The sequence below is a fragment of the Streptomyces sp. CA-243310 genome, assembly GCF_050936775.1.
Lineage (GTDB): Bacteria > Actinomycetota > Actinomycetes > Streptomycetales > Streptomycetaceae > Streptomyces.
In genome coordinates this window covers 3,528,800-3,951,506 of sequence record NZ_JBNJMF010000001.1, presented here as the reverse complement: position 1 = coordinate 3,951,506, position 422,707 = coordinate 3,528,800, and the positions used below count along the sequence as shown (strand labels likewise).

Below are 422,707 nucleotides of genomic sequence, written 5' to 3'. Positions count from 1 at the left end.
GAGAGATGGTTTTTTACGCAAAAAAATCTCCTGCCCACTAAAAGTCGTTTCGGGGTTCTCCGCACGCTACGGAGGCTCACACCCGGAACGGCTCGCGGAACGCGCCGCGGAGCGGGGCATGGACGCCCTCGCCCTCACCGACCGCGACACCCTCGCGGGCGCGGTGCGCTTCGCGAAGGCCGCCGCGGGGGCCGGGGTCCGGCCCCTGTTCGGAGTGAACCTCGCGGTCGCCCCCGCCGCCGACGCGTCGCCGTCCGGCGCCGGGTTCCCCGGGGGCGCGGGGTCCGGCGGGGGCGGTACGTCCCACGCCGAGGCCTCCTTCCGCCGCCGCACCCCCGTCCGGGGCGGCGCCTTCGTCGACGAGTCCGCCGCCCGGGCCGTCTTCCTCGCCCGGGACGGAGCCGCCGGCTGGGCCGAGCTCTGCCGGCTGGTCACCGCCGCCCACGCGGGCGCCCCCGAGGTCCCGCTGGTGACCTGGGACGCCCTGCGCGAGGCGCTCGGCTCCTTCGGGCTGAGCGGCGTGTTCGTCCTGCTCGGCCCCGACTCCGAGGTCGGCCGGGCGCTGGCCGCCGGCCGCCCCGACCGGGCCGCGCGGCTGCTCGCGCCCTGGCGGGAGCTGTACGGGGACGCGCTGCGCCTGGAGGCCGTCCACCACGGCCGCGCCGGCGCCGACGTCGACACGGGCCCCGGTTCGCTGCGCCTCGCCGCGCGCACGGTCGGCTTCGCCGTCGAGCAGGGCGTCCCGGCCGTGGTCACCAACGCCGTCCGCTACGCCGACCCAGGCCAGGGCCCGGTCGCCGACGTCCTCGACGCGGCCCGCCGACTGGTTCCCGTGGACCCCCGCAAACGCCTGGACAGCGGCGAACGCTGGCTCAAGGACCCCGCCGCCATGGCCGAGGTCGCCGACCGGATCGCCCGGGCGGCCGGCCTGCGCCCCACCGACGCGCGCCGGCTGCTCGGCGAGACCCGGCGCACCGCCGACGCCTGCGCCGTGGACCCCGAGGACGACCTGGGCATCGGCTCCGTGCACTTCCCCGAGGCCCGGCTCGTCGGCGCCGGCCACCGCACCGCCCAGCGGGTGCTCGCCTCCCGGGCCTCCGCCGGCATGGTGCTCCGCGGGTACGCGGACGACCACACGTACTGGGACCGGATGCACCGGGAACTCGACGTCATCGCCTACCACGGCTTCGCCTCGTACTTCCTGACGGTCGCCCAGGTGGTCGACGACGTAAGGGACATGGGCATCCGGGTGGCCGCCCGGGGCTCCGGCGCCGGGTCCCTCGTCAACCACCTCCTGGGGATCGCGCACGCCGACCCCGTCGCGAACGGCCTGCTGATGGAGCGCTTCCTGTCCAAGCGCCGCCACGTCCTGCCCGACATCGACATCGACGTGGAGTCCGCCCGCCGGCTGGACGTCTACCGGCGGATCATCGACCGGTTCGGCGCCGAACGCGTCGCCACCGTGTCCATGCCCGAGACCTACCGGGTCCGGCACGCCATCCGCGACGTCGGCGCCGCCCTGTCCATGGACCCGGCCGCCGTCGACCGACTCGCCAAGGCCTTCCCGCACATCCGGGCCCGCGACGCCCGCACGGCCCTCGCCGAACTCCCCGAACTGCGCGACGTGCGGGGGGAGTCGTACGGCCGGCTCTGGGAGCTGGTCGAGGCGCTGGACGCACTGCCGCGCGGGGTGGCCATGCACCCGTGCGGGGTGCTGCTGTCCGACGCCTCGCTGCTCGCCCGCACCCCGGTCGTCCCGAGCGGCGGCGAGGGCTTCCCGATGTCCCAGTTCGACAAGGACGACGTGGAGGAACTGGGACTCCTCAAGCTGGACGTGCTCGGCGTGCGGATGCAGTCGGCGATGGCCCACGCCGTCGCCGAACTCCGGCGCGCCACCGGCGAGGAACTCGACCTGGACGACCCCGCGCAGGTCCCGCCGGGCGACCCGGCCACGTACGAGCTGATCCGCTCGGCCGAGACGCTGGGCTGCTTCCAGATCGAGTCCCCGGGCCAGCGGGACCTGGTGGGGCGGCTCCAGCCGGCCACCTTCCAGGACCTGGTCGTCGACATCTCCCTCTTCCGCCCGGGGCCGGTGGCCGCCGACATGGTGCGGCCCTTCATCGAGGCCCGGCACGGCCGCGCCCCGGCGCGCTTCCCGCACCCGGACCTGGCGGACGCGCTCCGCGAGACGTACGGGGTGGTGGTCTTCCACGAGCAGATCATCGAGATCGTGCACGTCATGACCGACTGCGGTCGGGACGAGGCGGACCGGGTGCGGCGCGGACTGTCCGACCCGCAGTCGCAGGGCCGGATCAAGGTCTGGTTCGCGGCGACGGCGAGCGCGCGCGGCTACTCGGCCGAGGTGATCGCCCGGACCTGGGAGATCGTGGAGGCCTTCGGTTCGTACGGGTTCTGCAAGGCGCACGCGGTGGCCTTCGCCGTGCCCACCTACCAGTCGGCCTGGCTCAAGGCCCACCACCCGGCTGCCTTCTACGCCGGGCTGCTCACCCACGACCCGGGGATGTACCCGAAGCGGTTGCTGCTGGCCGACGCCCGGCGGCGGGGCGTGCCCGTGCTGCCGTTGGACGTGAACCGGTCGGCGGTCGCCCACCGTATCGAACTGGTGTCCGATCAGCGGTGGGGGCTCCGGCTTGCCCTCGCCGACGTCCACGGCATCGGCGGGGCCGAGGCGGCCCGGATCGAGGCCGGACAGCCCTACGCCTCGCTGCGCGACTTCTGGGACCGGGCCCACCCGGGCCGCCCCGTGGCCGAACGACTCGCCCAGGTCGGGGCGTTGGACGCCTTCGGCGCGAACCGCCGTGACCTCCTGCTGCACTTGACCGAACTGCACGGGGCGCAGCGAGCCACCGGCGCCCGGGCGAACACCCAACTCCCCTTGGAAGGAGGCCGGTCCACCGCATCCGTCGGTCTGCCCGACCTGACCGACGGCGAACGCCTCAGCGCCGAACTCGGCATCCTCGGCATGGACGCCTCGCGTCACCTCATGGGCGACCACCAGGCCTTCCTGACCGAACTCGGCGTGGTCCCGGCCGCCCGGCTCCGCGACGTCGAACACGGGCGGACGGTACTGGTCGCCGGCGCCAAGGCGGCCACCCAGACCCCGCCGATCCGATCCGGGAAGCGGGTCATCTTCACCACCCTCGACGACGGCACCGGACTGGTCGACCTGGCCTTCTTCGACGACAGCCACGAGACCTGCGCCCACACCGTCTTCCACTCCTTCCTGCTGCTGGTCCGAGGCGTCGTGCAGCGACGCGGCCCACAGAGCCTGAGCATCGTCGGAGCGGCCGCCTGGAACCTGTCCGAACTGGTCGAACTGCGCGGGGAGGAAGGCCTGGAGGCGGTCACCGCCCGACTGTCCGAACCGGCCCGTGAGCGCGCCCCCCGGCCGGACGGCGAACCGGACGGCCGCCGCATCCACCTGGCGAACGGCTACGAGATGAACCCGTGGGCCGACCTCCGGCCGCCCGGCGAGGGCGCCGCGACCGGCCGCAAGCTGTGGCACTCCAGCCCGGGGAGCGCGGGATGAGCGCGATCCTGCACGTACGGTGCGCCCCGACGCTCACCGGCGAGGGCTACCGGGAGGTCCTGGAACTGCTGCGGGAGTTCTCCCCGCTCGTCCAGGCCCTGCCGCCCCGCGCCGCCCTGGTCCAGGCGCGGGGAGCCCAGCGGTACTTCGGCATCGAGGCCGCCCGGATCGCCGAGGTGGTCCGCCTGCGCGCGGTGGCCCGGCTGGGCACGGACGTACGGATCGGGGTCGCCGCGACCTGGGCCCTCGCGGCCATGGCCTCCGCCCGGATCCCGGGCCCCGGCGGGGTCCTGGCCGTCCCCGACGACCCGGACGCGGTGGCCGGCTTCCTCGGGCCGCTGCCGGTGGAGGCGCTGTACGGGCTCGGCCCCCGACAGGCCGAGGCGCTGCGCGGGTACGGACTGCACACCGTGGGGGCCCTCACCCGGGTACCGCCCGGTGTCGTCGAACGGATCCTGGGCAAGCGGACCGGCCGGCTGGTCGCCGAGCGCGCCCGGGGCGTCGACCCGCGCCCGGTGACACCCCGGGACCTGCCCTCCTCGGCCGCCGTCAGGAGCGGGTTCACCCGGGAGGAACTGGACGGCCCGCACGCCAGGGCCACCCTGCTCGCCCTGGTCGTCCGGCTCGGCGCGCTCCTTCGAGGGCGCCGGCAGGCGGCCCGCTCCCTGTCCCTGACCCTGCGCTTCGCGGGCGGCACCCGCTGGGAGAAGACCCGGCGGCTCGCGGAACCCTCCGCGCACGACGAGGACCTGCGCACCGCGGCGTACCGGCTGATGGACGCGGCGGGCCTGCAACGGGCCCGGCTGACCGGGATGGTGCTGAGGGCCGAGGACCTGACCGGCGCCGAGCGGGTGGCCCGGCAGATCTCCCTGGACCCGGTACGGGAATCCCGGCTGACGGTGGAGGCGGCCGTCGACCGGGCCAACGCCCGCTTCGGCGCGGGCACGGTCCGCCCGGCGGCCACCTTCGGGGCGGGCGCGATCCGGCATCCCGCCGCGGACGCGATCCGGCATCCCGCCGGCCTCGGCAGGGCCTCGTGACCCGGCGGGCCCCGACGGTGCCCGGCCGGTGGATCAGGGGCCGTCCACCATCAGCCGGGCCACCTCGCGCTTGAGCCCGCCGGTCTGGGCCTGGATCAGGTGGAACTGGGCCTCCCGCGAGAGCCGACCCGCCGTGTTGCCGTACTGGACCGCGCGCCCGCCGGCCACCGCGACGCAGGCCGCGGCGGCCCGTACGGCCAGGTCCAGGCTCTCGGCCCGCAGCCGCAGCCGGTCCGCGGGCCGTTCCCCGGGCGGGAGCTCGTCCCGCAGCGCGTACGCCTCGGCGCGCAGCCCGGCCGCCCGGTCCGCGATCCGCAGCCCGAGGTCCTCGTACCCCTCGAAGCCGAGCAGGAAATCCGCGGTGGCGCGCAACTGCCCGAAGACGGCGGGCTGGGCATCGGCGTTCTCCAGGTCGTACGCCCGCACCCAGTCGGCCCGCGGTTCCCGGACCACCACCTCGGCGTCCGGCACGAACACGTCCCGGACCTCGACGGCCGCCGTGCGCGTGCCCCGCATCGCCCACAGCGGAGCCGACGGCGCCGACGCCAGCCCGGCCCCCGGGGCGCAGTCCACCGGCGCGAACAGCACCTCGTCCCGTGACGTGAGGGCTCCCAGGTACACCACGTCGGCCAGCCCCCAGCCCGTCATCCACGGCACCCGCCCCGACAGCCGCCACCCACCCGACTCCCGCTCCGCGGTGACGGGCGGTCGCGGATGGCGCAGGAAGGCGAACCCGGCCGTGGCCCGCCGGTCGCCGCGCGCCAGGGCGGGCAACCAGGTCTCCCCGAGCGCGGCGTCACCACCGTGCAACAGCCCCTTGGCCAGGGCGTGGTGCTGCGTCCACACGAACCACGTCGACGGGTCGGCGGCGGCCAGCAGCTCGTGCACCTCCCGCGTCACCCGCCGCGCGGTGACCCCGCTCGCGGGATCCGGTTCGTATGCGATCAGCCCGTAGGCGCCACACGCCGCGAGCGCGTCGAGGTGCGAACGCGGCACCCCCGCCTCGGCGGTCTCCTCCACGCACGGGCTCAACACGCGCACCGCGATCTCGGTGACGGCGGCGACCAACGGATCGACCGCCAGGTCGGGCGGGGTGGCCAGTGCGGTTCCGGCGCCGGGGACCGTTTCCATGCGGGTCATTCTTCTGGTGCGGGGCCGGCGGGAGCCTCGACACGCGAGTTTTTACCGACGCGTAACTTCCAAGTCTTGCTACTCGCCCGTAATTTAACGGCAGCAGCCCCCCTTGTGATCCGGATCACGGGACGAACCCCCACGCCCTTTCCCCTTGACCCGCAAGGAGATCACACGATGCTGCCCTGGAGACGACTGCTCCGCCCGCTGGCCGTCCTCGCCCTCACCACCGCCGCGCTCGTCGCCCCCACCACCCCCGCCGCGCAGGCCGCGTCGGCGCCCGGCAGCGGCTGGAACAACTGGTCCTGCCGGCCGACGGCCGCGCACCCCCGCCCCGTCGTCCTCGTCCACGGCACCCTGGGCAACTCCGTCGACAACTGGCTGGGCTTCGCCCCGTACCTCGTCAACCGCGGCTACTGCGTCTACTCCCTCGACTACGGGCAACTCCCCGGCGTGCCCTTCTTCCACGGACTCGGTCCCATCGAGAAGTCCGCCGCCCAACTCGACGCGTTCGTCACCAAGGTGCTCGCCGCCACCGGAGCCGCCAAGACCGACATCGTCGGCCACTCCCAGGGCGGCATGATGCCGCGCCACTACCTGAAGTTCCTGGGCGGCGCCGCCAAGGTCAACGCCCTCGTCGGATTCGCCCCCGACAACCACGGCACCACCCTGAGCGGGCTGACCCGACTGCTCCCGTACTTCCCCGGCGCCGAAGACCTGATCAGCTCCGCGACCCCCGGCCTGGCCGACCAGATCACCGGATCGGCCTTCATCACCCGCCTCAACGAGGGCGGGGACACCGTTCCCGGGGTGAAGTACACCGTCATCGCGACCCGGTACGACGAGGTGGTCACCCCGTACCGCAGCGGATTCCTCGACGGACCGAACGTGCGCAACGTCGTCCTCCAGGACCTCTGCGCCCTGGACATCTCCGAGCACGTGACCATCGCCCTGACCGACCGCATCGCCTGGCACGAGGCGCTCAACGCCCTCGACCCGACACACGCCGAACGGACCACCTGCGCCTCGGTCTTCGAGTGACGAGGCGCGGGCGGTCCGTCCGGACGGCCTGACGAGGCTTTGACGACAGGGCCTAGCGGCCGTGGCGGCCCGCGGCGCTCCGGCGGCGGGCCGCCCCGAACAGCACGGCCGCGCCGACGGCCAGGGCGCCGGCCCCGACGATCGCGATCGTCGGGGTGGCGCTGTTGCCGCCCGTCTCCGCGAGGTTGCCACCCTTCGGGGCCACGGGGGCCACGGGGGCCACGGGGGCTTCCGAGGCGAGGAGGGGAGCGGCGGCGTTCCTGGCGTTGGTCTTCGGGTCGTCGTCACCGTGGCCGTGGTGCTCCACCGAGGACTTGACCGCGCCTGCCGCGATCTGCTGGTCCGTGGGCGCCTTGGCCAGGGGGCAGTCCTCGTCGGTGCCGGGCACGCCCGTACCGGGCCTGGTGCCGGGCTTGTCGCCGGGCGCCTTCGACGGCTTGGCGCTCCCACCGGTGCCCGGCTTCGCGCTCGGGCCGGTACCGGTACCGGTACCTGTTCCCGTACCGGTGCTCGGCTTGCCACCGGGCTGCGCGCCGCCGGTGCCGGTGCCCGTGCCGGTGCCCGCGCCGTTGTCCTTGCCGAAGACCACGTCGGAGCAACTGTAGAAGGCCTCCGGGCTGTCCGAGCGCTGCCACACGCTGTAGACGAGGTGGCGGCCGCTCTTCTTCGGGACGGTGCCGGAGAAGACGTAGTCGCCGTTGCTCATGCCCGGGTCGGTGACCTTCACGAACGGCTTCGACTCCAGGTCGGACCACTTCAGCGGCTTCGTCGGGTCGTAGCCGTCCTTGGTCACGTACAGCTCGAAGGACCCCTTGTGCGGGGCGGTGCCCTTGTAGCGGAAGGTGTGCGGGCCGGCGGTCATCGAACCGGCCGGCCAGTCGGCGCGGGGCAGGTCCAGGCCCTTGTACTTGGCGTTGCCCGCCGAGCACAACTGCCCGTCGGGGATCAGGGACTTGCTCTGCCCGGCCGCGTTGGCGATGTTCACCGCGTTCCAGTCGTAGAACGCCTGCGCCCCGCTCGCCGCCACCGCCGCCTTGCAGGCGGCCGACTTCGGGGACTCCGGGCCCTCCGCGTAGCACGCCGCCACCCGGCTCACCGGGTCCGTCATCGAACCGTGGGCGGACGCGGGCACGGTGGCGTACGCGGCCACCGCGAGCGGGGCCAGGCCGACGGCGGCGATTCGGGGCGGCGGTACGGCGTGCGTGGCGCATGGATGGAACTCCTCTGGGCAAGGCGGCGGAACGGGCTGAACGCGTCAGGGGCGGGCCGGTGCGAGTCGGCCGGGCCGACGCCGCCCCTCACGGGTCGCGGCGCGGCCCCGGGCTCTCCCCGGCTCGGCCAAGCTAGCCTCCCGAAAGCCCCGTTCGGCCCGGATCCGGCGCCGATCGGAGATCCTTAGGGCGCACTTAAGGCAGGGACAAGCGCCACCTCAGGAACACGCCCGCACAGCCTCGGGAACACGCCCGCACAGCCTCGGGGCACGTCCGTGTGACCTCGCGAACGGGCCCCGGGGCGAGTCGCGAGACCGCGTCCGCTCAGCCGAGGAGCGCGGCCAGACCGGCCGGTGTGCGGGACCGGCGTTCCAGGGCGTCGAGCGCGCGGACCGCCTCGCCGGCGGCCTCCGGGTCGGTCACGGAGAGTCCGCTCGCCTCGAACTCGTCCTCGTCCAGGCGCAGCACCAGGGCCCCGTCCGCCGAGACCCACAGGTCCAGGTCCAGGTCCTCGACCAGGATCTCGCCGTCCCGGACCACGGCCGGGCGGGTGATGTCGCAGTACCAGCCCTTCAGGACGCCCTCGCCCGTGCGGACCTCCTTGACCGCGTACCAGCGCTCGCGCCAGAAGTGCTCGGTGAACACGTCGCCGGGCTCGAAGCGCACGAACCCGAAGTCGCGCACGGTGGCGGCCGCCCAGGGAGCGCGTACGGAGATCCGGTCGCCGGTGTCGGCGAGGAGCTCGGCCGGATAGCGGATCTTGGTGCGGCCCGCCTTGGTGAGGGTGACGTCGACGTGCTCGCTCATCGTGCCGTGGGCTCCAGACGCTTGGTGAAACGGGTCTCGGTGGCGCGGTTCTCGTATCCGAACCAGGAGTTGATCGCGAGCATCGGGCCGTTCCCGGCGTCGTTGCCCGTGAAGGCCTCCGTACAGCCGGCCGCGACCGCCCGGCGCAGGGAATCGATCTTGGCGAGTTTGGCCAGGCCGCGGCCCCGGTGGGCCACCAGGGTCCCGGTCATCCCCGAGGCGTAACGCCCCGTGCCGTCGGTCCGGGCGGCGGTGAACGCGGCCGGCTCGCCGTCGACGAGGACGACCGTGGTCAGCTCCTTGTCGAGCGAGGGGTCGTGCCAGACGCCGCTCAGCCAGTCCTCGTAGTCGTCCAGCTCCACCGGCAGGTCGCCCGGCTCGTCCCGGCTCACCGCCGCGTCGGCCTCGTACAGCGGGCGCGGATCGTCGACGAAGGCGGAACCGGTGCGCAGCTCCACCCCCGGCGGCAGCTCGGCCGGATACGGGGGAAGGGAGGCGGTGGCGAGGTCCAGCCGCAGGAAGTGGGCCGAGCGGCCGGGACGGTAGCCGTGCCGCTCGGCGAAGGCCCGGTGCCCGGGCTTCGGTCGAACGGCGGCGGCGACGTCTGGCGAGCGGGGGCGCGCCCCGCGCGCACCCCTTCCAGCGTAGCTTCCGTAACACCGCGCGCCGGCCAGCTCAGGCGATCTCCACGTGGACCGCAAGTCCCCTGGGACGCGGATTCGCGAGCAGGCTGAGTTGACAGCGATGATCGCGCCGCCCGGCCGAGCACCGGCGTTGGTGGCCTTACACAGCACCCTGCTAGCGCTCCGATATTCCCGACTGGCCCTGCGTGTGGCCTGACCACCCCGTAACGGCCCATGGGAGCCTCTTCCGAGGTGCCCGAGGGAGATCCCTTGCGACCACCCGCTGCAGGAAGACGAGTCGACGCCGCGATCGCGAGCCCTTGAACGCTGGGTGCGGCGGCGGCAGCACGGTCCGAACGTCTTGCCGAGCCTCAGGTCGCAGGCCGCAAGGTGGGCGACTCATCCGCAAGGGAGCGCGCACCGTCGTACGCGGCGACGCGCCACGGACGCACTGAGGTGGGCGGCCCCACGGACAGTCATCCACGGGGATTGGTGAGCGGTCATTGACGAGGCACCACGCAGCGACGTGCCTGCGACCCGATGCGCGAGCGCGCGGAGCCCACGAAACGAGAACGCACCTAGGCCGGACTTTGGCAGAGATCTGACAGTCAGGTGGCGGGAGACCACAGTCACGGACCGAACAGGAACACGCGGCACTGACCGCCCATCGTGTATACGTCTCTGCAAGCCTCTGACACAACGACGGCGGACCTGCGAGCTATGGGATCGGCGTTGGCCGGGGCCGGCGACCGAGGCAGGCGAGTGGAGCCGCGGGCTCAGCCATACGATCTAAGGAGGCTACACGCGGGCGCACGAGAAGTCGTGGTCACGCACCTCGCGGCAGCACGTCGCGTCCGGCTTTCCGACGCGCAGCTCAGCGGGCTGGCGGCGAAGCACGGGTCGCGCGCGAAGGAAGCCTGAACTGCCCGTAAACGCGACCTGGCAAGGGACGACGGGTCGCCACGACGTCGAGTCAGCCGTGTGCGCCCCGTGAACTCGTCGCGCGCCACCCCAGTCGGACGCGAACCTGCGAGCCTGCAACGACACCGACGTGTGTTGGCGAGCACGGCGCAATCTGCCCCACCGGGACGCGCGAGCCCTCCAGCAGCGGCCCGGCTGTACGGCGGCGCAACCGCTGAGCGAAGAGACTCGACCCCACCGAGCGTAGCGAGCCGTGCACATCTTCGCGGGCTGAATGGCTCACGTCGGGCTCGAGCTTGGAGCGGCAGCCACGCGAGACGCTCGGCGACCGGACGACGCGGAGAAAGCGGGTCAGAGTAGGTGGACCCGCGGACCATCCTTCTATCCGGGTCGTCCGCGGCGACGAGAGCGAGCGCCCCACCCCTCCGTGAACGGGCGTTGCGATCGACACAAGGTTCTGACTTCTCGCGGCTGCGGTGGTTACGGAGCGGGGGCATTGTCTTGGGGCTCTCTCGGTCACGACTGGCAGTGCCATACTGTCCTCGTGGCCGGGACACGTCGCCCGTCGAACCCGCGGTCCGGGCGAGCAGAGTAGAGGAAGCTAGACCCGCGGGCTTCCTCATTCATGCCCTCGCCCGTCCTCGCCCGGGATACCGTCGTCCGATCGAGTTGAGTACGGCAGCCGCGACTCATCGAAGACAGTCTCGGTTAGCCCCAGAGCGGAGAGAGTTGCAACGGAACTGAACCACGACTACGCCACAAGGTAGTTCCCGGGTCGCTCTGGCTCAGGGCGGACTCTACCAGAGGTCTTATCCGGGCATTGAGCGGCTCCCTCCACGAAACTGGCGCCCCGGCGGGTCGTCAGCCGAGATGGGCTGAGGACTGCCCTGATCGTTCTCTCTCCGGGGCGGGGCGCCATTTTTCTGTGTCGCGCCGCAGGAGGACGACACCAGGAGCCGCAGCCTGGGTGCGAGTTGCGCGCAATCAGTTCAGGAAGCCTGCGTCCGCGCACTCGGCCAGAGCCGTCATATGACAGGGCAGAAGAACCCGCCGTTCGTCAGATCGCGCCCTCGCTGAGGGCCCGCAAACCGACCAGGACTCTTTGCTTCGCCAGGGTCCGCAGCAGTACGCTCGCTGCCCCGCCCGTCCGGAATCCGCGAGAAACCCGGGCTCGGCCGAGGCACAAGGGCTCAGCCCACCGCGCGGAGCTGCGGCGGCTCGGGGCCGGCCCGGCGTGAGGCTCGGGTGAGGACTTCTCCTAGCGCGGCAAAACGCCGGGCGTAGCGTGCACAGGGCACGGCCGCGATCCTGTTCCGTCGTACCCGGTCTGGCCGACGAGTGGGAGGCGCGGCGTTCGCGGCGCGGAAACCACGGTCCACGATACGCCACACGACGGCGGAAGCTGCGCGAGAATCTCCATGATCCAGGTGTCCACGGGCCGATCCAGCTCCGGCGATCCGCCCATCACGGCGCAGCCGCCCGCCGCCGAGGCACGGGGTGTGCTTACGAGCGGAGATACACTGAGGGCCTCCAGCTTTCCGCGCACCGCGCCGTCAAGGTCTTCCCATTCGGCCTTGAGCCCCGACCAACCCTGGCGGAAGCTTCCCAGGACACAGCCGAGGGGCGCACGCCTGGCGAGAACGCCCTCGCCGAGCGATCAGTTGGGCCCCCAGTTGCCGTCCCGGACGTCACCGATGACCACGCGCACCCCGAACGGCGTCTCGCACAGGTCGTACAGGTCGCCCCCAACAAGAGCGCCGCCCTCACCGGCCGCGTAGTACCCGGCGGCCCGCACGTGGGCGAGGCGGGGAGGCACCGCGCGCAGCAGGGTCCGCTGCATCGCCCTCGGCCACCGAGTTCGCCCGGATCAGGTGTCCTTCGGTGTTCTGCCGCTGCCGGGCGAGCAGGACACTGACCAAGCCGATGGCCAGGGTGGCCGTGTACAGGGCCACATGGTGCTGCTCGCCGAAGTGGCCCGGGCGGCCTGTCGCCATCAACACCTGCAGCCCCAGACAGGCGAACGCCGACCATGCGGTCGCCCTCGGTCCGCGTGTCGCCGAGACCAGTGGGGGAACACCGGTGAGCAGGAAACTCACCGGCTCCTGTCCCTTGGACGGCCACATCCGCGATCAGGACAAGGAAGACCAACGATGAACGGCATCCACCAGATCCAGCCCCCGGCGTGAGAAGAAGGGGCACCAATGCGGCAGAGGCAGACGAGTGCGCACCCGCGCACTCTAACCATGGGCCGCAGGATCCCCAGCCCATGACGGGGCCAACCCAGGAATGGAGAATCCCGCCACGTGTGCACAACGCACGCGGCTCTCCTCTGGGAAGGCCGGCAAGGCCAGAGGTGTTCCTGGCTAGTGCTGTGACCGGAAAGGTTCGCCGGGGTGGGGACTCGGGCTGGGCGACTGCTAAGGGATGGAGCGTCGTCGCCCACGAGCGGAAAGGTGCGAGAGCCTCGGTGGAGTCGCCGTCCGCCTCACGGCGTCCCGCCGTCCACCCGGAAACCGGTGCGCTGGTAGCCGGTTCGATCCTCGACCGCGAGCGGGAGCACCGAGACGGCCACCCCCGATCGGGAGAACCTGCGGGGCGACGTCCGGTGCGCCGGCCCCGCCCCGTCCAGCCGGACTTCATGCACACGGTTACTGACCACCCTCATGCCCGCCCTCACCCCGCTCCCAACGGATCCTGACCCGCAACCACCTTTCCAGCGAGTTCGGCTGAGGAATTCGGGTCGCCATCGCGCCGGTAGACCGCTTTCTGCGACACGGGCAGAACTGGTGCGGCGGCTTTTGCGCCGCCAGTTGTTGTTCTGCGCGGGCGCGGGTTGTGGCGAGGCGTCAGCAGTCGGTGCCGGCCTCCTCGCGCTCTCCCGGGACCGCTGACACCCGTTCCCCGCCGCCGCCCAGGACCGGCCGGCCCGTACGGACTCACGCCGGCGCCCGACCGGTACCGGATCCACGATCCACACGTCCCTCCGACCACGCGGAAGCCCGATGGCGTTCGGCCACCGCACGGACCGTCGCAGCCCCGGACAAGACCCTCGTCAAAGGTGAACAGCACTCCGTGTCGCCCAGCCGCATCCGCATCCGCAGTCCGCAAGAACGTTACGGCCTACGTCGTTCGGTCACCCGGGCGAACACCGGCGACCGCTCCCTGCTCGCCTCCGCACTACGCGAGGGTCGGAGGAGGCCGGTATCCCGCCGGGGGCCCTGGGGCTGACCCGACAGGTTCTGGGCGCGCCCGATCGACATCGACGTCCACAGGATCAGCCCGAGCACGGACAAGGGCGAACCAGGGCACCTGCACTACGACTGCCGCTTCGTGTTCTACCTCGCGCAGGAGCAGGCCCCTACGCTCAACCTGCAGCAGCCGCTGTGGTCCATGGCCGTCGTGCCCGCTTGTTGGAGCGTCGGGCGCGTTGTCCGTGCCCGTCCTCTACACACCGTGGCGCTGCTGCTCGGGGCGCGGACAAGGCCCATCACGCAGGACAGCCGCGTGCTCTTGCCCGAACCGCTCGGTCCGCTTTTCGGTCCGGGGACAGGTTGCTCTGGTCGGCTCGACGGACAGACGTGGCGCGGGGCGACACGCAGGCGTGCCGCCCCGTGAGAAGTCAATCACCGGCACGTGCCGGTGGTATCAGGGTGCGTACGGGCCCGGACGAGGCGCCGGTCAGGGTTTGAGGATCGCGGCCTCGACCCGTTCCAGGAGCCACCGCGTCCCGCGGTCGACACCCCACCCGAAGGTCCCGGTGGCGAGGGCGAACTGGGAGTTTCGGAAGTGGAAGTAGATGATCCGGGCCGCGTCGGTCACCGGGAGTCCCTCGGCCAGGCCACCGATCCTGTCGATGCCCTCGGTGATCGTCACCAGCGCCCGCAGATGTCGCTGGTCGGCGACTGCGAGGAACTCCGCGGCCACCGGTGAGCTGGCGGCCGGCGCGCTCGACGATGCCCATGATGTCGCCGGCCTCTGCGGTGAGCGCGACGTAGCCGTCGGCCAGGGCCTTGAGCTTGGCCGGACCCGTGGTGGCTCCAGCCGCGTCGGTGATGATCCGCTCCACCGTCGGGCTCGTGGTCCACACGTCCATCAGCGTCCGGAGCAGCCCCGCCTTCCCGCCGCACTGGGCGTAGACGGTGGCTGCGGAGGACCCGTGCCTCGCGCGCGATCTTCTCGACCGTGGTCTGCTCGTAGCCCTGTGCGGCGAACAGCTTCCGAGCCGCCTTGATGACCTCCTGCCGGGTCATCTCGGCATTACTCGTCCCGACGATTCGCTGGTGGTGTGTGCTGCGACAACGCCTTGATTCCCTTCTCGTTCGCCGCTCGTCCGTCATCCGAGGTGACGTGTCCTCGGTGAGGTGCCGTCTTTCAGCCATGGGGCCTTCTGACGACCGAACTTGGCTCTGGCTGGAGTGAGGCTCCAGCGACTAGAGTCACCTTGCCGGGGGCAGAGTAGCGCTCTACTGGCCCGGTGCTACACGGGGGCCACGGGGTGATCCGGACCGTCGGGGGGTCGACAGACGATGACACTATTGGTTCCTGACGGCATCGACGGGCTGCTGCCCGGGACGCTGGACGGCACACTTCGGCTACAGGTCCTCGGTCCGCTGCGGGTCTGGCGCGGCGGGACGGAACTTGACGCCGGTCCGCGCCAACAGGCCCACCTCCTTGCACTGCTGCTGGCTCGCGGCGGCCGACCCACTGGCACGGGTGAACTGATCGACCTGATGTGGGGTGAGGACGCACCCGGGAGCGCGTTGAACGTCATCCACAAGTACGTCGGTTCGCTCCGACGCCTGCTGGAACCTGACCTGCCTCCCCGCAGCGCCGGTGCCTACGTCCTGAAGCGGGGCGGCGGCTATCTGTGCGCGGCCGGACCGGACGTCCTCGATCTCGTGAGGTTCCGTCAGCTGTGCGACGTCGCCCGAGCGGCGCTCGTCGCTCACGACGGTGCGGCGGCGCTCGATCACTTTCTCGAGGCGCTCGATCTGTGGAACGGCCCGGCGGGCGACGGCTGGAGCCACGCCCCCGCCGCCGCGCCGATCTTCGCCGGTCTCAACGACGAGTACTTCCAGGCTTGCGTCGAAGCGACCGGGGCCGCGCTGTCGCTCGGCCAGCCCGACCGAGTGCTGCGCGCCCTGCGCCTCGCCGCGGCCATGGCCCCCTGCACGAACCCGTGCTGGCCGGCCTGGTGAGTTCGCTGGGGGGCTCCCGGCCGACAGGCGGAGGCCCTGACCGTGTTCGACACGGTGCGCAGACGGCTCGCCGACGAGCTCGGGATCGACCCCGGCGCCGCCTTGACGACGGCCCACGCGCGGGTGCTCGCCCAGATCCCGTCGATCCGCCCGAGCACCGTCGCGGGGCCCGTCGCTGCGCTCGTCGACGTACCGACACCCCTTGTGCCGACAGAGACGGCGCCCGCGCCCGGGGGCCTCGGCCGACTGGTCGGCCGGTCGGCGGAGATGGCCGCGCTGCGCCGCGCCGTCGAGCCGGCACTGGGTGACGGGACGGCCGTCGTCCTGCTCGAAGGTGAGCCCGGAGCCGGGAAGAGCCGGCTCCTGGAAGAGATCGCCCGACACGCGCAGGGGCGTGGCGCCCTCGTGGTCCGGGGCCACTGCCACGAGGGGGAGGGCACGCCGACGATGTGGCCGTGGGTCGAGACGCTCACGAGCCTGCTCGACGACATGCCGCCGGCCCGCCGCCAGGAGTGGCGGGCCCGCGACCTCGGCCACCTCATCGGCTTCCACGAGCCAGGACACCGCGGCGCTGGCCACATGGGGCGCGAACACCCGGTTCCGTCTGTCCGAGCAGGTCGTAGGGGTGATCGCGGAGGCGGCGGGCCGCCCGGCCCGTGGTCATGATCCTCGACGACCTCCAGTGGGCCGACGCGAGCTCGCTGCACCTGCTGGACCATGTCGTCGCCCGGCTTCCCGCCGGCACCGCCTCGTGGGGGCACTGCGCAACCGCGGGCCTTCGCCCCGCTCCGAGCTGGTGCGGACTCTCGCCACGGCCAGCCGCACCGCCGGGCACCGCCGGATCCTCGTCGGACCGCTCAGCCCCCTCGAAGTGGCCGAGCTCGTGCGTCGGGAGACGGGCCACCTGCCCCCGGCCGAGGTGGCCGACTTGGTGCACGCCCGCACCGCGGGCAACGCGTTCTTCGTCCAAGAGCTGGGGCGGTTGCTGGCCTCCACCGGCGGGGTCACGAAGGAGACGGTGCGGGGAAGCGGTGTCCCCGTGTCGGTCCGTGACGTCCGTCCGCAACCGGCTGTCCGTACTCGAACCCGAGGTGCGGGAACTACTGGAGGTCGCAGCGCTCGTCGGCCGGACCGTCGAGCTCACCCTGCTCGCTCTTACCGCGTCCCTGGGCGTCCCCTCCTGCCTCGAACTCCTCGAACCCGTCCGTGGACTCGGTCTTGTCGGCCCGACGCCCGGGGACCCGTTCTCCTACCGGTTCACCCACGACCTGGTGCGCCAAGCCCTGTCGGAAGCGATCCCGCCCGGCCGTGCCGCCGCCTCGCACCGGCGCATCGCGGACGCGATCGAGGAAAGCGGCCTGAGCGATGAGTCCGTCGCCGAGCGGCTCGCGCACCACCTGTGGGCGGCGGGCCCCGTGGTGGACCCGGCCCGTACCGTCGCGGCGCTGGTGCGGGCCGGAACCCGCGCCTCGGCGAAGACGGCGCTGGGAGCGGCGGAGCGGCACCTTAGGTCGGCGGTCGAACTGGCGCGCAGGTCGTCGCTCCCCGGGCCAGAGCTCGCGGCGCTCTCGCAGCTGATCGCCGTCGTCGGGATGCGCTCGATGTACGGCACCGCCTCCGTCAGCCTGACGGAGCGGGCCGAGCGGCTCGCGCAGGGCCTCGGGCGCGAGCGCGAAGCCGCCGGATTCCTCTTCTCCCGCTGGACCGCGCACGGTCAGGCCCTCGAGCTGGACCGCAGCAGCCAACTCGCTCTACGTCTGCAGGAGATGGGAGCGACCTCCGAGGACCCGGTCGTGCGCTCGTACGGCAGGGCTGCCGCTGGGATCCACGCTTGGTGCCTCGGAAACATCGGTGAGTCGTTCCGGCGGCTGAGCGCGACGCGTTCCGATGCCGCCGAGAGCGGCGGCGATCAGGGGAGCGATCCCGTCCGTGACGGCGTGCGGCTGATGGCCGCCGGGATGTTCGCCGAGATCGCGGGCTACCACGGAGAGACGGCCACCGCGCGCGTACTGCTCGCGGACATCGCGGTGGCCGCGGGCCGGGGACCCCTACGCCGTCACCGTCGCGACGTCCTTTCGAGGCGCGGACCGCCGCGGTGATCGGCGACGTGAACTGGGCGTTGCGTGCGGCCGACCGCGGAATCGCCACTGACCCGTCCTTCTCGTTCGCTTCTCTCGGCACCTACCTGCGGCTGGCCCGGTGCTGGGCGCTGGCCATGAGGGGGCAGGATCCCGTGAAGCGCCGCGGACGAGGCCGAGCGGCTCATTCTCGAACATCTCGTGGACCCGGTTCGCACGTGCGTCTCGACCTGGTACGCGCTGTTGGGTGAGATGCGCATGGCCGCACAGGCCCTGGACGCAGCCGCGGTAGCCCTCGACCACGCACAGGACTGCCTGGAGCGATACGGACAAAGCTCATCGGAGGCGCTCGTCATCCTGCTGCGCGCACAGCTGGCGCGTGCCGCCGGCGATGACCGCCTCGCCGTACGCCGGGCCGAGACGGCTCGCGCCGTCGCGCTGGGCCAGGAAGCCCACCTGTTCGTGCGGCGCGCCGACCGGTTGCTCGCCGAGCTCGGGAGATAGAACCCGTCCCCGCCGGCGGATCCACGATCTCTCCACACTTCGTCCACTGCTCGGTCCTAGCGTCTAGAACTGAGCGCGGCCGGTCTTCCGAGCCACGGGAAGACTCAGTGCGCACGATGAACGATATGTCCCCCCTGTGAAATGGAGTTACGGATATGCGAGTGAGAAGTGCTGGCCGCTGTTGCCGCGACGGCTTTGGTCACCGGTGGAGTACTGGCCGGCTCGGGAGTTCCGGCGCAAGCGGCGGAATCGGACTGCGGGTCGAATCAGATATGTCTCTTCCAGGAGTACAACTACGGCGGACGAATGCTGAACATCACCAGGATCGGGGCGTGCATCCCCAACCTGAAGGGCTGGGAGTTCAATGACATCACGTCATCGGTGGTGAACAACTCCCCCAGCACCATCAGGATTTACCAGGACATCGGGCACGGCGGCAAATACGTCAAACTGGCGCCGGGCGAGAGGATCGCCAATCTCAGCAGCGTGGCCATCTACAACAACGACGGCTCGTGGTTCGGTGTGAACACCTTCAACGACCGGGCATCGTCGACGTGCTGAGACGGCTCGGCCAGAGACCATCTCGTTGGCGACCGGGCTCGCGGCCCACGGCTCCGGAGCCCGATCGCAACGGCACGACTCCACTCACACCCGCTGCTGCACAAATGGACTTCGAAAGGTCACTCATGCGATCACGTGTGCTTTCCTCCGCTACAGCAGCGGTTTCTCGTCCTCGGTGGTGCGGTGCTCTCGGTCAGCCCGGCGAACGCGGCGGCTTCGGACTGCGGCCCGTCCAGGTCTGTCTCTACAAGGACTACGACTACAACGGGTCAATGTTGGTCGTCGCCCACCTCGGCCTCCCCCACCACGACCTGAAGGACGATCGCTTCAACGACATGACGTCGTCGGTGATCAACAATTCGGCCGGCAGCGTCAGGCTGTACCAGGACTCCTGGTACAGCGGTAAGTACATTCAGGTGAACCCGGGCGAGCGGATCGCCAACCTGAGCAGGGTGCACATCTACAACGCCGACGGCTCGTACTTCGGCGTGAAACACCTTCAACGACAGGGTGTCCTCGACCGACTGAGCACCCACCACGTCACCGCCCGGTGATGCCGGCGGTCGTGGGCGCGGGGCAGGCGGACGAAAGCGCAGTGATCATGTGGCGAGGTCGCCCAGTAAGAACTCCCCAGTCGTGCGCCCACACCGCGCGCAGGCAGGCAACCCGGGTGCGGACGGCGTGCGTCCATTCCGCGCCGGAACGCGCCGCCACTTCGAGCCCGGAGGTCTCTCGCCGGACCAGGGCGGGCAGGTCCGGGGCCACCCGTACGTCCAGCTCCCGGCCGGCCGTTCGGGCGTGCCGGAACACCGCCTCCTCAGCGAGCACCGCCCGAGCGCCGTCCTCCCGGAGGCACAGGGCCGGGGTCCGAGCGCCGCTTCAGGCCGGCCAGGGAGCGCAGGACGGGGGGCCAGCCCAGGCAGACGGCGTGCCGCCACGTGCAGGACGTCGTGCCGGCGGGCGCCGGTCACGTCCTCCCCGGCGCCGTCCTCCCGGTCCTGCCCGTCCTTGCAGCCCTTCCCGTCCTCCTGGCCGCCGCGGTCCCTCCAGCCACCGTCGGTGAGCGGATCCCCGGCAGGAAACCCATTCACGGTGCTCCGCACCGGTCTCGCCCTGCAGGCAGGTCTCGGAGCGCAGCGTCACTACCAGGTATCGCGGGATCTACTCGTAGGCCGGGAAGCCGTCGTCGAAGAAGGCGAAGAGGTCCGGGAGATCCGCGAAGTCGGGGACGTCCGGGAAATCGAGGCGCGGGGCGTACGGGGTCACCACGTGACCAGCAGTTCGTCGAGGCTGTAGAGGTGAGTTCGGTGCTGAAGGGGAGTCGCTCGAGGGGCAGCAACAGCCTGAGGTCGGGGATGAGGCGGAACAGCAACTCGTACGCCACGCTCATCTCGGCGCGGGAGAGTTCGGCACCGATGCACTTGTGCGGACCGTGGCCGAAGCCGAGGCCGCTGTCGGGCAAGCCGCGCTCACAGTGGCCGCCTGACCAAACAGGTCGAACCCGTTACCGCCGACGACGCCATCACGACGACCTGCTCGACTCCCGCCTGCTGAAGTACGCCGAGCCGGCGGGCAGACTGCGGCCAGTCCGCCCCGACCATCAGCTCGGCCAGGATGTCGTTGCCGAGAACGCCGCGCGCGTGCGTTTTCCGCCGAGCGCCTTTCTGCCGAGAGTCGGGCCCGCTAGGAGTTGTCTTCAAAATGTCACGCCCACATCAGGAGCGAGGCGAGGGTGACGGCTGCCTGGTAGGACTCGGCGGTCTTGTCGTAGCGGGTCGCGATGCCGCGCCACTGCTTGAGGCGGTTGAAGCACCGTTCTACGACGTTGCGCCGCTTGTAGAGCTGTTTGTCGAACGTCGGCGGGCGCCCGCCCCGGCTGCCGCGCCGGAGCCGGTTGCGGACCTGGTCGGCTCGCTCGGGAATCGTGTGGCCGATGCCGCGGCGCCGCAGCCAGGTGCGGATGGCCCGGGAGCTGTAGCCCTTGTCGCCCCAGCACGTGGACGGGCCGCACTCGGGGGCGGCCCGGGCCGATGCGGGGCACCCGGATCGCCTCCATCACGGTGGTGAACTGGGTGCAGTCGTTGATGTTGCCGCCCGTGACCACGGAGGCGAGCGGACGACCGTAGGCATCGCAGGCCAGGTGAATCTTGCTGGTCAGACCACCTCGGGAGCGTCCGAGGCCGGGACTGCGGAGCCCCCTTTTCGGGCCCCGGCGGCATGCTGGTGGGCTCGCACGACGGTCGAGTCGACCGACACCAGCCAGTCGATGTCGCCGGCCGCATCCGCCCGGGCCTGCGCGGCCCGGAGCATCCGCTCGAAGGTGCCGTCCAGAGCCCACCGGCGAAACCGGGTATGCAGCGTGGCCCACGGGCCATACCGCTCAGGCACATCCCGCCAGGCCGTGCCCGTCCGGAACTTCCACACGATCCCGTTCAGCACGGTCCGGTCGTCCAACCGCTTCCGCCCGAGCAAGGACTCAGGCAGCAGCGGCCGGACGAACTCCCACTCCTCATCAGACAGTTCATGGCGACGTATCACCCAACCATGATCCACCACTCAAGATCTTTTGAAGACACGACCTAGACCCCCAGTCTGGTTGATCATGATGGCCGCTCGGACCTCGCCATTGTCGCCACCATCCGCTCCAGGCGGGCCAGCCGGGTCTTCTCGGTGCGGGCGGTGACCAGGCTGAGACACAGGGCGAACTGGTTGGACTTGCCGAGCGTCTCGTAGAACGCCCGCGCCGTCGGGTTCGCGTCGAGCGCCTCGAGGAGATCCGGCGGTGCGGTGGCGTTCTTCTGCGACGCGTATGCCGTCGCCCAGCGACCGTCCGCCCGCGCAGCCTCGACCTGGGCGAGGCCGCGGGGCGCATCCATCCCTCGGCGATCAGGGCCTCGGCCTTGTCGACGTTCACCTGCGACCAGGGAGATCGAGGGCGGCGGGGCGTCGTGCGCTGCAGGAAGTACGTGTCGTCGAAGCCGTGCCGCAGACCGTCGATCCAGCCGAAGCAGAGCACCGTGTCGACCATCTCTTCCCAGGTGAGCGACGGGATGCCGGTATGCTTTTTGGCGATCTTCACCCAGAGCCGCGGTCCGCTCCCCGTGATGCTCGTCGAGCCATGCCTCCAACTCGGCCGGGCTGGCGGGGACAAGAATCTCGACGCCGTCCTCGTATTTCTGCATAGACCGCAGGCTAAAGGCTATATAGACCAGATTCTGACCTACTCCTGGCCCCTGCCGCCGCCAAATCTCACGGCCTCAGCCGGAGGGATCTGACGTCCGGCATCGAGCTCTACGGTCGCCGCTGGTGGCCCCGCCACGAAAATCGACACCCGACGGGCGGCCGGCGACCAGCGCAACACCCCTCGCGAAACCGCCGTCCGCGAACTCGCCGCCGAACTCACAGACCCCAATTACCTTGCCGAACGCGGCCCACATCGCCGCCCGCGACGGAATCAGCACCCGCACCGCCCACCGCCGCATCACCGCCGCACGCCAACTCGGTGACGAGCAGGCCGGCCCCGACGGGCGCTGCCCCTACGCCTCGCGGGTCACCGCGAGTTCGCGGGCACCGGACGGTGCCCGCGGTGGTGTTCCATCGCGCGCGAGACCGCCGGAACCCCGTGGTGGGGGCATCCGGGTCTTCCGCTTCGTCGCCACGAGGCTGCCTGCACCGCCTCTATGATCGACCGGCCGCAGAGCGACGACAGGTGGAGGGCGTGATGCCTGGTCAGGTGACCGCAGTGAGCCGCTACAAGGGGTACTCGTTCAGCAAGCCCAACCGCGATTCCATCAGGCTGCTCGCGGGGCTCGGAGTGGAAGGAGACGTTCACGCAGGTGAGACGATCCGCCACCGGTTCCGCATGACCTACGAGCCGAACCTGCCCAACCTGCGTCAGGTCCACCTGATGCACGAGGAACTCTTCGACGAACTCGCGCTCAAGGGCTTCAGAGTCTCTCGCGGGCCGGCTCGGCGAGAACATCACCACGCGCGGGGTGGACCTGTTGGGCCTGCCCACCGGCGCTCTGCTCCATCTCGGGGAGCAGGCGGTGCTTGAGGTGACCGGACTGCGCAACCCGTGCTCGAAGAACAACGACTTCCGAAAGGGGCTGCTCGGTGAGGTCTTCGCCATGGACCCCTTGTCCGGCGAGTTTCACGTCCAAGTGTGGCTTCATGGCTGTGGTCCGCCGTGGAGGGACCGTTTGTCCCGACGATTCCATCAAGGTCGAGCCCCTCCACCCCCTCACCGCCCGCTGGAACGGATCTAGGTTCTGTGGTGGTCACCGGCTTGCCCAGATGAGGGCGGCGGCGAGGACGAGGCAGACCAACGCGCCGCAGCAGATCTCCCGCATCGCACTCGATGGGGTGGAACTGGCGACGTCGCGCAACTCGTCCCCGTGCTGATCGGTCCCTGAGACATGAGGGACGAGAGCGTAACCACGATCGACATACGGGGCCATGAGACGGTCGCACTCGAAGTGGCCCACCGGATCTCCACGCTGTTCCCGTCCAGAGTGCCCGGAGCAGCGGCGGGTGGGTCCAAGAGCGGGGGCGACGGTCGCCGGCGCGGGCCGGTCGCGCGTCGTGCATCATGCCCCCGGGCATCGTCGCCTTGAAGAGGTCGGCCCGCCGGTCGGTGCCCTCCGCCTTCGTCCGGGCCGTGTTGGCCACGACGGACTGGTGGACTGCGGCGGTCATGCGGCCCATCTGTGACAGGAAGGTGCCGAGGTCGACTCCGGCCTGCTGGAAACTAACGAGCTGTCGGGCAGCTCGCGCTCACGCCCTTGCGGTCTGTGATCCCGCTGACCTGCGCAGCTCCGGCGACCGCCCGGGTCCCGCCGTGCCCCAGGATTCGGGTTTCGGCCCCCATCAGCAGACGACGCTGCCGCGCGTCCAGATGAACAACACCAATAACCTTGGGCTGAGTTGGTCACGACCTCATCAGATATGTGCACAGACCACACCAACGAACAGAACCATCGGAAGCAATACCTGATTCTCTGCGAGCCCTTAGGCGGGTGCTGGTCTCCGGAGGTCCCACCAGCGGGTGTCCCATCGCCAGCGCCCGGTGGCGTCGCGCTCGGCCCAGGTGTGCACGAGCCGTCCATCATCCTCACCCAAGACGAGTTCGACGTGGCCGTTCCAGCGCGAACTGCCTCCGAGCGCCGTGTAGTGACCGGGTGGCGGTTCGGGAAAGAGGCCGGAGACCAGACCGCCGGGGTGGAGCACGCAGCGGTTGTCCTCCGTGAGAACGACCAAGGCCTCGTCGGGGAGCGGCACGATGGAGCGAACCGGCGGTTGGTCCTCGCCCAAGGGGCGACGCCAGCGTGCGGCGCCGAGACCCGGGCTGTGCCACACGGTGCCCGCGCGATCGAGGGCGGCCAGCGCACCGCAGGACACCCCGGGCCGCAGCGCCACCCAGATCGGCTGGAGCGCCGGGGACCGGTGACCAGTCCGACCAATCCCCGCCGTCCCGTCGGTCGGTGTATCGGGCGGCGCCGTCCTCGTCGACGGCGTAAAGCCGGTGCGCGGTCCACGGCGCGCCGGCCGAGGCGATGTCGGTCAGTGTCGCTCCACCGGGCAGCGGAACGTCTGACCAGGGCGACCAGGCCTCAGTCGGCTCGAAGGTCTCTCGGTCAACGGCCAGCGCCCGCCGCCACAGCCTCCCCTCGTGATCGAGGAGCCACAGATGCTGCCGGTAGGTCTCCGGGGAACCGGCGGCCAGTGCGCGCACGGGCCCTGGGCCGGCTGCGTCCATCGGGTACCAGCCGTCCCAGGCGCTGATGGCCCAGCCGTGCTGCGTCCCCCGCGTGTCGGCGGCGAAGACCTCAAGATGCGGGTCCCCGTACGAGGCGACCGTGAACACCGCTCGCGGGAGCGGCCGCGTGGGGGCAAGCGTGGCCGCTGTCGCCAGTTCGCGCAGCCTGTGCGCGACCGCGCCTGCGGCGGGCCGGCGTGCCGGGTCGGACGCCAGCAACTGCTGTACGAGGTCGACCGTGCGGGAGTCTGTGCCGGCCCCTGGGAGCGCGGCGAGCACCGCGTCGGCCAGGCGCAGTGATTCTTCTTCCGAGACGTGGTTGATACGCATGGGTAGTTCACCGAGCAGGCACTCGCCCAAGACGATGCCGAGTGCCCAAAGGTCGTCGACGGGGCGCACTTCGGGCCGCCCGGCCAGCACCGACCGCATCCTTCGCGGCGACATGTACGTGTACGTCCCGCCCAAGTCCCAGGCAGCGGTCTCGCGCAGCGCCGCGGTCACGTTAAAGTCCGCGATCTTCCACAGGCCCCGGCAGCGCACGATGTTGCCCGGTTTCACGTCCGCGTGGACGAGGTGACGGCGATGCACGTCCTCCAGCGCCCAGGCGACCCCGGCCAGGGCGGCGGTCGCCTCGCCCGGAGGGAGCGGGCCTTCGGCGGCGAGGTGGTCGCCGAGCGAGCGGTCCCCCAGCTCCATGACTTGCACCAGGCAGCCGGCGTACGGCCCGTCCTCGGCGACGAATGCGTCCACGTATGCCACTGCGTGGGGGCATCCGAGCAACTGCTCTTGGACCCGGATCTCTTCCAGGGCACGTCGTCGCTGGTCGGCGCTGCCCCGGGCGTGGTAGATCTTTACCGCCCGCTGCTCGACGATGCCTTCCATGTGTTGTGCGGATCCGCCGGGCTGCCAGTACTCGTGCAGACTGCCCGCTGCCCAACGGAGCGGACTCGTCGACCAGCCACTCCCCCACCCGTGTCTCAGCCACGTACAGAGTGTAGTGCGGCAGGCTTCACGGCGGACTCGAGCGCCGAAGCCGGCCAGCCAGAGCGTGAACTGACGCGAGCGCACGTTCGCCCTCTGCACTGCCGAGCTGCTGGGCCGCACGGTTCGCCGACTCGTCCCCGAGGCGGTCACGAACTGCCAGTAGGTGCTGAGCTGCACCGAGCCGTTCGCCGCGGACGACAGGAAGCGGATGATGCTGTACCGGGCCACCGACTGCTCGGCAGGTCGGCGTCGACAGGCGACAGGCGACAGGCGACAGGCGACAGGGCCACGGTTCGGCGGCTGATCTGCCAGGTCTGATGCCGGATCAGCTACGCTGGCGGACACCGGCGCGGACCGGCTCCCCGTCGTCGAGCAGCGCGAGGGCTGTACGCGAGGCCTGTACGAACGCGGGAACCGCAGGCTGAACGCCACTGACGGCTGCGACACCCGCAGGAGGTCATCCTCGCCGAGGCCGTCGAGGAGCCCCGCGGTCGCGGCCGGCTGCACGTTGACCGGCGGATCCTGGTGCAGCGCGTACGGCAACGTCGTCGCCGCCGACGCGGCCCGCCTAGGGGGTGTCCGACGGGTCGTGTGAGCTGATCAGGGACAGACTTGGCCTTACTGTTCGCTGAACGAAGGGGGCGCATGGCGCGTGATACCGCCGAAGCAGAGGCGGGGATGAAGGGGATTACGTTTCCTGCCTGGTACGGAAAGCACTACGTGACCCTGGCTGAGCTACTGATTCGTCTCGGCAGCTTCGGCCTGCACCTCACGTGGCGCGTCGAATTTGACGAGGTCGTCGATCCTCGCTGTGTCGAGATGAAGCGGAAGTCCGCCGACGCAGGCATGGACACGTTGACACTGCTGTCGTTGACGACCCCGTTCCTCCAGTTGATCGACGCCGAAGCGCGTGGGTTCGCCGAGGGCGAGCTGGTGCTCGTTCTGACAGAGTTCGACAGCTCCTTGTGGGATGTCAGGGCTGTCGACGAGCGCGTACTCAGCGAGCTTCGCCACCACTACCCGGGTGCCAAGGACTTCTGCACGGGGCGCTTCACTCCGGACGGAGCCATAGGCGGATCGCGGCCACGGTGACCGTTCCGTGGAAGACGTACGCCCGCTTGTCGAAGCGCGCGGCGACGGCTCGGAAGTTCTTGAGCCGGTTGATGGTCCGCTCGACTTCGTTGCGTCGTCGGTAGATCGTCTTGTCGAATCCTGTGGGTCGACCGCCTTGACTGCCGCGGCGCCGGCGATTGGCCCGCTGGTCTCTCGGCTCGGGGATCGTGTGCTTGATCTGGCGTCTGCGCAGGTGACGGCGGTTACGGCGTGACGAATAGGCCTTGTCTCCCCCAACGTGGTCGGGCCGGGTCCGCGGTCGTCCACCGGCTTGTCGGGGCACCCGGATCTCGTCCAGGACGGGAATCATCTGCGGTGCGTCCCCCCACTGGCCGGGCGTGACGAGAAACCCGAGCGGGCGGCGCCCACCTTCTCCGGTCAGGTGGATCTTGCTTGTGAGCCCGCCTCGCGAGCGTCCCATTCCCTCATCGGAGCGATGGCGCACCGGACTCCTGTGCCGACCCGTGATCTTCGGGGCGCGAGTGGAGGCGCCGGCCGCGTGCTGATGAGCGCGGCAGGTCGTGGAATCGACGCTGACCATGCTCCAGTCGATTCGCCCCTCGGCATCCGCGTCGGCCTGGACGGCCCGCAGGATTCTCTCCCACCTGCCGTCCGCCGACCACCTTCTATGACGGTCGTGAACCGTCTTCCAGCTACAGAAGCAGGGAGGCAGGTCACGCCAAGGAAGGCCGGTCCGCTGCCGGAACAGAATCCCGTTGATCACACGACGATGACACTGCCAGCGTCCACCCCGACCACGATTCGCCGGCAAATGCGGCTCCAGCCGAGCCCACTCTTCGTCCGAAAGATCTCCCCGCCCCATGCCTCACGGAACGAGTGCCCAGCAGCGGCGCCACACGACCCATCGGACACGACCTAGACGTTCGCAGGGGTGGTCGCCAAGGAAGTGGGAGCGATCTCCGTGCTCGCCAGGATCACGGACCACTCCGAAGGCCTGGCCACCCCGGCGCTCCACGGCATCGTGGTTGACACGGTCATCGAGTCCACCGTCGACGAGCCGGCCGTGTTCGCCCGTCGGATCACCCACCTGCGCAGCGATCTCGGTGCGTACACCGGGGCGTTCCGGGCCAGAGATGCCGTTTACCTGTCCGGCAGACTGGTCCACATTCAGGGACCCGACGCGCACAGAGGCTTCGGCATCGAACCGACCCCGTGGTCGGCAGCCGAATCCTTCATCGCCAACCTGACTCACTGAGCAACGCGTTGCACACCGCTCATGGAGTTCGGCCACCCCTCCCCCATCCTCCGCAGGTGCGGGATGCCTCTCATTCGCGGCGTCTGCCCGACTCGTAACTCGACGGGGCTGGTCCGGCTGAGGGCGGCCCCGATGGGGTGCGGCGGTCCCTGTGAACGGCTTCAACTTGTAGTGGATCAGCTCGTTTTCCACACAACGAGGCAGCGACCGCGGCCTGTTTCCCGCCGTCCAGCGCCGGCTGTTCTGTGACCTTCGTTATCCCGAAACAGGGCGGCAGGGCCCGCGAGGCGCACCCGCTGACCAGGACGTAGACGATCGCCGCGAACAGCGGGCCGGGCGACGGTTGTGCCCCGGACTTGGGGCGGCCATGGGCGGGGGCGGCAAGTCTGGCGGGCTCGGGTCCAGCCGCAGGGGTGGCCGACGGGGGAGCATCAATCGCCGGGGCGCGGACTGGCTTTCGGCGAAAGCAGTGGTGGCGAGGCCGGCGGCAGCAGCGACAACAGCGTCACGCCAATGGTCACTCTCGCCAGCCAGCTTCTGGTTAGAGCACGAAGGACCTTGCTCATTCTTATCGAACCGCACGAACGTATGTGCGAGTTACGCGCGAGCAAGGGACCCTACGCCGAAGATCGTCATGCGCCACGAGCCATCTCAGATCCTGGCGGCCGCATCACGTGAGCGGCCGGACGTCATGCGGACTTGGATCGGCAGCCCAGGCGATGGCCCGCCAACACCCCTGTCCATAGGAGGGGGTGGCACTTTCGCACGCACGGCCAGAGACCCCGTCCGACAACGAGCCGGGCTCCAAGTCCGCCGAGATCGGGGCCAGAAGCAGCGGGCTCGGTTGGGGAAGAGCCGAGCCTTGTGCAGCAAGTCCGAATGATTCGGCGCGGCTCGTGCGCCCCTCCCCGCCCGAGTACCGGTACCGCGTCGGCCAGAGCGGCTCGCGTCCCTCACAATGCGCCACGACAGCCGTTTCGGCGAGGCAATGGCGTCCACGTTCAGCACCCCTACCGGGGACCGGTCAGGTGGGTGAAAGCACGGTCACGGCGAGCAGCGAAAAGACAGGGGCTGTCTGCGAGCCGACCCTCGAGGCCACGGGTAAGAACTCGGGACCAGCATCCTGAAAGACACCCAAGAAATGACTGCGCGTCACGAAGCTGTTCTGCGAGGTCCGCCCGGCAGCGGGAACCACACGGCCCCGTCGCGTACGCGTAGCCCGGCGTGCAGGTCCGTCCCGCGGCGGGTGGACAGGCGCAGACAGGAGTGGACAGTCCCCGCCTCCAACGGGCCTGGAAAGTGGACAGCGCCCCGCACGAGGGTGTGCGTCATGAACCCCCACGCACGCAAGCGGCCCGGCCGCCGCGCACCCGGCTCCGTCACCGCCCGCGCAGCAGCCCATCAACCCCATCTCGAATCCCGCTCCGCCGGTTGACGGGCCGCGTTCAGCGTCTCGGGCGGGATCCTCGCCGCCACCGCGGCACTCGCGCTGCTCCTGACCCGGCGGACCGCCCGGGTAAGGAGGACGGCTCCGGGTCCGGGGTCGGCTCCGGGTTCGGGTTCGGGATCGGTCTCCGCGCCGCGTACCTCAGCCCTTCTGCAGAACTCACCCAACCACGTCTCCCCACATCCGGTGGCGGCCCCACGCCACACGGACGTCAGCACCTCAAGACAGGAACAACCCCCATGGTCACCATTGACGAGAACGCCCCCGTCATCGCCCGCCTGAGCACCGTGATCAACGCGCCGCTCGAAACCGTGTGGCAACTGCACACCGGCATCGCGACATGGCCCACCTGGAACCCGGACATCGAACATGCCGAGCTCGACGGTCCCCCGGCTCCCGGCTGCTCCTTCCGCTGGCGGACCCACGGCCTGGACATCATCTCCACGGTGCACGAACTGGTCCCCGGCGAGCGCATCGTGTGGGGCGGCCCCGCCCAAGGCATCACGGGCATCCACGTATGGACGTTCGAGCACGACGCCGACCACGTCGTCGTCCGCACCGAGGAGTCCTGGAGCGGTGCCCCGGTCGAAGCCGCGGTCGACGACCTCGGCAAGGCCCTCCACGACTCTCTGGAGAACTGGCTCGGTCACCTCAAGGCCCGCGCCGAACAGACGACCTGACTTCAGACCCCTTCATCACCCGCAACAGACACAGCACACACAGACAGAGGTATCCCGATGACCACCGCGAAGCCCTACCTGACCGGCCACTACACCCCCGTTCCCGACGAGATCACGGCCACCGAACTCACCGTCGAGGGCAACCTGCCCCCCGAGCTCACCGGCCGACTGCTGCGCAACGGCCACAACCCCAAGCCCGGTGTCACCCCCACCCACTGGTTCAAGGGCAGCGGCATGATCCACGGCATCCGGCTCCGTGAGGGTCGAGCCGAGTGGTACCGCAAACCGCTGGGTGAAGACACCGGCTCTCGACGGTGCCCCCTACATGACGGAACAAGGACCCGATCTGACCGCCAGTGTCGCCGGCACCCATGTCATCGAGCACGCCGGACGACTGCTCGCGCTGTGCGAGGCGAACCTCCCCTTCGAGCTGAATCGGGACCTGGAGACGGTCGGCGCCTACGACTTCGACGGCAAGCTGCGCACCGCGATGACCGCGCACCCCAAGGAGGACCCGGTGACGGGCGAGCTCCACTTCTTCGGGTCCTCGCCGTTCCCGCCGTACCTGATGTACCACGTCGCCGACGCCAAGGGCCAGATCATCCACAGTGCCGAGGTCCCTGGCTCGACTGCCGCGCTCAAGCACGACTTCGCCATCACCCGCCGCCATGTGGTCTTCATGGAGGGCAACGTCACCTTCGATCCCACCGAACACTCCGGCATCCCCTACAGCTGGAGCGACCGGCAGCCCGCCCGCATCGGCGTCATGCCGCGCGGCGAGAACGGCACCGTGCACATCCGCTGGTTCTCCGTCGAACCGGGCAACATGCTGCATGTCTCCAACGCCTACGAGGACGGCCAGGGGCGTATCGTCCTGGAGGGTCCGACCGTGGACCACGAGGCCTTCCGACTGTCGTGGAACTGGTGGGTCGGCGCCCCCGGCCGAGGTACCGAGCCCAACACGCGCTCCTACACGCGGCGCTGGGTGGTCGATCTGTCGGCGGGCACCGTGGACGAGCAGATCATCGACGACCTCGCGGTGGAGTTCCCGACCCTCAACGAGGCATACCTGGGCGTCGAGAACCGCTACCAGTACGCCGTCTCCTTCCCCGACCAGAACGGCTTCGGCGGCTACGGCATCGTCAAGTACGACCGCACCACCGGCGCCCGCCGCATCCACGAGGCCGGCGACGCCCGCCTGCCCAGCGAAGCGGTGTTCGTTCCCGCCGCAGGGGCCACCAGAGAAGACGACGGCTACCTGCTCACGGTCGTCTCCGACCTCAAGCAGGACGCCTCGCAGCTGATGGTCCTGGACGCCTCGGGCCTCGACCGGATCGCCACCGTCCACCTGCCTCGACGGGTCACCGCCGGCATCCACGGCTCCTGGATCCCCGACAGCTCCCTGGAAGGCGGCCCTCAGGCCTGATACGACAGGGCACGGCCAGGGTGCCAGGGCCCTTCGCCGGCCCTACGCTCCCGCCGGACCGGAACGGAGAACGGGGGTTCGGTACTCCTGATCTCCCCGGCCGGGAAGAGACCCGGGCGGGACGGTGACCGTCAGTTCACCGTCCCGCCGCCATGAGCAGCCGTCTCGCACCAGGTCTCCGCCCTGTGCATCACCATCCCGTACTCGAACGCGGCCGTCACCAGAACCAATTCGAGTGCCGGCAGTTGCCTTCGCCGGCACCGCCCCGGCGCGAGGACTCCCTTGAGGTCACTGTCAGCAGGGCCTGCTCAGGCAAGAAGGGGCAGCAGCCCGGAAAGGTCGGCGCGTTCCCCGCTGGCTCTCACCCGGGTGGCGGCGAGCGCCTCGTCCCATCCGGTGCGCCCTGTCGCCAGCCGGATCCAGGTGAGCGGGTCGGTCTCGACGACATTGATCGGGGTACCCCGGGTGTGCCGGGGCCCCTCAACGCACCGCACCACCGCGTACGGTGGGATCCGCACCTCGACCGAGCCACCCGGTGCCCTCTCCGCGAGGGCGTCCGCGAGCAGCCGTACGCAGGCGGCCAGGGCCTGCCGTTCCAGGGTGATCCCACGGCCGGTCGCGGCGTTCAGATCATCGGTGTGGACGATCAACTCCACGGCCCGTGTGACCAGGTGGTCGTCGAGCCGCATCCCGCCGCAGCGGGTGGCGAGCAGCCGGTCGCCGGTGTTGGCGTCAAGGGTGTCCGCCAGCGCCCTGGCCGTCCTGTCGTACAGCTCGCCGAGCGCCTCGGTGGTCCCGCCCGTACCCGTGGCGCCTTCGAGGGCATCCACGGCCTCTCGGGTCGCCCGGTCGAACGCCTCGGCATAGTCGACGGTGCGCAGCGGCCAGTCCAGCAAGGCGAACTCAGTTTGGGACGGCTCCGCGAGGGTGGCCGCGCCGGCTATCGCACCGACGGCCAGCGCGATGTGGACGGCGAGATCGCGGACGGTCCAGTCGCCAAGCCTGGTGGGGGCTGACAACTCCTCGGGGGTCAGCGTCCGCACCGCCTGCCGTACATGGTCGAGCTGCGCGAGCACCGAGGCGCGGATCTCGGCGTGCTCGTAGTTGCGGATGAGTTCCCTCGCCGGTGACATGGCGTGAGGCTAGCCCAATGCGGGGATACCCGGGCACGCCCGGTGCGACGAACGGACCGGCGGGGACGACTGAGCGGTCAGATCGGCGTCGTTTCCTCAGGCTGTCCAGCAGACTGCAACGCTGCCCGAGGCTCACGAACCTGCAGCGGCAGCCATCCGTTCTCCACCCACTCGCGTACGGTTGCTGCTCGCTCAAGGCGGCTGACGATGTCTGAGTGGGTCGGCACCGAGCACCGCTGGCGCTTCACCGTCGATCAGGCGAGCGGGAAGCACTGCTGCGGTACGCGGCTCTTGCCCCAACGCCCGCATCACCTAAGACCCCGCTCTCTGACCGTTCAACCCGCAACCTGGCCGTGGGGCGGAGGATGCCGTCGCCCGCCCATGCGTCAGTCCGGTCGGGGTGGGACTGAATGCTGCCGACCGGGGCGGTGACCGGCGATGTGTGACGGCTGCCGGACCTGCCTGCAACCGGCCGCGCACGGGGCTGGGAGCGTCGAGAACGTGCCATTCAGGCGGCGCAATCACATCTTTTGCGGACGATGCGGAACCGTTCGGCCGTCCTTCATGTCACACCATGCAGGAGCGACCAACTCCCATGACGACCAGGGGGAAACATGAAGTTCACCCGTTCCGTCCTTACCACCAGCGCATTCGCCGCCCTGGCCCTGGGGGCCACGACCGCGCTGGCGGCGCCCGCCACCGCCGCGCCCAACACCACGCCGCAGAAGGTCTGCGGAAGCGCCTACAAGACCGTGAACTCGGCCGCCATCGGCTCGCTGGGCACCGTCTACCTCACGTACAACGCCTCGAACGGCAAGAACTGCGTCGCGACCATCCGCAACAACCCCGGTGCGGCCGTGGACATGGCCCTCTGGATCGAAGTCAACGCGACCTCGGAACGGGGCGAGGACTTCGGCCGGTACACGTCGTACGCGGGCCCGGCCTACGTGTACGGCAAGGGCCACTGCGTCGACTGGGGCGGGGGCATCGGCAACGTGCACGTGCAGGTGTACAACTCCAATTGTGGCGCGCGCAAGGAACACCGGGTCACCGAGGTCCGCTGACCCCGGCTCCTCCTGACCGCGACATTCTGCGCCGTCGTGCCGTCGTGCCGTCGTCGGGGACAGGACTCACGACCCCACGACCGCAGGGAAACGCTGTGGTCCGACTCGCCCCGGCAGTCTCGCCGAGACCTGCCGGGGCGAGGGCTCGTCCGGCCTCCTCCCCCGGGCGCGCGGCCGTCCGGTCGGCACGTCGCCACAACCGGGGCACCCGCAGCACCTGCGGTCCCGGTTCGGCCGACAGCACTCCCCCGGACCGACCTCCAACTGCTCGGCGGGGAATACCCCGAGTATCCGCACGCAGCCCCACTGCACCACCCACCCCGGCCGATTCGCCGGCGTCCGCTTCGACCGCGCCGCCTCCAGCGCCTTCGCAACGAGGCGGAAGAACCGCTCCAGCTCCCCCGGCGAAGGAGAAGCGGCGAATCGGCCGTGGCGCGAGACCTGGGCTCATCGCCGAACCCTGACCACGACCACCGGAGCGACCCCCGGCAGGGAATCCGCCGGAGCGCTTCATGCCCGGAGGTGGTCGGACCGGAACCGCCCGCTCGTTCAATGGTCGGGCCCCACCGGGCCGTCAGGGCGCTTTCGGCGTCACTGCGCGATGCGCGATGCGCACCGTGCTGTCAGTGCCCGGCGCCGGCATGCTCACCTGGGTCATGCCCCGGATCCTCCGTCACGGGCAGACACTCGGCGAGCAGGTCGACGACGTCGCGCCAGGCTCGCTGCGCGTGCCGTGGGTGGTAGCCGACGCCGGGGACCGTGGGGTGGTCGACCGGCGGGTGGTGGAAGGCGTGCAAGGCGCCGCCGTAGAGGGTGAGACGCCAGTCGACGCCCGCGGCCTGCATCTCGGCGGTGAACGCGTTCCGTTGCGCGGGCGGCATGATGGGGTCTTCCGACCCGACCCCGGCCCACACCGGGCAGCGGATGCGCGCCGCCTCGCCCGGTCGGCCCGTGGTGGTCGCGTTGACCGTCCCGATCACGCGCAGGTTGACGCCGTCGCGCCCGAGTTCCAGCGCGACGGCGCCCCCGGTGCCGTAGCCGATGGCGGCGATCCGGTCGGGGTCGGTCCGCGGTTCCGTGCGCAACACGTCGAGCGCCGCATGGCCGATGCCTCGCATCCGGTCGGGATCGGCGAGCAGCGGCAGGCAACGGGCCAGCATCTCCTCGGGGTCGCCCACATAGCGCCCGCCGTGAAGGTCGAAGGCCAGCGCCACATATCCCAGCTCGGCGAGAGCATCGGCCCGGCGGCGCTCGACGTCGCTGAGTCCCATGCCCTCTGGTCCGAGCAGCACCGCGGGCCGGCGGTCGACACCGGCAGGGAGTGCGAGGTGCCCGACCATCGTCAAACCGTCGGCCGGGTACTCGACCGTACGCGTCGTCGTCGTCGTCATCGTGGTCGTCGTCGTCATGAGACTGGACCGTAGTGATCGTCGAGCCCGGCCCGGCCGGTGTTCCGCCGCCGGCAGAACAGCGCGGGCATCCCTCTGAAATACGGCGAGGGCTCACGAGAACCGTCACACGGACTGAGCGCCGGGTGCCCCGAGCCGGGGCGAAGCGCACGGGGTCAAGGCTCCTTCGTCCGGGGTGGCGGTCAGACGAATTCTGCGGTTGGCGGTTTCCTGGCCGGTGAAGGACGTCCCGGGGCCTGCCGTTGGCGTCGAGAAGGGCGGCGCCGTTGGGCATGAGGCGGGCCAGGCCGGCTGGGACAGGCTGCCTGGCCCGGCGACTCCATCACGGGGTCGAGGGCCGACCGTCTGGCATCAGGACATCACATCGGTGGATTTCGGCCGAATCACGCCTGAACGCCTATGACTTGAGAAGATGGGCCGTATGGGAGATCAGGCTCCGAGAGAGGCCGATATGCCTGAGGATCCAAGTGCGGAAACGCCACCACCTGACAGCGATGCGAGACCGGAACCGCTGCCCCAGGCGGCCCCGGTGATACAGCCATGGGCGCCGCTGCGGGACCGGACCCATTGGGCGACGCTTGTGGTTCTGCCGCTGCTGGGAGCCATGGCGTTCGGGGCACTTCAAGGTGTGTGGGGATGGGCCTGGGACCAGATCTCGGGTCCGCCCGGGCTGACGGCGTACACGTCGGGCCCCACCCTCTGCGCACCCACCACGCTTCCCCTCGTACTGCAAGCGAAGACCGACCAGGCCATCGTGGTCACTGGCATCAAGGTCACCGTCCTGCCCGACGAGACTCTCCCGAAGGACGGAGATGGCCCTTCTCCGGAGAAGTGCGAAAGTGCCACACATGGCCCCGTTTTTGATGTAGACATTGCTCAGAAAGTTCCTTCTGTTGCACCGTCAGCCGGCAATGCCGAGCCCGACCGCACGGACTTTCCCTTCACTGTCTCGGCTGGTCATCCGCAGCAGCTGACCCTCAGGATGAATCCAGGCAAGCGGGATGCCCGATTTTCTCTGAAGGTCGAGTGGGTGGCCGATGGAAAGTACGGCAGCGCCACGCTCGACAACGGTGATGGCCGTGACCCGGGTCATGGCTACCGCGTAACAGGGTGCAAGGGGCCCCAATGCCCTGATGCAGCCCCGATGAGTTGACCTCGAACCCTGGTCCCTACTTTCGGAAGTCGGCCGGTCTGGTCCGCGACCCCTCGGGCGACGACGGGCAGCGAGGTCACCGGCGTTCCTGCCTTGCCCAGGCGCTGTCTTCGAGGAGGACGGTTCGCTCGCCCAGGACCCGCAGGGCTCTTCTTGTCGAAGATCCATTCTGTTCGCTCGCCGTTGTGGACACGGGCGACGGCGATGCCGGCCCGGCCGACAGAGTCCGTGGCTTCGGGCACCAGGACGACCAGCTCGATCCGCTGTGGCGGACATCGGAGAGCAGAGGCTTTGGCCTCGGAAGAATCGGAAGGACGATGTTCATCATGGAGAGCATGGGGAAGAGGAGGGTGCGTCCTCGGCGCTCGTTCACGTCGGAGTGCAAGGCCGAGAGAGTTGAGCTGTGCCGGCCACCGACGAGGGATGGCTCTACCTGGCGACCGTCATCGACATCGCCTCCTGCCATGTCGTGAGCTGGGGCACCGCCGACCATCTGCGCATCGCACTCGTCGCCGATGCCCTCACGGCTGCCTGCCGAACACCTCGCCCGGCCGGCCTGACCAGACGCGACATCGCGGATCGGTTTCGGAGACTCGCCGATCAGGAAGAGGCGCGGACCGAGAGCGGTCAACCCGTTCCGGTGGACGCGGTGAGTCGGATGACCTTCTCCAGGTCTCGCCTCGACAGGCTGTACAAGGGCAACTCGTCCTTGCCGTCACTGCGCTTCGTCCAGATGTTCCTGGAGATGACCAGCACCCCCGCCGTGTGGCGGTTCCTGGTGTCGAACTCTCCCGCCACCGAAAGGTCTTCGCCCGGGCCGGTGTTGGAGAAGCACGCCTTGCTGGTGCCGTCCTCACTTGACCGGGCCTGGTTCCATACCGGCAGGGGCGGTCTCGGTGTTCACAGCCGCCTGAACCTCCTCGATCGTCCGCTCGACGATCGTCCGCTCGACGATCCGGCGCTGCCCGACGCGCTCCGCGCCTGTTGGCCGACTCGCCATCCGCGGGCAGAGAGGTCTTGTCGTACCTGGTCGGGATGGCGCGCCACTGCATGAGGACATCAACCACGAGGACGACCGGCCGCCTCACCGGCCGCCGACGCTCTTGACTCCTCCACGGCCCGCTGACGTGTGCGGCAGTCTCGTCGCCGGAGGCCGCAGGCGGGTCACCGACATCTCCGCAGGCATGGCATCACCTTCCTGCCCGGCTGCTGTGATGGACGTGGAGGCCGTAGAGCAGCTCGCCGCCCCCACATCCCGGTATCCGAAAGGAACTTGCCCTCGATGCCGCCTCGGAATGCGGCCCCGATTCTCTTGCTCCCGCGCCTCGACCTGTGTCTATAGTGAGCGCCGCGCGACCGGCGGACACGACCCGTCAGCCATGCCGCGCACACCAACCGGCGGCCGGGGGAACAATGCCGCCCACGGGGGAAGGGTGGGTTCGGCATGCCGCGACATCGGATCACCAGACACACCGCCTAGGTCCGCGGCGCGGCTTCCCGCTGTCCAGGCATCGGGGCAGTGGCCGAGTCGGGTTGCACCGCCTCGCCTTCTCCGACGGGACCCCCAGCCGCCTTCGTTCACCACGAAGGAATGGTCTCTTGCGCACAAGACCGCGGCTTTTCTCCCACAGACCGAGAAGGTCCTCACTACTGCCTCCGGCCGCCGTATCCGTACTCACCCTGGCCGTCCTGAGCAGCCTGGCCGTCCAGCCCGCGCTGCTCGACCGTGCCAACGCACTGCGCGCCGCCGCGGCCGGCAGTTCCGAGGACTGGTTCGAGGACACGGCCGCCGAGCAGTGGCGGCAGGACCAGTGCCTGATGGCCGATGTCCTGCGGCTTGGCGGTCCGGCCATGGCCGGCACCGCCCAGGACGGGCTCAACCAGCCGGCGGACAAGCTGCACGTGCTGGCGAACCGCCAGCACTGGCAGGACACGCCGCTCTCGCAGGCTTACGCGAAGGATCGGGCTGCCGCCAACAAGGAACTGGCGGACATCGACGCCCGCCGGGACAACTGGAAGAAGCCCCTGAGCGGGCTGATGAATCCGGCCGGCATGACCTTCACGGGGTTCCAGTGGCCGCCCGGCACCCGTGAGGGTGTGGACTTCCACACCCAGACCGGCCTGACCCCGTGGATCGCGGACCGGTTCTGGAAGAACGAGAGCGACTTCTACGAGGACCCCACTCCCAAGGCCGACGAGAAGACCGTCAAGGCCGTCTCCGACCTGGGCACCCCGCTCTACGGCAAGGACCCCGACGCGGCGACGAGCACCGACTGGGACCGTGACCGCGCCGAGCACGGCGGGTTCGAGTGGCTGAAGGACGGCACCTTCGAGCCCACGGGCGCGGACAACGCCCGGCTCTTCCTCGCCTCCGGTGGCTTCCCCCGTACCGGCCCCGCGCCGGACACGGCGGAGTACCGGGTCGCGGTCGAGGACATGAAGACCCGCTTCTCGACCTGCGCCTGGCGCGACCCGATCGACCCGAACAAGGTCCTCGGCGATGTCTCCGCGACGGCCGCCACCGAGTGGCAGCAGGAGGTCGGCTCCCAGGCCGCCCAGCGCAACCAGGTCGTGAACGCCGGCAAGGACGCCACCAAGGCGCTCGCCGCCGGAGCCGAGGCCCTCGGTCAGATGCTGGGCCACTCATGGGTAGCCGACCACCTCACCCGCTGGCAGGACTACTGGTCCGCGGGTGGCGTCGGCTGGATCGGCAACGCCTCGGCCACCATCGAGCTCAAGGCGGCGGCGGGCAAGTGCCTGGACGTCCAGAGCGCCGGGACGGCCGACGGCACCCCGGTCCAGGTCTACACCTGCAACGGCTCGACCGCGCAGGGGTGGCAGGTGGAAGGTGACGACCGCGGTCTGCACCTTCGCAACGTCAAGTCCGCCAAGTGCCTGGACGTGGCCGGGAACGGCAAGACGGACGGTACGAAGATCCAGATCGCCGTGTGCAACAGCGGTCCGGGGCAGACCTGGGCGTACGCCCCCCGCGCCACCACACCATTGAAGAACGTCAGCTCGGGCAAGTGCCTGAACTTCCCGACGTACGACCTCGGCAAGGACGCGCTGCTCGCCACGTGCACCGGCGGCGGCCCGCAGCAGGTCAACATCAAGCCGTCCGGCCACACCGGCGAGGTCCAGCCCAAGGCGCACTTCGACCAGGCGGCGAAGGGCATCTCCGACGCCCAGGCCGGGGCGAAGCAGCAGCTCGCCCTGCTCAAGCAGCAGGCCACCGCCGCGAAGACGGCCGCCACCACCTCCGACGCAGCCGTGCAGGCCGCCTACGCCATCGCGGACAAGAACGGCGCGCCGCGCGGCCGCGGCATGCTGGTGGGTCTGCAGAAGGCCCAGGTCACCAAGGGCGTCTCCGCCGCGCTCGACGCGATGGTGAAGGCCGGCGAGACCGCCGAGGCCGCCACGCGTGCCTCCGGCGCGGACAGCGACACCATCGCGCAGCGCGCGCTGGCCCAGGCCGCGCAGTCGAAGGCGGAATTCCGCCGGGAGGCCGCGCACACGGCCGAGCTCCAGGCGAAGGCCGCCGCGGATGCCGCCAAGACGCACCGGGACAACGCCAAGAAGGAAGCGGACACCGCGAAGGCGAAGCTCGGCGAAGCGCTGAAGGCGGAGGCCGACGCGAAGGCGGCTGCCGCCAACGCCCACGCCAAGCGGCTCGCGGCCGAGGCCGAGGAGGCCACGGCGAAGAAGGAGAAGGAAACCGCGGCCCTCAAGCAGACCGAAGCCGCCCAGCACAAGAAGAACGCGGAAGCGGAGGCGACGAAGGCAAGCAACGCCAGGACCAAGGCCGAAGCCGCCGAGGCGACCGCGGTCGAGCACAGGAACGGCGCCTTCAAGGCCCGCGACACCGCCAAGGCCAAGCGCGACGACGCCTGGGAAGCGGAGCAGAAGGCCGACGCCGCGCGCGCCAAGGCGGACGCCAAGGCCGCCTACGCCGCCTCCCTCGATGCCGCCCCGGAGGCCGTCGCCGCACGCGCGGCCGCCGATCAGGCGGACAAGTACGCCACTGACGCGGAGACGGCGGCCGGCAGGGCGCGCGGCGAGGCCGACGCGGCGACGAAGGCCGCCTCCGAAGCCGACGCGGCCGCCACCCGCGCCGAATCGGCGGCCAAGCGCTCACGCGCCGACGCCGACGCCGCCCAGGCCGAGAAGCTGAAGGCCGATGCCGCGGTGAGGACCGCGACCAGCGCCACCGCGGAAGCAATCGCCGCTTCCGAGCGCGCCGCGTCTTCCGCGCGGGCGGCCGTCTCACAGGCCAACGAGGCCGAGGCACAGGCCAAGACGGCCAAGTCCCAGGCGGACCTGGCGAACGTGGAGGCCGGCAAGGCCAGGGCCGCATCGGCCAAGGCGGCGGGTTACGCCTACGTGACCGCCCAGGCCGCGGTGGACGCGGGCAAGGCGGCCGCGCAGGTCGCCAAGCCCGCGAACGACGCGATCCAGCTCGGTTCGCCGTACGTCACCACCGACTCGGCCGCGGGCCTGGTCGTGTTGACCGGGCAGGCGTCGAAGACCATCGCGGAACAGCAGAAGGCCATCGCCGACGCGCACGCCAAGAACGCGCAGGAGGAGGCCGCCGCGGCCAAGGTCATCGCCGACCAGGCCACGGGTGACGCGAAGGCCGCGTACGAGCACGCGGCGACCGCCGCGAAGCACGCCTCGGACGCCCGTACCTACGCCAAGGAGGCTCTCGGCTACTCGGCCGACGCAGCGAAGTCGGCGTCCCTGGCGGCCGCGTCGCTGGCGCGCAGCACCGAGTTCGCCGGCCAGGCCGCGGCGGACGCCGTGGCCGCGGACCAGGCGGCCGGACGCTCCGAGGGCTACGCCAAGGCGGCCCGGGACTCCGCCGACCAGGCGGCCCTCGACGCCTCAGCGGCCCGCGCGGCTGCGGCCCGTGCAGAAGAGGACGCGAAGAGCGCCAGGGCGGCGGCCGACCGAGCCGCCATCGCCGCGACCGAGGCCGAACAGGCCGCGAAGGACGCGGACAAGTACGCCAAGGAGGCCCAGGAAGCCGCTGACAGGGCGGAGAAGGCCGAAAAGGCGAAGCAGATCAACACCGGAACGGTCCCCGACCTGGCCGGTGGGTCCATCGGCAACCTGTTCTACCTGAAGGACCGCACCGAGCAGATCGGCGAACCTCAGACCCTGAAGAAGACGGCCGGCTGCGAAGGCTGGATCGACGCCCTCTTCTACAAGGGCGACTGCACGATGACCGTCAAGATCCGCTACAAGGACTACCTCGATCTGTACCTGTGCACCGCGGACGTCCTGGACCCGTCGAAGGCCACGTGTCCCGCGAACGAGACGGTGTATCTGGGCGAGTACCCGACGGACGAGCTGACCCAGGAGTTCACGCACACCATCACGATCGCCGAGTACCAGTCGAACGTCGACCCGATCGACATCCTCTTCGGGCACTGGATCAAGTGCGGTCAGATGTGGCCCGGCGGTGAGAGCGGAAGCCTGGGCGGATGCGCCTGGGCAGCCGTGGACGTCGCCCTGCTGTTCTCCGGGAAGATCCTCAGGCCCATCGCCGATGGCATCACCGCTCTCGACGCCGCCATGCGTACCGGAATCGGCATCGCCGACGCCCTGCGGGGGCTGAAGGGGCTGAGGATCAATCCGCAGGCTCTGGCAGCCATCGAGTACGAGGCCAATATGGCCGACGCGGCCCTGACCTCCTGCAGGGCCAACAGCTTCCCGGCCGCCACCCGCGTGCTCATGGCAGACGGGTCGCATCGCCCGATCAGCTCGCTTCGAGTGGGTGACGCGGTACTGGCCGGCGACCCGGCCACCGGGACGGTCCGCTCCGAGCCGGTCACCGACACCTTCCAGCACGCGGCCGACGGCCTGGTCACCATCGGTCTTTCCGACGGCAGCAGCCTGGAGACCACACCCGGACACAAGATCTTCGCCGAGAAGCGCGGATGGGTCCTCGCCTCGGAACTGCGCACGGGAGACCGACTGCTGCGCCCCAACGGCGAGCTGCTCATGGTGGCGGGCGTGGGTGGCGAGACCGACGCGGCATCCCGGCAGGTCCACGACCTCACGGTCGGCGGTCTGCACACCTTCTACGTCCGCGCTGAAGGATCACAGGCGTCGGACGTGCTCGTGCACAACTGCATCAACCTCGCCGACGAACTCCTGCCGAGTCTGAGGAAGTACAAGGAATCGGGCGAGATGCACGCGCTCGCGGAGCACGTGGCCCCGACTCCGGCCGAAGCGTTCGCCCTGGCCAGGAGGAAGGGCATGCCGAACTCGGTGTTCACCAGCCAGGAAATCGCCCAGCAGGCCATCGATCGCGTCGTCGCGGACTACTTCACCACCGTGAAGAGCGGCCAGAGGGTCCTGGACAAGGTCAAGTGGAAGAAGTTCGAACAGAAGGTCGCCGGAGCGCGGGACGGTGAGGTGGTCCTGGAGATCACGGGGAAGTGGAACGCCTATCCGTCCCTGGGGAAGGTGTACCACCCGGACGGCGTCACGGTGACCACGGCCGGTAACAGCGTCTCGCTGAAACTGATGAAGGTGTCGGGCCACAGCGGTCAAGGTCGCGGTGGATTCGCCATCATGACCGCCTTCCCGACGGGAACTCCATGACCCAGCAACGTCCGGCGTACTTCCAGCTCGGCCACGGAACGGATTTCGGCCTGACCGCCCTGACCGCCCTGACCGAACGCCTCGGCCTTCCCGGCTCCGATGCCGGCCCGGCCGCCGCCCTGGGGTGCGCGGATGAGATCGCCGACGGATCCGAGGGTGAGGAGGCCGTCGAACTGGGTGAGGACGCTCGCCGGCTGCTCGCTTCCGAGCTGCCGGACCGAATCCTCCGAACGGTGTGGCTGGCCTCCACCGGCAATGCCTTCGACCCGGCCGACCACGGCATGACCTGCCGTGAATGGCTGGGCCGGATCTCGGAGGTGTCCACGGCACGGCTGCGGCGGAACAAGCGCTCCTACACGCCGCCACCGGTGCGACCGGTGCGGGACGTGGGACTGTGCCAGGCGGTCGTGGCGGAACTCCGTGCCGCGGCCCCGGCCCTTTCGGGTGCGTCGCCGGCGCTGCCGGAACTGGTCGATGCGCTGGAACGGGTGGTGACGGGTGCCGACGGTGACCTCGGCATGCGGCTGCTCCTCCGCGCACTCAAGGCCCAGGCCGTACCCGTCCCGTACGAGCAGTACCAGCGCTTGTTGACGCTTGGCGGGCAGTTCGGCTTCCCCCCGGGCGCCGTCCACGACGGCCTGAACATCATCTGGCCGCAGGTCGGCACCACCCGGGAGGGCGTATCCGGGGATTTCGGCCTCTCCCGACTCGCCAGGCTGTTCACGGCGGGGTGGCACCACCGCACTTCCCGCGCGACCGTCGCACATGCCGTGACATACGACGGCTACGAGCGGCCTCCGGGCTCCGAGGCGGCCATCCTGTGGGAGGACACCCGCCGGATGCTCGACTCCGGGCTGTCCGACGACACCGTCACCGTGCTGTGGCTGGCGGCGACGGACCGGGGCCACAACATCGACGAGTTCGGGGGCAGCGGCCGGGAGTGGCTGGAGCAGGTCGTGGACGTGTGCGAAGAGCACCTGACCGCGGTCGCTCCCGCCTACCTCCCGGCGCTCTCGGCCATCCACACCGACACGGGTGACACGGTCCTCCGTGATATCCGGGACATGGCACCCCTCGCCGCGGGCAAGAAGATCAGTCCTGCCTTCCTTCCCCTGGAGGGTGCAGCGGTGATGGAAGCGCTGGAACAGGTCGTCACCCGGGTTGACCCCGACCTCGGGTTCCGCCTGTTCCTGCGGACACTGGAAGTCCTGCAACTGCCCCTCACCGAGGAGCGGTACGCCCAGTACGAGATCCTCGGCAGCCGCTTCCAGTACGGCGAGGACCATCTCCTTTTCTCGGTCGACCACCTGGTGCAGCGCAACTGATCCACCTGCCTGTACCTGTACTCCAACCCGAGCGCCCCTCCTATCGGAGGGGCGCTCGCCTTATGGGGCACGCGCCTTGTGGGGCGCGCGTCTGCCGCACGGGCGCTCGCGCTCGGGGCCCGGGCTGACGGGCGGTCGCCTCGACCGCGCCCGGGTGACCAGCCCGCGTCAGCGTCACGCCGCGTACTGCTGGGCCTGGTAGGTCAGGTAGCCCGTGTCGCCGCCTTGGAAGCACGTGGCCTCGTCGCGAAACACCGGGTTCATCGCGAGCGTGCCCTGCCACGCACGGCGCACGGCGCAGGACTCAGGACGACGAGCGTGGCTTCGTCGCTGGTGGCTTCGAGGTGTACGTATGCGAGCCCGAGACGGACCAGTTCGGTGAGCAGCGCCGTGGAGAGGCCACGGACTTCGCTCTCCCTCTCCCCCTCCCCCTCCGATCGTGCCTCCGTATCGGTCCGTGCGCAGGTTGGCGTTGGATGACAGGAACGGTGAGATCAGATAGCCGTTGGCACCGTGCAGTTCCACTCCGTCGAAGCCGCGTCCATGGCGCGGGCGTAGGACCGGGCGTAGGACCGTGCGTGTTCGGGCGCTTCGGTGGTCTCCAAGGCTCGCGGCATGGGGGCGGGCTGCGGGCCGGTGGGGGTGAACACGTCGCCGACGGCGGGGACCGCGGACGGGCCGACCGGCTGGAGGCCGGTGGTGTCGGGGTGCGAGACGCGGCCTCCGTGCATGCGCTGGGCGAACATGCGTCCTCCGTTGCGGGTTCGCGGCACGTGCGGCGGAGAGGCCATGGCCCCGCTCTCCGCCAACGACGTCATCAGCGCCTTCAGCCGCCCCTCCGTAGCTCCGCGACTCCGCGACTCCGCTTCCCGCGGGCTCAGCCGGTACAGGTGATCGAGAAGGGCACCGGGTTGGAGAGGGTGCGGGTGGGGCTCTGGAGTTCCACGGCCATGCCGGTGGTGAGAGTGCCCGCCCTCGTGTAGGTGGTCAGGCGTACGGTGTCGTGGCCCGTCGGGTTGGCCTTGTCGCCGATGGACAGGGTGTGCCAGTGCGGATCCACCACCGAGCCGTCACCGGACACCCAACGGTAGGAGATCAGCGTCGGTTCGGATGCGGTGAAGGTCGCGGTGAACGCCGGAGCCCGGCCCTCGGGGGTCGGGCAGCTGCCGGTGTACGTCGTGTTCGCGCCCGCCACCGACATCCGTACGCCCGAACCGGTGCCGGTGTCCCCGTCGTTGCCGGACAGTGCGTAGGCCAATCCGCCCGCGGTCAGTGCGCAGGCCGCCACGCCGGCCGCGACGAGGACCACCGTACGGGGCCTGCCGGGTCGGGCGGAGGTCGCACGCGCCTCGGCGGCTTCGATTCGGGCGGGCCCCTCGCTCACGGGTTCCGAGGTGGTGTCGGGCGCGGTCGTTGTCTCGGGCGCGGGCGTGGCAGTGCGTGCGCTCGTGGCAGTGTGAATGGTCGTGGCAGTGTGCGCGGTCGTGACGGTGGCTTCGTTCGTGGCGGTCGGGGTCGCCGCGGTGGCGGCTTTCGCCGTGGGTGCGGGTGTCGTGGCAGTCGGCTGGATGGGGGTGGCGGTCGTCGTGGCGTCGCGCTCGTGGGCGATGTCCTCCAGGGCCATGGCGACTTCGGCGGCGGGGGTGCGTTCGGCGGGTTCTTTGCGGAGCAGACCGGCGATGACCGGGGCGAGTGGGCCGGCGCGGGTCGGCACCGGGGGTTCCTCGTCCACGACGGCCCGCAGGGTGCTCAGCGCGGTGGCGTGCCTGAACGGGGAGATGCCCTCCACCGCCGCGTACAGCATGACGCCGAGCGACCACAGGTCCGACTTCGGGCCGGAGGGGCGGCCCAGTGCCCGCTCCGGCGGCAGGTACTCGGGGGAGCCGACGAGCTCGCCGGTCATGGTCAGTGCGGTGCTGCCCTCGACCACGGCGATGCCGAAGTCGCTGAGCACCACCCGTCCGTCCTCTGCGAGCAGCACGTTCGCCGGCTTGACGTCGCGGTGCTCCACCCCGACGGCGTGCGCGGCCCGCAGCGCGCTCAACACGTCGGCGCCTATGCGCGCGGCGTGCTGCGGGGTGAGCGGCCCCTCGTCCCGCAGGAGTTCGGCCAGAGACCGGCCTTGGACCAGTTCCATCACGATCCACGGCCGCTCGTCCTCCATGACCACGTCGTGGACGGTGATCACGTTGCGGTCGGGTATCCGGGCCGCCGCCCACGCCTCGCGCTCCAGCCGGCTGTACATCCGCGCGATGTCCTCGGTCCGCAGCCCTGCCGGGGCCCGGACTTCCTTGACGGCGACCTCCCGGTGGAGAGTCTCGTCGCGGGCACGCCACACGGTGCCCATGCCTCCTTCACCGAGGCGGGACAGCAGCCGGTAGCGGCTCGCGATCAGCCGCTCCCCACCCGCCAGTCCCGGTGCGGGTGTGGCGGCGGTGGCGGCCGTGCCTCGGGTCGTGGACGCGGTGGTGGAGGCGATCGTGGCCTCGGTGGTGACCGTATTCGGCCTGGTCGCCGCAGTGGTGGCCGCGAGCGCGGTCTCCATCCCGGTCTCGGTTTCCTCGATGTGCATGGGGGCGGTTCTCCTCTTGTCGCCGGCCGACGCGAACACCACGTACGGACAGGGCCCCTGGTTCAGCAGGACTCAAAAGATTCCAAGAAATTCCAAGAAATGGTTGAACCGAACACGTTCTCGATGACGTGTTGCTGTCGTACGAGCAAGCAGCAGCGTCATTTCAAGGGGTGTGCAGTGCCATCGGTCATCGTCGGGCGCACGGGTCCGTTCACCGGACAGAGCGTGGTCCTGGGCATCGAGCCCCTCAGCTTCGGGCGCAAGAGCGACAACAGCATCGTGATCGTCAGCCCCAACGCCTCCCGGCTGCACGCCGAGGTCCTCACGGAGGACGCGGGGTTCGTCCTGTACGACCGGGAGAGCCGGAACGGCACGTTCGTCAACGACCAGCGGGTCAGCCGTCACGTCCTGCGTCCGAACGACTGCATCCGCATCGGTGATGAAACGTTCCTGTATGAGGCGCAGGACGCCCTGGAGACGGTCATGGACCTCTCCCTTCTGGACGTCCCCCGGGCAGGCACCGCGGACCCGGGCGTGCTGCGGGTCACCATCACCGGCGGTGGCCCGGTGGGCCTCGCCTTCGCCCTGGCCCTCGATGAGATGCTGCCCGGGCGAACCGTCATCACCCTCTACGACGGGCGCTGGACGAGGAGGGGTTCCTCGGTCGTCTGGAAGGACGAGACGGAGGGCAACTTCCGCCGCCAACAAGTGGTGACCGTCCAGAGCCGGCAGTACCTCGCCCTGTCCGAGGAGGTGCTCTCCGCGCTGTTCGACGACGGCGGCGCCTACTCCGAGATGTGGCCCGTCGGCCCGGACTCCGTCGACGGGCGGCCGCCCCGCAACATCCGGATCGCCCACATCGAGGACCGGCTGCTGGAACTGGCCAACCGGAGGGCGGCGATACGACTCGTGCCCCGGCGTTTCGACGTGGCGGAGCAGCAGAACCGGCTCACGCAGGAGCACGTCCTGGTGGTCTGCGAAGGCGGCCGCTCCCGCACGCGTGAGCACTACGCCGACCGCTTCGGCGCGGCCGACGCCTCGATCTACTCCCTCGACGGCGAGCACCTCCAGGACGTCGTCCTGGGGCTGCGGGTGAAGTCGAGGCTGCCGGACCCGATGAGCGTGCTGCTCACCGTGTCGCAGAACCGCTTCCTGCTCAACTCGCTGCGCGGCGAGGGCTTCCTGAACATGCGGCTGACGCGGGAGGAGGCCAAGAACGTCATCGGCATCGACCCGATACGCCACGTCTTCGAGGAATGCATCGCCGCCCGACCTTGCCTGATGAGCCGGCAGGAGGAGGACAACGAGTTCCGCTGCCCCACCCACGGCACCCTCTTCCTCCCCGCCCTGCTGCGCAGCTCGCCGCTGTGGAAGGAGATCCGGCAGGGCCTCAGCCTGTTCGGGGTGGCCGAGGAGGACCTGTCGGCGATCACCTCGTTCCGGCTGGACATGGTGCAGCGCCCGCGATTCACCGCACAGTTGCACCGGCCCACCGCGACCAGCCCCGGCACCTACGGCTTCCTGCTCGGCGACGCGGCCAACGCCATCCACTTCTGGCCGGGTCGCGGCCTCAACAGCGGCCTCGCCTCGGCCACGTCACTGGCCCGGTCGCTCAGCCGCGCCTGGCAGGGGAAGCCGCTGCGGGACGCCGACTTCATCCGGCACGAGGCGGCGATGTCGATGCTCCAGTACCGGCACAAGAGCCGGGCCTGGAACGCCATGGTGACCACGGACGACCAAGGCGTCACCCGTGCCATCAGGGACATCATCGCGCGCAGCGCGGAGGCCGGAGCGGGGGCCGGGGCCGGTTCCCGTACCGCGGACGGGAGTGACCTGGAGGCGCTGCTGGACCGGATGGCCGGGATCCGCGACCGGCTGGGGGCCCGGCTGCCGGGTCTGCCCACCGACGACGAACTCCGCTACCACCTCGCGTCCATCTCCCCGGCCACAATCCGCACCCTGCGGGAGAGCGGCGCCTGGGACACGCTGATCGTCGGCGGTGAGGAGGCCGACATCGACCTCTTCTACCAGTCGGACTCACCGGTCTTCGTACCCCGCCCGGCAGACCCGCGGAGCCTTGTGCGGCAGCCGCACGCCCGAGGGTGATGCGGGAAGTCCGTATCAGGCGGGCGGGAGCGCCGCAGGCGGAGCGGGAGGGGCTGATCGGCGCCGCCGAACGGCTACGCAAAGCGGTCAACAGGGCGAACGCTGCCTGATGCGGCACTGGCAACTCCGGTCAGCCGGCACCGGTCACCGGTCACCACGGAAACGTGCCGGACCCAGGTCGGTGACCGATCGGTCACCAGTACCTCCACCCACGGTGTCAGGCTCGGTTGGAGACCGATCGCAGGTGTCCGCGTCCAGACTGGCCTCGGTGTTCCTCTCGGTACTGGACGGCGCTGCTCAGGCCGGGCTACTTCCCACCGAAGTCGGTTACTGCCACCGTGAGCAGACTTTCACCCGGGGCAAGTCTGGCGCCGTCCGTCTGGGTCACGCTTCGGCCCAGCAGTATCCAGTCGGCCTTCTCGTAGCTCAAGGGGGCGTCCACCTCGGTGTCACGCCGCCAGCCCAGGCGCTCCAGTTCAGCACCCATTTTCGGCAGCGCCTGTTCCGCCTGTCGTGTTTCGAGGACCGCTATCCAGTCCACGTAACTCGCATTCTTGACGCCGTTCGGTTCGGAGGTCGTCTTCCCCCTCCCCGGCTCCAAGCCGGCTTTTCGGACCGCAGCTCGGATGTCTTCCGCCACGGTGTCCCGGGATACGGCCAGAGGCGACGCCGAGGATCCGTGCTGGGGCACCTCGTCAGAGACCGCGCAGCCGGCGACCGAAACCGGTGCCAGTAGAGTCGCGGCCAGTGCGATCCACACCCTCTTCACGTACGTGTTCAATGTGAGACTCCCCCGAATGATCATTCGGGGGGAGTTTCACACATCCCGGTCGGCGCCCGGTAGCCAGGCCCCCGGGAGCAGAGCCCGTTACTTCGCGTTCTCGGCTGTCAGCTTGTTGTCGAACGCGACCCGAGTGATCGAGTCGGCGCCCTTGCCGGATTTGACGGTGAGCCTCATGTCGTTGATCGACACGTCGTGGGGTCCGTGATGCTCTGGTCATACAGAGCCTGGTGTCCTCCTCGACCTACGGGTACGCGATCTCCGTGGCCGCCTGGTCGAAGGCGTGCGTTCGCAGACCCGGCAGTTGGTCTGAGAGCCTCACCGGCCCGGCTTCATGTCCCGGCCGACGGTGCAGGGGTGGTGGTCGTGCCGGGGCACGGCTGCCGGCTGACCTCGCCGATGTCACCGGACTGACCAGCGCGTCGCGAACTACTCGACGCGCTCGTGATCGATGAACGCGGTCAACACGTCCACGGTCGCGTCGGGCTGCTCGTCGGGAATGAAGTGTCCGGCTTGTGGGATGACGACGCCGGTCGCGTTCTCTGCCCACGGACTGATGGAGGCGGCCATGTCGGGGATCGAGCCGTGGGAACTGGAGATTCCCAGGACCGGGAGGGTCAAGTGCCCCCGTTCGAGGGCGTCATGATTCTTTCGCGCTGATTCCGCGGCCTCGCGGTAGTAGGCGAGAGACGCTGAAAGCCCTCCCTCGGCCGCGATGGCGGCGGCGTAATGGTCGATCTCGGTGGCGTCGAAGGTGTTCGGGGACAGTGCTTTGACCTGCAGAAACCAGCTGACGTAGTCACGCTCGCGGCCGGTGAGCAGAGTCTCGGGCAGCTCGGGCACCAAGTGGAAGGCGAAGTGCCAGGTCTTCCAGGCCCGGTCGGGGTCCGTTGGGATGGAGCCCGGGAGGGTGATTCCGGGAATGCCGGCGTCAAGCAGAGCGACACCATGCAGGCGCTCTTCGTACTGCAGGGCCAGCGAGAAAGCCACCCAGGCCCCGATGTCGTGGGCGACGAGCCAGTACTTCGGCACGTTGAGCGCAGTCAGCGCGGCCTGGACACGCGAAGCGACGGTGTGCGTGTCGTAGCCCCCTTCGGGGCGGTCGGAGTGGCCCTGCCCCGGCAGGTCGATCGCGACCACGTGGAATCGCTCGGCAAGACCTGGCATCACCTTTCGCCAAGCCCACCAGGTCTGCGGGAATCCGGCGAGCAGGACGACGGTGGGACCGGCCGGCCGGCCGCCTTCGACGGCATGGAGTCGGATTCCGTCCGCGTCGACCCAGCGGTGAGTGAAACCCGCAAGGTCATACAGCGGCAACCCGGGGACCGGGTTCTGGTCGCAGGAGCGGTTCGGGGCCATGGCGTCGTCGGTCATGTTTCGAACCTACCGCATCTTGAACTGATCAGTTCAAGATAGGATGGGTAGGGCCACAACGGCTGGTACAAGAACGAGGTGCATGCGTGATGGCCGGGAAGAAGCAGTTCGACGTGGACATGGCGCTCGACGCGGCGATGGTCCAGTTCTGGCGGGCCGGATACGCCGACACGTCTCTCGACGACCTCTCCAGGACCACCGGATTGAACCGCAGCTCCATCTACTCCTCGTTCGGCGACAAGGACTCGCTCTACCTGCGCTGCCTGGAGCGCTACGCCGCGCGGTACGGAAACAGGTACGACCAGGCGCTTTCATGTGCGTCCGAGGAACCGCTCCAGGCGGTACGGGCGTTCTTCGAGGTGACCCTGCAGCGCATCACCGACCCTGACGTACCTGCTGGATGCCTGATCGCCCAGACCGCGATGGCGGCACCGGCGCTCAGCCCCACCATCGCCGCACGCGCGATCGAAGTTCTGGACCTTCAGCACGCGCGGCTGCGGACCGCCTTGAACGCAACGCAGTTGACCGATGACGATGCCGACGACTTCGCTGTGCACCTGACGGCGGTCAACCAGTCGCTGGCCGTGATGAGCAAGACCAGGGCGAGCCAGAAGCAGCTCCGCACGGTCATCGACATCAGCATGAGTGCGCTCTCGCACGCCTTGCACGCTCGAAGCTGACCTCGCCGCTTCGCCCGGTTACGCTCCCGCAGCGGCCGCCCCCTGCATTTTGGCCCGGTCGACTACCGCGAGCGCCATGCGGACGAGTGCGGGATCAACCGCCTCGCCTCCAGAGGCAGCGTGCGGCCGCCGTGCGGTACGACAAGCTCGCCGTCCGCCACGAGGCGACCGCCCTGGTCGCAGCTCTCGCCGAATGGCTTTGAACGGAGGTGGCCTTCCTGTACTCGTTCACCAGTCCCGGCCGGCGGTCAACACCTCCGCGTCCGCGTCGGCGAACCCGTATGCCGATGCGACGAGACGAGACGAAACTCGTCCCAGATCCACTCGTGCGCGACCGTCTCGATCCCGCTCCCGGCCGCCACGAGCTCCCTGTCCAGCAGGTTGAACTCCTCCGTCGCAGCCCGGGTGAGCCCATACAGGGTTGTCAGATCCGACGGCTGCCCGGCCTCGATGCGCTCGCGCAGCCGCAGCCAGATCGCCTTCCCCTGGTCGAGCACGCGATCAGGGAATTAGGGGGCGTCGTACATCGGCCGCAGGGACGCATGTCCCGCTACCTGCTCGTGCGTGATCGGCATGGCGGCTTCCTACCTCCGCGATGAGCTGACCCGCCGATCATGCACAGCACCACTGACAACGGCCCCACCCATGCAGGGCAGACCCCGCTCGGCCAGGACTTTCGCAACCCCCCTAGTCGGCGTTGTACCGGATCAGCCTACGAGCCAGCTCTGCGCGGGCTGGGGCCAGTTCGGCCGCGATCGACTGCGTCCGGGAGGCGTCGCAGACCACTTTGGCCGGCTGCGGGTCGGCCGCGGCCAAGCAGCGGCGGCGCAAGTGGGTCGGCGGGTGGGTGTCGTCGACGCTGTGTCCACGCCGGGCCGAGACCCGCCGCCGCCGCTCGTACTCGGTCTCGGGTATCGAGCCGATCCGCGCGGCCAGGCCCTCCCACAGTTCCCGCTCGATGGCCTCGCGCGCCTCGCGGGAGCGGGAGCCGCTGTCGGCCCGGGTCGCCGCCATCGACTCGAGCCGCAGATGGGTCTCTACCGCGTCGCCGATCAGCAGCCGGTCCAGCATCGTGACGGCCGCCGCGGTCGAACCGGCTCGCGCCGCGCCCGAGTCGGCCAGGTACTCGGCCCGCTGCGAAGCCCGCATCGTCAGGCCGTCGAGCACGACGAACAGCCCGTAGACAGCCCAGCGCGGCAGGAACACCATGGCGTTCACCCACAGGTAGACAAGGGTCACCGCAGGGTGCGGGACCAGGAAGGAGTACCAGTGGGCCAGGGTCCGCAGCGCTCCGTGCGTGAGGAACGCGGAGCGGACGTCCCCGTTCGCGAAGTGCCCGAGTTCGTGACCCAGCAGGGCCACGCGTTCCTGGGGCGAGAGGACCTCCCACAGTGTGACGCCCAGGTACATCACCCGCCGGCCGCGGATCCCGTACGCACTGACCCCGGCGTTGTGCGCGGCGTCCACCACCACCGCGTGTACGCCGGTCGTGCCCACGGCCGCCGCCACCTCGTCGATCAGCTCGAAGAGTCGGGGCGCGTCGGCGCGGTGGAGCACCGGCGCGTACCTCGGGAGCCGGCCCGGCCGGGGCAACAAGGCCGCCACGACTGCAAGGAGCACGACGCCGAAGACCGGCAGAATGCCGGTGTGCCACCCGGCGATGATCAGCGCCCCTGCGGCCAGCAGCAGCCCCCGGTGACCGAGTGCACCAGAAGGGCGACGCCGAGAGCCAGAACGGTCGACCTGTCCGACCCGACCCGGTCGGCCACCTGCCCACTCCGCTCGATCTCCTCCGCGAGCTGTTGCCCGTAGCGCATGGCCAAGCGCCTGCGGAACACCGCGAGGCGGCCCCGGTCCGGATCGGGTGCGCCCGGATCCACGTTCCAGTCGCAGGCCGCACACCAGCTGACGAACCGCGTACTCACGAAGATGGTGGCCCCGCACTCAGGACACTGCCGCACCTGCCGTGCGTCCGCTTCGTCGACCGTTTCCATGCCTGTTGATCCCCTTCCCGCCGCTGATCTGCAGTGGTCCTCGGTCCGCGCAGGATAGAGGCGGCTCGTGAACGGCGACTGCGCCTGGACGAACCGGAAGCCGCGACCTCCGCGTAGATCGCAGGTCGCGGCTTCCGTCCATCAGGCGGCGAATGCCGGCCGTTGTGTTGCCGTGCCGATGTCAGCCGCGCAGGACACGACCCTGCTTGTCGGTGCGGTCGTTGCTGGTGAGGAACAGGATGCCGTCGACCAGCGCCCAGACGCCGAGGCCGCCACAGGTGAACAGCTGGGCGACGCCCACGCCGACGGAGCCGACGTAGAAGCGTCCGATACCGAGGGTGCCCAGGAAGAGCTGGAGAATACCGGCGACGATCTTGGACTTGTCGGAGTACGGACGACCCAGGGGGTCGACCCCGTAGGGAGCCTGCGGGGTGGGGACGGTCATGAGAACTGCTCCTGAGATGACTGCGGGAGGCCGGGGCGGCCTGCTCCGAAACGCGGAGTCCAGGAGGGATGCGACGACGCCGCGATCACGCGCGTCAATCGATGTTCGCCGATGCCGACCAACGTCCTCGCATGGCTCGGCCATGCCGGGACGTCCCCCCTGTGAATGGCGAGTTTAGAGAGAACAGAGGGCAAAAAGGGAGTACAGGTGATCCATTGTTCCTTATCTGTGATCAAAGTCAGTCAACTGCATTCCGGAGCAACGTCCATGCCACCGCGGCTCCGAGGACGACTGCCAAGGCCGTCGGACTCAGGCGCGGCCGCCAGGTGCGGCCGTGCAGGCCCGCCCACATCCAGCGGACCAGCAGCGCGAGCGCGTACGGCGAGGCGAGCAGCAGGACACGGTTGTCGAGCCAGGCCTGAACGAACTGACCGTGCATCAGGTCGAACACCATGCGGGTGCCGCCGCAGGCGGGGCAGAGCAGGCCGGTGACGAGCCGGAACGGACACTGCGGAAGCCAGTGGCCGGGCTGGTGCGGGTCGGTTCCGTAGAGATACGCGGAACCGGCCGCGCCGGCGGCGAGCACCACGAGGGGAGCCGCCGCCGGGTGCCGCAGCGCGGCCGAACACCTCACGGAGAGGCGCTCGGCGTCAGCCACGCAGGATCCGCCCGTTGGCATCGGTCTTGTCGTCGCTGACCAGCAGGATGATGCCGTCGATCAGCGCCCAGATCCCGAGGCCGCCACAGGTGAACAGCTGGGCCAGGCCGATGCCGACGTCGCCCATGTAGAACCGGCCGACGCCGAAACTGCCCAGGGTGAGCTGGAGCACGCCCGCGACGATCTTCGACTTCTCGGAGTAGGGGCGGCCCATGAGGTCGTACCCGTAGGGAGCTTGGGGGTCGCCGGTAAAGGTCCCGGGAGGTATGTAACCCGAGGCGGGATAGCCGGGGTGGGCGTACCCCGGGTACGGCGGCCGGCCGGGCTGGGGATGGCCGTAGGGGTCAGGGCCGGGCTGGTCGGGGTGTTCGGGCCGGCCGGGGTGGCCCGCGTCGTGCGGACCGCCAGGGCCTGCGTCGGGGTACCCGTAGCCGGGCGGGGGCGGCTGCTGGGGCCCTTGGGGCTGCTGTGGCGTTTCGGACAAGGTGAGTTCCCCCAAGGTCAGGTGATCGGATCGTCCGCAGGTGAGACGAGTGCAGAACATCTTGCAGCAGAGAAACCGCCACGCGCAGACCGGGGTCCTCTTGACCGGATTTCCGGGCCCCCACAACTGACCTGGCGGCATGTCGGGGACACCAGTCGTACGAGCTGCTCGGTTCGACGATCCGCGTACCGCGCCGCGCGGTCCAGGCAATCAACTCACGGACGGAATGCCGGCGATCTCCATCACGGGCCGGCGGCCGGCGCTGACGGTGCGCGGCTCGGTTGCCACAGCGAGCGTCTCGGAGAACGCGCTGTCTGTTCGCATACCCCCGTCCTTGGCGGTCGGAGTTGTCGGTCCGTCGGACGAGCGCGCTAAGTGGGTACCCATTGCCGTCAGTTCACGGAATGACGTGCAGTCATCCTCAGGGCTCACAACCCGCCTGGCGGCGCGCTGCTGGTCAACGAGGGCCACCACGGTGTCCGAGCGGCGATCGGCGGCCACGGCGACGGGGTCGAATGTGGGGAACACGATGATCCGGGGGCTCCCGCAGCCGGGAAGGACGGACGCGGTCGGCGAGAGCCTCGCGTGAACAGGCGCTCCTACCCCGTGAAGAGGCACCACAGTGACAGTGCACGAAGCCGGTCGGCGCGTAAGGGCAGCCCGACCGAGTGCTGTGTGAAGCCGACTTTCTCGCCGCTCGTCTGGCGCTGAGGTTCCGAACGAACGTCGCTGAGGTTCAAGTACGTGCCGTGTCGGCATTCCTAAGATTCGAAGGCAGAAGGGAAACCCGGGCTGTTCCTGGCACACCAAGGAAACGAAACTTGTCATCGCAGCTACCGGTGCCCTGCCGAACCGTGCCCTGCCCTGCCCTGCCGATATGAACATCCTCGACGGGGTGATCGGCAAAGGCCTGACGGGGGGCACCCAGGTCAGTCCGATCAAGGTGATCGTTTGCCACACGAGCGCCTCGGTATCCGTCAGCACCAGCAGCACGCGGCCTGCCTGCGGACAGCCCTGCTCCACTGGGGCCCCGCTCACTGCTGACCAGCCCCAGCCGTACATACAAGCAATCAGCTCTTTGATCGTGGATGAGCCTTTTTGATACCCGGTGGTCGGACAGTGCTGCCGTGGGAAGCGGAGACATGATGGGCCAGAGTCCTTATGACTATGTCGTTGTGGGAGCGGGGACAGCGGGGTGCGTGATTGCCTCCCGCCTTTCGGAACGCCCGGGCGTTCGGGTGCTGTTGCTGGAGGCGGGATCCCGGGACGCGACCGGGGCGATGGCATCTCCTTGGGGGTTCCTGGGGTTCGACCCGTCATCCCTCTGGCTGGGTGTCTCGACCGTGCAGGCCGGTACAGGCAGGGCCGCTGACGTGCTGCGCGGTAAGGCGCTCGGCGGATCGTCGAGTGTCAACGGCCTGTACCACCTGCGAGGGCACCGCTCCGGTTACGACGAATGGCCCGGACTCGGTGCTCCGGGCTGGGGTTTCGACGATCTGCTGCCCTGTTTCCGCCGCAGCGAGAGCACGCGCAGTCGTGATGCCTCCGTGCGGGGCACGGACGGGCCGGTCGTGGTCGCCCCGGTTCCGGAACCCCACCCCCTGGCCACGGCGGGCGTCGACGCCGCGGTGCAGGCTGGGTTCACACGTGCCGATGACATAGGCGGCGGTCTGGAAACCGGGTTCGGGTGGAGCGACATGAATCTGCCCGGCGGCGCCCGCCAGAGCTCGGCCGACGCCTACATCCGTCCGTTCCTCGACCGGCCGAACCTGGACGTCGTCACGGACGCGACCGTGCAGCGGCTGCGTATCACGGCGGGCCGCTGCACCGGCGCCGAGTACACCGTGGGCGGCGAGCACTTGTCCGTCGAGGGCGCCGAGGTCATATTGACCGCGGGAGCCATCGGTTCCGCGCACCTCCTGATGCTGTCAGGGATCGGCCCGGCACGACACCTCGGCGAACACGGCATCGACGTCGTCGCCGACCTGCCGGGCGTGGGATCCCACCTGCAAGACCATCCGATGGCGGGCGTGGTGTACGAGGCCAGTCGGCCCGTACCGTTCGTTCCTGCCAACCCTCCGGCCGAAATGATGGGCCTGCTGTACAGCGACCCCGCCGCGACCCGGCCGGACCTTCAGGTCTACATCGTCGCCGCTCCCCTCCCGTCGGCATGGGGCCGGCAGCCGGCCAACGGCTACTCCATCGCCTTCTCCGCGATGGCTCCGCACAGCAGTGGCACCGTGCGCCTGGCGGACGCCAATCCCGCCGGCGCTCCCGCCGTCGACCCCGGCTACCTGAGCGACGAACGTGACCTGGAGGTCATGCGCAGGGGCCTGGCAGTGGCACGCCGCATCGGGGAGGCCGACGCGTTCGCCGTCTGGCGCAAGCAGGAAGCGGTGCCGGGCCCCGGGACGAGCGGCGAATCCGTGGACGAGTTCATCCGCAAGGCCACCGGCCCCTACTTCCACTACACCGGCACCTGCCGCATGGGAACCGACGCCGATGCCGTCGTCGACCCCGCAAACCTTCGCGTACACGGGATCGCCGGACTGCGGATCGCCGATGCCTCGGTGATGCCGTCCATCCCCTCGGCCAACACCAACGCAACCGTCTACGCCATCGCCGAACGGGCTGCCGAACTGCTCGACTGAAGTCTTCTCCCGCGCCCGCGGCGCTTCCACGACGCGCTCCATCCCCCCGTCGTGCGCGCCGAACGCGGCCCAGACTCCGGCTCATCGCGGGGCGTTGAGGTGCAGGCGGGCGGCCGCCCCGGCCGCGCTTCCCTCCTCCAGCAACGCGTCGAGCACAGCGGGCGGGTTAGAACCGCAGTTGCATGTGGGTAATCCTTTCCGTGCTTTACATGCAGTTGAAGTTAATCGAGGGGCTCTATACCTTCGAAACCAGAGCGCAGGACGGAACGCCCGCCGGCCTCATCACCCCTTTCTCACAACGGGAGTACCACCATGTCCGAAACGCTTCAGACCACTGACGTCGCCGAGGTCGCCACTGCCGTCGCCTCCGATGCCTACCTGCTCGATGAGACCGTGAGCGCCGTGCGCGTGGCCGGTGCGGCGTTGCTCGAACGCTTCGGCGGGGTGGTCAGCCACCAGAGCCGCGAGGAGTTGATGCGTGCGCTCGCCGCGAACGACGACACGGCCCTCGACATCCTGCGGCCGCGTCTCACGAGCCTTCGCCCGGAGGCCGGTTGGGTGGAGGACGAGCTGGACGGCGGGGCGTTGCCGCCCGGTGAGTGGTGGGTCGTGGACCCGGCCGAGGGCAATGTCAACCACCTGCACGGCCTGCCGGACTGGGCGGTGACCGCCACCCTCGTGCGTGAGAACCAGCCGGTGCTCACCGTGGTCCATCTGCCGTTGACCGGCGAGACCTACACCGCACTCGCCGGCGCCGGCGCGCACCTCGACGGCCGGCCGCTGCGCGTCTCCCCGGCCGCGGACCTCGGCCTGGGCATCGTGGCCACCAGCCAGGCCCGGCCCGACGAGGACGAGGCGGTCGTACGACGCGTCGGATCCTCGATCACCGCGATGCTCCTCGACGCGCTCGTCGTCCGCACCTCCGTACCCGCCACCCTGCACCTGGTGAACGTGGCCGCCGGCCGGATCGACACCTTCTGGCAGTTCGCCGGCGCCCGCGCGGACCTGCTCCCCGGGGCCCTGCTCGTCACCGAGGCGGGCGGACGGATCACCGACATCGAGGGCCGCCCCTGGACCCCGCAGAGCGAGACCTTCCTCGCCGCCACACCCGGCATCCACAACCAGGCCGCCGCCACCCTCTCCCGCTGACCACACACCACACCCCGCACCCCGCATCCCGCACCCCGCAAGGAAGCAGAACATCATGGCCACGATCGCAGTACTCGGAAACGGCCGCGTCGGCGGCAACCTCGCCACCGCCCTCACCCGGGCCGGGCACGAGGTGACCGTCGCGGACCGCACCCCGGGCGCCGCCGCCTCCGCCGCCCGGACAGCCCGGATCGTCATCAACGCCACCCCGGGCGCCGGCTCCCTGGAACGCCTCACCGCCCTGCGCGCCGAACTGCGGGACAAGATCCTCATCGACGTCTCCAACGCCACCGTCGACGGACCGGACGGACTGCCCACCGACCTGATCCACCCCGGCTCAAGCCTCGCCGAACAACTTCAGGAAGCACTCCCCGAAACGCACGTCGTCAAGACACTCAACACCATGCTCTTCCCCGTCATGACCACGCCGACCATGCTCACCCAGACACCAACCGCCTTCCTCTCCGGCGAGGACCCGCAGGCCAAACATGCCGTCCGCGAACTCCTCACCGACCTCGGCTGGCACAAGGAATGGATCACCGACCTCGGCGGCATCCACACAGCCCGCGCCACCGAGGCAGCGATCCTCTTCGTCCCGCACGTCATCCGATCCAACGGATTCACGCCCTTCGCCATCTCCATCGCCCGCTGATCGTCGAGCTGCGCCGGCTGCAGGTGACCGGAGTCTGCACCGGCATGGACGGGTTCCCGGTAGGACACGTTCGCGGCAGGCATGGTCCGACTTGGCCGCGGAGTCGACGTTGACAGCGGCTACCGGAGGCACGGATGGCAGGAAGGTCGGTATCGCGGTGAGATGACCTGAAGTCCCCGGTCGTCGATACGAAGCCCGCGGCCCGCAGCTCGGACTCCGGAGGGTCCTCGCTGACGAAGCACTGTCAGGTCGGCAGCCTCACGGTCCGGTCGCTGATGGCCGCTGCACGAGACACATTCCTGACCATACGACCGTGAACAACGATCGCGAGCGCGACCCCTGACGAGCAGGCTGCGAGAAGCCTGCTCGTCAGGGGTCGCGTCTCTCGTTGCCGGACCGGGCATACCGAACACCGAGGCGCGTACCGCACTTACTGCGCGTACTCAGGCGATCAGCGCATCTCCCCGAATCAGAAGCATCAGCTCTGCCTCCCAACCCCCTCCATGCGAGCCGTGCATAGGAAGATTGGCACGGTGTCCACATGAGTCACGGCGGCGTCCTACGGAACACGATCACCACAGGATGGCGTTGAAGCAATGAATACGAGGGGATCGAAGAGAGATGCACGGTACTGGAGCGGAGGTCGACGGCGCGCGCGGGGTGTTCGCAGTGGACTCGACCGCCCGGGGCGCCGCACCGCGGGGACTCGACGCCTTCCGGCGCGGGTGGGAGACGCAGGTCGGCGACGATGTCTTCCAACTGCCGGCCTTCACCACGGACACGATCGGTGACTTCCGGGTCAAGGGCAACGTGGCCAAGGTGCACGGCGCGGCAATCGCCGACCTTCACGCCGCGTCGGCAACCCGGACCGCGGATGTCCCGGGCGGCGATCAGGATCTTGTTGCCATGTACGTCGTGCGGCGCGGCGCGTGGACTCTGGGCGGCCCGCCCGGTTACGGCGACCAGACCGTGTCGGCCGGGCAGTTCCTCGTCCGGCACCTCGGGCGCCTGACGGCCTTCGAGACATCGGCGCACCTCACGGCGAAGTTCCTCGTCCTGCCCCCCGACGAGCTCAAACCCCTGCTCGGGACCCGGGTCGTCACCGGGCCGGCGGACTCGGCCGAGATGCGCTTGCTGACGGCCCTTACAGACATGATTCACATCACCGTGGCCGACCTCGGCCCGGCCGGTGTGGCAGCTGCCCAAGGCACCCTGGTCGAGCTGGCCAAGGCGGTGGCGATGGGCCGATTCGACGACGTGGAACCCCGGTTGGCTCCCGCGCTCACCCAGGCAGCCAAGGACCTCGCGGACCGTCGGCTCACTGACCCCGAGCTTTCACCGGCGATGCTTGCGCGTGAGCTCAACGTCTCCGTCCGTACGCTGCACCGGGCATTCGCCGCAGTGGGTGAGCAGCTCACCACCTACATCCGCCACCGGCGACTTCATGAGGCCCGGTTCGCCCTTGTCTCGCCGTCAGGACGCCTGAGCATTTCGGAACTCGCCGCACACTGGCAGTTCGCGGACGGCAGTCACTTCACCCGATCCTTCAAGAAGCACTACGGTCAGACTCCCACCGAGTACGCCCGCTCGACCAGAGCAGCCTCGCTCTCGCCGAACCGGCACCCGCCGGGCCGCGGACCGGCCGAACGCGTGTGACCCGAGGGGACGCTTCAGCCCCCGTCCAGGACATGCTCGCCGACCCGAAGTCCACGGGGGTGGGCAGCCCACGGGGGCGGTACCCGGCGGGATGCTCACCACCGGCTCACGAGCGGCGGCCCTCGGCCGCCCGCCCGTACATACGCCACGGAAAGCGCGATCCACTGGAACCCGCCCTCCCCCATCGCCGCAGTACCAGCGGCGACGGGTGAACCTTGACGACCTCGCCTCGCGCCGGATGCTCCCCGTCGAACATCACCTCCCCGACCCTGAACCGCTACCACCGGTGCCCCGCCGTCGCGCAGCGCCGCATCAGCACGTTCGCGTCCGTGACGACCGTTCCCCGCAGTAGCCCCGTGGCCGCCTCGCGGCGGCGGGCGTATCCCCCACCATGACGCGCGTCAGCCGCGCGGGCGTGATCCCCACCGGCTACCGGGTATCGCCGGCCGATCCGGGGATCGGCATCGTCAGCGACGAAGCCGGTTTCGTGCCGAGCCGAGGCCACCTCCGCGCCTGGTCCACGGCCCTCGGCCCGCGCGGCTTCCAGTCACCCGGGACGAGGCCGTCGCCCACGTCCTGTCGGCTGGCTCGGCACTGCCGTGTCGGCGACGGGCAGGCCTGTGTGCTGGGCAGGTCGGCGACCGCCGGGTCGTCCAGCACGGTCAGGACGGCGTCACGGAGCACGGTGACGTATGCGGTCGGGGCGGTCGGGGTGTCGAAGCGGGGGACGTCGGTACGGAAGCGGGGGGACGCCACGGAGCTGGTTGATGACCCAGGTCATGAAAGTCGGCGCCGGTTTGGGTGGTGAGGCCGAAGGTCGGGTGGAGGGAAGGGGCGCCCTGGTCCGCGGTGACGGCGTGCCACCACCCGCGCGGCAGGTACAGGGTGTTCGGGCTCAGAACGATGTCGGCGAGCGGCTCGCCTGTGCGAGAGAGCCAGGTACACACATCCACGCGATCCCCTAATTTCGTGCGAGAACATGGCCGACGAAAAAAGGAGGATCGATTCTGTGGAGCGCCCACCTGAATCTCTCCATGTACACCCGACGAGAGCAATTCGGCTTGATATCGCGCACGTATTTACGGCGAGTTCATTGGAAGCTGATTCGCGAAACGTTTCGGCACACGGAAAAGTGTGGCGATGGCCCTGCACCGTCGATGACGAGTCCCGCCGAACCCGCTCCAAGGGCGCCGCTCAGGGTTGATGTTGACCCCGTCTCGCCGGACTCCGCCCGCACGAAACACCAGGTCAGGGCTGCTTGTACGCCTGCGATGACGGACTCCGGGTGAACCTTGGCCTCCCCGAGGGATACCGGCCGGGGCAGGGTCACCAAGCTTCCGATTTCCGGCCATTTTCCGGGCAGACCAACGTAACGGAGATTTTCACCAGAAACCCTGGAAGGTACACAGATGGACGATCATCGGACGATCCAAAGAATGGCCGGTATGGGTGAATGAATTGCCTGCATTTACTGATTCACCTGGGACTGCTGGTACTAATTCCCATGCGCTCGAATGTGAGCCGAATAGCCATGCACATCCTGTTTCTGATTGCGCGTGACATCGCGCCTTCCGGTACCAAGAATGGAATCCGCATCATGGCCATCGCCCTCCGCAAGACCCTCGCCCTCGCCACGCTCGCGCTGACCGCCTCCCTCCTGCCGGCCGGCGAGGCGGGAGCGACGAGCGCGGCTCAGGCCGCCGTGCCCGGCCGGTACTGTCTCGCCAACGCCTGGGAGACCCCCAACATCTCCACGAAGCCGTGCGACACCGCAGACCGGGGGCAGCACTGGACCGTCACGGGCAACCAGATCTCCCTCACCAACGCGCGCGGCTACTGCCTGGCCAACACCTGGAACTCCGACAAGATCTCGACAAAGCCGTGCGACACCAGCGACCAGGGGCAGTACTGGAACGTCTCGGGCCAGACGATCTCGCTCAACTTCGCCCCCGCCTACTGTCTCGCCAACGCCTGGGGAACCCCGAACATCGCCACGAAGCCCTGCGACACCGCGGACAACGGCCAGCACTGGGTGATCTTCAACGACCAGATCAGCCTCGCACGCGCCTGACGCCGCGACACCGCGACACCGCGACACCGCGACACCGCGACACCGCGACACCGCGACACCGCGACCGGGCAGGGTCGGCCATGAACGACCGGATGATGGGCCACGCGCAGCGGACCATCGAGGGCTTCCCCGTGCAGGGGTGACGTTCCGACAAAGGTCAACTATGAGGAACCCCACAGCAGGCCCAGGGCACCTGGTGTGCTGGGCCTGCACCGCCGGCTCGTCGGTAGTTGGCGGTGCTGGTGTTGGTGTCGGTGCCCGTGTCGATGTCGGTGCCAATGTCGGAGAGGACCTGCTTCAGGTCCTCGCGGCTCCAGAGGCCCCCGGGGGTGTCGTGGATGGTGGGTGCTGTGACTTTGTCCATGCCGGGCCTCGGTCGGGCGGCCCCGGTGCCGGCGGTGCAGACGCCGGATCAGTCATGCGGAAGCACACGACGGGCCACGGGCCGCCGCCCACGAGTTCCAGTCGTGGTTCGGCGGTGATCCGGTCGCGCAACTGCTCGGCGAGGCTCAGACAGTGCTCGATCATGTCGGTGACGCCGTCGCGGCCCAGGTGCCGCAAGGTGGCCCAGAGGGCCAGGGCTCGGGTGCCGGGGCGGGTTGGCTCGACAGTGGCGTGGGCTCCCCGGCCGCCCTGCGCAAGGCCGGCCGGCCGCCGCAGACTCGTCGAACTCATCCGGCCCAAGGCCCCGCGGATGGCACAGAGGTTGATCGACCGACGTCTTCGCCGCCCTCGACGAACAGACCGCCGTCGTTCCCGGAACCGGCACCCTCGAAGATCCGCGACTGGAGGAGGAACGCGAGATCCTACGGCAGGCAGCGACGCATGTCGCCAGGGAGACGCGCTGGTGAGGAGTCATGACGAACTGGAGCGAGGCCTTCGTCACCTCGCAGTGGCAGATCGCCGAGGACGAGTAGGGCTGCGAACTGACCGCGGCCGCCCTGCGCCGGGCTGCCGACGCCCAGACTCTCGACCGCGAGTTCCGAGGGTGTGGCTACACGGCGCCCGCCGCTGCCAGCGCCGCGACGGGCAGGAGCAGAATCCACTGCGGCAGGCGGAGTAGTGGCCTGGGCCAATCGACGGACAGGGTGACGGCCAGGAAGGCTACTGCGTACGCGATGAAGTGCGCGGCCACGAACCACGCCACCAGGTCGGTCTCCGCCGTACCGTCCGACAGGGCGAGGTGGAGCAGAGCGAGTCCGGAGAGCACCAGATCGACGCTCACCATGTGCCACACGGCGTGCAGGACACGTTTGGGTTCGTCGGCGAGCCCGCAGGACAGCAGCGGACGCACGACGTCGCGGTGTCCACCTACGATGTGCACTGCGGCCACGCCGAGCGCGGTGATTCCCGCCGCGAGGAGCCAGCCGTTCATCGGACCTCGATTCCTTTGACAACGACACTGGCCAGCAAGGCGGCCAGCCGCTGGTCCGGGTGTTCCCCGACCAGTCCCACGTGGAAGAACACCGCTCCTGCCAGCGTGTCCAGGACCAGGTCCACAGGAGTCCCGGCCGCGATCTCCCCCCGCAGCAGAGCCCGTTCGAAGACGATCAGCAGTCGTTCCTTCGACGGCGCCAGGAAGTCGCCGCGGATGCGTGCCTTCAACTCCGGATCGGCGGCGAAGTCGGCGAGCAGCCCCGGGAGCGCCGCCGCGGCGGCGGGCGCGTGGAACTCGTCGACCAGGCCCTGCAGCAGTACGGTCAGATCACCGGCCAGCGTTCCGGTGTTCGGGGTCGGAACATCATCGGTGGTCGTGAAGACGGCTTCGAAGACCAACTCCGCCTTGCCCGACCATCGCCGGTAGATCGTGTCCTTGCCGACACCGGCCCGAGTGGCCACCGCCCCGATCGATGTTGCGGCGTAGCCGAACTCGACCAACAGCTCTGCCGTCGCTTTGATGATCGCCTCGTGCGATCGGGGATCCCTGGGACGCCCCCTGGAGAGCGGAGAGGAACTCATGCCATTTACTTTACGGGTCGACCCGTAAGGTAAACAAGGGGTCGGCCTGCCGGAGCCGCTGGGGACAACGCGACATGGGCAGGATGGTCGCCACACGTCATCGCCGACGCCCGCCCACTGCCGCCACAGCGCCCACACCCTTCGGAGGTGGATGATCGGTCAGCCCCGCCGGCCTCGTCGGTGGCCGGCCATAGGGTTCGCAGGGTGAGTGACATCCATGAGCTGATGATTGCCGTCGACCTGCAGGACGAGATCTCCGAGACGGAGCTCGCCGAGCTGAGCTGGCATCTGGGGACAGGGTCCCGGCCGAAGCACCTGTCCATCGTCACCGAGTTCCCGGTCGTGGTGGTGGACGACTCGGGGATCCCGGTGATCGAGGACGATCCCCACCCACTTCTCGCCGGGCAGGGGGCGGCATCGCGAGTGGGTGGTGTTCTCCGCTCGACCCTGGTCAGCCGCGCGGATCTGCCGCGGAAAGGCTGGTCGCTGACGTGCCGACAGGAGATCCACCCCGACGAGTTCGAGAAGGTCGGCGAGTTGCTCTGCTGGCTGGCCACAAGGGCCCACTCAACGCACCTGCTCGAAAATGGCGCGGTCCGGGTCGGATTCCTCAGGTTCTACGAGGCTCAGGCTCCGGATGTACTTCAGGTCAAGGCCGGGCAGGTCAGCTGGCCTCTCTGACCAGCGTCGCAGATGGTTCGGTGCGGAGCAGGCTCCATGCCACTGCGCACCGGCGTCCTCGGGGGCGACGAAGTGTCGACCTCAGAGGAACGTGCCAGGCGTTCGTCATGAACGATTGGGATACAGCCAGTACAGGTCGAAGCCGGCAGGTAGGCGCTCGGCATCACACGGTTCCCACCTTCCACCGCGTCGCGACCCCCAACAAGCGCCATGCGTTGAGGGAGCAGCGGCACCGGCCTCTGCCGGCGTCGGCCTGATCGCGTTCTCACTGTGGGCGCGGGGCACCTCGGGCGACCAGGGAGTGACGGAGACCATCGATGCCATGCATGGTGGAATCCTGCGGTCAGGTCCAGAGCCTGCGGTCTGCTGCGGTACTGAGCACAGCCTGAGTTGGCGGGAGTCGGCGCAGAAGCCCGGGGCCGAACCCTCGTAGCGTGTACGACGGGGTCTTCACGACCGTGATGGAGGGGTCAATGCCAGAACCGGACGCCTGGCGTTGACCCTGCCGACCACGGGAGGGGGCGGACTACGACTGATGATGCCTTCGGTCTCGGCCTCCTCGGTCACGGTCCGGGCTACGTCGGAGGTCACGGTCACAGAAGCTCCTTGTGGTGTTCGCTGACCTTCCTGACGGCGTTGACGTACTGCTCGGCCAATTTCAGATCCTGTTCACGGCGCCAGACCCGCAGCTTGATCGTGTGCGTGTGCGCCTTCTCCGCGATGGGGAAGTCGCCCTCTCGCGGTACGAGAGCGGCTGGTTGCACAGCTCGCGGCGGGGCAGATCGACGATGCCCGGCTCGGCGAGTTGGAGGAGATCCAGCGAGCGATGCACGACGCGCTGGACACGGGCACGCTGGAGCGGATGGCGGAGTTCAACTCCCGCTTCCACCGGACGCTAGTTGGGGATCACACCGCACCGCGCGCTTCAGGTCAGGTGCGTATCCCCTGTGGAGGGTGGGCGGCAGTAGCGGCGGATGAGTGCCACGTGCTGGGGGAATCGGGCGGTCAGGTCGTCGGGTTGGCCGAGGGTCATGTCGGCGTAGTCGAAGCCGGGTGCCACGGCTTCGCTGATCAGGGCGTGGTCGCCGTCACCGAGGTGGGTCGCCTTCCACAGGCCGCCGGGAACGGCGAGGGTCAGGACGTGTCCCTGGTACGGGTCCGGGCCCAGGGTGACGGTCTCGGCCCGGCCGTCCGGGTGGATCAGGTGGTAGTCGAGGGGGGCGCCGCTGTGGTGGAAGTGAAGGATGTCGGACTGGTTGAGGTGCCAGTGCCCGACGGGTGAATCCTTGGTGAGGAGGTAGTGGATGGAGGTCAGCAGATGGCGCTCGCCTCGCGCGGTGTGCAGCGGGGGGCGGTGGTCCGCTTGGAAGGTGCGCCGGAAGTACCCGCCCTCCATGTGCGGTTCCAGGCCGAGGGTTTCGATCCACTGCCGTGCTGTGGGCACGTGTTCCTCCTTGGTGGCGGCGCCGCTCCGCGGTGCTGCGGAGCGCGTGGGTCAGGCGGGCGGATGCCGCTGGCGAGATGCCTGGGTGAGGGGTGGTTGCCTATGCGTGCCGGCTGCTGGACGGCGGGCCGTACCGCTCGTAGTAGTCGTCCAGCAGGCCCGACGACTGCAGGACGTCGTCGGCCCAGGCCGGATCGAGCCCGGGTGGGGCGGGACGGGTGGCGATGGCGCAGGCGCCGACGAGCATGCCCGCATAGACGAGGTCGGAGTGGAGGTTGCTGATGCTGTCCGTCTCGTGGAAGTTCACCGGACGGCCCTCGGCCAGTACGGTCACCTCCGTACCGCCGGGGATCCTTTGGGCGCGCGACGAGGGGCGTGCGGCGACTCGTGAGGCCGGCTGGTCGACGGCGAGGGCTTCCAGGGCGGGAAGGTCGAATTCGACGTCGCGGCTGCTGACGGACGCCAGGTACACCGGGCGGCGCAGTGCCAGGAACTCGGGGGTGGACATGCAGGTGCGGCCGGTGGCTCCGAAGACGAGCAGGGGCCGGTGACCCGCCAGGAGATCCGTGAGCGAGCGGGCCGTGGTGTAGCCGCTCTCGTGCGCGTCGATGAGGTGGAGGACATCGGTGTCGTGAACGGCTACGCGCATCCGTCGTTGGTCGAGCAGGGTGGCGATCTGGGCTCCGACGCTCCCATAGCCGACGACGAGGGCCGGCTGACCCTCGATCTTCGTCGCGGGGAGAAGGGAGAGAGCGGTGGTGACCGCCTTCTCGGCGATCCAGTACGACTCGATGCGGCCCTTGAGTCGGGACTGGGCCACCGAGAAGACCGGGAAGGACAATTCACTTTCGCGGCCCCGTAGTTTGTAGACGCCGGACATGGTCTGCTCGACGACGCCGGCCCACTGCGAGACCCCTCCCCCATCCGGGTCCGCGGCGGCGTCATCCATCAGGACCGGGGCGACATATCCGCCGTCGTCCAGGGCCAGGGGGCGCAGACCCGCCCGTTGCGCACGTCGGCCGTGGCGGTGGATCGCCTCGGGGTCCGTACTGTCGGCGATGCGGACACCGCGCCCTGCCAGATGGCCGTGGACACGGTGGCGCCACTGGTAGGCGTAGTCCTTGCGTAGGACCGTCATCGCCTCCAGAGGTGCGCCGAGCCGCGCCAGGCAGTCCACGAGGTGGACCAGGTCGGTCAGGAAGTGACCGGTGACCAGCAACGCGTGTCCGGCCAGGGGGCGGTCGCCGCGCAGCCGCTCCGTCGTGGCACCCATCAAGGGCAGTTCGTTCGCGATCCGGGCCGTCTCGATCGCGGACAAGGGCTGCCTGTGCCAGATCTCCGACCAATGCTCCAGCAGCCTCGACGACCGGCATTCGCTCTGACCCGAAAGGCGCAGGTTCAGCCCGAGCGTCGTGGCACCCGACGAGCTGCTGCGCATCTCCGTGGAGAGGAACATCTCCGCACGGAACCCGAATGGGAGCTGTGCCGTGAGCGTGCCCCCGACCGCGGAAAGCGTGTGCGAGCCGGCGGCTTCGCATAGCCGCATCGCCGCGAGGCGCAGAAGTCGTGAGCCGTCCGACGGTGCGGCGGCCACGTGGACCGTGGTGGTGGCAAACTGCGCCAAGGGGACGGTCAAGGGGTCGACCAGAGTCGGGATGGACAAGTGAATGGCCCGGTTCCGTGAATCCGACAGAGTTCTCGTTATATCCCCGAAGTTGGATCACAACAAAGTCCACTAATCAATCGTTTGAGATGAAAGGGAGATAACCGCATGCTGGTTGTTGTCCGGGGAACGGTCATCGGTCGTACCGCGTCACAGACGTGGGAGAGCTTCGCGGCGTTCGGGGACATCGAACAGTGGCATCCCCTCATCGCCCACAGCGTCCTGGAGCCCGCGCCAGGACCGGGCGGGGGACCCGTCAGGTCGATGACGACACAGGACGGCGAACGCATTCGCGAGGAACTCCTTCTGAGCGACCCGGTGGAGCGCACGCTGAGGTATACGATCTTGGACAGCCCCTTCCCCGTCACCTCCTACGTCGCCGAGGTCCAGGTGTGGGAGTCGGCGGCACCCGACCGGTGCGACGTGTGCTGGTCCACGGAATTCGAACCCGTGGATCCCGCTGACGGCCCCACGCTCCGGACCTTGTTCGGGCAACAGGTATTCGAAGTGGGTATCGCGTCGCTTCAGCGCACGGAGAACTGATACGCGAACGGTGGCGTTCGGGACCGGCCGTCGCGGTCCCGAACCACAGCATCGCCGGGAGAGTTCCTCACCGTGTCTACCTTCCCGCCCATCGACGAACATCGCGGCCGCTTCCATCCGGACCCGCTCACGGAACGCTTGCCTCTCTGCGGTCAGACCCCCACCCTGGGGGATGCCTCATACACCTCGGCACACCGCGACGACCAACAACCCTCAGCCCCTACGACAAGGCAACCTCACGGTCAGTGAGAGCGCCCCTAGACGAGCGTTCACGTCGCGCAGGTCGCGTTCAGCCCGTGCGCAGTCCGCGCAGCCCTGGAGATGGCGGCCCAGGTCGCGGGTGCGGCGCTTCCCCGGTCGGCGGAGCGTGGCGGCGAGTTGTCGTCCGTAATGCCTGCACTCCTCGCTCGTGCTGTGGGTCAGGTGGGCGCGCAGGTAGGCCTCTCGCAGGCCTTCTCGTGCCCGCGCGACCAGGGAGCCGATGCCCCCCGCCGATATCCCGAGCCGTCCGGCGGTCTCGGCCGCCGGCTCGCATTCGACGACGGAGTGCCACAACACCGACTGCCAGCGCTCGGGCAGCGATTGGTAGGCACGCAGGACCAGCGATTCCTCATCCGCCGAGAAGACGGCCTCTGAGGGGTCCTGGTCATCAGAGAGGCTCGCGGCCCATTCCTCGAAGTCCTCGGACAGTTGCATGCGGGCGCCCTCGCGCGCTCGCGCGGCCGCCAAGCGGCGCACGCAGGTCAGCAGGTACGGCCGCCAGGCATACTCCGGTCCGGCGCCCCAGACGACGGCTCGGTAGCTACGGACGAAGGCCTCGGCCACGAGATCCTGGGCAGTGGACAGGTCCCGACAGCACGTACGCGCATAGGCGAGCACCGAAGAACGGTGACGTGCGAACACCTCGCCCATCACCTCGCTCACCTCGGTGTCGGACACCTCAGTCCGCTCACGCAACAGGGCACAGAGTTCCCTGTCGCTGAGACTTTGCAGATGCTGCTGACGGGCAGTATCCGATGTACTCAACACATACTCCTGATGGGCTTTGCTGATGAACCGCACGGCGACTCTCGGGCGCCTCCGTCATCCGGGTGTTCTGGACGGACAGACGTGTTCGTCGCGGGTTGGGCGGATCCCCCGATAGCGGGCACTTCTGTCTTGGGTGTGTCCATAGGGGCCTTGCAAGCCGGTCAGTTCGCGTGCCGGCTCGGCGACACCGCCGGCAGACCATTCCCGCTTTGCCGTGGCCGCCGCTCCGGCGGCCACACTGGTTTTCGCAGGCGGCTCTGGACTCTGCCGCATGTGCCGCCGGCGGCCTTCCGGTTGGAGGCGTCGACCATCCTGGTCGGGGCGGGAGCCTCTTTCGGCAAGTCCCTACCGCTCTTCAACCTGTCGTACATCGCCTGCCCGGCCGGCGCGCCGACGGTGACGTCGTCAGCCGACGGTGACGTCGTCAAGCGAGGGGCACCGCCGGACGCGCAGGGCACGAATCATTGTTCGTGCTCACCCTGGCGTTGCATTCCGCGCACTTCGCACGCACTCGGGCCCTGCTCTCCCCTCTCCATCGCGGTGTCGCCAAGCCCCTGGTTCGGCTTCACCGGCCACGTCAGAGGTGCGATATGGAGTACCGGGGCTACGAACGTGGACGCTCGCATCCTGCAGAGCTGTGACCTGTTCAGACCTTCCACACCTGGTGGACCCACCTCCCGCCACCAGATGCGTCAACCTCCCCCATGGTCAGTACGGCCAGTGGTCAACTCCTCATCCTGACTGGAGGGACTGCGGTCATTGGCGTCCACATCTTCCGGATCGCCTTGCGGACCCTCCAGCAAACTCACCGGCCCTCGACCATCTCCGCAACCGCGGAACGTCTTCTTCCAGCCAAGTCAGCTCCCCTCCTGCGCACGGCCAACCGAAAGAATGCAACCGAACACGATTCAACAGCCTGAGGGACGGGGCGCCTCGGTAGGCTCGTCCGCGCCTCGGGCTACCCTCCGGAGCCGTCCCTCCGGCGCCGCCCCGTCTTGGCGCGGCTGCGGAGCACGAAGACGATGCCGGCGGCCAGTAGTGCGCTGGCGAGGGCGAGGATGATCGGGGTTCGGCCGGAGGCGCCGGTCTCGGCCAGGGGGCGGCGTCGTTGTCGGTGTCGGTGCCGGTGTCCACCGGGACCTCGTCCGCGGCGTCGGATGCGGAGCCCGGCGTCGCCGGTCCGGTTGCCGGGGCCGACCCCGATGGCGGAGTCGAAGCGGCTCCCGATGCGGCGGGCGCCTTCGGCGTGGACTTCGCCGTGGCGCCCGGGGACGCCTGGGAGGTGGCCGTGGCAGGCGGCACGGCGGCTCCCGGGGAGATCGGGGTGATGCTGACGTCGTCGTAGTAGTTCACCACCGCCGGAGTGCCACCGGCCTTGTGCCCTTTCCAGGCCTGCCAGTTGGGGCGGTACAGACCGATCTTGTGGTACGGGGCAGTGTCCTGGTGGTAGCTGTTGGGGCCGCGGTGCGATCCCACCTGGGCCCCGTCGAGCCGCGCGGTGATGGAGCCGGCGGTGGGGGCGGCGGGGGTGGACCAGGTGATGTCGAAGGACCACTGATTCCAGCGTCCCAGCCGCACGGGGCCGAGATCGTACCTGGCCTCGCTCAGCGGCTGTGAGCCCACCTTCGAGTGGACGACCATCGTCCAGCGGTCGTTCTTGACGGCGAGGACGACCGCGGGGTTCGTGCCCGTCCCACCGTGCCACTGGGAGACGATGGTCTGATTCTCGAAGGAAATCCAGTCGGCGGGAAGGTAGTTCGCGAACGTGTACCGGTAACTCCCGTAAGGCACACGTTCTGTAGCAATCTCGGTGCGGTAGGACTTGCCGTCATCCGGCATGACGAACCGGACCGCCTTGCCGCCCCGCCCCCCGGGCGCCGCGGTAACACTCACGGCGCCCGTCCCGTCGATACCCTTGCGCTTGAACGCGCCCGTGGTGCCGGACTCGAACCCGTCCTTGAAGGGAACAGGAGTCAACGCACGGTCGGCGACGGCCTCGGTCGCCCCGAACCCCACCACCAACACGGCCGCCAATGACGCACCGACCCGACCGCCGCGACTGAAACGCTCGAACATGAACCGTCCTTGAGATGAGGGTGGTGCGGGGGTGCCCTGCATGAGTGCGGCCCGACGCCCGGAAACCAAGGGTGACCGACCGCCCCCCAAGGACCCGCACATCAAACCATAATGACTCAGAACCAAACACGTTCACACGTGATGGCATATCAGACCGTCATCAGGACCGAGAGTCAAGAGGATGCGGAACGCCGAGATCCGCTCGTGATGTTCAGGTGAGCCACGCCGTCGGAAGGAAGGTTGTACCGGCCGGTGGCACGCCCGCGCCCATGTCTGCGACCACGTCCTCGACCGAACCGGCCGGGGACGACCGCGTTCAACGGGTAGCCCCAATTCCCGAGGTGACGTGTCTCTTGTCGTCGAGTCCAGTGGACGGGGCCTCCGCCAGCGGCGGGTGGCGGAGGCCCCGCACAGCCCTTCCGTCGGCTGGGCGTGCTCGACCGTGACCTGCCCGGCAGCAGTGAAACCAGGCCTGCGGGGGTGAGCGTGGGACGCTTGGTCTCGGGCCAGGAGTTGGGCGGGCGAGGCGGAAAGGGCGTACGGGGCAACGGACTTCACGGCGCGCTTCTCCCTCGGCGCGCTTCTCCCTCGGCGTGGGCGCGGGCGAGGACGCGCGGGCGGCCGTGCTGGGGTACGGGGGACCGACCTGGAGAACCGCATCCCAAGGGGTGAGCGTGCTCACCGTCGAGGGCACGGCTCACGGGCAGGTCAGGTCAGGTCAGGTCAGGTCAGGTCCGCCATACGCCCAGTTGGCGGGGGCGACTACGCCTGCGGTCTTCGAAGGGGGCCGCGGAGCGTTCCCGGCCCTCGTTGCCGACCGCGCGAAACTCGATTCACCCGCCACCCGTGGGCGCCCTAACGTGGCCCCATGCTCCAGATACCGTCACGGGTCGAACTGCACCCGCTCACCCTCTCCGATCAGGACGAGTTCTGTACCCTCGTCCGGGTCAGTTCCGAACTGCACCTGCCGTGGATGCGACTGCCGACGAACGCGCAGGAGTTCCGGGACTGGATGCGCCGTTTCGACGACGGCACCAACCAGGGCTTCCTGGTCCGCGTGCGCGACACCGGTGCAGCCGCCGGCACGGTCAACATCAACTCGATCATCCGGGGGCGCTACCAGGGCGCGTCCCTCGGCTATGCGGCCTTCGCCCCGTCGGCAGGGCAGGGGTACATGACCGAAGGGGTCGCCGCCACCATGCGGTACGCGTTCACCGATCTGCGGCTCCACCGGCTGGAGGCCGGCATCCGACCGGCGAACCGGGCATCTCTGGCCGTGGTCCGCCGGCTGGGCTTCCGGTACGAGGGGCTTGCGCCCGCCTACCTCTACATCGACGGCGCCTGGCGGGACCACGAACGCTGGTCCGTCACCGCGCCGAACCCCTGGACACCCGATCCGTCCCTCCCCGAGGTCTGAGAGCAAACGAAGACGAGGTGCACGGCAGCCATGCGGGAGGGCGTGGACGTCTCCACGGGTGCCCTGACACGGGCAGAACACGCGGCGAGCGGCCTCGGCGTTCAGGAATCGCACGGTCCACCGGATTACCCAGGCCCATGCCTCCCGCCACCTGGTGTGCGGCGTTCGGTGACATGAGCGTGGCCGCTTGACCGGTCGGGCCTCGGCCCGCAGAGTCGGGATGCGGCACCGTGAGAGCGCCGTCCGACCCCGCGCACTGGTTCGCCCGTCCCAAGGCGACCGATGCCCTGACCTTCCCGGAGTGACTGCGCTGATGGTTCTCGATCTGGTCGTGATCGGTACCGCCATCACGTTGGGACCTTTGCACAACAGCGCGTTCATCCTGCTGCTCTCCTCGCGACGTGGGGTTCGCAAGGGCCTGGCGTTCCTCTTGTCGTGGCTCGCCAACCTGGTTGTGGTGATCACATGCGTGTTGCTGCTGACCGGTGGGAACCCCCCGGGCCGCCACACCACCCCGTCGACCGCCGTTACGTGTGCGAAACTCGCCATCGGCTTGGGGCTGGTGCTCTATGGCGCGAACCGGCGGCGACGGCCACCCCGCCCGCATGGCCCGCCGCGCTGGGCCGCCAAGGTTGACGACGCCTCACTGGCCACGGCCGCCGGGCTGGCCTGGTTGCTCCAGCCCTGGGCCCTGGTCGGGGCCGGCGCCGCCACGGTCGTCGCCGCGGACCTCTCCTCCCTCACGGACTGGCTCGCGCTGACCGGCTACTGCCTGCTGGCCACGCTGAGCCTCGTCGCCATGGAGATGTACAAGGTCTGGGCACCGGCGGCCGCGGAGGCCAGGCTGAACGGCCTGCGGACCTGGACCGAGCAGCATCAGGACCAGCTGATCGTCACGCTCTCCCTGCTCGTCGGCCTGTGGCTGACGGCGCGGAGCATCTACGACCTGGTTGTCTGATGTCGCACCCTTCTCGTCTGCGGACGGGCTGCCCGGACGTGCGCGATCGACCGGGCCGGGAGCACTTTCCGGGGGTCCCGCAACGCGGGCATGGCCGACGTCAGTTCTCATCGATGCCGTCGACCCGGTCACAGAACGGCCGTGCAGGTCAAGCAAGTCGTCGACCGGACCCGGCAGTCGCACCGTGCCGATGGTGAGGGTGCCGGCGACGTCGTAGTGGCTGCGGACAGGACTGGACACGAACCCCCCTGTCGTAACAGAATCAGTTGCAACGGGACCGGCATCGGCCGCGTCCGGGCAACGGGAGGTTCCATGAGTGCGAGCAGTCGCATGACCGTGGCCACGCACGCACTGACCTGGATGGCGCTCGTCTGCCCCAAACGGGCCGACGGCATCGTGACGTCCGATCAGATCGCCGACAGCGTCAACACCAACCCCGTCGTCATCCGCCGCATCCTCGGCAGCCTGCGCGACGCGGGCCTGGTCGTCTCGCAGCGCGGCCAGGGTGCGGGCTGGAGACTGGCCCGCACTCCGGAGTCGATCACGCTGAGGGACGTCTACCTGGCCGTTGAGCCCGATCCGCTCATCGCGCTGCACGCCGCGACTCCCAACCAGAAGTGCCCTGTCGGGCGCGGCCTCCCGCCTGTACTGCGGGAGACATACAGCCGCGCGGAGGAGTCGATGAAGGCCGAACTGGCGGCGGTCACCGTCGCCGACGTGCTGAGGGAAACGGTTGCCTGAAGCCAGGAACCCGAACTCCCGTCCCGCCCGGCCGGTCCGCATGGACCGGCCGTTCTTCGGACCACTGTCGTAACCATCTCTGTTACATCCAACGCCCTGGAGGTCCTTCCGTCGTGTACCGACCACTTGTCGTCCTTGCCGCCGCAATGTTCGCCATAGGAACCGACAGCTTCGTCATCGCCGGCATCCTGCCCGATGCTGCGGAATCGCTCGATGTTCCCGTCGGCGCCGCGGGCCGGCTGCTCACCGCCTACGCCTTGACCTACGCCGTACTCGGTCCGGTCATGGCCGCCCTCACCGCGCGCCTGCCGCGCCGCACCCTGTTTCTCACCGGGTTCGCGATCTTCACTGCGGGCAACCTCGTGACGGCCTTCGTCCCCGTCTTCACCGTGGCCCTGGCCGCCCGGGCGGTCGCCGGGCTCGGCGGCGCCATGATCACCCCCGCCGCCGTCGCCGCAGCCGCCTCGCTCGCCCCGCCGGAGCGTCGCGGCCGTGCCATCGCCACCGTCATGGCCGGCCTCAGCGCCGCGACCGCACTCGGTGCGCCCATCGGCACGGCGCTCGGCAGCCTCACCGGCGATTGGCGTGCCACCATGTGGTTCGTCTCCGCTCTCGGAGTGGCAGCCGCCCTGGGTATCGCCCTGCTCCTGCCCGCGATCTCCACACCCCCGCCGGTCCCGTTGCGCACGCGCGTCGCCCCGCTCGCCGACCGCCGCATCGGTCTGGTCCTGCTGACCACTCTCCTCGCCTACACCGGCCTGTACACCGTCTACTCCTTCATCGGCGAAAGCCTCGACCGCGCCACCGGCGGCAGCGGCACAACCCTCGCCGCCCTGCTGTTCGTGTGGGGCCTGGCCGCCACCGCCGGCACACTCGCCTCGGGCACTCTGATCGACCGCTTCGGTGATCGCCGCGTCATCAACACCTCGATCACCGTGGCCGCGATCGACTTCGCGCTCCTGCCGTGGACCAGTGCACACCTGCCCTCCACCGTCGCGGCGCTCCTCGTATGGGGTGTTTGCGGATGGGGACTTCTTGCGCCCCAGACCCATCGCCTGATCACCGCCATGCCCACGGCAGCACCCGTGCTCACCGGCCTCGCCTCGTCCGCGGTCTACATCGGCGTCTCGGCTGCTCCCCTGGTCGGGCAGGCCGGGATGGCATGGGTCGGCGCACACTGGCTCGGCGCCGTCGGCGCGGTGTTCATCGCGCTAGGCCTCATGGCGGCGGAATCGGCCCACGCCGTCATCCGCCGACGCGGGACAGACGGGGTGTCCGCGTCACAAGCGCATCCATTGCCGTTGCAGTTGCCGACCAAGTAGCGCACAGCCGACAACACCCGCATGCAGAAAGGACTGAACAGCAATGATCACCACGAAACGCCTCCGACTGCGCCCGCTCACCGAGGCCGACACCGACTGGTGGGTACACCTCCACGCCGACCACGAAGTCAACCGGTTCGTCGGCGGCTACACCCACCAGCAAGCCGCAGCGCGCCTGCGCGACATCCACCAGCAGTGGACCCGGCGCGGCCACGGACTGTGCGCCGTCGAACTGAAGAGCACCGGACTGGCCATAGGGCGCTGTGGCCTGAACTGGTGGGAGCAGTTCGGCGAGACCGAGATCGGCTGGACCTTCACCCGCACGCACTGGGGACGAGGCTACGCGACCGAAGCAGCTCAAGCCGTTCTCACCTGGGGTTTCGGCCCGCTGAGGCTGGAACGGATCACCGCCATGATCCACCACGACAACACGGCCTCAGCCGCCGTGGCTCAGCGCCTCGGATTCGCGCCGCTGCGCGAGGACACCGTCCTCGGCCGACCCTGCACGGTCCATGCCCTGGACCGAGACGACTTCCCCTCTCCCTGAACGCCGCCCGAACTACGGCCCTCTGACCTGCCCCGACTGCGGAAGGGGCCTGCGGCCCAGCAGGCAAGGACCCGCGACCGGTCCGCGAGGGCGGCTTCAGGTACGAACTGGACCGGGTAATCGACGGCCTCTGGACCCGGATCACCGACACGAAGAGCCGGAAACCCCGGCGGCGCGAACCACCATCGACACATGGTTCTCGGAGGAGTCGGCGGAAGAGTCCGCGGAGGAGTCGGCGGAGGAGTCGGCGGAGGAGCACCCGTCAGAGGTTGCAGCCGCCCGACTCCTCGGTGACCTGTGCGGTGATCCGCCGGCGTTCCTCCGAAGGCAGCGCGGCGATGACCAGGCCGATGTCGTCGGGCTCCCCGGCCCGCCACAGAAAGCCTGAACACCCCTCCACTTCCGACGAAGGACCCGTTTCGCTGAACCCGCGGGACTCTCGGCCTTCAAGAGCAGAGATTGCCGTCGCCCGTTCGCCGGCGCTGGATCAGGTCGGCCACGGCGGCCGGGCGACCCAGGTAGGGCGAGTGGCCGGTGTCCCACGTCTCCGCGCGGGAGCAACGCCCGGCGAAACGGTCCGGAAGCGGAGTCGCGATGGTTCGGTCTCGCTGCCCGCGAAGGTAGATCGACGGGGTGTCCCGCCAACTCACGCGAGTAGGCGTGGCGTCGAAGATCGACAGAGGTTCCGGACGCAGCAACTCCACGGCACGCGTGGCCGCCGGTTCGTCGACGTCGCCGTAGAGCTTCGCCCGGGCATCGTCCGGGTCCAGGCGAAGCCGCCCGTCCCCGTCCGGCAGCGCGAGCAGCCCCTCCCCGGGCTCGCCAGGGGTCTCCGCGAGCACTTTAGCGGGGGATTCACCGACATCGAGGATCCAGCTGTTGAGGAAGATCAACGAGGCAGCGCCACGCACCGTCCCGGCGATGACGCCGCCGAACGAATGTCCCACCACCACCGACGGCTCCGACGAGCCTGAGATGATGGCCTCGACCTTCGCGGTGCTCTCGGCGAGCGACAGCTCGTAGAGGTCGGGCACCTCCACGGACAGATCCCGTGCGCGCAGCAGATCGGCGAGTTCGGCGTAGTGAGCGGGCTGATGCCAGGCTCCGTGAAGGATGATCACGTCAGTCATTTGTACACATTACCGTCAACTACCCGGCCTACGTCGGGTACTGAGCATGCGGTGGACGCCAGACCTCCTCGACCTCCCGATCACCACCGTTGATCGGGGAACACGATCCTCGGTGAATGCGGGAGGACCAGTCGCGGCTGCATCCGACGCGCTGTCAGGCCGGATTCTCCCCGAGGTTGACGACAAGCCTTCTGAAGTCGGTGGAGGTCAGACCTGACAACGCTGCGGCCCTCCTCAACGCTGCGGGTGTCGACCCCGACAGGCTCACAGATGCCGCTTCACGCACGACACGAGAACGCCGGGCGGCGAGGTTCACCAACGAGGCGTTCATCTCGATCACCTTGCCCGGTCTTGAGCGAACACCGGTCTGTACCCGCCTCTGTATCCGCCTCTGTATCCGCCGGGGCCGAGGGTTTTCCCTCCTCCCCGGCGGCTGTGTCGGTCAGTCCTTCGGGCAGTGGTAGCAGGTCACCGCCCGAGCGGAACATCGTCGTGAGGCCGACTGCCACCGTCGGTCCACCTCCGGGCAGGCCTGGCTTCGCCACCTGGGGAGCGATGCGAGAACGAGGGCACGAGCATGAGCACGATCGACCCGGATGCCGAGCGGAATCACATCCGGGCAGGAGTCGGGGCTGATGCGCGGTGTCGGTCATCCATCGGCGGCTGCCGGTTCGATGTCGGTGGCCTGTCGGCGAGGCGCGGCACTGTTCCGGAGAAAGCCGCCCGGAGCTGACCGGGCGGCCCTGATCCTGAGGAGCGACCATGCACATGCCCGTCACGATCATCGGCGCAGGACTAGGCGGACTCACTCTGGCCCGCGTCCTGCACGTTCACGGAATCCCGGTCACGGTCTACGAGGCGGATTCCTCTCCGACGGTGCGCACGCAAGGCGGGATGCTCGACATCCACGACTACAACGGACAGCTCGCCCTCAAGGCGGCCGGCCTGATGGACGAGTTCCACTCCATCGTCCTGGAGGGCCGCCAGGCGCTTCGGGTCCTCGACTCGGACGGGACCGTCCTGCTCGACAAGGCCGACGACGGCACGGGCGGCCGCCCCGAGGTGCAGCGCGGCGACTTACGACAGATCCTGCTCGACTCGCTCCCGGCCGGCACCGTCCGATGGGGGCACAAGGCCGGCAGCGCCCGCACCCTCGGCGAGGGCCGCCACGAGGTGACGTTCGCCGACGGCGCCACCGTCGTCGCCGACCTGCTGGTCGGCGCGGACGGCGCCTGGTCACGGATACGGCCACTGCTCACCACCGCCACACCCGAGTACGCCGGCACGTCGGTCGTCGAGACGTACCTGTTCCACGCCGACACTCGCCACCCGGCCGTCGCGAAAGCGGTCGGTGGCGGGATGCTGATGGCCCCCGCGCCGGGCAAGGAGATCTTCGCTCACCGGGAGAACGGCGATACCCTGCACACCTACGTGGTACTGAGCAGGCCTCAGGAGTGGTTCGCCGCGATCGACTTCACCGATGCCGCCACGGCCACCGCCCGGATCGCGCGGGAGTTCGACGGCTGGGCGCCTGAACTCACCGCGCTCATCACCGACGGCGACACAGCGCCGGTTCTGCGCATCCAGCACGCTCTGCCGACCGGGCATCGGTGGGACAGGGTGCCGGGGGTCACCCTGCTCGGCGATGCCGCCCACCTCGCGCCCCCGAACGGCGACGGCGCCAACCTGGCCATGCTCGACGGCGCCGAACTCGGCCAGGCCCTCGCCACCCACCCCGACGACGTCGAGGCCGCGCTCAGCGCGTACGAGCAGGCCATGTTCGTCCGCAGCGCGGAGGCCACCACTTTCGAAGGTGGAGTGGTTCCGGGGATCGACTCCGAGCACAACACGGCCCAGGGCCTGATCAACATGATCACCGAGAAGAGCCAATAGGCCGCGCAGTCCCCGACCTGATGCCTCCCGCCCTCGCTCAAGCCCGGGCGGCGGTGGCTTCCGAACTCGGCTCCGGCTCGACTTCCGTGCCGGGTAAGGCTCCGCTCCGGCGGGACATCGAAGAGAGCGATTGAAGTGGGTGGCGGGGCCGGCACTGCGCGAAGGCGCGTGAGCATCGCCCGCCACCGCTTCCAGCCGTCGGGTCGATCCAGTTCGATGTCGGACCCTCCTCGTCGTCGGCGATGCAGGCGAGGGCTTCGTCGGTGAGTCCCCGGAATGCGGAAGGGAACAGGGGCATGGGTGTCTCGGATCCGGAGACCGTGTCGACGGGTTCGCCTCCCGGGCTTCACGCCGCGATCAGTGCTGCGGCGGCCACCGCCTCCTCCGCTTTCGTGAGACGGCCGGTTGCGTCGATCGTCCGGATGAGGATGCCTCGCCTCTGATCGGGACCGCGCGCGCCTCGGGCTCCGGCCGGCGTGAGCAATGGTGAAGAGCTGTGCGTGGGTTGAGGTACACCTCAGCGCGAGCCGTGCTGCTTGATGCCGGTTCGGGCGGTGTTGCGGATCCGCTTGGTGCGGCCGAGCTCGACGAGGAGGTCGATGCCGCCTGTGTTCGACGTGGTGGCCGCTTTGAGTTGGAGCCAGTCGGAGGCGTCGAGCAGGGTGCCCGCATGCCAGGGCTGCCCCAGGGTGATGGTCCGGAAGAGGGACCATTCCTGCAGGCGCCGGGTCAGGAATGGATGGCGGTTGGCGGCCGCGGTCATCGAGGCGGCCCATGGTTCGTAGGCGGGTCCTGGGTGGAGGTCGGCGGCCCGGCGGTCCAGGTGCCGAAGGACGGCGGACTGGACCATCGCCATCGCGTCATGTCAAAGGGCGAGTTTGAGCATGTGTGGGCTGGTGGCACCGGACGGGCATCGGCTTTGGTGTCTGCGGCATACCTGGCGCAGGAGGGCCTCTGCCCGGTCGTGCCGGCCGCGCCGCCGAGGAGGCGGAAGGGCCGCCGACGCGTCCATACGTGCCGTCACCGGCGGGGTGGCGGCCGGAGCCGCCTGCACCAGGCCCCGGTCCGCTTCCCCTTCACGGCCGCGGTCGTGAAGGGGAACGCCCGCGCCGAGTGAGCTGCCGTACCGGGTCGGACGCTCGGCGGGACCCCGCGCGAGCCGTCAGCCGAACCACTTCGGGTCGAGGGCGATGGCCTTGATCTGCTCCAACGTCAGGATGGGCTTGGCCCTGGTGGCCGCCTTCGCCTGGTCGCCGGTGTTGAAGGCCGACACGACCACCCGGCGCCCGTCCGGGCGCAGTGTGTCGACGCTCCACCAGACCACGCCCGAGCCGCCCTTCTCGCCCGACTTCTGCTCCGCCAGCACCCTGGTGCCGTCGGGCAGGACGACGACGCCCGCGCCCTCCATGCGGTCCTTGAGGGCCTCGCCCATGTCCTCCTGGACATTGACCTGGACCAGCGAGGCGCCCTTGCCGTCGTCGAGTACGAGGGCGCCGTAGCCGGGCTGTCCGGACCTGCGCAGGATCGTGATCCCGGGCTTCGACACCAGGGACTCCAGAACCCTTGCCGTGGCGCCGTGGCCCGCGCCGCCCTGACCCGAGTCCCCCTGGTCCGTGTCTCCCCGGTCAGGCGTCTGGCCCGTTCCCCCGGACGGCTGCGGAGCGCCCGGGGTGGCGCCGGTCTTGCCCTTGCCCTTGCCGGTGGTCGTGCCGGTGCTGTCGCCCGTGTTGGTAGCGCCGGCGCCGGCGGAGGCGGCGGGGCTCGCCCCGTTGCCCGTGTTCGCGTCCACTGCGCCCGTTCCCTCCGGCGCCTGCTGGGGCGCGGGCAGCCGGCTCAGGACCTGACGCCACAGTGCCGAGGTGGTGAAGGACTTCAACTGCGACTTGTTCAATGGTGGGTTGGGCCGACTGACGGGCTGCCCCTTCTCGGCGGGAGCGTTCCACTCCGACACGTCGACCTGGTACCCCTCACGGGTGACCAGGATGGCCCGCCAGAGCTTGGTCGGCTCGCGCTTGTCTGGGTACTCGTAGCCCTGAAAGAGATTCAGTCTGCCGCCGTCCGGCAGCGTCTCGACAGTGCAGGAGTCGTAGGGAACGAGCTTGCGATCGGGGCACTTCAGCATGTCCTCGGCCGCCTGACCGTGCGGGTCGGTGCGGGCGAGGCCGACGGAGATCGCCGCGCGGCCCTTGCCGTCGTCGTACACGCCGGCCACCGTCGCGTTCGGCGCCTGGTCGGCGCCGCCCGGCACGTTGGCCGTGGTGTCGCTCACCCGGCCGCCCGACAGCAACTGCCGGTAGATCTCGATCAGTCGGGCTGCGGTCACCCCACTGGTCGGCGCGGCCGGCGGGGTGGAGGCGGTGGCCGTCTGGGTGGTGGGGACGGGGGCGGCGACCTGCGCCATGCCGTCACTTCCGGTCCCGATACCGAGCAGGCCGCCTCCATAGGCTCCGGCGGAGCCGACGACGGCCAAGGCCAGCGCAGAACCGCCGACGACGGCAGCCCGACGGCGGGCCACCAGCCGGCGTCCGCGCTGTTCGCCACCGGCCACCAGGTCCGGGCGGCCGGGGACGAACCCGTCTCCCGTGCGCCGCAGGGCCGCACCGAGTTCATCTTCAAAGGGCATGCCGAGTCACCTTCCGGGTGGTGGTGGGGAAACGCGCCGGCGTGTGACCCGGCGACGGACAAGAGGGAGAGCGGAATGAGGAAGAGGGCAGCGGGCGGGACGAGCCGTCGGGCTCAGGTGGCCACGAAGACACTGAGGCTGCCCCCCAGTTCCGCGCGGAGGCGGGCGAGCGCCCGGGAACTGCGGGTGCGCACCGCAGCCGAGCTGACGTTCATGGCCTCGGCGGTCTCCTCGATGCTGCGGTCCTCCCAGTACCGCAGTACGAGCACCGCCCGGTCCTTGGGGGCCAGGTGGCCGAGCGCCTCCAACAGGGTCAGCCGGAGGACGGGATCGGCCCCCGCGACCGGGCTCACCGTCGTCCCGCCCGACTCGGAGGGGACGGCGAAAGGGCGTTCTCCCGCGGAGCGGCGACGCTTGTGCTTGAGGAACTCCCGCACCAGCACCGTCTGCGCGTACGCCGCCGGATTGTCGATGCCGGGAGTCCTCCCCCAGATCAGGTACATCCGACCCAGGGTCTCCTGTACGAGGTCCTCGGCGAGATGGGTATCCCCACTCGCCAGCAGACAGGCCGACCGGTAGAGACTTCCCGCCCGGCCCTCCGCGAACTCGCGGAACCCCTCCCTGCGCACTTGCCCCATCCCCGTCCCCCTCGCATCCGACTCACCCCATTGACGCGGCAGGGGTGGGGGAATGTTTCACCCCGCATGGAGGGAATCAGCGGAAACTCAGGCGTCCAGGCTGTGCACGTGGACGCGGCCTCCTCGCTTCGGCACTCGATGAAGGCGCCCGCCGGTGCCACGGGGCGCGCCACACCGTCTTCATGTCTCAACTGGGTCGGCTGCTTCCGTCTTGTGACCGTCACGAGAGGGCGGAAGAAGAGTGCGCCGATGGCGTATGTGGCATTACGGCGGTGTATGTGTCAGATCGCGGGCCAGGACCTGCCGAGTCCACCGCGCGCAGCAGGTCCTGGGCGGTGATCTCGACAGCCGCCGATGCTCACGCCCACCGCCCACCGCCCATCTCGCCCTGGACGCACGCCCTGGACGCACGCCCTGGACGCACGCCTTGAACGCACGTCATGGGGGCACGTCATGGGGGCACGTCATGGGGGCCGATCGTGTCGGGGCAACAGCAGAGCGGGTGAGGCCAACCGGTCGGCGCGCATACAAATGAATCCATCGAATATACGACCAAGGGTGTCGTCATCTGCGGGGAGGCTCATCAACACGTCGTCGCAGACGGTGGCCACCAAGCCGGTGACGATGGGCGTGCCGTGCTCAATGAATCGAATGGAGCTGTTGTGGCGGTAGAGCGAACAGGAGTCAACCCGTGGGCGTGGTCATTGGAGATGGGGTACAGCCAGGGCGAGATCGTCACCGGGCAGACCCGAACCCTGTACTGCGCCGGGCAGACCTCGATGAGCGACGATGGCAAGCCCCAGCACGACGGTGACATGGGGGCGCAGCTGGCTCTGAGCCTCGACAACCTGGAAACCGTACTCGGCGAGGCCGGTATGTCGCTCGCGAACCTCGTCCGGCTGAATGTCTACACCATCGACGTCGATCGACTGTTCGAGCATCACGACATGCTGAAGTCGCGGCTGAACGCCGCCGGAGTCACACCGTCCATGACGATGCTCGGGGTGGAACGGCTGGCCATGCCGACCTTGATGGTCGAACTTGAGGGGACCGCCGTCGGGTGACGCGACCTCGCCGCCTCCGGCAGAGCTGCCGGAGGCGGCACGCGCGGCAGGCGCGCGGCCGGGTTGGTGGTGACCGCCTCATGCCCCTGCCACCGGCCGCTCCGACGGCACCAACGGCCGCGATCGGGACTTCCCCAGGGCCTGATCGACGGGCCCGATGGCGGCCGTTGGCCTCGATGACATCGAACGGCTTCGAACGGCTTCGAACGGCTTCGAACGGCGGAGCCTGTCTCTGTCGGCCGGGGGGCCGACACCGTGGCCTAGGAGGACCTGCGGCGCAGGGCCCGGCGAACCCCGTACAGGACCACGAGCAGCACGATGACGATGATGATGACGATCAGAAGCGTCTTGAAGAACCCGCCCTTCTTCTTGCTCTTCTTTGCCTTCTTGTTCCCGGTGGTGGCCAGTACGGGGGCGCTCTTCGGCACCTGGATCGCGGTCACCGCACCCGCACCGGCAGAGAGACCGCCCTGCGGGAGCGCGACGGCGACGGGTGCCTGCCGCGCCGTCGGCGCAGTCGCCGCTGCCGACGCCCCCGCCGGGCCGAGCAGTAGGCCGGCGAGCACGAAGAGGGGTACGAATGCCACCGTCATGGGGTGCCTTCTTGAGATCCTGCGCTTCGTCACTGTGTCCCCTTGTCTGTGACCGCTCCGACCAGGGCCGGGTGAAATCCGGCCGGCCTGAGGCCTTGGAGCATCGTCGACGAGTTCGACCGCCTCGGCAAGGGGATGCGTGAGGCACCACCGTTTACCGGGCAACAACCGTGCACCGGCGGCGGTCGTCCGGGCGGGATCCCGCCGGGTTGCCCCGCTACACGATCCTGGCAGAGAGCCCGCCGGACGCGTGCGAACTCGCCACCTGGCGGTGGGCCCGGTCCGCTTCCGCGCGATGCGCGGCGGCACGGGCCCACCGTGCGCGAGGTGCCCTACTCTCCGCTTCCGACACCGCGGTCGGGTGCGCTCATGTCTCCCGTTGCGGGTGTTCCGTCTGCGATTCCGTATCGCAGGTACACGGTGCCCTTGGGGCTCGCTGCCGGGGGTGCGAGGAGGGTGACGTTGGTGGGAACCGCGCCATCGTCGAACACCTTCTTGCCCACGCCGAGCACGATCGGATGCACCCAGAGGTCGAGACGGTCGAAGAGCTTCTCGCGCAGGAGGCTCTGTACGAGATTCAGGCTCCCGACGACCTTCACGTGCTGGTGCCGCTCCCGGATCTCACGTACCGCGGCGGCGAGGTCCGGGCCCAGCTGTGTGGATCCGGCCCACGAGAGGTCGGGCCGGCCCCGGGAGGCCACGTACTTGGGGACACTGTTGAAGAGCGTGGCGATCTCACTGTCGTCACCACCCTTCTGGTGAGGCCAGTACGCGGCGAAGATGTCGTACGTCCGCCGGCCGAGCAGCAGGGCGTCCGTACCTTCGTACGCGGCACCGACCTGTGCCCCGGCGACTTCGTCCAGCAGGGGCGCCTGCCAGCCGCCGAACGGGAACCCCACGGGGTCCTCGTCGGGGCCGCCGGGCGCCTGCCCGACGAGGTCGAGGGTCGCGAACATCTCGATGTGGATGAGGCCCATGGCTTGCTCCCGATGAGTCGACTGTCTCCGTCAAGAGATAGACCGACGAGAGCCCGCAGACTCATCGCCGCGCCCAGAAGCCGGCTTCCCGCTTTCCCGATGCTCCGGCTTCCTACTTTCCCCATGCTCCGCTGAGGGTGCCCCACCCCCGTGCGCGCGCTTACGATCGCGCGGCGGGGGACGGCCGTCTCCTTGGCGCTGTCGACGGCCCGGCTGACGACGGGCGCCCCTCTCCGACCACCTCGGGCGCCGCCCGATCCTCGTGCGCGCCCCGGCGGCCCGGGTCGTCTCCTTGGCACTGTGCGCGACGACCGGCGGCCTGACCGCCCTGATCACTTCACGTGGCGCAGGGCCACGCCACCGGCGTGGCCACCAGCGCCGCCGGCGTGCGCTCCAGACCGAAGACGGCCAGCCCGACATCGCCGACAAGCAAGCCATGCCCCTCCTCGGGGGCGAAGGTTGCCCTCCTCGGGGGCGAAGGTTGCCCACCGCGCGGGCCGCGACGAGGAGAGACGTTCCGCAGCGGAAGGGGCTCAATGCTCGCAGAGGGAGAACTCTCGCTCGTAGAGCTGCTCATTGTGTTCGTCGACGAAGAACTTGCGCTCTTGCATCAGTTGTTCGCGGTAGTTCTGGGCCTGCTCAAGCGTCATGGTCGAGGTATCGGACCAAGGCTGTTGCGGTGGCACGTCGGATGTCGAAACGATCTTTTCCGACGGGTCGACCAGGAAGAACGCCAGAATTTTGCGATGTCCAGGGCGCGTGGGGTCCGCCAGGCGGAATGAGCCGACGCGGTGTTGCAGGATGTTCGGGAACGCCAGGCAGCGGCCGGCCGGGGTCGACGTCGATCCCAGCGTCTGGTTCAGGCCGTCTTCGTTCTCCAGGCCGTAGACCTCACGCACGCCGTTGTCGTCGTTCTGTTCGTAGTCCGGGTCGTCGAGGGCCGCCCGGAAACTCAGCCGACTCTCGGTGATGTTCTCGCTGTCCCAGTAGTAGATGCCGGTGGAGACGATCCGCTCGTTCAACATTCCCTCGACGTGCCAGGAACCGCCGGCGTACTCGGGCTTTTCCGGAGTGAGATGAATGGTGGCGAGCTTGACGATGACCTGGAGACGGCGGCCGCGCAGGTCGACGCGGGCGGATCCATCGGGCAACTCGGGCGGAATGAAGGCCGGGGCGTCCGGGATGACCGGGCGGCGGTTCTCCCACCATTCACCGTGGGCCTCTTCCCATGCACGGCGGGCCTCGGCAAAGGCTTCATCATCACTGTAGGAGGTCTTGTTCGGGTACTCCGGCTCCGAGTCGTACCACCCGTAGGGATCGGCCTTGATCCGCAAGGGCCGCGGGTGGCGCAGATCCGTGAGCACGTTCTCCAGCAGCGGGCGCATGCCGGCGAACACGTCCGGGAGGACCGTGGCGAGTTCACGATGCGTCTCGGGATGGACGTTGTTGACGTACGAGCGGAAGGCGACATCGCCGTCGTCACTGACGTCGACGTCCGTGGGCAGCCACTGGAACTTCTCCGAGAACTCGTACCTCGAGTAGCGGTCCGTCGGGTTCTGCCAAGCCCGCTCGGGCGCACCGCTCACCTCTCTCACCAGGCAGAACAGTGAGGGATGAACCAGATCCAGCACCTGGCCATCGGACCCGGGGTGCCAATCCCGCTCTGTTTCGGGGACCTGCTCCAGCACCCGAACCGCCTCGCGCAGCCGGGACCTGAGCTCGTCATCGACCAGTGTGTCCGACTGCCACACGCCGTCGACGGCGGACACCTCGACGCCGGTTCGTCCGTCCCGCAGCGCGGCGTAGTGCTGGAGTTCGGCCAGTACGTATCGGACCTGCGCTTCGGTGAGGCCCTGAGCCAGCGCCTCCTGCGTCCACCTGGCGACGATGCCGGGGTCGTTCATCTTGTCGAACCACCCCGGCTTCGCCCGAATGAGCGCGCTGCACTCCATCATCTGAAGTTCCCGCAGTGTTCGGGGTGTCGCGAACGATATGGAACGGGAAGTTTGAAAGGGCAGCGGGAAAGCAGACAGGCCGGTCAATTCTCTTGTTCCTTGCAGTCGGTGTGCGGTGGCGGGAAGGATACTTCAGCAGACTGACACCGCATGCGTGGTCCCTGTGGTGAAGGTCCGCGGCGAGGAGCGGCCCGAGGAGGGAGCCACCGCCGATCCCATGGATGCCACCGACACCCCACCATCAGTGCAAGCACGAGCCGCCGCCCTCACTGGCGCGTCGGGTCCTGGCGTACGGGTGTCCTTTGAGAGCCTTCCCGTGCTCACGCGGGTTCACTGCGGTCCCGCTCTCGACGATCTGTTTCCAGGTCCTGCCGCGCGCCCTGAGCCAATCGATCATCGATCATCGATCGCCGAACCAAGCCTGTCATGGTGCCTCAGGAAGTCACTTCCTGTACCCGCACTGGACGTGGTGGCGTGAGGTCGCGGTGGTGCACCCGCCGCGAGGAGGTGTGGCTTGGGCCGTCAAGCGGCGGCCCAAGCCACATCAGGCAGACTCTGCGTCGAACTCAGTTCAGGCGGGCCCGTCCGGCTCCCTCGCGAGCCAAAGCTCGGCTAGCCCCGAGGCCGCGCCGCCGTCCTTGGCTGCCGAGAACAGGCAATGGGGGAGGCTCCGAGGTGCCGGCTTCGTCCCATGACGCCGACTCGGCACAGACGTAGCGTTTTCGCCGTACAGAGGCGGGCGCGCTCCACGTGTGACGCGGCGCGCCAATCGAAGCCGGGGAAAGCATGGTCGGCATGGTCGGCATGGTCAAAGTAGGCACCTCCAGCGCTCACGAAAGCGGCCTGAATCACCGTGCCGGAATTGCCCTGCCCCTGTTGCTCGCACTGATCCTGGGCGCGCTGTCGGGACTGGTCCTGCTCCCCCAGGCTCAGCACCTGCGCTCCTTGCGAGACGGCGTGCCGGCTCACGCCACCCTGCACTCGGGGGGTACATGCGTGCTGGGGAGGTGCAAGGTTCAGTTCGAGGTAGATGGCCGCACCGTGGTGGCGGATCTACCGGCGGGTAGCAGTGGCGGCAAGAACCCGGCCGGCACTCGACTCACCGTCCGATATCGCGCGGACGATCCGCAGACCGTTGCCGACGAGAACGATGTTGACGGCGGCGCTCACATGTTCATGGCAGCCGTGGTGGGCGGCGCCGCTCTCATCTTCCTCGCGCTGTCAGCCCGGAAGGCAGTCTCCCTGGCGCGGCTGAAGCGGAAGGCCTAGGCCCTGTCGTCGAAGGTCAGACAGGAGCTGGTGGCCTTGGGGGCCGGGAAGAGCCCGGATCTCGATGAGCCCCACGTTGGGCCTTGTAGACAACAGAGTTGGGTTCCCAGCGTCAGCTCGGCCACCTCGAGGCTCCTGACGTAGCGGTGTCGGCGGCACAGACGTCCAACAAGCCCTGTTGGCCGGGGCCCAGTCGTACGACCACGCCTCAGGTCGAGTTGATCTCTCCGTCCCCGAGGGCGAAGAAGTTGAAGTCTTTTTCTCCCTCACAGGGTGTGACGGGATCCATCGAGAAGGACAGGTGGTGGCGGATGGTCATGTGGATGTCCTTCTTGCGAATGGGTTCCACGGGGGCCGCCGGCGATGGACCCGCCGACTTCCTCGCCCACACCGAACGCGCCCTCCTCGACGAGCACAGCTTCGACGAACAACTCCACGGGACGCCCCGCTCTGTGCCCGCGCGCTGCACCACTTCGCGCTGCCCTGGCCTGACCCGGGCAGCGCCACTGTCGCACAGCTCCATCAGGCCCTGTCCGACCGCGACTTCGTCGTCCGGCTCGTCGACACGCGGCGATTTCATACCCTCGCCACCTTCATCGCAAAGCGACGTTCGCCCGGCGTGCTCGATGGCGACTCCGCTGCACAGGCCAACCGTCTGGGTGGCCGGTGGGGGCGAACGGTTCCCGATCGTGCTGTTCTCCCCGGGTCGGGCGGGGTGCGTACCCAGAACACGGCCTGGGCGGAGGAACTGGCCGGCCACGGCTACGTCGTCGCCGCCCTCGACCACCCCTACGACTCCGCCGCCGTCGTCCTCGACGACGGTCGAACGATCCACACCCGGATCGCCTCCACCGGAGACCGGGACAAGGACGACAAGCCGGCGGTTGACTGGACGGCTGTTCGGGCCGCGGACCTCGGCTTCGTCCTCACCCGGCTGGACCGGCTGGACCGAGGCGAGACTCCCGGCCCACTGGCCGGACGCCTGGACACCGGTCGGGTCGCGGTCACCGGCCACTCCATGGGTGGTGTCGCCGCCCTGCAGGCAGCCCGGCAGGACCGTCGATTCGACGCCGTCATCGATGTGGACGGCTACCCCCACGGCCCGACCTCCCCCTCCCTCGACCAGCCGACGCTCGCGCTCACCCAGGCCATCACCCCCGGAACCGACCCGCACTACATACCCCGCCTCACCGAGGCCCTCAAGCGCAACACCGCGACGAGTTACCGACTCACGATTCCCGGCGCCGCACACCTCAACTTCATGGACGGCCCCCTGTACCTGCCGCCTGTGCCCTCGATCGTCGGCTCCCTGGGCCGCACCGAGAGCCCGCACGTCGTCGCCGCGACCACTCTCGCCTTCCTGGACGCCACTCTGCGGCACACACCCGGTGACCTGGCCGGCGTCCTGTCGACCTACGGCGATCTCAGCATCCATCCTCCAGGCAACCGCGGCTGACCGGCTGTGCCCCGCCGGCCGGCCCTCCGCGCTCGCGTACGTGCGGGTCTCCGCTTCTCGGTACTGGACGCGAGGATCTCCTCCCGACGGAGAGGACTGCGTCACCACCACCGTCGTCCACCGGACCGCTCCACAGCCCCTCGGGGATGGGTTGCCGAATCAGCCGCGCCGGCTCGCCCCCCATCCCCTACGCTGAAGCCAGAAGCGGGCAGGCGCCCGACAAGGCGCCAGGGGGAGGACGACATGCTGGAATGGGTGGCTGTGCTGGCACTTGCGGGTGCCACGACCTTCACGGAATCGATGGCAGGACAGGCCTGGCAAGGTACCAGGGACACGCTGGCTCGCATCCTCGGGCGCGGAAGCGCTGAACGGGAGCAGCGTGCGCTGGCAAGACTCGACGAAACCGCCGCCGAGGTCGAAGGAGCCTCCGACGCAGACGAGGCGACCGTTGTCGCGCGGGCGACCGGGCAGTGGGAGACGCGACTCCAGGACTTCCTGGAGGAGTACCCGGAAGCCAGGGACGAGTTGGAGGAGCTGGTCTCGCTGGCTCGGACCTCCCTGCCGGAGGAACGGGCGGCTCGGGTCACCCAGACCCTCTCTCACAACACGATCTCGGGAGACGCGATCGTTGTCGGTTCGGTCGGCCGTGACGTCACCATCGGCCGCAAGCCCTGAGGCTGAGGGCACGCGGCCGGTCCCGGGCGCAGGGAAGACCGCACCCGGCACCGGGGTCCCCCTCGGGCCTGATGCCGCCCTCACTCTCCGCGACATCAACCAGGAGTTCTCCCACAATCTCTTGGTGGGAGACCTCATCGCCGTCGGCCATGTGGGCCGCGACCTCGTCCTCAAAGTGCCGGAGCGCTCCGCACCTGCCCTCAATGGACTCCCCTCGCCCGCATCGATGTTCAGCGGCCGCGGCACACTCCTCGACGACCTCGTGGAGGCCTTGGATCCGAAGCAATCGGACGGTCATGGCGCCCACGTTGTCACGGGCATGCCTGGCGTCGGCAAGACAGAACTGGTCCTCCAGGTAGCTACCCGAGCACTGCGCCACGAGGGCTGGTTCCCCGGCGGTGTCCTCTTCGTGGACCTGCTCGGTTACGATCCCGAGCGTTGCGTGCCGCCCGAGCAGGCCCTGGTCGGCTTCCTTCGCGCCCTTGGCGTGCCGGCCGAGCAGGCACCCTCCGACGTGCAGGGACGCGCCCGGATCTACGCGACGATCCTGCGCGCCCATGCCGACGCCGGCCGACGCCTGCTGGTCGTCCTCGACAACGCGGCGGCCGTCGAGGACGTACGGTTCCTGCTCCCGCCCGATGGCGGCGCCGTACTGATCACGTCGCGGCACGCGCTCGGCGTCCCCGGTGCGCGCATGCACCGACTGCCGGAACTCCAACCGCACGAGGCGATCGGGCTGTTGGGGAACGGTCTGATCGCCGCGAACGGCGTGTCGGATACCCGCGTCGCCGCTGCGCCCGAGCATGCGGCCGAGATTTCCCGATTGTGCGGGTTTCTGCCCCTTGCCCTGCGGATCGTCACCGCCCTGCTCGCCGACCAGCCCGAGAAGCCCCTCGCCGCGATGGTCCGCGACCTCGTGGAGGCACGCGATGATCGGTTGGACGAGTTGGAACGGGAAGAGGTGGCGGTACGAGCGGCATTCCAGCTCTCCTATCGACGGCTCGACGCCCAGCAGGCCCTGCTCTTTCGCCTGTTACCGCTCCACACGGGTCCGGACGTGGCGGTGCGTACGGCGGCTGCGCTGCTGGATGCCCGTGAACAGGTCACGCGTCGTCTCCTGGAGGCTCTGCACCGCGCGCACCTGGTGGAGTCCGGGTCGGAGCACGGCAGGTGGCGGATGCACGACTTGTTGCGGATCTACGCGAACGAGCGCGGTTGGGACGACAGGGAAGCGGACGGACGCGGACGTGCGGCCGGGCGGCTGCTCGTCTTCTACGCCTTGAACGTGCGGGAGGCCCAAGCCAGCATCGCCGGGGAGGAGTCGGGAAAAGGGCTCTTTCCCGACCGGGCGGGGGCCATCGGCTGGCTGGAATCCGAGTTGCCGAATCTGGTGGCGTCGACGGTGTGGGCGGCCGCGCAGCAGCAGTGGGAGTTCGTGCTTGGGCTCGCCTTGCGGCTGTCGAGCTTCTTCGAGTTGCGTCGCCACCTCGACGAGTGGGTCCTCACCGCGCAGGCAGGGTGGCGAGCGGCGAAGAAGATCGGTGGGGAGGGTCTTCCCCACGCGACACTCAACCTGGGGCAGGCGCTCACTGCCGCGGGCCGCAACGGTGAGGCACTGCCCGTACTGGAGCTCGCCGCCGATCTGCACCGGGCGGCAGGCAACCTGGTCGGTGAGGCAAACGCCTCCAATGCCACCGGTCTGGTCATGATGGAGGAACACCGGCTGGACGAGGCGTATGAGCATTTCGCGGCGACGGCAGCGCTCTTCGCCCGAAGTGGCGACGTCCGGTCCGCGGCAGCGGTGGACGTCAACTGGGCGACCTGCCTGGCCCGAATGGGGCGGGACGCGGAGGCCCGGGCGATGCTTCGCCGGGCGATTGCCATCTTCCGGGAACAGGGCGACGTCCGGCACGAGGCGGGGGCACTGACGAATCTCGCCGCCCTGTCCTTCGGCCAGGAGGACGAGGACAGTCAAGATGGTCTCGACGCAGCGCTCGACCAGGACGACGAGATCGTGACCTGCAGACGCGCCATCACGGTGTTCGACGAAGTCGGAGACGCCCACGCGGCGGCAGTCGCCACCGCCCAGCTCGGCAGGTCTCTACGGCACAAGGGCGACCACAAGGCCGCGACCGAGGCGCTACGGAAGGCGACCGCGTTCTTCCACCGCACCAACGAGCGCTTGTTGGAGGCGGAACTCCTGGGGGAGCTGGGTCTGTGTTACGAAGCCAGGGGGAACCGTCGTCGGGCCGTGGAGTTGTACCGGCAGGCCGAGACCGTGTTCGCCGAACTGGGCAACCAGGTCGCTCGTGGGCGGATGTTCTCTCGCATCGCCTTGGCGTACGGCAGGATGAGCAGGCCAGGCGACGCTCTGACCGCCTCCCGTGAAGCGGCGGACGCCTACGCCACAGGCGGCGACACCCGACGGGAGGCGAGCGTTCAACTTCTGCTGGCGGAGCAGCTGCGTACATCAGGAAGGCTGCGCGAAGCCATCCGGGCCGGCCATCGGGCCGCACGGCTCTTGGCCGAGGACGAGAACGAACTGGCCCAAGTCGCGGTCAGCAGCTACGCCACGACGTTGAGGGCGGCGCGGACGGCCCTGGATGGAGTCACGATCCACACCGAGGCGCTGACGCTGTTCTCGGCACCGGAACACCGTGGCCTCCCGGATCCGGTGACGATGCCGGGCGTCGGCACTCGACCGGGTCTCACCGCCTATCGTGCCCGTACGCTCCTCAGCTTCGGCATGCTGCGGCTCCTGCGGAACGAGGCCGCGCGGGCCGAGGCGTGCTTGGAGGAGGCGGGGCGACTCTTCGAGTCCGTGCACGAAGAGCATTTCGTCGCGGTGGCCGCGAACAACCTGGGCGCGTGCCTGGCCAGTCAGGGGAAACACGCCCAGGCTCTCGCCGCATGCGAGTCGGCGTTGCGCCTCTATCGTGCACTCGGCGAACGCGACGGCGAGGCGCAGGCCCTGATGCAGATCGCCGCTCCGCTGGGCGGGACCGACCGCCATGAGGAGGCCGAGGCCGCACTGCACGAGGCGATCGGTATCTTCGACGACCTCGGGGACGCCCAGGGGTTCTTGGCCACGAACAACCTCGGCACCCTGTACGAGGATCAGGGGCGGATGAGGGAGGCCGTGCTCTGGTACAGCCGCTCGGCACGGAACCAATGCATTCCCGCGGCGGAGAACCTGCGTCGGATGACAGGGGTGGAACAGATGCCGGGGCCTTCTCGGCCCTGACCTCCCGTGACACCGGCTTCGACCCCCGTCGTTGACACGTTGACGGAAGGGGGCCGGCGGGTGCGTGTCATCGGTGAGCGGAGTTCCCGGTGTCAGGGCGCCGCGGAGCGGGCGTAGCGTCCGGGGGTGGTGCCCACGATGCGTTTGAAGTGCCGGGTGAAGTGGGACTGGTCGTGGAATCCCGCCTCGACCGCCACCTCGGCGGCCGGGCGGCCGTCGAGGAGCAGCCGGCGGGCCAGGGCGATTCGGCGCGAGATGAGGTACTGGTGCGGGGCGATGCCGAAGGCGGTGCTGAACGAGCGGACCAGATGGGCGGGGTGGGCCTGGACCAGACCGGCCGCTTCCGGCAAGGAGATGCCCGCGGCCACCCGCTCGTCGAGGAGTTCGCGCAGGCTCCGCGCGATGCCGTGGCGGGCGCCGGCGCCGGGTGGTGCAGTGTGTCCGCCGGGGGGTTCGAGGCGTGGTTGGAGCAGCGCGCTGAGCCGTTCGCCGATCAGGGCCAGCCGGCTCTCCGCCTCGAATGCGTCACCGGGAGAGGCCAGGGCTTGGTGGAGCTGCCCGACGCGCCGGCGCAGGACCGTGTCGGCGAGGTCGGGACCGTCCACGGCGGCGCCGATGAATCGCTCGTCCAGCACCGTCGTGTCGAGGTAGACGACGCGCTTGCGGAACCCGTGCGAGGTGGCGGCGGATCCGTTGTGGGGAACCTGGGGCGGGAGCAGGCTCACGGTGCCGCCCGGGGTGCCGCGTCGGTGGCGGTCCAGGTCGTAGCGGACGGCGCCGTCGTCGACGATCAGGAGGGTCCACTCGTCGTGTACGTGCATGGGGTAGGCGTGCGCGGTGAAACGGGCGTGGAAGACCTCGACGACACCCGCGACCCGCGGGCGCCAGGCCGAGACTTTCTGCTGGGGCTGCACGCAAAGAACGTACAAGACCGCGCGGGGCCGTGCCCGGCAGTCTCAGGGCATGAGCAACGAGACGAAGAACGAGAAAAACGAGCAGGTGGAAGTGGGTGGCGCGGAGGTACCCGTGCGCTTCGACACCAAGATCGCGATTCTGCTGCGTGACGATCTGGAGACGTGGCAGCGGCTGAATGTGACCGCGTTCCTCGTCAGCGGGCTCGGGACGGCCCTCCCCGAGTTGGTCGGCGAGCCGTACCGGGACGCCGACGGCACTCCCTACCTGCCGATGTTCCGCCAACCCGTTCTGGTCTTCGAGGGCGGGAAGGAAGCGGTGGCGGTCGCGCACGAGCGGGCGGTGCGACGCGGACTGCCGACCGCGGTGTTCACCTCGGACCTGTTCGGCACGGGTCACGACGGCGCAAACCGGGCAGCGGTGGCTGCGGTGGGCAGGGACCAGCTCGACCTGGTGGGGATCGCCGTCCACGGACCGCGCAACTTCGTGGACAAGGTACTCAAGGGCGCCCACATGCACAGGTGAGCGGCAGGCGGCGGCGGGGGCCGGCTTCCCCCGGAAGGGACCTGTCCACGCAAACCCCTCGGACGGGTGCCCGCGGTGGTACACGGATCCGTGTGCCGGCCCCCTCGGCCTTCGACGGTGTCCGCCCGATTCAGGCCTCTGCCGGCGGGCCGGGCGATGCGGCGGTGCTGCGGTGTTCGGCGTTGATGCGCTGCGCTTCCTCGTCCTGCGGTGCCCGCCGGCAGTCGGCTCCGTCGCCCCTCCCGTGTCTGCATTGGCTCGGGCCCCCGCTCTGCGGGGGACACGGTGTGTCCCCCGCCCGCGCAGGCTCCGGCACTGTTGAATCGCCGCATGACCAAGCACGACGAATCCGCCCTTTTCGGTAACCGATTCTTGACGGTGCCGGCCCCCTCGGAGACCTTCCCCGAGAAGGGGATGCCGGCGACGGACGCGATGAGGCTCGTGGACGTGGATCTCGCCATGGAAGGTGACCCGCAGCGAAACCTGGCCACGTTCGTCACCACGTGGATGGAGCCCGAGGCACAACGGCTGATCGCGGAGAACCTCCACCGCAACTTCATCGACCACGCCGAGTACCCCATCTCTGCCGAGATCGAGCAGCGTTGCGTGCGCATGCTTGCCGACCTCTTCCACGCACCGGGCGCGACGACCGGATGTCGGACCCAGGGATCATCCGAGGCGATCATGCTGGGCGCGCTGTCGTTGAAGTGGAAGTGGCGCGAGCGCCGCCAGGCGGCAGGTCTGTCGATCGATCGGCCCAACCTGATCTTCGGGGGTGACGTCCACGTCGTATGGGAGAAGTTCTGTCGCTACTTCGATGTCGAGCCGCGGATCGTGCCGCTCTCCGAGGGCAAGTACACGATCGGCCCGCAGGATGTGGAGCCCCACCTCGACGAGAACACGATCGGCGTCGTCGCCGTCCTCGGCACCACGTTCACCGGCCACAAGGACGACGTCGTCGGCATCGACAAGCTCCTTCGGGACGTTCGCAAAGAACGGGACCTCGACATTCCGATCCACGTCGACGGAGCCAGCGGCGCATTCGTGTGGCCTTTCCTCTACCCGGATTCCAAATGGGACTTCCGGCTCGAGCAGGTCCGTTCGATCAACGTCTCGGGACACAAGTACGGGCTGGTCTACCCCGGCATCGGATGGCTGATCTTCCGCGAGGAAGCCGACCTCGCCAAGGACCTCGTGTTCTACGAGAACTACCTGGGCAAGACCGACGCGACGTTCACGCTGAACTTCTCCACCGGGGCGTCGATGGTGCTGGCGCAGTACTACAACTTCGTACGGCTCGGCCGCCAGGGCTACACCTACGTCATGAAGATCATGCAGGAGAACGCCCGCGCACTGGCGGACAACCTGCGAAGCAGCGGCCGCTTCGAAGTGATCGGAAGCGACCTCGAGCAGTTGCCGCTGGTCGCCTTCCGTCTCGCCGGCGAGAACGCCTACGACGAGTCCGACATCGCCTGGCAACTCTCGGCCGAGCGGGGCTGGATGGTCCCGGCATACACCCTCCCGCCCAACGCGCAGAAGGTGAAGATCCTGCGCGCCCTGGTCAAGGAAACCCTGAGCCGCGAGCAGGTCGACCGTCTCAGCCAGGACATCGCCGATGCCTGCCGCACCCTGGACAACAAGGGGGCAGCCCACGGAATCGAACGCGCCCAGACCAAGCGCGGCACCGGCTACTGAGCCCGCCCTGGCGGAGCGAACCCGCCGGTGATCCGGCGGATCGCGGATCCCGCGACCGGGCGAGAGAGGGACCGGGCGAGAGAGCGGGTGTCCCCGTCCGTGTTCGTCGGCTGGTCTCCGCGTCTGTCTCGCCGAGGTCCTGGCCGACGTCGTCGGCCGCCTTGGTGAACAGGGCCGCGCAACCGCCGAGCAGAATCAGATCGAAGAGGGTGGGACACCGCAGCGCAGCGCCACCTGTCCGGGACGGCTCTGCACCACGCCGTTCAGTGCGGTGACGGTTTCCGGTTCAGGGCGTTGCCGACGGTGCATCCACCCTCTCCGGGCATCCGCTGGATCCGTGGCGGCACCCACACCTCGGTGGCGCCGGGGCCGACCCGGGCAAGGAGGCAGTCCTGCGCGTCGAAACCGTCGCCCTTGACCGACAGGAGAACGCCGACCCTGCCGCCGTCCGCCTTCACCTCGGTACGGATCGCCGGAGGCAGGTTCAGGGCGGCGAGCGTCCGGCGCACCTCGGCCTCGTCCACCCGGCCGCCCTCCGGCACCCGGGGTAGCTTCGCGCGGAGCTCCTCGTACGGCAGCCGGGGTGGCTCCGGTAGCGGGGCGAAGGTCAGCGGAGGACCATCCGGGCAGTCCACGTCACGGGGATCCTCGCTCCACTCCGACCTGGGCGACACCCGCACCTCGAAGCAGCGCCGTACGACGACCTCCTCAGGGGCGAGCCATCCCTCGTACGCCGAGCCGGACGTGCGGACGACCACATCGACGCCGTCCCCGTCGTGCGTCGAGGTACCCGTGATCCGCAGCACCTCCACGCCGTCGATGCCGGAAGCGGCGCGCCCGACCTCCTCAGCCGTGCGCTCACGCTGCCCGTAGAGCCGCTCGCCCGCCTTCCTGGCCACCGCCCGTGCGACGTCCGTCGCCTCGCCCTCGGAGGACGGCATCACCCCGCAGCCCACGGTGATCAGCAACAGCGGGGCGAACAGCAGTAGTCGGCGCATGCGTTCATCGTTCCGGCGCCGCGCACGGGGGGCAACACCTCGCGTACTCAGGTCGGCGTGGGTGATCGTACTCAGCCGACGCGAAGAGACCGCGGAGCAGTGGCGGGCGCGGTCGAGCGGTTCAGGCGGGTCCCGGCCGGTAGACCTCCGAGGCGATCACCGCGGACGGCGATCATCCCTGCGTGTCATGGAGGAGGCCGAGTCGTTGATCGGGCAGGGCCCCTCCGGCCCTTCTTCCCTCACTCAGGAAAGGCACTCACGATGCGTGCTGTCCGCCGCCCCGCCGTCCTCGTTCTGCTCGGTCTCGCCGTCACCCTGACCGCCCACACGGGCGCGGCCCATGCCTCACAAGGCCCGTTCAGCTGGATCGGCGCCCAGGACAAGCCGTTCTTCGTCGAGGACCTGCCCGACGGAAAGTGCTTCACGATGAGCCAGGAGGCGCACGGCGCCCACAACGGCACCAAGACCCCCGTCACGGTCTTCGCCGGGAAGGAGTGCAAGGGCAAGGCGTTGAAGCTGGCCCCTGGCCAACGGGCCCCGCGCAACACCTCGTTCACCAGCCTCCGCTTCGGCGCGAACTGAACGCCTCCACGCAGAGGGCTCGCCGCGCCCCCGGTTCGAACCGGGGGCGCGGCCGGTCCGCGACACATCGTTTCGAGGCCTTCAGGCCATGCTGGGAGAACCCTGAGCCATGTCGGCGGCGGGGCGTGTGACGCCTGCGCGGCAGGTGCATGCATGCTCCACGTCGCCGCAGCGTCTGGAGGGGTCCCATGGCATACACGGAGCTCGACACGACGAGTCTGCCGCCCGAGGATCGGTTCGCGTGGTGGCGGGAGGTGGTGGGGCGGGGAGTGGCTCCCGTCCGGGTCGCCACTGATCACGCCGCCGATTTCGTGGGCCGGGCAGGTTTCGTTCCCCTGGGGGCCGTGCATCTGACGACGATGTCCTTCCCGTCGCTGTCGTCGGAACGCCCCGCACACCTCGTCCGGCGCTCCGACCCGGAGACGTACGAACTCACTCTGATCCTGGGCGGGGCCATGCACATCGCCCAGGAACGCTCCGAAACTCGTCTCCACGCCGGGGACTTCGCGATGTGGACTTCCTCGCGGCCCTACAGCGGGCAGGCTCTGAGCGGCCCGGACGTCGGCGCGTCGCGCGCCGTCATACTGCATCTGCCGCAGGGGCTGGTCCCTCTGCCGCAGGCCAAGATCCGGCCATTGCTCGCCTCCGGACTGTCGGCGCGGTCCGGAGTGGGCAGGATCCTCGCCCAGTACGTGGAGTCCCTGGTCCAGCAGGCGCCTGCCCTGGACGAGGACATGAGCCGCCGGCTCGGCCGGACGAGCCTCGATCTGGCCACCGGCTTCCTCGCTCAGCAGGTCGGCGTACAGGAGCGCCTCCCGCCGGAGACCCGCCACGAGGTCCTGCTGGCCGCGATCGACACCTTCATCGAGGACAATCTGGCTGATCCCCGCCTGTCCCCGGGCGCCATCGCCTCGCGACACCACATCTCCGTGCGCCTTCTCCACCAACTCTTCCGCGGCCGTCGCGAGACGGTGTCCGCCCGGATCCGACGCAGGAGGCTGGAGCGGTGTCGCGAGGACCTCACGTCGCCCCGGCTGCGTGACCTGCCGGTGCACGCCATCGGAGCGCGGTGGGGCCTGACCACTGCGGCAGGTTTCGGGCGCGCGTTCCGTGCCGCTTACGGCCTCTCCCCCGGAGAACACCGCAACGTCTTCTCGCGAGAGGCCGTCTCACGCGACGCCGTGCACGCGGAGCCGATGTTCCCCGCACGCCACGCCGATGACCGCTGCTCGGCCCGGCGGAGAAACTGACGGAGCACGAGAAGGAGACCGACCTCCATCACGATCCGTAGGAGTGAACATGCGCAAGAAGATCTGCGCCACCGCAGGAGTCCTCGCCTTCGTCGTGGCCGCGGCGGTGGCACCCGTGGCAGCCCAGGCCGCCGCTCCGCCCGGCGGAGAGCAGATCCAGGATTGCCCGGTCCCCTTCGGCCTCGCGCGCGGGCACGGCAAGATGAGCGGCACCGTGTGCGGCAACCATGTGCACGGTTGGGTGGAGGACACCAAGGCCGACGGTCGCTGCGTCTTCGGCATGTTCCAGTTCAGCGGGAGTTCCGAGATGTACTACACGCCCTGGGCCGCGCCGAAGGGCAAGAAAATAGAGTTCGACGTCTGGGGACCCGCCGGTTCCACGATGTCGTACGACGAGGTCGGGTCCGTCCCCTGCTGAGACCCTGCGGGAGCATCGCGAATCCGCGTGCGGCGAGCACGTCGAACTTGATCGGACGGTGACGCGAGGCATCGCTCATGGTGCCGAACGCAGCCCTCCGCTTGGCGACGACTCCACCGCCCAACGCCGGCCCACGGTACGGACAGGGGGCCCGGGGGTCCGCTCTGTCGTCCCCGTGCGTCGTGGGTTTTGCCTTGTCATCCGGGCGCAAGCCTCCACCTCGGCGGGCCGGCGTCGGACGTCCGGGTCCAGTAGAGCTTGGCGTCGAGGCCCAGCGCGGTGAGTACGCCGTCCGATCCGGTCTGGACGCCGGCGGGGGCTCCCGAGATGAGCAGTCCAGCGGTGGTCCAGCGTGGTGTGTCGCCTCCTGTCGAGGTCGTACCGAGGGTCCCGTCGGGGCCCCGGCCGGCGATGGCGGGGACGCTCAGGCCCACCGCGCCGTAGCCGCCGACCCCGCCCAGGTCGATCACGACCGGGCGGCCCGAGCCGTCGAGCAGGGCGCTTTGGACGGCGCCGGAGTCGGGTTTGCGGAAGAACACCCGTACCGCGTCGCCGTCGGGGCAGACGGAGAGTCCACTGACCGTGGTCGCGGGCAGCCCGCTCTGCTCGGGCTTGACCGGGAGCGGGGTGCCCGGTTTCGGCTGAACCCAGGTCAGCACGGACTTCGGGGTGGCTGCGACGACGCGGATGCGGCCGGCGCTGTCGGTGGTGGCGGCCGGGTCGCCGTGCAGGCCGATGCCGCCCAGGTCGCGCCACGCGGACCAGACGCCTTTCGCGTCCTGCCCCGTCTGGTACAGCCTGAGGTCTCCCCCGCGCACGAACGCGGTGAGGCGGCCGGAGCCGTCGACGGCGGGGGCCGGGGCCGACAGGTCGGACAGCACGCTCGCGCCGCTTTGGGGCGGTGTGCCGAGCGCGTGGAAGGCCCCGAAGTCGCCCCCGGGACGCTGTTGGACGGTGGTGACAACCTCACGACGGTAGTCGGCTCCCCGCCCGAGGTGGGTGACGGTGCCGAACACGGCGATGCGACCGTCGCGCAACCGCACCGTCGTGAGTCCGGGGTCGAGGAGCCCGTCCGCCGCCATCAGCTTCGGCCCGGCCCATGTGTCCTTCGCGCCGGGAGCCTTGTGCCAGACGGCCAGTTTCTGGTCGATGACGCCGAACGCCCACAGGCCGTCGTCTTCGCCGGGCTGAAGCCAACTGGTCGAATTGGCGCGGGAGTAGCGGACCGACTGGGCCCAGTTGTTCCCGTAGGGCCGGTTGGAGACCTTTCGGTCTCCGCAACCGGACTGGCTGCCACAGTAGTTGTCCTTCGGATCCATCCAGGCGTAGGTCTTCACCGTCTCCGCCTTGGCATCCGCTGACTCTTTGTCGAGGGTGCGCGGCAGGTAGCTGGTGTTGTAGCCCAGGTAGGTCTGGACGGTGAAGTTCGGGTGGCCCGAGGTCGCGGCGTACTTCTGGAGCGCCGCTTGGGCGAAGCGGGCGCTGAAGACGTGGTCCTGGTGCTCGATGATCTGATGCCTCACGCCCTCGCGGGACGGGGTGGGGTCAAGGGTGCGTATGTGGGTGGGGCGGAAGCGCCGCATCAGGCCGGCGAGAGCGTCGACGAGCTGGTCCTTCGTGTAACTGATGGGCTTGGCAGGGGTGTCGGATGCGAGCATCGGTTCCAGCGAAGGGGTCTGACCGTTCCACAGGCCGCGCAGGCTGTGGGGCACGTCTTTGTACATCTCGCGGGCTTCGCGCAGTTGTATCCAGACCAGGTTGATCTGGGGGTGTGCCTGGAGGGTGTCCAGCTCGGCGGTGCCGCCGCCGATGGTGGGTATGGAGGTGCGGGTCCAGGGGCTGGTCTTGTCGCCGGTGGCCATCTGAGCGTATGCCGCACGTATGCCGTTCTGTCTGGCCTCGGCGTATCGCGGCCGGTCGGCGGGCGGCATGGGGTGGAGCGGGGAGGCGTGCCCGGGGGCGTTGATGCCGTCGGCCTCCCCTGACGTCACGTACACCGAGGTGATCGGGCGGCCGGAGCGTATCGAATGGCCCGTGTCCGGGTTCATGAAGAACAGGTCGTCGTCGGGGTGCGCGACGATCTGCATGACGGATTCTCGGCTCGTGAGGGGAGGCGCCGCCTCCACGCTGTCGGTTCCCCCCTTGGCGTCCGGCTCCTCCGTTCCCTCCGGCCACGAGGCCACCGCGTACCCGGCAGCTCCGACGAGCGCCACCGCCGCAGAACTCAGCATGAAGTGTCTGCGGGACGGCGTGACTCGGTGCTGACTGGGCGTCATATATCTGATCTTTCGGTGCGTCGGCCCGGCAGGGCTCGTTCTCGGGGCGTCAGCACCGCCGCTCCGTACCCGGGCGCCAGTGCCGCTTGGATCAGGAGTGGTCAAAACCCGATCCGATGGGGAGACGGAAGCAACCAAAGTTGGGTTTATTGCGACCCGTGTATCTTTTGTCACACTCTGGTCACGCCGCCCCGAGAGTGAGGTGTCGCCATCGCGTGGACACGCCCGACCATGCCTGTCGTTGGCCCGGGACGGTGTGGATCCACGTGGCAGAGCGCTCGAAGAGCGTTGTGGAGTTCCGGTCCGGGGCGAACGCGCCCGCAACCGGCTTCGACTGACACACCCACACGTCCGGAGATGGCCGTCAGAAAGCGGCCGGAGCCCCGCGCCGGGCGCGGGTGACTGCCGACCTCGCCGGCTCCGCAGGGTTCAGCACGGCCCTATTCGTGGCCCGGCGAGGTCGGGCCACCGGCGCGCCGACTCTCACCACCACCGCCGAGGTTCTCGCGCCCCGCTCCGGACGGCCGCCACCTCGCCGGCGGCGCGCTGCGGATCGACCGCGCCGGCGGCCGGCACGACTCCGCCCCGGTCCGGGATGGAGCGGGGTTTCTTCGCTGCGTACGGCCACACCGCCGTCGAGGTCCGCGGTTTCCCGTGCACCGCGTCAGGGTGCCGCAGAGCCGACGGGAGTCCCCCCGGACGTCAGTCAGCCCCCTTCGACCTCCCGGCGCACGGTGGCGGCGATGCGGGTGAGCGCGGCCTCGAGGTGGCGGCGCTGAGCGGCGCTCAGCGGGTCGAACACGAGCCGCTTCACCTGCGCGACGTGTTCCGGTGCGCTCTCGACGAGCTTCTGTCGGCCGGCGTCGGTCAGGGTGGCGAGCGTGTAGCGCCCGTCGCCGGCGTCGGGCCGGCGGGCGACCCAGTCGCGGGCCTCGAAGCGATCCATCAACTTCGACAGGCGGGGTTGCGTGCTGTCGCAGACCCGGGCCAGGTCGCTGAGGCGCATCGTGGCCTCGTCGGCCATGGACAGCCGGGCGAGAACCCCGTACTCGAAGTTGGAGATGCCCGCGTCCCGCTGCAGTTGGCGGTCGAGGGCGGCCGGGAGGGCGATGACGACCGTGAGGAGTGCCTGCCACAGGCCTTGTTCGTCGTCGTCGAGCCAGGATGACTGAGTTTCCATGAGCCTCATCATACTTGCCCAGGCAACTCCCATCACTTGCCCAGGCAACTCTCGATGGGTTAGTTTTCAACTTGCCCAGGCAAGTGATCAGACGTGCCTGGGCAAGTGAAGGAGCTGAGTTCGATGACCACTACGAGCAGCCTGACCTCCCCCAACGGCCTGACTTCCCCCTTACCCTCGCGCCCCCCGGCCGCGGCATACGACGACCTCCTTGCCAGAGCCCTGCCACAGGCACGCGAACAGCGGGTGTGGAATCCCTCCGACGGGCCCATGCCGAGCCTCTTCGTCAGCCACGGCGCCCCGTTCACACTCGACGATCCGCAGTGGCTCGGCGACCTCTTCGACTGGGCCCGGTCGATGCCCAAACCCCGCGCCATCGTCGTCATCTCGGCCCACTGGGAACACGCACCGGTCGTGATGTCCGGAGCCGCGGCCGGCACCCCGCTCTTCTACGATTTCAGCGGCTTCCACCCCCGCTACAAGACCCTTCCCTACGCGACCCCGGACGCCACCGACCTGGCTCGGCGACTCACGGGCCTGCTGGGCCGGACGCCGGTGCACGAGTTCGCCGACCGCGGCCTCGACCACGGGGCCTTCATCCCGCTCATGGCCATGTATCCCGCGGCCGACGTCCCCGTCGTACAGATGTCGATGCCCAGCCTCGACCCCGGCGCACTGCTCCGACTCGGGGCACGCCTGAGGCCGCTGCGCGACGAAGGCATCCTCGTGCTCGGCTCCGGCTTCATGACGCACAGCTTCGCCGTCTTCCGCCGGCCGGAGCTCACCGCCGACACCACGGCCTTCGACGAATGGGCCGTCGACGCCCTCGCTCGGGGCGACGCCGACGCCCTCGTCGACTACCGCAACAAGGCACCCGGCGCCGCGGTCGCCCATCCGACGGCCGACCACTTCGTCCCGTTGCTGCTCACCGTGGGAGCCGCCGACGACCCCGGCAGCGCCGTGAGCGCCATCGACCGCATGGTGATGGGCAACTCGACCCGCTCGGTGCAACTGACCTGAGCACTTCGACGTGCCGCGCCTTCCCGACCGATCGCCCCGTCCGGTGGCGACGACATCAACACACCCTGGAGGAAAAGCCATGAAGGCAATGCGTTTCCATGCGTTCGGCGGCAGCGAGGTGCTGCGCTACGAGGACGTCGACCGTCCCGTCCCCGGCACCGGGCAGGTCCTGGTGCGGGTGGCGGCCACGTCGTTCAACCCCGTCGACGACCACATCCGCGCCGGTGTCCTGGCCGAGATGATCCCGATCACGCTGCCGTACGTGCCGGGGATCGACCTGGCGGGCACCGTCGCTGAACTCGGCGCGGACGTGACCGGCTTGGAGGTCGGCGACCCGGTCGTGGCGATGCTGCCCCTCGGCTCCGCCGGCGGGGCCGCCGAGTACGCCCTCGCCCCGGCCGAGTCCCTGGCTCCGGCACCCCGCACGACCGACCTGGTCGACGCCGCGGCGCTGCCGCTGACCGGCCTCGCCGCCTGGCAGACGGCCTTCGAGCTGGCCGAGCTGAAGCCCGGTCAGACCGTCCTGGTCAACGGAGCGGGGGGCGCGGTGGGCAGCCTCGTGGTTCAGCTCGCCGTCGACGCGGGAGCACACGTGACCGCCGTGGACGTGCCGCAGCACGCCGACCGCCTCCGGGGCTACGGCGCGCACCGGGTCCTCGGCCCCCTGGCCCTCGCCGCGGGGCCGACCGTCGTGGGAGGTCCCTTCCAGGTCGTGGTCAACCACGTGCGCGCCTCCTCGGAGGAGCTCGCGCGGCTGACGCACCACGTCGCCGACGGCGGGGTCGCCGCCAGCACGGCCGGCCCTGTCCCCGAGGACCCCGCGAGGGGGGTGCGCAGTGCGAGCTTGTGGGTCCGCAGCGACGGAGCCCAACTGGCGGAGCTGGTCGCCAAGGTGGATGCCGGCAAGCTCCGGCTCCATGTCGCCGCCCACCGCCCGGTGGCCGAGCTGGCCGCCGTGCATGACGACGCCGGCGCCGGGCGCCTGCCCGGCAAGACGATCATGCTCGCTCCCTGATCACCCCTGACCGCAACCCGACCGGGCTGCCCGCCGTGCGCACTCCCGCCGGCGGGCGGCCCGGGAGTCCCGCGGCGGACTCGTCCCGCCCCGGGTCAGGACGCGTGGCAGGCGGGTGCTGACGCGGGCCCGGGCACGCTCGATGGGCGAACCGGTCCTCAGTGCAGGTAATAGGGAGAGAGCGGAGAGGTGAGGAAGGGGAACATCTCGGTGACATCGACACGCGCGGCGAACCGGTCGGCGACGTTGTTGGTGCGACTGGTGTAGGTGAAGACCACGTCGATCAAGGTCCGGGTCCGGGACACCTCCGACCGTGAGGCCTCCACCCCGGTCAGCGAGGCATCTTTCGCGAACTGCTCGGCCGCCACCGAGTAGATGTCCGGGTAGCGCATCAGGGGGCGACCGGCAGAACGGCCGGGTGTAAGCGGTCCAGGTGCCGACAACCTCAGGGATGTCCGGGGCCCAGAGCGGCACCTCGGTCCACGGCTGCACCCCTTGGTCCTGTAGGAACTGCTCGTCCGCCCAGACCAGTTCGGTCTGCGCGCCGGTGACTTCGACACAGACGTGCAGCAGCCGGCCCATGGTGGTGTTGCCGGGCACCCCGGTGGTCAGATAGCGGCCGCCACCTCCCACGGCGAGCCGGTCGAGCACGAAGACGGCGATGTCACGGGCCGTCGACCAGCTGCATCGCCCGGCTGGGGGACCCGGGCGCCGGCACCCGGCCACCGCGTGCGATGGTCTCCAGCCACCACGGCAGCCGGCCGATGTTCTCACCGGGCCCGACGATGATGCCGGGGTTGACGATGAGCGCACGCCCCGGGAAGCCCTCCTCGACAGCCCGCTCGCAGCCGCCTTGAGCGCGTTGCACGGCACGTCGTCGGGCGAGGCGTCCACCGCGCACGCGTGCCGGGGGAAGGACTCGCCGAGGCGTCCTCGTCCTCGCGGTCGCCCAGGACCGTCTCCACACCGACGGGCGTCGGACCCGACTGCCCGCGGTGGAGCAACGTCACCTCGTGCCCGCGCCGCAGCGCCTCGTCGACGAGTGCCCGGCCCGGGAAGACGGTTCCACCGAGAAGAAGGATCTTCATGCCCGCAAGCCTTTCATCAGACAACTCACTTACCAGGGAGACCCCTTCATGCCGCGCCCTGCTCCAACCCCGCGCGTGGACGACGCAGAGGGAGCTGCCGGACGGGACGCGGAAGGATGCCTCAGTCGGGACGCAGAACGGCCGAGATGTTGTCCGGACCCTGACCGGAACAGTGAGGTGCGGGGGCTGTGCCCGCCTCTCGGCTGGTGTCCTTCCGCGCGGCGCCATGATCTACGGTTGCCTATTGCACCGGTACCGATCAGTTCAGCAACGGGGAAGAACGCACATGCGCAAGACAGCAACCCTCGCCATCACCCTGCTCGCAGCGGCCGCGCTGCTGACCGGGTGCGGCAGCGAGAAGAAGGACGCCGGCCCGGCCAAGCCGGGCGAGGCCTCACCGAGCGCCTCGGCGAGCGGCGGCGCGAAGGGCTCGTCCTCGGGGAAGAAGGGCGTTCCGCACCAGGTGGTATTCGAAGTGGGTGGCACCGGCGCGGCCCAGGTCATGTGGATCGGGAACACGAACCACTTCGAGCAGGTGACGCTGCCCTGGACGAAGACGGAGTCCATGCAGTTGGAGGGCGCAGAGCTGAAGGTCGGCGTCACGGTGTCGGTGGTGCCCGGCTCGGTCAAGGGCCCGGACGGGATGCTCAAGCCCGCCCCGTGCACCATCAAGGTCGACGGCAAGCAGGTCGCCGACAACCAGGACGGCACGTCGGACGAGCACTGCAAGTACGAGCTCAAGGACTGACGGCCGGCGCCCTCACGAACGGCACATGGGAACGGATCCTCTCCGCGTTCCTTTCAGCGGCAGGCGACGCCGATGACATCGACCGGACCGTGCCGGTGGACTCCCCCGTCTGCCGGGCCCATCAGCACGCCGCCGGAGCCGGAAGGAGGGAGACTCGCCATCGCTCACCGGGCAGCGCTGCACTTCGCCGCCATCCTCATCCGGGCCCGGACGCAGGGTCGTCGAGCCGCACTTTTTACAGAGGCACTCCTCAGTCCGGCGTGACAGCATGCGGCAATGGTCTTTCGACACCCCGACGGCGACTACGCGATCACCGCGATGCACTCCGTGCCCGATGATGCCTGGTACCTGGAACTGGACCTCGTGGCCGGGCACCGGACCCTCGTGATCGCCATCGTCCCCGACGAGGATCCGGCACGGGAGCCGACGGTGTGCTTCAACCCGCACGCAGGGCACGCGGACGTCCCGTACGAGGTCATGCGCTGGTTCATGCACCAGGTCGATGAAGAGATCCGTACCTCCCGTGCCTGGATGCGGCTGAGACCGGAGCTCGTCGGGGTCATCCATCAGCTCCGTCAGGAGCACCTGGGCGTCATCGGCGATGACGACTTTCCCCGGGTTCTGGCGGACGTGCGCATCACGGTCCCCGAGGAAGACCTCCCCGCCGTTCTGGAGGCCGCCTTCGGGCGGAGCCCTGACGGCACCACCCTGGACCACCTGCACACAGCCGGCCTGTAGGCGGTCGAGGAGGCATGGCTCCCGGAGGCTCACATCAGGCGTTTGACGAAGCGCAGCCCGCGACGGGTGAACGGTGGCTGCGCCAGGCGAAGGGTGTCCATCGTGTGCGGCTTGCGCAGGACGGGCTTGAGGTGGGAGAAGGCTCGCCAGGAGTACACGCCGTGATAGGCGCCGATGCCACTGGCGCCCACGCCGCCGAACGGAAGACCCGTGGCGGCGACGTGGATGAGGCCGGCGTCGTGCACCACGGCACCGGATGAGGTGTGCTGCTCGAACAGTCGGCGGGTGCGGGCGGAAGAGGTGAAGACGTACAGGGCGAGCGGCTTGTCCCAGCCGTTGATCACATGGGCGGCCTGCTCGGCGGAGTCGATCGACGGGGAGAACGGGCAGGATCGGGCCGAAGATCTCTTCCCGCAGCAGGGGGTGGGCTGCTCCCGGGCCGACGGCTGGATGGCTGAGGGCGGGGACGGTCACCACCGTGGGAGCGATGTAGCGTTCGGCACGGTCGCACCGGCCGCCGACGGCGACCTCGGTGCCGTGAAGCAGTGCTGTGAGGCGGTCGAACTGCCGCTCGTCGACGATGCGTCCGTAGTCCCCGCTCGTTCGAGGGTCGATTCCCCACATGTCCGTGATCGCGTCTTGGAGCGCGCCCACGAGTGCCGGGATCCGGTCGGGGGTGGTCATCACGTAGTCCGGGGCGACACACGTCTGGCCGGCGTTGGTGAACTTCGCCCATGCCAGGCGCCGCGCCGCCCTGCGCAGCCGGGCATCGTCGTCGAACCAGACCGGTGACTTGCCGCCCAGCTCCAGCGTCACCGGTGTCAGGTGCTCGGCCGCCGCCCTCATGACGATGCGGCCCACCGTGCCGCTGCCGGTGAAGACGATGTGGTCGAACCGCTGGGCGAGGAGGTCCGTCGTCTCCGGGATGCCTCCCTCCACCACGCGGACGGCGCCGTCGGCGAAGTACCTCGGGACGAGCCGGGCGATCAGTGCCGAGGTCGCCGGTGCGAGTTCGCTCGGTTTGAGTACGGCCGTGTTTACCGCGGCCAGTGCGCCGACCAGAGGGTTGAGGAGAAGCTGTACGGGATGGTTCCACGGGGCGATCACCAACACCACGCCGAGCGGTCCGGACACCAGGCGGGCCCGTGCCGGCCACAGTGCCGCCGGTGCCGGAGCGCGCCAGGGTCTGGCCCATCGCCGAAGGCGGCGCAGCATGTGGTTGATCTCCGCGAGGGTCACGTCTATCTCGGTCAACTGTGCTTCGCCGGGCCCCTTGTGCAGGTCGTTCCACAGTGCGGCTTCGAATGCGGGCCGGTGCTCGGTGAGCGTGGCGCGCAGCGCGCGCAGGCGGCCGATGCGGGCTGCCGGGGGGCGGGTCCTGCCGGAGTCGAAGAGGCTGCGTGCCTCGGCCACGGTCTTGGTGAGGGGGGAGACGGTTTGGGGAGTCATGGAACCTTCCGCGATACGGAACGGGTGCTCTTCGTCCACTGCGCGCGGCCCGGGGCTCGCGCCGAGGTGTCGGGGCGTCCCTCGTCGTGCGCTGCGTGCGCGGTTCGTGCCGCGGAGCCGTGATCAACGACTACGGTCGGGGGACCACCACCGGACTGACTCGCCTCCTGTGGCGCCTCGATGGAGTGCTTGAGCCGGTGGAGTGTGGTGATCATGCCTGCCCGGTTGACGCGGACGCGGGCCGCGGGAGAGGTGCCCGCGACCGTGCGGCCCAAGAGGTCGGCGACTGTCCCGAGGGGGCCTTGGCGCAGGTCGTGCCAGTACTGGGTGACGTGGGTGGAGCCGGTGGTGGCTGCCGTGTGGTGGTGATCGGCGTGGCGGATCCGGAAGCCCCAGGTGGCCAGGGGCAGGCCCGCGACGGATACGCGGAAGGCGAACTCCGTGGGGGCGTCGGCGGTGGTCACCCGGCAGAGGGTGAACCAGTGGCGTACTCCGTTGCGGTTGATTCCTATGAAGGAGGGGTGGGGCCGGCTCCTGCTCGGGAGGAGGAGGACCTTGACGCATTCCGGACTCCACCGGGGCATGTGCTTCACGTCGCTGATCGAGGCGTACACCTCTTCGGGTGGCGCCGCGATGATGACGGATTCCCTGAGTTCCCGTGTGCGTGTGGGGGCAGAGTGCTGTTCGTCCAAGGTGTCACTTCCAGGGTGTTGCGCCCGACTTTCCGTCAGCGACCGATGTCCACGCCGGAGGGCCGGCAGGTGCACCGGGCGCCGGTGGTGACGTCGGGGCAGCATGCGCCGCGGAGGCTGGTGGTCGGCTGCTCTGACGGCTTGCGCTGTGGGCCGGAGGGGAGGGCTGCTTGTTCGGGCTGCCATCCTGGGCGGCCGAGCAGGTGGCGTGCCCGGTCCTGCCATCGTGTGGCGCGTGCCAGGTCGCGTCCGATGGCGGCGTATTCGTGGGAGACGATCCGCAGGGGGTTGTAGGTGTCGATGTTCTTGGTGAGGCCGTAGGCAGGGCGTTCCGTTTCCTCGGCCCAGGTTCCGAACATCTGATCCCAGATCATGAGGATGCCGCCGAAGTTGCGGTCCAGATATCCGCCTTGTGAGGCGTGGTGGACCCGGTGGCTCGAGGGGGTGTTGACGACCCTCTCGATGTGGCGGGGCAACCGGCCGATGCGGTCGGTGTGGAGCCAGAACTGGGTGAGCATGTTGATCGCGCCGCACAGGAGGATCGCCCAGGGCGGCACCCCGGCCAGGGTCAGCGGTATGTAGAAGATCTGGGAGGTGAGGCCCGTCCAGGGCTGGCGGACCGACGTGGAGAAGTTGTATCTGCGGCTGGAGTGGTGCACCACATGACTGGCCCACAGCACGCGCACCAGATGGTGCTCGCGGTGCATCCAGTAGTAACAGAAGTCCTGGGCCAGCAGGATCAGCGGGAAGGTCATCCATGTGACCTCGACCCGCAGCGGGGTCAGTTCGTACAGGCCGACGAAGACGGCGACCGCGAGCATCTTGTAGACGACGTCGACGACGGCGGCGCCCGCGCCGACGGCGAAGCTGGCGGCGGTGTCACGGAGTCCGTAGCCGCTGGCGTTCTCGTCGGGGTGGAGCCGGTAGTAGATCATCTCGATGACGACCAGGAGCACGAAGAGGGGTGCGGACAGGGCCAACAGGGACGTGTTGTCCATCGGAACCTCCTATCGGAGCGATGTGCTCCGATAGGCAGTATCGGAGCACAGTACTCCGACAGGCAATAGGTTGGACGCCATGAAAGAGACAGATCTCGGCCGCCCGCGCGCGGGTGGGCGGTTCGGGCGCCAGGCCGAGGCGGAACGCAACGACCTGCTGATACTGAACGCTGCCCGCGCCGTGTTCGCGGAACAGGGCGCCGACGCCCCCGTCGCGGACATCGCCGCCTTGGCCGGCGTGGGAATCGGCACCCTCTACCGCCGCTACGGCAGCAAGGAGCAGCTCCTCCAGCACCTGTGCGCCATCGGCATCGCCCAGACGATCGCCGACCTCGAGGCGGCGCTGGAGGCGCGGGGCAGCGGCTGGGACGCCTTGGCGCGGTACATGACCGCCGCGGTCGACGCCAGGGCCGGCGCCTTCGCGGCCCTGGCCGGGACGTTCAGCCTGCCCGAAGAGGTGTCCGCCGCGAACGAGCGGGCCAGAACGCTGGCCGAACAACTGCTGCGACGCGGCCACGACGACGGGACCGTACGCGGTGACGTCACGACGCTCGACATCACGCACCTCATGGAGATGTTCAGCCGGTACCCCCGCCGCACCGAGCAGGATGACCACGCACGCCGCAGGATGCTGACCTTGGCCCTCGACGGGCTGCGTACCGTCCACACCGCGCTGCCTGGACCGCAGCCCGACTGGGCCGAGTATCACCGGAGCTGGGACGCACCCGACCGGCCCTCCTGACGACGACCGGGCTCCCCCGCCCCTGACCGTGGCGCTCCGGTCAGGGCCCACCGGAGCCGGGCGCCTCCTCCCCCGCGCCCAGCCGGCGGAGGGCCTCCCCCGAGGCCTGCGCGGAGCGGGTCCCGGTCGCCCCCGCGACGGGAACCCGGGAACGAGCCGAGGGCGGCGCTCCTGGTGAGCGCCGCCCTCGAGGGTGAGCCGTTCAGCTGCAATTGACCCAGTTGTTGGACTTCATGTAGTGGCCCACGCTGTCGGACTGCTTGCTCCCCTTGGGGATGACTCCGCTGGAGCCGGTGTAGCTGGTTCCCGAGTACCACTTGAGCGCACAGGAAGCACCGTGGTTGTACCAGGACTTGAAGTTCTGGAACACCGCGTACTGGGTCAGGTTGGAGTTGCTCCCGGCGATCTGCTGCCTCTGGCCGGTGTAGTTCTGTCCGGACCAGACACAGAAGTAGCCCGAGGGGCAGTCCGACGCAGCCGCGCCGGCCGTGCCCGCGCTCCCGGCGAGTAATCCGCCGGTCAGCGCGATGCCGCCGGCAAGTCCTGCGAGTTTCCTCGTCATGCGCATGGCTTTTTCTCCTTGACGCGTGGGTGCGCCTACCCCCTCGACCGGCCGGCCCGCAAAGGAGCAGGTCGGAGGAGGGAAAGCGCCTGTTGGAGCGGAACTCGGCACGAGTCTGACGGAGCGCCCAGGGGCGGGTCTTGTAGAAAACGGCACTCGGCGGACGACGGCACGGTGGCGACAGGGCGCCCTGCTCGCCGTTCGGTCCAGCCGCTGCCGGGTCGGGGTGCCGGTGGGTTCGCGGGGTGGAGCGCCGAGATTCTCGGGACCGGAGCTGCCGGTGTCCCCCCAGGCCGGCGGTTTCGGAATCTTCAATTCCGGGGACGGTGTCCCCGCATCGCCGTGACCGTACCCGGCGCCGTGACGGCGCCCGACACGACAGCCGAGGAAGACCATGGGTTGGAAAGGCACACGCAAGACGGCCACGTCGGCCGCTCTTGCCGCAGTGGTCGCCCTCGTCCTGGCAGCTCCGCCTCCCGGTGGCGACGCCCGGCCCGGGACCACTCCGTCGTTCGGGACGGTGGCCGTGCGGCAGGACGTCTCCCCGACGCCGCCTCCGCCCCGCCTCCCCCGCGACTTCCGCGGCAAGGGCAAGTGGATCGTGCGGGACCTGGACATCACGGTGCCGTTCACCTGGGAGGGCAGGGGCGGCGACAGCCAGATGACCGCGGGGGGCCCGCAGTACCCGATCTGGTTCACCAACCTGATCTACCACGACACGCTCTACACGCTGACGTACAAGTGGCCCGGTCTGAACGAGCATCCTTGCTCCCGCATCCCGGACTTCAACCTGGAGGCGCTCAACAAAGCGTTCGAAGGTGCCCGGTTCGTCGGGCGGGAGACCCTTCGACGCGCTCCCACGCAACGGCACGTGAACCACTGGAGGGTGGGCGTCGTCCTCCCACAGCTGCCTCCCGGGAATCATCCGCGTCTGCCGCTCGCGCTGGGTGACATCTACGTCGACGAGGACAACCGGGGAACCTTCTGGCAGGTGCTGCAGTTCGGTGTCCAGAACCTCTACGACCCCGAGTTGGACGAGTGGTTGGTCATGGACACCTTCGAGCATCGGCCCGGGACCGTGACGCTTCCCCGGCGGTGCGAGTCACCCCGGTAGCCGCGTCCCGGGGCGACGGCGCAGTCGCGCTCGCAGCCATGCCTCCCCGTGGCGCGGCGTGTCCGGAGCACGGTCCGCAGGCCTTGTCGGCGCCACTTCGACGACAGGGCCTGGGTCGTCCCTTCGGATCGTGCCGGTGAAGCCCGCGTCGTCCGGCGCCGTGCATCGCAAGGCGGAGAGGCTCCCGATCACCGGACGTCCTCGGGTGCCTCGACAACGCGGCGAGGTGCGGTGCCGGGCGGCGCGGATCAGGCAAGATCCGGAAGGGGCGGCCTAGAGGTGGCGGGTGTCTCCGAGGCGGACGAGCTGGCGATTGTGGAAGAAGTCGTCCTCGCGGAGATGGGTGATGCTGCCCGAGGCGACCCGGAAGTTGACGTGGCCGAGGGAGTCGATCGGCATGCCGATCCAGGCGGCCACGACGAACGTCAGTGCGAAACCGTGCGTGACGATGACCTGGTGCTCATACGGGTGGCTCAGGATCCCGTCCATGGCCTCGTAGATCCGTCCGGCGAACTCGGCCCGCGTCTCGGCTCCCTCGATGCCCTCGTCGTGACCCATCCGGTCGCCGGTCGCGGGCGGGGGGACGAACCGCTTGTCCAACCACTCCTGGGGCCGGCCCTCGGCCTCCCCGTACGACTTCTCCCGCAGCCGGCGGTCCAGGGCCGCCTCCACACCGAGCAGAGCACCGATCTCCTCTGCGGTGCGCCGGGTCCGCCGGAGGTCCGAGGAGATCACTTCGACCTCCGCGCCCTCGGGGATCTCGGCCCGCAGGGCGCGGGCGATCGAGGCCGCCTCCCGCACTCCTTCGGGGGTCAGCGTGGAATCGTGCCATCCGCCGACCAGGCCTTCGACGTGGTGGCTCGCCTCCGGGTGGGTGACGACGTGGATGCTGCGCACCGGTGCACCTTTCTCTTGAAGGGGTCCTGCCCTGTTTCGGGACGGTACCGCGTCCGCGGGGCCCGGGTGACGGGGTCTCACGGAAGGGGCAGGAGGGACAGTTCCAGGATCATCAGGCCCCACACCAGTCGGGCCTGGTCGTGGCGGACGGCGTGCGTGTCCAGGACTTCGCGGATGGCGGCGCCGCTCAGGAATCCGTCGGTGCGCAGCCGGGGACGGGCCAGCACGTCGGTCGCGAACTCCCAGAGCTTGGTGCCGGGTGCCAGGAACGCGTCGACGGGGAAGGTGAAGGGTTGTTTCTGCCGCGTCCGTACCGATTCCGGGACGAGCGGGGCGCCGGCGTCCCACAGGATGCCTTTGCGCCGGGCCGCGGTGGCCTTCAGGGCATCGGGGGTGCGGCGTGCGAAGTCGGTGACGGCCGGCTGGCAGTAGGGCACCCGGCCCTCGATCCCGTGGGCCATGGAGAGGTGGTCGAGCTTGCGGAGGTTGAGGCCGGGGAGTTTGTGCAGCCGGTCGAAGGTCAGCAGTTGCTCCAGGCGCCCGGGGGCGGGCGGTCCGAGCAGTTCCCGCGCGCGGGAGCGGCTGCTCCCGCCGGAGTCGAGCAGCGCCCGGTACTCGGGCGTGTAGAGCCGGCGGTAGCGCTCGTGCGGGACCAGCGAGAGCCGGTCCAGGTAGTGCTCGGGCCAGGTGTCGTCGGTGGCGGTGAGCGCGGTGCTGTAGCGGCGGTAGCCGCCGAACTGTTCGTCCGCGCCGTCGCCCACGAAGCACACCCGGAAGGACCGCTTCGCGATCTCCCGGAAGAGGACGTAGGCGCTCAGCGCATGGGGCGTCGCATTGGGGGAACCCAGCGCGGCCACCATGGGCGGAATCAGTTCGGGCAGCTCCGCCTCGCGGATCTCGACCACTTCGAGGGGGATTCCGGCGTGCGAGGCGGCGTCCCGGGCGTAGGTCTCCTCGTCGGACGGGTGGGTGCCTTCGTGGGTCACGTGGAAGCCGGTGACGTCGGTGCGGCGGCGGCCCAGCAGGGTCGCCAGGACGGCGGAGTCGAGGCCGCCGGAGAGTTGTACGGCCACGGGCGCGGACTGGAGGGACATCCGCTCCACCTCCCCCGTCAGCAGGGAGCCGAGGCGGGCGGGCGTGCGGGTGTCGTCGGGCGGCGGCGTCTCGGTGGGTCGCCGCGCTCGGACGACGGCCGCTTGGCCGTCGTGGACGAGGTGTTCGCCCGCCCGCAGGGCGGAGACACCGGCGTACAGCGATGAACCGGGCGGTAGACACTGCCAGTTCAGGTAGTGGTCGACGGCGTACGGATCGACGGCGGGGCGGCCCGTCCGCAGGGCGGCGAGACCGGCCGGTTCGGATGCGAAGGCGACACCGTCCGCGGTGGCCTCGTAGTACAGGCTCTTGACGGCCAGCGGGTCGCTCCACAGCTTCAGCCTCCGTCCCGAGCGCAGGTCCACCAGGGCGATGGCGTACATGCCTTCGAGCCGGTCCACGAAGCGGTCGCCGTGCAGTTCGTAGTACGGAAGGAGGACGGAGCCGTCGCAGTCGCCGTCGACGCGTACCCCGTGCGCGGCGAGTTCCCGCCTGATGTCGCGGAAGTTGTAGATCTCGCCGTTGAACACCGCGTGCACCGAGCCGTCGGCGTTCGTGAACGGCTGGCGGCCGTGCGACGGATCCTGGATCGCGAGGCGGTTGCAGCCCAGGCCCCAGTCCTCCCCCCGGACGTGGGCCTGCCGGTCGGGGCCGCCGGGCAGTTGGGCGTCGCGTGCGGCCTCCATCGCGCGCACATCGCGATCGGATCCGAAGTAGCCGTAGATCCGGCACAAGGGCGTCTCCCCGGGTGTTCGACGGAGGCCTGGCGGCCCCTCAGGCGGACTGGTTGTTCTCCCCGACGGGGGCCGTACGACCCTTCGCCCACTCCTGGAGCGGGAGGTGGTGCGGGGCCGCGCCCCGGGCGGTCATGGCGGAGAGCAGCTCGCGAAGGGAGGGCAGGCCGGGTTCGACCTCGCGGGCGCGGAAGCAGTACTCGTTGGAGATCTCGGCGTTCCAGGTCATGCTCTCGTGCAGCTCTTCCCTCAGCATGCCGAGGAAGTCCGCGCGGCCGACGAACGCCTCCGCCTTCTCGCGCCCTGACCGGATCTCGGCGTAGGCGAGGTCGATGAGGTCGAGCCACTCCAGGACGGCGTCGGCGGCATCGGCCCGGGTCCCGACGCCGAGGGCGTTCAATTCGGCGAAGCGGTCGCACAGTTCGGCGGGAAGAGGGAAGCGGGCGAGGAAGCGGGTCAGGTACTTCGGGTTGCGGTTGGTGTTGCCGTGGACGTGCGTCAGGCCGCGGAAGGTGTCGATGCCCAGCTTGCGCGCCGCGATCAGCGCCGACGTGTGGTCTCCTTGCGCCCACATGCCGGCCAGGTCACGGAAGTCGGGGTAGCTGCCGACGGCCGCGCGGAAGGCCGTGTAGGCGACCTCTCCGGGGCGTACCTCGGCGGCGAGTTCCCGGAACGCGGCGGCGTTCGTGAGCGGGATCCCGTACGTGAGCCGCGACAGGATCCGGAAGTCGACGGCCGACGCCGCGAAGCCGGAGGACTTGCGGGCGCGGGTCCGCATCTGGGTGTAGAGCCGTGCGTGCGAGGCGAGCATGGCGGCGATCTCGTGGACCGTCCAGTACTCGACGTCCACCCCGAGCAGGCTGTGGGGCAGGTAGTCGAAGCTCGCCCTCACCCGGTCGCCGCTGGTGTAGTACCGCATGTGTTGCTCGCGCGGGAAGGTGTCGCGGTGGAACCTCTCGTCCTTCGACCGGGCGATGACGCAGAAGTCGAAGTCCGAGGACGGGGTGCCCGAGCCGTCCACGAGCGAACCGGACAGCACCAGCATGTCGTCGTCGGCGAGGTGGATCTTCGCGAGGACGGCCTCCTCGTCGAAGTCGTCCATGCCGGAGACGGCGGCGATGTGGGTACGGAAGGAGAGCACGGCTGACCTTCCCCTTTCTGTTCGGGGTGCGGTGTCCCGGCCGGGGAGCGGCCGGATGGAAGCGGTGGAACAGGTGGGGCGACCGGGGGAACCGGACGCGGTCACCCGCGTGGCGCGTACGGTGTACCGGTGACTTCGCTGAAGCTTCGGCACTCGGTGCGTGCGATCGTGTTGGACGAGGAGGACCGCGTCCTGTTGTGCCGGTTCCTCCTGCGCGAGCCGGCGGGGGCGCTCGTCCTGTGGGCGGCGCCCGGTGGGGGGCTGGATCCGGGCGAGGGCCCGATCGACGCCCTGCGCCGGGAGTTGCGCGAGGAGGTGGGGCTCGCCCTCACCGGAGGTGATCCGCCGCACGCGTGGCACCAGGAGGTCCTGCGTCCCGACATCAGTCGGGGGTACGACGGTGTCGTGAACGACTACTACCTCGTGCGCGTCGCGTCCTTCACCCCGCGCGGTGAGCTGACCGACGAGGAACTCGCCGCCGAGAACATCACGGGCACGCGGTGGTGGCGGGCGTCGGAGGTCGTGGGGTACCGCGGCCCGGATCTCTTCGCCCCGCGCGATCTCGGCGCCCCGCTCACGGCCCTGCTCACCGGTGGCGCCCCGGACCGGCCGGTGCGGCTCGGCCTGTGAGGCGGTGTTCCGGGGAGCGGGTCGGCGCCGGCACGCGGGCGCGGAGGTGGCCGGCGAGCCGTTCCACCTCCCGGCTCGCGTCCTCGAACGCGTACCGGAAGCGGAAGGTGGGCAGCGCCGCGAGGGCGTCACGGGTCCGGTCGGCGGTGGCGTCGTCCGGGGCGTGGCCGAAGATGTTGAGGTGTTTGTTGGGCAGGCCCAGGACGTGCCGCTCCAGCAGTCCTGCGCGCTCGGCCGGCGGTACGTCGGTCGCGCCGGTCTCCGACGGGTCGTCGGCGAGGCTGAGGTGGACGATCGCGTCGACGGTCGCCGACCGGCCGATGCGGGTGTCCAGCAGGTCGGCGTACTCCCAGGGGTAGATCAGGGCCGTCCCGTGCTCCTCGACACCCGACTCGCGCAGGCTGCCCAGCGTCTGATTGGCCGGATGCGTCAGGGAGGAAAGGGCCGCCCGCGCCGCCTCCCGCCCGAACAACAGGTCGAGGGTGTCCAGGCGTACCGAGACCGACCGCGGCCACCCGACGCCGAGGACGCCGCTCCCTTGCGGTTCCGCCGTGAGGCTCACGTCGTCGTTGCACACCATGACGCCCGCGCCGTGCAGCACGCTCGCCATGACGAAGGTGGTCTTGCCGGCTCGGCTGCCACCGACGAGGGCGACGCCCCGTCCGTCCAGTTCCACGAGCCCGGCGTGCAGGAAGAGCATGCCCTGCCGGCTCGCCGCCGACCGGTGGATCGCCCGGGTCGCCCGCAGGAGGGACTGGGTGACCCACGCCTCGCCCCCGGGGGCCAGGTGGTAGAGAGTCCTCCGGGTGCGGTCGACGGCGTAGCGGACGCTCGCCTCACCCTGCGCGGTGACCGTTTCCGGCAGGGCGCTCGCCGGTGGCTCGGTGTCGGCGACGACCTCCCAGGCCCCGGGTGGGCAGGGGCCCGGTTCGAGGGACAGGTAGGGACGTGCGAGGCGGTCGATGTGCCGCGCCACGGACGGCGAGCACGTCAGGCCGGTGCTCTCGACGTGTGAACGGACGGTGTACCGGTGCGTGGGTGCGCTCGATGTCATGCCGCATATCACCCCCGTGTCTGGGAGGGGGCCCGCGCCGTGCCGGGTCCCGGTCGTCACGGCCGATCATGACAAGGACGGCCGGGCCTGTCCCGGGCGATTCCGCAGAGCGGAACGGACATGGGATTCAGTCGGGTTCGCAGACCATCGGCCCGCGGGTGTCCCAGCCCAGTTCGTCGAGCCCCCGGAAGAACCGGCCGTTGGACCGTGTGGCGGGCATGCCCAGCAGTCGTACCAGGTCGGCGGCGGCCGGAGCGGGCTCGTTCGGGGCGTCCGGCGTCCCCATGTCGGTACGGATCCAGCCGGGGCAGTACGCGAAGGAGGCCAGGTCACCGGGGGTCTCGGCGAAGTGTCGGGCCACCGAGAGGACCAGGGAGTTGGCCGCCAGCTTGGACGACCGGTAGGCGAAGGAGGCCCCGTCCGCGTCCTGGAGACGTCCCATGCCGGAGGAGACGCAGACGATTCGGCCCGAGCCCCGCGCGAGCATCCGGGGGGCGTACCGCAGGACCAGTCGCGCGGTGCCGAACAGGTTCACCTCGAAGGTGTCCCGCAGGTCGTCGAGGGTGAGCGAGAAGAGGTCGCCGTAGCCGCCCCGGGGGTCGTCCAGGTAGACGCCCGCGTTGCCGACCAGCACGTCGACGTCCTCGTGGGCGAAGAGGTCGTCGGCGAGCGGCTCGCGCAGGTCGACGGCCCGGTAGTCATCGACGTGGTCGCCGCGCGGCGAGGGCGACAGGCCCACGCCCAGGACGCGGTAACCGGCCGCCCGGAGCGCGCGGCACAGGTGGGCCCCGAGGCCCCGGGAGACACCGGACACGAGGGCAGTCGGCATGGCCGCGAGCGTAGCCGCCGCGCGGGGTTCTGTCCGTACCGCGGTACCCGGTCCGGGCCGGCGCGACGCGGCCCGTCTCGCCGTGCGCCGTGTCGCACGGCGGGTCGGCCGGTTAGTCTGGGGCGCCCGATCAAGGGACACCCGAGGAAGGGGAGGCTTCGGATGCACACGCACCGACTGCTCGTCACGGGGCCGAGTGGGGCGGGCAGTACCACGCTCGGCCGCGCGCTAGCGACCCTGTGGGCGGCGGCGCACGCGGACGTGGACGACTACCTGTGGCTGCCGACCATTCCGCCGTACACCCACAAGCGTCCCGTCGAGGACCGTGTGGCGCTGATGGAGACGTTGTTCGTGCCGCGCGCCGCCTGGGTGTTGTCCGGGACGTTGCGGGGCTGGGGCGACGGCGTCATCGCGCAGGTCGACGGCGTCGTGTTCCTGACCATCGACCAGAAGGTCAGGATGGACCGGCTGATGCGCCGCGAGGTCGTCCGGTACGGCGACGACATCGGCTCGGGCGGGGCACTGGAGACGGCCCACCACGATTTCATGGACTGGGCGAGGGGCTACGAGGACACCGACGTGCCGGGCCGCCGGTCCAGGGACGAGCGTTGGCTGGCGGGGCTCACCTGTCCGGTGCTGCGGCTGGACAGCACCCTGCCGCCGGACAGGCTGGTCGCGGCGGTGACCGACTGGTTCGAGAGCGGCGCGGCGGGCCTCCCGTCGTGACGGGAGCCGCGGCGCCCACCGTCCCGGGGGTCGTCGGGCTCATCGCCGCCGGACAGGCCGAACTCCTCGACGGTCGGGGCCTCAACGCCTCCTACCGGGTGGCCTGGGGCGGCCGGTCGCTGTCGGTGAAGGTGCACTGCGCGGAGCGCTCTTCCGAGGCGGAGTTCCGGCGGATCGGCCGCGTCGATTCCGCCCTGCGCGGCGCGCCCTGGTATCCGCCGGTACTCGACCTGGGCTTCCACGGGGCGGAGCGGACCCGGCTGGTGGTGGTGCGTCCGTACGTGCCCGGAACGCCCGCGGACGACGCGCGGCGGCACATCAGTGGGGTCGTCGACGTCCTCGCCGACCTGACGGCGCGTGCGGCGGGGGTGCGGGCCGAGGACGCGTTGGTCGGGGACTACGCCTCGCCCTGGTTGGACGGGGCTCGGTCGGAGCGCTCACTCGTGGACCCGCTGCTGACCGGTGAGTGGCGGGGGCTGGGCTTGGCCATGGACGAGTTCCTCGGTGAACTGCGGTGCGGTGCGGCCCGGTTGACGAGCGCGGACGGCCTGCTGGTGCACCACGGCGATCTGCACGGCCGCAACCTGATCACGGACGGTCCTGGCCGGTTGACGGTGATCGACTGGGACGAGGCCGGCTTCTCGCGTCGGCCCGCCGACGCGGGCAAGGCGCTGTGGTTGTCCTGCCGCCTCGGGCGGGGTGACTTCGCCCTGGATGCGAGGGCGACGAGCCTCTTCCTCGGCCGGCTGCACGCCCGCCTGGGCATCCCGTACTCCTGCGCCGCCGACCTGGCCCGTCTCGGCGCCCTGTGGTTCCTGCCCAGGCACGGCCACGTCACCCTGCTGGGGCGGCGGGACGCGAGCCTGGGCACCTGGTACCTCGGCTGGGTGCTGCGCTTCTGGACGCGCTTCCGCGAGAACCTGGACCTGGTCGCCAGGACGGCCGCGGCGCTGGAGGCGGGCGCGCCCTGAACCGTGCCCCGGTGGGCGTGCTCACTTGCGTACGCGGTCCTCGAAGTCGGCCGCGAGCCTCGCCACGTCGGCCGCGCTGCCCACGGAGCAGCGCAACACCGGTAGTTTCGCCAGGTGTTCCAGGAAGGTGTCGATCGAGGGGGGCGCCGCCCGCCGTCGGACGGGGACGTCCAGCCAGTCCTCGCCGTACAGGTTGTCGTCGAGGGAGAAGCAGTTCCGGGTGATCACCTCGGCGGCGTGGGCGGCACTCGCGGGGGCGAGGGAGTAGTCGGCCTCGCGGTTCACGCGGGGCAGGATCACACCCGCCAGCGGTGCGTTCGGCACGACCCGGACGCCGAGGTGGCGGGCGACTTCCCGCGAGCTCAGTTTCAGCTTGTCCTCGCCCTGGAACCGGTCCCAGTCCGATCCGGCCTGCGGGAAGCCCGCCCGTACGGACCAGGATCCGAAGTCGGTGACGCCCATGACGTCGAGGGAGCCCTTGTTGACGGCGAGCGGCAGCGGGCAGGCCGTCACCTGGTAGCCCGGTCCGCTCCGGTCGAGGTGCATGCGGTCGTTGCCCATCCAGCCGGCGGAGGGGAGCAGCCGGGCCAGCGCGATGGCCGTCGTCGACTTGCCGGCCCCGGAGTCGCCGATCACCAGGTAGGCGCCGTCGTCGTGCACGAAGGCGGAGGAGTGCAGGACCAGCGAGCCCTCGGCCTTGGCGATCCTGGTGGCCACGTCCCGGATGATCCGGGTGAGCCACCGGTCCCCCAGCCCGGACCGGGGGCGCACGAGGGTCATGCGCCCCTCGGTGCGGATCAGGGCGGCCACCTCGTCGGAGTTCTGGTCCCGGAGCACGAAGACGGTGTGGTCCTCGCCGTCGAAACGCGGCTGCCGGTAGTGGCGCGTGAGTTCGTACGCGCCCCGTACGGCGGTCTCGGCCGACCATTGGAGCAACTCGGCCACGTCGGAGGGGTCCCGGGCCACGTCGGCGATCACGAGGGCCGGGGCCTCGTCCCGGTCGGTCTCGGCGACGCCGAGCATGCCCGGCGGGCAGAAGGTCTCCGAGACCAGGCCGGCGGCCTCGGGCGAATTGGTGACGATCTTCAACGTCTGGTCCCGGACGCGCAGGAACCGGGTGGTCGCCCCGTCCGGGTCGCGGGATACGAGGTCACTGACGGGCATGGGAACTCTCCACGGGAACGGTCGGGAACATCCTGCCGGGGTGTGCTGCGGTGACGGCCCGAACGGCCGCCCACGCGGCGGCGATCAGAACAGCGGGCGGGTCACGGGGGCGCCGCGGCGGAACACGGTCCAGGTCCGGAAGCCGATCTCGCCGAGTACCTTGGCCACCTCCGGGTACTGGTCGGCCACCCGTTCGGGGACGTGCGCGTCGGAGCCGAAGGTGATCGGGACCCGGAAGTGGTGGGCCCGTTCGAGCAGGTCGAACTCGGGATACCAGCCGCCGCACATCTTGGTGCCGCCCGAGGTGTTGATCTCCATCACGGCGCCGGAGTCCCGGATCGCGCGGAGCATCTCGTCGGAAGCGGCGGGCGCGGGAACGGGGCCCAGCCTCGGGTGGTTGCCCTTCAGCGCGTCCACGTGGCCCATGACGTGGAACAGGCCGGACCGGGCGCAGGCGGCGATCTCCCGGAAGTAGCGCGATTTGATCGCGCCGAGGTCGTCGTCCTCGACGCTCTCCCAGCGGGTGACGTCGAAGATGTCCCGGCCCTCGAACATGTGGACCGATCCGATGACGTAGTCCAGGGGGTACGCGTTCAGCGCCTTCGTGTACGCGTCCATCCGCCCGCGGAAGAAGTCGGCCTCGGTGGAGACGAGGATCTCGATGCTGCCCGCGAACTCCTCCTTGAGGGCGAGCGCCTCGGCGATGTAGGCGGGGAACTGTGACTTCGGCATCGCCACGCGGGGCAACGCCTGGTCCACCTCCTCCGCGAACATCGGGGTGTGGTCGGAGAGTCCGAGGACCTTGACGCCGCGGTCGAGCGCTGCCGTGACGTAGTCCCGCAGGGACCCCGTGGCGTGCCCACAGCGCTGGTGGTGGGTGTGCAGGTCTATCACCGCTCACACCGCCAGGTATCCGCCGTCGACCGGCAGGTCGGTGCCGGTGATGAAGCCTGCCTCGGCGGAGAGCAGGAACGCGATCGGCGCCGCGATCTCCTCCGGATCGGCGAACCGTCCCAGCAGGAACTTCCCGCCGTGTTCCGGGGCCGCTTCGGCCGACGCCCGGTCCAGGCCCAGGGCCTCGCGGTGGTAGCGCTCGTTGTTGGCGTTCCACACCGTCCCGGGGCTCACCGAGTTGACCCGGACGCCCCGGGGGGCCAGTTCCTGGGCCGCGCAGCGGGTGAAGCCCAGCACCGCCGACTTGCCGGTGTTGTAGGTCAGGTATCCGCTCTGCGCGATGTGCGCCGAGATGGAGGCCATGTTCACGATGGCGGCCCCGGCCGCGTCCTGCGGCAGTCCGGCGACGAACTCCCGGGTGACCAGGGACAGTCCGACGATGGTCGGGGCGAGTGCGGCGTGCCAGTCCTGCGGGGTCGCGTCCAGGCCCTTGAAGACGAAGCCCGCGGCGAGGTTCACCAGCAGGGTGGGCGCCGGCCAGCCTGCCGGGAGACCGGCGAAGGCCGCCCGTACCGACTCCTCGTCGACCACGTCGCCCACGGCCAGACTCACCTCGTGGCCGAGTGCGCGCCACTCCTTGACCGCGGCGCGGCCGTGCTCGGCGCTCTTGTCGAGGACCAGGACACGGCATCCCTCCGCGCACAGTCTCCCGACCACCGCGGCACCGATGCCCTGGGCGCCGCCGGTCACCACCGCGGTGCGCCCCGCGAGCCCCCGTTCGAGGGTGTTCATGTCGTCCCCAGCCCCTTTCCCGTGGCCCATGCGCGTACGTGGTCGAGCGCGTCCTCGCGGAGCAGCCCCTCGGTCGCGCCGTGCGGCGAGAAGGTCTCCCCGGAGTCCTCGGTGAGGTTGTGGTCGGCGGCGAGTTCCGTCACCGACGCCGCCGGTACGCCCCGCTCGGCCAGGCTCGCGCCGAAGGCGGTGCTTTCGATGCCGCGGCCGTCGGCCGCCGCGAAGTACCGCCATGCCTGGAACATGCCCTCCAGGTGACCCGCCGACAAGTGGACGGCGTTGCGGCCCTCGGAGACGTCGATGCCCCGGCTCCGGGCCAGGGCCCCCAGAGTGCCCCGCAGGGAACCCGGGGCCGCGCGCGCCGGATGGAGCGCTCCCAGGACCTCCCCGCGCAATGCCTCGATCTCGCGCCGGCTGTGGCATTCCAGGAGCGCGACGAGGGCTCCGGACCCGGTGTAGCCCTCGACGAGGGCCGGCAGGAAACCGTTCAGGACGATCACCGGGCGGCCGTTCAGTTCGGTCACCGAGGCGTACGAACCGGAGCCCAGCCTGTGGATGCCGGCGTCCCGGCAGCGCTCGTCCAGGGCCTGCGGGGTGAGGCCCACCTCCCGGGTCATCGCCTCGTAGGGCCCGAGGACGTCGCCGGTCCCCGTGGTGCCCGTCAGCGAGCGCAGTTCCCGCCGGGCGCCGGAGGTGAGCGCCGCGGGCCCGTCGGCGGCCAGCCGGTGCAGGCGCGGGTAGTGCAGGAGCAGGTACCCGTGCCGCGCGAACTCCCCCGCCGGGACGACGGCCGCGCGGCGCACGTCCACCTCCGCCTCGCCGAGCACCCGTACCGCTTCCGCGGTCGCCTCGGGCCCCGCGGCCGGGGTCATGACCTCCGGCTTGACCAGGACCACGAAGTGGCTGCCGGTCGCGGGCGGGGCGGTCGGCGACGGCCCGGTGTCCGTGCGCGGTCCGCCGGCGCGCGCCCGCGTGACGAGGTCGCGCGCCTGTCGGGGGATCACCACAGCGTGATGCCCTTCTCGATCAGCTCGACCGTCAGGTCGGCGGAGCTCGCGACGCTGGCCTCCACCAGTGCCCGCAGAGCCGGCTCGTCCGCGTCCGGGGTGGTCACGACGACCTCGTCGGGGTGCTCCAGCGGGGCCTCCTTGGAGGTGAAGATGTGCACCTGCGCCGGTCCGCCGAACTCCTCGTGGACCTGTTGGGCCAGCCGCATGGCCATGACGTTGTAGATCTTCCCGGTGTGGTCGAGGGGGTTCTTCCCGGCCGGCGCCTCGATGCTCATGGGACGCATGGGGGTGATGAGGCCGTTGACCCGGTTTCCCCGACCGACGACGCCCACGTCGCCCGTGTCGGCCACCGACCCGAGCGCGGTGAGGTAGGGGCGGCCGTTGCGGTCGGTGGCGTTCACCAGGAGCCGGACGTCGTGGATGCCCAGGGAGGCGATGCACTTCTCCAGTTCCTCCCGCACGACGGCCTTGCGCGCCAGGTAGTGGTCCATCGACTCGATGTGGGCCGCCAGGAAGGGCATGTTGACCACGAGGCTGAAGGCGTCCCGGCGCCTGCTGCCGAACACCTTGACGTCCCAGCCGGAGTCGGGGTGCCGCTGCTTGAAGGAGGCGCCGTTGACGAGCTGTTCCAGCCCGAGCACCACGCTCTCCAGTCGGGACAGCGGCGCGTATCCGTGGAGCAGGTTCGTGTCGTTGGACACCAGTCCGCCGGAGCGCAGGGGTACCAGGTCTCCCGGCGAGGCGGGCTGGTAGCGGGAACGGCCGCGGCCCGAGCCCTGGTGGTCGACGACGCCGAGTTCGACGACCAGGTGGCGGGTGGCGTCGAAACCGGTGGTGACCTCCGCCAGGACCTCCGCCGCCGCTCGGAAGACCAGCTCCTGGACGGGGATCTCGACGGCGCCCACCCTGAAGGCGGCCTTCCCGAAGACCATGACCCGGTACGGGGAGGTGAGTTCGCCCCGCCCGTAGTCGGTGTCCGCCCCGCCCCCATAGAGCGTGACCTTGTCGAACCAGTGGTGGGCGACCCCACCGAACTCCTTGAGGCAGTGGAGGGAGTAGAAGCGGGACATGCGCTCCGCGATGGCGTCGCACATGGTGTCCGGATGACCCACTCCCTTGCGCTCGACCAGCTCGTAGGGCAGGTCCTCGACCGAGCGGGAGTCGCGTTGTATGGACAGCATGGACCGTCTCTCTGTTCGGTGAACGGGGGGCGGCTCAGGAGGCGAAGTCCAGGAACGCGGTCCTGGCCTCGGATTCGGGCAGACCGTGCGGGGGGCTCTTGAAGAGCAGCGGGGAGGGGCCGTCCACCGCGCCGGACAGGCCCCGGTCGCCGGCGGTCTTCGCGGCGCGTACGGCGTTCGCGATGACGCCGGCGGCGTTCGGGCTGTCCTCCACCTGGAGTTTGATGTCGATGCGCACCTGCGAGCCGAGCACGGACCTCGCGGTGACGTTGGCGAAGCACAGCTTCGTGTCGGCGAGGTGCCCGATGAACCCGGAGGGACCCGCGACCCCGTCGACATCGGCCATTCCGGCCGCGCGCAGCGCGTTGGCCTTCGAGGTGAACTTGGAGGCGGAGCGGGCGGTGTCCGCGAGGTTCAGGAAGTCCGTGTTCCCGCCGACGTTGAGCTGGTAGGTGCTCTCCAGCTCCAGCCCTCGGCTGAGGAGCAGTTCGATGAGGGCGGTGTGCAGGCAGGTGGCTCCGAGATGGCTGCGCAGGTCGTCGCCGAGCAGGACGACCCCCGCGTCCGCGAACCTGCGGCTGACGTTCGCGTCCCGGGCCAGCTCCTCCGGGGTGCAGTTGACGACGGCGGTGCCGGCGGTGAGCGCGGCCTGGGCGAACATCCGGATGGCCTGGGAGGCTCCCGTGGGCAGGGCGATGACCAGGACGTCGGCCTCGTGCTCGACGAGGGCTTTGGCCACGTCCTCGGGGGTGGCGTCCCGTGCGGCGGAGGCGATCGGGATCACCGCGCCGAGCGGGCCCGTGAGGCCGTCGAGCACGGGCGCCGGGAGGACCGGGGCGTCATGGTCGGCGCCGAGCGCGGTGAAGCCGGTGGCGGAGATGGCGGGGGCGGTGAACGCCTGCGCGAGGGGTAGTCCGACCTTCGCCGCGTCCACGTCGAACGCCGCGACGATCCGGACGTCGGCGAGCCGGTAGCCGCCGAGCGTGTGGCACATCAGTCCCGGCAGCCTGGTGTCCGGATCGGCCTGGGCCAGAGCGACGAACTGGGCGAAGCTCCATGCACAGTTGCCTGCGCCGGCGAGCGCGACACGTATGTTCCTCATGGCGGTTTCTTCCTTCCTGGGCGAACGGCGGCACTTCGGCCCCGGCCGGCCTGCACCTTCGAACGGTTCCCCGCGGCGCCGTGTCCGCGCGGTGCGTGCCGGTCAGGTCCGCCACGGCCGGGGGATCCGGCGGGCGGCGCTCGCATGGGTCTGCGCCCAGCGGCGTATGGAGCGGTGGAGGACCAGGGCGGTGTCGGGCACCCGGTGGGTGACCTCGAACGGTTCCGTGACCGACAGGTAGCCCTGGTAGGCGCGGAACGCGGTGACCCGGAGCAGTTGCGCCCGGTCCAGGTGTTCCTCGGCGAAGGGCAGGTAGAAGCGGTTCCACTGCTCGGGGGTCATGGACGGGAGGCGTTCCAGCGGGGCCACTCCGTGCCGGGCGCGCCAGGTGTTGAGGGCGGCCCGGACCGTTTCGAAGGCCTCGGCCACCGGCTGGGCCCGGTCGCCTCGGCCGAGGATCGACAATCTCGTGCCCGCCGGGGGGCCGCCCGCGACGAGCCGTGTGACGTGTTCGGCCACGTCGTCGGTGCTGACGATGTCCAGCAGGGCCTTCTCCTCGGCCACCATCGCCGGGACGGCGCCGCTGCACAGCGACGTGGGCAGCCAGAAGAAGCCGCTGTACCGGTCGAGGAGCCCGTCGGCCCGGGCTCCCATCACCACGGGGAAGCGGACGATGTCGGCGCTCTCCCGTTCGGCGTGGACCAGCCGTTCGGTGGCGGCCTTGGACCACTCGTACGAGTTGCGGTACGCCTCCGGGGCGGGCGAGGTGATGTCCCCGGCGAGGCCGCCGGCGTAGGAGGAGGAGAGGTGGACGAGGTGGGTCTTCGGGGTGGTCAGGCCCAGCACCGCCCGCAGCGGGGCGACGTTGGCCTGCTCGGCGTCTTCGAAGGGCAGGTTCCACCGGGTGTCGGCCGCGCAGTGCACCACCGCGTCCCACGGGCCGCGCAGTGCGGGGGGCGGCGCCTCCCGGCCGGCCTGCCAGACGTGTTGGCGGGGTCCGGTGCCGCCGCGGCGGCTGACGCCGTGGGGCCGGTGCCCCGCGGTGGTGAGCGCGCGCATCACGGCGGCGCCGACGGCGCCGGTGGCGCCCGTGACCAGGACGCGCGGGGAGTCGGTCACGAGACGGTGATCCGCCGCTCGATGGCGCGGAGCATGTGTTCGGAGTTCTCGCGCAGTGCCTTGGCCGCGACCGGGTTCAGCATGTCGGCGAGCAGCGGTATGCCGATCTCGAAGTCGACCGAGAAGACGACCACCGAGGTGCCGTCGCCCCGGTCGTCGACGCGCCAGTACCCGGTGAACTCGTCCAGGTCCCCGGACACCTGGGAGAACGACATCACGCGGTTCGCCTCGTCGAGTTCGTCCTCCTCCACCCATTCGAGTACGGAGCCCTTCAGCAGCACCGACCACTCGCTGGTGCGGGCGCCGCTCTCCGAAGCGCCGAGCACGGTCACCGATTCGACGTTCTCCATGTAGTCGGCGTAGTCCTCGAGGCGGGTGACGGCACGCCAGGCGTCGGCGGCCGGGGCCTTGATGGGCAGGTTGACCTCGACGTGGGGCATGGCTGTGTGTCTCCTTCGGGCAGGGGCCGGCGGCTCAGGCGGCCGGATCGAAGCTGATCTCACGTCCCGTGCAGAAGGCTCCGACCACGTCGTCGCACGTCAGCAGGGACGGCGGATGGTGGTGGACGGCGAGCGAGTCGACGAGGAGGGAGGCCGCCGCCTGCCCCCTTCCGTACAGGCGGCTGCCGATGACGGGTGTGACGGCGGCGAGCACCCGGTCGCGGGTGTCGCTGAGCGAGGCCCGCAGACCGACGGCGGCGGCCAGCGCGGCCCGCCCCGCGACCGCGCCGGAGGCGACATCCGTGGCGAGTTGGCGGCAGGCTCCGCCGAGGGTCAGCAGTTCCCGGGTGGCGCGGCCGAGGAGGGCGGTCCTCGGGCCGTGGGTCTGTGCCCGGATGACCTGGCCGTACGCCACGTCCAGCAGCCCGCTGAGGACCCCGTGGTACGTGGCGCTCAGCAGGACCGCGAACCAGACCATCCCGGAGATCACGTTGTCGTCGATGACGTCGGCGGGGCCCCGGTGGAAGACGAGCCGGTCGTCCAGTTCCACGTCGCGCAGGACCAATCCGGCCGTGTCCGACTCGGTCATGCCGAGCGAGGACCACTCCCCCTCGACGGTGAGGCCCGGGGACGAGCGGGGGCACAGTGCGAGGATCGTGTCGTCGGTCCCGGTGACCCGGGCCGTCAGGCACACGAGGGTGGCCGTGGTGGCGAGGGAGCAGGGGAACTTCGTCCCCGAGACCCGGTACCCCTTGCCGGTGGGGACCGCTTGGGAGCGGCTGCTCATGAAGTTGGGGCTGCCTCCGGGCTCGGCGAACGCGGACGCGACGAGGGCGCCGGTCCGGGCGATCCCCTCCAACAGCATCCAGCTGGAGTCCCGGTGGCGCCGCCAGTAGTCGGCCATCAGTCCGACGGTGAAGGCGTGCATGTTGAGCGCGACCGCGGCCGACGGGTCGACCATGCCCAACGCACGTTGGGCGGCGGCCACTTCGACGAGGCTCGCGCCCGCGCCGCCGAACTCCCGGGGGATCGGTAGGGCCGCGTAGCCGTTCGCGGAGAGGTCGCGGATGCGGTCGGCTCCGGAGGCGCCCTCGCGGGGCGGGACCGGCGTCCAGAGCGTGCTCCAACCGGCGTTCAGGAGGGACAGGTGGGGGGCTTCGCCGTGGCCGTCCCGGTCCGTCGCGTCTGCGGCGGCATTGGTCATGCCTCTCCCCTCGGGTTCGGTTCCGTACGGATCGTCGATCGGTACGGGATGAACACAATCAGACGGCGGCTGTCTTATCAGCAAGTGTTTCTTTGTGCGGAACACGAATCGGTCCGCATTCTCCGGTACGGCGAAAGGAGGCGTTTCTCAGAGCTCCAGAAGGGCCAGGAGCCGAGCCGGATCGGGGTGCTCGGGATTCACGTGCACCGTGTCCCAGCCGAGTGCGCGGGCGGGTTCGATGTCGAGTTCCGCGGAATCCCCGACCATCACGCGCCGTTCGAACACGCCCTCTCCGATGAGGTGGAATGCGCGGGCGTCCGGCTTTTTCGGTCCGCCGTCCGCCGTGAACAGGGCCCGGTCGTACACCTCGGGCACCCTCAGGCCGTGCAGGAGCCTTCGCATGAGGGGGCCCGGGAGGTAGCAGTTGGACATGAGGCGGACGGTGTGGCCCGCGGCGGCGGCGCGGGCCATCGCGTCCGCCATCGGCGCGCACAGGGTGTACTGGCCGGGGTCGGCGCAGCCGAGCGCCTGCCACAGCACCTCCTCCAGATCGGCGGTCTCCCTCGGTTCGCCCCGCTCCCGCAGGGCGGTGTCCAGCAGGTCGAGGGTCGGCGGCTGGGGCGCGAGCGGGTCGGCCATCGCCGTGAGGATGGCGTCGAAGACCGACCGCACGACCTCCGCCGCCCGCCGCGGGTCCAGGACGAGCCCGTCGGTGACGCAGGCGGTGAAGTGCTCCGCGCCCGGGAGCGGGCGGGACAGGACGAGGGTGTCGAAACAGTCGAAGACCACGACGGCGGGCATGGTGTTCCTCTCGGACGTCGTCGGGGTGGGCGGTTTCGGCGGCACGGCCTCACGACCACGAGAGCTTGCGGTGGTGGGCCCGGAAGAAGAGCAGGGTCACGACGGTCAGGCCGGCCGCGAACGCGCACAGCACTCCGGCCGGGAACAGCACGGCGCGCACGCCGCCGCCGTCGATGATGACGGTGGAGAAGCCGCGCATCGCCCAGTAGCTGGGCACGCCGGGGGCGAGCGGGCGCGCCCACTGCGGTAGCGCGGACAGCGGGGTCAGGGCGCCGCCGAGGCCGGCGAGGAGCAGGGCGAGGAGGTTGGCGAACACGCTGAGCTGCGCGATGGTGCGGCAGAGCGCCACGAGCGCCATGCCGGCCAGGACCACGCACAGGGCGAGGGGCACCCCCACCACGACGAGCGCGGTCCAGGAGCCCCGCACCCGCAGTCCGAACAGCAGGCCGCCCGCCGCGAAGACCACGGCCAGTTGCACCACCGCGACCGCGAGGGGTACGACGATCCGCCCCGCGACCAGTTCGAACGGTCGTGCGGGGCCGGCCCGGAGTCGGTCCCAGGTGTTCCAGCCGTGTTCCCGGAACATCGCGAAGCCCACGACGGTGACGAGGAAGAAGAGGAACATCACCGCCATGCCGGGCACGCCCTGTTCGGCGCCGGTGGCGTCCTTGAGGTCACCGGCCCGCAGCGCCGCGCGGAACAGCGGCTGCATGAAACCCATGATCAGCAGGGGCATGACCGTACGGACGACCAGCGGCGCCGGGTCGCGCACCAGGAGTCTGACGTCCTGCCGGACCAAGGCGGCGATCCGGCTCGGTGACCCGTCACCCATGGCGCCCCGCCTCCACGGTCCTGTCGGTCGGCGGCTTCGGGCCGTCCCCGTTCCCCACGTCGTGCCGAAGGCCCGACGCTGCGGCCCCGCCTCGCTCCGTCAGGGCCAGGAAGACGGTCTCCAGGCTGGGCCGCAGGACGCGCAGATTGACCAGCCGCGGGAGCGAGTCGCCGAGCGCCGCGAGCACCTCGGGGGCTGCGAGGTGCGGCTCCCGGGCGTGCACGCGCAGCATCTCGTCGGCGCGGGTCACCGGCCAGGGCACGCGCAGGGGCGGCGGGGTGCCGGAGAAGGTGAGTTCGACCGCCCCGTCGCCGTGGTCGCGCACCAGGTCCGTGATGGTTCCGCGGGCGACCAGACGGCCGTGGTCGAGTACGGCCACGCTCGCGCGGAGGTCCTCGACCTCGCCGAGGTAGTGGGTGGAGTAGCAGACGGCGGTACCGGCGGCGGCCAGCTCACGGACGTGCGCGATGAGCCGGGCCCGGGTCTCCACGTCCACGCCGGCCGTCGGTTCGTCGAGCAGGAGGAGCTTCGGCCGGTGCAGCAGGGCCATCGCGGTGTGTACGCGCCGCTGTTCGCCTCCGGAGAGCCCGCCGACGCGGCGTTCGAGCAGGTCCGCGAGGCCCAGTGGTTCGGCGGCCTCCTCGATGCGCCGATCCGCCTCCCGGCGGCGCAGCCCGGCGAGTTCCGCGAAGAAGCGGAGGTTCTGCCGTACGGTCAGCGGCGGGTACACGCCGAGTTCCTGGGGGGCCAGGCCGAGGCGAAGACGCGCCCGGCGCGGTTCGCGGGCCGTGGAGACGCCCAGTACCTCGATCTCCCCGGCGTCGGGCCGCAGCAGTCCGGCCACCAGGGACATGAGCGTGGTCTTGCCCGCGCCGTTGTGGCCGAGCAGGCCGACGATCTCGCCTTCGGCGATGTGCAGGCACACGTCGTCCAGGGCGGTCGCGGAGCCGTACCGCTTGCCGACGCCGCGCAGGGCAAGCGGCGGGGGTGCGCCGCCCGGGGTGGTCGCGGGAACGGGGTCAGTCGACACGGCGCGTCCACGCTTCCGGCAGGAGGTCGGGGAGGCCGACGCGCTGGAGGTGGGGTTGCCAGGTCCGGGCCAGCTTGAAGCCCTTCATGAGTCCGCTGCCGGAGCGCACGTCGGGCAGCGGCTCGCGGTATCCGAGCAGGGCCTCGGTGTCCCGCAGGTGCTCCCGGAGCCTGTCCAGCCATTCCTCGCCCGGCCCGGGGTCGCCGGTCGCGGCTTGCCGCCCCTGTGCGGCGAGCAGCAGCCCCGTCTCGACCTGGTCGGCCGGGACGCCGGCGAAGGGGTCGGAGGCGGCCTCGTCGCGTCCGTAGCTCAGTTCGCCCTCGGTGCGCAGCCCTCGTACGGACAGCGACAGTTGTACGAGTTCGTAGGCCATGAGCACGGCGACCTCGGTCTGGCCCGCGGCGGTGGCGCCCTCGATGTCCTCCAGACGGGCACGGCAGCCGAGCAGCATGCGGGCGGCGCCGTGGGCTCGGAACGCGAGGAGCCGGCGCAGGTCGGTCGGGACGGCTTCGTCCGGCGCCGGGCCGGTCGGGGCGGTGGTGCCGGGGGGTGTCACGCGGGTACCTCCGGGCCGGGGTGGGCCACGCCCAGCCACAGCATGTCGCCTGCGAACAGGGGCAGCAGGTCGTCGGGGAGCGCGGAGCCGGCGGGACCCGACCAGACGACCTCGTCGCTGTCCTCGTGCGGCAGGTCCGACCGGGGCACCTCCAGCGCGCGCAACTGCCATCGGTCCACGACCGTGCGGTCGTCCAGGACCGTCGTGCCCACACCGGTGGACCAGCGCAGCACGGCGTGGAGCGGGGCGGGTGCGCCGGCCAGGCGGTCGACGAGGCCGAGGCAGTGCGGGACCCTCTCCCGGGGGTCGAGGGGTGGGGCCAGTGCGTCGCCGAGAACGGCCAGGCCCTCGGCGTCGTCGAGCGCCTTGAGCTTCTCCCCCACCCACTTGGCGGGGAAGTAGACCTGCCCGCCGGCCGCCGCCCTGGCGTTGAGCGCGGCGACCACCGCCTCCCGGGCGCGGGCCGCCGCCGCCATGGGCTTGGCGCCCCGCAGCCAACGGGCTGCCTGGGCGAGCCGGTGCGCCTCCACCGTCCACCACTGTTCCACCACGGCGGCGTGCCAGGGGCCGCGCAGGTCGGCGTGCCAGGCGTCCCAGGGGGACGCGGCGACGAGCGGCAGCCCGAGGGCGAGCCGGTTCATGGTGTTGATGGCGCGCCGCCGGTGGTTCCAGCCGGACTCTCCGACCGAGGCGAACCGGGGCCAGGGCCGGCCCCGCAGGTCGACCGTGGTCTCCCGGACGGCGCTCGCCCGGCGGACGTTGACGTCGATCACCGTGCCGTGCTCGTGCGACTGGATGGGGAAGCGGGTGAGCCGGTCGTTCTCCACCAGGACGAAGAGATCGAGGTCGCTGCGCACGTTGCCGAATCCGGCGAGCACGGATCCCGCGGCGACCGCGAGCGCCGGACTGCCCACGCCCTGGTCCGCCTCCCGCAGCACCGCGTCCCGGGTGATTCCGCGCTCGTCCAGAAAGGCGGCCAAGCGGTCTTCCAGGATTCCCGGATCGGGAAATGCGTCGGCACGTGCCGAAGTGGTCTCCATGGAGTGCGGTGCACCTTTCCACGCGGCTGCCGGCAGGGCGTCGGGGGGGCCGGACGATCCCCCGGAAGCAATTCGGAGGACGTCCCCGGATTTCCTGGTCACGTCGGGTGTGGAATCGGAACTCCCTCGACCGCCTCCAGCCTTTCAGGGGTGCGCGATCCCGGCAACGAACGTTCCGGCAGCCGGAACGCGGCTTCTCAGCGGCGGAGCGGGGCGATAGAACCGTCCCTGGACGGATTCCCATCGTGCCCGCCTCGGATCGTGGAGGACGGGCCAGGAGAGGACGGAACCGATGACCGCGAGCGACGGACTCGGAGCCGCCCGGGGCGCGCTCGGCGCGACGCGCAGCCATCAGTCCCCGCAACTGGCCCTGATGTACGGGATGAACGGCTCCGGAGCGATCGAGATGCGCGGCGAGGGCGCCCGCCTGCTGCTCTCCGACGGCCGTGGTGCACTGGACTTCGGGAGCTACGCCGTGACCCTGCTCGGGCAGCGCCACCCGGCCGTCCTGGCCGCCGTGCGCCGCGAGTTGGATGCGATGCCGGTGTCGACCCGGGTCCTGGCCAACCGTACGACCGCCGAACTGGCCCGGCGGCTGGCGGCTTGGGGTGATCCGGGACGGCTGACCAAGGTGTGGCTCGGGCTGAACGGTTGCGACGCTGTCGAGGCGGCCCTCAAGCTGGCCCGTCTCGGCTCGGGCCGCAGCCGGGTGATCGCGATCGAGGGCGCCTACCACGGCAAGTCCCTCGGGGCGCTCGCCGCGACCTGGAACGGGCGCTACCGGCGCGGTCTGGAACCCCTGCTGGGCGGCGTGACCCACATCGCGGCCGATCCGGCGGCGATACCCGCGGCCTTTGCGGGGGACGGGGTGGCGGCCGTGCTCGTCGAGCCGGTTCAGGGCGAGGGCGGGGTACGGCCGTTGGAGCCCGGCTTCCTGCGGGCGCTCGCCGACGCCGCGCACGCGCACGGCGCCTTCGTGATCGCGGACGAGATCCAGACGGGGCTGCGCCGGTGCGGACCGCGGCTGGTCAGTACGGACGCGGGGGTGCGTCCCGACGCGGTGCTCCTCGGCAAGGCGCTCGGCGGCGGTGTGCAGCCGCTGTCCGCGGTGCTGGCCACGCCGGAGCTCTACGCCCCGCTGACGGCCGACCCGTTCGCCCACACCACGACGTTCTCCGGCCATCCGCTCGGTGCGGCCGCCGGCCTCGCGACTCTCGCGGCCGTGGAGGAACTCGCCCCGCGCGGAGCCGTGCTGGAGCGTCTGCTCGCCGACGGCTTGGCACGGATCGGCGGCCGGCACTCCGGTCTGGTGACGCGGGTGCGGGGCCGGGGGCTCATGTGGGGCGTGGAGTTCGCCACTGCCGCGGCGGCCGGGGACGTGCTGATGGAGCTCGGCCGCAAGGGGCTGGTGGTCTCGCCGTGCCTGGGGCGTCCGGAGGTGCTCCGACTGCTCCCGCCGCTGGTCGCCTCGGACGACGAGGTCGAGGAGGCCCTCGCGATCCTGGACGCCGTGTGCGCCGCCGTACCCGCCGAGTTCAGGCCTCCTCGGCGACGTTAGGCGGCGGCCCGCCAGGAGTCCCGTGCCGGCCGGGCGGGGCCACGGCCAGGATCGATCCCCCTCGCCGCGCTCCGCGCGGCGACCACCGTACGGACCCGTCGAGGAGCGTCACCATGACCGGAACCGGCCCGCGCACCGGCCGCCACGGCACCGAACACCACACGGGGCCGGGGCCGCGGCGGGGGGCGGGGGCCACGGTCGGAGCCGGCCCGCCCGCCGGGCAGCGGGGGGCCCAGTCCCGCTACCACCGGGAGCTGTTCCCCGCGCTGCACGACTGGGAGCGCACCGAACGCTCCATCGTCGAGTTCAGCGGCGAGGAGGGCCCCGCCGGTCTGCTGGGCCTCGACCAGATGGGCCACTTCGGGCCGCAGGGCTGCGACGTGGTCGCCGAAGCGGTCATCGCCCACGGCGCGGGCCCACTGGACGTGTGCGAACTGGGCAGCGGTTTCGGCGGAGCGCTTCGGTACACGGTGGACAGGATCACCGCCGGCGGGCTCTCCGTACGGCGCGCGCACGGCGTGGACCTCGTCCTCGAACACTGCGCGGTCAGCCGGAGCATCAACCGCGCGCAGGGGCGCACCGGGATGACCGACATCTGCGCGTCCGCCACCGCCGTCCCCCTCGCCGGAGGCTCGCTGGACGTGGTGTGGGTGACGGGATCGATGCCACACTTCCCCGCGCCCGGCGAGGTGCTGCGCGAGGCCGGACGGCTGTTGCGTCCCGGTGGCCTGCTCGTCCTGACCGAGGAGGTGAGCCTGACGCCCGGTGGCGAGGAACCCTCGGAGGCGTTCCGTGCCACTCACCCGCGCGGGGTGTTCTTCACGACCCCGGTCGCTGTCCGCTTGCGGGACCTGGAGCACGCGGGCTTCGCGGATGTGGTCCACCTGGACCTGACGCGGTGGGCGGTGGCGTTGCTCACCGACCGCCTGAAGGTCGTGCGCATCTTCCGGGGCAGTGTGGCCGGCATCTACGGTGCCGCGTCGGCCGATCTCATCCGCGACACCCTGGACGCGGCCCGTACGGAGTTCCTGGCGGCCCGGCTGTCGCCGGCGCTGATCACGGCCCGACGGGCTTGACGTGGGGCACCCGATTCCCGGGCACGGCGTCCACGACGGCATGGCCGGCTCTTCGGGGCGGCGGTCCTCGGCGGCCCTGTCGTACCCGCGCGACGAGGGGGCCCGCACGGGTACGACAGGGCTCGCCTCAGCAGGCCTTCATACGGCCTTCATGCGGCCCTCAATGGGCCGGCGCCATGTCGGGGGTGCGTTGGAGCGCACGGGAGACGGCGGCGCACGCCGCCCTCAGGTGCGAGACCGCCCCGACGACCTGGAGCCGCCCCTGTGGACCGGTGACCGCCAAGGCGCCCACCGCCGTGCTGGACGCCGTGAGCACGGGAGCCGCGATGCCGACGGCGCCGTTCGCCCCGCGCACGGCCACGAAGCCCTGGTGCCGCACCCGTCCGGCTTCCCCCTCCCCTTCCTCCCACGCGGCGGAGAAGGGCAGGGGCGGACCGGCCGAGAACGCCTGGAAGATCCTGGTCGCGGCCTGCACCGACGCACGGGCCTCTTCCTCGACTCCGAGTTCGGCGCCCGCGCCGTGGGCGCGGCGTACCGCGTCCACCAACGCCGCGTCCGGGCCGGTCGCGTCGGAAATGAAAATGAACGCGCTCCCACGAGTGACATGATGAAGCTGTTCCGCATACGGAAAGGCCAGGCTCCGCAGCGTGAGCTGCCGGGGAACGCGCGCGCCCAGCGCAAAAAGAGAGACACCCAGCCGTAAGCCCCTCTCACCCCGCTCCAGCATTCCTTCCTCGACGAGTTCCGAGATGATCCGATGCGCGGTCGCCTTGGGCATATCGGCTCTGCGCGCTATTTCAGACAGCTGTAGTTCCGGCTCGCCCGGACGAAAGCAACGCAGAACGCTCAGGCCGCGCGCGAGCATCGAACGAGTGTGCTGAACGGACAAGGACACCTCCGTAAGAGCCTGGTGGAAGGGGTGCAGGGCGCGCCGGGGCGTACGCCGGCGGGCGCGCGAACTCCCGGTCTCACCTATTGCACGTCAGAGACATCGAAAAGGGGGAGGCGCTCCCCGGCGATGAAAATGCCACACGGCGCACGAAAGCCGACGCCCCCGATAACACGGCCCCCTTTCGCCACCCTCCGCATCACCCCGAGCGGCGCCCGAGCCGGGGCCGAAAGATGTACGGGTGGAAAACTGTAGCAGTGCAGGAATAGTCACCATGACTTTGCCGCAACGATCCGGTCATTCTGCACCCGCTTATGGGGAGGGGTTTGGAGGTGCGACGCCCTTGTTGCCGCAGGGAAAGGCGCATGGGGTCCATGCGACGGGGACGGACTTCGCAGGCTGCCCACAGCGGACAAATGACGGGAACCAGTCATCCCGTCGCACATCACCGTGCAGTCGCCGCCCGCGCCGCCGGTGATCGCGAAGCCCCGGAGGGCGCGGCGACGCGGTGAGGCAGGGCACCAGCGTGGTCGGGACACGAGCGACGAGGAAGGCCCGTGCGTCGGCGATGGTCGTGTCGATCGCCTTGCCGGGCTCCGACCACCGCTCTCGCATTCAGTCGACGCGCCGAATCGGCTCCGCTCCGGTCCGGATCAGGAAGTCGGTGAGCACTTCGGCGAGTCGTTCCGGCTGGTCCTCGGGGATCAGGGTGGACGAGTCCGTGATCTCGATCAGCCGACCCTGCGGGTACAGCGCGGCCAGCCGGGGGCCGTGCTCGCGTGGCATCAATCGGTCCTCGGTGGCCCAGACGACCAGTACGGGGCGATCGAAGTCGCTCAGGCGCTCGCTCCAGGCGAGCAGGGTCTCTCGGTTCGGCGCCCCGGTGGCGAACTTCGCGAAGTCCCTGCGGATGGCCCTGCTTCGAGTGGCCGGAGCGAACCAGTCATCCATGATCGCGTCGGGGATCCCGCGCAGGCTCATCCCGCCGTATCCGCCCCGGTTGTGGCGGAACGCGGGAATGCGCATGAGCCTCGTCAGGAGCCGGACGCCGCCGGGGACCCCACACACCCGGGCCACGGCCTTGGCGGGCCCCGGGGGAAAGTTGTCGAAGGCCTCGCAGGCCACCAGCACCAGGCGCGCGACTCGCTGCGCCCGCCCTTCCGACACCAGGAACTGGCCCCCACCCCAGTCGTTCAGCACGAGAGTCACCTCGTCGAGACCGAGTTCCTCGATGAACTCCCCCAGCAGCAGGGCGACACCGCGCTGGGACAGGTCCGCATCCGGGTTCATCGGGTGTCGGTGACCGCCGAGGGGCAGCGTGGGCAGGACACAGCGGTATCCGTCCAGCCGCGGGACCACCTTGCGCCACTGGGTCTCGTTCATCGGCAGGCCATGGCAGAACACCAGCACAGGCCCTTCCCCACCGGTGTCCTGGAAGTCGATCGGTCCGGACGACAACGCGACCCTGGGCATCGCGACCCCCTCGTGATGGATGGTTCCACTGTGATCTTGGAGCGAAGAGCGGCGGAACGCAACGGGGCGGTCGGACACGCGAGCCGGGGATCCGTCGGACACGTGAGCCGGGGATCCAGGGAGCCGCCACGGTGCCGTTGCGCCGCCACGGCTATTCGGCCACCGGCGCGAAGCGCATCGCGGCAGAGGCGGGCGCACCGTTCGCCCTTCGTGCCCAGCCGGGCCGCCCGCGATCCGGAGCCACCGCGCGGGGCCGGCCGGCCGATGGCCGAGGGGTCGCGCACGGCGCGCTCTCGGACGAGTGAGGACTGATCTCGTGCAGCGTGGTGGCCCGCCGGTGCGCGAGCGCGCCCACTGACCGACCCGGGCGCCGCCCGATGTGCGGCCGTTCCACGGGGCGGGGCGCGGGCGTGCCTACGGGGCGGGAGTCACGGATTCCCGCGGAGCAGCGGTCAGGGATTCGGGCGGGGCCGGTGGCCGGCACACGGTGCGCTCGCCGCCTTCCTCCGTGCGCGGCCAGAACCGCCCTTCGAGGGCCTCCGCGCTGCGGTTGAGCCGGACCAGGACGTCCTCCAGCTCCCGCACTTCCTCAGGGGACCAGCCGGCGACCACCCGGGCCAGGCAGGACCGGTTGACCTCACGGTCTTCGGCGAGCCGACGCCCGCCTTCGACGGTGATGCGCAGTTTGCGGGCCATGCCGCCTTCGGGGTCCGCGACGCGCTCGGCCAGTCCGCAGCGCAGCAGCGCGGCCGTCTGGCGGTTCACGGTCGAGGTGTCGAGCGCGAAGGCGTCCGCCAACTGTCCGATGGACATGGGGCCTTCCGTGTCGATCCGGCTGAGCAGCACGTACGCCGACCGCTCCAGGCGTTCGGGGTCGCGCTCGCGCCGGGCAAGCACCTGGTGCCGCGAGAGCAGCATCAGCTCCCGCTCCAGTTTCTCCAGCACTGCGCCTCCCGTTTTTTTCCGGCGCCCCATTATCGCGGACCTGTGTGCCCGGGGACCGGCGGCCCCCGGCACGGCTCGCCGGTGGGTGGCGCCGCACGAGGGCCGAACGCCGCAATATGCATGATACACAGTGTGTGTACTATGCACTTCTCGTTGCCGTCCGACGAGCCACAGCCTCACTCCGGAGGATCCGCATGACCGGCACCACGTCCACCGCTTCCCGCGCGGCCGAGATCCTGTCCCGGCCGATCAAGCTGAACGGCCTGACCGTCCCCAACCGCATCGCGATGGCGCCGATGACGCGGATGTTCTCCCCCGGCGGCGTACCCGGCGAGGATGTCCAGGCGTACTACGCCGGCCGGGCCGCGGCCGGGGTGGGCCTGATCGTCACCGAGGGCACCTACGTCGGTCACGACTCCGCCGGGCAGAGCGACCGGATCCCGCGGTTCCACGGTGAGGAGCAGCTGACGGGGTGGGCGAAGGTCGCCGCGGCCGTGCACGAGGCGGGCGGCACGATCGTTCCCCAGCTGTGGCACATAGGCATGGTGCGCAAGCAGGGCGAGGCACCGTTTGCCGACGCCCCCGCCGTCGGCCCCTCCGGCATCCGCGTCGACGGCACCGAGGGAACCGGCAAGGCGATGACCCTCACCGACCTCGACGACGTCATCGGCGCGTTCGCCGACGCCGCCGCGGAGGCCGAGCGGATCGGCTTCGACGGCGTCGAACTGCACGGCGCCCACGGCTACCTGCTCGACCAGTTCCTGTGGGAGCGGACCAACCGCCGCACCGACGCCTACGGCGGCGACGCGGTGGCCCGTACGAAGTTCGCCGCGGAGATCGTGGCCGCGGTCCGCGAACGCGTCCCGGCCGACTTCCCGGTGATCTTCCGCTACTCCCAGTGGAAGCAGGAGGCCTACGACGCCCGCCTCGCGCAGACCCCGGAGGAGCTGGAGGCGATCCTGGCACCGCTGGCGGCGGCGGGCGTCGACGTGTTCCACGCCTCCACCCGGCGCTACTGGGTCCCGGAGTTCGAGGGCTCCGACCTGAACCTGGCGGGCTGGACCAAGAGGCTCACCGGCCGGCCGACCATCACCGTCGGCTCGGTCGGCCTCGACGGCGACTTCATCCGCGCCTTCGCGGGCGAGGGTGCGGCGCTCGGCGACATCGACAACCTCCTGGACCGCATGGAACGCGAGGAGTTCGACATGGTCGCCGTCGGCCGGGCACTGCTCCAGGACCCGCAGTGGGCGGCGAAGGTCCTCGGCAACCGCTTCGACGAGCTGAAGCCGTACGACGCGGCGGCGCTCAAGTCGCTCAGCCGGTAGCCAACAGCCGCCGGCCGGTGGCCGTTCGGACCGGAAGCCCGAGCAGCCCCGTGATCTCGGATCGCCGAGGTCACGGGGCGTTCGCGCGCCGGTACCGCGGCGGGCGGAACGGCAACGCGGCCGCGTGGGGGCCTCAGGGGCGGGGCGGTCGGGTGGCGGTGTCGAGGTAGAAGGCGTCGATGCTCTGGACGGCCCGCTCGAAATCCTCCAGGTTGACCGGCTTGTTCACGTACGCGTTGGCGTGGCTGCCGTAGGCGCCGGCGACGTCGTCGGGGGCCGTGGAGGTGGTCAGGATCACGACGGGGATGGTCTGGAGGTCCTCGTCGCCCTTGAGGACCTTGAGCAGGTCGCGCCCGTTCATCCGCGGCATGTTGAGGTCCAGGACGATCAGGTCCGGGCGGACGCTGCCCGGGGCGCGGAGGTGTTCCAGTGCCGCGACTCCGTCGGTGACCTGGACGAGGTTGCGGGCCCCGCGTTCGGAGAGGGCTTCCTCGATGAGCAGGGCGTCGGCCATGTCGTCCTCGACGAGGAGGACGTCGAAGGGACGTGCCGGGCTGATGGTCATCGGCTGCTCCGCGGGGGCTTCGTCGGTGTGGTTGAAGAGCCCCGGCCAACGTCGCCGGGCTCCCTGGCGGGTCATCCCGCAGGCAGCCCCGATCTGCGGGTATCCGGCCCCCGCTCGGGCGGCCGTCTTGGCGGCTTCGCGCTGGAGCCGTTCGGTGGCCTCCTGCAACTGGTCCAGCAGGTGGAGCAGGGCGAGGGCCTGCGCGGGATCGTTCGCCGCCGGGTCCTCGGGGACTTCCAGCAGTCGGTAGGCCAGGCGCCGCGAGAGGTCGGCGACCGCCGCGTCCGCGACGGCGGCCGTCTCCCGCGGTGTGGTCCGCAACACGAAGTTCTTGCCAGGCATACCCGGCACCCTAGGGCCCCGCTCGGGCTCGCGACAACACGGGTTGCCTCCCCTCTAGAGTAGGGAAACCGTCCCTTGTCCAAGGCGGCTTTCGCGACGAGGAGTTCACACGATGACCGGCGATCGAGGGCAGCCGCGCGCGAGGCGGCTCTCCACGTGGACGACCCGGCGCTGGCTGCGTGTCGGGGTGGCCGCGTCGTTGGTGGTCCTCACCCTGTTGGGAACCACGGGAGCATGGGTGCTGGGGCGAACCTCCTCCATCAGCGACGACCTGGTCGACGTACGCTCCCCCGCGTTGAGCACGGCACTGCGCCTGGAATCCGCGGTCCTCAACCAGGAGACCGGCATCCGGGGCTACGGACTGACCGGAACCCCGGACTTCATCACCCCCTACCGGCAGGGCCTCGCCGAACAGGAGGCGGACGTCACGCGTCTCGTGGAACTCCTGCGAGGCGACGACGCGGCCCTGAAGGATCTGGGAACCGTGCGGGAGCGCCTGGAGCGGTGGCGGGAACGGATCGCGCAGCCGATCGCCGCCTCACCGCCGGGGACGCCCTCCCCACTGGTCGCCGAACGCGCCGTCGAGGGCAAGAGCGCCTTCGACGAGGTCCGGGCGGCCATGACCGCGCAGCAGGACCGCCTGCGCGAGGAGCGGGCACGGGCCAGGGAAGACCTCCTGGCGACGCTGACGCTTCGGAACTGGCTGTTCGCCGCCATCGCCCTGGTCATCGTGCTCTTGGCGGCGCTCGTCTTCGAGGGGCTGCGCCGCGGCATCAACATGCCCCTGGAGCAACTCGGTGCGCAGGCGCGGGCGGTCGCCGACGGAGACTTCGAGCACCCCATCACTCCCAGCGGCCCGGCCGACCTGCGGCGCCTCAGCGGCGAGATCGACTTCATGCGCCGGCGTCTGGTGAGGGAGCTCGCCTTCGTCGAAGCGGCCCGGCTGCGGTTGGACGCGCAGGCCGCCGATCTGCAGCGGTCCAACGCGGAGCTGGAACAGTTCGCCTACGTGGCCTCCCACGACCTCCAGGAACCCTTGCGGAAGGTCTCCAGCTTCACCCAACTCCTGCAGCGCCGCTACGGAGGACAGCTCGACGCGAAGGCGGACCAGTACATCGACTTCGCCGTCGACGGCGCGAACCGCATGCAGACCCTCATCAACGACCTCCTCGCCTTCTCCCGTGTCGGACGCGTCCACACGACGAACCAGAGCGTCGACCTCGACAAGACGCTGGAGGGGACCCTGTCCGCGCTGAGCGTCGCCATCGAGGAGAGTGGAGCACAGGTCACTCACGATCCGCTGCCGACGCTGGTCGCCGACCCCACGCAGATGGGCATGGTCTGGCAGAACCTGATCGCCAACGGCGTCAAGTTCCGCCGCCCGGACGAGCCACCGCGCATCCACGTGGCGGCGGCGCAGGAGGGCGACCTGTGGCGGTTCACCGTCACGGACAACGGGATCGGCATCGCCCCGGAGTACGCCGACAAGGTCTTCGTGATCTTCCAGCGCCTGCACACCAAGGACGTCTACTCCGGGAACGGCATCGGCCTCGCCATGGTCAAGAAGATCGTCGAATTCCACGGCGGAACCGTCGCCATCGACCCGGACTACCGCGACGGCGCGCGGATCTCGTTCACCCTGGCGCCCGCGCCCGCCGAACGCCCCGGACCCGACGCGCTGCCCGAGGCGGTCCGCGCCGGAGCGGAGCCGCGACCATGACCAACGCCACGGCAGGCTCCCCCGACGAGCCCCTCTATCGCATCCTGCTCGTCGAGGACGACGAGGGCGACGCCCTGCTCGTCGAGGAACTCCTCCACGACACCGGAATGCGGTTCGAATCGACCACTGGAACCACCCTCGCCGAGGCCCGCGTCGAACTGGCCGCCCGCCGAATCGACTGTGTCCTCCTCGACCTGCACCTGCCGGACATCTGGGGCGTCGACGCGGTGACCACCGTCCGCAGCCTGGCCCCCCACACAGCGGTCATCGTCCTGACCGGCCTGTCCGAGGCGCAGGCCGGCACCGAGGCCATGGCCGCAGGCGCCCAGGACTTCCTCGTCAAGGGCAAGGTCGACGCCGACCTCCTGCACCGCACCATTCGCTACGCCGTCTACCGCAGCCAGACCGAGCAGGCCGCCGCCGAAGCCCAGGCCACCCGCCTGCGGACGGAGGAGAACGCCCGCCTGGAACGCGGGCTGCTGCCCCGCCCCATCCTCGACACCTCCACGGTCACCGTCACCACCCGCTACCTCCCCAGCGCCGAACACGCCCTGCTCGGAGGCGACTTCCTCGACGTCGTCGAGGGCGACGACGGGCTGCTGCACGCCGTCATCGGCGACGTCAGCGGACACGGACCCGACGCCGCCGCCCTCGGCGTCTGCCTGCGCATCGCCTGGCGCACCCTCATCCTCGGCGGACACCGCGGCACGGACCTCCTCCATCTGATGGAACGCATCCTGATCGCCGAACGCGCCGATCTGCCCATGTTCGCCACCTGCACCATCCTGACCCTCGACGAGGCCGCCGCGACGGCCACCGTCCACCTGGCCGGCCACCACGAGCCCCTCCTCACCACCGCCGAGGGCACCCGGGAAGTGGCCGCCGCGCATGGCATCGCCCTGGGCTTCGCACCCAGACTCCGCAACTGGGCGGCCACCGTCATCCCGCTCCCGGAGACCGGTGCCCTGACCCTGTACACCGACGGCCTCACCGAAGGGCACGACCACACCCCCACCGGCCGCCTCGAAGTCGACGGGCTGCTCGGACTCATCGACCGCCGACTGCCGGCGGACCCCGCGGCGCACGTCGACCGGCTCGTCAAGGAAGCACAGGCCCTCAACGCCGGACGTCACACCGACGACATCGCGATCCTCCGCCTGGACTGGAACTTCCGGCAGAACCGACGCCCCTGAGACACGCGGGCGACAGTGGTCACGTGATCGGGCGAACGGGTCCGGTACGAGCCGTCCGGGGCAATCCGCACCTGTCGGGCCCCGGCGCCGGCCGCAGCACGTGGAGGCGTCCCCGGCTCAGGGCGCGGCGGCTTCCCAGGCCGCCTCGATCATCCGGAAGACCTCGTCCACCGTGGCCTCGGGATCGTCCGCCCGGCAGGCCAGCGCGTAGGCGTCGATGGCGAACCGCGCGGTCGCCCGGCAGGCGGTCGCACTCCGGGACAGGTGGGGATCGGCGGTCAGCGCCGCTGCCAGCGCCTGCGCGTGACGCAGGCTCATCGACTCCTCGTATTCCCGCAGCGCGGGCGACCCCTCGATCATGCGTCGGACGGAGGCACTGCCGTCCGCCGTGCAGTGCCGCACCAGGGCCTGGACCTCGCGGTGCAGCGCCGGGACGGGCGGCTCGTGCGGAGGGCGGTCGGTCACCGCTCGCGCGAGGCGCTCCTCGAAGTCCTGGTCGCGCTCGAACACCAGGGCCTCCTTGGAGGCGAAGTGGGCGAAGACGGTGGTGACGGCCACGTCGGCCTCGGCCGCCACGTCACGGATGCCCACGGCCTCGTACCCGCGCTCCAGGAAGAGGCGCAGCGCGGTGTCGGCGATCTTCTGACGGGTCGCGGCCTTCTTGCGTTCGCGGCGTCCGGACGGCTCGATCATGCCGTGACACTACCAGGTATGAAACCGGAACGGTTGTGAAACCCTAACGGTTAGGTCTATGTTCGGTCGCATGAGGAAAATCTGCTTCGCCGAGTTCGGCGGTCCCGAGGTCCTGCGACTGGTGGAGGCCGAGGAGCCCCACGCGAGCCCCGGTCGGATACGCATTGCCGTACGGGCGGCGGGTGTCAACCCCGTCGACTGGAGGATCCGGGAGGGCCAGGTCCTGGGAGCCCATCCGGTCGAGTTGCCCGCCGGGGTCGGACTGGACGCCGCCGGGGTGGTGGACGAGGTCGGCGAGGGCGTCGAGGGGGTCGAGGTCGGCGACCGCGTGTTCGGCGAAGGCGCCGACACGTACGCCGAATTCGCCGTGCTGTCGGCCTGGGCCAGGATGCCCGAGGGGCTGTCCTTCGAAGAGGCGGCCGGGTACCCGTCGGTGGTGGAGACCGCGCTGCGCGTCATCCGCGAGGTCGGCGTGCGGCCCGGGCAGACGCTGCTGGTCAGCGGTGCGTCCGGCGGCGTCGGATCGGCGGTGCTGCAGATCGCCCGCGCGCGCGGCATCACGGTGATCGGTACGGCCGGCGGTGCGAACCAGGACTACCTGCGCGGCCTGGGCGCCCTCGCCACGACCTATGACGAGGGCTGGGTCGAGCGTGTACGGCACCTGGGCCGGGTCGACGCGGCCCTGGATCTGGCCGGCTCGGGTGTGATCCGCGAACTCGTCGAGCTGACCGGGGACCCGCGCAAGGTCGTCTCCATCGCCGACCTCGGTGCGCCGCGGCTGGGTGTCCGGTTCTCCGGCGTGGCCGGGAGCGTGCCGGACGCGCTCGCCGAGGCCGTCGACCTCATCTCCCGGGGCAGGCTCCACATCCCGGTCGAGAAGTCGTACTCGCTCACCGAGGCAGCGGCGGCGCACTCTGACAGCCGCGCAGGCCATACCCGGGGGCGCCGGGTCCTGGTCGTTTGAGCCGCTGCCCGCGCGGCGCGAGGAGGGACAGCAGGACGAGACGCCGTTGGCGGAGCCTCGTCCCCTCCCCCGCCTGGTGGGTGTGATGCGGAAAGTGAGGACCGGGCGCTCGCCGGGCGGGTTCGCCCACGAGGTCCACCTGCGCGCGGACGGTCGGTCCCGCCCGCCGTCCCCGGTCGTCATCCCGGGGCAGCGGGCGGACCGCACGCGGTTCGATCCCGTGCCGGCGCAGCACCCGCCCTGGTGCCCGGGCACGGGCGCAGAGACGAACTCTGCCCAACGCAGCGTTCGTCGGGCTACTTCCGGGTGGCGCAGGGGTCACAGCAGGACGGGGCCGGCTCGACGCACACGGATACGGTGTCGGTGTTGTTGGTGGTGTCCGGATCCTTTTCGTTGCCGGTGACGGTCGCGTTGTTCGCGATCAGGCCGGCCTCGGTGGCTTTGGCCCGCAGCACGAGGGTGGCAGTGGCGCCGACGGCCAGGTCGCCCACGGTCCACTTCCCGGTGGCAGGGTCGTAACTCCCGGGTGCGCCGGCGGCGGACAGGAAGGTGAGCCCGTCCGGCAGTCGGTCGGTGACGGCGACCCCGGAGGCCTGGTTCGGGCCGGTGTTGTGGACGGTGATGCGGTAGGTCACCGTCTGGCCGACGGTGACGGTGGTCGCGTCGGCCGCCTTGGCGACGGTCAGGTCGGCGGCGGGCTTGACCTGTGTGATCTGCTCGTTGGACGTGGACGTCAAGGGCTCCGGCCTGTCCCCGAGCCGGTTCTCGTACGTGGCGGTTGCGGTGTTGCTGATCTCCTTGCCGCCGACGGCCCGCTCGATGACGACCCGGTACTCCACCGTGGTTCCGGCCGGCAGGGTCTCGGTGCCGGCCAGATTGCCACCCTGCAACGCGGAAGCGCCGTTGCCGAGGTGGAAGACGACCTTGTTCGCCGCGGTGTCGAAGTACGCCTGGTCGTCACCTTGGGCGTCGCTCTTCGCTCCCGCGTTCGGACCGTCGACGATGCGCAGCGAGCCGGGCAGATACGTCGTGCCCTGCGGGATGACGTCGGTCAGGATGAGGTTGTCGGCCCCGCCACCGCCCTCGTTCTTGGCGGTGATGCGGTAGGTGACGACGTCGCCCACCTCCAGCGGCCCCGCGGGAATCGCGGTCTTGTCGAGCACCGCGTAGGCGGCGGTGCCGAAGAAGATGCCGTCGAGGAAGTTGCCGATGCCGCGGTTTCCGCCGGCGGCGGAGATGGAACGGAAGGCGAAGCGTGTCAGCGTCTGCCCTGCCGGGACGGTGTAGGTGCCCGTGTAGTAACCCCAGGCGGTGTTGCCGTCGGTGAAGCGCCTCTGCTCTGCCGTGGAGCCCGGCGCCCCGATGTCCAGCGCCATGGTGTCGTCCCCTTGACGGCCACGGTGGTAGAGCCGCCAGTACAGCTTCGTCCCGGGGGTGGTCGGCACGTCCTGGTAGAGGGTGGACACCTCGTTCGCGTTGAGCTCGGCGAACTGGGCGCCCTCGGCTGCCGGTACTCCCTGGAAGCCCGAGTGCCAGAGTTCGATCCTGTGGTCGGTGGCGGTGGTGAGCCAGCCCGGAACCCGCTTGGCCGCCTGCGTCTGTGAGGCGTCCGGCAGGATCTCCACACCGGTGACGGAGGGGACTTCGAAGCTGCCGTTGGCCAGGGCAACCCGGAGCGGAGCAGAAGGAGGTGTGGCCATGTTCTCCCCTTGAGTCGACGCTGCTGAACGCACCGCCGACCGGCCACATCTCTGCGTGCCGTCGCGGTGCCGAAACACGCAGTGAGGACAACACGCCCGGATGAACACGTAAAGTGACGACCGGTCGGGTTCGGTCAATCCCACATGCCGGGTTTGGGTGATCCACCCCGGAGTGACGCCCGCCGGACCGTTCCGCGGCACACCGAAGGCACGCCGCCTCCACCACATATGCCACGCTGCTATTCCCCCGCCCAACCCGTCGTGACCGAAAGCCTCCGCCGCACGCCTCGCCTTCGCCCTCACCAGGGTGAATCGGACATCGCAGGGTTGACGCCTACGGCGGTGACACCGCGGTGGTCGGCACCGACCTGCCCCGGCGACATCGCGCGCGCAGAACGCTCGGGGACGGGGCGTCCTTCACCGTGCGTCCCCGGGGTGCCCCTCAGGGCCGTACGCCCTCGCCCTTCGTCGCCTTCGTCGCCTTCGTTGCTTCGTTGGGTTCCCCGGCTTCCTCGGCTTCCGTACCGCTCGTGTCCTTCTTGAAGTCCCGGTCCCGGGCAGTCGAAGGAGCGTCGCGGGACATCGAGATCGACAATCCGTCGGTCAGCCACCTGTGAGCCACCGTCATGTTCAGCACGCGGCCGTCGGTGGCCGTGCCGACCAGGGCCCAGTAGCGCTCCAGACGCGGGTCGAAGCCGGATGACCTCGACACCAGCCCGTGCAGGTACTCGCGGAAGGCAGGCGTGTCCGACTCGCGCCGGGCTCGCGCGTGGGCGGACACGAAGGCGTTGACCGCGTCCCCGGCGCCGGGTGGCAGCCCCTGGGCCATGGCGGCGGCCGTCAAGGCGGCAGCATCGTCGATCTCCCCGTAGAAGGCCGGCCCATCCTTCATCTCTTCCTCGTGGTCCTGGGTCCAGGAGGTGAAACCGGGCGTGGAGACCAGCAGATGAAGCTCCGCGTAGGCCAAGGCCGAAGCCGGTTCGGGGTCCTGCGGCGGGCCGGGGGACAACATGGCGATCATGATGTCGAGCCGGTGCTTCGGCAAGGCTCCGGACAGCTCCCGATACCAGTGGTCGGTGAGGCTGCGGTGCGCCTGCGGGAGCCGCTGCACGCGAGAGAGTATCTCCAGGCGCCGGAGCCGTACCTCGCTCGTGCAGTCGTCCAGGGCTTGGAGGGTGGCCTGGCGCCAGCGCAGTTCGGTCAGTCGTTCCTGAACCACTTCGAGCTCGGTTGCCACCAGATCGCCGAGGGAGCACTCACCGGTGACCACCCGCGTGATGGTCGCGATCGGGGTGTCCAGCGCTCGCAGGCGTCTGATGAGGCGGATCCGCTCCCACGCCTCGGGTCCGTAGCGCCGATGGCCTCCGGTGCTGCGGCCGATCACGGGCAGCAGACCGCTGTCGGAGTAATAGCGGAGGGTCTTGACCGGCACCCCCGTTCCGGCCGCGAGTTCACCGATGCTCCACGTGTCCTGCATCACAGCCCCTTGAACCTCCAGCGCACGGGAGGTCCTAGCGTACTGAGAACCGACCACGTCGGGCCCCGCCGATCCCCCACCGTGCAGGCCTCGTTGAACCCTGCCCTGCCCTGCCCTGCCCTGCACGGCGTCGTGGCGCCCCCATGGCGACCTCGTCCGACCCGGAAACGAAAGGTACGCATGTCTTCGATCCCGATGTCTCCCACCCCTACGGCACCGCGTCCACGCCGAGAGCGGTGGCTCCGTGCGCTCTCCCCCTTGCTGTGCGCGGTGGCTCTCCTCACCGCCACCCCTGTGCAGGCGACCGGCGCGCAAGCCGGATCCCCGCTCCCCGCAGGGCGGGACGGCGCCGTCGTACGGACCGACCACGGCCTGGTACGCGGCGTGTCACACGGCTCGTACACGACCTTCAGCGGCATCCCCTACGCTGCGCCGCCGACCGGGCCGCTGCGTTGGCGCGCCCCGGTGCCCGCTGCCCGCTGGCAGGGGGTCCGGGACGCGACGACGACGGCCCCGCGCTGTGTGCAGATGCCGGCACCCGGGGCGGCCGAGGTCGTCGGGTCGGAGGACTGCCTCTACCTCAACGTCACCACACCGACGCCGACGCCGACGCGCAAACCTGCCGGGCAGAAGCGGCCCGTACTGGTGTGGATGCACGGCGGCGCGTTCCTGGGCGGTTCAGGCAGTGACCACGACCCACGAGAGCTGGCGGTACGGGGTGACGCGGTCGTCGTCACGGTCAACTACCGGTTGGGGATCTTCGGCTTCTTCGGCCATCCCGGGTTGGGCTCCGCCCCACCGTTCGGCCTGGCGGACCAGCAGACCGCCCTGCGCTGGGTACGGGCGAACGCGGAGCGCTTCGGTGGCGATCCGGGCAGGGTCACCCTGTTCGGTGAGTCCGCGGGCGCCCTGAGCGTCTGCGCACACCTCACCTCGCCGACGGCCGTCGGGCTCTTCCAGCGAGCCGTGCTCCAGAGCGGTTCCTGCCTCATGTCCTTCCCACCCGGGGCCCTCGGCCCCCGCACCCCGGCCTATGAACCCTTCGCCTCCCAGCGCGATGTCCGCGCGGCGGGTGCGGACGCCGCCCGTCAGCTGGGCTGTGCGAAGGGCACCGAGGACGAGGTGCTGGCGTGCCTGCGCGGGCAGAGCACGGATCGCCTCGCCACCGCGCAGCTCATGCAGTCCTTCAACCGGCCCGCCTTCGGCAACGAGTTGCTGCCCGTGGCGCCGGACCAGGCGTTGGCGTCGGGCCGATTCCACCGCGTGCCGATCATCCAGGGCACCAATCACGATGAGATGCGGATGTTCGTCGGCCTGTCGCTCGCCGCGTTCCCGATCCGCACCGAGGACGACTACCGTGCCCGCCTGGTCGACGCCTTCGGGAGCGCGGCCCCGGCCGTCGAGGCGGAGTATCCGGCAGCACACCACCCCACGCCCGCGCTGGCTTGGGCCGCGGTGCTGACCGATCGCTCCCTCAGCTGCACCACACTGGCAGCCGATCTGGCAATCGTCGCCCATGCCCCCGGCCTCCCCGTCTACGGATACGAGTTCGGCGATCCGGACGCACCCGTGCTCGCGGGCCTGCCGGCGAACCCCGGCTTCCCCTACGGCGCCGCGCACGGATTCGAGTTGCCCTATCTGTTCTCCGACTTCCCCACCGAGCGACCGTTGACCGACACCCAACGCGCGCTGTCCCACCGGATGATCGACTACTGGACGAGCTTCGCGCGCACCGGCGACCCGAACCGTTTCGACGCCCCACGCTGGCCCGTCCTGCGCCCCTCGTCGCCGCAGACAGTGCAGGCAGTGCAGGCAGTGCAGGCCTTGGCTCCCGGGCCGGGTGGTATCCGTTCCGTCGATGCGAGCGCCGCACACCACTGCGCGTTCTGGGATCGCCTGCCCCGGTGAGTGGCCGGACTGCCCTGAACCGCCGCCGGTACGCGCTCCGGAACCGCAGGGCATCCCGCATATCATGCGGTTCATCCGTATAAGGAAGGAGCCCCCGTGGCTAACAGTGTCGAGACGCTGGAATTCCAGGCCGAGACCCGCCAGTTGTTGCGGTTGGTGATCCACTCGATCTACTCGAACAAAGACATTTTCCTACGCGAGTTGATCTCGAACGCCTCCGACGCCCTGGACAAACTCCGCATGGAGTCGCTGACCGCCCCGGAACTGGAGGTCGACACCTCCGACCTTCACATCGCGCTGGAAGTCGACCAGGATGCCCGGACGTTGACCGTCCGCGACAACGGGATCGGCATGAGCCGGGACGAGGTCGTGGAGCTGATCGGCACGATCGCCAAGTCCGGCACGGCCAGTCTGCTGCAGAAGATCAAGGATGCCGAGGACGATGCCGCGGCGCAGAGCCTGATCGGCCAGTTCGGCGTCGGTTTCTACTCCGCTTTCATGGTCGCCGACAAGGTCACCCTGCGCACCCGTCGAGCCGGCTCCGAGGCGGGGTCCCAGTGGGAGTCCGACGGCGAGGGAAGCTACCGGATCCAGGCCGTGGAGGGCCTGCCCGTGGGGACCTCGGTGACCCTGCATCTCAAGCCGGCCGACAGCGAGGACGAGCCGGCCGACTACCTGGCCGGTTGGAAGATCCGCCAGATCGTCAAGCAGTACTCGGACTTCATCCGCTGGCCGATCCGGATGGCTGCCGAGTCCACGGACGGCGGCGACGCCGCCACAGGCGAGGTCGAGACGCTCAATTCGATGAAGGCCCTGTGGGCCCGCCCCCGAAGCGAGGTGACCGAGGCCGAGTACAACGAGTTCTACAAGCAGATCAGCCACGACTGGCTCGACCCGGCCGAGACCATCCACATGCGCGCCGAAGGCACCTTCGAGTACGAGGCGCTGCTGTTCATTCCCTCGCAGGCCCCGTTCGATCTGTTCTCGCGGGAGAGCAAGCGCGGTGTGCAGTTGTACGTCAAGCGCGTGTTCATCATGGACGACTGCGAAGCGCTGATGCCGAACTACCTGCGCTTCGTCAAGGGTGTGGTGGACGCGCACGACCTGTCGCTGAACGTGTCCCGCGAGATCCTCCAGCACGACCGCCAGATCCGCAACGTGCGGCGGCGTCTGGTGAAGAAGGTTCTGGGCGCGCTCAAGGACGTACAGGGAGCCGACGCCGAGCGTTACGCCCAGCTGTGGGGCCAGTACGGCCGCGTCCTGAAGGAGGGCCTCCTCGAGGACACCGACAACATCGAGGCACTCCTGCCGCTGGTCTCGGTGGACTCCACGCACGACAAGGAGAAGACCACCACCCTGCGCGAGTACGTAGAGCGCATGAAGGACGGCCAGGAGGCGATCTACTACCTGACCGGCGAGACCCGCGCCACGGTGGAGAACTCTCCCCACATGGAGGCGTTCGCCGCCAACGGGTACGAGGTCCTGATCCTCACCGACCCCGTGGACGAGGTCTGGACCGACCAGGTTCCCGCCTTCGACGGCCACCGGCTCCAGTCGATCGCCAAGGGGCAGGTCGACCTCGGAGAGCAGGCCGCCGAGGGTGACGAGGCAGCCGAGGCCGAGAAGGTCAAGCGCGAGGAGGCGTTCGCCACCCTGTTGCCCTGGTTGACCACGGCCTTGTCCGAGCAGGTCAAGCAGGTCCGCCTGTCGTCCCGGCTGACGACATCGGCCGCGTGCATCGTCGGTGACGCCCAGGACATGACTCCGACCCTGGAGAAGATGTATCGGGCGATGGGGCAGCACATGCCGCAGGTCAAGCGGATCCTGGAACTCAACCCGACACATCCGTTGATCGTCGCGCTGCGCACGGCTCACCAGGCGAACGCCGATGACCCGGCGCTGTCGGAGATCGCCGAGCTCGTCTACGGCAGCGCCCTGCTCGCCGAAGGCGGCGACCTGCCCGACCCGGCCCGCTTCACGCGGCTGCTCACCGAGCGTCTGACCCACGCCATGTGACGGATGGGCCGGCCGGCCGGCCGCCCGGCCCGAGCGGGGGTGCGTCCACACCTCCGCTCGGCCTTGCCGATCGAGGTCGCCGATGGCTCCCGCTCCGCACGGTCCGGGAGCCGGTCCCGCGGGCGGTGGTCGGCCGGTCCATCGGGACGTCAACCTTGCGGTCACGGCGGCTTCCGGCTCCCCGGTCCAGGCCCCGGCCGCGCGCGCCGAACAGGCGCTGCCGCTCCGGGAAACCCGCCGCCGCCCGGCACGTGTCCTGACCGGTTGCCCGCGTCGACCGCACATCGAGGGGCGGAGGCCTTGGCCGTACTGCCTGGGAGGCTGTCCCGCTGGTCACGGCCGGGACGTATCGAGGGCCCGGCAGCAGCGAAGCCGGGCCCTCCCCGGCCGACGCCGGACGCCGGACGCCGGACGAGTTTGTCAGGTGCCGCAGGAGCAGGGGCAGCAGCTTTGGACGCGGACGTCATCGATGACCGGCCCGTAGGACCCGGCCACGGTGCTGGCGAATCCGAGGGTCGTGGAGGCGGCGCCCGCGACGAAGGTGACCTGGCGGTTCACGTAGCCCATGGCGGGGCGGGTCTTGCCGGTGGAGTCGAAGGAGAAGTCCTGGATGTTCTGACCGTCCAGCAGGACGCGGCCGGTCTTCACCGCGGGCCCTCCTTCCGGGTTCGCGGCGAGTGAGTACGTCACGGTGTACCTCTGGCCCGCCGTCGTGGCGAAGGTCTGGGCGACCGCGCCGGCCTGGGCGGCGTTCAGGTCGACGGACTGATCCCCCTCCGCGGCTTGCCAGAACCCGGCGCCGATCAGGTCCACCGCTCCGCTGGTGACCCTCCACGGCCCGATGGACTGCCCGGCACTCACGGTGGTGAACGCATTGACCGGCGCCACGGGGTACTCGAAGCTCCCGTCGTCGAATCGGCTCACCGCCGCCGCGGCGGGCGCGGCGAGGGCTAAACCGGAACCGGCGGAGAGCAGGGCCGCAATGGTGACGGCGATGAGGGACGTACGGGAAACCGCCATGTGTTCCTCCCGGAGGACGAGGGTGGCTTGGACACCTCAACTGTGGTGATCTCTCCGCGGCGTGCACAAGGATCGCGACCCGGAGTGCGGGGGCACATGCCCGCTGAAACGACCGCCGTCATACCGGTTGGCGCTACCGGAAGCCGTTTCGCGGCGGTGTCCGGGCACCGGGGCCGCCCGGGCGGCAAGGGGGCCGCCGGCACGCCCGTCCCCTGTCGGGGCTACGGCCGTCCCGGATCGGATGACTGCTTCCGGGTGGCGGTCCTGCTCCGCCGGGACTGGGTGTTCTGTCGGATCTCCTCGGTCGCGGCTCGGAACGCGGGTGCCGCTCGGGCGAAGTAGTCGAAGAGCAGGTCCTGCTGCTCGGGTGTGTAACCGCTGATCACCTCGGAGATGTGGCGGCGAGCCGGTCCGACGACGTCCTCGATTCGGTCCAGTGCCTCCGGCACGGGTTCGACCATGACCCGGCGGCGGTCGTTGACGTCGGCTGCACGGCGGGCATATCCGGCCCGTTCGAGCCGGTCGATGAGCCGGGTGGTCGCGCCGGTGGTGAGTCCGGTCCGTGACGCCAACTCGCCGGAGGACAAACCCCCCTCCAGAGTGATGAGGCTGAGGGCGTACCACTCCGAGGTATGCAGTCCGGCCGCCGCCGCGCCGGCCAGGCCCTGAAGACCCACGGCGTCCAGATACTGACGGAAGACCAGGTGCGCGTCCGCACGATCGGGTGTTGCCATACCGGAGTACCCCTCCTACATTGATATCTGCACACATGCAGATACTGCTTCGAGTCAGTATCTGCCTCAGCTTAACGAACTGACAGGGGGTACGTCATGCAGTCAGACGCCGGTTCGGGTCACACCCGCCCGACAGTCACGAGAGAGGAAGCCGCCGTGCGAGAGGTGCTCGCCCGCCTCGTCGCCGCATGGGACCGTCATGACGCCGAGGCTTACGGCGCGCTCTTCACCGAGGACGCCTCGTACACCACCTACATCGGCACCCTCTACCGCGGACGACGGGACATCGTGGAGAGCCACCGCACACTCTTCGCCGGTTTCCTCAAAGGAACCCGACTGGCCGACGAGATGTTCGACATCCGCTTCCACGGATCCGCCACGGCGGTCGTCACCGGGCGCGGAGACACGTACAAGGGCAAGCGACCGCGGAAACCGGGCAAGGTGCAGACGTACACCGTTGTCCTCGAAGCGGACGGGCAGTGGCGGATCGCCGCGTTCCACAACACCCGGCGCAAGCCGCTCATGGAAGCCGTGTCGTACAGGCTCGCCCCTGGTCTCGTCCCGGCGGCCGAGCGCTGAGCGAGCCGAGCGCGCGCCCGCCGACCGCTCCCGCTTCCGATCCCGGCGCCGGGATCGGTATCGGTATCGGGGGGTATCGGGGGCCGGGGAGGAAGAGGCCGGACGACCGCCTCGGTCTCCCGGCCTCATCGCCCGGCGACCGGGCTCGTTCTCAGTCGGTGTCGTCGAGGGCGAGGGTGAGGGCGAGGTTCTGGAGGAGCTCCTCGGTGGGGTTCTCGGGATCGGTGTCGTCATGGGCGTCGGCGACCGCCTGGAAAGCCAGGATGAAGCCGGTGACCAGCGCGTTGAAGGGCTGGGACACCTGTTCCAGCACGGCGAGCCCCGTCTCCTCCGGACCGGCACCGGCGGGGACGAGGAACTGCGTGGGGACTACATCTGCCAGCAGGCCCGAGACGAAATCGCTGTCGGCGCCGGACCTCAGGGCCGTGAGAGCGGCGATGGCTTTGAGTTGGATCTCGTTGTCCGTCACCATGCCGAGCGTAGACCGCCGGCGGTGAACACGGCCTCTCCGCTGCCTCGCGTTCCTCTACCCGAGGTCCGAAACATCGCCGGAACCCTCCGGCTGACTGCGGTGGAGCATGCCTTCGACGCCCGGGCCCACCGTCGTCCGCGTGAGTCGAGCCCCGCCCCACCCGCGAGCGCACGGCTCGGCGCGACCGGGGCGGCCCGCGGGCCCTGCGAGCGGTTGCGGGCCGGCTCGCCGACGGACAGCATGATCGGGTCCGGCGGCGGGGATCGGAGAAGGGGACGGCCATGGCCAAGGACGACGAGTTCGGCAAGGGCGACAAGGTCTCGTGGAGCAGCCACGGCGCGAAGGTACCCGGCGAGGTCAAGAAGAAGATCACGAAGCGCACGGAGGCGGCCGGCCGTACCGTCGACGCCTCCCAGGACGAGCCGCAGTACGAGGTGGAGAGCGACAAGTCGGGCCGCAGGGCCGTTCACACACCACAGTCGTTGCGCAAGCGCGGCAAGAAGTGAGGGCGGACCGCACCGGGCACGACTCCGGGCGCCGGATCGCACAGCCGCTGCGCACCGGAAGGGCCGACCTCGACGAGGACCGACCCTGCGCACGTGCGCAGGGTCATCGGGTATCCGCACCCGCACATCGCGCGCGCAGAGGCCCGAGGGCGACATCACCGTCACGAGAAGGCGTCAGTCGCCGATGAACTGGGGTCACGACCCCCGGGAGTGACGGTGTACCGCCGAGTGTCGAACCGGCGCGCCCGGCGATCGGGCCGGCCGACGCCACCGAGATCGGGTCGGCCGCAGTGAGCCGTGAGGCCGGTCGCCGCTCAGCCGCGACCGGTTCTCTCAGCCGATCTGCTCGGCGAGGGCGAGGATGATGCCGGCGGGGCCGCGAAGGTTGCAGAGGCGGTAGCTGTCCTCGTACCGCGCCACCTCGCCGAGGAGTTCGGCGCCATGGAGGCGCAGGCGGGCGATGGTGTCGTCGATGTCGTCGACGGCGAACATGACCCGGTGCAGCCCCCTGGTGTTGGGGGGAGGATCGAGCGGACTGCCGTCGATCGCCGCAGGTGTACGGAACACCGTCAGCTCCAGCCTGCCGTGGCCGTCCGGGGTCCGCATCATCGCGATGACACTGCGGACGCCGTCGAGTCCGACCATGTGGTCCGCCGCGAGACCCTCGATCTCCGCCGTGCCTTCCAGCTCCATGCCCAGTTCGGCGAAGAAGGCGATGGCAGCGTCCAGGTCCTCGACGACGATGCCCACGTTGTCCATCCGCTGAAGCGCCACGGCGATTCTCCTTCTGCGTCGTCTTCATCTTCTTCGTCTTCATCTTCTTCGTCGTCTTCTTCATCGCACAGCCGTTGCGCACCACCGATACACCCGGGACGGAGCCGACGTCACATTCTCGACGCCCGGCACGCACCGGGTTTCGAGGAACTGCTTGCGACCGCCACCGGTCGGTGATGCCCACGTGGCATGCCCGCCGCGAACCGAAACCCGTCCGCGCACACCCGACCGGCGGCATCGCGCCTCCCGTACTCGCCCGTGGCACCGGCGGGTGTCGCGGCCGGGGCCACTCCGGGCCCCTCGGTCGTTCATGAGGATGTCCGATCCGACACATGACCTCAGAATGGACGATGTGTACTGCCTGTCCAGGATTGGAAGGAAACATGTCGGATCTCAAGTTTGAGCAGAAGCGCTCGCTGTCACGCCTGGAGGCGGCTGACCAGCTCACGGCCCTCGCAACCGCGCTGAGGAAGGGCGGGGAGGTCGACCTGGAACTCGGCGCCGGAACGCTGAGCCTGCGGATCCCCGACGACCTTCGCAGCGAGATCGAGATCGAGATCGGCAGCGGGGAGATCGAGCTGGAGATCGAGTTCAAATGGCCGACCTCATCGGGCCGGAAGGCGGCGTCACAGGTGGCCACCCCGGCGAAGGCGCCGAGGCGAAAGGCCACGACCACCGCCAAGGCCGGCCGGAGCAGCACGGCCGCCGGCAGCAAGAACGCCAAGCGACCGGCCGCGAAGACGCCGTGAGCCCCGCCGCTCCCGGCGGATCCCGCGCCACGCACACACGGTCGGACACCCGGCTCCGGACATCTCTTCGCCTCCGGGGTCGGGACTGACGGCGCCGTACGGCGGGTCGCCGTGGAGGCCGAGGGCGCGGCGAGTGTGGCGGCGGTGTGCCGGGGCACCCGGGACGACGTACGGCAGGCCGTCGCCTCGGTCCGGGGGACCGTGTACGCCCGGTGATGGTGGTGGTGGCCGCCTACGAGGCCTGGCCGGGGTGAAGATCCGCACCGGGGCCGCCGAGGCGCTCGCCGGCGGTACGGCGCTGGTCAAGGAGGCGCGGGGGCTGGACGGCGCGGGGGCCGTGGACGTCTGCCTCGCGGACGCCTCGCGCGCCGGCCACGGGCTGATGGGCCGGTACGCGTCGAAGATGACCGCGGCCGGGGCGGGGGTGGCTGTCCTGGCCGACACGGTCGGGGACCAACTGCCGCTGGAAGCAGGCCAGATGTTCACCGATGTCGGCTCGGCGGCCGGCCCGGACACGGTCCTCGCCTCCCTTCTGCACAATGGTCTCGGTCTGGGCATCGCCAACTCGCTGGAGGCGCGCAGGGCGGGCCGGTCGACCGGCCGGCCGACCGGCCCGCCGGGAGTTCTGACCGCCCGGCGGAATCAGTGCCCCACACGTGACCTGCGGTCTCGCTGCTCCGTCGTGGGCTCGCGCGGTCGCACGCCGCACACAGAGTCGGCTCCGGGGACACGCTTGACCGCGGCATCCCGAAGAAGGCCTGATCTCGTCGCCTGGCACCGTTGCCGCGGGCGGGAGAACAGCGATAGCTTGGGGCACCGGAATGTGGTCTAGACCACTCTGGGAGGTCTCATGCAGAACCACAGGGCCGTCGTCGGAGCACACTTGGCCCTTGTCGTCGCCCTCGCCATGGGCGTCCTCGCCCCCGATTCCCCGGTGGCGCGGGCCGCGCCCCCGACGGCCCCCGTGGGCCGTGCCTCGTCCATCCCGCTGCCGCCGATCACGCCAGTCCCCCGGTCCGGCTCCGGCACCCCGGACAGCGCCGCCGTCACGGATCGGGTCCTCGTCGTCGCCGACGATCGCACGGACGCCGCAGCTCGCGACCGTCTCGTCGCCGAACTCGCGGCCCACGGCGCCGACCGCGTGGACATCGTGGCCCCCGACGCCGTCCCTGCGGCGCCCCGGAGCCTGTTCACCGTCCTCCTCGGCCCGGCCGACCGTCCTGACATCGCCGCGGCCCTGGCCGGGACGGCGGTACCCGACCAGGCCGAGGGCTACGCGCTGAACGTGCGCGGCAGCAGGCGCCACGGGCAGGTCGCCCTCGGCGGGCACGACGCGGCAGGACAGTTCTACGCCGTGCAGACGATGCGCGGGCTCTTGCGGTTCGAGGACGGCGACGACCCGCACTGGCGGGTGGCGGGCGCCGAGATCAGCGACTTCCCGGCCATGGCGCTGCGCGGCACGGTCGAAGGGTTCTACGGTCTCCCGTGGACGCACGCCGAGCGCCTCGATCAGATGGACTTCTACGGCGACGTCAAGGCCAACACCTACGTGTACGCGCCCAAGGACGACCCCTACCACCGCGGCAGGTGGCGCGATGCCTATCCGGCGGCCAAGCTCGCGGACCTCGGCGAGCTGGTGCGGCGCGCGACGGCGAATCACGTCCGTTTCACCTTCGCCGTCTCGCCCGGCGAATCGATCTGCTACTCCGACCCGGAGGACCGCAGGGCACTCAAGACCAAGCTCGCGGCTCTCCACGACCTGGGCACCCGATCCTTCTCCATCCCTCTCGACGACATCAGTTACACCCGGTGGAACTGCGAAGGCGACAGGGCGGCATACGGAGCCCCGGGACGCGCCTCGGCCGCCCGCGCGCAGGCGGACCTGCTGAACGACGTGCAGCACGACTTCGTCGCCACGCGCTCGGGTACCGAACCCCTTCAGACGGTGCCCACGGAGTACGGCGATCTGACCGACACCGCCTACAAACAGACGCTGCGCTCCACACTGGACCCGGCGGTCGTGGTGATGTGGACGGGCACCGACGTCGTACCACCGAAGATCACCGCAGAGGAGGCGGACCGCGCGTCCGCTCTGTTCGGACGGAAGGTCTTCGTTTGGGACAACTATCCGGTCAACGACTTCGGCAACACGAGCGGGCGTCTGCTGCTCGCCCCCTACGACAAGCGGGAACCCGGCCTGTCGCGGCACTTGGCGGGCATCGTGGCGAACCCGATGAACCAGCCGTACGCCTCCAAGGTCGCCGTCTTCGGGGTAGCCGATTTCACCTGGAACGACACGGCGTACGACGCCGCGGGGAACAATCGTCGCGCCATGGCCTACCTGGCGGACGGCCACCGCCCGTCAACGGAGGCCCTGCTCGTCCTCGGCGACCTCCAGCACATGGCACCGACGTTCGGGGGGACACCCTGGCAGCCACAGGCGCCCGAACTCGGCCAGAGGGTGGCGCGGTTCTGGAGGGACTGGGACGAGGGTGACCGCGCCGCGGCCGTCCGGGAGCTGCGCACGTACGCGGAGGCGATCCGGCAGGCACCGAGCACCGTGCGCGGCGGCCGGGTCGAGCCGGGGTTCACGCTCGACGCGGCGCCCTGGCTCGATGCCACCGAACTGTGGGGCGAGGCCATGGTTCGGACGCTCGACGCGCTCGACGCACGCCGTACCGGCGACAACGACGCGGCGCAGAGGCTGCTGGCCGAGTCGCGGGCCCTACAGCAGCGCGCCAAGGCCGTACGCGTCGTGCCCGCGCGCAACACGTGGGGCAGCGTGCAGCCCAGGGTGGGTGACGGCGTCCTGGACCTCTTCCTCGTACAAGCGGACGACCGGCTGCGGGGATGGGACATCGCCGGCGGTGGACAGAACCATGCCGTCAACGACGGCCGGTAGAGAACCCGTTGGACCTCCGGCTGCTTTGACCACTCGTGGGTGCGGATCGCCCTCACCACTGCGGCCAAGGCCGCTGTGGTGACGCCGGCCGGACCGGAGAGGACACCGATGTCGTGTGGTCAGCGGGCAGCGAGAACGCGCAGGAGCCGGGCCACTTCGGCTGCCACCGCGTCTCGGGCGGGGCCCAGGTAGGTACGGGGGTCGGCGGCGCCGGGTTCCGTCCGCAGTCGATCACGCAGGGTGCGCGTGAAGATCTTGTTGAGGTGAGTGGAGATGTTGACCTTCGTCATTCCGGCGGTCACGGCCTTGGCGAGGTCCGTGTCGTCGACGCCCGAGGAGCCGTGCAGGACCAGCGGCACGTCGAGCGAGTCCCGCAGGCGGGTCATCAGGTCGAAATCGAGGACGGCGTCACGGGTGAGCATGGCGTGGGAGCTGCCCACGGCGACGGCCAGGGCGTCCACGGCCGTCGCCGTCGCGAACGAGCGGGCTTCGTCGGGATCGGTGCGGACGCCGGGGGCGTGCGCACCGTCTTTGCCGCCGATCTCGCCCAGTTCGGCCTCGACCCATACGTCGGCCCGGTGGCACTCCTCGGTGATGGCCCGTGTCGCGGTGACGTTGGCGTCGTAGGGCAGTCTGGACGCGTCGAACATGACGGAGCTGAAGCCGAGCTGGGCGGCTTCCCGCACGAGTTCGACGGACTCGGCATGGTCGAGATGAACGGCCACCGGCACGGAAGCCGCTCGGGCGAGGGCGAGGGAAGCGAGTCCGATCGGGGCGAGCGAGCCGTGGTAGCGGGCGGTGTTCTCGCTGATCTGGAGGATGACGGGCAGTCCGGCCAGCTCGGCTCCGGCGACGATGGCCTCGGCGTGTTCGATCTGCACGACGTTGAACGCTCCGACGCCGTAGCTTCCGGCGTATGCGGGGCCGACGATGTTGTCGGTGGAGGTCAGAGGCATGAAGGTTCTCCACGAAGGTGGTGGCGGAGCGGCGGTCGGGCGCCGGCGACGGTGTCACGGGCCGAAGACGACAGCGGTCGCCGGCCGGAAGCGCCCCGGAATCCCGTGGGTGGTCAAGGAGGTCCCGGGCTCCTCACACGGCGGTGGTGCCGAGGATCACCGAGCGGGTGAGATTCTGCGGGCGGTCGGGGTTGTACCCGCGGGCTTCGGCGGCGAGTACGGCCAGGCGCTGGGCGACGATCAGGTCGGCGAGCGGGTCGATGTCCCCCGGCGCGTCCGTCGACGCGGAGCGGAAGAGGCCGCCGACGCGTGCGATGTCGTCGGCGAGGCCTTGGGGGGCGGGGCCGAACAACCAGGCGACACGGCCGGGGCCGGTGATGCTGATGGGACCGTGGCGGTATTCCATGGCGGGATACGCCTCGGTCCAGGCTCCGGCGGCCTCGCGCATCTTCAAACCGGCTTCGAGCGCGAGCCCGTAGGACCAGCCCGTTCCGAGGAACGTGAACTGCTCGGCACCACTCACTTCGGGACTCAGTGGAAGCTCGATGGCGCGCCCGGCGTCCTGGATGGCCTGCGCGATGGGCCGTATGCCGGCCGGCAGGGCGCCTTCGGCCTCCAGATGTGCACGCAGGAGGACCAGGGCGGTGGTGGCGAACCGGGTCTGTACGACCGACTCCTCATCGGCGAAGTCGAGTACCGCCACGTTGTCGGCGGCCGTCATGACGGGCGTGGCCGGGTCGGCGGTGAGAGCGGTGGTCTCGGCGGTGCCTCTGGCCTTCGCCAGCAGGTCGAGGACCTCGGTGGTGGTGCCGGAGCGTGTGATGGCCACGATCCGGTCGTAGGCGCGGCCGCTGGGGAACTCGGAGGCCGCGAACGCGTCGGTCTCGCCGTGGCCGCCGCTCTCGCGCAACTGCGCGTAGGCGTGGGCCATGAACCAGGAGGTACCACAGCCGACCACGGCGACACGCTCACCGCGCCGGGGCAGGGCGGCGGCGAAGGACCCGACCGACCGGGCCGCTCGCCTCCAGGTCTCGGGCTGTGAGGCGATTTCGACGGAGGTACGGGAAGTGTCGCGAGGGGGCACGTCGGTTCCTTGTGTTCGGGCCGGCCGGGGGTCTGTCGTCCGGGGGTCTGTCGTCGGAGGTCTCAAGATGCTGTTCCATGGACATCTGATATGTCAATTACTGCTCGAATAGACGCACTACCGAGCACTGGCGAGCATGTACGTCACCACTCGACGCCTGGGTACGTTGCCCTGTGGCGGCATCAGCGAGAGCGGGCCGGACGTACTTCCTCCACCTGGACCGCGGAGAGGAACCGGCGGTGGACGGCGGCGTCGACGTCGCCGGCGGCCTGGCAGGGGACCGCGGCGGCCGACAGCGACACGGCGGCACGCAGGATGTCCGGCCACGCCGATCCGGCCTCCAGCCCGGCCGCGATCGACGCCACACAGGCGTCGCCGGCGCCCGTCGGGTTTCCGGACAGTCGCTCGGGAGGCACTGCCCGCCAGGCCCCCTCGGGGGTGTTCGCGTGCAGGCCGTCGGGCCCGACGGATGTCACGACCGACCGTGCTCCCCCGGCCCGCAACATGGCGGCGGCCCGTGCCGGGTCCTCGCATCCCGTCGCCGCCATGGCCTCGGCGGCATTGGGTTTGATCACGTCGGGGCGGGCCGGCAGAGCGTGGAGGAGGGCGGCACCACTGGTGTCGAGAATCGTGAGCGCGCCGGCCGCCGAAGCGGTGTCGATCAGTTGCGCGTAGGCGTCCGCCGGCAGGCCGGGCGGGATGCTGCCACTCAGGACGACCACCTTCACCCCGGCGAGCAGTTGGGCGTAGTGACGGGCGAAGAGCCGCCATGTGGTGGGGCCCACGTACGGCCCCCGCCCGTTGAAGACGGTGGCGTCGCCGTCGTCGCGCGCGACGACGGCGAGGGTCCGTCGCGAGTCGCCGGTCACGTCGAGGAACGCGTCCCGGATGCCCGCGGTGCGCAGCCCGTCTCGGATCAGGCGGCCGGTGGCTCCGCCCACGAAGCCGGTCGCCACCGGGGCGTGTCCGAGGAAGCCGAGCACGCGGGCGACGTTGATTCCCTTGCCGCCCGCACGTTCGTGCACGGTGTCGACCCGGTGCGAGGTGCGGGGTCGCAGACTGTCGACGCCCCAGGTGACGTCGAGGGCGGCGTTCAGGGTGACGGTGAGAATCACGGGGTGCTCGCTCCTGTTCGCCGGGTGGCCGCGATGTGCCCGGCTGCCTGCCAGGCGGCGAGACCCGCACCGATACACCCGGCCTGATCTCCCAGCCGGGCGCGGACGATTGCGGGGCGACGTTGGAAGGTGAGGCGTTCTTCCAGCCCGGTGCGCACGGGGTCGAGCAGGAGCCTGTCGGCCTCGGCGAGGCCGCCGCCCAGCACGATCAGCTCCGGCGCGAGCAGGGAGGTGGCGATCGTCAGCGCGTCCGCGAGTCCGTCCGCCGCCCGTTTCCAGACCGCTCGCGCCACGGGGTCGCCCTGCGCGGTCAAGGCCGCGACCTCGGCCGCACCGGTCACCGTCCGCCCGGTGCGCACGGTGTACGCGGTCGCAACGGCGGTGGCGGATGCCACGGTCTCCAGGCAGCCGGAGTTTCCGCAGGCGCACGACACCCCACCGGACTCGACGGCGATGTGGCCGAGTTCGCCGGCGTATCCGCCGGATCGGATCGCCTTGCCGTCGCAGACGAGGGCGGCGGCGATTCCGGTGCCTATGGCAACGAAGAGCACGTTCGCCGCCGCGCGAGCCGCCCCGAGGGCGCCTTCGGCCACGCCGCCCGCGCGGACGTCGTGGCCCAGCGTGACGCGCAGCCCGGTACGCGCCTCCATGAGGGCCGCGAGCGGCAGATCGCGCCAGCCGATGTTGGCCGACCAGACGGCCCTCTGCCGGTCCTCGTCGACGATGCCGGGGACCACCACGCCCGCGTGGTGCACTGACAGCCCTCGCCGGGCGGCCATCCGGTCCAAAGCGAGCAGGGTGTCGGCCATGGCGTCGAGGACCGCGGGCGGGCCGTCGGCTCGCGGCGTGTCCCGGCGCACGGTGTCCAGCGACCGCATGCCGTGGTCGAAGATCGCCCCTTTCATACCGGTGCCGCCGACGTCGAGACCCAGCACACACCCATGCCCGGAGGGGTCACCGGACACGGGCGGGCCTTCGGACGAGGGGGACGGGCACGGCGGAGACGCCCCTGTCCTTACAGTCGATGTCGAACCACGACTACGATCAAACATGCACGTTTCCAGTCTCTATCAAGCAGGTTCTTGCATCAGTAGTGATCGCAGTATTCATCGAGACCGTGCGCCGCGTCCAGAGCCGCGGGCCTCCGACCTTCCCTGGAGTGCACGAATCACGCACGCCACGTGGTGCGCGGGACCGCAGCGTTACGATCAACTTCGCGCATACCTGTCGAGGTCCGACAGACCGCTCCGGCGGCCCTCGCCCTCGGTGCGCGCCATTCGAGGTTCCAAGGCACAGAGGGGATGCGGGGCATGTCAAAGCAGGAGCGGTGGAGCAAGCTGATGGAACTGCTCGCGGTCGACGGCAAGCTGGACGTGGAGGAGGCGGCCACTGCGGTGGCGGTGTCGCCGGCGACCATCCGCCGCGACCTCGACGAACTGGCCGAGCAGAAGCTGCTCGTCCGCACACGTGGAGGAGCCATTGCGCACGGTGTCTCCTACGAGCTTCCGCTGCGCTACAAGTCCTCGCGGCGGGTCACGGAGAAGCAGCGCATCGCCAACGCCGTGGCAGACCTGCTGAGCGAGGGTGACGTCGTCGGCTTCAACGGTGGCACCACCACCACGGAGGTGGCCCGGGCGCTGGTGCTCCGGGCGGGCGGATCGGCGGCCGAGCGGAGGGAGAGCCCCTCGGGGCCGATCTACACGGTCGTCACCAACGCGCTGAACATCGCGGGTGAACTGGCCGTGCGTCCGCAGTTCAAGATCGTGCTGACCGGCGGGGTCGCGCGCCCCCAGACCTATGAGCTGGTGGGCCCGCTGACGGAGGGGGTCTTGAACCAGGTGGTGCTGGATGTCGCCGTGCTCGGCGTCGACGGTGTGGATCCGCAGCTCGGCGTCATGACACACCACGAGGACGAGGCCGGCATCAGCAGGCTCTTCGCGGAGCGCGCCCGGAAGGTGATCCTCGCGACGGACTCCTCGAAGATGGGCAAGCGCGCCTTCGCCAGAATCTGCGGCCTGGACCGGATCGACGTGATAGTCACCGACTCCGGCATCGCTCCCGAGATGGCCGCGCGGCTCACCGAGGCGGGTATCGAGGTGCTCACCGTCTGACGCCCCCTCCTGTTCACGCACCTCCGCCACCAAGCCGGAGGTGGTCCCGGGTGGCCCGTCGACCCCGAGGTGCCGGGCACGCCTCCTCCTGCCGCGCACCTGCGCCCGCCTTCGCAGCAGCGGCCGAGTCCTCCCCGTACGGCCTCCGGGGTGCGCCCGCGAAACGGGCCTGCCCACACCCGGAGGCCCCGTCCTCGGAGGCCCCACACCCGCAAGCCCCACACCCGGAGGCCCCGTACCTCTGGGCCTCGCACCTGGAAGCCTCGTAGTCGCTGCCGCCGCGCAAACCGCCGACGTCTGGTTCGGCTCGCTGCCGCCAAAGGGCAAGGGCGCGCCTGCGACGGTCGGCAACACGGGCCGCGCGAGCGGCCCTTGCCCGGCAGTGGGCGCCCGGTTCGAGCCCTCCCAGCCGCTCCCGCGCAGGCCTGCCGACGTCGCCCCTTGCTCGGAAGGCATCTTTTGCGTAACAGGTCTGGTTCTGAACCTCCTCCCTCGTGTTTACTCTGCCCACAGCAGATGCTCGTTTATGAGCGAAAAGCATTTGGATACTTCAGATGTGCGCACGCTCCGAATCTGCCGTAGTCCCGGACCCCAATGGGCCGTGTCATCTCGGCCGGCCAGGAGAAAAGGCGGTACTGACGATGAACAAGCGGATGTTCGTGGCGGCATGCACCTGCACCCTCGGAGCACTCACCCTCACGGCCTGCGGCGGCAACACCGGCGGCGGCGCACCGGACGGCCGGGACGTGACGCTCAAGCTGGTGGCCGCCGACTACGGCGACAAGGCCTCGAACAGCTCGACGGCCTACTGGAACGACGTGGCGCAGCGCTTCACCGCCGCCCACCCGAAGATCAAAGTGGACGTCCAGGTGATCAACTGGAACGACATCGACTCCCAGGTCAAGACGATGATCCAGAGCGGTAACGTCCCGGACGTCCTACAGACCGGCGGTTACGCGGACAAGGTCGCCGACGATCTGCTGTACAAGGCGGACGAGGTTCTGTCGGAGAAGACCCGCGCCAACCTGATCGACGGTTTCGCCAAGGCGGGTGAGGTCGACGGCACGCGGTACGGCATACCTTTCGTCTCCTCGGCACGGGCCTTCTTCTACAACAAGACCGTCTTCGCCAAGGCCGGCGTCACCGAGGCGCCGAAGACCTGGGGCGACCTCAAGGCCGCAGCCGAGAAGATCAAGGCGACGGTGCCGGGCGTGACTCCCTACGCGCTGCCACTCGGTCCCGAGGAGGCCCAAGGCGAGTCACTGATGTGGGAGTTCGGCAACGGCGGTGGGTTCACGGACGCCCAGGGCACCTACACCTTGAACAGTCAGGCCAACGTCGAGTCGTTCATCTGGCTGAAGGCCAACCTCGTCACTCCCGGCCTGACCTACGCCAACCCCGCGACGACGGACCGCAAGACCGCGTTCGCGGACTTCGCAGCCGGTAAGACCGCGATGCTCAACGGCCACCCTTCGCTGATCCGGATGTCCAAGGACGGCAAGGTCGACTACGGCGTCGTGCCCATCCCCGGAAGAACGGGCGCGCTCAAGTCCACGCTGGGTGTCGCCGACTGGATGATGGCGTTCAAGGACAACGGCCACAAGGCTGAGGTTCGTGAGTTCCTCGACTTCGCGTACTCGAAGGAGAACACGCTGAAGTTCGATGAGCTGTACAACCTGATGCCGGTCACCAAGGACACGCTCCAGGAGATGACCGGCAACGGCAGGCACAAGGACCTCGAGCCCTTCTTCGCGCTGCTGCCGAACGCGGCCTTCTACCCGCTCGGCGACACCTCCTGGGACGCCGTCTCCGCCGAGATCAAGAAGAGCGGTGGCACGGCCGTGAACGACCCGGCCAAGGTGTTGGGCGAACTGCAGAAGAAGGCCGAGGACGCGGTTTCCGACCAGTAGGCCACGCGAACCGCACCGTCACGAAAGGCACCCTCGTGTCCCCCACTTCCTCCACGGCCGGCTCTGGCCGCAAGGGCCGGGGCGGTCTGGCCCGACTGGGGCCCCTGCCCTGGATCGGGCCCGCCGTCCTGCTCATCGTCCTGGTCGTACTCTGGCCGGTCTACGAGATGGTCCGCACCTCGTTCCTGAAGATCAGCAGCAGCGGATTCGTCCGGGGCTCGGCCGGACTCGACAAGTACAAGCAGCTGTTCGACGAATCGTCACTGCCCTCGGTCGTCGTGTCGACCCTGGTGTGGACCGTGGTCGTGGTCACCGCCACCATGGTGACCTCGCTGGCGTTGGCCCAGCTCTTCAATCAGAGGTTTCCCGGCCGGCGCGTCACCCGCTGGGCCCTCATCGCACCCTGGGCCGCATCGGTCGTGATGACCGCCATCGGCTTCAAGTGGATGCTCAATCAGACCGCCGGCGTCCTGAACACGCTCATGAGCGACCTGGGGCTCATCGACGGCCCCAAGGACTGGTTGGGCGACCCCTCGACGGCCTGGCCCTGGATGATGTTCGTCGCCGTCTTCGTCTCCCTCCCCTTCACCACCTACACCCTGCTCGCGGGACTACAGACCATCCCGGACGAGGTCTACGAGGCGGCGAAGGTCGACGGCACCAACACCTGGCAGACGTATCTGCGCATCACCCTCCCGCTGTTGCGGCCGGCGTTCCTCGTCGGTGTCGTCATCAACCTGATCAACGTCTTCAACTCGTTCCCCATCATCTGGAGCATGACCCGCGGTGGCCCGGACAGCGACACCGCCACCACCACCGTGTTCATGTACCAGCTCAAGAACTCCGACATCGGCCAGTCCGCGGCGATGTCCGTCGTGAACTTCGCTCTCGTCGTGGTCATGGTCGTCCTCTTCCTCAAGGTCGGCCGCTGGAACCAGGAGGAGAGCTGATGGCCCCACACACCCTCACCCCTTCGAAGCCCGCTCGGCCCGCCTCGGTCTCCCGCTCCCGGACCGACGGCACCCGCCCCGGCACGTCACGACCTCCGCGCACCCTGCGCGCGCGGACCCTGCTGGTCGCCGCCGTCGCATGGCTGCTGGCGGCCGTGTTCCTTTTCCCGTACGCGGAGATGGTGATCACCGCGCTGCGGCCGGCGCGCGAACTGCGCGACGCCGGCTATCTGCCGGCCGAGTTCGAGTGGACGAACTTCGTCAACGTATGGCGCGAGTCTCACCTCGGGGACAACCTCCGGGTCACGCTGCTGGTCGCCGCGGGATCCACCCTGCTCGTCCTGCTGGTCGCCATCCCCGCCGCGTACTACACCGCGCGCATGAGGTTCCGGGGCCGCAGGCTCTTCCTTCTGCTGGTCCTCGTCACGCAGATGTTCCAGCCCACGTCGCTGCTCGTCGGTCTCTACCGCGAGTTCTACCAGCTGGGCATGCTCAACTCCGTATGGACCCTGATCCTTTGCAACGCGGCCTTCAATCTGGCCTTCGCGATCTGGATCCTCACCGCCTACTTCGCCTCCATCCCCGAAGCCCTCGAAGAGTCGGCCATGATCGACGGCCTGGGGAGGGCGGGAGCGCTGCTGCGCATCACCCTGCCCCTGGCGATGCCGGGAGTCGTCACCGCGATGATCTTCACCTTCATCTCGGCGTGGAACGAATTCGTCATGGGCCTCACCCTCTCCACCATCCCGGAGAGTCAACCGCTGACGGTCGGCATCAACAGTTTCATCGGCAACTACACCGTTCAGTGGAACTACCTGTTCGCCGGCTCGGTCATCGCGATCGTGCCCGTCGTCGTCCTCTTCGCGCTCATCGAGCGGAAGGTCGTCTCCGGTCTCACCGCCGGATCCGTCAAGTGACCCGTCGGCCGCCCCGCCCGCCCCGACCACGGAGGGGCTCGGCGATGGCGTACGCGGGAAATCCGGCCGCCTGCGGGCGGCTCCGCACACCGTCTGAAGGAGTCAACCATGCGCTGGTTGCGCCGACGAGGCCGATGTCTCGCCGCACTCGCCACAGTCGTCCTCACTCTCCCGCTGTCGGCCACGGTCTCCGAGGCGGCGACCGCTCCTCCCCCGGCCGCTCCCCCAGCCCTTGTGCCACAGCCTGTGTCCCACCTGCCGATGGCGGGCAGGGGTTTCACGCTCACCCCCCGGACGCGTATCGCCGTCCTGTCGACGAAGCCCGCCGTGCTGGGCGTCGGCACCTACCTGGCCAGCGTGCTCGCCCCGGCAACGGGCCACACCCTGCCGGTCGTCACGGTCTCGCGGGCGCAGAAGCAGGCCGTCGTCCTGGACCCCGACGGCCCCGAGAAACTCGGCGCCGAGGGATACACGCTGTCGTCCGACAAGGACGGGGTCGTGGTGAGGGCCCACGGAGCCGAGGGGTTGTTCCGCGGTGTGCAGACGCTGCGCCAACTGCTCCCGGCCGCAGTGGAGTCCCCCACCAAAGCGCCTGGTCCCTGGACCGTCTCCCCGGTACGGATCTCCGACTCCCCTCGGTACGCGTACCGAGGCGTGATGCTGGACGTCGCCCGCCGCTTCTATCCCGTGGCCCAGGTCAAGCGCTACATCGACCAGGCCGCGGCGTACAAGATCAACACTCTGCATCTGCACCTGACCGACGACCAGGGATGGCGCATCGCCATCGACGCGATTCCGGAGCTGACGAAGGTGGGTGCCAGTACGCAGAGCGGCTTCACCCACGGCAGCGGTTGGTACTACTCGGCGGCGGACTACAAGGACATCGTCGCCTACGCGCAGTCCCGCTTCATGACCGTGGTGCCGGAGATCGACGGGCCCGGCCACACCCGGGCCGCGCTGGCCTCGGTGCCCGGGCTGAACTGTGACGACAAGGCGAAGCCTCCCTACTCCGGATTCGAAGTCGGCATCAGCCTCTACTGCCTGGAGGACGAGCGGCACACGGCCGACACCACCCGCTTTCTGCGCACCGTCATCAAGGCGGTGGCCAAGCTCACGCCCGGCCCCTACATTCACCTCGGCGGTGACGAGACCCCGCAGGCGACCCCTTCCCGCTACGCCGCCTACGTCGAGGCGGCCACGTCGACGACCACCTCACGGAAGAAGACCGTGATGGGCTGGCACCAGCTCGGCCAGGCCGCGATCCCCGCAGGCAGCCTGATGCAGTACTGGGGAGAGGAGAGTGACCGGGAGAGCATCGGCACGGCCGAGGAGACCGAGACCATCGGCTTCGTCCGCAGCGGGGTGGCCCAGGGCGCCAAGTTCGTCATGTCTCCCTCCGACCACGCCTACCTGGACATGAAGTACGACGTGTCCACCCCCTACGGGCTGAGCTGGTCCGGCTACGTGCCGGTGCAGAGGTCCTACGAGTGGGACCCCGCGAAGGCCACCGCCAAGCCGGACGGCACCGGCTCGATCGTCCCCGCCGGGCAGATCGCCGGCGTCGAGGCCGCGCTGTGGGCGGACCGCGCCTACGAGGGCAGCGACGCGCTGCCGACCCCCACCACCCGCTGGCCCGAACCCTCCGCCTACGCCGAGTACATGAGTTTCCCCCGCCTGCCCGCCATCGCCGAGGTCGGTTGGACCCCGCAGTCCGACCGCGACTGGAAGGACTTCCGCCGGCGCCTGGCCCGCCAGGCACCGCGGTGGACCGCGGCCGGTATCGGCTACCACCCCGCCCCGGGCATTCCCTGGCCCGGCGTCACGAAGGTCGTGGAGGGTGCGCACAGCGTCGAGACAGGAGGCAAGGCGCTGGACAACCCGGGCGGTTCCACGGCCGACGGCGCCGCCATGGCCCTGTGGGCGCCGAACCGCGGACGCAATCAGACGTGGACGTTCACCAAGCAGTCGGACGGCTCCTACACCATGATCAACAAGTCATCCGGGAAGTGCCTGGATGTGGCCGACGGCTCCAGGTCGTCCGGCGCCGCCGCCGTTCAGCGGACGTGTACGGGCGAGATCGGCCAGCGCTGGAAGGTCACACCGCTCGCAGACGGCGAGCACACCATCGCCTCCGCCCGAAGCGGCCTGGTGCTCACGGCCACTTCGGCCACCGACGGCGCCAAGGTAACCCAGCAGAAGGCCACCGGCGCGGCGCTGCAACGTTGGACGGTCGACTGACCTTCACCCGGGTCGGCCGACCTTCCCCCGCTGCGGGCCGGCCCCTTCCCCGCTCCGGACGCGCCTCAGGGCCGTTCGGAGCGGGATGACGGGCGGCGTGGACGGTGGCGGCGAGTTCCCCAGCCCGCCCCGCCCCCGCGAAACCCTCCAGGACCGCGGTCGATGTCGTCCACGTCCGGCAGAACCGTACGCTTCAGCTCGGGTCCGCGAGCGGAATCCTCTCGTCAAGCACCAGGCTGTGTCCCAGCGCATCAGCCGGCAGGGCCTCCACCTCTTCGAGCCAATCGCTGAACCGCTTGTAGAGGGGACCGCACCAGGCCCTGTTGGGAGAGGTGTCCGTCATGGCGACGTACAGGTGGGACCCGAATGAGCTGTCCCAGAGCTTGTCCAGGATCCTCACCAGGTTGTCACCGGACACCTCGATCCGCTGTATACCGTTGTCGAACTTCGTGATGCGGCCTACAGACAGCTTGGGATCCTTGCTGAAGGGTTTGTCCTTCGGCCCCGGTCCGCCACGTCCGGCACGCTCCTGCACCGTGCTCGTGGTCCACGTCGGCGCCCAGTTTCCAAAGGACTTGTGAGCAAGGAACGTCCAGGTGTTCTCGTGGCAGATCAGCGACACGTAGGACACCGCGGCAGCCCTCTTCATGACGTCCAGGTGCCAGCGTGTCAAGATCGCGTCCGTCTCCTTGCGACGCTCCGCTTCCGCCCTCTGCTCCGCTTGTTTTCCGTAGCAGAAGCCGGTTCTCCGCCGCTTCCCTCTTGCGCCTCTCCTCGCGGTCTTCCTCCCGCCAGCGCTTCTCCTGCTCCCACTTCTGGGCAGCGATCTCCCGTTTCTGCTCCTGATTCGCCGTCCACTGGTCAAGCAGCGTCCTCAGCATCCGTTCCCCTCCACTCCGAGCTGCCCGTCGGGCCGCCGCCGGCCTCGCCACGGTGATCGTGGTCCAGGCGCCCATGTGGACCTGGTCGCCGTCGCCGAGGGGGATCGGGACGTACGGCTGGATCGGTTCCTCGGGGGGCACCGGGAGGTCGATGTCCGGGGACTCGCCCGAGGAGGCGCGCCGCCGGCCGATGGTGATCTGACCGCCGGAGAGCGCGAGATGCTGCTCGGGCGAGTACGCGGAAGGCGCCGCGGGGGCGGCTCGTGGCGGCAGCCATGCGGAGGCCGCAGACCTCGCACCGGCCCTCGGAGGCGGACTGCTGCCCGTTCGGGCAGGTCGGCATGGCCACGCTTCCCCTTCCCCTGCGTCATCACCGCAGGCCTCTTCTCAGGTCTTCACTCGGCGGTCGTCTTCACTCGGACGGTCTGCGTCGAACGCGCTTCAAGGGTCGTCTCATCGGCACGGAAGCACTCCCGAGGAAGGCCTCGGGGGCACGGCTTGCTCGGCTCAAGGGTCTCGGTCGAGGATCCGGTGAGGGCCACGCCACCTCCGCCGGCGTGGCCCTATCCTTCCAGCGCCCGACGGGTCGCCGGCCCGTAGGTGCCCCGACCGTCGTCATCGACGCCCCGATCGACCTGGAACTCCCACACCGCCTTCCTGACCGCCGAGTCGAACAGGCCGTTGGGCTTGCCCTTGTACAGGCCATGCGCGAACAGCAGTCTCTGCAGTCTCTTCACCTCAGGGCCCGAGTCCCCGTACCGCAAGGTCGGCGCCCGTGTGGGGGGCGGCGGCCCGGGACTGGGAGAACGGCTCGCGCTCGGTGGCGGGCTCGGCGAAGCAGAACGGGACGGCGAACGGGAGGAGTCGGGAGAGGCTGACGGTGACGCCGAGCGGGAGGCGCTCGGCGACGGGGAACGCGAAGGGGGAATCGAAGAGCCGGACGATCTCGCGGAGGGCGTCGGGAAGGACCCGGGCAGGACCGGGCTCGCCGTGAGAGCCGACGGCCCGGCATCCGGAAGCATGACGTCCTGACCGGAGGAGGCCGGTGCCCACAAGGTCACGGCGGCGCCGCCCACCGCGATCACCACGGTGGCGGCAAGCAGAAGCGGAGCCGGCCGCCGGAAAGCGCGGATCGTGCGCTCCTCGGACCTGCGGGCCGCCCTCCTCGAACCCGCGATCGGCCCACCCCTTCCAGGGACACTCACCTGGCGGGCCGGCTGGAGGGGAACCAAGTCGGCGGCGTGCGGGGTGGGTTCCGACCACGCCAGATGCCCCGGCGGCACGGGAACTCCGTACGCCGGGGTGTCCCATTGCGGCGCCGCCACCGCCCCCGATTTCGGTGACGCATACGTCGGGACCTCCGACTCGCCGGGGTCGGGCAACGTCACGTACGGACGGATCCGCAGGGGCTCGAAACCCGCAGCCGGTGCGCACCGGCAGGCGGCGCCGGCCATCCCGCAATCCGGGCAGCGTTCCACACTCACTGAAATCCCTCCCTTGCCATTGCCGGTGGTCATGGAGACCACCGGGCGGGCTCAGCGGCGTGCCGCCGGCGCGAGAACTGCGCCTGCGGCGACGCCCCCATCACGACGTCGGCCCGCCAGAGTCGAAGCCGCTCGCGAACGGACCGGTTACAGGTGCCTTCGCGACGGCGGTCCCGATCGACGTGGCTCCCCTCACCACCCCCTCGGCCTGACAACGCCCATCGGACGGCGACGGCTGTAAGGCTGGGACATGAACCATCCTCGTGGTTGCGAAGACACATCGCCTCGGATCTCGACGGCAGTGCGTGGGGAGTGGGCATGGGCGCGAAGAGCAGCCACGGAGGTGACTGCGGGTGGGGAGCGACCAGCGGTCCAGATTACCCGCGAACTCGCCCATAACTCAACAGTTCTCAACGCGTATCCCCACGGGACTTTCGACGGGAAAGGCACCTCGTCAGTTCCGATGCGGCCGACCGCCTGCCGACCGCCTGAGGACGCGTCACCACCTCATCCGGCGATCGAGTCAGGGCTCCGACCACAAGGCGGAGCCCATCAAGCATCCCCGTTCAAACAGAACTCAACACTCTTGCCCGGGCGGACGGGGCGAAGGGGCGAGTGCGGCCGACGGGCCCGCCGGCGCACCACTGCCCGCGAGCCCGCCGACCCTCGGCGGCTGCCAAGCCGACTGGCGCAGGGACCTTTCCGTGATGAAAGCGCTACGCCGTTGGCGTGAGGCGCTCGGCGCAGTAACCGTTCCCCAGGAAAAGGTCAGGAAATGATCTGGTTTGGGTAAAGCGCCGCCATGTCGCGGCCCGCTTGCACCCCTCGATGCCCATAGCCCTCCTCGAAGGAGTCTGACCATGAGTTACGGGACCACGCTGCGGGAAGAGATCGCGAAGCCGGGCACGACGCCGCTGATCGGCGTGTACGACATGTACTCGGCGTCCGTGGCCGCCGGACACTACGACGGGATGTTCGTCTCCGGGTTCGGCTTCGCGGCCTCCCACTACGGCCTGCCCGACATCGGGTTCATCGCCTGGCCCGACATGATGGGCTTCGTCCAGCGGCTGCGCGGCGCCTTCCCCCAGCACCACCTGCTGGTCGACATCGACGACGGGTACGTGGACCCCGAGGTGGCCTGTCACGTCGTCGAGGGCCTTGAGCGGGCCGGCGCCTCCGGCGTCATCCTGGAGGACCAGAAGCGGCCACGTCGGTGCGGGCACGCCGACGGCAAGCAGGTCCTGCCGCTCGACGAGTACCTCGACAAGCTCGCCATGGTCCTCGCCACCCGCAAGGACCTGGTCGTCGTCGCCCGCACCGACGCCACCGAGGAGGCCGACATCCTCCACCGCGCGGAAGTGCTGGCCGCCACCGACGCCGACGTCGTCCTGGTGGACGGAGTGCGCAGCATCGAATGGATCGAGCGGATCCGCAAGGTGGTCGGCGGCAAGCCCCTGCTGTTCAACCAGATCGCCGGCGGCAAGTCGCCCCGCCTCTCCCTCACCGAGCTCACCGACCTCGGCGTCGACGTGGCGATCTACAGCACCCCCTGCCTGTTCGCCGCCCATCGGGCGATGGACACCGCCCTCGCCGAACTCCGTCTCGCCGACGGACGCCTGCCCGCCAATCAGGACGGTCAGGAGATCGGGGTCACCGAGTCCACCCGCCTCGTGGCCAAGAACATCGGCCGCCACCACACCCTGCCGGCCACACGGGACAACGCGGACGTGATCGCATGACCCGCACCCGAGTGCGGGCCGCCGCCTACCTCGCCGTCGCGGTCCTCGGAGCCGCCGCCCCGCCCGCCGCAGCCGAAGGAAGCCTCATTACGGTCCTCGACAACTCCCACTCCGACTCCATCCTGGAAGTCGACCGCAGCGCCAACCTCCAGAGCGGCAGCGGCACCGCGGGAAGCGACCACGACGGCAGCGCTGTCGACGTGCTCGCCACCCTCCTCAACAGGGGCACCTCCGCAGAGGACGGCGACTGACGGCCTCCGGGCGCGTCCGGCGGCGATCCCGCCAAGGTGACCGAAGGAGCCAGGCGCGTGGGAGCCCGCCCTTCCCGCGCAGGAGGAAGGGCAGCCCGACCGGGCCGTCCCTTTCGGATCGGTGGCGGGCCGCGCGACACCCGGCATCGATCCGTCACCGCGCACCGGGGATGGCGGTTCGTCCCCTGTGCGCGGTGCCCGCCACCGCCCCGCCGGTCCCTGGGCGTGAGGTGCTCCGGGACGCGGCGGGGCGGTGTGACCTTCGAGGATCAGGGCTGCTCGGGAGTGGACGCGGTGATCACCGAGAAGGCTCCGCCCTGCGGGTCTGCGAGGACGGCCATCCGACCGGCCGCCATGTCGAAGGCGGGGGCGAGGACGCTGCCGCCGGCACGGACGGCCGCGGCTTGGACGTCGTCGACGCCGTCCACGTGAAAGTACGGCTGCCAGTGCGGGGGAACACCCGGCGGGAGCTTCGACAGGTCCATCATCCCCCCGACCGCGCGGTCGTCGACCTTGAACTCGATGTACCCCTCGGCGCCGGGCATCTCGGAGCGGGCCGTGGTGACGGGCAGGACGGAGGAGTAGAACGCGGAGGCGGCCGGGAGATCCGCGGTGGTCAGCTCGTTCCAGATGAGCGCGCCGTGCTCGTTGACGATGCCCGCACCGTCGAAGGTGCCCGGCTGCCACAGGCCGACGACCGCGCCCGTCGGGTCGGCGAGCACGGCCATCCGGCCGAGGTCCATGACGTCCATCGGGCCCGTCATGACCGTGCCGCCCGCGTCCCTGACGGACTTGAGGGTGCCGTCGATGTTGTCGGTGGACAGGTAGGTGGTCCACACCGTCGGCGGCAGCGGGTCCGGGACGCTGCCGTCCGGGTTCATGGCCTTCATGATCCCTGCGACCGGCTTGCCCTTGAGGGTGCACACGGCATACCCGCCCTGCTCGGCGGGCCCGACCTCGCCCTGCCAGCCGAAGAGGTCGCGGTAGAAGTCGATGGCCGCCTGCTGGTCGGGAACCATCAGGTCGATCCAGCACGGGGTGCCGGGCTTGTAGGGGCCGTTCATGTCGGGCACGTATGCCTCCGTCTGTGACGCGGGGGAAGGACGGGCCGTCCCCTACCCGCCCCCCACACCCCGAACCGGGCCGTACGGGTGACGCCGCTCGCCGGGGTCGGCCTCCGGTGGCGACGCCCGCGCGGGCCCCGACCCGCACGAGGACGTCTGTTCGGCCGTGTGTGGCCATCGCCCATCAGGCCGGGGCGTAGTCGCGGTGACGGATGTGGTCGTGGATGAGGCCGGCAAAGGCGCGGGCAGCCGCGCTCTCGTAGGCGTTCTCGCGTCGCAGGAGAGCGACCGTGCGGGCGGGGAGGGCCGGCTCCACCCTGACGGGGACGAGGCGGGGATGGTCGTGGGTGATGGCGTCGGGCAGGACGGTGGCCAGGTCGGTACGCTGAACGATTTCGGTCAGGGCCTGGATGGAGTTGGCCTCCACCGCGATGCGTGGCTGCACCCTGTGGGCGGTGAGGTAGGCATCGATATGGCCACGGGTCGCGAAATCACCACTCAGCAAAGCCAGTTGACGTGCGGCGAGGTCTCGTACGGGCAGTGGCTGCACGTCACCCCCTCCGGGTCGGTCGGCGCCGGTGACGAGGCTGAGTGTCTCCGTGAACAGGGCGGTGCCGGTGATGCCGGTCAGGTGGGGGCCCTGGAAGGCGATGCCGAGGTCGAGGTCGTCGGCCAGCAGGTCGGTTTCGATGCGGTCCTGGGCCATCTCCCGCACGTCCAGGGTGATGCCGGGGTGGTGGGTGTGAAGTGCGGAGGCCAGGGGGCCGACGAGGTACGCGGTGAAGGTGGGGGTGACGGCAAGGCGCAGGTGGCCGCGGGAGAGGTCGGCGACGTCCTCGACGGCGCGTTCGGCCGCCGCCACTTCGTGGAGGGCCCTGCGGGCGTAGTGCGCGTAGGCCTCACCGGCGTCGGTGAGACGGACGGTGCGGCCGGTGCGGTCGAGCAGCTGGACACCGACGGCACGTTCGAGCTGCTTGATCTGTTGGGAGAGGGTGGGCTGGGAGATGCGCAGGCTTTCGGCGGCCCGGGTGAAGCCGGCGTGCTCCGCGACGGCGAGCAGGTAGCGCAGGTGACGAAGTTCCGGAGCCATGTACCAACCATAGATGCCATCGATGGCATTTATGGTCACTGCGTCTTGGACACTATGGGTGCAGCTCATGCAGGGTGGAATGCGTCAGCCCGGAAGGGTTGGCGACCACCGAAGGAGTGACCATGGACGACCTCACAGAAGGCGTCGCGCGCTTCCGGCGCGACGTCTACCCGGCCAGGGCCGGCCTCTTCGCCGAGCTCGCCTCGACCCACCGGCCGAGAACGTTGTTCATCGGCTGCTCCGACGCCCGAGTCGTCCCGGAGTTGATCACCCAGAGCGAGCCGGGCGAACTGTTCGTCATCCGCACCGCCGGGAACCTCGTCCCCGCCCACGCTCCCGGCCCGGACGGCGTCGCGGCCAGTGTCGAGTACGCGGTCGCCGTCCTCGACGTCTCCGAGATCGTGGTCTGCGGCCACTCCGGGTGCGGAGCGATGACCGCGCTCGCAGAGCGCCACGACCTGAGCGGCGCGCCCGCCGTGGCCGACTGGTTGCGCCACGCGGACGCTTCCCGGGCCCGTACCACCGGCGAGACCGGAGCACGGGCCGTGGAGGCGCTGGTACGTGAGAACGTGCGCGCCCAGATGGCGAACCTGGCCACCCACCCCTCGGTGGCCCGCGCCCTGGCCGCCAGGACGGTCACCTTGCACGGCTGGGTCTTCGACATCCGCACGGGGGCCGTGGCGGAACTCGACGCCACCGGCCGAGCCGCAGCCCTCACCGCCTGATTCCCGGCCGCCGAGCCGGCTCCGGGCGCCCCGCTCCATGCCGCTCCGGCACCTCCGCCCCGGGGCCGCCCCGGGTCGCCTCCCCCACCCCTGGAACCGTCGTTCACCGCACTCCCGGTGAACGGCACTCCCGAAAAGGACCTTCTCCTCATGGTGCACGCCCAGTTCGACAACACCGCTCGTCAGGCCCTGGCCAACAAGGCCGTTGACGCCAAGATCCGCAAGGATCTGTCCTGGCAGCAGATCGCCGACGTCTCCGGCCTGTCGGTCGCCTTCGTCACCGCCGCCGTCCTCGGCCAGCACCCGTTGCCCACGGCTTCGGCCGAGGCCGTGGCCGAGCTTCTTGGTCTGGACGCGGATGACGCGATGCTGCTGCAGACCATCCCGATCCGCGGTTCCCTCCCCGGTGGCGTCCCCACCGACCCGACGATCTACCGCTTCCACGAGATGCTCCAGGTCTACGGCACCACGCTCAAGGCCCTGGTCCACGAGCAGCTCGGGGACGGCATCATCTCCGCGATCAACTTCAGGCTGGACGTGCGGAAGGTCGCCGACCCCGAAGGCGGCGAGCGCGCGGTCATCACCCTGGACGGCAAGTACCTGCCGACCAGGCCCTTCTGAGGAGTGTGGCCGCGTCCGGCGCGCGCACGCGGGCGAACCACGGCCGGTGGGGGTGACCATCCGCGTTCCCGTTCACCACTTCGCCCTCGCTCCCGCGGTGGCATCCCCCGGCATCACGGCTCGCCCTGCGGAGTCCGCTCTCCGGGCCGGTGGCGGCCGCCGATGCCCTGGCTGTCCGCCGTGTGTGCGAGGGCGCGGCGGGCCGGATCGGCGAACTTCCGTTCCACCGCCTCCCGTAGCAGCTCCAGTTCCGCGCGCACGGCGGGCAGGTGCGCCGGGGGCAGTCTCTCGAGGAGCCCTTCGAGCAGGGCACGGAGCCGCCGGCAGACCTGGATGGACGGGGCGCCGTACTCACGGATCTCGCAGACGGCGAGCTGGAGGTAGTCCTCCCAGTCGCGCCCCCGCAGTACGAGGCGCGGCCGGCCCTGGTCGTCGGCCAACACGTAACGGCCGGGTAGTTCGCTGTTCCCCGTCGTGTGCAGGAAGGACTCGATGTGGTTGAGGACCTGCACCGCGGTGGTGGGGTCGTTCACCGCCGGCGACAACGCCCGGACGGCGATGTCCACGAGGATCCGGAGGGCGAAGGCGGGGTCCTGTTCGATGGTTCGTTCGGCGCCGAGGGCGATGAGCCCGATCACGTACTGCGGATCGGGCGAGGGCTCAGCGCCGTGGACCTCCACGAGGGCGGTGCCGGGCGGTACGAAGTCGCCGATCAGGTGCCGTGCGACGAAGGTGCAGTCGTGTCGTGTCGCTTCCGCCACCAGCGCGGCCACGTTGAAGGCCTGGATGGCGCCGCCTCGTTCGGATCCGATGCTCATCACAGGATCGCCTGACGGTACGGGGGCGTCGGCGCGCGGCTCGGCGCCCCGGATGATCGCGGCCCCGTGGGTGAGGACGTTCTCCCCCATGCGTCCGACCAGGTCGGCGATGGCCACAGGCCTGAGGTTGTGGGTGAACCGGTTGAGGTAGACGAGCAGGAGCAGCAGGCTGACGGCGACCGCCGCGCCGGCGAGCGTGACGCCGAGGTCGGGCACGGAGTTCGACTCGATGCTGCGCAGGAGGGAGAACGCGAAGGCAAATGTCCCCGTGAAGGTGGCCAACACCGCCTTCTGCAGCCGGTCCCGGTACCACAGGCGCATGTACCGCGGGGACAGGGTGCCGGTCGCCTGTTGGACCACCAGGACACCGATGGTGACGACGAATCCGAGCAACGCCACCATCGCCCCGACGATGGCGCTGAGTACGCCGCTCGCCGTGGTGGCCGAGTAGTGCCAGCCGTTCGGCGGCCAGTCCGCCCTGTCGGCGGCGATGGCGCATTCGGCGAGGACCACGCCCAGGACGATTCCGAACAGGGGGACGATCCACAGGCTTGCCTTGACGTACTGCCGCAGCCTGAACGCGGACGCCCAGGAGATCACGGCGCGCTCACGACGCCCATGCGTCCGCCCTTCCGAACGGTGAGACCGGTACGCGGCAGTCGGAGACGGGGTCGGACCGGCAGAGGGGGCCAGGCAATCATCCAAAGCGTCGGGTGGCATGCGGGAAGGGCCGCCGTACGGCCGGCCGGTGGATCGCTTCGCCCGGTCGGAGCCATGAGGACCGCAGGTGTGAAGGAGTGGCCGCGGAGGCCGTGGGCGGCACGACGGCCGCCGGGGCAACGCCGCCGGGCAGGGTGAGCGGACTTGCTTCGAGTGGGGGCGGGCAGGGGCGCGTCGTCACCGCCGGGTGCGCGATCTGCGCGACCATCTGTCCATGCCGTGGCTCGCCGCTCGAAACTGCCGACGTTCCGGTCCGCTACCGGTCCGTCATCCAGCCGTCCCGCTTCCGCGCCCTCGGCGAGGGCGTGGCGCGGTTCCGCTCCGCGCACCGTACCGCGGTGACCGTCAGGAGCGCCCCAGGTGACGCGAGAGGGTGCTCGTGGTGCGTACGCGGAGCAGCACGCCCAGGTGGTGGTCGGTGAGTCCCGCTGGCCCATGGCCGGCGCCGTCGTGGCGGCGATCGTGCTGACGTTGTTGCTGCCCGACGACCTGCGTCTCGCGCCGGGCTGGGTGCTTCCCGTGATCGAGGGTTTGCTTCTGGTGGCGCTGATCGCGGGTGATCCCGGCCGGATCAGCCGGCGCTCGACCGCTCTGCGCGCCGCCTCGATCGCGTTGGTCGGCGTCCTGGCGTGCAGCGCCGTGTGGTCGACGATCCGACTGGTCGACGACCTCATTCACGGCGGAAGGGAGACCGATTCCGCGGCCAGCCTGCTGCAGGCGGGGGGTACGGTCTGGGCCTGCACGATTCTCGCGTTCTCGCTGATGTACTTCGAACTCGACAGTGGCGGTGCCGCCGCGCGCGCACACCGCATGCCGGGCACCCCGCAGCTGGCCTTTCCCCAACAGCTCAGCCCCGAGTTGAGTGCCACGCACTGGCGACCGCGCTACGTCGACTACCTCTACCTCGCACTCACCAACGCCACTGCCTTCAGCCCCACCGACGTCATGCCGCTGGCCTCCTGGGCAAAGATCGCCATGGGCGTCCAGGCCCTCGTCTCGCTGCTCATCCTCGGCCTCGTCGTGGCCCGCGCCGTGAACGTGTTCGCCTGACGGCGGCCCCGTGGGTTCATCCGCCCGCCGTCGGCCCCGGTGACACGGACGGTTGGGCTGGGTGGAGCAGTTGGCCGGCGAAGCCGCTCGCCCGTTTCGAGACTGAGCCCCATGAAGAGACAACGATCCCTCGGATCGCGAGCCCGTTCGCTGGCCGCCCTCGTGACGGGACTGCTCCTGCTGGGCACTCCGAGCGCGTTCTCGCTCTCCCGCGACGGCGTGAGCGACCCCGTCGCCCCCTGCATCTCCACACCGGCCGAGTACCGGGCCGCCTGGGAGGCGCGCGAAGTCCGGTGCGTGGCACCGTCCCTCTTCGCAACCACGCACGCCCGGGGCCAGACCTCGCTGTACCCGAGTGGCTTCCGCCAGGCCTGGGCCGGATCCAGTACCAACCTCGAGCAGTACCTGAAGCTGCGCGCGCGGTACGGCGACCAGCCCGCCAAGGTCGGGATCGGCGTCCTGTCCTACGTGGGCTACCCGGGCCTGGAGGACTGGTCGACGCCTACCGACCTGGAGGTCTACACGCTGCCGGCCGACGTCCGTGCGCAGGTGCCGGCCTTCGAGACCTGGTTCCGGCTGCTCGACGAGGAGTTCGGTACGACGGGGGCGTATCCGCTCGCCGCCCAGCGCGACCTGGTCGTCGCGTACTCCCGGCTGAACCGGGACAAGGACGTGGTCGGGGCGTTCCAGGACGTCACCGGGTGCCGTCGTGACGCGCTGCTCGCGGGTGAGGCCCCCTCGGCGGAGATCGGCTGCAACCGCTCCTTCCTCGGAGCACTGGCGGCCGCCGGCCCGTCCCCGTACGACGGCGCCGACTCCCGGACGTGCTTCGCGAACTTCCAGACGCGCTACCGGGGCGACCGGGACGCCTCCGCACTGCGCGGCGCGCTGTACCAGTGCCAGGACGCCGGGTTCCTCAACACGGGTGTGGGACTGGGGTACAACACGTACGCCAATCCTTTCGTCTGTCGGCCCGCCGACCGGCAGAGCGTGCGGGAGAGGTACACCGGCCGCGAGTTCATCGTGCCGAACGTGCGGTTCACCGCCCTGCCGAGCCATGTCGACATCCCGCTGGACCTGGGGACGCCGGGCCAACGCGGCTTCCTCCAGGCGGGATATTGCAGGTGACCTGAGTCGGCGACGCGTCGACATCGGGTGGCGGGATGCCCGGGTGGCGGGGACGCTGGACTCATGCGACGGCGATGGCGTGCGTCCGGCGGAGCCGCGTCCGTACTGGCGGTGGCCCTGCTGGTCGCGGGCACCCCGGGGGCGACCGGTGGGGACGGCGGGCAGCAGGTGGACATCGGCGGCGGACGCGGCCTGTACCTGCGTTGCTCGGGCTCGGGGAGCCCGACCGTGGTGCTGTTGTCCGGACTGCACGAAGCCTCCGACCCGTGGTCGCTGACCGACGTCACCCCGCCCGTGCCCAAGGCCCCGGCGGTGCTTCCGGGTGTGGCCGCGTTCACCCGCGTCTGCACCTACGACCGGCCGGGCACCATCCGCTACACCCGGCCCCCGACGCTCACCACCCGCAGCACACCCGTGCGGGGCACCCGGAGCCTGACCGCCATGGTCCAGGACCTTGACCGGGTGCTGACCGCCGGCCACGTACCGGGGCCGTACGTGCTGGCGGGGCACTCCTTCGGTGGCATGCTCGCCCTGCGGTACGCGCAGGAGCACCCGGAGCGGACGCGCGGGCTGGTCCTGGTCGACGCGCTGGGACCGGCGCTGAAGCCCGCGATGGGGGCGGATTGGCCCGCGTACGTGAAGGCGCTGCGGCATCCGGGCACCCCCTTCGACACCGAACCGGACTTCGAACAGGTCGACATCGACGGCGGGGTCGCCGCCATCGATCGCGGCGGGCCGCTCCCACCGGTCCCGGTCGCGGTACTCAGCAAGACCGAACCCTTCGCCACGCCCCCCACCATGGCCAAGGACTTGGTGGCGAGGCTGGAGGCCGCCTGGCCCAAGGCCCAACAGGCTCTGGTGGCCCTGCGGCCGCAGACCCCGCACCTGTTGGCGACCGGCAGTGACCACTACGTCCAGCTCCACGACCCCGACCTGACGATCGCGGCCATCCGTCTCGTCACCGGCCGTGCCGCCCGGCCGAGCGCGGAGAAGCAGGCGGAGCGGGAACACCCGTCCTGATCCGCGGCCACCCACCTGCTCATTTACCGAGGGCCCGCTTGAGTTCGGCCTTGTCCATCCTGGAGCGGCCCTCGATGTTCCGTTGCTTCGCCTCGTTGTACAACTGTTCCTTCGTCGGGCCCTGCGATCCGCTGTGTGAACGCTGCCCGCCGCGCTTCGAGGACGACATGTCGTGCGTGGACGAACGACTCGCCGTCTTCGACTCGCCGGAGCGGGCTCGTTCCTTGTTGACCGTGCGCGCGGCGATCTCCTCGGCGCGCCTGGTGCTCTCGCCGCGCTGCTCGGCGCTCTCCTTGATGTGCTCGTACTGGCGTTCTCGCTTCGGGCTGGATCCGCGGGGCATGGCCACTCACTCCTCGACTCGTCACCACCGCTCCGGCGGCGGATCCACCGGACGCGCCTTGCGTCTGCCCGGACGAGGGCGCACCACACCGTCTCCGGGTGGCGATCCGGTCCGCCCGGGCGCGGGGGCCTGCGGCTTCGCCCGTCATCCGCGCCGCCCTCGTGCGCTTTCACGGCACGCACGGCCGCACACTCATCCGACGCGCACCTCGGCGACCCGACCCGACCCGAGCCGTGCACGTACAGGCAGCGTGATGGGCTCCGGCGTCGGTCGCGACCGGGCCGGGTCCACCCGGGTCACGCGCGGTGGGCGACCCCGCGTCATGACGGACCTCGCTCTCGTCCGGCCGGTGCGGGCTCCCACGGCTCGGCCGCGCACCCGTCTCCTACGGTCGTTCGAAGGTCTGGAGCATCCCGCCGAACGAGAAGCAAAGGGCTCCGGACAACGTCCCCCAGTTCGCGATGTCGGCATTGACGAGGCTTCCGGTGGCCGGCCGGGTGAACGCGGCCAGTGCGGAGAGCATGAAGAGCACGGATCCCAACTGGTTCACGGCGACGATCCACCAGCCCAGACTCCGCGAACGGAGACAGGGCCGGGACCTGTGGCAGATCTCGACGAACGCGAGATGGCCCGAGACCAGGAAGAGCACGCATCCCACCACGTCAGGAGCCCAGACGAGCCGGTTGGTCTGCTGAGCGGTGAGTCCTTGGAGGAAGGAGTCCAGTAGGTTCACGCCGAACACGAGCGTCCCCACGAACAGGACGAACGTGCTCAGCCAGTCCAATCGCATCGGCTCGTACCCCCACCACCTCCAGTCGGCGGTGACCAGCCGACCGTCCTCCTCGCGGTGGCGAGGCGCGTTCAGGGTCTGCAGGAGAGAGGTGTAGCCCCCGAGATTGAAGAACAGACCGCCGGCGAAGTAGACGGAGGCGCTCTCGACCGCGTCGCCCGATCCGAACTGGGCCACCGCGGCCCCGAAGGCGAAGAGCGCCCCTCCGATGACGAACGCGCCCGAGGCCAGGGCGTTGAGCCTGCGAAGGCGCCCGAGGGCCGTGGCATCGGCACTCGCGGACACGGAGGCCGGATCTCCCGGTCCCCGCACCGAGAGCACCCCCCGCCTGCGAGCGGCCCGCGACTCCCACACGACGGTTCCCCCGTCGGAGCGGTGCCAGGTGCGCCGGGTGGTGAAGGGTCCCGCGCCTTCGGCGCGCTGCTCAGGCTGTCCCACGTCCGGAGCCTAGCCCTGGGTGGGTGTCCCGACGGACAGCGAAACGCAGCCTCGCCCGCCCTGAGGGCAGGTCCGGCGTTGTCGCCGACCGCCGGTCGCGCGCGCCCCGAGGTGCGGACCGTGCCCTTCCCCGTCCTACCCGCGCAGGCGTACGGCGAGGGCGGCGATGTCGTCGTCCAGCCGCCCTCTGCTGTAGTGCACGAGGTCGCGGTGAAGAGCCGTGAGCAGTTCGCGGGGCGGTGTCGGGGGTTGTCGACGCATCCAGGATGCCAGCGGGAAGAACTCGCCGTCGCGGGCGCGGGCCTCGGCGATCCCGTCGGTGTAGAGGAGCAGCAGGTCGCCGGGGGCGAAGTCGAAGGTGTCGACGTTGTAGTGCTCGCCGATGAGCTCCGCGAGGCTGAGCAGTGGCGACGGGGTGGCGGACTCGAGGACACGGAGGCTGCCGCGGTTCAGGAGCAGTGGCGGCGGGTGTCCGCAGTTGAGGATGTCGATGCGTCTGCCCGCGTGCGGGATCTGCACGAGAAGGGCGGTGGCGAAGCGCTCCATCGGCCCTTCGGGTGGAAAGGCGGCGTTGTAGCGGGTGCTGCTGGCGTCCAGCCTGCGTGCGACGTCGATCATGTCGGTCTCGTCGAAGGCCGCCTCCCGGAAGGCGTTGACGATCGCCGCGGCCGCTCCCACCGCCGGCAGGCCCTTCCCCCGCACGTCACCGATGAGCAGCCGGACCCCGTACGGCGTGTCGACCACCTCGTAGAAGTCCCCGCCGATGCGGGCCTCGGCCGCGGCGGCGAGATACAGCGACTCGATCTCCATGCTCGCGATGCGCCGCGGCATGGGGCTCAGCACCACCTGCTGCGCCGCGTCGGCGACGAGTCGCACCTGGAAGAGGGTGCGCTCGCGCAGGAGCCGGACATGGCTTCCGTACGCGGCGGCCACGGTGACCGCGATGATCCCCGCGGCTGTCCACCAGGTTCCCAGGTCGGGGAAGACGAGGCCGAGGCCGATCATCAGGAGGAGGCAGACCGTCCCGAGCAGGACGGTGGGCAGGACCGGCCACATGGCGGCAGCCAGGGCGGGCGCCGCGGGCAGGAGGCGGCTGAAGGCCATTTCCGGCGGAGTGGCGTAGGCCAGGCTCGCGATCACCACGGTCAGGATGACAGGCGACAGGCGCACGAACCACCCCCGGCCGTCGCGCCGGCGGACCCACGGCCGCCCAGATTCGGTCACGTTTCCCACGATATCCGCGTAATCATGCGCCAGCGCTCTGACGAACACGGCTTGCGGAAGCGAGGCGGTCCACCACTCCCCCGTGGATCGAACTCGTGATCGATTCTGGTTCGCCGCACTCGGCTCGGCGCGGCGCATTGCCGGCAGGGGCGCGGAACGGCCGCGGTCGAGCCCGGGACGCGGCTCCCGTCCAGCGCCCGCGTCGGCGCCACGCCACCCGCTTCCCGAGGCCCGGCCTGGCGCCTGCCCGGGCGCCGTGGCGGGCGGCACACGCCCGCGGCGTCGTACATCCGCCTCGCCGCCTCACCGTGCGATGACGTCGGCTTCCCGGCGGACCGGAACGCCGTCAGGGCGCTCCGGCCGCGCAGCCGAGAGACGGCTGTGGGCCGCACCGTGTCGATGCGGCCCACTCCTGTTGCGGCCCATGGCCGCAGTCCGGGCGAGGGGCCTGATCCCAGGCCCGATGCCCCGGTTACACCTGCCGCTGCTGCCTGAGCGGCAGCACGTAGGGATCGAGACTCGTCCTCACGTCCGCATCCGGCACGTCCCGATCACCCCCCACGCCATTCCATCCCTCGAGTTCCCTGATCGCGTGGACGGGAACTCCCAGTCCATGGAAGAAGCAGCTGGCAAAAGCGAAGAAAGTGGCTCCGTCACCCAGCTCCGCCTTCACCCACAGTGCGATGTCAACCGCATCGTCACCGCGCATCGCGCGTTCGCGAACGCCGAGCGCAACCGACTTGGGGTCCTTCATTTCCAGAACACGACCTCAACCTTGGTGTAATTTCCGGGAGTTCCCACCAGCGTCACCATGTCGACTTTCCCGTTGAATCCGTACTTGGCGGCCATCTTACCGGTGAAGGTCAGTCGTGCCGCTTCCTCCGGGCTCAACTTGAGGCTCTGTATACCGGCGTTGAAGCTGTCCAGGTTGTCCTTCATGTCACCACCCCCCAGCCAGGTACCGCGTATCCCCTTCGCGTTTCCGCCGATCTTCTCCATCACTTCGGCGATCATTACACTGCCTGTCGGGGTCAGGCCCTCGTCAGCGAGAACGATGAGATTGAGAACGCCCTCGCTGTCGATCGAACCCATTACCCCATGGCTTTGACTGCCATAGTCGTTCGCCCACTCGGTGCAACCCGGATTGGCGGCCTGGCTGCTCTTCGCGCTTGCTCGGAACGCACTCTTCCCAGCGGCCCGGCCGGCTTTCTCGCAGGCTTCGCGCAGCTTCTTGAAAGCCCTGCCGGTGATACCCGAGATCGCCGTTTCGGATACGCCGAGGGTGCGCAGGGCCTTGTAGGCGTCCGCGAATCCGATGCCGGTCATGACGGCGGCATCGGCCGCCCGGGCCGCGGTCGCGATGGGCCCGAGGATCTTGCCCGCGAACATGAGCCCGACGTCCAGGGCCGCCCAGGCGCAGCCGCCCCAGCTACCGCGCTCGAATCCGGACGCGAACTTCTCGAAGCACTGGATCCAGCTGCCGAAGAGGATGTCGACCGGATCGATGCCCGCCTGGTACTCGGCCATCGTGATGGTGTGCGTGGCCTCCTGGGTCATTTCCTCGCTCGGGAACAGCCCCAGATACAGCGTCTCGCTCGCGGGACACGTGAACCTCGACGGGTTCGAGATCTTCGCGGTGCACAGGTACACGTCGAGGTACGCCTTGTAACGGATCTCGACCGTCATCGTGCAGTCGCCCCGGTAGAAGAGCGCGTCGATCACGCCTTCGCATCCGGCCGTCTGCTTCAGCGTCTTGGGCTTGCCGATCCGCTCGGTGTGATCGATGAGGTAGAAGGTGTTGCCGATGGAACCGCCGGCTCCGTCGGGGACGGTTCCGGTCTCGATCTGCTTCGCCTTGGCAGCCTTCTCGGCCCTGTCTGCGGATTCCTGTGCTTCCTTGGCGTACTTGTCGGCGTCCTTCGCGGCCTGTTCGGCCTCGGTGGCGGCGACGGCCGCGCGGTCGGCCGCAGCACGGGCGTCCTTGGCGTCCTGTTCCGCCCGGGCCGCGGCCGCGCGGGCTGCCGACGCGTCGAGTGCCGCCTGGTCCGCCGACTCGCGGGCCTGTTTGGCGTAGCCCTCGGCACGGCCTGCGGCCTTGTCCGCGGCGGCGGCGTCCTCGGTCGCCTTCTGGTCGTATTCGACGGTGCGGGCCAGTGACGCCGATGCCTTGGCGGCTGCCGCCGCGGCGTCGGCCGCGTAGCCCAGGGCCTCCTTGGCGTAGGTGCGGGCGTTGGCCGCGTGGGTGGCGGCGTTGGCCGCGTACTGGTAGGCGATCTTCGCGTCGCCCGTTGCCTGTTCGGCGATGTTCTTGGCGGCTGCGGCCTCGTCCTGCGCGTTCTTGGCGTGGGCGTCGGCAACGGCCTTCTGCTGCTCGGCGATCGTCTTCGACGCCTGCCCGGTCAGCACGACGAGGCTCGCGGCCGAGTCGGTGGTGACGTAGGGCGAGCCGAGCTGGATGGCGTCGTTGGCGGGCTTGGCGACCTGGGCCGCGGCGTTGCCGGCGTCCACCGCGGCCTGCGCGGTGACGTGGGCGTAGCCGGCGGCCTTGGCCGAGGCGAGCACCGCCTTGACGGCCTCCTTGCCGGACGCGTCCGCCTGGGCCTTGGCGGTCTCGGCCAGCTTCTCGGCCTCTGCGGCCAGGGCAACGGCCGTCCTGGCCTCTGCGGAGGCGTGCTCGGACGCCTTGATGGCGTCGGCGGCGGCGCTGGTGGCGGTCCGCACGGCGGCGTCGGCCTTCAGCTTGGCGGCCTGGGCGGCGTCCGCATTCGCACGGGAGCGCTTGGCTGCCGCCTCGGCGCGGGTCGCGGCGGCGTCCGCCTGAGCCGCCGCCTCGGTGGCGGCATCCGCCGCGGTACGGGCCCGGCCGGCGGCCGCCTCGGCGTCGTCGGCGTGCTTGTCCGCCTCATTGGCGGAGGCGCGGGCGGCGTCCGCGGCCTCGCCCGCCTTCAGGGAGTGGGCGTAGGCGTCCGTCGCGTCCGCCTTGGCGCGGGCGGCGTCGGCCTTCTGCTCGGCGTCCCAGGCGTCGTCCCGCTTGGCCTTGGCGTTGTCCCGGGCCGTGACCGCGTCGTTCTTCCGCGCGACCGCGGTCGCCTCGGCCGCTTCCGCCTTGCCCTTGGCGTCCTGGGCGTTCGCGGCCTCGGCCTGCGCGGTCTGCTTGTACTGGCTCGCCTCGGCCTGCTTGGCGGCGGCGGTGTCCTTCTCCGCCTTGGCCGTCTTCTCCTCGGCCTCCGCCGCGAGCCTCTTGGCGTGCGCGTCGGCAGCGGCCGCCTTCGCGTCCGCCTCCGCCTTCAGCGTGACGGCGAGCTTGGCCTCCGCCGTCTCCTTGTCCTTCTTGGCGTTGTCCCGGTGCACCTTCGCCGCGTCCGCCGCGGCCTTCGCCTGCAACTCGGCGATGTGCGCGGCCTCCTTGCGGAACTCCGCGTTGACCTGCGCGGCTTGCGCCAGCGCGCGCTGCGCGATCGTGTCGCTGTCACCGACCGCGGCACGGGTGGCCGCCTCGGCGGTCTCACCGGCCTTCACCATCGCCGTCAGCGCGGCAACGGCACCCTTGGTGACCTGGGCCTTCTGCTGGCCCACCAGCAGACCACGGCCGCGCGGAGCACCGGCCGCGTCCGCGATCCCGTAGGCCGCCTGCTCGGCGGCGTCGGAAGCGGTGGCCGACTTCTTGGCGCTCTCCAGCTGCACCTTGAGAGCGGCCAGCTGCTTCTTCGCGGCCGCCTGGGTGTCGGTGACGCCCTTCTTGGCCTTGTCGAACTGTGCCTTGTCCGGGTAGGAGAGGCTGTCCGTGCCCTTGTGACCGGACGGCTTGATCAGGAATTTCTGCGCACTGGCGTCCTTGCAGTCCCACAGCCGTGTGTCCGTGCTCTTGGTGAACGCGCTCAGGTCCAGGCACTTGCCCGTGGACACGCTCTTCAGGGGCGCGGACGCCCGGGCGTCGCCCTTCCACGACTGCCCGGGAGTGCTGTAGCAGTCCGTGATCTGGATCTTCGTCCCGTTCGCGGACTTGTTGCCGGCCACCTCCAGGCATTTGGACGAGCCGACATTGCGAATGTGGAGATCGTCCTCACCACCTTCGAGCGTCCACTGCTGCGCCGCACCGTTGTTGCACGTGTAGACCTGGACCGGCGTGCCGTTGGTCTTGGCACCGCCCTGGACGTCCAGGCAACTGCCCGGCGCGCCCGGCACCTGAATGGCCACCGGGCTGTCACCGATCCACCCCAGCCCGCCCGCGGACCAGTAGTCCTGCCAGCGGACCAGACGGTCGCTCACCCAGGAGTGACCCAGCAGGTCTCCCAGCGCCTTGGAGCCGGTGGCCAGGGACGTGGTCGCGCTCTTGTTCGCGGCCAGGATCTGGTTGCGCTGCGTCGTCTGGGAGGCGATCTCCTGCTGCCACTCCGCGGCGGCCGTCGTGGAGACGTCGCCCCGGACCTTGTTCGGGTCGATCGGGTCCCGCCACGCACAGGACGCGAACCGCGTCTTCAGGTCCTCCACCGCGATGCGGTGTTCCGCCGTGCCCGGCTGCGGCGCCGTGCGCGCGAAGCCGCCGGACGCCAGGAAGAGGCGGGCGTTGTCCGCGCCCGTGGGCTCCAGGGACCAGTCGGACAGGTGCTCGTACGCGCCGTGTTCCGCGCGCTGACGCTCCCACTCGGGCAGTTGCGGGTTGGGGTCCGTGCCGTACAGCGGCGCGCCGATGTCCTTGACGGCCTTGATCGTCGCGGCGTCGGCCTTGGGCGTGGGGTCCTCGTAGAAGTCGCTGTCGTTCTTCCAGAACCGATCGGCGACCCACGTGGTCAGACCGGTCTGACCGTAGAAGTCCTCCTTGCCGTCACTCGTGCCCGGCGGCCAGTGGAAGCCGGTCACCGTGAAGCCACCGGGGGTCTCGAGACCGTCGAGCGGCTTCTTCCAGGTGTCCCGGACGGCGTTGAGGGCGTCCAACTCCTTGGACGCCGCGTCCCGGTCCTTCTTGTAGGCCTGGGCGAGCGGGGTGTCCTGCCAGTGCTGTCGGTTGGCCAGCTCGTGCAGCTTGTCCTGCGGCTGGTTCAGGCCGTCCTGCGCGGTGGTGGCCATGGACGGCCCACCCAGGCGGAGCACATCGGCCATCAGGCACTGGTCCTGCCGCAGCTGTTCGGCGGCGGTGTCCGTGTACCAGTCGTAGTCGTCGCCCGCCTTGGCCATGCGGTGTCCGGCGAGCCGGTCGAGCGCTCCGGGCTGCACGGCCACACCGACAACGACGGAAAGGACCGCGACGGATGTGACGAGAGAGGTGAGAGTGGCTGATGTTGTTCGTGATCTGGGTCTGAACAGCCCTGGTCGGGAACGCAAAGCGGATTCCTTCATCGTGAGCGAGGGCAGGCGGAGGTGACTGCCCGAAGGGGTGGAGGTACGAGCGGGTCAGTCGGGCGTCCCGGCGCGGAGACGGGGGCAGCGGGCAGCGACGACGACCGCGGCGTTCACAACGAGCCGGTATCGCGGCATGACGGAACCGTCCCTCCCCCTGGCAGCGCCGTTCCCCCCGGCCGCCCGAATGACGTGCACATGTCATGACGAGGTTTCCGAGGGCACTCGTCACATGTGCGCGACGATCACCTTAGCCCCTGGTGATCGCGGCGGCGAGTGATCTGTCGGCGGTCGACGAACAGCACCTGGTTCCGAGCCCGTTGGGCCGACCGGACCGGCAATGACACCGATGGCCGATCGTGACCTCGCCGGCACCGATGCGCGGCGGGCCGATCCGCGGCGGGCCGATCAGCGGCGGGACACCTCACGTCCACGTCATCCGCCGGTACGCGGACCGCGGCCCTCCGTCCCGTGCCCCTCGGCTTCCCGCCGGTCGACGAGGATGACCGCCACGTCGTCGGCGAGGCGACCCCGAGTGTGGCGGAGCAATGCCCGGCGCAACCCCTCCAGGAACTCCTCCCGGGTGTCGTCGCACATGCCCACCATGGCCTCGGGCAGGTCGAAGAAGGTGCCGCCCGGGTCTCGGGCCTCGATGACGCCGTCGGTGTACAGCAGCAGCCTGTCCCCCGGTGCGAACGCATGGCTGTCCACGCGCCCGGGAGGTCCGCCGATGAACTCCGCGAGCCCCAACGGCGGCAAGGGTTCGGTGGGTGTCAGGGACCGGACCGTGCCGTCGCGCAGCACCAGCGGCGGTGGATGGCCGCGGTTGATCACCTCGACGTGGGAACTGTCCGGGACCTGGGCCACGAGGGCGGTGACGAACCCCTCGAGAAGGATGTCGTCGCCGTCGGCCCCGGCCGCGCCCGCGACGGCGGCATCGCGCCAGAGGGCCGCTTCGCAGTGGTTGACGACCTCCACCAGGTCTTCCTCGTAGTGCACGGACTCCCGGAACGCACCCAGCACGATCGCGGCGGCCCGGACGGCGGGCAGCCCCTTGCCCCGCACGTCCCCGACGATCATCCGGATCCCGTACCGGGTCTGGACCACTTCGTACAGGTCACCGCCGATCTGCGCGCCCTTCTCGGCCGCCAGGTACAGGCTGGCCGCCCTGACGGCGCCCAGCCTTGCCGGCACCGGCCGCAGCAGGACCTCCTGGGCGGCCGTGGCGATCCGGCGGACCTGGTTCAGCTCGTTCTCCCGGCGGGTGCGCGCGGTGCGGCTCGTCATGAAGCTCGCCACCGAGACCATGAACAGGGCGAGGAAGTTCGTGTAGACCTGCTGGCCGCCCCAGGCATGGTTGTGCGTGGCGGTGACCACGCTGACTCCGACGGCCACTCCCGTCGCCGCGAGCGTGCCCTTGGGGCCCATCGTCACCGCCGCCAGAGCGGGCGTCGCGACCAGCAGGGGTCCGGTGTACAGGACGTGCGCGGGCGTGAGCTCGACGAGGAGCACCAGCAGGGCGAGTGCGAAGGGCAGGCACTCCGCGAGTGCGAAGAGGACCTGGTGGTGACCGCCGGCTCCCGGTCCCGGGGGCGAGCGCAAGGGCGCTCTCATGAGTACAGCCTGCCCTGCCCGGACGCATGGCCGCCACTCAGGTTCACCGTCCTCGCGGGGACCCGGTCGCCGCCGCGGTGGCGGGCCGGACCCCCACCCGCGCCCCCGGCGCGAGGCGCCGCACCCCGCCTCCGCGCGGCAGTACCAAGATCGCCGGGGCCCGGCGACCGTCGCTCCCCGCTGCCGACGACCCGAAGAGGTTGGAAACTGGAGCATGGGCGTTTTCCTGGGAGATCTCCGGCGCCGACTCCTCGGCTTGACCGCGATCTTTTCCGCGTCCCCGCGCCGTCCCAGGTCAGGACATCGCCCGGTGGATCAGGAGCACGTCCGGCCCCCCAAGGGCAGGGTCCGCAGGCCGCAGCGTCTGTCCTCCCTGCTGAGCGTGCGCAGCGTGGCCGGCGAGGTGTTCCTCCTCCAGTTGGCCGTCGTGATGCTTCTCGTCGCCGCCGCGGTGGGGGCCCTCGTGGTGCAGGCCCGTAGCTCCGCCATGCAGGACGCCCGACACCGGACGCTCGCCGCCGCCGGAACCTTCGCGGAGTCCCCGGGAATCGTCCCGGCCCTGCGCAGCGCCCATCCGAGCGCGGTGCTGCAGCCGAGCGCGGAGGCGGCCCGGAAGATCGCCGAGGTCGACGGCATCAACGTGTACACGCTCGACGGCGTCACGCTCACCCACAGCGATCCGCGGCAGATCGGGAAGCACGTCGTCGGCCCGTTCTCCAAGGCGGCGGCCGGCACGTCCTTCACCGAGACCTTCGAAGGGTCCCTCGGCCGGTCCGTGGTCTCGGTGGTTCCCGTCAAGGACCCCGACGGCCGGGTCATCGCCGTCGTCACCTCCCCGGTCACGGTCCAGAACGTGCAGAGCATGGTCAACCGGCAGCTGCCGGTCGTCCTGGGCAGTGCGGCCGTGGTGCTGATCCTGTCGGCGGGTGGGACGGCTCTGGTGAGCCGGCGGCTGCTGCGGCGGACCCACGGCCTGGGACCGGCCGAGATGACCAGGATGTACGAGCATCACGACGCGGTGCTCCACGCGGTGCGCGAGGGCGTGCTGATCGTCGGCGGTGACGGGCGGCTGCTGCTGGCCAACGACGAGGCGCGCAGGCTCCTGGACCTGCCGGTGCACGCGGAGGGGCTCCCCGTCACGGACCTGGGTCTGGAGGAGGGCATCGCCGAGTCGATCGCCTCGGGCCGTTCCGCGACCGACGAGCTGCACGGGGCGGCCGATCGGCTGCTGGCGGTGAACATCCGGCGCACCGCCCCCTACGGCGAGGCCGGGACCGTCGTCACCCTGCGCGACACCACCGAACTGCGGGCGCTGTCCGGCAGGGCCGAGATGGCCCGCGAGCGGCTGAACCTGCTGTACGACGCGGGGGTGCAGGTCGGAACGACGCTGAACCTGGAGCGCACCGCCGAGGAACTGGCGGAGGCGGCCGTCCCCCGGTTCGCCGATGTGGTCACCGTCGACCTGCTGGACCCGGTACTGCGCGGGGAGGAGCCGTCCGAGGCGAGTACCGAGATGCGCCGCACCGCCGTCGTCGGCCTTGACGGAAACCATCCGCTGTCCCCCGTCGGCGAGCTGATCCGGTTCGCTCCCACCGGCCCCATGGCCCCCGGGTCGGCAGGCGGCCACGCGGTCCTGGAGGCGGACCTGCGCGCCTCCCCCCGGCGCCGGCAGGCCCAGCACGAGGCGAACGCCCGGCAGATCCAGGACCGCGGCATCCACTCCCTGATCTCCGTGCCCCTGCGGGCGCGGGGGGTGCTGCTGGGCATGGCCTGCTACTGGCGGGGCGAGGACTCCCCGCCGTTCGACGAGGAGGACGTGTCCTTCGCGGAGGAGCTGACGGCGAGGGCGGCACTGTCCATCGACAATGCCCGGCGGTACACCCGCGAGCACACCATGGCCGTGACCCTGCAGCGCAGCCTGCTCCCCCGGCGCGTACCGGAGCAGTCCGCCGTCGAGGTCGCGCACCGCTACCTGGCCGCCCACGCCGGGGTGGGCGGCGACTGGTTCGACGTCATCCCGCTGCCCGGTGCCCGGGTGGCCCTGGTGGTCGGCGACGTCGTCGGCCACGGTCTGCACGCCGCCGCCACCATGGGTCGCCTGCGCACCGCCGTGTACAACTTCTCCACCCTCGACCTGCCTCCGGACGAGCTGCTGAGCCACCTGGACGAGTTGGTCGCCCACATCGACACCGACGAGCAGGAGTGGCAGGGGATCACCGGGGCCACCTGTCTGTGTGCCATCTACGACCCCGTCTCGGGGCAGGTGACGGCCGCGACCGCCGGGCATCCCGGCCCCGCCCTCGTCCACCCCGACGGAACCGTGTCCTTCCCCGACGTTCCCGTCTCCCCGCCGCTGGGTCTGGGCGCGGGTCTGCCGATGGAGACCATGACGATCACCCTGCCCGAGGGCTCCCGGCTGGCCCTCTTCACCAACGGGCTGGTCGAGAGCCGGGGCCGCGATCCGGACGCGGGCCACGCGGCGCTGTCCGCCGCCCTGGCCGGGCCTGCCCGCAGCCCCGAGGAGACCTGCACCGCGGTGATCGACGCGATGCTGCCCACCCGGCCCGTCGACGACGTCGCGCTGCTGGTGGCCCGCACCCGCCGGCTGGACCCCGCGCGGATCGCCGAGTGGGAGGTGTCCCCCGACCCCGCCGCGGTGTCTCCGGTACGCAACGCCTGCGCCCGCAGACTGGCGGACTGGGGCCTGGAGGACATCGCCTTCACCACGGAACTCATCCTCAGCGAGCTGTTGACCAACGCCATCCGCTACGGCACCGAGCCCATCCGGGTGAGGCTGCTGTACGACCGGAGCCTGGTCTGCGAGGTCTCCGACGGGTCCAGCACCTCCCCGCACCTGCGTCGGGCCGAGGACACCGACGAGGGTGGTCGCGGCCTGTTCCTCGTGGCGCAGTTCGCCGAACGCTGGGGCACCCGCTACACCGCCCGCGGCAAGATCATCTGGAGCGAGCAGACCCTCCACGACGAGAGCGCACCGCCCCCGATGGATCTGGCGGAGGTGCTCCTGGCCGGATGGGGCGAGGAGGGGTTCTGAGGATCCGCCGGCACGGCGGTCACGAAGACGGTGGCGGACACCACCGTCTGGGACTGCGCGGCGGGGCCGCCGAACGTACGCTGGCCTCGATCAGTGGACGATCGCCCGTTATGGAGCCTTTGTGCCCGCATCCCGTCTCCGGACAGCCTCCGTCGCCGCCTGCCTGGCCCTCGCGGCAGGGCCCCTGGGCGCCTGTGGAGACAAGCCCGCCGCCACACCGAGAGCGCCCGCGGTGGCCACCTCGGCCGCGGACACGGGTGGTATGGCGGCACTGGTTGCGGCGGCGAAGAAGGAGGGCTCGCTCAACACGATCGCGCTGCCGAGCGACTGGGCCAACTACGGCGCGCTGATCGAAGGCTTCGAGAAGAAGTACGGGATCAAGGTCACCGTGGAGAATCCGGAGGGGACCAGTCAGGACGAGATCAACGCCCTGAAGGAGCACAGGGCCGCGGGCCTCGCCCCCGACGTGATCGACGTGGGGGGCTCGTTCGCGCAGTCCGCGGCCCGGCAGGGTCTGCTCGCCCCGTACGAGGTCACCGAGTACGACCAGATCCCCGAGGAACAGAAGGACTCGCGAGCCCGCTGGTACAACAACTACGGCGGCTACGTCTCGATCGGCTGTGACGCCAAGCGCGTCAAGACCTGCCCTTCGACATTCGCCGATCTGCGCAAGCCCGAGTACAAGGGAAAGGTCGCGCTCAACGGCGACCCCACGAAATCCGGCTCCGCCTTCGCCGGGGTGTACGCGGCGGCCCTGGCGAACGGCGGCTCCTTCGACAACATCCAACCCGGTATCGACTTCTTCGCCGAGCTCCGCAGGAACGGAAACTTCATCCCGGTCGAATCCTCGGTGGCCACGATCGCGAAGGGCCAGACCCCGATCAGCATCGACTGGGACTTCCTCAATCTCGGATATGCCGACGAATTCCGGAGGAAGGGAGCGGATGTCGACTGGCGGACCGCCATCCCCTTCGACGGCAGCTTCGCCCAGTACTACGCGAACGGGGTCAACAAGGACGCCCCACACCCCGCCGCGGCACGTCTGTGGCAGGAGTACCTCTTCAGCCCGGAAGGCCAGAATCTCCGGCTCGGCGCCTATGCGCGTCCCGTCCTGATGGACGCGATGCGGAAGAACGGCACCCTCGACGAGGCGGCCGCGGAGAAGCTGCCGACGGTCGAGGGCACACCGACGTTCCCGACGGAGGCGCAGACGGAGAATGCTCGACGCGCCGTCAACCGCGGCTGGGACAAGGCGCTCTCGGGCTGAGAGCGGGGGCGGCTCCGGGCGCGAGGTGGACCCGGACTCGTTTCGGTGCCCCGTCCGCGTGTCATTCGGGGCGGCTGAAGCGGTGCGCGGCCCAGACCAGGGCCAGGACTCCGCCGGTCAGCAGGAGGGCGCCTTCCAGGAGCAGGGGAGGTTGCCAGTTCGACCACTCGATGCCCGCGGTGGCCGCCTGGTCCGGTACCCGTAGCGCGATGCCGCGGCGGAGCAGGTCCACCCCGTAGGCGAGCGGGTTGACGGCGGCCAGCGTGTGGGCCCAGCCCGGCAGGTTCTCGATCGGGAAGAAGCCGCCGGAGAGGAACAGCAACGGCATCATCACCAGGCCGAGCAGCATGTGGAAGATCTCGGGCCGGTTGAGGCTCACGGCCAGGGCCAGGGACAGGGCCGTGATGGTGAAGGAGGTGAGGATCATGCCGGCGAGGAGCAGCGCCATGAGGAGCGGGTCGTAGGGCAGGCCGACGACTCCGGCCAGGGCGAGCAGGACGGCTCCCTGGATCGTGGAGACGATGGTGCCGCCCGCGCAGCTTCCGAGGAGCAGGGTGGTCCGGCGGACCGGGGCCATCAGGAGTTCGCGCAGGTAGCCGCTCTGCCGGTCGGTGATCAGGCGGATGCCGACCATGATGGCCGGCGTCTGTACCGTCATCATCAGCATGCCCGGGAAGAGGTAGGTCTGGTAGCCCACGCCCAGCGAGGAGTTGGGGATCAGGGCGGCGAGACCGCCTCCCAGGATGAAGAGGTAGAGCACCGGCTGGAGCAGCATCAGGGCGGTGTGGGTGGGTTGGGCGGACAGGCGCAGCAGATCGCGGTAGATCAGGGCGTGTACCGCGCGCAGTTCGTGACGCAGAGGGGCCCCCGACTCCCGGCCGGTGTCGGTGGAGGCGCCCGGGGCATCAGGGGTGCGGGAGGCGTCCGAGGCCGGGAGGGCGGGTGCGGTCATGAGGCCTCCTCGGTTGCTGCCGTGGTCGCGCCCGGGGTGGCGGTGGCCGGTGTCGGGCGGGGGGCGTGGATGCTGCGGCCGGTGTGGTGGAAGAAGACGTCGTCCAGTGTCGGCGGGGTCGCGGACGCGGCGTGCACCGCGATGCCGTGCGCTTCGAGTGCGGCGCACAGGCGGGGGATCCAGGCGCTGCCGTCGGGGACCCTCAGGGTCACCCCTTCGCCGTCCAGGGTCACGGTGAGACCCGACGGCGCGGTGCGGCCCACGACCTGTCGTGCCGCCGCGTCGTCGCTCGTGCGCAGCACCACCCGGTCGTCTCCGATCGCGGCCTTCAGTGCGAGGGGCGTGCCCTGTGTCACGAGTCGGCCGTGGTCGATGATGCCGAGGCGGTCGCAGTTCTCCGCCTCTTCCAGGTAGTGGGTGGTGACGAAGAGCGTGCTGCCGTGCCGGTCGCGCAGTGCGCGCAGGTGATCCCACACCTGGAGGCGGGCGTGCGGGTCGAGTCCGGTGGTCGGCTCGTCGAGGAACAGGACCCGGGGTGAGTGGAGCAGCCCTCGGGCGAGTTCCAGGCGGCGGCGCATCCCTCCGGACAGGGTGCGGACCAGGGAACGTCGACGGTCGGTCAACCCGACCATCTCCAGCGTCTCGGCGGCGCGCAGGCGGGCGTGGCGGCGGCGCAGTCCGTAGAGGCGTGCGTGGATGTGCAGGTTCTGTTCGGCTGTCAGGTCCGGGTCCAGGGCGCTGTGTTGGAAGAGCATCCCGACGAGTCTGCGTACCTGCTCCGGTCGGCGGAGTACGTCGACGCCCGCCACGGTGGCCTGTCCGGCGGTGGGGCGGGCCAGGGCGCACAGCAGGGCGAGGGTGGTGGACTTGCCCGCGCCGTTGGGGCCGAGGAAGGCGTAGCTCTCGCCTTGGAGCACGTCCAGGTCCAGGCCGCGAACTGCGTGGGTGGTGGTCCCGTCCGGACCCGCGTAGCTCTTGAACAGACCGCGCGTGCTGATGGCGTACGCCGGCGGGGCCGTGGACCGGGTGGTGTCCGGGTGCGTGGGGACGGTGGTCAGGAGGTTCTCCTGGGTGCGGGCGTCGTCTCCGGCGGGTGGCTGCATGGTCGGGTCCTCGTCCACGGGGGTGTCTGCGGCGGGCCTGCCGGCCACAGCGGCCTTGGCTCCGTCCGGTGGCTGCCCCGGGGCGGCCACCGGACGGAGGTGCTCGGCTAGGCGCAGCTGATGCCGATACAGATGGTGTTGAGGAGCGTCAGCAGGCCGACGCACTCGCAGGTCGCGGCGAACGGCGCGCCGTCGACGCCGACCGGGTCGGTCTCCGGAAGGGCGTGCAGGTGGGCGAGCAGGCTGAGGTCCTGGTTCTCCATGACATTCTCCTTCTCTGTGCGGTGGCGACAGGGGTCCCTGTCGCTCAGCCCGGCTGCCGGATCATCCAGTGCCGGGGGTCTGTGTGGCGGGTTCGCAGGAGGAAGGCGAGAATTCCTGCGGCTCCGTCGCTCCAACTCGTCGAGACGTCCCCGTACTCGTTGGGGAAGACGACGTGGTTGTGGCGGTGGGCCCGTTCGGAGACGAGGAGACGGGCCAGGTCGTCGGCCATGGCGCGGTAGGCGGGATCCCCGGTGGCCTCGGCCATGTCGAGGAGGAAGTCTCCGTTCCCCGCCAGCCCGTGGCACTGGGTCAGAGCGGCGCGAGAGGCGCGTTCCATGACGGCGTGTGTGGCGCCGCGGGCGAGATCGCCGAACCGTTTGTCCCCGGTCCGCTGCCAGAGCCGGACGAGGAAGGAACCGATGCCCGCCGAACCATGGCACCAGTACGGTGCCGTGGGCACGTCCGCGGTCTGGGCCGGCCACTGGGCCGCCTGCCCGACCATCACGGCGTTGGCCACCAGGTGTTCTCCCGCCGCCACGGCCAGTTCCATGTGCTCGGGGCGGTGGGTGATGGCCGCGGCGGTGAGGAGGAAGCAGCCTATGCCGGACGTTCCGTGCGCGAAGCCGAGATAGCGTTTGCCGGCCTCCGTGGACACCGCTTCCGCCGGAACCGGCCAGCTCACGCCGGACGGCTCGGGTCGTGCGGCGGCTGCCAGCCGGTCGGCCGCGTCGACGACCAGCTCGGCCAGGCGTGGGTCACCGGTCCGGTGCCACAGGTGGGCGGCGGCGAGTCCGCTGCCCGCGGAGCCGTGGGTGATGTCGTGACTGGGCGTCGATTCCAGCGGGGCCAACGCCAGGGCCAACGCGTGGTCCGTGAGCGCGCGGTCGTCGATGGCACGTCCGGCGTCGTACAGCGCCCAGGCGATGCCGCGGCCCCCGAAGTGCAGGCCGGGTCGTATGGAGCGGGTGTCGGTGCGGGCGGCGATCCAGTTGCCGGCGGTGGCGATCAGCTCGGGCAGGCGCGGGTCGCCGGTGAGTTCGAAGTACCGCGTCAGGACCGCCAGTGCACCTGCCGCGCCTTGCTGCACGGTGCAGGGGTCGGTCTCCCCGGCCAGGGTGGACACGGGCCACAGCCGCCGGTCATCGCCCGGGGTCATCGAATCGACGAGGTGGTTCACCATCCCGTTGACCGCGACCCGCGTCGCGGCGTGTGGCTCGTCCGTGCGTACCGGTCCGGTGGCGGGGTACGCGGGCCGCCGCGTCGGGTCCATCGCGCGAAGTGCCTCACTCGCCCTGGCAGGGTCCCAGCGCTCGCCGGGATCGTCCTTCATCAGCCCGAGGATCATCTCGGGCAGGCCGTCCGGCATGCGCAGTGTTCCGGCGCATTCGGTCAGCCACTCGGCGAACCGTTGCTGCGCGGGTCTCGTGGCCGGCTCCTCGGACAGCAGGTTCGGCACCTTTCCGCCGAGCACGAAGCACACGGTGGCGCCGAGGCTGTAGTAGTCGGCGGTCGGGGAGACGGGAGCGTCGTTCAGACGCTCGGGGGCGCTGAAGCCGGGGGTTCCCACTTGGGTGGGGAGCGTGACGTCGCCCTCCAGGGCGGCGAGCTCCAGATCGATGAGGCGCAGTTCGCCGTCCGGGCGCACCATGACGTTGCCGGGCGTGAAGTCCCTCAGTACGCAGCCGTGGGCGTGGGCCGCCGCGACGAGGTCCACCAGGCGTCGAACCTGCGCGAGTGCGTCCGCTCGGTAGTGTTCGCTTCCGACGTCGCGGAAGCGCTCGGCCACCCAGGTGCGCAGGGGTGCACCCGGCACTTCCTCCTGGGCGAGGAAGAGGTGACCGCCCGTTTCGAACATCGCGAGCGGCTCCGGTGCGAGTCCCGTGCCCTTGAGCTTCTCCAGCGTCCTGGCCTCGGCCCTCAGCCAGTCGCGTACGTCGGAGCCGGACGAGTCGCCCTCGACGTGTGGCCGGGCTTCCTTGATCACCACGGGTGCGCCGGTGGTGACGTCGGTTCCCCGGTAGACGCCGCCCTTGTTGGTGTGCCGGATCGCCTCCCGTACCGAGAATCGGCCGCCGAGCACCACCGGGTTGCTCGCCGCCTTCTCCTGCCGGGGTGGCAGCGGTACCGAGGCGGGGAAGGGGCTGACCGCCCAGGAGGGTGGAGCGTACTGACCGGTGCGCTTGTCCTCCACGGGATTGCCGTCGGGGTCCTCGATGAACCACACCAGCAGACCCTGCTCCGACAGTCGCCGCCGGCCGACGAAGGCACCGTAGCGGTAGTGCACCAGGCTGTGTGGAGCGTACGGCTGGTCGGACAGGATCCGGGGGCCGGCCAGTCCCGCCGTGGCCTTGTGCAGCTCAAGTGCCATTCGGGCCGCGTCGTCGTCGGAGGGCGGGTAGATGGTGATGAACTTGCCCGAACTCCCTCGCGGCGTGGCACGGGAGTTGAGCGCGCTCACCTGGTCGAGTGACCGGACGAATTTGAATGTCGCCTCCCCGCTCAGCAACACGTCCAGGGCCTTCACGAGGACGTCAGGTGCGGAGGCGGCGGTGGCGGACACGTGCAGTTTCCAACCCTGCCGGCGCTGTATGCCGCGGTGGTGTGTGAGGCGGCACCACATCTCGTCCGCGTCGGCCGTCCAACGCTTTCCGGTATCCGTGGTCAGTAGCGCCTGGCGTAGCAGACTTTCGAGGTCGACTTCGGTTGCGTGGCTCGTCATGCCTGTCCCTCTCAACGGCGAGAACCGCTGGTTGGAATATGCCTTCGGTAAGAAACGTACAACGTCCGCCCGATGAATGTCACTTGGTTCGGTGAGCGCACAGGGGTATTGCGACGATGGATGGCGTGGTCCGGCGTGAATGGCGGCGCACAGGCGTTGACGGGGCTTTAATACACCGCCTGTTCGATGAAATAGCCGCCTACGTTCGCGAAATGGACAGCCCTGGTTGTTCGTTGTGATTCCTCACGGAGAGCCTGGTGACATCGAATCATGAAGACTGCGACGACTCCCTCGTCCCGACTCCCCCAACAGGCCCTTTGCGCACTCGATGTCAATGAGCGCCGTTTTCGACTTCACCATCGGCCGGCACCACATTTCGATCGGGTGACGGGTTGAGTGCGAGCTGATGTGTGACAACGGCGAACGCTATAGCGCGGGACTGCCCCCGTACAGGTCCTCTCTCATCGGACGGTGGTGAGGAGTTCGTTTTCCGCCACGACTCCAACCAGCGAAGGGACATGATCAGAAATCCCGACATGGCCGCGATCAGCACCCTGATCTGTACTCACAAAAGATGTTCAACGATGAACAAGTCGGGGGTGGTCGCTCGAAAGTGACTCGAAATGGCGATGGGGAAATTTCTCGGTCCGGCGGTGGTTCCCACCACTTGTGAGGTTGGCGGTACGCCAGGGGCTTCCGGTGCCGCGCTTGTCCTGCCAAACCAGTGCGCGGGGGGAGGCATTGACCGCACCCGGCGCGGAACATCGAGCGTGACCTCGCGCGGATCGCGGTGCCTTCGGCCGTGCGGCTCGCCACGACCTGGCCCGGTCGTGGCGGGATGACCCGGGCAGGAGCAGTTCTTGAGGTGCCGCCCGGCACCCGGAACCCACAGGTGGGAACCGACGGCAGGCCACGGGCGCACCCTGACGGCGCGCACACGGGGCCGAGCGAACAGGTGCGAAACGGGTCGGGTTCCTTGGGGAATCCGCGAGTATGTCGTCCATGAGGAACACGAAGGCGTTCAAGGACGCCACCGCCGTGACGCTCTCCGAACCGACCCGCCGAGGCTTTCCGTTCCGCCGCGGCACGATCGCCGACACCGTCAGGGACAGCATGCGTCTCATGGCCGAACGGCTCGGGATCCAGACCCGGTCCGCCAGGAAACACCTCGGCGTCGACGGCCACGTGGCCTGCGCCACCGAACAGCGGGGACGGACAGAAGGGGGTCAGACTCCCGGGTGGGAGATCGGGCAGCCGCCGACGCCGCCGGTCGACAACCCGGAACTGGCACTCATCCTCGCGGGTGTCCCCACCGCCCTGGAGGAGAACGGCGGGGACCTCTACCTGGTCGTCCTCGGCGTGGCCGTCAACGCGTGGATGGCCGGCCACATCCACGGCGAGGACGGCTGTACCGGATGCCGGGACAAGCGGGGGCGGGCCGGTGCCGACTGGCAGGCGAGGATGGACGGCATCACGGCGCTGAAGCCTGACATCGCCAAATGGTTCGACCGCGATGTGTGGACCGCCGCACTGAACGACACCGGCTACACCGTCACCCGCGACTGACCGCGACGCGGCGCGAGGGGGTGAGGCGCACCCCCACCCCGGAACGTCGGTGTCGGTGCGGAGTCGACTCCCCCTCACCGAGGAGCCACACCCTCAGGAGCCGGACGCGTCCTCTGCAGCTTCCGGCCGATCGGGCGGCGGGACCTGCGCGGCGTTGCGCAACACGGCTTCGACCTGGAGGCGCTGCTCGGCGTCGAGGGGGATCCGGACGAGCCGGTCACGCCAAGGGGCGGTCTCCTCGGGGCGATCGAGGACGGTGGCCGTATCGATCACCATCGTGAGGGCCTTGGCCGTGTCGAGGGGTCGGCGTTCCGTGTGCACTCGCCCGGGCGCAGGCGTGGGGTACCTGGCGGCGCCTCGCCGCCGAGAAGACGGTCGGCCGGGTCCCCGGCCGACCGTCTGAAGGGATCCATGGGCCCGTGGAGCCAAGGGCCCATGGATCCAGGGGCCGTTACAGGCCTCGGCCCCGGTCGTCCGCTACCTGAACAGACGGTCCGCGCTGGTGGCCATGCGGTGGGTGGAACCGTGGCGGTTCACCCAGTCGCGGATGAGGTTGATGGAGTTCGCGCACTGCCAGCTGTCGTCGTACTCGCGCACCCCGGTGAAGGCGCCGTAGCCGGCGATGATGCCGTCCACCCGCGCGTCACCCAGCAGCTTGTCGATGTACCAGGGGTCGTTGTAGGTGGTCGTCCAGGACATCGTGGCGGCCAGTCGTCCGGCCGCACGGTCCCCGGCGCCCTTCTTCAGCTCCGCGCACGTGTTCCAGGTGGCCTCGGTGCAGTTGCCGAACCCCTTGGTGATGTCGGAGTCGCCGTAGTCCATGACCCGGCGACCTGTCGGGAATCCGGAACCGGAGCGGTTGAAGGCGCCCACGACCTGGTCGCGGTTACCGGTGGTCGTGATGCCCTCAAGGCTGCCGAGCCTGCCTTCCAGGCTCTTCCAGCCCCTGCCGCCGACGTCCGGGGTGCTGCCGCCGTGGTACTCGTAGAAGCCGTAGAGCACTTGGATCCCGGCGGCCGTCAGCCTCTGCGCCTTGTCGCGCAGGCCGGCGACACTGCATCCGCGGTTCGGCTCCTCGCCGCAGTAGTTCGGGTCCTTGATGTCCAACCAGACCAGCGACAGCCGGCGCCCGGCATTGGCGTTGGAGAGGATCCGGTCGATCATGCTGTCGACGCTGGGGCCCCGCCGATTGTCACCGGCCGAGGAGCAGTCGTGGTAGGCGCGCCATTCGTTGGGGTTCCACCAGGCACAGACATCGATCTCGATGCTGTTGGCGCCGTGCTTGAGCGCGGCGTCCACGCCGTCCAGGGTGTTGACCCGGTGTGCGATGGCGTAGATCGCCTGACGCTGGTCGGCCGCTGAGGCGGGGGTCGTGGTCAGCGCGGTGACACTGATGATCCCGAACAGGGCCGCCATCAGCGCCAGTATCATCCGCGGGCGGCGGACGTCTCGTCGTAAGCGAGTGGTCAAGAGAGTCATTCCTTCATGTCGTGTTCGTCAGGCTCGACGCCTTCTTCTCCTCTTCGTCCAGGTCACGGGCTTCCCTCCGAGGACCGCCCATGACCCGGTGCGCCTCGCCGACCAACCAGACAGGCCCGCCGACCCGCTCGTTGCCCGCCGCCCGTCACTGTTACCAATCGATCACACGACGCGCCGTCCCCGCCCGGTCGCGGCGGACGACGCGGGCCGGAGAGCCCCGGGTGTTCGGCCGACGCCCTTGTGTCGCGTTCAGGCACGAGGCGAGGTGCCCCGGGGGCTCCAGGGAGATCGTCCGTCAGCCGCGGAGGGCCGGAGCCTCGCTTCCGGTGATGCGCAGGACGCTCTTGCCGTGCGTGCCTCCCTCCGCCAGGCGTCGGACCGCTTCGTCGAGGTCGGCCATCTCGTATTCGGCGGTGATGTCGGGACTCACTTGTCCGGAGGCGACCATGCGCAGTGCGGTACGGGCGCTTTCGGCCGGCCGGTGGGGGTGGGTTCGGCTCCGTTCGGCGCCCGCCCGTCTGGCGAACTGTGCGGCCAGGCTGCCAGCCGCGGCGTGGACGAGGACGCTGTCGCCGGCACGCACCCGGGCGACCGTGTTGACGAGGTCGTAGGCGGTGCGGGCGGCCCAGCCGAGTCCGGCCGCGGTTCGCGGGTCCACGCCCGCGGCGTCGAAGACCAGGTCGGCAGGCGCGAGCATCACCTCGGCGTAGGCACCGCCGCTGGTCAGTGCGGTCACCGGCCGACAGACCCCCTGAACCGACAGGAACCGACACTCGCTCACCGCGCCCCCGAGACGGTCGGGCTCCGGCTCGCCGCGGAGACGGGGGGTGACCGCGGTGGACGGGAATGCGGTCCCCCCGCTTTGCCCACAGGATGGGACGAAAAGTTCGGTTCGCTCTCACCTGCGAAGGGGTCTGCACAGGGCGAAGGCGTATCTGGTGGGGAGCGGAGTCGCGTCGCTGTCGGCGGCGGCCTTCTCGGGGTCACCATCATGCGGGAGACGACGGTCACCGACCTGGGACTGGTCGAGGGTGACGCGCTGACCGTCGAGTCGATCACGTGGACCCGCAGGGGCGGGACGGAGACCGGCGGCCGGCAGGAAACCGTCCCCGTCGCCCCGAAGGACCTCGTGATGGTCACCAACGGCTCCATGACCGCGAGTTCCACCACCGGTTCCACCGATACCGCCCCCGTCCTCGACACCTCCGGTTCCGGCGGCGCCTGGCACCTGTGGGAGAAGCTCGCCGCCAAGCGGCAGGGACTGGGGAACCCGAAGGTGTTCTACTCCTCCGTCGCCGACTCCACCTGGGAGTCCTTCACGGTCACCACCAAGGACCCCACCTTCTTCGAGCTGATGGAGAAGTTCTCCGGGAGCGAGGCCGGCAAGGGCGGCCTGATCACCTTCAAGGACTCCAACTGGCTGCTGACCATCGTCCTCAACCACCAACCACACTTCCGCGAGCAGGCGGAGGACACCTTCGTGTGGTGGGGCTACGCCCTCTTCCCCGACAAGAAGGGCGAGCACGTCAGGAAGCCGATGCGCGAGTGCAGTGGTCGCGAGATCCTCCGGGAGGTGACGGGGCTCCTGCCGTTCGGCGAGGCCGGGGAGCAGATCGTCGAGAACTCGATCGTGATTCCGGCACTGATGCCCTACATCACCAGTCAGTTCCTGGTCCGCAGCCTTGGTGACCGCCCCCAGGTCGTCCCCCGGGGCTCCACCAACCTCGCCTTCATCGGCCAGTACGCGGAAGTCCCCGACGACGTCGTCTTCACCGTCGAGTACTCCGTGCGCACCGCCTGGACCGCCGTGGCCACCCTCCTCGGGCTCGACAAGCAGCCCCCGCACGTCCACAAGGGTCGACACGACCCGAGGGTCCTGGTCGAGGCCCTCCAGACCATGCACCGCCGCTGACCGGCGGCCGGGGCGCGTCCGCGACCGGATCCGTACGCAGAACGCCCCCCCCCGGCCTGCCCGGCCGGGGGGTCGTGGACGAGGCGCGCACCCCGTGGATCAACCGCGCGTGGTCTTGCGCCAGCCGAAGGGTCCGGGCAGGTCCACGGAGGTGGTACGCCGTCCGGTGCTGCTGTGGGTGTGGCGGGGACCGTGCTTGCCGCCGCCGGTGGTGATCGACCACGACTTGCGGTTGATGTTGAGCCGGACGCCGGGCAGAATCCTGAAACTCTTGCGGAATGTCAGCGGCATGACGTCTCGCTCCTCGGTGCGCGTGGGTACGGGCGGCCCGACTTCTGCTGCGGTCAGGCCAGTTGAACTACGTGTGTCCGCCGCCGACCGTTCCATGCGCCCCGCGACCGGCGTGTTCGAGGTCGATCGCCCGCGCATCGACGGCGTGCGGCTTGACGGCGTCCCGCCGCTGAGTGGGGAAACCGGGCCCGGGGTCCGTCACGGCAGGATCTCGATGTACCCGTCGGTACCGTGCACGCGGATCCGCTGCCCGTCGCGGATCAGCCGGGTGGCCTGCTCCACGCCCACGACGGCCGGCAGACCGTACTCCCGGGCGATCACCGCGCCGTGGGTCATCAAGCCGCCCACTTCGGTCACCAGGCCGGCGATGCCGACGAACAGCGGGGACCAACTGGGGTCCGTGAAGGTCGTGACCAGGATGTCACCCGCTTCGAGGTCGGCCTCTCCCATGTCGAGGATGACGCGGGCCCGGCCCTCGATGGTCCCGACGGAGACCGGGAGACCGATCAGGGCGCCGGCCGGAACGTCGTCGCGCCGGTACGCCCCGGTGACGGCCTCACCGTCCGATGTGAGGACCCGGGGCGGTGTGAGCGCCTGGTACGCCCGGAACGCGTCCTTGCGCTGCTCGATGAGCCGGTGGTCCGCCCGGTTCGAGCGCACGACCTCGTGGAGTTCCTGGAACGTGAGGTGGAAGACGTCCTCCTGCTCGGGAAGCACGTTCGCCCGCACGAGGCGCCGGGCCTCCTCCATCAAGGCCTGCTTGTAGACGAAGTAGCGGCTGATGATGCCGTACTTGGGGTACTCCCGATACCCGATGAAGGTGCGCACCCGGTCGATCATCCGCTTGGTCTCGTCGGCCTTCCGGTCCCCGTCCGGCAGGGTCCGCAGGCGTGACAACACGTCCTGTTCCTTCTTCAGCGCCTTCTGCCGTCCCTGCTCGAAGCGCCTCCCGGCCGCGCCCGGCTCGAAGTTCCTGACGTTGTCGAGGATGACCGGCACGAGCGTCGAGGGGCGCTCGTGCCAACGTGGCCTCGTGATGTCGATCTCTGCGACACAGCGCATGCCGTACAGGTCGAGGTAGCCCTCGATGGCCTCGCGCGCCTCGCTCCCGCCCGCGAGCTTCGCCATCCCGTCCAGGAAGCCTTCGTCCTCGACGCCCTGGAGGAACGCCACCACCTCCGGATACGGGCGGATCACGTCCGCCACGTCGAGGAGCGCCAGTCCCATCTCCGACGTGATGTTTGCGGGCGCGGACAGCGTCAGCGTGTCTGCCGCGTTCTTCTCCCCCAGCCACTCCTGCAACATGTCGTTGAGCCACCACGTGGCCTCCATGCCCGCCATGATCGCCTGCATGCTCAAGGGGTCGCCGAGGACCCGCTTGTGCTCCTCGAAGGCCTCCAGCAGGAAGTCGAACAGCGCCGGTCCGGTCTTCGTCCTGATGTCGCGTTCCAGGGCGGCGATGGACTCCCGGCTGCGCTCGATCAGCTCGGTGACGATGGCCGGATCGGTCTCGATCGGGTTCTCCGGCGGATTCACGATCGGGGCGGGCCCACGGCCGGTCGGCGGTGCGCCGGGGCCACCGTCCGGGAGCGACGGGACGAAGTCGTCGCGGTCGAGGACGGTCTCCAGTGCGTCCCTGACGAGTGGATCGCCCTTCCCGAGGACGTCCAGGAGGCCCGCGCGGCTCGCGGGCGAGGCCAGGCGCCGGGTGACGTCGACGAACAGTCTCCCGCCCGCCTCGTGCATCGGCACCATGGCCGTCAGCTGCCACATGGAGAACCCCAGGGACTTCATGGGGTCGGTCATCATCTGCTGATGGCCGACGGAGACGTAGACGTGATTCTCCTGGTCACCGGCCTCGGGAATGGGGAACAGCGTCGTGATCGGCCGGCTCTGAACGATGTGGAAGTCGTCGTCGACCAGGCACCATTCGATGTCCTGCGGGCGGCCGAAGTGCGATTCGATCCGCCGCCCGAGCTTCACCAGCCGCACGACCTGTGCGTCCGTCAGCGCCGGCTGCTCCTGCTGCCGCGGGTCGATCGCCTCTTCCCGCGTACCACCGGCCGGGAGGGCGTGAACGGCACGCTGTTTGGCGGCGATCGTCCTGGCGACGACTCGATCGTGGCGCACCGTGAAGACGTCCGGGTTCACCAGGCCGGAGACCAGGGCCTCGCCGAGGCCGAAACCGGCGTCCACGGTGGCGACCTTCCGGTTGCCCGTGACGGGATCGGCGGTGAACAGGACGCCGGCCGCGTGGGGGAAGACCATCCGCTGCACGACCACGGCCATGTGGACCGCACGGTCGTCGATGCCGTTGCGCCGGCGATAGGTCACGGCCCGCTCGGTGAACAGCGAGGCCCAACACTGCCTGATGTCCCGGAGGATCGCCGCGGGCCCGACGACGTTCAGGTACGTGTCCTGCTGGCCGGCGAAGGAGGCCGTCGGCAGGTCCTCCGCCGTCGCGCTGGATCGGACGGCGCAGGCGGCGTCCTCGCCGAGCCGGGCGAGCTCGCGGGTGATCGCCTGCGCGATGTCGTCCGGGATCGTGATCCCTTCGATGGTTCGGCGAATCCGCGCGCTCAGCGCGCGGACCTCCTCCCGGTCGTTCGGGTTCAGGCGCGACAGTTCGTCGAGCCGGTCGTCGAGCGACGGCGCTTGCGCCATGATCCGCCGGAAGGCGTTCGTCGTCACGCAGAAGCCCCCCGGTACGTGGATGCCCTCGATCCGCGACAGCCCGCCCAGGTGCGCGCCCTTGCCGCCGACAACCGCGACCTGCGTCTCGTCGGTCTCCTGGAGATCACACACGTACTGCTCGATCACTGCAATGCCTCCGAGGCGGTCGTGTCCTGTTGCACCGTGATGGCCGGCCGAGTCACCGGCGCCTGTGGCCCTGTCGAGATCACCTGCATGTCGTGCCTCATTTCCGCAGGTTGTGGCCTCGGCGGACGATTCTGCGCGGTGACCGGGGGCTTGCCGCAAGCCCCCCGGTGCGCTATACCTTGGGAGAGGCAAGGAGAGAAATCTCCTTGCCTTCGCCATGTGCCGTCCGCCACGACGGACAAGCCTCGCGTGAAACGGTGCGCCGCACCCGGGTCTTCCTCGTTCGCGCCCGTTGGTTCGTGGCCGGTTGATCGTCGCGCGGCGGGGTAGCGGAGCGGCATGGCCACCGAGAACGCTTCCACCACCGCGACCGGATACGTGCAGCCCGAGATCGACGTCTCCGCGCTGACCGAGGTGCTCGACGGCGAGTACGCCGGGATCCGCGACCTTGTCCGTACCAACCTGGTGACGTACGCCTCCGTCCTCGAAGAGGCCGATGAGCTGGGCATCGACGCGTTTCGCGAGCGGGTGCGCGAGATCGTCGTCAAGATGGCCGCGACGGGCCAGACGGGCATGGGCTTCCCCACCGAGTACGGCGGGGGCGGCGATGTCGGGGCCTCGATCGCCGCGTTCGAGACGCTGGCCTTCGGCGACCTGTCGGTCCTGGTGAAGGTCGGCGTGCAGTTCGGGCTCTTCGGCGGTGCGATCCTGCACCTGGGCACCGAACGCCACCACGACGCCCACCTCCCGGACCTGATCACCGGGGAGCTGATGGGCTGCTTCGCGATGACCGAGACCGGGCACGGCTCCAACGTGCAGGCGCTCGGCACCGTCGCGAGGTACGACGCGGCCGGCGGGGAGTTCGTCATCACCACCCCCGACGACCAAGCACGCAAGGATTACATCGGCAACGCGGCCCGCCATGCCGAACTGGGCGTTGTCTTCGCCCAGTTGGAGGTGGACGGTGAGTCCCGGGGCGTGCACGCCTTCGTGGTCACCCTGCGGGTCGACGGCCGGCCGGCGCCCGGCGTCCGGATCGAGGACGACGGCCGCAAGATGGGGCTGAACGGCGTGGACAACGGCCGGATCTGGTTCGACGGCGTGCGGGTGCCTCGCGAGGCCCTCCTGAACAGGTTCGCCGACGTCACCCCCGAGGGCGTCTACGAGAGTGCGATCGAGAACCCCAACCGGCGTTTCTTCACCATGCTCGGCACCCTGGTTCAGGGCCGGGTCAGCGTCGCGGGCGCCGGGATCGGCGTCGCCAAGGTCGCCCTGACGGTCGCCACGAAGTACGCCGTGCGGCGCAGGCAGTTCCAGGCGGCCTCGGACACCGGGGAGCAGGTGCTCCTCGACTACGGTCTGCACCAGCGACGGCTGCTGCCGCTCATCGCCCGGACGTACGCCTTGCACGTCGCGCAGGACGGGGTGCGGGCACAGTTGCACGAGGTCTTCTCCGGCATCGAGGACGACGCGCGGGCGCGGCGCCGGCTCGAATCGCAGGCCGCGGGCCTCAAGGCGATCGGCACCTGGCACGCCACCCGGGTCGTCCAGGAGTGCCGCGAGGCGTGCGGCGGAGCCGGCTATCTCGCCGTCAACCGGTTCGCCGCCCTCAAGAGCGACAGCGACGTCTTCACCACCTTCGAGGGCGACAATCACGTCCTGCTGCAACTCGTGGCCAAGGGGCTGCTCACCGATCACGCGAGCGAGTTCGAGGACCTCGACCAGCTCGGCATGGTCCGCTACGTCACCAACCTCGCCGTCGAGACCGTCATCGAGCGGACCTCGGCCCACAAGCTGCTCGAACGGGTACGCGACCTGCTGCCCGGCGGCGACGAGTGGGACCGGGAGGCCGGCCTGCTCGACTCTGAGTACCAGCTCGCGATGGTCCGGTTCCGCGAGGAGCACATGCTCGCCGGTCTGGCCCGGCGGATCAAGCGCGGGATCGATGAGAAGCGTGATCCGGGCGCCGTCTTCTCGCAGGTGCAGGACCACGTCATCGCGCTCGCGCGCGCACACGTCGAGCGGTTGGTGACGGAGGCGTTCGTGGACAAGGTGCGCGCGATGCCCGAAGGGGACGAGAAGGCGGCGCTCGCCCTCCTGTGCGACCTGTTCGCCCTGTCGACGATCGAGGCGGACCGGGCCTGGTTCATGGAGCACGGACGGCTGACCATCCAGCGGTCCAAGGCCATCAGCCGCGAGGTGAACGACCTCTGCCGCAAGGTGCGTCCCCTCGCGGTCGACCTCGTCGACGCGTGGGGCATCCCGTCCGCCGTGCTGCGGGCCCCGGAACTCGTGGGCTGACGCGGACCCCGCCGTCGGATCGTCCCGTCCCGACCGGGCCCGGGCCCTGTCGTCGAAGTCTCGCCTGGCCCGCGGCGCCACTTCGACGGCAGGGACTAGCGCGGCTCCAGGCCGATTCCGAGGACGGCCAGGACGGTGGCGGCGAGGCCGGTCGTACCGCCGAGCAGGGCGAGGGCCACGAACCGGCGGCGCAGGAGCTGGTAGCGGTGAGCGTACTCCTCCCTCAGCTCGTGGCTGCGGCCGGCGATCTCGTACAGGGCGTCGCGGGTCCGTGCCAGGTGACGGGCGGTGTAGAGGTGGACGACGTCCTCGCGCTCCGCCCGTCCGAGCCAGGGAAGTTCGTCGGCGAAGGCGTTGGCTTCCATGGCCGCGGTGTGGTGCGCGGCGCGGCTCATCAGGTAGCCCTCCAGTTCGGCCAGGCCCGCTGCCGCCTCGTTCCGATTCCTCACGACCACTCCCCCTACCGGCCTGCGATGCCGCGGTCGGCTCCGGGCGTTTCACGGTTGCCGGGATCGTCCAGCGCGTCGCGCTTGCCTTGGTGGCGCGCGTCGTCCAGCGCGGCCACCTCGGGGTAGTGCAGGTCGAAGGCCGGGGATTCGGAGCGGATGCGCGGCAGGGTGACGAAGTTGTGCCGGGGCGGTGGGCAGGAGGTGGCCCACTCCAACGAGCGGCCGAAGCCCCACGGGTCGTCGACGGTGACCCTCGGAGCGGTGGTGGCCGTCTTCCACACGTTGTAGAGGAACGGCAGGGTGGACAGGCCCAGGAGGAACGCGCCGATGGTCGAGAACGTGTTGAGGGCGGTGAACCCGTCCGCCTTCAGGTAGTCGGCGTAGCGCCGGGGCATGCCTTCGGCGCCGAGCCAGTGTTGGACGAGGAACGTGGTGTGGAAACCGATGAACAGGGTCCAGAAGTGGATCTTCCCGAGGCGTTCGTCGAGCATGGTGCCCGTCATCTTCGGCCACCAGTAGTAGAAGCCGGCGAACGTGGCGAAGACCACGGTGCCGAAGACCACGTAGTGGAAGTGCGCGACGACGAAGTAGGAGTCGGTGACCTGGAAGTCCATCGGCGGGGAGGCCAGGATGATCCCGGTCAGTCCGCCGAAGAGGAAGGTGACCAGGAAGCCGATGGACCACAGCATCGGCGTCTCGAAGGAGATCGAGCCCTTCCACATCGTGCCGATCCAGTTGAAGAACTTCACCCCCGTGGGCACCGCGATCAGGAACGTCATGAACGAGAAGAACGGCAGGAGGACCGCGCCGGTGGCGAACATGTGGTGGGCCCACACCGTGAGCGACAGTCCCGCGATGGCGATCGTGGCGCCGACCAGGCCGAGGTATCCGAAGACGGGCTTGCGGGAGAAGACGGGGAAGATCTCGGTCACGATCCCGAAGAACGGCAGAGCGATGATGTAGACCTCGGGGTGCCCGAAGAACCAGAACAGGTGCTGCCACAGCAGCGCTCCGCCGTTGGACGGGTCGAAGACGTGAGCGCCGAACTTGCGGTCCGCCTCCAGCACGAGCAGGGCCGCCGCGAGGACGGGGAAGGCGAACAGCACCAGAACCGAGGTGAGCAGGATGTTCCAGGTGAAGATCGGCATCCGGAACATCGTCATGCCGGGACCGCGCATGCAGATGATCGTGGTGACGAAGTTGACCGACCCCAGGATCGTGCCGAAGCCGGCCAGCGCCAGGCCCATGATCCACATGTCGCCGCCGATGTACGGGGTGCGGTCCGAACTGCTCAGCGGTGTGTAGGCGGTCCAGCCGAAGTCCGCGGCGCCCTGGGGAGTGAGCAGGGCGCCCAGCACGATCAGGCCGCCGAAGAGGAACAGCCAGAACGACAGCATGTTCAGACGCGGGAACGCCACGTCGGGAGCCCCGATCTGCAACGGCATGATCGCGTTGGCGAATCCGGCGAAGGTCGGGGTCGCGAAGAGCAGCAGCATGATGGTGCCGTGCAGGGTGAAGATCTGGTTGTACTGCTCGTTCGACACGATCTGCATGCCCGGTCGGGCCAGTTCGGCCCGCAGCAGCAACGCCAGTACACCGCCGACCAGGAAGAATCCGAACGACGCGATCAGATAGAGATGTCCGATCTTCTTGTGGTCCGTCGTCGTCAACCACGACACGATCACCTGACCTGGAGTCCGACCCGCAACCGGGATCGGCGTGATCGGTTCGACCGACGTCACCATCGCGCACCCCATCAACTCTGGATCCAACAGAGGCTGTACGGCTGACGCCGCTTCCCATGTGTACGCCCCGCGCCGGGCCACGCCCCGGCCGGCACGCCGCACGGCGCGTCGGACCGCCCGGAATCCCCCGCCCGCCGCACTCAGGGCGCGGCGGAGCTCCGATGCCGCTACCTGGCCGTGTCACCGTCCCCGTTGGTCGCGGGTACCCGCAGGAACGGGCTCGCACCGAGGCCGGCCAGCAGATCGGCCGGGTCTCGGTAGACGGCGACCGCACCGGCCTCCTCCAGGTCTTCGCGGGGGATGCCTCCGCACAGGAGGCCCACCGCGGTCACGCCGGCTCGGGTGGCGGCCCGCATGTCCCAGACGGAATCGCCGACGAGCACCGCCCGCTCGGGTGGTGCTCCGGCCAGGCCGAGGGCGTGCCGGACCTGGTCGGGTGCGGGTTTGCCCCGGTCGACGTCCTCGGAGGTGGCGGTGTCGGTGATGGCGTCGTCCGCGTCGATGGCCTTGCGCAGGGCGTCGAGTTCCCTGTCCTTGGCCGAGGTGACCAGCAGGACCTTCCATCCGTCGCCCGCCAGTGCGCGCAGCAGATCGGCGACCTCGTCGAAGGACGGGATCCGTTCGAAGTACGTGGCGTAGAGGGTGTCGTGTGCGGCACTGAGCCCGTCGTCCGCGGAGCGGTCGCGCCCCTCGCCCAGGAGGTGGTCGAGGAGATCCTCTCCGGGCAGGCCGAGGGCCCGGTGGACGGCGTGTGCGGGCACCCGGTGCCCGGCCTGGCGCAGCGCTTCCCACCAGGAGACGACGTGGAGGTGGTTGGTGTCCGTGAGGGTGCCGTCGACGTCGAAGAGGGCGGCGCGGGCCGTGCTCATGGTCCGGGCGCCCTTCACAGGTTCCGCAGGGCGGGCAGCAGTTTCGCCTCGGCCCACTCCAGGAACGGTTCCTGGTGCGCGCCACCGATCTGCACGAGGGCGACTTCGGTGAAGCCCGCCTCCGCGTAGGGGCGCACCGCCTCCACGAAGGCCTCCACGTCGTTGCCGCACGGGATGGCCTCGGCGACGTTCCCGGGGCGGGTGTGCCGGGCGGCCTGGTCGAAGCCGGCCGGGCCGGGGAGTTCGGAGTTGACCTTCCAGCCGCCGAGCGCCCAACGGAACTGGTCGTGGGCGCGGGCCACGGCCGCGTCCCGGTCGGTGTCGTAGCAGACGGGAAGCTGGCCGACCCTCGGCTTGCCGGCGCCGCCGTGCGCGTCGAACGCCTCCAGGAGTTCGCGCTTCGGTTCGGTGGCGATGACGAGGTCCGCGTACCGTCCGGCGAGCGCGCAGGAGCGGGGACCCGAGACGGCGATGCCGAGAGGAGGCGTGTGATCGGGCAGGTCCCACAGTTTCGCGTTCTCCACGTCGAAGTGGGCACCGTGGTGGCTCACGTACTCGCCGGTGAACATGCGTCGGATGATGTCGACGGCCTCTTCCAGCATCTCCAGGCGTACGTGGGCGGCGGGCCAGCCGGCGCCCACGATGTGTTCGTTGAGGTTCTCGCCGGAACCCAGCCCGAGGCGGAACCGGCCTTCCGAGAGGATCTGCACCGTGGCCGCCTTCTGAGCGATGACGGTCGGGTGGTACCGGAAGGTCGGGCAGGTCACGTACGTCATGAGCGGGATGCGGGAGGTCGCCTGCGCCGCCGCGCCCAGGATGCTCCACGCGTACGGGGCGTGTCCCTGGGACTCCAGCCACGGGAACGAGTGGTCCGAGATGACGGAGAAGTCGAACCCCGCCCGCTCCGCCCCCACCACGTGGGACACCAGCTCACGCGGCCCGGCCTGCTCGGTCATCATCGTGTATCCGATTCGCACCATACGCACCGCCTAGCCGCGATCAGTCGGTTCGAAACCCTTCGCCATGCCCGAGGGTCCGTACGGCCCACCGCGTGGATCCGGGCGGGCACGGGTCTGTCGCGAGGCCGCGGGCTCTCCCGCGCCGTCCCTGTCGGGTGGGGCGCCGATCCCTGCCGGGTGGGGCGCCGATCGCGCGCGGCAACCCGCCGGCGGGTTGCCGGGAGAGGGCGGAGTGCCGCGGTTCAGTCCTCGGGGGTGAGCGAGAGGAACGCCGTGATCGTCTTTCCGGCATGGTCGGACCGAATCTCCGTACGGTCGGCGATCCGGTTGACCAGGAGCCAACCGAACCCTCCCGGTGACTCGACCGGCGTACCCGGCGGGGACGGCCGGAGCGTGGAGCCGTCCGACACCTCGACCGCGACCGAGCCCGGGAGACACCACACGCGGAAGTCGGTCACGCCGCCGGCGTGACGGATCGCGTTGGAGACCAGCTCCGAGACCACCAGCAGCACGTCGTCCGCGAGAGGCGTCCCCACGTGGTGGGTCGACAGGACGTCCCGGGCGATCAGCCGCGCGTCCTCGCATCTCAGTCCTGGCGTGCGACGTGGTGTCCCTGGCATCGCCTCTCCCTTCACCGGCCGTGTCCTCTCCTCCCTCCACGAAGCACACCAGGCCGACGGTTCCCTGCCCCCACGACAAGCCACGGGAACGCGTCGGTCCGAGCACTGCCGATGCGCGGTTTCCGGACGTCCGACACGACGAGACGGCGGATATCGGCCGCGAGCTGTCCGGGCGACGCCTCGGACGGGGCCGGCTTCCACGAGACCGTGGAACCCCACCCCGAGAATCGTGATCCGGGAGCCCGGGTCGGCTACCTCACGGAGAGTCACGTGCCGTAGGACGTCCCCTTCGATCTGCCCTTCCCTCTCGCGCTGAGCCCCGACCTTCAGGGTGCCCGGCAGCGCAACCTGGCATGGGTGCACCACTTCGGACTGGTCGGGTACGGCCGGTCCCTTGAGTGGTACGCGTCATGGGACATGCCGCTGCCGGCCGCCCACGGCATGCCCTACGCGCGCGGACCGGCCCTGGACCTGTGTACGGACGCGATGGCGTTCTTCTTCGTCTTCGACGATCAGTTCGACGGACCCTTGGGCCGGGACCCCGCACGTGTCGTGGCCGTCTGCCGGAAGCTGATCGACATCGTCCACGGAGCACCGGCCGGACCGGGCGCCGACGCCTGCTCCCGCGCGTTCTCCGACATCCGGACCCGAAGCCTTCATGGCTCCCACCCCGGCTGGGCGGCTCGCACCGCGCACGAGTGGGAGTACTACTTCGCCACCCAGGCCCACGAGGCCATCGGACGGACCCGCGGCACGCCAGGGGATCTGGAGACTTACCTACAGGTCCGCCGCGGCATCGCCGGCACCGCCGTCCCCCTCTCCCTCGGCGAGCACGCCACCGGCCTCAACGTCGCCGCGGTCCGGGAGGAGGTCGCACGACGCACACGACGCTTCGTGGAACTCGCCGCGCAGGTGCCGGACGTGTGCACGCGGCTTGGGCTGACCGGGCGGGAGAGAGCCCATGTCCGTACGTACGTCGAGGTCATGGAATGGTGGATGAGCGGGTACCACGCCTGGCAGACCCGGACCCGCCGCTACACCGGCGCGCTCCGTGTCCTTCCCCGTACGGGCCCCGGCTACTTCGACGAGACCCTCCCCCCGTAACCGGGCACCGGCATCCACGTGCCGGATCGGCACGCACGTGCCGGATCCACGGCCGTCGGTGACCAGGCCGCTCGGGGTGGCGCGAAGCGGCTTCGTAAAGGGCTGTGAGTCGGCGCCCTATCGGTCGAAGACCGCGCGGTGTTCGCGCAGGAACGCGTCGAGGGTGCGGGGCGGGCGGCCGAGGATGTCCGTGACGGTGCTGTCGGGGGCCTCGGGCCGGGTCACGGCGAGTCGCTGGATCTCCGTCACGTGGTCGGCGAGCCAGGCGGGCATGTGGGCGTGGTGGATCAGGTTGTCGCGCAGCTCGTCCGGGGTGAGGTGGACGTAGCGGACTTGACGCCCGATCAGAGTGCCGATCCGAAAGGCGATTTCGGGATGAGAGACCGCTTCGGGGCCGGTCAGCGAGTAGGTGCCGCCAGCCATGTGGGGCCTCGTGAGGACGGTGGCGGCGACGTCGCCGATGTCGCGGCAGTCGATGTGGTTGAAGGGCGCGTCGCCCGCCGTGCCGAGGATGACGCCCTCGGCAACAGTGGGGGCCAGGCGCAGGAGGTTCTGCATGAACGCGTAGGGGCGCAGGATGGTGTGGGTGAGCCCGCGGGCGCGCAGGTGTTCCTCCACGGCGTGGTGTCCGCGGGAGATGGCGACCGGGGAGTCGGGTTCCGCGGCGGGCGCGGAGATCTTGACGATGTGTCCGATGCCGGCGTGCGCGGCGATGTCGATGACGCGGGTTTCGAGTACGACCTGTTCGGGGCTGTTGGCCATGGCGAGGAAGAGCTGGTCCGCACCCTTGAACGCGGTGTGCAGCGAGTGGGGGTCGTTGGCGTCGGCGTACCGGACGTCGACCGATTGACGGATACCGGCGGTGCCGGGGATCGGGGTGTGCGGGGTGCGGGTCAGTGCGCGGACGGGCGCGCCCAGTGCGAGGAGGCTGTGGAGCAGTGCGTTCCCGGTCGCTCCGGTCGCTCCCATGACAACGATCATCGTGTGCTCATTTCCTGGTGACTTCCCGGCTGCCGGTGCCGCCGGGGCGGGCTCGGTCGTGCTTGGTCGTGCTCGGGCGCTGGCGCTCTTGGTCATGCCTGGTCGCGCTTGGTCGCGCTCGGGCGCGCTCGGGCGCAGTCAGGCGCGGTCAGGCGCGGGATCGCGGAGTGGGTGGGCCCGGCCTCGGGGTGGGCTGTGCCGGGGATGTGGTGGCACGCCAACGAAGGGTGACGATGGTGGTGGCGAGGGCTGCGGAGACGGGCAGGTCGATGCGCAGGCGCTCCAGCCACGGGGTGGCGGGGATCGGGGTGTGGGTGGGGAGCCATTGGCCGGTGAACCATCCCAGCGCGGCCGCCGCACCCACGACGATGATCACGAGTCCCGAGGTCAGGGCAGTGCGCGGGATGGTGGTGGTCCACCGTCGGGGCTGCCCGCCGCGGCGCAGCCAGGTGCCGACCAGGAACGCCACCACGGCGGAGGTGCCCGCGATGGAGGTGCAGGCGGCCACGGCCAGGTCCTGCTGCCCGGTGGCGACTCCGGCGGCACCGGCCGTCAGCGCGGGAGCGACGTAGGCGGTCAGCACCTCGCGCCACAAGGTGAACGGCCGGGATGACCGGGAGGCCGCTCGGCTGCGGCTGGTTCTGTCCTTCGTTGCGGGCATGCCGACCTCTTTCCGTCATGTGTGCGGGACGCGAAGGGGGCGCCGGGGCGGCGGCCCTCTCCGTAAAGATAATTAGGCAGCTAACTATTGCGCCGAAAAAAGGGCCCTACCCGAAGGGCGGGGCCACATCGACCGAGAGCCGGGTCAGTCGGCGACCAGGGCCGAACTGCCGCGCACGACGCGGGCGAGCAGTTCGAGGAACACCGCACGTTCCTCGACGGACAGGCCACCCACCATCGCCTCAAGCCGCCCGAAATGATCGGGCGCCATGTCGCGCAGGCGTTGCGCCCCGCGTGCGGTCAGGACGGCCACCGTGCCCCGACCGTCCTCCGTGGACGGGCGGCGGGCGATGAGACCCTCGCGCTCAAGACCGTCCAGCAGGCCGGTGACCGTGGCCCTGGAGACACCGAGGTCGACCGCGAGGTGCGAGGGCGACTTCTCCCCGCCGTGGTCCTCCAGGTCGGCGAGCAGGCGGTAACGCCCCGTCGACAGGCCGAACTTGGCGAAGTGCGCCTCGGCCATCCGGCCGACCCGCGCACCGGCCGAGATCAGCCGCACCGCGACCAGCACCGCCTGCGGATCGACCTCCAGGCCATAGTGTCGGACCTGGCGCCTGGCCTGGTCGAGCGTGGGCGCCTCGCCGTCGATTTCATTCCCCGTCATGCAGGTAATATGGCGGCTAATCACTTGTGTTGTCAAGGCGCCGGACCCCGGCGCCGGACCCCGGCTCCGGCTCCGGCTCCGGCTCCGGCTCCGGCTCCGGTGGACTCTTGCACCCGACGTCCACCGGTATCGGAGGAACCCGCCTCTCACCTCCATCGGCGTACGTGACGGACCACAGGCGGCGTAACGAAGATGACCGCGTAGTGGAACGTCGGCACCACCAGGGTGTCGCCCGGTGCCGGCGGGTTCACGGGCCGCCATGGCGGGGGCGATGGGCGCGCGCCCCGGCCATGGCTCCAACTACTCCGATCGGGCTCTGGTGGCTCAGCCCACGCGTTCGATGCGGGCCCGGCGGATCAGGTTCTTGCCCGGCTCCCGCACCTTCTCGAACGCCGCGTTGTTCAACAACACGCAACTACCCGAAGGACCATTCACCGTCACCGTCGTCGCCTGACCGTTGTCCAGATTCGTCACCTTCAACTTCGTACCCACCGGAAACGTCCCACTACTCGCCGCCGGCGCACCCGCCTCACCCGACAACGTCACCGTCGACCCCTTGCACACCACCTCACCGGCGGCCGGCGGCACCTGCGCACCCCCCGCGCCGGCCGGCGCGGGCGCCGCAGTACCGGCCGCACCCGACGGCGCCACACTCCCACCCCCCACGCGCTCGATGAGGGCCCGACGGATCAGGTTCTTGCCCGGCTCCCGCACCTTCTCGAACGCCGCGTTGTTCAACAACACACAACTACCCGAAGGACCATTCACCGTCACCATCGTCGCCTGACCGTTGTCCAGATTCGTCACCTTCAACTTCGTACCCACCGGAAACGTCCCACTACTCGCCGCCGGCGCACCCGCCTCACCCGACAACGTCACCGTCGACCCCTTGCACACCACGTCGGGCGCGGCGGCGTTGCCGGTCGCCATCGTGGCGACGACTCCTCCCGCCACCAGTACTCCGGTCACACCGGAAAGCACGAGCTTCTTCGTACGACTCATGGTCCTTTTACGGGACATTGACACTCCTCGACTCGATGGATGCTGTCCTCCCGTCCTGCATACGGCCGCCATCGCGAGCGAGTTCACTCCTGTCTTCGGCCGATTGATCCGGCCGTGGGGAGGTCCAGACGCCGCGTGACGTGCCGCGGTGGGTCCGGGTGCCGGGGGGTACGCGCAAAGAAGCAGGTGGGAGGCCTGGTGCCCGAGTGGTCGACGGGGGTACGCGACACGCGCCGGCGGCCTCGATCGGCGCTTCCCCAAGGCGGCCTAAGGAGGGCTTAAGGCCCAGTTGTTCCGCTCTTAAGGGTCCTGACCGCGACGGACCGGCCTCACGGGCCGGGCGTCACTCCACCACCAGGTCCGCCCGGGCCCGCCCCGGGGCGATCAGCCGGGCGTTCGCCTCGTCGGAACGCGAGACCCATTCCGTGGCGGCCTCCGGCTCCCTGCCGTGGCGGACGTGGCGGTCGACGAGCCGCCGGACACGCTTCGCGTCGTCCGGGGCGAGGAACCAGGCCTCGTCGAGGAGCGGCCGTACCGCCGCCCACTCCCCCGCCCCGTACAGCAGGTAGTTTCCCTCGGTGACGACCAGGGGCACGGAGGCGTCCACCCGGATGCTTCCGGCGATCGGTTCCTCCAGCGACCGGTCGAACGCCGGGGCGTAGACCGCGCCGGCCCCGGGTGACCGCAACCGGCCCAGCAGCGCCGTGTATCCGACGGCGTCGAAGGTGTCCGGGGCGCCCTTGCGACCGGCCCTGCCCAGGCGCTCCAACTCGGCCTGGGCCAGGTGGAAACCGTCCATCGGCACCACTACGGCCTGCCCGGGCCCCAGGGCCAGGGCCAGGCGCTCGGCCAGGGTGGACTTCCCCGCGCCGGGTGGCCCGGCGATTCCCAGGATCCGCCTGTCCCCCGACGCCGCGAGCCGGCGCGCCCGCCCCTCCAGTTCCGTGAACTCCATGGCCCCATCCTGCGCCATGGCGCGTCCGGCACCGCGGCGTCGGGTCAGGGGTCCGGTGAGCGGATCCACTGTGAGGCGCCCGGGCGCCGCCGACCGGGGCGTGAGGCGTCCCGCGCGCACGCTCCTCCCACCTGCCGGCCACCGGTACGCGGGACGCTCGCACACGCGTGCACGTACCTTGCATCCGAGGCGACGTCCTCGGGGGAAGGCAGAAGTACACCCCGAGGCAGAGGTACCGGTTCCGGTCGGTTCCACGAGAGGAAGTTCCGCCGTGGTCTTCGTAGAGCGCTCGTTCACGATCCCCAGGCCCCAAGCGGTCCTGATCGACTATCTGAAGGACTTCGGCCGGGCGCAGGAATGGGACCCCGGCACCAAGACCTGCGAACGCCTCGACGACGGGCCCGTGCGGGTCGGCTCCACCTGGAGGAACGTGTCCGAGTTCCGTGGGCGGGAGACGCGGCTCACGTACCAGCTGGTCCGCCTGGACGAGGACCGCCTGACCTTCGTCGGCGACAACTCGACGGTCACCGCGACCGACGACCTCCTGCTGAGCGCCGTCCCGGGCGGGACCGCGCTCACCTACCGGGCCCGATTGGACTTCAAGGGGCTGTTCAAGCTCGCCGCTCCGTTCCTCGGAAAGGAGTTCAACCGTCTCGCGGACGAGGTGGAGCGAGTCATGCCGCAGGTGCTTGCGAACCTCTGACGGGCCAGTATGGATTCCCCGTGCGGATTCCCCGAGGTTCCGCCGCCGTACCGCGCCTTCCTCATCGGCCGGCGACGAACGGCCGCACCCGACACGCCGGGCACGCGCCCTCCCCCTGCCGACCCTCGTCGGCGGTCGCCTCGCCGCAGTCGGAGTACTCGTGCGGCCGGATCCGGTGCCACCGCCCCTTCGAGGGCATTCCCGCGGTCACGGACGGCCACAATGGAGCCATGAGCGAGCACCGCTTCACCCCTGACCAGGCCGGCACCGGCTGCGCCCCGAGCCCCGCCCTCCGGCCTCAATACCGCCACCACCTCCGGTACGAGAACCCGGCCGGCAAGGCCTGGACCAGCCCCGAGGGGCACACCCTGCGCACTCCGTCCGAACTCACCGTCGTCACGTGTGCCTGCGGCCTCGCCACCGACGCGCTCCCGAGCGACGACGCGCGGCTCGTCTACGAGGAACACCGCAACACCATCCGGGACGAATCGGCGTGACGGGCGAGCCCGCCGCGCCAGGGCGGGGGCGGCGCCGCCGCCCCCGCGGACCGACCGCGGACCGACCACCGACCGGGCGCGGACCGACCACCGATCGGGCGCGGACCGACCGCGGACCGCGGCACCCTGGCTGAACCGGGTCAGTGGTGCGGCGAGCGCATCACCCGCCCCATCCGGGCATCGCCCACGGGTGCCGGACGGGGGCGGTGCCGTCCGGCGAGCCGGCGGACGCCCGTGAGCGCGGTGACGAGGTGGGCCATCAGCGCGTTCACGTGGTCCGCTCCCCGTGTACGGCGGTCCTCGCGAGGGCGCGGAACTCGTCCCACCGCACCTTCGGCCGGCCCAGACCCCGACGCTCCAGATAGCGGTCGCCGGCCCGCCTCGTGTGGCGCAGGACACGGAGCGCGTCGCTCGCCCGTCCCGAGCCCATCGGTTCCACCACGGCCGCCGGGACGAGCATCCAGCCGTCGGTGGTGCGCCGCAGGTCCCCTCGGACGGATGCGTTGTACATGCGGTTGAGCCGCTCGTCGTGGCGGTGCACCAGCAGTGTGGCCGGGCCCCGTTGGACGGCGCAGTCGGACGGCACCTCGACCAGGTATCCGGCCGGGGTGGGTCTCGGCCGGGTCCGGGCGAGCAGGGGTGCCCCCGACGCGTCCCGTGCGGCCAGTACAGCCGTGGGGAAGCGGCTCAGCTGCGCGGCTCCCGGCAGTGCTTCCGTCCCGGTCACGGCCGCCGGCGCGCCCGGTCCGGACAGCGTGGCCAGTGGCGGCCGTACGCGTATCCGCTCGGGTTCGACGGTGATGTGGAGCCGCAGGTAGTACCAGTGCATCAGGGGCCGCAGGGGAGGCGAGAGGTACGAACGGCTGTGCGGCTGGCGCTCGAAGAGCCTCTGCCAGTACGCCTCGGCTCCTTCCGGGCCGGTCATGATCTCGTCGGGGCACTCGGCCCTGCCGGCGACGAAGATCTGCGGGGCGGGATCGAGCCCGCTGCCCGTGGGGTCCGAGAAGAGCAGCGCTACCCGGGCGTCGCGGCGCACGTTCAGGGCCTTCTGCGCGAACGCGAGGGAGGTGGTCAGCAGGAGGGTTCCGTCCTCGCGCCGTGTCACCGCCGTGGGCCAGGCCTGCGGGGTTCCGTTCCTGCCGAGGGTGACGAACTCGCAGGTCCGGTAGGCGTCCAGGGCATCGAGAGGAGCGGAGTCGAGTACGGTCAACGTCCCGTGCCGCCGTCCAGCGGGGCCCGCAGCGCGCGGCAGGCGGCGGCGTACCGGCGGCGTCCGATCGCCTTCCACAACAGGCGCCCGACGAGGGGGGCCCTGCCCAGGAAGTACGCCTGTTCCTGCGGGGTCGCGTCTTCGAGGAGCGCGCCGAGGGCGAGCATGAGTCTGTTCCTGGGGACGGTCTCCAGGCCACGACGTCCGACCGCTTCCCACTCGGCGACGGTGAGGTGGTCGGCCACCAGGGGCAGGATCATCCGCTCCTCGTCGTCGAGGTGTTCCAGAAGGGCCGAGCGGTGCTCGTCCAGGGCCGACGCGAGTTCCTCCCCCGCCGCGCGGTCGGCGGTCCGCTGCCACTCGGGGAGGAGGTCGGTGACCGCCTCCAGGCTGCGGTCGATCCGGATGTGCTGCTCCTCCATCCGCGCGACCGGTTCCTCGTCCGCCGCGCGCTCGCGCAGCAGCGGCCAGATCGTCTCGTCCTCGACGGTGTGGTGGTGGTGCAGCCCCGCCAAGTACTCGGCCACGTGGGTTGCGATCTCGGTGGCACGGGTGGTCTCACCGTGCGGGACGGCTCGGACCAGGCGTGGCAGCAGGGCCGACTCCCGGCGGAAGACGCGGTGGACCACGACCATTTCGTGGGTGTGGGGACGTTCGGAGGTAGTGCTGGGGGACACGCCGGGTTGCTCCGTGGATCGAATGCGAACGATGGATGTGACCAAGGTGCCTGTGGTCACTTGGCGTTGACTTGGCGTACCGCCCCAACCCCGCGCATACCCTCCCCACTCCTCTGACCTGCGCGTTCATCCTTTGTCGACGTAACGTCTTCGCCGCCTCCGGTAGATTTCCGGACGTGCTGCGAATACGAGTGCTGGGCTCCCTGGACGCCGAGATGAGAGGAACGCCGGTCCCCCTGGGAGCCCCGCGGCAGCGGGCCGTGCTCGCCGGTCTCCTCGCGGCCCGCGGGGCGGTGGTGTCCGTGGACCGCCTCGCCGAAGACCTGTGGCGCGGCACCCCGCCGGCCAAGGCCACCGTGTCCTTGCACGCCTACGTGTCCAACCTGCGCCGCCTGCTGGAGCCCCGGCGGCCGCCGCGCGCCCCCGCCACCGTCCTTGTCACGTCCGCACCGGGGTACGCCCTGCACCTCCCCCGGGACGCGGTGGACGCATGGCGTTTCGAGGCACGGCTGGAACGGGCACGGCGTGCCCCCGCAGCGCAGAGAAGGGAGTTGCTGGCCGAGGCGCTGGCCTGGTGGAGGGGTCCGGCCTTCCAGGAGTACGCCGACGAACCGTGGGCCCTGCCCGAAGCGGCCCGCCTGGCGAACCTGCACGCGGACGCCCGCGAGTTGGCCGTCGCGGCCGATCTCCGCACCGGGCACACCGCGGAGGCGGCCTCGGCTGCGGAGGCGCTGGTGGGTGATCACCCGTTGCGGGAGGAGGGCTGGCGTCTGCTGGCGCTCGCCCACTGGGCCTGCGGGCGGCGGGCCGACGCACTCGCCGCGCTGCGCCGCGCCAAGGCGGTGCTGCGCGACGAGCTGGGTTGTGATCCTTCACCCGACCTGGTCGGGTTGGAGCACGCCCTCCTCGACCAACGGCTGGACGTACTGCACGCCCACGTACCCGAGCAGCCGGCCGCGGGTGGCGTGCCGGAGCCGCTGCGGGCGATCGGCTCTCCCGGGCCGGGGGCCGCCACCGTGCCCGCCGGCCGGCCGCCCCTGTTCCTCGGCCGGAGCGAGGAACTCGTCGCCGCCGACACGGCGGCGCTGGCCGCCCGTCGCACCGGCGGCATGCTGTTGGTCACCGGTGAGGCAGGAGCGGGGAAGTCCGCTTTCCTCGCCCGGTTCGCGGACCGGCTGCGGGGCGAGGGCTGGACGGTGGTGGTCGGCCGCTGCCCCGAGCACGAGGGCGCGCCGCCGGCGTGGGCGTGGGTGGAGGCGCTCGGTGCCCTGGCGCGGGAGGTACCTCCCGCGCACCCGGGGGAACTCGCCGTGCTCCTGCACCAGCCGGAGGGAACGGCCGCCGCCACGCGGGACGAGGCGACCGCCGACCGCTTCCGTACACATCGCGCGTTCACCGCGTGGCTTGCCACCGCCTCATCCGGGCGACCGCTCGCCGTGCTGCTCGAAGACCTGCACCGGGCGGACGGGGAGACGTTGGCCCTGCTCGAAGCGGCGGCAGCGGTCACCGGAGTGCCCCTGTTCACCGTTGCCTGCTACCGCCCCGCCGAGGTGACCGGCCGGCTGGTCACCAGCCTCGCCCGCCTCGCCGGCCGCCTTCCGCACCGGATCGCGCTCGGCGGGCTCCCGGCGCGCGACGTCGCGACCGTCGTCGACGCCGTCTGCCGCGAGCCCGTGGACAGGGCCACGGTCGCCACGATCACCGCGCGGACCGGCGGGAACCCGTTCTACGTGTGGGAGAGCGCACGGCTGCTCGACCGTGAAGGCGCTCTGGTGGCGCTCTCCGAGGTCCCCCAGGGCGTCCGGGACGTGCTGCGCCGGCGATTGGCGCTGCTTCCCGAAGCCGGGCTGGCCGTCGTGCGCCTCGCCGCCGTGGTCGGCCTGGAGACCGACGTCGCCCTGCTGGTCGAGGCGGCCGACGCAGACGAGGAGACCGTGCTCGAAGGGCTCGACGCGGCACTCGCCGCGGACCTGCTGACCGAGCCGGCGCCCGACCGGGTGGGCTTCGTGCACGCCTTGGTCCGCGACACCGTCTACACCGACCTGTCCGGTGTACGACGATCGCGCCTGCACGACCGTATCGCCCGGACGCTGCACCGCCACCGGCCCGAGGACCTGGCCGCGCTCGCCCACCACTTCGCCCGCTCGGGAAGGGCCGCGAACGCCCCACTGGCCGTCGACTACGCCCTGCGCGCCGCAGAGTTGGCGGAGCTCAGATACGCGCACGACGTGGCGGTCGGTCTGATCGCGCAGGCGCTGGAGGTGCACGGTGCGGCCACCGCCGATCCGTATGCGGACCCCGACGTCACCCTCGCGCTCCTGATGCGCCTGCTCGGCGCGCAGGTCCGCGCCGGCGCCACGGACGCCGCCCGGCACACGCGTCAACGGGCGGTGGATCTCGCGGTACGGGCCGACCGCGACGACCTGGTCGCCGCGGTCTACGGAGCCTGGACCGAGCCCTCGCCCTGGCGCAGTCGACTGGCGGGCCTCTTCGACCGGACCGCGCTGGCCCGCCTGGAGCGGCTCGCCGGGGACCCCGCCCTGAACGGGGCGACCCGCGCCCGTGTGCTCCAGGTCCTCGCGGACGCGGTGGCCGGCGAGGACGCCCCGCGCGCCCGTGAGGCGGACGACGTTCAGCTGGCCTTGGCCCGCTCCATCGGCGAACCGCGGCTGCTCGCCTCGGCCTTGATGACCTCGGCCAAGTTGCCGCCGCATGAGCTGAAGAGCGCGGCCCGACCCCCTCTCGTCGCCGAACTGCGGGAGCTGGCCGAGGAACACGACCTGCCCGCCCACCGGTGGGTGTGTGAGCACCTCGACGCCATGACGGCCGCAGCCCGCAACGATCCCGCCGCGGTCCACCGCCACACGACCGAGGGCCTGGACCTCGCACACCGTTACGGAATGCTGTGGGCCCGGGGCATCAACGCCACCACCCGTGCCATGCTGGCCGCCATCGCGGGACGGTTCACGGAGGCGGAAGAGCGGTACGCGCAGGCGGACGAACTGTTCCAGCGGGTCGGGGCGCACCATGCGACGGGCCCGCGCACGCTCGGCCTGTGGACCATCCGCTTCACCCAGGGACGCACAGCCGACATCGAGCGCAGCGTCCGCGAGGTGCACGAGGCCGTCGGCGCGCCCGTCGCGGTGGCACACTCGCTGGTGCTGGCCCGCCGGGGACGGCTGGACGAGGCGCGGGAGGTTCGTTTCCCCCCGCGACCGGTGACGGACCACCTCTACGGTGTCGAACTCGACTACCGCAGCGAACTCGCGGTCCTGCACGCCGACACCGAGGCCGCCGGCATGCTGATCGAGCACCTGCTGCCGCTGCGCGACCAGTTCGGCGGCGCGGCCAATGCGGCCTACGCCACCCGCCCCCTCGCCCACCCCCTGGGGGACCTCCATCGCCTCCTCGGCGATCCCCGGGCGGCGGCCGATGCCTACGCCCTCGCGGAACGGGTCGCCCACGCCTGGAACGCCCCGCACCACGCGACGGCCGCACGCCACGCCGCGGCCGATCTGGCAGCGGACCACCTCCGGAGACGGACCTTCGCCGTATGACGCAGGTGCCGTGTGAGGCGGGCACCCGGGGTACGATCCGCCTCCCCTGGTGGAAATCCGCCGGCCAGGGGTGGTACCCGCCGGGCACCCTGGGGGCATGCACGATGTTCCGAACCGCCAGATCCGCGCGGCTCACACCGCCGAGACCGTCACCGTCTACCAGGCGTACTCCCCCTCGCTGGGGGTCTCCGCCGCCCGCGACGGACGATTCCCGGCGGCCTGGAAACGGGAACGGATGACGTGGATCAAGCCGTCGTTCCTGTGGATGATGTACCGCTGCGGCTGGGCCGGCAAGACCGATCAGGAGACGGTCCTGGCCGTCGAGATCACCCGCGCGGGCTTCGAGCACGCGCTGCGCCACGCCTGCCTCTCGCACCACGAACACGGCACGCATCCCGACGCGGAGACCTGGAAACGGTCGCTGCGGGACAGCTCCGCACGCGTCCAATGGGACCCGGAACGCGACCTGCACCTGAACCCGCTGCCCCATCGCTCGCTCCAACTGGGCCTGTCCGGGCCCCTCTCGCGTGCGTACGCCGACGAGTGGACGGTCGCCATCCGCGACATCACCCCGCGGGTACGGGCGATCCACGACCTGGTCCGCGCCGGCGAGGACTCGGCGGCGCGGGCCCTCCTTCCGGTGGAGACTCCCTACCCGGCGGGCCCGCTGCCCCACCTCGGCGCGTGACGATCCTCCCGGACTCGACCGGCCGGACCTCCGCGAGCCGGCGGCTCGCCCAGGGGCGGCGTTCCTGTCCTGGCGGGGTCAGGGCGTGAGGTCCTGTTCGGTCCAGACCGTCTTTCCTCGGGGGGTGTGGCGGGTGCCCCAGCGCTGGGCGAGCTGGGCGACGATGAACAGGCCTCGGCCGCCTTCGTCGACGGCGTGGGCGTGACGCAGGTGGGGGCTGGTGGTGCTCGTGTCGTGGACCTCGCAGGTGAGCGTGCGGTCCTTGATGAGGCGTAGCCGCAGGGGCGGGTTGCCGTGGCGGAGAGCGTTGGTGACCAGTTCGCTGACGATCAGTTCGGTGGCGGCCGCGGTGTCCTCGTCCACGTCCCAGCCCGTGAGCGTTCGGCGTGCGTGTCCGCGGGCGGTGGCGGCCGCGGTGAGGTCGTCGGCCAGGTGCCAGGTGGCCGTGGTGCGGGCGGGGAAGGCGTGCGTGCGGGCCAGCAGGAGAACCGCGTCACCGTCGCGACTGCCGGCCCCGAGCACGTACAGCGCGTCGTCGCACAGATCCTGCAGGGACCGGTCGGGGCGGGCGAGGACGTCGCGGAGAGCGCCCGGGTCGGTGGCCTCGTCGGCATCGGCTCGGGCCGGGGTGAGCAGCTGCGGCGTGTAGAGGGCGAGGGTGCTGCCCTCGGCGAGGGTGACGGTCGTGGTGGCGAAGGGCCAGCCTTCGCCGCCCAGTGCGGGCCCGACGGCGAGTTCCGCCGTTTCGGTGCCCCCATCGGGCCGGACGATCACCGGTGGCGTCGGTTGACCGGCGCAGGCGAACGTACAGGTGCGGGTGAAGGGGTCGTACACCGCGTAGAGACAGCTCGCGGAGAGCGGCTGCCTGTCCATCGGGTCACCGGTGGGTCGGGCCGCACGTTCCGCCGCCAGAAAGCGGGCGGTGTCGTCGAGGCGTGCGAGGAGTTCGTCCGGTTCCAGGTCCAGGGCGGCCAGCGAGTGGATGACGGTGCGCAGCTGTCCCATGGTGGTCGCGGTGTGGATGCCGCGTCCGGCGACGTTGCCGACGACCAGGGCGGTGCGCGCGCCCGACAGGGCGATGGCGTCGAACCAGCCACCGCCCCCGTCGCCGCCGGGCAGGTGCAGGTGAGCCGTCTCGACGGTGCTCTGCCGCATGGGATGGCGCGGCAGCAGATGGCGTTGGACCGTGGCCGCGATGGTGTGCTCGCGGGTGAAACGACGGGCGTTGTCGATGCAGAGGGCGGTGTGTGCGCTCACCTCGCGCGCGAGACCGAGGTCGCCCTGGTCGAAGGAGTCGGACTCCGCGGTGCGATAGAGGCTCACCAGGCCCAGGACCCTGCCCCGCAGGGCCAGCGGGGCGACGAGCAGGCTGCGGGCTCCCGCCGAACGGATCGCGCCCGCCCTCTTGGGGTCGGCCCCGAGCCACGGAGTGTCCTCACCCAGGGCAACGATCCTCGGCCTGAGGTCGATCAGGGTCTGGCTGTAGGGGGTTGGATTGTGCAGGCTGCGCACGTCGCCCACCGGATGGGCCTGAGCCTGCCCGTGGCCGCCGCGGGCCCGGAACGCGGCGCGGCGCAGCGGTACGTCCTGGGCGAGCGGACCCGTCGGGGGCTCCTCGCCGCGCACCACCGCCTCCACCACTTCCACGACGGCGATGTCGGCGAAGGCCGGCACCAGGGCGTCTGCCAGTTCCTGACATGTGACGATCACGTCGAGGGTCTGCCCCACGCGCTCGCGCACTCCGTCGAGGACCCGCAGCCGTGCTCGCGCCACCTGCGCTTCCGTGACGTCGACCGCTGAGACCGCCACCCCCAGAACCGTCCCCCGCTCGTCACTGAGGCGGAAGACGGAAACCGAACGCGTCGTCTCCCGACCCCGGTCGGAGTCCAGCCGCGAACGAATCAGGTGCTCGCGCACCGGCACCCCGGTCTCCAACACGCCGCGGAGCATCTGCGTCACCTCCCCGAGCGCGGTCAGGCCGGCGAAGACATCGGTGAAGGGACGCCCCAGCAGCCCCTCGACAGGAACGTCGTGCATGGCCCGGGTGGCGGTGTTGATCCGCACCAGCCTCAGTTCGGTGTCCAGGACGTGAAGCCCCACCGGTGACTGGGTGAACAGGGCGTCCAGCACCGCCAGGTCCACGTCCCCGGGTACACCCCGCCGCACTCGACGGGACGGATCCTCGTGCGTCACCGCGATCACCTCCGCGCCCAGCCTGCCCGACCGGCGTGCCGGTGGACCTCCGCAGAGCCGTCAAGTAGCTCGATCAGCCGCCCGGGCCGTGGCCGGCCCGGGGGCCGGGTCCACGCCCCGCTCCCCAGGTTTCTGCGTCGAGGCGTTGGTACTCGAACGTTCGGACATTCGCTGTCTGAACCGTTCCGGCCCCGGCGGCAGGATGCCGCCGGGGCCCGTCCGGCGAGAGGGCCGCCGCAGAAGGGCCCCGTCAGGGTGTCGGCCGGGCGGTCCGGGCCCTGCGGACCACGCCGACCGCCAGGTCGGCCAACAGGAAGGCGAGCAGCGTCACTCCCAGCACCGGCATCGCCCAGCCCAGCGCGACCACCAGAGGCGCGCCCACCACCAGGACGGGAATCGGCAGGCGGCGCCACGTGCCGCGGACCGGGGCTCGGCCCAGGGCGGCCTTGCCGTCCGCGCGGGTGGGTCGGCGCTGCCACCACATGCGGTAGCCCCACACGATCACCAGCACCAGACCGAGCGCGATGACGGCCAGCACGATCTGGTTGAGGACGCCGAAGAGGACGCCCATGTGCCCCTGCACGCCGAGCTTGCTGAGCTTCGCCGGCAGCGGATGGTCGGCCCACCGGCTCTGCGAGGTGACCTTGCCCGTACCGGCGTCCACGGCGACCTGGTCGTAGTGCACCGGCCAGACGTTGTCCTTCTGCGCCACGACCCAGGCGCTGGAGGCGTCCGCCGCGGGCTTCACCTCGACGGTGCCGCCCAGCCCTGCATCGCGGGCCGCGGCGAGAGCCGCTTCGAACGCGGCAGGATCCGGCTCCTCGCTCTTCTCGCCGCCGTGATCACCGCCGTGGCCGGCGTGTTCCCCGCCTTCGCCCCCGGCCGGCGGTCGGGTCCCGGGCAGCGTCGTGTCGAGTTCGGGGGCGTGCCCCTTGGTGGCGTCGAGCAGTTGCCCGAAGCGCTCGCCCGCGTAGTGGGACCAGGTCAGGCCGGTGGCGCTGAGGAAGAACAGGCCGAGCGCGAGCCAGACTCCGGTGGCGGCGTGGAAGCTGCGGGTCCGGCGCACTCCGCGCGCGGCCCGGTCCGGGAGCAGCACACCACGGGTGGACCGGGCACGTTGTCCCCGGCTGCGACCGATCCACAGCACGAGGCCACCGGCGACGACCACCCAGAGCCAGCTGGCCGCGACTTCGGAGTAGAGGCGGCCCGTCTCGCCGAGGTGCAGGTTGCGGTGCAGGTCGTCGAGCCAGGTGGTCAGCGGTGTCGATCCGAACCAGGTGGTGAGTTCGCCCTGGACCTTCGCGGTGTAGGGGTCGACGAAGACGGTGCGCTGCTTCTCGCCCAGCTCGGGCAGGGACAGCACGACGCGTGTGGTGTCTTCGGGCTCCGCCGGGGTGGTGACGGAAGCGAGCGAGCCCTCCGGGTGCGCGGCACGCGCGGCGGCGATCTGCGCGGACAGCGGTCGGGGCTGCTCGCCGACCTCCTCGACCTGGAGCCGGCTGCCGTAGACGAGCTGGTCGAGCTGCGGGGTGAAGGTGTAGATCAGTCCGGTGAGGGCCGCGACGAGCAGGAAGGGGGCGACGAACACCCCGGCGTAGAAGTGCATCCTCACCAACAGGGCGCGCACGCCCTGCCGGGAACGCCCGGGGGACGGATCCTGCGCCGGCCCTGCCGGTCTGAGCGGTTCTTGATCGGTGGTTGTTGTCACGTGCGTTCCCCCATGGGTGCAGCGGAGCCTGAAAGGGTGACGGGAGCGGTCCGGACGTCGGGTCCGGCTGTCTCTCTCCGGTAGTCGGATGGGAACCCCATCTGGTTTCCGCCACTTTCAGGGAATCGAAAGCAGTGAAGGCGCAGGCTGCGCGGGATGTACCCGGAGGCGGTGTGGCCGGAAATCGTGCGGCCGTGTCCACCGGGCGGGGGGATGACCGGGGCTGCGCGAGCGGTGCCCGGAACCCGACCGGAGGACGCACGAGCCGAGCGCACCGGCCGAGCGCACCGGCTCGCATCATCGGACGGGGCCGCCGACGGAGCGCCCGAAGGGGGCACGCGCGGTCGGCATACGATTCCGGCATGCTGAGCGAATTCCTGTGGGCGGGCGCCTTCGTGGCCACTGTCTGGTGCCTCGTGGCGGCCGTCAGACGCGCGGCCCGCGGTGACCGTTGGATGCGCTGGACCCTGCTTCTGGCCGTGTCGACCGGCCTTCAGTACCTGATGGGCCTGACGCACCTGCTGGTCCTTGACATGGGTGAGATGTGCGAACTCACCCTGCACACGCGCTTCGACCCCGACCACCACGTCGAGACACTGCTCCCGCTGTCGAAGACCTGCAACGCGGACGTCGATCTCGTCCCCGGATACGTGAACCCCGTCCTCGCCGTCCTCGCCTCCGCGACGCTGGTGGCCGCGGCCGGCACCGCCACGCGCGCGGTACGCCTGCCGCACCGTTCCGAAGGGCGTTGACGGCCAGGCCCTCCACGCCCGCGTTCTCAGTCGGCGAGCATGCCGCTGCGCAGGCCGGCCAGGGTCCGGGAGAGGAGGCGCGACACCTGCATCTGGGAGATGCCGAGTTCGGCGCCGATCTCGGCCTGTGTCAACTCCTCGGCGAAGCGCATCCGCAGGATCCGTCGGTCGCGTTCGCGGAGCTTTCGCAGGAGGGGGGCCAGGGTGTGGAAGTCCTCGAAACGGTCCATGGCGGGATCGACGTCGCCGACCGTGTCGGCCGGCGCCCGGCTGTCGGTGCCCGCGGCGGACCGCTCTTCCGTGCCGCCGGCAGCGTCGAGGGAAGCGCTGTGGTACGCGTTGGCCGCCACCAGTCCCTCGACGACGTCCCCTTCGGGGAGCCCCAGGTACTCGGCCACCTCCCTCACGGCCGGCGCCCTGCCCAGGGCCTCGGTCAGGGTCTCCCGGCATCTGGCGAGTTCGGCGCGCAGTTCCCGGAGGCGGCGCGGGACGTGTACGGCCCAGGTGGTGTCACGGAAGTACCGTTTGATCTCGCCCGTGATGTAGGGCAGGGCGAGGGTGGAGAACTCGACGTGCCGGCCGGGGTCGAAGCGGTCGACGGCCTTGATGAGGCCGATGGTGCCGACCTGGATGAGGTCCTCGATCTCGACGCATCCGTTCGCCTGGGCGCGAAAGGGCCCTGCCGCGAAGCGGACCAGCGAGACGTTCATCTCGATGAGGGTGTTGCGGGCGTACTGGTACTCGTGTGTTCCCTCCTCCGACGACCTCAGCCGGATCAGGAACAGACGTGACAGCTCACGAGCGTCGGCGGGCGCCACCCGGAGGGGTTCGTCGATCCGGGGCAGGCTCTCTTCCGACCTGATGAGTGGGCACTCGCGCCGAGCCGGGGCCTCCCTGGCCGTCTCACGCCGGAAGTCGACGGCCGGGGGGTGAGGCATGAGGGCGGTCCTCCTGAACGAACGGGTTGCCTGGAGCCGGGTTCCTGGTGTTCCTGGTGCCGCGTGCCCGCACCGTTCCCGGTTACACCGGCCGGCAGAACGTCACTTCTCGTCGACCTTGCCGATGGAGCCGCCCGTCGCCCCCGGACACGACTGTGGGGCCCGCCCCCGCAAGGACGGACCCCACAACGCTTTCACCACGGACGGAAGACCCGTCTACCAGCGGTACCAGCGGCCACTCCCACCCTTCGGACGGGCCACGAACCCGACGAGCCACAGCACCAGAACGGCGATGGCGACCCACCAAAGGATCTTCACCGCGAAACCGGCACCGAAGAGAATCAGAGCGAGCAGAAGAACAAGAAGCAGGGGAACCATGATTATCAACCTCCGAACAACCGAATGCCCCCACTCCCCCAAGCCATGCACACCGGATTTACCTGTTTCTTATCCACGCAGGCGGGCAGCCGAACGGGCCGCGTGGATCGACCCGGGACAGGCGCGGTGGGTGCGATCCCCGTCGACGAGCTCGCACGCCGGCGCCTGGAGAGTGCGGGGCTTCACCGTCCTGGTCGTCTCACGGAAGCCATCCGATAGTCAGGCTCCGGCGGGGTAGGCGCGGGAAGCGGCGACCGCACGGAGGTCCTCGCGGAACGGAGAGTGTCATGCAGAGCCTGATCACGTCCGAGAGCCCTACCGACAGTACGGCGCAGTACACCGGCCGGCCTCTCCGTGCCGACCAGGCGCGCGATGCCGCATCGGAGTTCCTGACCGCGCTCGACCCGCCGGCGGCCGAGAGCACCGCCCAGAACCTGCTCCTTCTCGTCTCCGAACTCGTCACGAACGCGCTTCGGCACGCCGGCGCGGTGTCTTCCCTGAAGCTGCGCGCCGATCACGTCCGCATCCAGGTGACCGTCGAGGACCCCAGCCCCACCCGACCCCAGGGCCGCGCCCCCGACTGGACGGGCCGTACCGGCGGCTTCGGCTGGCCCATGGTGCAGCGTCTCGCCCAGAGCCTGACCGTCGTCCCGGCGCACCCCGGCGCGGGGAAAGCGATCATTGCCGCTCTCGCCCGCTGAGCCTGCCCGCTCCGCCGGAGGTACACCCGCGGTGGCGGCCCTGAGCGCGGCCGAGGGCGACGGGCGCCGGTACCCACACCCTCTGCGCACCGGTTCGCGATGCGGTCGGCTCTCCCGTCGGCCGCGATGTGCCGAGCGGATGGCCCCCGGGTGTCGGGACGCCCCGGCGCGCGACTCGCGCTGACGCGAATCCGGTAGACGTGCCGGGACGGAAGAGAAGGTGTGTACGTGGCAGTCCGTCGAAACCACCGGGAGTCCGCCGTGGCAGCATCCGCGACACCGACACGACGGCGCGGGGTCCGGGCCTGGGCGGCCCTGGCCGCCTTCCTCGCCGTGACCTACTGCGTCGCGGCTCTGGGCGCGCTCGCGTCCGCCGACGCGGGCGAGGTGTACGGATCACTGGAACGACCGGACTGGGCGCCGCCCGCCTGGCTCTTCGGTCCCGTCTGGAGCGTCCTGTACACCGCGATGGCGACGGCGGCCTGGCTGGTGTGGCGTCATCCGGACCGCTCCCGCGCGAGGACCGCCCTCGTCTGGTGGTCCGCGCAGTTGCTCCTCAACCTGGCCTGGACACCCCTGTTCTTCGGCGCGCGCCAGTACGGACTCGCCCTGCTGGACATCGGCCTGCTGTTGACCGCCCTCACCATCACCCTGGTCCGCTTCCGGCGGCTGAGCCGCGCGGCGGCGCTCCTGCTGACCCCCTATCTCCTGTGGGTGGCGTTCGCGACGGCCCTCAATGCCGCCATCTGGCATCTCAACACCTGAGCTCGATCCGCAGAACGGATGCCGCCCGGGGGTGTGCCCCCTCCGGGGAGCGGAGAGGACACACGGGGCACCCGTGACCACCTGACGTGGGTGCCGGACAACCCCTGCGTGGGAACGGAGTCGCGGCAGGGAGCCGGCGGAGTACCGGCCTCCGCGGCCGGTCAGTTGCCGGGCGGGGTCCAGTCCGCGGGCAGGCCGGACTGGGCGAGGACGGTGGCGAGGTCGTAGTGGTCCTCGTCGGAGGTGATCCGGCAGCGGTTCCCGTCGAGGTCGAGGAGGGTGGTCATCGGCACGGCGAAGGGCTTGGGCGCGCCCTTGAGGTGTCCGGAGTAGACGGCGTCGACGGTGATGCGGTCGCCCTCGCGACGGGTGCCGCGCACGGCGACGTGGACGTTGCCGATGAGGCTGTCCGCACGGGCCTTCCACCCGGCGATCTCCTGACGGCCGCGGAAGGTGATGCCCACCGCCAGGTCCGTGTAGGTGCCGTCGCCGGTGAACAGGGCGCCGAGCGCCTGCGGGTCGGTGCCGTTCCAGGCGCGGGCCCACTCCGTGACGATCCTCGGCGGCCGCCGGTCGGCGCCTGCGGCGTGGGCGGTGGTGGCGGTCGTGGCGCAGAGGGCCGCGGCGGCGACCAGCACGGTCATGGCGCGGGACGGGCGGGTGGTGGAGGTCATGGTGGTGCTCCTCGGGAGGTGGGGTGGGGGGTGCGGCCGGTGGTGGCCCGCGACGGGCTGCCCTCGGCAGGCGGTCGGCAAGGTGTGTCGGGGCAGGACGGCGCTGCCGGTGAGGGCGGCGGGCCCCGGCCGGCCCGGGGTCCCGGGGGCCCGGGTGGGCGGAGGAGCCGTTCCCGGCCGAGAGCGTCGGCGGGCGGGGGCTGTTCCGTCCGCTGTGTGCGGGGAACCTTCATGGCGCACAGACTCGGGCCGGGCCGTGTCCACTTTCCAGGCCTGAACGGGGCCGGGAGTGTCCAACGCTGTCCGCGCTCGTCCACCCGTCTCCCGCGCAGACCTGCGTGCCGTGCCGGACGCACGCGACGGCCGGGCCGGGGCCGTGGCTGCGCCGTTCGAGGGGAGGTCGCCCCCCGAACGGGCGAGGGGGGGCGAGCCGCTCCCGATCACGCGGGAGCCACCGAGAAAGGTGGGCCGGTACCTGTGTGCGGCCAAGGACGGGAGAGATCAGTGACCTCAGCTGTGGACAAGGGGCGGGAGCCGGGGCCGCAGATCGTCAGAGGGCAGAAGGCCTTGGTGACCGGCGCGAACTCGGGCATCGGCAAGGCGACCGCGATCCGTCTCGGCCAGGCCGGCGCCGATGTCGTCGTGAACTACGTCTTCGGGCCGGAAGCGGCGGAGGAAGTGGTCGAGGAGATCAAGTCGTTCGGGGTGCGGGCTTACGCGCACCAGGCGGACGTCTCCCAGGAGGACCAGGTCGTCGCGATGGTCGACCGCATGATCGAGAAGTTCGGCACCATCGACATCATGGTGGCCAATGCGGGGCTGCAACGCGACGCACCCGTCACCGAGATGACCCTCGCCCAATGGCAGAAGGTACTGGACGTCAACCTCACGGGGCAGTTCCTCTGCGCGCGGGAGGCGACCAAGGAGTTCATCCGTCGGGGCGTCGTGCCGGAGGTCTCGCGCTCGGCCGGGAAGATCGTCTGTATGAGTTCGGTGCATCAGATCATCCCGTGGTCCGGCCACGTGAACTACGCCTCCTCCAAGGGCGGCGTGCTGATGCTGATGCAGACCTTGGCGCAGGAACTCGCGCCCAGCGGCATCCGGGTCAACGCGGTCGCGCCGGGCGCGATCCGCACACCCATCAACCGCAGCGCCTGGGACACCCCCGAGGCCGAGGCAGATCTCCTGCGGTTGGTTCCCTACCGGCGCGTGGGCGACCCCGAGGACATCGCCAACGCCGTGACGGTCCTGGTCTCCGATCTGATGGACTACGTCGTCGGCACCACCCTCTACGTCGACGGCGGAATGACGCTCTTCCCCGGCTTCGCCACCGGAGGCTGACCCGACCGTGGACGACCACGTCACACACCGCCGGGTGGTCATCCTCGGCGGCGGCTTCGCCGGCCTGTTCGCCGTACGGGCCCTGCGCAGCGCCCCCGTGGAGGTGACCCTCGTCGATCGCTGCGCCCACCACCTCTTCCAGCCGCTCCTGTACCAGTGCGCCTCGGGCATCCTCTCCGAGGGCCAGATCGCCCAGCCGTTGCGGGCCGTCCTGCGCCGCCACCCCCGGGTCCGTTGTCTCCAGGCGACGGCCGAGGACGTGGACGTGGCCCGCCGGGTCGTCCGAGCGACCCGTCCGGACGGCGCCGTGCTCGAACTGCCCTACGACGATCTGATCGTGGGGATCGGGGTTCGGCAGTCCTACTTCGGGCACGACGAGTTCGCGCCGTTCGCCCCCGGGATGAAGACCCTGAAGGACGCACTGGCCGTACGGACCAGGATCTACCAGGCGTTCGAGACGGCCGAGGCGAGCACGGACCCGCTGGAGCGCGCGCAGTGGCTCACCTTCGCCCTGGTGGGCGGCGGCCCCACCGGGGTCGAATTGGCCGGACAGATCCGGGAGATCGCCGGCCACACGCTGGAGCGTGAGTTCTCCACCATCGACCCCGGCCAGGCCCGGGTTCTGCTCTTCGACGGATCGGACGGAGTGCTGGGCGCCTTCGGCCCGGAGTTGTCCCGCCGCGCCGCCCGGACCCTGGACGACCTCGGCGTCGAGGTGCACCTTCGATCGATCGTCACCCAGGTCGACGACAGGGGCTTGACGGTGAGCCGCAAGGACGGCGGCACCGACCGGGTGGAGGCGCGCACGGTGCTCTGGACCGCCGGGGTCGAGGCGCCGCCACTGGCGACCGCGCTGGCGCGGGCGACGGGCGCCGAGCAGGACCGGGCGGGCCGCATCCGTGTCCTGCCCGACCTCAGCATCGCCGGCCATCCGGAGATCCGGGTGGTCGGCGACCTGATGAGCCTGGACAAGCTGCCCGGCCTGGCCGAGGTCGCGATGCAGAGCGGCGCCTACGCGGGCCGCCGGATCCGCCACTTCGTCGAGGGCCGGACCGGTGAGCCCCGCCCCTTCAGGTACCTGGACCTCGGCAGCGCGGCGTACATCTCTCGGGGCAGGGCCGTCGTGAAGATGGGTCGTTTCCACGCCTCCGGGCTGATCGGCTGGCTCATCTGGCTGTTCATCCACATCGTCTTCCTCACCGGATTCCGCAGCCGGGCGGGCGCCCTGCTCAGCTGGGCCGTGGTCTTCGCCTCCGGTTCGCGTCGCGAGCGCGCCTTCACCGCGGCGGGCCCGGACGTCACGGCCGACCCGCCCCACTCCCCGTCCAGCCCACCGGCCGACCCCTCGGTCGCCCGGGACGAGCCACGGAGACCCGTATGAGCACCACGGCACACCTCTTGGCGGATGCCCCCGCGCAACTGCTGCCCGCACGGGAGATGATGGCCTTCACCCTGGCTTCGCACATCATCCTGGTGCCACTGGGAGTGGCGTTGCCGTTCATCACCCTGGTCATGCACTACCGGGGCCTGCGCACGTCCGACCCGGTGGCACTGCTGCTGGCCCGTCGCTGGTCCGCGGTGATGGCCGTCCAGTTCGCCATCGGCATCATCACCGGCACCGTGTTGTCCTTCGAGTTCGGTCTGCTCTGGCCGGGCATGATGGGCCGTTGGGGCGATGTCTTCGGTCTCGGCTTCGGGATCGAGGCGTGGGCCTTCTTCCTGGAGGCGATCCTGATCGCCATCTACCTCTACGGCTGGCGCCGCCTGAAGCCGAAGACCCACTTCTGGCTGGGCGTCCCGATGCCACTGGCGGCATTGATGGGAGCGTTCGGCATCATCGCCGCCAACTCGTGGATGAACACCCCCCAGGGTTTCACCCTCGACTCCGACGGCCGGCCCGTGAACGTCAGCGTCCAACAGGCCATCTTCACGCCCATGTTCGGCCCGCAGTACTGGCACTTCGTGGTCGCGATGTTCCTCACCGCGGGGTATGTGGTGGCCGGGGTGTACGCGGTCGGCTGGCTGCGCGGCCGGCGCGACCGCTATCACCGCCTCGGCTTCACCGTGCCGTTCACCCTCGCCACGATCCTCACCCCCGTGCAGTTCATCCTGGGCGACAACATCGCCCGGCAGGTCTTCCTCAAGCAGCCGATCAAGTTCGCCGCCGCGGAGCTGGTCTGGAAGACGGACACCCACGTGCCCGAGTACCTGTTCGGCCGGCTCCAGGAGGACGGCAGCGTCAAGGGCGGGGTCAAGATCCCGTGGCTGGACTCCATCCTGGCCGGCTTCAGCCCCGACACGAAGGTCACCGGACTGAGTTCGGTACCGGCGTCCGACCGCCCCACCGCCACCCAGGCGACCATCGCGCACTGGGCCTTCGACATCATGGCGGCCATCGGGAGCGTGCTGATCCTGCTGGCGCTCTGGTACGCCTGGTGCTGGTGGAAGCACCGCGACCTGCCGAAGTCGCGGTGGTTCTTCCGGTGCGCGGCCGTGGCCGGTGCCGCGAGCCTCGTGACCGTGGAGTGCGGCTGGATCATGACCGAGGTGGGGCGTCAGCCCTGGATCGTGTACCAGAACATGCGGGTCTCCGAGGCGGTGACCGGTACCCCCGCCTCCTCCCTGTGGATCATGTTCGCCCTCGTCGTCGTGATCTACGTTCTGGTCTTCGGCGCGTTCCTCGGCGTGCTGCTCAAGATGCGCACCCGTTGGCGGCTCGCGGACGCCGGATCCGCGCGCTTGCTCTCCGATGCCCCGGAAACGGACACGCCGTACGGTCCCCGCCCGGAAACGGTCGCCGGCGCACCAGGTACCCGCCGAGACCCCGGGAGCGAACTGTGACCGCGAGCATCGTCGCCTGGATCCTGCTGCTCGTGATCGCCGCCTACGCCTGTGGCGGCGGGGTCGACTACGGCGCCGGCTTCTGGGATCTGTTGGCCGGCGGGGCCGAACGCGGCAAACGACCCCGCTGGCTGATCGACCACGCCATGGCACCGGTCTGGGAGGTCAACAACGTCTGGCTGATCTTCGCGTTCGTTCTGATGTGGACCGGGTTCCCCGTCTTCTTCCAGACGGTGTTCACCGCGCTCTGGCTCCCCCTTGCACTCGCCGCCATCGGCATGGTCCTGCGCGGCGCCGGGTTCGCGCTGCGCAAGCCCACGCGCGGACTCGCCGGACGCCGGATCTACGGAGCCATGTTCGCCGTCTCGTCCCTGCTCACGCCGTTCTTCCTGGGCACGGTCATCGGCTCGGTGGCCTCCGGGCGGGTCGCTCCCGGAACCCCCGCCACGGCCCACGCCTGGGCGAACACCACCTCGATCATGGCCGGGCTCGTCGCGGTGGCATCCACCGCCTTCCTCGGCGCGGTGTTCCTCACCGTGGACGCCCGCCGGTTCGACGCCCCCGACCTGATGGGTTACTTCCGTCTCCGGGCATGGATCGGCTGCGGCGCCCTGTTGATCGTCGGTGTGCTCGGCCTGACCGTCACCGACCCCCGTGCCTCGTACGTCCATCACGGACTCACCCACGGCGCCGGGCTCCTCCTCCTGCTGATCGCCGTGGTGGCTCTGGCCGTCACCGCCTGGCTGATCTCCGGCAAGGCGGCGGGGTGGGCGCGGTACTCCTCGGTCGCCGTGGTGGCACTGCTCGTCGCCGCCTGGGGATTCGCCCAACGGCCCTACCTGGTGCCCACCTCCCTGACGGTCCAGCAGGGTGCCGGTGCGAGCGCGCCGTTGCAGTGGATGCTCATCGTGGCGGCCGTCGCCCTGGTGTTCATCGGCCCCGCGCTGGTCGTCCTGTACCGCCTCGACACCCACGGCGTGCTGGAACCCCTCACCGACGAGGACGTGGCCGAGTGAGGCCGGGCGAGACGTTGACGACAGGGCCCGGGCGCGTGGAGCGACCGGAGGCGGCGCGCTGAGGTCGCGACGTCGTTCGGGTGGCGATCCGGTCCGGCGGCACGGCATCCCCGGAGGGACGCGATGACATCGAGCCAGGTACTGATCGGCGTCGGGCTGATCGTGGCCCTTGCCGTCGGCTGCCAACTGCTGGCGCACCTGCTGCGGGTGCCGGCGATTCTCCTGTTGCTGCCGGCCGGATTCATCGCCGGCGTCCTGACGGACGACGTCAATCCCGAGAAGCTGCTGGGTGAAGCGTTCTCGCCGTTGGTCTCGCTCGCCGTCGCGGTGATCCTCTACGACGCCGGGCTCGGCCTGGATCTGCGCCATCTCAAGGGCCACACCCGCACGGTCGTGGTGCGGCTCATCTGGCTGGGCGCCCTGGTCACCTTCGTGTCGGCCGCGCTGCTCGCCATTCCCATCATGAGCATGTCGATGGCCGCCGCCGTGATGCTGGGCGCGATCCTCGTGGTGAGCGGCCCGACCGTGGTCGGACCACTGCTCACGTTCGTCCGCCCGACCGAACGGCTGCAACGCGTCCTCGTCTGGGAGGGTTCACTGATCGACCCGGTCGGCGGCATCCTCGGCGCGCTCGTCTTCCACGGAGTGCTGGCCGGCGGACAGCCCGGTCTGGCCGCCCAACTGGGCGCGTTCGGTGTCAGCGCGGCGATCGGGCTGGTCGGCGGCGCCGTGGGCGCCGCGGGGCTCTGGCTGCTGCTCCGCTTCCTCACTCTCGACGAGGTGCTCGGCACGACCACGCAGTTCGCCGCCGTGATCGCGGTGGCGGCCGGCTGCGACGCCCTGCGGGACGACACCGGCCTCATCGCCGCCGTCGTGATGGGCATGGCCCTGGCCAATCTCCCGGGGCTGGACATGCCGGCACGCCGGCCGTTCTTCGAAACCCTGGTCTCGCTGATCATCGGGCTGCTGTTCATCGCGATCTCCGCCACCGTCACTCCACAGTCGCTGCGCCACGTCGTGCTGCCGGCCCTCGTCCTCGCCGCTGCCCTCGTTCTCGTGGTCAGACCCCTGGTGGCGCTGCTGTCGACCGTCCGCACCGATGTTCCCCACCGGGAGAGATGGTTCATCGGTTGGATGGCGCCGCGCGGCATCGTCGCCGCGGCCACCGCGTCCACGTTCTCCGCGGCGCTCGTACAGGCCGGCGTCGGGGGCGCGGAGGAGATCCTGCCGGCCACCTTCGTCGTGATCGTCGCCACCGTCATGCTCTACGGCCTGACCGCCGTTCCCGCCGCGCGGTTCCTCGACGTCCGCCGTTCGGCACGCTCGCGGCCGCTGCTCGTCGGCGGTGATCCCTGGGTGGTGGATCTGGGGGGCGCGCTGCGCTCGGCGGGCCTGGACGTTCTCATGTGGGCCGGTCTCGACCGCCAGCGCCAGAGCATCAGGGACGCGGGCCTGGAGCTGGCGCCCGGTGAACTCCTCGCCGCCGCCACCGGGGCCGGAGCCGAGCTGGAGGGCATCACCGATGTCCTCCTGCTCACCGACGAGGACGATTTCAACGCGCTCGCTCTCATGACCCTCAAGGAGACGGCGGAGGGTCCCGTCCACCGCCTGATGCCGCCCAACCGCAGCCACGGTGTGGTCGCCCCGTACACGGGCAGTGAGGCGCTGTTCTCCGCCGGTCTGAACCGGCCCGAACTGGCCCGTCGGTACGCGGCGGGCGCCCGCATCGTCACCCGCGAGGTGGCGGACGGGGCCATCCCGGCCGGGCACGACATGCTGTTCCTGGTGCGCCCGGACGGACAGCTCACCGCCGCCACCGAGTCGACGTCGCCGACGCCCGCCGTAGGCGATGTCGCCGTACTCCTGACACCGTCGCCCGAGCCCCGACCTGGCACCGCATCGGCCCCCCGGCCGCCGATTGGTCCAGGGGGATGACGGTCGGGACATTCCCCGGTCAATCGCGCGCCGGACCTTCCGAAACGGGCGGCCGTCCCGTGGTACCAATCATCGGGACTTGTCGGCCGACGCGTTGCAGATGGCCTCAGCTGCCGAGGAGACGATGAACATGTCAGCCACCCCCGCCGAACCGCCGGCCCCACCCGCGCCGGATCCGTTCGCGGTGATCCGCACCCGCGGGTACGCCGTCCTGTTGCTGATGACGGCGCTCCTCGGCATCCCGATCGCCGCCGCGGCCTTCGGTTTCCTCGCACTCGTCTCCGAACTCAAGTCGCTGACCTACACCGACCTCCCCCGGGCGTTGGGCTTCCACGGAACGCCGTCGTGGTGGCCGATCCCCCTCCTGGCCGTGGCCGGACTGCTGGTGGCGCTGACGATCCGCCACCTGCCCGGCGAAGCCGGGCACAAGCCGGCCGAAGGCCTCGTGACCACCGGCTCGCCGAAGCCGATCGACCTCCCCGGGATCGCGCTCGCGGCCTTGGCCTCGCTGGGCGCCGGTGTGGTGCTCGGTCCCGAGGCGCCCCTCATCGCGTTGGGCGGTGGCCTGGCCGTGTTCTTCGGGCGGGCGATGAAGCGTGACCTCCAGCCCGAGGCGAGTGCCCTGTTGGGCGCCGCCGGCAGCTTCGCGGCCGTGAGCACACTGCTCGGCTCGCCGCTGCTCGGCGCCTTCCTCCTCATGGAGGCGGCGGGACTCGGCGGCGCGACGATGGCGATCGTCCTGGTACCGGGCCTTCTCTCGGCCGGTATCGGCGCGCTCTTCTTCACCGGTCTGGGATCGTGGACGGGCCTGGGCACCTTCTCACTGGTCCTCCACCAAGTGCCGCAGGCCGCACGCCCGGACCTCGCCGGGTTCGGCTGGGCGGTCGTCATCGGAGCGGTGGCCGCCCTCGGCGGGACCGGGATCCGCCGGATGGGCCTCTTCCTCCAGGGCCGGGTCGAGCGCCGGCGGGTGCCGGTCACCGTCCTGGTGGGCGTCCTGGTGGGGGTGGTCGCGCTGGTGTACGCCGAGTCGACGGGCAGGGAAGCATCCGAAGTCCTGTACTCCGGCCAGGACGCGCTCGGGCCGCTGCTGGCCGACCAGGCGGGCTACTCGGGGGGCGTCCTGGTCCTGCTCGTTCTCTGCAAGGCGCTCGCGTACGCCCTGTCCCTCAGCGGCTTCCGCGGCGGCCCGGTCTTCCCCTCGATGTTCGTGGGAGCGGCGTTCGGCCTGGCCATGGCGCACCTCCCCGGCCTCGACGTGACCTCCGGCTTCGCCATCGGTGTCGGCGCGTTGTGCGTGGCCATGCTGAAGCTGCCGATGACCTCCGTGTTGCTGGCCACCCTGCTCCTGGGGAATCAGGGCATCACGGTGATGCCGGTCGTGATCGTCGCGGTCGTGGTCTCCTACGTCCTCACGCTCCGCCTCGCCCCGGCGCCCGCCCCGAAGCCGGCGTCTCCGTAGTCTCCGGCGCAGTAGCCGGTCACCACCACCCGTCCCGCCCGCACCCCGACCTGGAGGCCCGATGCCCGAGAGCCCGACCGGACAGCAGTTCCTGCTGCGCTGCGGTGAGCAGAGAGCAGTCGTGGTGGAGCTGGGAGCCGGGCTGCGCGACTACACGGTCGGCGGGCGGCCCGTCCTGGACGGCTACACCGCCGACGAGCCGATCACGGGGGGCCGCGGGCAGCTCCTCGCCCCCTGGCCGAACCGCATCAGCGGCGGACGGTACTCCTGGAAGGGCGAGGAACTCCGGCTCCCACTGACCGAACCGGAGGCCGGCAACGCCATCCACGGGCTCCTGCGCTGGGCCGCGTGGGAGCCGCTGAAGCGTGCCGAGGACCGCCTCCTGCTCGGGACCACTCTCTTCCCGCAGCCCGGCTACCCCTTCCACCTCGGTGTCCGTGCGGAGTACGCGCTCGGGACCCGTGGGCTGGCCGTCACGGTGACGGCACGCAACCTCGGTGGGAGTCCGGCGCCCTACGGGGTCGGCCAGCACCCGTACCTGACCGTGGGCACCGAACGCGTCGACGACGCCGTGATGACCCTCCCGGCCAGGGCGTGGCTGCCGCCCGCCGATCGGGGCACGCCCCTCGTTCCGCAGCCAGTGGAGGGCACGGAGTTCGACTTCCGTACGCCGCGCGTGCTCGGCCCGCAGCACCTGGACACCCCGTTCACCGAACTGGAACGGGACTCAGCCGGACGGGCCGTGGTGCGGCTCGCGCACCCGTCGGGCTCCCACGGCAGCGACCTGTGGCTGGGCGAGGGGGCGACGTACCTCCAGGTGTACACCGGCGACACCCTGCCCGCCCCGGACCGGCGGCGAGGCCTCGCGGTGGAGCCCATGTCCTGTCCGCCCGACGCGTTCCGGAGCGGGGCCGGCCTGGTGGAGCTCGCGCCGGGCGACCTGCACACGTTCCGCTGGGGGCTCAGTCCCTGGACCGCGGCGCGCTGAGGAGCGTCGGATGTCCCCAAGGGCAGTCGCTTCCGCCGCACCTGATCCTCCTCCAGCAGGGTGAGGATCTCGTACGCGTGACGTCCTGCGACGATGCCCGCGCCGGACAACACGTCGGCGTACAAGAGCCGCGGGCCCTCGGGGCCCCGTACGGCCCGGCCCTGATGGCGTCGACCCGACGCGCTCAGCATGGCCGCGGGTCGGAGGCGCAGGACGGGCACAGCCCGCGGTAGGTGATCTCGACCTCGGACACCGTGAAGCCGAACCTCTCGTCAGGGGGCAGCTCGGCCGGTGTGCCGGTCACGTGAACGTCACGGATGACGCCGCAGTCTGAGCACACCAGGTGCTGGTGCGGATGGTGCGCGTTGGGGTCGAAGCGTTTCGCCCGGCCCTGGACGGAGACCTCCACCACCTCGCCGAGCGCCACCAGCTCGCCCAGGGTGTTGTAGACGGTCGCTCGGGCGATCTCGGGCAGCCACTGAACCGCGCGGGCGTGCACCTCGTCGGCAGTGAGGTGCACGTGATCGCCGTCGAGGACTTCGACGACGACACGCCGCTGGGAAGTCATCCGCCAGCCGCGCCCTCTCAGTCGTTCCAACAGGTCACTCAATTCGGCTCACCCTTTCAGGCTCGGCGGGACAAAGGGAGTCTAGGCATGCGGGGCCGGTCTTGTCGGAAGGCGCCTGGAAGGTGCCTGCCGTACGGTGCTGACGGCCTTGACGGGACGGTTCGACGGCCCCGAATCATTTCCATTCGAGATGATCGGACTATCGACTCATTCCGGTTCCCGCGGGCCTGTCCCGGAAATCAGGGAGACGTTCAACCGGCGGGCCGGACCTCGATTCTCCTTCGACTGCTTGTTGTGTGGGGGTGCCCCGCGTGTTCTCGTAACGGCGAGCTCTCCGGTGCGCGACCATACGGACGCGCCGACACACGCTCGATCATCGGCGTCGTTCGTGTCTGAAAGCGCCAAGAGCACGCAGCCAGCCGAGGGAAACACCGACACAGGAAGAAGGACGGACGTGTCCGGCAGCGACAGCGAGAACCCAGTAATTCCTGCCCCGACTCCCGCGCCGACTCGCCCCAGGTCGAATCGTGACTGGTGGCCGAATCAGCTGGATCTTCAGGTTCTGCACCAGCATTCGCCTCAGGCCAATCCGATGGGTGAGGAATTCGACTACGCGGAAGAGTTCGCGACCCTGGACGTCGACGCGCTGAAGCAGGACGTCTTCGAGGTGATGACGGCATCGCAGGATTGGTGGCCTGCCGACTACGGCCATTACGGGCCGCTCTTCATCCGGATGAGTTGGCACTCCGCCGGAACGTACCGCATCGCGGACGGCCGGGGCGGTGGCGGAGCCGGCGCCCAGCGCTTCGCCCCCCTCAACAGTTGGCCGGACAACGCGAGCCTCGACAAGGCCCGCCGCTTGCTCTGGCCCGTCAAGCAGAAGTACGGCCGGAAGATCTCGTGGGCCGACCTCCTGGTGTTCGCCGGCAACTGCGCCATGGAGTCGATGGGGTTCAAGACGTTCGGCTTCGCCTTCGGGCGGGAGGACATCTGGGAGCCGGAGGAGATCTTCTGGGGTCCCGAGGACACCTGGCTCGGTGATGAGCGCTACAGCGGCGACAGGGAACTCACCGGTCCCTTCGGAGCCGTCCAGATGGGACTGATCTACGTCAATCCGGAGGGCCCCAACGGCAACCCGGATCCGGTGGCTGCCGCCCGGGACATTCGCGAGACCTTCGGGCGCATGGCGATGAACGACGAGGAGACCGCCGCGCTGATCATCGGCGGGCACACGTTCGGCAAGTGCCACGGTGCGGTCGGCGCCGAGTACATCGGCCCCGAGCCCGAGGCGTGCCCGATCGAGCAGCAGGGGATCGGTTGGAGGAACACGCACGGCAGCGGCGTGGGCGTCGACGCGCTCACCAGCGGGCTGGAAGGCGCGTGGACCTCCGAGCCGACGAAGTGGGACAACGGATACCTGGACAACCTGTTCCGTTACGACTGGGAGCTGACGACGAGCCCGGCCGGCGCGAAGCAGTGGACGCCCGCGGATCCCTCGGCCCGGGACACCGTGCCGGACGCTCACGATCCGTCGAGGCGGCACGCTCCCATGATGCTGACGACGGACCTCGCGCTGAAACTGGATCCGATCTACGGGCCGATCGCGAAGTCCTTCCACGAGAACCCGGACAAGCTCGCGAAGGCGTTCGCCAAGGCCTGGTTCAAGCTGTTGCACCGCGACATGGGTCCGCTGTCGCGCTACCTCGGGCCGTGGATCCCCGAGCCGCAACTGTGGCAGGACCCCGTCCCCGAGGTCGATCACGACCTGGTGTCGGACGCGGACGTCGTCGACCTCAAGAACCGGATCCTCGCTTCGGGGCTGTCCGTCTCCCCGTTGGTGAGCACGGCCTGGGCCTCGGCGGCGAGCTTCCGCGGGACGGACAAGCGGGGTGGGGCCAACGGGGCGCGGATCCGGCTCGCGCCGCAGAAGGACTGGGAGGTCAATGACCTGCCCGAGGTGGCCGAGGTGCTGCGGACCCTCGAGGGGATCCAACAGGAGTTCAACGGCTCCCGGACGGACCGAACGAGGGTTTCGCTCGCCGACCTGATCGTGCTGGGCGGGTGCGCCGCCGTCGAGCAGGCCGCGAGGAACGCCGGGCACGACATCGCGGTCCCGTTCGCGCCGGGGCGTACGGACGCCTCGCAGGAGCAGACCGACGTGGAGACGTTCGCCGTGCTCGAACCGAAGGCGGACGGGTTCCGCAACTACCTCCCGTCGGGCGAGAAGTTGTCGCCGGAGACGCTTCTGCTGGACCGTGCCAACCTGTTGAACCTGACCGCGCCCGAGATGACGGTCCTCATCGGCGGCATGCGAGCCCTGAACACCGGCTTCAGGCAGGTCCCGCACGGTGTGTTCACCGACCGCCCGGAGACGTTGACCAACGATTTCTTCGTCAACCTGCTCGACATGGGCACGGTGTGGAAGGCGTCGGACTCGGCGGAGAACGTGTTCGAAGGTCGGGATCGCGCGACGGGTGAGCCCAAGTGGACCGCGACCGCGGTCGATCTCGTCTTCGGTTCGCACGCGCAGCTCCGGGGGATCGCGGAGGTGTACGCGTCGAAGGACGCGGGTGAGAAGTTCGCGCGTGATTTCGTCGCCGCGTGGAACAAGGTGATGAACCTCGACCGGTTCGACCTCGTCTGATCGCGGGTGTGCCGGTCGGCCGCCACCGGCCGACCGGCACCGCTGCGACCGGTGCGGCGAGCGGCCGGCGCAGCGAAGGGCCGGCGCAGCAGATGGCCGGCCACTCGGGGTTTGAACGGCACTGTGTGCGCGGCGAGTTCGACACGGAGGGAACCCGATGGACACAGCAGACTGCGGCCGGGCGGCGGAGCGACTCCCGCATCGAAGGCGGCCGGCCGGCGGCGGGACCGGGGGCTCGTCATGAGTTACGTGAGCCCCGACAGTTCGTACGAGCGGGACAGCCGCTATCTCACCGACCGGATCACCGCGGACGGGAGCGAGGGCTTCCCCGTCGAACCGGGCCGGTACCGGCTCGTGGTGAGCAGGGCCTGCCCCTGGGCGAGCCGCGCGATCATCGTGCGACGGCTCCTCGGGCTGGAGAAACGCACTGCCGATGGCCGTGGCCGGTCCGACCCACGACGAGCGGAGTTGGACGTTCGACCTGGACCCCGGGGGCCGCGATCCCGTGCTCGGAATCGAGCGGCTCCAGGAGGCGTACCTCGCCCGCGACCCCGGCTACGAGCGCGGCATCACCGTGCCGGCGATCGTGGACGTGCCGACGGGCAAGGTGGTGACCAACGACTTCGCCCGGATCACCATCGACATGTCTCTGGAATGGGCCGCGCACCACCGCGAGGGCGCACCCGCGCTGTACCCCCCGGAACTGCGCCCCGAGATCGACTCCGTCAACGCGGAGGTCTACCAGGGACGTGAACAACGGGGTCTACCGTGCCGGCTTCGCCGGATCGCAGGAGGCGTACACCTCCGCCTACGAGCGCCTGTTCGCCCGCCTCGACCGGCTCACGGATCGACTGACCGCGTCCCGGTACCTCGTCGGGGACACCGTCACCGAAGCCGACGTCCGGCTGTTCACGACCCTCGTGCGCTTCGACGCCGTGTACCACGGCCACTTCAAGTGCAATCGGTGGAAGCTGTCCGAGATGCCGGTGCTCTGGGCCTACGCACGCGATCTGTTCCAGACTCCCGGATTCGGCGACACGGTCGACTTCGACCACATCAAACGTCACTACCACCTGGTCCACCGGGACATCAACCCGACCGGCATCGTGCCGGCCGGTCCGGACCTCGCGGGCTGGCTCGCGCCCCACGATCGGTCGTCGCTGGGCGGCAGCCCCTTCGGTCGGGGCACCCCGCCCGGGCCGGTGACGCCGCGGGAAGCCGTCCCGGCCGAACACACGCCGCGGGCAATCTGATCCACGGGTCGTGCTCGTCCCCTCGGTACCGCCGTGTCACGGGACGGGACGCTTCCTTCGCGTGGTCGCGGGCAGACGCGGGTCGGACAACCGCCGAAGGGACACCCATGCTGATCGCCGTGATCGTGCTCCTGCCCGCCCTCCTGTGCGGTGTTCTCGCGCTCGGCAGGTACGAGGAGCTCCTCCTCGGTTCGTCGGCGGACGACAGCCCACCGCAGCCCGCGGCCACCCGGCCTGCCGAGGTGACACCCGTCGCGGCGCGTCCCGCCCGTCACCGTGCGCCCGGCCGGCATTCCAGGCCCGGCCGGCGTCCCGCCCGGCTCAACGCATAGGGCTGCCCCTGCTGCTCGTGCCATACGGCGCAGGAGGTGACGCCGGCGGGAGGGCGGGCCTGCGTGCCACCTGAACAGACGCACATGAGCGCGGCGGCATCCCGGTAGCCATCACCGGGACACGCCCGGCATCTCCCTCCCCACGCAAACGGTGAACGACATGACTCAGCACAGCGCCGAAACTCAGCACAGCGCCGAACGCAGGCTGAACGGTCCGCAGACCAGCGGCCGCGAGTACACCGACCTCTCCTCCGCCGAGTTCGCCGTCACCACGGAACTGAACGTGACCGTCCCGCTCAGGGACGGAGTCGAGCTGCTGGCCGACGTCCATCGGCCCGCGGCACCCGGCCGGTATCCGGTCCTCGTCGCCGTCTCGCTTTATCCGCGGCAGATCCAGACGTCCGGCATCCCCCTGCCGATCGTCGAAGCCGGGCAGAGCGACTTCTTCGTACCCCGCGGCTACGTCCACGTGATCGTCAACGAACGCGGCACGGCCGGTTCGGGCGGCCAGTGGAGCATCTTCGACGAGCAGCAGCGTCAGGACCTGTACGACGTCGTCGAATGGGCGGGTACCCGGGACTGGTCGTCCGGGCACGTCGGGATGATCGGCATCAGCTTCTACGCCATGGCTCAGATGGCCGCCGCCACGGCTGCCCCGCCGCACCTGAAGGCGATCTTCCCGGTGGGGCTGAGTTCCGACCTCTACGACCTGGTCCGGCCCGGCGGGCTGATGAACAAGACGTTCATCGGCGGGTGGTCCGTGGCCATGGCCGTCGCCGCGACCCGTTCGGAGCAGCTGCTGCGCGGCCCCCTCCTGGAGGCCGCGCGCACACTGTTCCGGAACCCTCGGGTCCACGCGAAGACCGCGACCATGAACGGGGAAGCGGCACTCGGCGTCCTCCAGGGCGCCATGCGAGGTTCCTACCCGAGCGAGCCGTGGGACGAGATCTGGCAGAACCTCGCGCTCGGCCGTCCCTTCCGGGACGACTGGTGGCAGGAGCGCAGCCTCATGTCGCGGCTGGGCACCATCAACGTCCCGGTTCACCTCGGGTGCGACTGGGACAACGCCCCGGTCCACCTGCCGTCGACGTTCGACACCTGGGCGGGCTTCCAGCGGCTGACCGAGGACGAGCGGCCCCCGGTCCGGATGACGCTCCTCGGCCCCGGCGGCCTCAACTGGCCTTGGGAGAGCCTGCACACCGAGGCGCTCGCCTGGTTCGACCACTGGCTCAAGGGACGTGACACCGGAATCATGGAGGGCCCGCCCATCCGCTACGTCCTTCCCGGGGCGGGGGACGACCAGTGGCACACCGCGGACAGGTGGCCGCCGACCGAGGCGGTGCTGACCCCGTTCACGCTCCAGGCCGACGGCGCCCTGGTCCGCAACGGTCGGACCGAGGGGAGCCGCAGCTATCTCGCGCACGCGGAGACCGCGGCTCGTCCCTCCCGAGCCGCGCACCGGCCGGACCTCCCCGATGTCCTGAGCTGGACGACTCCCCCGCTGGTGGCCGAACTCGATTTCGCCGGGAACATCGAGCTGCGGCTCGACGCGTCCATCACGGACTGCGACACCTCCTGGATCGTGGCCCTTGAGGCCGTGGACGAGGACGGCGGATCCACTTTCATCACGCCCGGTTGGCTGCGGGCCTCCCTGCGCGAGGCCGACGAGGAGCGGAGCAGTCCCGGCCGGCCCGTGTTCGCGTGCACGACGCCCGCCGCCGTGCCGCCCGGTGAAACGGTGCACTACCGGATCCCGTTGTGCCCCAACGCCCGTCGATTGCCGGCCGGTCACCGACTCCGTCTCACCGTCGGCAGTTCCGATGCGGGCGGCGGCGTCCCGAAGGCGCTCGGCATGGAGCACCAGCCCGCCGGTGGGGTGTCCGTCAATACCGTCCACGCCGGTTCCACGCTGTGGCTGCCGGTCCTCGCCCGCGGTTAGCGGTCTCCGACACCACGGCCCACACCAGAACCACCCAAAGCAAGTCTTATGGATTCAACGCTTGCTAGGATACTTCCTTATGGATGGCATCTCGATGAAGACGATCGGCCTGCTCGGCGGGATGAGCTGGGAGTCGACGGCCGAGTACTACCGGCTACTCAATGAGTTCACCCGCGAGCGGCTCGGCGGACTCCACTCGGCGCGCTGCGTCCTGTACTCCGTGGACTTCGCGGAGATCGAGCGGCTCCAGGTGCAGGGCCACTGGGGCGAGGCGGGCGAGATGCTGGCCGACGCCGCCCGGTCGCTGGAGGCGGCGGGCGCCGATCTCGTCCTGCTGTGCACGAACACGATGCACAAGGTCGCCGACCAGGTGCAGGCGGCCGTCTCGATTCCGCTGCTGCACCTGGCCGATGCCACCGCGGAAGCCGTGCGGGCGCGGGGCCTGCGTCGGGTCGGCCTGCTGGGCACGGCGTTCACGATGGAGCAGGACTTCTACCGGGGACGGCTCGCGGCCGGTGGACTGGAGGTGTCGGTGCCGGATGCCGACGAGCGGGCCCTGGTACACCGGGTGATCTACGAGGAACTGTGCATCGGTGTCGTACGGGAGGAATCCCGGACCGCCTACCGGGAGGTCATCGCGGGTCTCGTGGCGGCCGGCGCCGAGGGGATCGTCCTCGGCTGCACCGAGATCGAACTGCTCGTGGGCGCCGAGGACAGCCCGGTGCCCGTCTTCCCCACGGCGCGCATCCACGCGGCGGCCGCCGTGACGGCCGCGCTGGGATAGTGGGCGGCTCCCCGCCGGGTCGGTGCCGGGGAAGCCACGTCGGAAGCATGGCCGAAATCATGGTGCGTTCCCGCCTGCTCACGGTTAACCTGCCTCGTCGCGAACAGGCCACGGAGGACCCTCATCATGAGCAGCACAACACCGTCGTTTCCCGAGCGGATCGAGCTTTCGGGAGAAGGTCTCGTCCTGCGCGACTGGACGGAGGCGGACCTGGACGCGATGCCCGGACTCTTCGACCACCCCGACATCGCGTACTGGACGCCGATCGTGTCCCCCTTCGACGCCGCGGCGGCCCGCGCCCGCCTGGATCGGGCCCGGCAGCTCAGGGCGGAAGGCACCACGATCCTTCTCGCCATCACCGTCGACGGAGACGCACCGCTCGGTGAGGTGATGCTGCGACGCGCCCCCGAGGGGACCGAGATCGGGTACGCGATCGGCCCGTCCCACCGCGGCCGGGGGCTGGCCTCACGCGCGGTGCGGATGATGTCCGCCTACGCCTTCGATCAACTGGGCACGGAGCAGGTGATCCTGGAGCTGGAGGCCGAGAACGGCGCCAGCGTCGCCGTGGCCACCAAAGCCGGCTTTCGACTGCTCGACGTACCGCTGATCACCGGTGAGGAGAAGGGCCGGCCCTACAGCCTGCAGACGTGGGGGCTGGCCCGCTCCTGACGCGCCGGAACCCGCAGTGCGGGGCACAGGGCCCACCGGGGAGCCGGATCGCCGGATCGCGGCGTGTCACTACCCTCCCCCACGGGCCTCACAACCCCTCCCACCTGTGGTTTCGGTGTCGGGAGATGCGGGTGGGCCGACCTCGGCGCAGACTCGGGTCTTGGAGGTCCAGCGGCGACGTTGCTGCTGGACTCCCCGCTTCCAGCCGAACGAAGGAAGGTACCCCATGGCTTCCGGATCTGGTCGAATACAGCGCCGGTGCACCATCGCCTGCGCGTCGTCCCTGCTGGTACTCGCGGGAACCGTCGGCGCCACCACGGTGTCCGTCGCGGCCCCGTCCACACACTCGGGCGCACAGACCGTGCTCCCGGCTGCGAGCGACCCGGGCAAGATCCTCGAACTGGTCAACAAGGCGCGCACGGATGCCGGCTGCGAGCCCCTGACGGTCGACCCGAAGATCGCTGCGGCAGCGCAGGAGTACGCCAACGACACGACGACCAACCACACGGGCTCGGACGGATCCAGCATCAAGGACCGGCTGACGAAGGCCGGAGCGACGTTCACCACCGGCTCCGAGAACATCGCCTGGGGCAGTGGGGACGAGAAGACGCACGTGGACGGCTGGCTGAAGAGCGCGGCCCACGCGGGCGCCATCAAGAACTGCAACTTCAAGAAGACGGGTGTCGCCGTGTCCGGTGACAGGATCGTCCAGGTGTTCACGGACTGACCCGGCTTTCCACACACGTCGGCAAGCACCGTGTCCGCAGAACGCAAAGACGCTCGGCCGGGAGATCCCGGCCGAGCGTCTTCGTGCGTCTGTCACCCACTGGCGACTCAGTACCAGTGGTGGGCCTGCCAGAAGTTCCACGCACCGACGGGGCTGCCGTAGCGGGAGTTCATGTAGTCCAGCCCCCACTTGATCTGGGTGGCGGGATTCGTCTTCCAGTCCGAACCGGCGGAGGACATCTTCGAGGCCGGCAGGGCCTGGACCAGGCCGTAGGCGCCCGAGGAGGAGTTCGTGGCGGTGTGGTTCCAGCCGCTCTCACGGGAAACGATGTTGTTGAAGGCCGCGAACTGCGCCGGGTCCTTGATCATCTGCTGGGCAATCGCCTTGGCGCTCGTCGGGGCCGCCTGGGCGGGGACCGTGGCAAGCATGGAACCGGCGACACCGAGGGCGACGACGGTGCCCGCGAGGGACTTCTTCGAAGCGGCGATGCGGCGGATGACGGAGTGGGACACGGACAGACCTTCCGAAGGGGACAAGGGCGGTCGCGGCACGTCAGAGACATGCGTGAGCCACTCACGCGGTGGAGAGGGGTTCGTCGGCGGCGGGTGAAGCACCCGTGCCGCCTTGCGACTCATCCAGTTCTACAGACGCCCCGACGGCCTGGCAACGACCCGTCCTACTACGTCCCCTCGCAGTCGGGGACCAGCGGCCCCCGGGAGGGCCCCGAGGCCGGCTGCGGGGAGAGCCGGTGGGATGCGGCAGGGTCGGCCTCTCGGAGCTACTAGGCCGGCTCGTATGTGACGTGGGTCCTATGGGGCGGGTCACCTCCGGGACGCCTGAATCTCACCGAATGTCACGGTTCGTAAGCCTTCGAGAGAGCATCCTGAGCTTCGGGAGGGAGGCCATCAGGCCCTCAGTCCGAGGATCTCGGTCGGTATCGACGAACCCCCGTCCCGTCCGCTCCTGAAGGCCGGCACGGGCCGGGGGTTCGCCCCGAACCGCTCGTTCAGTTGTTCATGTCGTCGTTGAAGCGGTTCGAGCAGTCCTGCTGCTCCTGCTGCGTCTGGGCGCCGTCCAGGCAGGACCGCAGGTCCTTGCCCTCGTCGGAATTGAGGATGGACACCCCGACGGCCACCAGGATCGCCGCGATGACCACGGTCACGGCGCCCAGGACCAGGCCGGTGATGGCCATCCCCCGCCGACCGGCGCCACTGCGGGCTCTGCGGAGGGCGGCAATGCCGAGGCCGATGGCGACCAGCGCCAGGGGAATGCCCACGAACCACAGCCAGAGCAGCAGCAGCGATGCGATGCCGGTGACCAGGGCGCCCACGGCCAGGCCGTTGCTGCCCGCGGCGGGCGCGGAAGCCGGTGCGTGGTGGGTGTGAGTGTTCTCGGGGGAGCTGTACGCGTCGGACACGGGATGTCCCTTCCTGGAGTCGACCGATGGACAACTTCTGCGCTGAGCAGTGGTGTTCAGGCCGTCTGCCACGGTCCGCCCGCCGCAAACCCTCCTTACCGGGTCGCTCGACCGCGCCAGGACTCCCCCGGCGACTGATCCGCGTCGATCGGCACCCGCGGCGGGGGGCTCGGGCACGTCGGTGATGCGCGGGCGGTGCGGCGTCACGCCCGGTGCGCGTCGTGTCAGCGGGTGCGGCGGATACGGATCGGGCCCCGGGCCCTTGCCGGATCGACGGCCCGGCCGGCCTGGGTGATCTCCACCTCGCCGGCCGCGCGCAGCCGCCGGGCCGCGTCGCGGGCGGGTTCCATGAGCGCGCGCCAGCCGTCGTCGTCCCCTGCGTACACCGCCCGTGCGGCGTCGGAAGGGCAGATCGTCGCGGTCGGGGCACGACGCTCGAGCAGTTCCAGGATGGCTCGTTCCAAGCGCCGGTCCGTCTGCCGTTCGCTGTCCGTCACTCTGCCAGTGTCGCGCAGGCGCGCCCGAGATCCAGCGTCCTCGGTCGAAGGTGTGGCGGCGCACCGCCGTGAGGAGGGCCCCGCCGTGTGACGGGGGCGTCGGGTCCGGTGGGACGCCCGCTCGGCCGAGCGCATTCAGGTACGACTCGGACGGCGGCCGAACCACCGGGCGATGTCGTAGGACCCGATCGTTTCCACATGATCCACTCGCCGGCATGACCACACGCACCAAGCTCGCACTGGCGACCGTCGTCACCGCCGCCCTGGTGTTCGGCGCCCCCCTCGCCACCGCTTCCCGGTCCGCCGCGGCGCCGGAGCCGACCCCTGCACCGTTGACCACCGCCGCTGCCAACGGGGTGCCCGGCACCTACATCGTGACCCTCGTCCAGGGCCTCGACGCGGCGAGGCTCGCGCAGCGGCTCAAGCTGAAGCCGACCTTCGTGTACGGCAAGGCCATCAACGGCTTCGCCGCCCCGCTCGACACGTCACAGCTGGACATCGTCCGTGCCAACCCGGGCGTGAAGGCGGTGGAACAGGACGTCAAGGTCATGGCCCCGCCGCGGCCGGTCACCCTGCCGGGCACCCGGGCCCCCTCCACGTCCTGGGGTCTGGATCGGATCGACCAGCGGGAGTGGGACAAGGCCAACGGTCGGGGCGACGGCCAGTTCACTCCCCAGGGCAACGGCGCCGGGGTCACCGCGTACATCCTCGACACGGGCATCGACTACACCCACGACGAGTTCGGCGGTCGGGCCGCCTTCGGCTTCGACGCGGTGGCCGACGGGCGCCGGGGCAAGGACTGCAACGGCCACGGCACGCACGTCGCCGGTACCGTCGCCGGGAAGACGTACGGGGTCGCGCCCAAGGCCGACCTCGTCAGCGTGCGCGTGCTCGACTGCGAGGGCCGGGGATCGTACTCGGGGATGATCGCGGGGTTCGACTGGGTGCTGAAGAACGCCAAGCAGCCGGCCGTGCTGAACGGCTCACTCGGCGGGGACAGGTCCGTGACCCTCAACAATGCCGCCACAGCGCTGTCCGACGCGGGCGTCCTGCCTGTCGTCGCGGCCGGCAACGACTCCAAGGACGCGTGCCAGGTCTCGCCGGCCTCCGCCGACCGGGTGTACACGGTCGGGGCTTCCGACCGGTGGGACGAGGAGTCCTCCTTCTCCAACCACGGGACGTGCCTGGAGATCTACGCGCCGGGCGAGGACATCGTCTCGGCGAAGCTCGGCGGCGGCGCCGTCTCCCTGAACGGCACGTCCATGGCCTCCCCGCATGCCGCCGGCGTCGCCGCGCTCTACAAGCAGGCCCACCCGACCGCGCCGGCCGGGGAAGTCGCCGCGTTCCTCTCCGCCGAGTCCACCAAGGACGCCCTGAGCGCAGTCGGCGAGAGCAGCCCCGACCAGCTGCTCTTCACCAGCGGCCTGTAGTCCCTTCCTCCACCGGCGCCCCGACGGCCCCGCCGTCCCGCTCGACGGCCGTGACGTCGGGGTGCGACCGCAGCGCGGCCAACTGCCGCCCGTCCAGGTCGGCGGCGAAGCCGCGCACCGCGCTGCGGTACACGTACCGGGCCTCCGTGACGCCGGTTTCGCGCATCACCCGTTCGGGATCGGCGCCGGGGGCGAGGGTGACGATGTACGTCGCGCTCTCCCCGGCTTCCTGAACGGCGCCGCCGGCCTGGTCGGCGTACGCGGCGGGCGCCAGGGCGACGGGAGCGGCGAACAAGAGGGCGGCTGCCAGTACGGGACGCAGGGCCGGAAACGGACGACGCACGGGGAACTCCCTGGTGTGAGGGGAACGACTGCCACCTCCTCCTTCGGTCACCGGACCCCGCACCTTGAACAGCCGGCCGGGCCGGTGCCCCCGCCCCCCCCCTGTAACCGCTGCCGCGCCGCTCGGGTGCAGGGCAGCGCGCGGGGCCGGATCGCCCCGGCCAGGCCGCAGGACGCCCGCTCGACGCCCAGCCGCGCCGGACCGCATGACGGTCGCCGGAGACGGATCGGTCAGATCGCCGAGGAGGAAGAGAGCCGGATCCTCTTCGTCACCGGAGCACTCCCCCGGCGCGGTCCGCCGGGCGACGTCGCTGGGGAGGCGCCACAGCACGGTCGACGACTGCCACCAGTCCCTCCCTGCGGACATTCGCCGCCAATCGCGCGCGCAGTGCACCCAGAACAGCCGAGACGAGGTCCGGAAGCTCACCCTCCAGGCCACCGTGGTCGATGTCCCGGCCCCGGACGAGCACGCCGTCCCCGCCGACGACATGGTCCTCCTGTCCCTGCCGGCGGGCCGCGGGCCCACCGGACGTCGGTGCGTGGGGCGACGGGGCCCTACCCGCCGTCGCCGGGCGGCGGCGTCATCGTCCGGAGTCGGTCTTCCAGAGCGCGCACCTCCGCGAGGGAGGGCGCGTACAGCGCCGGGATCTCTGCCGCGAGCTCGCGCATGAGGGCCACCGCCTCCGTGACGGCGGCCAGGGCCTCGGCGAGGTCGATCCCGGCCTCGGCCCGCACCCGGGCGTGGAACGCCAGTGCCAGGGCGAGGTCGCCTCGTCGTGCCACGGGGTTGATCGCTGTCTGCTCCCGCATCATCGCCAGGGCTCGGGTGGTGACCTCGGCCGCTTCCCGGAGCCGTCCCAGGTCGGCGAGTGCCGCTGCGAGGAGGGACAGTACGTCGGCGAACAGCGCACCGTGGAAGCCGGGTTCGGCCTGGTCCAGCTCATGGAGGATGGCGACCGACTCCTGCGTGGCGGCCAGTGACGCCTCCCGGCTGACGTGCATGCGGGCCACGTTGCCGAGTCCCATCGCCAGATCCCGCCGGTGCACCGCCGGGTTGACCTGCGCCAACCGCCGGTAGAGCGTCACGGCCTCCTGGGCGCTCCTCAGCGCCCGGCGCTTCTGGTTCCGTGCCGACTGGCGGCGGGCCAGGTTGTTCACCGCGTGAGCGAGGCCGACGGCGTGACCGGCCGGGTCCGTCGAGCCCGACCGGCGGTACAGCGCGACGGACTCCCTGGTGACCTTCAGCGCCTCGGCGTGCAAGCCCAGCCGGGACAACACCACGCCGAACTGACTTAGTGCGTTGGCGAGTTGGGGGCGGTAGGCGGCCTCCGCGCGGGCGAGTGCGCGATACAGGCCGACGGACTCCCGGGTCACGTCGACCGCCTCCCGGGGACGCCCGAGTCCCCACAGGGCGGTACCGAGGCCCAGCAGGGTGGCGCCCAGTGGTGCGGCGAAGGCCGCGTCGGCCCGCCGCCCGTGCCCCAGGGCCACGGCCTCCGAGGCGGTCCGCAGGCACTCCTCCCACCACCCCAGCTTCGAGAGTGCCTCGCAGCGGAGCACCAGGAGGTAGGCGAGCGACGTGGCCGCTGCGTCGTCGGACTCGCCCGCCCGAACGCCGGCGATGCGTTCGCGGAAGAGCCGAGCGGCCTCGTCCGTCGCCGCCACGGCCTCTTCGTACCGGCCGGAGACCACCAGCCGGCCGCTCAGCTCGAAGGCGGACCGAGCAGGATCGGGTAACTCGTCGTTGCTCGACGTCTCGTCGGCCATGACACTCCTCGGCTCGGGGACGGCCGGGCGTGTGCCCGACCCGCCGTGCAGAGAAGCGAACCGACGCGTCGTCGACCGGTCCCCCCGCGCGCCGAACGACCCCGTCAGTATGACCTCGGGAGCCATGCCGGGACCGGGAATCGGCCTTATCCGTCCCCTGGGTCAGACGGCCACGGGGGTGCCGAGCATGGCGGATGCCTGCTGGAGCGGGCTGAGGGCGCGGACGGGCGTGGCGGCCCGGGGAAGACCGCGGCAGGTGAAGCCGAGCTGCGTCATGGCGCGGAGGACCTCGCCGGCGCTGAAGTCACGGCGGTCCTGGCGGGTGATGACCTGGCCGACCTGCTTGGCGGGGTAGGTCCGGCGACCGATGATCACGGATTCGCCGGTGACCTCTTCGGGCTTGACGCCCTTCATCGTTTCCAGGACGCCGCTCTTGGTGAGGTCGAACGGGAAGCGGGCGATGACGCAGCGCATGATGCCTCACAGGGGAAGGGGTGGACGGGCGGTGGTACCGAGGTGAGGCGGGTCAGCGTGCGAGGGCGAGGGCGCCCGGAGCGCCGCCTTGTTCGCCGGCGACGGGCAGGGTGTCGGGCCGGCGGTGGCGCGGCGCGTACTCGGGCCGTGTGGCCACGGACGGGGACATGAGCGGCCCGCCACCATCGGGGAGGTCGCGCAGTCGGACCAGGTCCGTGTAGTACGGGCTGTCGCGGAAGGCCGTGAGCCCGGTTCGAGTGACGATGCCGGTGCGGTGGCCGTCCTCGTCATGGACGAGGAGGTGACGCACGCGGGCGCTGGCCATGACGTACAGGGCCACTTCGACGGTCATGTCGTCGCAGACCTGGAGTGGGGCCGCGTCCGTGGTTTCGGCCACCGTCGGGTGTGCGGGGTCGGGCTTCGGCGGGTGGGGTTGCATCTGGACGAGCGTCAAAAGGTACCTCCTGCAGAGATGGGTCAGTTTTCTCATCAGGATGTCCTAGGCCGCCGCATCGAAGGTGGAGGGCTGCCGCACGTTCGCGCGGCGGGCGGCCGCGGGCGTGGCGGGCCGGCGCCTGCGGCGGGCGGGCCCGGTGCTCTTGGAGCGCTCGACGACCGGAGCGGTGATGGTCACGGGGATGCCGGAGGGGGCCTGGGCGCCGGTGATCCGGTGCAGTTCGGCCTCGCCCGAGCGGACCTGGGTGGTCTGGGGGACGATGCCGGCGGCGGCCATGAGCCGGGTCATCTCGCGGCGCTGGTTGGGGGTGACCAGGGTGACGACGCTGCCGGACTCGCCTGCGCGAGCGGTACGGCCGCCGCGGTGGAGGTAGTCCTTGTGGTCGGTCGGCGGGTCCACGTTCACCACGAGGTCGAGGTTGTCGACGTGGATGCCGCGGGCGGCGACGTTCGTGGCGACGAGCACGGTGACGTGTCCGGTCTTGAACTGGGCCAGGGTCCGGGTGCGTTGAGGCTGCGACTTCCCGCCGTGGAGGGCCGCGGCGCGGACTCCGCTGTTGAGGAGTTCCAGGGTGAGGCGGTCCACGGCGTGCTTGGTGTCGAGGAACATGATCACTCGACCTTCGCGGGCCGCGATCTCCGTCGCCGTCCGCTGCTTGTCGGCGCCGTGTACGTGCAGTACGTGGTGCTCCATCGTGGTGACCGCACCCGCGGACGGGTCCACGGAGTGCACGACCGGGTCGGTGAGGTAGCGGCGCACCAGGAGGTCGACGTTGCGGTCGAGGGTGGCGGAGAAGAGCATCCGCTGGCCTTCGGGGCGGACTTGGTCCAGGAGGGCGGTGACCTGGGGCATGAAGCCCATGTCGGCCATCTGGTCGGCCTCGTCGAGAACCGTGATCGCGACCTGGTTCAGCCGGCAGTCGCCACGGTCGATGAGGTCCTTGAGACGTCCCGGGGTTGCGACGACCACCTCTACGCCATTGCGCAGGGCGGCTGCCTGGCGGCCGATCGACATGCCGCCGACGACCGTGGTCAGGCGCAGTTTCACCGAGCGGGCGTAGGGCGTGAGGGCGTCGGTGACCTGCTGGGCGAGCTCGCGGGTGGGGACCAGGACCAGGGCCAGGGGCTGGTGGGGTTCGGCGCGTTGTCCGGCGGTGCGGGCCAGCAGGGCCAGGCCGAAGGCCAGGGTCTTGCCCGAGCCGGTGCGTCCGCGGCCGAGCGCGTCGCGCCCGGCGAGGGTGTTGGGCAGGGTCGCGCCCTGGATCGGGAAGGGGACGCTCAGACCCTGCGCGGTGAGTGCGGCCAGCAGTTCCGCGGGCATGCCGAGGTCTGCGAACGCCTCGACCGCGGGAAGCGCCGGGGTGATCGTCTTGGGCAGGGCGAACTCACCCTGGAGTGCGGCGGGCCGCCGGCCGTGGCCACCCGAGCGACTCGGACTCGCCGAACGGTTCGGGGAGGAAGGACCGAAACGGCTGCCCCGGCCCGACCCTGCGGCCGAGCTGTAGGCGGTGCTTCCGGTACGGCCACGTGAGCGAGAGGAGCGGTCGTTCGTGCGTGTGGGGTTCATGGAGAACCTTCCTTGACATGGCACGTATCAAGGAATTCCCGCGGCGGAAGAGCAGCACGGGAAAACACGAGAACGGGCCGGATGAAATGCGAAAGCGTCTGATCCGTACGGAGACAAGCGTCCGATCCGTACGGAGAAAACTGCGGGCACGGTCGCTTGAAGGGGCGATTCCGGGCGGCGTCCCCGGGGCGAAAGGCTGGGCCACGACTCGGGATCGCGCCTCGGCCGGAGCATTCGGCTCGATGCCGCGAAACGTCCGTTTGGAAACGTCCGTTTGCCCGGAGAGGGCTCACGGATGGATGTCATGTGCGCAGGAGGAGAACACTGCGGAAGGTGTCCGCAGCCGGGTCCTGCACCCCGAGGGATGCGCATCCCGGCTACGAAGCGCGGGTCGCGTCAGGCGGGAATGATGTTCTCCGCCAGCGGGCCTTTCGGACCCTGCGCGATGTCGTAGGTGACCTTCTGGCCTTCGAGCAGCTCATTGATGCCCGGGGTGGTGATGTTCGCGAAGTGGGCGTAGAGGTCGGCTCCGCCCGCATCCTGCTCGATGAACCCGAATCCTCTTGCCGCGTTGAACCACTTCACGGTGCCGGACGCCATGTCGAGTCTCCCTTGGGGCAGTACGCCGGGACCCGCGATGTGCGGATGACCGGGTCGCCGCGATGATGCCCCGCCGGGAAAGAACCGGAGATAAGCAAGGTTTTCCAGCGGCATTCAAACCGGTGGAATCGCTTGAAGTTTTGGGAACCACGACTGCAACTGAGATCGACAGTAGCACGCCGTAGCGGCGCGGGTGCGTTCAATAATTGCCCTCGGGCCCGTTACCGCACATACCTTCCCTGCGACGGAAGTAAAACCCTCATGTCGCCGTCACAGTTATTTCCGCGCTCCGGCGAAAGTCACGTTCCTGCGGGAATCGTCTGCCTCCGCTCACCACCTGCGCAGTGCTCGGGTCCGCATTCGCGCCCCACCCGGAGCGCCGCTCGGCCGGGCGCGGCGCCCGCCGGTACCGGCGACCCCACCCCCGGTCCCTCAGGGGACGTTCGGCGGACCGGTCGATTCGGCTGCCCGGCGGTATCCGTCGTTGATCCGCCGGGCTTCCTCCAACTGGTCCTCGAGGACGATGATCCGGCAGGCCGCCTCGACCGGCGTGCCTTGATCAACCAACTCCCGCGCACGGGCCGTGATGCGCAACTGGTAGCGGGAGTAGCGCCGGTGGCCGCCCTCGGAACGCAGCGGAGTGATCAGGCGGGTCTTCCCGATGGCACGGAGCAACCCGGGTGTGGTCCCGAGCATCTCCGCCGCCCGGCCCATCGTGTAGGCCGGGTAGTCGTCGTCGTCGAGACGACCGTACGAACCGTCTGCCGTCATCGCACCTCTCTGTGGAATCCGTGGAACGCGTCGAGGGGCCCTGGTGCCGTACGGCACCAGGGCCCCGAAGGAACTGCCACACCATCTGCCGGCCTATTGATACGCCGGCCTTCTGTATCCACAGACCCGACCCACATGCGGTCCGGGCTGCGGGGATCGCGGTTGCTTGACCGGAGACCACCTCACTGACGAGTGTCCTGCGGTACCCGGGCTCACACATTCCACCCGGGCGATCCTGATGGCGACCAACCCCTCCGTTCTTCCCTCTGAGATCACTCACTCGCTTGCCGAACGGGAACTGCGGTACTGAACCACTGCGAACTGCGACTACGTGTCCCGCCTGCCCGGCAGTCGTCCCTGCCAGGCCCCGTCGATCTTGCCGATCTCGACTACAAGAGAAACCATAACCACACCACAGCCTGATGTCTACTACCGCCAGCATAGATTTTTGCGCACTCGAAGGTGAGGCAATCGACGTCACACAGCCGCGTTCCGCACCTCGTCCCGGGCGGCCCGCACCGGGCGTTCCGCCGCGGCCGTACTTCTGCCCGGGTGCGTACTCCTGCCGTACGGACGTCCTGTGGCAGCCGCTCGCCGGTCGGTCGCGATCGACCCCTAGGGTGTGCCACATGGAGTCCTACACCATGGGTCAGGCGTCCGAGCTGCTGGGCGTGAGCATCGACACGGTCCGGCGATGGGCGGACGCGGAGCGGTTCCCCACCCATCGCGAAGGCAACCGCCGTATCGTCAACGGCCCCGACCTCGCCGCGTTCTGTGTGGAGATCGCCCAGGAGAGCGCCGAGGACGACACCTCCTGCACCTCGGCCCGCAACGCCTTCCCGGGCATCGTGACCGGTATCAAACTCGGCGATGTCGCCGCCCAGGTGGAGATCCAGGCCGGCCCGCACCGGGTCGTGTCCCTGCTGACGCGTGAGGCGGTCGAGGAACTCGGTCTGGAGGCGGGTGTGCAGGTCACGGCCCGGGTGAAGTCGACGAGCGTGCACGTCGACCGCGGCTGACCCGGCCGCCGCGGAACGGGGTACAAGAGCCGCCGAGTTGGCGCCCTGCACGGTTCGCCGGTACGCCGGCCGATGTGAAGTACTCCCCTCGGTCCCGCCCCGACTACCGGGCGCTCGCGGCGGGCCTGACGATCACCTCGTTCACGTCCACCCCGGGCGGCTGGGAGACGACGTGGGCGATGGCGTCCGCGATGGCCGAGGCGGGCAGCGCCACGGCTCGGTAGGTCTTCATGGCTTCGCGGGCGGCCGGGTCGGAGATGCCGTCGGCGAGTTCGGACTCGGTCACGCCCGGCGAGACCAGCGTGACCCTGAGGTCCCCGCCCGACTCCTGGCGCAGCCCCTCCGAGATCGCGCGGACGGCGAACTTGGTGGCGCAGTACACGGCGGCGGTGGGCGAGACCTCGTACGCGCCGACGGAGGCGATGTTCACGATGTGGCCGGCGCCCTGGGCGCGCATCGCCGGCAGGGCGGCGGCGATTCCGTGGAGGACTCCTCGTACGTTGACGTCGATCATGCGGTCCCACTCGTCGGTCTTCAGCGCCGCCAGAGGGGACAACGGCATCACGCCCGCGTTGTTCACGAGGACGTCGATCCGGCCGAACTCGGCGCGCGCGGCGTCGACGAACGCACGCATGTCCTGCGCGTCGGTGACGTCCAGCGCGCGGAAGGCGGCGGACCCGCCCTCCTCGATGATCTGCTCTGCCAGTCGTTCCAGCCGGTCGGTTCGACGGGCGCCGAGGAGCACCCGGTGCCCGTCGGCTGCCAGGCGGCGGGCGGTCGCCTCCCCGATACCGCTGCTCGCGCCGGTGATCGCCACTGCTTTGCCGGTCTGCGTCATGCTCGATTCTCCTTGTGGAGGAAGGGAGTTGATGGGGGTGAAACACGTCGTCGGGACGTCGTCCGCGGCGCCGGGGCCCGCGTCGTCGTCGTGCGTCCGGCCGTGTTCGCTCTTCGGAGTCTGGGGCGCGGGAGGAGTGGCAACCAGGGCAGATCGTGCCGGGGTACGACGCACCCAGGCACACCGCCGGGAACGCCCCTAGCCTGTGGGTGTGACCAGCAACGAACTCGGAGACTTCCTGCGCGCGCACCGCGCACGCCTGCGGCCAAGCGATGTGGGACTGGCTTCCCACGGTCGGCGCCGGGTGGCGGGACTGCGCCGCGAGGAGGTCGCCGTCCTGGCCGGCATGAACACCGACTACTACGCCCGTCTGGAACAGGGCCGCGAGCGCGGCCCCTCCCCGCAGATCCTCGACGTGATCGGCGATGCCCTGTGCATGGACGTCGAGGCGCGCGAGCATCTGTACCGGCTCGCGGGTGCCGTGCCGGACGGCCATCGGGCGCCGCCGCGGGAAACCGCCGGTGTGATGCTCAGACAACTGTTGGACGGATTCACCGGCACTCCGGCGTTCGTCCTGAACCCGGCCGCGGACTTCCTGGCGGCGAACGCCCTGGCCGACGCGTTGTTCTCACCGTTCGCGGAAGCGGACAACCTCGCCCGCATGATCTTCCTTGATCCGGCGGCTCGCGCCTTCTTCAGGCATTGGGACCGGGCGGCCGAGGCGGTCGTGGCCGGCCTGCGCCAGGCGACAGGCGTCGACCCGCACTACCCGCGTCTGCCGGAGCTGGTGCGCTTCCTCTGCGGAGCGAGCGGGGAGTTCGACGCACTGTGGTCCTCACACACGGTCTACGGCAAGTCCCACGACGCCAAGGAACTCGTCCACCCCGAGGTCGGGGCCCTCTCCCTCACCTACCACTCCTTCGACGTCCGAGGAGCCGTCGGCCAGCAGGTCGTCATCTACCACGCCGCACCGGAAAGCTCCAGCGCCCAGGCGCTCGCCCTGCTCGGCAGCCTCGGGGCCACACGGCGACGGGAGTCCTCGGCGGAGCGGTAGTCCGGAGCGGTGGTCCACACCCGTGTTCGGTGTGGTCACCGCGCCGGGTCAGGAGACTCGGCAGTCGTGGAAGCGGCCGGAGTGGATGTGCCCGAAGGACGCCGGAAGCCGCTCGACGCCTTTGCCGGGGGCGACGGTCAGGCTCCGTCCCTTGTAGTCGGCCTGGTTGTAGAGGGTGACGCACCGGCCGCGGAGGACGCCGTCGGCCCGCCGGGTGCCGGCGCCGTTCCACACCGACGATGCGTCGTTGAAACCGACGTACGCGGTCGTCTCCGGATACCGCGGCATGTCCTGTGCCACCAGGCTCACCACACCGGTGTACGCGGGACCGGTCCATCCGCACACCCAGCCCGGCGAACAGCGCTCGGCGGGGGCGGGGGCGGCGAGACCTGACCCGGCCTGTGCCGCAGGGGCGAGGGCAAGGGCGAGAACCAGGCATGCGGCGCCGAGAACGCCGGTCATGGCGGTCCGTCTCCCGGCACCGCACCGGCGGGCCCGGCGCGTCACGGCTGCTGCGGGTGCGGTCACGGCGATCACTCCGCTCCGGCCGGCGTTCGTCGGGCCGATCAGGGACTGGTGCACGCTTCCATCGCACCTCCCCTCCGCGTAGATCGCACCCCGACCCGGCCGGACACGATCCGACCCGATCCGACCGAATCCGCTTCCGACCGCGCTCGCGGCCTACGGGCCGGAGGTCGCGGGCGAGGGCGGCGCGCTGGGTGTACTGGCGGGCGTGGAGGGCCGCGGAGGCGGCGCGGCGGGCGCCGTCGGGGGCAGGGGCGGCCGGCCGGGCGGGCGTGGACACCGACGTGCGGTCGACGTCCACGCGGCTGACGTGTCGCAACCGGCGATTTGCATCCATCGATTCGCATCGACCCCGTCGCGCCCTTGCCCGTCCGATCGCGGGCCATGCCGTCACGAACGGGTGACGGTTCTCACGGCGTCGACTTACGCATCGGAGGAGACGGTGTGTTCGTACGGTGTGCGTCCGGTGGGGGACGGCGCCGCGCGGGGGGCCTGGTTGCCAAGGGAGCGACGAATGGAGGATGGTTGCCGGAAGGCAATGATGTTTCCTTCGAGACGATGAGGTGAGGGGTTCGCGCAGCGGGCCTTCTACGTTTGGTGAATTCCACCCAGTCATCTGCCGGTTCGACCGCGGTGGGCATCCCGTGGGGTGAGGCCCCCTACCCGGTACTGGTCGCGGACGCCGGAGCGAACCTGGTGTTCGTCAACGAGGCCGCCGGCCTGGTCTTCCCGGACGCCCACTCGGGATCGGCGCTCTCCGACGCGGTGCCCGCCTGGCTGTCGTCGGCTCACGCCCGGTACCTCGCCGCGGTTCCGGCGCAGCGCCCCGGTGCCGACCGGAACCCGCTGGTGCAGGGGCCGGTCGGCGACCGTACCTACGAGGCGCACCCGACGGTGCGCGAGGACGGCACGGTGGTGTGGTGGCTGGTCGACGACACCGACCACCGCCTGGCTCGTGAGGCCCTGCGGATGGAACAGGAACGCACGGCGTTCCTGACCCAGGCCTCCAACCTCCTCCTCTCCTCCCTCAATCTGGACCGGTGCATGGACGTCACGGCGCAGATGGCGGCGGAACACCTCGCGGACGCGGCGTTGGTGATCGCGCCGACGCGCGGCCGTGAACTGCCCGTGGTGGCCTGCCTCCGCGGGGGAACACCGTCGATGTTCGGTGTGGCCGCCGACCCCGAGGAGGTACCGGGGCTCGGAGAGGCCCTCCAGGGCTTCCCGCCCGTTCCCTCCCGCTGGATCGATCCCGAGGCCGCTCCGTCGTGGCTCGTGCCCGACGGTTTCGGACCGGTGGGGTCGATCGTCATCACTCCCCTGCCGGGACACGGGGTGCCCGCGGGCGCCCTGGTCCTCCTTCGCCATGCAGACGCCGACGCGTTCACGGAGGGCGAGGAGGTCTTCGCCCGCCTGTTCGCCGCCCGTGCGGGCGCCGCGATGTCGGCCGCCCGTCTGTACGCGGAGCAGGCTTCGATCACCGAGACGCTGATGCGGGAGTTGCTGCCTCCGTCGCTGCACCAGGTCTCCGGCGTCGAGTACGCGGGCGGCTACCGTCCCTCCTTGGACCACGAGCGGATCGGCGGGGACTTCTACGACGTCCATCCCCCGGCGGTGGAGGGCGACGCCTCGCTGGTCGTGCTCGGGGACGTGTGCGGCAAGGGCCTGGAAGCCGCGGTGATGACGGGGAAGATCCGCAACACCCTGCACGCCCTGTTGCCCATGGCGGACGACCACCAGCGCATGTTGAGCCTGCTGAACACCGCGCTCCTGAACACGCATGACGCCCGCTTCGCGACCATGGTCCTTGCCTCCGCGGCACGCGACGGGAACGCGGTGCGGCTGCGACTGACCAGTGCCGGGCATCCGGCGCCCCTGATCCTGCGTTCCGACGGACGGGTAGAGGAGGCCCCCACCCAGGGCACCCTGGTCGGTGCGCTGCCGTCCATCACCGCCAAGACGGCGCAGGTCACGCTCGCACCCGGCGAGACCTGCGTCCTCTACACCGACGGAATCAGCGAGGCGCGCGGCGGCCCTCTCGGCGGGACGATGTTCGGCGAGGCCCGGCTGCGCCGTGCGCTCTCGGAGTGCGCGGGCCTGCCCGCCGAAGCCGTCGTGGAGCGGGTACAGATGCTCGCCTCCCAGTGGGTGGGGACGGGGCGGCACGACGACATGGCCGTCGTGGTGATCTCCGCGCCGCGCACCAACCACCTGAGCGCCGTGGACGGTCACACCCGGGGAAGGTTCACCGCGTGAGCCGACGGAACACCGGGTCGACCGTGCCGGAGCAGTTGGCGAAGGAGTTGTGGGAAGGGATCCTCGACCTCGACGAGACGGCTGTGATCACGGCCGTTCTCCGGGCGCTGGACGAGGGGGTGGACGCCGAGAGCGTCCTGCTCGACGTCATCGCCCCGATCCAGGGGCGGGTGGGCGAGGAGTGGGCCGCCAACCGCATCACCGTCGCCCAGGAGCACGCCGCCACCGCGATCAACGAGCGGGCCGTCGCCGCGCTCGCCCGGCACCCTTCGGCCCACCGGACGCGCACGCGGGGCCGGGTCACGGTGGCCTGCGTGGACGGCGAGTGGCACGCCCTGCCGGCCCGCCTCCTCGCCGAGGTGCTGCGGCTGCGCGGCTGGCACGTCGACTACCTCGGTGCCCAGGTCCCCACGCCGCACCTCGTCGCGCACCTGCACCGCACCGGCCCGGACGCCGTCGCCCTCTCCGGTTCGATCGCCACCCGCCTGCCCACCGCGCACGCGACGATCACCGCCTGCCAGGCCGCCGGCACGCCCGTGCTCGTCGGCGGAGCCGCCTTCGGACCCGACGGCCGCTACGCCCGGCTGCTGGGTGCGGACGCCTGGGCCCCCGACGCCCGCACCGCCGCCGACGACCTGGCCCGGGCCCCGCTGCCGCGCCCCCAGCCGGACCACCAGGCCATCGACGACCTCCCGCACCTGAGCGACCAGGAGTACACCCTCGTCGCCCGGAGCCGCCCGCAACTCGTACGGGGGGTCTTCACCGGGCTGGAGGACGCGTACCCGGCGATGCGCGACTACGACGAACCGCAACGCGAGCGCACCGCCGAGGACCTGGCCCACATCGTGGAGTTCCTCGCCGTCGCCCTCTACACCGACGACGAGGACCTGTTCGCCGGATTCATCCGGTGGACCGCCGACGTCCTGATCTCGCGCGGTGTCCCCGCAGAATCGCTCCTGCCGGCCCTGGCACTCCTGGGCCGCGAGCTGAAGGACTTCCCCCGCGCCGCCGGCATCCTGCGATCCGGCTCCGCCCGCTTGACCAGTAGCTTCCTCACCGCCGCCGGGATCGCCGAATGACCAGCATGCCCACCAGCCCACTGCACCTGACACGCATCGACGCGAAGGAGACCGTGCGCATCGAACTGCGCGGCGACCTGGACCATGACAGCGCGGATCTTCTCCTGGACGCCGTCAGTCGCCTGCTGACCGAGCGCAGCGACCTGCGGGACGTGCACCTGGGGTGCGGGGGACTGACCGCCGTCGACTCGACCGGCCTGTCGGTGCTGCTGATGGTCAAGCGGCGCACCGGTGCGGCGGGCGTACGCCTGCACCTCGACGACCGTCCGACGAAACTGGACCGGCTCCTGCAAGTCACCGGTACGCTGGAACACCTCACGGACACAGGGGGCACGTCCGGATCCTCCACCGCGGAGAGACCATCCGCCGCTTCGGAGAAGTCCATACCGGCCCGCTCCGGCAGCCCGGACAGCGGCGTCTGACGCCGGGTCGCGCCGACACGTCGAGCGATCCGGTCGTGTGGAGGGAACACAGATGCCAGTACCAGCCACCGACCCGCACGGCATCGGCCACGACGAGGCGCGTTCCGTCGGCGACATCGTCGAACTCCTCGACGTGATGTGGGAGAACGCCCGCCAGAGCACCTCGGCCGCCCCGGCCTCCACGTCACAGCTCCGCCTGATGTACCTGGTCGACCGCCGGCCCGGCATCCGCATGCGCGCCCTGGCCGAACTGCTCGGCGCGGCGGCCCCTTCCGTGACCCGGCTGTGCGACCGCCTCGAGGCCCTCGCGTTCATCGAGCGCCACCCCTGTCCGGACAGCGGCCGTGAGATCACGCTCAGGCTGACCCCTGCCGGGCAGACACACCTGGCGCGGATACGCGAAAGCCGGGAACAGACTCTGGCCCAGGCCCTCGCATCGATGACCTCGGACCACCGACGCGCCCTGGCGACCGGACTCGCCGCCCTGAACCTCGGCATCACGGCGGCAGCCGGTTTCCCGCAGCAGAAGAACCCGCCGCGTGACGCGGCCCGTGACGCGGCCCGTGACGCGGCCCCGTGACAAGGCGCCGACCCTGACGGACGAAGCGCGGAAACCGGTCAACGGGTCCCGACTCCGCTCCTTCTCCCGGCGCGCCACAACCGACCGGCCCGGTTCCGCGTCCCTCTCGGCGAGTGGTCTCCCGCCGACCGGCGCGGAGCGACGCCGATCCGGGGGGCATCATCAGTACGTTCACCTCTGACCAGACCGACCGGAGCGCACGGCCTCGCCGGGCCTTCGGCATCGGGAGGGTGCTGCTGGGCATCGTGGCGGGGATCCTGCTGACCGTCACGGTGACGACGGTTCTGTGGTGGCCGCAGAGAGACGTGACCTACCGCAGCGCCGCCCCTGCGGCAGTGGTCTACCCCGACGAGGCAGCACACTTCCTGGCTCTGGTGCACGTACACACCCTGTCCGGGCGGCACTCCTACAAGATGGTCATCGGCAGGGAACCCACCCCGTCATACGGCCACTGGGTGGACGTCGACGCCGCCCTGGGGGCCGAGGGGGTCGAGTCCACCACGTGGACGGAGTCCGGGGTGCGGGTCCGCTTCCCGACCGGTCACGAGATCTTCGTCCCCGCCCGCCCCTTCCTGTACGGCAGGTGACCACCCGTCGCGCCCGACTCCGTGACGATGCCGGGTCGGCGAGCCGGGCGCTCGGGCCGGGTCAGGCGCGGCGCACCCATTCCTCGGCGAGCAGGCGGTAGGAGCGGACCCGGTCCGCGTGGTCGTGCGTGATGGTGGTGATCAGCAGTTCGTCGGCCCCCGTGGCTTCCTGGAGCCGGTCGAGGTGATCGGCGACCGTCCGCGCCGAACCCACGAACTGCGTGTCCACCCGGTCCGCCACCAGCTCCCGGTCGGCGTCCGTCCACGGCAGCGCGCGTGCCTCGTCGGGCGTCGGGAAGGGGATCGCGCCCTCGGCGGTACGGATGCTGCGCACCCAGGGCGCGTACCCGGTGGCCAGCTCGCGGGCCGTGTCGTCGTCCTCGGCCACCACGACGTCGGCGGACACGGTCAGGTACGGCCGGTCGAGTTCGTCCGAGGCCTTGAACGCGGCGCGGTAGCCCTCCGCGGCCTCCAGCACCGAGGCGGGACTGACGTGGTAGTTCGCCGCGAACCGCAGGCCGTTGCGGCCCGCGGTCTCCGCGCTGACCCCGCCACTGCTGCCCAGCACCCACACCTGTACGTCGGCGCCCTCGCCCGGTACCGCGTGCGCCTCCACGCCCTCCGGGGAGCGGTACTCGCCCCGGAGCAGCGCCAGTACGTCGGACACCTGCTCGGCGTAGTCCTGCGGGGTGGCGCCCGGAAGATTCAGCAGTCGCTGCTGGAGGGCGACGCGCGGGTGCCCGAGGAGGTGGACGAAGGAGAAGCGGGGCGGGATCAGCAGGCCGCCGGCGGTCCTTCCCTCGAAGGGCGGCTCGGCGTTCGGCGCGGGCTTCGGCGGTCGTCCCGCCGAACGGCCCAGCCCCAGGTCGAGGCGGCCCGGGTGCAGTGCGTCGATCAGGCCGAACTCCTCGACCGTGGACAGGGCGGTGCGGTGGCCCAGTTGGACGGCGCCCGAGCCGATGCGGATCGTGGTGGTCGCGGAGGCGGTCAGCGCGAGCACGACCGCCGGGGAGGTCCCGGCGACGCCCGGGTTGAGGTGGTGCTCGGCGAACCAGTAGCGGGCGTAGCCGAAGGCCTCCGTCTGCCGGGCGAGGTCGATGGTGTGGTGCAGGGCCTCGCCGGCGGTGGAACCGGAGGCGATCGGTATGAGGTCGAGGACACCGAGGGGGATGCCGGACATGGCCGTACTCCTTACAGGTCGGGGGCGCAGGGGAAGACGGGGTCCGGGATCGAGCGGCGCAGCACCGGCGCGACCTGCGACTGGAACAGTTCGAGGGAGGCCCGGTGCTCGGCGTCGGTGAGTCCGCCGGCTTCGGCCTGGAGGTGCAGGACCGTGTGGCCGAACTCCTCGTGGTAGCGGTGCACCTTCTCGATCACCTGTTGCGGGCTGCCGATCAGGGCCGAACTCCTTTCGACGAAGTCCTCCAGGGTCGCGAAGACCGGCTCGACGCCCTGTGCACGGTGGGCGTCGAGGTAGCGCTCGAACGAGGGCCGGTACGCGGCCACCGCCCGCTGCGAGGTGGCCGCCGTGTGGAAGCCGGCCGTGCCCGCGCCCACGACGGCGTGCGCCGGGTCGTGTCCGTGGTGTTCCCAGCGTTCGCGGTAGTGGCGGATCAACTCGGCGTACGGTCCGATGGGATGGGTGACGTTCGCCGAGAACAGCGGGTCGCCGTGGCGCGCCGCGAGTTCGACGGACTCCCTGCTGGTGGCACTGCCGTGCCAGACGCGCAGGTTCCGCCGGTGGGGCCGGGGCAGCACCTCGGCGCCGGTCAGGGCGGGGCGGAAGCGCGGCCGCGCGGTCACCTTGTCCTCGTTCCAGAACCGTCGGAACAGCTCGTACCCCTCGGAGTTGCGTTCCCACTGGTCGTCGGGGCTCACGTCGAACAGTTCGCGTTGTGCGGTGCCGTTCCCCTTGCCGATCATCAGCTCCAGACGTCCGTCGCTGAGATGGTCGAGGGTCGCGTAGTCCTCGTACGCCCGCACGGGGTCGAGCAGGCTCAGCGTGGTCACCGCCGTGTACAACCGGATCTCGCGGGTCAGGGCCGCGATGTGGCTGAGCACCACGGGTGGGGACGACGACAGGAACGGTCGCTCGTGGCGTTCGCCGACCCCGAATCCGTCGAAGCCGAGCTGCTCGGCCCGCACCGCGGCGGAGACGACCTGACGGAAGCGTTCGCGGGTGGGCGTCGGCGCCCCCGTCACCGGGTCGGCGCTGTCCGTGATCAGGGTGATGGCCAGGAACTTCACGAGGCCGCGACCTTCCGGTCCACGCCGGGCACGGAGATTCCCAGGTGGTCGCGCAGGGTGGTGCCCTCGTACTCGGCGCGGAACACCCCCCGTTCCTGGAGCAGCGGGACGACGGTGTCGGCGAAGGCGTCCAGCCCGCCGGGGGTCAGGTGCGGGACGAGGATGAAACCGTCGGCGGCGTCCTGTTGGACCAGCGAGTCGATGGACTCGGCCACCGTGGCGGCGGTGCCGATGAAGGTCTGGCGGGCGGTGGTCGCGATCACGAGTTCGCGGATGGAGAGGTTCTTGGCCTCGGCCAGTTCGCGCCACTCCCGTGCCGTGGCCAGGGGGTCGCGGAGCTGTCGCACGCTCGCGCGCCCGAGGGCGATGGTGTTCTCGCCGACCTCCGGGTCGACGGCGGGGAGGGGGCCGTCCGGATCGTGGGCGGACAGGTCCCGGTTCCAGACGTGCTCCAGGTACTTGATGGCGGTCTGCCCGCTGACCTGGAGGCGGCGGATCTCGTGGGCGTTCTCGTGGGCCTCGGCGTCGGTGTCGCCGAGCACGAAGGTGGCGGCGGGCAGGATCTTCAGCTGGTCGGGCGTGCGGCCGTACGCGGCGAGTCGCCTTTTGACGTCGGAGTAGAACGCGCGGCCCTCGTCCAGGGTCGCGTGTCGGCCGAAGATCGCGTCGGCGCCGGAGGCCGCGAACTCGCGCCCTTCGTCGGAGTCACCGGCCTGGAAGATCACCGGGCGGCCCTGCGGGCTGCGGGGCACGTTGAAATGGCCCTCGATGTCGAAGTGTTGCCCCTGGTGGGCGAAGGCCCCGGCGCGGGCGTCCCGAAGGAAGGTGCCCGTCGCGGCGTCGGCGGCGATCTCCGAGCCGTTCCACGAGTCGAACAGTTCGTTGGCGGTGGACAGGAACTCGCGGGCGCGGGAGTAGCGCTCCTCGCGGGGCAGGAATCCGCCGCGCCGGAAGTTCTCCCCGGTGAACGCGTCCCAGGAGGTGACCACGTTCCACGCGGCGCGCCCCTCGGAGAGGTGGTCGAGGGAGGCGAACTGGCGGGCCACCTCGTACGGCTCGTTGAAGGTCGAGTTGATGGTGCCCGTCAGGCCCAGCCGCTCGGTGACGGCCGCCAGGGCGGCGAGGACGGTGAAGGTGTCGGGGCGACCCACCACGTCCAAGTCATATATTTTTCCGCCCTGTTCGCGCAGTCGCAGGCCCTCGGCGAGGAAGAGGAAGTCGAACTTGGCGCGTTCGGCGGTGCGCGCGAAGTGCGTGAACGAGTCGAAGTCGATGTGGCTGCCCGCCGCCGGGTCGCCCCACACGGTGGTGTTGTTGACGCCCGGGAAGTGGGCCGCGAGATGGATCTGCTTGAGCGGCTTGGTGCTCATGGTTCGGTTCGTCCTTCCGGGTCTTCCGGGTCAGGCGGCGGTGCCGGCGGAGGGCGGCGTGGCGTAACGGTTGGCCGGGTGGGGGTCCAGTCCGAGCAGCCCGCGCAGGGTGTCCGCCTCGTAGGCGGTGCGGAAGAGACCGCGCCGCTGGAGTTCGGGCACCAGCCCGCGGGTGATGGCGGGCAGGTCGTGCGCGATCACGCCGGGCCGCAGCCGGAAGCCCGACAACCCTGCCGAACGCCGCTCCACGAGCAGGTCGGCGAGCCGGCCGGGGGTGCCGGTGAACACCTCGGAGCCGTCCTCGTACGGGTGGCCCGCGAGCGCGTCGAGGCGTTCCTTGCGGGCGGTCGCCGCCGGCCCGTCCTCGTCGAGGAAGACGGTCAGCTCCCCGAAGAGGTGCAGGGGCTCCTCCCCCGGGCCGGCGGCCTCCCGGGCCCGCCGGATCGCGGCGACGGCGGACGCCGCCTCACCCGAGTCGCGCGCGCTCACGTATCCGATGTCGGCGGAGAGCGCGACGAGACGGTACGAGGCGTCCCCGGCGCCGGGGGCGCCGACCGTGCTGACCACGGGCCGCCCTTGCGGGGGGCGCGGGGTGATCGAGGGTCCGCGGACGCTGAAGTGGCGGCCCTCGAAGTCGATGTAGTGCAGCTTGTCCCGGTCGACGAAACGGCCGGTGGCCACGTCACGGATCTCCGCGTCGTCCTCCCAGCTGTCCCAGAGCCGCCGGATCACCTCGACGTGGTCCGCGGCCTCCTCGTACGCTTCCGCGCCGGAGAGCGGGGCGGACCTGCGGCCGAAGTGCCGCTCCTCGTACGGCAGTCCGGAGACCTGGACGTGCACGCCGGCCCGGCCCCGGCTGACGTGGTCGAGGGTGGCGACGGCCTTGGAGATGTGGAAGGGCTCGGTGTGGGTGGTGGTCACGCTCGGGATCAGCCCGATGTGCCGGGTCAGCGGTGCGATGCGGGCCGCGGTCAGGACGGCGTCCAGCCGTCCCCGGACGAGGTCCGTGCGTCCGTCGGGGCCGTCGGTCGAGGTGGACTGGAGGGAGAGCCCGTCGTCGAGGGTGACGAAGTCGAGCAGTCCGGCTTCGGCCTCGGCCACGGCGTCGGCCCAGTAGCGGGCGGTGAACACGGCCTCGGGACGCGCCCCGGGTTCGCGCCAGGCGGCGGGATGCCGGCCGGCGCCGTCGAGCGCGACGGCCAGGTGGAGCGGCGCGGAGGAGAAAGCGGGGGCGGAAGGGAACGGGGCGTCAGAAGGTGACGGGGATGCGGACACGTCGGAATGCGCCTTCCTGATCGGCGTACGAAAGAGGAGCCGGTGCGGGGTCGCGAATTCGTCCCGTCAGCCATTTCTTCGAAAAACGCTACGCCCGATGGAGGGGTCATACAATGACCGCAATATTAAGAGAACTTGGCAGCAATGTTGTCCGGGGCGACCGGTGCCCTGAGGACCGTGAAAATGGGCCTGCGCCGTACGGTGAAGCCGATCGACTCGTAGAGCCGGATCGCCGCGGCATTGCTCGCGGCCGTGTGCAGGAACGGCACCTCTCCCCGCTCGCGGATGCCCGCGGCGACGGCGCGCACCAGGCGCGTGGCCAGCCCCCTGCCGCGGTGCCCGGGACGGGTGCACACGGCGCTGATCTCCGTCCAGCCGGGCGGGTGCAGCCGCTCGCCGGCCATCGCGACCAGTCGACCTCGATCGCGGATGCCGAGGTAGGTGCCCAGGTCGACGGTCCGGGGCAGGAACGGCCCCGGTTTCGTCAGTTCGATCAGCTCCAGGATCTCGGGGACGTCGGCGGCGCCGAGCCGTACCGCCTCGGGGGCGGGTTCGGCGTCCAGTGCGGTGTCGACGAGTTGGACTCCCTCGATCGCGCCGACCACCGCCCAGTCGTCCGGCGGGGCCAGTACCCCGGCCAGGGTCACGCTCCCGTCGGATGCGGTCAGGGAGCGCAGACCGTCCCAGGATCGGGGGTCGGCCGGATCGGCGATGGCCGCGAACGGGGCGACGTCCGGGGCGTAGCGGGCAGCGTGCCCGCCGGCCCGCTCGGCGAAGGCAGCGTGCGGCCCGGACAGGGAGGCCCAGGCCGGGTTGTCGAGGATGTGCGGGGTGAGCGAGGTGGGGGTGGCGGCGCTCATGGGGATGAGGCCCTCCTTCCGTGGGGCGGCCCGGGCCGGCGTCGGCCCGCGGGGGTTCAGGAGTTGGTGAGGGGCAGGCCGGGCGGGTTGACCTCGGAGGTGGTCACGGCCTCGTTGGGAAGGTTCCACGCGGTGAGGAGCTGCCCGTACTGGCCGTTCTTGATCAGGTGGTTGATCGCCTCGGCGACGGGCTTGGCCAGGCCGCTGTCCTTCTTCGACGTCGCGGCGATCAGTCCCTGGAGGGACTCGCCGGCGCCGGAGAACGAACCGGCGTTGCGCGTCGGGGCGTTGCCGCCGGCGGCCTGGGTGATGTGGTAGGCGATGGCGGGGTTGGGCCCGAAGTTGAGGTCGATCTTCCTGCCGCTCAGCGCCAGGTTGACGCTGTTGGAGTCCGGGAAGTACTTGACCTCGATGTCCTTGCCCTCGGACCGGAGCTTCTTCTGCCACTCCAGGAGGATCTTCTCCTGGTTGGTGCCCGAACTGACGGCCACCGTCTTGCCCGCGAGGTTGCGGTAGTCGCCGCCCCAGTTCCAGGTGTTCTCCTTCAGCGCCTCGAAGGCCAGGTTGTCCTGCCGGTAGGAGGCGAAGTCGTACTTCTTCTTGCGTTCCTCGGTGACCGTGACGTTGGTGAACGCCACGTCGACCTTGCCGCTGTCGATGCCGACGAAGAGGTTCTCCCAGGTGGAGTTCTTCACCACGGGCTTGAGCCCCAGGGTCGCGGCGACCAACCGGCCGAGGTCGGGCTCCGCGCCGGTGAAGGTCTTCTGGTCGGTGCCGACGTAGGCGAGGGGCGGATATCCGGCGGGCAGGGCGCCGACCCCGATGACCAGTTCACCGCGTTCGCGTACGGCCTTCGGCAGTTGGCCGCGCAGGGATTCCACGGCCGGCACGGTGAGTTCGGCCTGCCGGGCGGCCCCGTTGGAGACGGCGCCGACCGTCACCTTGCCCGTCGCGGCAGCGGTGTCGGTGGCGTTCGCGTCACCGCCGCACGCGGTGAGTCCCGAGGCGAGGGCCACGGTGGCGGTCGCCGCGCCGAGGCCGCGGAGGAGTCTGGTGCGCAGGGTGGACTGGCTTTGCATGGCGTTCCTTCGTCGAGGGTTCGGTCAGGAGGGGAGGGAGGCGGGGAAGGGGCACGGAGTGCCGGGTGGAGTGCCGGCGGTCAGAGCACCTTGCTCAGGAACTCCCGTGTCCTCGGGTGCGCCGGGTGGTCCAGTACCCGTGCGGGCGGGCCCTGTTCGACGATGCGGCCCTCGTGGAGGAAGACGACCTCGTCGGCCACCTCGCGGGCGAAACCCACCTCGTGGGTCACGATCACGAGGGTGGTGCCCCCGGTGGCGAGGTCCTTGATCACGGACAGCACCTCGCCGACCAGTTCGGGGTCGAGCGCGGAGGTGGGTTCGTCGAAGAGGATGACGCCCGGTCGCAGCGCGAGGGCGCGGGCGATGGCGACCCGCTGCTGCTGCCCGCCGGACAGCTGCCGCGGGTAGGCGCCGGTACGGTCTCCCAGCCCGACGCGCTGCAACAGCTCGCGCGCCAGGGCCTGCGCCTGCGGCCGGGACAGCCTGCCGGTGGCCACCGGGGCGGCGGCGACGTTGTCCAGCAGCGTCAGGTGCGGGAAGAGGTTGAAGTTCTGGAAGACGAAGCCGATCCGGCTGCGCTGGGCGAGGATGGCGCGCTCGCTCAGCTCCTTGAGCCGGTCCCCGTGGCGCTGGACGCCGATCAGCTCGCCGCCGATGCTGACGTGGCCCGCCTCGGGCTTCTCCAGGTGGTTCAGGACGCGCAACAGGGTGGACTTGCCGGAGCCGGAGCGGCCCAGGATCACCGTCACGGTGCCCGGTGCGACGGTCAGGCTGACCCCGTCGAGCACGCGATGGCCTCCGTACCACTTGTGGACGTCGTGCACCTCGATGGCGGCGGGCCGGACGGTCGCGGCGAGGTCGGTCACGGTCAGGTCGGTCACGGTCATCGGGCCGTCTCCTTCCGATGGCGGATGCGCAGGTCGCGCAGGCTCGCCCGGGCCTTCTGGAGGGGGGTGGGCGGTACGGTGCGCAGCGCGCCGCGGGCGTAGTACCGCTCGACGTGGAATTGCGCGACGGAGACCACGCTGGTGAGGATCACGTACCAGACGGTCGCCACCAGCAGCAGCGGCACCACGTCGCCGGGATAGGTGCTGCCCAGGCTCTGCACGGAACCGAACAGGTCGAGCAGGGACACGTAGAAGACGAGCGAGGTGGCCTTGAGCAGGCCGATCAGCTGGTTGACGTACGAGGGGACGATCGCCCGGAGTGCCTGCGGGAAGACGATCCGGGCGAACTGGTAGCGCCTGGGCAGGCCCAGGGCCGCAGCCGCCTCGTGCTGGCCCTGGTCGACCGAGAGGACGCCGGCCCGGACGATCTCGGCCGCGTACGCCGCTTCGCACAGGCTCAGGCCGACGACCGCGACGACGATGTCGGTGGCGAGCCGGGACTCGTCGAAGGTGAAGAACGCGGGACCGAAGGGCACGCCGACGCTGAGGGTGGGGTAGAGGGCGCCGAGGTTGTAGAGGAAGAGCAGGACGACGATCAGCGGCACGGAACGGAAGAGCCAGATGTACGTCCAGCTCACCGACCGCAGTACCGGGCTGCCGGAGAGCCGGCCGACGGCGAGCAGGATGCCGCCCGCCAGGCCGGCGACCGCGCTGTACGCGGCCACCTGGAGGGTGATGAGCAGCCCCTCCAGGACGACCGGGCGCAGGAACCAGTACGCGAATCGGTCCCACTGGTAGAAGGGATTGGTGATCAGGCCGTGGGCCGCCTGCGAGACCAGCACCAGTACGACGGTGCCGGCGACCCACCGCCCGGGACGGCGCAGCGGGAGGACCCGCGCGGCCGGGCCGGGCGGCCCCGAGGGGGCGACGGGCGCGGAGAGGAGCAGCGATTCGGTCAAGGACACTCCAGCGGCTGCGACAAGAAGAATCGGGAAAAGCAGCCGTCATGCCGGACAGGAGAGGCCGCCGATATCGTTTATCTGCGGCGTAAGCTAGGCAGCCCCGAGAAGGGGTGTCAACGGTCTGCATATGGGGAAGCGGAGAAGCGCATACCGATTTCATCCGCCGTACACACAACGCCTTCCGGTGAAATGAACCGGGCCGCGACGGCAGTGATTTCAGGTCACCGACCGCCCGGGGCGGTCACCGTCCGCAGCCGGGCGCGCAGGCCCGCCAGTTGGATGCGCAGCCGCCGCAGGGGCGTGGGGGGAAGGTCCCGGGCGGTCCCGCGGGCGTAGTACCGCTCGACGTGGTACTGGCCGGCGCTCAGGACGGTGGTGACGGCGACGTACCAGAGGGTGGCCACCATGAGCAGCGGGATGACCTGGTAGTTCTGGTTGTAGACCAACTGCACGGAGTACAGCAGGTCGTGGACGGCCAGCACGCTGACGATGCTGGTGCCCTTGAGCGTGCCGATCAGCATGTTCCCGGCGGTCGGCACGATCGATCGCATCGCCTGCGGTACGACGATCCGTCGCAGGGTCCGGCGCCTGCTCAGCCCGAGGGCCTGCGCGGCCTCGGTCTGTCCGGAATCCACGGAGAGGATGCCACCGCGCACCACCTCGGCGGCGTACGCGCTCTCGTGCAGGGTCAGGCCGATGACGGCGGTGAGGGTCGGGCCGAGCAGGTTCACCGTCTTGACGGAGAAGAGTTCGGGCCCGAAGGGGATGCCGAGGCCGAGGGTGGGGTACAGGGCGCCGATGTTGAACCAGAACAGCAGTTGGACCAGCAGCGGTGTGGACCGGAAGATCCACACGTATCCCCAGCTCAGCGTGCGCAGCACCGGGTTTCCGGAGAGCCTCATCACCGCCAGCAGGGTGCCGAGCAGGAAGCCGAGCACCATCACCGCGCCGGTCAGCCACAGTGTCAGCAGCAGCCCGTCGAGCACGGCGGTGGTGGTGAAGTACCGTCCCACCACGTCCCATTGGAAGGCTTCGTTGCGGATGACGGAGTTCAGCACCATGACGAAGACCAGCAGAGCGGCGGCGGCCGACACCCAACGGCCCACGTGCCGGCGGCGGACGATGGGCGGCACCTCGGGATCGGGGCCGTGTTCCGCCCCCGCGGGCTTCACCGCCGGGGCGGCCGAGGTGACGGGATCAAGAGCAGCAGCGGGAACGGCATGCGACACGTCGGAGGCGTCGGACACGTCGGAAGGGGTGGCCATGGGGAGGCTCTCCAAGGAGGGAGGCGGGCGCGGATGACGACCCGGCGGCGCCGGGGCGGCCGGGATCGGGCACTCGTGTCGTCACGCTCGCCGCGTCCCTCAACGCGACCGGATCGGCTGCCGCGCACGGCGGAACCGGTCCACCGTCGAGCTTATGCGCCCGTGGCACGCCGGTGTCAACCGTGGGCGTTCCGTACGCCGGGCCGTACGCCGGGCCGCACGTCTGGCCGCACGCCGAGGCCGTCCGGCATGCGGGCCCTTGCTTGACGAAGCGCATCATGTACTGCTCAAGTAGGCGCATGAATGCCCATCAGCGCTTGGTCTCGCGCGACTACATCGACTTCGGTCGGGTGTGGTCCGCGGCGTGTTGCGCCTGACGCGGCAGCGGGCTGTCTGACCGGCCCTTCCCTCCCTCGGTGACCCCGTCGCGGGCCGAGTTCTCCCTTCGCTTCACCAGCGCGCGCGTGCTGCGGCCCGCGTGAGAAGGCGCTGCCGCGAACCCGGACGCGCGCTGCCGCGCGATCCCGATCGATCTTCCCGACGCGCCGCGTCGTCACGCCCGCACCACCCCGAACCAGTCCGCACCACCCGCGCGTGCGTTCCTTCGGCCTGCCCCAACCACCTTGATGCGCAAGGGGGTTGGGACCCTCCCGCACGTGCACGCTCCTCATCACCGTTTCCGAGAGGCCACCCCATGCCCGTGGAATTCCTCGGCATAGCCGCGACCAACGACAGCTCCGAAACCACCGCGCGCTCCGGCGCGGCCTTCGACAAGGAGTACACCCTCCGGCTCGCCCGAGCGCACGAGGACCACGGCTGGGACCGGGTCCTCTTCGCCTACGGTTCCGGTTCCCCGGACCCGGCCCCCGCGGCCGCCTACATCGCGAGCAGACTGGACCGCCTCCAGATCCTCCTCGCCCACCGGCCCAACGTCTCGTACCCCACCTTCGCCGCCAAGACCTTCGCCACCCTGGACCAGATCAGCGAGGGCCGGCTCGCCGTGCACTTCATCACCGGCGGAAACGACCACGAACAGGGCCGCGAGGGCGACACCCTCACCAAGGACGAGCGCTACGCCCGCACCCTGGAGTACATCCGGATCGTCAAGAAGATCTGGACCTCCCGCGAGCCCTTCGACCACGAGGGCGACCACTATCGCTTCCACGACTTCGTCAGCGACGTCTTCCCCGTTCAACAGCCCCGTCCCGCCGTCTCGTTCGGGGGCTCCTCGGACGCCGCGTACGCCGCCGGCGCAGCGGAGGCGGACATCTACTGCCTGTGGGGTGAACCGCTGGAGCAGACCGCCCAGCAGATCGACGCGGTGAAGGCCGCGGCGGAGGCCGCGGGCCGTACGGACGTGCCCCGCATCCAGGTCGCGTTCCGTCCGATCATCGCCCCGACCGAGGAGTTGGCCTGGGCGAAGGCCCACCGCACGGTGGGAGCCATCAAGCAGCGCCGGGAGGCGGGCCTCGCACGGCACCACCGCAATGGAGTCCTTCCGGCGGCTGCACCCCAGAACACCGGGTCACAGCGCCTGATCGCCATCGCCGAGGCGGGCGAGCACCATGACAGGGCTCTGTGGACCCCGACCGCCGCAGCCACCGGTGGCGCGGGCAACTCCAACGCCCTGGTCGGTACCCCGGAGACGGTCGCCCAGGCCCTGCTTGACTACTACGACCTCGGCGTCGACATCCTCTCGGCGCGCGGCTACGACCTGCTGGGCGACGCCGTCGACTTCGGCCGGTACGTGATCCCCCTCGTCCGCGAGGAGGTCGCGAAGCGCGACGCCGCGCGTGGAGCCCGGCAGGACGCCGCGAGCCCGGCCCGCCCCGCCCGCGAGAAGCTCACGGCGGTGCGCGGATGACCTCCGCGACGCGCCCACCCCGCCTGCTCACCCGGTACCGCGACGCACTCGTCCTCCGCGCCGGCGCACCCCGCACGTTCACCCCACCCCGCCACGGAAAGGCCTTCCCGCTGTGAACCTCCCCGGGAACGGGACCCGCACCCGCCTGCGTACCGTCGCCGCCCTCGCCCTCCTGCCCCTGCTGACGCTGACGGCGGCCTGCGGATCCGACGGCGGTGCACCGACGGTGGCGGGCGCCCGGGTCTCCCCCGCGCCGGCAGACGACCCGGTCGCCGGCGTGGCCACCGTGGACTCGATCGCCGCGCTGCTTCCTCCCGGCGTCCGTACGGCGGGCAGGCTGCGGGTCGGCAGCTCCGTCGGCGCACCGCCCTCGGCGTACTACCCGAACGGGCAGGACAAGCCGCCCGCGGGCCAGGACATCGACATCGCCGACGCGGTGGCCAAGGTCCTCGGCGTGAGGCTGGAACGGCAGGACGCCTCCTTCGAGACGATCCTCCCCGCCCTCGGCAGCGGCAAGTACGACTTCGGCACGGGCAACTTCGGCGTCACCGCGGAACGCCTCAAGACCATCGACTTCGTGACGTACATCAACGACGGCCAGGGCTTCGCGGTCAAGACGGGCGGCACCACGCTCACCGGCAAGGTCGACGATCTCACCCGGTTGTGCGGGTTGACCATCGGCACCGGGGCGGGCACGACGTTCGAGAAGACCCTCACCGCGCAGAAGGGTGTGTGCGCCGCGGCCGGCAAGAAGCCGTACGAGGTCAAGGTCTTCTCCGAGAGCGGGGCCGTCACCACCGCTCTTCAGCAGGGTCGCATCGACGCCGTCATGTCGACGATCAACGGGCTGCGCCATCAGGCGGCGCAGCCCGCCGCGCAGTCCACCTTCCTCGGCGAGTACCACCGTCTCGACGTCGGCTTCGCCTTCAAGAAGGGCTCCCCGCTGACGCCCGCCTTCGAGGCCGCCGTCAACGAGCTGATCAAGAACGGGACGTACGAGCGGATCCTGAAGAAGTGGGGCACCACCGACTCCAGGATCGACACGTCGCGGACCAATCCGGCCGAACACACGTGAGGGCCGTCCTCGGTCCCGTCGGCCCGCGCACCGAGAAGGAGGGACCTTGAGCGAGGTCATGGTCGACGTCCAGGGCGTCCGCAAGAGTTTCGGGGCGGTGGAGGTGTTGCGTGGCGTGGACCTGAGGGTCCGCGCCGGCGAGGTCACGGTGATCCTCGGCCCCTCCGGCTCGGGGAAGTCCACGCTGCTGCGCACGATCAACCACCTGGAGAAGGTCGACCGGGGCCGGATCAGCGTGGACGGAGAGCTGATCGGCTACCGCAGTTCCCGGGGCAGGCTGCACGAGTTGAAGGAGAAGGAGGTTCTGAAGCAGCGCACGCACATCGGGTTCGTCTTCCAGAACTTCAACCTCTTCCCCCACCTCACCGTGCTGGACAACCTCGTCGAGGCACCCCTCTCGGCGCTGCGCCGGCCGCGCAAGGAGGCGGAGGAGACGGCTCGCAGGCTGCTGGAGCGGGTCGGTCTGGCGGACCGGGCCGACGCCTACCCCCGGCAGTTGTCCGGCGGGCAGCAACAGCGGGTGGCCATCGCCCGCGCGCTCGCCCTCGAACCCAAGGTGCTGCTCTTCGACGAGCCGACCTCGGCGCTCGACCCGGAGCTGGTCGGTGAGGTTCTGGACGTCATCAAGGACCTGGCCCGCGCCGGAACCACCATGATCGTGGTGACCCACGAGATCGGCTTCGCGCGTGAGGTCGCCGACTGCGTCGTGTTCATGGACGGCGGAGTCGTGGTCGAGCAGGGGCCACCCGCCGCCGTCCTGGACGATCCCCGCCACGCCCGCACCCGCGCCTTCCTCTCCAAGGTGCTGTAGGCCGTCCCAAGGCCGTGTGCGTCAAACTCGCGGCGTCGCCCCCGACACGGGGGCGACGCCCAAGGACTCAGGGAGAGGTGACGGCCTGCTCCAGCAGCCCGCGCAGGACGCGCTGCTCTTGCGGGCCGAGGCCGGACAGCGGTGAGTCGACGGCGAGGAGTGCGAGGAGGCGCGTCCGCAGTGCGGCACCCTCGGCGGTGAGGACGAGGTGCTTGGCGCGACGGTCGGTGGGGTGCGGATGCCTCTCGACCAGACCCTGCTTCTCCAGCTTGTCGACGACGAAGGTGGTGTTGGAGGGCTCGCAACTCATGCGTTCGGCGAGGTCCCGCATGGTCATCGGCCCGCTCATCTCCCGCAGTGCGGTCGCCTGGGGCGCGGTGAGTCCCAGGGTCGCGGCGCGTTCCCGCACATGCTCCGCGATGCGCTGGGCCAGCCCGTTCACCAGACCGCACAGCTGTCGCTCGGCGATGGCCTGCTGCTCGGGGGGCGTCGTCATGCCACCACTCTAGCAAGTCCATCAAGGCTACATATTTCCAGCTTGAATGATTCGAGCTTGATGCTTATGGTTGCGTCGTCGCCGCGAGAACCGCGCCGACCTGACGATCCATCACAGGAGTGCACCCATGGCCGACCTGACGGTTGACGACGGCATTCGACTGCGCCGCGCGGCGGGAATCCGCTCGATACGGCTGGGCGACACGAAGGTCTCGTACGTGCCGGACGGCGATGTGCGACTCCGACCGCGCCCCCTGCTCCAGGCCACCACCGACGAGGTGTGGGACGCGCACCCCGAGTACCTGGACTCCACGGGCCACCTCGTGGGGAGCGTCGGCGGCCTGCTGGTGGAACACGGCGATCGAGCGCTCCTGATCGACACGGGCTTCGGACCGCAGACGCTCGAAGCCCCGGACGGCCCCCTCGGCACGATCCACGGAGGCGCGCTCCCCCACAGCCTCGCCGAGCTGGGTCGACGACCGGAGGACATCGAAGCGGTGGCCTTCACCCACCTCCACTCCGACCACATCGGCTGGGCCTGTCATTCCGCCCCCGGTGACGACCGGCCCGTGTTCACCCACGCCGAATACCTGATCTCCGAGGAGGAGTGGGCCCGTCGCGACCTTCTGGAGGCCCAGGGCATGACCGAACAGGTCGCGGCTCTCGCGCCGCGCGTCCGTACGATCACAGACGGACAGGAGATCTTCCCCGGGGTACGCGTGCGGATCACTCCGGGCCACACCGTGGGGCACGCCGAGTACGTCATCACCGGGGGCGGACGACGCCTGATCGCCTTCGGTGACGCCGTGCACTCGCCGATCCAGATCGACCACCCCGAGTGGTCCTCGGCCTTCGACCACGATCCGGCGCTGACCGCCGACCACCGTCGCCGGCTCGTCGCCGAGTTGACGGAGCCCGACACGATCGGCTTCGGCGTCCACTTTGCCGACGTGGTGTTCGGCCACGTCCGCCGGGGTGGCAACGGCCCGGCGTGGCGGCCCCTGGACGCCTGATCCGCCGAAGCCCGGTGACACGGATGCCCGACGGTCGGCGCCTCGGGCCTCGCCCGTCGGGCATCCGCTCCCCCTTCCCGAACGGGAAACGCTTCGGGAAGGACAACCCAGACGGGTGTTCTACGCTGTGTGCGACCAGGCCGCAGCGATCTGGCGACGAGACCGAGGACCCCTGCCCGATGAGCCCGAAACAACAGCGCGGCGAAGCCACCGTCGAACAGGTCCTGGACGCGGCCCTTCGCCTCTACGCCTCGTCGGGAGAGGCAGGCCTCACGCTCGGCGCCATCACCAAGGCCGGCAGGGTCAGTTCGGGGAGCATCTACCACCACTTCGGCAGTCTCGACGGCGTGCTCGCCGCCCTCGCACACCGCTCCCTGGATCAACTCCTGAGCACCCTGTCGGCAGCGTTGACCCGGACGACCGACGCACGTGCCGGCATTCGAGCCGTTGTCCTGGCCTACCTGGACTTCGTACAGGCCCATCCGGACGCGGCCCGCCTCATGCACTCCGTCGCCGCGGATCGCGAGGGCATGGCCCACGCGGGGGAGATCCGCGACTCCCAGGAGGCCCGGCTGACACCGATCGCCCTGTGGATCCGAGGGCACCGGGAATCCGGCGACCTCGCCGAACTCTCCACCCCCGTGATCGAGTCCCTCGTCATGGGTCCGGTCGTCGGTGTCGTCCGCCGCTGGCTCACCGTGGGGGATCTGGACCTGAAGGAGGCTGCCGACGTGCTGCCCGAGCACATCTGGCGCTCGGTCCGCCGTTAGCCCGGTCCCGGGCCTCCCCCTCGTGTCATGCGGCTGACGTCCCCACGCAACGCAGCCGCTCCGCGGTGACGGTCGCCTGGTCGACGCCCGCCTGACGGCCGGTTCTCCGTTCGCCGGGCCACGCGGATCGGAGCCGAGTACCGCCGACGTCGGATGGCCACGGCGGCTGCTCCGTGCGAGTTCAGGGCATCTGCTCCCCGGAGAGGAAACCGGCCGTCACCTCTGGTGGGTTGGCGGCGCGGGTCAGCTCGAACATCTCGTCCGGGGCGAACATGTCATAGAGGACCACGGGCACGGAGCGCCCCAGAGCGCCCACCAGATGCCCTCCCTCGTGGAGTTCCCTGGCCAGGTCGACGCAGAGCGCGCGGAAATCGGCGTCGAGCCGCTCCGCGCGCTCCTCCTCGTCGTCCTCGTGCTCAGGGATTCCGTCCTCCCACCACAGCCCTTCGGCCACGGCCTCCCGGTGGTGCAGTTCCGAGCCCCGGGGATCATGGACGCGGTCATGACCGAGGACGCGGACCCCCTCCAAGGCGGAGGGCGGGAAGTACGCGTAGCTCCAGCGCGCCTCCCATTCGCCGGGCGGATCCGCCCGGGTCGGCTGCCGGTCGACGTGGTCCTCCGTGACGTACCCGAACGCCAGATACGGGAGGCGCGGGTCCTGGTCGACGCTGTCGATGCGGAAGGTCAGCGCGTAGATCCCGGGCTTGAGGGCGTCGGGTATCTCACGCACCTCCTGCACGATCCGCTCCCGCATGTGCTGTCGGAAGGTGGTCAAGAGAGCTCTCCCGGGCTGTCGTTCCGGCACCGCACCGACAGCCCCACCGGCGTCGGAGGCGAAGGGCGGCGCCGTGAACCCACCGCTGCCCGATCGCGATGCCGATCGTAGCGAGCCGAGTTCGGGGACTCGTGGGCCTCCTCGAACCGGCGATCGGCCGGGACCCGGCCGACTCGATCCGTCCTGAAGGGCGTCGAGTGCTCCGGTCGCCTTCAGAACCGCCGAGCGGGCCTTCTCCGCCTGCCGTTCGGCCCGGTCCCTGCGACGGGTGACGGTGTCGAGGGTCTTCGTGAGGTGATCGTGCTCCTCGCCCTTGCGGGCGAGTTCCTCCCTCAAGGACGCGATCTGCGCCTCGAGGGCCGCGAGTCGGGACCGGTGGTCGGCCGACTCGTCCTGGGCCTGCGCGAGAGCGACCTCGGCCGTCTCCGCCTCACCCGCCGCACGCTCTGCCCGCGCCTTCGCCTTCGCCTTCTCCCCTTCCTCGGCTTTCACCTTGGCCTTGGCCTCTGCATCTGCCTTCGCGCGAGCCCGCCTTCGGGTCTCCTGGTCCGACCCGGCCCGAACTCCGGAAGACCGCCCCTTGGCGGCACTCGACGAAGACGGTGTCGACTCGGTCCGGGGTACCCGTCGTGGTGCCTGGCCGGGAGCGGATTCCAGTCCGGCGAAGCCGACGGCCACGTCGGGCGCTTTCACCAGGACGCCTCCCACCCAGGCCTCGGCGGCTTCCTGGTCGGTGAGGACGGCGTGAAGGATCTGCTCGACCTCATATGCTGGACCCCCTCCGAGAGCGACCACGGCACGCTCACCGGCCGCCCTCGCCTGCGCCGCGCGGGCGTCCCGGGCCGCCGCGAACTCCCGAGGCCGCAATCCGTACAACTCGCGCGTCAGCGCGTCGACATCCACGTCACCACTCTCCCCCGCCGGCTCCCCGCCTTCACGGACCGACGCTGCCGCAACCGCTCTCCCGACCTGATCTCGTGACGTTCGCGGTACGCCGGACACCCACGGAAGGCGTCTCATAGGCTGAGCCACGGCCCGTGCGACACAGGGGGGAACATGGTCACCGATCCGACCTGGGTACGCAGGGGTCAAACGGCCTGGTTACTGCTCGTCGCGGGCGCCGCGGTCGTATTGCCCTTGGCCGCGTTCGGACGGCATGCGACGCCACTGCCCGAACTGATGCCCGCCATCATGGGAGGCGTGCTCGCGAACGCCGCCGTTCCGGGCGTCATCGCCCTCAGCCAGTACATGCTGGTGCGCACCGGACGCATGGAGCTGTCCGTCGTCGGCGTCGCGAGCCTGAGCTCGGCCGTCATCGGTGTCAACAGCGCGCACGGAAACGCGGGAACGCTCGTCGGCCTCCTCGCCGCCGCTCTCCTCGCCCTCCCCTTCGCTCTGGTCAGCGCCTTCCTCGCGACCAAGGCGGACATCGGCTACGCCATGGTCGCCGCCGTCGCGGTGGCGCTGGGGGCGGATCAGTTGGTGACCGAGGTGGCTCCGGCGACGGTGAATGTGAACGCGGGTCTGGTGACCGTGCTGGGAGCCGGCACGTACGTGCCCGTCGCGTTCCTCGTCGCCGCCGCACTGTTCGCCGGCGTCGCCTGGTGGACGCCCCGCCAGCAGACGGCACTCGGCACCGGGACCGTCCGCTGGGTCCGGATCGCCTTCGTGCTCTACGTCCCCGCCTTCCTCCTGGCCGTACTGGCGGGGTTGCTGTACACCGCGCGCGTCCAGGCGGCCACACCACAGGGGCTGGGAGAGAAGTTCGTCCTGATCTGTGTGCTGGCGATCGTCGCGGGCGGGGCGAGCCTGAAGGCCCACCGCGCGTCCCTGGCCGATGTGGCGGTCGGAAGCCTTTTCGCCGGCTCCTTCACCACGTTCCTCTACGCCGAGGGCGTCAGCGCCTCCCGACTCAACGTGTACGTCGCGGTGGCATGCATCGCCTTCATCCTGCTCGACTGCCTGCGCCTGCGACGCGTACCGGCCGTGGCCGCGCCCGTCGTGGGCGCGACGGTCTGACCTGCCGGGGCGGCCCCGTTCACACCTTCGCCACCGGCGCCGTGCCGACGCACCCCGGGCGCACTCCTCGCTCCTGCCCGACCCGACGACGCCGACCGGCCTCGCGTGCGGCGCCCGGCCGTGCGTACGGCGCCGCTCTCACTCCACGTACCCTCCCCCGGCGCCGCCCGGGGCGATCTCGTTGTAGCGCAGCAGGTACGCGGCGAAGCGGTCCAGGTCCTCGCGCGGCCAGGCCACGAGCCGCTCGCGGAACATCTCGCGGCGGTTGCGTGTGACCTGGGCCAGGACCGCGGCTCCCTCGGAGGTGAGCTCCAGCACCTGTACCCGGTGGTCCTCGGCGTCGGCACGGCGCTCCACCAGCCCCGCTCGCTCCAGCGCCGCGACCTGGCGGCTGACCGTCGACTTGTCCAGCGCGTAGTGGGCGGCGAGGTCCGCGGCCCGGCAGCCCCGGCGCTCCTCCAGATGGCTGAGCAGCGTGAAGGACACCAGGGAAAGTTCCGGATGCATCCGCGCGGCCGCCGCCCGCGCCCGCCGGGCGAAGGACGTCATCTCCCGCTGAATCGTCTCGATGGCCGCGTCCCGGCGCTCGCCCTCCGCAAGGCTCCCGCCGGCCGGCTCCGTCGTACCGGTCTCGTTCGTCGTACCGGTTGTCTCCGCCGTCACAGTGACCTCCCTCGCCGTTTAGTTGTATAGTACAACCGGAACGAAAGTTGTATATACCAACTACCTGCCGACACTGACTGCACGCGCAGCCCGCGCCGACGACGGAGGTCCTTTCGCATGTCCGGTCGCACACCCGCTCACCACCACGCCCGAGGCCCCGCCGCCCCGGGCACCCTGCGCACCGCCGCCGACGGTGCCGCCGCCGGGCTGCGCGGCCCGGCGATCCGTCACGTACTCACCCACCTGCTGACCCCGTTGCTGATGTGCCTCGGCATGGGCCTGGCCTACATGGGTGCCTTCGTCCAGCCGGAGCCGCACCACATGCCGGTGGCGATCGTCGGCGAGGGCCCGCGGGCGATGACCCTGGCCCAGACGGTCAAGAACGAGGCCGGCGACGCGCTCGACGTCCGCACGATCGCCCACCGCTCCGACGCCGTGGCCGAACTCAAGGACCGCCACATCACGGGCGCCTACGTGCCGAGCGAGGCGACACCCGAGCTGATCGTGGCCACGGCCGCCTCCGACACGGGCGCCACCGTGGTCGAGAAGATCTTCACGCCGATCGCCGCGGGCCACGGCGCCCCGCTCAAGGTCACCGATGTCGTCGGCAACGTCGAGGACGACCCGACCGGACAGGGGTTGTTCTTCCTGCTCGTCGCGGTCAGCATCGGTTCGTACGCCTCGGTGGCCGTCCTGGGCGGCGCGGGAGCCGCGTTGCGCATGCGCGGCCGCGCCCTGCTGGTCGTGGGCGTCTCCGGTGTCGTCAGCGCCATCGGCACACTGCTGGCCGGACCCGCCTTCCACCTGGCGCACCACGGCCTGGCCGGGGTGTGGGGCCTGAGCTGGCTCTACTCCGCGGGCATCCTCTTCATCGGCGTAGGCCTGCACACCTTCCTGAAGCGGTGGACGACCCTCGCCATGATGGTCCTCTTCGTGATGCTCAACTTCACCAGCTCCGGGGGGCTGTTCCGACCCGAGTTGCAGAACGGATTCTTCGGGGCCCTGAACTCCTTCTGGAACGGCGCCGGGTACGTGGACGGCCTGCGCGGCATCCTCTACTTCGGCCAGGACGGCCTCGTGCGCGACATCCTGACCCTCGCCGCCTGGCTGCTCGTCGGCCTGGTCCTCACCCTCGTGGCCGCCGCGGCCGAACGCCGCCACGCGCAGAACGAGGCCGAGATCGCCCAAGCCGCCCCCGCGCGTGCGGAGGAGGAAGAGGAGGAGATGGAGGAGGCGGTCGGCGTCTGACGGCACCCCCGGGCGCGCGCCCCGCCGGGGCAACGGCGGTGGCGGCGACGGCGGTGCCGGCTCATCAGGATCCGCTGTCAGTGCCTCCCCCTAGTGTGCAGACATCACTCGGGGAGCCTCGGCGAAGGAGCAGAATCATGTCCGCCAACAAGATCCAGCACAAGGTGAATCACGTCGCGCTGGTAGTGGACTGCTCGGGCTCGATGCAGCAGCATCAGGACCAACTCATCCGTGTGGTGGACGAGTTCGTTGCGGGCTTGAAGGCCGAGTCGGACAAGCTCGACCATGAGACCCGAATCAGTCTCTACTCCTTCGACCACAAGGTGGAGAACCTGGTCTGGGACATGGACGTGAAGCACCTGCCGTCCATGCGGGGTCTGTACAGGGTCAAGAACGGCGCCACGGCCCTCATCGAAGCCTCCCTGAAGTCACTGGACGACCTGGGCCACATCTGGGAGGAGTACGGCGAGCACAGCTTCCTCCAGATCGTGGTGACGGACGGCGAGGAGAACGCCTCCGGCGGCGACCGACGGCACGACGGTGACATGGCCGTCCTCGGCCCCTGGCTCGACAGGATCGCGGTGAGGATGGACACGCTTCCGGGCCACTGGACGTCCGCGATCCTCGTCCCGAACTCCCTGGCCAAGCGGACCGCTCAGAACTACGGCTTCCCCGCCGGGAACACAGCGATCTGGGATGCGGACTCCCAGGAGGGCGTCGAGGAGGCGATCGGTACCGTGCGCGCTGCCGCCACCGGCTTCCTCCGTGGTCGCGAGAAGGGCGTGCGGGGTACGAAGAACCTGTTCGCGGTCGGCCAGGACATATCGGTCGACGACGTGAGGGCGAACCTCGAACCGGTACCGGCCGACAAGTACCGACTGCTGAAGGTCGACACGGAGGTCGAGATTCGTTCCTTCGTGGACTCGCATCCGGGCGTGACGTACGAACGCGGCTCCTGCTACTACCAGTTGGGTACTCGGGTACAGGTTCAACCCGACAAGGAGGTCGTCGTGGTCGAGAGGGACACCGACCGCGCGTACACGGGCGATGCGGCACGCAGCCTCCTGTTCGGCACGGGCATCCGGGGAACCGTCTCCGTGAAGGCGGGGCACAATCCCAAGCTGGAGGTGTACGTGCAGAGCCGGTCGGTGAACAGGAAGCTCAAGCCCAGGACACGCCTGCTCATCATGCTCTGAGGTGGGCGGGAAGGACGTGGGGCAGGTGGTTCAAGGACCCCTGCGCGAACCGCCCCGGGCAACCCGCCGAACGGGTGGGCGGCTCAGGCGTGGTCGTACTTCATTGCGATACCGAGGGTGCTCTGCATCGGCAGGAGTCCGGCGCCGACGATGTCGAGCACCGGCGGCACGAGGAGTTCGGCCAGCCGGGCCACCTCGTCGGCCGTGAGCGACGCCCAGGGCGCTGCGGCGAGCTCGTCGGTGAGCCTCTCGATCGAGCCGCGGAGCCGCAGGCCCTCTTCGGTGGCTCCGCCGTCCGCCTCCAACAGGCCACGGTCGAGAAGTCGTTCGCGGGCGGCGTCCCATTCCTCGTCGGTCCACTGCCTGCTGCCGAACACCTCCCCGGGTGCGGCACCGGCGGCGGCGTGTGAGACCAGGGCCTCAGTGGGGCCGATGCCATGCGCCTGGAGGGCGACGATGTGGCCGTCACCCCGGTGTTCGCGCAGGATGGTGGCTGCCTGCCAGAGCACCATGTGGGGATCCTCGGACCAGGGCAGCGCGGCGTTCGCGGCGGCCATGGGACGACCTGCGGCGCTCGCCGACTCGGCGGCGCGTCGGGCCAGTTCCGCGCTCTCGCGCAGGTCCGTCGAGTCGACCCGGTCGCCGAGGAGCTTGCGCAGTGCGCGGTCCACGGCGACTCCGCGGGCTTCCAGGACCCGCTCGGCCGTGGCCGTGGCCCAGGCCGTCGCGGTATGGCGCTCCACCATCCGCGGGCTGAAGCTGTAGAAGAGGGCGCGCACCAGCCGCGGGCCGAGCGGCGCGGCCCGGTAGGCGAAGTAGCCCGGCCAGCGCTCGTCGGTGGCGTAGCCCAGCGCCGCCACCTGCTCGAACGCCTCCGGCGCGTAGTAGAGCGTGGCATGTATCGGTTCGAGCAACTGCCACATCTGCCGGATCGTGCCGAGGCTGTGTGTCATGTCGATTCCTGTCGCTGTCAATGCCGCACCCAACATCTTGTCTCAGCCTTCGCGACCTCGCCCGTCGCGCCCAGGTCTCCCACGCCGCGCCCGCCCACCACTTCAAGGACAAGGCCGGGCTGCTGACCGCCATCGCCGCGGAGGGTTTCGATCTACTGGCCGACGACCTGACCTCGGTGCCGTCCGACTCCGCGCGCAAGCTGCGCGAAATGGGAGCGAAGTACGTCGAGTTCGCCGTCGGCCACCCCGCCCACTTCGAGGTGATGTTCCGTCCTCGACTGCTGCACGGCGACGACCCGGAACTGGCCGCCGCCAAGGCGCGCTCCTCCCGCGCACTGCGCGCCGGAATCGAGGAACTGCCCGCCGAGAAGCGCCCCGACGCGCAACGCGCCGGCCTGGCGGCCTGGTCACTCGCCCACGGCTTCGCCGCCCTCCAGCTCAGCGGCAGCCTCCCGACGCTGAACGACGACCCCTCCGAGACCTTCCGCACCCTCTTCGCGAACCACCCCGCCACGGAACTTGCCTGAGCCCGAGTGCCCTTGTTGGCGGTGAGGGCTGCGGACGGCGATTCGTACCGGTGTCGCGAGCGACCACGCACCCCGAATCCCGCGCGCCGCCGGGCGTTCGAGGCCGCCCCTCCCGCCCCGGACATCGATCGGATCAGCGACTGGTCAGAGAATCAGACTGGTTTGTCTTCATTTGGCAATCTTGGGGCGTTTTGCTAGAAAACGCTCCGTGCGCGGGTCAAAGTATGGGTTCCCGGCAGCAAGCCGGGAACCCGCACGTCCTTGAGGTGACATCTTCATGTCCGCTTCTCTCAACACCCGCCGTGTCGTCGCCACCCTCGTGGCCTCCGTCGCCGCTCTCGCCTCCGCCGCGCTGCCGGCTGCGGCCGACGGCCACGGCCGGGACCACGACTCGACCGGCAAGCACTCCACCATCGCCATCGGCAAGGTGCAGTACGACAGCCCCGGTCGCAACGACCGCAGCAACCGCAGCCTGAACGGCGAGTGGGTCGAGGTGAAGAACACCGGCCGGAGGGCCGTCGAACTGCGCGGCTACACCCTGACCGACAAGCAGGGCAACCGCTACCGCTTCCGCGGCCTGCTCCTCGACGGCCACTCCACCGTCAAGGTGCACACCGGCAAGGGCAGGAACACCCTGCGCGACGTCTACCAGGACCGGACCAACTACGTCTGGGACCAGCGCGACTCCGCCACCCTGCGCAACGAGCACGGCCGCATCCTGGACAGCAAGAACTGGGGCCCCGGCAAGGGTCGTGGCAGTCGCCAGGGCGGCCGCTAGTCACCACACGAAGTCATCGCACGAGGTCGCCACACGACCCGCGAGCCGCGCGGGTCGACGCGTCGGGCCCCCGCCCCTTGAAGGGACGGGGGCCCGACGCGTTCCCCGACCCCTCACCGATGATCCGTACCGCCGCTGCGGCTCGGACCGGGGCCTGGCGTCAGATCTCGACGGCCGGGTAGGCCTCGACGTAGCTGTCACCCTCGGCGCCGTGGTAGGCGCAGGTGCGCGCGTGCAGATCGACGTCGTACCAGATCACACCGGCGTTCCAGCATCCCTGGACGAACTCGGGAAAGGTGCTTTCTCCCGCCTGGTCGAGCCGGAGGGCCGTCAGGAGTGCCTCGCGGTCGAAGGGGGCGGCATCGACCATTCCCGCGATCAAGGGTTCGCCTTGCACGGCGACGGGGCCGAGGTCGGTGAGATAGAGCATCGCGTTCGACGGCACGGCCATGCGGCAGCGGCTGACGCCTGCCTGGCGGAGCGTCTCGGCGAGGTGGGGGAAACCGCCCACCTTGGGGCGGATGGCGGCGGCACGTTCCAAGGTCGCCTGCAGGTGGGTGGGGGCGCTGCCCATGGTCTTCTCCGGATGTCGTGGGGGTGATGTCCGAGTGGACCTCTCACGGGTAAGATGACAATAGATTTCCAAACAGACATCATGTTGTCAAATATGGGTGGTGGGGTCACATGTCCGACGAGATGGCGCTCCTGGTCGCTGACGTGTTCGAGGCGGCGGGTGTTCTGCGCAGGACGGGAGAAGGGATCGCCGCCACGCAGGGGCAGACACAAGCGCGCTGGCAGCTGTTGAGCGTGGTGTCCGAGAATCCGCTCACCGTGCCCCAGGCCGCCCGCCGCCTCGGCGTCGCCCGCCAAGGCGTACAGCGCGTCGCCAACGACCTCGTCCACGAGGACCTGGCGGCCTTCCACGCCAACCCCGACCACAAGGGTTCCCCCCTCCTGACACTGACCGGGAACGGGCACCGGACCCTGGAGGCGATCACTTCTCGCGCGACCCGAGCCAACGGAGTGATCGCCGAGGGCATCTCACCGGGCGAGCTCACCGCCGCGCGCGACCTGCTGCGCCGGCTGATCGAACAAGCCCGCCGACACCAAGAGCACGGGCCGGTGGACGAAACCCCGTGACGCGGGGCGGCTCTTCGGCACCACGGCGCCGCTGCCCCACCGGTCCGGCCTTGTTCCGAGGAGAGGAAAAGGTTCGCGAGTGACCGCCCGCTGCGGTGCCGGGGCTGGACGGCCGGCAGAGCCGCGTACGCTGGCCCCGAAACGGGGGCGTCATGGAATCACTCGGAGTCTTGTTCGCGGCAGCCGTCTGGGGTGGTCCGCTGGTCAGCCTGCTGGGCGCGGTGGTTGTCGTGCTGGTCGCCACACGTTGGCGCCGCCGAACGATCAGCGCCCTCGAGAGGGCCGAGGCTGAGGAAGCCCGACCTGTTCGGCCTCAGGAACCAGGGCCTGCCGGCACGCCGCGCTCCTGACCGTCGACTCCCGGACCGGTCCGGCGGGGGCCCCGAAGGCATCGGCCGCGCGGCCCCGGTTGCTGCCCGGCGCCTTCCTCGCCGGGTCCCTCCCGGTGATCGTGGCCGGCGTACTCACCGCTGTACGGGCGCTCCGCACGGCCGGCACGGGCAGGCTCGGGCCCTGCGGTCGACCGCCTTCCGGCGCACCTGAGGTGGCACCGGCTCTGGTGTCCGGTGGATCGGCCCCGAGGTCCCGGCCGACCAACGGGCCTTGCGGCGGGACCTGTCGGCCGACACCCCGCTCGCATTCGGCCGCCGTCCGCGGTCTCGGCCGTACCGGCACCTCGGTCGGATCACATGGTGGGGCTCCCGGGCGTGCGGAGGGTTCGACGGACGGCGCCGCGAAGCCAGTGGTGGGCCCTGTCGGCCGCATGGCGCGGGTGCCAGGCCATGCCGACGCTCACGTGCGGCATGGTCAGGGGGATGTCCAGGAGGTGCAGTCCGAGGGCCACCGCGTCGGCGGTGAGGGGTGAGGGGGCCGCGCCGGGGAGCGCGGCAGGTACCAGGCAGACGATGTCGCTGCGAGCCGCGAGGGTCATGGCGGCCAGGTGGCTGGGAAGGACGATGCCGACCCGCCTACGAAGGTTCTGCTCGGCCAGGGCGGCGTCGAGGGGGCCGGTGAATCGGCCGCGGCGACTGACCGCGACGTGTTGGGCGGCGGCGAGCCGGGCCGGGGTCACGGGGCCTTCGGTCAACGGATGACCGGGCCTGACGGCTGCCACCATGCGGAGGCTGACCAACTCCTCGACCCTCGTCTCGGGGTCCACGTGGTCGATGGACCCGACCTCCAGGTCGATCCGGCCGTCGCGCAGCGCGGGGCCGGCCTCCAACTCCTCGGCCCGGAGCCGGAACGAGACGCCCGGGGCCTCCTGTTCGGACAGGCGCAACAGCCCGGGGGCCAGTGCCGCACCGACCAGGTCGGCGGCCTGAAGGGTGAAGGTGGTGCGCAGGGTGGCGAGTTCGACGCCGGTATCGGGGCTGAGCAGGGCCCCGAGACGCTGCACCACGGCCGCGGCCTCCTCGCGCAGGGCCAGGGCGCGCGGGGTGGGGACCATGGCCTGCCCGGCTCGGACCAGCAGCGGATCCTGCAGGGTGCGGCGCAGACGGGCGAGTGTGCGGCTCATGGCGGCCGGCGAGGTGTGCAGGCGGGCGGCGGCCCGAGTGACGCTGTTCTCGGCCAGAAGGGCGTCCAAGGCGAGGGCGAGATTGGCGTCGAGGGTCAGCTCCGGGCTGTTCACCAGCATTATTCCATTTCAGTCAATGATTGCGTGCCGATGTTCCCATTGTGGCAGCACTGGGGTCCTCCGCAGGATGAGAGGCGTACAGACCAGCACGACCTGCGAGGTTTTCATGATCGTCATCACTGCTCCCACCGGGAACATCGGCCGTTCCCTGCTCTCCCGGCTCCTGGAATCCGCCCCCGCCGCAGGCGAGGAACTGCGCGTGATCGTGCGCGACCCCGCCCGGCTGCCGGACGCGGTTCACGGACGCGTCGAGGTGATCACCGGCTCGCACGGGGACGCCGAGGTCGTCGACCGAGCCTTCGAGGGTGCGGACGCCGTCTTCTGGCTCGTCCCCCCGGACGCCTCCCTGACCCCGCAGGACGCCTACAGCCGCTTCAGCGGGCCCGCCGTGAAGGCGCTCGCCGCCCACGGCGTCGGCCACGTCGTCGGCGTCTCCGCACTCGGCCGAGGCACCCCGCTCGCCGACCGGGCCGGCCTCGTCACCGCTTCCCTCGCCATGGACGACCTCATCGCCGACAGCGGCGTCGCCTACCGGTCCCTGGCCAACCCGTCCTTCTTCGAGAACCTCCTCGAGGAGTCCGACTCGATCCGCGACAAGGGTGTTTTCGTCGACGTCGTCGACGGTGACCGCAAGGCTCCCTTCGTCGCCTGCGCCGACATCGCGGCCGTCGCAGCCGGCCTGCTGCTGGACCGCTCGTGGACGGGCACCGACAGCGTCCCGGTCCTCGGCCCGCAGGACCTGTCCCCCAACGACGTGGCCCGCATCATGAGCGCACAGCTCGGCCGCCCCGTCCGCTACGAACGGCAGCCGCTCGACGAGCTGTACACCAACCTCGTCGGCTACGGCCTCAACGAGGCGTTCGTCCAGGGCATCGTCGACATGAAGCGGGCCAAGGACCAGGGCCTGGACGCCGGCGTCGTCCGCACCCCCGACACCTCCTCCCCCACCGACTTCGAGCAGTGGTGCGCCCAGACCCTGAAGCCCGCCGTCCTCTCCTGAGGCCCGCCACCCTTCGCCGGTACACAGCCGGCCGTCCCACGCACCATGCCCACACACGCTTTGGAGGCACCCCCATGCCCGCTGAGACAACCGAACCGCCGGTCACGGCGTTCATGCTCGTCAAGACCACGCCCGAGTGGCTCGCCCTGACCGTCCAGGAACGCGTCGACGCCTTCACCACCCGGGTCCTGCCCGTGATCCAGGCCAAGACCACCGGTGTGCGGTCACGCTTCTACGACACCGAGTTCTACTCCGCGCGCGTCACCGACGTCTGGATGTGGGAGGCCGAGGACCACCACGCCTACCAGCTCCTGATCGACGCACTGCGCGAAACCCCTTTCTGGGACCGCTACTTCGAGGTGGTCGACATCCTCGTCGGCACCGAGAACGGATACGCCCGCACCTACGGTCTCGAACCCGTCGCCACCGTCACCACCTGACACACCCCCCGTTCCCACGGGATCGCCCCGATGCCCTCCGGCCACCGACGGCCAGAGGGCATCGGGCCCTGAGATGCCGTTGCCAGACCGATCGCGGAGTCTGTCGATCGAACGGGAGTGTCGATCGGGTGATCGCGGGCACTGCCCGGCACGAGAGCGGGGCCTGGCGGTACACGGGGAAAAGCCAGGGGAGCGGACGGCCGCGCGCTGCTACGGTCGGGCGCTATGAGCTGGCTCCCTGATGACTTCGTCCATCCCGTCCTGATACCGCTGCCGGGCAGTGGTCACCACCTGCGGCCGATCCGGGAGGCGGACACCCCGCTCGACTATCCGGCTGTGATGGGTTCGCGCGAGCGGCTGTGGACCATCTTCGGCCCGGCCTGGGGCTGGCCCGCGGCCACCATGACCTACGAGGCCGACCAGGTCGACCTGTTGCGGCACGAGAAGGAGATCGCCGCACACCAGTCTTTCAACTACGCGCTGTTCGACGCGGCGGAGACAGCTCTGCTCGGCTGTGTCTACATCGACCCACCGGAGAAGGCCGGCGCGGACGGCGAGATCTCCTGGTGGGTGGTGGACGAGCTGGTGAACAGCAAGGTCGAGCAGGCCCTCGACGAGCTGGTGCCGCAGTGGATCGCCGCCGACTGGCCGTTCGAGCAGCCGCGCTTCCTCGGCCGCGAGATCTCGTGGTCGGACTGGCTCGCCCTGCCGAAACACCCCGACGCGTAAGCAGCTCTTGTCTTAATGATCTGGGAACTTGCTGCTCGAACGGCAGTCTCGATCGGGTCGTCGTCAGGTGCTCGGCGCGCGCGAGGAAGGCCTCGCGGAAACACGCCACTCACACCCGGAAGGACAACAGCTTCCGAGGAACCTGAGGAGCCAGAGGAGCCGACAGACGGACCGACGGCCCGACCCGCTCGACGATCCCGCCACAGCCGTCCGGCACCATGTTCTCGTGAACCTCCTCCCCGGCAACCGTGCCCGCGACGCCGCCGACCCCGTGCGGACCCGCCTGGTGGCGACCGGGGCCGCGGTTCTCATCGTCGGCGCCGGGCTGGGGCTCAGGATCGTGACCGCGGGGAGCGTGGCCAAGTACGGCGGAGACGCGCTGTACACCGCACTGCTCCTCGCCCTGTTCGTCGTGGTCGCGCCGAGGACAACGCCCCTGCGGGCCGCAACAGTTGCGTTGACCGCCAGTTGGGCGGTCGAGTTCCTCCAGCTCAGCACGATCCCTGCGGAACTCTCCGGGCGCAGCACCATCGCCCGCCTCGTTCTCGGTTCCACCTTCAATGCACCGGACTTGTTCTGGTACGTGGTCGGCGCGGCGGCCGGCTGCCTCGTCCACGCCGCCCTGACGTCCGTTCCACGCCGTCGGCGCGGGGAAGCGGTGGAGCGGTCGCGGCACGCCTGACGCGCGTCGATCGACTGCCACGGAGGACGGACGTCGCGTCCGGGCCCTGCTCGACACGGCGCCCCGCCCGCACCGTTCGCCCGGGGCAAAGACGTGACGACGCCGGCCTGTCGACGGCCCCGATCTCCTGGGCCCCGAGCCACTCGCAACCTCGAAACGGACCGATTCACGACCCTGCGGCAGGCGAGCACCGGTGGTGAGGGTGCCGATGAGCTTCTGCGCGGCACACATGCCCGGCTGTTGCCCCTCGCCTCTCTGACGCGGGACCTCCTCGACAACATGCGCTACACACGCACGGTCACCGACGGACTCGTCTTCGCCTACGGCCTCGACGGACCCACCAGTGCGGATCCTCACCGATGCGGACGTCGAGCGGGCCGGACCGGAGGAGTCGGGGCGGGCCGCGTACGCCCACCTGCTCGGTGCAGCCGTCCCTGCCCGCCCACCTCCTCAACCGGCAGCGGATCGAGGACATGCCCTGACGGCCGCGCTCGCCCCTGCGACCTCCTGGTCCCTCTGACGCGGGCGCGTCGAGCGGCCGTCCCGGTCGAACCGTCCGTCGGCTCCCACTCCAGCGCACGCCGGAGCGGGAGCCGACGGGCACCGGGGGCGCGGGGCCCGTGTCAGCCGCCGGGTCGCAGGCCGGCCAGCAGGATCTCCAGGGCCAGTTCCGTGGCCTCGGCGAGCGGGGTCTCGTCGAGGAGCGAGGCGACCGCGAGCGTCGCGAGGCCGTGCACGGTGGAGAAGGCAACCTGCGCGAGCTGAACGGGCTCGCCCGCGCGTACCGCTCCCGCCTCCTGCCCCTGCGCCATGAGCCGCGCGACGATGAGCAGGCTCTCGTGCCCCAGCTCCCGCAGCTCGTCACTGGAATCGTCGGCGTGCTTGACGGCGAACATCAGCTCCAGCAGCGCCGTGTGCTCCACCGCGAAGTCCACGTACGTCCGCCCCAGCTCGGCCAGTCGTACCCCGACCCGGCCGCCCCCTTCCCCGGCCGCCGCGCGCAGTCGGGCGTTGAGGGTGGTGAAGCCGCTGACGGCGAGCGCGTCCAACAATGCCTGCCGGTCGCGGAAGTGACGCGCGGGTGCCGCGTGGCTCACACCGAGTTCGCGGGCCAGGCCGCGCAGGGTCAGGGCTTCCGCCCCCGACGTGGTGAGGATGGTCTCCGCCCGCTCCAGCAGGGCGGCCCTGAGATTCCCGTGGTGGTACGGGCCGTCGGCCAAGGCGGTCTCCTCTACCTCGATGTTGTCATTGACTACAATGATGTCGGTGCCTACATTGAGTATGACGCGACCCATGGAAGTGGAGCAGCCGACATGACGATGATGTACCGGGGCACAGTGGCCCTGATCACCGGGGCGAGTGCGGGGCTCGGTGTCGAGTTCGCCCGCCAGTGGGCCGAGCGCGGCGCCGACGTGGTGCTGGTCGCCCGGCGCCTCGATCGACTCACGGAGCTGGCGGGCGACCTGGAGAAGCGGTACGGGATCAGCGCCACCCCGATCGCCGCGGACCTGTCCTTGCCCGGCGCCGGCGCCGCCCTCCGCGCCGAGCTGGACGAACGGGGCATCCGGGTCCAGACGCTCGTCAACAACGCGGGATTCGGCAGCCACGGCCCCTTCCTGGAGCAGGACCCGACACAGGTCGACCGGATGATCCAGCTCAACATCGCGGCGGTGGCCGGGTTGACCCGCGCCTTCCTGCCCGACCTGGTCGCCGACGGTCGGGGCGCGCTGGTCACCGTCGCGAGCACCGCCGCCTACCAGCCCACGCCGGCGATGGCGGTCTACGGCGCGAGCAAGGCCTTCGTGCTCAGCTTCACCGAGGCCATAGCGTACGAAACCCGTGGCAGCGCCCTGCGCGTCCTCGCCGTCTCCCCGGGACCTACCGGCACCGAGTTCTTCGACGTCGTCGGAAGTCGGGACGCGGTCGTGGGCAAGGTCGCCACCTCGGAGCAGGTCGTCTCCACCGCCCGCCGGGCCCTCGAACGCGGCACGACCCCGCCCAGCGTGGTCGCCGGCTTCGGCAACCGCCTCTCCGCGCTGGCCTCCGGACTGGCTCCCCGCCGGTTGGCCCTCACCGTCGCCGGTCGGGCCCTGAAGGCCTGACCGCGGCCTCCCGGCCTCCCGGTCCACGGGGCGGAGGGGCGGAGGGGCTTCCCGTCGGGTCGGCCGGAGGGCGGGGCAACGTCCGGCTCGCCGGGACCGGTCGGTGTTGTTCGACCTCTCGGAGAAGCCGAAGTCCACCCCGACACCCGAGGACGGACGAGTGCCGTCCGCGCACGCGCACACGATGCGACACGAGAGCGCCGCGGTGAGTGCATCGGCGCGCTCGGCGAGGACGGCAAGGCGGTCGGCATCTGCTTCGCCGCGCAGAACCAACCCAAGGCCGTGCTGAACAAGCCACGGCCGGGGCGGTTCGTCGGCAAGCACTTCGAGGCGCCGGCCTCGACTTCGATCCGATCGAGTCTCGCCGGCGGAGTTTCCGCAGGTCACTGACCTTGTGGCCGAGCGAGTGCGACGAGAACCGGGCGAAACAGGAGCGCCAAGGTCGAGGGGGCTCAACCACCGGGACACCCTCACCCAGGTGCGGGCCTTCCCCCTCGACATCGCCCGGTGGGCACTGGAAGATCCCGGACGCCGGGGCGACGCAAGGCATCCATCGACGCCAGTACGAGTTGCGGGCGAGCAACCCGGCGTCCCGGAGGATCCGAGCGGGTCACACCGTCACCGTGGTGTCGATCAGTCTCCGGCCGGCACCGTGAACAACGCGGCCCAACTCAGCCGGCCTCCAGGGCATCCGCCCGTCTCGTCAGGTCCGCCGCGATGCCATCCCAGTCCGGTCCGTGCAGCCACAGGTTCTCGGCAGCCTCGCGCATCAGCGCCGGCTCCTCAGGTCGCTGCAGGAGCGCCAACCTGTAGGAAAGGTTGCGCACCCAGACCGGCAGATGACCATCCACCACGTGCGGGCAGAGCTCACGGAGCATGGTGAGGATCGAATCCGCGTCGGCGAACGTCAGTTCCTCGACGAAGTAGTGCTCGCGGTGGTCGCGGTCGCACTCAGGCGTCGGTCCGAACTCGTCTCCATAGAGACACCGGGCGTGCTCCGTCAAGGTGCTGTGCATGTCCTGGAGCCTATGACGCCTTGACTCGCCGGAACGAACGGCGGAGTGCAGCTGTGGGGGCGCTCAGTGAACTCGGGCAAAGCCACGACTCTCGAAGCCACCCTCGCCTGCGCCGAGAGAAGCCTGCCCAGCTTGCCCGGCTCGACCGGCGAAGGTCAGTCTGGAACGCCCCCGCAGCTCTTCCTCGTGTGGTCTGCCACATGGCTCATCCATAGAACCACGTCACAGATCCGCAGTGCCGAAACCGTCGCCGGCACACCAGCGGCATCCCGCAGCGAGAGCAACTCCTCATGCAGAGCATTGCCATCGGCAGCCAGCGCCTCGTGCAGCGACAACCAGAAGGACCTCGGATGCCCGACCACACAGCGCACCACGTGGTCGTAGACCGGCAGAAGGCGCGGACGCTTGCGAGCCAGGAGCTTGTTGGTCGTGACCCACCCCAGTCCCTTCTGACCTTTCAGGAGGTGCCAGGCCCGGTCGGCTGGAGAACCGGGCCCCAGCAGAGCAGGTTCCGCGTTCGCCATGTCCGTATCGGCAGGTATCTGACGAAGAAGGGCGGAGAGCTCCGTGGCGAGGCCGCCCTCCAACAAGGCGAGCGCGACCAAAGGAGGCACCTGAACGGACAGCATCTGAACGGCAATCAGGTCCGCCGCAGTGACGACGTCGGCGATGTCCGCTCGGTCACCGCCCCCGTCCAGGTGCTCGAAACGAGAACCGGTGAAGGTCGGTGTGACGCCCTCGAACTTGTCGGCGCCGAAGTAGCACCCCAGTCTGGTCGTCGCGTCCGCCACGGACAGCAGCGCTCGCAGCCGATCAGTCAGGGCAACAGATGCCATGTCAACTCTCCATGTGCGGACTGGTGGTGGAGTGACATGCGAGCGTAGCGGGCGGCCCGAGAACCCACGACCTCGGTCCCACACGCCGAGCGATCCACCGCCGCAGTCAGCAGTACCGCCATAGTGCCTACACCGCACACTAAGTGACGCTATGTTGCACACGCGCAGGCAACATCAGCGACGAAGGGTCCACTGCCATGCCCCGCCTCAACCTCGCCCAACTGACCGCCACCGCTGCCCAGAACATCCAGACCGCCGACGAAGTCCGTCGTGACCCGGCCGTCGTCAAGGCAGCCAAGCAGTTCGTGGAAGACAGCACCCAGGCAGTGCGCTCCGGTGTTGCGCTGACACGTGAGGCTCGGTCCTCCTGGCGTCGCCACAGCCCATCGACCGAAAGGACCGGAACCGATGAGTGAGTTCAGCGCAGAGGCGATGGGCCTCGTGATCCGCGAGCACCGCCAGGCCCGGAAACCCTCCATGACCCAGGAGGAGTTGGCTGAGCAGGCCGACTACGGGAAGGGTGGCGCGGTCTCGATCTCCCGGATCGAGCGCGGGCTCGTGAGCCCCGGGGAGCACCGTCTGGCCGGTATCGCCCTCGCGCTCCATCTCACACCCGCGCAACTCAGGCTGGAGGCGGAGGACCGAACCAGGTCTCTCGCTCGTCAGCGGGGCCTGCGGCCGGTGAAGCTCCGCGACCAGGTCGCGGAGACGAAGAGACGCCACGCCGAGATCAACGAGAAGGCGGCACAGCGGTCGAAGATCACCCAAGAACACGGGGAAGCCTTCAACCGTGTCCATGATGTCGTCCGCGACGAGTTCTTCATGAGGTTCGTGGAGCTTGCCAAGAGCATCAGCGGAGCGCCCGAGCCGGAAGGGCCGGGTGAGGAGGAGACCGAGAGCACGGGCGGGACCCCTACGGCGATACGTATCGAGGCCATGTCCGCCGGAATCGCCAACGCGATCCGCGGAGCCGCCGCCGGAGGTGCGGCCGGGGCGGCTGTCGGCGGCGCCGCGGCCTACGGCGCCTTCACCGCCGCCGCGTTGTTCGGAACCGCCTCCACCGGGACAGCCATTTCGGCGCTGGCCGGGGTCGCCGCGACCAACGCGACTCTGGCCCTGCTGGGAGGAGGCACGTTGGCCGCGGGCGGTGCGGGCATGGCGGGTGGAGTTCTCCTGCTCACCGGCATGGTCGCCGCCCCGGCGGCAGCGCTGGCGGCCGCCGGCTTCTACATCTTGAGGCAGCGCCGGAACAAGAAGGAGGAGGAACGCCTCCGAACCCAGGTCGAGGTCGCGGAGGCGGCCATGGACCAGTCGCAGAAGGGCTTCGACACGATGGTCGACGTACTGTCGCGCGCCACGGTCCTCATGGAGTACGTCGAAGTCCACGGCACCCACGCCCTGGAGAAGTGGCGGACGAGTCTGCCGCCGGAGCCCCGGAACTGGGAATCGCTCGGGCACGAGGGACGGGAACAGTACAAGGAGTTCCTGTCCGTGTCGGGCTGCTTCCTCGCCGCGAGCATCATCAACGTCCCTGCTCTGCTCACGGCAGGGCCCGACGATGTGCGCGAGATGGGCAAGGCCATGGACGAGACGCTGCGGTACGCGGACAGGACCGTCAGGTCGATCGTCTGAGTCCCGAAATCATGCCCATGTGGAACGAGTTCGGAGAAGCGGTGCCCTTCCACCCTGCCCTGGACCTGCGAGTACCACGCGCACGAACTCGGGCGAGGCGAGGGGCAGCCCCGTGCGGGCGGGGCGGTGGCCGTACCGCGCCGGGTGCGCCCGCGGCGACGACGCGCGGGCGCCGAGGCGTCAGGCGGGCTGGACGGTGACTGTGCAGAGGCGCTTGGTGGCCCGGGTCAGGGCCACGTACAAGTCCCTTTCCCCACCGGGGCGGGCCGCGATGATCTCCTCGGGGTTCATGACGAGGACCCCGTCGAATTCCAGGCCTCGTGCTTCGGACGCCGGCACGATGCGTGCGTGGTGAGCGATGCCCTGGGCCATCAGCTCGCCCACCCTGGCGTCCGCGCAGATCACTCCCAGGAGCTCGCCCGGGTGCGCGGCGCTCTGGGCGCGGAGTTCCCGGGCTACGGCGGTGACCGACCCTTCCGGAGGTGCGGTCACGGTGCGGGGCCTCTCACCGCTTCGCAGTGACCGTGTGGGCTTCTGGTCCGGAGCGATCCGCGTGAGCAGGTCCCGGACGCTCTCCAGGATCTCCTGCGTGGTGCGGTAGCTGACGGTCAGGTGGTGCAGTGTGAACCGCGGTCCGACGTGGGGGCTCAGCGCTTCCTTCCAGTCGCGTGCCGTCGCGACCGGGCCCGCCTGGGCGAAGTCTCCCACCAGCGTCATCGCCCTTGCCGGGCAGCGACGGACGATCATCCGCCACTGCATGGCGGTCAGTTCCTGCGCCTCGTCGACGACGACGTGCCCGTACGTCCGCTTCGGTGGGCCGTCGACCAGGCTCGCCGCCTCGTCCAGCAGCGGCACATCGGCATCGGTCCACGGGTCGTCGGAACCGCGCAGCAGAAGGGACCGCTCCTGCGCGCTCAGTCGGGGCAGGTGCTCGGCGAGAGCGCCGGCGTCCGTCAGGAGCGCCTTGACGAGGTCACCGGGTACCAGCCGAGGCCACACCACCTCGACCGCTCGGTCGACGCCGGCGTCGTCGAGGAGATCGGCCCGGAGGGCGTCCAGGTCCAGCTCGTGGACCGGACCCGAGTCGGGTGCGCCTTCGACACGGCGCCGGGCGGCTCCCGTGAACCGGTCGAGGTCGATGCCCGTCATCCTCTCGGCATCGGCGTCGATCTGCTCCAGCAGGTCGCCCATGTCCCGTTGCATCGCGTCGGTGACGACGTCGACCAACAGCTCCTTGAACACCCGGCGCGCGGGGTTGTGCCCCGGTGCGGCGGCCACGGCGGCGTCGCGTGCCGCGGCGACTTCCTCGCCGGACAGGTGAACCAGTTCCTGTCCGACCCGCACGGTGAAGTCACCGGCGGGGGCTTGGTGGACGCGCAACACACCGGCCAGGGCGTCCGCGAGGTCGCAGTCGCCCTTGAGACGCGCCGTATCGAACGGGTCCACCGCGTCCGTGGACACTCCGGCCAGTTCCCGGCAGGTCGCCAGAACGACGTCGTTCTCTCCGAGCAAGGGAAGGACCTGGGAGATGTAGTCGAGGAACCGGGCGTTCGGTCCCACCACCAGGACACCCTCCTGCGCGGCGCGCGGGAACGCGTACAGGACATAGGCCGCCCGGTGCAGGGCGACCACCGTCTTGCCGGTGCCGGGCCCGCCCTGCACCACGGTCACCCCGCGGTGGGCGGAGCGGACGATCTCGTCCTGCTCGGCCTGTAGCGTGGCGACGGCCGCATGCATCCTGCCCGTGCGCCGCGCCGACAGAGCCTCGGTCAACGGGCCGTCCCCCACGACGTCCTCGCCCGTCGGGGCGCTCCCGTCCAGCAATTCGTCGCTCACCGAGATGACCGTGCGCTCCTCTAGGCGCAGGTGCCGGCGCCGCCGCAGGCCCATCGGGTGGACCGGTGTCGCCTCGTAGAAGGGCCGCGCCGCGTTCGCGCGCCAGTCCACGAGCAGAGGCAGGTCATCCTCGTCCGTGTGCAGGCCGATGCGCCCGATGCGCAGGGCCGTGCCATCCGTCCAGTCGATGCGCCCGAAGACCAGCCCCTTTTCTGCGCCCTCCAGCCGGCCGATTTCCTTGGCCAGACGCTCGGCGGCGATTTCTTTCTCGTATGCCTCGCGGGCACTTTCCGCCGGGGCCTTCAGGATTCTCGCTCGGTGTACTCGCGCCTCGGAAAGCCGCTCGGTGAGCAACCCGTACAGGGAGGACACATAATCCCGCTCCGATTCAACCGAACGCACAGCGGGATCATTCGCTTTCGACAACAGTGGGCTCCTTTGATCGAGCCACACCATAGGGTCAAAATCCCCCGAAGGTAAGCCTTGACTTAGTTGGTAGGCCGTGGCCTTGCGGCTGCATCCATGACGGCCGACCGTCTGGCGCATCCCGCATCCCGCATCCCGCATTCCTTCGTTTCGCATATCGCCCCTTGTGCTCCCGATGCCCGCCCCCTACGGCCGACCCGGCCTGGGTACCGGCGATCCCCTTGCCGCGCCTGGAAGGGGGGAGATACCGATTCGGCCTCCGCGTCTTTGATGCCGCGAAAGGGGCGAGCGAATGCGAGGGCGGCGAGCATTTCGACTCCCACGTGTCCCACCGCTCAGCGGGTAAGGCCGCCGTTCTGGCGGGGTCCGGCTTCTCCCCGGGGATGCGGCATCTTCAGCCCGCACGGGATGCGGCATCTTCAGCCCGCACCGTCAAGGCGCTCCGCCCGCGCCGGTGGGAGCGATGTTCTGGTTGGCGTGGAAGAAGTTGTCCGGGTCGTATGTCCTCTTGATCTGCGCCAGTTTGTCGTAGTGGTCGCGGTACGTGGCGCGTACCCGGTCCTGGTCCTCCCCCGCGCCGATGAAGTTCACGTACGTGCCGCCCATCGAGTGCGGGCGCAGTTCCTCCCAGTAATCCACGGCCCACTGCCTGATCAGCTCCGCGTTCGCGGGGTCCGGGTCGATGCCGCCGATCACGCCCGACCAGACCGCGTCACGGTAGGCCCATGCCGTCTCGTCCTTGCCGACCCGTGCGGCGGCCCCGTCGATCGGGTAGAGGTGCATGGTCGACAGGCCCGTCGGGAGGTTCTCGGCGTACTTGAGGTGGACGTCCAGCGCCCCGTCGGTGATCTGGTCGAAGAAGTGCCCGCGCCAGTACCACTGCAAGCCCTTGGGGATCAGTTCGTCGAACATGGTCTGCAGGGCCGGGTACGGCATCGGGGTCGTGAAGTGGAAGGCGGGCGGACCCGGCTCGCTCACGCGGGCCAGGACATCGCCGAGGTCCTCGGGGTCGCCGGTCCAGCACCAGACGACGGCGCACATCTTGTGCCCGTGGATCTCCTCGGGGAACGGCGGGCCCGGGGGCACCGCCAGCGCGGCGAAGAAGCCGTTCAGCTCCACGGGCGCCGACGGCAGGAACTCCCGGTACCAGCGCAGCACTTCGCGCGTGGCGTCGACGGGCCAGAGCGTGATGGACACGCCCACCGTGTCGACCGGATGCAGTCGGAAGGTGAAGGAGGTCACCACGCCGAAGTTCCCTCCGCCGCCCCTCAGCGCCCAGAAGAGGTCCGGGTGCTCCGAGGCACTCGCCGTGACGAAGGTGCCGTCGGCGAGCACCACGTCGGCGGCCAGCAGGTTGTCGATGGTCAGGCCGAACCTGCGGGTCAGGTGGCCGTGACCACCGCCCAGCGTCAGCCCGCCGACTCCCGTCGTCGACATGATTCCGGCGGGCGTGGCCAGGCCGAAGCCGTGGGCCGCGTGGTCGAGATCGCCGAGCTGGGTGCCCCCGCCCACGATGGCGGTCCTCGCGTTCGGGTCCACCCGGACCCAGCGCATCGGCGACAGGTCGAGCGTGACCCCGCCGTCGAGCAGGCACAGGCCGGGGCCGCTGTGGCCGCCGCCGCGTACGGCGATGTCGAGGCCACTCTCGCGGACCAGGCCGATCGCGGCCTTCACGTCCGCCGCGTCCGCGCACCGCACGAAGGCGGCCGGCCGTCGGTCGATCATCGCGTTGTAGAGCTTGCGGGTTTCGTTGTACTCCGGGTCTTGCGGGCCGATGACCGGGCCGCGCAGCGCGGTCCGCATCGCCTCCAGCTTCGTGCCGTTCATGGCGATCTCCTGACAGCGGGCACTTCCAGCGTCTCGCCGCACGGCGGGCGCCGCAATCGGGCACGTCCGGGCCCCGCCCCTGCCCCGATCGGCCCGCTCGGGGCCCGACGGGGCCACGGGCCGGCCCCTCGTTCGGGTGCGGTCGGCTCGCGCGCGGCGCCGGACCACAGTGTCGTTGTGCGCAGGAACGCGCACCTCGGTGTGCACGGCATCGACCGCGAAGGACGCCCGACGGCGAAGGAGAACGGCGGAGCATGTCCATACCCGGATCCATGAGAGGCCGCTCCCGGCACTACGCGGCGACGCTCGCCGTGACGGCCATCGGCTCCACGCTCTTCCTCGGGCCCACGCTCGCCCCCGCCGACGGCATGCCGTCGCCGTCGGTGACCGCGCCCGCGCCGAAAGCCGGCCACGGGCGACTGGACTGGCACCCCTGTGTGCCCGGCAGCCCCTTCGATTGCGCCGGTTTCAGGGTGCCGCTGAACCACCGCGACCCCCGCGGGCGCGGCATCGACCTGGCGGTGGTCCGACGCAAGGCGAGCGACCCGGGGCGGCGGGTCGGCACCCTCTTCTTCAACCCCGGCGGCCCCGGCGGGCCCGGGACGGTGCAGATGCCGGCCAATTACGGAGCCTTCCCGAAGGAACTGCGGGAGCGGTTCGACATCGTCAGCTGGGATCCCCGCGGCATCGGCAACAGCACCGCGGTGAACTGTTTCGAGAGCCCCGAGAAGGCCGCCGCCTGGGCCTCGGGCAAACCGGTCGGCTTCCCGGTGGGCGCCAAGGAACGGGCGTCCTGGATCGCCGCGTACAGGGATCTCGGGAAACGCTGCCAACAGCGCGATCCCGAACTGTTGCGCCACGTGTCGACCGCGGACACCGCCCAGGACCTCGAACTCCTCCGCAGGGCGACAGGCGAGCAGCACCTCAACTTCCTGGGGGTCTCCTACGGCACCTTCCTGGGCGCCACGTACGCCAACCTGTTCCCCGACAAGGTCCGCGCCATGGTCCTCGACAGCAACATCGACCCGCAGGCCTGGACGAATCACGCCTCTCAGGGCGAACCGCGGTCCACGACACTGCTGCGCATGGGCTCGGACCGCACCGCGGCGGCGACGCTGGACCGATTCCTCACCCTCTGCGGCTCCACCACGACCGCCCGCTGCGCCTTCTCCGCCGGCAGCCCGAAAGCGACCCGCGAGAAGTTCGACGGGCTCACGAAGCGCCTCCGGGAGCGTCCGGTGGGCGAGTGGACGTACTCCAGGACGATCGCGGACGTGGTGAGCGGCCTCTACATCGTCCACCCGGGGTGGACGGATCTCGCCGGTCGGCTCCAGGAGCTGTGGCGGGGCCGGGTGCCCGGGCAACCCGTGTACCCTCCCCCGCCGCCGGTCGCGCAGCCGAATCCGTACCTGGGCGACGAGCAGGCGGCCGCCGTGTGGTGCGCCGACAGCCCCAATCCGCGCGACCCCGCCGTCTACCACTCCCTCGAGGAGGACAGCGCCCGCCGCGCGGGCGACGCCGGGCGGTACTGGACCTGGGCGGCGGAGCCGTGTGCCACCTGGCCGGCCCGCTCCGCGAACCGCTACCGCGGCCCGTGGGACAGGCCCACTGCGCACCCCGTGCTGGTGGTCGGCACCACGTACGACCCCTCGACGCCGTACGCGGACGCCCAGGCCATGGCCAAGGAGCTGGCCCACGCACGCCTGCTGACGCACGACGGGTACGGGCACACCGCGCTGTTCAACGACTCCAGCAGTTGCGTCAACTCGTACGAGAGCCGGTACTTCGTCGACGGCACCCTCCCGCCGCCCGGGACGACGTGCCGCCCGGACACAGCGCCCTTCTCCTCGCCCCGGCCCCTCGCGGGCGTGGCCGCCGGCGGCGCGTTCCGGGGTGACTGACCCCGCCCGGCTCTTCGGCGCTCACCCCCGAGGTCCACGAACGCGCTTTCCCGGCGCGTTACTTCGCACGCGAACGAGTCGTCCTCGGGCCGCTCCGCCTCGGGTCCGCCGTCGCGCCCCGCACCGTCCTCACCCCCGCGGGACGCGGCGAGGGGCCATACTGGAACTCCACGCGCGGCAGCTTGTTCAAGCCTCCGCGCATCGGGCCGGCCGAGTGGCGGCGGTTCACTGCCGAGACGTCGAGGGGAGCCGTTCATGACGACGGCGAAAGACCTGTTCTTCCTGGCCATGGAACGGCAGGCGAGTCGGCCCGTGGGGCAGGGGGACCTGTCGCTCGCGCTCGCGGGAGCCGAGCTGATCGACCTCATCGGCGCCGGGGCCGTCACCCTGGACGGCGACCGGATCGTGCCGGAGCGGGACCCTTCACCGGATGACCGCCTCCTCGGCCAGGCAGCGGAGGCCCTCGTTCGCCAGGAACCCCGCGAGCGGGTCGAGGAATGGCTGTGGCGCAGGGGCGACGACCTCTCCGGGAGCTATCAGGCGGCCTTGGAGAAGGACGGTCAACTGGCCCCTCGGCGAGGGGGGTTGTCGCCCTTCGGCGCCGATCGCCTGGAACTGGTCGATTCGCCTTCCAGGCGCCGGGCCCTGAGCCGCTGGGAGGCCGCCGAGCCGGTCCTCGTCGCCCTCGCCTCGGCCGTGGGCATCGAGGGCGGGCAGTCCGACGACGATCCGAGCCCCGACGACGACGCGGTGACGACCGTGCTGGCCGTCGTCAACGACGCGGTCATGGAACTGGAAGCCGTACGTCAGAGGCGGACCATCGAGAACTCGGCGTTCGCCAACCTCTGGCGAGGGCCGTGACGGGAACCGCACCAGGACCTGTGGTCGAAGTGGTCGCCGCGGGCCGGGCGAGACTTCGACGACAGGGCCCAGGGGCGGGCAGGTGAGTGGACGGCGAGGGTGCCGACGGAGCCATGTGCGGCTGAACGGGTGAACCGGTGGAACCGGCGAAACCTGTGCGGGGTCCGCGCGTTGATCAAGGCACTTGTCACCGTCCGCTCGTGCACCAGAGAGATCAATGATGATTAAGAAGATGATGGCCACCGCCGCCGCCACCGCCTCCATCCTCGGCGCGGGCGCCGCTGTGGCCGCCCCGGCCATGGCCATCGGCAACGACAACGGGGTCAACACCGTCAACGGCAACGGTGCCTCGCAGATCTACGGCAACCAGAAGACCGCCGGCGACCAGAGCCCGCAGCTCAGCCTCGTCCAGGGCACCCTGAACAAGCCCTGCATCGGCCTGCCGGCCAAGGTCAACGCCCAGTCCCTCGTGGCCGTGCTCGCCAACGTCGGTGTCCAGGACGTCAACGTCCTGTCCAACCCGCAGAACCAGCAGTGCACCGAGAACTCCACCCAGGCCAAGGGCGACGAGCCGCTCTCCCACATCCTGGACAACATCCCGGTCCTGTCCGGCAACCTGTCGGCCGGCAGCTGACGCACCGCTCCCCCCGTCGGCCGGGGCCTCCGACGCCTGCGCGAGTGCCCACGAGGCCCCGGCTTGTCCATCCCGATCCGTGACGTCATCTCGTGCGTCGGCGCGCACCACGCGCCGCACGAGGGGCCGTTCTGGCGGGGTATCCACCGGCACGCAGAGGAGCCTCCCACCCTTCGGGGTGGGAGGCTCCTCTGCGTGTGCGACGCTCTCCGCGAGGCGAGACGCCCCGATGCGGTGGCGCCGGAGCGTCAGGGAGCCGACAGCGCGATAATCGGCGGATGTTGAACATCGGATCGGTCGTGTTGGGTGTTTCGGACGTACGGCGTGCGGTCGCGTTCTGGTCGCGGGCCCTGGCCTACGTGCCGCGCGACGAGGTGGAGGAGGACTGGGCCGTGCTGGCGCCGGAGACCGGGATCGGGGTCCATCTCGCGCTCGGACTGAGCCGGACGCCGGTACAGGAACACCCAAGGACCCACCTGGACCTGTACGCCGCGAACGCGGCCGATCAGGCCGCCGAGGTCGACCGGCTGGTGTCCCTGGGCGCCGAGCGCGTCGACTGGGACCTCTACCCCGCCGACCCGGACTTCGTCGTTCTCGCCGACCCCGACGGCAACCGCTTCTGCGTCATCGACACGAGTCGTGGCTGACGAGGGAGCGTCACCCCGTCCGGCACTCCGTCCGGCCACTGGATGTGACGCGGCGGGTCCGGGCGCCGTTGTCTCCTGCATGGACGACACTCTCGAACTGCTCGACATCCTCCTCGACGGCGTCACCGGGCAGCGGCTCAAGCTCATCAGCGAGGACGAGGCCCGGGCCTTGATCGTCCTGCTCGGGTTCCTGGACGACGACCGCCAGGACGCGGAGGTCCGCGGCGCGGCAGCCGAGATGCGGTCGCGTCTCGGCTCCCGTCTCGGCCGACCGGCCACCCTGCCGAATGCCTCGCCGCCCGATGTCGTTCCGGATCTCTGACCACCCCTTCCCTCTCACCGTGGAGCAGTCGATGGCCGTACGTCGCGTCGTGCCGAACATCGTTTCCGAGGCCGCGCAGGAAAGTCGGGAGTTCTACGGCCTGCTGGGCTTCGAGGAGGTGATGAACCACGGTTGGATCATGACGCTCGCCTCACCGTCCAGTCCGACGGCGCAGATCAGCTTCATGAGCGCCGACAGGACAGCACCGGTCGATCCCGACCTGAGCATCGAGGTGGACGATGTGGACGCGGTCTACGCGGCCGTGCTGGACGAAGGCGCCGAGATCGTCCACCCCTTGCAGAACGAGGAATGGGGTGTGCGGCGCTTCATGGTCCGCGACCCCAACGGTCGCGTCGTCAACGTGCTCGGCCACATCTGACGTCCGGAGGCTCCGCGCGGGGGCCGGCGGGCGTCACGGGCCGGGTGCGGCGAGGGGCCCCCTGTTCCGAGGCCCGCCCGCCGGGGTCGGATCAGAACGCGAAGACGACGTTCCCGTTCAGGGTCGCGGACATGGCGCAGGCGTTGGAGAAGGTGTGCTTCCAGGCGACGCGGCTGCCCTGCCACACGCCGTCCGCGGTCACGGTGACCGGGTCGTAGTGCATGGGGCACGCGCGGCCGGGATGGGGGGCGGCCAGCAGGCGGTCGAAGGAGCCGCCGGTGGCCTTCAGAGCCGTACAGGCGGCCTTGGGGTCGGGGTGGGTACCCTGCGCGCTCGGCGCGCAGCTGAGGGTGGACGCCCGGACGACGGTCGCCGCGGAGTCGTCTCCCTGGGCGACGGTGAAGACCATGGCGGACGGGGCGTACAGACTCGCGGGCTGTGCCTGTGCCACGCCGGCGACGCCGGCAAGGCTGAGGAGGGCAGCGGCAGAGACAGCAGCTAAGCGGTGACGCACGACAAGCTCGCTTTCGATTCAAAGGTTGAGCGCGATAATTGTTTGCGCTATCGCGATTCGGTGTGGCCAACCCTGTCGGATCCGAAGGGGAGTTGCACATCGATGGCCGTTTTACGGACAGGCCGTCCGCATAGCGGAGACCGAATGGTCGTTCGGGCAGCTCAGGGGCCACGTGCGCGCTCCGTAGCGACATGCGGACAGGGGGTCACCTCGGTCGTGACGTGCCGTCCTGAGGCTTCTGACCCGCTGCCGGGCGCGCGCGGTTCACCGGACGGCCATTCAGCTTGGCCGGATCGCCACGGTCCGAACACCCGGCCGAGCCCCGCGACGCCGGCTCGACGCGGCTCGGGGCCGGGCGGCACGCGGTCGGGTGGTCGTGCCGTCGGCGCGGCACCCCCATCCCTCCGGGGGACATCCGAGCAGGGGCCGAGAACCCGCCCATGACCAGCCACTTCGCCACCGGACGGGATCACCGTGGCCGGCGGGGCCTGGGCCGTTCGGAGGCAGGACGAGATGTCGTCCCGCCGCGTCGGGGCTACGTTCCGCTGGTATGACGCACGCAGCACGCCACCCCGAGTCCGGTCCCACTCGCCGCGCCCTCCTCGTCGCCGGCGCGGGGGCGGGGGCGGCGCTCGCCGCCGGCTGCGCTCCCGGGGGCGAGCGCGGCGCTCCGGCGGCCACGGTCAGTGGCTCCCCCTCGCCGCGACCGGCCGCGGACCCCACTCCCGGGGCGATGACGCTCTTCAAGGACCCGGCGTACAACTTCAACGGCCTCCTCGCGCTCGGCGCCGCCGGGGCCGGGGCCAGTGAGGTCGGTGAGGTCCTCACCGCCGTGAACGCGATCAACCAGGCCGGCCTCTCCGCGCAGACGTACGTCGACACGTTCCGCAAGCTCGGCGACAAGCTCCTCAAACCGCCGCCGGGCGCGCCGGCCGACGACCAGACCAAGCGGTTCCGGGCCTTGCGCGCCGCCCAGTACTACGGGCAGGCGCTGTTCTTCGTCCTCGGTTCGAAGGATCCGGGGTTGGAGGAACAGCTGTACAAGTCGGGTCGCGGCGCCTGGGACGCGTTCTGCGACCGGTGCGAGCCCGCCCCGGTCAAGGCCTCGGTACCGTACGGCACGACGCCGCTGCCGGTGTGGTTCTTCCGCCCCGACGAGTCGAACGCTCCCCGTCCCACCGTGATCCTGACCAACGGCAGCGACGGGCAGAACGTCGACATGTGGACCTACGGCGTACCGGCCGCGCTCGAACGCGGTTGGAACGCGCTCGTCTACGACGGGCCGGGGCAGGGGCAACTGCTCTTCGTCGACCGGGTGGTGTTCACTCCCACCTGGGAGAAGGTCGTCACCCCGCTCGTCGACTGGCTGTCCGCCCGTGCGGACGTGGACCCGGGGAAGATCGCTCTGACCGGTCTGAGCATGGCGGGGGACCTCGCTCCGCGGGCGGCGGCCTTCGAGCACCGGATCGCCGCGCTGGTGGCCATGCCGGGCTGTGTCGAACCGTGGCTGGGCTTCCCGCCCGAGATCCGGGAGATCCTCACGCCCGACAAGGCGGAGACGAACGACATCTGGAACAAGAAGGTCGTTCCCGAACTTCCCCCGGACGCCGCCGCCGTGATGAAGAAGCGCTTCGAGCCCTTCTCGATTCCGGCGATGCTCGAAGCCCGGCAGGGCAAGCTGTTCACCGACTTCTACACCCCCGCGACCCGCGTCCAGGCGCTGGCGATCACCTCGGTCGTCAGCCGGATCAAGGCACCGACCCTGGTCCTGGACTACGACGACGAGCAGTTCTACCCCGGCCAACCGCGCCAGATGTACGACAAGCTGACCTCGCCCAAGGACTACCTGAAGCTGACCGCCGCGGAGGGCGCGCAGCTGCACTGCTCCCCCATGGCCCCACAGCTGCACTGCGAGGTCGTCTTCGACTGGCTCCAGGACACCCTGTCGGGGAACTGACCCCGCCCCCGACCGACCCGGCGGCCGGTGGTACCAATTCCTACGTGAAGGAACAGACTCAGGGCTCGACGGTCCGCGTGTTCGTGGCGCTCGCCCCGCCCGACGAGGCGAAGGACGAGCTGGCGCGGGAACTGCTGCCCGCCTACGAGGCGTACCCCCGCATGCGGTGGAACCGCATCGAGGACTGGCACATCACCTTGGCCTTCCTCGGTGAGCTGCCGGTCACGACCGTGCCGCTGCTGCGGTCGCCGCTCGCCGCGCTGGCCGCTGTGCGTCACCCCCTGCGGCTGGCCATGCGGGGCGGCGGGCACTTCGACGAGCGGGTGCTGTGGAGCGGGATCGAGGGGGACCTGGAAGGGCTGCACGGACTCGCCACGAAGGTGCGCGCCCTGGTCCGTGAGTGTGGCGTTGACTTCGAGGAACGGCCGCTGCGGCCTCATCTGACGCTGGCCCGATCCCGCCGGGACGACCCCTCCAGCGTCGTGAAGGTCGCCGCCGAGCTGGCCGGGTTCACCGGCCGTCCCTGGCAGACGGAACGCCTGCACCTGGTGGGCAGCAACATCGGACGCGGCCCGGGAGCGATCCACTACCGCGACATCGAGGCGTGGAGCTTCGACGGGCACTGAAGGGTGCGCGGGCGGGAGTCCCGGCCGGGGGGTGCCGTCGGGGCGCGGTCGCGCCGCGCCCCGACGGTGGAGGTGGGGGCCGGTTCCAAGAGCCCCTCACGGGGTGATTCGGAGCTCGACCGCGGTCGGATGGGTGTGGGTCTCGGGGCTTTCTAGCCGGCGAGCATTCCGGTGCGCAGGCGGGTGAGGGTGCGGGTCAGGAGGCGGGAGACCTGCATCTGGGAGATGCCGAGTTCCGCGCCGATCTCGGCCTGGGTCTTCTCCTGCCCGAACCGCATCGACAGGATCTGCCGGTCCCGGGGCGCCAGGTCCTTCAGGAGCGGAGCCAGCGTGTGGAAGTCCTCGAACAACTCCATCGCCGGATCCACGTCACCCACCGTGTCGGCCAACGAACGCGGCTGCGCCGACGGCCGGCTCCCCGAGGACGTGGACTCGTCGATCGAACCGCTCGTGTAACCGTTCGCCGCGACCATCCCCTCCACGACCTGCTCCTGCGACAACTCCAGATGCTCGGCCAACTCCAGGACCGTCGGCGCCCGACCGAACACCTCCGTCAACGCCTCCTGGCTCTTCGCCAACTCCGTCCGCAACTCCTGCAACCGACGCGGCACATGCACCGCCCACGTCGTGTCACGGAAGAACCGCTTGATCTCCCCCGTGATGAACGGCAACGCCAACGTGGAGAACTCCACCTCACGCTCCGGATCGAACCGGTCGATCGCCTTGATCAAACCGATCGTCCCGACCTGGATGATGTCGTCCAACTCGATCCCACCACCACCACTGGCACGCCCCCGAAAACGCCGGGCCGCGAAGTTCACCAACGAGATGTTCATCTCGATCAGCGTGTTCCGCGCGTACTGGTACTCACGCGTCCCCTCCTCCAACGACCGCAACCGCACCAGGAACAGACGCGACAACTCCCGCGCGTCCGACGGCGCCACCGCACGCGCGTCATCGATCCGCGGCAACACCGACGAACCGGACCCCTCCACCGACCCCACAGGCGGCACGACAGACGGCGCGCCAGACGGCGCGACCCGCACATCGACAACCGGGCTGACAACTACGGCGGCATGGGACATGAAACCGTTCCTCCCCTGGACGGATGACTTGCAGGGCCCGCATGCCCATGAATCGCGTTCTCACACCTCTCATTCACGTCTTTTTTCTTCGAGGGGAAGACAGGCCCGTGGCTCCATGTCATCGGGGTCGGACGCCGAGGGTGGACGCCATCTGCCGTAGAACGCGGTGCTGCCGGAACGGCGGTCCATGTGCCCTGGGCCGGTGCCCCCATGCGGAGGGGCGTGGCGGGTGTCCCGCAGAGGGTCGCGACGCCGTGGCGTTCGAACCCGTCACTGCTCGCGCATGCCCCACGGGGACCCGTAGGCGGTGAGCAGGTCCAGGAAGGGGCGGGCGGGCAGGGCCTCGGGGCCCAGGACGCCGGACCCCTTCCAGACGCCCGTGGCCAGGAGTTCCAGGGCCACGACGGGGTTGACGGCGGTCTGCCAGACCACGGCCTGGGAACCGTACTCGCTCATGGACCACTCGTTGTCGACGACGTGGTACAGGTACACCTCGCGCGGGGCGCCGTCCTTGGTGCCCTTCACCCAGGTGCCCGCGCAGGTCTTGCCGGACATGCGGTCCCCGAGGGTCGCCGGGTCGGGCAGACAGGCGGCGACCACGTCCCGGGGGGAGACGCGGACCGGGCCGTCCGGGCCGGGCACGGTCACCGGTTCGGTGCGGTCCAGGCCGAGCGCGTGGAGGGTCTTGAGCTTGCCGATGAAGTCCTCGCCCAGGCCGTACTTGAAGGTGACCCGCCGGGCCTGAAGCCATCGGGGCATCAGCAGCACCTCCTCGTGCTCGACGTTGACGCACTCGACGGGGCCGATGCCCTCGGGAAAGTCGAACACCTCGGGCTCGCTGAAGGGCTCGGTGGTGAACCAGCCGCGGCCCTCCTCGTACACCACGGGCGGGTTGAGGCATTCCTCGATGGTGGTCCAGATGTTGAAGGAGGGGGCGAACTCGTATCCGTCGACGGTGAGGTTCGCGCCGTCGCGGACCCCGAGTTCCTCGATCTCGTCGAAGAGCTCGTCCGCGGCGTGACGGGCGAAGACGTCCGACAGGCCGGGTTCGACGCCCATGCCGACCAGGGCGAGGCGGTCCGCCGCGCGCCACGCGTCGGCCAGCGCGAACTGGGCGTCACCGAGCCGTACGCCGCACTGCTCGTAGGGACGGTCCGGGTCCGGGTAGGACAGGGACATGGCCATGTCCAGGTAGTGCGTGCCGGCGCCGAGGGCCGCCCGGAAGAGCGGCATCACGAACCGCGGATCGGTGGCGTTGAGCAGGACGTCGTAGCCACCGGAGGAGAGCAGGGCGGTCACGGCGGCCTCGTCGGAGGCATCGGCTCGGACGGCGTCGAACCGGGTCTCGGACGGGCCGAGCGCGGTGACGGCCGCCTCGGCGCGGGAGAGGTCGTAGTCGGCGACGGTGACGCGGGTGAGGAACGTGCGGCGGGCGGCGATCCGGGAGATCGCGGTGCCGACGCCGCCGGCACCCATCAGGAGGACGCGCATGGTCAGACCCTTCGTGCGGGTGGGAGCGGGTTGAGCGGGGGCGGGCCCGGGAGGCCTTCCCTCGGGGGATCAAACCCGCGCCGCCGAGTTAACGTCAATGGTGTTGGCATAAGGTTCGAGGCGGCTGGAGGGTCGATCATGGCGAAGCAGGTGGTGCCCGAGGAGGCGCGGAGGCGACGGCGTCCCACGCGCACGGGAACGGTGCTGTCGGAACGGCTGATCGTCGAGACGGCACTGCGGATGCTGCGCGAGCACGGCAGCGCGGGACTGAGCGCGCGCAGGTTGGGGGCCGCGCTCGGCGCCGATCCCAGCACCTTGTACCGGTACTTCACGGGCATGGACGAGCTGACCCGGGCGATCGGCGAGGAGCTGATCGGCCGGGCGTTGGACGGCTGGGCCGCGGGCGGGGACTGGCGGGCCGACCTGCGCGAGCTGGGGCTGCGGATCCACCGCGCGTATCTGGCGCATCCGCAGGCGGCGGTACTGACGGCGAGCCGGGTGAGCGGGCGGCCCCGGGAGATCGCCGCGGACGAGGCCGTGCTGGGAGTGCTGCGGACGGCCGGTTTCGAGGATCCGGCGGCCGTGCGGATCTTTCACGCGTTCATCGACCAGAGCCTGGCCTTCTCCGCGCTGGACGCCGGGGCCCTGGCGCTGGCCGAGGAGGACCGCTCGGCGGACGAGGCCATGTGGGAGACCACGTACGCGGCCCTGCCCGCGGAGCACTACCCGCACATCGCGGCCACGGCGGGGCTGCTGGCGGCGCGGATGGCGGACAGCGCGTATCCGGTGGCGCTGGAGATGCTGCTGGAGAGCGCGGCGGCGCGGCTGGCCGCGGGCGGCCGGTGACGCCGGCTCGACGGGGCGCCGGGCGTACGGGGCGCCGGCCGGCGCCCGTCTCGGCGTTCCGTTCGAGAAAACGGGCGCGGTCGGAGGCAATCACGGCCGACGGCACGGAAGATTGGGTTCATGACCGTTACCGCGAACATCGACTCGACTCGCCCCGTGACGACGCTGATCAACGTCTTCACGGTCGCCCCCGAGAACCAGCAGGAGCTGACCGACCTGTTGGCGCGCGCCACGGAGGAGACGATGAAGCACCAGCCGGGCTTCGTCAGCGCCACCTTCCACGCCAGCCAGGACGGGCGACGCGTGATCAACTACGCCCAGTGGGAGTCCGAGGAGCACTACCACGCGGTGTTGGCCGACCCCGAGGCCCGCGCCCACATGAAGGCGGCGTCCGCTCTCGCGACCGACATCCAGCCGCGACTGTTCCGCGTGACCTCCTCGCACCGCACAGAGCAGCCCAGCCCTCCCGGGGGCGTCGAGGCATGATGTGCCGATCACCCCTCGCGTTTTCTACAGAGCTGTAGAAACATGAGGGCGTGGGAGCGGCAGGCCGACCGCCCGAAGCAGCCCCTTTGCCGATCCTTTACGATTGTGGGCGGGGTGCCCCCCGCCGGATGGACCCGCTCGCGGACGACCGCGAGCGGTCCGGCCGCATGAACCCCGTTCCGACCGCCCGAAGCCCGATGAAGAAGAAGGAGCAGCAGACCCGCGATGGGTGAACCTCCCAGTCCGAGCCGTGCCACGTCCTGCCCGCGGATCATCAGCCCGGGAGCGGGGGTGGCACGGTGACCCAGGTCCTGCTGCTGCTCCTTGCTCTCGCGCTGACGCTGGCGTGCGCGGTGTTCGTCGCCGCCGAATTCTCTTTGACCACCGTCGAGCGCAGTGAGCTCGACCGCGCCGTCGCGGCGGGCGAGCGCGGCGCCGAAAGCGCGTTGAAGGCCGCCAAGCGCCTCACCTTCCAACTCTCCGGCGCCCAGCTGGGCATCACGGTGACCTCGCTGGTCATCGGCATGCTGGCCGAGCCGGCCGTGTCCGCCCTGCTGCGGGGACCGCTCGAGGCGGCCGGTCTGCCCGCCGGCGCCGTGTCGACCACCGCGACCCTGCTGGGCGTGGCCCTGTCGACGGTGGTGCTGATGGTGGTCGGCGAACTCGTACCGAAGAACTGGGCCATCGCCCGCCCGCTCGCCGTCGCGAAGGTCGTCGCCGGACCCCAGCGCGCGTTCACCGCCGCGTTCGCCCCTCTCATCCGGCACCTGAACAACGCCGCGAACCGGCTCGTGCGGCGCTTCGGCCTGGAGCCCGCCGAGGAGCTGGCCTCCGCCCGTAGCCCGGAGGAGCTGGTCGCACTGGTCCAGCACTCCGCCCGGGCGGGCGCCATCGAGGCCGACTCGGCCGAGCTGTTCGTCAAGACCCTGCACCTGGCCGAGTTGACCGCGGAGAACGTGATGACCCCGCGGGTGGACGTCCGGGCACTGGAGGCGCGCGCGACGGCCACCGACGCCGCGCACCTCACCCTGGCCACCGGCATCTCCCGGTTCCCCGTCTACCGCGACACGCTGGACGAGGTCATCGGCACGCTCCACATCCGTGACGTGCTGGCGTTGGACGAGGACGAGCGGGGCAGGACCCGGGTCACCGACCTGATGACCTCGGCGTTGCTCGTGCCGCACTCCCTGCCGGTCGACACGCTCCTGGGACGGCTGCGCAAGGCCCGCACCATGGCCGTGATCATCGACGAGTACGGTGGCACCGCGGGCGTCGCGACGGTCGAGGACATCGTCGAGGAGGTCGTCGGGGAGGTCCGGGACGAGCACGATCCCGTCGAGGTCCCCGCCCTCATCGAGGGACCGGACGAGGACGGCCGACGCACCTGGGAGGTCGACGGCGGCATCCGTGTCGACGAACTCGAGGAGATCGGCTTCGACGTCCCGGAGGGCCCCTACGAGACGGTCGCCGGGCTCATCGCCTCCGTCTTGGAGCGCATCCCCGTCGAGGGGGACAACGTGAGGTTGGACGGCTGGGAACTGTCCGTCCTCGACATAGACCACCACCGGGCGGACCGGGTCTCGATCGTCGCGCCCGCCGAATCCGTCGTCGACCGGGAGCAGAGCCGATGACCGCGATCCAGCTGTTGATCGGCGCGTTCACCCTCGTCACCAATGCCTTCTTCGTCGGGGCCGAGTTCGCCCTGATCTCGGTGCGCCGCAGTCAGATCGAACCGGCCGCGCTCAAGGGCGACCGGCGGGCGAAGAGCACCCTGTGGGCGCTCGAACACCTCTCGGCGATGATGGCCACCGCCCAACTCGGCATCACGGTCTCGTCGCTGGTCCTCGGCGCGGTCGCCGAGCCCGCCATCGCGCACCTGCTGGAGCCCCCCTTCGAGGCGATCGGCATCCCCGAGGGGCTGATCCATCCGATCGCGTTCGTCATCGCGCTGACCGCGGCGACCTACCTGCACATGCTGATCGGCGAGATGGTCCCCAAGAACATCGCGCTCGCCGCGCCCGCCCCGACGGCGCTGCTGCTCGGGCCGCCGCTCGTCGCCCTCACCCGGGCGCTCCGCCCGTTCGTCTTCGGCATCAACGCCTTCGCCAACACGCTGCTGCGGCTGCTCAAGGTCGAACCGAAGGACGAGATCGCCTCCGTGTTCAACGACGACGAGCTCGCCCGACTGATCAAGGACTCCAGCGCCGCGGGCCTCATCGACCCCGAGGACGGCGAACGCCTCCGCGACGCCCTCGAACTCGGACGGCGGGCCGTCGGCGAGGTGATGGTCCCGCTCGGCGACACGGTCACCGTGGGGCACGAGATCACCCCCCGCGGGCTGGAGCGCATCGCGGCGGAGTACGGCTACTCCCGCCTGCCCGTCACCGGCCCGGGCGGGGCGATCCTCGGGTACCTCCACATCAAGGACGCCCTCGCGGCCCAGGACCGCGCGGCACCGTTCCCGCGCGGTGCGCTGCACCCGATCGTCAAGGTCTCCCTCGGCACCCCGATGGACGACACGATGACCGCCATGCGGGATGCCGGAACCCACCTGGCCGCCGTCACCGGTGACGAGGGCGAGGTCCTCGGCTTCGTCACCATGGAAGACCTCCTGGAGGAACTCGTCGGCGCGGCCACGCACGAAGGCGACGCCTGACACGCCGTCGGCCGGCGCCTCGTGGTCCCGGCCGGCGGTGGGTCCCCCCGACGGGTCCGATTCCGCACCGGGGTAGCGTCTGCCGGTGAATCCCCGTCCTGACGTTCTTCCACGACTCCGTCGAGCGAAGGCGACCGCGCGACGTCGGCAGTGTCCCTGCCCCGCGTCGACCCGCGGGTCGACGGGGCGACGTACCGAGCGAGGGGGCGGGCCCACATGAGCGGCACGGAACAGGCAGACCCGGCGGCATTGCGGCCGCGCGGTCTTGTGGACCTGCGGGGGCGACACGTGGGGGCGCACCGCCTGTCCTATCCCCCGGGTGCGGTGGTGGTCATATCCGGTCTGCCGGGCAGCGGCAAGAGCACCCTGTTGCGCAACTGGTCCCCCGGCACGCTCACGGTCGACCCCCGTGACGTCCGCGAAGCCTGCCGGGCCAGGGTGCCGGTCGGCCTGCCTTACGTGGTGTACCGACCGTGGGCCCGGATCGAGTACGTGCGCAGACTGCACGAGGCCTTCGGCACGGGCAGGCCGCTGCTGGTCCACGACTGTGGCAGCCGGCCCTGGATCCGCCGCTGGCTGGCACGGTCGGCGGCGCGGAACGGCCGGGAACTCCACGTCGTGATGCTGGCCGTGTCCGCGGCGGACGCGCTCGCGGGCCAGGAGGCCCGCGGTCGGTGGGCGCCGGCGCGGGTCTTCGCGCGGCACCACCGACGGTTGGAGCGGCTGCTCCTGGGGTTGGAGGCGCCCCGGCGGCTGCCGCCGAGGCCGGGAGAGCCCGTGCCGGTCCCGCCCGGGCTGGCCGAGGCGGCGTCGCTCGTGGTTCTCGACCGCGCCTTGCGCGGGCGCTTCACCTCCGTCGACTTCGACCGGGGCGGCCCGTCCCACAGCCGCCCCGGCTCGCCGGTGGGCGGGCCCGCGGAACCCGCGCGGCGCCCCGTGTCGATGCCCGGGGCGTGAGGATCGGGGCGCGACGATCGGGCGTGAGGATCGGGGCGTGGTCGGATCCGCTCGGGCCTTCCTCGTCGGACGCGTTCCGGCCCGCGTCGCCGGGCGCCTCACGGGGTGTCTACTGGTACGGGTCGAAGGGGATGCCCGCCGGTTTGGCCTTCGCGAGGTGGGACGAGAAGGAGTCGTCCTTCAGGCCGAAGTGCGCGCTGCCGAAGTCGGCCTGGCTGAGCTTGTCCCGCAGCGTCGCCGGATAGCCCGACCAGCCGACGAGCGCGGGGAACTGCCAGGTGCCGCGATGGTTCTCGGGCGGCTCGTCGTTCGTGTTCGCGGCGCGGAAGCAGTGCGTTCCGACGCCGTCCTTGTGGTAGACGACCTTGGCGTGGGTGCCGTCCCAGCGGATCTGGTCGCGCGTGTGGAGGTTGAAGTCGCCGTGGGCCGAGGTGGCGACGTACTTCGCCTGGTTGTCCTGGATCCACACGACGACGTGTTCCCAGTCGTGGCGGTGGCCGCCGAGCCCGATGCCGGGTATGGCCTGGTCCTTCTCGAAGTACAGCGCGTACACCACGGCGCACCACCCGTTGTTGCACTTGGCGCGGGAGTAGCTGTTGGTGTTGGCGAGGTCCGAGGCGTCGCGGCAGTTGCCGTTGAGGGCACCGCTGGGTTTGAGGCCGCCGTTCAGGACTCCGGTCGGCCCGATGGCGGGTGTCGGGTAGCAGCCGTCCGTGTCGTAGTCGAAGGCCGGCTGGAAGGTCAGCTCGACTGCCTCGGCGTTGGTGGGGAGTGCCGGGGGCGGAGCCGCGAAGGCCGTCTGGGCGACGGCGACGACCAGCGCCAGGGCGGTGCCGACGACGACGGATGATCTCCGGATGTGATGACTGGTCCGCACAACAGGCCTCCGGCCATTCGGTTCGGGGGTGACGTGTGGCTCCCGACCGTGTCGGTCGGCGCGCCGGGAGCATCATTGGCGAACCTCGGCGGCACAGCAAGGGTCCCGGCAGCAGCTGTTCACCGCCCGGCGCGGTACACAACGCATCGACGCACAGGGCTACTTGGCCCGGCCGGGGTGCCTTCACGGCCTGTCGCACGGGTGGCCGGCCGGACGACTTCGGCCCTCGACCCGCGGGACGCCCGTCGACACGGGAGCGGGACTCTCCCGAAGGTCGTTCACACCGACCCGGCGATCGAGCCGACGCGCGCGGGCGCGAACGCGGCGCGTGGCCGCCGAACGGCGTGTGGTTCCGCTCGAAACAGTGACATGAGTCACGGGGCATCAAGAGATCACGGAACCATTACGTCCGCTACCCCCTCCCCGACATATAGAGATTTGTCCGTTGGGGATCGACATTCCCCTCTCCACCGAAATGGGCGTCTCGGGGACTGAGACGCAAGGGAGCGATCAGCCCTGACCGACGGGATCCTGACGGGACGTCACTCGTCTCACTGATCGCGCCGTCCGGTTGCTCAGCACGACTCCCCGCCCATTTCAAGCCCGGTCAGCGGCGCCGGGGGGCGAGTCGACGCCGAGACTTGCCAGCCCCTTACGAGGCTTCTAAGAATGGCGGCCCGCCCGGCGCTCCGGCAGCTCAGGCGCAGGACGCTTCGCAGAAACCAAGTGAGGTCACGCATGAAGCACCGCAAGAGGACGCACTACAAGAAAATATCGATCGCCGCCGTCACCCTGGGCATCGTGGGCATACCCACCGCCGCCATGGCGTGCCTGGACACCCAGGAGTCGGGGGCGGCGACCGCCTCCGGCCGGCACGTGCGCCCCTCCCACAGTGTCCCCACCCCCGACGCATCGCTCCAGAACCTGGCGGGGGACGCGAGTACCCCGACAGCGACGGTCGAACCGTCCACGGCGTCCACGCCGCCGGCCCCGGTGAGCCACCGTCCGCACAAGACGAAGCCGTCGACCGGTACGCGGAAGCCCCCCACGGCGGCGCAGCCCACGAGGCCCTCGGAGCCCGCTCCGGTCGCCCCGACGGCCCCCGTGGCCACGACGCAGCCGACCAGCCCGACCGTGCCGTCCTCCGGTCCGGCCGCCGAGGTGGTGGCCCTCGTCAACCAGGAGCGCGCCAAGGCCGGGTGCTCGGCGCTCACCGTCAACGCGAAGCTGACGACCGCCGCGCTGAACCACAGCAAGGACATGGCCGCGCACTCCAACATGTCGCACACCGGCTCCGACGGCTCGGACCCGGGTGCGCGCATCACCCACGCCGGCTACGCCTGGATGACCTACGGCGAGAACGTCGCCTACGGCTACAGCACGCCCGAGCAGGTCATGAACGGCTGGATGAACAGCCCCGGACACCGGGAGAACATCCTCAACTGCGCGTTCAAGGAGATCGGCGTCGGCCTCGCGGAGCCGAACTCCTACTGGACGCAGGACTTCGGCGCCGCGCGCTGATCTCGGCGGCTCCCGACCTCACGGCTTTCGGCGCCCGGGACCCGGGTGGTTTCGGGTCGCGCGGGCGAATTGCTCCTGCGCCATGCGGGTGAGGGACGGGGAATGCGGACGTGGCGGGGCAGATTCCTCCCATGGAAGGTCTCCCCCACCGAAGGAGTGTGCCGTGGCCCTGTCCCGTACCGAGCGTGAGCAGTTCCTGGCCGAGCCCCATGTCGCCGCCTTCGCGGTGAGCGCGGGCGGTGAGCGCGCACCGCTGACCGTCCCGATCTGGTACCAGTACGCTCCCGGCGGCGACCTCTGGATCATGACCGGCCGGGACTCCCGCAAGGCCGAACTGATCGGTTCCGCAGGCCGGTTCACGCTCATGGTGGACCGTCTGGAGCCGACGATCCGGTACGTGTCGGTCGAGGGTCCGGTCATCTCGACCGCGCCCGCCCGACGCGAACAGCTGGTGGAGATCGCCTCACGGTACCTGCCGGCGGAGAAGGTGGACGGCTACGTCGACTTCGCCTGGAAGGACCACGGCGCGCAGCTCGTTTTCCACATGCGTCCGCAGCGGTGGGTGAGCTCGGACCTCGGACAGGTCTGACCTCGACGGAAGGGCGACCACGTCCGGACACACGTCACGGCCGACCGCGCGGGGCGGCCGGCCGTGACGGCGGGCATCCACTCAGGTCCGGTGCGCTGACGGGCAGGACCGGGCGCAGTGGTTAGACGGGCGTGCCCGCGAGGGTCGTGAAGCCGGGGGCGCAGGCAGCGGGGAGGGTCGCGTGCGTGAACGGCGCCGCGTTGCTGGTGACGCAGCGGGCCTGGTACAGCTTCCCGTTGCTGCCCAGCAGGGTGATGAAGAGGTGGCCGGGGTTCTCCTCGGTGACCGAGAGGGCGGTGTCGCGCGTGCACCTGGGTGCCCCGTCGAGGAGACCGAGGTTGATCCAGACACCGGGGTTGCGGCTGTCGTTGAGGAACGCGTGGCCCTGACGGTCGGTCGCCGCGCGGAACACCGTCTCGAACAGGGCACTCCCGTCGTAGTCGACCACGGCCGAGCTGACGTCACGGTCCGTCTGACACTTGCGACTGTCGGCCGAGGCCGGGGCGCCCTTGGCTTCCGGGCCGTCGGCGACCGCGGACGGCGCTGCCAGCGCTCCCAGGAGCATGGCCCCCGATACCGCCGCGACACCGCGTGCAGCCCAAGCGAACTTCCTCATGTGCTTCCTTCCGGTGAGTGCGAGCCCGACCTTCGACGACACGAAGGACGGGCGTTCGTGGACAGGAGCGATCGACGCCCGATCCGTGCGCCGCCGCCTGCCGCCCCGTGTGGGGAGGCCGAGGTCTGCGCGCACGATGTGGGCCACGGCCCTGTTCGGGAGAGAACCTCGCACGCCTACCCCGTACACATCCGCACACCATTCCGAACCGTCACCCGCAAGGGTGTGGTGTAGCACCGAATGGAAGGGAGCCGGCGGCGCCGGCCGGCCCCGACCGCGCCGAGCGGCTCCCGGCTCCCGCGAGCCACCACCTGTCGTACGCCCCCGTGCGCGGCTGCGGTCACCTCGTCGGCGAGTCGCGCGGGGGTGGTGCGGTCGCCCGGGCGACCGCCCGGCCGTGCCGGGTCAGCACGATGACGGTGGCCGCGAGGAAGAGGGCCTGAAGGGTCGTCCGCGGGCCCAGCCGGTCCCACCAGGGCACGTCGCCGCCGGCGGCGGGCGCATTGGCGGGGAACATCACGATCAGCAGCGCGCTCAGCACGGCGGCGGACGCGCGGGTGGTCCCGTTGGTCGGCTTCGACGGTCCGTCGTCGCGTCGCCGGACTCCGGGCTGCCGGGGTGCTCCACTTCGAGGTGGACGTGGACCCGTCCCGCTTCGGTTTCCCGGTGGAGGCGCTGCTGTGGTCGGAGGTGGCGCCCACCGCGCTGGGCGAGGTGACCCGGGCGCTGTCCCGGCACGGGGCGGTCGCCTTCGCGGCCGTCACCACGGGCCGGACCTCGGTCCTCGCCATGATCCAGTGCCGCGACCCCGGCGGGTTGTACGACTACCCCACCGTCGAACTGGCGGCGCTGCCCGGCATCGGCCGCATGGAGACGGCCCTCGTCCAGCGCCGTGCCAAGCGGGCGGGCCCGCCGCACCTGCCGGCGACGGCGCGGCGACCGGAACGATTCGACCGACCCCGGGCCGGAGGCCGTGACCAAGGGGCCTTGATGGCCTTGATGCCTTGATCCGAGGCTCTGTGGGGCTGACGGTGCACGGGCGCCGCGGACGCGCGGGGCCGCAGCCGGTCCGGTCGTCGCTTCGGCATCGCGTGTCGGGTCGGGCGCTCCTACCATGGGGGGAGACACCGTCGGGGGCTCGGGAAACGCTTGTCCGATCGACCCGGACCAGAGGTGAACGACCATGGGCAGGTATCGCCCGTCGCATCTTCGACGGTCCACCCGGACCGCCATACCCGCCCTGGCGGCCGTCCTGCTCGCCGCCCTGTGCGCGGGCACCACCCCCGACCGGGCGGTCGCCTCCGCGCGGCAGGAGCTCGATCCCGCCACCGTACGGAAACTGGACGCGGCGATCACGAAGATCATGGACGAGGCCGATGTACCGGGTCTCAACGTCGGTCTGTGGATCCCCCGACGGGGTACGTACGAGAAGTCCTTCGGTGTCGCGGACAAGAAGACCGGGACTCCCATGAAGTCCGACCTCTTCACGAGGATCGGAAGCATCACGAAGACGTTCACCATCACGGGCGTCCTCCAACTGGTCGACGCGGGCAAGGTCGGACTCGACGACCCGATCTCCCGGTACGTCACCGGTGTCCCCGGCGGCGACTCCATCACCCTGCGCCAGTTGGCGGGGATGCGCAGCGGCCTCTTCAACTACACCGAGGACAAGACGTTGTTGGCGCAACTGCGCGCCGACCCGCATCGGTCCTACACTCCGCGCGGGCTCCTGGACATCGCCTTCAGCCACCGGCCGCGCTTCGCCCCCGGCACCAAGTGGCAGTACAGCAACACGAACACCGTGCTGCTCGGCATGATGATCGAGAAGGTCAGCGGGCAGAACCTCGGCGACTACCTCGAGGAACACGTCTTCGCACCGCTGAAGTTGAACGACACCTCGCTGCCCGACGACAGTGCCGTGCCCGACCCGCACGCCCACGGGTACACGGACTTCACGCCGAACGGGAGCGTCGTGGACGCCACCAACTGGAACCCCTCGTGGGCCTGGGCCGCCGGTGGGGTCATCTCCGATCTCGACGACCTGCACACCTGGGCTCCGGCGTTGGCGGACGGCGCACTCCTCACCAAGGAAACGCAGGCCGAGCGGATGGAGACCCGATCGGTCGGCGTCGCGGGGGCCTCGTACGGTCTCGGCATCCTCGACTTCAACGGCTGGCTCGGCCACAACGGGGAGTTGCCCGGCTACGAGTCCATCGCCGCGCAGCTCCCGGCCGAGGACGCGACCCTCGTGGTGCTGATCAACACGGACATCGACTACAAGGGCACGAGCCTGTCCTCGATGATCGGGAACGCGGTCACCTCCATCGTGACGCCCGACCACGTCTGGCCCGTCCCGCCGGCGCAACCCCCGGCGCCTCCGAGCCGCCCGACCAACCCGAGTACGCCCGGCGGCGGGGGCGGATGACCCGGTTGGGCCCCGGCAGGGTCTGCCTCCGCCTCGGCCAGGGGCATGCCGCAGTGGAGCGGGCCGAGTCGGCCGGTACGGGCGAAGTCGACGAGTACGTCCATCAAGGTCACGACGGTGACCGTGGCATCGCCCCGGACCGGGCGCACCCCGGTTTCGGTGCCGTGTGACCATGGCACCTCGGCATATCAGCACCTCATGGGGGGACCATGCGCACCCGTACCACCGCCGTATCGACCGGCCTCGCCGCCGCGCTGGCGGCGTTGCTCGTCCTGGCCGGTTGCACCTCGCCCGGCGGGAGCCCCCGCGGGAGCGGCGCCACTCCCCCTCCGGCGACGTCCGGCGGCGCCGGAGGGTACGAGGGTCCCCGGCCGCAGGACCAGAACCTGCTGGCCTGGACCGGTGACCCCAACGACGCGGGGCACGTGACGGCCCAGTCCGTCGCGGGCGTGGCCGGACGGGTCACCCTGGTGCGGATCGTGCTGCGCGAGCGGACGCCGTGGTCCAACGTCTGGTTGGGGCTGGCCGGCATCGACCCCAACGCCCGGCTCTCCGACTGCTACCTCGGTGTCTACGACGCCCGCGGCACCCTGCGCGCGTCCACCGCCGACATCTCGCCGCAGCTCATGACCGACGCGATAGCCAAACCGCTGCCCCTGTCAAAGCCCTTCACCGCCGATCCCGGCACCTATTTCGTGGCCCTGCTCCTCAACGGGAACTGGGCCACCAACGCCCTCACCCTCAAGTCGACGGGGGCCGGGATCTCGGTGAACGCGGGGCTGACCCCGCCGAATCTCCGCTACAGCTCCGTACTGACCGGACAGACTTCGCTACCGGCCACCCTGAACCTCGCCGAACAGTCCACCCGCACCATCAACACCGGCTGGGCCAGCCAGTGGTACGCCGTCTCCTGAGCCGGCGCACCCCGTGACGTGGGCGTCCCCCGCGTTCAGGTCACGTGATCGACGGGGCTCCGAGGATGAGGTCGATCAACTGCCTCGCGGGAGCGGTGGGGTTGGCGGGGTGTACGAGTTCGGTGCGGTGGATCAGGCGTGGTGCGCTGATCGGTACCGCCGCGACGGCCGGGAGCGCGGCGGCCGACGACAGGGGCAGTGCCGCGAGTCCGTGGCCGGCCGCGACGAGCGCGGCGAGGCCGAACAGGTCGGCCCCGCGGTGGCGGATCGGCGCGGGGAATCCGTCGGCACGGCATACGCCGCGCAGCCGTTCGAGGGGGACGGCGCTGTCGGGGGCGTCGATCCACCGGGCCTGGGTGAGGTCCGGCAGCCGCAGCGCTCGGCGCTCGGCCAGCGGGTGGTCGAGGGGAAGGATCACCGCCAGGGGCTCTTCGGCCGCGGCCAGGGTGGTGGTGGGGCCGAGGTCCGGCAGTGGCAGGGGGTCGCTGGGGGCGGTGATCCCGTCGACCAGGCCCATGTCGGCCCGTGCGGTGAGTACGTCCTCGATGACCGCTTCCCGGCTCAGGACCCGCACCTCCACGTCCACGCGGGTGCCGTCCCGCAGTCGGGCGAGGGCCCGGGCGACCGCCGTGCCGAGGGCCGCAGGCGAGCACGCGAGGACGAGTCGGGTGGTGGGGACCTGGTTCAGGCGGGCGATGTCGGCACGGGCGGCGTCGAGACGCAGCAGCAGGGCGGGAACGTGTTCCATCAGCCGGGCACCGGCCGGTGTGGGCGCCACGGGCCGGCGTTCGACCAGTCTGGTGCCCAAGTCCGTTTCGAGTGCGGCGATGTGCTGGGAGACCGCGGACTGGGTGTAGCCGAGGGCCGAGGCGGCGGTGGAGAAGGAGCGGTGGTCGAGGACCGCGACGAAGGTGCGCAGCAGATGCGGATCCATGCGCATCAGTATCACTGATGCGCGGACAGCACATCATCGTTGGACCTGATGATCGGTTGTTCAGCAGGATGGCTGTCATGAACCCCACAGCACGCGTCGCCCTCGTGGGCGACCGTTCCGACTCCGTCCACTCCCACGTTCGGATCCCCGGCTTGATCGAGGCGCTGCGCCTGCGGGACGGGCTGGACCTGGACGCCTACTGGATCCCCACCGAGGAGGCCGGGCTGGGAGTTGACGGCTTCGACGCGATCTGGGTCCTGCCCGGCAGCCCGTACCGAAGTGAGAGCGGTGTCCTGAGGGCGATCCGTTCGGCACGTGAGAACGGCATTCCCTTCCTGGGAACCTGCGGCGGATTCCAGCACGCCCTCGTGGAGTTCGCACGGAACGCCTGCGGTCTGGAGCGTGCCCGGCATGCCGAGAACGATCCGACGGCCGCCCCCGAGGACTCCGTGGTCGTCCCCCTGTCCTGTTCGCTGGTGGGTCACGAGGGGACCGTGCGGGTGGCACCGGACTCGCGCGCGGCCCATCTGCTGGGGTCCGCCCGGACCCGGGCGCGCTACCACTGTGCCTATGGCGCCAGTCCGTACCATCTCGAACTCCTGCGGGCACACGGGCTGACGTTTCCCGGCACCGACGATTCCGGCGAGGTCCGCATCGTCGAACTGTCCACGCACCCCTTCTTCCTGGCCACGCTCTTCCAGCCCGAACTCGACGGGGACGGCACCCGCGCCCACCCGCTGATCAGCGGATTCGCCGCCGCTGCCGTCAAGCACGCACGGACCCGCACCCACGGCCTCTGACGACACGTCCGGTCATACGGGTCGACGTCGCACGTCCTGCGCGCCCCCGTGCGCGAGGGGCTGCCCTCCCGGCCAGGCACCGCCGTGCCGGTGGAAACAGCCCCCTCGCACCACGCGTGGTTCGGATCAGACGCCGGCCGCGGCCACTGCCTTGTCGGCGGTCGCCGCCGGGGCCACGGCGGCCACGGTGTCGGGCCGGGTGGCCGTGTAGTAGACCGTGGAGCCCTGCTTGGCGCGCTCCACCAGGCTACGGGCGACCAGACGCTCGGTGCTCGTGCGCACCAGGTTGTCGTTGAGGCTGCGGTCCGGGTGGGCGGCCGCCAGGGCCTGGGAGATCTCGGCGGCCGTCTTCGGCTCCGTCTGACCGGTCAGGTGCTGGTGGATCAGTTCCGTCAGGGGGACCTGGTTCTTGTCCGACGCGGTCGCCTTCTTGGCCACCGGCTTCTTGGCCGCGGGCTTCTTCGCGACCGGCTCCTTCGCGGCGACCGGCTTGGCGGCGGACTGCTTCGACTCGACCACCGCGGCGACCGCCTTCGCCTCCGTCGACTTCGGCGCCGCGGCCTTGGCCGTCGTGGCCTTGGCCGTCGTGGCCTTGGCCGTCGTGGACTTCGGCGCGGACGACGTCTTCGTCGCCGTCGACTTCCTCACCGGGCCGGTCGTCGCGGTCTTCGCTCCCGTCTGCTTCCTCGTGGGCGTGGTGGCCTTCACGGCCGTCGCGGGCTTCTTGCCGGTGCGCGGTCCGGGCACCGCGAGTGCGTTGTCGCCGAGGGCGGCACGCATGCCGACAAGGAGTTCGTGGTCCTGCTCCAAGCCGGCCAGACGTTCCTGCAGGGAGGTGATCTCCCCGCGAATGCGGCCCTGTTCGGCGGTGTTCAGATCAAGGTCTGCGGTGACCTTGTCGGCGTACTGGGACTTGAGAGTGGGAATCTCCTGCGTGGGCATGAGGGCTCCTCGATCGATGTGTGTGGTGCGGACTCTACCCACGCTGCCTGTGAAGTGTGTTGGTGTGGGCAATTCCGATGACCCGAGACCGGTTGAGTGCTACCGGTTCTCGAACGCCCTACGCCGATACCCCGTTCGACGGGGGGAGACACCTCGCGGCTCCGCGCCACTCATCGTCGCGCCGTCGTGGAGAGCGCCGTCGTGCGCCGCCGGCACCGCCGAGTCGTGCGGTTCGCGCCCGTGTTGGCCGCCGTGTCGGCCGCGCTCACCGCTGCGGTACGGGCGCTCGCGAACCGGCGGCGCGAGCGTGGTCCGCGGCGAACGGGCCACGCTCCCGGCCGTGTACGTCGTGGGAGTGGTTCACCCGTGAGAGGTGATCGCAGAGCCCCGATGTCCGCCTGCCGACCCCGACACCCCCGCTTCCCGAACGGCGGCGGCCCCGCCGCATGCCGACGGGGCCGTGGGTCAGTGGGTCAGTGGGTCAGTGGGTCAGTGGGAAACGGTGACCACGATCTTGCCGATCTGGACGTTCGACTCCAGGTACCGGTGGGCCTCGACGATCTCGTCCAGTTCGAACGTCCGGTCCACCACGGGCCGGAACGCGCCCGACCGAAGGCCGGAGGCCACGAAGGCCTCCGCCCGTCGCAGTCGCTCGGGCCGGGCGGTGGTCTCCAGCATGGTGTACGTCCGCATGTTCAGCGCGGGCATGCCCAGGTCGAATCCCGGGTAGGGCGTCGGCAGGCCACTCAGGGCGCCGTACACCAGGAGCATGCCGCCGGCGGCGACCACCTTCCCCAGTTCCAGCACGCCGGGACCGGCGACGGCGTCGAAGACGTACTCGGCTCCCCGACCGTCGGTGGCCGCGAGCACCCGCTCGACCACGTCCTCCTCATCGGTGACGATCACCTCGGCCGCGCCCCGTTCCAGCAGGGCTTCCCGCTTGGCGGCGGTGCGGGTGAGGGCGATCGAGGTGGCGCCGATGCGTTCGGCGACCTGAAGGGCGGCGAGGCCCACGCTGCTGGACGCCGCGTTCAGCACGACCGTGTCACCGGGCCGCATCCCACCGACCTCCACGAGCGCGCCGTAGGCCGTCACGTAAGGCATCCACACCGCGGCGCCCTCGATGGCTCCGAGGCCCTCGGGACGGCGCACCACCGCGGAAGCGGGCACGATCGCCCGTTCCGCGTACACGCCGTGGTCGTTCTGCGAGAAGCCGGGAACAGTGCTCACCGGCTGTCCGGGCCGTAATCCGGTGACGCCCTCGCCGACCGCCTCGACGACTCCGGCGGCCTCGGAACCCAGCCGCGCGGGGAACCGCTTCACCGGCTCGATGTACAGGCCGCCTCGGAACAGCGCCTCGGCCCGGTTCAGGCCGATGGCGTCCACACGGATCCGCACCTCACCGGGTCCCGGTTCGCCGACCTCCGTGTTCTCCAACCTCAACACCTCGGGCCCGCCGAGTTCGTGAAACAGCACCGTCCTGGTCATCGGGTCGTCCTTTCACCTGGGGAAGGGTCGTGATGCACCCCATCCCAAAGTGCGATGACTGTCAAACTTTTATGACAGTCGTACGATGGGGGCATGGACACCGATCGCGTCCCGCCCCACCCCGACCTGCGAACGATCACCCTGCAGCAGGTGCTCGAAGCCCTCGTCGAACCCGTGCGGCGGAGCATCCTCATACAACTGCGCGACTCCCCCACCGACATCAAGTGCGGGGCGTTCGACCTTCCCGTGAGCAAGTCCACGGCCACGCATCACTTTCGGATCCTGCGCGAGGCGGGTCTCATCCGGCAGTACTACGCCGGCACCTCACGCATGAACGCCCTGCGGCGCGCCGAGACGGACGGGGCCTTCCCCGGCCTCCTCGACGCGATCGTGGCCGCCGAGCGTCGGGCCGTGACCGCGTAGCCGGGCGACCACGCCCCCTGCCGCCGGGGCGGGGTCACCGGGTCAGAGGAAGCGTCGGATGGGCAGCACGGCGGCCTCGCGGGCGCGCTGAGGCAGCGAGCGCCGCTTCCACCGGCCGGCCTTGATCCGGTCACTGACCTCCAGGTCCTGGTCGTAGTGGGCGTCGAGCACACTCGTGAACTCGACGTCCATCACCGCGAGCATGACCTCCTCGTCGTGGTCGAGGGAGCGTCGGTTGAAGTTCGTCGAGCCCACGAGGGAGACGACACCGTCCATGGTCACGACCTTGGCGTGCATCATCGTCGGTTGGTACTGGAAGATCTCCACGCCCGCGGCGGTCAGGGCCTCGTAGTGGTGCTGTCCCGCCAACTGGCACACCCGCTTGTCCGTGTGGGACCCGGGCAGCAGGATCTGGACCGCCACGCCCCTGCGCGCCGTCGCGCACAGCAGGTCCACGAAATAGGTGTCGGGGGCGAAGTACGCGGTGGCCAGGCGCACTCGTTCCTCCGCCGATTCCAGGACGACGCGCATCAGCGTCTGCATGTCCTGCCAGCCGAAGCTGGCCGAGCCGCGGACCACCTGCACGATGGCCTCACCGGCGGGCTTGTGGTCCACGAACCGGTCGCGGTCGTCGAAGAGGTCGTCGTGGCACTCCGCCCAGTTCTGGGCGAAGGCGGCCGCGATCCCGTCGACTGCCGGTCCGCGGAGTTCCACGTGGGTGTCGCGCCACTCCTTGGGATTGCGCGCGTCGCCGCACCACTCCTCGGCGATGCCGACGCCCCCGGTGAACGCCACCTCCTCGTCCACCACCAGCACCTTGCGGTGGCAACGGTGGTTCTGCTTCAGCGGCGAGAGGTAGAGCGGCTTGCGGAACCAGGCGACCTCGACACCGGCACCGCTCATCTGTTCCAGCAGCTCGCCCTCTATGAGGCGGCTGCCGAAGCCGTCCAGCAACAGGCGCACCCGGACGCCCGCGCGGGCCCGGCCGGCGAGCGCCTCGGCGAAGCGGCGGGCGATGTCGCCCTTCCAGTACACGAACGTCATCATGTCCACGGTGTGGCGGGCCGAGTCGACCTGGTCCAGCATCGCCGTGAAGATCTCGTCCCCGTTGCGCAGGGGGAGCACGCTGTTCCCCTCGGTCGCGGCCACGCCGATCAGGCGCTCCAGGCGGCGTCGGATGCGACGAATGCGCCGGTCGGCGAGGGTGGAGGCGGGGTCCGCCATGTCCGGGCTCGCCACGTCCGCGCCGCCGGGGTGCCGCGCCAGATCTCGATCCGTCATGTCCATGCTCCTCAAAGTCGCCCCAGTATGGCGGCTCGGGCCGCCCGTGTCGGCACCAGGTCCGCCCCCGGCGCCCGGCGCGGTGATCGCGGCGGGCGCGTGCGTGAAGCGGGGTGGTCGGGGCAGACGCCATCGACGATCTTGAACACGACCAGGGGGCGCGCGCCGATGACCATACCCGTCCGACCCGAGTACCCCGCCAGACGTCGGTACCGCTTCAGCACGCGCTCCACCGCCCGCTGGTTCGTCATCGCCGCCCTGACGGTGTGCGGCGCGGGACTCACCCTGCGGGTGCTGGCGGACGCCGCCCGGGAGCACCCCCTGGCCGCGGCGCTGGTCGTCCTGGCCTCCCTGGCGGTGGCCGGGTGCTCGACCCCCGCGCGGCGCCGCCTGCGGATCCGCAGGACGGCACGGCGCACCGCGCGCACCCTGCGGTGCGCCGCGGCCACCGCGGTCGAGACGGCCGAGACGGCGGAGGCCGAAGCGGCGGCAGCGGCGGCGGAGGCGGAAGCCGCCGCTGCGGCGGAAGCGCAGACGGCGGCCTTGGAAGCCCGGGTGTACGAGGTCCCGGGCGTCGACTACACCCTGCTGGACGCCTACGAGTTCGAGCAGGCCGTCGCCGACCTCTGCGAGCGGGACGGCTGTCGGGACGTCGAGGTCGTCGGCGGGGCCGGGGACCTGGGGGCCGACGTCCTCGCCACCGCACCCGACGGCCGCCGTGTCGTCATCCAGTGCAAGCGCTACGGCCCCACCAACAAGGTCGGGTCCCAGGACATGCAGCGCTTCGGCGGCACCTGCTACGCCGTGCACGAGGCCCAGCTCGCGGCGGTGGTGACCACGAGCGAGTACACCCAGCCCGCCGTCGAGTACGCCGAGCAGTGCGGGATCCTCTGCTTCGACCGGCAGGCGCTCGACGACTGGTCGGCCGGGACGGGTCCGGCGCCCTGGGACACGGCGTACGGCACGGACCAACCCGCTGTCGTGGCCTGACCCCTGGGCCTCGCCCGACCCCCTGGATCCGACCCGGTACGGCCGGTCCTGTCGGCCCCGCCCGGAACGTCCGGGCGGGGCCGACACACGTCCTGCGCGGGCGCCCCTTCAGGGACGCCCCTTCAGACCCGTCGGACGTCGACGGGCGGTTCGGGGTCGGCGCCCACGATCTCGGGTTCCAGACCCTCCGCGGGCGTGGTGCGGTCGCGCCCGACGTCGGACCGCCAGGCCTCGAAGGCCAGCGTGGTCGCCGTGACCACGGCCAGACCCAGCAACCAGCCTCCCAACACGTCACTCACCCAGTGCACGCCGAGCGCGACCCGCGTGTAGCCGACACCCAGGACCGTGAGGCCGGCGAGCAGCCACGGCAGCGGCCGCCATCCGCGGGGCACCAGGGGGAGCAGGGCCAGCAGCAGCACGGCGCAGGAGGTCATGGCAGTCATGGCGTGCCCGGAGGGGAAGGAGAAGCCGGGCGCGTCGGCGACGGGGTCGGGCAGGTGGGGGCGGGCGCGTTCGACCACGTTCTTCGTGAGCAGGCCCACCAGGCCGCTCCCGATGGCGGTCACCGCCGCCCACACGGCCAGGCGCCGGGCGCCCCGCAGCAGGAGCCACACCACCAGGGCGGCCACCAGCAGGCGCATCGTCAGCGGCCCCCACACGACGTTCGTGAGGAAGTCGAGCACCCGCACCCATCCGGGACGGTCGAGCGCGAATTGGTGGAGGCGTGCGGCCGTGCCCTGGTCCAGGCGGTACAAGGGCGCCCACCCGGACTCGACGAGGACCAGCGCGAGGGCGAAGGGCACGGCCACCACGGCGGTGACGACCACCGTCGCCACCAGCCGTACGCCGAATCTCGTGTCGGGTCCGAAGTGGCGGGACGTGAGTCCCTCCAGAAGTCGCCGCGGTCGGCCGGTGCGCTGAACCATCGTCGGGGTGTTCCTTTCGTGCGGGGAGCATGGCGGGTGGCCTCGTCAGACCCCGGGGTCGTCCGTGACCGGGGCCGCCACCCCGGCCCGTACCGCTTCGAGTTGGGCGGCGAACGCGAGGCCCAGGAAGAGGGCGAGCGAGGTGAGGTAGGACCAGAGCAGCAGCGACATGAAGGCGCTGAGGGGTCCGTACACGTTGCTGAAGGAGCCGCTGGCCCCGACGTAGAGGCTCAGTCCCCAGGTCGCCGCCAGCCACAGCGCCAGGTAGACGCCGGCGCCGAAGGCCAGCCACGTGTAGCCGGGCTGGGTGCGCCGCGGCGAGCGGCGGAAGATGGCGCTGGTGGCGATCACGGCCAGCAGGATGCCGACGGGCCAGCGCAGGACCTCCCACACCCGGGTGGTGGTCGGACTCAGCTGGTAGACCTCCGCGACGGCCCGGGTGAGGTCGGCCCCGAGGACGGTGACCGCGAAGCTCAGTCCGAGGGGCAGCCCCGCGAGCACGGCCATCATCAGCCCTCGGGTGTACTTGCGCAGGAACGGGCGGTCGCGTTCCACTCCGTAGATGCGGTTGGCCCCGCGTTCCACCTGGCACAGGCTGGTGGTGATGTTGACCACCGAGAACAGCAGTCCGAGCCAGAGCGCTGCCTGGCTGCCGTCGCCGACCTGCCGGCGGCTCTGCAGCAGGGCGTCGTCCACGACGTCCTGGCTGGGGCCGCTCGCCAGCCGCCGGATCGTCAGTTCGGCGATCCGGCCTATGTCCTCGGTGTGCAACACGCTGGAGAGGCCTATGACGGCGATGGCCAGGGGGACGATCGACAGCACGGTCTGGAGCGCGAGCGCCCGGGAGTGGCTGAACCCGTCGGCGTAGCGGAACCTCATGAAGGCGTCCCGTACGAGTCGCCATCCGCCGTGGCGGCGCAACGCGGCCCAGGCCTCCTCGGCGGACAGTTCCTCGCCCTCCATCCGCAGCTCCGCCTCCACCGCCATCACGTCGCGGCGCTGTGGTACCCGAGTCGCTGTGCCCATGCTGTTTCAACCCCCCGTTGCAGTTCCGTAGGTCTTCGTTCCGCGCGCATGCTCAGCCGGCCGTGGTGACGGCGTCGCCTTCCGAGGCGCTCGCGGCGACGCGCGGTCGCGGTGTCGGCAGGCACAGCCGCAGCGCACCCGGTTCGACCTCGGCGGTCAGGTCGGAACCCGAGGCGACGGCGTCGCCGTCGAGCTCGCGCGGTTGCGGCCTGCCGAAACGGATGTCGATCCGCGCGGCGTTGAAGTACTCCAGAGCGCCGCCGGCCACGGCGCCGGCGGGCGTGCCGGTCGCGGCGGCTGCCCGGCCCGGCAGCGCGCGGGACATGACGTGTCCCGCCGCGACGAGCCATCCGGCGGCTCCGCGCGGGTCGAGCAGCACCATGTCCAGGCGACCGCTGTCGGGGCGGGCGTCCGGCAGGAGCGACAGCCCGCCCTGAAGGGTGCCGACGTTGCCGATGACGACCATGCGGGCCCGTCGCTCCAGCGCGGCGCCGCCGTCGAGCCGGATCGAGAGCCGCATCCTGGGGTCACGGAGGTGGCCGACGGCCGACACCACGTACGCGGCCCAACCCACCCGCTCCTTGAGCCGGTCCGAGGCGTCCCGGACCATGGCCGCGTCCAGTCCGGCGCCCGCCATCACCGTGAAACGGGCGGGTTCGAGCCGGTCGCCGCTCAGCCTGCCCGTGTCGATGCGGGTGGTCCTCCCGCACAGTGCGGCGTCCAGTGCCGTCGCCGGATCCGCGGGGAGCCGCAGGTTGCGGGCGAGCAGGTTGCCGGTCCCACAGGGGACGACGGCCAACGCGATGTCCGTACCGGCGAGCACCTCGGCGCAGGCGCGTACGGTGCCGTCGCCGCCGCAGGCGACGACCAGGGTCGTCCCGGTGTCGCCGATCCGCGCGGTGAGGCCGCCGCTGGGGTCGTCGGCCGAAGTCTGCGTCCACACCTGATCGGGGTGGCCCCGGTCGCTCAGGACGGAGCGCACCCGCTCGGCCAACTCGTCGTCGCAGGAATGGGGATGGCGGACCACCACGACCTGACCCGCCCTGAGGCCCTCGGGGTCGTCGCCGGCATCGGTGGCGGTGTCGACATCGGCCGGGGTACGGGTCGCGGGGAGTGCGGCATCGCGGGTCGTACCGGAGCGGGAGGCGTCGTCCCGTCGGGATCGGGCGGGGAGGAGCAGCGCGTATCCCACGACGAACAGCGTGCAGGCACCGTTGAGCAGGCCGCCCAGTACGTCGGAGGGATGGTGCATTCCCCGGTACAGCCGGGAAAGGGCCACGGCGACGGGGATCAACGCCAGTGCGCCGACCGCGAGCACGCGTCGGACGCCGTGCAGCCGGGTGGCCGCGATCGTGGCCAGTCCTCCGAACAGCGCGGTGGCGGCCCCGACGTGGCCCGAGGGGAAACTCGACGTCGGCGGAGCCGGATCCAGATGGGGCACGTCGGGGCGGGAGCGCTCGACGACGAGCGTGACGAGGAGGAAGACGGTCGATTGCGCCGCGACGGACAGGGCCAGGAACGCCGCTTCCCTGCGCCACGCCACACGGGGCAGCAACAGCAGTGCCGCGACGCAGAGGAGGCTCAGACCGATCACGCTCTGGGTACTGGCCAGCAGGGAGAGCCACTGCGAGAGTTCCGTCGCGCCTTGGCCGCGGTGCGCGGCGAAGGCGCGGTTGACTCCGTCCTCCGCCGACAGCGGCCACCGGCCCGCCAGGGGAATGGTGATGAGCAGGCCCAAGCCCGTCATCAGGGCGACTTGCAGGGGGAGAAGCAGCAGGATGCCGCCGCGTCTGGCGGCATCGCCGCGTTCGTTCCTCATTGACGCCGTGTTACCCGGCGGGGCCGAGTCATGCGTTCCTGGGCGCCGGTCGGATCGCCGGCGCCGTCGGTCGGTGTCCGCCGCCTGCGCGGTGTGGTCCGGTCGAGACGCGCCCACTCCCTCTTCCGGCTCTTCCGGGCGGGTGCCACGCGCCCGGCGTGGGTCAGCGCGGGAGTCGGGTGGGGCCGCCGTAGCGGGGGCGGCGGCGCTTCACGGTCGATTCGGGTGCCGGTTCCGGGTTGGAGAATCCCCCCGGCACGACGGGCCGGGCCGGCGCGGGGCCGGGGGGAGCGGTCGCGGGGGCGGCTGCCGCGTTGAGGGGGCGCTCGGCCCGGCCGAGTACGGCGACATGGGAGATGAGGGGTGCGCAGGCCTGGCAGATCTCGGCCAGCGTCCAGACCTGGCCGATGGCCGGGTTGTGGACGAGCAGCAGCATGGGGGCGCCGAAACAGCTCGCCCGGGTGTCCTCGTGGAGCGAGCACTCGGCCGCGCGACAGGCGCAGTCCGCCTGCGGCTGGACGGTGACCGCCCGGGCGTGCGCCCGGGCGTGCTCGGCGGCGAAGCGGCGCATGGCGTTGGTGTCCCGGGACCGGGGAGGCATGCGGCAGGTGGGGGTGCTGCACGTGAGGGTGACGGTGTGGTCGGCGTGGCCGGTGAGGCGGATCGTCCAGGTTCTACCGGGGACGCGCGAGCCAGGAATGATCGTCAAGTCAGACGTCCGTTCGGTGATGCGGTGAAGTCGGTCGGGGTAACTGTTCCCGTGTCCGGGCCTGTCGGCACAATGGATCGCGGGTGTTCTGTCAGCACGGGCGGACAGGGCGCGCACGGCGTGTCGCGCGGTGCGCGACGGAGCGTCTGCCGGGTCCACGACCAGGGATCTTTGTCGCACGCCACCAGGCCGGCTGTCAACGCCGCCCGGCCGGGAGGGCGTCGCGCGCGCCCCGGACCGAGCGCCGCGGTACGTCCGGTCCGTGCGGGCCTTCCGGTCAGTACAGCAGGATCCGGGTGACGATCACCTGCGGCGGTTCCGCGTCCTCGGCGATGACGTACTCGACGATGCCCAGCGTCCCGTCCTCGCCCAGCGGCAGCAGCCGACACTCCGGCCACTCCTCGGCTGCCGTGCTGCCCGGTACGAGCCCGCGGGTCTCCCCGATGCCGACCATGGCCGCGATGATCGACCCCATGGCCCACGGGGGAAGACTCGGGTCGATCATGAACCGGGCGACGTCCTCGGACAGTACGCAGGACAGTCCTGCGGGATCGTTCTCGCCCTCGTGGGTGGTGTCACTCAACTGGCCGTCCCATCGCCCTTCGACACGCTCGTGTGGTCCGAGTGTGCCCCGTGGGACTCCGCGGCGGACCCCTGCCCGACATACTGCCCGTCCGCGGGGCCGGTGCGGGCCGGCCGGATGGACGAATGATCCCGTGTGGCGGGCGCCGCACGTTCGGCCCCCACCGCTCCGGCCGTCAAATGGACTGCGGGGGAACGGATTTGCCCGGGAGCGGGTTTACCTCACGCGGGTCGGGTCATACGCGTCGTGCGGCGGGTTGCCGCGCGAGTGGTGCGGCAACCCGTCGAGATCGGCAGGCGCGCGTGCCCGTCCCCCCGGCCGCGCGCCCGCCGACCGGCACGATGCCGCCGTCCCGTCGCTCGCGGCGCCGGGCTCCGGGTGTCCCCCCACCCGGAGCCCGGCCAAGCCCCCGGCGGCCACTGCCCGAACCAGCGGCCCCCGGGCACGGACGGGACGGCGGCACTTCGTCCGTCTCCACCGAGCACGTCCACCCCGCACCCCGGGCACGCACAGGCCCCTCACGTCGTCGGGTGGGTCGCGGTGCACACCGTGGCGAGGGGCGGGCCGGGCGTCGCGTACAGTGGGGTTCACCGACGCGGGGTGGAGCAGCTCGGTAGCTCGCTGGGCTCATAACCCAGAGGTCGCAGGTTCAAATCCTGTCCCCGCTACGAAAGGTCCGGCCCCCTCGACGCTCGCGTCGAGGGGGCCGGACTGCTTTCACCCCGTCATCGCCGGGCCGGCGGTCACGGTCGGTTCATCCGCTGCACGATCGACGCAGTGTGCGGAACAGAGCCCGGGCGTCCATGGTGGAGACAGGGACGACAGCCGGGGCCCCCGTCACCGGTCCGTCCTCACCTGGACAGGGAGACGCCATGTCCAATCGACGCGTCCCGCCGGGAGAGACCCCTCCCGGTGAAGGTTCCATCGCCGAGGCCCACCAGGAACGGGCCGACGGCGGCATCTTCGAGCACCCGCGGGTGCTGTTGACCCTCATCGCCTTCGGGGCGGTGCTCTTCGCGGCCTTCTTCGCCGCCCGCATCGCCGGATTCTGACTCCACCCCCTGCCGGTCACCCGGCTCCCGATGTGCCCACACGGCCCGACGCCGGTGCGGGCCCTCGGCGTACCCGGTTGGACAAAACGAGGCAAAATCGATGCAAGTGGACATCGGGTCGCACGGGGTCCAGGCTGAGGCACGGACGCCTCGGATCACCGCCGACCGTCCCCATCTCCCCCGCACCGCTCCCCGTACGTGAGAGGCGAGGAACCATGCAGCTCAAGGACGAACTACCCGTGGATCACAAGCTCGCCGGGGTCTACCGCTACGGCGCGCTCGTCTGTGGTCTGATCCTGCTCGCCTTCAGCGGCCTCGGTTTCGCGGACGCGCTGAGTCCGTTCGACACCTCGGGCGGCCGGATCGCCGGTATGACCACGAACACCACGCTCAGCGCGATCTCGCTGGTCGTGGGGCTGGCACTGGTCGTGGGCGCCCTCATCGGGGGAAACTTCGCCTCGATGTTGAACATGATCGTCGGCGGCCTGTTCGTGCTGAGCGGCTTCGCCCACCTGTTCGTGCTCGACAAGCCGGCCAACGTGCTCGGCTTCGGCATGAGCAACGTCGTGTTCAGCTTCCTCATGGGACTCCTGATCATGACGTTCGGGATGTACGGGCGGGTCTCCAGCAAACTGCCGCACGACAATCCGTACTGGCGTCAGCGCCACACGGCCGAGGGTGGCCCGGAGCGCGCCACCCCGGCTGCGGCCCTGCGTGAACTGGGGCAATAGGCCCGGTCGCGTCACGCGACGGTGCGTGAGGTGGTCCGGTCGGCACTCCGACCGGACCGCCGTTCGAGTGGAAGCGGCACCGGGTGGCGCAGTGCCGCGCTGCGGGGCCCGCCGAGTGGGCATGCATCGCCGTGGCCGTTCCCGGACCGAAGGAGCACCACGCATGCACGGGCAGATGCTCGGGATCTACCTCAACGACCACCTGGCGGGCTCCACGGCCGGCGTCGGGCTCGCCCGACGCATCGCCCGCGCGCATCGGCGCTCACCCCGCGGGGCGGAGCTGGCACGGCTCGCGAACGAGATCGCCCAGGACCGGCACGACCTCCTGGCCATCATGCACGCGCTCGGTCACGCACCCCGGCGTCACAAGGTTCTCGCGGGCTGGGCCGGGGAACGGGCCGCGCGGCTGAAGCCCAACGGGCGTCTGGTGCGGCGTTCGGGCCTGAGCAGGCTCGTCGAACTGGAGGCGTTGAGGCTGGGCACCGAGGGGAAGGCCTGCCTGTGGGCGACGCTCCTCGTGGTGGCGCCGGGACAGCCCGGACTCGACGAGGAGCGGCTGCAAGGACTCCTGGACCGGGCCCAGGAACAGATCGACACGTTGGAAGGCCTGCGCCTGACCGCGTCGGCCAAGGTGTTCACCGCCGGCCGCGCGAGGGCCTGAGGCCTCACGCCCCGGCGGTGAACCGAGGGGACATCGGGCGGGCCGCGCGAGGGGCGGCTCCGGCCCGGTGAACTCAGCGGGCCCGGTGCCGGGCCCTGCTGCCGCCCTGGTAGGTCAGGACGGCGGCGAGGATCATCGGTGCGACAAGAAGAGCCACCACACTCATTGCGCTTCCCTTTCTCCTGGGGTGCACTCTCGTCTCACCCCATACCGCCGGGCCAAACCCGTACGACTGCCGCGCGATGCGCCGTCCTGCCGGGTCCCCGACGGGCGGGTGCAACGGCCCCGCCCGGGCTCGCGCTCCCCGATCGGGCGATGTGCCGCCCCAAGGCGTCTCGATTCGGGCCGGCCGGCGTTACACGAGCCGGAACATGATCATCGCCCCGGCGTCCGTCGCGACGCGACGCGGTGGCCGGCCGGGGCGCCGCCGAATTGCACGAGGGAGCACGATGACCGACCTCACCGCGGTGGACGCGGGACGCAGGAGACTGGCCGCGCGGTGCCGCGAGGTGTGCGAGGCGCCGCCGTTCTCGATCGGCGTGTTCGCGGTGATCCTCCTCAATGCCGCACTGCTGGGCGTCGAGACGTACAGCGGCCTCTCCGTCGACTACGGGCCCGTACTCCACTTGGCCGAACGATTCTGCGTGGTCGCGTTCACCCTGGAGATGCTGGTCCGCCTGGGTGCGCACGCCGATCGACCGAAAGCTTTCTTCCGGGATCCCTGGAACGTGTTCGACCTGCTGGTGGTCTCCTCCGCCTTCGTGCCGTTCCTGCGGGAGAACACCACCCTGCTGAGGCTCCTGCGGCTGGCTCGCGTACTGCGCACCGCGCGGTTCATGCCGCAGTTGCGCGTCCTGTTGGTCGCCGTGGGCCGCAGCCTGCCCGGCACCGTCAGCTTCCTGTTCGTCGGTGCGCTGATCCTCTACGTGTACGCGATGATCGGCTGGATCTGCTTCGCCGGGCACGACCCGCAGCACTACGGGTCCCTCGGCCGCGCCGGGCTGACCCTCTTCCTCCTGATGACCCTGGAGGGTCTGGGCGACGCCGTGCACGCCGGGTTGGCCGTCTCCCCCTTCAGCATCCTGTACTACGCCTCCTACGTCCTGCTCGCCTCGTTCGTGCTCGTGAACGTGCTGATCGGGGTCGTCCTCAACTCGCTTGAGGAGGCCCGCGAGATGGAGGCCGCCGAGGCCCTGCGGGAGAGCGCCGCGCACACGGCCGAGGCGTCGACCCCACCGGGCGCGGGCGACGCCGCAGGGACGGAACCGGCAGATGGCCTGCGTCTGCGGATCGCCGCGATGCGCAGCGCGCTCGACGACATGGAGGCCCAACTCGACCTCCCGCACACGCCGGCCACGGCCTCGATCGGCGGCTCCCCTCCCCCGGCCCACGTCTCGGCCGGCGCCGTGTGAGGGAACGGACCCCAATTCCTCCCGGCCGGATCCCTCCTGGCCGGACTCCTCCCGGCCGGGCGCGTGTGCCGGCCTGGCACGGCGGTCGCGGCGTGCGCGAGGATCTCCCCATGGACGACTCCGCACACTTCACTCGCACCTGGCAGGTCACGGCCTCCGGCGGATACGACACCGTGTGGGGGCGGTTCGAGGAGGACCGCCTCGGGGCGCGGGGCCGGGCGATGGGCCTCGTGGACGGTCCGTACTGGGTCACGTACCGGCTCGCGACCGGTCCCCGTTTCGTCACGCGGGCCCTGCACGTCATCGTCGACGGTCCCGGTGTCGCGACGCGTGAACTCGACCTGCGCCGGGACGAGGCCGGACGATGGACGGTCGACGGGCAGCCGCGGGAGGAGTTCGACGGTGCCCTCGACTGCGACCTGGGCCTGTGTCCGCTGACGAACACCATGCCCGTGCTGCGGCACGGGCTCCACCTGGCGGACGCGGGCACCCCGGAACGGCCGTTCCTGATGGCCTGGGTGTCCGTTCCCGATCTCGCCGTGACGCCGTCGGAGCAGGTGTACACGCCGCTCGGCGGCCACCGGGTCCGCTACGCCTCCGGTGCGTTCACCGCCGACGTGGAGTTCGACGCCGACGGTCTGGTCCGCCACTACCCGGGCCTGGCCACCGGCCTGCGCGCCGGTTCCGATGGGGCGGCGTCATGAAGGTGCTCCTGACCAGGGCGAGCGTCTCGATGGGCGATGACACGGACGCTCCGCACGAACGCCGGCACACCTTCCCGGCCGCGGCCACGATCGGCGAGGCGATCACCTCGGTCCTGGCCGGCGGCTACCTGCCGCACATCTCGGGCGGCCTCGCCACCTGGATCCTCACCACCGCCGCGGGAGAGCCACTGGCCGTGGTGGCACAGCAGTGGGCAGCGCCCCGGCTGCTGCCCGCCGGCCGAGGCAACCTCGTCTCGCTCACCTCTGCCCCGCACGACGACGCACTGGCCTGGCACTTCCGTTACCGCGCCCAGGAGGACCCGGAAGCGGTCCATGCCGGTCTCGGCGGGCCCGGAACGCCGCGGAGCGTCTGACGGCGGCACGCGGCGCCGTCCGCCGTTCAGTACGCGTTGCGGCGCCGGAGCCCGAACGGACGTCCGTCGGGGTCGACGAACAACCGGTACAACGGCATGACGCCCCCGCGCGTGGTGCGCGACAGGTCGGGCGGGCGGTAGGTCCGCAGGCGGCCCGCCGGCCGGGGGCCCCGGCCACCGCCGTCGTGCCACGCGTCCAGTGCGGCGGCGCTCGACGCGAACGCATCGAAGGCGGCGACCGGGTCACACACGAGGTCGGCCGGGTACCGTGAGTCGGGGGACGCGGCGTCGAGGTGTTCGAGCGAGAGTTCCAGCCGCAGGTCCCTGGCGTGGCGGCGGGCACCGTCCCCGAGGCCTCCGGGATCGAGCGGCGGGCGGACGTCGACGGTCTCGTCCAGCACGGCGCAGTTGAGTTCCGAGTCGTGCGTCCAGGAGCGGAGGTTCACGTTGTCCGAGCCGACCGAGGCCCAGACGTCGTCGATCACGCAGACCTTGGCGTGCACGTACACGGGAGTCCCGGCGTGGTTCTCCAGCCCGTAGACCGCGACGCGGTCGGCGCTCGCGCGTCGCAGCGCCTCCAGCGCGGTGAGCCGTCCGACGAGGTTCATCGGCAGCGTGATCCGTCCGTCCTGCTCGGGGACCGTGGGGATCACGGCGATCAGGCGCAGTTCCGGGTTGTCGCGCAGCGCCTGGGCGAAGGACGCGACCACCTTCGGGGACCAGAGGTACTGGTCCTCCAGGTAGATCAGGGCCCGCGCCCGCCGCAGTGCCTTGAGGTAGCTGCGGGCGATGCTGCGTTCGCCGTCGGGCGCGAAGGGGTAGCCCCGCCAGAGGCGGTTGGGGTAGGTGCGCAGGATCTGTACCGCCTGCGTTCCGCACGGCCGGGGGTCGGGCAGCTGAGGGGGAAGGCGGTCGGCCGCCGTGTCCTCTCGGTTGAGGAGGGCGCGCAGCCGGACCGTCGGGCTGCGGCTGAGGGGTCCGGGGTCGCACCACCGCTCGCGGAACCCGGCCTCGATGTCGCCGACGGCGGGGCCCCGGACCGCCAGTTGCACGTCGTGCCACGGCGGGCGGGAGCCGTACGCGGAGGCGAAGGGCGGTGCCTGGGGGTCGCCTTGGTGCGAGGCGTCGTCGTTGCGGCCGTGGCAGAGGTCGATGCCGCCGACGTAGGCGACGTCGAGGTGGGGGCGCCCGGGATGGCGCAGGACGACCAGTTTCTGATGGTGGGAACCCCCGGGGCGTACCCGCATGTCGAGCAGGCACTCGCCGCCGGCGGCCTCGATCTCCTCGCCGAGGTGGCGGTTCTCGGTTTCGCTGAACTGGAGCCCGTCCAGGTGGGAGCGCCAGATGAGCCCCTTGACGATGACACCGCGCCGCGCGGCCTCGCCCAGTACGGCGCCGATCTCCGTGCCGGGGCCGTCGAGCCGCTCGTCGGGGTCGCCGCGCCAGTCCGTGAACAGCAGCAGGTCGCCCGCGCGCTGGGCCCGGATCCCTGCCAGCAGTTCGGCGAAGTAGGTGGCGCCGTGCACCAGGGGGCGCACCTGGTTCCCGCGGGTCCAGGCGGCTCCGTCGGGGTGTCGCGCGTCGAGCCGGGTCGCGGCGTTGCCGCGTTCGTGGGCGGTGATCATCCAGTCGCTGAGCTTCACGGGTATGGGCCTCCGCCCGGGCGTCTACCCACTCGGGGCGCCGTCATCCGGTCCCGTGCGGGACCGGCGCGGACGCCTCGTCGTGTTCACCGTGCGGACGTGCGGATGCCCGGTCGCGTAGGTCGCCCCGTCGCATCGCCGTTCGACTCTCGCCCTGTCCATGTACCTGACAGTCTGGAGTTTCCGTGACGTCTCCGCGCCGTCTGCACGCGGCATCCGTCGTCGCCGCCGCGCTCGTCGTCCTGACCGCGGCGGCGCCGCAGCAGGCACAGGCCGCGCGCCCCCTGCCCTCCGTCACCGCCCGGTCGGAGACGGCGACGCTGTACGACGACGAGGCCGGCGGCCATGCCAACGCCGACGATCCCGCGATCTGGCGCAACGCCGCCGATCCCGACAACAGCCTGGTCATCGCCACCGCGAAGGAGGGCGGACTGCGGGTCTACGACCTCGACGCCCGCCAGGTCCAGGCGGTCGCCGCGCCCTCCACGGGTGCGCCCGACGACGCCCCCGGGCGCTTCAACAACGTCGACCTCGTGCAGGGCCTGCGCCTGTCCGGCGGCCGGGCCGACGTGGCCGTGACCACGGACCGCGGGAACGACCGGCTGCGGGTGTACCGGGTACAGGCCGGACGGCCCGGCGGGCCGCTGGTCGACGTGACCGATCCCGGCGCACCGCCGGTGTTCTCCGCGGATCAGGCCGACATCAACGAGCAGCGGACCGCCTACGGTCTCGCCACCTGGACCGATGCCCGCACCGGACGCTCGTACGCGCTGGTCAGCCGCCGCAACCAGACCCGACTCGCCCTCCTCGAACTCACGCCGACGGCGTCCGGCACCGTCACCTACCGCCTGGTGCGCACGCTCGACCTGCCGTCCTCGTTCCGGCTTCCGAACGGCAAGGCGTGGAGCCCCTGCGCCGAACCCGGGGAACTTCCGCAGGTCGAGGGCATGGTCGTCGATCCGGCCAACGGTGTCCTGTACGCGGGCCAGGAGGACGTGGGCATCTGGCGGCTGCCCGCCGACCTCACCGGCACGCCGAAGCTGATCGACAAGGTCCGCGAGTACGGCGTTCCCGGGGTGTACGACGAGAGGACCGAGGAGTGCGTCGCCGGCGCCGACCCGGGCTTCGGCGGCCGCCGGCTCGCCGCGGACGTCGAGGGACTGACCCTGGTCACCGGGCGCGGTGGCGACGGTCACCTGCTCGCGTCCAGTCAGGGCGACGACACCTTCGCGGTCTACGACCGGGAGGTCGACGAGCACAACGCCTACGAGGGCGGCTTCCGGGTGTCGGCGGCGAACGCCACGCTCGACGGCTCGGAGCAGTGTGACGGGGCGGCCGTGCTCAACGCCCCGCTGGGCAGGCGCTTCCCGCGCGGTCTGCTCGTGGTCCAGGACGGCCGGGACACTCCGGCGGACACGGAGCGGGAGGCCACCGGCTTCAAGTTCGTGGACCTGGGCAGGGTGCTCGACCGGCTCTGAGCACATCGGACTTCGCACCCACGGAACGTGCCGGAAGCCCCGCGGTCGCCGAACGATCGGCGACCGCGGGGCTTCCGGCTCCCGGGACCGTTCGACACCGCCGGACGGGAGCGGGACGATGAAACGACGGGGACCTCGTGTACGGGCGGTCACTGCCCCGCCCCACGGCGGCCGGCTCGCCCTCTCCCGCGGGAACCGTGGACGATCCGGTTCGGCAATCCGACGTCACTGTGTGTAAAGGATCTCACTCGGGGAACACGTAGGGTCCGACGGTCGAACCGACAAGGTGGGTGTGCGCGCATGAACGACATGAAGGCGACAGACACGTCAGTCCCCGCTGATCTGGTGATCGAGGACGACAGTGCGGCCGGCATCGCCCGGGCCCGCGAAGTCGCTCGCGCCTACGCCGCCAGTCTCGATCCCGCCGCGCCGGCGGACACCTCGGACGCGCTCCAGCTCGTGGTCTCCGAGCTCGCCACCAACGCCCTGCGACACGGTGGCGGCCACTACACCCTCCAGCTGAGTTCGGGGCCCGACAGCGTGAGCGTCGCGGTGAGTGACAACAGCTCCGATCTCCCCCAGGAGCGCACACCCGACCTCGCCGGACGCACAGGCGGTTTCGGCTGGCACATGGTCCGCCACTACTGCCGCACCCTGGCCGTCACCCTCGTGCCGGGGGAGGGAAAGACCATCCTCGCCGTCCTGCCCCTGTGACCGCGAGGTCCGAGGCCGCTCCCCCGTTTCCCCCGTTCCCCGGTACGCCGGATCGAGTTCCCCGGTACGCCGGATCGAGAGTAAAGCGAGTTCGCGAAATGGCCGATGACGCCTACCTGTTCCTGCTCCCCGAGCGACACCCGCGGCTCGGGGCGGCCCTGGCCGCCGTCACGCCCCTGGAGTGCGCCGAGACTCCCGCCGTCCACGGATGGCTGCAGGCTCACGGCACGTCGGAGTCGTCGGAACACGTCAGGATCCTGCCCGCCGGGTCGGACGTGCTCATTCCCGAGGACGCGGAGCGACTTCCCGTCCCGCTGAGCGAGGACGAGACGGCTCGCGTGCACCGGGAATGCGCCTCCCCGTCGGTCACGCACATGGAAGCGGAGCTCTTGGAGTACAAGCACACGACCGAGGACTGGGAAGCGCTCGTCCACCGGGCCCTGACCGCCGGTATTCCCGCGCCCCGGATCGTCCAGCTGACCGGCCTGGACCCGCAGAACGTCGCCCACCTGATCCAGGCGTGAGCGGTACTGGCCCCCGTCCCCCGGGACGGCGGGCCACCCACTCGTACGAGTGAACACGGCGGGCGGCGGCCGACGACACGTCGCCGCCGTCCCGCACGGCTCCGCCCGGCCCCGCCCGGCCCCGGGGCGCGATCTGGGCCGTCACCCGCCCGACAACCGCCCGTCACACGGCCGGCAACCGGCCTTCGGAGGCCGGCTCCCGGCTTGCCGCGGACCACGGGCGTCCGCAGTCTGTTCTCGCTGATCTTCGACGACAGCGCTCATCGTGGGAAAGGACCCGTTCCGTGTCAGAAGCACTCTCCGACGACCTCAAGAAGCTGATCGACGACACGCCGGTCTTCGCGACGGTGGCCACGATCCAGCCCGACGGCAGCCCGCAGCTCTCCGTCACCTGGTTGGCCCGTGACGGCGACGACCTGTTGATCTCCACCACCGTCGGCCGTCGCAAGGAGGCGAACCTTCGCCGCGACCCACGGGCCACCGTCATCATCAACCCGCCCAACGCCCCCTACACGTATGCCGAGGTGCGGGGCACCGTCTCCCTGACCACCGAAGGCGGGCAGGAGCTGATCGACGCCCTCTCCCGCAAGTACACGGGCAAGGAGTACGCCGATTTCAACCCGTCCTCCAAGGACGACGCCCCGCGCGTGGTCCTGCGCGTGACCCCGCGCAAGGTCGTCGGGTCGCTCTGAGCCCCCGCCCGACGGCGGCACGACCCGCGAAACCGGGGCCGGAAGCACCCCCCGCCCACCGGCCCCACCCTCCGCCCGCAGACCGGGACGGCGTTTCGCGGGCGCGGACCGTCGGGGGCACGGCCCCTGTGCGCGGGGCTGTTGCTCGCCACGGTCCGCTTGTTACTGTCGCGCGGTGTCGCGTACCGAGATCGACCTGCTGACCGCCGAGTTCTTCGGCGCCTTCGACAACCGGGGCGGCAGGCGTGCCGACGTGGAGCGGATCCGTCGGCTCCTCCTCCCGGGCGGGGTGATCGTGAAGACCGGACCGGAGTTCACCGTCTACACCGTCGAGGAGTTCATCGCACCCCGTCGCAGACTGCTGGACGACGGCCGGTTGGTGGAGTTCTCCGAGTGGGAGACCTCCGAACGGACCGAGATCACCGGTGACATCGCGTCGCGGTTCGGGGAGTACCGCAAGTCCGGGATCCTGGACGGCAAACCGTTCGAGGGTGGGGGAACCAAGACGATCCAGTTCGTCCGCACCCCGGAGGGCTGGCGCATCTCGGCGCTCTCCTGGCACGATCGGCCCTGACCGCATCGGCCCCCACCGCATCGCCCCTCATCGCGCCCGGCCCCACACGGCGGTGCGACATCGGTTCACGGGTGGGGCGCGGTGGCGGTGTCCTTGATGAAGAACCCGGCGATGGCTCCGAGGAGCAGCAGGATCGGCATCATGAGCAGGGCGTGCCCGTAGTCCGCCAGGTCCGGGGCATCGGGCAGCAGCCTGCCGGGAACGGCCTGGAGGACTCCGCCGATGATGAAGCAGATCCCGTTCACGATGGCGGCGGAGCTGCCGACCAGGGCGCCCGGCACGGACTCCCCCGCGACCGTGAAGCCCAGCATGTGCGCGCCGGCGAACAGACCGACGGCGAACATGGTCACCACGGAGACGCTGTTCGTCTGCGCGGGAAGGTAGATCAGCAGGCTGACCGCGATGGCCTGGAGGAGGACACCGACCACGGCCGGCACGCGCCGGTTGTTCCAGTGGTCGGACAGGAGGTTGAACAGCGGGGCGCCGACGGCGAGCCCGAGCCAGGACACCGCCGTCAGGGTGGCGGCGAGCGAGCCCTGCGCGCCGCGAGCCTCCATGAGTCTCGGTCCCCACAGCACGCCCATGGCGAGCATGGACCCGAACGACACCCCGGCGAGGGCCGAGGAGAGCACGACGTTGCGGTTGCGGAAGCACCGGCCCAGGTCACGGAAGATGCTGGAGAGCAGGCGCGGCCTGGTGTCCTTCGAAGTGGCCGCCAACTGCGCGGGACCCGGCGTGGGGTTGCGGACCAGGAACGCGAAGAGCACGATCAGCACGACTCCGGCGGCGCCGAAGCCGTTGAGGAGTTGCTGCCAACTGACCATTCCCAGTTGCCAGGAGATCGCGGGCTGACCGAACGCCGAGCCCAGCGAGGCGAGCGATTGCACGAGCCCGAACATCAGCCCGTAACGGGCCACCGGGAACCACTGGCCGCCGATGTATCCGGCGCCGACGAATCCGAACGACGAGCCGATGGCCAGGACGACCTGGGCCACGATCAGCGTGGCCATGCTGGTCGTCTGCGCGTACAGGAACGCGCCCGCCGTGACGAAGGCGACGGCGACGGCCAGCAGGGGGCGGGACCCGAATCGGTCCAGGAGCGCCCCGGAGAAGAACTGGCACAGCGCGAACGCCCACGTGTAGATCGATCCGGCGAGGCCGATCTGGGCGACCGTCAGTCCTGCCGTCTTCTGGATCTCCGGGGAGACCACCGCGTAGCCGGTCTGGATGGCGAACAGCCACACCACGAAGATCGTGCAGAGACCCCAGATGACCCAGGCCTCGACTCCCCCGATGGTGCGGTGGGGGCCGTGCAGGATCCTGGCACCGGGGTGCTTGCGGTACTCGGTCTCCCCGCCCGCGGCGGTGGGGACGGTATGCGCCATGTCGGTGTCTCCCGTCGAAGGCCCGGGCGTCCGGGCCGGTTCCGGTGCCCGTTCGGACCGGGCTCGGCTCAGTCGGCTGTGACGACGTCGCGGTCGTGGGCGAGGGTGCCGGCCACGTACGTGGCGCGTACCGTCCGGTCGTCACCCATCACGGCCAGCACGAACAGCAGTTCCTCGATGTCGGAGACCCGTGACGTCCGCTGTGCCAGCAGCGGGGTCGCCCGCGGGTCGAGGACGACGAAGTCGGCCTCGTGTCCGGGCTCCAGTGATCCGACCCGGTCCTCGATGCCCATGGCCTGGGCGCTGCCGAGGGTGGCGAGGTAGAACGCCTTGACCGAGTCGAGCGGGTAGTTGCACAGCTCCGCGACCTTGTAGGCCTCGTTCATGGTGGCCAGCAGCGAGAAGCTCGTGCCGGCGCCGATGTCCGTGCCGAGGCCGACGTGCACCGGACGCTTGGAGTCCTTGGCGTCGTGGACGTGGAAGAGACCGCTGCCGAGGAACAGGTTCGACGTGGGGCAGTGCGAGATCGCCGTGCCCGTCTCGGAGCACCGGTCGCGTTCGCGGCCGGTCAGGTGCACTCCGTGGGCGAGTACCGTGCCGCGTCCCAGCAGGCCGTAGTGGTCGTAGACGTCCAGGTATCCGGCGCGTTCCGGGAAGAGCGAGCGGACCCAGGAGATCTCGCCGGTGTTCTCCGACACGTGGGTGTGCATGAGGGCTTCGGGGTGTTCGCGGCGCAATGCTCCCGCCGCCTCCAGCTGGGCCGGCGTACTGGTCGGGGCGAACCTCGGTGTGATCGCGTAGAGGTTGCGTCCCTTGCCGTGCCAACGCTCCAGCAGCGCCTTGGAGTCGTCGTGGCCGGACTGGGCGGTGTCGAGCAGGGCGTCCGGGGCGTTGCGGTCCATCAGCACCTTGCCGGCGGCCATCCGCATGTTGCGTCGGGAGGCCTCCGCGAAGAGCGCGTCGACGGACTCCGGATAGACCGCGCAGAACGTCAACGCGGTCGTCGTCCCGTTGCGCAGGAGTTCGTCGCAGAACGACGAGGCGACGGTGCGGGCGTAGGCCGGGTCGGAGAACCGCTGTTCCTCCACGAACGTGTAGTGGTTCAGCCAGTCGATCAGCTGCGAGCCGAAGGCGGCGATGATCCCGGTCTGCACGTAGTGGATGTGGGTGTCGATGAAGCCGGCGGTGATGACGTGGTCCGGGTAGTGCACCGGCTCCAGGCTGTCGGGGAGTCGGTCCCGCAGGGCCGTGTAGTCCCCCGCCGCCGTGACGACGCCGTCGGTGCAGATCAGCAGGCCGTCGCTCTCGTGGACGAAGGCGTCCTCGCGGGCGATCAGGAACGGGTCGCCGCGGAACCAGACCATCGGCCCGCGCACGGCGGTCACGCTCGCACTCATCGGTACCTCCGCAGCCGTGGAACGACAGTGCAAGTGGACCGTCGCGGAATCTGCGGGGCACCCCGACGGCGGCCGAACGGGTGACGCACCGAACCCGCACAAGGGCTTCCCCCGCCTGCGACCCGAATCGGTCGCAGGCGGGGGAAGTCCGGGTGCGGGTGGGCGGCTCGACGTCAGGCCGCGCGGAAGGCGGTGGCGCGGACGCTGTTGCCGCAGATCGCGAAGTTTCCGCCGTCGTTCGGGGCGATCTGGGTCTTGGTGCCGGCGACGCCGACGACCATCGTGGGCGCGGCGAACGGCTTGGCGCCGGAGGCGCAGTAGCCGTCGGCCTCACCGAGGACCGGCGGGAAGGTGAGTTGGGACGCCGCCCGGGCGCCGACCGCGAGTTGTACGGGCTTCGCGCCGCCCGTGCGGGAGACGTTGAGGGGCTTGTTCCGGTCGGGTGCGCCCTGGCCGGCGAGTGCGACGGTGGGGAAGCCCGAGAGGACGCACGCCTTGGGGCCCTTGTTGACGACGGTGACCCGCGCCTGACCGGTTCCCGAGGTCCCGCTGACCGTCAGCTGGCCGCCCTTGCACTGTGCGGCGGGGGCCCGCTGGGGCGTCGCCTGGTCGGCCGCCACGGCCGATCCGGCACCGGCCAGCGCACCACCCGACAACACCAGGGCCGCCAGGAGCGAACGGCAGGCCCGGGCACGGCTCCTCTTCTTCGCTGCGCATTTCATCGTTGGTTCTCCCGCGGTGTCAGGGAACGTCGTGCATGACCCCCTCGACAGGCCTCCGCGGTCGGCGGACGGCGCCATCCTGGGCGTGCGGCCGGCGTACCGGGCGGTGAGGCACCCGTCTCCCTCATCGTCCTCCGCGTCTCCCGGGGTGTCGACCGGGGCGCGGAGCGGCCCTGTCGCGCGGCGGCGTGCCACGGGATCCCGCAGGCCGGTCAGTGGGCGCCGCCCTCCGTGAGGAGGATGTGCCGCACGTCGAGATAACGGGAGCGGAACCCGGCCTCGGAGTAGGCGAGATAGAGCTCCCACATGCGCTGGAAGACGTGGTCGAAGCCGAGTTCCGTCACCCGGGCGGTGTGGCCGGTGAACCGTTCGCGCCACAGCCTCAGGGTTTCGGCGTAGTGCTCGCCGAATCCGTGGTCGGCGGTGACGCTCAGGCCCGCCCGGGCCGCCTCGGTGCGGATGGCCTCGCGGGAGGGGATGAGGCCGCCGGGAAAGATGTACTTGCTGATCCAGGTGTGGCTCTGTGCGGTGGCGAGCATCCGGTCGTGGGCCATGGTGATGGCCTGGAGCGCGATGCGGCCGCCGGGGGCGAGTGCCGTGCGCAGGGTGTCGAAGTACGCGGGCCAGTACTCGGCGCCGACGGCCTCGATCATCTCGACGCTCACGATGGCGTCGTACTCGCCCCGGACGTCGCGGTAGTCGCACAGTTCGACGCTGACGCGGTCCGTGTGACCGGCGGCGGCGACGCGGCTGCGGGCGAGGTCGCGCTGCTCGGTGGACAGGGTGATCGTCACGACGTCGGCGCCCCGGGCGGCAGCCCGCAGGGCGAGTTCGCCCCAGCCGGTGCCGATCTCCAGCAGGCGGGTCCCGGAGCCGACGCCCGCGAGGTCGAGCAGGCGGTCGATCTTGCGGTGTTGAGCGTCCTCCAGGGATTCCTGTCGGGCCGGGAAGGCGGTGAAGAGCGCCGAGGAGTAGGTCATGCTCGGGTCGAGGAAGAGTTCGAAGAGGTCGTTGGAGAGGTCGTAGTGCCGCTGGATGTTCCGGCGGGCGCCCACGGGGGTGTTGCGGTGTGCGTGGGGGCGGCGACGTATCCACGCGCGGCGCAGCTCGGCCAGGGGTGCGGGCACGAGTGCGTCGACGTGCGAGGCGAGCACGGTCAGGGCTGCGACGAGATCGTCGCTGTCCCATTCACCGGCCATGTAGGACTCGCCGAATCCGATGAGTCCGTCGGCGCCGATCCGGCGGTGGAAGGCGTCCGCGTCGTGCAGGACGAGGGAGGGCTCCGGCCCCCGGGGGGCGTGGGCATCGCTCGTCGGGGAGGCGTCGCTCCTCAGGGAGAGGGGCATGCGATCGAACGCGCGGCGCAACAGGGCCTTGGCCACGGCCGTGCGCGCGGCCGAGGCCGGTGGCAGGCGGTGGACGTCCGGCCAGAGGGAGGGTTCGCCCGGTCGGTGCTGCGGAACGTCCGGCGCGGGCCGGCCCGTGGCGGAGGTCGTCGTGGGGTGAGCGGGCGCGGTGCCGCGGACGAATGTGGCGGGTCGGGGCGTCGAGGTCGTCATGTGGGGCCTTCGCGGGTGCGGACGGTCGGGGCGGAGTTTCTTCCGTTCTTCGGAGGCCCCGCCGGAGCGGATTGGTACGGACGCTCCGGTTGTTGCTTTCCGCTTGTTGTTTCCGCTTGTTGTCTTCCGCTTGCTGCCTTCCGCCTGTTGTCTTCCGCTTGCTGCGCCGGTCGGCCCGGCGGTGGCGCGGTTCAGGCGGGGAGGCTCAGCAGGAGCAGCGGGCTGCCGGTGGGGCGCGGTGATCCGCCCGCGGGCTCCAGGGTGACGCCGACGGCGGTGGCGGCGCCGATGTCGCCCGTCAGCAGGACGGCGCCGCTGTGGTCGAGGTGTCCGGCCGGCCGCATGGTTCCCCCGTCGGAGAACCAGAGTTGGTACGTCCTGCCCTGCGGGGGCGGGGGCAGCCGATCGGTGATGACGACGGCTCGACCGCGTTCACGGGAGGTCACGAGCGTGGCGGTGGCCCCGGTGCCGAAGGCGCCGCGCACGGTGCGGGCGTCGGACGCGGTGATGACGGCGCTCAGGTCGCGGTTGCGGGAGTCCAGCCGCAGCGCCTGTTCGTGGGCCCGCTCCGCCTGCCGGCCCTCCCACACCGTGACGCCGCCGAGGACGGCGGCGGTGGCGATGCCCGCGGCGATCCCGAAGCGCCACGCCTTGCCCCGGGCGAGGGCGAAGACCCCGGTGGACGTGACGGGTTCCGGTACCCGAGGGGGAAGTCGGCGGACCGAGTCGATCCGGTGGAGCACCGCCTCCCTGAGGTGCGCGGGAGGGGTGTGCGCGACGGCCGTGGCGAGGCGACCGGCCGTGTCCAGGAAGCCGGGCAGTTCTGCGCGGCACGCCTCGCAGTCCCGCAGGTGTCGGGTGAAGCGGTCGTGTTCGTCACCGGTGAGTGCGTCGAGGGCGTAGGCGCCGATGAGGGCGTGGAGCTCGTCGTCATGTTTCACGTGGTCACCCCCATGCGGTCGCTCGGTGGATACGGTTCGTCGGGTATCCGCTTCGTACTGGCGCGAAGACGGGAGGAAACGTCCCTGCCGAGGGCTCCCTCATCGGACCGCCTGCGGTCCGGCGTCTCGCTGCTTGTTCGTCGCCGGATCCCGCACGGATTGGCCGGAATCGTTGCGCGTGCCCCGGACGGCGGATCCGCGTGCGGACCCATCCGGTGGGGCCACGGCCTCGAATGCAGCTCGTGAGGATCTACCGAAGGACCGTCAAACGCGGCGCGCTCGCCGCGGCGAGCGGACTGCTCGCCGGCTACACGGCTCTGGCCGTGGGCGAACTGGCCGCCTCCCTGGTCCGGCCCCAGGCCGGCCCCGTCACCGTGGTCGGCGGAGCCGCCATCGATCAGACACCGGCGTGGCTCAAGGACTACGCGATCCGCACGTTCGGACAGAACGACAAGCTGGTGCTCCAGCTCGGGATCCTGGCCACCATCGGGCTCCTGGCCGCGCTGCTGGGCCTGTTCGCCCTGCGCCGTCGACGTACGGGATCGGTCGGCATCCTGCTGTTCGGGCTCGTCGGCGCCGGCGCCGCGCTGACCCGGCCGGACTCGGCCGGGGCGGGCGACGTCCTGCCTTCGCTGCTGGGTGCCGTGGCCGGGGCGCTCGTCCTGTACGTACTGATCGGCAGGATGAACGGAGCGAACGGGACCGCCTCCACGGATCCGGCCCCCGACGGCCGGGCCGCCGGGGACACGACCGGGCAGGGCACCGGATGGGACCGGCGCGGCTTCCTGATCACCGCGGGCGTCACCGCTCTCGCCTCCACCGCGGCGGGGGCCCTGGGCAGGACCCTGACCGGCCGCAGCGGTCAGGGGGCCGCCGCCTCCCGGACGGCCGTGAAGCTCCCCGCCCCGGCCTCGGCCGCCGCCGCGACACCGGCCCGCGCGGCGCTGCGGATCCCCGGCATCAGCGCCTTCACCACCCCGAACAAGGACTTCTACCGCGTGGACACGGCCCTGGTCGTGCCGAAGGTGGACGCGGACACCTGGCGGTTGCGGATCCACGGCAAGGGCGTGCCCCGCCCGCGCACCTACACCTTCCAGGACCTGCTGGACCGGCCCCTCATCGAGCGGAACATCACCTTGACGTGCGTGTCGAACGAGGTGGGTGGCCCGTACGTGGGCAACGCCCGCTGGCTCGGCGTACGCCTCGCCGACCTGTTGAGGGAGGCGGGAGTCAAGGCGCCGTCGAAGGGGGGACCCGCCGATCAGCTGGTGGCCCGGTCCGTGGACGGCATGACCCTGGGCACGCCGGTCGAGGATCTGTTGGACGGACGGGACGCGATGCTCGCGGTCGGGATGAACGGCGAACCGTTGCCCTTCGACCACGGTTTCCCCGTGCGCATGGTCGTGCCGGGACTGTACGGCTACGTCTCCGCCTGCAAGTGGATCGTGGACATCGAGCTGACCACCTTCGACTCCTACGACCCCTACTGGGTCAAGCGGAAGTGGGCGCGGAAGGCGCCCATCAAGACACAGGCGCGCATCGACACCCCCAAGCCCTTCGCGCAGGCCGGGGCGGGCACCGTCATGGTCGCCGGTGTCGCCTGGGCCCAGCACCGGGGCGTCGAGCGGGTGGAGGTCCGGGTCGACGACGGCCCGTGGCAGGACGCGCAGCTCGCCGAGCAGGACACCACCGACACCTGGCGCCAGTGGTCCTACCCCTGGAAGACCACGCCCGGTGGTCACAACCTCACCGTCCGCGCCACCGACGGCACCGGCCAGGTGCAGACGGAACAGCGTGCCCGGACCATCCCCGACGGCGCCAGCGGGTGGCACAGCGTATTCGTCACCGCCACCTGACCCGCCACACGCCCACCCCCTCCGCCGGCCACCTCCGCCGACCACCCCCGCCGACCACCTCCGCCCGCCCGCACGCACACGCAGCGGCTCCCGCGGCACCCGATCCGGTGCCGCGGGAGCCGCTCCGCGGCGTGTGTGGGCGACCACGGAGCGTCCGATTCGGCCGTTCATTGACACAGATGCGTGCCAATTCCCGATACGCGCCATCTTTTCTCCCCTCGGCATCGAATAAGGGTCATGACGTCGGGCTGTGGCCCGTACGGGGAGCGGAGCCCGCGAAGTCGGTCCGTCCCCGGTGAGGCGGCCTGAGGTGCGATGCGCGTGACGCGGTCCACCGGAGCCCGATGAGCGCGCCGGCCGAATGCCGGAACACCGGCCCCGGCCATCGGAAACCGAGGGAGCCCACCATGACGGCTAGGCCCACCGAGGCGTTGACCCCCGATCGGGAGGGGGCTTGCGCCCGGGGCGATCCCCACGCCCCGCACACCGCCGTCGAGGGGATGCTCGCCTCGATCCTGGCGGACGTCACCCACGTCGAGCGGGTGCCGGTGCGCAGCCACTTCTTCGACGAACTGGGCGCCGACTCGATGGTGATGGCGCACTTCTGCGCGCGGGTCCGCAAGTCCGAGGGGCTGCCGCCCGTGTCGATGAAGGACATCTACCGGAATCCGACGATCCGAAGTCTCGCGACGGCGCTCTCGGCGCCCGCTCCCGAGCCCCCCGGCGAGGCGTTCGAGCCCGCCGGGCCGAGGCCGCCGGTGCTCCCTGACCCGGTCGGCGTGCCGCGCCACCTGCTCTGCGGCGGGCTCCAACTGCTGGCCTTCCTCGGCTACTCCTACCTCCTCGCCCTCGCGGGCGTCCTCGGGTACCAGTGGATCTCCGCGGGGTCGGGAGTCGTCGGGGTGTACCTGCGGGCGGTGCTGTTCGGCCTGGTCGTCCTCGTCTGGTTGTGCGGCTTTCCGATCCTGGTGAAGTGGGTGCTCATCGGCCGGTGGCGGCCGTCCCAGGTCCGCGTCTGGAGCGTGCGCTACGTCCGCTTCTGGGTGGTCAAGACGCTCGTGCGCTCCGACCCCCTGGTGCTGTTCGTCGGCTCGCCGCTCTACGTCCTCTACCTCAGGGCACTGGGCGCGCGGATCGGACCCGGCGTCGCCGTCTTCTCCCGGATCGTGCCCGTGTGCACGGACCTGCTGACCATCGGTTCCGGAGCAGTGGTCCGCAAGGACGCCTACCTCAGCTGCTACCGGGCCCACGACGGCCTGATCCAGACGGGTCCCGTCACGCTCGGCGCGGACTCGGTGGTCGGCGACGCGACCGTCCTGGACATCGCCACCGGCCTGGGCGACCGCGCCCGGCTCGGCCACGCCTCCAGCCTGCACAGCGGGCAGACGGTGCCCGCCGGCGCGCACTGGCACGGCTCTCCCGCGCAGCCGGCCCCGGTGGACTTCCAGATGGTCGACCCGGCCGACTGCGGCACCTGGCGCCGGGCGCTGCACGGCGTCCTGCAGGTCCTGGCCGTGCTGCTCGTGTACCTGCCGCTGACGTTCGGCGGGGTGGGCCTCCTGCTGGCCGAGGCCCCGCAGCTCGCCTCGGTCCTGGAGCCCGGTCCCACCGCGCTCTCCTCCTGGACGTTCTACGTGGAGGCGCTGACCGCCTCGGTGGTGGTCTTCTTCGGAGCCGTTCCGCTGGGCCTCCTGGTGATCGCCGTCGTTCCCCGCCTGCTGAGCCGAGCCCTCACCGCGGGTCGGGTGTACCGGCTGTACGGGTTCCACCACGGGGTGCACCGGGTGATCACGCTGATGACCAACAGGCGTTTCCTGAACCGGCTCTTCGGCGACAGTTCCGCCGTCGTCCACCACCTGCGGTGGTGCCTCGGATACGACCTCTCGCGCGTCGTGCAGACCGGGTCGAACTTCGGCACGGAGGTGAAGCAGGACTCGCCGTACCTCAGTTCCGTGGGCAGCGGAACCATGGTCGCCGACGGCCTGTCGATCAACAACGCCGAATTCTCCGGGAGTTCGTTCCGCGTGTCCCGGGTCGCGATCGGCCCCCGCAACTTCCTCGGGAACCGGATCGCCTACCCGGCACGGGGCCGGACGGGCGACAACTGCCTGCTCGCGACGAAGGTCATGGTGCCCGTCGACGGGGCGATCAGGGAGGGTGTGGGCCTGCTGGGCTCGCCGAGCTTCGAGATTCCCCGGTCGGTGCTGCGGGACAGCGGCTTCGACGAGTTGAGGAGCGGTGCGGACCTGCGGCGCCTGCTGCCCGCCAAGAACCGGCACAACGCCGCCACCATGGCGTGGTACCTCGGTGTGCGCTGGCTGTACTTCTTCCTGGTCACCCTGCTCTTCGCGGTCGCGGCGGAACTCTACGACGTGCTCGGGGCGGTGGTGATCGCGCTGGCCAACGTGCTCGTCGTGCTCCTCGGCACGGTGTACTTCGTGCTCGTCGAGCGGGCCGTCACGGCGCTGCACTCCCCCGGCCCGCTGTTCTGCTCGATCTACGACGTCCGCTTCTGGCGGCGCGAACGGTACTGGAAGGTGCCGTCGGACGCCTACCTGCGGCTCTACGACGGCACCCCGTTCAAGGGCCCGCTGTGGCGTCTGCTGGGCGCCCGGATCGGCCGCGAACTCTTCGACGACGGCTGCGGTCTGAGCGAACGGCCGATGGTCACCCTGGGGGACCGCTGCACCCTCAACGCCGGCAGCGCGGTGCAGTGCCACTCGCAGGAGGACGGCGCCTTCAAGTCGGACACCACCACGCTCGGTTCGCACTGCACGGTCGGCGTCGGCGCCCTGGTGCACTACGGCGTGACGGTCGGCGAGGGCGCGGTGATCGCTCCCGATTCCTTCGTCATGAAGGGCGAGACGGTGCCGCGGAACGCGCACTGGGGCGGGAATCCGGCCCGGCAGATCGGCCCGGACGAGGACTCGCGGCAGCGGAGGTGGCAGTGATGGGCAGGACCGGGACGACGGACGAGCGGTTCCCCGACCCCACGGGCACGCACCCGGAACCGGGGTCGGACACGGACCGGGACTCGGGCTCGGACTCGGGCTCGGGCTCGGACTGGGACTCGGACTCGGGCCGGGACTCGGCGGGAGGTTTCACGACCGTCCCGCGATGGACCCGTACACCGGTACCGGGCACGTCCGCCCACCGCCTGGTGATCCCCGATGACCTCCTGGCCGACCTCGACCGCCTCGCCGACCGTCTCGGCGTGAGCCCGGCGTCGGTGCTGACCGCCGCGCACCTCAAGGTCCTCGGCGCGCTGTCCGGGGAGTCCGAGGTCGTGGGAGCCTGCGTCACCGCCCCGGGCCGCGACCCGCTGCCCTGCCGCGTGACGATCACGACCGATTCCTGGCGGACGCTGGTGCTCGACGTGCATCGGGCGCTGTCCGCGATGCCCGGCGCACCGGCGGCCCGCCGCGAGCCGTCCGTCGACGTCGACGGGCACCGGCCGCCGCCGGTCCCCGGTTCCGTGCCGGTGATCGTGTTCGATCCGTTCGGTGAGGACGACGGGCCCGGCGCCCGCCCCGACGTCGGCCCGCCCCTGCGGATGTCGGTCACGCGCCGCGAGGACGGTCGGCGCGAGTGGCGGCTGCGTCACCGGACGGACGCGTACGACCGCGACTGCGCCGCGCGGATCGCGGGGTACCACCGCACCGCGCTGGAACTGCTCATCGCCGACCCGGACGCCGCACCGGGGCCACAGAGCCTCCTGGGGGCGGCCGAACTCCACCACCAGATCGAGGAACTCGCCGGACCCTCTCGGGACCTGCCGCCGCTGCGAGCCCACGAGGTCTTCGCGCGACAGGCGAGGGCGCACCCGAACGCGGTCGCCGTCGTGCGCGGCGGGCGGCAGTGGACGTACGGGGAACTCGACGCACGCGCCAACCGGCTGGCCCGCGCCCTGCTGTCTCGAGGCCTGTGCGCGGAGGACGTGGTGGCCGTGGTCAGCGAGCGCGACCTCGGCTGGACCGCAGCCGTCATCGGGGTCCTGAAGGCGGGCGGCGTCTACCTGCCCGTCGAACCGCACTTCCCGGCCGACCGCGTCGCCGCGATGCTCGGTCGGGCCGCGTGCCGCTTCGCACTGGTCGGGTCCGGCGACACCGACCCGCTCGACCGGGCGCTGGCCTCCATGCCGGAGGTCCGGGTCCTGCCCGTCGAGGCGGCGGACGACGAGAGTCCGGACGCCACGGACCCCGGCGTGCACGTCCGCCCGGAGTCTGCGGCCTACATCTACTTCACCTCGGGTTCCACCGGCGAACCCAAGGGGGCGATGTGCGAGCACGCCGGCCTGCTCAACCACCTCTACGCCAAGATCGACGACCTGGGGATCGGCCGGGGAACGGTCGTCGCCCAGAGCGCGCCCCAGTGCTTCGACATCTCCCTGTGGCAACTGCTCTCCGCCCTGCTCACCGGCGGCCGGACGCACCTGGTCGAACAGGAGGCCGTGCTGGACGTCCCGCGCTTCCTCGACACCCTCGTCCTGGGTCGGGTGAACGTGCTCCAGGTGGTGCCCTCCTATCTCGACGCGATCCTGTCGTGTCTGGAGCGCGCCCCCCGCGAGCTGCCGGACCTGCGTTGCGTCTGCGTCACCGGCGAGGCGGTCCGGCGGGAACTCGTCCAGCGCTGGTTCGCCACCGCGCCCGGCGTACGACTGGTCAACGCGTACGGGCTCACCGAGACCTCCGACGACACCAACCACCACGTCATGGACCGGGCGCCGGACTCCGCTCGCGTCCCCCTCGGCCGGCCGGTGAACAACGTTCGCGTCTACGTCGTCGACGCGGACCTGTCGCCCGTTCCGCTCGGCGCTCCCGGCGAGATCGTGCTCTCGGGCGTCTGCGTGGGCCGCGGGTACGTCAATGACCCGGAACGCACCCGGCTCGTCTTCCGCGCCGACCCGCACCGCCCGGGCAGCCGCCTCTACCGCAGCGGCGACCACGGCCGCCGGCTGCCGGACGGAGCACTGGAGTTCCTCGGGCGCCGGGACCACCAGGTGAAGATCCGCGGTTTCCGCATCGAGGTGGACGAGATCGACAGCGCCCTGTTGCGGGTGCCCGGGATCCGCGACGGTGCGGTGGTGGCCGCGGGGGGCCCGGGCCACAACCGGTACCTGGCGGCCTTCTACACGGGAAGCGGCCCGCTCCCGGCGGGCGAGGTGCGGGACCGGCTGGGCGCGGGGCTCCCCGCGTACATGGTCCCGTCCGTGTTCCAGTGGCGCCCGCACCTGCCGCTGACCCCCAACGGCAAGATCGACAAGCGGGCCCTGATCGCCCTGGCGTCCGCACACGACCCGGCGGTCGAGGACCGGCATCGGCCACCGGGTACGCCCACCGAACGGCGCATCGCCGCCGCGTGGGCCGGCGCCATGGGCATCCCGGCGGATCGGATCGGCCGCCGGGACGGGTTCTTCGACCTCGGGGGCACCTCACTGGCCGCCCTCAGGGTCGCCGTCTCCCTGGACCGCACGATCTCCCTCAAGGACCTGACCCGTTACCCGGTACTCGCCGACCTCGCCCGGCTGGTCGACAGCCGCACCGCGCGCCCCGACCCCTCGGCACCACCGCACCCCGACCCGCCGGCCGCACGCCGGCCCGACGCGATCGACGCGATCGACGCGATCGACGCGATCGACGCGATCGACGCGATCGACAGGAGAATCCGATGACCGTCACCCTCCCGTCCACGCTCCTGGACGCCCGCCCCCGGCCGGACGAACTCCCCATCCTCCGCGTCGAGACCGCCGACCCCACCGACTGGGTCGCCCGACACCGGGACGCCCTGCGCGCGGCGACCGTCGACCACGGGGCCGTCCTGGTACGCGGTCTGGACATCGACGGCGCGCCACGGGTCGGCGCGATCCTGCACCGACTCGGTGCGCCGCCGATGACCGAGAGGGAGGCATTCGCGCCCCGCCACACGTACGCGGAGGGCGTCCACTCCTCGACGAAGTGGCCCACGAACCAACCCATGTGCATGCATCACGAACTCAGCTACGCCCACACGTTCCCGTCGCTGATGCTCTTCGGATGCGTCCAGGCGCCCGAGGAGGGCGGTGCCACCACCGTGGCCGACTCGACGGCGGTCCTCGAAGCCCTGCCGAGTGAACTGACCGACCGGTTCGAACGGGAGGGGTGGATCCTCATCCGCAGCTACAACGACGAGATCGGAGCCTCCGTCGCGGAGGCCTTCGGCACCGAGGACCGGGACGTGATCGCACGCCACTGCCGGGACAACGCGATCGACTTCCACTGGCTGCCGGACGGCACGCTGCGCACCACACAGCGCCGCAGCGCCGTGGTGCGACATCCGATCGGCGGGCAACGGTGCTGGTTCAACCAGATCGCCTTCCTCAACGAATGGACGCTCGACCCGGAGATCCGCGAATACCTCGTCGACGAGTACGGCGCCGACGGGCTGCCCTTCAACACCCTTCACGGCAACGGCGAACCCCTCGCCGAGGACACCGTCCAGCGCATCAACTCGGTGTACGAGGCCCGGACCGTCCGTCGGCCCTGGCAGACAGGGGACCTGCTGCTGCTGGACAACCTCCGCACCGCTCACGCCAGGGAACCCTTCCGGGGTCCGAGGAACGTGGTCGTGGCCATGGCCGATCCGCTGCGGCTGCCGGACTGCGCGCCGACCATCGAGGTGACCGTCCCATGACCACCACCGACGCCCACACGACGGCGACATCGACGCGGGCTCCGGCTCGGAGCCCGGCGGCGCGCGCGACACCGGACCCGGGCCCGGACCCGGTGGCTCGTCGGGCCGCGTCGCCCGAGCCGCTTTCCGTTCCCCCGTTCGCCGTGATCCCGGGAGAGCAGGTTCGCCAAGCCCTCCAGGGGCGCGAGGAACACCTGGTGAAGGTGGTCGAGGAGACGTACCGGCTGCACGGCGCGGGCCGTTCGGTGAACCCGCCCTCCACGTTCCTGCGCTTCGCGGACCGCCCGTCGTCCCGAATGATCGCGTTGCCCGCCTCCCTGGGCGGAGCGGACCCCGTGGACGGCCTGAAGTGGATCTCCAGCTTCCCCGGAAACGTATCGGCGGACCTGCCCAGGGCCTCGGCCGTACTGATCCTCAACGACCCCGTCACGGGCTACCCCTTCGCCTGCCTGGAGAGTTCCATCATCAGCGCGAGCAGAACCGCGGCCTCCGCCGCCCTGGCCGCCGACTGGCTCACCCGCGGCCGGCCCCGGCCGCAACGCGTCGGGTTCTTCGGCACGGGACTGATCGCGCGCTACGTGCACACGTTCCTGGCGGCCACCGGCTGGACCTTCGACGAGATCGGGGTCCACGACCTCAGCGCCCGCAGCTGCGCGGGCTTCCGGCTGTACCTGGAACAATCGGGCGCGCCGGGCCGGATCACCGTCCACGACGACCCGGAGAGTCTGATCCGCCTCAGTGACCTGGTGGTCTTCGCGACCGTCGCCGACCGGCCGCACGTGGAGGACCCCGCGTGGTTCGCGCACGCTCCGGTGGTGCTGCACATCTCGCTGCGCGACCTCGCGCCGCGGGTCCTGCTGGCCTCGACCAACATCGTGGACGACGTCGATCACTGTCTCCGGGCCGCCACGTCGCCGCATCTGACCGAGCAGCTCACGGGCGACCGCCGGTTCATCCGCGGGACGTTGGACGACGTGATGGCCGGTCGCGTGACGGTGGGCGGGGACCGGCCCGTCGTGTTCTCCCCGTTCGGCCTCGGCGTGCTCGACCTGGCCGTCGGCAAATACGTCTACGACGAGGTGAATCGGTCCGGAGAACTCCGCGTCATCGACCACTTCTTCCACGAAGTGCGCAGGTACGGATAGAGGAGGCCATCGTGCACGTCATATCCGTCCCCCAGGCGTTCAACGAGGAAGAGCTGTACGTGGACCTCCGGCCGACCCTCGGATGCCCGCTGTTCCTGAAGTGCGAGGGCTTCAACTTCGCCGGCTCGGTCAAGTTGAAGGCCGCGGCCGAGATGGTGGAGTCCGCCGAGCGAGAAGGGATCCTGACCCCCGGTTCGACCCTCGTGGAGTCCTCGTCCGGGAACCTGGGCGTGGCGCTGAGCGTGATCGCGGCGAGCAAGGGCTACCGGTTCGTCTGTGTGACCGACTCCCGCTGCAACCTGGCGACCCGGTTGATGATGGAGGCGTTGGGCAGCGAGGTCCACGTCGTCACCGGCCACGAGGACAACGGCAGCTTCCTCACGGCGCGGCTCGACTACGTGCGCCGGCTGTGCGCGCAGGACCCGCGGTACGTGTGGCTCAGCCAGTACACCAACCCGGCCAACTGGCGGGCCCACTACAACCGGACGGCTCCGGCCATCGCCCGTGCCTTCCCCCGGCTGGACGTCCTGTTCGTGGGAGCGGGCACCACCGGCACGCTCATGGGCTGTGCCCGTTGGTTCAGCCGGTGGCACCGTCCGGTGACCGTCGTCGCCGTGGACAGCGTCGGATCGGTGACGTTCGGCGGAGCGCCCGGGCGCCGCATGATCCCCGGTCTGGGGATGAGCGTTCGCCCTCCGCTGCTCGACGAGTCCTTCGTGGACGAGGCGGTGTGCGTCGAGGAGAAGGACACCATCCGCACCTGCCGTCTCCTGGCCCGACGGGGTTTCCTGTTCGGCGGATCGACCGGCACGGTGGTCGGCGGCGCGACGCAATGGCTGGCCCGGCACGACACCGCGGGCCTCACCGCGGTCGCCATCGCCCCGGACCTCGGCGAGCGCTACCTCGACACGATCTACCAGACCAACTGGGTGGAGGGCCTCTTCGGTGAGGACACCGGACTGCAACTGCTGGGCCCCGATCCCCTCGACGCCCCGTAGGAGCCCCGGGCGCGCACGTACACCTTGCACTCCTGCGCGCAACCCGGCCGTGGGGGTCGACACGGCCGACGGTTGACCAGACCGAGGGGGCGTCATTTGAGGGTGAGGGGGTGTTCGGGAGTGAGAACCGCGGCGATGCGCTCGGCGATCTCCTGGGCCTGGTTGCCCTCGGGGCTCTTGGGCCCCTTCGTGGTCGAGACCGCGATGGAGAGCCCCTCGGCCGGCAGGTGGGCCTGGATCGCCGCGTATCCCGAGAAGGACGGGTTCGTCAGGATCCAGCCGTTGATGACCAGGACGCCGAATCCGAAGTGCGTGGCGGGGGTGTTCGTCAGGCAGACCGTGGCCGGACAGTCGGCCGTGGCGTGGCCCAGGCCGATCGTGCCCGGGTCGAGCTGGGTCTTGAAGGACTGCGCGGACAGCAACTCACCGGTGCCGATGCCCCGGGCCGAGCGGGCCAGGTCGCAGATGTCGCCGGTGAGGACGGCGCCGCGGGCCGTGGTCCACGACGGGTTCCAGAAGGTCGATTCCTCGTACGTGCCGCGCTCCGAGGTGAAGGCGTGCAGTACGGGGGCCGGGATCTCCGGGGTGTACTGGTTGCCCGTCCGGCTCAGGCCGAGCGGGCCGATCACGCGTTCGGCGAGCAGGCGCTGCAACGGCATGCCGCTGATCTTCTCCAGTGCCGCGCCGAGGAGTTGGAAGTTGGCGTGCGAGTAGCTCCAGTTGGTTCCGGGCCGGTAGAGGAGGGGCTGTGAGGTGGCGTACTCGTCGACGTCGCGCGCCGTCCACTCGCGGAAGGGGGCGGCTTCGAGGGCGGCGAGGAACTTCGGGTCGGTGACGTAGTCGTGGAGGCCCGAAGTGGAGGCGCCGAGCATCCGCAGGGTGATCTCCGAGCCGTGCGGCAGGTCGGGCAACCAACGGGAGACCGGATCGTCCAGTGTGGCCTTGCCCTGCTCGACGAGTTGGAGCAGGGCGGTCGCCATGTAGACGATGCCCACGGATCCCGTGCGGAAGTGCATCGACGGTCGGGCGGGGACCCCCGTCATCGACTCGCCGAGGGCCGTGGTGAGCAGGTCCTTGTCGCCGGACGTGACGCGCAGGATCACCGAGTTCAGGTCGAACTCCCGCCGCGCCCGCTCGGCGATGTCGAGGACCTGCCGCGCTTGGCCCCGGGCGGGGCCCGGCGAGGCGGCGCAGCCCTGCGGCGCGGGGGCGGTGGGCATCGACGTGGCGGTCCCGGCCGGAACGACCGCGGCGAGCAGGCCGGCGAGGGAGAGCAGTACCGTCCGAGTACGCCTCATCCCCACAGTGTGGGCGAGCATCCGCAGGGGCGCATTCCGCCTGGAAACGCCCTGGTCGCGCCCGGTCCGCGCAGGAATCGTACGGGCGGCGGTCGGGCCGCCGAGGGACCTGCCGTGCCGTTGCCGGGCGGGTCCTGTCAGGGTGGGCGGGTGACGGAGATCGAGGGTGACGGGCCGGACGCGTTCCGGCAGAGCGTCGGGGGCGGCCGGCTGTACGCGTACCGGGTGCGCGGACGTGAACGCGGCGCGGTGGTGCTGTGGCTCGGCGGACGTGGCGACACGCCCGACCGGGTGTTCGCCGTGCCGGCGGCCGGACGCCGTTGCCTGCCGGTGTTCGCGACGGCCCGGCGGGCGAGGACGTACGCGGATCGACGGGGGCGCGGGCTCGCGGCCCACGAGGTCGCTCTGCTGGACCTGACGCGGGTCCAGCGATGGCTGGACGATCCGGATGGTCGCGTGGCGCCGCCGGGTGCGGTGTTGGAGGCGTGGAACTTCTTCGAGGATCTGGCCCGCGGCCTGGACGCCGTCGATCGGCTGCCGCGGCAGGAGTCGACCCACGACGGCGCCTACGAGAAGTTGTTCGCGGGCGAGCGCTCCGCGTGGACCCCCGCCGAGGCACGGGCGACACGAGGGCTCCTGGCCGCCGGGGTGGACTTGTGGAACACATGCCCGGTGGTCGTGAACCCTCGGACCCGGGCGGTCGCCCGCGGTGCGGCGGTCGCGCCCGGGCCGGGTGACTCGTTCGCGCGCCACCGTGTCGTGCCCGTCCGGCCGGGGTGCGCCCGCCCGGAGGGCTCGGCGCGGCGGTACCGGGGGCGCCGCGGCGGCGCCACTACCCTCGGCTCATGGCAGACACGTTCGAGCACACACCTCAGGTCTGGACCGCCGGGCGCCTCCGGTCCGTCCTCGCGGGACTCCCCGACGACACCCCGATCCACGTCGGCGTGGCGGACGCGCCGGGCGACTTCGACGCCTACGGCGAGTTCGTCCTGGTCGACGCCGAACCCGTGGAGGTCGACCTCGCGGACCTCACGGACCTCAACGACCCCTCGCACTTCGCCGACTCGGACCCCTCCCGGGGCGGGGACACGGCTCCCGAGGTGCGGTTCACCCTCTTCGCCGACGCCAAGGCGGGCGTGTACCACCTCGACGTGGACTGACCCTCTCGCGCGCTCCCCCACCCGCCCCGCCAGGCGCCGAACAGCGCACCCGGCGGGGCTTCGCACGGTTCAGGCGGAGGCGCCACCGTCGACCACCAGGTCGGCGCCGACCACGGAAGCGGCGTCCCGCGAGGCCAGGTACAGCACGGCCGCCGCGATCTCCTCGGTGGAGGACACCCGACCCAGGGGCGACTCGCCCTTCATGCGGAGCGCGCGGTCCGCGTCGCTCTCGCCCGGCTCCAGGGACATTGCGGTGGCCGACGGGCCGGGGCTGACCGCGTTCACGCGCACCCCGTCGGCTATGTGGTCGAGGGCGGCGGCGCGGGTCAGGGCGGAGACGGCCGCCTTGGTCGCGATGTAGCCGGCCGCGCCCTGGACGCGGGCGTGTGCACCCAGGTTGGAGGAGATGTTGACGATCGCCCCGCCGGTCGGTTGACGACGCATCTGGGCGACCTCGGCCTGGAGGCCGAGGAGCACACCGGTCACATTGACGTCGAGCATGGTGCGCCACTCCTCCTCGGGCAGGTCGGCGACGGGCGCCCCGCCCCGGAAGACCCCCGCGTTGTTGACGGCGACGTCGAGGCTGCCGAAGCGTTCGACCGTGCGGTCGACCAGGGCCCGGACGTCTTCGGAGCGGGTCACGTCCGCGGTGACCGCGACGGCCGTGCCTCCCTGCTTCTCGATGAGCGCCACCGTCTCGTCCAACGAGGCGGCCGTGCGGCCGGCCACGACCACGCGGGCCCCCTCGGCGGCGAAGGCGAGGGCGACGGTCCGGCCGATGCCGGAGCCGGCGCCGGTGACGAGCACACTCTGGTCGACGAAGCGCGTGGAGACGGATGCGGGCTTGGATGTGGGCATCGGGTGAGGCTCCTTGTCGAGTAACGGATCGATCATTTTTTGACCGGACGTTCTAGAATGAAGGCGGGGCGAACACGATCCGGGGCGGCCCCTCAGTCGAGCAACTCCAGCGCCTGCTCGGCCGCCTCCCGCACCCGGGCGGGATCAGCCGAGACCTTGCCGACCACGCGCAGGCCCTGCATCAGCACCAGGAGCATCCGGGCGAGCGCGCGCGGATCGCGCCCCTCGGGCAGTTCGCCCTGGGCGCGGGCCCGTGTGAGCGCCGAGTGCAGCAGGGTCTCGAGGTGGCTCCAGCTCGCCTCGACCCGACGGGCGGCTCCCGCGTCGCGCGCCCCCAGTTCGGCGGCGGCATTGACGATGAAGCATCCGTCCAGGCGTCCGCCTTCGGATCCGACCTCGTCGGCGAAGCGGCGCACGACCGCGCGCACGGCCGGCAAGGCCGGTCCCGGCTGGGACAGTTCCGACAGGAGCCCCGGGTCCCGGCTTTCCGCGTACCGGTCCAACGCCTTCAGGTACAGCGCGTGCTTGTTGCCGAAGGTGGCGTAGATGCTCGCCCGCCCCACGCCGAGGTGTTCGACGAGATCCGCCATCGACGTCGCCTCGTAGCCGCGCCGCCAGAACAGCTCCAGCGCTGCCCGCAGCGCGACGTCCGGATCGAATTCCTTGGTCCTGGCCACATCGGGAAGCCTAGACCGTTCTGAAACGATCAGTCAAATATGTTCGGTCCGGATCGTGGTGCACGAGCAGACGACCGAGCGGGGTCAGTCGGCGGATCGGAGTCGGGAGGCGGCTTCCTCGGCCTCGCGCACGACGCGCCGGGTGTCCACGTCGAGCAGTCGGCCTTCGAGGACGAGTGGTCGGCCGTCGACGAAGACCGCGTGGACGTTCTCCGGCCGACCGTTGAAGACGATCTGATTGACCCGGTCGAAACGCGGCGCGAAGTTGAGCGTGGCAGGGTCGATCACGATGACGTCGGCCCTCTTGCCCGGGGTCAACGACCCGATCCGGTCGGCCATGCCGATCGCCCCGGCCCCGCCGAGCGTGGCGGCCCGCAGCACGTCCTCGACCCCCGGATACACCCCGGCGTCCTGCGAGCGGGCGCGTTGGAGGCCGACGGCACTCTTCATGAGGGCGAAGAAGTCCGAACTGTCGTTGGTCCCGCCGTCCTGACCGAGCCCCACCTTGACGCCCCGCCGGCCGAGATCGGGTAATCGCATGACTCCCGAGGCGAGCCGCATGTTGCTCAGCGGGCAGTGCGCCAGCCGCACGTCGTGGTCCGCGACGGCGGCGATCTCCTCGTCGCCCAGATGGATCGCGTGGTTCATCAGGAGCCGGGGGCCGAACGCCCCGATGTCGCCGAGCACGTCGATCGGCTGGTCGGCGCGCTGCTCGACGCGCTCCAGGACGTGGCTGTTGAGCATGACGCCGAGGTCTTGGGCGATCTCCCAGTGGAGGCGGTTCAACCCTTCGATGGGCCGGGCGGCATGGGTGGCGATCTGCGCCGAGGCCAGCGGAGCCGGGTCGATCAGCTCCTTCTTCACCCGGGGCAGGAGGGCGGCCTGCGGTTCGGCCTGGAACATGGCGTAGGTGAAGCGCACCCCGGTGTCGGTCAGGGCCCGCACGTACCGCTCGGTGGTCTCATAGCCGATCGCGTCCACCCAGTCCACGAGCGTGGTCACGCCGGACCGCAGGGAATCGAGGGCCGCCAGCCGCACGAAGCGGTACATGTCGGCGGGCGCGATGCGCGGGAACGTCGGCCGGTTGCAGGCCGCCAACCAGCCGAACAGATCGCGGTCCGCACATCCGCCCCGCATCGAGGACTGCCACAGGTGCGTGTGGACGTCGACGAAGCCCGGAAGGACCAGCTTGCCGGAGGCGTCGACCACCCGTGCGCCGGGCGGCGCCGGGAGACGGGCACCGACGGCGGCGACGGCGCCGTCCCGCAGGACGACGTCGGCGTGTTCGACGGCCCCCAGCGGGCCGTCCCCCACGCCGGCGTCCATCGTCAGGACGAGGGACGCGTTCCGGAGCACGGTGGCCCGGCCGACCGGGCCGCCGCCGCTCCCGGGACGGTCCCTCGCCCGCACCCGCGTCGCCGCACCGAGGACGAGGGGAGCCGCGGCCGCCATGCCCAGGCCCGTCAGCACGCCGCGGCGGCTGGGCGCTCCGCGGGTCGACCGGGAGGGGGGCGGTTCGGACGGCCGGACCGGGGGCGAGGAGGTGGCGGGACACGCGCCGTGTGGATCCATGTCGTTGTGCCTCCCGACGAAGTCTGGGCGGATCCCTGTCCCGCCGCGGGCCGGGCGGTACGCCGGGGGACGGGGACGGTACCTGGATGGTGCGCCGGGCCACGCGTTCCCGATAGGGGTGCGTCAACAGTTTGTTTCAGACGTCAACAGTTTGTTTCAAACGGCAGGGGGTCGCGACCGCTTCGCGCAGCCGGCCCGACGGCCACCCGATCGGCCCAGCAGCGCGCGCCCTCCCCCGCAGCCGGCGCTTGACTGACTGTCGGGGTCGGCACGTCCTGCGGCGCGATGGGAGGTGTCATGTCGTGGAAGGAACGGCTGCGAGACCTGCGCGCCCGTACCGAGGAGCGGTTCCCCGTCGTCACGGAACTGACGGGGCGCCTCCTGTCGACGAACCTCCTGGACGGGGCGACCCGGCTGGCCTCCCAGGCCTTCCTGGCGTCCGTGCCGCTCTTGTTCGCCGTGGCCGCCTTCGCACCCCAGAGCGTGCGCGATCAGTTGCGGGAATCGTTGCGGACCGTGTTCGGGCTGACGGGCCAGGCCGACACGGAACTCCAGAAGGTGCTGGGCTCCTCCACCGGCACGAGCCTGCGCGAGACCACGGGCACCATCGGCCTGCTGATGGCCCTGATCTCGGCCACCAGTTTCAGCCGGGCCATGGCCCGGGTCTGCGAACGCGCCTGGCAACTGCCGAAATCACGTACCCGGATCGCCGTCTGGCGCTGGTTCGCCTGGTTGCTCGCCCTGCTGCTGGTGGTCTTCATGGAGGGCCCGATCCGCGAGGGGTTCGGGGCGGGCCTGTGGGTCGGGATCCCCTTGTCCTTCCTCCTCGGCGTCGGCGTCTGGCTGTGGACCCAGCACCTGTTCCTCGCCGGCCGGATCGGCTGGGTGGCCCTGTTGCCCGGCGCCGTCCTCTCCTCGATCGCCACGACGGTGCTGTCACTGAGCGCCGCCCTCTACATGCCGACCGCGCTCAACCGGGCGCTGCACGAGTACGGCTCCCTCGGCCTGGTGCTGACCCTCCTGTCCTGGCTCATCGCGATCTGCGCCGCCGTCACGTTCGCCGTGACCATCGGCGCGGTCCTGGCGCAGGAGCCGCCGCTGAACCGCTTTCTCACGACCGATCGGAGAACTCCGTGACACACGCCCAGGACGCGGAAGTCGCCCGCTTGCGAGCCCAGGTGGCGGAGTTGTCCCGTCCGCACCGGAAGCTGCGTTCCACCCTGTCCGCCATCCTCATGGTGCTCGTCCTCGTCCTCACTCCCCTGGCCGTCGTCGCCTCCTGGACGTCCTCCCTGCTGGGTGACACCGACCGCTACGTCGCCACCATGGGTCCGCTCGTCGACGACCGGGCCGTCCAGGAGGCGGTGGGCGCTCGCGCGGCGCAGGCCGTGACCAAGCACCTGGATCTGGAAACCCTGCTGCAGGAGGCGGCGCCGGAGGACCGCCCGCTGCTCTCGAAGGCCCTGGGCAAACTGGGGTCGCCGATCGAGGGAGCCGTGGCGAGCTTCGTCGGCAAGGAGGCCACGAACGTGGTAGCCAGTTCCTGGTTCCGGACGTTCTGGACGGACGCCAACCGGCGCATCCACGCAGCCATGGTCAAGGCACTCACGGGACAGGGCGGCGGCGCCGTGAAGTTGACCGACGACGCGGTAACCATCGACCTCGCCCCCGTGATCGACCAGCTGAAGCAGCGACTGGTCGACGCCGGCCTCGGCGTCGCGGCGAAGGTCCCGGAGATCCACACCGATTTCACCGTCGTCCAGTCGAAGGACGTCAAGAAGGCCCAGACCGGCTTCCGGCTGCTCCAGATCCTCGGTACCTGGCTGGCCGTGGTGGTGGTGCTGATCGCCGCCCTGGCCGTGTGGACGGCCCGGCGCAGGCGGCGCGCGCTGACGACCGTCGCCCTGCTGATCGCCGCCGGCGCCCTGCTGTTGGGGCTGGGGCTGGTGATCGCCCGGGCTCTGTACCTGGACGCCCTGCCCGCGGGGGTCTCCTCCGACGCGGCGGCCGCCGTGTTCGACCAGTTGGTGCGCTTCCTGCGGACCGCCGTGCGGTCGGTCGCCGTCCTCGGTGTGGCGGTCGCCCTGGGCGCCTGGCTCAGCGGCCCCGGTCGCCGCGCCGGTCAGGTGCGCCACCTGTGGTCGGCGGGCATCGACGCCACACGGGGCGCCGCCGAGCAGATGGGGATGCGGCTGGGCCCGGTGGGGCCCTTCGTGCACCGCTGGAAGCGCCGGCTGGTCCAGGCGGTCCTGGCGGTGGGTGCCCTGACGCTCGCGTTGTGGTCCTATCCCACCGGGTGGGTCGTCGTCGGCATCGTCCTGGCGGTCCTGTTCGCCATCACGGTGATCGAGTTCCTCGACGCGCGGCCGGTCGGTCCTGCGGATCGCGAGGCGGCGGGTCCGGCGGGTCCGGCGGGTCCGGCGAGTCCGGCGGAGACACCGGAAGGACCGGGAGCACCGGGAGCGTAGGGGCGCGTACGGTGGCGCGCCGACGGAGCGGGCGGGAGGCGGGTGGGCCGGTCGGTGAGCCTCACTCGTCCGGCCCGCCCGCCCTGCGGATGCCGTCGGTCGGACCGAACCTGGTGGGGACCGTCACCGGCAGTGGTCACACGGAGGGGGCTCGGCAGTCTTGACAGAGTCGCAGCGACAACCGACCCTCCGTCAGGCCCTCACCGCGCCCGGGACGCTGCGGCTGCTCCTGGCGTCCGCGCTCGTCGGGATCCCCGTCTCGCTCATCGCCTTCGGCTTCATCAGCCTCGAACACGAACTTCAGCACTGGGTGTGGGAGTCCGCGCCCGAGGCGCTCGGCTATTCCGTGTCACCGTGGTGGTGGGGGCTGCCCACACTGGCCCTCGCCGGGCTGCTGGCCGCGCCCGTCATCACCCGGATGGCCGGCGCGGGCGGTCACGTGCCCGTCTTCGGAATCGGCGGGGCGACGACCACGCCCCGCGAGTTGCCGAGCGTCGCCCTGGCCGCGCTGATCTGTCTCCCCCTCGGTGTGATCCTGGGACCCGAGGCCCCGCTCATGGCACTGGGCGGCGGCCTCGCGCTGATCTGCGTGCGGGCCACACAGCGCGCCGCCCGGCCCCAGTTGACCGCGGTGCTCGGCATGGCGGGTTCCACCGCCGCCATCAGCACCATCTTCGGCAGCCCGCTCATCCCGGCCGTGATGGTGCTGGAGGCCGCCGGACTCGGCGGCGTGCGGCTGGTCGTACTGATCCTGCCCGCCCTGGTCGCCAGTGGCGTCGGCGCCCTGGTGTTCACCGGGTTCGGCCATTGGACCGGGCTCGGCATCGGGTCACTGGCCCTCCCGCAGAAGCCTCCCACCGGACTGCTCGACGCCGCCGACTTCCTGTGGGGCGTTCCCATGGCGGCCCTGATCGGGGCGCTCGTCGCCGGCGGAAAGCTCCTGGGCCTGCGGACCCACCGGTGGGCGGGTGCCTCCGCGGTCCGGATCATCCTGTGCGCCCTGGGCATCGGCGTCTCCATCACCGCCTACGCCCTGGCCACCGGGCGTTCCCCGGGCGAGGTGGCGCTGTCCGGCCAGATCGTGATCGGCGCGCTGGCGGCCGACCCGGGGGCCTGGGCGGTGGGCTCGCTGGTGGCGCTGGCCGTCTTCAAGCTGATCGGCTGGGGCATCGCGCTGGGCAGCCTGCGAGGTGGTCCCATCTTCCCTGCCATCACCATCGGAGCCGCGGTGGGCATCGCCTGTGGCGGCCTTCCCGGTTTCGGCATGGCCCCCGCCCTGGCCGCGGGCATCTGCGCGGCGGGAGTCGCGGCCACCCGTCTGCCGGTCACCGGCGTCGTGCTGGCCGCCGCCCTGCTCGGCAAGGACGCGAGCACCCTGATGCCGCTGATGGTGATCAGCTCGGTCACGGCCCTGCTCATCGAGGTCATGCTGGACCGTCCGCGGGCGTCCGGCGTGGAGATCGACGTGGGTGACGCGAAGCCCGGATGAGGATCCGCCCGCCGCGCCGTCGACCGGGGACTGCCCGGCGGCTGGAGCCAGGCGGCGGGCGGCCGAGGTCAGCCCGTGGGCACCGAAGGCGACGCGGAGACCGGCGCCGCCCGCGGAACCGGTGGGACGTCCGTGTGCGCACGCGGGTGGGGCAGGACCCGGTCCAGCACCCGGGGCAGCCACCAGTTCGCACGGCCCATCAGGAACATCGCGCTCGGCACGAGCACGAGCCGGACCACCGTCGCGTCGAGGACGACGCTGACGGCCAGCCCCACCGCCAGCATCTTGACGACGACGGTGGGCGAGGCTGCGAAGGAGAGGAAGACCGCGGTCATGATCAGCGCGGCACTGGAGATGACCCTGCCGGTGCCGGCCAGTCCGGTGCCGACCGCGAGGGTGTTGTCCTTGGTGCGCCGCCACGTGTCGGCGATGGAGGAGAGCAGGAAGATCTCGTAGTCCATCGACAGGCCGAACACGATCGCGAACATCATCATCGGCACGTACGACTCGATGGGCACGGGCTCCGACAGCCCGAGCAGGCCGCTCCCCCAGCCCCATTGGAAGACCGCGACGAGGATGCCGTACGAGGCCCCCGTGGTGAACAGGTTCATGACCACCGCCTTGAGCGGGATCACCACGCTCCGGAACACGGCGGTGAGCAGCAGGAGCGCCGCCGCCAGGACGATGCCGATGATGACGGGGAGCCGGCGGGTGACGGTGTCGCGGAAGTCGAGCCGGCCCGCGGTGCTGCCGGTGAGGTACCCGTGCGCGCCACTGCCGTCCAGCGCCTGGGGCACGGTGGTGGCGCTCAGGGTGGTGAACAGGTCCCCGGTGCCCGCGGACTGGGGGCCTGTGGAGGGGGTGATCGTGGAGATCAGGACCTTGCCGTCGGGGCTCGGTGTGAAGGGTGTGAACCGGTCGATGCCGTCCGTGTCCCGCAGGGCCGTGGTGAGGTCGCCTCCGATCCGGTCGGCGGGAGCGGTCGCCCCTTCCAGGTCGGCGACGAGGACGAACGGACCGTTCGCGCCGGGGCCGAAGCCCGGCCCCCGACCCTCGGCGATCCAGTCGTGAGCCTGGCGGGTGGTGGTGCCCGCCTTGTCGGCGCCGTCGTCCACGTGGCCGAGGCGCATGGAGAACATCGGTACCGCGCACACCGCGAGCAGGAGCGTGCCCGCGGTGAGGAACTTCCAGGGGTGGCGTGCCACCAGGGCGGCGTAGCGGTGCCAGCCGTCGTGGCCGCCGGTGGTCTCGGCGACGGGGCGGCGCAGGGAGAGGCGGTCGATGCGGCGTCCCACCAGTCCGAGGGCGGCCGGTACGAGGGTCAGCGCTCCGGCGGCGGTGACCGTGACGGCGAGGGTGGCTGCCAGGCCCAGTCTGCCGATGAAGCCGATGCCGCAGGCGTAGAGGCTCAGCATGGCGACCGCGACGGTGACTCCGGCGACGACGACGGCGCGGCCGCTGGTGGCGGTGGTGCGCGCGGCGGCGTCGACGGGGTCGTGGCCGTCGATGAGGTCCTGCCGGAACCGGGTCGTCAGGAACAGGGCGTAGTCGATGCCCACACCGAGGCCGATCATGGTGGCCAGGGTGGGGGCGGCGGTCGCGAAGGTGACGACGCCCGCCACGATGCCCACCACGCTGAGACCCACTCCGACGCTGATCAGCGCGGTGACCAGGGGCAGGAGGGCCGCGGCGACGCTGCCGAAGGCGAGGACGAGGATCACCAGGGCGGCCACGACACCGACGATCTCGCTCGCCTTGTCGTTGGCGGGCTCCCTGACCACCTCGTTGAGGTCCCCGCCGTACCCGACCCGCATTCCGGCCGCCCGGGCCGGGGCCGTGGCCTCGTCGAGCGAGCCGGTGTACGCGTGCCCGAGTGTCTTGACCTGCCGGTCGAACGAGACGGTGGTGTAGGAGGTACGGCCGTCGGCGTCGGTCACCGGTTTGGAGGCGGCGGTGACGTGGGGCAGCTTCGCGAGGGCGGCGAGGCTTTGATCGACGGCCTGGCGGTGATCGGCGACGGCGCCCGAGTCCGCGTGGAACACGACGCGGCCACTGGGGTCCCCGATGCCCGGCGCGTGGGCGGCCAGGAGGTCGGCGCCGGTGCGCGAAGGGGTGCTCGGCAGGCTGATCTCGTCGCTGTAGGCGGGACCGACGGCCTGGCGGCCGAGGAAGGCCCCGGCCAGCAGTACGAGCCAGGCGGCGATCACCCACATCGGGTGACGGGCGCAGAAGGCGCCGAGCGCACCCGGGCGGGAGGAGTGGGCTCGCGGCCTGGGGCGCCGGGAGCGCCGGGGGAACTGCACATCGACTCCAAACAAGAAAGTGGCAGGACTGACACGAACCAACCTCGCACAAAGTGGCAGGACTGACAATTGACAGGGGTGCCGTCATTGCTAGGCTTCATGCATGCCTCACGACCCCGACGACTCCGGACTGCGCGAACGCAAGAAGGAACAGACCCGCCGACTGCTGCGCGAGGGCGCCGCCACGCTGTTCGCCGCTCACGGCTTCGCGGGAACCACCGTCGCGGACATCGCCGCCCACGCGAACGTCTCCGAGCGGACCTTCTTCCGGTACTTCGACAGCAAGGAGGCGCTGCTCGTACCCGACAGCGCCGACCTGTTCCGCCACGTCGAATCGGAACTGGCCGCCCGCCCCGCCGACGAGGAGCCGCTGGACGCGGTGTTCAACGCGCTCCTCTCGGCGGTGGCTCCCTTCGCGGCCTCCAGCCTCACCGCCCTGACCCACTCCATCGAGGGCGCCGAGGTGCTGGTGGCCGCCCGGCTGGTGCAGGCGTTCAGCGAGTTCGAGGACCGGCTCACGCTCCTCGTCCTCAGGCGGCTCCCCGACGGAACCCCGGACGCCGACCTGCGCGCCGCCGTGATCGCCGGCGCGGCCATGTCCACCGTGCGCGCCGTCCTGCGCACCCAACGCAGGCGGCGCCAGAGCGACGCCGTCACCCCGACCCCTCCCCCCCGTCTCCTGCTCCAGGCCTTCGGGATGCTGAAACAGATCGGAACCGCCGCTTCATGAAGCTCCGCCGCACCTCAGTCCTCGTCACCGCCGGACTCACCGTGGTCCTCGCCGCGGCGACCGGCACGGCCAACGCCGTCGTGAAGCACTCCGCGCAGCAGCGCATCGAGGAGAAGGCGGCGTGCCGGCTCCGGGCGGACGGGGCCGTCAGCGCGGAACTGACGGACTCGTTCGCGGGCCTGCGTTCGCTGACCGGCGACGTGGGGGCCGTGCACGTCTCGGCCCGGGGCGTGCACCGGGCCGACACCGAGATGGACGTCGAGGCCGACCTCTACGGCGTCACCACCGACGGAGGCGTCGGCGGCGGCCGTGCCACGGCGAGCGTCTCGTACGGGACCCTCCAGAAGCGCCTCTCGTCGACGGAGGCGGGCATGAAGGTGGGCGGCGACGCGAACGGGCTGACCCTCACCGGCAGTGTGGGAGACCTCGGCCTGCCGGTCACCGTCCACACCCGGCTCGCCACCACGGCGACCAGCCTGACCCTGACGCCGACGACGGTCAGCGTCCTGGGCCGCGACCTGCCCGTGGACACCCTGGGCTCGCTGCCCGTCGCGGGGGGTCTCGTGGACCGCATCGCCGAACGGCTCGCACCCCGGACGATCGACATCGACGACCTGCCGGCGGGAGCCCGACTCACCGCCGCCCGGCCGACCGCCTCGGGATTGGAGCTGAACTTCTCGCTGTCCTCGGAGTCGATCCAGGCGAAGTCCGCGGGCGGCGACGGGGCGGGTGCCGCGGGCTCCGACCGCTGCTCGGAGAAGTAGCCCCGCCGCGCGGGCGCCGGCGGCCGGCGGTCCGCGACCCGCGGCCGATCAGGGCGACGGCGGTTCGCCGGCCTTCGCCTTCGCGTCGAGCAGGTCGCCGTATCCGGCGGCCGTCCAGACGTGCAGGCGGAACCGTTCCGGCGACACCGGCTGCGACCACGGGGATCCCGATGCGGAGAACACCCCACGGCAGCCGGGACAGTAGCGCGCGTCCCCGGTGAGTTCGGCCGCCCAGGCGGCGCCCGCGAGCACCCTGCGCGCGTCCCGGTTCTCGCCGCGGACGATCGCGATCGTCGCCACGAGGATCAGCACGGCGGCGACGGCGCCCACGGCCGTGAGCCACGGCAGGTTCCGGTCGTCGGCGGCGTACGCGCCCGCCGCGGCGGCCATGCCGGCGATGACGATGCCCTCCGCGAGGTGCGTACAGCCCCCGCCCGTGTGGTCGGGTCCTGACGCGAGCCTCGTCGCGAGGTCCTCGCGCCGCCCGCTCCGGTCCGTGCGCGCCCGCTCGACCGGCACGTGCTCCGACGTCCCGCACCCCGGGCACGGCGCCGGCTTGTTCGATTCTTCCCTCGTCATCCGGACATGATGACGTGCCGCACCGCGACACCCGAAGGCGACCGCCCTTCGGGGCCCTCACGACACGAGGACGTGACGACCACGCCATGAGGATCACATGAGGTTCACCGCGCGGGAACTCAACCGCTCCACGCTCGCCCGACAGTTGCTGTCGTCCCGGGAGGCGATCGGCGCGGCCGAGGCCGTGCGGCGCGTGGTCGCGCTCCAGGCCCAGCAGGCCGCCTCGCCGTATCTCGCCCTGTGGAACCGGGTGAGCGGTTTCGATCCCGCCGACCTGGACTCCGCGTTCGCCGGTCATTCGGTCGTCAAGTCCACCCTGATGCGGATCACCCTGCACGCCGTGCACGCCGACGACTACCCGACCTTCCGCGAGGCCGTGCACCCGTCGTTGCGCGCCGCCCGGCTCAACGACCGTTTCACGGCGTCCGGGTTGACCGCCGAGGACGCCGAGGCCCTCGTCCCGGAGATCCTGGCCTTCGCCGACCGGCCCCGCACCAACGCGGACTACGAGGCGTGGCTCGAACAACGGCTCGGCGCACCGGCGCGGCCCGGCGCGTGGTGGGGTCTGCGCCAGTTCACACCGCTGCTGCACGCGCCCACCGCTCCCCCGTGGTCGTTCGGTCACCGGCCCTCGTACATCGCCCCCCGTGTCCGGCCCGTGACGACCGACGCGCAGGTGCCCGACGTCTCCCTGCGCACGCTGGTCCTGCGCTACCTGGAGGGCTTCGGGCCGGCGTCGGTCGCGGACGTCGCGCAGTTCTCCCTGGTCCCGCGGACACGGGTGCGTACGGCGCTGCGCGCGCTCGGCGACCTCCTCGTACGCCACGAAGGGCCGGACGGCGAGGAGTTGTTCGACGTCCCGCACGCGCCGCGCCCGGACGGCGACACGCCGGCGCCGCCCCGGCTGATGGCCATGTGGGACAGCGTCCTGCTCGCCTACCACGACCGGGCACGGGTGATACCGCCGGAGTACCGCGCCCTCGTCATCCGCAGGAACGGCGACGTGCTGGCGACCGTGCTGGTCGACGGGTACGTCGCCGGGGTGTGGCGACCGGCCGAGGGCGGGATCGAGGTCACGGCCTTCCACCCGCTGCCGGAGGAGGTCTGGGAGGGACTCCGCGTCGAGGCGGGGGCGTTGACGGTCCTCCTCCGCGACAGGGAGCCACAGGTCTACCGCCGCTACGACCACTGGTGGGCCAAGGTCCCCGGCGCCGTGGTTCGCGTGCTCCCCGGCGGCTGACCTGCCGGCCCTTCACGGTGGTCGGGTCCGGCACCCGGTCGGAGTCCGGCCGCCGTCCGGCGGCGCATACGCGCACGACCGGCCGCGTTCACTTCGGACGCGGCGGCGGGGACCCGCTCCCGTCCGCACCCCGGTACCGGGGCACCGAGACCCGGGAGCGGGACGCCGCGTACGATGCGGATCCGGCGGCGGCCATCGGACACGGGGCCGCGCTCCGGGTTTCGGGTGCCGTCACTCGCACCTTCAGCAACCGAGAGGACAGCGATCGTGGGCCGATCCCCAGGCGTGGGCCAAGTGGTGGACGACTTCCGGCTGCCGGGAGGTGAACTGACCGGGGACGCGTTCGTCCGCACCGAGTACTCCCTGGGCGGTCACCGAGGGAGCCCGGTCGTCCTGGCCTTCTATCCCGGCGACAACACCCCCGTGTGCACGACCCAGTTGTGTTCCTACTCCGACGGGCTGGAATCCCTGGGAGCCGGCGGGGCCAAGGTCTGGGGCATCAGCCCCCAAAGCGTCGACAGCCACGAGGACTTCGCCCGCTCCCGCGGACTGCGCCTGCCCCTGCTCGCCGACACCGACCGGGCCGTCGCCCGGGCCTTCGGGATCACCGCACCCCTCATCGGGCTGCGCCGAGCCGTCTTCATCATCGCCCCCGACGGCACCCTGCACTGGAAGCACGTCACCGCCGTCGGAGCCACCTTCCCCCGGCCGACACCATCACCGAACAACTCGCCCGCCTCGGGACGGGCTGACGGTCCGATCACGCCTCGCAGAGGGCGCGGGTCGCCACTTCCCAGGCGGCCGTGACGGCGTGTCGGGCGTGCGCGGTGGCCTCGCCGGTGTCGGCGGGAAGGCTTCTCGGGGTGCCGACGTGAACGTGCAGGCGGGGTCGGCGGACCGGCGCGGTCAGCAGTCCGGCCAGTTGTTTGCCCGTACTGCCCGAGGTGATCCGCCGGGCACCGGCCTGGCCGAGCGGGACGAGCGGAACCCCGGCGGCTCGCGCCAGGCGGGCCGGCCCGCTGCGGAAGTCCTCCGGCGGAGCCTCCCCCGAGTCCGGGCGCAGCGGCAGGCGGCCTTCCCCGTAGACGAGGACGTGCCGGCCGGCGCGCAGGGCCTGGACCGCCGTGTCCAGCGCTTCCGAGGCCCGCGCCGTACCCCGGCGTACGGGTACGTGTCCCTCGCGCGTCAGCGACCAACCGAGCAACGGGATCCGCCACAGGCCCGCCGTGGCCAGCACCACCGGTTCGATGCCCAGGCGGCGCAGGGCCGCCATGACGACGGCGGGGTCGGCGAGGCTGGTGTGGTTGGCGACGATCAGAGCGCCCCCGGCGGGCAGCGACGCGGCGTCGGCCGTGACGGTCAGACGTCCGAACACGGGCACGACGGCGGAGGCGATGCGACTGAGCACGCTGGTGCCTTTCACGAGGGCTTCTTGCGGTGCCTCCATGGTCGGGCGCGGCGGGGCCGGCCGCGTGAGCGCGGGTACTCATTCGTGTCTGAGCACCACCGCGCCCCCGGGAGCTCGGGCGGGAGCGATGCACGGCGCTCCGCACCCGGGCCCGCTGCCTGCGGGTGCCGAGCCGGTGAGGCCGGCCGGCAGGACGGTGGCAGGCTGACGGGCTGCTCGACGGCGAGCATGAACGCCTTTGCGTTCGCCTGCTCACAAGGGCCCTCGGTTCCGAAGTCATCGGCGAGCGTGACGCCCTGATGGTTCGGCGCCATGAGGCACGGCCGGGGCGAAGGGCGGGGTGTCCTGTCGGCAAGTGGCCTTGGCGGGAGGCAGGGTACCCGTGGTGAGGTAGCGCACGGCGTGGTCGTTCACGCAGGTACTGGGATTGAGCAGGGCCGTGTGGCCGTGGCCCTGCAGGGTCAGCAGCCGGGCATCGGCCAGCGCGCTCGTCATCGACTGGGCCGCCTGATACGAAGTGGCCGTGTCGTAGACGGGGTTGACGACGAGGATCGGATGGGCGGTGGCCCGGTCGAACGGGCCCGTGTAGCGCTTGGCGGTCGTGGTCGGCCACTGCGCGCACCACTCGTAGTCCCAGACCCAGCGGCGGCCGAGGTCGCCCGCCCGTTCGGCGCTGAACGCCTCGAGTTGGGCGTAGCGGCCGAGCACGCGGGGGTTGGGGCTGTCCGAGCAGACCACGGCGGCCTCCTGCTCGGTTCCGGGGTACTTTCCTGCCGGAGGAGGCGCGGCTGCCTCGGGCTCGCGCTCCTGCCACAGCGCTTGCAGCATCTCCGCGGCGCTGGTCCAGCCCGGGTGGACGATGTACAGGTCCTGCCGGAGTTCCGTGACGGCCCGTGCGTAGCTCCACCGGCCCACTGAGCGGCGCTGGAGCCGCCGCATCAGGTCCGTGTATTTCGTGCGCGTCGCCTTGGGGGTGCCCGCCGAGAACGCGCAGCGGGATGCGGGTGCCTCCCCGCACAGCGTGAGGAACTGAGCCAGGGTGTCGGCCGAGCCCAGGTCCGATCCCATGCGCAACGACGTGGTCTGTCGCGGTTCGCCGTTCATCGCGCCGTCGACGTAATTGCGGGGGTCGACGTTCCCGTCCAGGATGAGGCCGCCCACCTTGTCCGGGAAGGTGTTGGCGTAGACCGCGCCGAGGAACGTGCCGTACGAGAGGCCCCAGTAGTGCAGTTGTTCGTCGCCCACGGCCCGGCGCAACTGGTCCAGGTCACGGGCGCTGTAGTACGTGGAGACGTACGGCAGCAGGTTCGCGGCACGCTTCTTGCAGCCTTCGGCCAGCTCCGCCCTTCCGGCGAACCAGGCCTTCCGCTCCTTCTCACCCACCGGGAATCCCACGGGCTGTCGCGCCCAGAAGGCCGTCGCTTCCCCGGCGTCGCGGAAACACCGCACCGCCGTGCTGCGGCCCACGCCGCGCGGGTCCCAGCTCACGATGTCGAAGCGCTTGCGCAGCTCGGCAGGGAAGCGGTCGTACCAGACCGGCAGAGCGTCGGTGCCGGGTCCTCCGGGTCCGCCGGGACTGAAGAACAGCGAACCGATTCTCGTCGACGGGCTGGTGGCTCTGTGCCGGATCACCACAAGATCGACGACCTTCCCGGACGGATGGTCGTAGTCGAGCGGGACCGGCAGCGTCGCGCATTCGGATCCCCGCTCAGCGGGCTCCTCGCACGGCTGCCATCTCAGCCCGGATCCTCCGCCTTCCCCGCTTCCCCCACCACGAACGGCTTGGGGCGCGGACACTGCGGTCATCAGGAACACGCACACAGCCAGCGCGGCGGCGCGTGGCGCCACGCGCCCGCGCCCGCCGGATATGAAACCTGGCATGGGTTTCCTTCCCACGTGAGCCGGCCACCCGCGCCGGAAGTCCCTCGATCTTGATTCACCTCACCACGGAACCGGTACGCCCAGCACCCGCTGCGCACCCGAACAGGTTCCGCGGACGGCGGCGCACGCCCCCTCCCACCTCGGCCGGTGGGCCGATGCCACGGGCCCGGAACGGAAAACGGGATCCGGGTCGACTTCGCCCCGAGCCCGCGCTCCCTCGACGAGGAACCCCCGGTCGAATGACGATCCGCCCGTGCGCCCGCGCAGTCGACCATCCGGCCGTCCATCCGACCTCCCGTGCGCGGGCCCGCCCCGAACGGGGGACCGTTTTCGGCCACACCGGGGATCTTGACCCCGACGAGGGGTGAAGCAACCCCCGGTCGCGTTGCCTCCCCGGGGGGCCGGACCGTTGTCCGGTTCGTGAGTACAGCAACGAGCAGCCCGATACTGGCCCACACGACCCCCCACGACACCGGCGCCGACTGTGCGCCCTGCGCCATGACGGTCCACTCCCGGGGCAACGTCCTGACCATCGCCCCGGCGGGCGAGATCGATCACCACACCGCCCGCCCCCTGCGCGTGACGCTCGCCCTGGCCGCCGCCCACGGCTACACCGGGCTCGTCCTGGACACCTCCCGCGTCACCTTCGCCGACTCCGGTCTCCTGCGCGTCCTGGACGAGTGGTGCAGGCACGGACGGCGCCTGAGGATGGTGAACCAGTCCAGGGCCGTACGACGTCTCCTGGCCGCGGCGGCGGCGACGGGACCGGCCGCGCCCTCCCCCTACGGCGGTCTCCGTCGGAAGCCGGGGGACGGCGTGGAGGGTTCGGCGCCACCCGGTCCGCCGGACCGACCGGGCCCCTCGGAGGAAGCGACACTCCGGTGACGTTCATACTCCTGACCGTCACCCCGATGCTGCTCGCCGTCCTCCTGCTGTGTCGGGAGCCCGGTCGGCAGCGGCGTCGACACCGACCCGCCGTGATCTGACCTGACCCACGAGCCGGTCCGCCCGCCCCGCGCGAACACGGGACGGGCGGACCCGTCGAGGGGCACGGCTCGGGGCGGGCCTGCTTAGGGGATGCGCCCGCCGCCCCGGACCCCGATCAGGTAGTCGGCCTCCTCCGCCAGCCGTGCCCGGCGCTCGTCCGTTCCGGCGCGTTCGAGTTCTCCTCTCAGCGCCTGCTCGGTCCGCAGGACGGTCGCCCGCGGGATCGGGATCCGCTGTCCGGGCTTCTCCGTGAACGGCGCCAGTTCGGAAGCCAGGTTCTGCGCGTCCGGAGAGGAGCCGCGGCGCAACGAGAGGAACACCCGGGCCAGCCAGTCGGCCGGAATCTTCACCATGAGATCTGTCATGCATGGGCAACGAACGGTGTCCCGCCCCGTGACACCCCCTCCCTCGCACGGAGCAACGCACCGCCCGCGCCACGGGGCGAGGCGGCCGGGGCGACTCACCGGGACCCCGATCGAGGGGGAGGCGCACGTCATTCACAAGGCGGGCGGTGTGGTCACCGAGGACGAACTCGGTTCGCCGGAGCGGGCATCAAGTCGGCATGGGCGAGTGGGGCGTTCACCGACCTCGACGTGGATGTCCGGCAGTCGGTGGGCCGGGTCAAGGCCGACCTGTTCCTCGTGCACAAGGAGCACGTCCGCGGGTTCGTCTTCGACCTCGCGACCGGAATGCTCAACGAGGTCGTCCGACCGGCGTCCTGGGGAGGTGCTCGGCGGGCGGCTCCCCAAGACGGGCACGTGGTGGACGGTCTATCCGAACCAGACGAGGTCCAGGACCGACAGGCGTCCGGCCTCCCGGTTGACCCGGTAGACGACGCTGAGCCGGCCGATCGAAGCGGACCGGACGTCCTCCCCCGCAGGGTCGCCCGCATCCCACTGCGGCCAACCCCAAGGAGTTCGGGCGGCGATGTCCAGGACGTCACGAGCCATCTCGCGGGCGTGGGCGGGCAGCCCGGCCAGCACCTTCGCGGCCTGCGGGGAGAGCCGGGCCGGCCATGGCGCACCGATCATGGTCGGGCTCCGATGACGTCTTCGAGCGCGACGTGGTCGGAGTCGTCCATGCCGGACGCGACGAAGGCGTCGACGGCCGGGGCCGAGTCGAGCCGGCTCCGCCAGGCGCGGACGACATCGTGCAGCGGGGTGAGGGTGTAGCTGTGGCGGGAGTCCTCGAGGGCTTTGGCCCAGTCCCGTTCGAAGGCCGGCTCCCACCGCCGCGCACGGCGGTCGGCGCGGATCCGGGCGAGGAGTTGGGCGGCCGCGGCCGGTGGGGGCGGGGGGACGGACACGTACTCGGGCTGTGCGCTCACGGTTCCTCCAGCGGTCTCTTCGCCACGGTACGCGGCCGACCGGTCAAAGGAAGTGGGCATCCGGGGATCCGCCGGCCGACGGTGTCCTCAAGGGCCTGGATCACACGCGCGGTCGGCAGACGAGGGCAGTTGCATGGCGCGGAGCATCGCCTCCGTCGCGGCTTCGCGGCAGTCGTCCTCGGTCATGCCGACCCGGGCGACTTCGGATACCCCGTGGACGGCGCTGACCGGGAGGTGGTCGACGTGGACGACATGGACGGAGAAGTCGAGGTCGGTGGCACGGCGACGACAAGAAGGGTTGGTCGTCATCGTCGTCGTCGTGGCCGCCGTACCCGTGGTCGTCGTCCCAGCCGCCGACGTGGACGTGGGTGACCGGGTGTGCGGGAGCCGCCGCGGAGGCCGTGCCCGCCGCGCCGGGTGCGGCGCCGTCCGCCATCAGGACCCCGAGGGCGGACGGCGCGAAGAGTCGGGGCGGAGGCTACGACGACGGCGACTGCCGCCCGCACCACACCGGGCACGGGTCGCCCCGGTCGCCGGATCCCGGATCCGGCGACCGGCGGCGCGCCGGGGTGCGGGCGCGCACACCCCGTGGCCACGGTCCGCGAGTGGCACCCGACCTGTGGCGTGATCGTAGGCAAGGATGATCGTCGGGGCCCGCGAGGCCATGGCGGGACGCACCAGTTCTCATGGCCAGGTCCGGCGACGGGCCGTACGAGAGACGGTGACATCGGCATGACCCGCGACCAGCAGCTCGCCGAGGCCTTCGTCGGCCTGGGCGACAACCTCGCCGACGACGTCGACCCGCTGACCCTGCTGGACCGGCTCGTCCGGAACTGCGTGGCCCTGACCCCGGTCGACGCCGCTGCCGTGATACTCGCCAACGTACGGGGGCGGTTGCGCGCGGCGGCCGTCACCGACGACGGGGCCGAGGCGACCGAACTCTTCCACTTGCATCCGGCCCAGGGGCCGTGCGCCGACAGCTTCCGTCTGGGAGCGGCCGTGCACGCGCCCGATCTCGACGCCGACGCCGACGCATGGCCGGACGTGGCGCCGCTGGCCCGGAGGGCCGGATATCGGGGAGCCCACGGACTCCCGTTGCGCGTCCGGGACCAGAAGGTCGGCGCGTTGCACCTGCTGACGCGCGACACCACGGCGCTGACCGAATCGGACGTCGCGCTCCTCCAGGCCATGGCCGACGTCACGATCAAGGCGGTGGCGGCCTGGCGGGCCAATCCGCCGCGCCCGGCCGACGTCGTCGCCAACACGCAGGCCGCGCTCGCCACGAAGGCCGCCGTCGACACCGCGGCCGTGATGCTCGCCGCCGCCGGTTCCCTCGCCCCGCACGAGGCGCGCCAGGCCCTGCACACCTACAGCGTCCGCCGGGGCCAGCGCGCCGGCCGGGTGGCGCACGCGTTGATCCTGCGCGATCTGGATCCGCACGCCGTCGTCGCCGACACGTAGCCGGGGACCTCGGGGCGGCACCGCGGAGAACGGAACTCTCCGCGGCGCCGCCCCGGTCGGGGTCAGCGGCGCTCGGGCAGGTCCGCCTCGGCCGCCGGAGTCATCGCGAGACCGCGCGCCTTGGCGGCGGGGGCGGTGGCGGGCTTTCCGCAGAACGCGGCTTCGAGCGTACCGCCCAGCGCGGTGTTGGCGGCGCCCCTGTTCGAGGTGTTCGCCATCGCGGAGAGGCTGCGGCTGCCGTCACGGGTGGTGAAGGCGTAGGTGTAGAAGCCCTGCACGGTGCCGGTGTGGCCGTACACGGACGTCCCGCAGGTGAGGTCGTAGCGGCGCAGGCCCAGCCCGTAGAAGCGGGTGTTGGTGGTGTCGGTCGGCGTCATGGTGATCATGGTGTCCAGCAGCGGCGCTGGCACCAGCTTGCCGCGCAGCAGGGCGGACATGAAGGTGCTCAGGTCGGCCTGGTTCGAGATCATCGCGCCGGCGGTCTGTGCCCAGGACACCGTCTGCTCGGTGGAGTCGACCAGCGGAGCCCCCTCCTGGTCCGGGTGCAGGTAGCCGTGTGCGTGGGCGCCCTTGATCACCGTGGAGGGGTGGACGTACGAGGTGTTGCGCAGCTTGAGCGGCTTGATGATGCGGCGCTCGTACTCCTTGGCCACCGACTGACCGGTGGCCTTCTCGATGAGCATCCCGACCACGACGAAGTTCGTGTTCGAGTACTTGTACGAGACGCCTGGTTCGGTCGTCCTGGGCTCGGCGAGGGAGAGGCCGACCAGCTCCTTGTACCCGAACACCTTGTTCCGGACGGCCTCGAAGCCCGGAACGGTGTTCGCGAACATGACGTTCGTGTAGTCCGACAACCCGCTGCGGTGCGTGAGCAGGTGACGCACCGTGATCCGGTCGTCGGGGAGCAGCCCCGGGAGGTGGCGGTTGACCGGGTCGTCCAGGCCGATCTTGCCCTCGTTCACCAGTTGGAGGAGCACGACGGTGGAGAACGTCTTGGTGACGCTGCCGATCCGGAAGCGGGCAGCCGGGTCCATGGCCGCCCCGGTGGTCCGGTCCTGGACGCCCGCCACCCGATTCACCACGCCGGCCGGCCCGGTGAAGCGGGCCATCGCGCCGGGAGCCCCGGCGGTCAGGGTGTTGCTCAACACCTGGTCCAGGCCCGCCAGATCGGGTGCCGGCGGCTGCGCCGCGGGGCGCGTCGCCGGGGCGGCCGGTGCCGGCTGGGCCGCGTGGGCGGTGGCCGCGGGCGCCAGGCCCGCCACGACGGCAAGCAGGGCGGCACTGATGGTCAGGCGTCGTTCAAGGGGCAGGCGCACGGGTTCCTCGACTCGTTCGTGATGGGAATGCGGGCATGCGGGCATGCGAAGGCGCACGTGCCGTGGGAGGGGGTCAACCTCCCTTGGCGGCAATGGCCCTGAGCCTACGAAAGATCTTGACTGGAGACAGCCACGAGAGGCGCCACGACCTCGGGCTCGGGCGACGATTTCCGGCCATGCGTGGGCGTCATTCCCCAGCGCCCCCCACTCGGCCCGGCTTCCGCTTCGGACCGTTCGAGGGCGGTGCAGCCCTGTACGGGCACGGCGCGAAGGGCGCCAGTCGGACTGCTCCGTATGGATTCACTTTTCGCCCCGTTCGGCCTCACATGCCCGAGTCATGATCATCATCCTGCCTTGAAATCGTTCTGATGCTGCCATCCGGCCGTGGGTGAAATTGGAGGGCTGCATGACGACGTCATCGACACACGGTGGGCGAGGACGACGCCGGAACAAGGTGTGGAGCCTGGTCGGCGGTGCGGTGGTCGGAACCGCGCTCGTGGCCGCCGCGGCGCCCGCGCCCGTCGGCGCGCGTCACGGCGCCGACGCCCCCGACGCCTCCCTCGCGCTGCTGGTCGGCCGGATCCTCGACACCGGCGAGAGCGACGGGGGCGACGAGGACGGGGACGAACGCTGCGTGGGCGAGGCGTTCCGGGCGGGCCCGTGCGGCGCATTGCAGCACCAGCGAGTCCTGGCCACGGCGCGCGGGGCCGGTTCGGTGGTACGCGAATCGACGGCACCGGGTTCGGGCGCCGGGGCGAAGGCGCTCGCGTTGCCCACGGATGCGGGCGGCCCGCTGGAGATCTCCCTCGCCGAACCGGGCCGGTTGACGCACGTGACCGTCCGGGACGGGCACGGCCGTCATGTCGGTGGCGCGCTCGGCGCGGTGGACCACCGCTGGACCAACACCGAGCCGCTGCGGGCGGGCGAGCACTACACCGTGCGCGTGGCCGCGCAGGACGCCGCCGGCACCCCGGTCGGGGTCACCATGGCGTTCCGGACCGCGCCGCCGCGTGAACACGACAGGCTGACGGTCGAGTTCGGCCCTCGATCGGGAACGTACGGAGCGGGCCAGATCGTGACGGCCTCATTGAGCCATCCCGTCCCGGCGGCGGACCGGACGGCCAGGGCCCGTCTCGAAGGGGCGCTCCAGGTCACCTCGGAGCCCGCCGTCGAGGGCTCCTGGCACTGGGTCGACGACTCGACCCTGCACTACCGGCCGCGCGGCTACTGGCCCGCCCACACCGAGGTGCGCGTGCACAGCGGTCTCGACGGGGTCGAGATCGGCGAGCTGCACGGCGGCCCGTCGGAGCCCACGCTCCTCACCATCGGGGAACGCGTCGAGGCGGTGACCGACTCCGCCGCCCACCGGATGACGGTCCGTCGCAACGGCCGGGTCCTGCGCTCGATCCCGGTCACCACCGGGAAGGCCGGGTTCCTGACCCGCAGTGGCGTCAAGGTGGTGTTGGGCAAGGAGGCCAAGGTGCGGATGCGTGGGGACACGGTCGGCATCCAGCGCGGCACGACCGAGTTCTACGACCTGCCCGTGCTCTACGCGACCCGGGTGACCTGGAGCGGCGAGTACGTGCACGCCGCCCCGTGGTCGGTGGAGGCGCAGGGCGAGGAGAACGTCAGCCACGGCTGCACGGGGATGAGCACGGCCGATGCCGCCTGGTTCTTCGACCTGGTACGGGAGGGGGACGTCGTGGAGGTGGTGAACAGCGGCGGCGAACCGATGACGCCGTTCGACAACGGCTTCGGCGACTGGAACCTGGACTGGTCGGCCTGGCGGGCCGGCAGCGCGCTGGCCGCGGCGACCGGACCCTCGCTGGGGCCCGCCGTGCCGCGCGCCTCGGCGGTGGCCCACGCCCCGTCCCGGTTGCGCCCCCTCACCTGAGGGAGGGGTGTGCGTGCCCTGGGACGTCGCGACCGGCCTTGCTGCTCAGGTCGGTTCGGGGAGCAGGAACAGCGAGTCCTGGTAGCACCAGGCCCAGGTCTCGCCCCGCTCGAACGAGCGCGCCAGCGCGTGGTCCGTGGTGTCGGCGTGCCCCCAGGCGTGCCGGCCCGGGGAGCTGTCGCAGCAGCCGACGTGGCCGCAGATCAGACACTTCCGCAGGTGTACCCATGTGCCGCCGGCCGCCAGGCACTCCTCGCAGCCGCGGACGGCCGCGGGCGGTTCCTCGTCGGGCGCCTGGTCGAGATGTGCGCAGCTCGTCTCTTCGACGCGCCCGGCGTCGGGGGCGACGATCCATCCGGTCATCGGGACTCCTCCGGTGTACGAGTTCTGGGGCGGGTCCTGGGGCGGGTCCTGGGGCGCGGGCCCTGACGTCAACCGTCGTCCGCTGCCGGTCGCCCCGACGGTCCGGGCGGCGGTGGGGCCATCGCCCACCTGACGGATCCGATCAGGGCCTGTCCGGAGAGTCGTACGAGGCCACCGCGCACGCCGCCCCGCGCCCCGGACAGCCCCAGCAGTCCGGCGGCCCACGGCGGCAACAGGGCGACCGCGTTCGCGGCGAGCACGGCATAGGGTCCGCGGGCCGCCCCGGGCAGCGGCGGATGACGCAGGATGAACCGCGCCGCCTCCCGGGCCTGGGGGGTGGCACGGAGTTCCGGTCGGTACTGCGCGAGCAGGCGGGCCAGCTCCGCCCGGCTCCGGGGCGGGTCCGGTACCCCGAGCGCGCGGGCCACCCGGGCGGTGTCCGTGAGGTACGCGTCGCAGCCGGCGGGGTCGAGGGGATGCGCGCCGAAGCGCTGGTGGGCGCGGAGGAAGCTGTCGACCTCCGCCGCGTGGACCCAGCCCAGCAGGTGCGGGTCGGCCGCGTGGTAGGCCTGACCGTCGGACGTCCGGCCGCGGACCCTCTCGTGTACGGCCCGTACCCGGTCGACCGCCTGCTGCGCGTCCTCGGCGGTGCCGTAGGTGGTCACCGCGAGGAAGGTGCTGGTGCGTTGGAGCCGACCCCACGGGTCGCCGCGAAATCCGGAGTGCGCCGCGACGGCGGCCATCGCCGATGGGTGGAGCGACTGGAGCAGGAGGGCGCTGAGGCCGCCGACGAACATCGCGGCGTCCCCGTGCACGGTGCGGATGGGGCGCTCGGGCCCGAACCAACGGGGTCCGGGGGCACCGTGGATGCGGGCGCGGTTCGCCCGGCCCTCGGGCCCGGCCACGCGGGCGAACAGGGCGGCGCCGAGTCGCTCCCGCGGACCGCGACCCGACGGCGGGGGCTGGTTCATGACGCCATCCTCCTCCGCGGGAGCCGGCCCCACCAGGTGCGGGGCCGGTCATGGGCCCTCACCTGGCCCTCGGCGGTGTCCCCCGCCGGACCCGACACCGCACCTCGGCCCGCACGGGACGCGGCGCGAGGAAGGCCCGGGCCTCGGCGAGGACCATGTCGACGTGGGGAGCGACCAGCTCTGCGGGGCGTGCGGTGTCCGCCAGGGTGAGGGCGATCCGCAGCACGGGGTCGGCCGGGCGGCCGGTGACCCGTACACGGGCCCGCACCACGCCGGGCAGGGTGCGCAGCCGCTCCCCCACGGCGTCCCCCAGCGCTCTCGCGGCCAGGTCGGCGCCCGCGTGCCGGAGCGGGAGCCGGCGCGGGGTTCCCGTCCGGGCCTGCCGCACGAGGAGCACGGCCGACAGCAGGGCGGTGACCGTGAGCACGGCGAGGACCGCAGCCGTCCACCAGCCCGCGTCGCGCCATGCGTCGAGGGCCGCCGGATCCACCCAGGTCGTACCGCTCGCGAACGTCGGCACCCCGGCCGGGAGCCGCCCGGCGACGGCGGGTTCCCCGGCCAGGGCCGCCGCTCCCCCGGCGACGAGCAGCCCACCCGCGACCGCCAGGCCGACGCGGCGGCCGGTGCTACGCGCTGCCGACATGCTCGCGCTCCTTCGGGTCGTCGGTCTCGGGGGTACCGGGTGGCCGGGGCTCCGGTCGGAAGGGTGCGGGTGGCCGCCATCCGGCCGTGGGCCGGATCCGGACGCGGCAGCGAGGCGCCCCGGCCAACCCGAGGCCGGCCACGACGGCCCTCACCGAGGCTTCGACGGCCTCCTCGACCGCGCGGCGTTCTCCGAAGGCGAAGCGCACCCGTACGCGGACGCGGCGACGGCCGGACCGGACCCGCGTGTGCACGACACCGGGCACCTCCATCACGGCCGCGCGCACCAGCCGCGCGGCCGACGCGCGGCCGAGCGTGGCCCGCACCCCACGATCCGGGACCGCCAGGGCGAGCAGCCGGCGGTGGCCGGGGGTGAGCGCCGCCAGGAGCAGCGCGGCTCCGGCGAGGACGGCCACCGCGCCCGGTACACGGCCCGCGTCCGAGGGCACACCGGGGCCGTTGGCAGTGAGCCAGGTCAGGACCCGGGTCCGCCAGGGAGCCGGGCCCTGATGCAGGAAGTGGACGGCCACGACGTCGCGGAGCAGGAGCACCGCCGTCGCGAGCACGGCGGCGGCCAAGACCGCCATGGGCAGGCGCCGTTCGGACCAGACCCGGCCCGACGCCCGCCGGGTCGGGGCACCGGGCTCCGCTCCCGCCGCGGCCGGCGCGGGGACGGGGCCGGTGAGGGACAGGGCTCCGACCCGGATCCGCGGCGCGGAGACCCGCATCCCGGTCAACTGTCCGGTGCGGTCGGCGACGTGCCGGCCGACGGCCTCGCCCCGGGCGTCGGCGGACCCCTCGTAAGGCAGCGCCACCTCGACCGACACGGACGCCTGCCCGTCGCGCACCGCCGCGCGGCCCGTGAGCACCCTGCCTCCGGTACCGATCAGGGCCTCCTTGGCGGCCTGTTCGGCGATGCGGCGCACGGCGCGCACCGCGATCTCCGTCGTGCCGCGCGCCGCGGGACCGGTCACCGGTCCCTCGTCTCACGGCGCGTCAGGAGGTCCCGTACGTCGCCTCCCCGGTCGAGGTGCCGGCCCGCGGTGAACCCCAGCGCGCCCAGGGCCGCCACGAGCAGGAAGGCGCCGAAGCCGCCGAACCAGCCGGCGAATGCCAGGGCCATGCCCACGAGGAGTCCCAGTACGTCTCTGCTCATCACTCCACCTCATCCAGCACGCACGTCACGCACGACACGACAGGGCCGGAACTCCGCCGGCGCCCGGACTCACTCGACGCGCGTCTCGCCGGCGGGGCCGGTCTCGTCGTCCTCGGGCAGGTGGATGTCGTTGACGGTCACGTTGACCTCGACGACCTCCAGGCCGGTGATGCGCTCCACGGCGGCGATCACGTTCTCCCGTACGTCGTGGGCCACTTCGGTGATCGCGACGCCGTACTCGACGACCAGGTCGAGGTCGATGGCCGTCTGCCGCTCGCCGACCTCGACCTTCACGCCGCGGCCGACGTTGGGCCGGCCGCCGGGGACCCGGTCCCGGACCGCTCCGAGCGTGCGGGAGAGACCGCCGCCCATGTCGTGGACGCCGGGAATCTCGCGCGCCGCCATGCCGGCGATCTTCACGACGACCACGTTGGCGATGGAGGTCCGGCCTCGGGTGGCGGCCGGCTCGGCGGTACCGGGTACCCCGTCGCTCAGCGTGGTGGCCGTCGGGACCGGCTTGCGGGTGCCGATGGTGGGCGCGGTCTCGGGTGCGGTGGGCCGGGCGGTCGTCTGGGTGGTCATCGTCGCTCCTCCTGGGAACAAGGCCGAACGTGTCTTCCGTACGTCCGACACGTTGGGGAGGGAGTTCGTGACGCTCTTTCCGAGGAAAGCGCGCAATTCGCGGAGATCGCGGAGATCACGGCGAGCAGGAACACGGCGGGACGAAACTGCGCGCGTCGGCCGCGTCACAAAGTGCCGCGCCGGGTGTCCAAGCGGAGACGGAAGGCGAGAGGAGCCGACACGTGCCGGCTGAACCGGAGCGAGGCGGGGTGGACGGCCACACGGTGGTCCCGATCGATGACGGGCTCCTGACGGTACGGGCCGCCGAGGGGGACGAGGAGGCGTTCGAGGCACTGGTGCACCGGTACGGGCCTCGCATGCTGCGGCTCGCCACCCGTCTGCTGGGCAGCGGTACGGAGGCGGAGGACGCCGTGCAGGAGGCATTCGTCAGCGCCTGGCGCAAGCTGCCGGAGTTCCGGAGGGAGTCGGGCTTCGGGACCTGGATCCACCGGATCGTCACCAACCGCTGTCTCAACGCGCTGCGCACCCGAAGGCCGGTCACGGACCTGGACACCGTCCCCGAACCGGCCGCCCCGGACCACCAGGCCTCCCCGGCCCGCGCCGCCGAGTCACACGCGGCCGCCGAGGCGCTGACCGGCGCGATGGCGGGCCTCTCTTCGGAGCAGCGGGTCTGCTGGGTCCTGCGGGAGGTCGAGGGGGTCCCCTACGAGACCATTGCGGACATGGTCGGCATCAGCCAGGAAGCGGTACGCGCCAGGGTGTTCCGCGCACGACGCTGTCTGACGGAGGCGATGGCCGCATGGCGATGAGTGCGAACCGGGATCCGGGCGAGGAGCGGGCCGCGGTCCACGCGAGCCCGGTCGGAGATCCCCGCGCGGGCGGGCCGACGCATCCGGACCCCGATGGCTCCGTGGAGGACCAGCTCGTCGAGGACGAGCTGGTCGAGGACGAACTGCTGCCCTGCGGTCGGGACCTGGCCGATCTGTGGGAGGAGCCCCGCTCGGGCACCGATCGCGCGCACACCTCCGTGTGCCCGCACTGCACGGCCGCCCTGGACGACCTGGCCCGGCTCCGGCAGGCCGTTCGCACGGATCCGGCGGACGGCTCGGACCCGGGTGGGTCGGAGGTGGACGCCGCCGGACTGGTCGAGCGGATCATGGGCGTCGTACGGCTGGAACTCCGGCCGGGGCGCACCCTCGCGCTGGGCGAACCGGACGAGGACGGGTGGATCTTCGAGGCCGTCGCGGCCAAGGTGCTGCGCGCGGCGGCCGACGGGGTACCCGGCGTACGGTCGGGCAGTTGCCGCATCGGGCCCGAGGCGGGTGGGCGCGGCGCGGCGGCACGGGGACCCGTCCACGTCGAGATCGAGGTGTCGGTGGGCGTGACGCGCGCGGCGCGGGAGGTCGCGGACCTCGTGCGCGCTCGGGTCCGGGAGGCGGCGGACGCGGCCCTGGGCCTGGAGGTCACCGCCGTGCACGTGCGGGTGGCCGACCTCCACGAGGAGCCGGCCCGGGAGGACGGGTCATGACCGCCGATCGGGGTGCTCCCGAGGGTGTGTCCGCGCTGATCGGCCGGGCGGTGCTCACGGTTGCGGGCGTGGCGTTCCTGCGACCGGGGCTGAGCGGGCTGCTGCGGGCGTCTGCGTCCGGCATCGCATGGCGCGGGGTCGCCCGCACCCCCGGCGCCGCGCCGGGGGTGCGGGTCGAACGCGGCGCGACCGGGCAGGTCGTGTCCGCCGAGGTCGAGGTGGTACTGCACCGGTCGTACCGCGCGGTCGACGTCACCCGCGCCGTGCGGGAAGCGGTACGGGCGGCGGTACGGGAACCGTCGACGCCGGTGCCGGTGACGGTCCGGGTCACGGTGACCGTCACCGGCATCGTCTGAGTTCAGCCCGCCAGGACGGACGGGAAGGCCTGGGCCAGTACGAGGATCAGCAGCCACGCGGAGAGCGCGGTGGCACTCAGCCCCAGGTCCCGGTCGCTCACCCGGGCTCCGGCCGGGGCAGGGACGGTCGTGGGGGTGGCGGGGCGCCCGGCCGACGGTCGGGCCGATGGGTCCGGGTGTCGCGCTGCCGGCGGGGCGCTGTGGGGGCGGTGGCGTGCCCCCGGGACCGGTCGGGGGCGTGTCGCCGCGGGCGCCGGTGTACCGCCGCCCGTCCGCGCCCCGGCTGTCGCGCCGGACGACCGGGCGCGGGGCCGACCATCGGGGCGAGTCGCGGCCCCATCGTCGTCCGGGCCGGGAGCGGGAGCGGAGTCGGGGCGGGCGGGCGCGGCCGTAGGCGCGGGGGTGGGTGGAGCGGAGGGCGCGGGGGCGTTCGCACCGGATCGGGCGGCGGGTGCGCGGTGCGTCCGGGTTTCCTGGGCCAGGCCCCTCAGGAAGCGGGCGTAGGCCTCGCGCCGCTTTCCCGTGGGTGAGGTGCGGCCGGATTCCCAGGACCGGACCGTCGCGGGGGTGACGCCGAAGGCGGAGGCCACCTGGCGGGGGGTGAGCTTCCATGCCTGGCGGAGCCGTTTGCGTTCCCCAGGGTCGGGCAGCGCGGGCGTGTGGCGGGTCGGGGACGGCCCGGGAACTGATTTCACCGATGTCATGCCCATAGGACAAACGACCCGGACGCCCGTGACGACCCGGATTGCATGATCACCCGATCTCCGTAATCGCCGCGTGGCGACGATCCATCGCATCCGATCCGGTCCCGGTCGGCGAAACACTGGATGAAGCCGCCACCAGGAGGTACCCGTGAGCAGTCGTGACCGGCAGGGCAATGTGATCGTCGTGGGGGCCGGGCTCGCCGGGCTCACCTGCGCGCTCGACCTGGCACGGGCGGGGGTGCGGGTGCGCGTGCTGGAGGCGTCCGACGGGGTCGGCGGAAGGATGCGCAGCGACCTTCGGGACGGGTTCGTGCTGGATCGCGGGTTCCAGGTGTTCAACACCGCCTACCCGCAGGTCAAGCGCCGCGTGAACCTGCGCGACCTGCGACTGCGCCCCTTCACCCCGGGAGTCCTGACCCACATGCCGGACGGCGGTCGGGTGCGGTTCGGGGATCCGACGAGGCGACCGGGCGACGCGACCGCGCTGCTGACCGGGCGACGCGTCCCGGTCCGCGGACTCGCCGGACTCGGCGCGCTGACCGCCGTGGACACCCTGGCTCCCGTTCGCGCACTGCGGACGCTTCCCGAACGTACGACCCGGCGGGAACTGGCCCGTTGGGGGGTGGGCGACGCCCTTGTCGACGCCTTCATGCGCCCGTTCCTGGCGGGCGTCTTCCTGGAGGACGATCTGGAGACGTCGAGCCGGATGTTCCACCTCACCTGGCGCAGCATGATCCGGGGAACCCTCACCCTGCCGTCGAACGGGATCGGGGCGGTGCCCGAACAGTTGGCGGCCGGCCTGCCCGAAGGCTGCCTGGAGCTGGGGGCGCGCGTTTCCGCCGTGTCCGGCGCCGGCGTGGTCCTCGCGGACGGCAGCGCGCACGAGGCAACCGGCGTCGTGGTCGCCACCGACACGGCGTGCGCGTCCGCGCTCGTACCGGCACTGGGCGAGCCCCGCGCGACGCGTACGGTCACCACCCACTACCACGCGACCCCCACCTCACCGCTGCGCGAGCCGACCCTGCTGGTCGACAGCCGGCGGCGGTTCCTCAACACGTGCGTGCTGACGGAGGTGGCTCCCGGCTACGCGGTCGACGGCCGCGCCCTGGTGTCCACCTCGGTGCTCGGCGACGACACCCCCGAGGGCCGATCGGCGTTGGTTTCCGTCCTGTCCGAGGTGTACGGGACGGACGCGACCCGGTGGCAGGCCGTGGCCGCCGTCACGGTGCCCGGCGCGCTGCCGGCGATGCCGCCGCCCTGGCCCCTCAGTCGGACCACGAGGGTCGAGGACGGGGTGTACGTGTGCGGCGACCACCGCGCGACGGGTTCCGTACAGGGGGCCATGGCCTCGGGTACACGCGCCGCCCGTGAACTCCTGGCCGATCTCGCGGCCCGCTCCTGACCCGCCGGGCACTCCGTGGGCGCGCCGCCCGTCAGGGGCGTTCGGGTCTGCGCGCGAGGAGGCAGGCGTGCGGCCTGTTGACTCCTTCTCCGGGCTCCTGCACCAGTCTTGCCGTCACGGTGTGCCCGCTCCGCCGACCGCCTCGCCCCGAGGGTTCGGCCGGCGGTGCGGGGCGCGGGCAGGACCGGGTCTACCTCCGGTGGCCGAGTGCGGACGCCACCAGCGCGGCCGAGTCGGCGACGAGCGGGTCGTCGGCAGGGGCGTCGGGGTCGTGTTTGGTCGTCAGCACCGCCAGGACGATCGGGGGACGGCCGGGCGGCCAGGCGATGCCGGCGTCGTTGTTGGTGGCGTACAGGCCGCCTCCCGTCTTGTCCGCGATCGTCCACTCCGGGGGAAGGCCGGCGCGGAACCGCTTGGAGCTGGTCGTGTTGGCCAGCATCCAGCCGGTGAGCCGTTCCCGGTCGGGGGCCGTGAGCGCGCCGCCGAGGGTGAGGCGCGCGTAGGTGTGCGCGATGGCACGGGGGGTGGTGGTGTCGGTGATCCGATCGGGCTCGGCCGAGTTGAGTTCGGGCTCCCAGCGGTCGAGCCGGGTGGTCCTGTCCCCGAGGGAGCGGCTGAACCGGGTGATGGCGGTCGGCCCGCCGAGTTCGCGCAACAGGAGGTTGGCGGCGGCGTTGTCGCTGAAGGCGATCGTCGCCGAACACAGCTCCTCGACGGTCATGCCGTTGGCGAGGTTCTCGGGCTTGGAGGTGATCGGCGTGTGGCCGGCCTCCTTGACGTCCTTCTCGGTGTAGTGGATGCGCTTGGCGAGGAACTCCCCGTGGCGGTCGAGGTCGCGCAGGACGGCTCCCGCGGCGAGCGTCTTGAACAGCGAGCACATCGGGAAGAGTTCGTCGGCCCGGTGGCTCACGGTCCGGCCGGTGGCCGTGTCGAGGGCGAACACGCCGACGCGGGCCGAGTGTTGCCGCTCCAGTTCCCCGAACCGGCTTGCCACGAGGTCGCCTTCCGGGTCCGAGGCGTACGCGGTCCCGCCCATGGGGAGGGCTGCGGTCAACGCCGCCCCGGCCCCGAGCGCGAGGATCGCGCGTCGACGCGAGCCCTGTGCCGTCGATGTGGTGTTCAAGGGTCTGCCTTTCCCGTGGTGTCAGGGTGCTTTCCTCCATTCACGCACCATAGGGGCGAATGGTTCCCCTGTGACGCGAGTGCATGACAGTGCGGCACAACGGTGGTGCGGGTCCGGGGTGTGGCGCACCCGGGGTCGGCGGGGCCTGGTTCGGACGCGGAGGGGGTCACACGATGAGTGGGCCGGCTCGACCCGAGACCGCCTCGCCCTCCCCCGATCGGATCGCTCCCCGATGTACTTGACCGACACCATCCGCGCGGCCCTGCTCGACCGGTTGCGCACTCCCGACGCCCGGCGCCGCGTCCTGCTCACCGGCGCGACGGTGGTGACCATGGACCCCCGTACCGGCATCCTGCCCGTGGGCGACCTCCTGATCGAGGGGAAGGTCATCGCCGCGGTCGGCCGGGACCTCGCCGCTCGGGGCGCGGCCGACGACGCCGTGGTCGTCGACGCGACCGGTTGCGTGCTGACTCCCGGTTTCGTCGACACCCACCGGCACGCCTGGCAGGGCCAGTTGCGCCGGGTGATGCCCGACGTGGACGACCTGGGGGCCTACGTGCGGACCACCCTGGCGGGCTTCGCGCCGGTCTACCGGCCGCACGACATGTACGTCGGCACCAGGCTGGCGGCGCTGTCGGCGCTGGACTGCGGGATCACGACGATGCTCGACTTCTCGCACAACTCGCGCAGCGCGGAGCACTCGGACGGCGCGGTGCGCGCGTTGGTCGACACGGGCATCCGCGGGGTGCACGCGGCGATGGGTCCGCACTTCGGCGACTGGGACGAGCAGTGGCCGGCCGACCTCGGTCGGCTCCGGGACACGTACGGCAGCGACCTGCTGACCTTCCGGCTCGCCGCCCTGGCGACGGACGAGATCGCCGGCCCCGGGCTTGCCTACGGGCCGGAACTTGCGCGCGTCGCACGGGATCTGGGTGTGGGTGTCAGTGTCGACGCGGTCTTCGGCGCCGCCTCCTCGCGGGCCGTGTCGCGGTGGGAACGCGCAGACCTGCTGGGGCCGGACGTCACGCTGATCCACGCGACGGGCCTGACCCCCGACGCCTGGCGGGCCATCGGCGCGAGCGGGACGACCGTGGCACTGGCCCCGACCTCGGACGCGCAGATCGGCCTGGAGAGCGCCGTCCCCGCGGTCGACGAGGCCCTCGGGGCCGGTGTCCGGCCGGGTCTGAGCATCGACGTGGAGGTGGCGCTGGCCGGAGACATGTTCACGCAGATGCGGACGCTGCACGCGATCCAGCGCATGCGCGCCGTGACCGCGGTGTACGGCACGGACCGGGAGCCCTCGCGGATCGGCACGCTCGACGTGCTGGACTTCGCGACCCTCCAGGGCGCGCGGACCAACGGGCTCGCGGACGTGACCGGTTCGCTGACGGTGGGCAAACAGGCGGACGTGTTGGTCATCCGCGCCGAGGACGTCAACAACATGCCGCTCAACGACGCGGTGGGGACCGTGGTGTCGGGTGCGGACGCGCGCAACGTCGACGCCGTGTTCGTGGCGGGAGAGGTCCGCAAGTGGGGCGGCCGGCTCGTCGACGTCGACCTGTCCGCGCTCCGGGAGGAGGCTCGGGCCTCGCGCGACCACGTCGTGGCCGCCGCGGGCCGGGCGGAGCTCGGCTGATCGGGCCGGCCGCACACGCCGACGGCTCCGCCCCTGGGAACGGGGCAGAGCCGTCGCGGTGTGGCTGGTGTCCGTGGCGTGGACGACGGGGCCTAGCGGACGCCCGAGCGTTCCCAGCGGTAGAACTGCTGGGCCATGGCGTCCTTCGGACTCCGCCAGGTCTGCGGGTCGTGGGGACTGATGAACACGGAGAGCCGGTCGCTGAGGTCCCGGAACTCCGGGTGGTCGGTCACCTGGGCGATGGCCGGGGCCGGTGGCTTGTCGGACTCGATCAGGTGGAGGTACACGTCCCCGAACTGGAAGAGGCTGCGGCTCTTGACCCCGACCAGGTGGGGCAGTTCGCCCGCGTCCGACGCGGCGAACAGGCCGGCGATGTCGGGCGCGGAACCGGGGGCCATGCGGGCCACGATGAGAGCCTGGTGCATTGTGCTGTGCCTTTCGTCCGTCAGCGCTGACTGGTCACGGGCTCGCGGCTCTCCCGCTCCAGCTGTTCGATCTTGTCCCGGATGAGGGCCATCTGGGTGCGGGAGTTGCGGTTGATGTTGTCCGTCATCCAGGCGTCGTCGACCGGCGCGTCGGGCTTCATCGCGAAGTCCTGGACCCAGCGCATCCGGGTGCCACCGCCGGAGACCGGGTGGTACTCCCAGTGGATGTTCATGTGGGCGAACGGTCCGGTCTCGACGCGCCGCGCCTTGACCGTGAGGCCCTCGCGGTCGACGGTCCGCTCCGACACCCAGCTCCACACCACGCCGTTCTCGTCGGGGTGCATGGCCAGTCGGAACTTCGTGGTGTCCCCGACGCGTTCGAGGATCTCGATCGAGGCGTACTCGCTGAAGAGCTGCGGCCAGTTCTGGAGGTCGTTGGTCACCTCCCACACCACGTCGACGGGTGCGTTGACGGTGATCTCGTTGTCGGTGTGGCCGGGCATGTCAGGCTCCTGTCATGAGGCTGTTGTTGACGAGGTCGAGGAACTCGCGGGGGCTCGCGCAGCGGTCGGCGTCGGTGGGCAGTGCCCGGCCGCGCCGGTTCTCCAGCTCACCGACGATGCCGAGGAGGCCCAGCGAGTCGAGGCCGTACTCGTCGAACCGGGATTCCGGGCGACTCGTCAGCTCGACGGGATCGACGGTGATGCCGGCGTTCTTCATCAGGGACGCCAGCTCTTCCATCGTGAGGCGGTCGGACATGGTGCCTTCTCTCTTCCTACGAGGGCGGGTGGGCCGGCCGGGCCGGCGTGGCGCGCCCTACACGGCGGATTCCGGTCCTCTGCGCAGGACGAGGGCCGAGTTCGAGCCCATCTGGCCCCGGCTCAGCACGAGCGCGGTCCGCAACCGTGCGGTGCGCGCGCCTCCGGTGACCACATCGAGGTCGTGGCAGACCTCGAAGACGTTCGGCGTCGGGGGGACGACGCCGTGTTCCAGTGCCATCACGGCCGCGGCCACGTCGAGGGTGCCGGCGGCGCAGTAGGCCCGCCCGATCCCGGCCTTGGGCGCCGTGACGGGCACCCGGCTCGCGCGACCGCCGAGGGCGTCGGTGATGGCCCACGCCTCGGCCGTGTCGGCGGCGGGGATCCCGAGGGCGTCGGCGAAGACCACGTCGACCTCCTCGGGGGCGCAGTCCGCCTCGCGGAGGGCGCCGCGGATGGCGCGGGACAGTCCCTCGCCCGACTCCTCCCAGCGGTGCGGCCCGGTGAAGGTCGCGCAGTGGCCCGCCACGACGGCGCGGACGGTCGCACCGCGCCGCTCCGCGGACTCGGCGTCCTCGACGACGAACATCGCGCCGCCTTCGGCGGGTACGAAGCCCGAGGCCTTCGCGGTGAAGGGGCGGTAGGCCCGCTCGGGGTCGTCGTCGGTGCTCAGACCCTCGTAGCCCAGCTGGCAGACGACCGAGTAGGGGGCGAGGGGTGCCTCCGTCGCGCCGACCAGCATCGCCCGGCTGCCCTGCCGGATGGCCCGGGCGGCGTGGGCGAAGGCGTCCAGGCCGCCGGCCTCGTCCCCGCAGACCACGCCGCACGGGCCCTTGAGCCCGCGTCGGATGGAGATCTGCCCGGTGCTGGCGGCGTAGAACCAGGCGATCGACTGGTAGGGGCCGACGTAGCGGGGGCCCTGCCCCCACAGCCGTTGCAGTTCGCGCTGCCCGAACTCGCCGCCGCCCGAACCGGCCGCCGTGACGACCCCGACCGAGAAGGCGTCGTCGGCGTAGTCGGCCTGGGCGAGCCGCGCGTCCTCCAGGGCGAGGTCGGCGGCGCCGAGCGCGTAGTGGCTGAAGCGGTCGGTCTGTACGAGGAAGCGGTCCTCGACCAGGGTGCCCGGGTCGAAGCCCCGCACCTCTCCCGCGATGCGCAGCGGGAGGTGCTCGCAGCCCTGTCGGCTGACGCGGTCCAGGACGCTGTCGCCCGCCTGGGTAGCCTTCCAGAAGGCTTCGATCCCGATCCCGTTGGGCGCGACCACCCCGATGCCGGTGATGACCGAGGCTCGCTCGGAGCGACTGTTCACGCGCGCACCTCCTTCGGCTGGGTCATGACGACGGCGGACTGGAATCCGCCGAATCCGCTGCCGACGGAGAGCACGCTGCGCAGGGTGTGGCTGCGGGCCGTCTTCGGCACGTAGTCCAGGTCGCACTCCGGGTCGGGAGTCTCGTAGTTCGCCGTCGGCGGGACCACGTGGTGGGTCATCGCGAGGACGCAGGCGGCGAGTTCGATGGCACCGATCGCTCCGAGCGAGTGACCGACCATCGACTTGATGGAGGTCATCGGCGTCCGGTAGGCGTGGTCGCCGAGCACCCGCTTGACGGCGGCGGTCTCGTGCCGGTCGTTCTGCTTGGTCCCGGAGCCGTGCGCGTTGACGTAGTCGATCTCCGCGGCGTTGATCCGGGCCTGCCCGAGGGCGGTCTCTATGGACCGGGCCATCTCCAGCCCCTCGGTGGTGAGGCCGGTCATGTGGTGGGCGTTGCCGAAGGTGGCGTACCCGCCGATCTCGCAGTGGATGGTCGCGCCGCGGGCGCGGGCGTGCTCCAGCTCCTCCAGGACGAGGACGGCCCCGCCCTCGCCGAGGACGAACCCGTCGCGGTCGGCGTCGAAGGGCCGGGACGCGTGGGCGGGGTCGTCGTTGTTCGGCGAGGTCGCCTTGATGGCGTCGAAGCAGGCCACGGTGATCGGGGAGACGGGGGAGTCCGAGGCGCCGGCGATGCACACGTCCATCCGGCCCTCCTGGATGGCGTGCACGGCGTACCCGATCGCGTCGAGGCCCGAGGTGCAGCCCGTCGAGACGGTCTGTACGGGCCCGCGGGCGCCCGTCTGTTCCGCGACGGCCGATGCCAGCGTCGCGGGGGTGAACGCCCGGTGCAGGAAGGGCGAGGAGAGCCGGTGGTCGACGTCCCACCACGCGCCCTTGTCGCTGACGTCGACGTAGTCGTGCTCCAGGCGGGTGGTTCCGCCGACGGCCGTGCCCAGGGACACTCCGGTGCGCCAGGCCGCGTCGGAGTCGAGGTGGAGGCCGGCGTCGGCCACCGCCTCGCGCGCGGCGACCAGGGCGAACTGGATGTACCGGTCGTGTCGCTCCGCCTCGCCGGGGGCGAACCCGTGGTCGGCGGGGTCGAAGTCGACCTCGGCGGCTATGCGGGAGCGGAACCCCGCCGGGTCGAAGAGGGTGATGCCCCGTGTCGCGGTGCGCCCGTTGGAGAGCAGGTCCCAGAAGGCGCGGGTGCCGATGCCACCGGGGGCGACGACGCCGACCCCGGTCACGGCCACCCGTCGGCGGGTCATGCGACGACCCCCGAGTGCTCGGGTGGCCGCTGGTCCCAGGCGGACTCGTGCGGGTGCGGGGCCTCTTCGGTGTCGACGTGGCCGAGTTCCGGCCGGGGGGCGAGCGGGCCCAGGTGGAAGACCATGCGGGCCTCGGTGTCGCCGACGTTGCGGAACCGGTGGCGGACGTTCAGCGGTACCAGCAGCCCCTGGTCGACGCGCAGCGGGTGGGCCTCCCCGTCGAGGTCGACCTCCAGGGCGCCGGCGACCACGTACACGAACTCCTCGGAGTACGGGTGGTAGTGCTCGGCGATCGACTCGCCCGGGGCCATGACGGCGAGACCCATGAACCCGCTGGTCGAGCCGACCGAGGTCGGGGTGAGCACCGCTCTCAGGTCGCCTCCGCGCCTGCGGTTGGGCTGGGTCTCGCTGAGGTCGACGATGCGTGGGCGATGTGTGCTCATGACTGACTTCCTCCAGGCGTGCGGGTTGCCTCTACAGGGGCGCGGGGCGGGGTGCCGGCCGTGGCCCGGGTGGGCCGCGGGTCCCGGGCGGTCCTCAGGACCGTTCGGGTGCCCGGCGGTCGGTGACCGGGGTCATGGGGTGGGGTGCTGCGGGGCCGCCGGCCCCGGTCGGCGCCGCGAGCAGCCGTTCGAGGGTCGCCTCGGCGCGGGGCCCTTCGATCTCGAAGGCGGGGGCGAGGTCGGCGCCCGCGGGGAGGGACACGTCGAGGAGGCGCACGACGATGTCGTCGCGCTGGAAGATGCTGCTGCTGCGGACCGGGCCGTCGGGCCGCGCCGCGGCCCGCTCGTCCTGCTGGGACAGGAACTCGGCCAGCTCCGCGCCGCGGCCCTCGCGTGCCGGGTAGAACAGGGCGTGTCGGGTCACGGGGGCGTCGTCGGCGCCGTGGTCGGCCACGTGGTGGACGGCCGGGAGCGCCGCCTTCATGAAGAACAGGCGGGCGGACTCGGGGTCGGCCAGGTCGCGGTCCTGTTCGAGGTACGGGTTGATGGCCTCTTCGACGGCGCGGACCTCCGGCTGCTCGGACACGTGGCGCAGGGCCGCCGTGAGGTCGCCTTCGACCTCGACGGCCCGGACCACCCGGTTGCCGTGCATGAAGAGGGAGGTGCGGCACAGCCGGGTGTGCGCGTCGACCTCGGCCGCCGGGGAGTCGTAGGAGGACAGCAGGTCGGCGACGGCCTTCTCACTGCCCGGCTTGACCGTGAACGTCAGGGCGTGGCGGACGATCCCGGCACCGAGGCGGGGCGTGGGCTGGAGCCGTACGGAGGGCGTCAGCTCGGGCCGGTCGTAGCGCTTGCCCGTCTCCCGCAGCACGGTGAACTTCAGCGGTCGCATGCTCCGGGCGCAGGCGCCGAGCGGCTTGACCTGTTCGGCGTGGTGCTCGCTGTTGACCCAGGCGAGGTACTGGGGCGCGCTCTCCCACTCACTGGTGATGAGCCATTGGGAGGGGTTCTCGAACGACTGGCACAGCTGGTCGCCGAGGTGCCCCGGAACCGAGGCGATGTCGTGGCGGAGCTGCTCGTAGGCATCGAAGAACTGCTGCTGGACGCCTTCGTGCAGGTCCATCAGCAGGACGACCCGGAGCATGGATCCGTCGAAAGCCGATTGGGACACCCTCTCGGACAGGGCGGTTGTCATCTGCTCACTCCTTCGTGAGGGGTCTCGGTCGTGGGACGCGGTCGCCCGGGACGTGTTCCCGGGGTGCGCCGCGTCCGCTGCGCCGGTCGGAGCGGTCCGGGTCGCTTCCCCCTGCGCCAGGGTGGGCGAAAGGGGGCATATGCGTGGATCCGCTGTCGTTCATCGTCATCCAGCAGTGGGCAGAACGCCAGATCTCAGGATCGTCCGGGTGAGAAGTGGCGAATCGCCCGGGTCCGCCGGCTGATCGGGGCATAAGAAAGTGCACCGCCCCGCACAGAAACAGGAGCCCTCAGTTGATCGAAGACAAAATCGACGTCCGTGTACCGGTCCTTGTGGTGGGCGGCTCACTCGTGGGCCTGTCCACCTCCCTGTTCCTGAGCCGTCACGGCGTCAGGCACATGGTGGTCGAGAAGCACGCCGGTACGTCCGTCCACCCGCGCGGCCGTGGCATCAACGCACGCACGATGGAGCTCTTCCGGACGGCGCAGGCCGAGCCGGCGATCCGCAGCGCGGCGGCCGCCTTGGAGGAGAACCACGGAATCCTGCAAGCCCAGTCCCTGGTCGGGGGCGAGTTCAACTGGCTGATCAAGGGCGTGGACCCGTCCAAGGCGCTCGCCCGCCTCAGCCCCACCGGCTGGTGCCTGTGCAGCCAGAACAACATCGAGCCGGAGTTGGCCAGGCAGAGCCGCGCACAAGGCGCGGACGTGCGGTTCTCCACCGAGCTGATGAGCTTCGACCAGGACGATGAAGGCGTCACCGCCCTGGTGAAGGACCGGGAGACGGGCGAGCACCTCACCGTGCGCGCCGACTTCCTCATCGCCGCGGACGGCCCGCGCAGTCCCGTCCGGGAGGCGCTGCGCATCCCCCAGACGGGCAGCGGTGAACTGTTCCACAACGTGAGCATCACGTTCCGTTCGGAGCAGCTCGTCGAGGTCCTGGGCGACGTCCGGTTCATCGTCTGCTACCTGATGCGCCCTGGCGCGGACGGAGCGCTGCTGCCGGTCGACAACGAGACGCAGTGGGTCTTCCACGCCCCCTGGCACCCCGAGAACGGGGAGACGCTGGAGGACTTCACGGACGAGCGCTGCGCGCGGCAGATCCGCGCGGCGGTCGGCGTGCCCGACCTGGACGTGGAGATCGGCGGCCGGGCGCCCTGGCACGCGGCCGAACGGGTGGCGGAGTGGTATTCGTCGGGCCGGGCCTTCCTGGTCGGCGACGCGGCCCACGAGATGTCCCCGACCGGGGCGTTCGGTTCGAACACCGGCATCCAGGACGCGCACAACCTCGCCTGGAAGATCGCGGCGGTGCTCCAGGGGGCGGCCGGCCAGGAGCTGCTCGACACGTACGAGGCCGAGCGGCTGCCCGTGGCCCGGGCCACGAGCCTGCGCGCCTCGGCGCGTTCCGCGGAGCACAGCCACCCGGGGTACACCCCGCCGCCGACCATGGGCGGGGGCCCCGGCAGCGGGGTCCTCACCACGGCGATGGGGTACTGCTACCCGCAGGGCGCGGTCGTCGGCGGCGACCCGGGCCGGCCGATCATCCCCGAGGCGTTGCGCCTGAAGGGTGACGTCGGCACCAGGGCGCCGCACATGTGGGTG

General features: G+C 70.7%; 385 protein-coding genes, 1 tRNA gene and 17 pseudogenes (1 of these 403 only partly in view). 191 read left to right on the top strand and 212 right to left on the bottom strand.

Annotated features, from left to right (window positions below):
* Window positions 1-25: 25 nt before the first annotated feature.
* A complete protein-coding gene (locus ACQEVM_RS17565; RefSeq protein ID WP_433080075.1) occupies window positions 26-3,550 on the top strand; it encodes a DNA polymerase III subunit alpha in 3,525 nt (1,174 codons plus the stop codon).
* A complete protein-coding gene (locus ACQEVM_RS17560; protein ID WP_433079732.1) occupies window positions 3,547-4,590 on the top strand; it encodes a DNA polymerase Y family protein in 1,044 nt (347 codons plus the stop codon). Before ACQEVM_RS17565 ends, ACQEVM_RS17560 begins: the two co-directional genes overlap by 4 nt.
* A gap of 33 nt (window positions 4,591-4,623) precedes the next feature.
* On the opposite strand, the gene ACQEVM_RS17555 is transcribed toward ACQEVM_RS17560, so the two are convergent.
* Window positions 4,624-5,721 (bottom strand): acyl-CoA dehydrogenase family protein, encoded by a 1,098-nt coding sequence (locus ACQEVM_RS17555; RefSeq protein WP_433079730.1) that lies wholly within the window; start codon window positions 5,719-5,721, stop codon window positions 4,624-4,626.
* Between the two features lie 177 nt (window positions 5,722-5,898).
* Between ACQEVM_RS17555 and ACQEVM_RS17550 the strand changes: the two genes are divergently transcribed.
* Window positions 5,899-6,762, top strand: coding sequence for an esterase/lipase family protein (locus ACQEVM_RS17550; RefSeq protein WP_433079728.1), 864 nt, complete (start codon window positions 5,899-5,901; stop codon window positions 6,760-6,762).
* Between the two features lie 52 nt (window positions 6,763-6,814).
* On the opposite strand, the gene ACQEVM_RS17545 is transcribed toward ACQEVM_RS17550, so the two are convergent.
* The 6 genes and pseudogenes from ACQEVM_RS17545 to ACQEVM_RS17520 form a co-directional block, all read right to left on the bottom strand.
* A complete protein-coding gene (locus ACQEVM_RS17545; RefSeq protein WP_433079726.1) occupies window positions 6,815-7,912 on the bottom strand; it encodes a lytic polysaccharide monooxygenase auxiliary activity family 9 protein in 1,098 nt (365 codons plus the stop codon).
* Window positions 7,913-8,297: 385 nt separating this feature from the next.
* Window positions 8,298-8,780, bottom strand: coding sequence for a DUF402 domain-containing protein (locus ACQEVM_RS17540; protein WP_433079724.1), 483 nt, complete (start codon window positions 8,778-8,780; stop codon window positions 8,298-8,300).
* Window positions 8,777-9,358, bottom strand: a pseudogene (locus ACQEVM_RS17535) (GNAT family N-acetyltransferase); the annotation flags it as partial. The pseudogene ACQEVM_RS17535 and the gene ACQEVM_RS17540, both read right to left, overlap by 4 nt.
* Window positions 9,359-11,981: 2,623 nt before the next feature.
* The gene (locus tag ACQEVM_RS17530) at window positions 11,982-12,164 is read right to left on the bottom strand and encodes a hypothetical protein (RefSeq protein WP_433079722.1); all 183 of its coding nucleotides are present in this window, start codon (window positions 12,162-12,164) and stop codon (window positions 11,982-11,984) included.
* A gap of 1,838 nt (window positions 12,165-14,002) precedes the next feature.
* Entirely contained in the window at window positions 14,003-14,248 is a 246-nt protein-coding gene (locus tag ACQEVM_RS17525) for a hypothetical protein (RefSeq protein ID WP_433080081.1), read from the bottom strand.
* On the bottom strand, window positions 14,194-14,574 hold the full coding sequence (locus ACQEVM_RS17520; protein WP_433079720.1) for a helix-turn-helix domain-containing protein: 381 nt from the start codon (window positions 14,572-14,574) through the stop codon (window positions 14,194-14,196). Before ACQEVM_RS17520 ends, ACQEVM_RS17525 begins: the two co-directional genes overlap by 55 nt.
* Before the next feature lie 276 nt (window positions 14,575-14,850).
* Here ACQEVM_RS17520 and ACQEVM_RS17515 point away from each other — a divergent pair.
* From ACQEVM_RS17515 to ACQEVM_RS17490, 6 genes and pseudogenes are all read left to right on the top strand, one after another.
* Window positions 14,851-15,639: pseudogene (locus tag ACQEVM_RS17515) on the top strand (AfsR/SARP family transcriptional regulator); the annotation flags it as partial.
* 6 nt (window positions 15,640-15,645) lie between these two features.
* A complete protein-coding gene (locus tag ACQEVM_RS17510) occupies window positions 15,646-16,188 on the top strand; it encodes an AAA family ATPase (protein WP_433080073.1) in 543 nt (180 codons plus the stop codon).
* Window positions 16,189-16,571: 383 nt separating this feature from the next.
* Window positions 16,572-17,621 (top strand): hypothetical protein, encoded by a 1,050-nt coding sequence (locus tag ACQEVM_RS17505; RefSeq protein ID WP_433079718.1) that lies wholly within the window; start codon window positions 16,572-16,574, stop codon window positions 17,619-17,621.
* Window positions 17,622-17,801: 180 nt separating this feature from the next.
* Window positions 17,802-18,104: a hypothetical protein gene (locus tag ACQEVM_RS17500; protein WP_433079716.1), complete on the top strand. Its 303-nt coding sequence runs from the start codon at window positions 17,802-17,804 to the stop codon at window positions 18,102-18,104.
* A 168-nt stretch (window positions 18,105-18,272) separates the two neighbouring features.
* On the top strand, window positions 18,273-18,665 hold the full coding sequence (locus ACQEVM_RS17495) for a peptidase inhibitor family I36 protein (protein WP_433079714.1): 393 nt from the start codon (window positions 18,273-18,275) through the stop codon (window positions 18,663-18,665).
* Window positions 18,666-18,769: 104 nt separating this feature from the next.
* Complete coding sequence (locus ACQEVM_RS17490) at window positions 18,770-19,219, top strand: peptidase inhibitor family I36 protein (RefSeq protein ID WP_433079712.1); 450 nt, start codon at window positions 18,770-18,772, stop codon at window positions 19,217-19,219.
* Here the strand turns inward: ACQEVM_RS17490 and ACQEVM_RS17485 are convergent.
* The 3 genes and pseudogenes from ACQEVM_RS17485 to ACQEVM_RS17475 all read right to left on the bottom strand — a co-directional run bounded on the left by ACQEVM_RS17485 (window position 19,206) and on the right by ACQEVM_RS17475 (window position 21,541).
* Entirely contained in the window at window positions 19,206-19,493 is a 288-nt protein-coding gene (locus ACQEVM_RS17485) for a hypothetical protein (RefSeq protein WP_433079710.1), read from the bottom strand. The two genes, ACQEVM_RS17490 and ACQEVM_RS17485, sit on opposite strands and share 14 nt — an antisense overlap.
* 876 nt (window positions 19,494-20,369) lie before the next feature.
* Window positions 20,370-21,200, bottom strand: a pseudogene (locus tag ACQEVM_RS17480) (IS5 family transposase).
* 65 nt (window positions 21,201-21,265) lie between these two features.
* Window positions 21,266-21,541, bottom strand: coding sequence for a YdeI/OmpD-associated family protein (locus ACQEVM_RS17475; protein WP_433079708.1), 276 nt, complete (start codon window positions 21,539-21,541; stop codon window positions 21,266-21,268).
* 845 nt (window positions 21,542-22,386) lie between these two features.
* Here ACQEVM_RS17475 and ACQEVM_RS17470 point away from each other — a divergent pair.
* Window positions 22,387-22,933, top strand: a pseudogene (locus ACQEVM_RS17470) (MOSC domain-containing protein).
* Between the two features lie 845 nt (window positions 22,934-23,778).
* On the opposite strand, the gene ACQEVM_RS17465 reads toward ACQEVM_RS17470, so the two are convergent.
* The gene (locus ACQEVM_RS17465; protein ID WP_433079706.1) at window positions 23,779-25,305 is read right to left on the bottom strand and encodes a protein kinase domain-containing protein; all 1,527 of its coding nucleotides are present in this window, start codon (window positions 25,303-25,305) and stop codon (window positions 23,779-23,781) included.
* A 747-nt stretch (window positions 25,306-26,052) separates the two neighbouring features.
* Between ACQEVM_RS17465 and ACQEVM_RS17460 the strand changes: the two genes are divergently transcribed.
* Window positions 26,053-26,499 (top strand): hypothetical protein, encoded by a 447-nt coding sequence (locus tag ACQEVM_RS17460; protein WP_433079704.1) that lies wholly within the window; start codon window positions 26,053-26,055, stop codon window positions 26,497-26,499.
* Here ACQEVM_RS17460 and ACQEVM_RS17455 read toward each other — a convergent pair.
* Window positions 26,459-27,343, bottom strand: a complete 885-nt coding sequence (locus tag ACQEVM_RS17455; RefSeq protein ID WP_433079702.1) for an IS5 family transposase — start codon at window positions 27,341-27,343, stop codon at window positions 26,459-26,461. The two genes, ACQEVM_RS17460 and ACQEVM_RS17455, sit on opposite strands and share 41 nt — an antisense overlap.
* Before the next feature lie 69 nt (window positions 27,344-27,412).
* Between ACQEVM_RS17455 and ACQEVM_RS17450 the strand changes: the two genes are divergently transcribed.
* Window positions 27,413-27,736: a hypothetical protein gene (locus ACQEVM_RS17450; protein ID WP_433079700.1), complete on the top strand. Its 324-nt coding sequence runs from the start codon at window positions 27,413-27,415 to the stop codon at window positions 27,734-27,736.
* 244 nt (window positions 27,737-27,980) lie between these two features.
* On the opposite strand, the pseudogene ACQEVM_RS17445 reads toward ACQEVM_RS17450, so the two are convergent.
* Window positions 27,981-28,172 (bottom strand): annotated as a pseudogene (locus ACQEVM_RS17445) (hypothetical protein); the annotation flags it as partial.
* A 1,250-nt stretch (window positions 28,173-29,422) separates the two neighbouring features.
* On the opposite strand from ACQEVM_RS17445, the gene ACQEVM_RS17440 reads away from it, so the two are divergent.
* The 3 genes and pseudogenes from ACQEVM_RS17440 (at window position 29,423) to ACQEVM_RS17430 (ending at window position 31,289) form a co-directional block, all read left to right on the top strand.
* Window positions 29,423-29,863: an SRPBCC family protein gene (locus tag ACQEVM_RS17440; protein WP_433079698.1), complete on the top strand. Its 441-nt coding sequence runs from the start codon at window positions 29,423-29,425 to the stop codon at window positions 29,861-29,863.
* 57 nt (window positions 29,864-29,920) lie between these two features.
* Window positions 29,921-30,079, top strand: a pseudogene (locus tag ACQEVM_RS17435) (carotenoid oxygenase family protein); the annotation flags it as partial.
* Between the two features lie 109 nt (window positions 30,080-30,188).
* Window positions 30,189-31,289 carry a carotenoid oxygenase family protein gene (locus ACQEVM_RS17430; protein ID WP_433079696.1) on the top strand — a complete coding sequence of 367 codons (1,101 nt, stop codon included), beginning with the start codon at window positions 30,189-30,191 and terminating at the stop codon, window positions 31,287-31,289.
* Between the two features lie 308 nt (window positions 31,290-31,597).
* Here the strand turns inward: ACQEVM_RS17430 and ACQEVM_RS17425 are convergent, their stop codons facing one another.
* Window positions 31,598-32,422 carry a sterol carrier family protein gene (locus ACQEVM_RS17425; RefSeq protein ID WP_433079694.1) on the bottom strand — a complete coding sequence of 275 codons (825 nt, stop codon included), beginning with the start codon at window positions 32,420-32,422 and terminating at the stop codon, window positions 31,598-31,600.
* Between the two features lie 614 nt (window positions 32,423-33,036).
* Here ACQEVM_RS17425 and ACQEVM_RS17420 point away from each other — a divergent pair.
* On the top strand, window positions 33,037-33,486 hold the full coding sequence (locus tag ACQEVM_RS17420; protein ID WP_433079692.1) for a spore-associated protein: 450 nt from the start codon (window positions 33,037-33,039) through the stop codon (window positions 33,484-33,486).
* Between the two features lie 66 nt (window positions 33,487-33,552).
* On the opposite strand, the pseudogene ACQEVM_RS17415 reads toward ACQEVM_RS17420, so the two are convergent.
* Both ACQEVM_RS17415 and ACQEVM_RS17410 read right to left on the bottom strand, forming a co-directional pair.
* A pseudogene (locus tag ACQEVM_RS17415) lies at window positions 33,553-33,921 on the bottom strand (DUF4158 domain-containing protein); the annotation flags it as partial.
* Window positions 33,922-34,109: 188 nt separating this feature from the next.
* Window positions 34,110-34,877, bottom strand: a complete 768-nt coding sequence (locus ACQEVM_RS17410; RefSeq protein ID WP_433080071.1) for a dienelactone hydrolase family protein — start codon at window positions 34,875-34,877, stop codon at window positions 34,110-34,112.
* A gap of 772 nt (window positions 34,878-35,649) precedes the next feature.
* On the opposite strand from ACQEVM_RS17410, the gene ACQEVM_RS17405 reads away from it, so the two are divergent.
* From ACQEVM_RS17405 to ACQEVM_RS17390, 4 genes and pseudogenes are all read left to right on the top strand, one after another.
* Window positions 35,650-36,048, top strand: coding sequence for a hypothetical protein (locus ACQEVM_RS17405; protein WP_433079690.1), 399 nt, complete (start codon window positions 35,650-35,652; stop codon window positions 36,046-36,048).
* Between the two features lie 412 nt (window positions 36,049-36,460).
* A pseudogene (locus tag ACQEVM_RS17400) lies at window positions 36,461-36,580 on the top strand (IS3-like element ISGmo1 family transposase); the annotation flags it as partial.
* 1,286 nt (window positions 36,581-37,866) lie between these two features.
* Window positions 37,867-42,657 carry an RICIN domain-containing protein gene (locus ACQEVM_RS17395; RefSeq protein WP_433080069.1) on the top strand — a complete coding sequence of 1,597 codons (4,791 nt, stop codon included), beginning with the start codon at window positions 37,867-37,869 and terminating at the stop codon, window positions 42,655-42,657.
* Complete coding sequence (locus tag ACQEVM_RS17390) at window positions 42,654-43,982, top strand: hypothetical protein (protein WP_433079688.1); 1,329 nt, start codon at window positions 42,654-42,656, stop codon at window positions 43,980-43,982. The genes ACQEVM_RS17395 and ACQEVM_RS17390 overlap by 4 nt, the downstream gene beginning before the upstream one ends.
* 174 nt (window positions 43,983-44,156) lie before the next feature.
* Here the strand turns inward: ACQEVM_RS17390 and ACQEVM_RS17385 are convergent.
* Both ACQEVM_RS17385 and ACQEVM_RS17380 read right to left on the bottom strand, forming a co-directional pair.
* Window positions 44,157-44,740: pseudogene (locus ACQEVM_RS17385) on the bottom strand (alkene reductase); the annotation flags it as partial.
* A gap of 119 nt (window positions 44,741-44,859) precedes the next feature.
* Window positions 44,860-46,554 carry a serine/threonine-protein kinase gene (locus ACQEVM_RS17380; protein ID WP_433079686.1) on the bottom strand — a complete coding sequence of 565 codons (1,695 nt, stop codon included), beginning with the start codon at window positions 46,552-46,554 and terminating at the stop codon, window positions 44,860-44,862.
* A gap of 177 nt (window positions 46,555-46,731) precedes the next feature.
* Between ACQEVM_RS17380 and ACQEVM_RS17375 the strand changes: the two genes are divergently transcribed.
* Complete coding sequence (locus ACQEVM_RS17375; RefSeq protein ID WP_433079684.1) at window positions 46,732-48,660, top strand: FHA domain-containing protein; 1,929 nt, start codon at window positions 46,732-46,734, stop codon at window positions 48,658-48,660.
* A 307-nt stretch (window positions 48,661-48,967) separates the two neighbouring features.
* Here the strand turns inward: ACQEVM_RS17375 and ACQEVM_RS17370 are convergent, their stop codons facing one another.
* Entirely contained in the window at window positions 48,968-49,441 is a 474-nt protein-coding gene (locus ACQEVM_RS17370) for a hypothetical protein (protein ID WP_433079682.1), read from the bottom strand.
* Window positions 49,442-49,870: 429 nt separating this feature from the next.
* Window positions 49,871-50,815: an alpha/beta fold hydrolase gene (locus tag ACQEVM_RS17365; RefSeq protein ID WP_433079680.1), complete on the bottom strand. Its 945-nt coding sequence runs from the start codon at window positions 50,813-50,815 to the stop codon at window positions 49,871-49,873.
* Between the two features lie 89 nt (window positions 50,816-50,904).
* Between ACQEVM_RS17365 and ACQEVM_RS17360 the strand changes: the two genes are divergently transcribed.
* On the top strand, window positions 50,905-51,495 hold the full coding sequence (locus ACQEVM_RS17360; RefSeq protein ID WP_433079678.1) for a TetR/AcrR family transcriptional regulator: 591 nt from the start codon (window positions 50,905-50,907) through the stop codon (window positions 51,493-51,495).
* Between the two features lie 248 nt (window positions 51,496-51,743).
* On the opposite strand, the gene ACQEVM_RS17355 is transcribed toward ACQEVM_RS17360, so the two are convergent.
* The 6 genes from ACQEVM_RS17355 to ACQEVM_RS17330 form a co-directional block, all read right to left on the bottom strand.
* The gene (locus ACQEVM_RS17355) at window positions 51,744-51,992 is read right to left on the bottom strand and encodes a DUF5713 family protein (RefSeq protein WP_433079676.1); all 249 of its coding nucleotides are present in this window, start codon (window positions 51,990-51,992) and stop codon (window positions 51,744-51,746) included.
* 190 nt (window positions 51,993-52,182) lie between these two features.
* The gene (locus ACQEVM_RS17350; protein ID WP_433079674.1) at window positions 52,183-53,115 is read right to left on the bottom strand and encodes a M48 family metallopeptidase; all 933 of its coding nucleotides are present in this window, start codon (window positions 53,113-53,115) and stop codon (window positions 52,183-52,185) included.
* Between the two features lie 44 nt (window positions 53,116-53,159).
* Window positions 53,160-53,489 (bottom strand): hypothetical protein, encoded by a 330-nt coding sequence (locus ACQEVM_RS17345; protein WP_433079672.1) that lies wholly within the window; start codon window positions 53,487-53,489, stop codon window positions 53,160-53,162.
* Between the two features lie 181 nt (window positions 53,490-53,670).
* Complete coding sequence (locus ACQEVM_RS17340; protein WP_433079670.1) at window positions 53,671-53,934, bottom strand: TM2 domain-containing protein; 264 nt, start codon at window positions 53,932-53,934, stop codon at window positions 53,671-53,673.
* A 238-nt stretch (window positions 53,935-54,172) separates the two neighbouring features.
* Window positions 54,173-54,613, bottom strand: coding sequence for a DUF2752 domain-containing protein (locus ACQEVM_RS17335; protein WP_433079668.1), 441 nt, complete (start codon window positions 54,611-54,613; stop codon window positions 54,173-54,175).
* The gene (locus ACQEVM_RS17330) at window positions 54,585-55,076 is read right to left on the bottom strand and encodes a TM2 domain-containing protein (RefSeq protein WP_433079666.1); all 492 of its coding nucleotides are present in this window, start codon (window positions 55,074-55,076) and stop codon (window positions 54,585-54,587) included. The genes ACQEVM_RS17335 and ACQEVM_RS17330 overlap by 29 nt, the downstream gene beginning before the upstream one ends.
* Window positions 55,077-55,953: 877 nt before the next feature.
* Here ACQEVM_RS17330 and ACQEVM_RS17325 point away from each other — a divergent pair.
* The 5 genes from ACQEVM_RS17325 to ACQEVM_RS17305 all read left to right on the top strand — a co-directional run bounded on the left by ACQEVM_RS17325 (window position 55,954) and on the right by ACQEVM_RS17305 (window position 61,184).
* The gene (locus ACQEVM_RS17325; protein WP_433079664.1) at window positions 55,954-56,178 is read left to right on the top strand and encodes a hypothetical protein; all 225 of its coding nucleotides are present in this window, start codon (window positions 55,954-55,956) and stop codon (window positions 56,176-56,178) included.
* 43 nt (window positions 56,179-56,221) lie between these two features.
* Window positions 56,222-57,727 (top strand): GMC family oxidoreductase, encoded by a 1,506-nt coding sequence (locus ACQEVM_RS17320; RefSeq protein WP_433080067.1) that lies wholly within the window; start codon window positions 56,222-56,224, stop codon window positions 57,725-57,727.
* A gap of 312 nt (window positions 57,728-58,039) precedes the next feature.
* Complete coding sequence (locus ACQEVM_RS17315) at window positions 58,040-58,876, top strand: inositol monophosphatase family protein (RefSeq protein WP_433079662.1); 837 nt, start codon at window positions 58,040-58,042, stop codon at window positions 58,874-58,876.
* 55 nt (window positions 58,877-58,931) lie between these two features.
* Complete coding sequence (locus tag ACQEVM_RS17310) at window positions 58,932-59,528, top strand: NADPH-dependent F420 reductase (RefSeq protein ID WP_433079660.1); 597 nt, start codon at window positions 58,932-58,934, stop codon at window positions 59,526-59,528.
* A gap of 810 nt (window positions 59,529-60,338) precedes the next feature.
* Entirely contained in the window at window positions 60,339-61,184 is an 846-nt protein-coding gene (locus ACQEVM_RS17305; protein WP_433079658.1) for a helix-turn-helix domain-containing protein, read from the top strand.
* A gap of 429 nt (window positions 61,185-61,613) precedes the next feature.
* Here ACQEVM_RS17305 and ACQEVM_RS17300 read toward each other — a convergent pair whose 3' ends face one another.
* Window positions 61,614-61,940: a hypothetical protein gene (locus tag ACQEVM_RS17300; protein ID WP_433080079.1), complete on the bottom strand. Its 327-nt coding sequence runs from the start codon at window positions 61,938-61,940 to the stop codon at window positions 61,614-61,616.
* Entirely contained in the window at window positions 61,847-62,131 is a 285-nt protein-coding gene (locus ACQEVM_RS17295; protein WP_433080065.1) for a JmjC domain-containing protein, read from the bottom strand. The genes ACQEVM_RS17300 and ACQEVM_RS17295 overlap by 94 nt, the downstream gene beginning before the upstream one ends.
* Before the next feature lie 650 nt (window positions 62,132-62,781).
* Between ACQEVM_RS17295 and ACQEVM_RS17290 the strand changes: the two genes are divergently transcribed.
* Window positions 62,782-63,255 (top strand): ricin-type beta-trefoil lectin domain protein, encoded by a 474-nt coding sequence (locus ACQEVM_RS17290; RefSeq protein ID WP_433079656.1) that lies wholly within the window; start codon window positions 62,782-62,784, stop codon window positions 63,253-63,255.
* A 297-nt stretch (window positions 63,256-63,552) separates the two neighbouring features.
* On the opposite strand, the pseudogene ACQEVM_RS17285 reads toward ACQEVM_RS17290, so the two are convergent.
* A pseudogene (locus tag ACQEVM_RS17285) lies at window positions 63,553-63,843 on the bottom strand (pyridoxal-dependent decarboxylase); the annotation flags it as partial.
* Window positions 63,844-63,855: 12 nt separating this feature from the next.
* On the opposite strand from ACQEVM_RS17285, the pseudogene ACQEVM_RS17280 reads away from it, so the two are divergent.
* Window positions 63,856-64,031, top strand: a pseudogene (locus ACQEVM_RS17280) (IS110 family transposase); the annotation flags it as partial.
* A gap of 218 nt (window positions 64,032-64,249) precedes the next feature.
* Here the strand turns inward: ACQEVM_RS17280 and ACQEVM_RS17275 are convergent.
* Window positions 64,250-64,630 (bottom strand): hypothetical protein, encoded by a 381-nt coding sequence (locus tag ACQEVM_RS17275; protein WP_433079654.1) that lies wholly within the window; start codon window positions 64,628-64,630, stop codon window positions 64,250-64,252.
* The gene (locus ACQEVM_RS17270) at window positions 64,627-65,214 is read right to left on the bottom strand and encodes a TetR/AcrR family transcriptional regulator (protein ID WP_433079652.1); all 588 of its coding nucleotides are present in this window, start codon (window positions 65,212-65,214) and stop codon (window positions 64,627-64,629) included. Before ACQEVM_RS17270 ends, ACQEVM_RS17275 begins: the two co-directional genes overlap by 4 nt.
* Before the next feature lie 204 nt (window positions 65,215-65,418).
* Here ACQEVM_RS17270 and ACQEVM_RS17265 point away from each other — a divergent pair, with 204 nt between their 5' ends.
* Entirely contained in the window at window positions 65,419-65,895 is a 477-nt protein-coding gene (locus tag ACQEVM_RS17265) for a hypothetical protein (RefSeq protein ID WP_433079650.1), read from the top strand.
* Window positions 65,896-66,488: 593 nt separating this feature from the next.
* Here the strand turns inward: ACQEVM_RS17265 and ACQEVM_RS17260 are convergent.
* The 3 genes from ACQEVM_RS17260 to ACQEVM_RS17250 all read right to left on the bottom strand — a co-directional run bounded on the left by ACQEVM_RS17260 (window position 66,489) and on the right by ACQEVM_RS17250 (window position 68,795).
* On the bottom strand, window positions 66,489-66,659 hold the full coding sequence (locus tag ACQEVM_RS17260; RefSeq protein WP_433079648.1) for a hypothetical protein: 171 nt from the start codon (window positions 66,657-66,659) through the stop codon (window positions 66,489-66,491).
* 161 nt (window positions 66,660-66,820) lie between these two features.
* On the bottom strand, window positions 66,821-67,339 hold the full coding sequence (locus ACQEVM_RS17255; RefSeq protein ID WP_433079646.1) for a cupin domain-containing protein: 519 nt from the start codon (window positions 67,337-67,339) through the stop codon (window positions 66,821-66,823).
* A 100-nt stretch (window positions 67,340-67,439) separates the two neighbouring features.
* Window positions 67,440-68,795 carry a hypothetical protein gene (locus ACQEVM_RS17250; protein WP_433079644.1) on the bottom strand — a complete coding sequence of 452 codons (1,356 nt, stop codon included), beginning with the start codon at window positions 68,793-68,795 and terminating at the stop codon, window positions 67,440-67,442.
* 315 nt (window positions 68,796-69,110) lie between these two features.
* On the opposite strand from ACQEVM_RS17250, the gene ACQEVM_RS17245 reads away from it, so the two are divergent.
* Window positions 69,111-69,545 (top strand): SRPBCC family protein, encoded by a 435-nt coding sequence (locus tag ACQEVM_RS17245; protein ID WP_433079642.1) that lies wholly within the window; start codon window positions 69,111-69,113, stop codon window positions 69,543-69,545.
* Between the two features lie 81 nt (window positions 69,546-69,626).
* On the opposite strand, the pseudogene ACQEVM_RS17240 reads toward ACQEVM_RS17245, so the two are convergent.
* The 3 genes and pseudogenes from ACQEVM_RS17240 to ACQEVM_RS17230 all read right to left on the bottom strand — a co-directional run.
* A pseudogene (locus ACQEVM_RS17240) lies at window positions 69,627-69,719 on the bottom strand (helix-turn-helix domain-containing protein); the annotation flags it as partial.
* 39 nt (window positions 69,720-69,758) lie between these two features.
* Window positions 69,759-70,502 (bottom strand): RNA polymerase sigma factor, encoded by a 744-nt coding sequence (locus ACQEVM_RS17235; RefSeq protein ID WP_433079640.1) that lies wholly within the window; start codon window positions 70,500-70,502, stop codon window positions 69,759-69,761.
* A gap of 828 nt (window positions 70,503-71,330) precedes the next feature.
* Window positions 71,331-72,650 carry a heparin lyase I family protein gene (locus ACQEVM_RS17230; protein ID WP_433079638.1) on the bottom strand — a complete coding sequence of 440 codons (1,320 nt, stop codon included), beginning with the start codon at window positions 72,648-72,650 and terminating at the stop codon, window positions 71,331-71,333.
* 868 nt (window positions 72,651-73,518) lie between these two features.
* On the opposite strand from ACQEVM_RS17230, the gene ACQEVM_RS17225 reads away from it, so the two are divergent.
* The 5 genes from ACQEVM_RS17225 (at window position 73,519) to ACQEVM_RS17205 (ending at window position 77,635) form a co-directional block, all read left to right on the top strand.
* On the top strand, window positions 73,519-74,067 hold the full coding sequence (locus ACQEVM_RS17225) for a GNAT family N-acetyltransferase (protein WP_433079636.1): 549 nt from the start codon (window positions 73,519-73,521) through the stop codon (window positions 74,065-74,067).
* 313 nt (window positions 74,068-74,380) lie between these two features.
* Window positions 74,381-75,025, top strand: a complete 645-nt coding sequence (locus tag ACQEVM_RS17220) for a GAP family protein (RefSeq protein WP_433080063.1) — start codon at window positions 74,381-74,383, stop codon at window positions 75,023-75,025.
* A 312-nt stretch (window positions 75,026-75,337) separates the two neighbouring features.
* A complete protein-coding gene (locus ACQEVM_RS17215) occupies window positions 75,338-75,766 on the top strand; it encodes an Rrf2 family transcriptional regulator (protein ID WP_433079634.1) in 429 nt (142 codons plus the stop codon).
* A 146-nt stretch (window positions 75,767-75,912) separates the two neighbouring features.
* Window positions 75,913-77,088, top strand: a complete 1,176-nt coding sequence (locus ACQEVM_RS17210; RefSeq protein WP_433079632.1) for an MFS transporter — start codon at window positions 75,913-75,915, stop codon at window positions 77,086-77,088.
* Between the two features lie 43 nt (window positions 77,089-77,131).
* Window positions 77,132-77,635 carry a GNAT family N-acetyltransferase gene (locus ACQEVM_RS17205; RefSeq protein WP_433079630.1) on the top strand — a complete coding sequence of 168 codons (504 nt, stop codon included), beginning with the start codon at window positions 77,132-77,134 and terminating at the stop codon, window positions 77,633-77,635.
* Window positions 77,636-77,897: 262 nt separating this feature from the next.
* Here ACQEVM_RS17205 and ACQEVM_RS17200 read toward each other — a convergent pair whose 3' ends face one another.
* Window positions 77,898-78,035, bottom strand: coding sequence for a hypothetical protein (locus tag ACQEVM_RS17200; RefSeq protein ID WP_433079628.1), 138 nt, complete (start codon window positions 78,033-78,035; stop codon window positions 77,898-77,900).
* A 46-nt stretch (window positions 78,036-78,081) separates the two neighbouring features.
* Window positions 78,082-78,765 (bottom strand): alpha/beta hydrolase, encoded by a 684-nt coding sequence (locus ACQEVM_RS17195; protein WP_433079626.1) that lies wholly within the window; start codon window positions 78,763-78,765, stop codon window positions 78,082-78,084.
* Window positions 78,766-79,527: 762 nt separating this feature from the next.
* On the opposite strand from ACQEVM_RS17195, the gene ACQEVM_RS17190 reads away from it, so the two are divergent.
* Window positions 79,528-80,658 carry an FAD-dependent oxidoreductase gene (locus ACQEVM_RS17190; RefSeq protein WP_433079624.1) on the top strand — a complete coding sequence of 377 codons (1,131 nt, stop codon included), beginning with the start codon at window positions 79,528-79,530 and terminating at the stop codon, window positions 80,656-80,658.
* Window positions 80,659-81,175: 517 nt separating this feature from the next.
* Here ACQEVM_RS17190 and ACQEVM_RS17185 read toward each other — a convergent pair.
* From ACQEVM_RS17185 to ACQEVM_RS17175, 3 genes are all read right to left on the bottom strand, one after another.
* Entirely contained in the window at window positions 81,176-81,421 is a 246-nt protein-coding gene (locus tag ACQEVM_RS17185) for a hypothetical protein (protein ID WP_433079622.1), read from the bottom strand.
* A 399-nt stretch (window positions 81,422-81,820) separates the two neighbouring features.
* Window positions 81,821-83,281, bottom strand: coding sequence for a hypothetical protein (locus tag ACQEVM_RS17180; protein ID WP_433079620.1), 1,461 nt, complete (start codon window positions 83,279-83,281; stop codon window positions 81,821-81,823).
* A gap of 113 nt (window positions 83,282-83,394) precedes the next feature.
* Entirely contained in the window at window positions 83,395-83,919 is a 525-nt protein-coding gene (locus tag ACQEVM_RS17175) for a SigE family RNA polymerase sigma factor (RefSeq protein ID WP_433079618.1), read from the bottom strand.
* A gap of 710 nt (window positions 83,920-84,629) precedes the next feature.
* Here ACQEVM_RS17175 and ACQEVM_RS17170 point away from each other — a divergent pair.
* Window positions 84,630-84,983, top strand: a complete 354-nt coding sequence (locus ACQEVM_RS17170) for a RidA family protein (protein ID WP_433079616.1) — start codon at window positions 84,630-84,632, stop codon at window positions 84,981-84,983.
* A gap of 260 nt (window positions 84,984-85,243) precedes the next feature.
* Here the strand turns inward: ACQEVM_RS17170 and ACQEVM_RS17165 are convergent, their stop codons facing one another.
* The 3 genes from ACQEVM_RS17165 to ACQEVM_RS17155 form a co-directional block, all read right to left on the bottom strand.
* A complete protein-coding gene (locus ACQEVM_RS17165) occupies window positions 85,244-85,576 on the bottom strand; it encodes a hypothetical protein (RefSeq protein ID WP_433079614.1) in 333 nt (110 codons plus the stop codon).
* 332 nt (window positions 85,577-85,908) lie between these two features.
* Window positions 85,909-86,553 carry a dihydrofolate reductase family protein gene (locus tag ACQEVM_RS17160; RefSeq protein WP_433079612.1) on the bottom strand — a complete coding sequence of 215 codons (645 nt, stop codon included), beginning with the start codon at window positions 86,551-86,553 and terminating at the stop codon, window positions 85,909-85,911.
* A gap of 533 nt (window positions 86,554-87,086) precedes the next feature.
* Window positions 87,087-88,595, bottom strand: coding sequence for a DUF4246 domain-containing protein (locus ACQEVM_RS17155; protein WP_433079605.1), 1,509 nt, complete (start codon window positions 88,593-88,595; stop codon window positions 87,087-87,089).
* 708 nt (window positions 88,596-89,303) lie between these two features.
* On the opposite strand from ACQEVM_RS17155, the gene ACQEVM_RS17150 reads away from it, so the two are divergent.
* Window positions 89,304-89,777, top strand: coding sequence for a hypothetical protein (locus tag ACQEVM_RS17150; RefSeq protein ID WP_433079603.1), 474 nt, complete (start codon window positions 89,304-89,306; stop codon window positions 89,775-89,777).
* 208 nt (window positions 89,778-89,985) lie between these two features.
* Here the strand turns inward: ACQEVM_RS17150 and ACQEVM_RS17145 are convergent, their stop codons facing one another.
* On the bottom strand, window positions 89,986-90,357 hold the full coding sequence (locus ACQEVM_RS17145) for a hypothetical protein (RefSeq protein ID WP_433079601.1): 372 nt from the start codon (window positions 90,355-90,357) through the stop codon (window positions 89,986-89,988).
* Between the two features lie 79 nt (window positions 90,358-90,436).
* On the opposite strand from ACQEVM_RS17145, the pseudogene ACQEVM_RS17140 reads away from it, so the two are divergent.
* The 3 genes and pseudogenes from ACQEVM_RS17140 to ACQEVM_RS17130 form a co-directional block, all read left to right on the top strand.
* A pseudogene (locus ACQEVM_RS17140) lies at window positions 90,437-91,233 on the top strand (alpha/beta hydrolase family protein); the annotation flags it as partial.
* A gap of 243 nt (window positions 91,234-91,476) precedes the next feature.
* Window positions 91,477-91,908, top strand: coding sequence for a hypothetical protein (locus tag ACQEVM_RS17135; RefSeq protein WP_433079599.1), 432 nt, complete (start codon window positions 91,477-91,479; stop codon window positions 91,906-91,908).
* 124 nt (window positions 91,909-92,032) lie between these two features.
* Entirely contained in the window at window positions 92,033-95,152 is a 3,120-nt protein-coding gene (locus tag ACQEVM_RS17130; RefSeq protein WP_433079597.1) for a tetratricopeptide repeat protein, read from the top strand.
* A gap of 92 nt (window positions 95,153-95,244) precedes the next feature.
* Here ACQEVM_RS17130 and ACQEVM_RS17125 read toward each other — a convergent pair whose 3' ends face one another.
* Window positions 95,245-96,066, bottom strand: a complete 822-nt coding sequence (locus ACQEVM_RS17125; protein WP_433079595.1) for an AraC family transcriptional regulator — start codon at window positions 96,064-96,066, stop codon at window positions 95,245-95,247.
* A 49-nt stretch (window positions 96,067-96,115) separates the two neighbouring features.
* On the opposite strand from ACQEVM_RS17125, the gene ACQEVM_RS17120 reads away from it, so the two are divergent.
* Both ACQEVM_RS17120 and ACQEVM_RS17115 read left to right on the top strand, forming a co-directional pair.
* Window positions 96,116-96,589, top strand: a complete 474-nt coding sequence (locus tag ACQEVM_RS17120) for a DUF2000 family protein (RefSeq protein ID WP_433079593.1) — start codon at window positions 96,116-96,118, stop codon at window positions 96,587-96,589.
* 330 nt (window positions 96,590-96,919) lie between these two features.
* Window positions 96,920-98,284: a glutamate decarboxylase gene (locus ACQEVM_RS17115; RefSeq protein ID WP_433079591.1), complete on the top strand. Its 1,365-nt coding sequence runs from the start codon at window positions 96,920-96,922 to the stop codon at window positions 98,282-98,284.
* 263 nt (window positions 98,285-98,547) lie between these two features.
* Here the strand turns inward: ACQEVM_RS17115 and ACQEVM_RS17110 are convergent, their stop codons facing one another.
* Window positions 98,548-99,282, bottom strand: a complete 735-nt coding sequence (locus tag ACQEVM_RS17110) for a translation initiation factor IF-2 (protein ID WP_433079589.1) — start codon at window positions 99,280-99,282, stop codon at window positions 98,548-98,550.
* 261 nt (window positions 99,283-99,543) lie between these two features.
* Between ACQEVM_RS17110 and ACQEVM_RS17105 the strand changes: the two genes are divergently transcribed.
* The 3 genes from ACQEVM_RS17105 to ACQEVM_RS17095 all read left to right on the top strand — a co-directional run bounded on the left by ACQEVM_RS17105 (window position 99,544) and on the right by ACQEVM_RS17095 (window position 101,532).
* Window positions 99,544-99,864: a hypothetical protein gene (locus ACQEVM_RS17105; RefSeq protein ID WP_433079587.1), complete on the top strand. Its 321-nt coding sequence runs from the start codon at window positions 99,544-99,546 to the stop codon at window positions 99,862-99,864.
* Window positions 99,865-100,052: 188 nt separating this feature from the next.
* Window positions 100,053-101,114, top strand: a complete 1,062-nt coding sequence (locus ACQEVM_RS17100) for a helix-turn-helix domain-containing protein (protein ID WP_433079585.1) — start codon at window positions 100,053-100,055, stop codon at window positions 101,112-101,114.
* Between the two features lie 49 nt (window positions 101,115-101,163).
* Window positions 101,164-101,532 (top strand): hypothetical protein, encoded by a 369-nt coding sequence (locus tag ACQEVM_RS17095; RefSeq protein WP_433079583.1) that lies wholly within the window; start codon window positions 101,164-101,166, stop codon window positions 101,530-101,532.
* A gap of 197 nt (window positions 101,533-101,729) precedes the next feature.
* Here the strand turns inward: ACQEVM_RS17095 and ACQEVM_RS17090 are convergent, their stop codons facing one another.
* Both ACQEVM_RS17090 and ACQEVM_RS17085 read right to left on the bottom strand, forming a co-directional pair.
* A complete protein-coding gene (locus ACQEVM_RS17090; RefSeq protein WP_433079581.1) occupies window positions 101,730-103,763 on the bottom strand; it encodes a PIG-L family deacetylase in 2,034 nt (677 codons plus the stop codon).
* Between the two features lie 751 nt (window positions 103,764-104,514).
* Window positions 104,515-104,988 (bottom strand): MarR family winged helix-turn-helix transcriptional regulator, encoded by a 474-nt coding sequence (locus tag ACQEVM_RS17085; RefSeq protein ID WP_433079579.1) that lies wholly within the window; start codon window positions 104,986-104,988, stop codon window positions 104,515-104,517.
* Window positions 104,989-105,258: 270 nt separating this feature from the next.
* Between ACQEVM_RS17085 and ACQEVM_RS17080 the strand changes: the two genes are divergently transcribed.
* Complete coding sequence (locus ACQEVM_RS17080) at window positions 105,259-106,008, top strand: DODA-type extradiol aromatic ring-opening family dioxygenase (protein WP_433080061.1); 750 nt, start codon at window positions 105,259-105,261, stop codon at window positions 106,006-106,008.
* 79 nt (window positions 106,009-106,087) lie between these two features.
* The gene (locus ACQEVM_RS17075; protein WP_433079577.1) at window positions 106,088-107,023 is read left to right on the top strand and encodes an NADP-dependent oxidoreductase; all 936 of its coding nucleotides are present in this window, start codon (window positions 106,088-106,090) and stop codon (window positions 107,021-107,023) included.
* 158 nt (window positions 107,024-107,181) lie between these two features.
* Here the strand turns inward: ACQEVM_RS17075 and ACQEVM_RS17070 are convergent, their stop codons facing one another.
* The gene (locus tag ACQEVM_RS17070) at window positions 107,182-107,415 is read right to left on the bottom strand and encodes a hypothetical protein (RefSeq protein WP_433079575.1); all 234 of its coding nucleotides are present in this window, start codon (window positions 107,413-107,415) and stop codon (window positions 107,182-107,184) included.
* Between the two features lie 272 nt (window positions 107,416-107,687).
* Window positions 107,688-107,891, bottom strand: a complete 204-nt coding sequence (locus tag ACQEVM_RS17065) for a hypothetical protein (RefSeq protein WP_433079573.1) — start codon at window positions 107,889-107,891, stop codon at window positions 107,688-107,690.
* A gap of 506 nt (window positions 107,892-108,397) precedes the next feature.
* On the opposite strand from ACQEVM_RS17065, the gene ACQEVM_RS17060 reads away from it, so the two are divergent.
* Window positions 108,398-108,859 carry a hypothetical protein gene (locus ACQEVM_RS17060; protein ID WP_433079571.1) on the top strand — a complete coding sequence of 154 codons (462 nt, stop codon included), beginning with the start codon at window positions 108,398-108,400 and terminating at the stop codon, window positions 108,857-108,859.
* Window positions 108,860-109,135: 276 nt separating this feature from the next.
* A complete protein-coding gene (locus ACQEVM_RS17055) occupies window positions 109,136-109,597 on the top strand; it encodes a hypothetical protein (protein ID WP_433079569.1) in 462 nt (153 codons plus the stop codon).
* Between the two features lie 29 nt (window positions 109,598-109,626).
* Here ACQEVM_RS17055 and ACQEVM_RS17050 read toward each other — a convergent pair.
* From ACQEVM_RS17050 to ACQEVM_RS17040, 3 genes and pseudogenes are all read right to left on the bottom strand, one after another.
* Window positions 109,627-111,046, bottom strand: a pseudogene (locus ACQEVM_RS17050) (aldehyde dehydrogenase family protein).
* Window positions 111,043-111,738: an SRPBCC family protein gene (locus ACQEVM_RS17045; protein WP_433079567.1), complete on the bottom strand. Its 696-nt coding sequence runs from the start codon at window positions 111,736-111,738 to the stop codon at window positions 111,043-111,045. Before ACQEVM_RS17045 ends, ACQEVM_RS17050 begins: the two are co-directional and overlap by 4 nt.
* 35 nt (window positions 111,739-111,773) lie before the next feature.
* Window positions 111,774-112,736, bottom strand: coding sequence for a sterol desaturase family protein (locus tag ACQEVM_RS17040; RefSeq protein ID WP_433079565.1), 963 nt, complete (start codon window positions 112,734-112,736; stop codon window positions 111,774-111,776).
* A 79-nt stretch (window positions 112,737-112,815) separates the two neighbouring features.
* Between ACQEVM_RS17040 and ACQEVM_RS17035 the strand changes: the two genes are divergently transcribed.
* A complete protein-coding gene (locus ACQEVM_RS17035) occupies window positions 112,816-113,478 on the top strand; it encodes a TetR/AcrR family transcriptional regulator (protein ID WP_433079563.1) in 663 nt (220 codons plus the stop codon).
* Between the two features lie 202 nt (window positions 113,479-113,680).
* Here ACQEVM_RS17035 and ACQEVM_RS17030 read toward each other — a convergent pair whose 3' ends face one another.
* Window positions 113,681-114,046, bottom strand: a complete 366-nt coding sequence (locus ACQEVM_RS17030; RefSeq protein ID WP_433079561.1) for a peptidase inhibitor family I36 protein — start codon at window positions 114,044-114,046, stop codon at window positions 113,681-113,683.
* 388 nt (window positions 114,047-114,434) lie between these two features.
* On the opposite strand from ACQEVM_RS17030, the gene ACQEVM_RS17025 reads away from it, so the two are divergent.
* Window positions 114,435-115,154: a hypothetical protein gene (locus ACQEVM_RS17025; protein WP_433079559.1), complete on the top strand. Its 720-nt coding sequence runs from the start codon at window positions 114,435-114,437 to the stop codon at window positions 115,152-115,154.
* Between the two features lie 273 nt (window positions 115,155-115,427).
* Here ACQEVM_RS17025 and ACQEVM_RS17020 read toward each other — a convergent pair whose 3' ends face one another.
* From ACQEVM_RS17020 to ACQEVM_RS17010, 3 genes are all read right to left on the bottom strand, one after another.
* Window positions 115,428-116,051, bottom strand: a complete 624-nt coding sequence (locus tag ACQEVM_RS17020; RefSeq protein WP_433079557.1) for a histidine phosphatase family protein — start codon at window positions 116,049-116,051, stop codon at window positions 115,428-115,430.
* A gap of 77 nt (window positions 116,052-116,128) precedes the next feature.
* A complete protein-coding gene (asnB, locus tag ACQEVM_RS17015) occupies window positions 116,129-117,877 on the bottom strand; it encodes an asparagine synthase (glutamine-hydrolyzing) (protein ID WP_433079555.1) in 1,749 nt (582 codons plus the stop codon).
* A 40-nt stretch (window positions 117,878-117,917) separates the two neighbouring features.
* Window positions 117,918-119,018, bottom strand: coding sequence for a hypothetical protein (locus ACQEVM_RS17010; protein ID WP_433079553.1), 1,101 nt, complete (start codon window positions 119,016-119,018; stop codon window positions 117,918-117,920).
* A gap of 129 nt (window positions 119,019-119,147) precedes the next feature.
* Here ACQEVM_RS17010 and ACQEVM_RS17005 point away from each other — a divergent pair, with 129 nt between their 5' ends.
* Window positions 119,148-119,648, top strand: a complete 501-nt coding sequence (locus tag ACQEVM_RS17005) for an NUDIX domain-containing protein (RefSeq protein ID WP_433079551.1) — start codon at window positions 119,148-119,150, stop codon at window positions 119,646-119,648.
* Here the strand turns inward: ACQEVM_RS17005 and ACQEVM_RS17000 are convergent.
* Complete coding sequence (locus tag ACQEVM_RS17000; protein ID WP_433079549.1) at window positions 119,605-120,702, bottom strand: hypothetical protein; 1,098 nt, start codon at window positions 120,700-120,702, stop codon at window positions 119,605-119,607. The genes ACQEVM_RS17005 and ACQEVM_RS17000 overlap by 44 nt on opposite strands.
* A gap of 127 nt (window positions 120,703-120,829) precedes the next feature.
* Complete coding sequence (locus ACQEVM_RS16995) at window positions 120,830-121,531, bottom strand: SDR family NAD(P)-dependent oxidoreductase (protein WP_433079547.1); 702 nt, start codon at window positions 121,529-121,531, stop codon at window positions 120,830-120,832.
* Window positions 121,532-121,693: 162 nt separating this feature from the next.
* Between ACQEVM_RS16995 and ACQEVM_RS16990 the strand changes: the two genes are divergently transcribed.
* Together ACQEVM_RS16990 and ACQEVM_RS16985 are read left to right on the top strand one after the other, a co-directional pair.
* Window positions 121,694-122,257, top strand: coding sequence for a hypothetical protein (locus ACQEVM_RS16990; RefSeq protein ID WP_433079545.1), 564 nt, complete (start codon window positions 121,694-121,696; stop codon window positions 122,255-122,257).
* A complete protein-coding gene (locus tag ACQEVM_RS16985; protein WP_433079543.1) occupies window positions 122,254-123,228 on the top strand; it encodes an aminoglycoside phosphotransferase family protein in 975 nt (324 codons plus the stop codon). Before ACQEVM_RS16990 ends, ACQEVM_RS16985 begins: the two co-directional genes overlap by 4 nt.
* 21 nt (window positions 123,229-123,249) lie before the next feature.
* On the opposite strand, the gene ACQEVM_RS16980 is transcribed toward ACQEVM_RS16985, so the two are convergent.
* From ACQEVM_RS16980 to ACQEVM_RS16915, 14 genes are all read right to left on the bottom strand, one after another.
* A complete protein-coding gene (locus ACQEVM_RS16980) occupies window positions 123,250-124,392 on the bottom strand; it encodes a hypothetical protein (RefSeq protein ID WP_433079541.1) in 1,143 nt (380 codons plus the stop codon).
* A gap of 84 nt (window positions 124,393-124,476) precedes the next feature.
* Complete coding sequence (locus ACQEVM_RS16975; protein ID WP_433079539.1) at window positions 124,477-125,286, bottom strand: histidinol-phosphatase; 810 nt, start codon at window positions 125,284-125,286, stop codon at window positions 124,477-124,479.
* Between the two features lie 3 nt (window positions 125,287-125,289).
* Complete coding sequence (locus tag ACQEVM_RS16970) at window positions 125,290-126,078, bottom strand: SDR family NAD(P)-dependent oxidoreductase (protein WP_433079537.1); 789 nt, start codon at window positions 126,076-126,078, stop codon at window positions 125,290-125,292.
* The gene (locus tag ACQEVM_RS16965; protein WP_433079535.1) at window positions 126,075-127,085 is read right to left on the bottom strand and encodes a hypothetical protein; all 1,011 of its coding nucleotides are present in this window, start codon (window positions 127,083-127,085) and stop codon (window positions 126,075-126,077) included. The genes ACQEVM_RS16970 and ACQEVM_RS16965 overlap by 4 nt, the downstream gene beginning before the upstream one ends.
* Window positions 127,079-128,269, bottom strand: coding sequence for a methionine adenosyltransferase (locus ACQEVM_RS16960; RefSeq protein ID WP_433079533.1), 1,191 nt, complete (start codon window positions 128,267-128,269; stop codon window positions 127,079-127,081). The genes ACQEVM_RS16965 and ACQEVM_RS16960 overlap by 7 nt, the downstream gene beginning before the upstream one ends.
* Before the next feature lie 34 nt (window positions 128,270-128,303).
* Window positions 128,304-129,371: an inositol-3-phosphate synthase gene (locus ACQEVM_RS16955; RefSeq protein ID WP_433079531.1), complete on the bottom strand. Its 1,068-nt coding sequence runs from the start codon at window positions 129,369-129,371 to the stop codon at window positions 128,304-128,306.
* 102 nt (window positions 129,372-129,473) lie between these two features.
* On the bottom strand, window positions 129,474-130,490 hold the full coding sequence (locus ACQEVM_RS16950; RefSeq protein WP_433079529.1) for an NAD-dependent epimerase/dehydratase family protein: 1,017 nt from the start codon (window positions 130,488-130,490) through the stop codon (window positions 129,474-129,476).
* A complete protein-coding gene (locus tag ACQEVM_RS16945) occupies window positions 130,487-130,930 on the bottom strand; it encodes a type II toxin-antitoxin system RatA family toxin (RefSeq protein WP_266967697.1) in 444 nt (147 codons plus the stop codon). The genes ACQEVM_RS16950 and ACQEVM_RS16945 overlap by 4 nt, the downstream gene beginning before the upstream one ends.
* A gap of 34 nt (window positions 130,931-130,964) precedes the next feature.
* Entirely contained in the window at window positions 130,965-132,134 is a 1,170-nt protein-coding gene (locus tag ACQEVM_RS16940; protein WP_433079527.1) for an acyl-CoA dehydrogenase family protein, read from the bottom strand.
* A 147-nt stretch (window positions 132,135-132,281) separates the two neighbouring features.
* The gene (locus tag ACQEVM_RS16935) at window positions 132,282-132,935 is read right to left on the bottom strand and encodes an HAD family hydrolase (protein ID WP_433079525.1); all 654 of its coding nucleotides are present in this window, start codon (window positions 132,933-132,935) and stop codon (window positions 132,282-132,284) included.
* 49 nt (window positions 132,936-132,984) lie between these two features.
* Window positions 132,985-133,767, bottom strand: a complete 783-nt coding sequence (locus tag ACQEVM_RS16930) for an ABC transporter permease (protein WP_433079523.1) — start codon at window positions 133,765-133,767, stop codon at window positions 132,985-132,987.
* Complete coding sequence (locus ACQEVM_RS16925) at window positions 133,760-134,797, bottom strand: ABC transporter ATP-binding protein (RefSeq protein ID WP_433079521.1); 1,038 nt, start codon at window positions 134,795-134,797, stop codon at window positions 133,760-133,762. Before ACQEVM_RS16925 ends, ACQEVM_RS16930 begins: the two co-directional genes overlap by 8 nt.
* Window positions 134,787-135,353, bottom strand: a complete 567-nt coding sequence (locus ACQEVM_RS16920) for a hypothetical protein (RefSeq protein WP_433079519.1) — start codon at window positions 135,351-135,353, stop codon at window positions 134,787-134,789. Before ACQEVM_RS16920 ends, ACQEVM_RS16925 begins: the two co-directional genes overlap by 11 nt.
* Complete coding sequence (locus tag ACQEVM_RS16915; RefSeq protein ID WP_433079517.1) at window positions 135,350-136,393, bottom strand: hypothetical protein; 1,044 nt, start codon at window positions 136,391-136,393, stop codon at window positions 135,350-135,352. The genes ACQEVM_RS16920 and ACQEVM_RS16915 overlap by 4 nt, the downstream gene beginning before the upstream one ends.
* A 292-nt stretch (window positions 136,394-136,685) precedes the next feature.
* Here ACQEVM_RS16915 and ACQEVM_RS16910 point away from each other — a divergent pair, with 292 nt between their 5' ends.
* A complete protein-coding gene (locus tag ACQEVM_RS16910; protein WP_433079515.1) occupies window positions 136,686-137,951 on the top strand; it encodes an aspartate aminotransferase family protein in 1,266 nt (421 codons plus the stop codon).
* A gap of 113 nt (window positions 137,952-138,064) precedes the next feature.
* Window positions 138,065-139,027: a class I SAM-dependent methyltransferase gene (locus ACQEVM_RS16905; protein ID WP_433079513.1), complete on the top strand. Its 963-nt coding sequence runs from the start codon at window positions 138,065-138,067 to the stop codon at window positions 139,025-139,027.
* A 160-nt stretch (window positions 139,028-139,187) separates the two neighbouring features.
* Here ACQEVM_RS16905 and ACQEVM_RS16900 read toward each other — a convergent pair whose 3' ends face one another.
* From ACQEVM_RS16900 to ACQEVM_RS16890, 3 genes are all read right to left on the bottom strand, one after another.
* Window positions 139,188-139,892 (bottom strand): IclR family transcriptional regulator, encoded by a 705-nt coding sequence (locus ACQEVM_RS16900; RefSeq protein ID WP_433079511.1) that lies wholly within the window; start codon window positions 139,890-139,892, stop codon window positions 139,188-139,190.
* Between the two features lie 639 nt (window positions 139,893-140,531).
* The gene (locus ACQEVM_RS16895; protein WP_433079509.1) at window positions 140,532-141,389 is read right to left on the bottom strand and encodes an alpha/beta fold hydrolase; all 858 of its coding nucleotides are present in this window, start codon (window positions 141,387-141,389) and stop codon (window positions 140,532-140,534) included.
* 414 nt (window positions 141,390-141,803) lie between these two features.
* The gene (locus tag ACQEVM_RS16890; protein WP_433079507.1) at window positions 141,804-142,364 is read right to left on the bottom strand and encodes a MarR family winged helix-turn-helix transcriptional regulator; all 561 of its coding nucleotides are present in this window, start codon (window positions 142,362-142,364) and stop codon (window positions 141,804-141,806) included.
* 164 nt (window positions 142,365-142,528) lie between these two features.
* Here ACQEVM_RS16890 and ACQEVM_RS16885 point away from each other — a divergent pair, with 164 nt between their 5' ends.
* Complete coding sequence (locus ACQEVM_RS16885) at window positions 142,529-143,659, top strand: NADH:flavin oxidoreductase (protein WP_433079505.1); 1,131 nt, start codon at window positions 142,529-142,531, stop codon at window positions 143,657-143,659.
* A 133-nt stretch (window positions 143,660-143,792) separates the two neighbouring features.
* On the opposite strand, the gene ACQEVM_RS16880 is transcribed toward ACQEVM_RS16885, so the two are convergent.
* Window positions 143,793-144,566 (bottom strand): response regulator, encoded by a 774-nt coding sequence (locus tag ACQEVM_RS16880; protein ID WP_433079503.1) that lies wholly within the window; start codon window positions 144,564-144,566, stop codon window positions 143,793-143,795.
* A 112-nt stretch (window positions 144,567-144,678) separates the two neighbouring features.
* Between ACQEVM_RS16880 and ACQEVM_RS16875 the strand changes: the two genes are divergently transcribed.
* A complete protein-coding gene (locus tag ACQEVM_RS16875) occupies window positions 144,679-146,286 on the top strand; it encodes a sensor histidine kinase (RefSeq protein ID WP_433079501.1) in 1,608 nt (535 codons plus the stop codon).
* On the top strand, window positions 146,283-147,479 hold the full coding sequence (locus ACQEVM_RS16870) for a PP2C family protein-serine/threonine phosphatase (protein ID WP_433079499.1): 1,197 nt from the start codon (window positions 146,283-146,285) through the stop codon (window positions 147,477-147,479). The genes ACQEVM_RS16875 and ACQEVM_RS16870 overlap by 4 nt, the downstream gene beginning before the upstream one ends.
* Window positions 147,480-147,596: 117 nt before the next feature.
* Here ACQEVM_RS16870 and ACQEVM_RS16865 read toward each other — a convergent pair whose 3' ends face one another.
* Complete coding sequence (locus ACQEVM_RS16865; RefSeq protein ID WP_433079497.1) at window positions 147,597-148,172, bottom strand: TetR/AcrR family transcriptional regulator; 576 nt, start codon at window positions 148,170-148,172, stop codon at window positions 147,597-147,599.
* 70 nt (window positions 148,173-148,242) lie between these two features.
* Between ACQEVM_RS16865 and ACQEVM_RS16860 the strand changes: the two genes are divergently transcribed.
* Entirely contained in the window at window positions 148,243-149,136 is an 894-nt protein-coding gene (locus ACQEVM_RS16860; RefSeq protein WP_433079495.1) for an NADP-dependent oxidoreductase, read from the top strand.
* A 296-nt stretch (window positions 149,137-149,432) separates the two neighbouring features.
* Here the strand turns inward: ACQEVM_RS16860 and ACQEVM_RS16855 are convergent, their stop codons facing one another.
* Together ACQEVM_RS16855 and ACQEVM_RS16850 are read right to left on the bottom strand one after the other, a co-directional pair.
* Window positions 149,433-150,836, bottom strand: a complete 1,404-nt coding sequence (locus ACQEVM_RS16855; RefSeq protein ID WP_433079493.1) for an isopeptide-forming domain-containing fimbrial protein — start codon at window positions 150,834-150,836, stop codon at window positions 149,433-149,435.
* 442 nt (window positions 150,837-151,278) lie between these two features.
* Window positions 151,279-152,313, bottom strand: a complete 1,035-nt coding sequence (locus tag ACQEVM_RS16850) for a MerR family transcriptional regulator (protein ID WP_433079491.1) — start codon at window positions 152,311-152,313, stop codon at window positions 151,279-151,281.
* Window positions 152,314-152,583: 270 nt separating this feature from the next.
* On the opposite strand from ACQEVM_RS16850, the gene ACQEVM_RS16845 reads away from it, so the two are divergent.
* Window positions 152,584-154,221 carry a carboxylesterase/lipase family protein gene (locus ACQEVM_RS16845; protein WP_433079489.1) on the top strand — a complete coding sequence of 546 codons (1,638 nt, stop codon included), beginning with the start codon at window positions 152,584-152,586 and terminating at the stop codon, window positions 154,219-154,221.
* 96 nt (window positions 154,222-154,317) lie between these two features.
* Window positions 154,318-156,237 (top strand): molecular chaperone HtpG, encoded by a 1,920-nt coding sequence (gene htpG / locus ACQEVM_RS16840; RefSeq protein ID WP_433079487.1) that lies wholly within the window; start codon window positions 154,318-154,320, stop codon window positions 156,235-156,237.
* A gap of 420 nt (window positions 156,238-156,657) precedes the next feature.
* On the opposite strand, the gene ACQEVM_RS16835 is transcribed toward htpG, so the two are convergent.
* Together ACQEVM_RS16835 and ACQEVM_RS16830 are read right to left on the bottom strand one after the other, a co-directional pair.
* Complete coding sequence (locus ACQEVM_RS16835; protein WP_433079485.1) at window positions 156,658-157,257, bottom strand: choice-of-anchor C family protein; 600 nt, start codon at window positions 157,255-157,257, stop codon at window positions 156,658-156,660.
* Between the two features lie 221 nt (window positions 157,258-157,478).
* Window positions 157,479-157,991, bottom strand: coding sequence for a MarR family winged helix-turn-helix transcriptional regulator (locus ACQEVM_RS16830; RefSeq protein ID WP_433079483.1), 513 nt, complete (start codon window positions 157,989-157,991; stop codon window positions 157,479-157,481).
* A 96-nt stretch (window positions 157,992-158,087) separates the two neighbouring features.
* On the opposite strand from ACQEVM_RS16830, the gene ACQEVM_RS16825 reads away from it, so the two are divergent.
* The gene (locus tag ACQEVM_RS16825; RefSeq protein WP_433079481.1) at window positions 158,088-158,570 is read left to right on the top strand and encodes an SgcJ/EcaC family oxidoreductase; all 483 of its coding nucleotides are present in this window, start codon (window positions 158,088-158,090) and stop codon (window positions 158,568-158,570) included.
* Window positions 158,571-158,721: 151 nt separating this feature from the next.
* On the opposite strand, the gene ACQEVM_RS16820 is transcribed toward ACQEVM_RS16825, so the two are convergent.
* Window positions 158,722-159,042, bottom strand: coding sequence for a hypothetical protein (locus ACQEVM_RS16820; protein ID WP_351382998.1), 321 nt, complete (start codon window positions 159,040-159,042; stop codon window positions 158,722-158,724).
* A 281-nt stretch (window positions 159,043-159,323) separates the two neighbouring features.
* Here ACQEVM_RS16820 and ACQEVM_RS16815 point away from each other — a divergent pair, with 281 nt between their 5' ends.
* Window positions 159,324-159,548: a DUF2945 domain-containing protein gene (locus ACQEVM_RS16815; RefSeq protein WP_433079479.1), complete on the top strand. Its 225-nt coding sequence runs from the start codon at window positions 159,324-159,326 to the stop codon at window positions 159,546-159,548.
* Window positions 159,549-159,881: 333 nt separating this feature from the next.
* Here the strand turns inward: ACQEVM_RS16815 and ACQEVM_RS16810 are convergent, their stop codons facing one another.
* On the bottom strand, window positions 159,882-160,307 hold the full coding sequence (locus ACQEVM_RS16810; RefSeq protein ID WP_433080059.1) for a VOC family protein: 426 nt from the start codon (window positions 160,305-160,307) through the stop codon (window positions 159,882-159,884).
* 398 nt (window positions 160,308-160,705) lie between these two features.
* On the opposite strand from ACQEVM_RS16810, the gene ACQEVM_RS16805 reads away from it, so the two are divergent.
* From ACQEVM_RS16805 to ACQEVM_RS16795, 3 genes are all read left to right on the top strand, one after another.
* Entirely contained in the window at window positions 160,706-161,071 is a 366-nt protein-coding gene (locus tag ACQEVM_RS16805; RefSeq protein WP_433079477.1) for an amphi-Trp domain-containing protein, read from the top strand.
* A gap of 250 nt (window positions 161,072-161,321) precedes the next feature.
* Window positions 161,322-161,903, top strand: a complete 582-nt coding sequence (locus tag ACQEVM_RS16800) for a hypothetical protein (protein WP_433079475.1) — start codon at window positions 161,322-161,324, stop codon at window positions 161,901-161,903.
* A gap of 18 nt (window positions 161,904-161,921) precedes the next feature.
* The gene (locus ACQEVM_RS16795) at window positions 161,922-163,973 is read left to right on the top strand and encodes a beta-N-acetylhexosaminidase family protein (protein ID WP_433079473.1); all 2,052 of its coding nucleotides are present in this window, start codon (window positions 161,922-161,924) and stop codon (window positions 163,971-163,973) included.
* 119 nt (window positions 163,974-164,092) lie between these two features.
* Here ACQEVM_RS16795 and ACQEVM_RS16790 read toward each other — a convergent pair whose 3' ends face one another.
* The 4 genes from ACQEVM_RS16790 to ACQEVM_RS16775 form a co-directional block, all read right to left on the bottom strand.
* Complete coding sequence (locus ACQEVM_RS16790) at window positions 164,093-164,929, bottom strand: class II fructose-bisphosphate aldolase (protein ID WP_433079471.1); 837 nt, start codon at window positions 164,927-164,929, stop codon at window positions 164,093-164,095.
* A gap of 133 nt (window positions 164,930-165,062) precedes the next feature.
* Window positions 165,063-166,013 carry an SIS domain-containing protein gene (locus tag ACQEVM_RS16785; RefSeq protein ID WP_433079469.1) on the bottom strand — a complete coding sequence of 317 codons (951 nt, stop codon included), beginning with the start codon at window positions 166,011-166,013 and terminating at the stop codon, window positions 165,063-165,065.
* Window positions 166,014-166,195: 182 nt separating this feature from the next.
* Window positions 166,196-167,128, bottom strand: a complete 933-nt coding sequence (locus tag ACQEVM_RS16780) for a 1-phosphofructokinase family hexose kinase (protein WP_433079467.1) — start codon at window positions 167,126-167,128, stop codon at window positions 166,196-166,198.
* Window positions 167,125-168,063 carry an ROK family protein gene (locus ACQEVM_RS16775; protein WP_433079465.1) on the bottom strand — a complete coding sequence of 313 codons (939 nt, stop codon included), beginning with the start codon at window positions 168,061-168,063 and terminating at the stop codon, window positions 167,125-167,127. Before ACQEVM_RS16775 ends, ACQEVM_RS16780 begins: the two co-directional genes overlap by 4 nt.
* A 375-nt stretch (window positions 168,064-168,438) precedes the next feature.
* Here ACQEVM_RS16775 and ACQEVM_RS16770 point away from each other — a divergent pair, with 375 nt between their 5' ends.
* The 5 genes from ACQEVM_RS16770 (at window position 168,439) to ACQEVM_RS16750 (ending at window position 175,254) form a co-directional block, all read left to right on the top strand.
* Entirely contained in the window at window positions 168,439-169,239 is an 801-nt protein-coding gene (locus tag ACQEVM_RS16770; RefSeq protein WP_433079463.1) for a DeoR/GlpR family DNA-binding transcription regulator, read from the top strand.
* Window positions 169,240-169,880: 641 nt separating this feature from the next.
* Complete coding sequence (locus ACQEVM_RS16765) at window positions 169,881-171,149, top strand: extracellular solute-binding protein (protein ID WP_433079461.1); 1,269 nt, start codon at window positions 169,881-169,883, stop codon at window positions 171,147-171,149.
* Between the two features lie 35 nt (window positions 171,150-171,184).
* Window positions 171,185-172,099 (top strand): carbohydrate ABC transporter permease, encoded by a 915-nt coding sequence (locus tag ACQEVM_RS16760; protein ID WP_433079459.1) that lies wholly within the window; start codon window positions 171,185-171,187, stop codon window positions 172,097-172,099.
* Window positions 172,099-173,016: a carbohydrate ABC transporter permease gene (locus ACQEVM_RS16755; protein WP_433079457.1), complete on the top strand. Its 918-nt coding sequence runs from the start codon at window positions 172,099-172,101 to the stop codon at window positions 173,014-173,016. Before ACQEVM_RS16760 ends, ACQEVM_RS16755 begins: the two co-directional genes overlap by 1 nt.
* Before the next feature lie 108 nt (window positions 173,017-173,124).
* Entirely contained in the window at window positions 173,125-175,254 is a 2,130-nt protein-coding gene (locus ACQEVM_RS16750; RefSeq protein ID WP_433079455.1) for a family 20 glycosylhydrolase, read from the top strand.
* A 193-nt stretch (window positions 175,255-175,447) separates the two neighbouring features.
* Here the strand turns inward: ACQEVM_RS16750 and ACQEVM_RS16745 are convergent, their stop codons facing one another.
* From ACQEVM_RS16745 to ACQEVM_RS16730, 4 genes and pseudogenes are all read right to left on the bottom strand, one after another.
* Window positions 175,448-176,119, bottom strand: a complete 672-nt coding sequence (locus tag ACQEVM_RS16745) for a hypothetical protein (protein WP_433079453.1) — start codon at window positions 176,117-176,119, stop codon at window positions 175,448-175,450.
* Between the two features lie 58 nt (window positions 176,120-176,177).
* A pseudogene (locus tag ACQEVM_RS16740) lies at window positions 176,178-176,402 on the bottom strand (FHA domain-containing protein); the annotation flags it as partial.
* 296 nt (window positions 176,403-176,698) lie between these two features.
* On the bottom strand, window positions 176,699-176,872 hold the full coding sequence (locus ACQEVM_RS16735; RefSeq protein ID WP_433079451.1) for a peptidoglycan-binding domain-containing protein: 174 nt from the start codon (window positions 176,870-176,872) through the stop codon (window positions 176,699-176,701).
* A 1-nt stretch (window position 176,873) separates the two neighbouring features.
* Window positions 176,874-177,188: a hypothetical protein gene (locus tag ACQEVM_RS16730; protein ID WP_433079449.1), complete on the bottom strand. Its 315-nt coding sequence runs from the start codon at window positions 177,186-177,188 to the stop codon at window positions 176,874-176,876.
* Between the two features lie 1,291 nt (window positions 177,189-178,479).
* Here ACQEVM_RS16730 and ACQEVM_RS16725 point away from each other — a divergent pair.
* Entirely contained in the window at window positions 178,480-179,358 is an 879-nt protein-coding gene (locus tag ACQEVM_RS16725; protein ID WP_433079447.1) for an isocitrate lyase/PEP mutase family protein, read from the top strand.
* Window positions 179,355-179,609: a hypothetical protein gene (locus tag ACQEVM_RS16720; RefSeq protein ID WP_433079445.1), complete on the top strand. Its 255-nt coding sequence runs from the start codon at window positions 179,355-179,357 to the stop codon at window positions 179,607-179,609. Before ACQEVM_RS16725 ends, ACQEVM_RS16720 begins: the two co-directional genes overlap by 4 nt.
* 269 nt (window positions 179,610-179,878) lie before the next feature.
* Here ACQEVM_RS16720 and ACQEVM_RS16715 read toward each other — a convergent pair whose 3' ends face one another.
* Complete coding sequence (locus tag ACQEVM_RS16715; RefSeq protein ID WP_433080057.1) at window positions 179,879-180,673, bottom strand: VOC family protein; 795 nt, start codon at window positions 180,671-180,673, stop codon at window positions 179,879-179,881.
* A gap of 184 nt (window positions 180,674-180,857) precedes the next feature.
* Window positions 180,858-181,763, bottom strand: a complete 906-nt coding sequence (gene cynR / locus ACQEVM_RS16710) for a transcriptional regulator CynR (RefSeq protein WP_433079443.1) — start codon at window positions 181,761-181,763, stop codon at window positions 180,858-180,860.
* A 122-nt stretch (window positions 181,764-181,885) separates the two neighbouring features.
* On the opposite strand from cynR, the gene ACQEVM_RS16705 reads away from it, so the two are divergent.
* Window positions 181,886-182,488: a carbonic anhydrase gene (locus tag ACQEVM_RS16705; RefSeq protein WP_433079441.1), complete on the top strand. Its 603-nt coding sequence runs from the start codon at window positions 181,886-181,888 to the stop codon at window positions 182,486-182,488.
* Window positions 182,489-182,638: 150 nt separating this feature from the next.
* A complete protein-coding gene (gene cynS / locus ACQEVM_RS16700; RefSeq protein WP_433079439.1) occupies window positions 182,639-183,109 on the top strand; it encodes a cyanase in 471 nt (156 codons plus the stop codon).
* 113 nt (window positions 183,110-183,222) lie between these two features.
* Here cynS and ACQEVM_RS16695 read toward each other — a convergent pair whose 3' ends face one another.
* The gene (locus ACQEVM_RS16695; protein WP_433079437.1) at window positions 183,223-184,527 is read right to left on the bottom strand and encodes a DUF2254 domain-containing protein; all 1,305 of its coding nucleotides are present in this window, start codon (window positions 184,525-184,527) and stop codon (window positions 183,223-183,225) included.
* Between the two features lie 480 nt (window positions 184,528-185,007).
* Here ACQEVM_RS16695 and ACQEVM_RS16690 point away from each other — a divergent pair, with 480 nt between their 5' ends.
* From ACQEVM_RS16690 to ACQEVM_RS16680, 3 genes are all read left to right on the top strand, one after another.
* Window positions 185,008-185,697, top strand: a complete 690-nt coding sequence (locus ACQEVM_RS16690; RefSeq protein WP_433079435.1) for a hypothetical protein — start codon at window positions 185,008-185,010, stop codon at window positions 185,695-185,697.
* Between the two features lie 111 nt (window positions 185,698-185,808).
* Window positions 185,809-186,825 (top strand): hypothetical protein, encoded by a 1,017-nt coding sequence (locus ACQEVM_RS16685; protein WP_433079433.1) that lies wholly within the window; start codon window positions 185,809-185,811, stop codon window positions 186,823-186,825.
* A 63-nt stretch (window positions 186,826-186,888) separates the two neighbouring features.
* Window positions 186,889-187,845, top strand: a complete 957-nt coding sequence (locus ACQEVM_RS16680; protein WP_433079431.1) for an alpha/beta fold hydrolase — start codon at window positions 186,889-186,891, stop codon at window positions 187,843-187,845.
* Between the two features lie 19 nt (window positions 187,846-187,864).
* On the opposite strand, the gene ACQEVM_RS16675 is transcribed toward ACQEVM_RS16680, so the two are convergent.
* The 6 genes from ACQEVM_RS16675 to ACQEVM_RS16650 form a co-directional block, all read right to left on the bottom strand.
* Complete coding sequence (locus tag ACQEVM_RS16675; RefSeq protein WP_351370606.1) at window positions 187,865-188,188, bottom strand: plasmid stabilization protein; 324 nt, start codon at window positions 188,186-188,188, stop codon at window positions 187,865-187,867.
* 385 nt (window positions 188,189-188,573) lie between these two features.
* Complete coding sequence (locus ACQEVM_RS16670) at window positions 188,574-189,416, bottom strand: hypothetical protein (RefSeq protein WP_433079428.1); 843 nt, start codon at window positions 189,414-189,416, stop codon at window positions 188,574-188,576.
* Between the two features lie 135 nt (window positions 189,417-189,551).
* Entirely contained in the window at window positions 189,552-190,640 is a 1,089-nt protein-coding gene (locus tag ACQEVM_RS16665; protein WP_433079426.1) for a PP2C family protein-serine/threonine phosphatase, read from the bottom strand.
* A gap of 472 nt (window positions 190,641-191,112) precedes the next feature.
* A complete protein-coding gene (locus ACQEVM_RS16660) occupies window positions 191,113-191,394 on the bottom strand; it encodes a hypothetical protein (RefSeq protein ID WP_433079424.1) in 282 nt (93 codons plus the stop codon).
* Window positions 191,391-195,977 (bottom strand): RICIN domain-containing protein, encoded by a 4,587-nt coding sequence (locus tag ACQEVM_RS16655; protein WP_433079422.1) that lies wholly within the window; start codon window positions 195,975-195,977, stop codon window positions 191,391-191,393. Before ACQEVM_RS16655 ends, ACQEVM_RS16660 begins: the two co-directional genes overlap by 4 nt.
* A 435-nt stretch (window positions 195,978-196,412) precedes the next feature.
* The gene (locus ACQEVM_RS16650) at window positions 196,413-197,591 is read right to left on the bottom strand and encodes a PP2C family protein-serine/threonine phosphatase (RefSeq protein WP_433079420.1); all 1,179 of its coding nucleotides are present in this window, start codon (window positions 197,589-197,591) and stop codon (window positions 196,413-196,415) included.
* Window positions 197,592-198,021: 430 nt separating this feature from the next.
* Between ACQEVM_RS16650 and ACQEVM_RS16645 the strand changes: the two genes are divergently transcribed.
* Window positions 198,022-200,643 carry a SpoIIE family protein phosphatase gene (locus ACQEVM_RS16645; protein WP_433080055.1) on the top strand — a complete coding sequence of 874 codons (2,622 nt, stop codon included), beginning with the start codon at window positions 198,022-198,024 and terminating at the stop codon, window positions 200,641-200,643.
* A 121-nt stretch (window positions 200,644-200,764) separates the two neighbouring features.
* Entirely contained in the window at window positions 200,765-201,910 is a 1,146-nt protein-coding gene (locus tag ACQEVM_RS16640; RefSeq protein WP_433079418.1) for an extracellular solute-binding protein, read from the top strand.
* Window positions 201,911-201,971: 61 nt separating this feature from the next.
* Here ACQEVM_RS16640 and ACQEVM_RS16635 read toward each other — a convergent pair whose 3' ends face one another.
* The 4 genes from ACQEVM_RS16635 to lanL form a co-directional block, all read right to left on the bottom strand.
* Window positions 201,972-202,862 carry an ABC transporter permease gene (locus ACQEVM_RS16635; protein WP_433079416.1) on the bottom strand — a complete coding sequence of 297 codons (891 nt, stop codon included), beginning with the start codon at window positions 202,860-202,862 and terminating at the stop codon, window positions 201,972-201,974.
* Window positions 202,859-203,965, bottom strand: coding sequence for an ATP-binding cassette domain-containing protein (locus ACQEVM_RS16630; protein ID WP_433080053.1), 1,107 nt, complete (start codon window positions 203,963-203,965; stop codon window positions 202,859-202,861). The genes ACQEVM_RS16635 and ACQEVM_RS16630 overlap by 4 nt, the downstream gene beginning before the upstream one ends.
* Window positions 203,966-204,072: 107 nt before the next feature.
* Entirely contained in the window at window positions 204,073-204,228 is a 156-nt protein-coding gene (locus ACQEVM_RS16625) for a VenA family class IV lanthipeptide (protein ID WP_266967876.1), read from the bottom strand.
* Between the two features lie 44 nt (window positions 204,229-204,272).
* Complete coding sequence (lanL, locus tag ACQEVM_RS16620; protein ID WP_433079413.1) at window positions 204,273-206,948, bottom strand: class IV lanthionine synthetase LanL; 2,676 nt, start codon at window positions 206,946-206,948, stop codon at window positions 204,273-204,275.
* A gap of 1,002 nt (window positions 206,949-207,950) precedes the next feature.
* Here lanL and ACQEVM_RS16615 point away from each other — a divergent pair.
* A complete protein-coding gene (locus ACQEVM_RS16615; RefSeq protein WP_433079411.1) occupies window positions 207,951-208,514 on the top strand; it encodes a hypothetical protein in 564 nt (187 codons plus the stop codon).
* Between the two features lie 93 nt (window positions 208,515-208,607).
* Here the strand turns inward: ACQEVM_RS16615 and ACQEVM_RS16610 are convergent, their stop codons facing one another.
* From ACQEVM_RS16610 to ACQEVM_RS16600, 3 genes are all read right to left on the bottom strand, one after another.
* Complete coding sequence (locus tag ACQEVM_RS16610; RefSeq protein ID WP_433079409.1) at window positions 208,608-208,790, bottom strand: hypothetical protein; 183 nt, start codon at window positions 208,788-208,790, stop codon at window positions 208,608-208,610.
* Window positions 208,791-208,991: 201 nt separating this feature from the next.
* Entirely contained in the window at window positions 208,992-209,930 is a 939-nt protein-coding gene (locus tag ACQEVM_RS16605) for a phospholipase (RefSeq protein ID WP_433079407.1), read from the bottom strand.
* A gap of 358 nt (window positions 209,931-210,288) precedes the next feature.
* The gene (locus ACQEVM_RS16600) at window positions 210,289-210,729 is read right to left on the bottom strand and encodes a zinc-binding dehydrogenase (RefSeq protein ID WP_433079405.1); all 441 of its coding nucleotides are present in this window, start codon (window positions 210,727-210,729) and stop codon (window positions 210,289-210,291) included.
* Window positions 210,730-210,984: 255 nt separating this feature from the next.
* On the opposite strand from ACQEVM_RS16600, the gene ACQEVM_RS16595 reads away from it, so the two are divergent.
* Window positions 210,985-211,905, top strand: coding sequence for an oleate hydratase (locus tag ACQEVM_RS16595; protein WP_433079403.1), 921 nt, complete (start codon window positions 210,985-210,987; stop codon window positions 211,903-211,905).
* Window positions 211,906-212,004: 99 nt separating this feature from the next.
* On the opposite strand, the gene ACQEVM_RS16590 is transcribed toward ACQEVM_RS16595, so the two are convergent.
* Window positions 212,005-212,196 carry a DUF4236 domain-containing protein gene (locus tag ACQEVM_RS16590; RefSeq protein WP_150521392.1) on the bottom strand — a complete coding sequence of 64 codons (192 nt, stop codon included), beginning with the start codon at window positions 212,194-212,196 and terminating at the stop codon, window positions 212,005-212,007.
* Window positions 212,197-212,394: 198 nt separating this feature from the next.
* A complete protein-coding gene (rph, locus tag ACQEVM_RS16585; protein ID WP_433080051.1) occupies window positions 212,395-215,016 on the bottom strand; it encodes a rifamycin-inactivating phosphotransferase in 2,622 nt (873 codons plus the stop codon).
* A gap of 339 nt (window positions 215,017-215,355) precedes the next feature.
* Here rph and ACQEVM_RS16580 point away from each other — a divergent pair, with 339 nt between their 5' ends.
* Complete coding sequence (locus tag ACQEVM_RS16580) at window positions 215,356-217,317, top strand: acyl-CoA dehydrogenase family protein (RefSeq protein ID WP_433079400.1); 1,962 nt, start codon at window positions 215,356-215,358, stop codon at window positions 217,315-217,317.
* 95 nt (window positions 217,318-217,412) lie between these two features.
* Here the strand turns inward: ACQEVM_RS16580 and ACQEVM_RS16575 are convergent, their stop codons facing one another.
* The 5 genes from ACQEVM_RS16575 to ACQEVM_RS16555 form a co-directional block, all read right to left on the bottom strand.
* Window positions 217,413-217,766, bottom strand: a complete 354-nt coding sequence (locus ACQEVM_RS16575; protein WP_433079398.1) for a hypothetical protein — start codon at window positions 217,764-217,766, stop codon at window positions 217,413-217,415.
* An 11-nt stretch (window positions 217,767-217,777) separates the two neighbouring features.
* Window positions 217,778-219,511 carry an aa3-type cytochrome oxidase subunit I gene (gene ctaD / locus ACQEVM_RS16570; RefSeq protein WP_433079396.1) on the bottom strand — a complete coding sequence of 578 codons (1,734 nt, stop codon included), beginning with the start codon at window positions 219,509-219,511 and terminating at the stop codon, window positions 217,778-217,780.
* Between the two features lie 167 nt (window positions 219,512-219,678).
* Window positions 219,679-220,380 carry an HAD family hydrolase gene (locus ACQEVM_RS16565; RefSeq protein WP_433079394.1) on the bottom strand — a complete coding sequence of 234 codons (702 nt, stop codon included), beginning with the start codon at window positions 220,378-220,380 and terminating at the stop codon, window positions 219,679-219,681.
* Window positions 220,381-220,394: 14 nt separating this feature from the next.
* Window positions 220,395-221,360 (bottom strand): LLM class F420-dependent oxidoreductase, encoded by a 966-nt coding sequence (locus ACQEVM_RS16560; protein WP_433079392.1) that lies wholly within the window; start codon window positions 221,358-221,360, stop codon window positions 220,395-220,397.
* 221 nt (window positions 221,361-221,581) lie between these two features.
* Window positions 221,582-221,959 carry an ATP-binding protein gene (locus ACQEVM_RS16555; protein ID WP_433079390.1) on the bottom strand — a complete coding sequence of 126 codons (378 nt, stop codon included), beginning with the start codon at window positions 221,957-221,959 and terminating at the stop codon, window positions 221,582-221,584.
* 357 nt (window positions 221,960-222,316) lie between these two features.
* Here ACQEVM_RS16555 and ACQEVM_RS16550 point away from each other — a divergent pair, with 357 nt between their 5' ends.
* The gene (locus tag ACQEVM_RS16550) at window positions 222,317-223,063 is read left to right on the top strand and encodes a terpene synthase family protein (RefSeq protein WP_433079388.1); all 747 of its coding nucleotides are present in this window, start codon (window positions 222,317-222,319) and stop codon (window positions 223,061-223,063) included.
* 117 nt (window positions 223,064-223,180) lie between these two features.
* On the opposite strand, the gene ACQEVM_RS16545 is transcribed toward ACQEVM_RS16550, so the two are convergent.
* The 5 genes from ACQEVM_RS16545 to ACQEVM_RS16525 form a co-directional block, all read right to left on the bottom strand.
* Window positions 223,181-224,032: an NmrA family NAD(P)-binding protein gene (locus tag ACQEVM_RS16545; protein WP_433079386.1), complete on the bottom strand. Its 852-nt coding sequence runs from the start codon at window positions 224,030-224,032 to the stop codon at window positions 223,181-223,183.
* A gap of 160 nt (window positions 224,033-224,192) precedes the next feature.
* Window positions 224,193-224,705, bottom strand: coding sequence for a hypothetical protein (locus ACQEVM_RS16540; RefSeq protein ID WP_433079384.1), 513 nt, complete (start codon window positions 224,703-224,705; stop codon window positions 224,193-224,195).
* 144 nt (window positions 224,706-224,849) lie between these two features.
* On the bottom strand, window positions 224,850-225,368 hold the full coding sequence (locus tag ACQEVM_RS16535; protein WP_433079382.1) for a MarR family winged helix-turn-helix transcriptional regulator: 519 nt from the start codon (window positions 225,366-225,368) through the stop codon (window positions 224,850-224,852).
* 324 nt (window positions 225,369-225,692) lie between these two features.
* Complete coding sequence (locus ACQEVM_RS16530; RefSeq protein WP_433080049.1) at window positions 225,693-226,394, bottom strand: hypothetical protein; 702 nt, start codon at window positions 226,392-226,394, stop codon at window positions 225,693-225,695.
* 319 nt (window positions 226,395-226,713) lie between these two features.
* Window positions 226,714-227,343: a nucleoside/nucleotide kinase family protein gene (locus ACQEVM_RS16525; RefSeq protein ID WP_433079380.1), complete on the bottom strand. Its 630-nt coding sequence runs from the start codon at window positions 227,341-227,343 to the stop codon at window positions 226,714-226,716.
* A gap of 253 nt (window positions 227,344-227,596) precedes the next feature.
* Here ACQEVM_RS16525 and ACQEVM_RS16520 point away from each other — a divergent pair, with 253 nt between their 5' ends.
* Together ACQEVM_RS16520 and ACQEVM_RS16515 are read left to right on the top strand one after the other, a co-directional pair.
* Window positions 227,597-228,028 (top strand): SRPBCC family protein, encoded by a 432-nt coding sequence (locus ACQEVM_RS16520; RefSeq protein WP_433079378.1) that lies wholly within the window; start codon window positions 227,597-227,599, stop codon window positions 228,026-228,028.
* Between the two features lie 230 nt (window positions 228,029-228,258).
* Window positions 228,259-228,525, top strand: coding sequence for a hypothetical protein (locus ACQEVM_RS16515; protein ID WP_433079376.1), 267 nt, complete (start codon window positions 228,259-228,261; stop codon window positions 228,523-228,525).
* A 140-nt stretch (window positions 228,526-228,665) separates the two neighbouring features.
* Here the strand turns inward: ACQEVM_RS16515 and ACQEVM_RS16510 are convergent, their stop codons facing one another.
* Genes ACQEVM_RS16510 through ACQEVM_RS16500 form a run of 3 tightly spaced genes read right to left on the bottom strand, consistent with a single transcriptional unit; the run spans window position 228,666 to window position 230,412 of the window.
* Window positions 228,666-228,797, bottom strand: a complete 132-nt coding sequence (locus tag ACQEVM_RS16510; protein ID WP_433079374.1) for a hypothetical protein — start codon at window positions 228,795-228,797, stop codon at window positions 228,666-228,668.
* On the bottom strand, window positions 228,794-229,735 hold the full coding sequence (locus ACQEVM_RS16505; RefSeq protein ID WP_433079372.1) for a pyridoxamine 5'-phosphate oxidase family protein: 942 nt from the start codon (window positions 229,733-229,735) through the stop codon (window positions 228,794-228,796). Before ACQEVM_RS16505 ends, ACQEVM_RS16510 begins: the two co-directional genes overlap by 4 nt.
* Window positions 229,732-230,412, bottom strand: coding sequence for a hemerythrin domain-containing protein (locus tag ACQEVM_RS16500; RefSeq protein WP_433079370.1), 681 nt, complete (start codon window positions 230,410-230,412; stop codon window positions 229,732-229,734). Before ACQEVM_RS16500 ends, ACQEVM_RS16505 begins: the two co-directional genes overlap by 4 nt.
* 176 nt (window positions 230,413-230,588) lie before the next feature.
* On the opposite strand from ACQEVM_RS16500, the gene ACQEVM_RS16495 reads away from it, so the two are divergent.
* Window positions 230,589-233,969, top strand: coding sequence for a BTAD domain-containing putative transcriptional regulator (locus ACQEVM_RS16495; RefSeq protein WP_433079368.1), 3,381 nt, complete (start codon window positions 230,589-230,591; stop codon window positions 233,967-233,969).
* 97 nt (window positions 233,970-234,066) lie between these two features.
* Window positions 234,067-234,657: a DUF4291 domain-containing protein gene (locus tag ACQEVM_RS16490; protein WP_433079366.1), complete on the top strand. Its 591-nt coding sequence runs from the start codon at window positions 234,067-234,069 to the stop codon at window positions 234,655-234,657.
* A 78-nt stretch (window positions 234,658-234,735) separates the two neighbouring features.
* Here the strand turns inward: ACQEVM_RS16490 and ACQEVM_RS16485 are convergent, their stop codons facing one another.
* The gene (locus tag ACQEVM_RS16485; RefSeq protein ID WP_433079364.1) at window positions 234,736-236,850 is read right to left on the bottom strand and encodes a SpoIIE family protein phosphatase; all 2,115 of its coding nucleotides are present in this window, start codon (window positions 236,848-236,850) and stop codon (window positions 234,736-234,738) included.
* Window positions 236,851-237,100: 250 nt separating this feature from the next.
* The gene (locus ACQEVM_RS16480) at window positions 237,101-238,558 is read right to left on the bottom strand and encodes a PepSY-associated TM helix domain-containing protein (RefSeq protein WP_433079362.1); all 1,458 of its coding nucleotides are present in this window, start codon (window positions 238,556-238,558) and stop codon (window positions 237,101-237,103) included.
* Window positions 238,559-238,920: 362 nt separating this feature from the next.
* Between ACQEVM_RS16480 and ACQEVM_RS16475 the strand changes: the two genes are divergently transcribed.
* Window positions 238,921-239,310, top strand: coding sequence for a hypothetical protein (locus ACQEVM_RS16475; protein WP_433079360.1), 390 nt, complete (start codon window positions 238,921-238,923; stop codon window positions 239,308-239,310).
* A 26-nt stretch (window positions 239,311-239,336) separates the two neighbouring features.
* Here the strand turns inward: ACQEVM_RS16475 and ACQEVM_RS16470 are convergent, their stop codons facing one another.
* Window positions 239,337-240,248 (bottom strand): SigB/SigF/SigG family RNA polymerase sigma factor, encoded by a 912-nt coding sequence (locus ACQEVM_RS16470; protein ID WP_433079358.1) that lies wholly within the window; start codon window positions 240,246-240,248, stop codon window positions 239,337-239,339.
* A gap of 216 nt (window positions 240,249-240,464) precedes the next feature.
* Complete coding sequence (locus tag ACQEVM_RS16465; RefSeq protein ID WP_053676175.1) at window positions 240,465-240,626, bottom strand: hypothetical protein; 162 nt, start codon at window positions 240,624-240,626, stop codon at window positions 240,465-240,467.
* A 287-nt stretch (window positions 240,627-240,913) separates the two neighbouring features.
* Here ACQEVM_RS16465 and ACQEVM_RS16460 point away from each other — a divergent pair, with 287 nt between their 5' ends.
* Both ACQEVM_RS16460 and ACQEVM_RS16455 read left to right on the top strand, forming a co-directional pair.
* Window positions 240,914-241,327: an ATP-binding protein gene (locus tag ACQEVM_RS16460; RefSeq protein ID WP_433079356.1), complete on the top strand. Its 414-nt coding sequence runs from the start codon at window positions 240,914-240,916 to the stop codon at window positions 241,325-241,327.
* Window positions 241,328-241,555: 228 nt separating this feature from the next.
* The gene (locus tag ACQEVM_RS16455; RefSeq protein WP_433079354.1) at window positions 241,556-242,092 is read left to right on the top strand and encodes a TspO/MBR family protein; all 537 of its coding nucleotides are present in this window, start codon (window positions 241,556-241,558) and stop codon (window positions 242,090-242,092) included.
* A 161-nt stretch (window positions 242,093-242,253) separates the two neighbouring features.
* Here the strand turns inward: ACQEVM_RS16455 and ACQEVM_RS16450 are convergent, their stop codons facing one another.
* Window positions 242,254-242,766: a nuclear transport factor 2 family protein gene (locus ACQEVM_RS16450; protein WP_433079352.1), complete on the bottom strand. Its 513-nt coding sequence runs from the start codon at window positions 242,764-242,766 to the stop codon at window positions 242,254-242,256.
* Window positions 242,767-243,270: 504 nt separating this feature from the next.
* Between ACQEVM_RS16450 and ACQEVM_RS16445 the strand changes: the two genes are divergently transcribed.
* The 7 genes from ACQEVM_RS16445 (at window position 243,271) to ACQEVM_RS16415 (ending at window position 252,349) form a co-directional block, all read left to right on the top strand.
* Complete coding sequence (locus ACQEVM_RS16445) at window positions 243,271-244,107, top strand: SDR family oxidoreductase (protein WP_433079350.1); 837 nt, start codon at window positions 243,271-243,273, stop codon at window positions 244,105-244,107.
* A 7-nt stretch (window positions 244,108-244,114) separates the two neighbouring features.
* Window positions 244,115-245,488, top strand: coding sequence for an NAD(P)/FAD-dependent oxidoreductase (locus tag ACQEVM_RS16440; protein ID WP_433079348.1), 1,374 nt, complete (start codon window positions 244,115-244,117; stop codon window positions 245,486-245,488).
* Entirely contained in the window at window positions 245,485-246,948 is a 1,464-nt protein-coding gene (locus ACQEVM_RS16435; protein ID WP_433079346.1) for a cytochrome ubiquinol oxidase subunit I, read from the top strand. Before ACQEVM_RS16440 ends, ACQEVM_RS16435 begins: the two co-directional genes overlap by 4 nt.
* Entirely contained in the window at window positions 246,945-247,964 is a 1,020-nt protein-coding gene (locus ACQEVM_RS16430) for a cytochrome d ubiquinol oxidase subunit II (RefSeq protein WP_433079344.1), read from the top strand. Before ACQEVM_RS16435 ends, ACQEVM_RS16430 begins: the two co-directional genes overlap by 4 nt.
* Window positions 247,965-248,087: 123 nt before the next feature.
* Window positions 248,088-249,899: a cation:proton antiporter gene (locus ACQEVM_RS16425; protein ID WP_433079342.1), complete on the top strand. Its 1,812-nt coding sequence runs from the start codon at window positions 248,088-248,090 to the stop codon at window positions 249,897-249,899.
* A 130-nt stretch (window positions 249,900-250,029) separates the two neighbouring features.
* Entirely contained in the window at window positions 250,030-251,361 is a 1,332-nt protein-coding gene (locus tag ACQEVM_RS16420; RefSeq protein WP_433079340.1) for a chloride channel protein, read from the top strand.
* 61 nt (window positions 251,362-251,422) lie between these two features.
* Window positions 251,423-252,349, top strand: a complete 927-nt coding sequence (locus ACQEVM_RS16415) for an aldose 1-epimerase family protein (RefSeq protein WP_433079338.1) — start codon at window positions 251,423-251,425, stop codon at window positions 252,347-252,349.
* Between the two features lie 184 nt (window positions 252,350-252,533).
* Here the strand turns inward: ACQEVM_RS16415 and ACQEVM_RS16410 are convergent, their stop codons facing one another.
* Window positions 252,534-252,959 carry a Fur family transcriptional regulator gene (locus tag ACQEVM_RS16410; protein WP_433079336.1) on the bottom strand — a complete coding sequence of 142 codons (426 nt, stop codon included), beginning with the start codon at window positions 252,957-252,959 and terminating at the stop codon, window positions 252,534-252,536.
* Between the two features lie 412 nt (window positions 252,960-253,371).
* On the opposite strand from ACQEVM_RS16410, the gene katG reads away from it, so the two are divergent.
* The 7 genes and pseudogenes from katG to ACQEVM_RS16375 all read left to right on the top strand — a co-directional run bounded on the left by katG (window position 253,372) and on the right by ACQEVM_RS16375 (window position 261,265).
* Complete coding sequence (gene katG / locus ACQEVM_RS16405) at window positions 253,372-255,561, top strand: catalase/peroxidase HPI (protein WP_433079334.1); 2,190 nt, start codon at window positions 253,372-253,374, stop codon at window positions 255,559-255,561.
* Window positions 255,562-255,801: 240 nt separating this feature from the next.
* A pseudogene (locus tag ACQEVM_RS16400) lies at window positions 255,802-256,814 on the top strand (glutathione S-transferase family protein).
* A gap of 107 nt (window positions 256,815-256,921) precedes the next feature.
* Window positions 256,922-257,146: a hypothetical protein gene (locus ACQEVM_RS16395; RefSeq protein WP_433079332.1), complete on the top strand. Its 225-nt coding sequence runs from the start codon at window positions 256,922-256,924 to the stop codon at window positions 257,144-257,146.
* A 160-nt stretch (window positions 257,147-257,306) separates the two neighbouring features.
* Window positions 257,307-259,085, top strand: a complete 1,779-nt coding sequence (locus ACQEVM_RS16390; RefSeq protein ID WP_433079330.1) for a CocE/NonD family hydrolase — start codon at window positions 257,307-257,309, stop codon at window positions 259,083-259,085.
* 94 nt (window positions 259,086-259,179) lie between these two features.
* Complete coding sequence (locus ACQEVM_RS16385; RefSeq protein ID WP_433080047.1) at window positions 259,180-259,869, top strand: aspartate/glutamate racemase family protein; 690 nt, start codon at window positions 259,180-259,182, stop codon at window positions 259,867-259,869.
* A gap of 123 nt (window positions 259,870-259,992) precedes the next feature.
* On the top strand, window positions 259,993-260,538 hold the full coding sequence (locus ACQEVM_RS16380; protein ID WP_433080045.1) for a GNAT family N-acetyltransferase: 546 nt from the start codon (window positions 259,993-259,995) through the stop codon (window positions 260,536-260,538).
* A gap of 226 nt (window positions 260,539-260,764) precedes the next feature.
* Entirely contained in the window at window positions 260,765-261,265 is a 501-nt protein-coding gene (locus tag ACQEVM_RS16375) for a CAP domain-containing protein (RefSeq protein WP_433079328.1), read from the top strand.
* A 107-nt stretch (window positions 261,266-261,372) separates the two neighbouring features.
* Here the strand turns inward: ACQEVM_RS16375 and ACQEVM_RS16370 are convergent, their stop codons facing one another.
* From ACQEVM_RS16370 to ACQEVM_RS16360, 3 genes are all read right to left on the bottom strand, one after another.
* Window positions 261,373-261,777, bottom strand: coding sequence for a transglycosylase SLT domain-containing protein (locus ACQEVM_RS16370; protein WP_433079326.1), 405 nt, complete (start codon window positions 261,775-261,777; stop codon window positions 261,373-261,375).
* Window positions 261,778-262,271: 494 nt separating this feature from the next.
* Window positions 262,272-262,682: a DUF4190 domain-containing protein gene (locus ACQEVM_RS16365; protein WP_433079324.1), complete on the bottom strand. Its 411-nt coding sequence runs from the start codon at window positions 262,680-262,682 to the stop codon at window positions 262,272-262,274.
* A 224-nt stretch (window positions 262,683-262,906) separates the two neighbouring features.
* A complete protein-coding gene (locus tag ACQEVM_RS16360) occupies window positions 262,907-263,179 on the bottom strand; it encodes a DUF3253 domain-containing protein (protein ID WP_433079322.1) in 273 nt (90 codons plus the stop codon).
* A gap of 215 nt (window positions 263,180-263,394) precedes the next feature.
* Between ACQEVM_RS16360 and ACQEVM_RS16355 the strand changes: the two genes are divergently transcribed.
* On the top strand, window positions 263,395-264,609 hold the full coding sequence (locus tag ACQEVM_RS16355; RefSeq protein WP_433079320.1) for a S8 family peptidase: 1,215 nt from the start codon (window positions 263,395-263,397) through the stop codon (window positions 264,607-264,609).
* Here ACQEVM_RS16355 and ACQEVM_RS16350 read toward each other — a convergent pair.
* The 7 genes from ACQEVM_RS16350 to ACQEVM_RS16320 form a co-directional block, all read right to left on the bottom strand.
* Entirely contained in the window at window positions 264,593-264,952 is a 360-nt protein-coding gene (locus ACQEVM_RS16350) for a protease inhibitor I9 family protein (RefSeq protein WP_433079318.1), read from the bottom strand. The two genes, ACQEVM_RS16355 and ACQEVM_RS16350, sit on opposite strands and share 17 nt — an antisense overlap.
* A gap of 554 nt (window positions 264,953-265,506) precedes the next feature.
* Complete coding sequence (locus ACQEVM_RS16345; RefSeq protein ID WP_433079316.1) at window positions 265,507-266,718, bottom strand: tetratricopeptide repeat protein; 1,212 nt, start codon at window positions 266,716-266,718, stop codon at window positions 265,507-265,509.
* Window positions 266,719-266,880: 162 nt separating this feature from the next.
* Entirely contained in the window at window positions 266,881-267,192 is a 312-nt protein-coding gene (locus ACQEVM_RS16340) for an SCO5918 family protein (protein ID WP_433079314.1), read from the bottom strand.
* Between the two features lie 52 nt (window positions 267,193-267,244).
* Window positions 267,245-267,646 (bottom strand): CBS domain-containing protein, encoded by a 402-nt coding sequence (locus ACQEVM_RS16335; RefSeq protein ID WP_433079312.1) that lies wholly within the window; start codon window positions 267,644-267,646, stop codon window positions 267,245-267,247.
* A 45-nt stretch (window positions 267,647-267,691) separates the two neighbouring features.
* Window positions 267,692-269,215: a DEAD/DEAH box helicase gene (locus ACQEVM_RS16330; protein WP_433079310.1), complete on the bottom strand. Its 1,524-nt coding sequence runs from the start codon at window positions 269,213-269,215 to the stop codon at window positions 267,692-267,694.
* Between the two features lie 396 nt (window positions 269,216-269,611).
* Entirely contained in the window at window positions 269,612-269,815 is a 204-nt protein-coding gene (locus ACQEVM_RS16325) for a cold-shock protein (RefSeq protein ID WP_329439553.1), read from the bottom strand.
* Between the two features lie 432 nt (window positions 269,816-270,247).
* The gene (locus ACQEVM_RS16320) at window positions 270,248-270,586 is read right to left on the bottom strand and encodes a MerR family transcriptional regulator (protein WP_433079307.1); all 339 of its coding nucleotides are present in this window, start codon (window positions 270,584-270,586) and stop codon (window positions 270,248-270,250) included.
* 629 nt (window positions 270,587-271,215) lie between these two features.
* On the opposite strand from ACQEVM_RS16320, the gene ACQEVM_RS16315 reads away from it, so the two are divergent.
* Entirely contained in the window at window positions 271,216-271,605 is a 390-nt protein-coding gene (locus ACQEVM_RS16315) for a TOBE domain-containing protein (RefSeq protein WP_433079305.1), read from the top strand.
* A 103-nt stretch (window positions 271,606-271,708) separates the two neighbouring features.
* Here ACQEVM_RS16315 and ACQEVM_RS16310 read toward each other — a convergent pair whose 3' ends face one another.
* Entirely contained in the window at window positions 271,709-272,443 is a 735-nt protein-coding gene (locus ACQEVM_RS16310) for an SDR family oxidoreductase (protein WP_433079303.1), read from the bottom strand.
* 211 nt (window positions 272,444-272,654) lie between these two features.
* On the opposite strand from ACQEVM_RS16310, the gene ACQEVM_RS16305 reads away from it, so the two are divergent.
* The gene (locus tag ACQEVM_RS16305; protein ID WP_433079301.1) at window positions 272,655-273,497 is read left to right on the top strand and encodes a helix-turn-helix transcriptional regulator; all 843 of its coding nucleotides are present in this window, start codon (window positions 272,655-272,657) and stop codon (window positions 273,495-273,497) included.
* Window positions 273,498-273,545: 48 nt separating this feature from the next.
* Here the strand turns inward: ACQEVM_RS16305 and ACQEVM_RS16300 are convergent, their stop codons facing one another.
* Entirely contained in the window at window positions 273,546-273,959 is a 414-nt protein-coding gene (locus ACQEVM_RS16300; protein WP_433079299.1) for a peptidase inhibitor family I36 protein, read from the bottom strand.
* Window positions 273,960-274,616: 657 nt separating this feature from the next.
* Between ACQEVM_RS16300 and ACQEVM_RS16295 the strand changes: the two genes are divergently transcribed.
* The 5 genes from ACQEVM_RS16295 (at window position 274,617) to ACQEVM_RS16275 (ending at window position 278,946) form a co-directional block, all read left to right on the top strand.
* Complete coding sequence (locus ACQEVM_RS16295; protein WP_433079297.1) at window positions 274,617-276,278, top strand: PP2C family protein-serine/threonine phosphatase; 1,662 nt, start codon at window positions 274,617-274,619, stop codon at window positions 276,276-276,278.
* Window positions 276,275-277,357, top strand: coding sequence for a cobalamin B12-binding domain-containing protein (locus tag ACQEVM_RS16290; RefSeq protein WP_433079295.1), 1,083 nt, complete (start codon window positions 276,275-276,277; stop codon window positions 277,355-277,357). Before ACQEVM_RS16295 ends, ACQEVM_RS16290 begins: the two co-directional genes overlap by 4 nt.
* Window positions 277,354-277,779: an STAS domain-containing protein gene (locus tag ACQEVM_RS16285; RefSeq protein WP_433079293.1), complete on the top strand. Its 426-nt coding sequence runs from the start codon at window positions 277,354-277,356 to the stop codon at window positions 277,777-277,779. Before ACQEVM_RS16290 ends, ACQEVM_RS16285 begins: the two co-directional genes overlap by 4 nt.
* A gap of 52 nt (window positions 277,780-277,831) precedes the next feature.
* On the top strand, window positions 277,832-278,359 hold the full coding sequence (locus ACQEVM_RS16280; RefSeq protein ID WP_433079291.1) for a MarR family winged helix-turn-helix transcriptional regulator: 528 nt from the start codon (window positions 277,832-277,834) through the stop codon (window positions 278,357-278,359).
* Between the two features lie 230 nt (window positions 278,360-278,589).
* On the top strand, window positions 278,590-278,946 hold the full coding sequence (locus ACQEVM_RS16275; protein ID WP_433079289.1) for a hypothetical protein: 357 nt from the start codon (window positions 278,590-278,592) through the stop codon (window positions 278,944-278,946).
* A 61-nt stretch (window positions 278,947-279,007) separates the two neighbouring features.
* Here ACQEVM_RS16275 and ACQEVM_RS16270 read toward each other — a convergent pair whose 3' ends face one another.
* From ACQEVM_RS16270 to ACQEVM_RS16230, 9 genes are all read right to left on the bottom strand, one after another.
* Window positions 279,008-280,126, bottom strand: a complete 1,119-nt coding sequence (locus tag ACQEVM_RS16270) for an LLM class flavin-dependent oxidoreductase (protein WP_433079287.1) — start codon at window positions 280,124-280,126, stop codon at window positions 279,008-279,010.
* Window positions 280,127-280,137: 11 nt separating this feature from the next.
* Window positions 280,138-281,193: an LLM class flavin-dependent oxidoreductase gene (locus ACQEVM_RS16265; protein ID WP_433079285.1), complete on the bottom strand. Its 1,056-nt coding sequence runs from the start codon at window positions 281,191-281,193 to the stop codon at window positions 280,138-280,140.
* Window positions 281,190-282,563: an NtaA/DmoA family FMN-dependent monooxygenase gene (locus ACQEVM_RS16260; RefSeq protein ID WP_433079283.1), complete on the bottom strand. Its 1,374-nt coding sequence runs from the start codon at window positions 282,561-282,563 to the stop codon at window positions 281,190-281,192. Before ACQEVM_RS16260 ends, ACQEVM_RS16265 begins: the two co-directional genes overlap by 4 nt.
* A gap of 30 nt (window positions 282,564-282,593) precedes the next feature.
* Window positions 282,594-283,838: an LLM class flavin-dependent oxidoreductase gene (locus tag ACQEVM_RS16255; protein WP_433079281.1), complete on the bottom strand. Its 1,245-nt coding sequence runs from the start codon at window positions 283,836-283,838 to the stop codon at window positions 282,594-282,596.
* Between the two features lie 125 nt (window positions 283,839-283,963).
* Window positions 283,964-284,698, bottom strand: coding sequence for a GNAT family N-acetyltransferase (locus tag ACQEVM_RS16250; RefSeq protein ID WP_433079279.1), 735 nt, complete (start codon window positions 284,696-284,698; stop codon window positions 283,964-283,966).
* Between the two features lie 56 nt (window positions 284,699-284,754).
* Window positions 284,755-285,777 carry a transporter substrate-binding domain-containing protein gene (locus ACQEVM_RS16245; protein WP_433079277.1) on the bottom strand — a complete coding sequence of 341 codons (1,023 nt, stop codon included), beginning with the start codon at window positions 285,775-285,777 and terminating at the stop codon, window positions 284,755-284,757.
* Window positions 285,778-285,857: 80 nt separating this feature from the next.
* Entirely contained in the window at window positions 285,858-286,664 is an 807-nt protein-coding gene (locus ACQEVM_RS16240) for an amino acid ABC transporter ATP-binding protein (protein WP_433079275.1), read from the bottom strand.
* Complete coding sequence (locus ACQEVM_RS16235) at window positions 286,661-287,623, bottom strand: amino acid ABC transporter permease (RefSeq protein ID WP_433079273.1); 963 nt, start codon at window positions 287,621-287,623, stop codon at window positions 286,661-286,663. The genes ACQEVM_RS16240 and ACQEVM_RS16235 overlap by 4 nt, the downstream gene beginning before the upstream one ends.
* A gap of 224 nt (window positions 287,624-287,847) precedes the next feature.
* Window positions 287,848-288,891 (bottom strand): amino acid ABC transporter permease, encoded by a 1,044-nt coding sequence (locus ACQEVM_RS16230; protein WP_433079271.1) that lies wholly within the window; start codon window positions 288,889-288,891, stop codon window positions 287,848-287,850.
* A 694-nt stretch (window positions 288,892-289,585) separates the two neighbouring features.
* Between ACQEVM_RS16230 and ACQEVM_RS16225 the strand changes: the two genes are divergently transcribed.
* From ACQEVM_RS16225 to ACQEVM_RS16215, 3 genes are all read left to right on the top strand, one after another.
* Window positions 289,586-290,755 carry an LLM class flavin-dependent oxidoreductase gene (locus tag ACQEVM_RS16225; protein ID WP_433079269.1) on the top strand — a complete coding sequence of 390 codons (1,170 nt, stop codon included), beginning with the start codon at window positions 289,586-289,588 and terminating at the stop codon, window positions 290,753-290,755.
* A 112-nt stretch (window positions 290,756-290,867) separates the two neighbouring features.
* On the top strand, window positions 290,868-291,830 hold the full coding sequence (locus ACQEVM_RS16220) for an ABC transporter substrate-binding protein (RefSeq protein ID WP_433079267.1): 963 nt from the start codon (window positions 290,868-290,870) through the stop codon (window positions 291,828-291,830).
* A 46-nt stretch (window positions 291,831-291,876) separates the two neighbouring features.
* Window positions 291,877-292,641 carry an amino acid ABC transporter ATP-binding protein gene (locus ACQEVM_RS16215; RefSeq protein WP_433079265.1) on the top strand — a complete coding sequence of 255 codons (765 nt, stop codon included), beginning with the start codon at window positions 291,877-291,879 and terminating at the stop codon, window positions 292,639-292,641.
* 67 nt (window positions 292,642-292,708) lie between these two features.
* On the opposite strand, the gene ACQEVM_RS16210 is transcribed toward ACQEVM_RS16215, so the two are convergent.
* Window positions 292,709-293,137: a MarR family winged helix-turn-helix transcriptional regulator gene (locus ACQEVM_RS16210; protein ID WP_433079262.1), complete on the bottom strand. Its 429-nt coding sequence runs from the start codon at window positions 293,135-293,137 to the stop codon at window positions 292,709-292,711.
* 127 nt (window positions 293,138-293,264) lie between these two features.
* Between ACQEVM_RS16210 and ACQEVM_RS16205 the strand changes: the two genes are divergently transcribed.
* Entirely contained in the window at window positions 293,265-294,149 is an 885-nt protein-coding gene (locus ACQEVM_RS16205; RefSeq protein WP_433079260.1) for an MBL fold metallo-hydrolase, read from the top strand.
* 179 nt (window positions 294,150-294,328) lie between these two features.
* Window positions 294,329-294,919 (top strand): TetR/AcrR family transcriptional regulator, encoded by a 591-nt coding sequence (locus tag ACQEVM_RS16200; protein WP_433079258.1) that lies wholly within the window; start codon window positions 294,329-294,331, stop codon window positions 294,917-294,919.
* Window positions 294,920-295,100: 181 nt separating this feature from the next.
* On the opposite strand, the gene ACQEVM_RS16195 is transcribed toward ACQEVM_RS16200, so the two are convergent.
* Complete coding sequence (locus ACQEVM_RS16195; protein ID WP_433079256.1) at window positions 295,101-295,694, bottom strand: hypothetical protein; 594 nt, start codon at window positions 295,692-295,694, stop codon at window positions 295,101-295,103.
* 744 nt (window positions 295,695-296,438) lie between these two features.
* Here ACQEVM_RS16195 and ACQEVM_RS16190 point away from each other — a divergent pair.
* On the top strand, window positions 296,439-296,675 hold the full coding sequence (locus tag ACQEVM_RS16190; RefSeq protein ID WP_433079254.1) for a hypothetical protein: 237 nt from the start codon (window positions 296,439-296,441) through the stop codon (window positions 296,673-296,675).
* 219 nt (window positions 296,676-296,894) lie between these two features.
* Entirely contained in the window at window positions 296,895-297,713 is an 819-nt protein-coding gene (locus ACQEVM_RS16185; protein WP_433079252.1) for a hypothetical protein, read from the top strand.
* 138 nt (window positions 297,714-297,851) lie between these two features.
* Here the strand turns inward: ACQEVM_RS16185 and ACQEVM_RS16180 are convergent, their stop codons facing one another.
* The gene (locus ACQEVM_RS16180; RefSeq protein WP_433080043.1) at window positions 297,852-298,262 is read right to left on the bottom strand and encodes a MarR family winged helix-turn-helix transcriptional regulator; all 411 of its coding nucleotides are present in this window, start codon (window positions 298,260-298,262) and stop codon (window positions 297,852-297,854) included.
* 321 nt (window positions 298,263-298,583) lie between these two features.
* On the opposite strand from ACQEVM_RS16180, the gene ACQEVM_RS16175 reads away from it, so the two are divergent.
* Together ACQEVM_RS16175 and ACQEVM_RS16170 are read left to right on the top strand one after the other, a co-directional pair.
* Window positions 298,584-299,624: a hypothetical protein gene (locus ACQEVM_RS16175; RefSeq protein ID WP_433080041.1), complete on the top strand. Its 1,041-nt coding sequence runs from the start codon at window positions 298,584-298,586 to the stop codon at window positions 299,622-299,624.
* A gap of 137 nt (window positions 299,625-299,761) precedes the next feature.
* Window positions 299,762-300,820 carry a VWA domain-containing protein gene (locus ACQEVM_RS16170; protein ID WP_433079250.1) on the top strand — a complete coding sequence of 353 codons (1,059 nt, stop codon included), beginning with the start codon at window positions 299,762-299,764 and terminating at the stop codon, window positions 300,818-300,820.
* Between the two features lie 83 nt (window positions 300,821-300,903).
* Here ACQEVM_RS16170 and ACQEVM_RS16165 read toward each other — a convergent pair whose 3' ends face one another.
* Complete coding sequence (locus ACQEVM_RS16165; protein WP_433079248.1) at window positions 300,904-301,773, bottom strand: SCO6745 family protein; 870 nt, start codon at window positions 301,771-301,773, stop codon at window positions 300,904-300,906.
* A gap of 20 nt (window positions 301,774-301,793) precedes the next feature.
* Here ACQEVM_RS16165 and ACQEVM_RS16160 point away from each other — a divergent pair, with 20 nt between their 5' ends.
* Entirely contained in the window at window positions 301,794-302,300 is a 507-nt protein-coding gene (locus tag ACQEVM_RS16160; RefSeq protein ID WP_433079246.1) for a TetR/AcrR family transcriptional regulator, read from the top strand.
* A gap of 277 nt (window positions 302,301-302,577) precedes the next feature.
* Window positions 302,578-303,078, top strand: a complete 501-nt coding sequence (locus ACQEVM_RS16155) for a lamin tail domain-containing protein (protein WP_433079244.1) — start codon at window positions 302,578-302,580, stop codon at window positions 303,076-303,078.
* A 160-nt stretch (window positions 303,079-303,238) separates the two neighbouring features.
* Here ACQEVM_RS16155 and ACQEVM_RS16150 read toward each other — a convergent pair whose 3' ends face one another.
* Window positions 303,239-303,652: a DUF1398 family protein gene (locus tag ACQEVM_RS16150; protein WP_433079242.1), complete on the bottom strand. Its 414-nt coding sequence runs from the start codon at window positions 303,650-303,652 to the stop codon at window positions 303,239-303,241.
* A gap of 110 nt (window positions 303,653-303,762) precedes the next feature.
* Between ACQEVM_RS16150 and ACQEVM_RS16145 the strand changes: the two genes are divergently transcribed.
* Window positions 303,763-304,218, top strand: a complete 456-nt coding sequence (locus ACQEVM_RS16145; RefSeq protein ID WP_433079240.1) for a MarR family winged helix-turn-helix transcriptional regulator — start codon at window positions 303,763-303,765, stop codon at window positions 304,216-304,218.
* Window positions 304,219-304,903: 685 nt separating this feature from the next.
* Here ACQEVM_RS16145 and ACQEVM_RS16140 read toward each other — a convergent pair.
* The gene (locus tag ACQEVM_RS16140; RefSeq protein ID WP_433079238.1) at window positions 304,904-305,854 is read right to left on the bottom strand and encodes a LysR family transcriptional regulator; all 951 of its coding nucleotides are present in this window, start codon (window positions 305,852-305,854) and stop codon (window positions 304,904-304,906) included.
* 106 nt (window positions 305,855-305,960) lie between these two features.
* On the opposite strand from ACQEVM_RS16140, the gene ACQEVM_RS16135 reads away from it, so the two are divergent.
* The 4 genes from ACQEVM_RS16135 to ACQEVM_RS16120 all read left to right on the top strand — a co-directional run bounded on the left by ACQEVM_RS16135 (window position 305,961) and on the right by ACQEVM_RS16120 (window position 308,705).
* Entirely contained in the window at window positions 305,961-306,854 is an 894-nt protein-coding gene (locus tag ACQEVM_RS16135; RefSeq protein ID WP_433079236.1) for an NAD(P)H-binding protein, read from the top strand.
* 74 nt (window positions 306,855-306,928) lie between these two features.
* A complete protein-coding gene (locus ACQEVM_RS16130; protein ID WP_433079234.1) occupies window positions 306,929-307,294 on the top strand; it encodes a darcynin family protein in 366 nt (121 codons plus the stop codon).
* A gap of 225 nt (window positions 307,295-307,519) precedes the next feature.
* Window positions 307,520-308,023 carry an N-acetyltransferase gene (locus ACQEVM_RS16125; RefSeq protein ID WP_433079232.1) on the top strand — a complete coding sequence of 168 codons (504 nt, stop codon included), beginning with the start codon at window positions 307,520-307,522 and terminating at the stop codon, window positions 308,021-308,023.
* Window positions 308,024-308,249: 226 nt separating this feature from the next.
* Window positions 308,250-308,705 (top strand): DUF2809 domain-containing protein, encoded by a 456-nt coding sequence (locus ACQEVM_RS16120; RefSeq protein ID WP_433079230.1) that lies wholly within the window; start codon window positions 308,250-308,252, stop codon window positions 308,703-308,705.
* A 623-nt stretch (window positions 308,706-309,328) separates the two neighbouring features.
* Here the strand turns inward: ACQEVM_RS16120 and ACQEVM_RS16115 are convergent.
* On the bottom strand, window positions 309,329-309,925 hold the full coding sequence (locus tag ACQEVM_RS16115; RefSeq protein ID WP_433079228.1) for a TetR/AcrR family transcriptional regulator: 597 nt from the start codon (window positions 309,923-309,925) through the stop codon (window positions 309,329-309,331).
* Between the two features lie 93 nt (window positions 309,926-310,018).
* On the opposite strand from ACQEVM_RS16115, the gene ACQEVM_RS16110 reads away from it, so the two are divergent.
* Entirely contained in the window at window positions 310,019-310,807 is a 789-nt protein-coding gene (locus ACQEVM_RS16110) for an SDR family NAD(P)-dependent oxidoreductase (RefSeq protein WP_433079226.1), read from the top strand.
* A 671-nt stretch (window positions 310,808-311,478) separates the two neighbouring features.
* Here the strand turns inward: ACQEVM_RS16110 and ACQEVM_RS16105 are convergent.
* Both ACQEVM_RS16105 and ACQEVM_RS16100 read right to left on the bottom strand, forming a co-directional pair.
* Window positions 311,479-311,823: a hypothetical protein gene (locus ACQEVM_RS16105; RefSeq protein WP_433079224.1), complete on the bottom strand. Its 345-nt coding sequence runs from the start codon at window positions 311,821-311,823 to the stop codon at window positions 311,479-311,481.
* A 155-nt stretch (window positions 311,824-311,978) separates the two neighbouring features.
* Window positions 311,979-312,659: a DUF6308 family protein gene (locus ACQEVM_RS16100; RefSeq protein WP_433079222.1), complete on the bottom strand. Its 681-nt coding sequence runs from the start codon at window positions 312,657-312,659 to the stop codon at window positions 311,979-311,981.
* A 197-nt stretch (window positions 312,660-312,856) separates the two neighbouring features.
* Here ACQEVM_RS16100 and ACQEVM_RS16095 point away from each other — a divergent pair, with 197 nt between their 5' ends.
* Both ACQEVM_RS16095 and ACQEVM_RS16090 read left to right on the top strand, forming a co-directional pair.
* Window positions 312,857-313,075, top strand: a complete 219-nt coding sequence (locus ACQEVM_RS16095) for a hypothetical protein (protein ID WP_433079220.1) — start codon at window positions 312,857-312,859, stop codon at window positions 313,073-313,075.
* The gene (locus tag ACQEVM_RS16090) at window positions 313,068-314,291 is read left to right on the top strand and encodes a helix-turn-helix domain-containing protein (RefSeq protein WP_433079218.1); all 1,224 of its coding nucleotides are present in this window, start codon (window positions 313,068-313,070) and stop codon (window positions 314,289-314,291) included. Before ACQEVM_RS16095 ends, ACQEVM_RS16090 begins: the two co-directional genes overlap by 8 nt.
* Before the next feature lie 180 nt (window positions 314,292-314,471).
* Here ACQEVM_RS16090 and ACQEVM_RS16085 read toward each other — a convergent pair whose 3' ends face one another.
* Together ACQEVM_RS16085 and ACQEVM_RS16080 are read right to left on the bottom strand one after the other, a co-directional pair.
* Entirely contained in the window at window positions 314,472-316,499 is a 2,028-nt protein-coding gene (locus tag ACQEVM_RS16085; RefSeq protein ID WP_433080039.1) for a HelD family protein, read from the bottom strand.
* Window positions 316,500-316,985: 486 nt separating this feature from the next.
* The gene (locus ACQEVM_RS16080) at window positions 316,986-318,380 is read right to left on the bottom strand and encodes an FAD-binding oxidoreductase (protein ID WP_433079216.1); all 1,395 of its coding nucleotides are present in this window, start codon (window positions 318,378-318,380) and stop codon (window positions 316,986-316,988) included.
* Window positions 318,381-318,634: 254 nt separating this feature from the next.
* On the opposite strand from ACQEVM_RS16080, the gene ACQEVM_RS16075 reads away from it, so the two are divergent.
* The 6 genes from ACQEVM_RS16075 (at window position 318,635) to ACQEVM_RS16050 (ending at window position 323,124) form a co-directional block, all read left to right on the top strand.
* Window positions 318,635-320,281: an alpha/beta hydrolase gene (locus ACQEVM_RS16075; protein WP_433079214.1), complete on the top strand. Its 1,647-nt coding sequence runs from the start codon at window positions 318,635-318,637 to the stop codon at window positions 320,279-320,281.
* Window positions 320,282-320,536: 255 nt separating this feature from the next.
* Window positions 320,537-321,142, top strand: coding sequence for a GOLPH3/VPS74 family protein (locus tag ACQEVM_RS16070; RefSeq protein WP_433079212.1), 606 nt, complete (start codon window positions 320,537-320,539; stop codon window positions 321,140-321,142).
* A 220-nt stretch (window positions 321,143-321,362) separates the two neighbouring features.
* The gene (locus ACQEVM_RS16065; protein ID WP_267800586.1) at window positions 321,363-321,776 is read left to right on the top strand and encodes a rodlin; all 414 of its coding nucleotides are present in this window, start codon (window positions 321,363-321,365) and stop codon (window positions 321,774-321,776) included.
* 278 nt (window positions 321,777-322,054) lie between these two features.
* Window positions 322,055-322,423 carry a VOC family protein gene (locus ACQEVM_RS16060; protein ID WP_433079210.1) on the top strand — a complete coding sequence of 123 codons (369 nt, stop codon included), beginning with the start codon at window positions 322,055-322,057 and terminating at the stop codon, window positions 322,421-322,423.
* Between the two features lie 79 nt (window positions 322,424-322,502).
* Entirely contained in the window at window positions 322,503-322,745 is a 243-nt protein-coding gene (locus ACQEVM_RS16055) for a hypothetical protein (RefSeq protein WP_433079208.1), read from the top strand.
* 31 nt (window positions 322,746-322,776) lie between these two features.
* Window positions 322,777-323,124, top strand: coding sequence for a VOC family protein (locus ACQEVM_RS16050; protein ID WP_433079206.1), 348 nt, complete (start codon window positions 322,777-322,779; stop codon window positions 323,122-323,124).
* A 91-nt stretch (window positions 323,125-323,215) separates the two neighbouring features.
* Here the strand turns inward: ACQEVM_RS16050 and ACQEVM_RS16045 are convergent, their stop codons facing one another.
* Window positions 323,216-323,575, bottom strand: coding sequence for a subtilase-type protease inhibitor (locus ACQEVM_RS16045; protein ID WP_433079204.1), 360 nt, complete (start codon window positions 323,573-323,575; stop codon window positions 323,216-323,218).
* 613 nt (window positions 323,576-324,188) lie between these two features.
* Here ACQEVM_RS16045 and ACQEVM_RS16040 point away from each other — a divergent pair.
* Together ACQEVM_RS16040 and thpR are read left to right on the top strand one after the other, a co-directional pair.
* A complete protein-coding gene (locus ACQEVM_RS16040; RefSeq protein ID WP_433079202.1) occupies window positions 324,189-325,595 on the top strand; it encodes an alpha/beta hydrolase family protein in 1,407 nt (468 codons plus the stop codon).
* A gap of 44 nt (window positions 325,596-325,639) precedes the next feature.
* On the top strand, window positions 325,640-326,221 hold the full coding sequence (gene thpR, locus ACQEVM_RS16035) for an RNA 2',3'-cyclic phosphodiesterase (protein WP_433079200.1): 582 nt from the start codon (window positions 325,640-325,642) through the stop codon (window positions 326,219-326,221).
* Between the two features lie 152 nt (window positions 326,222-326,373).
* On the opposite strand, the gene ACQEVM_RS16030 is transcribed toward thpR, so the two are convergent.
* Both ACQEVM_RS16030 and ACQEVM_RS16025 read right to left on the bottom strand, forming a co-directional pair.
* Window positions 326,374-327,306, bottom strand: coding sequence for a SigB/SigF/SigG family RNA polymerase sigma factor (locus ACQEVM_RS16030; RefSeq protein WP_433078636.1), 933 nt, complete (start codon window positions 327,304-327,306; stop codon window positions 326,374-326,376).
* Between the two features lie 270 nt (window positions 327,307-327,576).
* On the bottom strand, window positions 327,577-328,797 hold the full coding sequence (locus tag ACQEVM_RS16025) for a saccharopine dehydrogenase family protein (RefSeq protein WP_433079198.1): 1,221 nt from the start codon (window positions 328,795-328,797) through the stop codon (window positions 327,577-327,579).
* A 138-nt stretch (window positions 328,798-328,935) separates the two neighbouring features.
* Here ACQEVM_RS16025 and ACQEVM_RS16020 point away from each other — a divergent pair, with 138 nt between their 5' ends.
* The 5 genes from ACQEVM_RS16020 (at window position 328,936) to ACQEVM_RS16000 (ending at window position 333,742) form a co-directional block, all read left to right on the top strand.
* Window positions 328,936-329,643 carry a TetR/AcrR family transcriptional regulator gene (locus ACQEVM_RS16020; RefSeq protein WP_433079196.1) on the top strand — a complete coding sequence of 236 codons (708 nt, stop codon included), beginning with the start codon at window positions 328,936-328,938 and terminating at the stop codon, window positions 329,641-329,643.
* 120 nt (window positions 329,644-329,763) lie between these two features.
* Window positions 329,764-330,129 (top strand): antibiotic biosynthesis monooxygenase family protein, encoded by a 366-nt coding sequence (locus ACQEVM_RS16015; RefSeq protein WP_433079194.1) that lies wholly within the window; start codon window positions 329,764-329,766, stop codon window positions 330,127-330,129.
* 299 nt (window positions 330,130-330,428) lie between these two features.
* Complete coding sequence (locus ACQEVM_RS16010) at window positions 330,429-331,760, top strand: hemolysin family protein (RefSeq protein ID WP_433079192.1); 1,332 nt, start codon at window positions 330,429-330,431, stop codon at window positions 331,758-331,760.
* Window positions 331,757-332,785 carry a hemolysin family protein gene (locus ACQEVM_RS16005; RefSeq protein ID WP_433079190.1) on the top strand — a complete coding sequence of 343 codons (1,029 nt, stop codon included), beginning with the start codon at window positions 331,757-331,759 and terminating at the stop codon, window positions 332,783-332,785. The genes ACQEVM_RS16010 and ACQEVM_RS16005 overlap by 4 nt, the downstream gene beginning before the upstream one ends.
* A gap of 216 nt (window positions 332,786-333,001) precedes the next feature.
* Complete coding sequence (locus tag ACQEVM_RS16000; protein ID WP_433079188.1) at window positions 333,002-333,742, top strand: AAA family ATPase; 741 nt, start codon at window positions 333,002-333,004, stop codon at window positions 333,740-333,742.
* A 109-nt stretch (window positions 333,743-333,851) separates the two neighbouring features.
* On the opposite strand, the gene ACQEVM_RS15995 is transcribed toward ACQEVM_RS16000, so the two are convergent.
* Window positions 333,852-334,619 (bottom strand): NPP1 family protein, encoded by a 768-nt coding sequence (locus tag ACQEVM_RS15995; protein WP_266968165.1) that lies wholly within the window; start codon window positions 334,617-334,619, stop codon window positions 333,852-333,854.
* Window positions 334,620-335,357: 738 nt separating this feature from the next.
* On the opposite strand from ACQEVM_RS15995, the gene ACQEVM_RS15990 reads away from it, so the two are divergent.
* On the top strand, window positions 335,358-336,140 hold the full coding sequence (locus ACQEVM_RS15990) for a CAP domain-containing protein (protein WP_433079185.1): 783 nt from the start codon (window positions 335,358-335,360) through the stop codon (window positions 336,138-336,140).
* A 163-nt stretch (window positions 336,141-336,303) separates the two neighbouring features.
* On the top strand, window positions 336,304-336,729 hold the full coding sequence (locus ACQEVM_RS15985) for a pyridoxamine 5'-phosphate oxidase family protein (RefSeq protein WP_433079183.1): 426 nt from the start codon (window positions 336,304-336,306) through the stop codon (window positions 336,727-336,729).
* A gap of 121 nt (window positions 336,730-336,850) precedes the next feature.
* Here ACQEVM_RS15985 and ACQEVM_RS15980 read toward each other — a convergent pair whose 3' ends face one another.
* Both ACQEVM_RS15980 and ACQEVM_RS15975 read right to left on the bottom strand, forming a co-directional pair.
* Window positions 336,851-337,345 carry a hypothetical protein gene (locus ACQEVM_RS15980; protein WP_433079181.1) on the bottom strand — a complete coding sequence of 165 codons (495 nt, stop codon included), beginning with the start codon at window positions 337,343-337,345 and terminating at the stop codon, window positions 336,851-336,853.
* Window positions 337,346-337,685: 340 nt separating this feature from the next.
* Window positions 337,686-337,886 (bottom strand): hypothetical protein, encoded by a 201-nt coding sequence (locus ACQEVM_RS15975; protein WP_433079179.1) that lies wholly within the window; start codon window positions 337,884-337,886, stop codon window positions 337,686-337,688.
* A 77-nt stretch (window positions 337,887-337,963) separates the two neighbouring features.
* Between ACQEVM_RS15975 and ACQEVM_RS15970 the strand changes: the two genes are divergently transcribed.
* From ACQEVM_RS15970 to ACQEVM_RS15960, 3 genes are all read left to right on the top strand, one after another.
* Window positions 337,964-338,353, top strand: coding sequence for an Lrp/AsnC family transcriptional regulator (locus tag ACQEVM_RS15970; RefSeq protein ID WP_433079177.1), 390 nt, complete (start codon window positions 337,964-337,966; stop codon window positions 338,351-338,353).
* A gap of 175 nt (window positions 338,354-338,528) precedes the next feature.
* A complete protein-coding gene (locus ACQEVM_RS15965) occupies window positions 338,529-339,770 on the top strand; it encodes a serine hydrolase domain-containing protein (RefSeq protein WP_433079175.1) in 1,242 nt (413 codons plus the stop codon).
* Window positions 339,771-339,979: 209 nt separating this feature from the next.
* Window positions 339,980-340,684, top strand: coding sequence for a hypothetical protein (locus ACQEVM_RS15960; RefSeq protein ID WP_433079173.1), 705 nt, complete (start codon window positions 339,980-339,982; stop codon window positions 340,682-340,684).
* 40 nt (window positions 340,685-340,724) lie between these two features.
* On the opposite strand, the gene ACQEVM_RS15955 is transcribed toward ACQEVM_RS15960, so the two are convergent.
* On the bottom strand, window positions 340,725-341,618 hold the full coding sequence (locus tag ACQEVM_RS15955) for a LysR family transcriptional regulator (protein ID WP_433079171.1): 894 nt from the start codon (window positions 341,616-341,618) through the stop codon (window positions 340,725-340,727).
* A gap of 77 nt (window positions 341,619-341,695) precedes the next feature.
* Between ACQEVM_RS15955 and ACQEVM_RS15950 the strand changes: the two genes are divergently transcribed.
* Entirely contained in the window at window positions 341,696-342,418 is a 723-nt protein-coding gene (locus ACQEVM_RS15950; protein ID WP_433079169.1) for a CTP synthase C-terminal region-related (seleno)protein, read from the top strand.
* A gap of 126 nt (window positions 342,419-342,544) precedes the next feature.
* On the opposite strand, the gene ACQEVM_RS15945 is transcribed toward ACQEVM_RS15950, so the two are convergent.
* Together ACQEVM_RS15945 and ACQEVM_RS15940 are read right to left on the bottom strand one after the other, a co-directional pair.
* Window positions 342,545-343,360, bottom strand: coding sequence for a hypothetical protein (locus tag ACQEVM_RS15945; RefSeq protein WP_433079167.1), 816 nt, complete (start codon window positions 343,358-343,360; stop codon window positions 342,545-342,547).
* A 489-nt stretch (window positions 343,361-343,849) separates the two neighbouring features.
* Entirely contained in the window at window positions 343,850-344,848 is a 999-nt protein-coding gene (locus ACQEVM_RS15940; protein WP_433079165.1) for a zinc-dependent alcohol dehydrogenase family protein, read from the bottom strand.
* 93 nt (window positions 344,849-344,941) lie between these two features.
* Here ACQEVM_RS15940 and ACQEVM_RS15935 point away from each other — a divergent pair, with 93 nt between their 5' ends.
* On the top strand, window positions 344,942-345,271 hold the full coding sequence (locus ACQEVM_RS15935; RefSeq protein WP_433079163.1) for an ArsR/SmtB family transcription factor: 330 nt from the start codon (window positions 344,942-344,944) through the stop codon (window positions 345,269-345,271).
* Window positions 345,272-345,313: 42 nt separating this feature from the next.
* On the opposite strand, the gene ACQEVM_RS15930 is transcribed toward ACQEVM_RS15935, so the two are convergent.
* Complete coding sequence (locus ACQEVM_RS15930) at window positions 345,314-346,495, bottom strand: phospholipase D-like domain-containing protein (RefSeq protein ID WP_433080037.1); 1,182 nt, start codon at window positions 346,493-346,495, stop codon at window positions 345,314-345,316.
* A gap of 225 nt (window positions 346,496-346,720) precedes the next feature.
* Here ACQEVM_RS15930 and ACQEVM_RS15925 point away from each other — a divergent pair, with 225 nt between their 5' ends.
* On the top strand, window positions 346,721-347,542 hold the full coding sequence (locus ACQEVM_RS15925) for a restriction endonuclease (RefSeq protein WP_433079161.1): 822 nt from the start codon (window positions 346,721-346,723) through the stop codon (window positions 347,540-347,542).
* Window positions 347,543-347,664: 122 nt separating this feature from the next.
* Here ACQEVM_RS15925 and ACQEVM_RS15920 read toward each other — a convergent pair whose 3' ends face one another.
* The 5 genes from ACQEVM_RS15920 to ACQEVM_RS15900 form a co-directional block, all read right to left on the bottom strand.
* Complete coding sequence (locus ACQEVM_RS15920; protein ID WP_433079159.1) at window positions 347,665-348,468, bottom strand: phosphatase PAP2 family protein; 804 nt, start codon at window positions 348,466-348,468, stop codon at window positions 347,665-347,667.
* Between the two features lie 45 nt (window positions 348,469-348,513).
* The gene (locus tag ACQEVM_RS15915) at window positions 348,514-349,494 is read right to left on the bottom strand and encodes a YihY/virulence factor BrkB family protein (RefSeq protein ID WP_351370905.1); all 981 of its coding nucleotides are present in this window, start codon (window positions 349,492-349,494) and stop codon (window positions 348,514-348,516) included.
* A 52-nt stretch (window positions 349,495-349,546) separates the two neighbouring features.
* Window positions 349,547-351,313, bottom strand: coding sequence for a diacylglycerol kinase family protein (locus ACQEVM_RS15910; RefSeq protein ID WP_433079156.1), 1,767 nt, complete (start codon window positions 351,311-351,313; stop codon window positions 349,547-349,549).
* A 163-nt stretch (window positions 351,314-351,476) separates the two neighbouring features.
* The gene (locus ACQEVM_RS15905; protein ID WP_433079154.1) at window positions 351,477-352,022 is read right to left on the bottom strand and encodes a hypothetical protein; all 546 of its coding nucleotides are present in this window, start codon (window positions 352,020-352,022) and stop codon (window positions 351,477-351,479) included.
* A gap of 277 nt (window positions 352,023-352,299) precedes the next feature.
* A complete protein-coding gene (locus ACQEVM_RS15900; RefSeq protein WP_433079152.1) occupies window positions 352,300-352,605 on the bottom strand; it encodes a hypothetical protein in 306 nt (101 codons plus the stop codon).
* 594 nt (window positions 352,606-353,199) lie between these two features.
* On the opposite strand from ACQEVM_RS15900, the gene ACQEVM_RS15895 reads away from it, so the two are divergent.
* From ACQEVM_RS15895 to ACQEVM_RS15865, 7 genes are all read left to right on the top strand, one after another.
* A tRNA-Met gene (locus tag ACQEVM_RS15895) sits at window positions 353,200-353,273 on the top strand.
* A 204-nt stretch (window positions 353,274-353,477) separates the two neighbouring features.
* A complete protein-coding gene (locus tag ACQEVM_RS15890) occupies window positions 353,478-353,657 on the top strand; it encodes a DUF6480 family protein (RefSeq protein WP_433079150.1) in 180 nt (59 codons plus the stop codon).
* A gap of 215 nt (window positions 353,658-353,872) precedes the next feature.
* Window positions 353,873-354,388 carry a DUF4383 domain-containing protein gene (locus ACQEVM_RS15885; protein ID WP_433079148.1) on the top strand — a complete coding sequence of 172 codons (516 nt, stop codon included), beginning with the start codon at window positions 353,873-353,875 and terminating at the stop codon, window positions 354,386-354,388.
* 163 nt (window positions 354,389-354,551) lie between these two features.
* Complete coding sequence (locus ACQEVM_RS15880; RefSeq protein ID WP_433079146.1) at window positions 354,552-355,049, top strand: hypothetical protein; 498 nt, start codon at window positions 354,552-354,554, stop codon at window positions 355,047-355,049.
* Window positions 355,050-355,498: 449 nt separating this feature from the next.
* Complete coding sequence (locus tag ACQEVM_RS15875; RefSeq protein WP_433079144.1) at window positions 355,499-356,461, top strand: ion transporter; 963 nt, start codon at window positions 355,499-355,501, stop codon at window positions 356,459-356,461.
* A 110-nt stretch (window positions 356,462-356,571) separates the two neighbouring features.
* Entirely contained in the window at window positions 356,572-357,165 is a 594-nt protein-coding gene (locus tag ACQEVM_RS15870) for a putative glycolipid-binding domain-containing protein (RefSeq protein ID WP_433079142.1), read from the top strand.
* Window positions 357,162-357,539: a hypothetical protein gene (locus ACQEVM_RS15865; RefSeq protein WP_433079140.1), complete on the top strand. Its 378-nt coding sequence runs from the start codon at window positions 357,162-357,164 to the stop codon at window positions 357,537-357,539. Before ACQEVM_RS15870 ends, ACQEVM_RS15865 begins: the two co-directional genes overlap by 4 nt.
* A gap of 26 nt (window positions 357,540-357,565) precedes the next feature.
* Here the strand turns inward: ACQEVM_RS15865 and ACQEVM_RS15860 are convergent, their stop codons facing one another.
* The gene (locus tag ACQEVM_RS15860) at window positions 357,566-359,182 is read right to left on the bottom strand and encodes a phospholipase D family protein (RefSeq protein WP_433079138.1); all 1,617 of its coding nucleotides are present in this window, start codon (window positions 359,180-359,182) and stop codon (window positions 357,566-357,568) included.
* A gap of 185 nt (window positions 359,183-359,367) precedes the next feature.
* Here ACQEVM_RS15860 and ACQEVM_RS15855 point away from each other — a divergent pair, with 185 nt between their 5' ends.
* The 5 genes from ACQEVM_RS15855 (at window position 359,368) to ACQEVM_RS15835 (ending at window position 363,164) form a co-directional block, all read left to right on the top strand.
* On the top strand, window positions 359,368-360,660 hold the full coding sequence (locus ACQEVM_RS15855) for a phytase (protein ID WP_433079136.1): 1,293 nt from the start codon (window positions 359,368-359,370) through the stop codon (window positions 360,658-360,660).
* A gap of 300 nt (window positions 360,661-360,960) precedes the next feature.
* A complete protein-coding gene (locus ACQEVM_RS15850; protein WP_433079134.1) occupies window positions 360,961-361,374 on the top strand; it encodes an ATP-binding protein in 414 nt (137 codons plus the stop codon).
* A gap of 98 nt (window positions 361,375-361,472) precedes the next feature.
* Complete coding sequence (locus tag ACQEVM_RS15845; RefSeq protein ID WP_433079132.1) at window positions 361,473-361,898, top strand: DUF6003 family protein; 426 nt, start codon at window positions 361,473-361,475, stop codon at window positions 361,896-361,898.
* 284 nt (window positions 361,899-362,182) lie between these two features.
* Entirely contained in the window at window positions 362,183-362,590 is a 408-nt protein-coding gene (locus ACQEVM_RS15840; protein ID WP_433079130.1) for a PPOX class F420-dependent oxidoreductase, read from the top strand.
* A 175-nt stretch (window positions 362,591-362,765) separates the two neighbouring features.
* Window positions 362,766-363,164, top strand: a complete 399-nt coding sequence (locus ACQEVM_RS15835; RefSeq protein ID WP_433079128.1) for a DUF4440 domain-containing protein — start codon at window positions 362,766-362,768, stop codon at window positions 363,162-363,164.
* A gap of 65 nt (window positions 363,165-363,229) precedes the next feature.
* On the opposite strand, the gene ACQEVM_RS15830 is transcribed toward ACQEVM_RS15835, so the two are convergent.
* The 5 genes from ACQEVM_RS15830 to ACQEVM_RS15810 form a co-directional block, all read right to left on the bottom strand.
* Window positions 363,230-364,549, bottom strand: a complete 1,320-nt coding sequence (locus ACQEVM_RS15830) for an MFS transporter (RefSeq protein ID WP_433079126.1) — start codon at window positions 364,547-364,549, stop codon at window positions 363,230-363,232.
* Between the two features lie 68 nt (window positions 364,550-364,617).
* Window positions 364,618-365,946 carry a guanine deaminase gene (guaD, locus tag ACQEVM_RS15825; RefSeq protein WP_433079124.1) on the bottom strand — a complete coding sequence of 443 codons (1,329 nt, stop codon included), beginning with the start codon at window positions 365,944-365,946 and terminating at the stop codon, window positions 364,618-364,620.
* Window positions 365,947-366,119: 173 nt separating this feature from the next.
* Window positions 366,120-366,668, bottom strand: a complete 549-nt coding sequence (locus ACQEVM_RS15820) for a DUF4232 domain-containing protein (protein ID WP_433079122.1) — start codon at window positions 366,666-366,668, stop codon at window positions 366,120-366,122.
* Between the two features lie 212 nt (window positions 366,669-366,880).
* Window positions 366,881-368,227 carry a class I SAM-dependent methyltransferase gene (locus tag ACQEVM_RS15815; RefSeq protein ID WP_433079120.1) on the bottom strand — a complete coding sequence of 449 codons (1,347 nt, stop codon included), beginning with the start codon at window positions 368,225-368,227 and terminating at the stop codon, window positions 366,881-366,883.
* A 191-nt stretch (window positions 368,228-368,418) separates the two neighbouring features.
* A complete protein-coding gene (locus tag ACQEVM_RS15810) occupies window positions 368,419-369,168 on the bottom strand; it encodes an anti-sigma factor (RefSeq protein WP_433079118.1) in 750 nt (249 codons plus the stop codon).
* A gap of 233 nt (window positions 369,169-369,401) precedes the next feature.
* Between ACQEVM_RS15810 and ACQEVM_RS15805 the strand changes: the two genes are divergently transcribed.
* The 6 genes from ACQEVM_RS15805 to sbnA all read left to right on the top strand — a co-directional run bounded on the left by ACQEVM_RS15805 (window position 369,402) and on the right by sbnA (window position 379,836).
* Entirely contained in the window at window positions 369,402-371,024 is a 1,623-nt protein-coding gene (locus ACQEVM_RS15805; protein WP_433079116.1) for a molybdopterin-dependent oxidoreductase, read from the top strand.
* 407 nt (window positions 371,025-371,431) lie between these two features.
* Window positions 371,432-373,975: a Pls/PosA family non-ribosomal peptide synthetase gene (locus ACQEVM_RS15800; protein ID WP_433079114.1), complete on the top strand. Its 2,544-nt coding sequence runs from the start codon at window positions 371,432-371,434 to the stop codon at window positions 373,973-373,975.
* Window positions 373,975-376,695 (top strand): non-ribosomal peptide synthetase, encoded by a 2,721-nt coding sequence (locus tag ACQEVM_RS15795; protein ID WP_433079112.1) that lies wholly within the window; start codon window positions 373,975-373,977, stop codon window positions 376,693-376,695. The genes ACQEVM_RS15800 and ACQEVM_RS15795 overlap by 1 nt, the downstream gene beginning before the upstream one ends.
* Window positions 376,692-377,693, top strand: coding sequence for a TauD/TfdA family dioxygenase (locus tag ACQEVM_RS15790; RefSeq protein ID WP_433079110.1), 1,002 nt, complete (start codon window positions 376,692-376,694; stop codon window positions 377,691-377,693). The genes ACQEVM_RS15795 and ACQEVM_RS15790 overlap by 4 nt, the downstream gene beginning before the upstream one ends.
* Window positions 377,690-378,838, top strand: coding sequence for a 2,3-diaminopropionate biosynthesis protein SbnB (gene sbnB, locus ACQEVM_RS15785; protein ID WP_433079108.1), 1,149 nt, complete (start codon window positions 377,690-377,692; stop codon window positions 378,836-378,838). Before ACQEVM_RS15790 ends, sbnB begins: the two co-directional genes overlap by 4 nt.
* An 11-nt stretch (window positions 378,839-378,849) precedes the next feature.
* On the top strand, window positions 378,850-379,836 hold the full coding sequence (gene sbnA, locus ACQEVM_RS15780) for a 2,3-diaminopropionate biosynthesis protein SbnA (RefSeq protein ID WP_433079106.1): 987 nt from the start codon (window positions 378,850-378,852) through the stop codon (window positions 379,834-379,836).
* Window positions 379,837-379,928: 92 nt separating this feature from the next.
* Here sbnA and ACQEVM_RS15775 read toward each other — a convergent pair whose 3' ends face one another.
* Window positions 379,929-381,134: a serine hydrolase domain-containing protein gene (locus tag ACQEVM_RS15775; RefSeq protein WP_433079104.1), complete on the bottom strand. Its 1,206-nt coding sequence runs from the start codon at window positions 381,132-381,134 to the stop codon at window positions 379,929-379,931.
* Between the two features lie 845 nt (window positions 381,135-381,979).
* Here ACQEVM_RS15775 and ACQEVM_RS15770 point away from each other — a divergent pair.
* The gene (locus ACQEVM_RS15770) at window positions 381,980-382,294 is read left to right on the top strand and encodes a DUF6225 family protein (protein WP_433079102.1); all 315 of its coding nucleotides are present in this window, start codon (window positions 381,980-381,982) and stop codon (window positions 382,292-382,294) included.
* Window positions 382,295-382,363: 69 nt separating this feature from the next.
* Here ACQEVM_RS15770 and ACQEVM_RS15765 read toward each other — a convergent pair whose 3' ends face one another.
* The 3 genes from ACQEVM_RS15765 to ACQEVM_RS15755 all read right to left on the bottom strand — a co-directional run bounded on the left by ACQEVM_RS15765 (window position 382,364) and on the right by ACQEVM_RS15755 (window position 385,299).
* Window positions 382,364-383,152 carry an SDR family NAD(P)-dependent oxidoreductase gene (locus ACQEVM_RS15765; protein ID WP_433079100.1) on the bottom strand — a complete coding sequence of 263 codons (789 nt, stop codon included), beginning with the start codon at window positions 383,150-383,152 and terminating at the stop codon, window positions 382,364-382,366.
* A gap of 92 nt (window positions 383,153-383,244) precedes the next feature.
* Window positions 383,245-383,829: a TetR/AcrR family transcriptional regulator gene (locus ACQEVM_RS15760; protein ID WP_433079098.1), complete on the bottom strand. Its 585-nt coding sequence runs from the start codon at window positions 383,827-383,829 to the stop codon at window positions 383,245-383,247.
* A gap of 84 nt (window positions 383,830-383,913) precedes the next feature.
* Window positions 383,914-385,299: an amidohydrolase family protein gene (locus ACQEVM_RS15755; protein ID WP_433079096.1), complete on the bottom strand. Its 1,386-nt coding sequence runs from the start codon at window positions 385,297-385,299 to the stop codon at window positions 383,914-383,916.
* A gap of 399 nt (window positions 385,300-385,698) precedes the next feature.
* On the opposite strand from ACQEVM_RS15755, the gene ACQEVM_RS15750 reads away from it, so the two are divergent.
* The 3 genes from ACQEVM_RS15750 to ACQEVM_RS15740 all read left to right on the top strand — a co-directional run bounded on the left by ACQEVM_RS15750 (window position 385,699) and on the right by ACQEVM_RS15740 (window position 389,358).
* Window positions 385,699-386,538: a YhjD/YihY/BrkB family envelope integrity protein gene (locus ACQEVM_RS15750; protein ID WP_433079094.1), complete on the top strand. Its 840-nt coding sequence runs from the start codon at window positions 385,699-385,701 to the stop codon at window positions 386,536-386,538.
* Window positions 386,535-387,869, top strand: coding sequence for a hypothetical protein (locus ACQEVM_RS15745; RefSeq protein ID WP_433079092.1), 1,335 nt, complete (start codon window positions 386,535-386,537; stop codon window positions 387,867-387,869). The genes ACQEVM_RS15750 and ACQEVM_RS15745 overlap by 4 nt, the downstream gene beginning before the upstream one ends.
* A gap of 160 nt (window positions 387,870-388,029) precedes the next feature.
* Window positions 388,030-389,358, top strand: a complete 1,329-nt coding sequence (locus tag ACQEVM_RS15740) for a chloride channel protein (protein WP_433079090.1) — start codon at window positions 388,030-388,032, stop codon at window positions 389,356-389,358.
* A gap of 68 nt (window positions 389,359-389,426) precedes the next feature.
* Here ACQEVM_RS15740 and ACQEVM_RS15735 read toward each other — a convergent pair whose 3' ends face one another.
* Entirely contained in the window at window positions 389,427-391,661 is a 2,235-nt protein-coding gene (locus ACQEVM_RS15735) for an MMPL family transporter (protein WP_433079088.1), read from the bottom strand.
* Between the two features lie 103 nt (window positions 391,662-391,764).
* Between ACQEVM_RS15735 and ACQEVM_RS15730 the strand changes: the two genes are divergently transcribed.
* Both ACQEVM_RS15730 and ACQEVM_RS15725 read left to right on the top strand, forming a co-directional pair.
* Window positions 391,765-392,391, top strand: coding sequence for a TetR/AcrR family transcriptional regulator (locus ACQEVM_RS15730; RefSeq protein ID WP_433079086.1), 627 nt, complete (start codon window positions 391,765-391,767; stop codon window positions 392,389-392,391).
* Complete coding sequence (locus ACQEVM_RS15725) at window positions 392,388-393,155, top strand: LmeA family phospholipid-binding protein (RefSeq protein ID WP_433079084.1); 768 nt, start codon at window positions 392,388-392,390, stop codon at window positions 393,153-393,155. Before ACQEVM_RS15730 ends, ACQEVM_RS15725 begins: the two co-directional genes overlap by 4 nt.
* A gap of 48 nt (window positions 393,156-393,203) precedes the next feature.
* Here the strand turns inward: ACQEVM_RS15725 and ACQEVM_RS15720 are convergent, their stop codons facing one another.
* Window positions 393,204-393,734, bottom strand: a complete 531-nt coding sequence (locus ACQEVM_RS15720) for a hypothetical protein (RefSeq protein ID WP_433079082.1) — start codon at window positions 393,732-393,734, stop codon at window positions 393,204-393,206.
* A gap of 97 nt (window positions 393,735-393,831) precedes the next feature.
* Here ACQEVM_RS15720 and ACQEVM_RS15715 point away from each other — a divergent pair, with 97 nt between their 5' ends.
* Together ACQEVM_RS15715 and ACQEVM_RS15710 are read left to right on the top strand one after the other, a co-directional pair.
* Window positions 393,832-394,974, top strand: a complete 1,143-nt coding sequence (locus ACQEVM_RS15715) for a winged helix DNA-binding domain-containing protein (protein WP_433079080.1) — start codon at window positions 393,832-393,834, stop codon at window positions 394,972-394,974.
* Window positions 394,975-395,241: 267 nt separating this feature from the next.
* Window positions 395,242-395,781: a peroxiredoxin gene (locus tag ACQEVM_RS15710; protein ID WP_433079078.1), complete on the top strand. Its 540-nt coding sequence runs from the start codon at window positions 395,242-395,244 to the stop codon at window positions 395,779-395,781.
* Here the strand turns inward: ACQEVM_RS15710 and ACQEVM_RS15705 are convergent.
* Both ACQEVM_RS15705 and ACQEVM_RS15700 read right to left on the bottom strand, forming a co-directional pair.
* Window positions 395,735-396,382, bottom strand: coding sequence for a lysophospholipid acyltransferase family protein (locus ACQEVM_RS15705; protein ID WP_433080035.1), 648 nt, complete (start codon window positions 396,380-396,382; stop codon window positions 395,735-395,737). The genes ACQEVM_RS15710 and ACQEVM_RS15705 overlap by 47 nt on opposite strands.
* 276 nt (window positions 396,383-396,658) lie before the next feature.
* Entirely contained in the window at window positions 396,659-398,014 is a 1,356-nt protein-coding gene (locus tag ACQEVM_RS15700; protein ID WP_433079076.1) for an alpha/beta hydrolase, read from the bottom strand.
* Between the two features lie 669 nt (window positions 398,015-398,683).
* On the opposite strand from ACQEVM_RS15700, the gene ACQEVM_RS15695 reads away from it, so the two are divergent.
* Window positions 398,684-399,148 (top strand): STAS domain-containing protein, encoded by a 465-nt coding sequence (locus ACQEVM_RS15695; protein WP_433079074.1) that lies wholly within the window; start codon window positions 398,684-398,686, stop codon window positions 399,146-399,148.
* 185 nt (window positions 399,149-399,333) lie between these two features.
* Here the strand turns inward: ACQEVM_RS15695 and ACQEVM_RS15690 are convergent, their stop codons facing one another.
* The 4 genes from ACQEVM_RS15690 to ACQEVM_RS15675 form a co-directional block, all read right to left on the bottom strand.
* Entirely contained in the window at window positions 399,334-399,615 is a 282-nt protein-coding gene (locus ACQEVM_RS15690; RefSeq protein ID WP_433079072.1) for a hypothetical protein, read from the bottom strand.
* 405 nt (window positions 399,616-400,020) lie between these two features.
* Window positions 400,021-400,281, bottom strand: a complete 261-nt coding sequence (locus ACQEVM_RS15685; RefSeq protein ID WP_433079070.1) for a hypothetical protein — start codon at window positions 400,279-400,281, stop codon at window positions 400,021-400,023.
* Entirely contained in the window at window positions 400,278-400,577 is a 300-nt protein-coding gene (locus ACQEVM_RS15680) for a DUF6247 family protein (RefSeq protein ID WP_433079068.1), read from the bottom strand. Before ACQEVM_RS15680 ends, ACQEVM_RS15685 begins: the two co-directional genes overlap by 4 nt.
* An 87-nt stretch (window positions 400,578-400,664) precedes the next feature.
* Window positions 400,665-400,886, bottom strand: coding sequence for a hypothetical protein (locus tag ACQEVM_RS15675; protein WP_433079066.1), 222 nt, complete (start codon window positions 400,884-400,886; stop codon window positions 400,665-400,667).
* A 423-nt stretch (window positions 400,887-401,309) separates the two neighbouring features.
* Here ACQEVM_RS15675 and ACQEVM_RS15670 point away from each other — a divergent pair, with 423 nt between their 5' ends.
* The gene (locus tag ACQEVM_RS15670; RefSeq protein WP_433079064.1) at window positions 401,310-402,038 is read left to right on the top strand and encodes a GAF domain-containing protein; all 729 of its coding nucleotides are present in this window, start codon (window positions 401,310-401,312) and stop codon (window positions 402,036-402,038) included.
* Between the two features lie 62 nt (window positions 402,039-402,100).
* Here the strand turns inward: ACQEVM_RS15670 and ACQEVM_RS15665 are convergent, their stop codons facing one another.
* Window positions 402,101-403,348, bottom strand: coding sequence for a serine hydrolase domain-containing protein (locus tag ACQEVM_RS15665; protein ID WP_433080033.1), 1,248 nt, complete (start codon window positions 403,346-403,348; stop codon window positions 402,101-402,103).
* 412 nt (window positions 403,349-403,760) lie between these two features.
* On the opposite strand from ACQEVM_RS15665, the gene ACQEVM_RS15660 reads away from it, so the two are divergent.
* Window positions 403,761-405,248, top strand: a complete 1,488-nt coding sequence (locus tag ACQEVM_RS15660; protein WP_433079062.1) for an Ig-like domain-containing protein — start codon at window positions 403,761-403,763, stop codon at window positions 405,246-405,248.
* A 45-nt stretch (window positions 405,249-405,293) separates the two neighbouring features.
* Here ACQEVM_RS15660 and ACQEVM_RS15655 read toward each other — a convergent pair whose 3' ends face one another.
* The 6 genes from ACQEVM_RS15655 to ACQEVM_RS15630 all read right to left on the bottom strand — a co-directional run bounded on the left by ACQEVM_RS15655 (window position 405,294) and on the right by ACQEVM_RS15630 (window position 408,962).
* Window positions 405,294-405,611 (bottom strand): UBP-type zinc finger domain-containing protein, encoded by a 318-nt coding sequence (locus ACQEVM_RS15655; RefSeq protein WP_433079060.1) that lies wholly within the window; start codon window positions 405,609-405,611, stop codon window positions 405,294-405,296.
* 68 nt (window positions 405,612-405,679) lie between these two features.
* Entirely contained in the window at window positions 405,680-406,582 is a 903-nt protein-coding gene (locus tag ACQEVM_RS15650; protein WP_433079058.1) for an oxygenase MpaB family protein, read from the bottom strand.
* A 58-nt stretch (window positions 406,583-406,640) separates the two neighbouring features.
* Entirely contained in the window at window positions 406,641-407,225 is a 585-nt protein-coding gene (locus ACQEVM_RS15645) for a hypothetical protein (protein ID WP_433079056.1), read from the bottom strand.
* The gene (locus ACQEVM_RS15640; RefSeq protein ID WP_433079054.1) at window positions 407,209-408,198 is read right to left on the bottom strand and encodes a DUF6286 domain-containing protein; all 990 of its coding nucleotides are present in this window, start codon (window positions 408,196-408,198) and stop codon (window positions 407,209-407,211) included. Before ACQEVM_RS15640 ends, ACQEVM_RS15645 begins: the two co-directional genes overlap by 17 nt.
* Window positions 408,195-408,380 (bottom strand): hypothetical protein, encoded by a 186-nt coding sequence (locus ACQEVM_RS15635; protein ID WP_433079052.1) that lies wholly within the window; start codon window positions 408,378-408,380, stop codon window positions 408,195-408,197. The genes ACQEVM_RS15640 and ACQEVM_RS15635 overlap by 4 nt, the downstream gene beginning before the upstream one ends.
* A gap of 69 nt (window positions 408,381-408,449) precedes the next feature.
* Window positions 408,450-408,962 carry an Asp23/Gls24 family envelope stress response protein gene (locus ACQEVM_RS15630; RefSeq protein ID WP_433079050.1) on the bottom strand — a complete coding sequence of 171 codons (513 nt, stop codon included), beginning with the start codon at window positions 408,960-408,962 and terminating at the stop codon, window positions 408,450-408,452.
* 221 nt (window positions 408,963-409,183) lie between these two features.
* Here ACQEVM_RS15630 and ACQEVM_RS15625 point away from each other — a divergent pair, with 221 nt between their 5' ends.
* From ACQEVM_RS15625 to ACQEVM_RS15615, 3 genes are read left to right on the top strand one after another with little or no spacing between them, the layout of a single operon-like run.
* Window positions 409,184-409,771, top strand: a complete 588-nt coding sequence (locus tag ACQEVM_RS15625) for an RNA polymerase sigma factor (protein ID WP_433079048.1) — start codon at window positions 409,184-409,186, stop codon at window positions 409,769-409,771.
* A complete protein-coding gene (locus tag ACQEVM_RS15620) occupies window positions 409,762-410,490 on the top strand; it encodes a hypothetical protein (RefSeq protein ID WP_433079046.1) in 729 nt (242 codons plus the stop codon). Before ACQEVM_RS15625 ends, ACQEVM_RS15620 begins: the two co-directional genes overlap by 10 nt.
* Window positions 410,487-410,846 (top strand): Asp23/Gls24 family envelope stress response protein, encoded by a 360-nt coding sequence (locus ACQEVM_RS15615; protein WP_433079044.1) that lies wholly within the window; start codon window positions 410,487-410,489, stop codon window positions 410,844-410,846. Before ACQEVM_RS15620 ends, ACQEVM_RS15615 begins: the two co-directional genes overlap by 4 nt.
* Window positions 410,847-411,346: 500 nt before the next feature.
* On the opposite strand, the pseudogene ACQEVM_RS15610 reads toward ACQEVM_RS15615, so the two are convergent.
* A pseudogene (locus ACQEVM_RS15610) lies at window positions 411,347-411,550 on the bottom strand (helix-turn-helix domain-containing protein); the annotation flags it as partial.
* Window positions 411,551-411,698: 148 nt separating this feature from the next.
* Here ACQEVM_RS15610 and ACQEVM_RS15605 point away from each other — a divergent pair.
* Window positions 411,699-412,952: an NAD(P)/FAD-dependent oxidoreductase gene (locus tag ACQEVM_RS15605; protein ID WP_433079042.1), complete on the top strand. Its 1,254-nt coding sequence runs from the start codon at window positions 411,699-411,701 to the stop codon at window positions 412,950-412,952.
* A 190-nt stretch (window positions 412,953-413,142) separates the two neighbouring features.
* On the opposite strand, the gene bla is transcribed toward ACQEVM_RS15605, so the two are convergent.
* A complete protein-coding gene (gene bla / locus ACQEVM_RS15600) occupies window positions 413,143-413,988 on the bottom strand; it encodes a class A beta-lactamase (protein WP_433080031.1) in 846 nt (281 codons plus the stop codon).
* A gap of 319 nt (window positions 413,989-414,307) precedes the next feature.
* On the opposite strand from bla, the gene ACQEVM_RS15595 reads away from it, so the two are divergent.
* The gene (locus ACQEVM_RS15595; RefSeq protein WP_433079040.1) at window positions 414,308-415,711 is read left to right on the top strand and encodes an amidohydrolase family protein; all 1,404 of its coding nucleotides are present in this window, start codon (window positions 414,308-414,310) and stop codon (window positions 415,709-415,711) included.
* Window positions 415,712-415,803: 92 nt separating this feature from the next.
* On the opposite strand, the gene ACQEVM_RS15590 is transcribed toward ACQEVM_RS15595, so the two are convergent.
* The 7 genes from ACQEVM_RS15590 to ACQEVM_RS15560 form a co-directional block, all read right to left on the bottom strand.
* Window positions 415,804-416,136: a TcmI family type II polyketide cyclase gene (locus tag ACQEVM_RS15590; protein WP_433079038.1), complete on the bottom strand. Its 333-nt coding sequence runs from the start codon at window positions 416,134-416,136 to the stop codon at window positions 415,804-415,806.
* A 20-nt stretch (window positions 416,137-416,156) separates the two neighbouring features.
* Window positions 416,157-416,639, bottom strand: a complete 483-nt coding sequence (locus ACQEVM_RS15585) for an SRPBCC family protein (protein ID WP_266953506.1) — start codon at window positions 416,637-416,639, stop codon at window positions 416,157-416,159.
* A 1-nt stretch (window position 416,640) separates the two neighbouring features.
* The gene (locus tag ACQEVM_RS15580; RefSeq protein ID WP_266953508.1) at window positions 416,641-416,895 is read right to left on the bottom strand and encodes an acyl carrier protein; all 255 of its coding nucleotides are present in this window, start codon (window positions 416,893-416,895) and stop codon (window positions 416,641-416,643) included.
* 57 nt (window positions 416,896-416,952) lie between these two features.
* Window positions 416,953-418,203: a ketosynthase chain-length factor gene (locus ACQEVM_RS15575; protein ID WP_433079035.1), complete on the bottom strand. Its 1,251-nt coding sequence runs from the start codon at window positions 418,201-418,203 to the stop codon at window positions 416,953-416,955.
* The gene (locus tag ACQEVM_RS15570; protein ID WP_433079033.1) at window positions 418,200-419,471 is read right to left on the bottom strand and encodes a beta-ketoacyl-[acyl-carrier-protein] synthase family protein; all 1,272 of its coding nucleotides are present in this window, start codon (window positions 419,469-419,471) and stop codon (window positions 418,200-418,202) included. Before ACQEVM_RS15570 ends, ACQEVM_RS15575 begins: the two co-directional genes overlap by 4 nt.
* On the bottom strand, window positions 419,468-419,914 hold the full coding sequence (locus ACQEVM_RS15565) for a cupin domain-containing protein (RefSeq protein WP_433079031.1): 447 nt from the start codon (window positions 419,912-419,914) through the stop codon (window positions 419,468-419,470). Before ACQEVM_RS15565 ends, ACQEVM_RS15570 begins: the two co-directional genes overlap by 4 nt.
* 94 nt (window positions 419,915-420,008) lie before the next feature.
* Window positions 420,009-421,109 carry a SchA/CurD-like domain-containing protein gene (locus ACQEVM_RS15560; protein WP_433079029.1) on the bottom strand — a complete coding sequence of 367 codons (1,101 nt, stop codon included), beginning with the start codon at window positions 421,107-421,109 and terminating at the stop codon, window positions 420,009-420,011.
* Between the two features lie 296 nt (window positions 421,110-421,405).
* On the opposite strand from ACQEVM_RS15560, the gene ACQEVM_RS15555 reads away from it, so the two are divergent.
* Window positions 421,406-422,707, top strand: the 5' portion of a protein-coding gene (locus ACQEVM_RS15555; RefSeq protein WP_433080029.1) for an FAD-dependent oxidoreductase. 330 nt of this gene lie beyond the right edge of the window; the window shows 1,302 of its 1,632 coding nt (coding positions 1-1,302); it begins with the start codon at window positions 421,406-421,408; its stop codon lies beyond the right edge, outside the window.

What these genes read in the sequence shown, in the direction of transcription:
- ACQEVM_RS16230 (WP_433079271.1), bottom strand. Translation starts at nt 288,891, where the DNA reads ATGGCCACCCCTTCCGACGTGTCCGACGCCTCCGACGTGTCGCATGCC.
- ACQEVM_RS16310 (WP_433079303.1), bottom strand. Translation starts at nt 272,443, where the DNA reads ATGACGCAGACCGGCAAAGCAGTGGCGATCACCGGCGCGAGCAGCGGT.
- ctaD (WP_433079396.1), bottom strand. Translation starts at nt 219,511, where the DNA reads ATGGTGACGTCGGTCGAACCGATCACGCCGATCCCGGTTGCGGGTCGG.
- ACQEVM_RS17365 (WP_433079680.1), bottom strand. Translation starts at nt 50,815, where the DNA reads ATGACCGACGACGCCATGGCCCCGAACCGCTCCTGCGACCAGAACCCG.
- ACQEVM_RS17075 (WP_433079577.1), top strand. Translation starts at nt 106,088, where the DNA reads ATGAAGGCAATGCGTTTCCATGCGTTCGGCGGCAGCGAGGTGCTGCGC.
- ACQEVM_RS17095 (WP_433079583.1), top strand. Translation starts at nt 101,164, where the DNA reads ATGCGCAAGAAGATCTGCGCCACCGCAGGAGTCCTCGCCTTCGTCGTG.
- ACQEVM_RS16615 (WP_433079411.1), top strand. Translation starts at nt 207,951, where the DNA reads ATGAGGAACACGAAGGCGTTCAAGGACGCCACCGCCGTGACGCTCTCC.
- ACQEVM_RS15750 (WP_433079094.1), top strand. Translation starts at nt 385,699, where the DNA reads ATGTCGTGGAAGGAACGGCTGCGAGACCTGCGCGCCCGTACCGAGGAG.
- ACQEVM_RS15775 (WP_433079104.1), bottom strand. Translation starts at nt 381,134, where the DNA reads ATGAGGCGTACTCGGACGGTACTGCTCTCCCTCGCCGGCCTGCTCGCC.
- ACQEVM_RS16155 (WP_433079244.1), top strand. Translation starts at nt 302,578, where the DNA reads ATGTCCGCTTCTCTCAACACCCGCCGTGTCGTCGCCACCCTCGTGGCC.
- ACQEVM_RS16460 (WP_433079356.1), top strand. Translation starts at nt 240,914, where the DNA reads ATGCAGAGCCTGATCACGTCCGAGAGCCCTACCGACAGTACGGCGCAG.
- ACQEVM_RS16245 (WP_433079277.1), bottom strand. Translation starts at nt 285,777, where the DNA reads ATGCAAAGCCAGTCCACCCTGCGCACCAGACTCCTCCGCGGCCTCGGC.
- ACQEVM_RS15820 (WP_433079122.1), bottom strand. Translation starts at nt 366,668, where the DNA reads ATGAAATGCGCAGCGAAGAAGAGGAGCCGTGCCCGGGCCTGCCGTTCG.
- ACQEVM_RS16095 (WP_433079220.1), top strand. Translation starts at nt 312,857, where the DNA reads ATGCCCCGCCTCAACCTCGCCCAACTGACCGCCACCGCTGCCCAGAAC.
- ACQEVM_RS16160 (WP_433079246.1), top strand. Translation starts at nt 301,794, where the DNA reads ATGCCGCACCCAACATCTTGTCTCAGCCTTCGCGACCTCGCCCGTCGC.
- ACQEVM_RS16535 (WP_433079382.1), bottom strand. Translation starts at nt 225,368, where the DNA reads ATGACGGGGAATGAAATCGACGGCGAGGCGCCCACGCTCGACCAGGCC.
- ACQEVM_RS17520 (WP_433079720.1), bottom strand. Translation starts at nt 14,574, where the DNA reads ATGACCCGGCAGGAGGTCATCAAGGCGGCTCGGAAGCTGTTCGCCGCA.
- ACQEVM_RS16125 (WP_433079232.1), top strand. Translation starts at nt 307,520, where the DNA reads ATGAGCTGGCTCCCTGATGACTTCGTCCATCCCGTCCTGATACCGCTG.
- ACQEVM_RS16635 (WP_433079416.1), bottom strand. Translation starts at nt 202,862, where the DNA reads ATGACCGCACCCGCCCTCCCGGCCTCGGACGCCTCCCGCACCCCTGAT.
- ACQEVM_RS16795 (WP_433079473.1), top strand. Translation starts at nt 161,922, where the DNA reads ATGCAGAACCACAGGGCCGTCGTCGGAGCACACTTGGCCCTTGTCGTC.
- ACQEVM_RS17555 (WP_433079730.1), bottom strand. Translation starts at nt 5,721, where the DNA reads ATGGAAACGGTCCCCGGCGCCGGAACCGCACTGGCCACCCCGCCCGAC.
- ACQEVM_RS17220 (WP_433080063.1), top strand. Translation starts at nt 74,381, where the DNA reads ATGGTTCTCGATCTGGTCGTGATCGGTACCGCCATCACGTTGGGACCT.
- ACQEVM_RS17390 (WP_433079688.1), top strand. Translation starts at nt 42,654, where the DNA reads ATGACCCAGCAACGTCCGGCGTACTTCCAGCTCGGCCACGGAACGGAT.
- ACQEVM_RS17315 (WP_433079662.1), top strand. Translation starts at nt 58,040, where the DNA reads ATGTCCGAAACGCTTCAGACCACTGACGTCGCCGAGGTCGCCACTGCC.
- ACQEVM_RS16425 (WP_433079342.1), top strand. Translation starts at nt 248,088, where the DNA reads ATGACATCGAGCCAGGTACTGATCGGCGTCGGGCTGATCGTGGCCCTT.
- ACQEVM_RS15645 (WP_433079056.1), bottom strand. Translation starts at nt 407,225, where the DNA reads ATGTCGGCAGCGCGTAGCACCGGCCGCCGCGTCGGCCTGGCGGTCGCG.
- ACQEVM_RS17360 (WP_433079678.1), top strand. Translation starts at nt 50,905, where the DNA reads ATGGCCGGGAAGAAGCAGTTCGACGTGGACATGGCGCTCGACGCGGCG.
- ACQEVM_RS16625 (WP_266967876.1), bottom strand. Translation starts at nt 204,228, where the DNA reads ATGGAGAACCAGGACCTCAGCCTGCTCGCCCACCTGCACGCCCTTCCG.
- ACQEVM_RS16865 (WP_433079497.1), bottom strand. Translation starts at nt 148,172, where the DNA reads ATGATCGAGCCGTCCGGACGCCGCGAACGCAAGAAGGCCGCGACCCGT.
- ACQEVM_RS15950 (WP_433079169.1), top strand. Translation starts at nt 341,696, where the DNA reads ATGAACCCCACAGCACGCGTCGCCCTCGTGGGCGACCGTTCCGACTCC.
- ACQEVM_RS17250 (WP_433079644.1), bottom strand. Translation starts at nt 68,795, where the DNA reads ATGTTCCTCTCCACGGAGATGCGCAGCAGCTCGTCGGGTGCCACGACG.
- ACQEVM_RS17345 (WP_433079672.1), bottom strand. Translation starts at nt 53,489, where the DNA reads ATGGAAACGGTCGACGAAGCGGACGCACGGCAGGTGCGGCAGTGTCCT.
- ACQEVM_RS15615 (WP_433079044.1), top strand. Translation starts at nt 410,487, where the DNA reads ATGACCGCCGATCGGGGTGCTCCCGAGGGTGTGTCCGCGCTGATCGGC.
- ACQEVM_RS16170 (WP_433079250.1), top strand. Translation starts at nt 299,762, where the DNA reads ATGTCCGCCAACAAGATCCAGCACAAGGTGAATCACGTCGCGCTGGTA.
- ACQEVM_RS16650 (WP_433079420.1), bottom strand. Translation starts at nt 197,591, where the DNA reads ATGAGAGCGCCCTTGCGCTCGCCCCCGGGACCGGGAGCCGGCGGTCAC.
- ACQEVM_RS16955 (WP_433079531.1), bottom strand. Translation starts at nt 129,371, where the DNA reads ATGAGGAACATACGTGTCGCGCTCGCCGGCGCAGGCAACTGTGCATGG.
- ACQEVM_RS17460 (WP_433079704.1), top strand. Translation starts at nt 26,053, where the DNA reads ATGGCGCGTGATACCGCCGAAGCAGAGGCGGGGATGAAGGGGATTACG.
- ACQEVM_RS16555 (WP_433079390.1), bottom strand. Translation starts at nt 221,959, where the DNA reads ATGCCAGGGACACCACGTCGCACGCCAGGACTGAGATGCGAGGACGCG.
- ACQEVM_RS17080 (WP_433080061.1), top strand. Translation starts at nt 105,259, where the DNA reads ATGCCGAGCCTCTTCGTCAGCCACGGCGCCCCGTTCACACTCGACGAT.
- ACQEVM_RS16165 (WP_433079248.1), bottom strand. Translation starts at nt 301,773, where the DNA reads ATGACACACAGCCTCGGCACGATCCGGCAGATGTGGCAGTTGCTCGAA.
- ACQEVM_RS15725 (WP_433079084.1), top strand. Translation starts at nt 392,388, where the DNA reads ATGAAGCTCCGCCGCACCTCAGTCCTCGTCACCGCCGGACTCACCGTG.
- lanL (WP_433079413.1), bottom strand. Translation starts at nt 206,948, where the DNA reads ATGACGAGCCACGCAACCGAAGTCGACCTCGAAAGTCTGCTACGCCAG.
- ACQEVM_RS16895 (WP_433079509.1), bottom strand. Translation starts at nt 141,389, where the DNA reads ATGCCCAGGGTCGCGTTGTCGTCCGGACCGATCGACTTCCAGGACACC.
- ACQEVM_RS17245 (WP_433079642.1), top strand. Translation starts at nt 69,111, where the DNA reads ATGCTGGTTGTTGTCCGGGGAACGGTCATCGGTCGTACCGCGTCACAG.
- ACQEVM_RS16270 (WP_433079287.1), bottom strand. Translation starts at nt 280,126, where the DNA reads ATGTCCGGCATCCCCCTCGGTGTCCTCGACCTCATACCGATCGCCTCC.
- ACQEVM_RS17150 (WP_433079603.1), top strand. Translation starts at nt 89,304, where the DNA reads ATGGTCGGCATGGTCAAAGTAGGCACCTCCAGCGCTCACGAAAGCGGC.
- ACQEVM_RS17215 (WP_433079634.1), top strand. Translation starts at nt 75,338, where the DNA reads ATGAGTGCGAGCAGTCGCATGACCGTGGCCACGCACGCACTGACCTGG.
- ACQEVM_RS17540 (WP_433079724.1), bottom strand. Translation starts at nt 8,780, where the DNA reads ATGAGCGAGCACGTCGACGTCACCCTCACCAAGGCGGGCCGCACCAAG.
- ACQEVM_RS16315 (WP_433079305.1), top strand. Translation starts at nt 271,216, where the DNA reads ATGGAGTCCTACACCATGGGTCAGGCGTCCGAGCTGCTGGGCGTGAGC.
- ACQEVM_RS17490 (WP_433079712.1), top strand. Translation starts at nt 18,770, where the DNA reads ATGGACTTCGAAAGGTCACTCATGCGATCACGTGTGCTTTCCTCCGCT.
- ACQEVM_RS15925 (WP_433079161.1), top strand. Translation starts at nt 346,721, where the DNA reads ATGACCATACCCGTCCGACCCGAGTACCCCGCCAGACGTCGGTACCGC.
- cynR (WP_433079443.1), bottom strand. Translation starts at nt 181,763, where the DNA reads ATGGCTCCGGAACTTCGTCACCTGCGCTACCTGCTCGCCGTCGCGGAG.
- ACQEVM_RS16300 (WP_433079299.1), bottom strand. Translation starts at nt 273,959, where the DNA reads ATGACCGGCGTTCTCGGCGCCGCATGCCTGGTTCTCGCCCTTGCCCTC.
- ACQEVM_RS15805 (WP_433079116.1), top strand. Translation starts at nt 369,402, where the DNA reads ATGCAGCTCGTGAGGATCTACCGAAGGACCGTCAAACGCGGCGCGCTC.
- ACQEVM_RS16930 (WP_433079523.1), bottom strand. Translation starts at nt 133,767, where the DNA reads ATGGGTGACGGGTCACCGAGCCGGATCGCCGCCTTGGTCCGGCAGGAC.
- ACQEVM_RS16805 (WP_433079477.1), top strand. Translation starts at nt 160,706, where the DNA reads ATGTCGGATCTCAAGTTTGAGCAGAAGCGCTCGCTGTCACGCCTGGAG.
- ACQEVM_RS15715 (WP_433079080.1), top strand. Translation starts at nt 393,832, where the DNA reads ATGAGGTTCACCGCGCGGGAACTCAACCGCTCCACGCTCGCCCGACAG.
- ACQEVM_RS16180 (WP_433080043.1), bottom strand. Translation starts at nt 298,262, where the DNA reads ATGACGTCCTTCGCCCGGCGGGCGCGGGCGGCGGCCGCGCGGATGCAT.
- ACQEVM_RS17335 (WP_433079668.1), bottom strand. Translation starts at nt 54,613, where the DNA reads ATGCCAACGGGCGGATCCTGCGTGGCTGACGCCGAGCGCCTCTCCGTG.
- ACQEVM_RS17225 (WP_433079636.1), top strand. Translation starts at nt 73,519, where the DNA reads ATGCTCCAGATACCGTCACGGGTCGAACTGCACCCGCTCACCCTCTCC.
- ACQEVM_RS15690 (WP_433079072.1), bottom strand. Translation starts at nt 399,615, where the DNA reads ATGACAGATCTCATGGTGAAGATTCCGGCCGACTGGCTGGCCCGGGTG.
- ACQEVM_RS17120 (WP_433079593.1), top strand. Translation starts at nt 96,116, where the DNA reads ATGAGCAACGAGACGAAGAACGAGAAAAACGAGCAGGTGGAAGTGGGT.
- ACQEVM_RS16515 (WP_433079376.1), top strand. Translation starts at nt 228,259, where the DNA reads ATGAGCGAGCACCGCTTCACCCCTGACCAGGCCGGCACCGGCTGCGCC.
- ACQEVM_RS15770 (WP_433079102.1), top strand. Translation starts at nt 381,980, where the DNA reads ATGGCAGACACGTTCGAGCACACACCTCAGGTCTGGACCGCCGGGCGC.
- ACQEVM_RS16830 (WP_433079483.1), bottom strand. Translation starts at nt 157,991, where the DNA reads ATGGCAACACCCGATCGTGCGGACGCGCACCTGGTCTTCCGTCAGTAT.
- ACQEVM_RS16050 (WP_433079206.1), top strand. Translation starts at nt 322,777, where the DNA reads ATGGCCGTACGTCGCGTCGTGCCGAACATCGTTTCCGAGGCCGCGCAG.
- ACQEVM_RS16140 (WP_433079238.1), bottom strand. Translation starts at nt 305,854, where the DNA reads ATGCTGGTGAACAGCCCGGAGCTGACCCTCGACGCCAATCTCGCCCTC.
- ACQEVM_RS15675 (WP_433079066.1), bottom strand. Translation starts at nt 400,886, where the DNA reads ATGACGACCAACCCTTCTTGTCGTCGCCGTGCCACCGACCTCGACTTC.
- ACQEVM_RS16870 (WP_433079499.1), top strand. Translation starts at nt 146,283, where the DNA reads ATGACCAACGCCACGGCAGGCTCCCCCGACGAGCCCCTCTATCGCATC.
- ACQEVM_RS16415 (WP_433079338.1), top strand. Translation starts at nt 251,423, where the DNA reads ATGCCCGAGAGCCCGACCGGACAGCAGTTCCTGCTGCGCTGCGGTGAG.
- ACQEVM_RS16020 (WP_433079196.1), top strand. Translation starts at nt 328,936, where the DNA reads ATGGCGAAGCAGGTGGTGCCCGAGGAGGCGCGGAGGCGACGGCGTCCC.
- ACQEVM_RS16750 (WP_433079455.1), top strand. Translation starts at nt 173,125, where the DNA reads ATGCGCTGGTTGCGCCGACGAGGCCGATGTCTCGCCGCACTCGCCACA.
- ACQEVM_RS16225 (WP_433079269.1), top strand. Translation starts at nt 289,586, where the DNA reads ATGCCCGTGGAATTCCTCGGCATAGCCGCGACCAACGACAGCTCCGAA.
- ACQEVM_RS16000 (WP_433079188.1), top strand. Translation starts at nt 333,002, where the DNA reads ATGAGCGGCACGGAACAGGCAGACCCGGCGGCATTGCGGCCGCGCGGT.
- ACQEVM_RS15940 (WP_433079165.1), bottom strand. Translation starts at nt 344,848, where the DNA reads ATGACCAGGACGGTGCTGTTTCACGAACTCGGCGGGCCCGAGGTGTTG.
- ACQEVM_RS17455 (WP_433079702.1), bottom strand. Translation starts at nt 27,343, where the DNA reads ATGGGGCGGGGAGATCTTTCGGACGAAGAGTGGGCTCGGCTGGAGCCG.
- ACQEVM_RS16630 (WP_433080053.1), bottom strand. Translation starts at nt 203,965, where the DNA reads ATGCAGCCACCCGCCGGAGACGACGCCCGCACCCAGGAGAACCTCCTG.
- ACQEVM_RS16420 (WP_433079340.1), top strand. Translation starts at nt 250,030, where the DNA reads ATGTCAGCCACCCCCGCCGAACCGCCGGCCCCACCCGCGCCGGATCCG.
- ACQEVM_RS16105 (WP_433079224.1), bottom strand. Translation starts at nt 311,823, where the DNA reads ATGCACAGCACCTTGACGGAGCACGCCCGGTGTCTCTATGGAGACGAG.
- ACQEVM_RS15585 (WP_266953506.1), bottom strand. Translation starts at nt 416,639, where the DNA reads ATGCCCGGCCACACCGACAACGAGATCACCGTCAACGCACCCGTCGAC.
- ACQEVM_RS17190 (WP_433079624.1), top strand. Translation starts at nt 79,528, where the DNA reads ATGCACATGCCCGTCACGATCATCGGCGCAGGACTAGGCGGACTCACT.
- ACQEVM_RS16540 (WP_433079384.1), bottom strand. Translation starts at nt 224,705, where the DNA reads ATGCCCGCAACGAAGGACAGAACCAGCCGCAGCCGAGCGGCCTCCCGG.
- ACQEVM_RS17380 (WP_433079686.1), bottom strand. Translation starts at nt 46,554, where the DNA reads ATGCACATCGAGGAAACCGAGACCGGGATGGAGACCGCGCTCGCGGCC.
- ACQEVM_RS16075 (WP_433079214.1), top strand. Translation starts at nt 318,635, where the DNA reads ATGTCCATACCCGGATCCATGAGAGGCCGCTCCCGGCACTACGCGGCG.
- ACQEVM_RS16755 (WP_433079457.1), top strand. Translation starts at nt 172,099, where the DNA reads ATGGCCCCACACACCCTCACCCCTTCGAAGCCCGCTCGGCCCGCCTCG.
- ACQEVM_RS15980 (WP_433079181.1), bottom strand. Translation starts at nt 337,345, where the DNA reads ATGAGGAAGTTCGCTTGGGCTGCACGCGGTGTCGCGGCGGTATCGGGG.
- ACQEVM_RS15865 (WP_433079140.1), top strand. Translation starts at nt 357,162, where the DNA reads ATGAAGGTGCTCCTGACCAGGGCGAGCGTCTCGATGGGCGATGACACG.
- ACQEVM_RS17275 (WP_433079654.1), bottom strand. Translation starts at nt 64,630, where the DNA reads ATGAACGGCTGGCTCCTCGCGGCGGGAATCACCGCGCTCGGCGTGGCC.
- ACQEVM_RS16940 (WP_433079527.1), bottom strand. Translation starts at nt 132,134, where the DNA reads ATGACCAATGCCGCCGCAGACGCGACGGACCGGGACGGCCACGGCGAA.
- ACQEVM_RS16850 (WP_433079491.1), bottom strand. Translation starts at nt 152,313, where the DNA reads ATGCAGGACACGTGGAGCATCGGTGAACTCGCGGCCGGAACGGGGGTG.
- ACQEVM_RS16970 (WP_433079537.1), bottom strand. Translation starts at nt 126,078, where the DNA reads ATGAACACCCTCGAACGGGGGCTCGCGGGGCGCACCGCGGTGGTGACC.
- ACQEVM_RS15730 (WP_433079086.1), top strand. Translation starts at nt 391,765, where the DNA reads ATGCCTCACGACCCCGACGACTCCGGACTGCGCGAACGCAAGAAGGAA.
- ACQEVM_RS15590 (WP_433079038.1), bottom strand. Translation starts at nt 416,136, where the DNA reads ATGCACCAGGCTCTCATCGTGGCCCGCATGGCCCCCGGTTCCGCGCCC.
- ACQEVM_RS16040 (WP_433079202.1), top strand. Translation starts at nt 324,189, where the DNA reads ATGACGCACGCAGCACGCCACCCCGAGTCCGGTCCCACTCGCCGCGCC.
- guaD (WP_433079124.1), bottom strand. Translation starts at nt 365,946, where the DNA reads ATGAGTGCGAGCGTGACCGCCGTGCGCGGGCCGATGGTCTGGTTCCGC.
- ACQEVM_RS16340 (WP_433079314.1), bottom strand. Translation starts at nt 267,192, where the DNA reads ATGCGCTGCGTCATCGCCCGCTTCCCGTTCGACCTCACCAAGAGCGGC.
- ACQEVM_RS16825 (WP_433079481.1), top strand. Translation starts at nt 158,088, where the DNA reads ATGCAGTCAGACGCCGGTTCGGGTCACACCCGCCCGACAGTCACGAGA.
- ACQEVM_RS16810 (WP_433080059.1), bottom strand. Translation starts at nt 160,307, where the DNA reads ATGGACAACGTGGGCATCGTCGTCGAGGACCTGGACGCTGCCATCGCC.
- ACQEVM_RS16330 (WP_433079310.1), bottom strand. Translation starts at nt 269,215, where the DNA reads ATGAACCCCACACGCACGAACGACCGCTCCTCTCGCTCACGTGGCCGT.
- ACQEVM_RS15890 (WP_433079150.1), top strand. Translation starts at nt 353,478, where the DNA reads ATGTCCAATCGACGCGTCCCGCCGGGAGAGACCCCTCCCGGTGAAGGT.
- ACQEVM_RS15935 (WP_433079163.1), top strand. Translation starts at nt 344,942, where the DNA reads ATGGACACCGATCGCGTCCCGCCCCACCCCGACCTGCGAACGATCACC.
- ACQEVM_RS17430 (WP_433079696.1), top strand. Translation starts at nt 30,189, where the DNA reads ATGACGGAACAAGGACCCGATCTGACCGCCAGTGTCGCCGGCACCCAT.
- ACQEVM_RS16065 (WP_267800586.1), top strand. Translation starts at nt 321,363, where the DNA reads ATGATTAAGAAGATGATGGCCACCGCCGCCGCCACCGCCTCCATCCTC.
- ACQEVM_RS16385 (WP_433080047.1), top strand. Translation starts at nt 259,180, where the DNA reads ATGAAGACGATCGGCCTGCTCGGCGGGATGAGCTGGGAGTCGACGGCC.
- ACQEVM_RS16475 (WP_433079360.1), top strand. Translation starts at nt 238,921, where the DNA reads ATGCTGAGCGAATTCCTGTGGGCGGGCGCCTTCGTGGCCACTGTCTGG.
- ACQEVM_RS16725 (WP_433079447.1), top strand. Translation starts at nt 178,480, where the DNA reads ATGAGTTACGGGACCACGCTGCGGGAAGAGATCGCGAAGCCGGGCACG.
- ACQEVM_RS16345 (WP_433079316.1), bottom strand. Translation starts at nt 266,718, where the DNA reads ATGGCCGACGAGACGTCGAGCAACGACGAGTTACCCGATCCTGCTCGG.
- ACQEVM_RS15670 (WP_433079064.1), top strand. Translation starts at nt 401,310, where the DNA reads ATGACCCGCGACCAGCAGCTCGCCGAGGCCTTCGTCGGCCTGGGCGAC.
- ACQEVM_RS17145 (WP_433079601.1), bottom strand. Translation starts at nt 90,357, where the DNA reads ATGAAATCGCCGCGTGTCGACGAGCCGGACGACGAAGTCGCGGTCGGA.
- ACQEVM_RS17170 (WP_433079616.1), top strand. Translation starts at nt 84,630, where the DNA reads ATGGGGTACAGCCAGGGCGAGATCGTCACCGGGCAGACCCGAACCCTG.
- ACQEVM_RS17135 (WP_433079599.1), top strand. Translation starts at nt 91,477, where the DNA reads ATGCTGGAATGGGTGGCTGTGCTGGCACTTGCGGGTGCCACGACCTTC.
- ACQEVM_RS17425 (WP_433079694.1), bottom strand. Translation starts at nt 32,422, where the DNA reads ATGTCACCGGCGAGGGAACTCATCCGCAACTACGAGCACGCCGAGATC.
- ACQEVM_RS16470 (WP_433079358.1), bottom strand. Translation starts at nt 240,248, where the DNA reads ATGCCTCACCCCCCGGCCGTCGACTTCCGGCGTGAGACGGCCAGGGAG.
- ACQEVM_RS16885 (WP_433079505.1), top strand. Translation starts at nt 142,529, where the DNA reads ATGACCGGCACCACGTCCACCGCTTCCCGCGCGGCCGAGATCCTGTCC.
- ACQEVM_RS17105 (WP_433079587.1), top strand. Translation starts at nt 99,544, where the DNA reads ATGCGTGCTGTCCGCCGCCCCGCCGTCCTCGTTCTGCTCGGTCTCGCC.
- ACQEVM_RS15815 (WP_433079120.1), bottom strand. Translation starts at nt 368,227, where the DNA reads ATGACGACCTCGACGCCCCGACCCGCCACATTCGTCCGCGGCACCGCG.
- ACQEVM_RS17185 (WP_433079622.1), bottom strand. Translation starts at nt 81,421, where the DNA reads ATGACCGCGGCCGCCAACCGCCATCCATTCCTGACCCGGCGCCTGCAG.
- ACQEVM_RS16325 (WP_329439553.1), bottom strand. Translation starts at nt 269,815, where the DNA reads ATGGCGTCCGGCACCGTGAAGTGGTTCAACGCGGCAAGAGGATTCGGG.
- ACQEVM_RS16025 (WP_433079198.1), bottom strand. Translation starts at nt 328,797, where the DNA reads ATGCGCGTCCTCCTGATGGGTGCCGGCGGCGTCGGCACCGCGATCTCC.
- ACQEVM_RS17160 (WP_433079612.1), bottom strand. Translation starts at nt 86,553, where the DNA reads ATGGGCCTCATCCACATCGAGATGTTCGCGACCCTCGACCTCGTCGGG.
- ACQEVM_RS15655 (WP_433079060.1), bottom strand. Translation starts at nt 405,611, where the DNA reads ATGACCGGATGGATCGTCGCCCCCGACGCCGGGCGCGTCGAAGAGACG.
- ACQEVM_RS16200 (WP_433079258.1), top strand. Translation starts at nt 294,329, where the DNA reads ATGAGCCCGAAACAACAGCGCGGCGAAGCCACCGTCGAACAGGTCCTG.
- ACQEVM_RS15945 (WP_433079167.1), bottom strand. Translation starts at nt 343,360, where the DNA reads ATGCCCACGCAGGAGATTCCCACTCTCAAGTCCCAGTACGCCGACAAG.
- ACQEVM_RS15660 (WP_433079062.1), top strand. Translation starts at nt 403,761, where the DNA reads ATGACGACGTCATCGACACACGGTGGGCGAGGACGACGCCGGAACAAG.
- ACQEVM_RS16250 (WP_433079279.1), bottom strand. Translation starts at nt 284,698, where the DNA reads ATGAGCGCCGCCACCCCCACCTCGCTCACCCCGCACATCCTCGACAAC.
- ACQEVM_RS17070 (WP_433079575.1), bottom strand. Translation starts at nt 107,415, where the DNA reads ATGCGCTACCCGGACATCTACTCGGTGGCGGCCGAGCAGTTCGCGAAA.
- ACQEVM_RS17025 (WP_433079559.1), top strand. Translation starts at nt 114,435, where the DNA reads ATGGGTTGGAAAGGCACACGCAAGACGGCCACGTCGGCCGCTCTTGCC.
- ACQEVM_RS16655 (WP_433079422.1), bottom strand. Translation starts at nt 195,977, where the DNA reads ATGAAGGAATCCGCTTTGCGTTCCCGACCAGGGCTGTTCAGACCCAGA.
- ACQEVM_RS16240 (WP_433079275.1), bottom strand. Translation starts at nt 286,664, where the DNA reads ATGACCGTGACCGACCTGACCGTGACCGACCTCGCCGCGACCGTCCGG.
- ACQEVM_RS16900 (WP_433079511.1), bottom strand. Translation starts at nt 139,892, where the DNA reads ATGCTCGCGCGCGGCCTGAGCGTTCTGCGTTGCTTTCGTCCGGGCGAG.
- ACQEVM_RS16565 (WP_433079394.1), bottom strand. Translation starts at nt 220,380, where the DNA reads ATGAGCACGGCCCGCGCCGCCCTCTTCGACGTCGACGGCACCCTCACG.
- ACQEVM_RS16995 (WP_433079547.1), bottom strand. Translation starts at nt 121,531, where the DNA reads ATGCCGACTGCCCTCGTGTCCGGTGTCTCCCGGGGCCTCGGGGCCCAC.
- ACQEVM_RS17115 (WP_433079591.1), top strand. Translation starts at nt 96,920, where the DNA reads ATGACCAAGCACGACGAATCCGCCCTTTTCGGTAACCGATTCTTGACG.
- ACQEVM_RS16090 (WP_433079218.1), top strand. Translation starts at nt 313,068, where the DNA reads ATGAGTGAGTTCAGCGCAGAGGCGATGGGCCTCGTGATCCGCGAGCAC.
- ACQEVM_RS15845 (WP_433079132.1), top strand. Translation starts at nt 361,473, where the DNA reads ATGGCCGATGACGCCTACCTGTTCCTGCTCCCCGAGCGACACCCGCGG.
- ACQEVM_RS15790 (WP_433079110.1), top strand. Translation starts at nt 376,692, where the DNA reads ATGACCGTCACCCTCCCGTCCACGCTCCTGGACGCCCGCCCCCGGCCG.
- ACQEVM_RS16525 (WP_433079380.1), bottom strand. Translation starts at nt 227,343, where the DNA reads ATGGCGCAGGATGGGGCCATGGAGTTCACGGAACTGGAGGGGCGGGCG.
- ACQEVM_RS15830 (WP_433079126.1), bottom strand. Translation starts at nt 364,549, where the DNA reads ATGGCGCATACCGTCCCCACCGCCGCGGGCGGGGAGACCGAGTACCGC.
- ACQEVM_RS16465 (WP_053676175.1), bottom strand. Translation starts at nt 240,626, where the DNA reads ATGGTTCCCCTGCTTCTTGTTCTTCTGCTCGCTCTGATTCTCTTCGGT.
- ACQEVM_RS16100 (WP_433079222.1), bottom strand. Translation starts at nt 312,659, where the DNA reads ATGGCATCTGTTGCCCTGACTGATCGGCTGCGAGCGCTGCTGTCCGTG.
- ACQEVM_RS17030 (WP_433079561.1), bottom strand. Translation starts at nt 114,046, where the DNA reads ATGCGCATGACGAGGAAACTCGCAGGACTTGCCGGCGGCATCGCGCTG.
- ACQEVM_RS16875 (WP_433079501.1), top strand. Translation starts at nt 144,679, where the DNA reads ATGACCGGCGATCGAGGGCAGCCGCGCGCGAGGCGGCTCTCCACGTGG.
- ACQEVM_RS16145 (WP_433079240.1), top strand. Translation starts at nt 303,763, where the DNA reads ATGTCCGACGAGATGGCGCTCCTGGTCGCTGACGTGTTCGAGGCGGCG.
- ACQEVM_RS15915 (WP_351370905.1), bottom strand. Translation starts at nt 349,494, where the DNA reads ATGGGCACAGCGACTCGGGTACCACAGCGCCGCGACGTGATGGCGGTG.
- ACQEVM_RS16210 (WP_433079262.1), bottom strand. Translation starts at nt 293,137, where the DNA reads ATGACGACGCCCCCCGAGCAGCAGGCCATCGCCGAGCGACAGCTGTGC.
- ACQEVM_RS17055 (WP_433079569.1), top strand. Translation starts at nt 109,136, where the DNA reads ATGGTCTTTCGACACCCCGACGGCGACTACGCGATCACCGCGATGCAC.
- ACQEVM_RS17210 (WP_433079632.1), top strand. Translation starts at nt 75,913, where the DNA reads ATGTTCGCCATAGGAACCGACAGCTTCGTCATCGCCGGCATCCTGCCC.
- ACQEVM_RS16915 (WP_433079517.1), bottom strand. Translation starts at nt 136,393, where the DNA reads ATGGAGACCACTTCGGCACGTGCCGACGCATTTCCCGATCCGGGAATC.
- ACQEVM_RS16280 (WP_433079291.1), top strand. Translation starts at nt 277,832, where the DNA reads ATGCCAGTACCAGCCACCGACCCGCACGGCATCGGCCACGACGAGGCG.
- ACQEVM_RS16945 (WP_266967697.1), bottom strand. Translation starts at nt 130,930, where the DNA reads ATGCCCCACGTCGAGGTCAACCTGCCCATCAAGGCCCCGGCCGCCGAC.
- ACQEVM_RS15960 (WP_433079173.1), top strand. Translation starts at nt 339,980, where the DNA reads ATGCGCACCCGTACCACCGCCGTATCGACCGGCCTCGCCGCCGCGCTG.
- ACQEVM_RS17040 (WP_433079565.1), bottom strand. Translation starts at nt 112,736, where the DNA reads ATGGACAACACGTCCCTGTTGGCCCTGTCCGCACCCCTCTTCGTGCTC.
- ACQEVM_RS17100 (WP_433079585.1), top strand. Translation starts at nt 100,053, where the DNA reads ATGGCATACACGGAGCTCGACACGACGAGTCTGCCGCCCGAGGATCGG.
- ACQEVM_RS16560 (WP_433079392.1), bottom strand. Translation starts at nt 221,360, where the DNA reads ATGGTGCGAATCGGATACACGATGATGACCGAGCAGGCCGGGCCGCGT.
- ACQEVM_RS15910 (WP_433079156.1), bottom strand. Translation starts at nt 351,313, where the DNA reads ATGAGGAACGAACGCGGCGATGCCGCCAGACGCGGCGGCATCCTGCTG.
- ACQEVM_RS15850 (WP_433079134.1), top strand. Translation starts at nt 360,961, where the DNA reads ATGAACGACATGAAGGCGACAGACACGTCAGTCCCCGCTGATCTGGTG.
- ACQEVM_RS15955 (WP_433079171.1), bottom strand. Translation starts at nt 341,618, where the DNA reads ATGGATCCGCATCTGCTGCGCACCTTCGTCGCGGTCCTCGACCACCGC.
- ACQEVM_RS15920 (WP_433079159.1), bottom strand. Translation starts at nt 348,468, where the DNA reads ATGGTTCAGCGCACCGGCCGACCGCGGCGACTTCTGGAGGGACTCACG.
- ACQEVM_RS16015 (WP_433079194.1), top strand. Translation starts at nt 329,764, where the DNA reads ATGACCGTTACCGCGAACATCGACTCGACTCGCCCCGTGACGACGCTG.
- ACQEVM_RS15580 (WP_266953508.1), bottom strand. Translation starts at nt 416,895, where the DNA reads ATGTCCGACCGCCTCACGATGGAAGAGCTGGCGTCCCTGATGAAGAAC.
- ACQEVM_RS16990 (WP_433079545.1), top strand. Translation starts at nt 121,694, where the DNA reads ATGCACACGCACCGACTGCTCGTCACGGGGCCGAGTGGGGCGGGCAGT.
- ACQEVM_RS17475 (WP_433079708.1), bottom strand. Translation starts at nt 21,541, where the DNA reads ATGGATGCGCCCCGCGGCCTCGCCCAGGTCGAGGCTGCGCGGGCGGAC.
- ACQEVM_RS17230 (WP_433079638.1), bottom strand. Translation starts at nt 72,650, where the DNA reads ATGTTCGAGCGTTTCAGTCGCGGCGGTCGGGTCGGTGCGTCATTGGCG.
- ACQEVM_RS16395 (WP_433079332.1), top strand. Translation starts at nt 256,922, where the DNA reads ATGCTGATCGCCGTGATCGTGCTCCTGCCCGCCCTCCTGTGCGGTGTT.
- ACQEVM_RS16855 (WP_433079493.1), bottom strand. Translation starts at nt 150,836, where the DNA reads ATGGCCACACCTCCTTCTGCTCCGCTCCGGGTTGCCCTGGCCAACGGC.
- ACQEVM_RS16705 (WP_433079441.1), top strand. Translation starts at nt 181,886, where the DNA reads ATGGACGACCTCACAGAAGGCGTCGCGCGCTTCCGGCGCGACGTCTAC.
- ACQEVM_RS16450 (WP_433079352.1), bottom strand. Translation starts at nt 242,766, where the DNA reads ATGACCTCCACCACCCGCCCGTCCCGCGCCATGACCGTGCTGGTCGCC.
- ACQEVM_RS16815 (WP_433079479.1), top strand. Translation starts at nt 159,324, where the DNA reads ATGGCCAAGGACGACGAGTTCGGCAAGGGCGACAAGGTCTCGTGGAGC.
- ACQEVM_RS17035 (WP_433079563.1), top strand. Translation starts at nt 112,816, where the DNA reads ATGAAAGAGACAGATCTCGGCCGCCCGCGCGCGGGTGGGCGGTTCGGG.
- ACQEVM_RS16135 (WP_433079236.1), top strand. Translation starts at nt 305,961, where the DNA reads ATGATCGTCATCACTGCTCCCACCGGGAACATCGGCCGTTCCCTGCTC.
- ACQEVM_RS17195 (WP_433079626.1), bottom strand. Translation starts at nt 78,765, where the DNA reads ATGACTGACGTGATCATCCTTCACGGAGCCTGGCATCAGCCCGCTCAC.
- ACQEVM_RS16490 (WP_433079366.1), top strand. Translation starts at nt 234,067, where the DNA reads ATGCACGATGTTCCGAACCGCCAGATCCGCGCGGCTCACACCGCCGAG.
- ACQEVM_RS15795 (WP_433079112.1), top strand. Translation starts at nt 373,975, where the DNA reads ATGGGCAGGACCGGGACGACGGACGAGCGGTTCCCCGACCCCACGGGC.
- sbnB (WP_433079108.1), top strand. Translation starts at nt 377,690, where the DNA reads ATGACCACCACCGACGCCCACACGACGGCGACATCGACGCGGGCTCCG.
- ACQEVM_RS16030 (WP_433078636.1), bottom strand. Translation starts at nt 327,306, where the DNA reads ATGTCCCATGCCGCCGTAGTTGTCAGCCCGGTTGTCGATGTGCGGGTC.
- ACQEVM_RS15650 (WP_433079058.1), bottom strand. Translation starts at nt 406,582, where the DNA reads ATGAACCAGCCCCCGCCGTCGGGTCGCGGTCCGCGGGAGCGACTCGGC.
- ACQEVM_RS15630 (WP_433079050.1), bottom strand. Translation starts at nt 408,962, where the DNA reads ATGACCACCCAGACGACCGCCCGGCCCACCGCACCCGAGACCGCGCCC.
- ACQEVM_RS15930 (WP_433080037.1), bottom strand. Translation starts at nt 346,495, where the DNA reads ATGGCGGACCCCGCCTCCACCCTCGCCGACCGGCGCATTCGTCGCATC.
- ACQEVM_RS17410 (WP_433080071.1), bottom strand. Translation starts at nt 34,877, where the DNA reads ATGACGACGACGACGACGCGTACGGTCGAGTACCCGGCCGACGGTTTG.
- ACQEVM_RS17110 (WP_433079589.1), bottom strand. Translation starts at nt 99,282, where the DNA reads ATGCGCCGACTACTGCTGTTCGCCCCGCTGTTGCTGATCACCGTGGGC.
- ACQEVM_RS17465 (WP_433079706.1), bottom strand. Translation starts at nt 25,305, where the DNA reads ATGGAAGGCATCGTCGAGCAGCGGGCGGTAAAGATCTACCACGCCCGG.
- ACQEVM_RS17165 (WP_433079614.1), bottom strand. Translation starts at nt 85,576, where the DNA reads ATGACGGTGGCATTCGTACCCCTCTTCGTGCTCGCCGGCCTACTGCTC.
- ACQEVM_RS17090 (WP_433079581.1), bottom strand. Translation starts at nt 103,763, where the DNA reads ATGCTGAGTTCTGCGGCGGTGGCGCTCGTCGGAGCTGCCGGGTACGCG.
- ACQEVM_RS16055 (WP_433079208.1), top strand. Translation starts at nt 322,503, where the DNA reads ATGGACGACACTCTCGAACTGCTCGACATCCTCCTCGACGGCGTCACC.
- ACQEVM_RS16715 (WP_433080057.1), bottom strand. Translation starts at nt 180,673, where the DNA reads ATGAACGGCCCCTACAAGCCCGGCACCCCGTGCTGGATCGACCTGATG.
- ACQEVM_RS16765 (WP_433079461.1), top strand. Translation starts at nt 169,881, where the DNA reads ATGAACAAGCGGATGTTCGTGGCGGCATGCACCTGCACCCTCGGAGCA.
- ACQEVM_RS17320 (WP_433080067.1), top strand. Translation starts at nt 56,222, where the DNA reads ATGGGCCAGAGTCCTTATGACTATGTCGTTGTGGGAGCGGGGACAGCG.
- ACQEVM_RS17085 (WP_433079579.1), bottom strand. Translation starts at nt 104,988, where the DNA reads ATGGAAACTCAGTCATCCTGGCTCGACGACGACGAACAAGGCCTGTGG.
- ACQEVM_RS15635 (WP_433079052.1), bottom strand. Translation starts at nt 408,380, where the DNA reads ATGAGCAGAGACGTACTGGGACTCCTCGTGGGCATGGCCCTGGCATTC.
- ACQEVM_RS16910 (WP_433079515.1), top strand. Translation starts at nt 136,686, where the DNA reads ATGACCGCGAGCGACGGACTCGGAGCCGCCCGGGGCGCGCTCGGCGCG.
- ACQEVM_RS17175 (WP_433079618.1), bottom strand. Translation starts at nt 83,919, where the DNA reads ATGGGGCAAGTGCGCAGGGAGGGGTTCCGCGAGTTCGCGGAGGGCCGG.
- ACQEVM_RS16355 (WP_433079320.1), top strand. Translation starts at nt 263,395, where the DNA reads ATGACCACACGCACCAAGCTCGCACTGGCGACCGTCGTCACCGCCGCC.
- ACQEVM_RS15965 (WP_433079175.1), top strand. Translation starts at nt 338,529, where the DNA reads ATGGGCAGGTATCGCCCGTCGCATCTTCGACGGTCCACCCGGACCGCC.
- ACQEVM_RS15720 (WP_433079082.1), bottom strand. Translation starts at nt 393,734, where the DNA reads ATGACGAGGGAAGAATCGAACAAGCCGGCGCCGTGCCCGGGGTGCGGG.
- ACQEVM_RS16205 (WP_433079260.1), top strand. Translation starts at nt 293,265, where the DNA reads ATGGCCGACCTGACGGTTGACGACGGCATTCGACTGCGCCGCGCGGCG.
- ACQEVM_RS16285 (WP_433079293.1), top strand. Translation starts at nt 277,354, where the DNA reads ATGACCAGCATGCCCACCAGCCCACTGCACCTGACACGCATCGACGCG.
- ACQEVM_RS16580 (WP_433079400.1), top strand. Translation starts at nt 215,356, where the DNA reads ATGGCCACCGAGAACGCTTCCACCACCGCGACCGGATACGTGCAGCCC.
- ACQEVM_RS16680 (WP_433079431.1), top strand. Translation starts at nt 186,889, where the DNA reads ATGCGACGGCGATGGCGTGCGTCCGGCGGAGCCGCGTCCGTACTGGCG.
- ACQEVM_RS16590 (WP_150521392.1), bottom strand. Translation starts at nt 212,196, where the DNA reads ATGCCGCTGACATTCCGCAAGAGTTTCAGGATTCTGCCCGGCGTCCGG.
- ACQEVM_RS16675 (WP_351370606.1), bottom strand. Translation starts at nt 188,188, where the DNA reads ATGCCCCGCGGATCCAGCCCGAAGCGAGAACGCCAGTACGAGCACATC.
- ACQEVM_RS17440 (WP_433079698.1), top strand. Translation starts at nt 29,423, where the DNA reads ATGGTCACCATTGACGAGAACGCCCCCGTCATCGCCCGCCTGAGCACC.
- ACQEVM_RS17060 (WP_433079571.1), top strand. Translation starts at nt 108,398, where the DNA reads ATGCGCAAGACAGCAACCCTCGCCATCACCCTGCTCGCAGCGGCCGCG.
- ACQEVM_RS16080 (WP_433079216.1), bottom strand. Translation starts at nt 318,380, where the DNA reads ATGAACGGCACGAAGCTGGAGGCGATGCGGACCGCGCTGCGCGGCCCG.
- ACQEVM_RS15560 (WP_433079029.1), bottom strand. Translation starts at nt 421,109, where the DNA reads ATGACAACCGCCCTGTCCGAGAGGGTGTCCCAATCGGCTTTCGACGGA.
- ACQEVM_RS16835 (WP_433079485.1), bottom strand. Translation starts at nt 157,257, where the DNA reads ATGGCGGTTTCCCGTACGTCCCTCATCGCCGTCACCATTGCGGCCCTG.
- ACQEVM_RS16390 (WP_433079330.1), top strand. Translation starts at nt 257,307, where the DNA reads ATGACTCAGCACAGCGCCGAAACTCAGCACAGCGCCGAACGCAGGCTG.
- ACQEVM_RS15875 (WP_433079144.1), top strand. Translation starts at nt 355,499, where the DNA reads ATGACCGACCTCACCGCGGTGGACGCGGGACGCAGGAGACTGGCCGCG.
- ACQEVM_RS16150 (WP_433079242.1), bottom strand. Translation starts at nt 303,652, where the DNA reads ATGGGCAGCGCCCCCACCCACCTGCAGGCGACCTTGGAACGTGCCGCC.
- ACQEVM_RS17560 (WP_433079732.1), top strand. Translation starts at nt 3,547, where the DNA reads ATGAGCGCGATCCTGCACGTACGGTGCGCCCCGACGCTCACCGGCGAG.
- ACQEVM_RS16980 (WP_433079541.1), bottom strand. Translation starts at nt 124,392, where the DNA reads ATGCCCGTCAGTGACCTCGTATCCCGCGACCCGGACGGGGCGACCACC.
- ACQEVM_RS15880 (WP_433079146.1), top strand. Translation starts at nt 354,552, where the DNA reads ATGCACGGGCAGATGCTCGGGATCTACCTCAACGACCACCTGGCGGGC.
- ACQEVM_RS16860 (WP_433079495.1), top strand. Translation starts at nt 148,243, where the DNA reads ATGAGGAAAATCTGCTTCGCCGAGTTCGGCGGTCCCGAGGTCCTGCGA.
- ACQEVM_RS16260 (WP_433079283.1), bottom strand. Translation starts at nt 282,563, where the DNA reads ATGAGCACCAAGCCGCTCAAGCAGATCCATCTCGCGGCCCACTTCCCG.
- ACQEVM_RS17310 (WP_433079660.1), top strand. Translation starts at nt 58,932, where the DNA reads ATGGCCACGATCGCAGTACTCGGAAACGGCCGCGTCGGCGGCAACCTC.
- ACQEVM_RS16645 (WP_433080055.1), top strand. Translation starts at nt 198,022, where the DNA reads ATGCTTCTCGTCGCCGCCGCGGTGGGGGCCCTCGTGGTGCAGGCCCGT.
- ACQEVM_RS15595 (WP_433079040.1), top strand. Translation starts at nt 414,308, where the DNA reads ATGTACTTGACCGACACCATCCGCGCGGCCCTGCTCGACCGGTTGCGC.
- ACQEVM_RS16595 (WP_433079403.1), top strand. Translation starts at nt 210,985, where the DNA reads ATGCGGGAGACGACGGTCACCGACCTGGGACTGGTCGAGGGTGACGCG.
- ACQEVM_RS16605 (WP_433079407.1), bottom strand. Translation starts at nt 209,930, where the DNA reads ATGGCGGCCCTGTTCGGGATCATCAGTGTCACCGCGCTGACCACGACC.
- ACQEVM_RS17395 (WP_433080069.1), top strand. Translation starts at nt 37,867, where the DNA reads ATGGCCGATGTCCTGCGGCTTGGCGGTCCGGCCATGGCCGGCACCGCC.
- ACQEVM_RS16905 (WP_433079513.1), top strand. Translation starts at nt 138,065, where the DNA reads ATGACCGGAACCGGCCCGCGCACCGGCCGCCACGGCACCGAACACCAC.
- ACQEVM_RS16070 (WP_433079212.1), top strand. Translation starts at nt 320,537, where the DNA reads ATGACGACGGCGAAAGACCTGTTCTTCCTGGCCATGGAACGGCAGGCG.
- ACQEVM_RS16685 (WP_433079433.1), top strand. Translation starts at nt 185,809, where the DNA reads ATGAAGAGACAACGATCCCTCGGATCGCGAGCCCGTTCGCTGGCCGCC.
- ACQEVM_RS17340 (WP_433079670.1), bottom strand. Translation starts at nt 53,934, where the DNA reads ATGACCGTCCCCACCCCGCAGGCTCCCTACGGGGTCGACCCCCTGGGT.
- ACQEVM_RS16435 (WP_433079346.1), top strand. Translation starts at nt 245,485, where the DNA reads ATGAGCACCACGGCACACCTCTTGGCGGATGCCCCCGCGCAACTGCTG.
- ACQEVM_RS16130 (WP_433079234.1), top strand. Translation starts at nt 306,929, where the DNA reads ATGCCCGCTGAGACAACCGAACCGCCGGTCACGGCGTTCATGCTCGTC.
- ACQEVM_RS16375 (WP_433079328.1), top strand. Translation starts at nt 260,765, where the DNA reads ATGGCTTCCGGATCTGGTCGAATACAGCGCCGGTGCACCATCGCCTGC.
- ACQEVM_RS15870 (WP_433079142.1), top strand. Translation starts at nt 356,572, where the DNA reads ATGGACGACTCCGCACACTTCACTCGCACCTGGCAGGTCACGGCCTCC.
- ACQEVM_RS17290 (WP_433079656.1), top strand. Translation starts at nt 62,782, where the DNA reads ATGGCCATCGCCCTCCGCAAGACCCTCGCCCTCGCCACGCTCGCGCTG.
- ACQEVM_RS16960 (WP_433079533.1), bottom strand. Translation starts at nt 128,269, where the DNA reads ATGCTGTCCATACAACGCGACTCCCGCTCGGTCGAGGACCTGCCCTAC.
- ACQEVM_RS16720 (WP_433079445.1), top strand. Translation starts at nt 179,355, where the DNA reads ATGACCCGCACCCGAGTGCGGGCCGCCGCCTACCTCGCCGTCGCGGTC.
- ACQEVM_RS17000 (WP_433079549.1), bottom strand. Translation starts at nt 120,702, where the DNA reads ATGACATCGAGCGCACCCACGCACCGGTACACCGTCCGTTCACACGTC.
- ACQEVM_RS16005 (WP_433079190.1), top strand. Translation starts at nt 331,757, where the DNA reads ATGACCGCGATCCAGCTGTTGATCGGCGCGTTCACCCTCGTCACCAAT.
- ACQEVM_RS16935 (WP_433079525.1), bottom strand. Translation starts at nt 132,935, where the DNA reads ATGCCCGCCGTCGTGGTCTTCGACTGTTTCGACACCCTCGTCCTGTCC.
- ACQEVM_RS16820 (WP_351382998.1), bottom strand. Translation starts at nt 159,042, where the DNA reads ATGGTGACGGACAACGAGATCCAACTCAAAGCCATCGCCGCTCTCACG.
- ACQEVM_RS15620 (WP_433079046.1), top strand. Translation starts at nt 409,762, where the DNA reads ATGGCGATGAGTGCGAACCGGGATCCGGGCGAGGAGCGGGCCGCGGTC.
- ACQEVM_RS17270 (WP_433079652.1), bottom strand. Translation starts at nt 65,214, where the DNA reads ATGAGTTCCTCTCCGCTCTCCAGGGGGCGTCCCAGGGATCCCCGATCG.
- ACQEVM_RS16770 (WP_433079463.1), top strand. Translation starts at nt 168,439, where the DNA reads ATGTCAAAGCAGGAGCGGTGGAGCAAGCTGATGGAACTGCTCGCGGTC.
- ACQEVM_RS15800 (WP_433079114.1), top strand. Translation starts at nt 371,432, where the DNA reads ATGACGGCTAGGCCCACCGAGGCGTTGACCCCCGATCGGGAGGGGGCT.
- ACQEVM_RS15990 (WP_433079185.1), top strand. Translation starts at nt 335,358, where the DNA reads ATGAAGCACCGCAAGAGGACGCACTACAAGAAAATATCGATCGCCGCC.
- ACQEVM_RS16060 (WP_433079210.1), top strand. Translation starts at nt 322,055, where the DNA reads ATGTTGAACATCGGATCGGTCGTGTTGGGTGTTTCGGACGTACGGCGT.
- ACQEVM_RS16880 (WP_433079503.1), bottom strand. Translation starts at nt 144,566, where the DNA reads ATGCCTGGCAAGAACTTCGTGTTGCGGACCACACCGCGGGAGACGGCC.
- ACQEVM_RS16890 (WP_433079507.1), bottom strand. Translation starts at nt 142,364, where the DNA reads ATGGGGCGCCGGAAAAAAACGGGAGGCGCAGTGCTGGAGAAACTGGAG.
- ACQEVM_RS15765 (WP_433079100.1), bottom strand. Translation starts at nt 383,152, where the DNA reads ATGCCCACATCCAAGCCCGCATCCGTCTCCACGCGCTTCGTCGACCAG.
- ACQEVM_RS15570 (WP_433079033.1), bottom strand. Translation starts at nt 419,471, where the DNA reads ATGACCCGCCGACGGGTGGCCGTGACCGGGGTCGGCGTCGTCGCCCCC.
- ACQEVM_RS16320 (WP_433079307.1), bottom strand. Translation starts at nt 270,586, where the DNA reads ATGACGGCAGACGGTTCGTACGGTCGTCTCGACGACGACGACTACCCG.
- ACQEVM_RS15685 (WP_433079070.1), bottom strand. Translation starts at nt 400,281, where the DNA reads ATGATCGGTGCGCCATGGCCGGCCCGGCTCTCCCCGCAGGCCGCGAAG.
- ACQEVM_RS17420 (WP_433079692.1), top strand. Translation starts at nt 33,037, where the DNA reads ATGAAGTTCACCCGTTCCGTCCTTACCACCAGCGCATTCGCCGCCCTG.
- ACQEVM_RS16110 (WP_433079226.1), top strand. Translation starts at nt 310,019, where the DNA reads ATGACGATGATGTACCGGGGCACAGTGGCCCTGATCACCGGGGCGAGT.
- ACQEVM_RS16545 (WP_433079386.1), bottom strand. Translation starts at nt 224,032, where the DNA reads ATGGGAGCGACCGGAGCGACCGGGAACGCACTGCTCCACAGCCTCCTC.
- ACQEVM_RS16660 (WP_433079424.1), bottom strand. Translation starts at nt 191,394, where the DNA reads ATGAAGGACCCCAAGTCGGTTGCGCTCGGCGTTCGCGAACGCGCGATG.
- ACQEVM_RS17550 (WP_433079728.1), top strand. Translation starts at nt 5,899, where the DNA reads ATGCTGCCCTGGAGACGACTGCTCCGCCCGCTGGCCGTCCTCGCCCTC.
- ACQEVM_RS16610 (WP_433079409.1), bottom strand. Translation starts at nt 208,790, where the DNA reads ATGGTGATCGATACGGCCACCGTCCTCGATCGCCCCGAGGAGACCGCC.
- ACQEVM_RS16790 (WP_433079471.1), bottom strand. Translation starts at nt 164,929, where the DNA reads ATGCCTCTGACCTCCACCGACAACATCGTCGGCCCCGCATACGCCGGA.
- ACQEVM_RS17205 (WP_433079630.1), top strand. Translation starts at nt 77,132, where the DNA reads ATGATCACCACGAAACGCCTCCGACTGCGCCCGCTCACCGAGGCCGAC.
- cynS (WP_433079439.1), top strand. Translation starts at nt 182,639, where the DNA reads ATGGTGCACGCCCAGTTCGACAACACCGCTCGTCAGGCCCTGGCCAAC.
- ACQEVM_RS17325 (WP_433079664.1), top strand. Translation starts at nt 55,954, where the DNA reads ATGAACATCCTCGACGGGGTGATCGGCAAAGGCCTGACGGGGGGCACC.
- ACQEVM_RS15885 (WP_433079148.1), top strand. Translation starts at nt 353,873, where the DNA reads ATGCAGCTCAAGGACGAACTACCCGTGGATCACAAGCTCGCCGGGGTC.
- bla (WP_433080031.1), bottom strand. Translation starts at nt 413,988, where the DNA reads ATGGGCGGGACCGCGTACGCCTCGGACCCGGAAGGCGACCTCGTGGCA.
- ACQEVM_RS17180 (WP_433079620.1), bottom strand. Translation starts at nt 83,281, where the DNA reads ATGCCCTTTGAAGATGAACTCGGTGCGGCCCTGCGGCGCACGGGAGAC.
- ACQEVM_RS17530 (WP_433079722.1), bottom strand. Translation starts at nt 12,164, where the DNA reads ATGCAGCGGACCCTGCTGCGCGCGGTGCCTCCCCGCCTCGCCCACGTG.
- ACQEVM_RS15565 (WP_433079031.1), bottom strand. Translation starts at nt 419,914, where the DNA reads ATGAGCACACATCGCCCACGCATCGTCGACCTCAGCGAGACCCAGCCC.